The following is a 461,373-nucleotide window of genomic DNA, read 5'->3' as shown; positions in this document are numbered from 1 at the left end:
TGCCTGTCCCATTCTGCCGTTTGCACCAAATACACCTATTTTTGTCATTACTTTCTCATTCCTAATTTTTATCAACGCTTCAGATGGGTAGACGATAATCAATTCGTCCTCTTCATCCTATTATGCGCATTTTCTTCTAGCACTTAATCGAGTAAACAACTAATTAACACATGCTTGTACCGGCCTAGAGTTTAGCGTATCTCTATGCCATAGTCAGTTATTCAATAATTATAATAAAGACCGTAGACTTTAGACGTCTAAACATTTAAACTTCCACTTTCGCCGATTTAATTATTGCGGGCGTAGAAGTTTAAATACAGCTAATAATAGCCCTGTTGGCTGTGGTTATGTCTACTTACACACTGCAACTTAAGTAGACACTGTTTTTTGGGGAGTGCTATGCAGCCATCTTTTGACAACACACGTGCAAAGTTATCTTTGTTACCTTTACTTACCTTTGTTGCCCTATTTCTAGGCGCAGGTTTATATCTACAATCACAAGGCGTTGACTATGCCTTTTACCAATTACCTGCACCGGTAGCTATTTTACCAGCGATTGTGCTTGCTTTTTGGTTAAACAAAACATCAATTAATCAAAGCGTTGAAACTTTCATTAAAGGCGCTGGACACAGTAACATCATCACCATGTGCCTTATCTACTTGCTTGCAGGTTCTTTCTCAGCAGTCGCAGGAGCTACAGGTGGTGTTGATGCGGTTGTGAACGCGGGTCTATCGCTTATTCCACCTACATTTTTATTACCTGGCTTATTTTTAATTGCTGCGGTTGTCTCTACAGCAATGGGGACATCTATGGGTACTATCGGTGCCATAGGCCCGATTGCGTATGCGGTATCTATAAAAACAGGTATTGACCCAGCCCTGATGGCCGGCACAATCGTTTCTGGCGCTATGTTCGGTGACAACTTGTCCATTATTTCTGATACCACAATCGCAGCGACACGTACGCAAGGCTGTGAAATGAAAGACAAGTTTAAAGAGAATTTAAAAATTGCTTTACCTGCAGCCTTCTTCACTGTACTGCTACTGGTATTCTTGACCCCTGAGCCTCAAGCTGTTGAAACAAAAGATTTCGATTGGTTATTAGTACTACCTTATGCATTTATTCTTATTTTAGCTGTGATGGGCTTGAATGTATTCGCTGTGCTTTTCAGCGGTATTATTTTTGCGGCAGCGGTTGGCTTTGCCGGTGATTATGAAGGCGGCGCATTCGTTAAAGACGTATATAAAGGCTTCACTGACATGCAGGAAATCTTTTTACTGTCGATGTTTATTGGTGGCCTGTCTGAGTTTATCCGTATTAATGGCGGTTTAGAGTATATCGCGACTAAAATCCATAAAATCACATCAAAGCTTGGCAAGTTGAACGCTAAAGTGGCTGATCAACTTGGTATTGCTGCCTTGGTTATGACCAGTAATATGTGTATTGCAAACAACACGGTAAGTATTATCGTTGCAGGGCCTGTCGCTAAAAAGTTAGCGGACGATAGCGATATATCACCAAAGCGTTCAGCAAGTTTATTAGATATCTTCGCATGTGTTATGCAAGGTTCTTTACCATATGGCGCACAAGCGTTATTGCTAGGCGCGACTTTCAGCATCAGCCCTTGGGATGTATCTACATCTTCATTCTATTGCTTTATTTTGGCTTTCACCGCAGTTGCTGTGATTATTTTACGTCGTAATAAAGCCTAACTTGATCTGTGCACCTGTTTTCGGGTGCACATAACCCCCTGAATTAATATATAATTACAAAGTTCCTCAACTTTGAAGATATATTAATGAACAAAAAACTCTCTCTGGCACTGTCCACTGCCCTCACTTGTTTCACCTCTTCAGCATATGCTGCAGATTGGAGTAATACTCAGCTTCATATTAATCACGGGGATTTTAAAAACCCTTTCTCACAAAATAAGGCCAATACCACTGTTTATTCATTGCAGCACAGCTCTGGTTATCAATACGGGGATAATTTTTTCTTTGTTGACTATCTCGTCGATGACTTAGATGATAACTATCAAGATAGAGATTTTTATGGCGAGTGGTACTCAACATTCAGCCTGTCAAAAACAGCTGGATTTGAGTTTCAAAATGGTGTGATAAAAGACATCGGATTAGTTGCTGGTTTTAACATGGCTGGTGACTCAAAAGTCATGAAATACTTACCTGGTTTAAAAGTCTCTTGGAACGCCGAAGGCTTTAGCTTCTTATCTACCTTATTCACAGCCTACATTGATGACAACGAAGGTGTTGCTAGAGACGGCGCTCCTGCAGAATCAAACAGCTGGATGATAGATATCGCGTGGGGATACCCTTTTAATATCGGCAATCAAAAGTTTGAAGTAACTGGACACGTTGAATATATTGCTCAAAGAGAAAATGAATTAGGCGTAGACGTTAAAGGCTGGCTACTAGCACAGCCTATTGTTCGCTGGGATCTAGGTCACGCGCTTGAAATGCCTGAAGGTCAACTTTATTTAGGCTTAGAATGGCAATATTGGCGTAATAAACTCGGCACTGACACCAATGAATCAGTGCCTCAGATACACGTTGCTTGGACATTCTGATCACTTAACTTATTTCAAGGCGCAAATAAGCGCCTTGAAAAACCCTTATATCAACTCATATCAGTAGTTATATTTCTCGTCTCAAATAATTATATTAAATAATAAAAATGTATTAATGTTTATCATGTATATGCCGATAAATGCTTGTACTTCTGGTTCAAATTGTTTTTTAGGTAATGTAATACCAAGGATTTTATGATGATTGTTATACATGAAGCGAACTCTGCATCTGGCTATCAGGCCATAAAAGAGATTAATGAGAAAGCTAGGTACATAGAGCAAAAAACACAAGAAGAGAATAAAAAGACCTCTGAAGTAGACAAAAGCGATGGCAACACTGCCGAAAAAACTGACGATACTTCTGAACTAGAAGGCACTCATAAACTCTCAGATAAAGAAAAAGAAAAGCTGTCTGGCCGAGAAGCAAGAGAAAAAGCAGAAGACAAGTATGGCGACATTCCAGACCACATTCGAAGAATGCTAGAACGATTAGAGGAAATGAAAGAAGAGCTAGATCTGGTCAAACAAGAAGTAGCTGAACTTAATGCCACAACAGATCATGATGACGAAGCGCAAAAAGCCTATTATGACTCAAGAAATCAATATTTCATGCAATTGCAATTGCAATATTTTGAAACAATAGAAAATGTAAAAGACGCAATGAAAGAGGCTGGTATTACTGACATGAGTATCTTGATAAAGGCCATTGCTTAACTAACTCAGCTAAAAACCGCCTTTATTTATGCAATATTTTCAACAGGGAGCTGCATATTTAACATATAAATGTAAAAAACCAACTTTTTCATTAATATCAATTATATCAATAATCACTTAATTACCACTACTGACCATAGCAAAGCCTCAAAAAACATTCAGAGCATTTTAGAAGCATGTATTTTGGGCTTATACATTGAATAAAGCCTATATTTCATGGGCCTTTCAAAGCCTATAAAGATTAGATGCAAGCCTTACATATAGCATTGATTCATTTTCAATCAAATATTACACTTTATTACACCTGTATTTACTCTCTTGAATCTTAGCACTAATATCTCAAGCTATATCGATGAAAGTAAATTGCAAAAATTAGGATAGTATGCGTTTCACACATTTGTTTTTACGCACTTTTCAACCTAAAAATTAACATACCAAATCGAATTATACCGATTATCGAATAATTCTGGTTTTAGTGTTAACAGTAGTTATAATGTGGATATCGGATTTATACATTAGCAATTTATCGCTAATGTATAAATTAGTAACATATATATGCCATAAACGGATATTAATTTAGAGAAGCTCATTACTATTATGTCATTAACGCAATTTTCTGATTCATACATACTCGACAGCTTTGAGTCCTCATATTACGAGTTACTCGATAAAATTGGTGAAGGCGGCTTCGGTAAAGTATTCAAAGCCAAACAAAAAAGTACCGGCCAAATGGTCGCTATCAAATTCCTCGCTATAGAACCGCACTGTGAAGAACAAAAAAAACAAAGATACATTGAGCGATTCAAACGAGAGACATCACTAAGTAGCCAATTGCAGCACCCTAATATTGTCCGATTACTCGACCAAGGCCAAATAAATGACGACTTACTCTACGGGGTATTCGAGTTTGTCGAAGGTCGTTCTTTGCGTGAGCACCTCTTATTAGAAGGGCCATTTAGTGCCCCTGAAGCAACTGACATTATGTCTCAAGTGCTAGATGCGCTTATTCACGCACACAGTAAAGGCATTGTGCATAGGGATATAAAACCTGCCAACATCATGTTGAGCAAAACCGGCGCTAAGCTGCATGCAAAAATTCTTGATTTTGGTATTGGTACGCTCACTAACGATAGCCGCCAAGCAGATTTTCGTACATTAACGCTCACGCAAGAAACGCTGGGAACCCCTTCATATAGCGCACCTGAGCAATTGCGAGGCGAACCAGCTACAACCAAAACTGATTTATACGTTTGGGGCTTAGTCTATTTGGAATGCCTTACCGGCACGCCAGCAATGAATGGTACTAGTGTTGCTTCTATTTATCACAAACAATTGAGTGATGCCCATATCCCAATGCCTAGCGCATTGCTCGGCCACCCTTTGTCAGGGCTTTTACGTAGAGTGTTAAATAAAAGTGCCATTGAACGTGTGATCACAGGTGAAGAAGCGTTTAATGAACTTAAAACGATTAATGTTTCTAACTTGGTTGGCATACTTACAGATAATCCACAAGCGTTGGCAGATGATGAAACAATTGTCATGCGAAATGACAGTGACACATTAAATCAACAGATCAACTATACGGCTTTAACAGAGCGCAAACAAATAACGGTATTGGCGTTGCGCTTCAGCACGACCTTTACTGACGATCGTGAACACGATTTAGAAGTACTCGATACGTTATTTAAATCACAAAGAAATCATTGTATTGATATTGCTATCAGATTTGGGGCCTACCATGTTGGGAGTGTGGCCGATACATCATTGTTTTATTTTGGTTACCCTAACGCAAGTGATAACGATACTCGTTTAAGCGCGCGAAGCGCCCTAGAGATTGTGAGTGATTTGACTAAAAGAAATGCACTCATTAAAGAAGCGCACGGTGCCCAACTCAATGTTCACTTAGGCATACACACAGGAATATTTGTTACATACGCTAGTTCAGTACCAGATGGCAATGTTGCTAACGCGGCAATGACTCTAGCTAGAACAGCAAAAGAAAAACAGATACTTTGCAGCGCTGACGCCCGCTCAATTCTAGACCCATATAGTGAGTTTGAATATTTTGTCGACTTGAAGCTTGGTCAGTCCCCTAAGCCTGAGCCTGTTTTCGGCTTGAAAGGTGAACGACAAGTTGAGGCATTTGGCTTTATGCGAGGAACTCGCAACAATTATGAACTTGTGGGCAGAGAAAACGAATTAAAGTTAGCTCTATCTTCACTATTTGAGATAAGTAATAAAACAAGTATTTCTCATATCTGTGGAGAAGCCGGTATTGGAAAATCTCGTTTGTTACAAGAGATAAGAAGTCATGCTGTAAAGTATCAACATTTAGTGGCACAATGTTTACCTGAACATGAACATAATGCCCTTTATCCAATTTTAAATCTCATAAAATTCCTGTTCAATGCAAACCATTTAAACGCTAACCTAATCTCAACACTGTTGACGAAAGGCTTAGAAAAGAAAAGTGAAAACATAGACGTAGACAAAGTACTTCCCATTGTTTTAGTTTGGCTAAATGTTGACTTAATAGATATTGCGCCATCAACTTTGCCCCCTGAAGCTCAAAAGGAACTGCTCTTCCACGGGCTTGCTGCACTATTAACCTCTACTGAACATAGTCTCAGCGAGAAAAAGCTTTTCATCATTGAAGATATTCATTGGGCTGACAGCACAACGATAGAGTTTATATGTTTCCTATCAACTTCATTGGGTAGTTCTGATGTTATATTCAGTAGCTCCAGAAATTCAGCCCCAAGCGCGATATCAAAATTATCTCCCAGAGAAATAAAAATCAAAAAGCTGTCTACAGCTTCAACTCAGTCATTTATAAAAACGCTTTTCGACAACTTAGAAGTATCAGAACAGGTAGTTGATGTATTAGTATCACGCACGGACGGCATACCGCTATTCATAGAAGAACTTGTTGGTATGCTAAAACAAAAAGCGTTGATACAACAAGTTAGCGGCAAAGTTGAATTTACGACACCACATAACCTAGACCAAGTCCCTTCTAGCTTGAGAGAGTCTCTTCAACAAAAGCTGGATACTTTAATTCATGCAAAAGAAACTGCTCAACTAGCCGCAACCATTGGCAGGGAATTTGAATATGAATTAATTGCTCAAGCTTCCTCCTTGAGTGAACAACAGATCCAAAATGACTTAAATGAGCTAATATCTCGCGACCTTGTAATACGCCAAAGGCGAGTTCATAGAGATACGTACATTTTTAAGCATGCGTTAGTCAGAGACGCAGCATATAAAAGCATAACAAACAGCTCTAAAGCTCAAATGCACAACAAAGTTGCGCAGGCATTTGTGTCACAAAAAGCACAGAGCGAAGACTCACTGGCAGTAATTTCAGAACACTTTAGACTTGCCAATGATAAGGATAAAGCAATAGAGTACGGTGTTGCTGCTGCTGAAAAAGCTTACCACAAACATGCTGCGCATGAAGCTATTGCTATTCTCATGCCACTCGAAGGCTTACTTAATCACCAAGTTGATAATAATAAATATAAAATAACTGCCTATACAGTTCTAATAAATGCGCATATGAGCACCAAAGGATGGGCGTCTAAAGAAGTATTAGATTACACAAATAAACTAATCACTCTGTATGAAAACCTTAAAATGGATGATGAACTGAACACTTACCTATGGTGGATGGTCTTCAATTGTGTAGTATCTGGTCAAGCTCAGGAAATGCCGTCCATTTTAAATAGGATGCAGAGCAATATAAATGCTCTGAAACCGATACATAAGGCTTGTTTTTACTGTGCTGCTGCATTCTACGAATTTTCTGTTGGACAACAAGGGTGCTTCTTAAACGTTGTAGAGCTTTCAAAAAAATCTATAGAAATTTTCGACAACTACTCGATTGAACGACATGAAAGTACATACGGTTTTGATGTTGAGGTCTTCTGCCGCTCATTGTTAGCACAGACATATTCACAGCTTAATGACTTCGAGAATGCTTATGCCATGAGTGACATCGCAGTCGATAAAGCTACAAAGCTGGAGCACCCTCCTACCTTAGGCATAGCCTGGATGTATAGAAATGAGGTGCACATAAATGCACGAGATAAAGAGCGTTGTAGAAAATTATCAATAAAAATTATTGAGTTAGTAAAAAAATATAAACTTCCAATTTATGAGTACTATTGTTTAATGCAAAGTGATTGGGCAAATAACTCGACCGAAAACATGGAGCTATGCTTTAAAAAGCTTATTGAGAATAACAGCAATTTCTCTATATACCATTACCAATCCCATTATATAGAAACCTTGATAAAACAAGGTAAATATACCGAAGCAAGAGATAAGTTAATTCAACTAGTTACATTGGCAAATAGATTCAATCAACACTACTACGATTCAAAACTCTATTATTACGAAATATTATTAAACAAGTTAATAGAAAATGAATCTATGTTTAAAAGTAATAGCTTCGAAAGTTTTGTAAATCAGCATGCTACTTTACACTGTGAAATGATCAAAAAGGAGATAAAAAATAATGAAAGATAATTTAAAGAATTGTGAGACAAACTATAACTTAGATCAAGAGTTAGTGAAACTTAGATTTTTGTTCATGAGAACAGTGTCCGAAATATGGAAAAGTGAATCAAAAAAGGTATCAGAGACAGAGCACTCTAGCGAAGGCAAAATTTACTATGACTTTATAGATAAAATTAACAGAGTCGAAAAAAGCGAACTGTTTGACGTTCTGGAAAGTCTTTTATCAATAGGCCAAGCTCATGGATGGACTAGTACATTAAATAAATTAAAAAGCGAACTTGAAAATTTTACTACACAATCTAAGTCTTTTTCTCGTGCTGAGTTAGTTAGTATTATCGAAAAGCAAGAAATAGAGAAAGAATTAAGAAACACTTTAATTAATAGGACTCTACGACACTTAGATGAAAAGATAGGCTATAACTTGAGAGAGTTTAATAAGTCTATCACCCAAATGAGCAATGAACGTTTAACTAAACTTATCTCGCTTATAAAGAAAAATGGGCATTTAAGAGGTTTTATTGAGTCATTAAATCCCCTAAATATTCAGAGATACTTTTTTTGCGCTTTCAAGGAATATACGCCATTTGCAAACTTTGGAATTCAAATTATAAAGCCTACAGCCAGATGGAACTATTACGGCGATAACCAATGGACCAAGCCAAATACGGAAGCACTTTATATCTCTATTCCTTCAAATATTAAATCGCAAGAGCTAGCGGGTAATGATCAAAATTATGAAGAGTTTAATTATGAGTTTGATAAGGCTGAGATATTAACTCAATATTATCAAAATTTCCCTAGCTTTTTTGGTAAAACTAGTGACCTAGTTTCAATTGATGTAGCTTCTGAAAATAATGAAGTTATAGAACGTTCTGTAAATAGCTTTTATAATGATAGAAAGTTTAAAATATCATTAAATGAGAAACCATTCACTCCTAAATTTGATGACACAACATTAGAAGTTTATACAGGTAAAAACCTTCAAACAAACCCAAGTGGTAATGATTATGACTTAGGCCTATCTCAAAATACTTTCTTGGGCTTTGGTGCTGTATTAATGAAAATGATCTCTATCTTATGGGAGAATGAAGATTTAAGAGATAAGTTGGATTATGCACAAAGAATGAAAAATGAAACTTCTCTTCTTTGTGGATTGGATTCGGTATCGAGCATTCATGAGCTAAATTATATCTTATCCTCGTTTGTATCTCATGAGAAAGTTGCTGAACTACATGCTTTCAATCTAAAGTATGATAACGAACTAAAAGCAATTTTTATGCAGCATTTTGATTACGAATGTCCTTGGGTATTTAATATTAGGCTATTATCACCAGATGTTGATACATATAAGCTTGACGATTTAAGCTCTGTATATGATAACAACATGTCAATACTAAACTTGACAACAATTGAAGTCCCCCATACACCTGATCAAAAAGACATCAGCAGTGTCACAATGGCGCTAGCTAGGTATAATGCGACAGGCCCTGCTTATCCATTCTCTTGTTCATAAACCTTTAACATATGAATATAATGAACTGGAATCCAAAGTTTTCGATATATAAAATCGAAAACTTTGGCGCAATTTTCGTTTCTAGTGATGAATATTTTAGTATTGATTCAGATGCATTCATTAATGTAAATGAAGCAATTTTAAAAAAGCATACTCCCGCAGAGTTTGCAATGTTAGACAATGATTTTGATTCTCAAATACAAAAAATAAGAACATTAGAAGAACTTGAAGAAAAAGGTTTACTAGGAGAAAACCACTTAGACTACCAATTAATACCTGACGATTTTATTAACAAAAAAATAGGGACGTCAGAGTTTTACTTGAAAAAGGACTGTTCATTTCAGAATGAAATTGCCAACAAAGTAAGTGATCTAAACCCTGACCCAAATTGGAGATTTATTATCGCCACTGACGTACAGTCCTCTGATGTTAAGAGAATTGTTCGTCACCTTGAAGAGAAAGGTCAAGGCTTTTCAATAATTGTTCCCTACGGCTCCAATTGTTTTATTTCACCTTACTTTAAGAATGAGCGAGGCTCCGCATGTTACGAGTGCTTTACTCACTCATTAAATAATTCAACCCCAGTAATTAACTGGTTGAGAACAAAAATTGGCACTGATATCAAAATCCCAACCTATGAAAACAGTGCTATTTTTAAAATTATAGATAGTTATTTTTCAGAAAGTCGGAATTTATACTTAAATAGGTATAGTGAACCAACTATTGAACTTCTCGATGTTAACTTAAACTTCTTGTGCTCCGAGCATGGTGAAAAGCTCTCCCCTCGGAAGGTAATTCTCTCAGATATATATTTTGTAGATAATACAGATGGAGGTTACCGTTCAATATCTAGAAACGAAACATTAGATAGGGTAATGCCTTTTGTAAATCCAATTACGGGATTTATCTCTGAGCTCGAAGAAATTTCACAAAATGAAGATTTAAAAATCTATAGATCTGCGTATTACCTTAATTATAATGGGAAGCAACTGCCAAATGAGGATTCCTTTGTTGAACTTTCACTTGGAAAAGGAAGCGGACAGCTACAATCAAAATGTAGTGCAATTGGTGAAGCATTTGAACGCAAAGCAGGTCAATTTTATAACAACGAAAAAATTTATTTGAGTTCAACATCGGAACTTGATCTAAGATATTATTTGCCAGCTGACTTATGTGAGTTTAGCGACATACAAATGGAAGAGTTTGCATTAGCGGACGGGCCTAGTAAAACTGCACCACAATGGGTAAAACCTTACGATAAAAATGACAAAATAAATTGGACTAAAGTATGGTCACTTACAAAGTCTGAATTCGTTTACATGCCAACCACATTTTGTTTTGGTAATACACCGTTTGAAAATGACAAATATTCTATGTACTGCCACAATGGTAATGCCTGTGGCTCTTCTATTGAAGAAGCGATTTTACAAGGCCTTTTTGAAGTAATTGAGCGTGATGCTGTATCTATATGGTGGTACAACCAAGTTGCTGTGCCTAGCATTAGCCAGTCCATATTGTCTCCAGAAACTCGACATTTAGTTGATAATGCATTGGGCGAAGAGTGGGACTATTGGCTCCTAGACGTTACCAACGATACTACTATATGTACAGTAGTCGCAGTGGCACAGAATAAATATACGCGTGAAATTAGTCTTGGATTTGGAGCTCACTTTGATACGGCAATTGCTGCCACACGTGCCATAACTGAGTTGTATCAACTTGTTACCATTAAAGACAAAGTAACTGGCCCTTTTGATTTCAACAAAATACGCTACCTCCCCTATTTGCAACCCCATGCAAATCGACGTGTTAATAAAAAACTAAGCTACTCTGGCAACAATATTAAAGAAGCAATTAATTTGGTTGTCGAATGTTTGGCTAAAATTGGTGTAGAAACTTGCGTACTTGATTACTCTAGGAAGCATCTTCCACTTAAAACTGTCAAGGTCATTACTCCCGGACTATGTCACTTTTGGCCTAGATATAGAACCAATCGATTATATCAAACTCCGTTGAGTATGGGATGGCTAGAATATGCACACAAAGAAGGCGAATTAAACCCTTTGGAGTTATATTTATAATGAAAAATGAGACATTAATAACACTATGTGGTAGCAATTATGGGGAAACTTACATCCCCGCAACTTGTAATATAGAAAACTGCAAAGTTGTCAACTTATTTGCTAGAGGAAGCCAAAAGTCGCAGCAAGTTTCAAAAAAGTTTTCAATACCTCTTTACAAAAATTTCGAAGAAGCCATATCAGAAAGTAATTTGGCCATTTTAGCTACTAACGATGATGTTAATACTAAGCTATCAAAAGCTTTATTTGATTCTAAAATACCTTTTATATTAGAGCATCCAATAAAAACCCATAATTTAGAATCAATAATCTCGCTATCAAATAAACATAAAATTCCTTTTTTATTAAATACACATTTCACTAGTACGGTTCCTATAAAAAAATTTATTGCAAGCTTTGAAAATATTTCTAAATATTCAGAAGTTCAACTAATCGAAGTAAGCGCTAATTCAAGAACCCTTTTCTCAACCCTAGACATTATTGAGAAGTTAGTTGGTTTAGATGATATAAACGTTATATCAACTACTAATTTAGGCGATAATCATTTGAACCATGTTCTCAATATTAGTGGGAAAAATGTCGTCTTAAACTTACAGACTTGGCAAAATGAATTAGATGATAGCTCTGATTGTATAGTTGGTCATTCAATCCGAGTTAACTTTAATACTGGAAACTTGTTACTTGCAAACAGCTTTGGCCCAATAGTTTGGGCCCCGATATACTCAACGAATTACCCGGCAGATTATACAATTCATGAGCTATTTGAGGACAAAAATAAAAAGCTGGATGTCGCCAACTATAGAGTTGACGCAAACAAAGATATTATAACTCAGCTTATAGAATCAAATTTTGATGAATGTAAGGCATATTATGAGCGTTACTTAAAAGTTAGCAGAGCCTGGGAAGCTTTATTACCGAATCATACTAAAACCCTTCAGTCAAAAGACATTGATCATAGAATATGGAAAATATCTAAATGAACATAAAAACACTCAAAAGTGAAAACGAATTTTCTCAAGCTATCAACACCATTACAGAAGCATTTATGGCTGACCCAGTATGGAGTTGGATGTACCCTACCGAAAGTGCTCGACTGGAAGCTTACCCAATATTTGCTAGGGCTTTTACCCAACAAAGCTACGACAATGGTAGTTTCTATACTGATGATTCTCTTAACGCGGTTTCAGCATGGGTTAAACCTAACGTGGAACTTAATGAACATGCGATCATTGATGCTATTTCCAATACCGTTCAATCTAAAGAAACTAGCGAAGCTCTTTTTAGCATATTTGAACAATTTGATGCTTACCATCCGGGAGAGTGTTGGTACCTACCTGTAATAGGTGTTTTGCCAAACCTTCAGAATCAAGGGCTAGGAACTAAGTTGATGCTCCACACATTATCAAAAATAGACTCTGAAAAGCAAATAGCTTACCTAGAATCCACTAATGCAAGAAATATTAGCTTTTATGAGGGTTTTGGATTTAAAGTCCTAGGGGAAGTTTCTGCAGGTAACTCTCCTACTATTTACCCTATGCTCAGACAAGCAAAGTCGTAATTATTTGCTTTGAAAAAGACTGTCAAGCTTAAAGTAATGAGATGCTTTTCAGTCTTCAAAGGTAATCAAAAATAGATAGCTAAGCTATCCAGAAACAGATTACTAAGCCTCGGAATTCGTATAAAAATAGCGCAGTTTAATTACAGTTACCGTTAATGATTAGGTTTATATCGATATGATCACTTCGTTAGGTTAATTAATTTACACATAAGCGATTAAAAGTTGATAAATATTCATAGTTTAAAACGCGCCACCAGCTGAGCTAGAAACCGCGCTAGATTCGTCAAAGATTCAGCATCTTTTGCCAACGCTTTTGTCGATGACACATTGCAGCTCGCCACTTCTTTGGCTTCTAACATCACTGTTTCGATACGCTGGCAATCTTCTTCTTGCAAGTGCGCATATTCTGCCACTTGCTTACTTAAGTCATTAACTTCGACTAATGAATTACTTATCTGATCAATATCCATTGCAAGCACTTTTATTTGCGCTACACATTCAGATACATCAGCCTGCCCACTATTGATGACCTCGGCTGCGCGTTTTGTATCATGCTGTAAAGATGAAATCATCTTATTGATCTCTTCTGTAGAATCCTGAGTCCTTGAAGCCAAAGTACGAACTTCATCAGCAACGACTGCGAACCCCCTACCCTGCTCTCCAGCTCTTGCCGCTTCTATTGCTGCATTTAAAGCAAGTAAATTAGTCTGCTCTGCAATCGAGACGATTGTATCTAATATAGTTCCTATATTGGCGCTGTGTTCACTTAAGCTAGACATGACCTCAACAGCCTGATTCATTTTATTCTCTAGCGACTGAATATGAGATTGGTTGTCTACCACCACATTCGAGGCTTGTGCGCCAAACTCATTTGCCTGCATCAGGCTATCCAAACTTTGCTTCGCGCTCAGTGAAACTTGCACAGCGGATTTAGAAACCGCTTGCGCCAAGCTAGTCGCATCGTCCATGCGTACCATTTGAGATGAAGAGCGCCCTGCAAGGCCATTGTTCTCTTGCAATGATTTTTCAGAAAATGCGTTTAGTTCACTAATTTTAAGATTAACGTCATGAAGAAGTTCACTCAAACTCGTTTGTACTTTTTTGATGTTATCGACCAAGTTGCCAAATTCATCATCACTGCGTTTTTTGATATCAAGGGAAAAGTCACCGACAGCGAGATAGTTCAATACTTTATTAACTGATAACAAGGGTATCAACATTGCCCTGCTAGTCGATGTCGCAATGATAATTGCTAGCCCAACCAGAGTTAAAACCACTAAGATACTACCCGTCTTAGCATTCTTGATTAGCTCCTCAGTAGATTGCTGCGACATAGTTAAAGACAGTTTGGTTTTATCTCTCATTTCACTGAGTGAATTAAGCACACTTTGAGAGTAACTTTCAGCTTCTCGGTACTTCACCACAACTTCTGTTTCAAGCCTCGCCCTCTCATTCAGCAAATCATAGGCTTCACCTGGGCTGACTAACAGCTGATTTAGCAGCTCTAACGCAGCACTAAATTCAGAAATCACCCCGCCAATATCTACCCCTTGTGATTGACGCTGCAAAAAAACAAAATTATTTTCAATGTCCTTGATGATGAAAGACACGTCACTTTTGTGCGATTCTATTTTTTCTTCTGGCAAGTTAATAATTTGCTGGATGTTATTCTCTAAGGTGAACAATGCATCATCAATACGAAACCCCGTCCCTATCATTTCTTCTAACTGCACTTGTGGCGCATCTTCAACTAACTCAATGCTCAACATAGCGTCACTGGCTTTTTGTCTGTTACTTATTAACTTTTGGAGTGTTAAGTTAAGGCTGTTTTGAGTATTAATCAGCGATAATTTAAGCGACAACATCTCATTTACAGCTTGCTCAAGCTTAGACATATTCTTTTCTGTTTTTACGAGGAAGGCTTTTAATTCAGGTGCATGTGCCAATTTTGAGTTTAATTGATTCGTCAGTTCATGTCTTTGCTGTAAAGTAGATTGAATTTGAAAAGAAGCGTTGGTCACTGCATCATGTGTTTGCATATTGAAGGTTTGTGCTACTTGCATTGCCAACCTTAATTCTTGCAATTTAAGTGCTTCAACCGCGTGCTGACTGGGCAGTGTGACTTCACGCACTTGCTTGTTTGAATCGCTGATGTGAGATAGAGCAACATAGGCCAGTGTACATGCGATGATCAGTAAGCCACCAATAGCACCAAAGCCCATGATAATTTTTTGTTTAATTGATAACCGTCTAAGCATTGCCAGACCCAACCTCTACTAACACATAAAACCCTGCATCAACTTTGTTTTATGCTTTGGTGGAAACTATCAAAACTCTATTTAGATAGTTTAGTTAGTAGAGGTAAAATCACCAATTTAGGGGGTAAATAGTTTAAATTAGCTATGATCATCTATTTTTATAAATCTTATTTTAACTAAGCAGCTATATCCAAACATCATTGTCCGCGGTTAATTCACCTCCGGCATCTCCTGTATTAATTACCCCTTTTGGTTCAATAATTAATATATGGCACTCCTTCATCGCGACAGGCTTATGTTCTAGGCCTTTCTTGACCACATACATTTCTCCGCAACTTAAGTGCTCAACTCTATCTCTAAAATGAATATCTAACTCCCCTTCTATGACGACAAACACTTCATCTGTATCGTCATGTTGATGCCAAGTAAATTCGCCAGAGACTTTCACAAGTTTAAATTGATAGTCGTTCATTTGTGCCACCACTTTGGGTGACCAATAATCATTAATTAATGACAGTTTTTGCGCAAAATTAATCACATTTTTATTCTTCATAATCTACTCACTTATTTGCTGTTACAAAGAATAGGTTGCCAACCACCATGAATCAAATGTACATTTTTCAGATTAACATGAGCAGTATACATACTATGAACTTAAGACAATTTGACCAAAATTTATGGCTTGTTTTAGACGCCTTATATCAAACTCGCAGTGTGTCCGGCGCTTCTGAGTTACTCAATTTGAGCCAATCAGCAATGAGCCATGCGTTAAAACGACTTAGAGTTGCATTTGATGATCCCTTATTTGTGCGCCAACAAGGAGAGATGAAACCAACGAAAAAAGCACTCATGATCCAGCCGCTTGCGCAACAAGGTGTTGCATTGCTTAACCAAGTAGCCAGTAGTTTAGATAAATTCGATGTCGCAACCTCTGAGCGACAATTCACCATAGCAACCACAGATTTCATCACAAAGCTTTTTGTATACCCTTTAATTGCCAAGCTTTGTGCCTTACGCTCTAACATAAAAATTAAAGTGGTTGATTTGGAGTCGGAGCTGCCTCACTGCGCTTTGGCAATCAATGAAATCGATCTCGTTTTAACCTTCAATCACGCTGATGACCTTAGCGCCGATATTGAACATAAAATGTTATTGAGCGGTGATTACCGCGTAATTTCACGTAAAAGCCACCCACTCATTAGCAATGAGCTTTCCGTTGCTTGTTATTTGCAAGCAAGCCACATTTTGATATCACCTTGGGGTCAAGAATATGGAAGTTTAGATATTGAGTTGAATAAAATTAATGCCAAAAGACACATTGCAGCCATTACTCCCCATCTCATGCAGGCTGTCAGCCTAGTAGCAACTAGTGACTTGATAGCAACGGTTCCAACGCTGTCTATTTCGCCCAATGATAAGGCGCTAGTTAATATTTATTCTCCTCCAATCGCTTTACCACCTTATCGCTTGTATATGGCATGGCATCGAGCTTTCAATTTAGATCCCGGTCTAAACTGGCTGAAAAACATGCTGATTGAGATTGCAGCAATTGCAACACAGTCAGACTAAACAATGAAAAACACCATAAAGTTTACATTATAGATACAAAACTGTTGCGCTTGAGATTTTTTTATGACAACTTGAACTTAGGCTAAGCCTTTAAAACAAATAAAAATATAGAGTAGTAAGTTATGACAGGATCTCTCAAACTATCACCAATCGCGCTTGCCCTGTTAGCAAGCACAGCACCTTTCGCGCTACAAGCAGAATCAGCAGACACAAAAATCGAAACCATCTCAGTATTAGGGTCAAAAGTTTCAAACCGCACAGCAACTGAATCAACATCACCCATTGATATTCTGGATACAGAGCAACTTAACAAAGGAGGCTACACTGAACTTGGGCAAAGCCTACAGTCAATTGCCCCCTCGTTTAACTTTAGTAGAACGCAAGTATCTGATGGATCAGATTTATTCCGTCCAGCCACACTCAGAGGACTTCAACCTGACCAAACATTGGTACTTATCAATGGTAAAAGAAGACATACTCAAGCCATTTTTGGTCTAACGGGAACTGTCGGTGCAGGGGCTGCTGGCACAGACATGAACTCAATTCCAATGATGGCTCTTAAAAATGTTGAGATCCTGCGAGATGGGGCCGCAGCTCGATATGGTTCAGACGCGATTGCAGGGGTAATTAATTTATCTTTAAATGACACAACCGGAGTGACCACAGGTTTTTTCCAAGGCAGTGCGACGGGCGAAGGTGATGGCGATACGTATGCGTTTGGGTTAAATAGAGGCTTTGATATTGGTAATGAAGGTGGTTTTATCAACTTATCATTAGAATATAGAGATGCCGAAGGCACTAACCGCGCCGAGCGAGATACTGGAGGCTCATCGACAATCCCTGCAGGTGAATTATCCGATACGGTGAGATGGCGACAAGGTAACTCTGACAGTGAATTCACATCCATCTTCTTTAACGCTGCGCTACCTGTTGGTGATAAAGAGCTTTATTCATTTGGCGGCTACTCTAACAGAACTGCATTTGGCAATGGTTTTTACCGTGATTTTAATCGCGCAGAACGTAACGTACCGCAAGTATACCCTGACGGCTTTTTACCTCGTATAGATAACGAAGCGGACGACATATCGTTTGCAGCAGGCTTTAAAGGAGATATCAATCCAGATTGGAGCTTCGACTTCTCGAATGTGTATGGCCAAAACAAGTACGATTACTCCTCGTCGAACACGATTAATGCTTCCTATGCAGCTGAGTTTTTGGCTAATAACCCCAACGCAAGTGACGAGCAGATCAGAGAGAACGCAGGGCCTCACGGTGGTTATTCCGGTGGCTTTAGGTTTAAACAGTGGACAACTAACTTTGATGTAAATGGCGTAATTGAGCGCGGTGATGCAGAGCCGATTTACATTTCAATTGGTGCGGAGTATCGTAAAGAAAATTATGAGATTGTGCCCGGTGAAGTCGCATCTTACGCATGTGGCGCGTCAAATGCTGCGAGCTCATTCCCATCAGTAATAGACTCAAGCGTTTTTGCTGATTGTGGATTTCAAGCTTATCAAGGTTTGAGACCAGACGCCGCTAACAAAGCAGACCGCTCTAGCCATGCAATTTATGTCGAAGCTGAAACTCTACTAAACGAGTATTGGTTAGTCAGTGGTGCACTCAGATACGAAGATGTATCGGATTCTGGTGACGAAACCATTTGGAAGCTCGCGACGCGCTATGAAGTCACTGAAGACTTTGCTGTTAGAGCTGCTGCGTCAACAGGGTTTAGAGCGCCATCTTTACAGCAAGCTGGCTACAGTGCATTTACGACAAGTTTAGGTGGAGACGGTTCACTTGCGACGTCTTTCACTGCAACAGCTGGCTCTCCATTCCCAAGCGCTTTAGGCATAGATGGATTAAAGCTAGAGTCTTCTGACAACTTGAACTTAGGCTTGGCGTGGGACGCCAGTAATGATCTATCCATTACGTTAGATTTCTATCAAATCAAGATTTATGACCGTATAAATTTAGGTAGCTTCATTGGTATTGACAGCGAGGCGCTTACAAACTTCCCAGATGCCAATGCAGCGCTTAAAGCATCTGGCGCAGTGCAAGCTAATTTCTTCTCTAACTCACTTGATTCAACAACCAAAGGGATTGATTTAATCGCTTCATATTCAACAGCGATTGCTGCTGGTGAGTTGGAAGTAACGTTTGCTGCAAACAAAAATGAAACCACGATTGATAAAATCAATACACCACAAGGCATACCTGAAGACATCGCGTTAGATGAACAAACACAATCATTCTTAACCCATGGTCAACCACAAGAACGTGCCACACTCACTTTTGACTATAAAAAAGATAAATGGTCTTCGCTACTTCGCTTAAATTATTTTGGAAAAACCGAGGTTTCGTACTTTGCAGGCAAACACATCGTCTTGCCTGACTTTTTATCACCAACAAACCAGTGGCAAGAAAACAGCGTTGTTGAATCAGCGGTGCTGGTCGACGTTAATTTTGCGTACCAAATTAACGACAATTTTGATTTGTCGGTGGGAATTGACAACTTATTTGATAAAACACCAAACGAACTTGGCGAAGATGAAGTACTTAACTTTATTACCAATGGTGCAATGCGTTACCCACTTAGGGCTTTACCTTATGGTTTTGATGGGATGACTTACTACGCAAAGGTTAACTTTAGTTTTTAAACTTAACTATGTGCACGGGTAGTTTTACCCGTGCACACTTACTATAGCTATATTCATGCAATATTATCGTCACATTTTGATTGAAAAATAATCACCCCATATTATTAATATAATTATAGTCAGCATTTTTTTGACTAAATAAGCCAAACTATAATACTTACCATACATTTTTGTTCCTATAAATTACCAACCTTCTCAATAAAACTTTAGAAAAACTCATACTAAGATTGAGCAAAAAACACACTATTTGACATTTAAACAAGGGTGTTCCTAATATAACAATAAGGATAAAAATAAAACTATAATGTGACTAAAATGATAGGGAAATTTGTTAAAGCTACTTTTTCAGGCACTTTTTTTACAACTATCACTTTACTGGCCTCATCAACGTTGGCCAGTGAAAATGAAAATATACTGCTTGTCGAGAAATGGTTAGATTTAGAAAAACAAAATAGCGTACTTCAGTCAGCTTGGAGTGAACGAAGGGAAAGGTTAGAGCAACAGCTATCTTTATTGCAAAGAGAGCAAAAAGCCATAGAGCAACTCATCGCGCGAAACAACAACAATAAAAATGAAGTGTCTGAACAACGAGAGAAATTAATCTCACAACAGAATGAGTTCGAACAATTTGATACCAAACTCAGCAAAGAAATGGATACGCTGGGAAGCTATGTACATGCAATTAAGGCTCGATTACCAAACCCCTTACAACAACAATGGTTGACAACATTACCCTCAATTGACAATAAGCCAAACTCTCAAAAGCTAGAGTCGCTCCTCAAGCTCTTCAAGCAAGCACATGATTTCAATGAACGCGTTGTCTACCATACGGGCTTGATAGAACTAGTCGATTCAAGTGAAACAGTGCTTGCAGAGCAAGTTTATCTGGGTCTATCCCAAGGGTGGTATGTATCTAGTGATCAAGAATTTTATGGGTATGGGCGCAGTGACGAAGCCCAATGGCAATGGTGGCATAATCAGCAAGCTAATCAAACACTCAACCTGCCTTTGTCCAATGAGCAAGTACTATCAGTTACCAGCATACTCAAACAACCTACAGATGCTAAATATATACAATTGCCACTGGCAATCATCAATCAGCAAGGAGGTAAACTATGATACGCGCGACTATATTAACCTTACTGCTCGCAGCAAGTTTTACTTCTATCGGTGCTTCTATTGAAAGCTCTGTACTGTTACAGAGAATTTCAGAGTCCACTGAAAAACTCAACCAAACACAGAAAAAAATAGATGAAGAGCACAAAATATTAGCCAAAAAGCTTCAAGCTCAGCTGTTAAAAGTAAAATCTCTACGCGAGCGAGCCAAAAATATACGCCGATTGGAAGATGAGCAACTTTTGAACATCGATAGCTTAAAAAGTCGCAATCAGCAATGGCTCGCGCAGCAGAACTATCAAATACAACTGATTTCCTCATTTGAGCAACAGACACAAAGTCACATTACAGACGATGACTCGGGAATTAATGCAGAAACTATCATAAATCAATTCAATGCTTTATTAACGCCTACTTTTTCAACTAAGCAATTAATTGGTAGTGATAATAAACTCAAAGCGTTTGATAGTATCAAACTAGGTCCTTTACAGTTCGCAATGAACGATGAGGAAGCAGGGATCGTCACTGAGGGTCTCAACAATGAAACAGCGCGCGTTGCCCCAATTAACTCAAGTCATAATTTTCATGAAAATATGTTGGTACTGAAAGAAACGGGGAGATCTTATATACATTTTGATCCCACTCTCGGTAACGCAAACAAACTTTCTCAAACAAATACATCTTTCATTGAATACATCGAACGCGGTGGCACTTGGGCTATTCCGATTATTTCATTCGCACTTGCTGCACTTGTTATTGCTTTACTCAAATCATTTCAGTTATTAAAACTACCTAGTCTTAAAGAGCTAGATGCTAAAATCAAACACTATGCTAATAAACCACTCAATGCACATGACTTTGATAATTTGCTAAAAGATTTAGATCCAATTCAAAGGTCACTAATATTAGTGATTGAAAACAACACCATCTCTCAAAAGCGAGATGACTTATTAATTGCTGAACTTTCGAAGCATAAAGCACATAACGAAAAATACCTCGGAGTTATCACAACCTGCGCAGCAGTCGCTCCTTTACTCGGTCTACTGGGTACTGTTTCTGGCATGATCCACACATTTATGATGATGAATATATTTGGCTCAGGAGACGCATCGGTAGTGTCAGGCGGTATCTCTCAAGCGTTAATAACCACAGAGCTTGGGTTAATCGTTGCAATCCCTTCTTTAATCGTGGGTGCCTTATTAGGAAGAAAAGTGAAAAGCTTTCAGTCATCCTTAGAATCACTGGCATTACAACTGAGTAAATTAGAAGTGAGTGACGCGAGAAAGCAGCATGAGTGACTTAGCACCACTACTCTCCAATAAGGTCATCATCGCGCTATTACTAATAGCCAGTTATACGTATTACATCATTCTAACGCTGTACTTTAGACCGGTAAATCATAGCTGGCTGAGTGATGTACATAATTGGCAGATGGGTTTACTCGCTCTGATTGCGTCTCAGCCCCTATTAGGATTGCTTGGCACAATACAAGGTTTGCTCGATACATTTGAGTTTATTTCTATTTTTGACGCACTCAGCCAACAGGCCGTGATGTCGGGGGGGATCTCAGGCGCACTGATCACCACCAAACTGGGCCTAGTACTTGCCATTCCATCTTTAATACTAAGACAGCTTTTATTGTTTAAATATAAAAAACAGCAAGGTATTTTATGAGATCTTCATTTGAACAACGCATTGAACAAGAAAAAAGCAATGATATTGATTTAGCCCCGCTGTTAGATGTGGTTTTTATCTTATTAATTTTTTTCATTGTTACCACTGTTTTTGTCAAAGAGACTGGCGTGGAAATCAATAAACCCTCTGCGGTCTCAAGCGAAAACCTTGAGAAAAACGTTTTTTTATTAGCAATAACAGGTGACGGCCAAATTATATACGGTGGAACCAATATAGGTATTAACGGAATAAGAAGTACGCTTGAACACCTTAACAGAAAAGAGTCTCGCCCCCTCATTATTCAAGCTGATAAGTCTGTCACGACCGACGTGTTAGTTCAGGTTATCGATCAAGCAAAGCTTGCTGGTATAACAAATATTAACCTCGCGACAGATAAGAGCAAGTGATGAATAAAATTAAGCTAACCGTTTTGAGGATCATAACGTCAGTCAGTGCTATTGGGCTGGCTTTAGCGCTGTTTATAGGCATGGTTGTACTAGACAAGGTCGATGTTGAAGCACCAGATAAATTAATCGTGAACCAGGTTGACGTAGCTATGCTTACGCCTCCCCCACCGCCACCTCCATTAACACAAACGAGCCAAGCAGCTAGCGATTCTACCGCACTAAATGTAATGGGCTTAGGTGGTCCAGTAAAGGTGCAATATGGTATTAAGAATACGATGCAGATACCAAAATTTGAAGACATCAAATTACCAAAACTAGAACTCGACAAACTTGAGATTGTTAGCCATTTTTCTTCAAGTGTACCCATGCTCAAAGTTGAGCACCTAGATAGAGTACCTAAAGTTGTGTCACAACGTTATGTAAGGCCACCAAAGTCAGTACGTAAATATGGGCAAAAACGAATAGAGACATCGGTCGAGCTCATTATCGATCAAACCGGCAAACCTTATGTGAAAAAAATCATCGACCCTGTATTTCCAGAAATGGTAGAAACAATCAGAACTTGGGTCCAACACGCCAAGTTTGAGGTGCCCAAAAAGGAAGGAAAGGCTGTCCAAGCCGTTTATTTATATGGTATTAACTTCAATTACGGATAATAACATGAATCGGACGTTTACATTTTTCTTACTCACTGCGTGCCTAGCCTTCAGTGATTCAACAATAGCAAAGAGTTATAAATTAGAACTTGAACCAGTCAAGTTTGTTATACCGGCATATAGTGAACAGTACTCAGAAAGAGAAGTAACGCTTAGACCTGAAGAGTATGAACTGGCAGAAAAACTCAGTGCTTTATTAGATAGAAAAGACTTTACCCAAGTCAGTAAAGAACTTGAAACTTTTTACAACGTAGAACTAAGCCCCGCACTTTTGATGATCAAAGCTCAGGTTTATTTCTCATTAAAACAATACGAAAAAGCGCAAAAGCTATATCAATTCATCCTAAAAACTAAGCCGCAATTAGTTAGAGCGCACGAAGACTTAGGTCAACTATCCCTTATCCAAGAAAACTTTGAGCTTGCACGTTCACACTTTGCAAAAGCTATCTCATTGGGATCTGACAATGCAATGGTCCACGGTCAACTTGGATATTTGAATTTACATCAACATGGCGCTTTTAGTGCGCTTTATGCATATCAAAAAGCATATAGTTTGGAGCCCAATAACGCTCAGTGGCAGCAAGGATTAGTTACCTCGCTGGTCAAAGCAAAAATGTACCCTTCTGCGCTGGCAATGTTGGAGGAATTGATTACTAAAGACCCTAAAACTCAATCTTATTGGCTAACAAAGGCTGCTATTCAATTAGACCAGAAGCATAATGAACAAGCGCTGAAAACATTAGAGTACGCAACTTTGCTAGGTCCCATTTCCCATCAAAATACGCTTTTGATGATAAATCTACATTTTGAACAAAGCCAATACGATCGTGCAATTGAACTTTTAAAAGGTGTTGCCCAACAAGGTAAGCTAAAATTTGCAGATATAAATAATTACTTGTATTGGCTAAATAACGCAAATCGCTGGCAGGACAGCGAATGGTTGATTAATCACTTCGATGATTCAGAATCTTTAAATAATACAGAAAAAAGTACTCTATTCTACTCACAGGCAAGGATATTAGAAGCAAAAAAACAACATAAAAAAGCCATCGACTTGTACAAAAACGCACTCGGGTTAAATGCAAATAATGCCAATGCGTTACTTAGCTTCGCTCAATTACTTTTACAACAAAAGCGATTTATTAGCGCAGAGCAAATGTTCATTCGTGCAGAAGCATTTGATAGCCATCGCTTGCAAGCAATGCTAGGCCGCACTCAACTTTACATAAATACGGATGATCTACAGTCCGCTTATAATTTATTGCTTGACGCTAAAAACAAGTTTCCTGAGACACCGGGAATTCAAAACAAAATAGAAGTACTCGCCAACATTGTAAACACTCAAAGTACTAACACCTTATAAGGAGAATTCACATGAAAATAACCGCTACCATCATTGCCCTTTTTATAACAATATTATCAGGATGCACATCAATCAAAAATGAGCTTACTTACAGTAGCTGCACCAATGAGGATTGGAAAGCGCTAGGCTATAAAGCCGCTCAATCAGGTACCAAAGTCAGAGCATTTGACGCAGTTAAAAAAGACTGTGGCGAAAACCTAAATAGCAATGCACAAGACCTGTTTGTTGATGGATATAGCGATGGACTCATAGCCTATTGCACCTATGATCAAGGCTATAAACATGGTACTGATGGTTTAGGTGCCTCTCAAGTCTGTCATCAAGATGTAGGCGTAGATTATAAGAAAGGCTACACCGCTGGTAACCGAAAAAGAAAATCTATGGAATCTTTTATATCCAGAGAACAAAGAGAGCTTGATAATCATAATATTAGCCAAGGTGAAGTTAGAAAGGGACCGTTTTAGCATTCGCCAACAACAAGTTACTTTTTATAACGTTTAGACTTTTTATAATACCTGTAAATAAGCTGAGATCTGCATATCTACAGGTATTATAAAGCCCTGTGGGCTGTGCATGAAAGTCCATATTGATTATTTACAATAACCTCTTGAAATAATACCTGACACAAAAATCACTTAGATATTAAACCTCCTTTATTTTAATCCAACACCGGAGCTTTAAGAATTTTTATAATTCTTATTCCATAAAAAGTCAGGATAACCCTCCCAAAAAAAGCTTGTGGCCTACAAACACTTTTAAATAACATTCACAGCTCTTTACTTAAGGCAACCTTTATTTGTTGTTAACTTGTAACTCCCACATAACTAAAACAGCTTATAAATAAAAGTTCTATCAACATTGAGAAGGTAATTTTGCGGTGCGAGAAAGTAAATTCACCAAAACACAAATAGTCGGCATGATTAAAGAAACTGAATCGGGTGTGTCTGTATCAGAAGTATGCCGCAAACATAAATCTGTTCAAATCTTAGCCATTTGGACCTAACTAATATGAGTTATTAAAGCCCATCCAGCTCTTTAATCGTTTAAAAGATAGCGGCCTTTGCTTCAAGCTTTTTAAGTCCCGCTGAAAAGTTTGGCATTTCAGCATGGTTGATGATTGCTGTAGCTTTCTTATCCATACCTCGCACTACCTCGCACTAAATAATCCCTTAAAGCAGCAATGATACTGTCACTGCTTATTCTAGTAACTCGGACTATTCGGGGCTTTGCGTTCCTTTAAACTTGTATTTCATGAAATAGTTATGAGTTAAATCATAGCTATTTCCCACTCATGTTTAGTTTTACGTACAAGCCATCTCTATGAGATAATGCCGCTTGGTCGTTTTTTTATTTATTAGATTTGCGCATTTTGCATCTAATAGCATTTTACGGCCATATACACACTTACAAATTTTTTATACACACATTTATACACCCTAATGTGATGTCGTGAGCGTGATGAACAGATTGAGTAAAGCAGCATACTTTATATAAGCCAATGATTTTATGACAAATAATGACCAAATGAAGAATCAAAACAATAACGAAAATATCCCCACAATCTATTGGCACGATTACGAAACTTGGGGGGCAAGCCCTCAAAAAGACAGACCCAGTCAGTTTGCAGGCATCAGAACCGATTACGACTTAAACATTATTGGCGAGCCGCTTATTGAGTATTGCCAACCTGCACCAGATTATTTGCCTCACCCAGAAGCCTGTTTAATCACCGGCATTACACCGCAACATGCACTGAAACACGGCTTGCCTGAAAGCGAGTTTATGGCAAAAATTCATGCCGAGTTTAGTAAAGCAAATACCTGTGTTGCAGGTTACAACAGCATTCGCTTTGATGATGAAGTAACGCGTTACAGCCTTTATCGTAACTTTTACGACCCATATGAGCGCGAGTGGCAAAATGGCAACAGCCGTTGGGATATCATTGATTTAGTCAGAGCTTGTTATGCATTGCGCCCAGAAGGCATTGAATGGCCATTAAAAGAAGATGGCTCTCCAAGCTTTCGATTAGAAGAGCTCACTGTTGCTAATGGCATTGAGCACAGCGCTGCACACGATGCCCTGAGCGATGTCACTGCAACCATTGCCCTTGCTAAATTAATCAAAGAAAAACAACCAAAGCTTTATCAATTTTTCTTTAACTTAAGAACCAAAAAGGCACTCACTGACATTGTTGATGTGTTTAATATGCAGCCTTTAGTGCATACCTCATCACGCATCCCTGCAACACAAGGCTGCACGACTTGGATTGCGCCAATGAGCTTTCACCCAGTTAATAAAAATGCTGTGGTGTGCTTTAACTTAACGCATGACCCCAGCGTGTTAGTTGATTTATCTGTTGAAGAGCTGCGAGAGCGACTATATACCAAACACGCCGATCTTGAAGAAGGCATGCTGCCTGTTGGGCTAAAGTTGGTGCATTTGAACAAGTGCCCTATCATTGCCCCTGCAAAAACCTTACTGCCAGAAAATGCAGCAAGGCTAGGTATTGATAGAGAGCAATGCTTGGAGCACTTAAAGTTTTTAAAAGCACACCCAGAATTGCGTGATAAAGTTTCTCAAGTATTTGCTGAGCAAGGCGACTTCAGTGATACAACCAACCCTGACTACCAGCTTTACAACGGGTTTATCAGTAAAGCTGACAAAGCCAAACTAGCGATTGTTCGCAATGCCTCACCGGTTGAGTTAGGCAGTTTATCACTCGAATTTGAAGATCCGAAATTCCATACTTTATTGTTTAGATATCGCGCAAGAAATTGGCCTGAAAGCTTGTCGCAGTCTGAATTAGAAACATGGAGAAAGTACTGCCAAGGTAAGTTAATGCACGGTGAAGACAACCCATCAATCAATGCACAAGATTTCATGCTGGCACTTGAAAACCTTGTCTATGAGCACGAGGGGAATGAGAAAAAAGTCGCCATACTCAAAGCGCTTTATCACTACGCACAGAGCTTATAAGGAAAAAGAGGCTGTTTAACAGCCTCTTCTAGATGAAATTATAGGTGCGATTCATACACCGCAAGCGCCTGCTCTAAATCTGCAATTAAGTCTTCAACATCTTCCAGACCGATATGCAAACGAATAATCGGTCCATGCTCCCAACCTGTGGATGTTCTTAATGCGGCCATTGAGCGATTCGCTGTTACCAAGCTCTCAAACCCACCCCAAGAAAAGCCCATCTTAAAGTGATGTAAGCTATCTAAGAAGCGATTAATGGCTTTTTGATTTCCGTCTTTCATTACAAATGAAAACAAGCCATTACTGCCATCAAAGTCACGCATAAAGTGTTCATGACCTGGGTTTGAAGGCAATGCTGGATGGCGAACATGATCCACAAGCGGATGCTGCGCCACCCACTTTGCAACCTCTAGTGCACTTTTCTCATGCTGCTGCAAACGCACCGGCATCGTACGCAAACCACGTAGTGCAAGGTATGCATCATCTGCCGATGTGCACTGGCCTAACAAGTAAGAATTTTCTCTAAGTACAGGCCAATATTCTTCATTAGCAACCGCCACACCCATCATCACATCAGAGTGACCAACAATGTATTTAGTCGCAGCTTGAATACTGATATCAACACCATGGTCAAGTGGACGATAATGCCAGCCATTACCATATGTATTATCTAACATGGTCATTAAGCCATGTGCTTTGGCTTCTTTAACCAGTGCAGGGACATCTTGCACTTCCATGGTAATTGAACCCGGTGATTCTAAAAACAGCACCTTGGTATTATCTTGAATAAGCGCTTTAATACCCGCACCAATCATAGGATCATAATAGGTTGTGGTGATCCCAAGGCCAGCTAAAATCTTGTCACATAAGTCACGAGTTGGTTCATAAGCAGTGTCTACCATCAATAGGTGATCACCGGCTTTTAAAAATGACAGTAAGCTTTGGCTAATGGCCGCTGCACCACTTGGATACAAAGCGCACCCTGCACCATTTTCTAATTCAGTAATGGCATCTTGCAGAGCATAATGGGTGTTTGTTCCTCGGCGACCATAAAACAAAGTGCGATTGCCGCGCTCTTTAATCGCTTCATGCATATCCGCGACAGAATCAAAAACAACGGTCGATGCACGTTGCACAACCGGGTTCACGGTTCCTTGAGTATATTGAGACTTTCGGCCTGCACTGGCTAATCTAGTATTTTTTTTCATTCGTTACTCTTTTTCTGGAAGTTGACGCCAATGTTCAACTAAAAAACGTGAGATTGAGTCAGGTCTAGTCAATTTAAAACCGGGCGCTTCATCATCCCATTGACCAAAAGCATCAAGGTCGGCCCTTGAGAACCAATGTGCTTGCTCTAGTTCATCCTGCTCAACAAAAATATCTGTGGTCTTGGCGGTTGCGATAAAACCAAGCATTAAAGACGATGGGAAAGGCCATGGCTGAGACGCCAAATACTGTACATCATCTACAATAACACCCGCCTCTTCTTCTACTTCTCTGGCGACGGCTTGCTCTAACGTTTCACCTGGATCAACAAACCCTGCAAGCGTTGAGTAAACACCTTCCGGCCAAGCCTCTTGACGACCTAATAAACATCGTTCTATGCCATCTTTAAATCTATGCGTGACCAGCATGATTACAGCAGGATCGGTTCTTGGGAAAGTCATATGCTTACAAGCTTTGTTTGTACATAGCCTAGCGTGACCCGCCTCGACAGGAATATTTTTGTGACCACATCGTCCGCAATAGCAATGGGTTTTGTGCCAATAACTTAAACCCCGTGCTAAAACCCCAACAGAGCCACTCACGCGCTCAAGCTTGGGGCCTACTTTTCTCATGTCAGCGAAACGATACTGCCCATCATTATGGTCTTCAGTACAAACACCTAGTTGTTTTTGTAACTCGCTTAAATCAATGCTGGATACATCTAAAGCAAAATATGAGAACTGTTCATCTTTACCTAAAAAGATGGCATCCCGCCTATCAAGGTGCTCTATTTGTGACTGCTGAATAAAGGCCAACTCGGTTAAGTCGGCTGAGAATAGATTTTGATCATGATGAATGAGCAACCAACGGCTTTTCTCTCCATATTGAGTTAAAAGCCAGTTTTTATCTTTACGCTGAGCTGACGCTCTATCTAGCGTCATTTGTGTATAGTACAACAAGCACTTTGTCCTTTAATGTGGGTTACCTAATCAAAGCAGAAGCCCATTCTTGATTGAATAATTGAGTCCTGTGCTACAAAAAGCATATTAAGTGCAGCCAAGCAGTCATTATTTAATCAAAGAAAACACGACTATTAATGTACAAAAACTAATTTTAGTTTCTATGCTGTCACGCTAACAATAGTCACGTTGTTTGCCAAGTATTTAGGCAAAAAAAAAGCCCTTTCGGGCTTTAAACTACAGTGTGAATTCACACTACAGAGAGGCAAGATGTGCTTGAAGCTTTTGGTTCTCAGCTTCGATGTGTTTGTAAAACTCAATATTGTCCAACTTGCTGGCCGCAGCTTCATCAATCACGATGACCGCATCACGGTGCAATTGCAGCGCTGATGCAGGGCATGACGCCGTTAATGGGCCTTCTACTGTCGCTTTAATCGCTTCAGCTTTGTTTTCGCCAGTCGCTAATAACACTACTTTTTTCGCATCTAAGATTGTACCTATACCCATCGTGATTGATAGGTGCGGTTGGTACTCATCTGGACCAAAGAAACGTGCATTATCGTCAATCGTTTCTTTGGTTAGAGTTTTAACACGTGTTCTTGAAGTTAAACCTGAAGACGGCTCATTAAAACCAATGTGTCCATTACGACCAATACCCAATAATTGAACATCGATACCGCCGGCAGCAGCGATATGCGCTTCATATTCTTGGCATGCTTCAACTGGGTTTTTAGCATTACCCGGTGGTACATGAGTATGGTCTTTATTGATATCAACATGATTGAACAGTTGTTCGTTCATGAAATAGCGGTAGCTCTGAGGGTGTGTACCCTCTAAACCTAAGTATTCATCTAGGTTGAACGTAATCGCATCTTTAAAGCTGATATCGCCCTGCTTGTTCTTCTCGATAAGGTTTTGATACAAAGCAACAGGTGTTGACCCCGTTGCTAAACCCAACACCGACTCTGCTTTGCGATTTAATTGTTTTTCAAATATATCTGCACCATAAGCAGCGACTTCAGCAGCATTTTTTAAAATTACTATTTGCATGATATTAAAGCTCGTTGTTGAGTTTGAAATAAGAAAAATGGGATCTGAGCCCTGCTTCGCGTGCAATCAAAACAAGGTCAGATCTAAACCTAATTGGGATACACTGTATTAGGTTATTACCATTATGACAACGCTGTCATTATTATCAGAAAAAAAGTCTTTGTAAAGTAAAAGTGAAGAAAAATTTGTATTTTTTTTGAGCCAATAAAAAAACGGCCATCAAAAGATGGCCGTTTTTCTCAATATTTTACATGTTAAACGCTGACAAATATTTTGCGTTTATACATCCAGTGTAGAACCAGTAATTGCACAAGTAGCAGCGCAATAACAGCAAACAGAGGCTGCCAATCAGGCCCAACCGCATTGATAATGCCACCAAACACACTCTTACTGACAAATTCCCAATTTACCAAACTCGATGCTAAATAAATAATGATCGAGTTAGCCCCGATGATAACAAATGGATACGCAAATCTTTGCCCGTTCAGAATATCCACCAAGGCAAAAAATACTGCGAGTAAAATCGCACTCCAGCCGACAGTTACAAGTACGAAAGAGCTTGTCCACAATTCTTTATTCACTGGGAATTGTAAATGCCACAACCAACCAAGAGCGACACTCAATGCACCTGCACCAAATAACCATCCTGCTGTTTTCCACTGCCCAAGCTTATCTGCACGTGCTATCAACTGCCCTGCAAACACCCCAGCTATCGCATTCACTATGGCAGGAACACTCGATAGTATTCCTTCAGGATCTACAGGTCTATTTTGATAAGTAATACCTGGTAGTAAGTTTTGATCAAACCAAGCATTCCAGCTATGAGTACCTGGTGCGGCTAATTGACCAGCACTGCCACCTGGGACTGGGATAAAGTTGAGCAGTACCCAATAACCAACCAAAATTCCACCAGCGACAATACCCGTCGTTCTGAGGCTTGTATGCCACACCAACATGGCGCAGAAGAACCATGCAATGGCAATGCGACCAAGTACACTAGAATATCTAATTTCATCAAGCGCTAACGGAATACCTGTACCCCAGCCATGGTTGTACATAATGCCCAAGCCACACAGTAAAAACAAACGCTTCACTGCTTTTTGATAATAAGGTTTGCGCTCATTAAGAGGTAAATGGTCAATGCGCTTTGGGCTCAAGCCCATGGCAACACCAGATAAAAATATAAATAGAGGAAATATTAGGTCGTAAAATGTAAACCCATGCCAAGGACTATGGACAGTATGTGCTTCAAATAGTTTCCAGCCTTGCCAGCCAGTTAACACAAACAGTGCCGCGAAAATAGATTGACCGCCTAGGATCCAAAACATGTCCATGCCACGTAGTGCATCCAATGAAGCCAAACGTTGTTTTTTATTCGTCATCAATACCTTTCCTGTAAAAACAAAAAATCCCCGCTAAACTGCAGCGGGGTTTTTTACCCAGGGAACTTTAAATTTCTTTTCCGCCAATGAAGTTACTCAGAACTTCTTGACTGTTGTTTAATACTACAAAGTCTGCATCAGCCCCTTCTAAAAGGTGGCCTTTGTCAGATAACCCTAAGTATTGAGCAGGATATAGTGAGGCCATTCTCAGTGCCTCAGTCAATGTTACATCAAGTGTGTTAACGGTGTTCCTGACAGCACTTGCCATATCAAGTACACTGCCCGCCAACTCACCTGTTGTTGAATTTAATCTATCACCCGTTCTAATGACCTTTCGACCATCAAAAAAGTCGAATTCCATATCATTAGTGCCAACAGGTGGCATTGCATCCGTCACCAACATGATTTTACCACGTTGCTTCGAACGAATAGCAAGCTTTGCAGATGCAGGATGTACGTGATGACCGTCAACAATAAGACCACACCACGAATTATCTTCCCAAAGCGCAGCGCCAACAACGCCCGGCTCTCTTGATGTGTAAGCCGACATTGCATTGAATAAATGCGTAAAGCCATCAACACCAATTTCAAGTGCAGCCATGGTAGTTTCATAATCTGCATTTGAATGGCCGACACTCACTTTAACACCTAAGTCAATTAGGCGTTTTATGTCTGCAAGCGGTACCGTTTCCGGTGCCAAAGTAACCATTTTTATACCAAGATCTTGCCTCGCATAAATTGCAAATTCATCTTCAGAAATTGGCCTGATATATTGCTCGCTGTGAGTTCCTTTTTTAGGGTGCGACAAATGCGGCCCTTCAAAGTGAATTCCTACTACTCCGGGTTCACCTTGTGCAATTGCTTGAGCTGTTGCATCAGCTGCACGTGCCATCACCTCGACTTTATCTGTGATAAGTGTAGGCATCAGCGCCGTCGAACCATACTTAGCATGCGCTGTGACAATGGTTCTCAAACATTCAACTGTTTGTTCTGCATTAAAAAAGCCACCACCGCCACCATTTACTTGAACATCAATCAAACCAGGGGCAACTAACCCTTCTAGATTTTCAGCTTTTTCTTCACAGCTTTCAGTCGCAAAAGAGATTTTTCCATCAACAACCAAAAACTCAACATTGTTTTTTAATTTGTGCCCATCAAAAAATTGACTCGCCAAATATTTTTTCATTCTCATACCGCCTTTTCAGACTGCTGCTCGACACTTTGGATTGCAAAGAAAATTGCGCCCATTTCAGGAGGCTGTTTTGGAGATTCAACAATCTTTGCAATTTCAGGGTCTAACCACTTACGTAATGGTTCAGATAATCCACCGATCATAGATAATCGTGGTGGGTTATTTTCCATCAATCGGTGCGCCAATTTACTAATATAGTCAGCACCATCTCTTACAATATTCAATGCAACTTCATCGTTATCTTCAGCTGCAGCAAGCACAAACCTTGCTAGTTGTGCATAACTACTCGATGGCTTACCGGCCATTTGTTCGGCAATACCCATAGCTGTTGTGGTATTAAAGTGTTGTTTAAGCGTGTCACTTAATGAGGTTGTTGGACCAAGCTTGTCGATAGAAAGCAATGCAGCTTTTACAGCTTCAAGCCCCATCCATGCACCGCTGCCCATGTCACCTTGTGCAAAACCATGACCACCATAATTCACGGAAACACCATCAACCATTGCAAAGCCGCAGGATCCAGTACCTGTAATAATTACGGCCCCATCCCCACCTTCATGAGCGCCAATACAAGCAGTATGAAGATCGGTTGTTAAAAACATCTGCTTAAATGGATGATCCCATCGCATTATTTTTTCATGTAGTGCGGGCAAATTAACGCCTGCTAGGCCAAGGCCCGCATAGAGATTATGAACTGCTTCAATTCTTAGTCCTGCATCCTGCAGTGCCAGTTGAGTCGATACCATTATCGACTCAATGGTTCTTTCAAAACCATGAAGAGGATTAGCAGGCCCACCGAGACCAGTTCCCAAAACGCCGTTTTTAATTGAGTAGATGGTGGCTCGGCATTTTGTACCGCCTCCATCAATACCTATATACAACTGGTCTTGTTCAACCTGTTTAGCCATCATTAAGCGACCCCTAAAAAATAAGATATGAACGCGAATTTATCCGCGACACAGTATTCAGTCATGTTGATTTGATGTTACACAATAAATGACAGCGTTGTCATTAAGTTTTTTATTATTTTTTCTCAGTTTGAGAAATTTTAATATTGCACACTTTGAACTAATTGTCAGGAAAAATTCAAAAAACAGCCATATTCAGATACAAAAAAACGGCCTAAAAAAGACCGTTTTTATTTTAAAAGTCAGATAGTTACTTAACGCCCAACTCTCTGAGGCGTTCTTGCAAATATGAGTCTGCAGTATAACGCTCTGATAGTACAACCTCTGGTTTAGGGTGTAAAAACAGCGGCAATGAAATTCGAGATTTATCACTCGCTTTACCCGTTGGGTTGATCACTCGGTGAATTGTAGATGGGAAGTAACCACCTGATGCTTCTTGCAACATATCACCTATGTTGATGATCAATGAACCAAAATCACATGGTACATCTAACCAACTGCCATCACCTCTTTGAACTTGCAATCCAGGTTCATTTGAAGCTGGTAATACAGTCAATAGGTTAATGTCACCATGTGCTGCAGCGCGAATTGCGCCAGGCTCTTCGTCTCCAGTCATTGGTGGGTAGTGTAAAACACGTAATAGTGTTTGATCTGAGTCTTTGATCATATCTTTAAGATCGATCGAAAACTTAGCACGTACATCTTCAGGTGCTTCCGCTTGAACCCAGCTTAATAGCTCAGCTGCAAATTCATTTGCAAGGCGGTAGTATTCTCTGATTTCAGCTTCAAGCTGAGCAGGAACGCGGCCTTTTGGATAAACGTGAAAATATTCCTTAATATCTTTTACAGTAAAGCCTTTAGCGACTTCTGAAACTTCCGGTGGGAAATAGCCGTCTTGAGTGTCCTTGTCAAATAGGAAGTCGTGCTTTTCTTCTGTGTAGAAGAACTCTTGCCAGTTTTTATATATAGACTCTACAAGCTCTTTTGGGATTGGGTGGTTTTTAAGTACACCAAAACCTGTATTACGAAGAGACTCAACAAATTCTTTTGCTGCTGTAGATGACTTATAGTCAACTGTAGGTAGCTGTTGCATAATGGTTCCACCAATTTTTTTGCGTGACTTCAATTCAAAACATTAATCATAAGAATTATTTATAATTAATACTCGAACAAAGATATAATATCTTTGCCCGCGAGCTTAGTGAAATAAAACCTCCCACATAAGGACTTATGTCCTCATTGATAGTGATAATTCTCTTAGATTGATTCAGATCAACCTGAATTTATTGGTATTTCAATCTGCCACTCCAAACCCCTCCCCTGCTCACTGAGGTGATAAGTACCATTCAGGGCACTGTCAATTAAATTGGCCGTAACAGACGCACTTAATCCGACATGGCCACTATTCCCACGCTTGGTGGTAATAAAAGGCTTGAGCAATTCATCAATCGTGATCCCTTGCAGTCCTTTGCCATGATCATAATACAAAAAGCAAATGTTCTGGTCCTTTATTGAGACTTCGATAGTAAGTGCTTTGCCCTCAATTAATTCTGCATGCGCCAAAGAGTTATCTAATAGACTATCAAATACATTCAGTAAAATGTCTCTATCAGCTTCAAAGTTCATATCTACTGAACTTATTTCGAGCATCACGCCTTGTTTTGACCAAGCGCTTTTTAAATCGTTTAAAAAAGAAATGGTATTTAACGGTTCAGATGAAGTCGGCCTCTCAATTTGCGCAATATCTTTCAGTACTTTTACGAATTTAGCTACACGCTGAAGATTACGCTCGCACAAAGCAACACCTTGCTTTGAATCATCCAACCCATCTTTGAGCTGCTCAGCACTGAGTGTTTGATTATCAAATGACTCAATTAACTGAGTCAAAACGCCATCAAAGTGCGTCGATGCCGTGATTGCTGCACCTAATGGTGTATTTATTTCGTGAGCAATGCCCACAACCATTTGATTCATCACTTGAGATAGCTGCTGTCTTACAGCTAACTTATTGGCTTCGATTAACTTGAGCTGGGTATTTACTCTAGCAAGTACCTCTGCAGGTTTGAACGGTTTAGTGATGTAGTCAACTCCGCCAACTTCCAATGCTTCAACAATCTGATCTGTTTCTCGCTCTGCGCTGACAAAAATAACTGGAATATGGGTTGTACTTGATGATTGTTTGAGCAATTTACATAATTCCAATCCATCCATATTTGGCATATTAATGTCAGAAATAATTAATTCTGGTAAATGTGCTTGAGCAATTGTCATTGCTACTTCACCACTAATGGCGGCATACACTTTGTGGCCTTCATTACGTAATATCAATTGAAGTATTTGTAAGTTCTCAGCAATGTCATCAACAATGAGAATATCTGCCATCTTCGCCACCTTCTTAATTTAACTTGTTCCCTCAGCCAAAGCACAGCGCTTGTTAATTACGAGAGCACGACTATGGTTAATATTAGTCAAGTTTCGGAAAGTAAGTTATGTCAATAAAAACAATGTTCCATTCGTTTTTCGTACTACTCCCCGCTCTTCTTATTATCAGCCTCATAGTGATGTCTAATTGGGAAAACGAAATGGGCTCTCATGAGCAACGTATTGAGCAGCTCAATGAGCAATTTGAAGTGTTAAATCAACTCAACACGATGAACCTTTCCTTGTTTTTTAACATCAATGGCTACCTTAATAGCGGATTAAGCGAACAAACATCGATATCAATTAAACAGCAGCTCATTAACTCAAAAGTATCATTAGAGGCACTACAATCAAAACTAGCAAATTATCCAGAACAAAGTGACTTAACATCTGCATTCAATGCCTATGTCGTCATGCAGTCTGTATATGAAACGCTCGATTCAACCCCAAAAGTTAGCGCCCAAAACACCGCGTTGCTAGAGGTGCATCAGCACACAACGAGGGCCATTAATGTGGCCCTAAAGTCGACTAAAAACCAGCTACAAAATGCCAAACAACAATTGCACGACGGTAGCAGTAACCTACTATTTTACCTCTGGGTGAGCTTAATCTCCTTATTACTATTCGCACTTTTCATTTTTTACTACTTAAACAAACGCTTGATAACACCCTTTACGTTACTTCATCGCGCATTTTGTATAGACAAAAATTACAACGGTCGCAGTATCTCCTTGCCGGCAGAACTTAGCGGTGAAGTAGCTGATATTGTGCAAGCGGTTTCCAAAACCTACCAAAAGCTCGATGAACGTGCTGATACGGCAAAAATAAGACATGCATTCAGTGAAGATATTCGCCATTGTAGTTCTCCCAATCAAATGAGAACCGTTGCGGCAAACTTTCTTGCTGAGCATTTTCATAGTCCCAGCGTAGCCATATACCGGTATGAAGATGACCACTTTATTCAGCAGTCTTTAGTGGGTTTTGCTGCATATTTTGACGAGCAATCGATTCAAGTAAAGAAGCTTATCTCAGACCAAAGTTCGCAAGCTTTTATCAGTGACGGACAAAATGCAGTATTGCATAAAGACGGTTTAACACTTGAAGTGCACACTATTTTATATATCCCTTTAGTTATCAACGAAGAGCTTTCAGGCGCCGTCGTTATTACATTTACCAGCCCGCCAAAAGAGGTGCAAAGCCACTGTTTAAAACTTTTATGCGAAGACTTAAGCATTCAGTTACGACTCAGTGAGAACACCCAAAAGCAAGTAGAGGCCGAAAATGCACTGGCAGCCCATTTAGAATTAACCCTACACATTATTAACGCCATTCCTAATCCTACTTATTATCGAGATAAAAAAGGGATTTTTATGGGGGTTAACAGAGCTTTTCTAGCTTTTATTGATAAGTTTGAAGTTGAAGTCACAGACTCTCATTTAAATGATGTTTTTGACCAGCAAACTGCGGCTTATCTAGATGCCAAATCACAGCGCACCATTGAAGAAAAAGACGCGCACTCCTTTGCGCTTGCAATGGAAAACAGTCTTAATGAACCCAGAGAGTTGGTAGTGTATGAGGCACCATTTTTTGACAGCGCCGGTGCAGTAGGCGGTGTCGTTGGCACCTTTTTAGATGTCACTGAGCGCAATGAGTTAGAACGACAAATGCTCACTGCGAAAGAAGAAGCTGACAAAAACGCGCAAATTAAAGGCGAGTTTTTAGCGAATATGAGCCATGAGATCCGCTCTCCAATGAACGCCATTATTGGTATGGCACATTTAGCGATTAATTCAGATCTGAATCCGAAGCAGCTTGGCTATGTTACAAAAATTGATTATGCTGCAAAACAATTACTTAAGCTAATAAATGACATTTTAGATTTTTCTAAGATTGAGGCTGGCAAAGTCGAAATCGAGCATATTCCATATGAATTGGATAAAGTTCTCGATAATGTCACCACTATAGTTGGCCTTAAAGCACAAGAAAAGCAGCTCGACCTGGTATTTAATGTGCCAACAGACATACCTAACAACTTTATTGGCGACCCACTTAGGCTCTCACAAATTCTCATTAATTTGGCGGGCAATGCGGTAAAATTCACCGAAGCAGGCGGTGTTACCTTAGCTATTAACGTTTTAGATATGCAATCAGAACAGGTCAAATTAACTTTTTCAGTGAAAGATACTGGGATAGGTATGAGTGCAGAGCAACAAACCAAGCTCTTTCAATCCTTTTCTCAGGCCGATACATCCACCACACGAAAATACGGCGGTACTGGACTCGGACTAACGATTTCTCAACAATTAGTGAAGCTACTGGGCGGAGAAATTTTCGTTGAGAGTGAACTTGGTTGTGGCTCACAGTTTTATTTTACCTTGCCAATGGAAATCAACAACTACGCCTCAAAACCCGTTGAAAAATCGCATACTTTCAGTGGTAAAAAAGCCTGTGTGATTGATGATAATGAAGATGCACGAGATATTTTAGAAACTATGCTCGAATCTCTAGGGTTTGAAGTGACATTATTTGAGAGTGGTAAACACTTTATAGACAAGTTAAATCCTTCGACCAGTCGCTACGACATTATGTTCGTGGACTGGCATATGCCCAATATCAATGGCATAGATACTATTGAGTACTTAAAACAAAACGGCTTACAAAATTACTTTGTATTGGTTACCGCTCATGGCCATGAGGTTGGCTTTAAAGAGGCGCATCAAAGCATGATAGATAGCATGCTCTTCAAGCCTTTTAACCCTTCAAGTCTGCTTGACTGTTTACAGGAGTGCTTTGGCGCTAGCACAGCCAGCCAAACAACGAAAAAGCCAGTTGATAATCAACAGGCGCTTAAAGACTTAAAAATACTGGTTGCCGAAGATCAGCCTGTAAATCAAGAAATTGCAGTAGAAATTTTAAGCTTTCATGGCGCACAAGTTAGCGTCGCGTGTAATGGCGAAATGGCACTCAAAGCAGTACAAGATAATCACTATGATATTGTACTTATGGATATGCAAATGCCAGTTATGGACGGCGTAGAGGCAACAAAAGCAATCCGCCAATCAATCCCTAATACCCATTTGCCTATTTTAGCAATGACAGCAAATGCAATGGGCCCGGATATTCAGTTATGCCTAGATGCAGGTATGAATGGTCATGTCGCTAAACCGATTGATGTGGACGGCCTTATTAGCTCGATTCTTGAAGCTCTTGCCCTGCAAACATCAAACACGCCAGAGATTGAGATTGAAGATATACCAGAACATTCTGAAAAAGACATAGATATTGTTTTAACCGGTATCAATATTGAAGAAGGTGTAGAGCGTGCTGCAAATAATGAAGCCATTTATTTTAAGCTTTTAAATAAATTTATTTCTCAGCAAGTCGAAGAAGTCATCAACTTACAACAGTCAATTAGCATGGGAAATAAGGAGCTTGCATTGGACATACTCCATGCCATGAAGGGGGCTGGCGCAAACCTGTCCATGGATTACTTCTCAGAAATAGCAGCTGATATAGAAGAGAAAGTAAAATCCGATAATATCGATCTAGCGCAGCTCGAAACACTGGCTAACTATATCAGTGATACAAAAAATAAAGCCGCCTTACTACTTCAACAAAGTCACATCCAAAATACGCCAACACAATCCTTTTCAATCGGTGAATTTGCTCAAGCATTAAAAGAGTACGACTCAAAAGCGACGGATATGGTTGAACAACTTGAAACTAACGACGAACTGGATGAGGAAACAGTTAAAGAACTCAAAGTGATGATATCTAGGTTTGAATTTTCAGAGGCATATAACCTATTGCAAAATACAGTGGGTGAGTTAGAAAGCGAATAAAACATCATGCAGCTTATATTGACTGCATGATGTCTTACACCAAAGATCTTATAATCCTAGCTCTGCCATAAAGTCATCATCAGCAGCATCTTCTTGTGGCTCAGCTGGTTTTGCAGCCTTCGTTTTTGCAGATGAAGAAGTCTGGTTTGCAATAATATCGTCCGGGTCTACCGCTTCTGCAATATCAAAATCATGGAGCTTAATAAACTCAGTCTTATCCATTGCTAGCTCAAGATAGAATATATTTTGCCCTTGCGTCGTGAATGTAACTCGTCTTGCTTGTGGTCTGTCCATGGTTGTATCAACGGAGATTTGCACCTGCTTATTAATTGCCATCATTTTCGGCTGGTTTTGCGTAATTGAGGTATGTAATTGCTCTCTTACTTTACCTGTAAAATCACCAACAATTTGGTTCATCAATTCACCCATCACATTTGATACATCGTCAGATAGGTGACTTTGTGCAATTTCACTCTCCGGCATGCCCATGTTGCGCATGTAATCTTGGTAGATTTCCATTGCTGCCTGAGCTGTGAAGTTAGTCACAACGAGTCCTGTAAACCCGCCATCGAACAACACAAAACAGCCGATATCCGGTCGCATGCAGGTACGCGTGATCTTTTGAACCATCGCCGAATATGAAATTTGGTTTCCACTCGCTGATGAAAGCACTTCAGTCACTGAGTGACACAAGGTTGATAGGATATCTTCTGTACTGACAACTTTATTTTTCGCCATTTTTTATCTCATTTTTTACTTCTTATGACTAATAGTAGCCAAGCTACTCAATTTATCACTGACTATCCAGTATAAAATGCTAAAATAGCGAGATTATTTTTGTATGAGAGTAGTATTGTGACTGGCAAAGACAGTATTTATGCCGCAGAGCAAGAAGTAAAAGACTTTACATTTGACGCAAATGTCGTCGAAGTGTTCCCAGACATGATCCAAAGGTCAGTTCCTGGATACGCCACAATGGTCAGTACGATGGGTAAACTTGCAGGTCAGTTTGCGCAAAGTAATTCAAATTTGTATGACTTAGGGTGCTCTTTGGGCGCTGTGACGCTCAGTATGCGTCGTAACATAGACAAAGAAAACTGCCAGATAATCGCCATTGATAACTCTGCGCCTATGGTTGAGCGCTGTAAGTTACACCTCAAAGGCTTTAAATCAGAAGTGCCTGTTAATGTTCAACTGGGTGACATTAATGACATCCAAATTGAAAATGCCAGTGTGGTTGCAATGAACTTCACACTCCAGTTCATCCCGCAAGATCAAAGACAAGCCGTACTCGAAAAAATCTTTGCGGGCTTAAAGCCCGGTGGTGTTTTGCTTTTATCAGAAAAGATCAAAGGCGAAAACGATACCAAAGATAACTTGTTAATTGATTTACACCATGATTTCAAACGCCAAAATGGTTATTCCGAATTAGAGATAAGCCAAAAAAGAACCGCAATTGAAAACATCATGCGCACTGACGCCCTTAGCACCCATAGAGAAAGACTAAGCAATGTCGGTTTTTCAAACACGCAAGTGTGGTATCAGTGCTTTAACTTTTGCTCAATGGTCGCAATAAAATAACGAGGATATTATGAATACTTGGTTTAATGACTTTTACGCAGCCATTGCGAAAAACCAGCTCAGTCATTGGTTAGATACTTTGCCAGCCCAGTTAACACACTGGCAAAAAGAAGCACAACATGGTGATTGGCCAAAGTGGGAAAAGGTCCTTAAAAACTTACCTGAGTCAACGACAAAACACATCAACACCGCTGATCGGGTCGAGTTTGGTTTAAGCGATGAGCTTTCAGAAGGCCATACAAAACAGCTTACCCATTTACTAAAGCGTATGATGCCATGGCGAAAAGGCCCCTTCAATATACACGGTATTCACATTGACACTGAATGGCGAAGTGATTGGAAATGGGACAGACTGCTCCCACACATTAGCGACCTGCACGGTAGAACCGTTTTAGATATTGGCTGTGGCTCTGGTTACCACTTATGGCGTATGAAAGGTGCTGGTGCTGACTTTGTAGTCGGTATTGATCCGTCAGATCTGTTTTTAAGTCAATTCCAAGCGATTAAGCACTTTAACCCAGACCCAAATGTGCATTTACTGCCATTAGGCGTAGAGCAGTTACCTGAACTTAAAGCATTTGATACGGTATTTTCTATGGGGGTGCTTTATCACAGACGCTCACCGATAGACTTTTTAAGCCAATTACGCGCGCAACTTCGTAAAGGTGGCGAGCTTGTACTTGAAACCTTAGTGATCGAAGGCGATGTTAATACTGTGCTAGTCCCGACTGATCGCTATGCAAAAATGCGTAATGTCTGGTATATCCCAAGCTGTGATGCACTCAAGCTGTGGTTAGAGCGCGTTGGCTTTAAGAACGTTCGTGTTGTCAACAAAGACACCACTTCATTAGATGAGCAGCGCAAGACTGAGTGGATGGAAACTGAGTCACTTGCAGATTTCTTAGATCCACTAGACCCAAGCAAAACAATTGAGGGTTACCCTGCTCCACTGCGCGCTATATTCATAGCTGAAGCATAATCTTACTAAGTTATCGAGATTAAAAAAGCCGCTCAATTGAGCGGCTTTTTTTATTTATCCAGCAGGATAAATGTAGCTTGATTGTAGACCTAGTGGAATACTTAAACCCCAATAAGCCAACAAGAAAATACTCCAACCGATTAGGAAGGCGATTGAGTATGGGATCATCAGTGCTATCAAAGTACCGATACCTGTGTTCTTCACATACTTTTGACAATAAACCACAACAAGCGGGAAGTATGGCATAAGCGGTGTGATAATATTCGAGCTTGAATCACCTACACGATAAGCGGCTTGCGTCAAATCAGGTGATAGACCAAGTTGCATCAGCATTGGAACAAAGATAGGGCCTAGCAACGCCCACTTAGCAGAGCTTGAACCAACAAATAAGTTCACAAACGCAGTCAAGAAAATAATCCCTACGACAGTCACTGAACTTGGTAATGCTAGCGCTTTAAGTACCTCTGCACCTTCAATCGCAAGCAATGCACCCAAATTAGATTGGCTGAATGCACTGATAAATAGCGCACAGAAGAACGCCATTACAATGTAGTAAGCCATGCTGCCCATTGATTTACTCATGGCATCAATCATGTCTTTAGATGATTTAAAGGTACCGACTAAGAAGCCATAAACCGCACCAGGCACCCAAAACAGTAAGAAAATAAGCGGTACAATAGATTGCATAAGCGGCGCCGTAAATTCAGTCAGCGAGCCGTTTGGACTGCGTAGTGCTGAATCTTCACCACTTGCTGCGTAAACCAATAATGCAATGCCTGATAACATCACACCAGATGCAGCTAAAAATGCACGCTTTTCTTTCGCGTTTACTTCATCAAAAGAAGGTAAGCTGTTCGTGTCACCATCTATCTCAGTATTTTTAAGACGTGGCTCAATAATTTTATCAGTAATGTACCAACCAAGAAGAATAATGAATAAGCTCGAAGCTGAGGTAAAGAACCAGTTGTTCAACGGGTTAATTGCAATCTCAGGATCGATAATATGTGCTGCGCTTTGTGTAAAGCTCTGCAGTAACGGGTCGATACCTGATGGGATGAAGTTAGCGCTAAATCCACCACTTACACCTGCGAACGCAGCTGCAATACCTGCAAGTGGGTGACGACCCATGGCATAGAAAATGACACCAGCCAATGGAATAACCAATACATACCCTGCATCAGTTGCTGTGTGGCTCACAATCGCAATCAAAATAATTGATGGTGTCAATAATGCTTGAGGTGTGCGCTTTAGCATCAATTTCAAGCCCGTGTTAATGTAACCAGAGTGCTCAGCAACACCAACACCTAACATCGCAACTAATACAACACCCAAAGGTGCAAATCCTGTGAACGTCTTAACCATATTGGCTAAGAAACTGGCTAGAGAATCACCGCTTAATAAGTTATGAACAACGATAGCTTCACCAGTACGCGGGTCTATCGCATCAAAAGTCGTGCTTGAAAAAATCCAAGAAAGGAACCATATCAGCAGCATAGCTGATAAGAAAATGATTGCAGGATCAGGGAGTTTATTCCCTACACGCTCGATCCCGTTAAGAAAACGTGCAACTGCCCCACTCGGCGCTGCCGTTTCAGGTGATTGACTCATAATTATTCCCAAACAGTAAAATTATCTAACCTTAACTTAACAAAGCGAATGAAAGCAATAAAACGTCCCTGAATTACCAACTGGTTGATTATTTTACAGGCAAAAAATACAAATTTAATACCATCAGCACAAAAATTAGCAGGTACGACTATACTCATCTAACGTCAGTGCAATTACCTATATTTGATGTTTAGCATCGAGATGGAAGAACTATGATAGAAATAGATAATGTTGTTCTTAATGATGTAGAAAAAGGTTTTTCCCTTCCACCGAAACCAGAATTACTTACTCACTTACATGAACTCTTACAATCAAGTGAGCCTGAACTTGGCCAAATTGCAGATCTCATTGCCACAGATGTGGCGACTTCAGCCGCAGTATTGAAAGTGATTAACTCCTCATCATATGGCTTTTCACGGACAATTACTGATATTCGCCAAGCGGTTATGTTTCTCGGTTTAAACAGTGTGACTCATCTTGTTACAGGGTTTTTATTAAAACAAGCATTTGATCAATCTCGGTGCTGTATAAGCTTGGAAAGGTTTTGGGACACCGCAAATGAGATATCTGAAGTCGCAATGATCATTGGCCGCAAAATTCCTGTGAAAATACCGCTAGAAAGTCTTCATATGCTCGGGCTATTTCACGATGCGGGTATTCCTGCTATGGCATTAAAGTTTGATGATTATGCAAACGTACTCTCTTGTGCCAACAGCAACTATGACATGTTATTGGTAGAACAAGAAGAAGCGATATACAACACCAATCATGCGACCATTGGGTATTTTCTAGCAAACAGTTGGAATCTGCCCAAACCCATATGCAAACTCATACTCAGGCACCATGATATGGAGTTTTTTAAAGAAAACCACGACATAGAACACGTATGCACCATGGCAACGCTAAAAATGGCAGAGCATTTAGTACAAGTGAACAAACGTTTTGTCTCAGTGCCCGACTGGGCATATATAAAGACAGATGTACTTCATGTTTTGGAACTAGATGAAGACGCCTATCAAGACATAAAAGATGACGTAGAAGAAATCTTTAACTAAACACCGATTTTTTGGCATGTTGCGTAATCATTTTTGACACATACATGCCACAGCCTACACAAGTAAAACCTCCTATCTTTAACCCCCAACATTCAAATTTTAAATAAATGTAAATGAAAGTGCATTTAACTCTATGATTATGAGTTTAAAACGATTAGAATAGTAAGTTCCAAAATTAACTACAAACTGGGTGTTTTTTCAGCATCGGTCATCTCTCCGGCAGCTGATAAAAGGAAATAAAGTGCAGTATTCAGACCTAAAAATTGCAATAGTCGACGATAATAGCGACAACATTAGATTTTTAGAAGCTTTGCTAAACAAGCAGGGCGTGTCTCATGTTCGCTCTTACCGCTCAGGTAGCGCTTTTGAGCGATCAGCAAAACAAAATACCTATGATATTGTTTTTTTAGATAACCAAGTTGATACCATAAAAAACCTTTATGATCTTGTTAGCGAACTTGTGTACAACGAAACATTGCCGCCCATAACCAGACTTGTGTATATGGCAAAAAGGCAAAGTGCATTTGACTACGCTTGTGAGTATCCATTTCATAGTAACCAACTGCTGGAAGTACCTTACACTCCTCAAGATCTCGCGACAATATTAAAAGAGCATACTCTCCAAGTTAAAGAATTTAAACTTGCTTACCAATTTATCAGGGCAAAAAAGTACAAAAACGCATTATTAAAACTCAAAGAGTTACGTAAACAAGAGTATCCAAACTATTTAAAAAAAGCGCGTAATCAACTGCTTGTAAACTTACTGCTTAAACTTGGCCACTATTCATTAGCAAAAAAGCTGCTTTTGCCTTTGGCTGATCGCAATATCCAGTGGGCAAAGTGGTCTTTGTTTCATGTCAACTATGAGCTAAAAGATTTTGAAGCATGTAAAGGTTTTTTATCTGAACCCCAAACGCGGCAAGATTACCCCATACGTGTTTTTTACTGGCAAATATATATCGCATTTCAGACCGATAACCGAGAACTAGCGACAGCTCAAGTACTTGCATTTCCTATTGAAGATATGTCACCGAGTATGTTCAGGCTAAGTCTAATGGTATTACATGTGTGTAAAGAGCATGATGCTATTGATAATTTAATTAGGCGAAAAGAGCGCGCTTATAGTGAAGACCCAGCTCTGTCTACCCTGCTCTCGGCCCTAGCTATTAAAATTCGCTTTTTAGAAACATTGGATAACAAAGAAAAAATTGAGTCTAAAGTACTTAAATCAATCCAAAATGATTTGAAATCAGCCATTACTCGACACGCTTCAAATATGCAAAAGTACTGTCCTGATGAGTTCAATTTGCTTTTAATTATGATGATGTTGATTGAAGGTAAAGAAGTTGATGCTAGTGCAAAACTTTTGCAACTAAGTCACAATACGCTAGACGATCCAGGTTCGGCTACGCTTATTGCGTACTTATTTTTCCTCGTAAAGGATCTGGAACACGCCAGAGAAATGCTATTTAACGCTCATAGAGCACTTGGCAAGCAGCATAGAAATAGCCACTATGTCTTGGCGGGCTTAATGCATAGAGAAGTATTCGCTAAAATTTACCAAGAGGAATCAGACCAACAAGAAGCTTATATGCAGTTTGCCACTCGGTTGTTTGATTCTGGTGAATATAAAGACACCATCAAGATGTGTAGTAAAGCGCTCAGAAATGGGATTAATGACCAAGCGCTGAATGACTTATTATTGCGTTCAAGCCGTGAAGCCGGATTAAAAGAGCAAGACTATATTCATTATTTACAGCAAGCAAAGCCAAGGCAAACGGTCGTAAGCTAACTCTTAATAAGCTCCTTACTCTCATAAACACCCTGTTACAAACAAATTTTAACTATTTTATTGCCTATAAACTCATCAGGGAAATTGTACACTCAGTCGTAAAAAGCTTGCGGGCCTTCTACTAGCCTGCATAGACTGTTTTTGAATTAAAAACCATAAGAAGAAAACATGTTCAGAAAAACACTCCTAAGTACAGCCTTAATTTTTACCACTTGTAGCGTATTCGCAACCCCCCTCATCCTCAAAGCAGACGCTGCACTTGATGTCAAATCAGGAAAGCTCATTACACCTGCGACTATCGTCATTGAAGATAAAAACATTGTTTCAGTCTCTCAGCATACACCCAAAGATACCGAAAACTCTGATACCAAAGTCATTAATTTAAAGGGTCATACATTGGTGCCTGGGTTATTTGATATGCATGTTCACCTCACAGGTGATGCATCCGTGCATGGCTATGAAAGGCTGCGACGAACTGTTCCTCGTTCGGCGATTACAGGGGCTATAAACGCCAGACGTACGCTAGAAGCAGGTTTTACATCAGTCAGAAATTTAGGTGCCTCAGGCTATGCAGATCTTGCTATACGTGATGCTATTTATGATGGAGACATATCAGGACCTCGAGTATTTGCATCAGGTCCGGCCATAGGTATTACCGGTGGACATTGTGATATTAATGCATTTACTCATGAACACAGAGTTATCTCTGAAGGTGTCGCAGATGGCCCTTGGGCAGTTCGTCATAAAGTGCGAGAAAATGTGAAATATGGTGTTGATGTTATCAAATTCTGCGCAACAGGCGGTGTTATGTCAACAGGCACCAAAGTAGGTGCTCAGCAGTATTCGTTTGAAGAAATGGAAGCGCTTGTGAATGAAGTGCATATGCGAGGGCTCACGGTTGCAGCGCATGCCCATGGTACAAATGGAATAAAATCTGCGATCCGAGCAGGTGTTGACTCTGTAGAGCATGTCAGTTTTTTAGATGATGAGGCAATACAATTGGCATTAAAACATGGCACTTACTTCTCTATGGACATATACACGACCGAGTACATTTTAGGAGAAGGAGCAAAAGCTGGAATACCTGAAGAGAGCCTCCAAAAGGAGCGACAGGTTGGTTCAATTCAGCGAGAAAGCTTTACAAAAGCAGTAAAAGCAGGTGTTAACATGGTTTTTGGCTCAGATGGTGGTATTTACCCTCATGGAGACAACGCTAAGCAATTTAGCCGTATGGTCCAATTTGGCATGACCGAACTGCAAGCGCTACAAGCAGCTACCATTAACTCGGCAACGTTACTGAAATTGCAAGACCACCTTGGGTCTTTAGAATCTGGTAAACTTGCTGATATTGTTGCCGTTCCAGGTAATCCACTAGAAGACATCAAAGTAATGGAAAATGTCGCATTGGTCATAAAAGATGGCAAAGTTGAAGTGGATAAACGCTTATAGAAATAAGCGTTCACATATTTATATAATCTGGATAGATATCTCAGGATATCTATCAACCCTAGTGCTTTATATGTTACCTATTAAGCGTCTAATACGCAGATCCAACGCTAATTTTCGCACACTATATACAGGATCTTTACTCCGTCCTAATAAAAGTGGCCCAGTAAGGTTTCCCCCCTCCAAAATAGTCACATAGTAAATAGATGACCTACGAATGTTATGATCAGGATGATGCTTTGCTGCCCAAGAAAACAGCTCTAACGTCTCTCGCCCTTGACCGGGTAACCAAGCCAATGTATATGGAATACGGTTAGCTTTTCCCTCTACTGCCGTATATATAAGTGCTTCTGATAGCGCATTACGAATATCAGGAAGATGCTCCCCTAACCTGTTGAACAATTGATTTCTTTTTGGTGGAAATCCACTTTCTTCGTCATGTATGAATTGAATTTGTACAGCTGCAAATGCTTCTGCAATTTTAATTCTCTGCATTTTATCTGGGTGAGAAAATAAACGCATCAACTCATCATCGTACTGCCCCGTCATAACTGCTTTGAAGACCAAAATTTCCTCATAAGTGTAATCTTCGATCAACGCTTCTAGATCTGGTTTTTCTACAAAACGCCTATCGAATTCAGTACGAGGCAATGGCTCAAGATACTCGATGTGTTGCAAGTATTGCTCAACGAATAAAGGTGGAGCTTTGTACACAATTGGATTTGTACAAAAACCTGCTAATGCGTGAAAATAAAAAATACCCGCAGCTATCGCTGTTATACTGACTGATAAACATAACTTTTTTAATGAAAAACCGATTACCATATAAACTCCTTGCTTACACTTAAAATTCGCCTAAGCACTTATAAGTAGTGCGTAAACTTTATGAGGAATTTATATTTGGTCGCCAAAAACTACATGACTTGCCTATGATTTCTTATGATTTCAAGCTGATTTTTTGCTACAAAAATCTAAGTCTGACACTTGTGTAACAACAAGTAGATATATGCACTACTAACCTTAGTAAAAGTCGAGTGAGTGTACTTGATATGACACTGCACTCTTAAAGCTTTTGATAGCGCAGTGTCAATAAGATAGATAACGACAAATATATATTTACATTATGAATAAAGTATTTGTGTTTAAAGGTTTTTAGGCTTCAGCGTACAAATAAATGTCTGAAAGTTGTAAGCCATAAAATACAACAGGCACAAGAATGATACTTGCAATAATAAATGATAGCGTGAGTGATTTCTGACCTTTGCTCTTAACAAACTTCAAGCCAAAAGTAACCGCCAACAGTAAAGGGAGTAAATAGTGTACTTTGATTAACGGTACTAATACAAACAGTCGAGTTACTTCAACTGGATTAGGCAAATCATAAGCTTGGATCACCAGAGGGGCCCCGATTAAGGTTCCAAGGGCCAATGTTGTGACATAAAGAAGTATTAAGAACCACCAAGGCGTGGTTTCAATAAATTTGATCATATTTCTGCTTGTTCAACCGTAAATTAACGCAACATCACAGGTTTCTCATTACACAAGGATTGAGTTACCCACTAAGGGGGCTAATTTTATTTCATATACAACGTATGTAAACAGTTAAATCAAAACAAGTTGAATTCCCCTGTAAATTTATCTAAAAAACAAATTCAACTATATGCTTATAAATCGTTACCGGTTTAAAAATATAATTAATAAAATCAATAAGATAAAAGCCAGCTTGACAAACCACCACTACTTTAAAAAACTGCCCGTCGATCTTTTTGTAAGTTCAATAACAGGCAGTTAATTATTAAGACCCCCTCTACTTGGTAAGTAAGATCGTATCTAACCTAAAACCTGCTTTTTTGTCGTTTACCTTCAATACAATTTCTTCTCTGCCATCAAGGTTGATATCATGGCTATAAATATCTGTTGAAGATGCTGGCAAAGCACGCTTTATACGCTTTGCTCTGCGCGATAACCCTCTTTTGGCATCTCCAAAATAAACTTTAAGCTCATTGGTGTCTGCTCTTACTAATAAATCGGTTAAGCCGTCACCGTTGAAGTCTTTAAAAATAATGCCTTTGCCTGCACCGCTACTTGATTCATTCATATTCATTGCGATTTCAAAGCTTTTCTTTGCAGCCGCTTTTTTTGAAAATTGGTTGTCGCTTTTTCCTGTAAAGATACTAATCGAGCTATCGAGCATCACCTCTTTATTGTCCATCGCAGCGCTGGCAATTGAAAGGATATCCATAAAACCAATATCGAAAGAGATCACTGCCAAATCATCTAACCCATCTCCATCGAAGTCACTAATATTAGCGATACCGCTCGTTTCTTCTAAAGTCAGCTCAATATCAGGGCTGTCTTTAAAAACTAACCCGTTGCTTGTCTGCTGTGAAAAAAAGACCCGATGAATACTCTCACTGTCCAAGTCCTTTTCTTTGCTTGTATCCTCTGACAGGCTTTCTATCGTATGAATGTCAGGGTAGCCATCATTATTAAAGTCACTTAGTTTCTCAATTCGCTGCTTGCTGCTTTGTTCAAACGTAACGAGTATTTGCGGTTTTACGCTAGGGCCATGGTCTGTCGATGTAAAATACTGAATCATTTTTTGCTCATAGAACATCAAGTCATCGATCCCATCCCCATTCACGTCAGCCAATATAGGAAATTGAGGCAATGTGTGGCTGATCGTCAAATTTTTCTCAGTAGTATGCGTCACTGTTTTGGCACGTAAAGGCAGTGATGCTTTGGAAAACTTACCTGATTTCTGTTGGATATAAACATGCTGTTTTTCAATGCCCGGTAAATAAAAATCAGTCAAGCCATCGCCATTCGCATCTAGCGTAAATTCTTGGTGTTTAAATTTCGAAAAAGCCCCAGATTTAAATACAGAGTCAATTTCAATCAGCTTGCGTGCTTCAGTATCATTGACGTGAAAAATGCCCTGCTCAGTTAACACAAATGCCTGCCTCCCTTGATGACTTTTAAGTTTGCCAAGGCTATAGATAATCGGCTTTTCGGGTAACGCTAATAAAGTGACCTTTTGAGTCTTAAGGTCTATTTTTTGTAAAAAAGCAGAGTCACCATTACCGGCTACAAAGGCAGAACCAGTGTCTGACATAATAAGCCTGTCATCGGCTTCGTGTTGTAAATCAATCGAGTCGCCTGCGTAAGTTAAGCTGCTAAATACAGCTAAAGTGAGTAATTTTTTCATATTAGAAGTCCATTAAAAATACGTGCTATTCATCTGTAATAGTAAGATAAAATTTAATATCATAGTTACGCTTAGCCCATGATTTCTGCCTTTGGCCATTTCCATGCATACCGAATTGTCATCAAAGACAATAAAATTTCGAGCCCAGTGAGATATAAATAAAAGCCCCACCCGGTTTCTAAATTAAGTGACACTAGCAGCACAATAAACAAACTGGGAATAATGATATTTAATTTTCTATTGATATTAGGTTTGAGTGCCAAAGTTAAAAAAATCATGACACTTGGTATGGACATGAGCAGCGCTACGGCAAAGAACTCATATTGAATGCCTTTCCTATCTGCGCTGACGAGCAACGCCTCAGACATAACACCTGGTACAAACACTTCAATATAGTCACCGTAGACATAGCAAAACATCACTGCAACCCAAAGTGCTGAGATTTTCAACTTAACGTTTATTTGATAATCCTCAAAAGGCAAGGAGATATCCTTTGTCGTATTCATATTAGCTCCGTTGTTTTAAATTAAGCCCATGATATGGGGTGGTTGACGAAGCTAAACGATATAATTTATAAATAGCTAGGTCGTCCGAGACTATAAGTGCGGACACTTTTTTAAATTAAACTCACCCAAGGACACGCAATAAAAGGAACAGAATTTGGCTGACCCTATCGAAATAATTCTAACGATGATGATTGTTGGACAAGTTTGTATCAGTGTGCCAATTCTATTATCACGTGCAGTGAAAAGTGCACTAAACTGGCCTCTGGCATTGTTTTTATTCGCCAGTGGTATTTTAGCGTTAAACTCTGTGACCTCCTCTTTATTACCTGAGTACTATGCTGTGTACACAGCCATTGCGTTCCCTGCTCTTTTTTTGCTTTGTCCATCATTATGGTGTTATGTCGAGGGACTTACAGCCGATATACCATGGCAGTTCCATAAAAAACAGCTTTATCGCTACATATTGGTGCTCCCCGCTTTGCTGATTTCTGGGATGATCTTAATATTGCCAAGCGACGTTCATACCGCAGTTTTCATCCATGACGAAGAAATAAACAGCCCTTTTGTGAGTACTTTATTCATAGGGCTTTTAATCATGATGCTGCTTTGGTTAGCTCAATGTGTCTATACCTTGATAAAAATTGTGCAGCGACTGGATCAATACCGGAAAAGACTCAAAGACGTTTTTTCAAATCACGATAAAAAAGAACTCAACTGGATGAATTGGCTGCTTTTAATTGCAGTAAGTGTATGGCTATGCTCTTTGGTAACGGTTTTTTCTTCGAGTTTGTTCGACCAAGGCTTCTTTAATAGCAATACGGAGATGCTCCTATCTTTGCTGCTAATATGGTGCATGAGCCACTTTGGCCTGCAACAAAAGCCCGCATTAGCTACATTAGATAGTAGTGATACGAAAGGCACGTCCAAAGTTCATAGCAACACATCAGACAGAGATAATGCAATTGACAAACCCGTTGCAGCAAAAAAATATCAACGCTCGGCGTTAGATAAAACACAGTCGGAACGGATTGCAACAAAGATCAACTCAGCAATGGAGCAAGACAAGCTCTATTTAGACTCAAATCTATCGCTGCAGCAGCTGTCTAAGCACCTCAATATTTCACCAAACTACATATCACAAACATTGAATGAAACATTATCCATGAGCTTTTTTGATTTTGTGAATCACTGGCGTATTGAAGCAGCGAAGCCTCAAATTTTGGCAAATCACAGTACTGTGCTCGATATCGCTTTGGACGTTGGCTTTAACGCGCGTTCCTCTTTTTATAAGGCATTCAAACAAGTAACAGGACAAACCCCTAGCGAATACCGTAAGGATCAAGTAAATAGCTAAAAAGCCACGTCGAGGACAAACTTTAATTTATAGTGTACACAGGCTTTTAATGCGCTATATAAATTAATTAGCATCGCGTTACACGACACTAATTTAATTTCAATTACGAGCTGCACTTTTACGCTCAATAGAACATAAAAGGCTTAACGCAAACGCGGGTATACTTCAGGGATCACGGCTTCATTTAGCGATATCATTTCATAGTAAGCAGCGACTTCTTCTTCAGTAAAGTCCCCGAGTTGTATCTCGACATACATCTCATAGCCATGCGACTTTTGTGTGCTTGGCACCGCGCCTAATTGATAGATATAATCTAAATAGTGAATTGGGTCTACATCTGATCCCAGTAACGCATCTTCGAGAATAATTGGTGTAATATCTGCTGCAATTAACTTATAGACCGCGTCATACAAGCCTAACTGAGAGACCACACCAGAAATCACTGCTTGCGTCTTGCCAGACGCTTTAATGTCATTAATCACAGGGTCGATATTTTTATAGCTCACAACATTGGCATTTTTGCGATATTTGGATGTGTAGGGCTTCCCTTTTTTATTCACGTGAAAACTCGGCATGTAGCTAAACAAAAACTCCTGCTCTAAACCTAAAAATGTGAACCTAGGCTCTGTTGCAGGCTTGTTGTCGTGCTCTGCCTTACTCAAGCTTGAGTCATCCATATTAAAATTGATCATTGCCATTTTATGACGATCACCTTGATATAATTCATCCCGTTTACCAACTGCGTAGCGTGGGCTATAGATCAATTTGTCTTTAGAATCCATCGACTCCATAATTTCACTGGCTTTTGCCAGCTTAACCCCAGCTTGCTGCAAACGCTTAAAAGTGGGCCGCTCATAAATTTCTGTCGAGAACGTCGCGTCACTCGCTAAATAGACATCAAAACCCATTTTCTTAAGCCCTAAAACGGTTTGCATAACACACACATCAGTTTCTGCACCAGCGACCACCACGCGAGAAATGCCAGCATCTGACCACGCTTGCATTGCTGCATGAATATCAGCCTCTAATGTAGAGTTAAACGTTTGCTTAAAATAGCTTTGGGTATTTTCGTCAAGCACTTGCTCAATGCGTGTTATGTAGGGCGTATAATCCAAACCTGTATCGGTTTCAAATGCTTCATACGTAATCGCAGTTGGCATATTTAAATCATTGGCTTTTTGCGCCAGTTGTGCAATACGGTCAATGCTAGAATGTAATTGAGGATCGACATTTTGCGCCGGTATTTCCAACTCTGGATAGAAGACCTTGACCCAAAAGTCGTCACTATCCATCACATACCCTTTTTGAGCATCAATGATGAGCAACCCCGTATTTTGGGCGCTCAAATGAACATGTTCACTCTTTTTTGTTTCATAAGCTAATTGCAGCCTGTCATCAATGTTACAAGCGGACAGTCCAAGCGCCAATGAAAGTATTAATAAAGACTTTTTCATAATTCACCTATTTAATTATCCTTTTCAAAGCAAGTTAACGGTTAATTTTTGAACAACCATCGATACTTAAACGTTTTGTTAACAAAGTCAAGCGAGGATAAATCAAGTGATGATTTCATCTGCACTAATAACTATGGCATTGTAAAACTTTAAAAGTTGGGTGATATCGCGTTGAAAGAAATAGTGCAGACTGAAAAAGTCGATATTTGAGTAGACTATTTTCTTACACTAGAGATAAGTCATCTTTTTAATAAAACGTCGTATTCCTTCCTAGCGCGAATCATTTTCCAGCGCTCTTAGAAACACACAAACTACTGAAATATGTACTTACTTTATAAAAATAAAAACATCAATCAAAAGTCACGCTAACTTCAAGTGAGTAAAGTCAGTTCAGGTAAATTCTCCTTATTGAAAGCGAAATCACCACTACCAAATCGGAGAACATATGATAAAAACAATGTACTGCTTTTTGATTGCCACAAGCGCTATTATTACCAACAGCTCAGTTGGAGCCAAGGAGGTCGACACAGGAATACATGGCCCTTACTTAGGGCAAACACCACCTGGGAAAACAGCCAAAGTCTTTGCGCCTGGGTTATTGAGTACACCAAAAGATCGAGAATACACTATTTCGTTTACGCCAGATTTGAAGGAACTCTATTTTACGCGAATGGATGCCAATTCTAACAAGTGGTGGACAATGAATTATAAGCAAAAAAACAATCGTTGGTATGGTTCCACATTAGCACCAAGAGTGGGCCGCCCTACTCTATCGCCAGATGGTAATATCTTACATCTTGGCAATAAGTATTTTGCTAGAACAGACTCAGGATGGTCACAAGTCAAAAGCTTAGGTCCAATGTTCGATAACAAGGATTGGGGCATTATGCGTTTATCTTCATCGTCTTCAGGTACCTATATCCTCGATGATTATAAAAATGGTGATTTACTGAGGATCTCTGAGGTAAAAAATGGTGTTAGGCAAGCGCCAAAACCATTACCTGCACATATTAATACCGGCAAATGGAATGCACATCCATTTATAGCACCTGATGACAGCTATATTATTTGGGATGGAGAAAGAAACGGAGGCTTTGGGGACACTGACCTTTATATCAGTTTTCGTGAGTCTGATGGGAGTTGGGGTAAAGCACTTAATTTGGGACCGGCAGTGAATACTGACGCTGGTGAAGCAGGCGGTTATATGTCTCCAGATGGTAAGTATTTCTTTTTCAATAGAACGACGAGTTCGGGAAATGGTGACATATATTGGGTAGAATCAAAATTTATTGAAACACTTCGGCCCGACGGTTAATGACTATTGAAGATTAATATAGTCTGAAAGACAAACATTGGCCGCAATAAGCCGCGGCCATATAGCTTTATCTCAGCCGAGCTAATTGCTTTTGGCGTGTTGGTTCGGTTAGATATAAAAACTGTGAATAGTCATGTGCAGCATTGATAAGCATTTTGCCATCTTTATTGCCAATCCATGTGACATCTGTCTTACCCAGCAATAAATCATGTTCTACCAGTTTGTAGTGGTTATCCTGCTCCAAAGTGACAAAAAGCGTGTTTGAATCAGTGGTCACACCTATGATCCCTGCTGTTTGTGATTGCCAAACACGTTCAATCTCACCAGTGTCGCTACGCTTAAATACATTTGACGCATTAGAAAAGTAAATATTATCCGACTCATCCAAGCCCATTGAATAACAGGATAATCTCTCACCTTTCGCTTCGAACTCTTTTAACTCTCCAGTTTTTAAATCGAACTTCGCAACATGAAACCCAACTCCATCCGATGAACGGTAAGATACTAATAAAGCTTCACTATGATGAAATGCTTCGCGAAGATAAAAAGAATTGTGCTTATGTGGGATCGCTTCCACTTTATTTGACGTAACAGCTATACGGAATATTGTATCTTTACTAGCCGTAAATACGGATTTACCATCTTTTGACCACGCAATGCCAAACAGCTCAACATTGTCTGGGTTTTTAAATAGTAGCCGCTCTTGATCCTGCTCATATATAAATAGCTGCTTTTGGCCAAAACGATGTGACTCGAATACAAACACTGAAGGGTCTGGTGAGAATACAGGCAGAAAGTCCACAGAGGAAGAATTAACTAAGCGCTTTAAATTCTTCATATTTTCTCTATCTGCGCTTAAAATATCGACATCCACCTTCACAAGCTCCATAAAAATCTCTTCACCGCTATTCGAGTAGCTTGCGTCTCGCACAATTTGATAGTTTTTAAACGGTAATTTAGAAACTCGGCCTTGCAGATCAACTGAGAGTATTTCGTTGCGCTTACTCATCAATATGCTTTGTTTATCAGGATGCCAACTTAGTCCACTTAATCCGTCTTCAATTGTGACAAGCGTTTTCAGTTGTCCACTATCTAAGTCGAGTAAGTCCACTCGGTACTTATTTTGACCCGCTTCAAAGCCTAATGCTATCAAGGTTTCACCAGGGGATAATGATTGCATTAAGAGCCAATCCGATTGTTTTGATTGGTGTAAAACATGCTTCGTCTTTGTGATTAGGTTGTATGAAACCAGCTGTGTTTCACTACTTTCCCGGTGCTTTTCAGTAAAGTAAACCGTATTATCAGTAGCCCAATCTAGTCTATGGCTTGAGATCACATAATCCATGGTACGATACGCTTCCTCTTGCTCAAGGGGTACCATTGAAACCAAATCCAACGTGGTGAATTGCAAAGACGTGCCAGCCTGCTCTCTTATCGCAAAAATCAATCCATTACCATTTGGGCTCCAACCCAAACTTAAATAATCTGCCGGCTGGTGTGAAATACGCTTTTCCACTCCTGTATCAAGTTGCTTGATCCAGATATGTTTACTATTTTCCTCTGCGCGGATAAAAGCAATATACAAGTCATTTGGTGACGTCATAAAAGCAAATTCATTTCCTGAACTACTACTGATAGGCAACAAATTAGAAAAGTCATTTTTATGAGAAAAATGATTTAAAAAGAGAAAAATAAACATCGCTGCAATTATCAAGCAAGCGGTTCCCCCCACCAACACAAATTTAAACGTGTTTGATTTAGGGTTTGGTACTTCTAAGCTATACCCTCTTTTAGGGTGAGTAATTAATAGAGATTGCTGCTTGGCATCGTCATCAAATGCCTTTCTTAGTATGGCGATACAACGCTGCACGGAGCTGGGGTTGAATATGGCTTTAGGCCATACAGCGTTAAAAATCTCTTCCTGGCTTACCACCTCCCCTTTATGGGCATACAAGTAAACCAATACTTCCATCACTTTCGGCTCAATGTTGGTTACAGCGCCAAAACCTGTAATTTGACACCTTTTAACATCTACGTAATAACTCCCTATTTCGAACTTCAACTTAACGACTCCTAAATAAGCTTACAATTCATATACTAAGCTTTTCTTAAGACAATCTCTAGCTAGATTTTATAGCTTCGATAAAACGATTTAATACACGCTGTCCTCTCACTCAAATAAATAACAAGAATGAATAATGGCTGTACTCTTTACCTTAATAATTTTACTTAGTGCATTTTTATTATTTCAAATCCAACCTATTTTATCTAAAGAACAACTACCTCAATTTGGCGGTGGAGCGTCTGTTTGGTCCGCTGGCTTATTTTTCTTTCAGACGTGTGTGTTATTAGGCTACTTATACATCCACTTTATTCGTCACTTACGACTACAGTGGCAAGTTACACTGCACTTCACTCTATTAATCCTAGCTGTGGCTGTGACTTATACTCACATTGAAAAAAGTATTCTCGATATGCTGCCACCTACTTGGTCAGTCATTGTGTCACTTGCCGCTCAAATAGGCCCTATTTTTATCATGTTAAGTACCACATCCGTGCTGCTACAAAAATGGTACTGTTTATTAAATCAAAGTCCTGTACCTTATCAATGGTATGCACTCTCAAATTTTGGCTCACTTGTCGCTTTGCTTACTTTTCCCTTTTTTTTTGAAGTTTACTTTGGGCTTACCACACTCAAAGAGTTATGGTTTTTCACTTTGACCGTATTAGTGACGCTATTCTTCGCACTTACTACATTAATAATAAAAAAAATATCTCAAAAGATATGGGTTAACCAAATACGGCCTACGACGGTTATTTTCCATAATCATTTTCGATGTATCAGTTTGGCAGCACTGAGCTCTCTACTTTTGAGCTCTACCACTTTTATGATTAACATTAACATTCCGCCAATGCCTTTAACTTGGGTTATACCTTTAGCGATTTACTTAATCACCTTTATCATTGCTTTTGCACTTCCAGTGAAAAGTCGTAGTTTTTATTCCTACTCCGCTTTAATATTTGCGACTTTGGCTGGCATTTTAATGTATTTCTTAGGTAGTAAATTTAATGCTGTCGCTCAATTTAGCATGTACGGACTCATATTATTTATTTGTACATTTAGCTGCCACAGAGAGCTAAGGCGAATTGCGCCGAACCAATACTCGATGACATCTTTCTATGTTTGCATTGCTTTTGGCAGTGTACTTGGCAGTTTAACAAGTTCAGTTATAGCGCCAGTAACCTTTAACTTGCCTATAGAATACCCTCTCACCCTCATCGCGATTTTTTCTTTACATATCTATCTCTGCACACAAAGCTCTGTATCTAAATACATAAAGCTCGGATACATAAGTATATTCGTGTCATTTATTTGTGCCTTCGTCTTATTAAATAATGCGTATACAAAACTTAACTTGATAACCGAAAGGAACTTTTATGGCATGCTAACCGTTAAGGACATTACAATTAACAATACAATTGAGCGCCGCCTTATAGATGGGACAACAATTCACGGTTACGAACTCATGACTGATATAAGTTCAGACAACGGCTACTACCACAAAAATACCGGCGTTGCTAAAGCGATTGAGGTCTTACAAGCGAACGGGCCAATAAACATGGGTATTATTGGTCTAGGCGCAGGTGTGCTTGCACAGTATGGAAAAAAGCATGATACGATAACTTTCTATGAATTAAACTCGGCTGTTTTCAAAGTTGCTAAAAAGTATTTCAGCTATCTAAATAATAGTTTAGCCAGTATCAACGTGAAAATAGGTGACGGCCGACAATTGCTTGCTACAGAGATTTCCCAAAGCACCTTTCAACAAGATGCGATCGTTATTGATGCATTTACCAGTGATGTTATTCCAACGCATTTACTCACTATTGAAGCGTTTGAGCTATATTGGCAAAGGATGCACAACAACGGTGTATTAATTATGCATATTTCCAACAATCATATTGACCTCATGCCAGTCATGGCAAATCAAAGCTTACGCTTTAATAAATCAATATTGCTTTTTGATTATCAAGAAGATGAAAATTCCCAGTTAGGGTCAAAATGGGTCATCATGACAAGTAATGAAGAATTCCTGCAGTCAATGCCAGTATCCACACTCGTAGATAGATATGCATTTACCAACCAGTCAACCGCACAATGGACAGATGAAAAGCATAGCTTATTACCCTATATCAAGTTATAAGCTTGCATTTTATTTCAATATTACCTTGTGTAGTCGATATTTTACTTGGCTACACAAGAGCAATTAAGAGCACATTACTTAGCTTATATCTTTAATATAGCTAATTTTTTCATTTTTAAATTCAAAGTAAGACTTACCTTGTATTGTAAGCTCATCTCCTACCTTCATGCCGTTAGGTAAATCGACAGCGAGCACCCCTAAATAATCAATGTTTATTTGGGCAGTCGTCCCGTTCACAATCAAGTTCGTCACTGTTTGCTTTCTTTGACGAAACAACTTTGCAGATTCTTTGGCAAGATTTTCAAACTCTTGCTTTCCCTCAACCCTTACATTCACCTCACCATTACCTTCATTTTCAAACACAATACTCTCGTCAAATAAAGACAGCATAGCTTGAATATTAAACGCGTTATAGCTTTCGATATATTGGTTTATGAGTGCAGCTTTTTCGCTCTCACGCATTTTTACTTCCTTATATACTCTTATTCGATTGAACAAATACTAAGCTACATGAAAGAGTATAAAAAGCAAAGGATGGGTACCAGCATGAGACTGTCTTCACTCATTAGAAAAGCATGATGTGTTTTTTAGCTATTTCAATCGCACCTTAAACTGGATTTATTAAAGGCTGTAAGAGACCATTTTAGATCATAAAAGTTGCTAAAGAGCGACAAATCTCTTTAGCAACTTGGTTTACTGAGGTGGGAGATGAATTACTGAAAGTATTCGTCTAATGCGTCTTTGAGGTGCCTTTGCATGGCAGCTCTGTGATATTTCCTGACCCCATAGCTTTGTTCAAGGTGAATAAAACGCTTAGAAGATGCATCTGCACTTTTATGGCAGCTATCTACAGAATCATTGCTATGACGCCCTTGTACATTCCACGTACCACCTAAGCTTTTTGTGTCATTACCATATACACAAGCCTTAATAACACCTTCACTTTCTACACTGCGGCGTATAGAGTGCAAAATACTGTGCTCTTGAGGGTCCGTCGAATAACGCACCGTTTCGCTTAAATTAAGCATCAGATCATTGTCAGTACCACATTGTGCTTGAAGTTTTGCACGCGTTGTTTTACCAAAGCCATGGTACTGAATAAATATAGTTGCTTGGTCAAAGTCACTCATATATTCATGTACTACTTGAAACAAGGACTCTGTCTGATGCGCTACATCACTGGCTGAATAATTAGTACCAGTACACTCACTCATCTCATGACTGCTATCACGTCGAGTGCCTGCTAACATAAGTAACTTGGTTTGCGTATATAAAAACGCGTCTATGGCCTGTGTACCTGTAAACGAATCTCTTTTTGGATGAGGCGCTTGTAATACGGCATTAGTACCAGAGGTATTTAACACATAAGTACCCCCACCGATGAACCTTTCACTCGGTAATTGATACTTTTCTTGAAGTAAAAAGTAGGTCTTGTCCGTATCTACATCATTAAATTGGATAACTCGATAGTCTAATTCATCAGCCAAGTCGCTTGCTAATAACCAATTTTGCTGATGAAAAGCCTCAAATAAAACATGAAACTTTTGCTGATATTCATGACTTGGTTGAACCCATTTGTTGTCAGCCTTTGTCCCATAGTTATATGACTTTAAATGCTTATCTAACTCCCCTGACATCACAACCATGGCTTTACTTGGGAAACTTAACAGGGTGAGCAACAAAAGCAGCAAGGTGAATAGTACATAGGCAGCCAGTGGGCGAGCACCGTTTGTAAAGCGAGTTGTATCAGTTTCAAATAGTTGCATAAAACACTCCAGTGGTGTGTATCGAGCTGTCATAAGCAAGCATCCCTGGAAAACCAGTACTAAAGTACCTAGTTAGAGCTAGTGACCATGTCAAAAGTTGCACTCATTATTACCAATATCTAAACAAAAGCTCTAGTAAAGGTGCAAAAAATGAGCTTTTGGTATTATACAAAAAAAGGGACAACAAATCTTAAAAATTTCAAAAAAAGCATTAAATTCATACAGGTAAACAACTGATACGACCAGAGAGAAGCATTTACATCGGATTAAGTTATTACAAAACCGTCGAAGCCTGAAAAATCTTTATTAAAAACAATAAGGTACTAAATAGAGTGTTGAGTTAAGAAATAACACTACACTTTTTATCGAATCGAGAAGTATTAGATGGAAAAATCCATCTAATAAAAAAGAGGGTTAAAAGCACTCGAAAAACTGAGATTGAGTGGGGTTACTTAATGCATTTGGCCACACCCTTGAGACTAGCTGCCTAGATTGTGCTTTGGTATGCCCAAGTGCTAACAACAATAAGCCTATCATCAAACATGTTCGGCCCGAGCCTCCCTTACTATGCACGGCAACCGTTTTCCCTTGCGTAATTACATGCAATATTTGATGTAGATGCTTGCGCCAACGGCGCTTAAAAACTTCTGTAGGTATGCCATCGTCCGAGATAGGGAATTGCCACCAAAATAACTCAACACTTGCGCACCCAGCTTCCAAACCAGTTACTCCGCTTTGTATCAGTTCTTCATCACTCATTAAAGTGATCACACCTGCTACATTCGCTTCTTTAAGCTGTTTTAAACTGGAAAATAACGCGACACCTTGGGTACCTGGGCAGGGCGTCAAAAAGAATGTGTATCCTGACTCTGTCTGTAACTTATCAAATGGGTGCGTTGTCATAGTTATACCCCTTACTCTATGATTTCACTATATCTTCTTTAGGGTAGAGGATTCCCTCTTGAGGTGACATATAGGTTATACCAATCTTCTCTCTCAAGACAAACATCTATCGCCTCTACCGCATTCTTAATCCGTCTCTCTTGGGTTGTACCAATCACTGGCTGAACCTTAGCTGGATGGCGTAATATAAATGCCAGTACGATAGCCTCACCGCTCACATGGTATTTGTGCGCTAAATTTTTAACTAATTGTGAGGTTTTTCGTACTCTTAGCTCATCTGAGTATAACCCTTGTTCAGAAAATTGCCCTTTTGCCATGCTACCCCATGCTTGCAATTGAATTTCATGCTGTTGACAGTACTCTAAAGTACCACTTACAAAGTCAACTAAGTGATTACCCTGACTACCTACCATTACCCCATCATTCAACCAATCAAGCTTTGCCAAGCTTATCTCAATCTGGTTCGAAATTATGGGCATATCTAAAGCGCTTTGTAAGAAAGACATTTGATGCAGGTTCATATTAGATACAGCTATATGGTTGATTTTACCTTGCTTTTTTAGATGAAAGATTTGTTCTGCTAATTCGTCAACCTGCATTAAGGGATCTGGGCGATGTAGCATAAGTACATCAAGATATTCGATATTCAAGCGCGACAATATCCCATCTACAGAGTGCTGCACCCACTGGCTCGAAAAGTCATATCGACCAACGTGCTCATCATTTTTTTTTCGAATACCGCACTTTGATTGAATCACCATGTTCGCTCTTAAATCGGGCCTTTCTGAGAGTACTTTGCCAAACACTTGCTCCGCACGGCCATCACGATATATATCCGCATGGTCAAAAAAACAGATATTGGACTCTAAAGCACAATCAATCACGCTATGTGCCTGCATGACATCTGTACCTGTTAAGTGTGGTCCTTGGCCCCCAAGCCCCATGCATCCATAAGCGATTGGTCCCACTGTAGGAAAATACTTTTGAATTGGTAATGTTGTTTTCATACTTTATTCCAGCTAGTCGAAATAACTTAGTGCCTATATGATATTGTTCTTTATTTTGAATAGAAGAGTTAATATTAGAATTCTATGTTCAATATAATAAACAATAAATTCTGGATTAAATCCCGTGAATGAACACAAACGTATTGAATTATTAATGCTTTTCGTAAAGCTCGCTGAAGAACTTAATTACACTAAGGCCGCAAAAGCGCTTGGGATTTCTAAAGGGCAATTATCTGAAAAAATTAAACGCTTTGAGCAAGTATTGAATACCCCCCTACTGATCAGAACGACTCGCAATGTAAAGTTAACCCAGTACGGTGTGCAAGTATTCGAGCAAGGAAAAGCCATTCGAACCCAGCTGTTTAATTTAGAGCGTAACATAAACAATGAGAAGGTAGAGGGCGTTATAAGGCTAACCGCGCCACGTATGTTTGCTCAAGTATATCTGCCAACCCTTTGTGCTGAATTTAAAAAACAGCACCCAAATGTCGAGTTTGATATCGATGCCAGTTACACAACACACAATTTAAATACCAAAGATTATGACTTGGCATTTAGAGCAACAACTACCCCACCGCTCGATATGGTGGCAGCAAAATTGTTTGATTACCAACATATTATCGTTGCCTCACCGCAGTACATAACAACGCATCAGAATATCAATACCCCGAGTGATTTAACTAACCAAGAATGCATTGTTGTTAATGGACAGTCCTGTTGGCCATTTAATAGCGAAAAAGTCACAGTCTCCGGCTGGCTATCTAGTAATGACAACAACTTAGCCAAACAATATGCATTACAAGGTTCCGGTTTAATTCGAATTGCCGATTACTTTGTCAAGAAAGAAATAAATACTGGTGTATTGAGCACAGTACTCGATGAATATACTGAGCAAAAAAGCAATGGCATGTATCTTTTCTACCCGCAAAGTACATTGCCATCACACAAGCTAAAAACATTTATTCAATTTGTGAAAATGTACTTTAAGGCAGAGCGATTTGCTCAGTAAAACAAACAACCGTACTTACAAAGTTTTCACTTGGATAATTTTTTACACGCGCTAACATAGCAAACAAAAACAAGGAAACAACGTGTTATCAGGCATAATCTCAAAATCTAAGGCGCTCGGGCCAGGCATATTAATGGCCACCGCTGCCGTAGGGGGATCGCATTTAGTCGCTGCAACACAAGCTGGCGCCCTATTCGGCTGGCAGCTATTGTGGCTTATTGTGATAGTCAACGTTTTAAAATACCCATTTTTCCGTTTTGGAGTTGAATACACTTTGCACAGCAAGCAAAGTTTGGTGCAAGGCTATAAAGATAAAAACCCATCCCTATTCTATTTGTTTTTTATCATCAATTTACTCGCTGCAGTGGTTAACACGGCGGGTGTCTTACTCCTTACAGCTGCTTTACTCCAATATATTTTACCGGGCGACTTGGCCCTCACGACGCTGAGCTTTGGCTTACTGTTTGTATGCCTTGGGATCCTCATTTTTGGGCATTACAAAGTATTAGATAACGCAAGTAAAGTCATTATGGCTTTGCTGTGTGTCGCAACAACTGCTGCCCTTGTCGTTACGCTCGCCAATGGCCCTGCACACCCTGCTCCACAGGTTGCACCTTCACCATACGAATTGGCCTTACTTGGCTTTATGGTTGCTTTAATGGGGTGGATGCCAGCCCCTATTGAGATTTCAGCGATAAACTCTTTATGGCTTAAAAGCAAACTAAGAAACAATACACTGACCAAAAAGCAAAGCTTGTTTGATTTCAATTTAGGTTATGCTATGACCTTAATACTGGCTTTGATGTTTTTTGTGCTCGGCGTACTACTGCAATACGGTCAGGAACAAAAAATTGAATTGGCAGGTGTCGCATTCTCAAAACAGCTCATTGATATGTACGCCCTTACCATAGGGGAATGGTCACGTTGGTTGATTGCAGTCGTCGCATTTCTATGCATGTTTGGTACAACACTAACTGTACTAGATGGCTACGCAAGAACGTTAGATGAATCATTAAAAATCATCAAACCGCATAACAAAAAATACAGTCTGTCCGTGGTCATTGCTATACAATCAGCTCTTGGCATGATAGTCATTTTGTTCTTCAAGGGGAATTTGAAAGACATGTTGATGTTTGCCATGACGATGTCATTTTTAACTACACCATTTTTCGCTTGGCTTAATTTATCTTTGATACGGGGTGATATATATGACTCACAGCCAAAGGCTGTCAAAGTCTTTGCTGTACTAGGTCTAATATACCTTGTGTCGTTTTCTTTATTATTTATCGTATGGCGCTGGTTCTTATGACCAGCCATGGCGGGAAAGTCACTCATGACACTAAGTCATGAGTGATCAAATATTAAGCTGCAAGTTCTTTTACTTGCTCCCAAATGCTAACAACGTGCTCTTTGTCTTCATCTGTTAACTCACCATTGCGGTAAGCTTTTACTAAACTTTCTTCAATTTTCGTATTCAGCTCTTCAGGCTGTAAATCAAGCTCTTCAACTTGTGCATAGCCAACTGCTAAATCAAAATGACCACGTAAATATCCACCAGCAAACAGCTCATCATCATCTGCACGATCGACTAATTCATCAAAAAACTGCTGTGCAGCCTCTACATAGGTTTCAAATGACATTCCGTCTCCTCATTTAATCTTGATGCCCAACGGCATACATCACATGGTCATTATACCCTGTGACGACTTTAATATATCCACTCAATTCATCATCAAGTGCTTGGTCGCCTGTATCTGCTATCAACGGGCGACCGTTTAATGCTTGAAGTTTGCGTTTCGTCGCAACGACTACAATATTTTCTTTTCCAATTCTTCTAATGAGCTGTGGACTAAGTTGCTGATTGCCACGACCAAAAATATGGCCTTGCCCACCGATAAGCGTAATAACTAGTTTTGTTGGCTGGTCTTGAGTGAGCTCAAGTAATTGTGCTGCGGTTAAATCCTGCCCCAGCAACTCGTGATTTTGGATCAGGTCTACACCAAGCAGGGTATTGTCTAACCCCAGCTCTTCCATCACCGCCTCTACAGTAGAGCCAGAGCCCATAATATAACGCACGTCTTCATCCATTTCAGAAATCACAAACGCCGCAATATCAGCCAGCACTAGCTCATCACTTTCTTTACCACCGTTTTTTACGCTTTGTACATAGCGCACTTCACTGGGGACTTGCATTTCACCATAGCGCTTCGCTTTAACAGTGCCCTCTCTGAATGCCACTTCATCAATATCCATCACATCTGCTTCCGAGAGCGTGACAAGCTCTCCTTTTATAAGCATTTCGACAACGCGACCAGCGGCTTTTGGAGTAATGGCATACACACCACTGTGGATTTTACATCCAGCAGGTACCCCCAGCACAGGCGCTTTATCATCAACCACAGTGCAAATATTTCTCGCGGTTCCATCGCCTCCGGCAAACAAAATAAGGTCAACGCCCTGCTCAATGAGTTTTTGTGCGGCGATTTCGGTATCTTGTGCAGTGGTATTTTCACTGGCAGTAAATACAATATGGGTGTCGAAGCCAAGCTCATTGGAAATGCGCTCGCCCATCTCACCAGAAACTGTATATATTTGAATACCGTCTTTAAATGGTAAAAGCTGTTCAAGTGCCAACTTTGTGCGATTATTCGATTTAGGCTCAGCACCGAGCGACAGAGCTTTTTGCGCTGTATCAGCACCATCGCTCCCCTTGAGGGCAACGGAACCACCTAACCCTGCAACAGGGTTAACAATTAAACCAAGTTTAAATGACATCTTCTAACTCCTGTGGGCAATCCCAAGAAAACTGTTCTTTTTGTAATGGCCATGTTGTCTTATAAAAAGCGGATAAGGCTTTTAATAGTTGCTCTGTACGTTTATTAAAGCCACCTTCTAGCAACATCATCACTTGCTGATAAACCCGATTTTGAAAACTAAAACGGCATGTTTGCTCACCATTTAAATTATCCACCGATACATTAAAATCGAAGCCTGCAGCGACACTGAGTGCCCATTCTATTGCTTGAGGTTTGATTTCAACCTTTTCAAACTCGGCCTGCTGAGCTTTATCTCGACCATCAGGGCAATACCAGTAGCCGTAATCTTCCAATAACCGACGGGCATCACCCGCAACCAGCCAATGCGCTATTTCATGCAATGCACTGGCATAAAAACCATGTGCAAAAACCACTTGATGATGTGAACACGTATCGTTGGCAGGCAGATAAATAGGCTCATCATCCCCTTTCACTAAACGGGTATTATGAGAGTCTGCAAATTGTGTATCGAATATATTTTTTAGGTCAGATATTTGGTGCATAAACGCCAATAAAGCGCGGTCATTCAATGGGCGCTGATTGTACGGACTTTTGATATGAAAGTAAAAAATATGACAACGGATCCCAAAACTATTCTGCTAAGCCCCCCTATAAAACAACAAGACATGGCGCTTAATGATTTAAGTGCCATGTCTATAAGATTATGAGCTCACACTTTTCAATCCAAAACTGCGGGCAAACGTTTGAAGCTTTTCTACCAATAAATAATTAACCGGCACCAAAATAAGCGTGATCAAGGTAGCAAAAATAATTCCAAAGCCCAATGAAACAGCCATGGGGATCAAAAACTGTGCTTGAGTTTGCTGCTCAAACAATAAGGGCATCAATCCAAAAAATGTGGTGATACTGGTGAGCATCACAGGTCTGAATCTGGCTGCTCCAGCGGTGAGCACAGCTTGCATTAACGCAGCGCCTTTGGCGCGTTGCTTATTGATGTAATCAACAAGTACTAATGAGTCATTCACAACCACACCAATTAGAGCCAACATGCCTAATAAGCTCATAATGGTCAATTCCATAGACATGATCCAATGACCAATCACTGAGCCAATCAAGCCAAATGGGATAACACTCATCACAATTAAGGGTTGAACATATGATTTAAACGGAATAGCTAACAACGCATAAATAATGAAAAACACAAACAGCAACGCCCATGCCAGAGAACCAAAAGATTCTCGCTGCTCTTTAGCCTCCCCTTCAAGTGAATGCGTGACTCCCGGATATTGCGCCACCAGCTGGTCTAGATAAACCTTTAACTCTTCCTGTAGAACAGTCATATTGGTATTTTCTTTATCAATATCGGCTGTTATGTTCACCGTTCTATATCTATCAATACGATAAATGCTGGATGGGCTTTGCCCCGGTGTTAACGTTGCGACATGATTCAGCGGCACCGCACCTTGATTTTGAGTAGTGATCAGCAAAGTATTTAACGTTGCTAAGTTACTGCGCTCATTCAAGGGCAAGCGCACCATCACTCGGACGTCATCACGACCGCGCTGGATCCGTTGTACTTGCGCACCAAAGAATGCGCTGCGGATCTGACTTGATACGTCTGTACGAGTTAGACCCAGCGCTTTGCCTTGTGGCGTTAACTCAATTTGTAGCTCTTCTTTGCCATCACTTAAACTATCTGTGATATCAAATACGGTCGGAAATGTAGCTAAGTTCGCTTTCACTTGTTGAGCCGCTTCTTTTAGCACCACCAGAGAAGTACCTGTTAACTGCACGTCAATTGGGTCACTAGAGCGGCCAATCTCAGCTCTAAATGTTAAGCTTTCTGCACCAGGAATCGTACCGATCAGGCCTCGCCACTCTCTGACTAGCTGGCGAGAATCGATGCTTAAGGAACGAGTTTCAGGCGGTGTTATCTCAAATCGCACTCGCCCAGAATTAGATGCACCGCCTCGTCCACCCGTTGTCGCTAGAATATGGGTTATCACGCTTTCACCAGTACTCGGATCTACATACTTATCTTTTAAAATCTGTGCCTTATCAGACATCAAATCAATATATTTGGCGGTTACTTCAAAAGGTGTCCCCGTCGGCAGCGTTAAGTTAGCTCTTACCGTTTCACTTGGAATGCGCGGGAAAAAAATAAACTTAGTCCAACCACTGGTAATCAGGGTCAAAATCACAATAAAAACACCTGCAAACGCGCTTAATGTTGCCGCTTTATGAGAAATAGCAACTTTCAATGCAGGCTGATAATATTTTAAAATCGCACGTTCAAAACCATCGGCAAAACGCTGCTGAAAACGGCTAAAACGACTTGGCTGTTGTACTGCTTTTCTGGGTTTTAGATGCTTTAAGTGTGCAGGTAAAACGAACTTTGACTCTACTAATGACATCAATAAAACAGGTATCACGACGGCGGGGATTTGCGCAAAAATAGCACCACGCACCCCGTCAATAAAGGCCAGTGGCAAGAAAGCCGCGACCGTGGTTAAAATCCCAAAGGTGACAGGTGTAGCAACCTCTTGCGTGCCTTTAATGGCTGCTTCCTCTCCAGATTCCGCGCTATTTAAGTGTGTATAAATGTTTTCGCCAGTTACAATGGCATCATCGACCACTATCCCTAACACCAAAATAAAGCCGAATAAACTCATGATGTTAAGGCTTACGCCAAATAGTGGCATAGCCAAAAACGCCCCCATAAACGAGACTGGAATACCAATAAATACCCAAAATGCAATAGCTGGACGCAAAAACAGAGTCAGCAATGCCAATACTAAAATACCACCTTGCAGGGCATTTGAAGTCAAAGTTGATATACGGTTTTTTACGATCACCGAATCGTCATCCCAATAACTTAGTTCATAGCCTTTGGGCAAAGAATCCTGACGCTGTTCAATATACGCTTTAACTTTATCAGCCACATCAATTGCACTTTGCTGGCCGATGCGATAAACCTCAATGAAAGCGGCTTGTTTGCCATTAAAACGCGTTCTCACCGGCGTTTCTTCAAAGCCATCAATAATCGTCGCGATATCTGATAAATACACCACTGAGCCATCCGAATTGGTTTTAATCGGGATCCCAGCGAACTCGTCTTTACGATAAGCTTGACCTTTCGAGCGCAGCAGGATGTCTCCACCAGATGATTTGAGATTACCAGCTGAAATATCAGCACTAGACTGACCGATTAAATTCGCTACCTGCTTAATTGTCAGGTCGTATTGCCTGAGTTTGTCTTGACTCAACTCAATAGCAATCTCGTAATCACGAACACCATCAAGTTCTACTTGGGTTACGCCGTTGATACGTAATAAGTCATCTCTAACTTGTTCTGCGAATTCTCGAGTTTCTTTCTCTGAGTAACGCCCAGCAACAGTGACTGTGATCACATCTCGTCTTCGTTCAGCTAAAGAAACCACCGGCTTTTCAGCATCAGATGGGAAGGTATTTATCGCATCTACTCGACTTTTTATATCTGCCAGCATTTCCCTTGGATCATACCCACTATCTACTTCAACGCGCACGTTCGCAGAGCCTTCGGATGATCGACTTGAGATTTGCTTAACCCCTTCAAGGTCTTGTACAGCCTCTTCTATCCGTATAGCTATTCCCTGCTCGACATCTTCAGGCGTTGCACCACGTAATGACATATTAATGCTCACCACATCCAGCTCAAAAGAAGGAAATACCTCAAGTGGGATCTTGGTGGACATAGAAAATAAGCCACCAAACAATATCGACAGCATCAATAAGTTTGCAGCAACAGGATTGCGAGTAAACCAAGCTATCATATCCCCTTCTCCTGCACTTTTTGCGCTCGCTCTGCAAGCACTTTTTCAACTGTCACGCCGCGCTCTGCTGCGATCTTTTTTAACCTACTTTTTTGTTTGTCTGATAGTTGTTGCCACTGGGATTCCTCAGATTGAACACGTTCAATGTCTTGTGACGGCTTTTTGTTTAACGCCACTTGTGTTCCTGAGCTTACTTGTCCTAATGGTGTTGTAACCAAACGCATGCCTGATGTAACACCCGACTTGATAATAGCCAGATCATCATTTTGCCAAGCAATAGAAATATCCCTTCGCATCAGCAAGTCTTGCTCATCAAGTACATACACATAACTGCCTTGATAGATTGCACTACTTGGGACCGTTATCGTATTCGTCAGGGTTCTGCCTGAAATTTTCGCTGTGACGTACTGCCCTATTTTTATCGCAAAGTCGCTTTTTTGTTTCACAGAAAAGGGGTCATCTATTTGTGCTACTACGTATAGTTGTTGTGAGAGTTCGCTAATAGCGCCTTCAGTTCGTACAATTTTGCCCTGCCAACTTTGTTCTTTCACTAAATCAGAACGTAACTGAACATCAGGTGCCGGTGCATTGTTTTCCCCGTCTCTAAATTGCTCCGGTAAGCGCATAAATGCCAAGTCTCGGTTGTTTATGGGTAATCGAATTTCTACGTAGTCTGTTGCGTATATTTGTGCAAGCTGACTATTACTCGATACCACTTGCCCTAAATCGACTTTTTTACTCAATATACGCCCATCAAAAGGCGCGACTAAACGAGTTCGTTCAAGTGCTAGTTCAGCTTTTGCCAACTTTGCTCTAGCAGACAGTACATTTGCTTGTTGCGCAGCTAATTGGGGCTTTCTTAGCACCAAATCACTGGCTTCACTGCCATCCCCCAAACGGTTCCAGTCAACAAGGGCTTGCTTACCTCTGGCCTCTTCTTCGAGTAAACCCTGTTCGGCGTTTAATAGTGTCGCTTTGGCAACCTGCACCTCTGCCATGTAATCCCTTTCATCAATTTTCAGTAGTACTTCACCCTTTTCAAAAAAGCCACCATCTCTAAAGCTATCACTAACAAAGCTTATCTCCCCAGAAACCTGTGCCACCAGCATGCTCTGTGTTCTGGGCTGAACCAAGCCATAACTCTCTATTTCCATGTTGAATGGCATGGCTTCAAGCTCTACAAAATCGACCACCATTTTCGCTTGCGGCTTTCCCTTCCCTCTTGCAGACTGAGGAGGGTTGGAAGAAATAAATACAACCAATAAAGCAGAGACAGCAAGTATCACTGCGGGTAAAATCAATCGCTTAGCTAAAGTCATTGCTTACTTCCTCTGTCTGTTGAAAATCACCACCAAGTGCAAGATGGAGTTCTACACGATTTTTAATCAACTCGTTTTTTATTGAAATAAGGCTGCTCTGCGCGTCAAATGAGCGCTTTTGAGCATCAAGTACGGTGGTGTAACTGACTAGACCTTTTTGATACTGCTCGAACGACAGCTGCTCTGCTAATTGCGCATTTTTCTGAGCTACCAGCGTCTCCTTATATCGTATCTGCAAAGATGCTTCTTTGCTTATACCGTTTTCTACGGCTGCAAAAGCATCATGAAGACTATTTAAGTACATCAATTCTTTGGACTTTAACTCGATTCTCGCTAACTCTTCTTTGGCGGCGAGATTGCCAGCGTTGAAAAGTGGTGCAGATATGCCTGATATGAGAGACCAACCAGCGGCAGAAAATGAAAACGCATCTGAAAAATGTCCACCACTAGCGCCATAGTTGGCACTGATATTGATACTAGGAAAGCGCTGCTTATGGGCATAGGCCAATGCCGCATCTTGTGCTAATAATTGATACCAGCTAGCCATCAGTGCAGGTTTCCTTGTGAGAAGCATCGAGGGTACCCCGAGAGAAATTGTTGAATCAAGCAAGGGCAACTGCGCATTAACCGCTAATAAGCCGCTCGGATACTCTCCCACTAATCGTTCAAGATAACGTATTCTGGTCGTTACAAGCGTCTCTTGTTGCGCTAACTTTGCTTGCTCATTGCTCAACTCCGTTCGAGCAAGATAAACATCTAAAGCACTATTGAGGCCTTGCTTGTAGCCTGACTCAATAATATCTAGGTTTTGCGCTACCACCTCCAAACGACGTTCCAGTAGGGTTTGCTGTGTTTTGCTCTCAATGACTGAAAACCAACTAATGACAACATCCGCCACCAAATCATAAGTGTGTTGCTTATAATCTGCCATACCAGCCATCACATTCAGATTCGCTTGACGCTCTTCATCGCTTAATTTACCCCATAAGTCGAGTTCATATTTCATCCTCAAAGTCAAAGAATGACTTGTAGAGTACTGATCAGATAGAGATTTGAGTCGGCTACTATCCATTTCAGCTGATAATGTTGGCCACAAAGCGCTGCCGCTGATAACAAGTTGCTGTTGTGCCGCTTCAACATCCGTTGATTTGCGTAACAAATTTAAATTATTTTCCAATGCTAACGAGACCAAGCCATATACTTGTGGACTGGTAAACTGCTGTAACCAGTTCATACTGACTTCGCCTACACCATGTTGATTCTGCCATGATTTTGGGGACTGAATGTTTGAGAGGTAGTCGCTTTCAATTAGACTTGTCGATTGACAGCCTAGTAACAGCGCTGGCAAAACTACTACGAGCGAGGTTTTTAGCCACATTATTAATATCCTATCGGCTTTACTCTAGATTACTATTTTAGTTTACTGCTCGGATTTGCACTGTCACAACAAACTTTACATAGACTTACATTCAAAGCTATCCATTAATACAGACTTAAAACCCATAAAGATCAATCGGCTTTCCCTTTTAGTAATTTTAACGCGACTTTACTAATGACGGTAAAATTCAACATTTAAACAACCCCAAACAAATAAAGTTAAAAATAAATTTAAAATATTAACTTTTTATTCAATATTGTTATTTTTTTATATTTTCTCAGTTTGAGTAATTGAACACTCAACAATGCGGAAAAAAATAATGAATAATAAATTGAATATCGTGACTGCTGGTTTACTACTTGCTCTTGGTCAGGCAACTGCACAGACGTTTGATAACAGTGCTCAGGAATATGATCCATCAAAACATGTATGGGAATATACGTATCAATTAGCTGGTGGTGACCCACTTGTTGTGCACCAATGGCATCTTCAAAACAATGGACAGCATGCAGGCGCCATTACTCCAGGCGTAGCTGGTATTGACTTAAACCTTGATTTTACGCACCGCCGTGGCATTTTAGGCCAAGGGATCAACATTGCTGTTATTGATGACGGTCTAGCTACTTATCACCCAGATCTTGCACCTAATATGGCACAAGGTGATGTACTTAATCCTGACCCATATATATACCAATATAACTCTAGAGGCCGTCTAACAATTGACGATCACGGTACTAAAGTAGCTGGTATTGCAGCAGCTGCTGCATACAATGGTCAAGGTGGCCGAGGTGTTGCCCCTGCTGCAACATTAACTGGTGCTAACTTAATTGGTAATGAGCGTAATTTCGTAGGTCGAGACCTTGCTATTCGTGCAGTGATGGATATGGATGGTACCATTGCGCCAATGAACAAACATACTGACGCACGTGTTATTAACCAAAGTTTTGGTTACGCATTCTCTGATGCAAGCATTTACGGTGATTATCGCGCTTTCTTCGACAACATCGACGATGTCACTAAAAAAGCGGTAACAGAAAGTCACGGTGGTCGAGGTACAATGGCAGTTAAATCAGCAGGTAACAGCCACTACATTGGTGGTCGCTGGTTAGATAGAGATAATGGTCTTCTTACCCTAATCTATCCAAACGGCTATGCACTACCTGCATATGACGCGTCAATCGCAGATCCAACTAACGCAAACTTCTGGAACTTAACTGTTTCTGCATTAAATGCTAAAGGTAACCTCGCGGCATACTCTACAGGCGGTTCTGCTGTATTACTTACAGCGCCGGCAGGTGAGTGGGGCCGTTACAGCCCTGCAACCGTGACGACAGGTTTACCTAAATGGTGTACTGATGCAACAGAAACACAATGTGAAAATCCAATGTATGTGTTCAATATGAATGGTACGTCTGCCGCAGCACCAGCACTTTCCGGCGCAATAGCTCTTATTATGTCAGCTAACCACCAGCTTTCATGGCGTGATGTTAGACACCTGATGATCACAACGGCAACCAAAGTAGATGCAGATTCACAACCACGTATGATTGGCGATTACGAGGCTATTCCTAGCTGGCAAGTTAACGGTGCAGGTTATGCATTCCACTATGACTATGGCTTTGGTTTAGTAAATGTTGATGCTGCTGTTGAAAAAGCACTACTAACAGGTCCTATCCTTGGTGATTTACAAATCAAATCATACGATGTACCTGTAGCTGCGGACGCATTCATTTACGATGGTGATTTTTCAGGCACCGAGTCTGTTCATACTCAAACAGAGAACCTAACTGTTGAAGGTGTTAAAGTCCACCTTGACTTAGAACATGACCGCTTAGGCGATTTATCAATTGAGCTAATTTCTCCAAGCAACACGCGCAGCGTTATTTTAACTGCGGGTACTGATATTGAGGGTAATAAGTTTAACGGTAACGTTATTCTTTCAAACCACTTCTACGGTGAATCAGCAAAAGGTGATTGGAAACTTCGTGTTATCGATACAAACGCCAAAGACGCTTGGTCTGAGCGAGTATATGACCTTGGCACTGGTAAGTTTGTTGAAAACTCACTGACAGTGACGCCACAGCGTAGTGACAAAGTGCAGTCTAACAACGCTAAACCAGGTCAGTTGACGGGTTGGAGCATCACGTTCTTCGGTCACTAAGCAACTAAAATTAAGCAACTAAAAAAGAGAGCTATGTAACTAGCTCTCTTTTAAGTATTTTGTAATTAATATTCGTTTTTATACCAATTTAAACCTTCATCACTTTACTGGTTGAAGCTTGGCCAAAATACAAAACAACATACGTTTATGCTTAGCGAAGCACCGCATCACAACGCCAAGTAGGCTGTATTGTTCTTTGGTAGCAGCTCATATTAACGATGGTTAGCTTTTTCCACTTAGCGTAATACCCAATATATGCTTGTGCTTGGCCTTTAGAATAACCATAAGCTGTATAGGTTTGATCTGCTATCGCATAAGAAGAACCAAACAATGCAGCTATCGCTATAATCTTTTTAAAATTACTCATATTTTTCCTTATAAAATTACTGTTTTAGATAGGTCTTTCTTTAAATCAAATTAAAAGCTGTTGCTTAATAAAAAATGTAAATTAGCCACTCTAAATTTCGCAAAAACACTTACAACTTAGAGAAAGATAGATAACGCTCAGATATTAAAAACCCTTTAAAGGGTTTAACGATGAACAAACGTAATTAAGCATAACTACGTGCAGTGCATTGCCATACTGAGCCCAAACCAACTCTTTGACATTGAAAACTCGTTGGTATGCTTGAGGAGTTAGCGGCTTCTCTCCAAGCGCGGATCACGTTTGTAGTGGCACTTGCTTCGCTACCGCCATACGCTGAAACAGTTATTAATTGACCGACAGGTTGTTTACTCAAAGCACCAGTGCACTTCCAAGGTAGTTGCGCGCTCTGATGTACACAATACATGCTAGTCACTGTATAATTATTACTCTGTGCGTAACTATAAATATAGCTTTCTGCTTGAGTTCTATTTGAACCATATGCTATGTAATATTTATCTCCAGCAGCTACATAAAACGCACTAAATAAAAGCACAAAAACCATTAACAAGTTTAATCCTTTCATTTTATTCCTTTAACAAAATCAAGAGATCTGTGTAAAAATAATACAAATAAAAACATCAGGCTAATGATTAATATTCAACAAAACAAAGCAGACTAAAATCGTATTTTAAACTTGCAACCACATGAAAACTGGGATTTTCGAATGAAAAACGAGCTTCCAACACAAAGGCCAAGTAATAGTAAACAACAAGTTAGTGGGAAGTTTTTTTCACATTTAACAAAATATTAATATTTCGAGGTGATTTAGATAGGAAAAAATTGGGAAACACGAACGTTTTTCGTGTTTTCCCAAATAAAAAGTTAACTATAATAAGCTTCACCCGCTTCAGCTTTTGCTTTTAGCGGCTCTGACGGAGTGAAAACATCATTCTCGGTTGCATAGGTCGATAGCTCCGAACATACCTTGTTAATGCCACGTTTATCCATATAGCTAAACGGACCGCCTAAAAATGGCGGGAAGCCAATACCAAAAATCGCGCCAATATCACCATCTCTTGCTGAAGCAATGATTCCTTCATCTAAGCATCGTGATGCTTCATTTAGCATTTGTGCAACACAACGGTTCGCAATCTCTTGCTTATTTAAGCGAGGAGCTTGTGTGATACCAAGTAAGTCATAAACAGACTCGTCCACCTTTTTGCCTTTTTTACCTTCATAAGTGTAAAAACCGCGGCCTGTCTTTCTACCTAGACGCTTATTTTCAATCATACGTTCAAATGCATTAGGCGCTTTAAATCTTTCCCCTAGCTCTTTTTCAAGGATCGGGGCTATCTTTGAACCAATGTCTATGCCAACTTCATCTAGCAATGCAAGAGGCCCTACTGGAAATCCAAACTCAACTAGAGCCTGATCTATTTTCTCAATTGATTCTCCGGCTAATAGTAAGTTGGCAGCCTCATTGACATAAGGAGCTAAAATTCGATTGACATAGAATCCAGCTTTGTCTTTTACCACAATAGGCGTCTTACCTTGTTTACGGGCAAAGTTAACAGTTTTTGCGATGGTTTCATCTGATGTGCCTTCGTGAGGAATAATTTCAACTAACGGCATTTTCTCTACAGGAGAAAAGTAATGTAAACCAATGACATTTTCTGGACGTGCTGCATTTTCAGCAATTTGTGCAATCGGTAACGAAGAAGTGTTGCTGGCAAAAATTGTCGACTCAGCGCATTCACGCTCGATATCAGCAACCATACCTTGTTTTAGCGCAAGATCTTCAAACACTGCTTCAATCACGATATCGATGTGCTCAAAACCGCTATAATCTGTTGTCCCTGTGATACTATTCATGGTCGATTGCATTTGCGCTTTTGATAAAATACGGCGCTTTTGCTTTTTAGAGAGGATCTTATAGCTATAATTTAGTGCGTTACTGATACCCTGATGTGCAACGTCTTTAATACGCACTCGCACACCAGCTTTAGCTGCACTTACATGCGTTATCCCAGCCCCCATTAAACCACCACCAAGCACAGCCGCTCGCTCGATTTTAGCGGCATCATCACTTTGCCACTCTTTCTTCATCTCTGTTGTTGCGAAGAAAATACCACGCAATGAACGCGAGACCTCTGTCATAACCAAATCAGCAAAACCTTCAGCTTCCGTTTTGTATGCTTTTAGTTCATCAAGCTCAACAGACGCGCGAACAGCCTTGATAATGGCAAGTGGAGCCGGATAATGACCACCCGTTTTCTTCTCAACATTTTCTTGCGCTTTTTTGAAAATGATGTTGCGACCAAACGGATTTGATTCTAACAGCTGGCTTAACTTATCTAACTTTGGCTTACTCGCTTTGGGCTTGCCTTTACGGGCCAGTTTAACTGCTACTTCCATTAAAATGCTTTGCGGTACACTCTCATCGACCAAGCCCGCTTTAGCCGCTTGCTTCGCCCTAACTTGCTTACCAGTTAACATCCATTCAAGCGCTTTTTGGATACCAACCAATTTAGGTAGTCTTTGTGTACCGCCACCGCCTGGCAATAGACCTAGCTGTACTTCAGGCAATCCAAGTTTGGTTTTATCATCGCTGCTACACACTCGGTAATCACATGCCAGAGCAAACTCTAGCCCGCCACCAAGAGCCGCACCATGAATCGCAGCTACCGTTGGGAATGGCAGGGATTTCATTTTGAAAAATGCCTGCTGACACATTTCAGAAAGCCTCAGTGCATCCTCTCGTGTGTTTGCATTATCAAGCATTTTTATATCTGCACCGGCAATAAAGTTGTCCGCTTTACCGCTCACAAACACCATACCAGTTACATCGTCTTTTTTACCTTGCTCGATAATTTCAAGTAACTCGTCCGCAAAAGAATCACGCAAGGTATTCATTTTCTCGCCAGGTACATCAATTGTAACCAAAGCAACTTTATGACTATTTAATTCATAATTAAATACTGACATTTATGCACTCTCCAATACAAAAGCCGCACCTAAGCCACCAGCTGCACATGCTGTTGTTAGCGCAAGCCCACCACCTCGGCGTTTTAATTCATTTAGACTTTGCGTGATAAGTCTGGCACCCGTTGCTGCAAATGGATGTCCATAAGCAAGTGACCCACCATTGACATTGAATTTATCCATATCAATTTCACCAATAGCTTTACTGCGGCCCAATTTCTCTTGCGCAAATTTGTCTGATGCAAACATCTTCACATTCGCAAGCGCTTGCGCTGCAAACGCTTCATGCATTTCAATTAAATCTAAATCTTTTAATTCAATACCCGCTCTATCTAATGCTAAAGGCGTCGAATGTGCAGGACCCATTAGCATGTCTTCATGTACACCAATTGCAGAAAAGGCATAAGAACGCACATAACCAAGAATTTCATAACCAAGTGCTTTTGCTTTACTCTCACTCATCATGAGTACCGCAGCAGCGCCATCTGTAAGCGGTGTTGCGTTAGCAGCAGTCACTGAACCATGTTTTCTATCAAATACAGGACGTAGCTTCGCATACCCTTCAAGGGATGAGTTAGCACGAATATTATTATCTCTATCGATAAATTGCTTATAAGGTTCAACATGTGCAGTCATCACTTCTGGCGATAGCAGCCCATCATCCCAAGCTTTAGCAGCTAAAGAATGTGAACGGTGTGCTAGCGCATCTTGCTCTTCACGACTGATACCGTGTGTTTTTGCCATTTGCTCTGCTGTATCACCCATTGAAAGGCCTGTAGAATACTCTGCAACAGCTGGCGGTACTGGTAGTAAATCTTTTAAACGTAATTTAGAGAAGATTTTTAGGCGCTGACCCAAGGTTCTTGCTTTATTAAGGTCAACTAGACTGCCCGCAAGCTTTTTACTGACACCAATAGGAAGGACAGATGAAGAGTCAGCACCTCCAGCAATACCTACTGCACTATGGCCCGCGATAATGGACTCCGCAACATTCGCCACAGCCTGAAAACTCGTCGCACAGGCACGAGATACAGAATAAGCATCTACCGATACCGGCATACCTGTACCTAATACGATTTCACGGGCGATATTTGGCGCTTCAGGCATTTGCACCACTTGGCCAAAGACGAGCTGGTCAATTTCTTTTTTATCGATGTTAAGTCGTTCCAGCATTTCATTGACCACGGTTTTACCCAGATCAAGCGCAGGCACATGATGATAAGCAGTTGCTTGTTTTGCGAAAGGAGTACGCAGGCCACTGACGATGGCAATACGGTCTCCGTTTATTGTTTTTAGAATGTTTTGTCCAGACATGAATTTGCTCTCCCGCTGACAGGTCTGACCTGTTATTTTAACTCGATTCTAAACAACCGAATCCATTCTGCCAATAGAAAAATGGAAATTGTCTGTAAAAATCACAGCGCAAATTAAACTTAGCGTGAATTTTAAACAAATCAAAAAGCTTCTGAAAAATATATTAAAAATATGGAACTAAACGAAAAAAAAGAGTCTAAGAAAAGTGTGAAATTACACCTCAAAAGCTTGAGTTTTCTGTTTCAATCCATATAAATAAGCAACAAATTTGTCATAACAAGGACAAACAAGAATGGCAGTTAATGAGTTTACTGAATTAAAAAAATACTTAGATACCCAAATTATTGGTCAACCAGACCTAACTGAAGCCCTTTTAATCGCGATTTTAGCTGATGGCCACCTATTGGTAGAAGGCCCGCCAGGATTGGCAAAAACGCGTGCTGTAAACGCACTTGCTAAAGGCATTGAAGGCAGTTTCCAACGTGTTCAGTTTACCCCTGACTTATTACCTGCTGACATTACTGGTACCGATATTTACAGACAACAAACCAGTGAGTTTGTTTTTGAAAAAGGTCCTCTATTCCATAACCTAGTACTGGCAGATGAAATCAACCGAGCACCCGCTAAAGTCCAATCAGCGTTATTAGAGGCAATGGCAGAAAGACAAGTTACCGTTGGCAAAACGACTTATCCATTACCTGAACTATTTATGGTTATGGCGACCCAAAACCCGCTAGAGCAAGAAGGAACTTACCCGCTCCCTGAAGCACAATTAGATCGCTTTTTGCTGCACCTCAATATTGATTACCCAAAAGCGCAAACTGAATTAGAGATTTTACGTTTAACACGTGGCGAAGCGCTCAGTACTGAAGCCGTTAAATTTAATCCAATCAGTCAGCAAACTTTATTCGCAGCAAGAAAGAAGGTACTTGAGTTACATCTAGCTGAACCGCTTGAGCAATACCTAGTACAACTTATTATCGCTACCCGTGAAGCGGCCAAATTAGATGCTGAACTTGGTGCTTGGATTGAGCTAGGTGCAAGTCCACGTGCAACCATTGCGCTTGATAAATGTGCTCGTGCTCACGCTTGGCTGCAAGAACGTGATTTTGTCACGCCTGATGATATACAAGCAGTGTTACATGATGTACTCAGACATCGCATTATTTTAAGCTACGAAGCACAAGCAGATGGTATTACAAAAGATCAGGTGATCAGCCGCATCCTTGAGTTAGTACCAGTTCCTTAAAGTGTAGTTTTCCGCTATGAAAGCAAATATTGATATTAAAAACTGGTTTGCAAATTGCCACAGCAATGGCGTTGAACTTGGGCTGAAAGAGTTGCTCTACTACAGGAGCAAAGCTCGCCTTCTCGACTTAAAACCAAAAGGTCAAATTCGAAGTGCACAAGCTGGACAATACCTCGCACCTCACAAAGGGCGAGGCATGGAATTTGCCGAAGTGCGTCAATACCAATATGGTGACGATATTCGCGCAATAGATTGGCGTGTAACTGCTCGTACAGGTGAAGCGCACACAAAGCTTTACCAAGAAGAGAAAGAACGACCAGTATTTATCTTTACAGACTTGTCCAATAGCATGTTATTTGGCAGCCAATTGCTGCTCAAATCTGTGCAGGCCGCGCATTTAAGTGCACTTGTTGCATGGTCAGCATCGCAACGTGGCGATAGACTTGGTGGCGTGGTATTTTCAGAGCACAGTCACCATGAGCTCAAACCAACGGCAAGGGATAAAGGTGTTTTAGCATTTTGTCATCAATTATGTGATGTACATAACACCAGCCTAATTAGTCGTGACAAACAAAGCGACAGTCGATTTAACGACAATTTAAAGCGCCTCAAACACCTGGCAAAGCCGGGCAGTTTAATTTATCTTATTTCTGACTTTTCTGAGCTAGATGAAGAAAGCTTTTCCTTACTTGAAGGGATAAGCAGACACTGTGAGTTAATTGGTTGCCAAGTAAGTGATCCATTCGAGCATACCTTACCAGCTTACAGCGAAGCTGTCGAAATCCAAGGTACGCACAGTGCTTGGACATTGCCACTGAGCGACAAGCAATTTAGAGACAAGTTTGCCAAACGCGCCCAGCAAGTGTTTAACACACGATTAAAGCGCTTACAGCGTTCTGGCATGACCATGCTCAACTTCTCTGCTGATACCCCCTTAGAAACACAGCTCTCTAGGTGACAATAATGAATCAATCCCCTTTAGATGCCCTTCATGATGTAATACCGCCAGAGCAAGTGAGTTGGTGGCCTTTATCTTTGCCAATGTGGGCACTGATCATTGCTTCAACGCTTTTGCTGATCGCATTGGCTGTTTGGTTATATAAAAATTGGCGCTATGGCGCAGCTAAACGAGAAGCAATCCAGCTCAGTGCAACACATAAACAAGACGCGCTTGCTTTACATGGTCTTGTGAAAAGATTAGCCAAACATTATTACGGTACAACCGTCGCATCACAAACCAGCACAAACTGGTGTAATACTTTAAATACGATATCAAAAGTGCAGTTCAATGAACAAGATATTGCCTCTTTATATCAACCAGATAACAACAATGAACAAAGCGAAAAGCTCCTAACGGCAATTAAAACTTTTAAAATCAAGGAGCGCTTAGATGTTTGAATTTGAGTGGCCGCTGGCTTTTTTATTGCTCCCACTACCTTGGATAATCTCAAAAATAAAACCTGTTGCAGTACAGTCCCAACAGAAAATCCGTATGCCTAGTTATGCGTCATTAGGCGGTATCGGCACACAGGCACAATCGTATTCTCGAAAAAGAAATTGGCTCGAAATGCTGGTATGGCTGCTCTTGGTCACCGCTTTGAGCAACCCAACTTGGTTAGATGACCCAATCACATTGCCCAGTGAAGGCAGAGATATCATGCTGGCTGTCGACCTTTCTCACTCTATGGCTGAAGAAGACATGGAATACAATGGCCGTTACATCGACAGATTATCTGTAGTTAAAGCTGTATTAGGTGATTTTATAGAACAGCGACAAGGCGATAGACTTGGCTTGATATTATTTGCCGACACCGCTTTTTTACAAACGCCTTTAACCAAAGACATCAATACCGTAAGCCAAATGCTGCAAGAGTCACAAATTGGCTTGGTTGGCAGAGCAACTGCAATCGGCGATGCGTTGGGTCTTGCCGTTAAACGTTTCAATCAAAAAGAAGAAAGTAATCGTATCCTCATTTTGCTTACCGATGGTCAAAATACCGCTGGTAACTTACAACCTGAAGAAGCGTTAATCTTAGCCAGAGAAGAGGGGATAAAAGTATATACCATAGGTGTGGGCTCTGACGGCCGCAGAAATATGGGCTTTTTCTCACTGGGCAGCATGTCAGGAGCAAGCATTGATGAGCAAACTCTGACACATATTGCCACAGAAACAGGTGGCCGATACTTTAGAGCAAAAGATGTGCAAGGCTTACAACAAATTTACTCTGAACTTGATAACCTGGAACCTATTTCTGCTGAGGATGAAACATTTCGTCCTAAAATCGCATTGTTTTATATTCCCCTATTGGCCGCAATTGCTATGTGGGGTTTAGTACTGCTTATTCGCTTTGCAACACAATGGAGGCGAGATAATTAATATGACCGAATTTCAATTTATCCGACCAGAGCTACTTTGGCTACTGGTACCTTGGGCAATCATAAGTTTATTGCAGTGGTACAAAAAAGCAGGCCATAAACAGTCTCAATTAATTGCACCGCATCTTGCGAAAGTGGTTTTAACTGAAGGAAGGCAAAGTAAAACCAGTCACTCAACATGGTTAACCAGTCTAATTTTATTCCTAGGGGTGATCGCTGCAGCCGGGCCAAGCATTGAAAAGCAAAGCGTACCGGTTTTCTCTGCCAAACAGGCGAGAGTTATTGTTATGGATATGTCCTATTCTATGTATTCGACGGACATTGCACCTAACAGATTGACTCAGGCTAGATTTAAAACCTTAGACATGTTGCAACAGTTTCGTGAAGGTGACACCGCATTAGTTGCCTACGCCCAAGATGCCTTTATAATCTCCCCACTCACAAGCGATATAAATACGCTAGAAAACCTTGTTCCAAGTATTAGCCCAGAGATTATGCCGGGCAAAGGCGCGAACGTACTAGCCGGTATTGACCAAGCAAAAGCTTTGCTGGCGCAAGCAGGTTATCCATCAGGAGAAATCATTTTAATCACTGATGAAGTCGAGTTAGAAGATGCACAAGATATAAATGATATGCTCAGTGGCTCAGGGTATACCCTTCACGTTTACGGTGTTGGCACAGCACAAGGTGCGCCTATTAGTATTCCAGAAGGCGGCTTTTTAAAAGATAGATATGGACAAATTGTCGTTCCTAAGCTTTATGTCGATAGATTACGTTCACTTGCGCAGCGCTTAGGTGGTCGATATGCCACTTACTCACCGGATAACTCAGATATAGAGACCTTTGCAATTAATAATACGCAAGATATTGAAACGCCTAATGAACCGAACGAAACCCTTTGGCGCATCGATGCGGGAAAATATTTGTTATTTGTAATTATTCCTCTTGCGCTATTGGCATTTCGTAATAATGCTGTTGCGCTGGTAATTTGCGTGTTTGCCTATTTACCAAGCCAACCCAGTTATGCAGCCGATTGGCAATCTTGGTTCAAAAATGTCGACCAAAATGCGCTTTCTGCTTATCAACAAGAAGACTTTGATCAAGCAAGTACCGCACAGGATGCGTCGTTGCGCGGGGCAGCTCAATATAAGCAAGGTCAATATGAGCAAGCTGCAAAGACTTTAGAAAATGCAAATACAGCCATAGGTCAATATAACCTAGGTAACGCCCTCGCCCATTTGGGTAAACTTGATGACGCTATTCAAGCTTATGATCAAGCGTTGAAACTAGATCCGTCATTATCGCAAGCACAAGAGAACAAAGAACTCCTTGAGCAAATGAAAGATCAGCAATCACAACAAAACCAAGATCAAAACAATCAGCAGCAAGAGCAGTCTTCTGAACAACAAAACGATCAGCAGCAAGGTGAAAGCGAAAATCAAGAGCAACAATCTGGTGAACAAAACGATCAACAGAACCAATCGCAAGACGGACAAGGAAATGAATCTGAGCAAGAAAATAGCGAACAGTCAGAGCAATCTCAAAGTAGTGAGCAATCAGACAGTCAAAATAAGCCTGAATTAGCAGATAAACAAACAGGTGAAGAAAGCGAGCAAACGGAAGAGCAATCCCAAGCTCGCCCGCAGCAAGCACAACAGAGTGAGCCAAAAGAAGGTGAGCAATCTGAACAAATGCTACCAAGTGAAATGAAGGAATTAACACCAGAAGAGAAAGAAAAAGCGCAGCAACTCAACCAGCTACTGCGCCGAGTACCAGATGACCCCGCTATTTTGCTGAAGAACAAAATGCTTTTGGAATCAAGACAAAGACAACAACAAAGACAACCAGTAGGAGCTGAGAAATCATGGTAATGCGATTTGCTATTTATTTTATTTTATTCGCTGTCGCGCTGCCCGCTTTGGCTATAGACAGACTGACAGCCAGTGTCGATAAAAACCCCGTATTAGTTGGAGAGTATTTTACTTTAACTATAGAGGCGAATGGCAAAGTGTCGGGCCAAATGCCTGATACAAGCGCCATGGCACGAAGCTTCATTACAGGCCCTGTAAGTACCAGCTCTCGTACACAAATTGTTAATGGCAGCATGAGCAGTGCTACAAGCTGGCAAATGCAGGTGATGTCCCGAAGTGCGGGAGAGTTTACCATCCCTGCTTTTGAAGTATCTGGCGTAAAGAGTCAACCTATTACTCTGCGTGTTGTGGCAAGAGAAGCGGATGACAATCAACAAAAAGATGTATTTGTTACCACTGAACTCAATCTAGAATCTTTGTATGTGCAACAAGCTGCGCTATATACCGTTAAACTTTTCATTGGTAAAGATTTGCTCGACGCGCAAATGACACCGCCAACGATGAATGATGGCTCGATTACACCAATGGGACAGCAAGAAGAAAATTACGAAGTTCTTGATGGCCGCCGCTATCGAGTGATCACAAGAAATTACCTTGTACAGCCACAAAAGAGTGGTAACTTTAAAATTGAAGGGCCGATTTTCAATGGGCAAGTTAGAGAAGGCTATAGAAGAATGGCTGTCAGCGCGGTTGGTGACTCCATTGATGTTGAAGTAAAATCTATTCCTGACAACTACCGTGGCGCATGGCTACCTAGCGAATTAGTTAACTTGGCTGAAGAATGGCAACCAGAGGATGCACAGGTCCTTGTCGGTGCGCCAATCACACGTACTTTTACACTGACTGCTTTGGGCATTACTAAAGAGCAAATGCCTGATATTGAAGTGCCGAGTGTGGATGGGTTTAGGATTTATCCGGATGAAACCGACCGTAACCAAATGGCCCGTGATGGTCGAGTCATTTCACAAATGGTTGCATCATATGCGCTTCTACCGCAAAAGCCGGGCACTTATACTCTACCAGAAGTTAAATTACCTTGGTTTAATACGGTGATAAATCGCATTCAATATGCCACTCTACCAGCGAGAACGATTGAAGTAATTGCAGATCCTAATCAACCTCAACAGCCTGTGACTTTGCCACAAGCTGATATACAAGCCCAGTCTATAATCCCGCAAACCAATGTTGAGCCGACTATCATCTATAAAGATGCTGAAAAGTCTTGGGTTGATTGGCTTATTATGGGGTTAGGCTATTTATTATGGTTGATTACATTGGCTGTATTACTACTTAGAAAACCGGCTGTATTAGTACAAAGCCCGCAATTGGGCAATCAACCCAACATAAATACAGATGCACAAACAAAATTAAAGCAATTAGAAAAAGCTGCAAAGAGCAATGACACAAACCAGTTCTACTCGCTGTTGCGTGACTATGTAGAGCTTGCTCATCAGCAAACACTGAAATCGTGGTTAAGTCAGCAATCACCCGAAATTGGGGAAGAAATTGCAAAATTGCAGGCATCCCTTTATAGTGCAAATAAACAACAGGTTGATCTCGTAACGCTATATAATCAAATATGTAAAATTAAAAAGCGTTCAAAATCAGACGCTAAGAATCGCCTAGAATCGCTTTACTAAAAAATATGGCGAAAAACGAAATAATATTGCTGAAGGCAAGGTCTAGTTAGCATGACCCAAAAACAAAAACGTTACGAATCTTTGGTTCAGGTTTACCATACAGAGTTATATCGCTTTGCTTACTGGTTATGCCAAGACCCAACTATTGCAGAAGATTTGGTTCAGGAAACATTTTTACGTGCGTGGCGTTCTTTAGATGCACTACAGGATGAAAAAGCTGCCAAATCTTGGTTACTAACCATATTGCGACGAGAAAACGCCCGTCGCTTTGAGAGAAAACAATTTGACTATGCCGATGTTGAAAACGACACCTTAGTCGATACCAAAAGCACATCATTAGATGATGAAATGGAGCAAACTGTTGTTCAAAGACAAATTAATCAGTTAGCTTCTGAATATAGAGAGCCCCTATTGCTTCAGGTTGTCATGGGGTGTTCTGGGGATGAAATCGCAGAGATTTTAGAGTTAAACAAAAATACAGTCATGACTCGACTGTATAGAGCGAGAAATCAGCTAAAAGAGGCACTAACTAACGTGAATGAATCAGCAAAGGGGGCATCAAACTGATGGATGATTTAGAATTTCGCCGTCGCCTGTTCGCCGATCCGAGCGATGAGCAACTTATGAACGAAGCTAAGCAAGACCCAGCTAAAAAACGTTTGGTTGACGAAGTGCAAGATTTTGATGATATGTTAGGTAATGCGTTAAAGGTTCCGGTTCCTGAGGGCTTGCAAGCCAAATTACTTGCAAATATGGATGAGCAAGAACCTAAGACGCACTCCGCCGACAATGTCGTGAATCTAGCATGGTATAAGCGCTTTACTGTACCCATTGCGTCGGCGGCATCTGTTGCACTGGCTGTGATGGTTTACTTTAGCACTGCTGTCCATGCGCCTTTATATGCTGGAGAACATGCGCTTGAACACGTATATTATGAAGAGAGCGCGCTAACACTCAGCAAAGAAGTGAATCTACAAGTAGTCAACGAAAAACTTGCTATGCTTGGCGGTAAACTTGAATCACTGCCTGGCAAAGTGACTTATGCAACATTCTGCAATTTTAAAGGCCAACGCAGCTTACACTTGATCTTTCAATCAGATCACGGCCCTATGACAGTGTTTATTGTCCCAAGCGACAAAAATGACTACCGTCAGGGTGACACTCAGTTCAGTGACAGCCGATTCAGTGGCTCCATTAATAAAGGCGCTAATGCAGACACTATTTTGGTTGCAAAATTAGGCACTCCACTTGATAAGTATCAAGGCGAAGTCAACAACTCCTTACAATGGCTATAAAATGGGGCGCGATAAGCGCCCTATTTGTTCCTATAACCACCCTATTTCAGTTCAATTTCTTTTTTAATTTCATTAGAATGTCACACAGTATTTAAACTTAGAGGAAAACCATGAAACAATTTTTTGTTTTATTGACTATCGTTTCAATGTTGTTTGCTACTGCTTTTGACGCTGAAGCGCGTAAAAAGTTTGGCGGCAAGAAAAAAGGCAAAACACATCAAACTTCTACTGTGCAACAAAAAAAGCAAGTGGATACTAAATCACTGGCTGCACAGCAAGGTGCAAAGAAAAAGTCGAGCAAAAAAGGCATTATGGCTGGCGTACTAGGTGGCCTATTAGCTGGCGGTCTAATCGCAGCAATGATGGGTGATGATTTTGAGGGCTTCCAATTCCTTGAAATGATCCTTTTCGCCATTGCAGCATTTGTCCTGTTCAAATTTATCATGGGCTTTATGCGCAAAAAGCAGCAACCGCAAATGGCTGGCGCGCCTAACTTTGCTCAGCAGCAGCCACAGCAAAATCAATCTTTCTCTCAACCTCAGCAGTTTCAAGCGAATCAAACAGCAGGTGGGTTTGGTGCACAGCAAGAAGTTCCATTTAACTTACCTCGTGATTTTGATGTAAATGGCTTCCTACAAGGTGCGCGTTCACACTATCAAACGATCCAGACAGCGTGGAACAACAGAGACTACACGACAATGGCTGAATACCTAAGCCCAGAGCTTGTAGAAGAGTTCCGACAAGAGCGTGAGCAACAAGGTGACGTCGCGACTGAAGTTATGTTTGTTGACGCTGAGCTTGCTCGTGCTGACGTAGGTGCAGATAAGTGGGAAATCAGTGTCATGTTCCGTGGTAAGTACCGTGACCAAGGTGACATGCAGGAAGAACCAATTCATGAAGTTTGGCACTTAGAGCGTAAAACACAAGGTGATGCGCCTTGGTTAATCGTAGGTGTAGAAGACTTAATTGAAAGCTAAATTTTAGCAGATTAAAAGAGGCTCGAAAGAGCCTTTTTTATACCCTGAGAACCTAGCATGATTACACTTTAAAAAAAGCGCCTATCTTTATCTAATATCAGTTCTAAATCACAAATTGTTGGTAAGGTTTCGATGCCCCACTCTGTTAGCCTCTGATATGACTGAATAAACTCATAGACTTGCTGCTCACCCATACCTTTTCCTCTACTCGCAATCAATTTTTGCTCTTGCTCCAAGCGCCACTGATACACGTATTCAAAGCTTTGTCCGTTCAAAAATACCAAATTATCAAATAACGAAAAAAGCATTTGATAATCTTTAGACAAAAAATCATTTACTTGCGAGCGATACAGGCGTTCTGCATCTTGTTGGGACTCAAATTGATTACAGCTACTTTTTAACAAATCATGGGGCTGAGGTGGCACACCTAAACACCATCCCTCAAATACTAAAACATCAAGCGGCGAAGTAACTGACGTCCAGCTATCTTCAGGGTAAGGTTCATCAGCTGCTTTATCAAAACGCGGCAAAACAAGAGGTTTAGATTGCTTAAAATCGTTGATGACATCTATGGCACGTTGAATATCGTGAGTACCAGGTGCTCCCCGTGTTAGAAACAGCGGTGAATACCGACTCGCAAGCACTTGGCGTTTAGCTGTACTGTGATAGAAATCATCAATAGAAACGGACTCAGCCAACTTCCCTTGGCTTTTTAAATAAGCAACAAAATACGCAGACAATGTTGATTTTCCACTGCCCTGACAGCCACTCACAGCTATACATATTGGTTTAGATTGATTTGAGATTGTGTGCTTTAGCCAAGCTAACGCTTTTTCGCATCCGATAATATACTGCTTTGGCAGCTTATGTGCTTCACAAAACTGCAGTTGCCAATCGGTTAAAACTTGCATTTACATGACTTCAAATTTATAACCGACGCCATAAATCGAATGAATAAACTCACAATCGGGCGCGATATCTTGCAGTTTTTTCCTTATTTTTTTTACGTGACTATCAATCGTTCTATCACTCACAACGCGATCATCATCGTAGATTGAGTCCATGAGTCTTGCACGATTATAAACGCGTCCTGGGTGCTTAAACATAGTTTGTAAAAGCATAAACTCAACATGCGTTAAGTCGGTTCTCATACCGTTATAATTCACAAACAAGGTGTCTTCTTCGAGCACCAACCCTGTTTGTATTGGCGCAGTATTGTTGGTTCGTCTTAAAATTGCCTTTACACGTGCAACCACTTCTTTTGGGCTGTATGGTTTACATACATAATCATCCGCCCCCACTTCTAACCCCAATAGACGGTCTATTTCTTCAACCTTCGCGGTTGTCATAATTATTGGCACTTCAGAGTCTCTACGTACTTGAGTGCAAATTTCAATACCATCCACCGACGGTAACATGAGATCCAACAAAATAATATCAGGGGCAAAGGTACGGACTCTAGAAAGTGCTTCAGCACCGTCCATTACGATGTCAAACTCATAACCGGCTTGCGCTAGATATTTTCCTAGAATAACAGCCAGCTTTTCTTCATCTTCAATGATCAGAACTTTCTGAATAACCATTTAAATACCTTATTTGTTCTTCTTTGCGTTCTCGTGTTAAAGATCTTACTTATTTTAATAAGTGTGTCTATGTCTATAATTTTTGGTGATTATTTAATAATCGGCAGTGTCACATCAACACTTACCCCACCTAATTCACTGTTAGTGGCAACAATAGAGCCATTGTGCGCTTGTACTATACTGGCACAAATTGCCAAACCAAGCCCTGAGCCACCGGAAGCACGGTCTCGCGCTTTATCGACTCGATACAACCTATCAAACAGCATTGGCAGCAACTCAGGCTCAACACCGGGACTACTATCTTGCCAACGGATCAATACCGCATCTTTTGACTGTTCAAGTACCACCCTTATTTGCCCTGGCTGCGCTTCACTTGAGTCAGTATAGCGCAGCGTATTCTGCATAAAGTTACTGAACAGTTGTGAAAGCCTCGCTTCATCACAGTTGAGTATACATTGTGGCTCACCAACTATCTGCCATTCAAAATGCTTATTTTTAAGTGTAGCCAAATGAGAGTCGAACGTATGGCCTATCACTTCATTAATATCACACTCTGCCATGTTATAACTCAATGACCCTCTGTCAGACATTGAGAGCTGATGTAGATCATCAACGAGCTTAGTTAACCGATTAATTTCGTCATAGAGCGAGTTAAGTTGCGCTTCGTCAGACTCAATGATGCCATCAATCATTCCTTCAAGCTCAGCTTTAAATACCGCGATAGGCGTACGTAATTCATGGGATATATCTGCTATCCATTGCTGCCGTGAATGTTGGTTTTCATCCAACGTTTTAGCCAATGTGTTTAGGTCATTAGCGAGCAAGCCAAGCTCATCCTTACTGAAAGAGTTAAAAGGCGGCTCATAATTACCCGCTGCAATCTTTTTAGCCGCCGCTCTAAGAGATAAAACAGGTGCAACAAGGAAGCGGCTAAATGGGATCGCTAGTAAGCTACTCACTATCATCGCTATGATCGCAATCCCTAAAAACCAATGCTGTTGTCGACTAGCAAATAATGAATCCAAAGAGTTACTTATCTCTAAGCCATTTTCTAAGCCAATAAACCCTAGTAGTTTTCCAGAGTTATCTGCATTTTCATACACTTCAACCCATAGCGTGGTATTTTTACTGTCTTTTCGGCCTTTGAGCAGCTCGCCAGATGCTGATTTAAGTACAAGGCGTGATTGAGCCCCACGCATATGTCTTGGAGGACGCTGTTCCCTGCCCATTCGTCTCTCTGGTGAAAACACTTTATCACTTGATGCTTCGCTTTCAGGTCTGTGATGTTTTGGAGGACCACGCCTAGGACGCTTTACCATGTCATCAATTTCTGTTTGAGAGCGACCGTGATACTCACCAACGAGCCGAGTCCAATGCGGATACTTTCTTGTCATCCACTGATCGCCATACTGAGCAAAGTTTTCACGAATCGTAGGGAGTAAGGTGACCAGTTTTGCGCGACTGCTGTTTTGTAAGTACTCCTTAAAGCTCTTTTCAAATGCAAGTTGGTTTGCATAATAGACTGCTGAAATAAGCACTGCATTGACCGAAAGCAAGATCACAAGTAACTTTCTTCTTAGGGTTAACTTCATTTAAACTCCATAAAAATCAAAGATACAAGCAAATACTCTGTATCCAGCGCCCAACATATTGCACCTATATCAATGCAGGCTTTGCGTGTAATGTATATAAAGGCTTGTTTCTAATTTACTACAAGTAGTATCGGATATGAATGTGCAAAAACCGTGGAAGTTAGAGATACGAAGGCAAAACCTCGCCTTCGTATAAGATATTAGCAACTAATTAAATTGAACGATTTCTAAACCAACAACATAGCGTTCTGCTACATCTTCATTACTACTGCTGCGCACCACTTTAGCGCTGGCATTAAAAGGCGGGATCGTTGTGCTTTTACTATTGATGAACACAGTCACCAACTCACCTACTTCCAAGGGATGTTCAATCTCAACGGACAAACCAGTAGCGCTTAAATCTAGGCATGTGCCAAGAAACTTTTCCCCAGATTGGCTTACCGTTAACTCAGCTTGCGCATTGACCATCATGCGCATAAAACGACGTTTATCTTCATGGATCATAGTGAGCTCCTAGACCATATTTTTTATTTTTTCCAAAAGCGATTGCATGGCGAATGGTTTAACGACATATTCATCACAACCCGCTTCATACCCTGCTTGTTTCTCTTGCTCAGATTCTAAACCTGAGACCATCATTACCGGAATATCTTTGGTTTCGGGTGTATTTTTCAGCATGCGGCAAGTATCATACCCATCTAAGCCAGGCATACAAACATCAAGCAAAATCACGTCCGGAGGGTCCGCGATCGCATTTGACAAGCAACTGATCCCAGATTCTGCATAACTGAATTTAAACGCATCTGACAAAGCCATCGACAACATTTCGTAGTTAAAGTACTCATCATCAACAACTAGCACATGCGGTGTTCTACTCCGTCTTTGCTGCGTGGACATAGTCAATGTCGCTTCCTTATCACAATCCAAAAATTTAAATCCTCTTATTAAGGTAATTGGCTCAAAGCAAATTGCAAGTCAATTCCTATAAATCCAATTCATTTAATGCATTCATGACACGCTTAGCCGAAATTGGGTAAGGTGTACCTAAGGTTTGAGCAAATAAAGACACTCTTAGTTCCTGTATCATCCAAAAAATATGCATGAGTTCTTTTGGTACAGGCATCCCTTTTGGCACCTTGTTGCACTTTTGACTGTACAACTCTGATACTTTATCTAACTCTAGTACGCATAAACGATCTCGGTTAGGGTCAACGGGTAACTTTTCTAAGCGCTTTTCAATGGCTTTCAAATAGCGCAAAAGGTCGACGATTTTGTCAGCACCGTGATCACTCACAAACCCTCTAAAGATAAGCAACTCTAGCTGAGATTTAATATCGCCATGTGCAGTGATCATAGTCAAATCAACACGGCCTTTCATGCGTTTATTGACACTGTGAGCAATACTCAATACTTGTTCCACTTGCGATGCAATTTCCACTACTTGATCGCCTAGCTCGCCACGAATATACTCTTTAGCACGCTCAAACTCAGATTCATCTCTAATCGTATCAAACTGCTTTAATAGGCTATCTACGCCAGCTGCTGTACAGTCAGAGATTAAATCATGAATTTTCCCAAATGGATTAAAGTACAGTCCCAATTTAGCCTTATTTGGTAAATGCTGCTGTAAGTATTTTACCGGTGAAGGAATGTTAAGCAGAATAAGTCTACGCAAGCCCAGTTGGTGCGCTTGAGCTGCTTTATCAGGGTGATCAAATAGCGAGATTGAAGTGCTATCTTTTTTATCCACCAACGCAGGGAATGCCTTAATCTCATAGCCACCTTGGGTCTTGGTATATTCTTTTGGTAACTCCCCAAATACCCACTCGGTTAAATCCTCTTGTTCAATGCCCTTTTCTGCAACTTTAGAAAGCGTTTGTGAAACTTTGCCTTGCAGTTTTTCTTTCAACGCCTCTAAATCAAAGCCATGTGCAATCACCTTGCCCGAATCATCTACCACCTCAAATTGCATCTTCAAATGGTTTTCCAGCGAGCTAAGATCCCAATCAGTTTCGGCCACTTTGACACCGGTCATACGCAATAATCTTGTCGCCAATGATTCGAGTAAAGCCCCTTGTAAAGGCTCAATTGAAGCCAATACCGCATCCGCATAATTAGGCGCAGGCACGAAGTTTCTTCGCAAAGTCTTTGGCAAACTCTTAATTAATGCGCAGATCAATTCATGCCTAAGCGCTGGAATATGCCAATCAAAGCCTTCGTTTTGAACCTGATTAAGCAACGCCAAAGGAATATTAACGGTCACACCATCAACGGCTTTTCCTGGTTCAAAGTGGTAATTCAGTGGCAGTGTTAAATTACCCTGTTGCCAAATATCTGGGTAATCAAAAGCGGTTACCTTATCAGCATCGTGTTGCATTAAGGACTCTCTGCTCATGTGCAAAACACGTTTATCACTGTGCTTTTTAAACCACTGATTAAATGCAGCTCGATTATTTACATCACTTGGGATCCGCTCATCATAAAACTCAAACATAGTTTGTTCATCTACCAAGATATCTCGGCGTCTGGCTTTGTTTTCTAATGATTGGATCTCTTCAACAAGAGATTGGTTATATTCTAAAAACTGGGCTTTTTGACCAAGCTGTTGACCAATAAGCGCCTCTTTAATGAATAGCTCTCGGCTAATAACTGGGTCAATTTGGCTGTAAACGGTGCGCTTTTTCGAAACAATGGTCAACCCGTAAAGCGTTTGTTGTTCAAAAGCGATAATTGCACCCTGCTTTTTCTCCCAATGAGGCTCGCTATAGCTGCGTTTTACAAGGTGCTGCGCTAGAGGCGCAACCCAGGCTAAATCAATTTTGGCATTAATACGTGCATACAACTTACTCGTCTCTACCAGCTCCGCTGACATCAACCACTTAGGGCTTTTCTTAAATAATGCGGAGCCTGGGAAAATATGGAAAAGACTATTGCGTGCGCCTTTATAGTGCTGTTTTTCATCTTTCATACCAATATGGCTGAGCATACCGCTAAGTAAAGATTGATGGATAGCATCAAAGCCCGCTTCGTTGCCAGAACCCTTAAACTCCATTTCATCACACACAGTCTTAAGCTGATAAACTATGTCTTGCCACTCACGGATACGCATATAAGCTAAGAAGTCTTTTTGGCACTGCTTTCTGAATTGACTTCGCGACAGTGCTTCTTGCTGCTCTTCTAAATATTGCCATAAATTCAAAAATGCCATGAAATCAGAGTTAGGGTCGTCGAATCGGCCATGCTTTTCATCTGCCGCCCCGCGTTTCTCTTGAGGTCGTTCTCGTGGATCTTGAATAGACAGCGCTGCCGCAATGACGATAACTTCATTTAAAGCGCCTTGCTCTGCTGATGCCATCACCATTCTTGCTAAACGGGGATCAATTGGTAAACGGCTTAACTTTCTACCAGCTTGAGTCAACTTGGCGTTTTCTCGACGTGATGCTGCTTTTACCGCGCCAAGCTCTTCCAGAAGCGCCATACCATCTTTGATATTTCGACTATCTGGCGCCTGTACAAATGGAAACTTAGCAATATCACCAAGGCCAAGTGCAAGCATCTGTAAAATAACGGATGCGAGATTAGTTCTAAGAATTTCAGGATCTGTAAATTCTGGCCGCCCTAAAAAGTCTTCTTCAGAATAAAGGCGAATACAAATACCCGCAGCAACTCGACCACATCGACCCATTCGTTGATTTGCACTTGCCTGAGAAACCGCTTCAATTGGCAGGCGCTGAACTTTTGTTCGATAGCTATAACGACTTATACGCGCCGTACCCGGGTCTATGACATATCGTATACCAGGTACTGTTAGGGATGTTTCAGCAACATTCGTGGCAAGTACAATGCGACGATGGCTATGGGGCGCAAAAATTCGGTTTTGTTCAGCATTCGAGAGACGTGCAAACAGCGGTAAAATCTCAACGCCTTTTAAGTTGCGTTTTGACAGCGCATCAGCCGTATCACGAATTTCTCGCTCACCATTCATGAAAATAAGAATATCACCTGGGCCTGCATCACACAGCTCATCAACTGCGTCAAATATACCTTGTAGCTGGTCATTCTCGGCTTCACTCTCTTCACCTGATACATCGATAACAGGGCGATAACGCACTTCTACAGGGAAGGTTCTACCTGACACTTCAATGATTGGCGCATCATTGAAATGCTTTGAGAAACGCTCAGGATCAATGGTTGCTGAGGTGATAATAACTTTAAGATCTGGGCGCTTTGGTAGTAAGTTTTTCAAATAGCCTAAAATAAAGTCAATATTAAGGCTACGCTCGTGGGCTTCGTCAATAATGATGGTGTCGTATTGATTTAAAAATCGATCTTGTTGAATTTCAGCCAGTAAAATACCGTCAGTCATCAACTTTACATAGCTTTTATCAGAAACTTGGTCGCTAAAGCGAATTTTAAAGCCGACTTCTTCACCTAGCTCACAACCCACTTCTTCAGCAATTCGGTTCGCAACACTTCTTGCGGCTAATCGACGAGGCTGCGTATGGCCTATATAACCGTCAATACCTCGACCAAGCTCAAGACAAATTTTTGGTAGCTGAGTGGTTTTACCTGACCCTGTTTCACCTGCTACGATAACCACTTGGTTTTCAGCAATCGCTTGCTTGATGTCTTCTTTTTTCTGGCTTACAGGTAAAGCTTCAGGGTAGGTTACTTGCGGTAAACCTTCTTGACGTTGCGTTTTCAACTGCTGGCTTCGGGCAATGGACTCGCCGATTTGAGCAATCACTTTTTGTTGCTTCTTTTCGTCGGCTATTTTTTTCACGCCTTGTAGACGTTTTTTAAATAAAAACTGATCCTTCTTTAAACAAAAAGGGATACCTGAATACAACGACTTTAAGTCCACTACACGACACCTTGAAAATTCCAAAATCGCCGCGTAGTTTATCAAAACCTGAGTAATCTACCCAAGTAAAAACAAGTTTTTAAACAAATCTGTTGCCTGATTCGTAAGTATCGTGCAAATGTTTATCAAAAGCGAGTAAAACATGTGCTCTGGTAATTACCCCAACTAGTCGGCCATCTTCGTCACAAACCGGATACAATTTAGGTTTGTCGTTAGACATCCTATCGGCAATTTGCAAAATACTGTCATCGGGACTTACGCATACAGGTTGCTTATTCATAACATCAGAGACAATACTGTGGGACTCATTTTGATATGTTGCTTCCAGCATCTTTTTAATACAATCTTGCTCAGATAAAAACCCAATGACTTTTTGGTTGTCATCTAAAACAGGACCGCCTGATTGACCACTTTGTAAAAGCTTTTCAACCGCCATTTCAATACGCATATTTGAACTAAACGTTACTGGTCTGTGATTAAAATAATCTGCTACTTTAACTGATTGCATTGTTTATTCCCCCAAATAAAATGCCAGCTACTTTTATAATAGTAGCTGGCACTGAAAAATTTGCCTAAGAATCAACAATTGAAGCGGCTATTTAAAAATCTCTACATAGGTTTGCGTTGAATTTGATTTACTCGCTCTATACATACCTTTCGTATTGAATGGCATGCTGATGTTACCTTTCGAATCGACGATGATCACACCACCCGTTCCACCCGCTTTATACATAGGGCCAAAAATCACTTCTTTACCTGCTTGGTTTATGGATTTATTTTGATAAGCAACGCGTGCACAAATATCGGCAGCGACATTATATCGAATAAAGTACTCCCCATGTCCAGTTGCAGAAACAGCACATGAACTGTTATCCGCGAAAGTACCGGCACCAATGATTGGTGAGTCGCCCACTCTACCATAACGCTTTGCAGTCATCCCCCCTGTAGAGGTACCTGCAGCTAGGTTACCATGTTTGTCTAACGCAACAGCGCCCACTGTACCCATTTTATAACGCACTGGAAGTGCCTGATGCAACGCTTGGTAGTCTTTGGTGCCGCTTTCTTTTTGTTTGAGCTTTTCTTTTGCTCGCAACAAAGCTTCATATCTATGTGGGGTATTAAAGTACTCAGACTTAACAAGTTCTAGACCCTGCTGCTTCGCAAACTTTTCTGCTCCTTCTCCGCTGAGCATAACGTGGACAGAGTTTTCCATCACCTCACGAGCGAGATTAATCGGGTTTTTTACGTGTTTAACCCCCGATACGGCGCCAGCTTGACGGTCTCGCCCATCCATGATTGAGGCATCTAGTTCATGATGGCCTTCATAGGTATAGACAGCGCCTTTACCTGCATTAAAAAAAGGAGAGTCCTCTAAAATATTAATCGCAATAGCAATTGCATCAAGACTATCACCACCTTTATCAAGTGCCTGATAGCCCGCTTCTACCGCTTCTTTAAGCTTTGCGCGATACGCTTTTTCTTGCTCTGGTGTGAATCGACTTTTTTCAATTGTGCCAGCGCCACCATGGATAGCGATAGCAATAGGTGACTTGTTGATTTCTGTAGCAGACACTTGCAAAGTGGTGAGCATTACAAATGCAGAGCTAAGCATTGTTAACTTGCGCATCCTGAGTTCCTGTTTTATTTATGATTTATTTGTTACTTAACCAGGCAAGATAAACTTATGACTGCATTTGTGCAACAATATGCGCCTAAGTACAGAACTCGAATTGCAAATATAAAGTGCGAACTTGTAATACTTCGATTGCAAAAACAAAAAAGCGCCCAAGGGCGCTTTTTTTTCACTTAAAGATAATATTAATTATGCTTCTTGTGATTGTGCTTTAAGACGAGCTAGACGCGCAACTTGGTGAGTTGACGTAAGGAAAGCAAAGATTGGTGCTAGGTAGCCACGCTTACGAAGCTCTAGGTAATCCTCATCGCTTAATTCATTAAGCTTACGCTCATCTACAAGGTAGATACCATTGATGTCTTTTTTCTCACCAGCGATTTCTACAGTAAGAGTCTGTTGAACTAAAAGCTCTTTTTCAGCAAGGAACTGAGTGAATACTTCTGTTACACGTGCAAATTCAACATAGTTTACTAACGCTTCTTTACGTGCTTGAAGATATTCTGTTTCTTTACCGTCAGCAAATAGTGCGTTACCAGTTTCTTCACTTACAAGTGGGCTTGCTTCGTCGATAACGATACCAAATTGATCTTCTTCAGGGTGCTTAACAAGACCAAACGGGTAGCGAGCAGCAGCTAAAGGTGCAAAACCTGCTTGCCACTTGCCATCTTTAACATATAGGTTTTCACCTGGCTCAAGACCAAATAATGCAACAGCTTGAAACTGACCTGATTCAGTATTTTTAACAAAAGCCATTGGGAATTCAGTTGCAACACGAGCAAACTCATGTGCAACAACAGGGATTAGGTGCTGAGACTTAAGAAATTCAACATTGATGCCGTTTTGTACTTTAAGGTTAGCATGCTTCTCGTTGTGTAAAGGCTGCACTTGTTGCTCCGCCATAATACTACTCCATTCAAATTCGAAATTATTACTTTTTTGTGGTCCTAAGGCTATCGGTTTTCGAGACAAATTGGAAGCTAAATATTTACTATTATACAAGCCTCAAGATACATAGATGGTGGGAGGAGAACGAATTTCAATCTATTTAGAATTTAAAAAAATTGTTTATCGCCACCTTATAATGGTGGCGATAATTTCCAACACTTATTTACATTAATGTAAAGCAATAGCAAAATCAGTGCTCGCTATAGTTTTTGTATACCAAACTGCTTCACACTATTGATATATGAGCGATGAGATGGGAGATCTTTCGAAAGCCCATAAAGGAAAGATTTAAACGACTCAATGTCTCTTTCAGGGCGTGAAGATAAACGATTTATCGGAGTCTCTGTACCGTACCCCATACCATAGAGAATATACGAATAGCTGTCAGCTGCAAATATATCGTTTATTGAAAAATCATACTCTGAAGGTGGATGATATTTCCAGCCGGCTAACTTATCTTGAAGCGAAGTTGGGATCCCCTGCTCTTTACGGTTATCTACCCAAAAAGGCTCTTCTCTGTCCGATAATACATAGTGTAGCTTGACAAAATCAACGATACTGTCCCATCTTTCTTTAAAGCTATCGTTAAACCTCTGTGCAGTCACTGCCATGGATTGTTGGTCATGAGGAAACTTTTCTAACAAGTAGTGAGCAGCAGCTTCAATCATAACTATTGCTGTAGACTCCAAGGGCTCTAAGAAGCCTTGTGCTAAACCGATTGAAACACAGTTTTTATGCCAAAACTCACGACGATACCCCACATTCATTTTCACCAATCTACAATCTAGCTCTGCTGACGAATCTTTTCCTAGATAAGTACATAACTCTTTTTTGGCTGCCTCATGGCTAATATGCTTTGAAGAATATACATAACCAACACCTCTACGAGACTGCAAGCCAATATCCCAAATCCAGCCAGCCGTTTGTGCAGTTGTGATGGTCGCAGACTCTATATCTTGCTGCTCGCTTTCATAGGGTATTTGAATAGTCAGTGCATGATCAACAAATAAATTGTCAGCCTTACTTTCAAAAGGAACATTAAGAGTTTCGCCAATGATTAGTGCTTTAAAACCTGTGCAGTCAACAAACAAGTCACCCTCAATTTGCTGGCCACTTTCAAGGTGCAACGCGCTAATATCCCCCTGTGCATTTTGGGATACGGAGACAATTTTACCTTCAATTCGTTGTATACCTTTTTCTTGTGCCTTTTTCGCTAAAAAAGCTGCCATTTTTTTTGCATCAAGGTGGTAAGCATAGTTATGCTCACTTTCATACTGCCGGTCTGTCGGATAACGTGGGCTTAAACGTAGATCACAATTTCTAGCTTGCGCGCTCACCGAAGACGCAAACTCGCCAACACTTTGATCTTTCAACCACTCTATCGACAAATCCAAATTTGGAGCTTTTCTAGGCACATCAAATAAGTGATAGTAAAAATTATTTTCTTCGCCAGGTTGAGGCTTCATCCAATTTACAAATTTAATCGCTTGCTTAAAAGTTGCCTCACAATGGTTTACCAGATCTTGTTCATCAACTCCAAACGCCTGCATCGTTCTTCTAATTGTTGGAAACGTCCCTTCTCCAACACCTATAATCCCAATTTCTTCAGACTCAACGAGCACAATTTCAACTTGCTCTATTAATTGGCTTAAATAATTGGCAGTTATCCAACCGCTTGTGCCGCCGCCTGCGATAACCACTTTTTTAATCTTATTATTCATTTCAACCACTCTAAAAATACATGAAAACCGTCATAGTTAGTCGCTTTTTACCATATGCCGTATCAAAATTTTTGTCTGTAATAATCCCACTATGTAGTAGTGCCGAACGATAAAGAACAAGCCTATTTGGTTTTGCATCAACCTTATGGATCTGTGTAAAACAGTCATTGCTATCTACACAATACCCATCAAATTTATACTGTTCCAATTGTTTTAACACTGACTGTTGATAGCGCTTAACATGTTCCTCAACAACAAGTTCAAGCCCTGTTTCAACGTGCTTATAAAAACCCGTTCCTCCTAGCTCAGGCTCGCATAAATATAAAATCGCAGCAATTTGTCTTTTACAAACACTATCAAAATGAGGCACTTTTTGTAATGGTAAAAGCGCATCCGCAGGTTTATCGACATAAGCAAAGTACCCTTCTTGCCATTCAGGATAGTTCACATTTAAGCCGAAAGTTTCTGCAATAATTGGCTTTAATTTATCACATACCTTATCAAGCAAAGGTTGAGGCACAGGCTTTCTATTACCGGGATAAAAATTTGTATCTCCACGCTCTTGTGCAAATCCATCATCGTGTCCTTGCGCTACTACTTCCTCGTAATCATTCAAAAACTCGTCTATGATCACAACAGGTTGCTGGGAGTCACCTATGTACTCAACCTCTGCCTTCATTTATTCTTTCTCCACATAGTTAATTGTATTTAAAGAAAAATCTGTCACTATTTCCAATGAGTTATCTGGCCACTTAATCTTGACAGACTTAATGCTATCATCATTCGGTACTGTGATATGGGCAATTGGTGCAGATTGAGAAACATAATTTGAATTGCCTGATAAAAACTTTGAACGCACTTTTCCTGACTCAAACTCAACGATAACTGTAGAGCCAAGAGCAAATCGATTCAGGCCACCTTGACGTAAGCTTACTCTCAAGTGCTGATTGCTAGATTGCAACTGGTTTTCAAAATACTGTATAGACTGCTGGTTTCTAGATACTAGAATATCTATATCACCATCACCATCTAAGTCGTTACAAACTACTCCACGGCCCTGCCAGTTCTCACGTTCCTCTTTAATACTCGTAATGCGTGATTTAAATGCATGTTCCTGATACTTGCCTGAAGTAGAGCCTAAATAAAGTTTATAATTATCCGTTAGATATTGATTAAACGTCTTATCTTCAACACCCCAACCGTTTGATTGGAAGATATCTATATTCCCGTCATGATTAAAATCAGCAAAACATGTTGCCCATGCCCAACCGCCATTTTCCACGCCAAGCTCTACGGCATTGTCAACGAATTGGCCACTACCATCGTTAACATAGAACTTATTGCCGTGCCAATCCAAGCTAAAGTTAGGTTGATGATCGTCTCTTTTTTTACGGAAGATACTCGTAACAAACCAATCTAAATCGCCGTCAAAATCAAAGTCATATAAGGCAGAGCCCATTCCACTTTGATCGTTAATGTTACTATCTGACATATTTGTAAACTTGCCATTGTTCTGGATCAACACTTTAGTGCCGCCAAAATCAGAAACCATCAAAATATCTTGATCGTTGTCTTGGTCTATATCCACTACCAGAGGCGTAAAAGAAGTATCAGTAGATAACTTAGCTACATTTTCATAGGAACTATCAAGGCCATTTACTTGGTCTTGATAAATTTTGTTTAAACCATATTCCAGGCTTTTGTCAGTAAACGTCAAAGTGCCAGCATCAATATTATTGATCCAGATATGCTCTGTGCTAACGCCATCTACAATTGCCTCACCCCAATGGCTAAGGATAATGTCTAAATCAGAGTCACCATCTAAATCAGCAAAGGAAGCCGATACGGTATTGTCTTTTGAAACAGTTAACCCTACCTGCTGCGTAATATCTTCAAACTTTTGTCCATTAACATTTTTCAGTAATCTTGGAGCTTGACCACTAACGCCTCCTACAAACAGATCAATAAAGCCATCAGCATCGACGTCCCCAAAAGATAAGCCCGTCAACATACCACTGATATTAGACACACTCATAGCTTGAGATACATCTGTAAATTGGCCTTTGCCATCATTTGTTAAAAGAACTAAATGCTCACCAATCAATGCAATGTCAAGATCACCATCATTGTCTATATCTCCTGCGGCAATCCCGCCTACAAAAGCTTCTGAAATTGTTGCATCTCTGTCGAGGCCAAAGTCATGCGTATAAGTAATATTTGACTCTTCACTTTTTTCGATAAAGAAAAATTGCTCTTCCGTGACAGGGGCTGGCTCAGTTACGGTCGGCTTATCTTGGTCCACTTGCTCACTTACCGTAGGTGCGGTGCTTTCACTTGAGCCTCCGCCCCCACAACCAGCTAATAGAAGAGCAACTACAATCAATGATTTTTTCATTTTAAACTACCCTTATTTTTATACATGTGTCATACGTAAACGCGCTTTAAAATAAAGACTTTGCAAATTCAAATGCATTAGTCCCGATTTTTTCACCCATCTTGCGCCCCGGAATATCATCGACAGGAGGATGGATCCCACCCCAAATTCTTGAAAGAGAACACTGATCAGCTGCATCTTGATAAGTGGCCCATTGCAACTCCAAGTCTACACTTGGACCTTTTTCAAAAACTAAAAAGTTATCTTTCTCAACTTTGAACTCACTCATCCCGCCAGGGAAAAATTCACTGCCCGTAAACTTAGTCATAACAATAGAAGCAGCTCTAGAATAGGTTGAATGGCCTGATACATAACCTGCGAAAGGAGGAGTTACAAAAGTAGGTCGCTGATAAGGCCACCAATTCTCTGCAAGGATCCAGCCTACACCAGCTGTGTCTTCAAATGAATCTTCAATATGATCAGGGCCACGCCAAGTATACAGTTTGATTTTATTAATATGCTCACCTTGGGCACCCGCAAGCTCATCGTCCTTGTTAACAAGCTCAATAAGACCCTCTTTTAAATTCAAGCCTTGCTCATGGTAATTTGGTAAGTTTGGATCAGTGCTTTGCCCTAAACCTGCCATATACCTGATAGCGGAAACAGGTCTAATATAATCATAAAACCCTTTGACACTCCACGCCGAAATGGCTGCATCGTGCATGGTTCCACCCAAAGAAAAGTACCCTTTTACATCCCACTCAAGCTTAGTAACAACTTCCCCTTCACCCTCAATCTTTCTTTCAAGCATTGGATGATCAGTGACTTTATTGAAAATAACAAACCAGTGGCCTGGTGGAGTTTCAGAGTCAGGTCCATCCGCCCAAAATTCAGCAAGTACTCTTGCATAATCACCACGTGGTACAATTTGTTTTTCATAAGGTTGATTTGTGATCGGATTAATCTCATACCCTTGGCTAGCGTCCAAACCTTCCAATAAGTTATAAAAGTCTTTGTAGCCAGACTCTGTATCAGGAAGCGACTGTATATTGCCAATATTATTAGGAGAAATATCAATCATTACACCATCAGCAGTATCTAGGTGACTCGACCAAATAGATACAAGCTCAAAATTCCACTGAAAAAAATCTGTTTCTGTAAGTAAGCTCGGTGGTGCTCCCGGATCCATGAAAACTTTAAATTCATGAGAATCTCTATACTTTAGCTGCCTATCTTCATTGGTAAGCGCAAACCCTGATACTTCTCCCCATTCAGGGCTTAGGAAATCAGGTTGTTGGCTTACTTCATTACCAGCTTGGTCTATATATTGTTCAAGACGTAAGGGTTGCCAACGGTCAACATGAACAAGATTAGGATTTCCTGGCTTATTAACAACCAATGCTTCATTTGCAGCTTTATAATATCGATTCTCATAACCATTTTGCTCATTTGAACCGTCAGTAAAGCCATAGCTGATATAACAACTTGCAATATGATTACCAAGCGCTCTAGCATCCCCTTCACTGTAATCAGTACCAGTAAAGGTGTAATCGTATTCATTTTCTGTCATCAACCTTTTCGCTAGTTCCATCGTTTCATGAGGAAAAGCTGACTTTTCAAAACGATGCTCTATTAGCCTATAAGCAGCGTAACTAATCGCAGTTTCTTGGTCGGTATATACGTTACCCTCTACCGAAATGTTCGAAGCATCAAAGTCACATTGATATTCATTCAATGTATTACCTAATAAATATGTTTTAGCCCTTTGCTCATAACTAGACCAAGCATCAAACATTGCCGCTGATATATGAAAGAGGTTCCTGGCGTGAACCGTAGGACGTGCATAATCATTTCTGATTGCTTCTAGTGTCACTTCGTTCCATTGCCTAGCCATAGATTTATCTGGTTCTACGATTGGCTTTTCGATAACCGTAGGTTCTGAAGGTGTTTGTGTCGTTGTAGGAGTAGGAGTATCTTTTGAATCACCACCACAACCTACCAATGTCGCCAAAATAGAGACTGGAAGTAGTAATTTTATCATTTTATTGGTCTTTTTTAAAAAAAATGCCCCGCATTTTAGAAATACGGGGCATCATAGATTTGTTTAAATGGCTTTAGATTAGAATGAGAATCTAGCACCAAATACAATACGACGTTCCCCTGCGTATGCAAATAATGGGAAACCAGCTACACGGTAACCGCCTTGGCCTTCAAGCTCAGGGTTATCGTTACCTACAGTTACTAGGTCTTCTTCTAAGATATTCGTAACGTTAAACGTTAGGTCCATATATTCTGTTACAGAATATTGAGCACTGAAGTCTAGGGTACCATAAGCGTCTTGCTCACGATTTCCGTAGAAACCAGGTTCTCTTAGCATGTACTCTGAACGCCAGTTATAAGATAGACGTGCTTGGTAGATGTCATTCTCATAGTATGCAGATACATTTACCTGATGCTTAGAGCTGTTAGAGAAGTAGCCACGACGATCTGAGAAGTTTTCTTCATCGATGTCAGAATCAGAGAATGTGTAGTTAGCTGTAGTACCGAAGCCATTGTCAAAATCATGGAAGATCTGAGCTTCAATACCTTGCAGAGTACCACCTGCACCGTTCTTAAATGAGTTCACAGTCCAACAGTCAGTGTTGCCATTACAACCCGCAGGAATGTTCGCTGGGTCAGCTATTAAATCAGCTGCATTTAGACCAATTTGTTGATCTCTTTTCTCATCTATACGGAAGAAAGTATCGATGTTCTTGTGGAAATAACCCAAGCTGAACATAGATGATGGAGAGAAGTACCACTCATATGATACATCAAACTGCGTTGCAGAGAACGGTTCAAGTGCAATGCTACCTTGATCTAAAGATTCATTACCAGCTTGACCATCTGTAGCAGTGTTAAATCCACCTAAGCTCATGAACATTTCTTGATAACGTGCACGAGTGATAACACGAGCGATTGATGAACGTACAATTACGTCTTCAGAAATGTCAAATACAATATTCGCACTTGGTAGTACATCATTGTAATCGTGCTCAGAGTAAGTCCAATCAGTAAACTGGAAAGCACCTGTGCTATCAACACCTACACCGTAATAACCTGCTTTTGCATCAGTACTGATATAACGAACACCTAAGTTACCACGGAAGCCTTCACCAGAGAAGTCAGCCATAACATATGCAGAGAAGTTCTCTTCTTCAAGTTCAACTTCACCGCCTTTATCAACTTCGAAACCGCTTAATAAAGAACGAGCATGAGCTTGCGCACTATCATGGTCAAAGAATGGAACTAATGAGTCGTCAAAGCCAACTTCAATTGAGCCATTAGTTAACTGGCCAACAATTGACGTTGCGTCCGTGCTTACATTCTCTTTTGCGATACCAGTTTGACGAGTTTGAGTTACTTTGTGGTCAGTAAAACGAACACCAGTTTTAATAGCTGTAATTGCGCCGTAATCAACATCAAACTTGATATCTGCTTGGAAATAATCTTCCTTATCCGTATTTGGTTGAATTACTGACTGACCAGTCTGGTTTAATACCTGAAGCAAATCACCATTTGTAATACCTGAGTTAGGCGTACCGAATTGGAAAATCTTACCAGTTGCGTCGTATGAACCACGAGCTAACTCACCAGAAACAACACCCGTGTAGTTAGATTCGAAATTCGTACCACCTTCAGCATCAGTTGTACCAACTTGTGCTGTAATCGTGTAACTATCACCTTCATATTTCAGGTTGAAATCAAAAGTATCTGATTTCATCGTCGCACTTCTTGGACGAACGTCTAGATAAGCTTCAGCAGCAGTGCCATCAGCTTGCGTTGGATACAACCAAGTTAGAGGCTCATGTCCACCGAAACCACCTTTAACTGCGCCTGAAGGACCAGTAGCAGTTGTTTTATCACCATTAGGGAAATACCAGAATGCTGTGTTTACGTTGTTAGCACCCAACTCTAAAGAAAGGTAGCTAGCACCAAGCTCAAGTGAATCTGTAGGACGGTACTGTGCAGTGAAGTTAATTGCTTCACGTTCACGCTCTTGATAGAAAGAACCTTCACCTGCAGCCCACTGCCATGCAGCTTCAACACCTTTACGGTTCATTGTACGGTCTTGTTTTGCAGCTGCAATTAGGAAACCGATTTTCTCATCTTCGTCTTTCCAGCTATATAGACCAGATACTTGCGGATCCCACTCTTCAGAACCACCAGAATATTGGCCTTCTACAGAAGCGAAAATTGCATTTGCTTCAAGGTCTAGTGGTTTACGAGTCTTAACATTGACAGAACCACCAACACCACCTTCTACTAGGTCAGCTTGTGAACCTTTAAATACATCAACACCTGAAATTAGTTCAGATGGAAGCATTGAATAATTGAATGAACGGCTAATAGGATCAAGCGTGTACCAGCCAGTTGACGCGACTGATTGACCATTTAACGTTGTTAGCGTCAAGTTTTTACTTGCACCACGGATAGAAACTTCAGAACCTTCACCGAATTGGCGAGAAATTGACACGCCAGGAATACGCTGAAGCGTTTCTGCTACGTTTTTGTCTGGAAACTTACCAATGTCTTCTGCAGATACTGAATCTACAACAGAAGTCGCGAAACGTTTTGTATTTAATGACGCTTCTAATGAACGACGAATACCACGTACTTCAATTACTTCTACGTCTTCTTTGACTTGAGTACCACTATCAGCAACTGCTACACCAGATACGCCTGCGGTTAACGCAAGACCAATGTTTGCAGCTAGTAAACTTTTCTTAAAATTATTAGCTAACACAGGATTCCCCTTGAATCATTTTGTTGGTTTTAAAATCACTTCTGCCCAGTGATGATGACAACGCTGTCATCTAATAACAAACAATACACCCAAAATTACATAATCGCTACATGTTTTTTAAACAAAAACTTTAAAATTTTTCATTAAAGGTACTAAACCTTTGAATAATAATGAATTATGTAAAGCTTGGTCATACTTTGTTACAAACGCTGACTAATATACCACACAAGATGCATAAATCTGTAGTTTATAGGGTGAATGATACTAAATTTTTGTATCTAATTGAGAAACCGCATAGTTTTAATGCAATAAAAGAAGAGTTAGTCAAAACAATAGCCTGGGCAGAAGCTGTTCAAGGTGATAACAATTCTCAATGACAACGCTGTCATTTTAGTTTAATTTTAACCTAATGTCTAGTAAAAGCGCGAATCTTAGCACCCTTGCGGGACAAAAAATAAAACTTGATGGATCCAGTTGAAAATAAAGAAATTAATTTTCAACTAAAAAGAAAAAGTTCCATTTGACGCAATAAAAACGACGAAAATAAAGGAAAATAGCAAATTTCATATATAACAAATACTGATAAAGTATGTGTTTTTATACGTTAACTTGCTGAAATTGAAATTTTATCGGCACTAATGTGCTCTCACATCAAGCTCGCGGGTTTAACTTCAATTATTTTCGGACTTGGATAAACATATTCACTACTATCAATTTCTAGTAAACGAAAGGCTCAAACTGTTACTTATAAAGTAATGTATATAAGCAAACAGTATTTATTTTCAATAAAAAGGACTTGTATTGAAGATCTCAGAGGGAGTTAATAAAAGTATAAATAATTACTTGAAGCTAGAAAAACGTGTTAAACACACGTTTTTCTATAAAAATGCATTAAGGGCACCAAAAAACACTTAGCTTTAAATCTGGAAGTCCCAATACAGCTCTTAATGGTATATCTAATTCAGAGCCCTGCTCTTTTGCTTTTTCATAAACGGTGCGCTTCGCTTCACCACTAATCAACAAAATTGCATGCTTAGTATTAGCAATACCAGACAGTGATAAACTCATGCGCTCAGTAATGCTACCCGTTACTTCACTTTCTTTTGCATTTATTGCACAAACAAGCTGCTCAGTTTTTAGCCCCTCTTCTAAACCATCAGCATGTGGGAAAAGCGAAGCCGTATGACCATCAGGTCCCATACCCAAAATAGTTACATCAAATGGCTGTTTTAAAGACTGATAGCGTGCTTCAACTTCACTTTGGCCAGCTATCGCTGATTGCTGTTCATTTTTCATAGTTACAAATACTGCATTTGATGCCTTGTCTTGTAACAATGTAGAGTTGATAAAAGCTTCGTTTGATTTTTCATGGCTTGGTGACACCCAACGTTCATCAACCATCGCAACTGTTATTTTACTCCAATCTAGGTCCAAACCTGACAGTCGCTTATAAGCAGGCGCTGGTGAAGAACCACCAGATACCAATATGCTTGCAGCAGCGTCAGATTCAATTGCTTGGCTCAATGTATTTTCCAATAACGAAGCTAAGTGCTCTGTCATCTCGTCTTTAGAGTCAAAAAACTTTTCGTTTAAAATTACCATTAATTTTTCTCTCCAACATTAAACCAAGCGTGACCTTTTTCTTCTAATAACTCATCCGCCGACTCGGGTCCCCAAGAGCCAGCCCTATATAATGCAGGCGTGCCCTTCTCTTGCCAACGAGCAATGATTGGGTCAATCCACTTCCAAGCTTGTCTTACTTCATCGCGGTGAATAAACAGTGATGGATTATTCGCTGCAGCATCTAACATCAAACGCTTGTAAGCATCTGAGTGGAAACCATTACTGTACTTTTCACTCAGCTCAATATTAAGCGTGACTGGCTCAAGCTGCATTTCTAGGTTATCTAACCTCTTTGACATTAAGGTCAGTTGAATGCTTTCTTCTGGTTGAAGCCTTATGATCAGGCGATTTGGCAAAATTGGACCCACAGTATCATCATACACATTATGAGAAACTGGCTTATATTCGACAACGATCTCTGCACAACGTTGCTTCATTCTTTTGCCAGTTCTTAAATAGAAAGGCACACCAGACCAACGCCAATTATCAATATGAGCACGAATTGCAACAAATGTCTCGGTTGTGCTAGACCCCTCACCTAGTTCCTCTAAATAACCAGGTACTAAATTACCATTCAAATCTCCAGGTACGTATTGGCCTCGAACAACATTTTCATCAACTAATTCGTCTGTCAACGGTCTTAATGCTTCGAGCACCTTAAGCTTTTCATTTCGAATACGGTTCGCGTTAAGCTTATGAGGAGACTCCATGGCAACAAGACATAGCAGTTGCAACAAATGGTTTTGTACCATATCTCTTAATGCGCCAGCTTTATCATAAAAACCAGCTCGGCTTTCCAAACCGACAGTCTCTGAAATACTGATTTGGATATTGTCTATCGTTTTAGCATCCCATAAGTTTTCAAAAAGTACATTTGAAAACCTTAAAGCCATTAAGTTTTGAACCGTCTCTTTTCCTAAATAATGATCGATACGGAAAATTTGTTCTTCTTCAAAATACTCAGCAATCTTAGCATTGATTTCTTCGGCTGAATCGCCGCAATAGCCTATTGGTTTTTCAACAACAACTCGGGAATTTTTACTAATTAAAGATTTTTGGGAGAGGAGTTCGCAGCATTTACCATATACTGCAGGAGGAAGAGATAAATAGAAAACCCGAGACTTGTCTTTGTCATCTTGCTCTAAAATATCTCGAAGTATATCCCAGTTGTTATCCGCGTCTGTGACATTAACGACAACAGGAACCAAATACTGAGAGAATTCATTCCAGTCCGCTTCGTTATACTCACCTTGACCTAAATGCTCTTTGAGTGCTTTGCCAGCGTTTTCTACATATTCATTTTTTTTACTTTCTTCTCGAACGGTAGGTAGAATGCGGCTACCTTCAGGCAGATTGCCTTCTTGATATGCACGATACATAGCAGGCAACAATTTTCTTAACGCTAAATCGCCACCCCCACCAAAAATTACGATATCAAAAGGATTAAGCATAATTATTTCTCACAAGGTTAGGTGCGCGGTCATTACTCTAAAGAGAACACGCGCTACAATCAAAACCGTTTGGTGTTTTAGGTAAACATGCCAAACACAACTTCACTTATAGGTTTGAATTCGTTCTCAGACCACAAATTTGCGTAGGATGCAGAAGAAACATACCTAGCAATTGTTGAAAATTTATTAATTTCGCAGTCCTTAAAATGAGTCTTAGGGGCTCTGTAATTCCTCTCACAAAAATACAGGCCCTAAGTACTCCAGCGCTACCCGTTCAAAGGTATTCTTTACTGTCGTAGCCTAATGCTACGATTTTAACTATTTCTTTTTTGCTTATAGTAAGCAATTAGACCTGATGTAGAACTATCGTGGTCATGACGAATATTGTCTTGTTTTAGTTCTGCTTCAATGTTGCTAGCCAAACCTTTACCGAGTTCAACACCCCATTGATCAAAAGAGCAAACATTCAATATGATGCCTTGACAGAAAATCTTATGTTCATAAAGCGCAATCAGTCTGCCTACAGCTTTTGCATCCACTTTATCTAAGATCATTGATGTTGTCGGACGGTTGCCTTGATGTATTTTATGCGCAACCAGTTTTTCAATCTCACTTTCAGACTTGCCTTTAGCGGCTAAATCTTCACGGATCTCCTGCTCATTTACACCCGCCATCAAAGCTTCTGTCTGTGCAAAGAAGTTAGACAGCAGCACGTCATGGTGATTACCCAATGCAATTTGTGGTTCAACTGAAGCAATAAAATCAGATGGTACGATAACATTTCCTTGGTGCAAACATTGATAAAATGCATGCTGGCCATTAATACCTGTCATACCCCAAATAATTGGCACCGTCGTATATGGTACAGTCTGACCGTCAAATGTGACATGTTTACCATTACTTTCCATCTCACCTTGTTGCAAATAGGCCGGCAACATGTGCAACGCTTGATCATATGGCAAAATAGCTTGAGATGTATATCCTAGAAAGCTTGAATTCCATACACTTAGAAGTGCCATAATTAGCGGTATATTATTTTCAAACTCAGCAGTTTTGAAATGCGTATCCACCTCAAACGCACCTTCAAGTACTTCTACAAACGTTTCAAAGCCAAGATACAATGCAATTGGCAACCCAATAGCACTCCACAGAGAGAATCGTCCGCCAACCCAATCCCACATTGTAAATACATTTTCATCTGCAATACCAAATGCACGGGTTTTTTCAAGGTTCGTACTTACTGCGACAAAATGCTTCGCAACTGCGCTTTGCTCAATAGCACTATCTAAAAACCAAGAAACTGCTGAACGTGCGTTATTCATCGTTTCAGAAGTCGTAAACGTCTTTGACGAGATAACAAACAAGGTGGTCTCAGCGTGAACTTTTTTCAAAACCTCACCAAGTTGAACACCATCAACATTAGAAACATAATGAACGTTTAAATTACCATCGCTGTATGCATCAAGTGCCTCAGTCACCATCTGAGGACCTAGATTTGAACCACCTACACCGATAGCAACGATATCTTTTACGGTTTTACCAGTGTAACCAGTCCATTCGCCGCTTCTCACTCGATCGGTGAAAACCTTTATCTTTTCAAGTTCAGCTTGAACTTGTTCAGTCACATTAATGCCATCGACAAAAATTGGTGTAGCATCTCTGTTTCTAAGGGCTATATGTAATACAGCGCGGTCTTCTGTGATGTTAATTTTCTCACCAGAAAACATTTTATCACGCCATGCCGCTACGTCTGATTCTTTAGCAAGCTTAATTAACTGTTCAAACACATTGCTATCAATAAGCTGCTTGGAAAAGTCAAAAAGAACGCCAGGAATTTGACGAGAAAATTTATCAAAGCGTTCACTATCAGTGTCAAAAAGGGTCTTTAAATGCTGTTCTTTTAGTTGTTCTGATGCTGCTGATAATGCGTGCCAACTTGGTAATGTTGTACGGCAATTCATAATTTTTCCCCTAGCGATGATAGTGTGTAAACACATAAATACACACATAAACATATTCGAGCGTTAACCATAAGTTAAAATGACAACGCTGTCAAACTGCATGTTCCTCATTTTACTTTGCATATAATAACTGATTTTTTATTTTTTGACACCGGTATCATAAAATTAATTAAAGTTATTCAGTTAATGTTAAAAAACACAAGCGTACAAATTTGATCGTTTCATGAAAAGCTGAAATATACTATATTGCCTTAAACGTTATGCTGAATCATATAATTTTGTATTAAAAGCCAGCATTTAAGGGACTCTGAGAGTAAAGCACTCAATTTTTGGCCAAAGCTTAGCCTTATTCATATAGAAGAAAAAAAATGAAAGTAACCATCAACGACGTCGCAAAACATGCAGGCGTATCAATGAAAACTGTATCAAGGGTGATAAATAAAGAACCTTCGGTTAGAAAAAAAACTTACGATTTGGTTATGCAAGCCGTCGAAGAGCTTAACTATCAACCAAATACTGCAGCACGGAATTTGGCGGGTACCTCTTCATTTGCTATTGGCCTTGTATATGATAACCCAAACGCATACTACGTCATTGACATGCAAAATGGTGTGCTATCAAGGTGCAAAGAAGAAGGTTACGAGCTGGTTATACATCCTTGCTGTGCTCAAGATCCAGATATGCATAAAGAAATCGCTACCATGATACAACGCTCAAGACTTGCTGGCTTAGTATTAACTCCGCCTCTGTCCGAGCAACAAGATATTATTGATATGCTTGATAACTTAGGCGTTGCTTATGTCAGACTGCTTTCTGGCCAAAACAATGCTTCAGAACCTATTGAAGGTAAAGCTGAAGAGCACAAAACAAATAACTGTATATATGTTGATGATTATGCTGCAGCATATGAAATTACAGAGCATTTAATTCAGTTAGGCCACAAAACCATTGCATTCGCTTGTGGAGATGCCGAGCACAAATCAACTACTGAACGTTTAGCCGGTTATCAACAAGCGCTAAAAGATCATGACCTCAGTTTGAATGAAGATTTAATTTATGAGGGAACCTATTCGTTCGAGTCTGGTGTTGAAGGTGCTAAAGCTCTATTGAAGAATAATAATGCTTTTAAAATCACTGCTATTTTAGGCGGTAACGATGAAATTGCAGCTGGCGCGCTCTTTGCGTCACGACTGATGAATATTGCTATCCCTGAGCAACTCTCAATTTCAGGATTCGAAGATTCTCCATTCTCTAGACAAACATGGCCCAAGCTAACCACTGCACATCAGGCTAATAGTGTAATTTCCGAACATGCAGCTAGGTTATTGTTCTCTAAAACAAGAGGTAGTAGAAAACAGGACAAAGATATTATAACGACCTTCACGCCGTCAGTAGTTATACGTGAGAGTACAGGTCCTGCCCCACTATAAATTACTAGGTTTGGTGCTTATAGAAGCGCCAGACCCTTGGTTAAATTTGCAAAGTTTCTAAAACCTAGTGACTGCATGGTTGTCATTTGCTGTTTCGAACGCTTCCCACTACGACATAGTAAAAGATATGAAACTTCCGGCGATAGAGTACCATCAATAAATGCATTCACTAACCGACCTGCAGGTATGTTAACAACAGATGCTAAACCTTGTTGCGATATTTTAGTTAACAAGTTTGATGATACTTTATGCTCTCCCCACTCGCGGATATCTAATACAACTCCATTATTAGTTTTAATCCAGTTTATTGCACAGAAGCTATCTGCAATATGCGTGTTATGTATGTCATTTTTTGTCAACCCCATGCTTTGATTGCTTCTGTTTATATTCCCATTAAAGAAAATACGATTTTGAGCAATGATCAGAACTTTGTTCGCATAACAATCAAGCCTATTTGCATTATTTTGTATGCCTGAAACAACGACTGGCATTGCTGATTCGGTACTCTCAAACTCCAAATCTAAAAAACTACCTTGTTTAGAAATTACAGATTTCACCTTCCAGTTATCGCTTGCTAAAAGCACTCCGGCATGTTTAATAGATGCGCTATCAAATATGTGTACTGATTTCCCGAAAGTAGATTCAGTATTGTGTATTAACGAGTCACTCCCCCCTTTAGTTCTGTTCACAATAAACGCCTTTACTTCAATCCCATATTCGCTGAATATACGTTTAAACTTAGGAATAAGCGCAGCGACTGGATTAACGATAATGGCTTCTTTACTTGGTGAAACAAACAACCAGCTTGATTCATTTTGATAAGTTAATTGGGTTATGCCTTGCCAACGAGATCGATGCAGCTCCAATATATCATTCTCTTTATCACAATTTGACAATAACTGCTTTATTGATCGAATTGCCTTACATGCGCTTTCAATAAACTCAGTGCTATCAGCAGGACCAAATGACATTCTTATTGCGTTATTACATTGCCATTCATCTAGTCCCATAGCTTCCAAAACAAAACTACTCGAAACTCCTGAGCTACAAGCTGAGCCTCCACTCACCCTAATGCCTGCAGCATCAAATAAATCGATTATTTCCTTACCGGTATAATGCTCTAAAGAAAAGTTAATAGTTGTTGGGACTGAAACTTCTGGTTTACTATGAAAAGTTACGCACGGGAAAGTATCTTGCAACGCGTCGACGAGTAGCTTTCGATGTAGCTTTAATTGATTAGTAGTATGAAACATACCTCGCTCTTCTGTGATCAGGCTAAATAAGGTATTTAACCCCGCAATCCCAGGTAAGTTTTCAGTTCCAGATCTCATTCCAGATTCTTGCCCTCCACCTGCAATAAAAGGTATATATGGTTGACCACTTCTAACATACAAAAAGCCAATTCCTTTCGGCGCATATAGTTTATGACCAGAAAAAGGGGCGTAATCAATGGTAATAGCATCCATATTTATGCTTACTTTACCAAGCGCTTGAACACAATCCACTAACCAAGCCACATTCGGGTTATTCTTACGGATAACTTCTTCAAGCTTTAATAAATCCTGCATTACACCCGTTTCGTTATTTACTGCCATTGTGCAAATCATAACTGCGTGAGGCACGTATCGCTCAATGAATGCATGGTCAAGCTTTCCATCTTTGTTCACTGGGATTTCAACCAGCTCCGCGTGTAACCCTAAAGTCTCATTCCAGTGCTTTAAAGTATTTGGCACAGCCTTATGCTCCGTGGCACCATACATCAAAAGGGGTTTATCAATTGTGCTACTTGCAGTTTGCATATAGTGACTAATCGATGAAACTACGGCGGTTTGAATTCCCTCGGTTGCTCCTGATGTAAAAAGCAACTCTCCCTCTTTCGTTCCCAGAATACCTTTTCCCTTAGTTCGAGTTTGCTCAAGAAGATCCTTAGCCAATAACCCTGAGGTATGAGAGCTTGAGGGATTGCCAAAGTTCTCTGTCATCGCTTCAATAACACTATTTAAAATAGGTGTTAAAACTGGCGTTGTTGCGTTTGCATCTAGGTAAAACTCAGTAGGGTTCGAGGGGGCCATGGGTACCACTTATAACTATATGAACTAAGATATTCCATATTACACAAAAAGCGACTGAGAGTTAACTTGGATTTTTTGTTTAGCCAATTAAGGACAATAAAAAAGGGAGCTACAAGCTCCCTTCTCTAATATCTATTTCATCTTAACTTGCCTGCACACGCCTATGACTAGTTGACCAAGCATTTCCTAATGCTTTCACTAAAGATGCCAGAGGAATAGCAAAGAACACTCCCCAAAACCCCCATAGACCACCAAAAAATAGTACTGCTACGATAATATAAACAGGATTTAGGTCCACAGCCTCAGAAAACAGAAGCGGTACCAATAAATTACCATCAAGAGCTTGAATAATGCCGTAGACGATTAAAATGGTCCAAAATTCTGGTGCGACTCCAAATTGAAATAATGCAACCGCTGCAACTGGAATTGTAACTAATGCAGCGCCAATAAATGGGATCAACACAGACAGCCCAACAAGTGTGCCAAGCAACGCCGCATAACGAAGGTCCATTACAGCAAACGCCACAAAACTAGTTCCACCAACAATCACAATTTCAATGATTTTTCCGCGAATATAGTTCATGATTTGATGGTCCATCTCTTCCCATACTTGTGTAATTAACTTCCTATCTTTTGGGATAAGTTGCTTAATACCTGTTGTTAGAGATACTTTGTCTTTTAACATAAAAAAGACTAACAAAGGCACAAGAATAAGGTAAATCAGCCATGCAACTAAGTCCTTAATCGATGTTAAGGATACAGAAACAATGAGCTCTCCAAGGGCAAGTACTTTACTCTCGACACCAGCCACAATATTTTGTACTTGCTGCACAGAAACCAAATTTGGGTAGTCTTCAGGTAGGTGTAACAAGTAATCTCTACCCTTTTCAATCATACTCGGGGCCTCTTGAACTAAATTACTCGCTTGCGACCATAAAACAGGCACAATCACAAGTAACAGCGCTAGAACGACGCCGATAAAACCCAACATCACCAAATTAGTTGCCATGAGTCGACTTGGCATTAACTTTTGCAACCGAGTTACAGGCCAATCAAGTAAATATGCGATAACTAAAGCAACAAGTACAGGGATAACAAATGAACCAAAGAAATACAGCATAGTCGCTGTGAAAACGAGCATTAATAGCAACGTAACTGAATCGGGATCCGAAAATTTATCTTGATACCAAGATTTAATTAACTCAAACATCCGTGATGTACACCTCAATGTAATTTAAGTTACCTTCTTCAAAAAAGGTACAATGATAGGAGTTATTGCACAAATACCGCTTAATATCTGACAGGTCTTGCTCATCAGTACAAACAAACAAAACCTTTTTATCTGGGCTGTTCTTTAACTGCCATTTAAACTGAACAAAAAACTGTGGGCATCGATAATGTCTTAAATCGATGACTTTTGCTTTAATACATTGCTCCTTAGCCAATTTCAAAAGCATTCACCTCGTTACAAAAAGGATAGGTATACTAAAACAAAAAATAGCATTTTATACACTTTTAAAACATTGGAAACCAAATATAAACCTATAGTTTTTACTACTATGATACGACTCTTGTTTATAAGGCACCTATGTACTCAATAGCAAGAAATAATATTCTATTTTGCACATATTACAGCGCCTTTCTGTAGCTTGTATTTTACCAATGGTTTATCCTTATATGTACAACAAGTTTTACGGGAAACCACATGCCAAGAGCAAATAACAAGGCAAGTTTGCCGGCCAACCCGACATTAAAAGAAATCAATTGGTACAAAAAGCAAATCAATTGGGGTGAGCTTCCGCCATTTTATCACCTCGTCGCATCATCGGTCAGTGAAAGCGAGGGTATCTTTCAGCATGGATTCGACAATGCTATAAAGAGACTACTCGATAAGCGAAATTGGAATCTTCAACTGTTAGATGGCTATGAAGACAACAATGGCATTGTTCATTGTAACAGCGCCCCTAAAGTTACTTTACATCAAGCTTTCACAGATAGGGGCTATGAACTTTGGGCTTTTCCAATTGCTCGAAATGTGAAGGTCGACACTTATTTAAAAGACAATAAATATCTTGAGTTTAATGTGTGGGACCCCCATACCATGAAATCACTCATTAGATTTAGCCAGTTACATAAATTTATTCGTTTTTATTTTGAACGAGGCGATATAGCTGACAAAGCTTTAATCTTGCATGCGCATAAAGTTGTGCATCAAACTATCTCTTTATTAAAAAGAGAATTGAACGTTGTAAGCGTTGATGGTGTCTCAATAAAAGATTTTTATCAATTATGCGAAAAAGACGCCCGAGCTTGTGAAGACGAACTTAATTTAGCTAAGATCATGCTCGGTGAAGATATAAAGAAGGATTAGAATGCGATTTAAAAAAGCTCTTGTCACCACATTGTGTGCAATCGCACTAAGCTACACATCAGTTAGTTCAGCTTCGGATTTCAAGTTACCAGACCTTGGAACTTCAGCAATACAAGTGTTGCCTATTGAGAAAGAGCAAGCGTTAGGTGAAGTAATGATGATGCAGATCCGTTCAAGTTCACCGCTTGTTCAAGATCCTGTACTTAATGAATACCTATCATCACTTGGCAACAAGCTTGTTGCAAGCGCCAACGACGTAAGATTTCCTTTTAAGTTTTTCTGGATAAATAACAAAGCTATCAACGCATTTGCATTCTATGGAGGCCATGTTGGCGTTCATACAGGCTTGATTGCTCAGTCGGATAATGAGAGCCAGCTTGCCTCAGTGATCGGGCACGAAATTGCCCACGTCACACAACGACATTTAGCAAGGCGCATACAAAGCGCACAAGATAATAGCGCATTGACTATTGCAGGTATGATCACTGGCATTCTCGCAACAGTTGTCGCGCCCGACGCCGGTATGGCGATACTTGCGGCAAACAGCACTCAAGCCGCATTAAGCCAGCTTACACATAGTCGAAAAGCGGAACAAGAAGCTGACCGATTTGGGATGCAAACACTACAAAGAGCCGGTTATGATCCCTACGCTGCAAGTGAGTTTTTAACTAAATTGGCCGCTCAAGTCCGCTTTCAAAATAAGCCCCCCGCTTTTTTGCTCACGCACCCTTTGCCAGACTCACGTGTATCCGATGTCAGACTAAGAGCTCAACAATACCCAAAGAAGTATGTGCCCAGTAGTGCGGATTTTCTATACGCAAAAAGCCGGGTAATTGCGCGTTATCATATGGACTCTCAAGATGCACAAGCCTATTTCGAGAATACCTTAAGAACGACTTCAGATTTAGACAAAAGCCAATATGAATATGGACTTGCAATTTCATTTCTTGATCAGAAGAAATATGATCGAGCGGAAGAAATAATTAATAGTTTATTAAAAAAGCAACCTAACAACCTGTTTTACTTGGATGTTTTTACTGATATTAAGATTGGACAAAAGCAATTTGAACCTGCACTAAAAGTGCTAGAACAAAAACACAAACTGCGCCCTAACAACCAAGTTATCACCTTAAACTTAGCAAATACTGCTATTAAGGCTAAAAAATATGATAAAGCAGAGCAGCTCCTTAAGATTTTCTTGTTAGAAAAACAAAATCATGTGCTTGCCAAACAGCTCTTAACCGAAACTTATGAACTAAGTAAAAATAAAGCCGCATATCATGAGTCACGCGCAAGTTTACTTTCTCACTATGGTGCTTTTATGAAAGCTGCGGACGAAGTACAAAAAGCCCTTAACTTTATAGAAAAAGAAGACGAAATTAAAAAACTGCGTTTAAAAGCACTGCTCGCTAAGTATAGAAATATGCAAAAAGAGCTAGCCAAATTATAACAATCTGTGCCTTCCTCCCCTTAACGGTTATGCAACCTGTGGGCACAGAGGATAGGCACACTGAAATCATTCAGTTACAATTACCAATAAGATTATTGGTCACCGTTTTAAAAGGTTCATTATGTCAGTCACTATTTATCATAATCCACGCTGTTCTAAATCAAGACAAACACTTGCTTTGTTGGAAGAAAACTCAATTCAGCCTGAAATAGTTGAGTATTTAAAAACACCTATTGATTCAGAAACCTTAAACACTCTTATATCCAAGTTAGGTTTTGATTCTGCACACCAATTAGTACGAAATAAAGAAGCAATATACAAAGAGCTTGGTCTGAATAAAGAAAGCGATGAAGCGACTTTAAGACAAGCTATGCTGGATAACCCAAAGCTGATTGAGCGTCCTATTGTTGTTAAAGGCGACAAAGCAGCGCTTGGACGTCCTCCTGAATCAGTGCTAGACATTATCTAATATATGCCAACTATTTTAGTTTTATATCATTCAAGCCATGGTTCTGTAGAGTCTATGGCCAATGAAATCGCCGATACACTGAGCGCACAAGGTGCTACTGTGCGTTTACGCACATTTGTTCAAAAACACCCTCATGACATCGTGGTCACTAAACAAGACCTTATAGAATGTGATGGCCTAGCATTTGGCACACCAACACGTTTTGGCATGATGGCAGCACAAGCAAAAACTTTTTGGGAAACAACCAGCGATTTGTGGTTAAAAGGTCAACTAATTGACAAACCAGCCTGTGTTTTTTCATCATCAAGCAGCATGCATGGCGGTAACGAGGCAACACTTTTAAACCTATCACTCCCCTTACTACATCATGGCATGATGTTAATGGGAGTACCTTATGATGTGCCTGAATTACTTTCTACTGAAAGTGGTGGTACGCCCTATGGCGCAACACATGTTGCAGGTCTAGACAATAGTGCCCAGTTAACTGAAACCGAAGTAAAAATCTGTCGAGCGGTCGCCGTTCGGCTCTACAAAGTGGCTAGTAAGTTATTATGAGTCAGATCCCCAAACAACCAAAAACAAAGCAGTTCCATAGACTCGCATTATTCGGATATTTTGGCTTGTTATTGTTAATGCCGATATGGTTGTTTATAGCCTCTCCTAGCGAAGGTTATAGTACAGGCTTTGTATTTACGATTTATATTCTGCCTTTGTTACTGCCATTAAAAGGCATTATACAAGATAAACCTTACACCTTTGCATGGGCTAACTTCATTGTCATTATATACTTTATACATGGTCTCACTTTGCTTTGGGTAGCAACCGATGAGCTGCTATGGATAGTTTTGGAGTTAATTTTTGCCTCTGCGATGTTTATTGGCTGCACCTATTACGCCAGGCACAGGGGACAAGAACTTGGCTTAAAAATTCGAAAGTTAAAAGAAGACTTAGCTGACGAGAAAGCAGCCCATGAACAAGGCGAAGATAAGATAGGCTAACTATCTAGAGTGAAAAAGCCACGCAAATGCGTGGCTTTTTATCAAGTAATGGGAGTTAAGCCCGACCACCCGTGATCTTATTTGCTCTGCCTTCTTCTTTTGCTTTGTCCGCTCTGCGACGCCTAGCTTCTTTAGGATCAGCAATTAAAGGTCGATATATTTCTATTCGGTCACCTTCTTTAACTACTTGGTGTAACTTCACAGTTCTATTCCAAATACCTAAGCTTAGATCAGTTGGGTCAATCTCTGGGCACTTTTCCAAAATACCCGATTGCATTACTACATGTTCAGCAGAAGTGCCCTCAGCCACATCTACAGTTAAACTGGTCGCTTTTTCAGGTAGTGCGAAAACAACTTCAACCTTTATCATTTATCTAACCCCGTAAACAGACTTTGCACGCTGTGTAAACGCAGTGACCATATTTTTTGCCACTTCGTTGAATACCTTACCAAAAGCCAACTCAATAAGTTTGCTTGCAAATTCAAATTCCAGTTTTAAATTAACCTTACAGGCTTGCTCATCTAACTCAATAAACTCCCAATAACCTTGTAGTGATTTAAATGGGCCATCTACCAGCTGCATTTTCACTCGATTACCTTCAAACTGATTTTTTGTCGTAAACCACTTGGTCAGTCCCGCTTTTGATATTTCTAAGCTTGCTGTCATCTCATCATTTGAACTACTTAGTACTTTTGCACCTGAGCAATTGGGCAGAAAATCAGGATACGCATCTACGTCATTGACTAAATCAAACATTTCTTGTGTGCTGTACATCACCAATGCACTTTTTTCTACTTGTGGCATACAATCTCCAAACTTTACTGGCCCAATTTTACCAAGCTTTTCAAGATTTATCTTGTTTGCAGCGCCACTGTGAGCGAAAATATCGCAGATAAATTAAATAACACTGTTTTCCAATTCGATTTGTAGGTAGACTAAGCCATTATGGCAAAGAAAAAATCAAATAAATCAACAAGCAATACCATCGCGTTAAATAAAAAGGCGCGTCATGAGTATTTTTTACACGATAAGTTCGAAGCAGGTATGGAACTACAAGGCTGGGAAGTTAAAAGTATCCGAGCAGGTAAAGTGAATATCTCAGAAACTTATATCCATCTAAAAGACGGTGAAGCCTTTTTGCTTGGTTCGCAAATCCAGCCTTTAAACAGTGCTTCTACACATGTTATCTGCGATCCGCTTCGTTATCGTAAGCTACTTCTCAATAAGCGTGAAATAGACAGATTAATCGGTGCCACAGAGCGTGATGGCTTCTCATTAGTCGCTACTGCAATGTACTGGAAAAAGTGTTGGGTAAAATTAGAGTTTCACTTAGCAAAAGGTAAGAAAATGCATGACAAGCGCGCAGACATCAAAGACAGAGACTGGTCTCGCGATAAAGAAAGGCTCATGAAGCATAAGGTTTAACACATTTAATATACAGCCTAGCGCTTAGGCTGTATATGATTACCTACTTTATCACTAGGCCAATATCGCACCAGTTTTTGCATCAATTGTTAATACAGCATCTGTTTTTGGATCTTTAATTTTAGCTGTTTCTTTATTCACTAATGCACTGCGTGGTACTTGAATTTTGCTACCAGTATCTGGGTTAATCACTATCAAAAACCGTGATGCTTTTTGAGCAATTTCCTTCGCTCCTTGGTTTTTAACAAAGTGAATATCTAAAGTCATACCAGCTGTAACACCGGCCGTCGCGGAAACTCTAAAGTTATTAATTTCATACTGCGAATTACTCGACAGTAAATCGTTATCAATATCTTCAACTGTTTTTACAGATGCTTTAGTGAATTCTTTTACTTTGTTCATAACAGATATATCTTTGATATTATCTTTCGCATCTGTCGCTTTTTGTTTAATAGAAGCAGTTAAGCCCTCGCCTTTTTCTTTTAAGTTAACTCCCAATTGATTATTCCCTTCTTCATCAGTAAAGTTTTTTGCTGCTGTTTCTTTTATTTTATTAAACATAGTTAAATCCCTTTAATAATTAATAATCGTCAAACCCATCATCTTCAACAATCATGGTATCCGCTTCACCGTCAAAATCAGTATCAGCGATCACTGCATCTATATCACCGTCACCATCGAGATCCATAGCGACAACGTCAATTACCCCATCACCGTCGGTATCTACAGCCACAGTATCAATAATGCCGTCACCATCTGTATCCATCGCAATAGTATCAACCAAGCCATCACCGTCTTCATCAACCATGACGGTATCTACATAGCCATCTCCATCTGTATCCATCGCAACAGTATCAATATAACCATCACCGTCTTGATCAACGCCCACAGTATCAATATAACCATCGCCGTCCAAGTCAGCGACTACACCATCACTGATACCATCTCCATCAACATCTACTTCGTATATATCTTCCATAATTATCCCTTTTATAACTACGTACACCGTATATGTACGCATATTTTTTAGCACAGCAAAATTTTTTATTCAATAAGATAAAAAGTCGCGATAAATATATTTATAAACTGATGATGTGCAGAGAGATGAATATTAATGAGGATTAATGAATATAATAATTTAGATATAAAAAAAGCCCTTTCGGGCTTTCAAAAAATAGCTAATTTAAACAATTAACCTTTGTATTTTTGAACAACAAGTGTTGCATTTGTGCCGCCAAAGCCGAAGCTGTTTGACATCACAGTGTTTAATTCAACATCACGACGCTCAGTTACAATGTCTAAGCCTTTTGCTTCTTCATCTAACTCGTCAATATTAATTGATGGAGTGATGAAGTTATTTTCAAGCATAAGTACTGAATAAATTGCTTCATGTACGCCCGCAGCACCTAGCGCGTGGCCAGTCATTGCTTTGGTTGCACTAATCGCAGGAGAGTTATCACCGAATAGTTCCTGAATTGCACCTAGCTCTTTCACATCACCTACAGGTGTTGATGTGCCGTGCGTATTCAAATAATCAATGTCGCCTTCAACTGTTGCCATTGCTTGCTTCATACAACGAACTGCGCCTTCACCTGATGGAGCAACCATATCGTAGCCATCAGAAGTCGCGCCGTAACCTACGATTTCACCATAGATGTGTGCGCCACGAGCAAGTGCATGCTCAAGCTCTTCAATCACCATGATACCGCCACCACCAGAGATAACAAAACCGTCACGGTTTGCATCATATGTACGCGACGCTTTTTCTGGCTCTTCGTTGTACTTAGTTGATAGCGCGCCCATCGCGTCAAATTCCATTGCCAGTGTCCAGTGAAGTTCTTCACCACCACCTGCAAAAATAACGTCTTGTTTACCAAGCTGAATTTGCTCAACCGCGTGACCAACACAGTGTGCTGATGTTGCACAAGCCGAGCTAATTGAATAGTTTACACCTTTAATCTTGAAAGGCGTTGCTAGACATGCTGATGTTGTGCTCGCCATAGTACGCGGTACCATGTATGGACCAACGCGCTTAACACCGCGCTCACGTAAAATATCAGCAGCCTCTACTTGGTATTTAGAAGAACCACCACCAGAACCAACTACAAGGCCAGTACGTTCATTTGAAACTTGATCTTCAGCTAAACCGGAGTCTTCGATAGCTTGTGCCATCGCAATATATGAATAGGCAGCTGCATCACCCATAAAGCGATGTGCCTTACGGTCAACTAACGCTTTTACGTCAATATCAATTTTGCCCGATACATTGCTACGCAAATTCATGTCAGCAAACTCTTGGTTAAAAGCAATACCACTTTTACCCGCTTTCAAAGATTCTAATACTTCTTGCTTGTTGTTACCGATGCTTGAAACAACACCGATCCCCGTAATTACGGCTCTTCTCATGGGTAATTCCCTTAGAACTTAAAAAATTTAGGTGTATTCTACGCGTAAAATACTGATCAAGTGGTCAGCTTTCCAGCGTACACACGTACTCTGAACTGATATTTGTGAAATTGCAACGGACTAATGCAAATAAAAGCAGTAAAATACCAGTAATCAATAAGCATTATACCAACGTATTTATATGATAAGTAACGCACAAATCCACTTTAATGATTCAGGTACCCCTGTTGCCGACAACTTTGACGACGTTTATTTTTCCAATGACGACGGGTTAGCTGAATCAAATTATGTTTTCTTCGAACAAAATGAACTGCAAACAAGACTCACAAATCACCCAAGAAAGCACTTTGTGATCGCAGAAACTGGATTTGGCACAGGGCTGAATTTTTTAAATACGTGGGCTCGCTTTAAACAAGCAGAGAGTCTCGCTGCTGAACGCCTTTACTTTATGTCTTTTGAAAAATATCCCATTAAACTCGACGACTTAAAGCTGGCATTAAAAGCTTGGCCCGGATTAACATCGCTATCTGAGCAACTGTGTGAGCAATACCCGCTTGCGCTGCAAGGCTGCCACAGACTTGAGTTTGAGCAAGGTCGCGTTATTTTGGATCTTTGGTTTGGAGATGTTCAAGATTCCATGCCCCAAATAGCTTATCAGAGCAAAGGCATTGTTGATGCCTGGTATTTGGATGGCTTTGCTCCGAGCAAAAACCCTGATATGTGGCAACAATCACTTTTTGACTCAATGGCACATTTGAGCCAAAAAGACGCAACATTTGCAACTTTCACCGCTGCTGGTTTTGTTCGTAGAGGCTTACAAAGCGCAGGATTTGAGTGTAAGAAAGTCAAAGGTTATGGCCGCAAACGAGAAATGGTTGTTGGTAAGCTTAATACGACGACCGAACAGGCAACGACTCCATTGTACTATCAGCAAAACCAGGCTGAGCTATCCAATGTTGCAATTATCGGTGGCGGTATAGCAAGTAGCTGTTTGCAATATCATTTAGCAAAACGCGGCATCAAAACAAAGCTATTTTGCGAAGATGCCGCACATGCCCAAGGTGCCTCACACAACCTGCAAGGTGCCGTTTATCCAAACTTACAAAGTGAGTTTGGGATCCCATCTGAGTTTTATGCGCATAGCTTTTTATATGCCAGACGCTTTTACGACCAACTTCTCAATGCTGGCTACCACTTTGACCATCAATGGTGCGGTGTCCTATTACAAAGCATCAACGACAGTAAAAAGACACAGCATAGCAAAGTTTCACAAAGCAAAATTTTTCCAAAACAGCTGATAAAAGCAGTTGATCAAAATGAAGCTCAAGAAATTGCCAATATTGATACGCCTTACGGTGGACTATTTATTGAACTTGGAGGATGGGTAAGCCCGCCAGAACTCACTAAAGCTGTTTTTAATGCAGCACAAGATCTTCAAGCTAGTCAGTGTCACTTTAATACACATGTAGAAAAGCTAGATAAGAAAGAAGATGGTTGGTACCTGACGACAAACGAAGGTCAATTCGGTCCATTTTCAGATGTATTTATTTGCGCAGGTGAACACTCAGACCGATTTGAGCAAACGAAAGACATTGGTATTCACGGCGTCCGCGGACAAGTCTCTCATATCAACGAAGGAGACGCCTCATCTAAACTAGCTACAGTACTTTGCCATAAAGGCTACTTTACTCCGAGCCACAATGGCCTACATTGCATGGGCGCAACTTTTGAAAAACATAGTAAATCAAGAGAAGTCACTGAACAAGATAACATCACCAACCGCGAACAACTTGCTGGCTTTTATCAAGGTACTGACTTCGATAAGAGTTTAGGCTCAATTGAAAGCGCTAAAGCTGCTGTAAGGTGCTGTTTTAACGACCATACACCTATGATTGGGCAAGTCCAAGACAAACATGATTTGCTGCAGGCGTATGAGAATATCAAAAGAGGCAAGTTCTATGACTTTAAAGCCCAAAACTTACCTCATGAAGGGCTTCATGTAGTTACCGGATTTGGAGCAAGAGGGCTTTGCACTGCACCGCTTGTGACGGAGCATCTAGTTGCAAGTTTAACCCAAGAGCCTTTGCCATTTAGCGAACGTGTTCACGAGGCACTGCATCCTGCCCGTTTAGTTATCAGAGATATGATCAGGAATAAGATCTAAGCATTGAAAGAACTGATACTACCAAGCCCACTATTAGGGCTTGGAAATTTGTATTATCACTCGACGGTTCGCTTCACGCCCTATCGGTGTCGTGTTTATCGCAACATGACGCTTTTCACCAAAGCCATCCGTCATTATTTTTTCAGCCGGTACACCCTTACTGGCCATATACTCTTTTATCGCCATTGCGCGCTTTTTAGATAGATTCAAATTGACGTTTTTACCACCATAGCTATCGGAGTAAGCTGAAATATAAATTGAATCAATGTCTGGATCATTGTTTAAGTATTCTCCAATCATATCCAGTCGCTTGCGTGATGACTTAGTCAAATCGCTCGAATTCTTGCGATAGTTCATCACCACAAATGCAATGTCTTCAAAACTGTACGGCAACAAGTTGTCTCTGCACTGTAAAAAGTCCCAATATGATTTTTTGAAATTTACAGACGAGAGAGAAACGGCAATTTGATCATGTTTGTTATTCCAATCTTGATAGTAAAAGGTAGGTTGATAGCCTTTCTCAAGCTCTGTGAGCATTTCCCAAGCAACTGGATTAGACAGTTCTCCGTCAAATTTTTTGAGTAAAGCCATCTCCCCCATAGAACGCGCAGGAAGCCCTGCACGCCAACTTGGTGGCACAGATTCAAGCCCTGCAAAATCATAGTCTTCAGGTCGAATAACCATATCAAGATTAAAGGTCAGATCTTTATTTTTGCTTGCAGTCGCGCTAAAAATAGCTTCGCCGTAATATGGAACATCATGAGAAAGTGTGCAAGATAGCCGTGTCGTTCTATCTACCATCCACTTGGAGTTATCAACGGAGGCACTATATTGCCGCATTGCACTGTGTGCACTTGTCGCAAACACACATGTAATAACCGTCGCTAAGATATTGAAATGTAAACTCACTTTGCTTCTCCAAGCCTATGAACAACTAAATAGGCCATCGTTTTAGTGCCTAAATCATATTTCAAGATACATTAAAGCAATAAACATACCGTCTTTCGAGACAATAAATCGACAGAAACTAAAAATATCTGCTTGTTCACCCGATCCTAATTAGCATCTTGCCTTATGATCAGTATAATAGGCGGCTAATTTTAGAAATCCAAGTTAATCATGGCAGAACAAGAGCAAACCCTATTCGCAAAACGCTTCAGAGGCTTTTTCCCCGTAGTAATAGATGTTGAAACAGCAGGCTTCAATAAAGAAACTGACGCCTTGCTTGAGATTGCGGTCAGTTTATTAAAAATGGACAGCCAAGGTGAGCTCAGCATTGATAAAACCATTCATTTTCATGTTGCGCCTTTTGAGGGGGCTAACATTGAGCAATCTGCCATAGAGTTTAACGGCATTGATCCTTTCTCTGAGCTGCGTGGTGCAGTAGAAGAAAGCGAAGCAATCAAAGAAATCTGCAAAGCTGTCAGAAAAGCACAAAAAGATGCTGGATGTCAGCGCTCAGTCATTGTTGCTCACAACGCAGCGTTTGACCATGGCTTTTTGAATGCGGCAATTGAGCGTAATAATATCAAACGCACACCTTTTCACCCTTTCGTTAGCTTCGATACCACCTCTTTGTCAGGACTAGCATTAGGTCAAACTGTGCTTGCGAAAGCATGTCGAGCTGCCGGAATAGAATTTGATAATTCTCAAGCACACTCTGCACTTTATGACACTGAACGCACAGCTGAATTATTCTGCTACATTGTCAATAAATGGCAAGCGCTAGGTGGGTGGCCACTGCCTCAAAGCGAAGAGTCGAGTAGTACTGAGCAGGATTAAGCAACGCTTAATTAAAATTAAAAAAAGCAGCCTAGGCTGCTTTTTTTAATTTTGAAACTCCTGGGTAATTTTCCCAGCGTCTAACTTAACAGAATGAGGTGGGTAAATTCTGGAAAAAGACCGACTATCTTTTGCGATAGTCAACTCTATACCCGGATGCATTAGCTCATTCACTTTTACACGACTCAATTTAATCAACCGCAATAACTTTTGCGCAACTAACTTACAATTTCGGACGTTACGCTTGTAGTGTGTATCAAGACGTTGTTCTGTAACGGCCAGTTTTTTCAGGTAATTATCTCGCTTATCTGAAGCTGGTGTCTTTTTCGCTTTAATTTGCGCCCGTTTTACAGCGAGTATCTTGTCTGATAGCAGCTTATCAAGTTCTTTAAATTCCTTTTCTTTTTTCTTCAAATCATACCAATCTTGGGCAAGTACAATACGTGTTCTTGTCCCAGACGGCGCGCCAACTTCACCTGCTTCAATGCGCATCGCGTTATACACATTGCCACCAATCAATTTTCCGCGAGGAGTATCACCCTTGCCCACTCTGATTAGTCGTTTCGACTTTAAGTCACAATGTAAAGCTTGACGCTCAATAAATAGATCCTGCTCTGACTCTATATGGCAATATTGTCCATATCCAACTGAAATTGTGCGCTTAGCCTTAATGATACAAGAAAAATCCTCGCCTTCTATTCGTTTACGCCCTATTGCTCCCAGCATTACAGTCACAGCACTTTCACTTTCTAACTGTGCAGACTCAACAAAGCCAATCACCGTAATATCACCAGACGCTTTTATTCTCATGCCATCTTTAACATCACCACTGACAACCACACTGCCATCGAACTCAATATGCCCTGTCGTTACGTCCACGTTGTCATAACATAAAACATCATCAACACGCATACCGCGAGGCACAGCCACAGGAACACCTTTCGCGTCAGCAATAAGTAAATTAGGATCATCTGGACTTATCTTTGTCCCTTCAGATACCTGTAACGCAAAGTCTTTACCTGGTTTTGGTTCTAGCACATCACCAAATACAGAAAAGCCTTCCTCTCCTGGTGTTGGTGGAACCCTTTTCATAAGCGGGCTACCTGGTTTAACTGTAATGATTGCTCCTAGGTCTCGCATATCCACTTTGCCACCCGACTTTTCTTGGGGGCTAAGTACACGATCTTGAGCAGTCATACACAACCGAACAAAACGAGCGTCAGTGCCATCTTTCGCTCGCACACCATGGGCAACTATTCCCGAAAACACACTACCGGGAGATTGCTCAAATTGTTGACCTAAAAACGTATCGAGCGCTCTCTCATTTATACCCTTTACCACACCTGCATTGGTCAAAGCATCTCTTGCTTCATCAATCGTGATTAACTTTCCACCTCTGGCAGTGGTTAATCTAGCTTCTGCTAACATGTTATTTTCTTCTACACGTACAGTAATGGAAGCGTCGACTGCTCTTGCAACGATCAGGACATCTTTGTCTCTATCGTCTGAAGGAGAGAATAATTGACCTATGTTGGCATGAATGATATCAAAGTCGGCATAAGAAGATTGCTCTAGCAGCTCAACTAGCTGTGCAGCACTAGCGGGAAAACCCGAGTGCGCAGGATGTTCCTTCATAGAAACATACCCAGATTCCTCATCAAAACTAAACAACGACATCACTTCCTTCCTACATACTCTTGCATATTTTACTTTTTTTTATGCATCCTCACCCATTTCAGCACATCGCTCTTACAATGTTAAGTTAAAATCGGCCGCTTTTTAGGCAAATTATGAATGATTGTAAACGCATTTAATGCCGAAATAGCACAAGTTGCTATTATTACTAAATTTATCGGAAAAATACGTGATTTCTTTAGCAAAATTCACAATATGAGACTTTATTACTAGCTGGATATAGGCTCAAAAACTACTCATGGAGTTACATCTTTAGCCTCTTTGATCCCAAACTTAATTGAAAACACCTCAGTTTTAGCTTGCGTATTTTTTCGATTAAAAAAATCTATCATGGAAATTTATGCATTTATTGAGCCATTCAAAAGTAAATATTTACTGCTCAGAGCACTGTTCTGCTAGTTGCTGTGTTTGCTGCCTTTTAAATGGATAAGATGACGTTATCAACAAATTATGGAGGAAGTAAGAAGTTATATTTATAATAAGACAAACTCTGCCAGAACTTATTCTTAGCAACATATAAGTTTTGATCTAATGTCATATTTACTCAATAAAGTATCACTAATGTTCTCATCAAGGCGTTCGTCTTATTAACATGAGTTTAGGAGAGTGCCATACAGATGATGTCAGATCACTGCGGGTAATACAGCATGAGCAAACAACACTTAAAACTAGTAACTCAAAGTCAAGATTTTGGCTATATAACAGTTAGTAATGAAATGTCTGGCTTATTTTATGCCAATGGCTTAATCAAAAATGCGGTTGTTTTTGAGCTTATACCCTGTAGCAAAGACTGCAGTGCCTTTTATTACAAAATAGCTCACAGCCAAAAAAGCTACATGGACTTATCCTTAGCGTCAAATGTCGTAAAAATCACACAAGCGAATAACCCTGAAATCGAGAAGATTTGCGCTTGGAAAATAGAGCACAGTAACATGTATGCTCTTTTGCATGGTAAAAGCTCAATCAATATTTTGAGCCGTTCTACTTTTAAAGATGATTCAAATATCCTATACGCAGTATCCCCTTCCAACCAAGATTTTAGTCGTTTGGGAGTGACGATGTGTGACATAACTCGCCACTCTAATATGCAATCAAGTGAACCGCTTTCATAACAGTGCTGCTAAAAGTAACATCACTCAAAAAGCATAGAGCAACTACCTTGCAATTTAATTTGCGACAACTTTGCACTCAACTCCTCATTCATTGCTATCTGCGCGAAATTGCCCGTGCTAATTCGCTTAACACCAAGTTGTGTCAATCTTTCTATGTCAGGTAAAGATGGGACAGCCATCACATTTATCGGCAGTGATGTTACCTCAACGACTTGAGTAATATCTTGTTCATGGTAAATACATGGGAAAAAGAGCCCATCAGCGCCAGCTGCTTGATAGCTGCTTGCTCTACTCAGTGCCTCATTTAACGCATTCTCAACGCCAAGCAAAAACGCATCACAGCGTACATTGATAAACATAGGCACCTCACGCGCAGCAAGCTCAGCACGTACGCCCTGCAACAAGGTTGCAAAGCCATCTTTGTCACACAATATTCGCGTATCTTTTACTCGACTATCTTCAATATTAACCCCCACAACCCCCAGCTCAGCCAATTGCTGAATGTGATTGGCGATAATATGCGGCTCTGTGCTAAAGCCAGACTCAAAATCGACACTTAAAGGCAATCGGCTAGATGCCGCGATCCTTTTAACAACAAACAATAACTCTTCGAACGGTATATGCTCTCCATCCTCGTAACCGAGCACCGCAGCCAGTGCTGCACTAGAGGTACCAATTGCTTGATAGCCAGCTTGCTCAGCACATTTTGCACTTGTTGCATCCCAAACATTTGCCAATAAAAGTGGTGCCTTCTGTTGATGAAGCTGTTTAAATTCAATCATCATTATCTCCTTGTCTTATATTAATTGTATTAATGCGTGTTCAATAGCTGCATTTTTGCAACCTTAATTAAAAAAGACCAACGATGAAAATCGACTTTTACTATAAGCCCTGCTTATAATACAAAGATAAATTCAAGAATTATCAACTTTACGTGTTTAAAAATATCAACCTGCTAGTCACGTTTGAATGTGCAGCACGACACAATAGCTACAGCCTAGCAGCACAGGAATTATGTATATCTCAAGCTGCTGTCAGTCAGCAAATACGTCAACTCGAAGCCTTGCTCAATACCCGCTTGTTTGTACGCAAAGGAAAACGAATGCTGCCGACTCAACAAGGAGCAGCACTATTCGAACATGCTCAAAAAGGGCTCACGATATTAAATAAAGGAATAAACCAAGTTCAAAATGAAGGTATTGATGGTGAGTTGACTATCACCTCTACGCAGGCTTTTATTTCACTTTGGTTGATGCCAAGATTGCAGGGCTTTACAAATCGTTACCCGAATATTCAAATTAACGTCTCTTCATCTGCAAATTTTGTCGATTTAAAACAGACGCATATAGACTTAGCAATTCGATTTGGTACCACGGTTGAACAACATACACCGGATAATTTTAACTGCGATTATTTTGGCGAGTCACCGGTTTACCCTATCTGCTCAAATAGCTTGGCGAAACAACTAAATTTAAATAACCCTGCCAATCTATTATCCCAACATATAGTCACTTTAACTCATGCAGGCCCATACGATTGGCCTAGTTGGTTTAAAGTAGCTGGGGTGAAAGGGATTGAGCATCACACTCTTTGGACTAAAGTAAACTCGACCGATATGGCAATTAGTGCGGTTTCTAGTGGCCACGGTGTTACACTGGCGGCCCCTTACTTATGTCAAGAACAATTGGATTGTGGCGCCCTAGTTATTCCCTACAAACTGCCGCATCCAAATAAAGTTAAGCGATATTTTGTCTACGATACAAATTCTCCCAGGCTGGCACGACTTAAAATATTTACCGACTGGCTCAACAATGAAATGAAACACTGTTAAGCCTTATGGTGCTCTTGGCTCTAATTACAAGCACGCCCCACTTATAGCGTCTTCTAAGTTTATGGGATTACTAGGGCTTTCTATCTGATAGTACAAGGATAGTATCTGCCATTCATTATCGTGTTTATAGAGCTGAATGCTATTTACCCCTGTAAAGTCAGGCTGCTTCTGCTCTCTATTAAACCGAGTTTCTGCCACGCTGTATACTTGTGCAAAACGATCATATGTTTGCACTTTTCTAACCACCTCACATTCGTAAAACCCCTTTTCAGGCACTTTATCAAGTAGTTTAATAAATTCGGTACTGGAAATGGCCATCAAATTCGGGCTGTCTTTGGTAAAGTGAACACCATAAACTTTTGCCTCGGGGTGAAATAGCTTTTTTAACATCGGGATATTGGGCTTTTCTTTTGCAGCATGTGAAAGTGCTTCAAACAATGAACTAACCGCTTTTTCTGGTGTATCAATTGCATGCGTACCAAACGATAAAACGAGTGCCAAAAATATAAAGCTGAACCGCATCATAATCTCCATTTATTATTTTTATTTGCTAATGATTTTTACCACTTATCTTGTACTAATTTCAACAATATCAGGCATCTAAAGAGATTTAATGTACCAGCCCACCCAAATTTATTTGTGAGCTCCCTTTCCTTGCATAAAACACATACAGCACTTCACCATTAAAAATTATTTAATATATTTTGTTAAAAAACACTCACATGTTCAATAAAATACACAAAAAGCAACATCTTAAATCTCTAACAGCTTTCTTTAGTGACATAAAATCAATCTAATTCAAACAATATCCATAAACAAACAAGTTATTGTTTTATATTAACATTATACATAAAAACAAACCATAAAAGGTACAAAATACATACTAATTCATGATATTTAAACATACTAATTGACTTTCACTTGCATATAACAATAATTCGACAATCCTAAATAATTACCTTGAGGATTTTGAACATCAATGTTTAGATTTAGCAAAGAAAGAAAGGCACTGCAGCAATCGCTTGATCAAGTCACGAGTGAGAAACAAGCATTTGAGCAAACGCTAGCATCTGTAGGGCGATCTACTGCTATCATTGAGTTCACCCCCGATGGAAAAATCATTACAGCAAATGATAACTTCCTCAAAGTAATGGAATACGAATTAGATGAGTTAGTTGGTAAGCATCACCGTATTTTTTGTGACAGGCAATATACTAGTTCGGTAGATTACCAACATCTTTGGCAAAACCTAAATAGAGGCGAGTTTTTTTCTGGCACCATAGAACGTTTCACTCGCTCTGGAAAACAGCTTTGGCTTGAAGCCAGCTACAACCCAGTTTTTAATATCGATGGTCAGTTAGTTAAGATCATCAAATTTGCTTCTGATGTCACTAAGCGTGAACATACAGCTGTATCTCAACAAAACCTGATTGATGCACTATACCGTTCAATGGCAGTCATAGAATTTGATACTTCAGGCAATGTGCTCAGTGCCAACGATAATTTCTTGGCAGCAACAGGTTACCGCTTAGACGAAATTAAAGGTCAACACCATAGCTTGTTTTGCCCAGAGCATATCGTTCAGTCTCGTGACTACACTGCGCTTTGGAGCCAGTTAGCTGCTGGGCACTATTTCAGTGGTCAAGTTGAAAGGAAAAATAAACTGGGTAGCGAGTTATGGCTTGAAGCTAGCTACAACCCTATCATCGACAAAAATGGCAAAGTCATTAAGGTAACTAAATTTGCCTCTGATATCACCGAGCGTATTGTCGGTACACGCCAAACGCAAGAAGATGTTGGTCATGCCTCAAGCCTTGCTGATAGCGCTGCTCAAATAGGCTCAGAGTCTGTCACAGGTGTCATTGAACTTATGCAAATATTGAGCGGTGACATGAATACGGCATTGACAAAAATTGAAGCTTTGAACAAACAATCAGACCAGATCAGTAATATTGTATCTACCATTAGCGCCATTGCAGAGCAAACCAATTTACTGGCACTCAATGCCGCTATTGAAGCAGCGAGGGCTGGTGAGCAAGGCAGAGGGTTTGCTGTTGTTGCCGATGAAGTACGTCAACTTGCAGCAAGAACGAGTAGTTCAACGATTGAAATCGCCGATGTTGTCAAAGCAAACTTGGCACATTCTTCAGAAGCCTCCGCCTCAATGAGAAAAAGCGCTGAGCAAGTAGCCTCAGGTGTCGTTCTTATCGAAGAGCTTAACACCACCATCAATGAAATTAACCAGCAAGTGGATAGTATTGTAAATACAGTCGCAAGACTCAGCTAAATAGTTATGAATACGGTCGATTGGGGAGTCTTATAGACTTCCCAATTTAGGGTGCTCTCGTAACTCCAGAGTTAACTGAGTAATTACCTTTTGTGTCATGGCTTGATGCATGTCCATCAGAACCCACCCATCAGTGCTCATTATTTTTAGCTTCAAGACTTCAATCTTATCTGGAGGCTGACAGTTACCGACTACTTGAAAAATACCCAAAGAACTTTCAAAACGATTAATCGAAAACTCCATCATAGACTTCCTGTTTAGCTTCCTTATACCTATTAATTTATCCGAAATTACACTCAAAAAGCCACCAAAAACTGGTGGCTTTTTATCAGTTTACAAATTGTTTTTTCAGCGACTAAAATCTCGCTTTAGCTTTTATCTCTACTTCTTCTGGTACTAAAAACACCCCAGAAATCGCTTTTAAATTTGCTGTTTTACCCTTAGGAATTGAAAATTCAAACTTATGTGCCAACTGCGCAAACAAAGTATGAATAATATACTTACCAAAATGCTCGCCTAAACAACGTCGCTGGCCTAATCCAAATGGAAACGCCTTACCCTGCTGCTTCTTACTCAACTCGCCATTGTCATCTAAAAAACGCTCAGGAATAAACTCATCTGGGTTTTCCCACAGAGTTTCATCACGTGTAATACTGTAGTTATTAATCACCAAAGGTGTGCCTTCAGGAATAAAGTAACCATCCAACAAGGTATCCTTGCTGGTCGCATAGTTCGCAGCCGGCATGGACGTGATAGAACAATGGCGCAGCACTTCAGCAATAAAAGCTTGTGTATAAGGTAATTCAGCTTTGTGTTTGTTCAGTGGTACCTCATTACGTCCAACGACTTCGTCTAATTCTTTTTGCACGCGCGCTTGATATTCCGGATATGCAGCTAAATAAAGTAGCGCCCAACGCATCGCAAACGCGCCTACACCGCCACCAGCACCAGCAACCTGAGTCAAAGAACCAACAACAATTTCCTTTTCACCAATGTTAAGGGCCGCTTTTGTGTCATCATCAACACTGGCATTTGCGGCAAATAGATAATCACACAAATCGCGATATTCTCCTGCCACATAATCCTCTTTGCGTCGGTTGACATTGAATGAGACATACTGATCAAGACCATTTAGGTTAGAACTAAATTTCTCAATTGCATCACCATATTGGTCGTAATACTGCTCTTGCAAGTCCTTTGGCATCAGTTCATGGCGAGTACTATTGATAAATCCATTAGGCAACCAGCTTAAACTTTTCTCATCAAAGATACTCACTTCAAACTCACCAAAACGGTCATCAAACATGACTTTATGTAAGAAACTAGCAAGTTTTAGTGACACTTCCCTATTCGGGTCAAACGCGATATCCCCCTGTGCTTTCCAGACTTCTGCTATGTCATTGACCTCCGTGGTCATCCAAGATTCAATCTGATCCCAACGAGTAGAGAAATATTCTCGCATGGCATTTGCGAATACTTTACGATGCACTTGCCATTGCTCACCCGCTTCTAATTCTAGAAAGTGTTTTTGTGGGGCGATTTGTAGAATTTCGTAATCTGCGCGCACGTTAAACACATCATTCTGCGCTACCAGCGCCTCTTTAATATATTGATAGCCATTGAGCGCCACAATCGGCCCTTTTGCTGTCTCTACAGAATAAATGTCGCCGTATTTTTTGGACAAGGATTCAATAATTAGGTGAAAGTCTTCACCCCAGAAAAACGTCTGTCCATCCTCACTATCAAACGCGATATGAGGAATTGTCGGTGTTAATTCGTCTATATTTAACTTGCTTTGTGGTAAAGCTTCTGCTGTATCGGTGTTTTTCATTGGTCAAATCCCACTGACTAAAGTTGATAGTTCTGCTGATGCGAATTGGTTGCCGAGCTGCTCTGATTGCATATACCAAGCAAGTGGAAATTTCTCGGTAATGCGAAATATTTTCTTGCCTTGCGAATACACTAAGTAAGTGCGATACAAGACAAGATCATGGGGCTCTATTGTGAAATGCTGAGACAGCTCATTTGCGTATTCAAAGCCCCAGGAAAGTAACGTTTTGTATGTTTCAATTTGAAACTTTTCCCATGCCTTACCGATGGGAATGCGTGTTTGGGTTAATGCACGAGAAAAGTTCACGTTCATATTGCCGTGATACACTAAAGAGTCTGCGTACAAATAAGGTAAACCGGTTTTTTCCCCATTAAGGGTGATCACCCTTCTTTGACAATGCATTTCCTCCTCATGAGGTAATACAGCGATATCGGCCTCTAGTAACTTATCGACAACGATCTTTTCCCCAACGATGCTCTCTAGTAACTGGGTTACCGTACCATCTGTACCTAAGATAATTTTTTGCAGATAACTTAGTTTATTAATGTTGTAAGCTTGTGCATTAAGACGCTCATCTAAGTTGCATAAGCACTCGTCTGACAATTTGATCATGTCCTTCCCTCGCACTGTTTACTTACTGATCTCACGTAACCCGTCTAAACGCAGGCGAGAGAGTAGCTTTTGTGCGCCCAGCGCCAATTCAAAGTGAATAATCCTTGGCCAAGAACTAATATTGGGGAAACTCAACAAAAACTCTCTTGCCGTGTGAGTCATATTATTAGGCCCATCCAGTCGGTATTGGGCTGCAAATTGCGGGTTATGTAGTAACTTCACTCGAAGTAATGGATCTTTAAATAAACTTGGGATCTGTGGCATACACCCAACCAGCTTTGCCATTGAATCCATGTAATGGCAGTAATTCACAAGTGATGCGACATGCGGGGTTATCTTGTATTCTTTTTGCCAATGCTTAGTATCATGCTTCACGACATCGTGCATTTCAGATAAGGTCGGCAACTTTGCCTCGCCTTTAGCTAACTTAGATAAATACCGACATTGCATCTCAGCAATCACCGGAATACCACCTTGTTGAGGCCTGACAAAGCCAATGAATGACAAAGAATGACCCATTTCAGGTATAAACATCTGTTTATATAAATCACGCATATTGGAAATGCTGACATCTAAAAATGGAAAGCTCAGTTGATAGCCAGTACAGAATACAACCGCATCAATTTCTTCTCGAGAACCGTCTTTAAACACGACGGCATCTTTCTCAAACCGCTCAATACCACCAATGTTCGGCATGACTTTACCATCAGCAATAGGACGAAAAAGTCGCTCATTTTTAGTAACAGCTTGATAATGAGAAGGCCCTGATTTTTTCAACCATTCACCCCGAATCCGAACATGATCGTTACGGCTATTGACATATTTATTAAAAATCCCTTTGGTGATCCCACCGTGATATTTATGCGGTAGCTTGTTCACAATGCGCGACGTTAACCAAGACGTATCAATGGTGAAATAAGGATCTTCTTGAAACGCCATATAACGCGGAGCCACCGCTGGGTATCGACGCAGTGACAAAATACACTTACGTGCCACCTGTGAAATTTCCGAGGTGATATCCGCCGAACTTTCACCTAAGCCGACACATAAAACACGTTTACCAGCATATTTATGCTTATCTCGATAATCATTAGAGTGCTCAATCTCTCCTCGATACATATCCAAGCCAGGCAGCTCTGGGAGCTTAGGCTTTTGGAAGTGCCCAGAGCACACTGCGACCATATCAAACTCTTTCGTTTGCTCTTCATCGTCGCTTTTATAAGTTACTAACCATTTTTCACCCTGTTTTTGAACACTACATACTTCATGGTCATAGTGAATATGCTTTGCAATATCAAAGCGTGCGATATATTCACCTAAGTAATTGATATATTCTTTCTTAGACCAAAACTTTAGTTTTTGATGATTGGGTACATAATCAGAGTACGCCATAAAATAATTCGAGATCGTGAGGTGTAAATCATCGTAGATTTTCTTATCTGCGAATACCCCACCGAAACTTTCTGCTTTTTCAAAGCAAGTTACTTGATGACCGCCATCGGTTAATTGTTTGACGGCGGCAATACCAGATAAACCAGCACCTATCACTGCTATGGTTTTATTCATAATTCTCTCCGTGTATAGCAAGAAGTTGCATTGCGTTGCCATAATGAATGAGGCTAAGTGCCTGAGCTGTTTGCAACTTCGAGGTTAATGTTTACTTTGCTGTAAACAGGTTACGCACCACTTTGTGCCGTATGACTGGCTTGATGTGGGCGGGTTTCTGATAAGCTTCGACGCGATAATTTGCCGTTACGATTGCGCGGAAGCGCTTCCCAATACACGATTTGCTCGGGCAACATATATTTTGGCAATCGTTTGGCACAATGCATTTTTAACGTCAGCAACGACGGTGGCTTAATCCCAGCGGTAGCCACGTGCGCAACGAGGTTTTTCTGCTCATCTAACACCACCAAGCACTCTTTGATTTCTTGGTGTTGATAAAGCGCGCGTTCCACTTCGCCAAGGTGCACTCGGTACCCCTTTACTTTCACCATATGATCTTGGCGGCCAACATACATAAGCTCACCCAGTTCATTGATATAACCAATATCCCCGGTGTTGTATGCCTTTTCTTGACGTAAGCCTTTACCCCAGTAACCATCGAATACAGTGGGACCAATCACAGTGATAAACCCCTGCTGCCCAAGCGCTATATCATGACCATCTTGGTCACAGATTTTGATGCGTGCCCCACTTGCCGCATATCCAATCGGTAGCTCATCAGGCACAACTTCTGGTACTTTGTAATAACTACATACATTCGTTTCTGTAGGGCCATAAAAATTGAATAAATCACTCAGAGGAAATTGGGTACGTAACGCTTTAAGAGACTTCACCTCAAACGCTTCGCCCGCAAAGATAATGGTATGAAGCTGCTTACACTTTTGCCCAAACTGTGTATCAGCATTCATCATCATGGCCAAGGCAGTTGGTACTGAATACCAAATAGTGATTTGACGCTCAGCAATAAAATTAACCAGTTTCTGAGGGACATAACTATCTAGCTCTGATACAAGGTGCACACTGGCTCCACATGCCAAAGCCACATAAATGTCCAAAACCGATAAATCAAAATGCCACGGTGCATGGTTCGAGAATCGATCCGAGGCGACGGGTTTTATTTTCTCAATCACCCATTTTACAAATGCGAGGGCATTAGTATGGCTGATCCGAACGCCTTTTGGCACGCCCGTCGACCCAGAGGTATACAACATATACGCTAAATCATCTCCAGCGGGCATGACATCACTTTTCAGTCTTGATGGCTGACACGCAAGCACATCACACCAGTGACTTACTGGATTTAACTCACTTGCCTGTGCCGCTTGGACACTAAACTCACCCTCACTATCAAGTACAATAAAATGGCACCCCTCGGCGCGCGTTTCATGGTACTGCGCAAATTTGGCCTGAGTCGTGAACAGAGCTTTCATGGCACAATCACTGCGGATAATGTCGACTCGAACCATCGGGTTCATGGGATCAATCGGTACATAGACAGCACCGAGTTTGGACACTGCTAACATCGCAGCCAATGCACGACATGACTTGTCAGCCCAGATCCCCACTCTATCCCCAGATCTGATACCTTTGCTTTGCAACAGCACGGCAATTTGTGTCACCGCAAGAGATAAATCGCCATAACTATATGACTCATTGTTGTCAGCAACAGCCAATGCACTATCGCCACCAACACATAATCCTTTGAGTAAAACATCACTGAGTATGTTCATAGCAGGCCCAACCTATTGCAGATAAGTTCACGTTGAATGTCAGAGGTGCCAGAAAACAAGACTGATCCAAGTGCGTCACGAATGCTTGAATCCACGCCGCTTTCTTGCAAATACCCCAGCGCACCGTGCACTCGAATTGAATCTATGCCAGATTGCACAAAGGCTTCACTGATGGCTAATTTGCTTGATGCCACTGCTTTGGTGTTGTCGACATTCTGTGACTTTTGCCAAGCAGCAAAGTACAACAGCAGTCTGGCGCTTTGTAGGCGCACTTCCATATCTGCAATGCGGTGCGAAACAGCTTGAAATTTGCTGATTGTTTTGTCGCCCTGCTTACGTGTATTGGCATAATCAATACAGCGCTCAAGGTCTCTTTGCATCACACCAATGAACAGGGCAAATAAGCAGCAGCGTTCCCAATCCATGGAGGCAGCAAAAATACGTGCGCCTTGCCCTTCACTTCCAAGTACGTAATCTTTATGCACTTTGACTTCGTCGAAGAATACTTGATTAAGTTGCGCTGAGTTTAGGCCCAATTTTTTATAACTGTTGCCAACATCAATACCGGGTAAATCTGCTGGTACAACAAACGCAGTTTGGCCAAGATAACCAAACTTCTCATTCGTAGTCGCATATAGTACAAAATAGTCTGCGACACTGCCGTTTGTGACATAAGATTTGGCGCCTTTGATAACGTAATAATCACCGTCACGCCAAGCTTTGGTTGTCAACTTGCCGATATCAGAGCCTGCTTCAGCTTCCGATATCGCGTTTGCCGCAATCTTTTCGCCACTGGCAAGCAAAGGCAGTAACTTTTGCTTTAGTTGCTCACTACCATGCTCATAAATGGGCATCGCACAGGCAAAGGTATGTGCTGCACCGGCAAATAAAATACCTGTGTCCGTACATCCTTGACCTAAACCTTCTAAGACTTTCACGGTTGTTAAAATATCAAAGCCACTACCAGCTGATGAGTATTTAGCATCTATTGGTAATCCAAAATAACCAAATTCGCCGAGAGCACGCCACGCTTCCATCGGAAACTCGCCTTGCGGAAACTTAGAAAAATCTAAGTCCTTAGCAAAGCTCAGTGCATGCTCAAATAACTCGAGCTGATCCTCATTCCACTCAAAGTTCATAATCAATCCTTCCCTTCGAAGGAAAAGCGCAATGCTTTCCCTAACCTACCATTTGCTTACGGTCGTACTCTTCGATGGCATTTCTAAAAATGGTTGGGGCTTTCCAACCTTCACAATCAAAGCAACAGCCACCAAGCAAACGAATCACTTCATCGCGTAAGTCCGGATTTTGCATCTGGTAGCCAAAAAAGATTGGGTAAATCCAGAAGTAACGGATCAGGTCAGCTGCGATTTGCTGCCCGCCATTGCTCCAGTCTCGATAAGCATAAAATGGGGTTTTCCAATCATTGCCGTCTATCGCTTGCTTAATGGCATCTGCTGCGCGGATCCCCTCTTTCATGGCAAACGAAACGCCATAAGAAAAGATAGGGTCTAAAAAGCGATGTGCATCACCAATACACAACCAACCATCGCCAACAAATGGTTCTATACGATAAGAGAAGTCGGCCATCGATTGTGATTCACCAACACGCTCTGCATTTTGGAAGCGGCGTCGGATCTCAGGGCTAATATTTTCCATGCCCCACTCAATGGCATCGTCTGGGTTTTTACACTCTTTGTAATAGAGATCTTTGGGGATCACTATGCCTAAGCTGTCTGTATCTGGTGAGATTGGGATGATCCATGACCAGTGATACTGCTTCGAGTATAAAATAGTGGTGTTTGTCGAAAATGGCGGTAAATCACGCTCAACTCCTGTGTAATGAGCAAAAGAAGCAATCTGCTGCGAAAAGAACTCAATTTCACGTTTACCAGCAATTCCTTTTCTCGATAAAAAGGTATTTTGACCACTGGCATCCACCAGTACTTTAGAGCGCACTTGGTGCTCCATACCATCGGCTTTGTAAATAGCACCAACCACTTTGCCTTCATGTTTAATAACATCTTTTACTAAGCCTTGTTGATATTCCACTCCATACTCAAGGGCTTTGCGCTTTAACATATTGTCAAAGTCACTGCGTCTCACCTGCCACGTAGGCGCAAGAATGGGAATAAAAAACTCATTTTTAGATAGAGAACCAATCACATTCACGCCAGGTTTGTCAGGAAACCCTGCCGCATTCATTTCATCTGCAAGGCCCAAGTCTCTTATGATCTGACCCGCATTACCGGTTAGGGATTCACCGATGTGAAAACGTGGAAACTCATCTTTTTCGATACATAATACGGATAGACCCTTTTTGCGACACTCAATACCACAAAGACTGCCTGCAGGACCACTACCGATAATGACTACGTCGTAACTTTTAAATGCGCTCATGCCATTTCCACCTTAGTTAAGAAATCTTCAACAACCCAAACAAACTCTTCAGGGCGCTCAGATGCTGAGAAATGACCACATCTTGACAGTCGCGTAACGGTGGCATTCTCAAGTTGCTCAGCCGCTTTTTCGCTCCATTCAGGCGGAATGATTTGGTCATGGTTACCCGCGACAAACAGTGTCGGTACGGTGACGTTATCAAAAGTCGTCGCCATCGACTTTTTGGCATAATCATCTAAAAAGGTGTGGTACGCAGGACGCGATAAGACATCATTCAATAAGTCTTCAAGCGCGGGGGTCATTTTCGGTGGATGATAATAGGCAGCCGCTAAGAACTGCTCAGGGTTAGCAGACATTTTTTTCAAATCTCCCCACCAGTTATCCACATCTTCCACTAAGCCAAAGCCGGTACACACCAGTGCTTTTACTTTGTCTGGATAACGTCTGGCGATTTCAGTTGCAATCATGCTGCCTGCAGAGTTTGCTACCAACACCCACTCTTGCTCTTCCAACGTTTCCAAGTACTGTAGTGTGTATTCAACGTGGTCCACATAAGAAGGCGCGTCGTTAGCACTTTCGCTTAAGCCAAATCCCGCTAAATCCAACGCAACCGCATTATGACGCCCTTGTACAGAGCGCAATGTAGAGGACCAAGAAGTAGAAGGGTTGCCAAGCGCTGGCAATAAAATCCATAGAGGACCATCCCCTTTTACACGCAAAGTATGCTGCTTGAAGCCGCTACCTGCTGGAACAAGTTCACTCTTGATACCATAGCTTTCTTGTAATTTAACCAAACGATCTAGTTCAGATGTGGCTTCTTGTACTTGCGCTTTATCCTCTGAACTTAATGCTGTTATTAATGCACATAAGGTTTCTATATTTTCAAAATGCACTGGAGTAATGTCATGCTCAGGAATTTTTGCACCGTAGCGCTGATCAACATGTGCCAGCAACCTCACCATAGATAATGAGTTTAAAATCCCAAGCTCCAAAAGCGGTGTATGTTGATCCAGATCGGGCGCCGCCCCTTCCAGTAAATCTTGATTTATAAATTCAATAAGTTCTTCAATCATCCTAGTTTCCTATCTAGTCTGGCAATATTGTTGACCTGCAACAAACACTCTAAACACCTCAATGTTTATCCGTATCCTCAGGCTTGTTTTCTATAGGCTCTTGACTCTATCGGCCTTGAACGGGTGCTCAATGCCCTGCTCGTTCGTCTGTAAAAACTTTATCGCTATCGTGGTTTTTCGAACATAGCTCCTGTGGACTATCCATTTGGTCCGAACGGACTATAGGCAGGTCGATATAAAAAAATTACCTTGTTGGGACTATCACTAAGAAGGAAGCAAGGATATATGAAACAGGGTAATAACCATTTGGTTAAACCAGTCAATCGAGAATCAACGCCGCATTTGGAACCAATTTATCAAGCCATAGAGAACAACCTTGGATTTATTCCAAACGGGATCCTTACCATGGCGAAAAACCCTATGCTGGCGCAGGCGTTTGGCCAGCTATTTGGTTGCCTGAGCAAATTTGAACACATTGACAATGAACTCAAGTGGGCCATCGCAACCATTAGTAGCAATGCTGCAGGCTGTCAGTACTGCCAAGGACACTTTTCACATATTGCCAGCCGCGTCAATGTCAACAAAGCGAAGGTCTTGGCAGCCTTTGAATTTGAAACCAATGTGCTTTATGACCAAGCCGAGCGCGCTGCACTGCGATTTGCTTTTGCTTGCAGTACTTCACCTGCACATTTAGAAAAGTCGCACTATGAAGAGCTCGGCAAGTATTACTCTGAACAGGCAGTCATTGAGATCGCTGCTGTTGTGGCTATTTGCGGCTTCTTAAATCGCTGGAATACAGCGATGGACAGTCAATTAGAGGCAGACCCAGCTGCCATTCTTGACGAGATCAATCAAATCACTAAATTCACCGTATAAGGACAACATGATGCCTGAGATTACATTTGTAGATTTTGCAGGAAACGAAACCAAGGTCGATGTACCAATTGGCACATCTTTGATGCAAGCGGCCATGGAAAATATGGTCGAGGGCATTGAAGCTGAATGTGGCGGTTCTGGTAGCTGCGCTACTTGCCACTGCTATTTAACGGCGGATTGGCAGGGAAAAATTGCCGCACCAGACACTAGTGAGAGTGATATGTTAGAGATGGTCTCAGAGCCTACAGACTTGAGCAGGCTAAGCTGCCAAGTACTAGTCTCTGATGAGCATCATGGTTTGCAAGTTCACCTGCCAGAGTCACAATATTAAGGAGTTTAATATGCAAAGGTGTGTCATTATCGGCGGTGGTCATGCAGGTGCACAAGCATCCACCAGTTTACGCAAAGAAGGATGGACAGGGCAGATAGTACTGCTGACCGATGAAGACAGCCTGCCCTATCACCGCCCGCCACTGTCAAAAACATATTTACAAAATCAGGTAACTGCGGAAAAACTGCTGATCCGTCCTCAAGGTGCGTATAAAAAAGACGACGTCGACATTAGGTTAAAAACCCGCGTAAAACGTATCGAGCCTGCGCAGCAAAGTATTGAACTACATAATGGCGAACATCTCAGTTATGACAAACTGCTCATTTGCACCGGCAGTCGCGCAAGGACTGTGGACTGCATGGGGGCACAGTTAAACAATATTTTTTACATAAAAACCTTAAAAGACATAGAAAAACTCTCTCTTGCTATTGATGTAAAAAATACTAAAAAGCGTATCGTGATGGTCGGAGGTGGCTACATTGGCCTAGAAACCGCCGCAGTGCTTAAAAAAATGGGCCATGACGTCACCATTATAGAACGCGAATCTCGGTTACTTGCCCGCGTCACGGCAAAGCGTATTTCCGCGTTTTATCACAATCTACATAAAAGCAATGGCATTAAAATTTTCACACAGACAAATGTGGTGGCATTTCAAGGTAAGGATGCTGTCAGCACCGTATTGTGTGAAGACAAAGTTATTCCCGCAGACATCGTGATTGTTGGGATAGGTGCCCAAACCAACACCGAACTTGCACAAGAGGCTGGATTGTTAGTCGAACATAGCGGCATTGTAATAAATGAGCTTTGCCAAACCACTGACATGAACATTTATGCCGCAGGAGATTGCACCATAGGTATCGAGCATCACAGCGGCCTTGCAACACGCATTGAGTCTGTACCCAATGCTCTAGAGCAGGCAAAAACCGCAGCCGCTACCATCTGTGGAAAATACAAACCCGTCACAGCAGTACCTTGGTTTTGGTCAGATCAATTTGATTGCAAAATTCAAATTGCAGGCCTTAATCATGGCTACGATGAAACTGTTTTACGTCAAAAAGACAATAAAGCTCTATCTCTATGGTACTTAAAACAAGGCAAAATCATTGCAGCTGACTGTATCAACTGCGCAAAAGAATTTATGGCAGCCAAAAAAATCATTGCTAACAAGATTGATGTGCCAAAAGCATTGCTCAGTAACACAGATATTGACCTTTTTAAAGCGTTGGCCCAATTGAGCTGACTCGACAAACCGACTCACATAAAACGGCGCACACCCCAAGCGTGAAAGTCCAAAAGAGCCCTAATCGGGCTCTTTTTTTATGTCGACGTTAAATGAGTTGCTATGTTGATTTACCGAAACCTCACTTAGGTAATTTTATAGAACTGAGCACAAGTATCAGCGTGTAAATGCTTTATCACACGCTGATAGCATGCGAGGTTTCTCATGCGTGTACTGACTCATGAGATGTATGTGGTTTTGCTACGCCAAAGTCTTCTAGAATGCTATAAAGACAAGGTAATACTAATAAAACTAAACAAGTGGACGTGATAATACCAAATACGATACTGGTTGCCAGAGGTATTAAAATTTGTGCCTGCAAGCTGGTTTCAAACAGTAAAGGCGTCATCCCCGCAACCGTAGTTACTGACGTCAACACCACAGCACGGAACCTGTCATGACTAGCCACAGCCGCCGCATCATGTACATTCATGCCCTGCTTCACTCGACTTTTCACAAATTGAACTAACAGTATTGAGTCATTGACTACAATGCCGGCCAATGAAATAAAGCCCATCAATGACGGCATCGAAAAGTTTATACCCATAATAAAATGGCCCCAGATCACGCCAATCATGGCGAATGGGATAGAAACCATAACAATAATAGGCTCAATGTAGCTATGAAACTGCAAAGCTAATAACAAGAAAATCCCAATCATCCCCAGTAACATCGCTCTTCGCATTGAAGCTTGTGTGATCCCCGCATTTTTAACCTCACCTTCAATGCTGTAAATCAATGTTGGGTAACGCAATGGTAAATCGTTGAGAAATTGCTTCTTTAAATCCCCCACCACGGCTGATGCCGTATTCAGCTCACTATCCACATCAGCGTATACAGATACACTGGTCAAGCTATCAAAGCGATTAATCACCGCAAAGCCACGTGTTTGCTCAATATTAACCAATGCAGACAGCGGAATAGCGACACGGGTGGCAGGATGAATAATTGGGAAATTATCAAAGTCACTATATTCATTCATACTCTCCTTGCTAAGTTTCACTGTTACTTCGTAATCCTCTAAGCCTATATGAGTTTCTAATAGTTTAGTGCCCTGAAAAGCAGGTCTTAATTGACTCGCAATCATCCGTGAATTGATGCCTAAATCTAATGTGCCAGGTTTTAGCGTTAGGGTGTACTCTGGCTTTCCTGGACGAAGATTGTCTGTAATATTCTGTACCCCTTCATATCCTTTTAACCATGACTTTAGCTCTTGCGCAGCATGGGCAAGCGCTGTGGTGTCTTCTCCCATCAAACGTACATCAATTGCTCGCCCTTGAGGACCTAGCTTGGGTTCTTTAAATGAGAGTGTCATTGCCTCCGGCAATTCACCGAGCTCTGAACGCCACAGGTCAGAAAAAGCCTGAATAGTTGTATGACGTTGCTCCGCACTGAGTAGGTCAACAGAGATATAAGCGAGGTTGGCGCCTTGATCTTGATAGTCTGGATTTTCTCCATAAGTGACAGTCATCGCCCGGACTAATTCAGACTCTTCATCTTCACTGAGTTTTTCATTGGCGCGCTTAAGGGCAGCTTCAATTTTGCCCATTGTTTGCTTTGTAACCTCAAAAGGCGTGCCGTTTGGCATCAAGAGTCGCCCTTGTAATACATCTCCGTCAATATCGGGAAAAGCAGTAAATTTTAAGGTCCCAGAAATCAACATACTTAGCGAAAATAAGAAACAGGCAACCACAGAACCAATCACTAAGTATCTGTATTTGATGAGGCGATGATTTAAATTCAATATCCCATCATTCCACTGTCTAAATTTTGTTTCAAAGCGACTGCGGATCTGAGCCACTTTTATAGACAAAACGTTTTGCTTGCTTTTAGATTGCAGTGCGTGAGACAAATGATTGGGTAAAATCAAAAAGGCTTCAATCAAAGATACTGTGATCACCGAAATCAGTACGATGGGGATCACTTTGAGGATCTGTCCTAAATTCCCTTCAATAAATACCAGCCCAATGAAAATACACAACGTTGTTACAAAAGAGGACAATACGCCCGGTAGTACAACAAGCGTGCCTTTTAAAACGGCTTCTTGAACCGCTAAGCCTTGCTCAATTTTAGTGCCGATAGACTCAGCAATCACAATGGCATCATCCATCAAAATCCCAAGCGCTAATAGCAGTGCGACCATGGAAAGCATGTTAATAGACACACCAAAGTGCAGCATCAAAAAGAAACTCGCCAAAAATGAAACGGGCAATCCCATCACCACCCAAAAAGCATATTTAAAGGAAAAAAACAGCCACATCACGCCAAATACTAGCAATAACCCTTGCCATGCATTGCTGATCAGCAAAGAGATGCGATCTTTAACCAAGCTGGTATTATCGTTCGTTAAAGTCAGCAATACACTATCAGGTAGGTCAGCTCTTATTTCCTGTAAAGCATGTTCGGTTGCTTTAAGTACTCGTAAACTATCATCTACAGAGTTCTTTTTTACTGTCAAAATTGCCGCTTGATGGCCATCGTAGTATATGCGCTTTTCGTCTTTTTCAAACGTGTTCTCAACACGGCCTAATTCAGCGACCGTGACATCATTACCCTGAGAGCCCGACGCCACAACCAATTCACCAAGAGATGTAATGTCTTTCCTTTCATCCATTAGCCTAATTTGAGTATCTGAATACTCAGTATTAAGTGTACCCAGCGGCAACTCTATGTTTTGCCCTGACACACGCTGGCCAAGCTCTTCCATACTTAAACCATATTGACGCAATACTTCCTGCGATGCACTAACTCTGAGTTGATGCTTTGAAAAGTCATTAATTTCGACAATCGGGATATTTGGATCACGAAGAAGGCGCTGTTTAATTTTTTCAGCCAGTTCTTTTAGCTCAACACGTGTTAAATCAGTAGTAACCGAACTCAATGCAATGCTCACAACCTCTTGTGTTCTGCCTCGTTCTTTAATTGTCCATTGTTCAATTTGTGTGGGGAAGTCATCAATAGTATCTATGGCGTTTTTGACATCCGTTGTAAACTGCTCGAAGTCACCTTGCTCAAACATTTTTACTGTCATTTGCCCTAAGTTTTGCCTCGCTACGCAATGGCGTTCTTCTAAAAAGCTGATACCATCAAGTGCCCTTTCTAAGCTTAAGCAAATTTTTTGCTCAACGTTCTCTGCGGTAGCCCCTGGGTAAGGCACCATGATATCGATTTGGTAAGTCTCTATCTGAGGAAGTGTTTCTCGTTTTATTTGTGGCAAACTGAATAAGCCAATTGCCAAAAAGAGGAGCATTAAAATATTGGCAGCCGTTGGATGAGCAATAAAAAAACGTATCATATTAATGCCGCTCCGATGAAGTAGCATCACTAAGTATGGTAGGTGATGTTAAATTTAACTGCGTACCCGAAATAGCTGGAAATAAATCGGTTGTAATGAGTCTCGCACCGTCCAGTTCAGGATCATCAAATAAAAAGCTGTCTCCTTGTTTGATAGCACCATATATAGGTAACTTGGTTAATTTGTCCTCTTTATCTGCTAATAGTGCATGCCCATCTCTGACAAAGTGTCTTGGGATCACCACAAATGTTCGCTCGCCAGCTGACAAAGTTACTTTGGCGCGCATACCTGCGAGCAAAGGTGGCTTTTCACCCAGTTTAATTTGCTTATAACTATCTGTAATCGAAACGACAACACCCACTGTTTGGCTTTGAGGGTCTATTTCATCACTCAATCGTTCAATTGTTGCAGGCCAGTAAACTCCCGGCTGAGCTAATATTTCTATCTTGGCTTCCAAACCTTGCGCTTTTAAATAAGACGCCATCCCCTCCTCTGAGATAGTTTGTAAATTAGGTAATTGCTTGAAAAATCCTGAAAACTGATTAAATGTTTGATAGGTGTACTGAGCGTTTATCAATACTTTTTTAAGGTCACTAGCACTAAAAAGATTCGCCCCTTTTGTTACGAGCTGCCCTCGCTCAACATGCACCTGATGAATACGGCCATTGAAAGGTAGATGCACTTTAGTGCGCTTAATATCAAGCTTAGCTTTGTTGACATCTGCACTGGCCTTTTTAACCTGAGCTTGCAGTGCCTTTACCTCGAGAGGCAATAAGCGCGATTGATTCAAATTCCGTTGCAAGTCTTGCTGTTGCACGAGCACACTTTGTTGTGCCCTATCGAGTTCATTCTGCGACACACTAGCACTGACAAACAATCGCTTCAATCGAGCATACTCTGCATCCGCGATTTTTAACTTATGCTTACTGAGCTTAATATCGAGTTGGTTGTTTTTTATCGCTGTCTGCTTTGCCGCAAGTTCCACATCGGCAGCTGCCAAACTAGCCTCTGATTTGGCCAACTGCAATTGATAATCGCTGTCGTCAATCTCTAGTAGTAACGTCCCCTGTTTGAAAATTTCGCCTTTTTTAAGCGCAGGGTGTATAAAAGTAACCTCACCAGAGACTTGCGCAAGACTGCTCAGTTGAATATTCGGCGTCACTTTGCCATATCCAACAATTTGCGGCCTGATCGCTTTCATACTTAACGCTTGGTATTGCGCGCTTTGCCCTACCGAGTGGGCCCCACTGTGTTTGGTCGTTGATGTCAACTTAACCACCATTGCAACGAGCACTACGCCCAACAACACAGCAATAGGTAAGTTTTTCTTTGCCCTAAAATTCCACCTCATTGATGTCACTCTCCTTCAGTCCGTAAATGAAATGCTGGTATAAATCCTTTGCCCATCGCTCACCTTGGATCTCAGTATCATCAATTTGCCACGCTTGTTGACGCAAAGTTTTCAAAATATAGGGAGAGACAATAAGTGTTATGAGCTGAAAAGCTGCTAATTTAGCTTTGACACCGTCCGCTATACCAGCTTCTTGCTGTATAAGCGGAGGTAAAAATTTGGATACGCGAGCTGGGAAAGAAGCCATAAACGCCTCTGTTAGCGGAGTTGTTTTATTGAGAACCTCTTCACTCAAAAGGTGCACAAATCCGGGATGCGTTTGCAAGACTTCACCAAAACGCAAAATAAATTGATACACAGGCTTTGATTGCGCTGGTAAGTCTTCAAATTGAGAAAACTGCTCATCCGCTATTGACTGTATGAGTGCCACAAATAAATTTTCTTTACCACCAAAGTAATATTTAATCATGGCAGAGTTGATATTTGCCTCAGAGGCGATATCTCGTATGGTAATTTGGCTATATGACTTGTCATTGAGTAAAAGCTTTGCAGCTAATATAAGCTTAGCTTTCTGCTCGGCCTGCTTCAACTCACAGACCGGACGGCCCCGCGTGGATTTTTTATTGGTATCTAGTTCCATCTTAGCTTCTTATTTTTTTAATCAACTGGTTAATTAAATAAAAAGTACAGCCAACAGTCAAATAAATGTTTAAACTTTATTCAACCCAATACATTACCAGAGTACAACTCGTAACTTGTAAAAGAAATTTCTAATAGAATAAGCAACAATAAAAAACTCACCAATTGACCGACTTTTACTTTAGAGCAAACATAGGCTCCTAAAGGTGCGCCCACCACGACAATAGGAATTGCAGCCAGCAAATAGCTCTCAATCTGTGGCGTAATGGCTTCTAAATACCACGCATTCATTACACTACCAACTAATGAGGTAAACGCCATAACCACGACAGAAGTTGCTGTCGCTTTCTTGATGTCCGCATTATAAGCAATCACCAAGAGGGCAAATAACGCAATATCAGATCCAGACCCAACTAAACCACTTGCAATGCCTCCGATAAATGCCACCAACATAAAGCGAAGCCTGCTAGGCTGTATTCTTTGATCACTAGGCTGGTGATGCGCTTTTCTCCACCAGCGCAGTAACATGGTGATTGCAAAACATAAAAGTAAGAAACTAAAAATCGATTTAACTAGCAATCGCGGGGCAATCGGCGCAACATAAAGTAGGCTTATAATAACGCCCAATGCAGACATTGGCAGTGCAAGCAAAACTAAATTGGTATAAATGGGAATCCGACGGCATAAAATAGTGATTGTTGCTGCTGTCATACCAAAACTTTGAATAGCCAATGAAAAGACTTTCGCCGTACTGGGCTCAATATCTAGCACCTTAGTCATTACAGGAAAGGCCACCGCTCCGCCACCCAAGGCTGTGCCACCTGCTACAAACGAGCCCAATGCCATTGTCACGGCAATCTCTATTTCTTGCAATACTTGTAACATTGCACTAGACAACCCTTGCACCCAAATCAAGGATACGTATATAAGCAATGTAAAATACAGCGGCCAAGTTGATGGCCGTCTTAACTTATCAATCATAACTATTTCTTGTCCCTGCAATCTTAACTTGCAGTTTATCAAAGAGGAATAAGTGCTGCGAATAGTCTGATTGGACCATGTTCGACTACGTATTCGTTGTGAATTTCACTTAATCTTGTAACTCATAAAAGTAACAAATAAAAAACTTTTATTTTACGCAGCGTCAGTTGATTTGGATCAACTTGACAAATAAGAAAAGACATAAACCCCCCACGAAACGTAAAAAAAATCAAACTAAACATATAGTTAAAAACCTTAACTCTGGTCAAAAAGCAACCGCAGAGAAGTCATATAAAAAAATTTATAAGGGTAAACTCGTTCGTAAAACATATTTTTTTAATTTTTTACACTTATTTACCACACATTTCATTCACTTTTCGTTGATATCAATTAGCCGTTCATGTTTAATTAATCGCTCGATTAATTAAATAGGCACCGTCACATGAAAATCAAACTTGCTGGGTAACAGACCAAGTTGATACGCCTATCGAAATCGTATTTGTAAAGGAGAATGCATATGTTTTTGGGCTGCACAAAAGAGCTTTCGAGCGTACTAAAAGCAATTGAGTTGCTAAAAACGTCAATCATTGAACGTTCATTGGATGAAATGGTTTTTCAAGAAGCGATGTCATTTGCAGAACCTAACGAGCTGTATATATCCTTGGTGGACAAAACCAGCTTAGAAGTTAAAGCGGAGTTTTCGCACTCTTTCCCTGAAGAATTTAAAGATGACCTCTTGACGATAGCACGAGTTAAAAAATTTCGGAATATCAACTTACTAAAGAGTTTATGCAAGGATAGAAACCCATTATCAGATATCTCCATTTATGATTTAGATAATCCAAATTCAAATTTTCTAACACTGGTTGCATTTAACAATATGCGTTCTAATCGCACAGCGCCAGCCTCATATTTGATAGAGTTAATTTTACCATACTTACATAAGGCACAAATTTCTCGCTATCAATCTGATAAATCAATACGCTCCCCCATACAATCACTTACTAACAGAGAAAAAGAGGTGCTCGACTGGATCTCATCTGGAAAAACAAATGGAGAAATCGGCATGATCCTTGGCATCAGTCAGTACACGGTAAAAAATCATGTCGCTAAAATCTTAGAAAAGCTCAATGCCCCCAATCGCTCAGCGGCAATGGCACTCAGTAAAGAGTTGGGATTTAGCTAAAATATAGTTACCAACATAATTATATTCATTTGGCTTCAGGTCTTTGTTGCCAAATGAATGTGAACTCCACATTCAAATTTTAATATTATTGGACTCTGACCACACTCTGAGCGATTCAAGAATATCAAGTGCTGAGCGTCCGAATTCAGTCAACTCATAAGTGACGGCAACTGGCCTATCACTAATCACCTTGCGAATAACCATTCCCTCTTGTTCCAATTCTTTGAGCCTTTGGTCAACCATCTTTTTAGTCGCTCCACCTAGCATCCGCGTTAAGTCATTAAAACGTACAGGCTCATCTTTTAGATGATAAATAATTGATCCCTTCCACTTTCCGCCGATCAATCGCATTCCTTTTTCAATTGCACAGGGCTCATCACACATATTTAAAACTTTTTTACGCCCTTTACTATCTGTTTTTATTGAACTTTTCAAGTTTAATACCACCGCAAAAACTAGGTTACTAAAAGCATACTAGTTGTCATTCAATTTCAGGTTCCTAAACTACACCTAAAACAACCTGATTAATATACAAACAAGTTAGGAAGAGGTCATGAGCAATATTTTAGTCATCAATGGGCATCAGTATTATCCATTTTCTGAAGGGAAGCTTAATGCAACGCTCGTCGATACAGCGGTTACGTTACTCCAAAACAAAGGATATAAAACACATATTGTGACCATGCAAGAAAACATAGATGTCGAACAGCAACTCGCTCTGCATCAATGGGCTGACGCCATAATCTTTCAATCCCCAATTAACTGGATGGGCGTTACATGGTCATTTAAAAAGTATATGGATGAAGTCTATACAGCAGGTATGGCGGGCACACTATGCCAAGGAGATGGGCGCAGTGCATCAACACCTACTGAGGGCTATGGCAGTGGCGGTGTACTTAAAGGTAAAAAATATATGATGTCGATTACATTAAACGCCCCAAAGCAGGCATTTAATAATACTGCTGAGTTTTTTGATGGAAAGTCAGTGGATGATCTACTCTTTCCAATGCATATGAACTTTAAATTCTTCAACTTAACTGCTTTGCCCACATTCGCTTGCTTTGATGTGATGAAAAATGAAGATATTGAAAATGATTTAGCCCTTTTTACAACACATATCAATAAGCACTTTTAAAAGATAAAGCCATGTCTCAGCAATATACAAACAAACTCCATGCAGGCAGCGAATTTCCAAAACTGCCCGTCACCTTACCAACTGGTCAAACTGCTACGCTAGGACAGCCAAGGCTTGGTTTTGATTGGCAACTTATTTTAGTTTATCGAGGGAAGCATTGTCCCTTATGTACAAAGTACCTAAATCAATTAGAAAGTCACATTGCAAACCTTACTGCTATTAACGTAGACGTGATTGCGGTCTCAGGCGATAGCCAAACACAACTGGCTGAGCATCAGCTTCAATTAGGCGTTCAATTTGATATTGCTTACGGTTTAACGCTTGCCCAAATGAAGGAGCTTGGTTTGTATATTTCCGATCCTCGCTCAGAACAAGAAACCGATCACCCCTTTGCTGAACCTGGTCTTTTTGTGGTTAACGCCGATGGGAATATTCAAGTTATCGATATATCAAACAACCCATTTGTAAGACCCGAACTTACCGCGCTTGTCAACGGACTTACTTGGATCAGAAACCCTGAAAACAACTACCCAGTTCGCGGCATGCACCGTTAAGACTACTATGGCTTGGAGCAATACAGCAGCACGTATCAAACTCCAGTACTGCTGTTGTTATAATAAAGGCTTTAGAGCGTAACAGACAATATCACGCTCTTTTGCGAGCCTGTTGCGCGCTTTTTTGGATCATAAAAAGTATCAATCACAGAAAACCCAGCTTTTTCCATCATACCAGCTGACGCTAAGTTTTCTTCATGACGTTCAATTAATACAGATCCAACTCCTTTATCCTTTGCCAAATCAATACAGTTACGTAAAAGCTGGGTAGCAATGCCTTTACCACTGTGATTTGGCGACACCACCACATCACCTATAAACGCCATATTATCTAAGCAATAATATTGACTTAGGTAGTCAGGACTTACATTGCCATTTATCAAAACAGCAAAGCCAACAATTTGCTCATCATTTAGCGCAACAAGCACCTCAGCATCACGCTGTTCAATTAGCGTAAACTCTTCATCAACACCTTCTTGAGTAAGGTAGTTCCATTCATTGGGGCCATATTGCCACAAAAATGATTTTAATGTTTGAAGCTCTGAGGGGTTAGCTAATCTATATTGAACCACGTTATAATACTCCTTTAATTATTCACTGTTTTTGGTAGTCACTTTCTAGCTACAGATTGCATATAAACTCCAGCTTATTCTATTGCGCTCAGGTAGGTAAGTGTTTTTATGGCACAAAACAAATTAAAAAAGCGCTATTTAAAAATAAATAGCGCTTTAATATCAAGAAAGTGCCCGTAACTCTAGTTGAGGTAGGAACTTTGATAACGTAATCGAATCACGTTCTCTGGTGTACAAGCAAACTCCGTTTGATACATACAAAAAGAGATACCTTCGACTGTGTTACTCTGGGGTACAATTTCGATAACATAATCATGCCCATCATCTAGTGTTAGGTAGATTTTTCCATTGTAGATCTCAAACTCAAATTCACCTCTAAGTGGTATTGTCAAAAAGCCCTTGAAGCCGTCCCCATGCCCCACCCATGAATTATTGTTTTCATCAATTAAATTAAAACTAGTATGGATATGAGTAAAGCCATCCTCAAAAGGTCTCTCTTGTTTGCGCATTATAAAAAACTCATGTGCACCGCTTTCAACTCTATTTGCCCCTGTAAAATAAATTAAAGAGCCACTCTGCGCGATTGGTGTGTAGACATACTCGTCATAAATTGTGCATTGAGAACGGTCTTCGCACTGTCTCACATAGCGTCCAAGTTGGTGGTCATAATAATGCCCTAGAATGAGCTGCCCATTATCATAATAACCTTGCAATGCTGCAGTCTCAGTACCATGATGAACAGTCATATCGTCATATACTTCCATGGCAGCAGTAAGCTGAGGGCCTTCAGGTGCAAGCCTTAATCTCAACCAACGTCCCACATAATCATCTTGTGAAAATTGAATTGGCTGATGTTTTATCATCCAATCAGATATGCCATAGCTGAAGCTCGAATATGGGTGTGTATTACCAGACTCCATAATAAATTGATACCCTACATCGATATCGTCAACAACAGTAATTCGCTCTACAAGATCATAGTTGTAGACGAGATTCAGTACATTCCCTCCGTCTATCGACCAAGTAAAATCTTTTCTCTGGTAGTCAACATTATTAACTTTGTACCCTGTTCCATCTTCAAAGTGATAGGTGTGCAAGACATAGTCTGGTACTGACCATTGACCAATCATATTCTCTGGCAAAATTTGGATACCATTGCGGGCATCAACTTTATCTTTTAGCTCATCAGTAGTCCAAGCGCTCTGTATCTGACCAAAATCGTAACTATTCCTAGTAATAGTTAGCTTGAACTTTTCACCAGCGTCTTCAATTTCTACTCTATCAATCCTTTCAAACGCATGCTCGGGAGTATATGCATCTTGCCCCACTGTAAGAATGATTTTACTACCAACAACTTCAGCATTCATGTTAAGCCCAAAAGCAGAAGATTCTTTGAATTCGACAGTGCCATCCCACCTTTGCTCTACAGTATAGTGAGCTGAGTCAACATCTCTTTTGTCAAAGAAATAGCTAATTTTACGAGGTAAAGCTTCAGGTTTGTAAAACCAAACCTGTTTGTTGTGATCTTGGCAACCTTGTGCAGCTTCGAATACACATACTTCTATATGATCATCAGATTCGTTCAACAAAGAAATACGATTAACAATGCCTTCAACTGTATATTGCAAGTAACCATCAACAATGGACATTGGGTAGTCAACTCCATTGAGCGCAATTATATAGTCATCGTTATCATCAGTACGAATATCAATTTTTGGAATGCCGCCAATTTCAGACTCTACGAAAAATGTCGTATTCCCACCAAGCATTATAGAGTTAAATGCGCTGTATTCATTTTCGGGAGTATAATGATAGTGAAACAAACCTGCATAAGAGACATTTTGATATTCCGTTCCCGGAGATTCTACTACTTTCCTATATACAACGTAATTATTGTCTTCTAAAGATAAGAACTCATACTCCATAAGTGCAGATAGTTGGCAGTTTGGGTTTAACTCATAACATGTACCATAGTCTGTGGTGTTTCTATACCACTTACGATAAAAGCGGTTATTTTCTAGCTTCCCGTGAGCGTAAGGTGTTAACTCTGCAACCCCAACTTTGACGTTTAAGTCAGGAAAAACTCGTAAATCGTGCAATCTCTGCGTACGACCAATAAAGCCTGTCCATTTACCAACCAGCTGGTCTTCTGTTACATTTAAATCAGGTTTTTTTGGGAACATAGTACCCAGTAGAGATACTGAATTGGTCACAACGCCCTCTTCAAGTTGTCGTTCTTTCGCAACGATGTAAAACCCTGAAGCAATAGATTTTGTAAGCCAATACTGAGTACTGAACTCAGTTTCTTCATTTTTGTGGTCAATTACCAGTGAGTTGCCATCTAACTCCCAAACAACATTCCCACCTTGCCCCTCTATCGTTGCCGTACCATCTTCATTAAATACGTAACGATTAACCACTTGATCTGGTACGCTGAAATTTTTTCTGTCTGCGTCGATTAACCATGTTTTACCAACAAACTCTTCGCGTGTCAGTGACTGAGCAAACTTCTTATCTAATAACCTAAATGTGTTCTTTGTGTTTAAATCAGCAGCTGAGTTTAATACATCATCAACATATTCTTCTGCATATGTATTTAACTCAACAGTATTAACACCTTGATTCACATGTAATACTTTTAGAGACAGCTTTGACGACTTCCAAGAGATTTGCACATTTACAGGGTTATTATCATCACCAATGATTATTTCGTTATTATCACCACGCTTGTATCGCTCAGAGCGGTAAAATATTGCTGGTTCAGCCAATTCAACAACATACTTTTCATCTACATAGCTGACGTTGGTCACTTCCACCGAATTTTGAGCAACAAACTGGCCTTGACCGCTCTCATCCAAAGATAAATGATAAGCATAATGGTTATGATATTTAGGATGATATAATAAAAAGTCTCCCTGAAGAGCTGTTAAGTCTTTAGATGTTAGGTTGTCGTCATCTAATATTTGCTCTTTAACTTGCTCAAAATACGAAGGGTTATTTGCTTTAAGCGCAGCTTTAAACATCTCAGTTTGCTGCTCATTGTTTACTAGCTCCAACGTAGATGAGACCCCTTCAGGTAGACTATATTCTTCAGAGTCCACGATGACTTTGATAACTGTCGCAAGGTCTAACAAAGTGTCGCCATCTATCGACAATAACGCTTCATTCAAACTTTCATCATCGACAATTTCAACATCTGCTCGCTGTAAAAGTGCATACTCAGCCGTTGTCACATTGGTCACATTAACCGAAAAATTCTCGTTCTTTGATAAAATAGCATCATCGCCTGCTTGCTCCTGAAGAGATGCAAAAGTGCCAAGCTGAGAAACGAACTCAACTTCTGGTTGTGAACTAGATCCCACAGCAACCAACTTAAGCATTTCACCTATTTCACTTTCATCAACCTCAAGTGCTGCGGTGTACTCACCAAGCTCATTTGCTTCAACTTCGACACTAGAACCACCTACCAACAATTTAACTTGAGCATGCTGGATCGGACTATCAGTTACGACTCCTTCTACAACAAGGCTATTGGTTATTCTTTTTAATGTAACTGAATGAACATGTTCAATTTTTTGCTCTGAGTCACTTACTGCAGAGACAGTAAAACTAACTGTATGATCTTGATTGATATCAGGCACTGACAATTTAACACTGTGGTCACTCTCTTTACTCATAACCAAATTCAGGCTTGAATCATGTGTCCAGTTAACTGATTCAACTGTTCCTTCGCCTTCAACAGCCAATGCCAAGATAAAGTCGGTTTTCTCAAGCACCTCTGACGGCCCATCCACTGTGAGCGTTAATGGCTCTGGAGCTGGTTCCGGTGTTGCTTCCGGTGTTGGTGCTGATTCCGAAGCTGGTTCCGGAGCTGGTGATACTTGATCAACTTCTTCAGCTGGGGTACTCAGTTTTCCCTGTTCACTTGAACTTGAACCACCACATCCAGTCAAAATCAGCGATGATAATGTTAAAGCCAAAATAGGCATTTTATAATTTTGTTTTATGTACATATTTCGCTCAAAAATTTATATTTCCTGTAAAACCCTTGATTTGTACGCATTATTGCGACAGCCGCAAGATACTACAAAATAAACATCAAAACAAAACAAAAAGAATACATTTGCAACGAAGAAGAAAAAAAACACTCTAAATGGCAGCAAAAAACACCTGCAATAAACATGTTCATATCTCCAAATCACAAATTGAGACCAATGTTTAAATTAAATCATTTGTTATGTCACACCTTTGCTTTCACTTTTGTCTAAATATTTGTCGTATTTGATTTATTGTTACTTTGTTCATAAAAAAGCTCTAAGCAAATGACAAACGCTTTTAATCAAGGGAAGTTAGTAGCAGTCATAGCGCAATATGAAACTCAGCAGCTGTGGCCTTTAAACCTAATCAGTGGATACATTGTCAAAAAACGATTTCTGAATGCTTTAAAGAGGCACTGGTAGTCAAACCAACATTTACATACCCAGGCACGCATAAAGCGACTATTGCTGGAGATATAGCCACACATACTGCAAACTGGGCTATGAACGCAATACTCCCTTCAGGGCAAGCGATACAAGAAAGTGGCGGCCTTGTTAATAAACAAGCCTTGTGTCACTGCAGCAAAAAGCTACATGGCACCTGTAAAAGAGGATGTGTAGACCCAAGTAAACTGCGCTTTACGAGCAAAGATCAAATCAACTTTATAGACGTTGAAAAGCGCTTGTCCGATACAACAGATCCGCTAAAAACGCTGCTTTCTCAGCTACCAATTCAAGCTTTCGAAAGCCCCGCATCTCTTAGTCATATCCTCAAACATACACTAGAGCAAACAAAGTCTTATTATCAACAATCTCTGAATTAACGCTATGCGATTTAGTTTTGTACTAAATCGCATAACTATTAAAGAGATTTCGTCCAGTTAAATTCGTTTAACATTTTTGTCTTGGTTAAAAATAGTGAGGTTTAGTTCTTCCACTAATTTATCTAATTTGGAGTGGTTATCTTGATTCAAAATTGTTTTGTATATCCAAGTATAATAAGGGTTGCTTTCAAGCAATGCTCTTGCTTCACGCTCACCAATTAATGAGGCCATCGCTCGGTATTCTAAATAACAGACGATTAAGTGTGACAGTGTGCCCCCTTCATCTCCGCTTCCCATCGGCCTTTTATATTCAACAACCGGAAACTCTCTTTTTATCGCACCGCGGAACTCATCAATACTGCCTTTTCCATTTAAAACCACATGCCAGTGAAATTGTTCATGAAGAAACGTAGAAAGCACTCTTATATCACTTTCTAAATAAGGCCTTGCCGTATTCATTGTAAGTACTGGATGACTGTGAGGCACCCTTGCCTTTTCATTGACTAATACTTTGCTTGTATAAAGCCACTGCTTAATATCATATTCATCAATGAGTTTATTTAAGGTATTTTCTATTTTTATTTCTTTATTAGTTCCACTTGCCGTTTTTATTGAAATATTCGCATTGGATATAAATGGTAGAGTAAGTAAAAGCGCAAACATCGTGTTCTTTATCATTGTAAATCCTGTTTATTTTTTTATTTTCGCTAAAGGATACACACTTATTATAAACATAAGATGAATGATAATATAAGCAGGTTAGGATTGCGTATTTGCAATATGCATCAATACTCAATCCCTTATTCCACTATATGCTGTAAATGTTATTGACGCTTTTTCAGAACAAATGCGACCAGTAAAAATGCAACGCCCATCACCCCATTGGTATAAAAATCTAGAGATAAACCAGCTTCAAAGCTTTTCAGTAAGGCAACAATCAACATGAGTGCCCAACAGCTGACAGGAACAAGTAATAAAAGTCCGATATTGCGAGTCGTACGTTCTACTAAGAATGAAACCGAGTTAAAAGCAAAAGATATCATCATGAACACCATAAAAGCACCAATCAGAACCGCAAACCCAGTTGATGGCCGACCAGAAATACCGTCTCCAAAAACCGATAAAACAAATATCCACATGGACGCAAGTACTAATGACGTCAGTGACATGACCGCAAAACATGCCCCGCTAATGGCAAGTTTACGAGCTTGGCTCACCGCCCTAGGATAAAGCTTCAAAACCCCCAATGTACAAGATCCCAATGCGATAATTGCAGGCACTGCGGCCCATAGTAAAGACATCTGATAACCTGAAAAATGCCTCATCCACAAGCAAACTGTATTAATTAACATGCAGCACCCTGCAATCAAAAACAATCTCGTATCCCAACGTGTTGCGCAATGTGCTGTGTTATGTGTATTCATCATCTTTTCTCCCACTGGTATTTAATAACTAATCATCACAGTCCGTGATTTGATGTGCTCAGTATGAGGGAAAAAATGACCATAAGCGTTCTAATGGGCCCGTTCGGCCTTTTTATTACACATATTTTCAGTAACTTATAGAGAAGGAAATTAACTAGATTGAAAACAACCGATTATCGATGCTTAAATAGGGACGATATAAATTGAAAAGCTGACTTACATTTCACAGTTCATAAAACACTTTCAAGACTGAGAAATGCGCTGTCTAGCTAACCAGCGCTCAACTAGGTCAACAACCTTTGAAAGAGGTAACGCCCCAGCCACTGTGAAATCACAGGTATGACGAACTTGTTCAACCACATTTGCATAAATAGCGCTTAGATAATCGTCATAAGCACAAAGATATTTTGATATGGCATTAAGTGAATCAATATCTGGAGTATTGATATTTCTGCTTATCACACGAGACAAGCAAACTTCTAAAGGCACATCGAGCAAAATAACATAGTCAATATACTTTGATATCTCAGCTCTACACCGACCAAAAGGCTCTTCTATAAAGACATAAGGCGCATTACATGACAGTGTAAGTTCTTCAAGTGCTTTGATAAAAGCGGGCGTTTTAATCTGGTTGAGATCGACACCCGCTTTTAACCACATCTTCATATCCTTAGGGTACGTGTGCGTGTTTGTGTACTCATCAAAAAGTAAATATGGGCAATTAAGCTTTTCTGAAACAGCTTTTATTAGGGATGTTTTACCACAGCCTGATGCTCCACTTATCGCAATTACTTGTGGGGTTATCATAATATTCCAATATAAACAGTGAAGGTTCGACCTGGATTAAACACATAAAAAAATAAAAGCACATAAAATAACATGTGCTTTTAACCGTGCGCGCTTTATAAAACTAAATCATAGGTAAAACTAATTTAGAGGCTCTACAATTGGTTTATATTCCAGCACCAGTTCCAACCGATTGCTTCGCACTCTCGAGCCCTGATAACCGAGCTATTTTCTTCAAGGTACTGGTCAACCTGTTCACTTCTTTGTGTTTCTGTTAAATACAAAACAACCCAATATAAATCCTTGCCTCCTTGTAAAATATCCAATGTATTACCGCTAAAGCCTATCATCGCAGTCTCCAAACCATCAGGTAGATTCAAAGCTGTTATACCCGTATTATTTAGGCTTAATTTCTGCATACTTACCGGTATGTCAATTTGAGTGATGCGCGTATTATCAAGATACAACTCTCGTAGATTATCAAAGCCGGTTGTATCAAATGATGTCAACTGCGTATCATTTAAATACAACTGTTCAAAGATATCCTTATTGCCCAGTGTTAAACTGCTTAAAGGATTACCTGACAAAGATAAATAGCTAAGGCTTCTCAACTTTTCACCAGAAAAGTGATTAATCAGGTTACTCTCCAAATTAATACGATCAAGGCTGTCATGTTTTCCTTCGCCCACTAGTTTAAAATCTGAAATTTCGTTGTTTTGTAATTCCAAGCTAATAAGCTGTGATTCAACAGGGATCACAACTGACTCTATTTGGTTGTTGTTAACAGACAAATGTCGCAAATTTAGTGCACCAGTTAAATCTAAAGATGTTAACTTAGAATTATCAATATCTAGGTCATATAACTTTGGCAACTTCGAGAAATCCAACCAAGATATATGTGTATTCTGTGCGCTTAATTTTCTTAAATTACTCCCATCATTCATCGTCACACTTTGCAGTTCGGATTCACTTGCTGACAGGCTTTCTAAACGATCCAATCCAGTTATATTCAACTCTGTAATTTGCGTGTTAGTGATATTTAAGTCTCTTAAATTGACGAAATTTGATAAGTCTAATTGCCCAATAGGCGTATTATCTAAATAAAGAATTGATAATTCATGCAGTTTGGTAACGCCAAGGATCTGCTGCAACTGGCTATTATTCGCTCTGATTGTAGCAACTTTATTCGAGCCGGCCACATCGAGTATCTCTACGTCACTACCAGATATCTTTATCGACTTTAGGCGCTCGCTGTTCACTGCATTCAATATACTCGGCCCACCATCAGTAATTATGAGCGTTTCTAGCGCCCCTTTTTCAGGCAAAGCAAGAGAGTTCATACGATTATTTGACTCCAATTCGAACGAGAGCAAGTTTGTCAATTTAGACAGATCCAATTCATAAAGGCCTGCAGACTCTAAACTTAATATTTTCAAGTTCGTCATGCTTTCTAACTGAGCTTGTGATTGCTCACTAAAGCTCGATACATTCTCAAAAGTTAGCTTTGTCAAATATTCAAACTTCTCCAGCTCAACTAAACTATCCCACATGCGATTACTATTATCACACCAAAGCTCATCTACATATTCAATATGAGGATTAGAGAGGTCATTATATCCATTTACACAAGCGGCTAGTGAAGGGTCAGTTATCTCCAACCGCTCAGATTGCATTTTTTCCCATGGTTTAAATTCAATATTGAGAAGGCAAGCCTGATTAAGCTTGGTATTTTCAAATACTAAACTACTCCAATATGTCTCTTTGAAGCGTAAATCACACGCCTCGAACTGCACGACATACATATCCTGTTCTGGCTTTATTTCAACCTTCAGAGGTAAATGATAAAACTGATAATCTCCAGTTAGGTTTGTTTTGACTAGCCCGCCCACACTAGCTGAGATTTTAACTTCGTACAAAGGAATGTCGTAACGCAAAAAATGTTGATTTGACTCATTACAACCCTCCGCTTGCTTGTAACTGCAAATAGTTATCCCATTTTTGTTGCTATTTAAAATTTCAATCCAGTAGATAACATCATCAATTTGATACTGAAGCTTTCCTGATTCTAACGAAACTGGCGCGGTGAAAGCCCCCTCAACCTCTAAATAAAGTACTCTTAAATCTTCATAAATACGCCAAAGCCGCGTTATTGACGGACCAACCTCGTATAAACTTAAAAGATTTTCTCTTCTATCCCAATGGTCGTTTAATTTTCCACTGTCAAGCATATGAGGCTCAAATTCATTTAAGCTAGGATTGGAGCTCAGTGTGACTTTCACTAACTGTGAAAGCTCAAAATTCGAATATGGCGTTATCCTTTTATTTAATACATAGAGATAATTATCATCTTGGCCTAAGATCTTATAGTGTGCGGTATACCCTTCGATGCAATCCTCACTTTGCAAATCACATAAAGGGTCAAAAATATCAACCTTATCATTATACTTTCCACTTACATATAGTGTATTAGCTTCCCACCTAACTGATGCTGCACCATTGAGGTTTACTTCCGTATAAGTTCCGTCATGGTGCAGTTCAAACCCTTTTTCTATAGTTCCATCTTTAAATCGCCACTTTCCAGAAATATCCGCCAAAGTATAATCACGATGCTTAAATAAAATACCGCTCCCATGCTGCAGCCAACTACTACTATAACCATTTGAAACTGAGTCTTCTACATATTCAATTAAGAATTGAAAACCTAGTTCAGAAGAATTTGCCAACTTCAATTCAGCAACATTACCAGAACGTTCTTGAAACAGTTTAAGCTTTTTATCGCGGGTAATTTCCCAGGATAACGTACCACTTATAGGCACACCTTCATTGTGACCGGTAGAAATGACCCCTGTTTGGTCTTCATTCAAGGTAATCTCAATATTTTGCGCTGTGTTTGAAAACCTTGATTCTTTATAAGGACCATAGCTTAATGTCCAAGTCCCTATTACATCCTCAGGTGCAACATCTATCGCTTGAATATCTTTACTATCAGTCAATAACACAGGTGAGGTTTCATAAGGCGTGTGGTCATAGCCCTTAGCGCCTTTCCAAATAAGATAGACCCCACCGTCACGATAATTCAATTTAAAGCCAGTCGCCAAGATATACTGTCCCTCCCCGATTCGGACCCAAGAGCGGTTATGTCCTCTGTAGGGTATCTGTGCAAACTCAGCTTGATACTCATATGTACCTATTTTCTCTGCCGTAAAACTAATTAGATAGCTACCGTTATTCAGAACACCTGTTCCATCTGAATTAAACTGAAAATACCAGCTATGTGGGATGTCTAACGCTGTATCCACAAATAGCATCTCACCGAAAAATGGCGGCTTCAACTCAAATGTAACATGAATATCACAGTCTGATACTGGCGCAATAACTGAATAGATAAAGCTCTGGTCATCTAGCTCTTCTAATGTACCCTCACACCCGCTTACCTCGCTGACAGTGTAGTCATCATCCGGCTGTAGTAATAGTTTGAAGCTCTCTTTGTATCCAAAAGCATTCACTGACGGTGTTACCTGTCCTACCCCTTCTTGCGTGATATTTATGTTAAGTGCAGGTGTTTTAAAAGAGAAGTACTCTGTATTTTGCTCTGTACAAATAGCACTATCAGTAAAGTGACAAAGAAAAATACCAGCATCATCTGAGCTAATAAGCTTCAAATACGATTGCTCGTCCGACTCTATATTGGTTAGCGACAGCAAGTCACCTTCACGGGAGACCCAGTATTTGTTAGCACCTATATACAGCGCATCGCCGCAGATGGTGTTATTGCTTGCTGTTGTGTGGCAGTGCCGTTTTCCCTGCAAGTGTGTAACTCCCCCTGCCGAGGCTTGATACAAACTCGGTCTACTGCCAAATACAAAATAATGATTATTACTTGACACAAACGACTCTGTAAAAGCGCTGGTATCTAGCCCTTCGTCGCTTAATCTAAAAATATACACTTGGCTGACAATGAAATTAGGAGACTCACCACGCAAGTCAATAGAAGAATACTCCACTGCAATTAAATCACCTTTGGTTGCAAGTAATTTAAACTCAAAATTGTGATCTACAATACATTGCTCTAAATTAATGTCACACTTTTCAACGTCCTTACCCGCAAAACTGTAATTGTGACGCATCAATTTACCATCTTGCATTCGCGCATAAACATCGCGCTTCCACCGGTATTGAAAGTCATTATTTTCATCGACTAAAAATGATTCAGTCTCACCTTTTAATTTTTCAGGTGACCATGTTTTTACATAATTAATATCGTTAAAGTTAGTGCTTTGATTCTTCACTAATATGGCTGGAAAGACTTGTTTTGGTCTAGAAACGGACTCTTGTTCCACCAGCACTTGAAATCCAAGTTCAAACTCTCGTAAAACCGTAACTTTATAATTAGAGGACTCAAAGTAATAGCTCAGTTGATTATTGCTAAACGACCAGCGAGTTCTGCTTGGTCTCTTTACAGACGTGACATCTGCAATGTTGTTCGCTAACAACTCAATACCTTTTGCATAGGCTATTCGTCTCTTGTATTGCATATTAATATGCCACTTACCTAAGAAATCAGACTCCGAATAAGTGGGTAGAGACGAGAATGGGGCAAAGTAGCCATGGAACCCACTTGCTTCTATTACAGGTTCATCAGTTTTTGTAACTGTACGCATAGAAACGTCAGCTGAAAAAGTATCTTCGCTACTATTAAACAATGCCAATGAGATCTGATCCACTTGATAGTCAGGTCTGTAGTAACTGCCCGACTCATAAATATCCAGTGGCTGAGCTAAATTCAGTATAAGTTTGGCCCCTGCTTGTGACCAAGTAAACTCCCTTATCGCAGTTCCTTCTAAGAGACCAGTATTGTCATTGTCAAAAATTAACTTGGCTGTAAAACCATTAAAATGACTCAACTCAGATAAAACATAAGTACCATTAGGAATAAACTCAGCTTCCTGCATCAGCTGTTTATCTTTTTTGATATCTTGCCTGATTTGTTTGAATAAATCTGGATTTGACGACTTGAGCCGTCTAAGCATTTTTCTAGCTTTAGGTAAATCTTTCGCAAGATCAAGCGTCGAGTTAATACCATCAGGCAGCGCATGACCATGATCAATCACGGCTTTAACGACCGCCGCTAGCGACAACTTTTCATCAGGATCAATATTTTTTCTAGCATTATTCAAAGAAGCTTGATCTGATACCTCTATTCCAGCACCTTGGATCAGGCCATACTCAATGGTTGTCAGGTTCGTTACATTCACGCCAAAGACTTCTTCAGAGTTTAAAACACCATCCTCGCCAGCAGCTATCGTGAGCTCGTCGGCCTCACCAAGCAATGAGATTAACTCAACATGGCTTTGTGCATTAACGCCAGTAGCATGAATCGTCGTCATTGCATTAACCTGCGACTCATCGATATTTACGTCGATTGTATATTCGCCAGCACTATTTGCTTGTGTTAGAAATTTCTCAGTGCCGATCTGAACTTCTACGTTTGCATGTCCAATTGGCTCATCCGTGATGGTACCGGCTAACGTCAGCTGGTGTTTAATCGCCTTAATCGTCGCATCAAAAGTAGCTTGGCTATTGCCACCTTGGTTGTCAGTTACATTCAAGATGAAAGTGACAAGTAAGTCTTCTTGTATATCATGACTTTGCACATTTAAAACTGCGCTATTTAAACCTGAAAGTTGCAACTCTGCGGGGCCATTATGTTGCCATTGATAACTTGCGATATGGCCATCATTGTCTTGCGCCTCACCTTGCAAAGTGAAGGCTTGTTTTTCTAGGATTGTTGACTGCTCGGAGATTATTTGCACCACGGGTTTTTGATTAGGTAAAGGCGTTAACGAAAGCGAAACTTGTGCTTTTGCAATAGCACCTTCATTATCCGTAACGCTCACCTCTAAGGTCACTTGGCTGTTTGACGAAATATCAGTCGTTTCAACGGTTAACTGAGCACTATTTTCTCCACTCACCAAAATTGGGGCGTCATTAGGGTAGTGCCACTGATAATTAGCGACTAAGCCATCTTGATCTGCTGCGATAGCTGTTAAGACTGCTTTTTCTCCCTCTTGCAGGCTAGTGCTTCCCGTGATTGATACTGTGGGTGCGCTATTTTCTGGCGCAAAGATGGTAACTGCATGCGTAGCGGTTGCCTCCAGCCCAGAACCATCAACAACAGTTACGGTAAAAGTGACTTCAATATCACTATCAATATCATCGCTAGAGACTACCAATTCAGCGCTTTTTTCACCGCTGATATTTAGAGTGTGCCCATTCGCTTCATATACCCATTGATAGTTTACAACGGCTTTATCATCAGAAGCATTTGCCAAAAGCGTAAACTCAGTTTGCGCCAGTACCGCTTCTTCGCCTGAGATTTCTACCTGTGGAGGCTCATTGCTAATACTTTCTGGCGGTGTGGGATCCGGCGTATCTGTTGAGTCCGACGTATCTGTTGAATCCGGCGTGCTAATTGAACCCGACTCAGTTGAATTTCCATCGCCCCCGCCGCCACATGCTGACAGCGTAAACATACAAAAGAACAAAATAAAAACATGTACTAATAAATGTCTATTCACCTTAAACTTCCTTGGTTGTACCAAATTTAAACACAGGAGAATACTACACTAAACAAGTTTTTTATCAAAACCTTATATATTACTCACAAATAAAACTTTAATTACTTCATATATACAAAAAGTCCTCTTTACTATTCAAATATCAAAAAGTAAATATGGGCAATTAAGCTTTTCTGAAACAGCTTTTATTAGGGATGTTTTACCACAGCCTGATGCTCCACTTATCGCAATAACCTGTGTTTTTAGCATTTAACAACCCATACCGTATATTAATGTTTGGCAAATAATTTACAGCGCCATGTAAGCCCAACCATGACTATTGTCAGCAAATTAACGGTGATAGAAAAAGCATCAAAATTAAATGATGCGCCGATGGCAGAAAATGGATTAAACCCGATACTCCACTCTCCCCATTTGACTGTTACTGTTTGCAGTAAACTAAGAATTAATATCGGTTTTATCATTCGTAAAGGGGTGTATTTCCAGCGATATAGGATGTATACATATAACCCCACTAAAAAGGTCATATAACCTGCTTTAATATAACCCGATACATTAATAAAACTATCACTCTCTGTTACGAATAAAATTAAGGTTATTAGACTTAATAAGGCCGTTATCACAAGCAATACAAAATTTGATTTGTAACTTTTTAATTTTTTAAGCCGGTCTTCAACTTCTAACTGCATGACTTACTGTGCTCTTTTTAACGTCTCTAAATCACTGCCAACGATGGCATCTAGGTGCTCAGTCACCTTTTCTACTGGCCACTTCCACCAAGCAATATCTTGAAGCATATCGATTGCGTCTTGCTCAAAGCGCATTTTAATCACCTTGGCTGGATTTCCTCCCACGATACTGTAGGGAGGCACGTCTTGGGTAACCACCGACTTGCTAGCAATGATGGCCCCATTACCGATTTTAACCCCCGGCATAATGGTAGATTCATACCCAATCCAGACATCATTCCCTATTTCTGTATCGCCTTTGAAAGGTAACTCACCATCCTTGGGCATGACTTTTTCCCAGCCATTGCCAAAAATTTGAAAAGGATAAGTCGAAAAGCCTGACATTTTATGATTCGCGCCATTCATAATAAACTTCACGCCAGTGGCAATTGCACAATATTTGCCAATATTTAGTTTATCGCCAATAAAATCGAAGTGATATAAAACGTTCTTCTCAAAGTTTTCAGGCCCCTCAGGATCATCGTAATAAGTGAAATCGCCAACATTGATATTGTCTGATGTGATAAAGTTTTTTAAAAAACCTACTTGAGGAAAGCCTGCTAGCGGATGTTTGTTATTTGGATTTGGTCCTGTCAAAAGTTCTTCCTTAACTGTGTTTTTATAAATCAAAGTGTAATTTTTCTGGTGGTACATGTTCAACCAACCAGACTTGATTTTGCGTTTTATAAAATTTTACACCTTGCATATGCATAGCTTTAGCATCAATGCCCAGTAAAACTGCCTTGCCGTAACGCCTACCGACTTTCATTGCCGTGTCTTTCGACTCTGTCAAATGCACATGATGCCTTTGACCTTTTATCAAGCCGATCTCTTTTATTGACTCAATAAATCGACTTGCTGTGCCATGAAATAAAATATCAGAAGGTATGGTAGCTTCTAATGCCAAATCAACATCAATCGAGTGCCCTTGATTAGCGCGTATCATTTTGCCATCTTCGCTGATCGCAAAGCGCTGTTTATCATTAGCATCAACAATCGATTGAATAAGTTCTAGAGATAAAGCGTGTTCATGAGAGTTATTGATTAAATCATCTATTAAGGCCCAGCCTTGATTATTTAATTGAAGATTTGCTAGTTCCGGCTTATGTCGTAAAACTAGACTTAGGTATTTAGATATTTTTTTATTATTCATCAGTGCTTAATTTATCCTAATTACGAGGATAAATTAAGCACTATTTTATAAAATATTAATTGAAAATTATCTCAGTAATGACTTAGCTGGAGATACCGAATCGTTGGCGGAGCCGACATAAACGATTTAAGCTGCTGTAATACGCCGTTGCTACCAATGAATTGCATGTATTTTTGATGATGAGAGACACTTTGCCAGTCTTCATCAATTACCATCACAGCGCTGTGCTCATCAAAACTGATGCTTACCCGCTCACACCCCGAAAAACCTCTTACAGTAGGTACATTGGCCAATAAAAACGTATCTAATTCACCAGTTTTACCCTGTGTTAGGTTACACTCTATCACTACTTTTATAGACATACTCGCTCCGATTTTTGAAAGTGGTAGTGAGTATATCTATTACGAAATTATTGAATGCTGCTAACACAAAAAAATGCCGCTTTTCGGTCAAAGCTTACTAACGTGTCCATAAGTAACACTTAACGCGCTGTTTTTAGCGTGGACAACGTAATAGCTAAGCCGTCTCAAACCACCTTAAACAATAAAGCCAACGTATAGTAAAAATGCCATGCATTGCGACCCCCTCTTGAACGGGTTGTTATGTGCATTCGTTAAGTTTGGACGTAAGAATATGGTCTTCCCATTGCCCTGCAACTTTTAAATACTTCCTAGCGACACCTTCTTTCTCGAAGCCTAGTTTAAGTAGCACCCTTTCACTCGCTACATTATGTGGCATGTGATTGGTCATTATTCGATTAAGACCAACGATGTTAAACATGTAGCCTATCGATGCTTCAAGTATCTCGGTCATATAACCTTGACCTTCAAACTTTCTCGAAATGGAGTAACCTAAAAAGCAGGCTTGAAAAACACTGTGAGCTATCCCTGTGAAACTGCGCCCCCTACAATTTCGCCCGTCTCATTATTCAAAGGTACAAGCTTAACTTCACTACCTTTCTCAAACGCAGACTCACTGTTTTTACACTGAGATAGCCAGTTTTCTATAGTGTTAAACTCATCTTTACGAAGTGGTGGCCATGGAGCTAAATGTTCACGATTTTCAAGTTCGTATGCAGCATATCTTAAGCATGCTTACTGGATATCACTTCAATCCAAGTCCTTACCGTATCTATCATTTTACCTCCGAGAACAAAACGTTCGCATACGCGCTTGTTAGGTACAACTTGCCAATAATTGCTGTTGTAACTTTGTATTTTCGCAACCAATAACTTCTAAACCGATAACTTTATTTTTAGTTGAGTAAGTTATCATAACTGTATAATCAGCATTACCTGTAGGGAACGAATCTGCGATTTCTTCTGAGTTGTAGCCAAAAAATTCAATAGTAAATGCAGAATTGTCTGAGGCAAATGGACTACAAGATTGGATTTCACAAGAATCTAGTTGTTTGGCAAAGTTATTTTCGCCTTCATCAATTAGTGATGCTTTTACTTCTTTATATAGATCAGCTAGCTTTTCTTTAAACACCAAATTCTCCTCTGTACCTAACATCTTTATCTACGACAAATGTAGAAAAGCAAAAGCGCAATGTGTGCCGCATAACAATAATTTTAGAAAAATACCTAACGCTTTCAATGTATACAACATAAATCAAAACAGAACTTGCTTTGAGAGTACCACTTTCATCCATGGTCTAACGCATATTATTAGTAAATAATGACGAGTATATATATCTAAAATCCTAGCAAAGCCGTAAATCACACGAAATGTAGCTTCTCGCTCAAAGCTTAATACCATCTTGCTTTGGCGTTTCACCAAACTGGTTTTTATACGCTTTAATAAAGTGAGAAATATTGGTGTACCCTACTTCTAATGCGATATCTGTGATGGATAAATTCCCTTGCTCAACCAATGTTTTTGCGTACATCACCCGTTGCTTGATAAGCCATTGCTTAGGTGGCTCGTTAAACAACTGTTTAAAATCTCTTTGAAAGCCAGAAACACTGCGGCCAGATAGTTTCGCTATATCTGCAACTGAAAACTTTAACACTGCTTTATTCTTCAGTAACCTCTTGAGGTTTCTTCTCGCTGGTAGAGAATGATCGGCAATATTCAAAATCGAGACTAGCTCATCGCCCAGTACATGCAGCAATAGGTGCAATAGCTCGGTGAGTTTAAGATTTAATATAGGCGTTATATCAATCCCCTCATCGACACACATTCTCAGCTGTTCAAAATAGCCGCTGATCAAACTATGCTCCATGTGGACTGAAGGATTAATTTGCTTCTGCCCTTTTGGCATCACGAGTTGATTAGAAAATATAAACTGCTCGATAATACTCCTATCAAAAAAAACCAACCAAGCCTTTAAATTTTGCGCACTGTGTACAAAATCAGAGTGCAAGTTTTGCCCCTGGCAGAGCAAAACTGACTGCCCGCTACTAAGCTCAATAGCTTGATTATCCCAACAGGTGAGTGTCTCTGCGCCAGCCTCCACATAGACTAAGCAAAGCTGGTTAGTATAAAACTCGATATCAAGTAAGTTCTGCTCTAAATCTTTGCTATAAATAGTTGAGCCGTTCAGTGCCGCCAGCTTGCACACGTCAGAAAGTGCCCCTAATGCCTGTGGGATCACCAATATATTCTGCTGACAATAGTTTGCCGTATTCATCCTTGCCGCCTTATAACCTTGAAAAATGACAAATAAGTTACATGCAGCTAATTTAGACTATTTTACTATAGTTAGTGAAGTAAGATTTAAGAATTAAACGCACTTCCCAATAATTTAATTTGCTTGGCTTTTACATCAATCTGCAAATCACAACCCAGCGGTAAAATCACCTGAGGATCTGTATGTCCAAAGTCTAAATTGGTCACAATCGGCAAGCTATGGCACTCAAATTCATCTCGAGCAACAGACAAAATCACCTCATCCAGCTGGGCTTTTTCATCTGCATTGTAATCCCGAGCACGACCGACCAATAACCCAGATAATTGTTCAAATACGCCCATCACACCATAATTACGAAGCCAGTATTTCACATAATCAAGGGAAGGTTTTTCTTGGGAGGTCTCTAGAAATAACACTTTGCCTTGCCAAAAATCAGCAGCAGGCCAAAACTGTGTACCTTTTAACATTTCGAGTACTTCAATACAGCCACCAAAGAGCTGCCCAGACACTTTGTCTGTATCAGCCAAATTACCACCAAAAAACCTTGGCCCAACATTCTTTTGTATCGGGTTTAGTTGACCAGCTGTTGAAGCGTCTGACCAATCTGGATACCCGTCATAAAAGTGCACAAACGTTGGCAAGATTGCGTCCACAAGCTCACCATACAAAAACGCTTTAACGTACGCTCGATACTCGTCAGACAGATTGTGTAGCTGAGCAAATCCCGCCATAACGGACGGCCCATTAAATGTTACTAAGCCTAACTGATTCAAAAACACTGACACCGCAGAAAAGTCAGAGTAACCCATAAATAACTTGGGATTAGCTTGAATAATTTTAGGGTCTAAATACTTCAGTATACGTGAAGAATCTTCTCCACCAATCAATGAAATAATGCCGTGCACATTATCATCTGCAAAGGCGCGATTAATATCTTCCGCTCGGGCCTTTGGGTTCTCAAAAACATCTTTGGCACTCATTTTAGTCGTCGGGTACTCAAGGATATTAAACCCCATTTCAGTGAGGTTTTTAATTCCCATTTGATAGATATGCGGAAAAACACAAGACAGCCCAGCGGATGGTGCCAAGATGGCAATATTACTGCCCACTTGCAGTGGCTTTGGCTTAATCATTCACATCCCTTTTAATCTGTAATCTTCAATATACTATCTATCTTAATCAGTTGATGAGGTAAAGGAAACAGCGATTACAATAGATGAAATGGTCAGTGTAAAAGCACAAGCCAATACTAAATAAAAGGAGATAAGATTATGGTTAAATATGAGATGTAAAAGCCCTAAACTGAGTTAGGGCTTTTTAATATTTAGCTTATTTATTCGCTGCGATGGCTGCACGGGCTTTGTGCAGTTTTGTATAGCTTTCAATCAGTTTAAGGTGCTTATCTAGCCCTTCTAACTGCGTGTTTGTCTCTGTTAAACCGTAAAACTTCACGTCACCATTGATTGAACCAATCACGTTATCCATGTTTTCTTGTCCAAACATACGAGTCAGGTTATGGATATAGTCTTCAATCTCTAGCTCTTCATCTAGGGCGATTTCAAGCACTGTGTGCATCGCTTGATAGAAGAGTCCACGTTCAACTGTGTTGTCGTTGTATTGAAGGAAAGACTCAACCAAGTCCATAGTTTCTTCTAAGTCACCTAGCGCCAAGTAAATCAGCAGTTTCAGCTCTAGGATGGTTAGCTGACCCCAGACTGTATTTTCGTCAAATTCAATACCGATCAAAGTGATAATATCTGTGTAGTTATCTAGCTGGCTCTCTTCTAAACGATTCACCAGATCCGCCAACTCTTCATCAGACAGTCTGTGTAAGTTAAGAATATCTTCACGGTACTGAAGTGCTTTATTGGTGTTATCCCAAATAAGATCTTCAGCTGGATATACTTCTGAATAGCCCGGTACAAGAATACGGCAAGCCACACCTAAGTCTGTAAACTCAGCAATATATGCCTCTTTACCAAGATCTTTTAAAATATCGAATAGCTTGTCGCACTCTTCTTCGTTTGTGCCAGAGAAATCCCACTCAACAAAGTCATAGTCTTTCTTCGCACTAAAGAAGCGCCATGAGATCACACCGGTTGAATCAATAAAGTGCTCAACAAAGTTTTCTGGCTCAGAGACTGCCATGCTGTTAAAAGTTGGACGAGGTACATCGTTTAAGCCCTCGAAGCTACGACCTTGCAGTAGCTCTGTTAAACTGCGCTCCAACGCGACTTCTAAACTTGGATGTGCACCAAATGACGCAAATACACCGCCTGTTTTTGGATTCATCAGCGTCACACACATCACTGGGAACTGACCGCCTAATGACGCATCTTTTACCACTACTGGGAAGCCTTGCGCTTCAAGCCCCTTGATACCGTCTACGATACCTGGGTATTTAGCAAGCACCTCTTCAGGTACATCTGGTAATACAATTTCTTGTTCTATGATTTGCTTTTTAACTGCACGCTCAAAGATTTCAGACAAACATTGTACCTTGGCTTCTGCCATGTTATTGCCCGCACTCATGCCGTTACTTAAGAACATGTTTTCAATCAGGTTTGACGGGAAGTAAACCGTTTCACCATCTGAGTGACGCGTATATGGAATTGAGCAAATACCGCGATCAACATTACCAGAGTTTGTATCTATCAGGTTTGAGCCCTTCAATTCGCCCTCTGCGTCATACACATCGCGCGTGTATTCGTCTAAAATCTCGCTCGGTAATTCATCGTTTGGACCCGGCTTAAACCACTTTTCATTTGGATAGTGTACAAAGTCGCTGTTTGCGATTTCTTCGCCGAAAAATTGGTCATTGTAAAAGAAGTTGCAGTTTAAACGCTCGATGAACTCACCCAGAGCAGAGCAAAGCGCGCTTTCTTTCGTCGCACCTTTACCGTTGGTGAAACACATTTGCGACGCCGCATCTCTAATATGCAGTGACCACACATTTGGCACGATATTACGCCATGACGCCACTTCAATCTTCATACCCAAATCAGACAAAATACCCGTCATATTGGCAATCGTTTGCTCTAATGGCAGATCTTTACCAAGAATGAATGTATTAGCATCTTGCTCAGGATTCACCATCAACATAGCTTGCGCATCATCGTCTAAGCTTTCAACATCTTCAATTTGAAAGTCAGGGCCCGTTTGAATTACCTTTTTCACCGTACAACGGTCGATTGAACGCAGGATGCCCTTTCTGTCTTTTTCAGAAATGCTCTCAGGAAGCTCAACCTGAATCTTAAAGATTTGGTTGTAGCGGTTTTCTGGGTCAACAATGTTGTTTTGTGATACGCGAATGCCATCTGTCGGGATGTCACGAGATACGCAGTAAACCTTCACGAAGTAAGCCGCACAAAGTGCTGATGAAGCTAAGAAATAATCGAATGGGCTCGGTGCAGAACCATCACCTTTATAACGGATCGGCTGATCGGCAATGACACTAAAATCGTCAAACTTAGCTTCAAGTCTAAGGTTGTCGAGAAAATTAACTTTAATTTCCATTGAATTCTTCCACAGTTTTGTGCAGCTGCTCGGTAAACGCGACCCAACAGCAAAAAATTATCTTAACTGTGCAATTATCTTCTTTTTCGTGCCATTAGTCTTGGGTTAATTGCAAATATCAGTAAATAAAGTTGGCTTTTATCCCCGAACAGCAGAGTTGTGGGTGAAATTCATACTTTGACTTAACCAAGTACCCTAAAAGAGTACTTGAACCACTAAGTTAACTTAGAGCATATTAGACGCCCTGCTGGACCATCTCTTTTATTTTGAGCGCTTTTTCAAAATGGTCTAATTGGTGCGTTTGGATCCACCATGTTGCCGCTTCCATTAATAGTTCAGGATCGCTATTTTTGTTCGCAAAGAAAGCATAAAATGAGACTCCGACGCCCTCTCCTTTTTTCTCTATTTTCTGTTCACACACTTGAATGATTTTATCTCTAAGGCTTTGTCTCATAATAATTTTATTATTTTAAATTTTTCGTCATGTTACTTGCATTGCGCCCATTTCTCAATCGTTATCAGATAACCCTTTGCGGCTTTACACCTTTACAGGGACTTGAAATGAAAACGTTACCCCGCCTGTGTCTGTCATTTCGATATCACGAACGATCTCAACCAAATACCCCTTTTCATCCAATTGATAGCCTTGAGACTCGATGATATTAAATAGCTGCTCGAGCGCAGCGGCGTATCCCGCATCAGACACCACATACACATCACAGCAAAAATAGTGCCCTTCAGCCACGGTTCGCGTGTGCTCAGATGCAGAGGCTTGCCAATCACCAATGTGGGTTTCGATATCTTGCCAGCTCTTTTCTAATTGGTTGATTGGCGTCGTCGCCATGATCCGCGTCGACTTCTCACCAAAGGTATCAAAAATCGTATCCCAGTCATTGCTCACATGCGGTAAATACTTCATTCCCCTTTGCGGATACCACACCAGTTCACAAGGCAGCTTGGCTGCTAGCTTGTTTTCAATCGTGCCCTGCTCAGCGGGGTGAGCAAGCTTGCCAATGATTTCAGCCGTTTGACGAGGGGTGCCACTGACGCCCAGCGCCCTCACTTGTTTTGCGGTTAATCCGATGGCTTTTTTAAGCGCTTTACCCAGAGACTGAGATGACGAAAACCCACACTCATGAGCAATATCAATAACCTTATAATCTTGCTCAGCAAAGAGGTAATGCATCACATATTGCAAACGTAAACGGCTCAAATATTGCCCGGGTGTTTCATTAAATAGCTCAGTGAATTGACGGTGAAAATGAAAAGGAGAAATGGCACTTTGTGTCGCAATTTGCTCCCAACTTAACCCTGAGGATAGGTCTTCATGCATTAACGTCAAAGCAGTAGCAAAGCGAGTTTGCACGTTTTCAGGCAAAGCATCGAGCAAAGCATACTCAGGCACTAATACAAACGGCGTTGGTTTTTGATCAGACATAAGCGAGATAATTGTGACGAATGCCGCAACTATCTCGCGCTCTTCAAGGAAAAGCAAATCTCACCGTGTAAGCAATTGTAACTAGGTACCTTGCTGCAATAACCTAGTCACCTGCACTTTAGGCTGTTTGCGACAAAACAGGCCAAGCAATACGGGGATCAATATCAAGGTCACTAAGGTTGCAAACAACTCGCCAAAAATCAATGACACCGCCGCAGGTTTTAAATATTGCGCCTGCTCCGCTTGTTCAAATAGCAGTGGCAGTAAACCACATACCGTCGTTACTGTGGTGAGGAATATAGCTCGAAAACGACTTAATCCAGCTTGAATTAAAGCCTCATTCAATGGCGTGCCAGTTCGGTATAAATGATTAAAGCGGGTGATCAACACCAATGAGTCATTTATCACTATCCCCGTCATCGCCATCATGCCAAACATCGACAATAAACTAATTGGCAGGTTCATAATGTAATGCCCAAAAATAGCGCCAGCAAAACCAAACGGGATCACCGCCATAATGATCAAAGGCTGCCAATAAGATTTAAGCGGAATTGCCAATAAAATATAAATGAGGATCACCGTCATCCACATCGCTGATTTAAACCCTTTAGATACCTCAGATATCTCCTCAAACTCTCCACCTGCTTTTATTTTTACACTTGGATACGCTTGCTCCAGATGACTAATCTCTGATTGTAAATTTGCCATCACCTCTTCTGGCGATTGGATATGTCTGTTTTGCTTCCAATATACATTGACGACTTCCTCGCCCTCTCGTCGATAAATCGTCTCTGGCACTTGCTCAAAACTCAGCGTGGCGATATCTGCTAATCGCACGCTATGGCCTGACTCTAGTGTCAATATGCTGTGCTTTAACTGCTCGATACTTTGCCGCTCTTGCTGTGCATACCGCACTATGACCTTGGTCTCTTGGCCTTGATCTAGCAATCGGTGTATTTCTCTGTGCCCAAATGCGTCTCCGGTAAATTGAGCAATGTGATGCTGAGTAAGTCCTAATTGCTGACCATAATCATTTAACTTGATACGCACCTGCCACTGCCCGCCACTGGCGTCGTCATAAATATCTGATACGCCCGACTGCAAAGCCAATGCATCAGATAGCAGAGCACTCACTTGCTGAGCTTGCGCTTTTTCAGGCGCAATAATCGATACAAACGTCCCACCTGCAGGTGCTTCCGATGCCGAAAATTGCACTGAATCGGCCCCCTCAATGACTCCAGTTTGCAAACGCCAGCTATCGGTTAATTCATGACTGGGGACTGCACTGAGCGCTTCATTTGAAAGCTCCAAAGTAATTTCAATATCACCATAACCATCAGACCAAGCCAATGCATTCACAAATGGCGTCTTCTCGAGTTTGTGCTCTGCTTGAATGACATCTGATATTTGCGTCGCTGCGCGCTCTATTTGGTTTAACGCGTTCGCTTGCAGTGGTAAAGGCGCGCCATCTTGCAATGACACCTTAGCAGTAATGTAACGCCCAGGGATCTCTGGAAAAACCGCGCTTCGGATCGTCCCTATGGACCACATGCCATAGGCCAATGTAATAAACGCACAGAAGAACAATAAACTGGCTACTTTATATTTCATTGCAAAGCCAAGGGCTGGTTGGTAAGCCTTGCTTTTTAAGGTAAGTAAAAAGCTCTGAGCTTGCATTTGCACACAACTAACCATCGACCCGTTTTTGGATTGACGCGTGGTCGAAGTGCTCAGGTGAGCAGGTAAAATAAACTTGCTCTCTATCAGTGAAAACAGCAAAGCAAGGATAACCACCACTGAAAAACCTGCAAGTAGTTTGGCCAAATCATTGTTTATCCAAAGCATCGGAGAAAACGCAGCAATGGTTGTCAAAGCGCCAAATATGGTCGCAACCGACACTGACTGTACGCCTTTAAATGCAGCAAGTTGACTGTTTTTGTGTACTCCCCGCTTTTCATGAATGGCTTCTCCGACAACCACCGCATCATCGACTAAAATACCCAGGACTAAAATAAAGCCAAATAAGGTAATGTCATTAATACTGTGATCGGTCAGCTGCAATGCGCCCAAAGTGCCAAACAGCGCAACAGGAATACCCGCAGATACCCAAAATGCCAATTTTAAGTCTAAAAAAATACCAAGTAATACAATCACAATGAGCAGCCCTTGCCATGCGTTGTGACCTAATCTAAATAATTGATCTTCAATATATGGAGCCATATCAGCCATGGTACTTAGCTGCACATCAGCCGGTAGGTGTTTGCGCATTTGCTCAAGCGTGTCATTGACCGCTTTGCTCACATGCAGCAAGTTATCTGACTGACTGGTGCTGATCAGCAGCGCAATGGCGTTTTCTCCGTTGTTACGCACAATCGAGCTAGTTTGGGCAAAGTTGCGATATACCTGCGCAATATCAGATAGCTTAACCGTACCCTGCGCATTCGCCAAAACGGGGATATTTTTTAGTAGTTCAGTGCTATCAGCATAGCCATCACCACGTAATAGTATGCGACCACTTTGGCTTTCAAGTTCTCCGGTTCTGGTTTCTAAAGAAGCCTGCTCTATCGCCACGGCCACGCTTTCTAGTGACAAACCAAGGTGAGCAAGTTTTATTGGTTCTGGTTCAATCACCAATTGCGGACTACGACTTCCCCAGTTATCAACAGATGAAATATCTGAATGTTTTTTCAATGCCACTTCGACTTGTCTGGCAATTGGCTGTAAATCCGCATTAGCTCTGGGCGCAGAGACAATCACAAACGCCGCTAAATTAGTAAATTCATCTTTACTAACTATCGGTCTTTCTGCCAGTGATGGAAACCCCACAATGGCATTGACCCGATTACGCACTTCACTCAATAGCTGTTCGATATCCGTATCAGGTGTTTTACGAATGCTCACCATTGAGCTCCCTGCACTGGACTCACTCACCACTTGTTTCACACCAGCGATACCGCTAATGGCCTCTTCAACGCGCTGAGTGATACCTGCATCAATTTGCTCGGCACTGCCACCTGGGTACGACACAGACACTGAAATCGTCGAAGCAGGGATTTGCGGAAAAGACTCAACCCGCAGTTGCCCAAGTGCTAAAACGCCACTGGCGATAATGGCAAACATCAACAAATTTGCTGCAACCGTATTATCAATAAACCATTTAGTGAGCCAGTTCATCAGACACCTCCCCTGAACCTGTGCTGTCTGCTAATTGCATATCCTGTGATATCGGCTCAACATGTGTACCAGCTATCATGCTCAGTAAAGGATAAACAACCACTTGCTTAGCATTCTCACTGTCTTTTTCGAAGCGAATATGCACAGCACCTGAGCTTTTAGAAAGCACCTCAATGGCTTCTTTTTGTAAAGTATTATCAATACCTAGCGTCCAAACATATCCGTCTCTCGTCACCGCGCTTTGCGGCACTTGATAAGATAAAACAGGCTCTGAAAATGCCATGCTCACCTGCACTGGTTGATTTGGCAAAAGCGCAGCAGGTTGTTCATAAGGATTGGCGACCTGCAAAACAACTTGACGCTGCCGAGTGGTTACGTCCAAATTGGGCGCAATATACCTGAGTGAGGCAGGCCAACGTTTATTAGCACGATCTGTGACATGCATTGTTATTTTTTTATCTTTAAGCTTGCCTTGTAGCGTTTGCCAAACAGGCTCAGACACTGGCACAACTACATCTATGCTGTCGCTTGCTGCCACTTCAAACAAAGCCTCCCCTGCACTTAACCAATCATTTGGACTCACAAACCTTGATAAAATAACGGCATCAAATGGCGCACTCACATTTGCTTCTTGCACTCGCTTTTCAGTACTTTTAAGTGCTTGCTCTGCTTGTGTTAAATCTGATTTTGCCGCTGCGACTTGTGGCTCTCTTTTGGCGAATGGACTTTGATTATTGGCCGACAACATACTCAGTGCCACCGACTGCTCATGTAGCTGACGCTCTAATTCAAGTTTGGCATGCTCAACACGACTTTTTGCCTCTGCCAGTTCAGACTTTAGATGCGTCATATTCAATTTGGCTAACAGCGTCTGCGCTTTAATTAAGTTACCTGGTTCCAAGTGCGTATCTAGCCACGCTAGCTGGCCATCACTGGTTACTTTCAATTGCGTCAAAAAACGCGCCCTTGTATTGCCAATGAGCGTCACTTCGGGATGATGTGCCTTTGCCACAACGGTCACTGTTGAAACTGGTTGTTTCACAGGTTCTTTGACAACGTTAGGCTTTGCTTCAACAGTCAATTCATCAACAATCACCAGTGCGACGAATATCGAAAATAGCCCTGCCGATATCGCCATTATTTTTTTATAATTCATAGCTTGCTTCCTTATCATTAAGTGCCAATTCGTTTCGATTTAAACGCTGTGTAATTTCATCTAAGCGGGACAATACCTGCAGTGTTACGGGCAACATAATTGCTGTATCAACAAATTCTAGTGAATAGGTAAGAATCGAAAATACGTCGCCTGTGGAAGGATTTGGCAACATATTCACCAACCATAAATTGCCAAGTACTGAGACAAATAACAGTGAAAATATCAAGCCATATACCAGTGCCTCGGTATCAGAAAGTGCAATTTCATGCTTTTTGAGTTTTTCTAGGTGGGCGCTTAAAGCTGCAAAAGGCTTGTGACTTAAGATATGCACCTGCTGCTCTGTTTGGTCGTTCAACTTGCCGTTGAGACGTTTAAAAGTACCATGACAAAATCCGTACACCATCAACATGGCACAGCTGGCCGCTAATACACTCAAGGCAAAGTAACTATGAAATGTCGCAAGTATGATCACAATTGAAACCAGTTGGATCCCCGCAGTCATCAGTGCTGGTAAATCATTTTCTAAAAAATCCACCAGCTCTCTGGACATCACAAGGCGTGCATTTTTGGCTGAGATATCAGCGCCGCGTAAATTATGCGCAACTGTCTCGGCCAACTTAACGCGAATGTTCCCATACACCCGTGTGTCGTATAATCGGCGTATCACGCTCACGACCACCAAACCAAATAGACAAGCAGCAAAGACCACTAACGGCTGAAAATCTTTTGACAGCACACCATCAATGGCATAGCCAATTAATAAAGGAAGTAAAATTAGCAGGATATTTTCTGCTATCACCATTAACCAAGTTAACGCCACCTTTATTGGGCTTAACCTGACTACTGAAAACAGTGATATAGAATTTTGATTGGACATAACGCGCTCCTAAGTACTACTAGCGCGCAGTATGGCCAATTAGAGGGAATAAAAAGTGTCCTCACTTGCTGTTTTTAAATCTCACAGCAAGAAAAGTGGTATTTAAATAAGAATGTGGGATATCAGGCGCGCTCTTAGTTTGACCACGCCAACTCTAAATCATTTTGGTTTTATAACTGCTGCAAACTTGCTAAACATTTTTTGCAGCTTCCGTTTCAACAAGATTAAATGATGCGCCCTTATCTCCGTATATGTAAACTTGACAGCCTTGCCAGCTTTTAGGGATATTCCATTGAAGCCCGGCTTTGACATCATACGTTGAAAACTGGTTATCACATCTTACTTCTAAAGTGTCCAAGTTGCCTTGAATATCAGATATCGAAAATGCACTTCTAACCAGTTTATGACTCCATAAAGAGTGATTTATTTGTCCGTTTACCCAAATATCTTTACTTTCGTCTTTTATCAACGCATGCACCTTATCTATATATGGTGCGAGCATTTTAACTGAAGCTTCAGCACCAGATATTTTAGACAAACGATCATAGGTAGATAACGCATATTTGAGCTTACTTTGCTCCATATTTAATACAATTAATCGAGTTAAATAGGCAATGAACATATCGTCAGGTATATACCCCTGATCAACCTGCACGATCCGAACAATCGCGCGAAGTTCATTCTCTCTGTCATTTTTCTTAGCAAAGTAGCGTGCTTTCGCTACCCAGTAATAGCTATCTTCAGTAAAATTTTTTAGCTTGCGTTCCTCAATCTCCTGAAATAATTCCGATACTGATTCGAGCTCATTTTTGTCAATGTGTTTAATAATCTTTTTATAACGCTTCAAAAACGGTCGTGACACGCCACGATATGGTTCCGGTAAGTGATATGCCAATTGCACTTGGTTTTTACATTGCTTAATTGGTTTATTATTTTGTGTCGCAGGTTTAAATTGCCACTTTTTTACTGCATTTAGCGCAGAGCGTTCAAATGACGGTTCCCCCGATGACTTCTCTATAACTGCAGACTCTACTTCGCCACGCTCATTGACGACATAGCTCAACTGCACCCATCCCTCTCTGCCACGCTCAGCGGCCAATCTAGGATATATTGCTGCAGGCCTATCTAATGGCACGGCATCAATCACTTTGCCATCTAAAGCTTTGTCTACATGTGTTGCTATTTCAGCATTTGCTTGGGTGGATGCTGCTGCGAGCAGCATCGCAGGAATTAAGTTCATACGCTTCCTTTTTGATTTTACAAAGCCACAAAGACAAGCAGAGCTCATCGAAATATGTTGTCAAGGCAGCTTTTTAAGCAGCCAGTGTGATTCAAACGCTCGTAAATTCAACATATTGGCTATCTGTTTTTATATTTTCCCATAATGCGACAACAAAAATAAACACAAGATGAACCTTTTTTAGGTAAAACATGTGCTTTAAGTGAGGTAAAAGCAAGTGACTTCATAATTAAACCAACAACAAGTTAAAGTATTTAATCTAAACAACATGATAAATTTTCATTGGTGTTGTTTATGTTTTACACATATGCTCAAACTTACTTTATGTACACAGGTGTACAAAAAGTAAAAACAACCTCAACAAGTTTGAATAAAAGGAAGCATTATGAAACTAACACTTGATAAGAAACGCATTAAAGACCTGAGTAAAAACACCCAAGAATTACCTAACGCGCAAACTCCAGATGTTGCAGGTGGCTGTAACACAGGCAGGACTAATTGCTTTGGCAACACATTAGCATGTTGCTCGCAAGGTACTTGCTACAGCCGTTATTGCCAATAATCGTCTAGAAAGCTGCTAAAGCCACTGCGTTATCGTGGCTTTTTTATCATGTATTTAGGAATTAATAGACGCCATAGAACGCTAAGCAGGCAAAAGAAGTGTCCACTGCGGCAATTTCAACATAGTTTGGAATTTAAAGAAATAACTGCCGACTGCTAAAATGCAATCGAAAAGCAAACATTTAAGATAGTGAAAACTAAGATAACCCACTGAAAGTATTACCAAGCCCCTATAAGGTGGATAATATATCCTTAACGGCTATGTCTAACTTAGATTTTAAAAAATCGGTTATAACTGCAAAAACCTCTAGTTAATAAAGCAACTGTGAAACAATAATCTACTCACTGTACCATCTCTTGATAACGGAAATAAATACTGCTTGCTAACTGTTCTATTACAGCTAAATCTTCGATTTGATTATCGTATTCAATCAGCGCAAGCCCCCCATTAATGGCACCCCATATTGCCCCAGCCATTGCTGCAATTGTGTCGGCATCACCGCCTAAGTCACAAATCGCTTGCAGCATTTCAGAAAAAGCCAACCGCCTATACATAAACGCAAAGTAAAGCGCAGTAACGCAAGATTCGCTTGCCAGCATACCATTACCAAGTTCGGCTTTTATGACTGTGATAGGCTGTAACTTACCCCCAGCAACATAGCCTAGACACTTACTGAGCTTCAACTTATAGACGGGCGCTATCACATTGACACACAAAGCCTGCAAAATACCTATGCTCTCGACACCTATCAGTGCTAAGCGTGTTGCATGTGCAATAAGCTGCGCCCCTTCAATCGCTTGGGGGTGAGCATGAGTGATCTCAGCGCTCTTAGATACATAATCCATAAGTCCATCATGACAACTTAAACTACATAAGGCTGCGATAGGCGCTCGCATGGCAGCACCATTGCCCATAGAGCCTTCAGCAAACTTTTTACGATTTAGCCTCTCCCAAGACTCGCCATTTTTAATGCCTTTTAGCAAATGAGCTGCACTGGGCCCATATCCGCGAGACCATCGGTAACTATTGGCAAAAGTTTGCGCCAAATGAGTTTGATCAAGGTGCTTGCATGTTAAAAAAGACTGAGCAATGTCAATCGACATTTGCGTATCGTCTGTATACCTTCTTTGACCTATTTTAGTTCGACCTAAAAAATGCCAAAGTAGACGCTCAATTGGCCCACCTTCATAGGAAGCCGCTAAAGCATCACCAATAGCAAGGCCTTTAAAACAACCTACGAACTGGCTTTTTTCTATCATGTATGGGCTCCAAAGGTTTTCATAACAGGCTAGACAATTAAAATTAATACCTAATTTTAGCTGAATACTGAATGAAAGCACTTTAAAACCTCTAGATCCTTCAATGACTTAAATACCCAACACCCACCCAAATGTAAATTTAATATTAATAAATGTGTTTTAAATGTTATTATCTTTTTTGGTTTGACCCCTAATTAGATAAATACAAGGAATGAAGATGAACATAAAAACCAAAAAAGTTGCTTTATTACTAAGCGCCCTGTTAGCCACAACCAGCTGGTCGGCTCTCGCTGCTGACAAAACATTATATCGAGCCTACAAACATGGAAATCACTTCTACACAACCAATGTGACAGACATGCTTAACGCGACACACTCAGGCGGATTTACTTATGAGGGTATTGCTGTGATTTTAGTCAGCTATGATGACAACGATGCTGATAAAGCATTTTATCGCATGCACAACCCCACTGCAGGCCCCGGGGGCAATCACTTTTATACATCAGATCTTAATGAAGCATTAAATATCAAGTCCTTAGGCTATGAATATGAAAGTACTGAGGGCTATACCACTCGATCTCAAGCCAAAACTATCTATCGCGGCTATCACAGCGAACTCATTAATCACTTTTATACTACCAGTGTAACTGAGATGCTAAATGCAACACACTCCGGTGGGTATACCTATCAAAAAGAGGAAGGCTACGGTAAATAACCCCATTCAGGTATCAGCTCAATTGGGCTGATACCTATTAGGAAGCAAACATGACATACACCAAAACCCAATACTTGTTTATTCTACTCACTTTTATCTTGCTGCTCGCAAATATTGCAGCCCAACTTGAGTTAACCGCCCTCTCTGAGCGGTTCGCAAACCTTGAGGCGCAGTTAGCATTTAAATCACAGAAGCAGAACCCATCCGAATCAAGTTTAGATGCAGAGCTGGCAGATATACAAAACCGTCTACTTACACTTGAGCAATCACAACACGCTTTTACTGACCAAAAAATCACTAAAATTCAAAAGCCAAAAACAAACCAAGCAACACTTTCAGATGAAGACAGAGTAGAAAAAGAGTTTTTAGCAGGCAGAACCCAGTGGCAAGAAAAGTACTTACCCACTTTACACACCGACTCAGACAAAAAAGCCACCATGATGGTCGAGCATTTAGCCAAAAGCAATCCATTGACACAAAGTCAGCAACAGCAAGTATTCTCAATTTTACGAGACAACTTTGTAGAGGCCGCCTATGTCATTGCTGATACGGACGCTTACCCCACATTTTCAGACTTTACCGCACAAATGCAGCGCCTTAACCAACTCAAAGCCGAGCAACTGGCACAAATATTAAGCGACGAGCAGCTTTCACAACTCAACCAAGTAGATTGGCATAGTCGGTTTAAACAGCATGCTCTACATTAATGGCATGAACGGACATAGTTCAGGATACTTTACAAACAAAGCGGTTAGTTAATCAGCAACTAACCGCGAGCGTCACACAAAAGCCATAAAAACTATTGCTAAGCCAATATATTAGGGCTACAATGCCCAAAAATAACAGCTTAACTTAGCATTAAAAGTAAACTGTTATGTACTGAATGAAAGATTTCAGGGGCTGATTAGGATTCGACAGGATTCATGAAGCCTGAGGTGCATGTCGAGGGGCGGTTGGCCTCGTAAAAAAGCCGCATTTAAAGTAATCGCAAACGACGATAACTACGCTCTAGCGGCATAATAAGCCCGCTAGCACTCCTCCAAGAAATGCTTGTGGTTCTGGATTTGGAGTGTCACCCTACATAAGATCGCTACGGAAACCCTGGCCGGGGTTGAAGGGCTAAATATAAGCGGCCTCGCCTTTACTTATCGTGTTCGTCCGAGACTTAAAGGTTAACCAATAGACGATACTAAACATGTAGGACCGAGGGTCGACGCTTTCTGGACGGGGGTTCAAATCCCCCCAGCTCCACCACATTAAGTGTTATAAAACAGCCAGTTAGAGAATTTCTTTAACTGGCTTTTTTGTGTCTGCTGAATAGTGTCCACATTCTGACCACATATTTTTAAAACCAAAAACAAAACCCATCCCCTCGCGGGGCGGTCACTCGCCGTGACAGGCAATTACTTTGTGCTCTTTCATACATTCTTCTCGCATCAATAAAAATAACGGAACCCCCTACGGGCTACCCCCGTGATTTATTCTTGACCCGCTCATCATTTCTGAAATGGTCGTTGTCACTCAATTAAGCGCGGGCTAAACCGCTCGCAAGCGAGCAACCCTAACTGAATTGATTAACACTGAAAGCACAAACTACTACCTACTAAAGCACGGAAGCAATAGCCGCACCTATAAGTTTGATCATCGTTGACCCAACCTTAGACTGGGTAAAAGAAGTTAGACCCACTGTATCGTTTTGCACTTACACTATTCTAGTTTCTCTCCCAACTCCGCAGACTTAGCGTTTCTAAAAGACCACAGGTCGATATTTGATTCTTGCTCAGCGTATAACTCAAATTCGCAGAGCTTTTTTGACACTCTTTTTAAGACCATATATTTTTGGTAATCTTTAAAAGCAATCCCACCAAAAAATATTAAAAAAAACATTATAACTATTCCAGCTACTGATTCACCAAGCTCACCAAATTGAAAGTAAACTGCACTTACAATACCTGAGACCATTAATATCACACCAAAAATACCAGAATAAATAATGTGAAGCTTTTCTAAGGTATTTATTGAAGCTCTAACTTTCGTATTTGATGGAAATAAATAGCGCTGAATCCCTCTCAACTCTCGATTGTCTGCTATACCCATTTCAAATATCTTCATGAGCATTTTTGACTTTTCTGGGTAAGCTCTAATCCCTGAGGTTAGTCTAAATATTTCATTACACTTTAAGCTTTCAAGGTAGGTTGAGGCTTCTGACTCGCTGGGTGCGTGTTCAGATAGGTATTTAACTCGATTGAAAAAACGTGTTAAATGGACATTCTCGTAGAAATCTATTAAAGAACTTACCGTTTTTACCACTACAGGTAACAATGCAAAAACAATAATTACTCCTGAGTATTCAGGAGCTTTATCCAGAATGCTTAACAAAGTCGAACTGTCCATGTTTCCCTCCAATAGTTAAGTCCCAAAAAGCACCACCGCTGGTATATAACACACCATTGTAGGCTAAAAAATTTTTATGTATCAAGCCACTTTAACTACTGGTTCAGTATAAAATATTTATTTATCTCGATTAATGAAATAGCCAACACAGTACAGTGACATTACTAACACCACAAGCCATTCAAATATACCCATAATATAATCCTTATTTCGTTTAATTAGGCAGGATATAAACGTTACTTTTTTCATCTAAGGCAAAAATTACACAGATAAAAATTGCAAGAACCATAATAAACCAATCAAATATATTCATAGTGATTTCCTTTTAGTTTATAGGTAAGACATCAACGACTCTCCGCTCTATGATGTACTGAGTAGCTGCTTGCATACTAAGTGACTGGGGTTCACCTCCATTTTTAAAAATCAAATAAGTTGAGAAGCTGAGTAAGTCATTTACTATATGTTTTTCCATCATTACCCCCCCTGCTCTGCTTTGTCAGAACCAAAGCCCAACCCTAAGTCAAAGCCACCTTCTATGTTGCTCCCACTTTCTTGAGGTAACGGAAGTTTGTTGTAATCAATTGGTTTGCAATAAGCTGTATATGTAAATTCACCATTTGAAATACGTACCTTGCAAGGGCTGTAATATTTAACTTTGAATCCCATCATTTTTAGGTCAAAAGCCGTTAAACTAACATCTCCAAAATCAGGCGTTTTTAGCTCTAGCGCCACGTCATATGTAACGGACCTATTATCTACAACCTCAACTGAACCTGTTACAAACGCATCTGACGCCCCATATGGCAACGTAATCGGACCTATAAAATCAGGGTTAGTACGAGAATTCGACCTATCGTCATAACTATGAGTATTAGTAGTATGCGTTTGAGCAGCTTCACTATGAACTTCCGCGCTTTGCGAGACTTCTTCCACACTTTCTGAACTAGCGAAGTAATAGATAAAATAAGCAATGCACCCAAAGAACGTAACGAACGGAAAAAAGAACTCAGGGCTAAATAACAGATTCTTTCCTCTGGCTGCTGTAACAGATTTGGTTGCTGTTGATTTGTAGAGCCTGTGCACTTCGATTGGGACTTTGATCCATCTCTTGCTTTCGTCTTTTTTTGGTACTTTGCCGTCGAGTTTTGGGTTGTGCTCATGAACGCGTGGCCTTCTGTTGTAGTAAGGAATAGCTTGGAGTCCGTCGAAGTATTTATGTGCATATGCAAACTGACAGACATTACGAATGTATTTATGAACGGAGGTTATATCAGGTGTGCAACACACAATATCCCAGTTGTACTTTCTATGCCGCATATATGCTTCTTTCAAAGTACGAGGGTAAATTATATGTCCGTGTTCATTAAAGAGATCGTTTCCTAAATCATCCACATCCCCCGGAGAGGAGTCCTCGGGAATGTAAGAATCAAGCGTATCCATATGATAGCGATACCAATTTGCATTGATGATTTCACGGTACTCAGAAACATGTTTGTAATTGCATGACTCTGGTTTGAATTGTGTGGTCTCTGTAGGATAAATATCTTGAACTTCATCCATTAAAATCAGTGCACCACATGGCATCCAGTGATACCAGTTACGCCACAACATTTGGCCTACTTCATTTTGTGAGGACAATCGCCAAAGTTGAGCCGTTGCTGGAAACTCTTCGTCAAGTTCCCGCTCTATCTCATCAAGCGGGAGTATGCCCTCAACATTGGTTACAACCAACCGCCCTTTTCTGAGCGCGGGTAACACTTCAAACCATACGGCAGATGCTGACTTAAAGGAACCAGGGGGGCCATGAAAGATAGACGCAGCCATAACTAAATAAACCTCATCACGTAGCGCGTTACATACGCATTGATAATTAGGTTAAACCCATCGAAAATTCGCATATCCATAAGCGCTGATTGCATATCAAGAGGTAAAGCTGACGCAGCCGAGGCAATCTTAGAGCCGATCTGAAAATTCTCTAATATTTGCTTTGCCACAAGCCAAGCAAATTGTATCGACTGTAATTCTAACTTCAATTTTAACAGCGTGATCCACTCTATGGCCCACGCATAAAAACGGATAACCATCTCGGGAAAATCGGTATCGAAGAAGGACCAAAAGTCAGTGATAAAATCGGATATTAAATCTAACCAACCGTCGAAACCACTATACTGCGTGGCGCTGGCAGTAGACATGTAAAGCATAAATATAATTAAGCCCGAACATACTAAAATGTATCGTTTCATTATCGTTCCCTCATTAATATAAATAATGCTGTGATTGATGCCGCCAACATTATTGGGGTTGATAGCATCTGGAAGAACTCAGAATAACGACGTAATGAAATGTCGATTCGCTCCCCCTTAATCTCGATGGTGCGCGCTTCATAGCCACCTGCCAGTGATGGGTCAATTGTGAACATGGATTCAAGTTCAGTAGAGATGGTATCTAACTCGTTTTTGTTGGTAACTAATTGCTCCTCAATCTGTGTTTGAACAGCTAGCACATCTTCAGGTGTAAACAACGTAGCCAACCCTCCTTGCTTGCCTGTTTGTTCTGTTGAAATATCAAGGCATTCAATACCAGTACATGGTGTGCAATCGGGACCTTCGCAGGGAGCACAATCAGGGCCTTCACAAGGTGCACAATCTGGACCCTCACAGGGGGTGTCACCAGTGCCACCATCACCCGTGACAGCAGAAGTCAAAGAATCAATAGATGAAATTGTTGATATTCGACTTTGCTCACTGCTGTTTAACATTAATCCGAGAATATCATTTGTTTCAGCAGCGGCCTCTGCTTGCACAGTTTGATTGTGAGTAGACGACATTAAAAGTTGGTTAGTGTTGCGCGCTACATCAGTAGCAACCATATCTTGCGCAACTAGATGTTTTAAAATCTCAGTCGAGTCATTTTGATGTTTGAACTGAGCAACATCAAATTTTGCGTTGTTCTCAATGAGGGATGTTAGATTGTCATTAACTTGGTTAAGCGCATCAATATCAAGGCCGGCATCTGAGTTATCTCCTTCAGTTGCTGTCGGTAACGATTGAGTACCATACAAACCATCGGGTAAAGGGTCTAGATTAAGGGGGTCTAAAACACTCGCTGTTATAGGCTTTTGAGTCGTCCCAGTTGCTGGACCACACGGGAACCATTCTTTTTTGGCATAAGCTGCTGAAATCATGTAACCCTTCATGTCTGCAGAGTAATCATACTGGCAAACCGAGTCATCAGCATTAGTAAAACATCGCGGAGATTTATCGATTGAATGAGAGAACTCATCAGTTGCAGGATTTGGCTCGGGGCAATCGGGATCTAAACCGTTTGTGCGATAACAAACCTTTGAACCATTCAAATCCTGCGGACCAGATTTATAGTTAGGGTTTGGACATGTGTACTCTATATCTGGGTTACGGATAATCATCACACCAGATGAATATGTAGCAGTCGTAACAGTTGAATAGGTTCCGCTGTGTGGATTATAAACTTGACGTGTCCAAGATTGCTCACATGTTATTGATTTTTCATTTGGTGAAATGCTTCTGCTGGAACAGTTTGGGCTACCCGATTTGGACCAATCAGCACCGGGATTATTTATCTGACGAGCAACAATCGTGTAACACGGCTCATCTCCCCCCATCGGAATTTGTTGATTCATACATAAATTGTAACCACCTTGAACAGGCATGGCCGATACGTATTCCAAAGTAAATGAGTAGGAAAAAGTAGAGAGAAAAAAGGCGCTAAAGAGCGCCGTGTAAATGAGTAAACGCATTTAACGCCTTCCTTGCTTAACTAACTCGAACTCCTGAGGAAAACCCTTCAACAAAAGCCCAAGTTAGAAACGTTGCAAAAACAACGGTTGTGACCATTAGTTAGACAAACGCTTTGCTAACAAGCCAAGACCAAACGAGACAGCACAAAGTGCGATAACACCAACCACCACCAAGGTGTAGTTTGCTTGGCCAGTCGAGACTGCCGTATTGATTTGGTCTTTTACTGGGTCACCAGCATTTGCCCAAGCACTGGCACTACCCATCAATGCCATCGCACCCGCTCCCGCTCTAACACCAAACTTCTTAAGACGAGAATCTTGCTTAGCTGTACCTTGGATAAATTCACCGTTTACTGATTTCATAATAATTTCCTTACTGTTTAGACTTTGCCCATGGTTCGAGCGATACGCCCAATCGCATGGCCTGTAAAAAATGCGACTAACATGCCGCCGTTGATTATCGAAAACACCTCTAAATCAAATGCAAATAACTGATTCAAGGTGTCTATGACTCCATTCAGCTGTAACGACTGCAATTCCGCTTGAGTTATCAGAACGTAGTCGCATCCAGCAGAATCATTGCTGATGTATAGCGCGCCGGATTGTGAAGTCGTGACGCACTGCATCGTTATGCTTTCTTAACTGGGTTGGTTGACGCGATGGAATTTAAACGGAAACCGTTCCATGCCATTTGGCGCGCCACGTTCGCACCCTCGTAATACTCAAGGTTGAGCAGCACTGGACGAAGCCCCCACCCATTTGGATCTGATTGCAGTTCCTCAAGCTGTTTGTATATGCCGTTCTCCACCTGCTCAGGGGTGACTTTCACTGTCCAAATACTGGCTGGGGCCTTGGTATGAAACTTAAATTCACCCGCCGTAGGCAGAGCACCGCCCTTGTCGTCCGTTTTTGTAACAAGCTTTAATTCTGTGATTGCACCTTCTATTCCGGCCATGGTTAGCCCTCCTTTTGATATTCTTCAATTAATCTGTACTGCGTTGTAAGTAAGTCTTTAATTCGTGTCTGGTAACTCATATTTGTTCCTCGGTTACAGTTAATGACACAAGTCCAAGCGCTAGCGGCGAGCCGCTACGCTCAGGCTTCGCTTGGCGCCTCTCCGCTAGCTATGCATGGAATGTCTGAACTGTGTACGACTGAACTCAATGCTTCGTAATCCATGAACAAACACATGTTTTGATAATCTTCGATTGCACATGATTCGAGGAACGCCATTTCTTCTTCACTGGGTTGTAAGTAGCGTTCGTCCTCTATCCAGCTATGAATAGATTCAGAAACACCCAACATAATCTTGCGCTGTGCTTCTATTTCTTTTTCAGTGAGCACTTGGCTTGTGCCTCTGCGGCTGATCACCACCACTGAATCCCAAGCAACACCTAAAATTCGATTCGCTGGGCGGTCTCCGTATTTAGTAGCAAACAACGGTGACTTGGCTTCACTGCGGCTGATTTCGCCAGTAATGCGGTCAACGATGTCAGGGATTTGATAGTGAATGCGTACCGTTTGGTCTTTACGCTTAACCTGCACGCCACCCATGGCAATACAAAACGCGGCCCAGTCAGACGCATCCGCCGCAGCGCGTACTTTTTCTAAAGCAAAACGTGAAATATTATCTAATGTTGTATTCATACTATTTGCGACCTCGCATTTACCGGACTCACCCTGTCCTAGTCTTCTCAACTCACGCCATGCTGTTACGCTAGGACCACCGATTTGTTGGAAACGTCTTAAGTTAAAAGTGGATGCCCATGTACTAGCACGTTCGGCGGCATCTGCGGGTAATACAGATAACTCACCTGATTGGGCACAAGTCACGGTGTCTATGTTTGAGCCAGTCACGGCTTTGGTGATGTATTTAGCGATGTAACCTGCTGCACTGCCCTTGTTAGGGTCAATACGGATAGGTTTAAAACGGGCTGTACTGGTTTTAAATTCGCTTGGGTTATCTTCAGTACACAAGCTTTTTAATATTTTACGTGCTTCAATGGTTTGGCCTTTTTCAAAGAACAGCAGCATGTGCCAATGTGGACAACCATCATGATGTGGCTCAACTACTCTAAAGCCATAAGGACGAATCTTTTTCTTAGCGAATAAAGCACGTGCGCGTTCCCATAATTTGGTGAAGTAATCTTGTGCTGCTTTAGGTGTTGAACCATCATATTTTTTATTGGGAATGCCCGTAGCATGCACTGAATGAAAACGGCTTGGCGCGGTCATGGTGTAAAACTCACCTACGTGACCAAGCAATTGTGCGCACTCTTCAAAGCCACGAATACGCACCATCAATTCACTTGCTAGCTGCTTACCACTGGTAGAGCTGCGGCCAGCTACGTCTTTTAATGACTCAAACTCACTAAATGGGTTTGCATCTTCTGGCACCACAAATAAGTCACTCATTAGCTGCTCTGATTTGGCCGCACGTTCACGCTTGCTTCTAACCGTAAATTCGCTGACATACGCAGAGGATTTTTTGTGAACGGTTCTCAAATCACGAGCTAACTGCTCAATGACTAGGGCTTGTTTTTGGCGTAACTTTCGACGCCACCAAAGTGGGCAGGCCATACGGTTAAGTGCACCATTTAATGCTTCATAAGCGGCTTCAATCTCTTGCTCAGTGAATGCATCTTTAAATACCTGATGCACGTCAAAATAAGTCGTATCAAATTCAGGTGGCTCAATTGCATACTGGCGAATACAGTCCGAACAGTATGTGTAATTGAAATAGGTATACCCTTCGGTTTTTAACTTAAGCTCAATCTTGCGCGCTTTTTTCTCTGCGATTTCGCATAGCTCGTCATCACTGACAGATAAACGAATATCACCGAGCATTAAGCATTTGTCAGCATCTAAAAGGCGCTTTCTTGCTTCATCGTAACCAAAGTACTTTTCTGTCTGTAAGTAGCCATTTGCCAACATGATGGACAAAGAGCTATGGGTTTGCAGGATGTTAGAGCGCTCGCTATCAAAGGTGCAATGGTGACCGTACTTTTCTAACCACTCGCTACGGTCTTTTATGCCGCTCAACTCAGATATAACTTTTGCGGTTCGAGGTGGTGTTACATCCTGAATCGCTTTTGCTGATGACTCAGCAGGAAAAATTTTCTCAAAAAGCGATAGCGAGCGCTCATGTAGAGGTTTGATTTCTGGTGCTGGTTTAATCGCTTTGATGCGACGTGTACGTTCTGGTTGAGCGAGCATTTTGAGAACTCCTATCCTTGAAGGTTAAATTCCATACCAGCTTGCTTTGCAGCATCAGCGTATAAAGCGACCATATTGATGTACTTTTTCACGCGAGCTGGATTCTCTACACCGTCAGTCGGCGGCATGTAAACTGGCAGTCGACCTCGCTGGATAGCATTGACCACATCTTTCACGCCTATTCCTTGCAATTCTGCATAGGCGTCATAAGTTAGAATTGGTGCAGGAATCGATAAAATTAATTGCTGAGCCATGTTATATTCCTTGATTGTCTGTCTGAAACTAACGAAAACGAGCTTAAGTAATAAATTTTATTACGTCAAACTAAAATTTACTTACTTTGGTAGCGAGGTATATTACTTTGGAGCCAAACGCGTCAGAAGTTTTTGAAAAACTTAAAGATTTATATGGGTGCTCTACCCTAAAAGAAATTTGCGAAACGTTCGGAAAGAACAAGGCATGGGCTGGTCAAATGATAAAAAACAACTCAGTTCCATACCCGCAATGTGTGCAAGCATGCGAAGATCACAATGTCTCTATGGATTGGTTGTTGTTTAATAAAGAAGGACAATCAGTAGATAAAGCTGAGCTGCTGAACTTGATTCAGGAGGGGATTTTTGAGTCAAAGGAGTTGGCTATTTTGGAAGATCTGACGTTGGAGCAGTTGAAAGCGACATCAGCTTTGGTTCTAAAACAAATTGAGAATATTATTATTGTAAAAAAAGGAAAAGATAAAAATTCAAAAAAGGCTGTTTGAGGCAGCCTTATATTATTCATAGATGGTAAAAGCTATCCAAAATTTATAGTTCTAACCCACAGAGTAATGAACTTATTTTAAAAATTAGTTACTCAAAGTCACATATTTGACTTTACTAAAATAATTCTCAATTGATTAATAAAATCATTCAACGTGTATCCCTCATTTGCACTGTAATTACCTTGAATAGAAGAATACTCAAGCCAATGATTTATGACGTCACCAAATTCAACTCTTCTTTCATCTGAAATTCGGTATTTATTATATCCCTCATCTTCAGGCAAAATACTACAGTATAAACCAACAACATCCATGAAAGACTCAAAAACAGTAACTACAGGGAAATAATGAATAGAATGATGCTTTATGCCGATAGAATGACATGCACTTAAAAGTTTTTCTTCAATTATAAATAGTAAAACCATCAACTTCACATCATATATATTCAAACTATTTATTATAACCCTTTCTTCTTCTTGATTTAACCCAATATCAAGCCTTTTCATTAAATCACATTTCAATTCCAGCTCTGAACCAACTTTTATTTCTTCATTATATTTTTCTATTAAAAAGGCTTCTTTTTCAACAAACTTAATAATTTCATAAATATAGTCAACTCTCACATCGTCAATCTTAAATATACAGTCACCTGCCTTCTTAGGTTTCGGAAAGAACCTTGTATAAATAATAGTAGCATCTTCTGGCCTTATACATTTAAATTTACCATTATGAACAACAGCTTCGAATTTATCCTTGAACAAGATTAATTCCTTATGGTAAAGATCAACAACATGCTCAAGCTCTTGCCTTTCAAGATTTCTCCTTTGAAAATCTAGGTTTTCTTGAAATTGTATAGCCCTATAATTGGCAGCAGCTAGTGTAGCAAAAGGAATTGAAGAACCAAAAATCCATATCGGTACTTCCATGTATTTTAAAAATATTGTTAGACTATACTGTGAAGGCCAATCTAATGACAAATTATCGTTATGAGCAATAGCAAGCATAAGAATCACAGCTATAACTACTGGCGCGCACAAAGAAAACCAAAATACTTTATAAGAAAAAACTCCAGAAGATTTATTATTATAACCCATAACCACCTACAAACTTTAAATCCTTAAATCATATAGTCCAGCGTAATTGATAGCTAAAAAATATAATTTAGACAAAACACTATGACATTAAGTTAACCCTGCATATCTCTACACATTCAAATTAAGTGACTTAGGCCATAAAAAATAACTACCAAATCGTTTACTATACTTTTGTTCTGCACCTACCTCAATTGCCTTGGTTGTTAATTTAAACCCATCACCAGATGACTCTAAATATTCAAGGCCATCCAACTTCTCTATAAGCTCAGATGTTTTGAGTTTGTGCTGCTTGGCCAGTTTGGATGTTGTTAGCTTTTGAGTATCGGCCTCTACGCTTTCTTCTGTTTGGGCTGCCACCTTTTCAATCGACATTTTAACTTCATCACTAATACGGATGATCCGTTGGCACTCTTCGTATGTATCTCGATAAACGGCCTCGTCCTCATCACGCTCTACGAGAATGCCCATCTCGTTATTGTTTATTTGGCTGAACTCGTAAAGGTTTAAGCTTGTAATAATTGCCGACTTTTCATTTAAATAGCACTTAGCATGTAGGTTTTGACAAAAGCTAGTACGAACGAATGATAGATTATTTAGCCAAGATATCTCTTCAGGCTGTAACTCACTCTTGCCATAGACAACCCGAATATCAATCTTCATCCTATCCTTATCTTCTAGTAGCTCTTTGATACGTGAATTCAGTTTTAGGTAAGGACTTATCAATATCAAGCGCTCACTTGCAGACTTGATAAGCTCTTCTAGGTGATAGTTAATAGCTGTTGTGTTTAAAAACTTACTCATAATTCCCTCTATTTGATTAGTTGAATATTAAACTCTGGTTGTTTAGAACCCGACGCATCCAAACGATGACAATACACTTCAAATCGGCCTTTCCACTCTTCCATTGCATCGACCCTTAGGCTAATTGGCATTTTCAATATACGTCTATAATCAGAAAGCAATATCATGGCCAATTCCTCTAATGGAATATCATCATCGCACCTTTCATTACACGCTTTGTAAAGTGCGAAAATAGATAGGAATAAGAAGACAATAACAATCAAGACTTCAAACTGCATAGGGCTCTCAATCGGTAACTATCAGGGTTAAGCAGTAGAGATGCCGCTATCAATAACGCTGTGACATTAATTCCTGCTGAGTATATTGGATAAAACCAGTGTGACGTGTAGTTCAACTCAAAGGCCAAATAGTGCATGGCCAAATAACTAAACATATTTACGATACTGAGCGCGTATGCAATTTTAACCGCACCAGAATGCCTAACTTTTAATCCTGAATGTAAAAAGTATATTGCTAGTACCGTTGCTGAGTCATACAAAGACCAATTTAGATAATATGCCTCTAATACAAAATAATTGACTCCGTCAAAATCTACACTACCAGTTGCGTTGCTTAAACCATGAGAGATCATAAAAACAGTCAATGCAATTTTAGAAGACTTTGACGCGCCAACTTTAAACGATATTAGCCAAGATAGAATAAATACAATAAAAATGTACCAGCCAACATCTAGCGATAGTTCCCAATCATTAAAATGGAATACTTCTACCATAATTGATTAAGGTTTTCGGGTTTTATTAATAGGATATTCTGGAACAGCTTGTGTTTTAGGGATGACAACTAACCCCCCATCACGACCAGCAGAAACCATATTAAAATATTTGTTTTCGAGCTTTTGGATTGATTTTTTATTAGACATCGCTATAACCTCCTTATGTATGCGATGCAAACATATTAATTTTTTGTAACTTTTTGTCAACAAGGTTGAGTTGTATGTCTATAAAAAAGGTAGAAAATGGATATTTTCTAGACATTAGACCGTGGGGCCGTGAAGGTAAGCGGGTTAGAAAAACGTTTAAAACGCGTTCAGAAGCACAGCGATATCAAAACCACATAGTTGCAGAGGCGCAACAAAAGCCTTGGATGCAAAAGCAAGATGATAAACGCCGCCTCTCTGAAGTTATAGACAAGTGGTATGACGTACACGGAAGAACCTACACACAACCAGAGCTCACCAAAAATAAGCTAGATGCAATTGCGGTTGCACTTAAAAACCCTGTCGCACAAAACCTAACAGCAAATGACTATAGCGAGTGGCGCGGTAAACGCCTTAAAAGCGGTATCTCACCTAAAACAGCAAACAATGAACTTACACTACTAAAAAGTGTGTTCAATAAACTCATTGAGCTAAACGACATTTCATATGAAAACCCTGTCGCCAAGGTCACCAAAATAAAGATACAAGAGACCGAACTAGCATTCCTGACTGACGAAGACATTGAAAAGCTATTTGAAGCTATAAAAGGTGCAAGACACCCTAACCTAGAGGTCGTCACTAAGATCTGTTTAAGCACCGGAGCAAGGATTTCAGAAGCATGCGGATTGCACGGTTCCCATGTGATTAAATCAGGCGATTCTTACCGTTTAACTTTCTTCAAGACCAAAGGCAAAAAGAACAGAACCATACCAATCAAAAAGTCTCTGTACGACGAAATACCCAAACACACAGGCCCATTATTCACTGACTGTAGAAAAGCGTTTGAACGTGCAATAGACCGAGCTGGTATCATCTTACCAAAAGGCCAATGCACACATGTAATGCGACACACCTTCGCAAGTCATTTTATGATGAATGGCGGGAATATTTTAGTACTGCAAAAAATACTAGGACATGCGAAGATTGAGCAAACGATGGTTTACGCGCACTTCGCACCGAGTCATTTAGAAGATGTGATTAGGTTTGGGCCAAAGCTCTAGAACATTTCAATATTGAGTGTATAAAAACTAGAATACTTTGCTTTGCTAATATCAAATCGGCAAAAAGCTTTCATCGCTGTCTTCACTTATTCGAGTCATAGCCGTTCCAATATATTCGTTATCTTGGTCTTCACATGACTTCGTAAGCAAAGTTCCGCAATGAACCATACTCTCATCACTGTCTTCAACAACATAGGTCTGCACAGTTCCTAACTTAGCACTGTCATTCACACTGTTCTCTGATGACCCAACCATTATGTTTGTACAGCCATTGATATAGGTTTCGTCTGAGCCCTCACTGTTTTCGGTCAGCGAAGTTACGCCACTAACAATAAATGAATCATCTGAGTCTTCACTCTGATTAGTTTGGAAAGTTGAACTATTCGAAAAATTTACTAAGTCAACCGTGTTCTTGCTGTAATTCATAATATAAGGCTTCATGGTCCCTCTCATAAAACTATCAATACTTCGCCTGTACAATGGCTTTTATTTTCTGATTCAATATAAACCAAAGAAATTTCATTTGAATCGATTATAGAATACATCTTTTCAATAGACGACTTTTTGTTAGCTTTTGAACAAAGAATAACTTTAATTTCGCCTTTGTGTTCTGATACCTTTGATATCATTTTAGTGTATTCTTTAATATCTAACTGGCCCAAATCGTTATAAACTACAAAGGCTATTTCACTTGAGCTTACCTTTTCTTTCCCTCCAGAATAAGTTTTCAACACAACTAAAACATATGAGAAAAATATAACTAATAAAGAGATAGATAAAATTCTAAGGTATTTTTCTGCATTTCGAATCATTGCTACCTTAAATTCTGAAGTTTTCCTGTAGCTAACGAGGTCATAAAGGTACAACTGAGCCAACGATTTTTCTGGTAATTTTTCAAAGGGCTGATCATTTGCAGAAGACAGATACCTCTGCCTAATGCTAATTGCAGAGCTAATTGTTTTATATAAGTAAAAACAATTTAAATAATAAAAAGCGTATAATAAAATTGAGAACAAAACCCCAAAACCAGATATGATAATATTAAAAAGTGGGGCAGGAATAGCAGCAAGAAACAGCAAGAATGAACGATAACTAGTCAACTTCTGCATGGAAATTGATATTCTAGCATTTTCCTGAGAAAGCTTTTCTTTATAGAAATCAGACAGGTACTTGTATCCTGTATCATTACCATCTTTTATACCAAGACCAGCAATTGTGCTGTCTCGCAACTTTTTAATCTCATCATCTCCAACCTCGACAAACTGGTCATTATAAAACCATCTAAGTTTACGTGACCTTGAACAATACGTTGCAAAGTATAAAATACGAGAACCACAAACAAAACAAAACAATGAAAATCTAAATCGATTACCTTCCTTTCTTAACTTTGATAATTCTATTGTGCCAAAGTTGCCATCATCAGCTACATTTAAAATTGGAGAATGATTTAACAAAAAACAAAGTAAATTAATTATAAAACGCAAACCCCCTCCTAGTAACATTTATAAACATCAAGCTTTGAAACTATAGATTTTGATATATTTAAACCCAACTCAAATTCTAACCATGCCCACTGACCATTAACATTAACTTCTAAAAAAAACCATTCCTCATTTTTAATAATAAAGTCAAAGCATCCAAATTCGATTCCCATAACACTCATCATCTCATAACATCTTTCTAAAACCGCCTTGGGCACATCTATTAATGAATATGATATTTTGTTGTCACTGACCCTCCAATCAATCTTATCTTCCGACTCAATCTTAACTGAAAAGAAACTATCCCCAACAATTGTAAGTCTGCATTCATAGTCTTTTTCGACATAAGCCTGAAAATAAGAAGGGCAATACTTTAATAAATCCACTGAGTATTTTTCATCCACCATATTTGTTTGCACAAATTCAAAATGCTCGTTTCTTTTTATTCTTCCTACAGCTATTGGTTTAACAATTCTATTTTGTTTAGACATGAAATCACTACCACTATCATTTGTAATTTCATGTCTAGCCATTTTAAAACCAACTTTTTTAGCAATTGATGACTGGACTACTTTGTTTGATGCATACCTAAACACTCTAGGCCTTGTAAGGCAATAGCCCTCGAAAGCATCTACGATACCATCGACCAATGCAAAAACTTCCTTGAAAACGAAATACAAGTATTCTTCAGAAATTTTACCTTTTAAATCTTCTAGAGAAGGCTTCCTATAGTATATTGATGCACAGGTGCTATTAGTAATAGAATTGCATTTATTACTTATTATAAACCCACCATCAGAAGCACAAATTTTATAATCTGAGAATTTATCGACATTAAACCTAAAGAAATTCACTTCAGGAAATTTCCCTTGCAAATAATCCACTGTTTTATCATAAGAACTAGTAACAATAAGAATTGAATATTTCAAAAACTCACCTATTATAAATCTTTTTTCTTTTCATTGTGATTATCATGAACTTTCCTTTCTATTTTTGGCTCTGACTTTTTCCATTTATTCTCAAGCAACGCATTATCTTCATCAAAATAACTTTCGGTGGGGGTTATGCTATTATCTGAATTAGTGTAATTAGATTTTGCCTTATCAATCAGCTTATTAAAAAGAGTGAAGATCTCCGCCTTACTTTTCTTCTTCTTACCTGAGGAAAACGCACTTAAAAATAGTTTGCCAAACATCTTGTAAAATGGGTCTTTGAAACTATACTTTTCTGAAACTTCAACATAGAACAGAACCGAGCCATATTCTGTACTTGATAGTAACTTCAAAGATTCTTTTAGCTCTTCTATTGACAATTCGACACTATCTGTATGTTCATTTATATGCTCAAGTATTTCTACTACTTCTACTCCCTCAATATCACCACTTGCCAAGCAAGCAAGAATTTCATATGAGTTATCTACTTTTACAGCCTTTTGAAATGCTGACTTTAAAGTATCAGAAACCTGCTCAATATATTCGGTAGCTGCATAGTTAAAATGTGGAAAATCTAGCTCTATATCAGAACAAAAAGCATCTGTTCCTTCTATATCAGCAAATTCACACATTAAGAGACATAACTGGTGACAAATTGACGCCACACCATGGCTGTGTTCAACTACGTCATTTACAACATGAGTGATTACAGATATGTTTAGCAGCTCAGCTCCATTATTGATAATCCGACTGATTTCCTCATCACTCATCAATGGAACATGTATTTCTGATACCCTAGTCTGCATTTCACAATCTAACTCAACAACTTCTCTCGCAGTGTTCTTCGCTCCAATTGCGACTATTTTTAATTTGGGAAATTCATCCGACAGATCCATGAATACTTTCATTAACTGGGACAACTTTTCCTTCACGCTAGTTTGAAGTTTATGAAAATCTTCAATAACCCACAGGGCATCATTTTCACCAATGGCCTTCGCAAGAGACAACTCAATAGAGTCATATGCTGATACAAAACTTTTTTCTAACGTTGAACCAACAGTACTCTTGGAGTTAAAACTAAAAACTTTTGGGATGCCTAAACCACCACCCCCCTCTTGGTCATTTTTATCAATCTCTTTAGTTGATAATTCTTTATCTAAATTAACATACACATTTGATAATAAATCATCGAATGACATATTACTTGTACAGTTAGTTTTTAAAAATGAGAGTTCTAGTTCTTTTAACTTATTAAGAAGCAATGTTGTTTTACCAGAACCTGAGTGCCCGTACAGCACTAATTGCATACCAGGTGTTTTTAATGCTCTCCCTACACGTTTATCCAGAACTTTTCTTTTTACAAAATTAGCACGGGCTGGCTTGGTAGGAGTAAAGACTTCATTAATTTCATACATTTCCATATTTTTCACTTAAACTTGTCGTAAGGTTGAGTCAATTAACTTGAACGAACCAAGGAATCTTAAGCACATCATTGCTCATGCTATACACCACAACATTGACCACATTGTGCCCACACTTAATAGTTTACACAAGGTTTACGTAGGCTGTATGAGTTTTTAACTTGTTGAATTTGATATAAATCATTGATTTTAATGGATACTAATTAAAATCGACGCTTTCTGGACGGGGGTTCAAATCCCCCCAGCTCCACCACATTAAGTGTTATAAAACAGCCAGTTAGAGAACTCCTTTAACTGGCTTTTTTGTTTTTTCTTTGTGAATCACACCCAAGCTAACAGGTGTAGTTTGATTAAGCGCAGTGATACCCTACAAAACCAGACCAAGTTAGTCAGCCAACTTCATAAAAGCTTGTAACCATTCCAGCTTAGCACGCCCCCGCTAATCCATTAAAAATATAATAAAAAGAGTAACCAAAGACATTAACGATAATTATCGTTATTCTGTACCAGAAGTATTTTTATATGGATTTAAATAATGAAAAAAGCCCTACTTTTCTCTGTGGCGATGGGACTATCGTCTTCGTTTTATGCGGTTTCATCACCAAGCTCTCATTCGTTATTATCAGAACAAGCGTTTACACAAGCCTACTTGAAAGAGGCAAAAAAACACTTTAAAGATGCAAAACTCGAAGTAACCGATGACTTATTACTTGAGATCACTTATGACAAAGGCATCACCCTTTCTACAGATTTAACAAATGCGTATTTGAGGTACTCTCAGGAGAGAGGTTTACTTGCAGATATATTTGCAGATCATATCAATTCGAGTAAAAGTGTTAACTTATTAACTGGTGAGTCTAAATTACAAATTAGCCAATTAAAGCCTGTCATAAAGCCGACCTCTTATATTGAAGGGCTCACCGCTAAAATTAATCAATCCGGTGATAAAAATGTTCCTTTTCCTTTTTACTATGAGCCCATTAATGATGAGCTCGTACTAATGTTAGCCATAGATACCCCCACAAGTATTCAGTATGTTGGTAAGGAAAAGTTAGATGAATTCAACTTATCTCCTGAACAATTAAAGCAGATTGCTCAAGCTAATTTAGATTCATACTTAGAAAAGATAGGTGCAAGATTTCAAAAGATTGATCAAAAAGATGAAAGCAGCAATTTATATATGTTTGTTGCAGATGAAATCTACGAAGCAAGCGCAGTGTTTACCAATTACTTTAAACAACAGGTTAAAGCAACCTTTAAGGGCCCTATTGGAATTGTATTACCCAATAGAAGCAGTGTTCTAGTTGTACCCATGAATGACGAGGCTGGTCTTTATCAAATTGCTATGCTCGCTTACTCTGAATATCCAAACCTATCATACAACGTGTCACCATTTGCGTATGAATATCATGATGGTGAGCTGAAACGCATCCAGTTTTAAACTTATAAATGGCGTGGTATGCAATTGCATGTGTAGCGCCATAAACTACTTCACATTTTCACTATTCCAATATATCTATCAGGTTTTTTATAAGTATAAAAGTTGAAAAAGATAAGCGTAAAGTGGCCTAAATATCTAGCCCACTTATGTTATTCTAACTTTCATCAATCAAGATGATTAGCACTCAAAAAAACTATTCGTCTTTCTTTTTCTTGATTATGACGCCACCTAGTCGGCCGCCAGAAACCTGTGTTAAGTATTTTTTGTCGAGCTCTTTTAGCGTTTTATTATTAGACATAGATATAACTTCCTTTTGTATGTGGAGTAAGAATACTATTGTTTTTTCTATTTTTGTCAACAATAAAAGCACAGGCCTTTGCCGTTTATATTATTAAATATATTTATGATCAAAGTTAAAATATAAAACAATTTTATTTAGATTTGCGTTTAAGTTCTTTTTATCGTTAGCGCTGCATGCGCAGCGGTTGCAAAACCATGACACTAAATCAACAAGGGTGTAACTCCCAGTACATTTGCTCTTTTAACTGCTTAGGTTTGAGCCTCCTTTGACTGGCAGCTTTGCGGTCAAAAAAGTAATGATATAAGTCTGTAATTAAGTAGTTATGCTGAAATATATAAGAGTGATTTAGCTTAAATTTATTCAGCCACTTATTAGTTAATGGAGAGGCATCGATTGTGTCCATTCCATCTACAACGGTTATTGGATCAGAAAACCCTAAACGATCGGAGTTATTGACCAATTTAGACACCATCAATGCTTTATCCTTCTCGCAAGCATAAATAGAGACGCCTTCAGACGAACTTAAATAACGAGCGGCGTATTGCTTTTTAAAAGCTTGTCGATCGATATCTGGCGCTGCCAAAGCAATTCGTAGCTTGGCCTGCAAGCCCGGCTCTGACTTCGCTAAGTATTTAATCGCTTCAGATAAACAATAGCTGCCCATACTATGAGCTAAAATATAGATGGTTTTCACTTCTGAGTTAGAGACATCTTCAATTAACTTCGCGAGATGCTCCCCCGCACCGACAGCCCTTTCTTTGTCACCTGCGTAGTCTTTTAACGAACTAAATGAAGGCCAACTAAAGAGCACAAACTCGTCTTTATATGCTAAGTCGAACTTTAACTGTGCCGAATGATATAAAGCACTTTCAAAAGACACATTGTAACCGTGTATGAAAATAAGCGCAGAATCTGAGCCATTAAAATCAGATAAAAAATCACCTTCATCCATGGGCTGTAAATCTCTTATCACAATATGTTTAGATACTTTTTCAGCCTCTACACCGAAAATGCTCAAAGCTTTCTCAAAAATAGTTGGGCGCTCTATCTTGCCAGAAACGTGATCTATGGGTATTGATAATTGCGCATGACCATAATTAACAGTTTCTGATATCTCATTGATATATTGCTGCGACTCTGTATCTAACACCTCACGCGTAGTTGCATACTTAACGTTAACTAATGTGCTGTCTACTTGTTCCTCTTCTGTCAAACGTGCACCTAAATCGACCCCAATGTCATCTTTATATTTGATGACTTCTACGCCTTCAGATTGTGAAGTTTTTGAAGGTAATTTAAAGCTAGTTTCATTTAAAACTTTTTGCCTATGTAGTGCTCGTACTTCTTCTATTGAGTCAAACCCTGTAGCCATATCAAGCTCAGACCGAAAAGCATGCTCGACCATTTCAGAAGGTATATCGAATGTATTTTCATTATACATCTCTAATAACCATAGAATTATTGGCAGCTTGTAACTAACATGTTTGTGGGTATTCATGTAAGGCTTTGGTTTGACACTCTCAATAACCAATACGTCACTCAAAAGTTCCAACAATTCATATATATCAAAGCTATACTCACCTCTATTAGTGATGACTTTAAATGTATCTTCATCATAAAGAGCATAAAAATATCTATTGCTAGAACATAGCTTATACTCTCTAGGTAGAGTTTCAGGTAAAATACGTCTTAAAGACGCTAATGTCAGATTACCTAGCTTTTGATTGAGCATGTAGTTAAGTATCCTTGTATTGTAACGGTTTTAAAATTTTCTTATATACTGCCTGCGCCGATAAAACTAAAAATGTGGCCCCCTCTAAACATAACAATTAAGTTTCATTGATATGGAGTTCGGCAGACTTCTATAAGCTTGACAATCATTTTCACATACTACTTTCAACCCATATACCTCATCGCGCAATATGAAAAAATTTATTAATCATAATATGAGGTCATAAAAACAAAAAACAATACAACCTGTCGAGAATTAAGTATTTAAATACGCTAAATAGGGTTACCATACGAAATCCAGCCACTAAAAAATCTAACACTCAACATTAAAATCAATAGCTTATGTAGCAATTCAAATTACACACTTATAATCACAGGTAATAAATTAATGAAGTACATTACCCATTAATGAGAGTCTGGATAACAATTTAGGGCGTCCTTTATGATATTAACCCCTTTGAATCTGCTGTGGTAAACAAGTTGACCGATGAATATGCCATTACAGGCCAAATAAGTCATAGTTAAATGGCGTAGTAGAGCAGCCTAATTTCATATGGACAATATAATATATTCATACCAAGATAATAAGTTAGATAGTTGACAGAATATATCAACATAACCACAAAGCCTTAATCGATTTCAGTCTGCATTATAATAAGTAGAGGCTTTATAACAGCCTCTACACAATCTAAAGTTTAGTAGGTAGCCTTTCTTAACATGCGAGTTAATAAGAATAAACTGTATAATCTCGATCTGGTGCTGGGCTATGATCATAACCTAAGTCCCAGGCTTCAACAGCACGCGTAGTGCCACCTGCATTTTTGCAAATAATTTCAGATACAACGTATCTATATACATATTGCCCATCCGCTAAAGCCGTGCCCTCGGTAGTAAAATGTGCACTATTAAAAGCCACCCCTTGTTTGCTTTCAATAACACTAGGAGTTTGTCCGACTAAATTTGAAAAAGTACACAGGCCATCTGGTGCATTATTATTTACAAAAGCTGCTGAAACATAGTTAATATTTGCATAGTACCCAGCATGACTACCATTTACCCAATTTGATACCGTAATCTGGCTTTCCCAATTAATGCCCGGTGCAGCGGGAATTTTGTGATATACCGAATAAGTTTTACTGTCACTATGGCAAGTGATCTGTAAAGACTTAGGCGTGCTTTCAAAACCACTCGGTAACGTACCTGTAATGGCAGTGTTTCCTTGCACAGGTAACTCTGCCAACACTTGCCAAGTATTTTCATTTATTACTTGCGCTTTGGGGCAGTTCACATCAGCTCCAGATACGAAAAATCGTGCTGAAAGATACGATGCGCTGCGGCTTTGCACCTCAACTTCACTAATTGGACCCTGTGCATAATACGTATTACTCCCTGCTTGTGAGTCTGTATCGTAAATCACTTCATCAGAAACTGCTGACATAGAGGCCATGGCACATATTAAAGCTATTTTATTAGTCATTATCATTCCTTTATAATTTTGGGTGGATGCAGTGCCAAAAATGCTCAATTAATAGACACTGCGTTCCTACTATATTTCCAAGCTGTCGTCTGTCAATATCGGCTAATCGCCAATTTCAACTTTTGCCAAAAAATGCTAGGCAATAAAATATAAATAGGGTTAATGCTACCCATAGGCAGTCCTTTCCTGAGCTCCAAGCCAATCAAGCTAAAATCAAACAATATCGGCTATTTATCACCTAAGTACCTTATACAGGGTAACGAGAATTCATTTCCAAAAATTAAGTACATTTCATAAACGAGCTCTATAGTCATATAGGTTTTCCCGTTTTCAAAATTACTAATTGTAGCCTGATCAACACATAACTTATCGCCTAGTTGCTTTTGCGTTAAGTTATTATTTTTCCTTATAAATTTTAAATTATGCTGCATTTCCAACATTAATTTATTAACGACTAGTCTACGTCTCACTGCATCATGTCTCATAAATCTACTAACCATACATTTTCCTTATAGAAGTGGTTGTCGATAACAAGCAAAACTTGCTTCTTAGTATTAAAAGCTTTAATCCCTACTGCCTAATCGATTTACAAACCGCCTCCTAATAGCGAAAAGCCATATCTAAATCGAAAAAACACCCAAATATTTACAAGTGAAATATTAATGTAAACATTATGAAACTTGGCATGCGGAAAAATCTCCGAAAAATAAAAGGAAAGAGGAAAAGGAATATGATAAGTGGTGATGGCCTAAAAAACATGAGAGTCAATACAGGCTAATCCAAAAAGAAATGGCTAATAAGCCCAGTAAATCAAAGGGTATTCATAGTAATTAAGAGTTATGCGGAGGTCAAACCACAATAAGGGACTTTAAAATAGCTATATGCACTAGTCACTTCACTCTTGAGTTTTAAATAAATTATTCATAACATCACAACTTCACCTCACAGCTCATTCTAATTCACCATATTGAACCTTGTGTACGGTAGTAGCTACATGCTTAACCAACCTAATATGTGTGGTAGAAAGGCGATTTACATTTCCACTTTATGTTTATCTCTTTGCTTTTGAACATACGTTTTAGCTGTCATGCCATAGTGCTTTTTAAAGCAGGCACTAAAATAAGATGAGGAATTGAAACCAACTAAATCAGCAACTTGTGCAACACTTTTACCATGTAGCAGTGGCGTAACTGACTGATATAAACGATAAGTCCGTAAATATTCATTCGCCCCCATTGATAATACTGCAGATAGCTTACGATGTAATTGACGCTCACTCAAAGCCATCTCTTTTGCAAGCTGAGCAACTGTTATATCCGGACTTTGATAATACTGATGGATCACCTTATCTAACTTATCTAAAAAGTCATAAATATGTGGCTCATCTTTAAACTTAAGTTTGGGTAAGATGGGTAAATCGCTATTTTTGATATCTTTATTATCGATTCGGGCATGCCACTTAGCTAAGTTAGCGGCTTGGTGTAAAAAGACATTACGCACTTTTAATTCTAAAGCCTGAATACTAAACGGTTTGGTAATATAGTCATCCGCCTGACGACTCAACCCCTCTAGTTCTTTTTGTTCATTAAGGTTTGCAGTCAATAATATTACTGGAATATGTGCTGTTAATTCATTGCCCTTTATGCGGCTCAGTAAACCAAATCCATCTAAGTTTGGCATCATCACATCTGAAATAACTAAATCTGGTAATGTTTCAGTTGCTAATTTAACACCTTGCACACCATCCACAGCTTGCATCACCTTATATTGAGGTTCAAATACACTGTTTAAAAGCACTAACATATCCGGTGTATCATCCACAATAAGCAAGGTTTTCTCGCTCATTTGTTCAGGAGTATTTGTTGCTGACATTGTTAGTCCTAGATGCGCTTTATTAGGTAAAGTATTCAGAGTGACGCAAAATTCACTGCCTTTTTCTAATGCTGAATTTACATCAATTTCCCCATCCAATTCATTTACAACAGCTTTAACCACACTCAAACCAATCCCTAAACCAACTCCTGTTTCACGTCCATTTTGAGTTCGGTATTCTGGTGTAAAAATAGCTTGGTGCTCCTTTTCATCAATACCTATTCCTTGATCTTTAACTCGCAAGCAACACTGTCGAGTATGCTCATCTTTCAAAACCTTAAGCTCAATTAAAACCTCACCGCCTGTAAAACTGTACTTAATGGCGTTGCTTATAAGGTTACTAACACACTTTTCAAGTTGATCGGGATATGCTGCGACTTCAATGTCTTTATCAATATTAGCAACAAGTGAGATCTGCTTTTTTTCAGCCAAAGGCGTAAACGCGGCAACCTGCTCTACACATATTTTTGACAGACTAAATTGCATAGTCGGCAGCTCAAGTTTTTCGTCTACCTGTGAAACTGGTTTTTCAGAGTTTGAAACCTGCATCAATTGTTCTATTAATATTTTCAGACGCTTGGCGTTACTGACCACAATATTTGCCATTTTTCCACGCTCATCAGCATGTTGAAGCCTAACCAGTTGTTCCGCAGGGCCTTGAATTAAAGAAACTGGCGTCATAAGTTCGTGTGACAATGTTCGTAAAAGCGTAGTTCGTTGAGCTTGTGCCAACGCTAACGCATCACTTTTTTGTGTAAGTAATGTGTTTTGCTGACTGATCTCTTTAGTCTGCGCAGCGACTTCAGCTTCTAGCGCAAATTGAATGCGTCGAAGAGCGTTTATTCGGACTTGGTAAATCGCTAATAATATCAACACAATTAGACAGAAATACATAAAATATGCCCAATAGGTCGCATACCATGGTGTTTGAATTACAAACGAGAAATGCCCTGTATTTTCTGACCAATTACCATCGCTATCTGTGCTTTGTAGCAATAACTGATACTTGCCGTGTTTAAGCTTTGGGATCATCAAAGTGCGGCCTTCACCTAACTCAACCCAGGTATTTGAAATACCCACAAGTTTGTACTTAAATCGCTGTTTTGACGGGCTTGAGAAATTTGTATTTGCTAATACAAAGCGCATGCTAGCATGATCATAGGGTAAATCGTCTAAACTAGTCTGATTAAAATACCTTGATGTTGTTCCGTTTGGTAATGTTAATTCAAATTCACTGACTTTAGGCGATGCATCAGTAAATGTCAGTTGGCTCGGAGTTAAAATACTAAAGCCATCCGCACTTGCAAATATGACCTGTTCGCTTAAACCCACCCCAGCACTGGCTAAATAACCTTGAGCATAAAGCCCGTCACCTTTGTCAAAATAACGAATTGGCCTTTGGGCAGCATAAGGCGACCAATTCAATATGCCATGGCTATTGGCTAACCAGACATCACCAGTATCATCAAATGCGATACTCGTATCTGTCAACGAACTGAGTCTATCAGGCAAAGTCCGCCACAGCTGTGAATTTAAATCAAATACATGCAAACCAACGTTTGTCTGCACAAACAGGTCGCCATTTGGGCTAATGGTGAGGTCGTAAACTGCATTTTGAATACTTAGCTCAAACTCGTTTTTTGGTAGCAGCTCATCAGAGACGACATCAAAAGCTTGTAAGCCACTGCTTGTTGCAACCCACAAAGTATTTTTAAAAAGCGCAATATCGTGCACTTCATCACTGGCTAAAGCTGAATTACCTGTATGAAAACGAGAGACTTTGTTTGTTTTATTATTCAACCGTGTCAGACCGTCAAAACTATGAGCCAGCCATATTGCATCTTCGTTTTGAATTGCAATCGAATATATTGCATCAGGTACTTGAGACTTTGCTAAGTCGTATTGCTGAATAATCGCCATTGATGTTGGGTCAATTTGAACAACACTTTTATATAAACTAGCCCAGACACTTCCATCAGGTGAGCGCGCCAATGCTTGTGCAGATAAATCTTCCGTATCAAGACAAGCGCTAAACTCACCTTCGATTGAATAACGACAAATCCCAGCCAACTGATCCGCGAACCATAAGTCATCACTCACAGCGAGAATATCATTAATTTCATACTGCTCCGTTTCGCTGGGGTGGGCAAAGAGACTATTTTCAGTGGCTCGCTTATTTATAGATACAAGTGTTACCCCTTCGCTGTAACTGCCAAATGCGGTGACCTGCTCATCTTGAAATATCGTCAGTAAAGGGGGTAAACCTTTACTTGTTTTGACGTCGCCACTATTTAATTTAAGCAAACCAGTATTCAAAGATGCAGCCAGTATATGATCATCGCTTTTCACCAAGTCAAAAACATAACCAACGGTATCAAACTCATTTTGATCTAGATAACGCAATTCAACGGTGTGGTTGTTCAGATCATAAGTCGCGAGTCCTTTTCCATGCGTCGCGAGCCATATAGACCTATCAGTTAAGCGCCAAATTCTGTCTGCAAAGACAATTTTCCCAGATTCATCAGTGAGGTACGTTACCTCATTAGTACTTTTTTCAACCGACATTATGCCTGTGTCGGTTGCCAACAGCAGTGTATCGTCTTCAGTATCTACAATAGATAATACATGTGGCGTTATTGATGCTGTATTCAATTTAAGATCTACATAAGAAAGCGCCGAATTTAAAGCCTTATACAAGCCTGTTTTTGTACCAACCCATACCACTTTGTCAGCAGATTCAAATAAACTATATACATTGAATGCAGAGCTTTTATCCATAGGTATCACAGGCTCAAATCGCTCACTTTGCGGTTTAAGTACTTCCAACCCCTGACTCCCTGCTACCCAAAGCTGTCCACTTGAGTCAAATAATAAATCTCGGACTTTAAGAGATAAGCTCAAGTCAGGTGTCGCATGTGCTGAGAAATGTATAACTTGCGTTCCATCAAAACGGGCTACTCCCTGCTCTGTTGCCAACCACATATAGCCAAGTTTATCTCGCTCTATATCAAACACACGATTGCTAGGTAAACCATCCCCCACACCCAATACGGATGATAAGTTAGGCACCGCAACGCTTTTTGTGCAAAAAAAGGCGCTAATGACAATTAAGTAACTAAAGAAAGTACGCAATAAATAGTTGAGAACCATAATGATAGATTATTGTTATATATGCTTATTTTTATAACTTCAGGTTGAAAACTCCTGTTCCTAGTTGACATAATAGCAACAACATAATAAATATCAAACAGGAATCTAAATTCTTAATTTAGGCAGATAATTACGCTTTTTTGTCTATTTTGAGCTATCACCGTTTAGCCCATATTGCGTAAAATTGTGCTCATACATCAGCGCTTTACAATTGCAGACTGAGTAAAGCTATATTAGAAACACATAATTAAGTAGTCACTTAATAAACCTGCGTAACAAGGAACATGCATGTTTACACCTAAATTTAAATCGCTATCCATAGCACTTTTATGTAGCTCCCTTTTCACTGCATGCGGCGGAAATGGTGGCACAAGCGGCCCCTCTATCCAATTAGACAGTAAGACTTCCAATAACGTACCAACTAACAATAACACTAACCAATCGAGTAGCAGCGCTAATCAAACAAATGATAATACAGATAGCACGAAGCCACCTGTGACAACTGATGAAAACCGATATGCAAGACGTGGTAGGGTCATCGATGGCTACGTAACTGGAGCAACTGTATGGCTTGACTTAAATAATAACGCCAAACAAGATAAGAATGAGCCATTCACTATCTCTACTGACAAAGGTAGCTATCAGCTTGAATTAACAGAAGAGCAAAAAAAATGTGCTGTATATGTACCGACCTATGTTGACGTCCCTGTTGGTGCAATTGATGAAGATTTAGGCGAAGTTACAAAAGCATATCAAATGGTATTACCCCCCACGCTAAGCAGCCTTGACGACTCCTCCATGCTGCACATCACACCGCTCACAACTGTACTTTGGCAATCGCTGAATAAAACAGAGCCGTTTAATGAATCAAGTTGTGATGAGATTATTGAAAATAACCAGCTTCAAGAGCAACTACACATAGCTATGCAAGAAAGCACTGCTCAAGTTATTGAACACTATAATATATCTGAAGCACAACTATTTAGTGATTACATTGAAAGTGGCGATGAAAGCTTACAGAAATTAGCCGAGAATATCGTAAAAGGCTTACAAGCAAGCATTGAAAAGCATTTGGCTTTGGCAAAAACTTACCTAGACGCCCATGAGATACGTGTACTTCATTATCAAGATAAGCCATCAGAACAAACACATGAGTCTCAGCTAGTTTGGTACAGAAGAGTACTTATTTTCGGTAAAGATGATCAAACCATCGTTGATGAAACAGTCCGTATGGATGACGATTTAGAGCATGTTTTGTATGTCCATTACGATCGTAAAATTGAACACATGCCCTGGGGTGATGGTCATTCATTAAGCCGAACTGCTGATATGGTAAAAAACAGTTCTGATGATCTCGGTCTTTGTCACCATTCGGAAAAACTTAGTTTTACAATTGACGGGGTAACCTACTCGCTTGATAACTATAAGTCTGTTAACCGTACTTCGAAAGATCAGCTTTGTGACAACGATGTGGACTTTAGCGATGCCGTTTATCGTGGCTTATCGGTCGAATATAGTACAGGCTCTATTAATTATTTAGCTGAGTTTACACAAGACAGCAATACAATTTCTGACTTAGATGACTGGACCAACTTAGCTGACAAACCAAACATATTAGATGTGTTAATTCTAGCACTTTACTTTGCACAATCAGGTTATGAGTTTGATAATGACGTCACTATCCCGTTTAATTCTTGGCACAAACGTATTACGGATGACTCTGGTGATAATCGCATCACAACATCTAAACACAGTGATGGCACATGGAGCCGTCAAACTTATCAAGATGATGGCACGTATATCATGCACTGCAGCACTGACGGTGAGGTTTGGGAAAGCTGTGAGAGTCATGATTAAAAAACATTAAAATAAACGATCTCCCTATAAACGGTGTGAAACGTACGCGAGTTACACCGTTTTTTGTCTATACGAAACATTCAAGCCGTTTTCTTTTCTAGCATAGCCATACTCAAGCCCCTTTTTGGGTTTACTTTTTACGATTTACATGTTGAACTGCCCGAGAATTTTAAAACAAGAAATGTAAGGAAACGCATTATGGTAGAGTTAACAACAAAAGATTTACTAAAAGTAGCTGGTGGAATATCTGGTGGAATAGGTAGGCCTGTGGAAGTACCTAGATAAAGCCCAACCCCCAAAGCCTAATCAAAAGCTAAGGTTTGACATTTCTTGTGCTGCGCTAGTTTTCGGCGTATTTGACAAAAACTATTTCAGTGCGCAATCAAAAGAACCTTCGCTATTCCCTGTGTATTTACTAGAAGCACTTTCGAAGTTGTTTGCTTCAAAAACAACTTCACTCTAAATGAGTCACCTATTTAACTTGCTTTAGAATGGTAAAGAACTAACACACCTTGAATGGTTACCGAGCTGTTCCAATCATCAAATATCACTAAAGCACACAATGATCAAAGCTCACTGGTAAAGTTTATAATTGTGCCGAAATAGCTAAGGCATGCAGCCAGCATGAGTAAGATTTAAGAGGTAAGTGCACAAATTAATTACAAAGAAGCAGCACATACCATCAACTGTTAAGGTCAACTAATAGTACGAGTAAGTTCGAATGAAAGTCGCTAGCCGGAGTGTAAAAAACACCAATTATTTACTTTAACTGACCAAAAAAAAACAAAAATACAGATTAAACAAGATGAAAAATAAAAAAATAATACCAAATACCACAACAAAATCACTTACAACCAAGACTAAAAAATCTATAATTTAGGATTAAAGCCAAAATCACCAAAGTTTCAAATATTTTTTAGTGCAAGGTTTATTTATCAAATACACCTTGATAGAATTAACATGAAAATGAAAATTTTAATATTGAGAACCCAAGGTATATTAGTAGCTTTCTTTAATTTCAAAGCCAATACATGATTATATTAATATATACTGCCAATTATCTATAAATGCTTGCAATAACAGTGTTTTTAGTGGTAGCTTTTGTTAAATTTGTTATAAAAAGGTAATGTTGGGACATATGAAATTTAAGATTCGACAACTAGGATTGTTTAATGGCTTATGGGGAGAAGCAGCCAAGTCGATCAGATCGATGCGAAAGGATGCTGGTCTCACTCAAAGTCAATTAGGTCAAAAGCTTATTCCTGCAGTAGACCAAGCGACTATATCTAATTGGGAAACAGGCAAAACCCCTGTACCGTTAACGAGCTATTTTTTAATATGCTTTATTTGCGGGTTTAGTCCAGAAGAAAAAACCAAGCAACTACTCGATAGTCAGCAACCTGAAAATAAAAGAAACTAGAGAGATTAAGGACACTTCTGATGTTTGCTTACGAAAATTTTTCTGCAATATATGATGCTATAGCGCATATGCTGGTTCCGTTATATATCATTGCTTTAATTGTTGCATGGAAAAACATTAACGTGCGCTACTTAATAACTGTTATGTTAGTTATTGAAGCACTTGATGTACTGACCATCGATTTTGCATTTAGCTTAGGGAACAGCTTTTACCTATGGGCTGCATTTGGGAATTTACTATTCTTAGTACCCGTATTGGGAAGGCGATTGATTGCTGTAAACCTAAGCTCAAAGATGAAGATATTTGAAAAAATTCACTCTGAGTATAACTTCACAAAACAAGAGGGTGGGTTGATATTTTTATTTGCCATATCATCCTTGCTTTGCCTAATTTCATTTATAGAGGCATCTCTGTATACGGCAGCCATAATTCCTAAAACTCCGATTATAAGCAATGTTTATGGACCAGTATTAACTCTAGCGCACCTTCTGGAAGCTTTTTTAATTTTAAGCCTAGCAACGAAAAGCTTGTGGACAATGATAACTAGTAAAACCGAAAAGTCAGATAAAAATAGAAGCTATTCAACGTAAGGTAAGGTTCATAGCTCTAAAAAATTGATATATTTGTCTAGTTTAATTGTTAGCTGTGATACTTAAAGTTGAAAATATCATAGGTAAAGTTCGGAAAACTCCATAGTTACCAGCTAGTAAAGATAATTAAGCAGCATTATATCAATTTTGAAATAGAGGAATTATATGAAACTTACTACGAAAAAACTCAAAGAGCTTTCACTTGCTGATGCAAAAAAAGTCGCAGGTTGTGTTAGTACTGGAACAAGTGGGCCGGCTTCTGAAGAGCCCAAGTAAGTAGTTTTTATTATTTACTTTTAAGAAGTTAATCTTGTAGTTCCATCGTGTAACGAGTTTAAAGTTTATTAACCTTATAAAGTACTCTTTAAACTCGTTTTGATAGGTAAGGTTTAAGCCTCTCCCCCAGAGCCACAATGAGTATTACTTAGAAACCTTTTACAACTGTGTCGCTAAAATTGCACCGTGTAAAATTGAAAAAAAACAATGAAAGTCAGAGTGTTACCCCCTACTGACTTTACTACTTATAATAATTGAAACTTATCTGACTTTGAGAACAGAAATAAACTAGAAAAGTTCGTAAACTTGTAATACTACCTCCAAAAAGATCCTGCCCCAGAGTTCACAATTACCCATAATTTGCAAAAACAAAAGCGATTTAATTGCAATGTCTTATATGCCATCAAGCAATAAGTTGACCGATATCAATAGATAACACGAGCCATAAAAATATCTAGTGATAGTGCCTAGCATGATATAGCAATTTTTAAATATACTCTTGAGTCTAATCAAAAGAGTATACGAGCACATCTAATGTTACAGATAATTCAAAGGTTTTTATCCAAACTCAAAATTATTATTGATAGACTAGCCAAAATAGCATTCACAACTGTCTAATAACACTCTATGTGCACTAAAACGAAGGGCCTTTCAAATTGCTAGAAGCGTTTGCCATAAACTCTATCTATCATGCCATCAGCTTCATTAGCTTGCCTGTCATGCTTATTGCTCTGTTCGTCGGTTGGAAAAGCATTAATACACGCTGTTTACTCATTTTTCTAGTCTGCATTGAGTTTGTAGATACTATTTCGATTAAGTTCGCTATCGAGTGTGGAAGTTACTACTATTTTTGGGTATTTCTAAGCTGCTGGGCATATATATTCGTCGTACTTGCAAGACGCATAATTGTTGCGAACCTCAAAAAATACAATCAATTCTTTAAAGATGTCTACTATAATTTTTACTTCACAAAACAAGAAGGCGCATTACTGTTTATCTATCTATCATGCTCAATAATTACTTTTATTGCTTTAGTCGAAGTAAGTTTGTATACCTCTGATATCATCGCTTCAATGCCGTTTACTTATAACCTTTTTAGCCCCCTTCTTACACTGTTATGCTTGCTAGAGGCCATCGTTGTACTTTGGTTATCGACACGAATGACGCCGGTTGATGAACATGTTTTGGAAATAAAAAGACAGAGAAAAAAACTTTTCGAGAGAAAGAAACGAGACTCTTCAAATAATAAATAGCTTTCACTTTATATTCTTACGATTTAAACGGCTTACACGGTATTAGGAGTCGGTGAAATGATGCCCGATGTTGTAAAATTGGCCAATTTCTCTTAGAACAATACTTTGTTTGTGTATGATTACTTTAAACCATATTGCTTCTGATACTCGTCAATGAGGTGCTCAATTTGTTCGATGCTTTTTATAATTGCTAAATTGAGGCGTTGAAGCTGCATTTCAGTCAACATACCTGGGCGCAACATATAATGGATGGGGTTTTCGTATACTCGCACGGACGTAGGCTTAACCACTTCGGAGTACTCAGCTTTTTGTAGTAAATAAGCGCCTGTTAAATAATCTTCTACTGCATATTCAACCCGCTTCTTTTTGACTAAATTAAAGCGTTCATCTGCAAAGTTTGTTTCAACTACACAATCTTCACATGAGTGACGAAAATTAGCAAAATGTTGTCCATAGACACTACCGCGACTCACGGCAAAAAGGTTATCACCAAAGTTCGAAAGCAAAGCGGATGCACTTACATTTTTTAAAGTATTAAACTCACGCATATTTTGGGTATGCGCAAATAACAGCATCACTTCCTGCCGGTAAGGCAGGCTGAACTCAGCATATTTTCGTCTAGATTGAGTAAAACTCGCCGCAGGAATAAGGTCTACTTGACTTTCTTGAAACTGTTTAAATGCGCGGCTTGAAGATGGTAATTCAACGTACTGCCAGCAAAAACCAGCCTCATGCAATATCAGCTCAACAATCTCAATTTCAAGGCCAACATACTGTCCATCAATTCTTTGGGAGTATGGTGGCCAATTACCACTGGTGCTAACTCGTAGCGTCTTTTCACATTCTGATTGCGCATAGCTTATACTGCTCATCATTAAAATATATAAATACATACATGCGGTATAAAACCTAATACCGCGTTTATCCAGTGATGTTCTGTTCAATCTTTTATTACTCTATTATTGCGCTCAATAACAGTATATACATTAATTAGTTTCATAACAGCTGGGTTGCCTCGGGCACGCAGTCCCTCGTGTACAAATGACTCTTACATCGTTGTTAATACCACGCTCTATCCAATTAATATTTAGGATTTTTGCCACACTCATAAGTTGTTTTTTCAAATGCCAGGGCACCACACTCGCCCCTCCTTGCTTGATACACAACGCCTGGAGTTCTTGAACAACCTCGTCAGCATTTATTCCTTGTGCGTCAATCGCAGGGTTCAAATCTATACCAGCACACAAGACATGTGCATTTTCAACCAAATCATTTACCTTAAGAGACTCGCAGCAGTATAAATGAGGCTTACCATTGACGTTTAGAATTGATAATTGTGCACTTGAGTGCTGAGATTGCGCTACAAACTTTCTAAACACAGCCCAGTGCTGACAAGGGTCTTCTACACTGCGCATATTACCCCAAGGCAATGGAATACCGTTTCCTCGATACACAGCCTTTAATTTACCAGGTAAATACGCATCAAAATAATGCCAGTGTGGATAAGGCGATACAACCGTCATACGACGCATGGCGACTGATGGCGAGATATTCAGTTGCTGGTGAATATCAATTTCATAGCCATAAGAGTCTAATAACTGGCGATAAGCAACTTTAGGGCAAAGCAATGCCCCTGCAAAGAAACTAGATTCAAAATCATGCCAAGCTGTCAGAATATCTTGTGCATTTGGCGTGGTGTCAGAAGCAGGCAATACTGCCGTATTAAACCCACCTGTACGTAAAACGCAGCGCAAACCTTCCAGTTCGTGCAATACACTATGCCCTATATGCACGGCTAAATCGTATTTAAGTCGAGCCGGGTTTTTCTCTAAAGCCCTATTCAGATGAACCACATTCGGTTCACTAAAATAAGATGTAATAAGGTGATTGAATACATGACCGCTGTCATCCATCACTTCATTAGGTACTTTATCAAACCATTTAATCTCTAGACCGTGTTTTTTTACCAATTGCAAGAGAGCATCAACAGTTAGATATAGATTCTTACCACCAACTTCATCTGCTGCACGCTCAAGGTCAGGAAAGTGATTTTGATGATGTTCTTGGTGAGCTCGGATCAATAAATGCGCAAACTGTCTGCCGCTTATTCCCGTCTGAGATAGCATCTCTGGTATCGCTATTTGTAAAATATCATTAGAAAATAGAAAATTAGGCTCTAGTGCCATGCCCTCAATTCCACCAGAACGCCCTTTTTGTGGGGTAATTGCGTCAGGCTCAGGGTCCGTATCTAAAAACCAAGCTACCGGCTTTTGAAAAACTTCAGCAAAATTCTCTAACATCTCACCACTTGGTGTGCGTTTCCCTCTCTCAATCATAGATAAGTATGAAACTGAAGGTGCTGTCTGAGGGTCTACACGAATACAACGTGCAGAGAGGTCCTCAAGCGTCAAATGATTACGCTTTCGTAAGTTGCGGATCTTGGTACCAAGAAAGTGAGACTTACGCATCAGTTCTGATGTTTTTTTCATTTAATACCAACCCTTCTAATTTAAGCGACTTACATCAATATTTACGACTGTTTTTAAACATGTGCATGATATAAAAGAGCATAAACTCGACTTTTTTACAACAAGAGGTCAGACCAGATTTTGTAAAATTTACACTGTAAAATTCTTTTTGTGAAATTTATTGATAATTTTTTATACACTGAAATTGTAGTCAATTAATCGGCGCACGTTATGAGACAACCATAACGTTCACAACAATTTAATTTCGGTAACTGGGGATACATCAATGAAAGCACAACTTCAAACAACACCACCGCTAAGTGAAGAATGTCAAAAGCTCGTAATTGCGAAGCAATTTTTAGATCAACACTGCCCACTCGAATTTGGTTCACATACACAAGTTAGTGCGTACGTTGTTTATTACAATCACCTAATGGTCTTTTTTGAAGATGGGCAACACTGTGGATTGAAAAATACCAAGCAATTTGTAGCGCTTTGTGGTCATAAAGAAGAGCCCACGACTATTTTGCTGCAAAAAGACGATGGCCTGCACATCGAGCTCAGCTTTAACATCGCGGGAGAAAATGGCAAGTACGATAAAGCCCATATTAACGATGTACAGTACGAAACACCGTTCAGCTTCATTGATACGCAAAATCGTCAGCACACCAAGTTATGGATGAGCTTTATCGATGGCGTTCAGCACACTTTACTCGATGAATCTCGTTGCAAGTGCTATCGCAGCAAAAATGGTGAAGATTACGAAATCTAAAATTTCCCGTAAATTTCGCAATTTATTCTTCATGCATTTTTACCCTGGCCGCGGCGAAAATTAGCGGCCTTTTGTGAATACTTACTCACATCAAATCTATATTTTTTCATAGCTTACAAAGCATTTGTTTTATTTCATTTCATGCATTCAGATTAATTTCAGCTAACCTCAATATAATCGCGCACCTATTTAACTGCGGCGGGTAACAATGAATAGAGTATTCGATTGGATTAAAAGCATGAACTGGATGCTGTGGGCATTGATCCTCGGTATTGCCACTGGGCTCATTTTTGGTGAACGTGTAGCATTTTTAAAACCCATTGGCGAAGGCTTTGTTAGCCTAATGCAAATCACCATATTTCCTTATATCGTAGTCAGTCTTGTTGTCGGACTCGGTAAATTCAGCTCTGATCAGGTCAAAACGGTCTTAGCCAAAGCCGCTATAACTATGGTTGCACTTTGGGTTATTGGCCTTGCCGTTATTTGGTGCTTTACTTTGACTTTACCTAGCCATGACGCGGGTACTTTCTTCTCCCCCGCTCTCGTCGCACAAGCGCCAGAAGTAAACTTTGTACAACAATATATTCCATCAAACCCCTTTGCTTCAATGGCAGATGGCAACGTGCCTGCATTGGTCATATTTTGCATCGCATTAGGATTAGCGCTCATACCTAATGGCAGAAAAAATCAATTATTAGATGTACTTGAGGTGGTCGGCCAAGGCTTGACTGTGATATCGAAAAAGGTCATCAAATTTTTTCCAATTGGGATCTTCTCTATGACTGCCAGCACTGCGGGTACTATCGGTCAAGAAGAGCTTAGCAACTTGCAAATATACTTAGTATTGGTCATTTGCTTGGGCTTTTATCTCATGTTTGCTCTGCTTCCTATGCTGGTCGCAGCACTCACACCAGTAAAGTATCGAGATCTGATAAAAGTCATGCGTAATGCGTGGATAACAGCATTTAGTACAGGTAACGTGTTTATTGTACTGCCAGTGATCACCGAAGGTATCAAAGCACATTTGCAAAAAATAAAACGCAGCGATGAAGAGTCTGATCATATTGCCGAGGTCTTAGTGCCTATTGCGTACACCTTCCCAAGTTTAGGTAAGCTCACAACCTTAATGTTTGTAACCTTTGCAGCATGGTTGACCGGGAACCCTATTTCGTTAGAGCAAATTCCAAATGTCACACTCTCAGCGATGCTGAGCTACTTTGCAAACGTCCACATTGCGATTCCTTATATGCTTGATAGTTTAAAAATCCCAGCGGACAGCTATCAATTGTATTTATCTATGTCCGTTTTAACGGCTAAAGTGGTCTCTCCAACTACTGTTGTGTATATTTTCGCGGTTACCTTGCTGTGTATTTTTTACAACAAAAAACAGTTGCACCTCAAACGCATCCGCTCTTTATACTATCTAGCGCTTCTTTCAGTGTTCCTGCCTGCATTTATGGTGTTGAGTTTTACCGCCAATAACTATTTAGCAAAAAGCACCAAAGGCGCAGACGATGTGATTGCAAACATGGTAGTGTCAGATCAAGTGCCAAGCGATGTATTAAATCATGTGCCAAAGGCATATCAGAGCGGTGAACTCTCACTCACCAATATTGATATTATCCAAAAACGTAATTTATTGCGGGTTGGCTACCTAGTCGACAATGTGCCGTTTAGTTATTTCAATCAAAAAGGTGAGCTAGTTGGTTTCGATATTGGATTAGCACATAAGTTAGCATCTGACTTACAAGTTAAGGTTGAGTTTATCCCTTTTAAAAAGCATCAACTGGCTGAGTATCTCAACAAAGGCTACTTTGACATCGCTATGTCAGGCCTTGAAATGAGCGTTTTGGACTTAAGCCGTGTTCGCTTTACAAATCCGGTTATGGAGCTGCAATTGGCCTTGGTTGCCAAAGATCACAGGCTCAAAGAATTTGCATCAAAAGACCAGCTACTGAATAAAGACGGTCTTAGCCTTGCTCATGTCGAGTATCAGCCACTGATGCGCGATGTGGCAAGACAATATCAGCATATTAAGGTCAAGCAACTTGGTAATCACCAGTCCTTTTTTGAACAAAGTAGTGACTTTGATGCCTTAGTGATTAGTGCTGAAGCCGGCTTCGCATGGAGCATGTTCTATCCTGAATACGGTGTGGTTGTGCCAAATGGTGCGGAGCTAAAATATCCTGTTGGCTTTGCGGTAGCGAAACGCAATGTAGATATTCTTAATTACGTCAATACCTGGCTGTCTATTCAACAAAGCAAAGGCACCATAAAAAGCAATTATGATTACTGGATCTTAGGTAAAGGCACACAAGTTAAAGAGCACCGTTGGTCATTGCTTGACGAGCTGACCGAACAGTAAAGTCCCCATAATAAACAACGCCAGTAAGTACCTTACTGGCGTTTTATTGCATGATTGAATACAAGTTAAACAGGTCACTTAGCTTCATACATACATGTGCACAAAACCAATTACACTCAGCGTAAATTGAATAGCAATCGCCATGAGCAGTTTAACTTGAAACGACACTTTATTGGTTTTATGTCGGGTAAAATGCATCACTAAATGCGTTGTACTATGCAGCGCTAAAGCAGACAAAAAAATGAGTACCTTTTCTGGTACTCTTTGCGCTTCTTTCTTAGCATTTGATTTATCTTTATAAAAAACCGCACACATTAGTATGTTTAACAATATAAGCACGCCAATCACAATCAATAACAAGGTCATGTTATTGCCCAGTATTGGCATAAATAGCATAACAAGGGCAATTAAAGACACTGCAACCCCACACTTGCTGATAAACATCACCAAAGTATTAAACAATGCATCCCTCTCTTTGCTTACACAAACTAAAGTCAACTACCGACATTTATTGATCACTTTTTGCCTCTTGTGGATTATCACTGAGTCGTTTTTGATTAATTAAGTTAAACAACTCAACGGTTGCCATTGCGTCGTTTAAGGCTCGGTGATGACCGTTTAATGCAATCCCTAAATCCTGACAGATTTTACCCAACGAGTAAGAGGCATGGCCAGGAAGCCACTTGCGGCCCAATTGGACTGTGCATAACTTTGCACGTTTAAAGTATCGCTCTTGGCGGGCAAATTCCGCTTTTATAAAGCCAAAATCAAAATTCACATTGTGCGCAACAAAAATGGCCTGCTGGCTAAAAGCATCAATGTCATCAATCACTTCACTAAAGATGGGGGCATCACTCACCATGTCATTGTCTATACCTGTAAGTTCAGTGATGTAACGCGGTATTCGCCGCTGTGGGTTAATCAGGCTATGCCACTGTCCAACAATTTCACCATTGAGCACTTTAACCATGGCAATTTCGGTGATTTTATCATGCTCTTTTTTACCCCCTGTTGTCTCAATATCCACAATGACATAAGGTTGATCCGGCTGAACTTGCCACTGAACAGTTTGAACGGACACATCAAACCCAGATTCAATCAGTTTTTTAATCGTTATCAATTGGTTGCGACGAAGACTATCGCCAGGTGCTTTCACTTCAATAAACTTAACTGAATTTTGGCAAAGCATCAGGTCGGGATAGCCGTCTTTGAGTCCATTGAAATCTTTACTCATAGCACGAAGGTGCTTACATACAGCATCAATAGGCGCCTGTTTTGCAAACTCAAAAAGCTGAGCAAGTCCATCAGGATGCCAATGCATCAAACGATTGTGCGAACCAAACTTTTCTGACGCTTGCTTAACTAACCAATTTAATAACTGTGAACTACTCGAAAACGTACTTAAACGTTGCTCTATCTCAACCTCAAATACTTGATAAAACGAGTTATCTTTAATGCACTTGGGTGTGCGTTCAAATTCATTTGAGAACGCATTTCTAGAGTCCTCAAACAACTCATGCCAAAAACTTAAACAAAATAAGGTACGCCAAAGCCTATTTTCACAGTGATAAGCTTGAACCTCTAAACGGCCATAATATTCAACTAAGCCTTGTTCGACGTACCCAACATAAGCTTCATCCAGTGCGATCGGCGCGCCACTGTCTCTTAGCATATCTGTCAGCAATGAAGTACGGGACTGGGTAAATTTAAGTCGATAGAAATCCTCAGCAAAAAACAACAGTTGCTCGTCACCGGGAGAGTCAAGTAACTGCTCAATCAACTCTTTGCACTTGTCATGCTGACCTTTGGCATACAGTTGGCGAATGTATTTTTCTTGCGCCTTAGGGTGAGCACTTAACGTCAGTAAAGCGTCGCTTAAATCATTATCTTCACTGGCAACTAGATTCGCTAACTTATAGCAGAGATGGTCGTATTTTAACTTTGCTAATTGCCCCTCTGGGTGAGTATATTCCCCTGACACTAATTTACGGGCATTCTCTACCAATGAAGCATGCGACAATAATTTTAGCTCGCTGTACAAATTACAATATTGATAAGCACTGAGTGCCTCTTCTCGGTGTTCAAAATGTGCATTGCCCTGCTCTCTTTGATTTTGCGTTTGCATCACCCCCAAATCTCGCATCGAAAACTGCGACAGTGCACCACCTAACTTTCCAAAAAATAAAAACAAAAAATAGGAGAAATCCGCTTTGAAAGATGAGAAAAAGTATTCTTGAAGGATAGCTGATGCTGGGTTGATACTTTCCAGCTGAGATAACGTATAGTCAAGCCACTGAGCTTTTTTTGCGGATTTTACAGGTGGCTCATCAAAAGTATGGTCTTTTACAAGTGCAATGAGCTGCGTTTTGTTCAGTTCTGAAATTAAGCCCTGAAGCTCTGAATTGGATGTTGCATGACTTATCCAGCCACATATTTTTAGCGTTTGATACGCCTGAACATAGTCTGTGATTTCTTCGTAAACGAGATCAGTATCGCACACAAAATTACGCTTTCGATTGATCACCCGAACTAATAAACACTGCGCATCTTGCGAAAGACGCTTAAACTCATTAATTTTCTCTCGCTGCTCGTCACTTAACAAACCCCAGCTGGTTTGCGTTAAATAATCAAGCAGCTCAAAAAAGTGCGTGAGATAATATTTTTCTGGCAGTGTTTTCAAAATTGGAGCCTGTATATTTAAACAGTACTCAAATATGCCAAAATTCCCGCTAGATAGCCATTCATTTTTTACTCTGTTACATCAGAGCGCGCAGTTTGTGTACTTAAATGCGCTTTTAGACATTGTAACAAGGTCCCTGGTTGAATTGGCTTCGTTAAATAATCATCCATTCCGGCATCTCGGCACTTTTTCTCATCGCCACTCATTGCGTTCGCAGTAAGCGCAATAATTTTGATCTCTTGGTTGCTATGCCCAGCTTGGCCTTGTCTAATTAAACCTGTTGCTTCATACCCATCCATTTCGGGCATTTGACAGTCCATAAGCACCAAGTCATAAGGTTTTGAATGTTGGCAGTGACGCAATGTGTTAATCGCTTCTTGGCCATTAGTCACAACGTCGACAAACTCAATACCCAGCTTTTTCAGCATGCTTGTTGTGACTATTTGATTTACGTGGTTATCTTCAGCCAGCAATAAACGGGGTTTTGGATCCCAAACAACGGGCTCAGACGCATCATTATCTTTAAACGATTTCAAATAGTGAGAAGTAACAATTGGCTTTGCATTGGCAAGCGCTTCACCATCTTCTCCAACTACCGATAATGCATTGTGTAAATCTGTTGTGGTCGCGGGTTTAGGGAAATACCCAGAGAACCCTCGTTTTGCAAAATATGCCGCATCTCCTTGATGCCCCATAGATGTCATCATTATCAGCTTAATACTGCTCAGCCTAGGATCAGCCTGCATCTCAGCGCCAAGTTTTGCGCCATCCATCACAGGCATTTGCATGTCTAATAAGGCGATATCAAATAAGGTTTTACTCGGATCTTTTAGTCTTGTTTCGCATTGAGAAAGCGCCTCTATGGCAGACGAAGCCTCTGTAACAGAGGCGCCCCAAATTTCCAATTGTTCTCGAAGTACAGTACGGTTTGTTTGATTATCATCGACGATTAACAATTCTAATTTGCTGATATCAAATTTTGGCATTGGGCGGTTATTTTGCTCACCTATTCCTAAGCTAATAGAGAAGTAAAACTCGCTACCACAACCCTCTTCACTTTTAACGCCAATACTACCGCCCATCAATTCACAGAGCTTTTTAACAATCGATAAACCTAAGCCCGTCCCGCCATATTTTCTTGTAGTAGATGAGTCTACTTGTGAGAAGGTTTCAAATAGTTTATGTTGCTTTGATAACGGTATGCCTATGCCAGAGTCAATAATAGAACAGTCTAAACGCAGCTTGTCGTCTACTTTATTGAGCTCAGCGCGAATAATAATTTCGCCTTCATCAGTAAATTTAATCGCATTACCTACAAGGTTAGATAATACCTGTCGCAAACGGCTTGGGTCGCCTTTCACTACTGAGCTGTCGACCTTTACAATATCTAAAATGAGCTCAATGCCTTTGCTTTGAGCTTGCAATGCAGCGGATTCTGAGAAATCACCAAACAGCTCTCGTAAATCAAAATCAAGCAACTCAAGTTCTAGCTTCCCAGCATCTACTTTGGAGAAATCTAATATGTCATTGATTAGGTTGAGTAACGAATTAGCACTATTCATCGCAAGCCGTGCACGATGCTTTTGCTCATCATCTAGTGGACTATTCATCATTAAGTTAAGCATGCCCAACACGCCATTCATCGGGGTGCGGATCTCATGACTCATCGATGCCAAGAAAGCACTCTTCGCTTCACTCGCTTGCTCGGCTTGCACCTTCGCATCCGCCAATGCTTTTTGTTGACGAATTTGCTCGGTCACATCTTGCAAAATGCCTACATATGCGATCAGTTTTTTATTTTCATCCAACACAGGACCGATGTGCATATTGTTCCAAAATGGCTCACCGTCTTTGCGATAATTCAGTATTTTTTCTCTGTGCGGTTGCTGTAGTTTTATCGCTTCACGGATTGCCTCTACTGCAGAATTTGATGTTTGCTCACCTTGTAAGAAACGGCAGTTTTTACCAATAACTGATTCATCATACCCCGTAATTCGCTTGAAGGCTGAGTTTATAAAGCTCAAAGGCATGTCTTTTTTATAAGCATCAGTGATCACAATACCGACATCACATGATTCAATCGCATAAGCCAATAAATCATTATGCTCTTTCGCTTTTTTAAGCGCTTCTTGATACATTTTTTGATCAGTTATGTCAGTCAGAGAGCCTGACATACGCACTGCTTTATTTTTCTCATTACGAAGTGCCAAACCTTTTGAGCGATAAAATCTATAGTCGCCGTTGTGGTTACGCATTCTAAACTCAACGTCAAACACATCTCCGCTTTCCAAATGCGTATTCAACGCCCCAAATGTATGGGTTTTATCTTTTGGGTGGATAGCTCGCTCTAAACTATCAAACACATCAGGAAATCCATTAACATCATTGGCACCATAGCCCAACAGCTCTCGAAATCTGGGTGAGTAGAACATACTGCCCTTTTCTATATCCCAATCCCATATCCCGTCGTTACTGCCTTTAATTGCTAGTTTAAATCGCTCTTCACTTTTTTGTGTCTCTTTCTGGGATAGCTGTAATTGCTTAAATGGGTTTAGCAACAATTGGCGACCAAAGAAAAATAGTAAAAGGAAAGACAGCAACAAACTAATCACCACCGCTTTTGCGATGGCTAAAATAAAGGTGTTTACACTATTTTGAATGTTCTGTTGGTCAATAGAAAATTTTATCTCTATATCTGTGTCTGGTAAGCGGCTTTCGAACAGCTGTAAATACTCTAGACCCTCCTCAGCATTGCTGTATTCAACCCATTGACCAGCAAGTTCAACCACTAATTCACTTTGCCTCATGTCGATGGCCAAAAGCGAGGCTAGGTCGGTTTTAAATTCAGAGATCAGTACCCCTTCCGTAAAACCGTTGTATTCTATGGGCACGGCCAAGATAAACTTAAACTGTTGTTCTTCTTGTTTTAGGACAACCGCTTGCCCAAGCTCCCCCAATAACATCTGATCCAGCCATGGCTCTCGGCTAAATTTTCCACTGTATAGAGGGGAATTTGTAAAAACCGGCTCAGAAAGCACATTGTAAAGGTGCAAAGGTACATGCCCGCCCAACACCTTATAATCTTTTAAAAAATCAGACAGTGAAGCGCGCGATATATCACTGCCCATCACGGCATTTGAAAGCATGGGGATTTTGGCTAAATCCTTTAATAGGATAAGACGCGTTGACACAAACTGACCAAGGTTACTGACCGCCAACTTTGCTTCGGTTTGTCTTGCTTGTAGCTGAAGCTCTTTCACCGAGCTATCTGCTCGAGTACCAACCAAAGACAAACTAATAACAATTGATAGGACTAAGCTACATAACAAAAAGGCATAAAAAGCCCTGTCTGAGGACATACTAAATACCTTATTCAGCCAGCGGGTCATGGATTACCCACCAGCACTTTAGTACTGCCATTAGACTCAAAGTATGCCATACATAAATCGTCTATTCCCAAGGCCTCATGGGCGTCTGGATTTTGTTTACTCCACTTAGAATAAGGGTTTTGGTAAGTTTTGATAAGCCCTTTAACAGGCTTATCAAGTTGCTCAAGGGCATTTCTAAATGCTGCTCTGTCTTTGGACATATCACCGGTTAGCTTTATTTGCTCAATGGCCGCCAACGCAACTTTTGCTAAATCATAACCATGGATGAACCCGGTAGGTGCAAATAAAAAGTCACGCTCTGCAAATTCATCAGGAAACATGCGTTTAGCATTGTTCCACACTTTATTTGCTTGCCCAGATAACGGCCGCTGCTGAAATGAAAAACAGCTTTGAATAAAGTGCAAATCTATGCCTGATGCAAGGTCCACTTTCGCCTGCTGAAAAAAGTCCCCGCCCGTGATACCCCAGTGACTAATAATTGGAATTCGTTGTTCCTTTGGATAGTCAGCCATCGCTGAAACCAGCTGCTTTCCTTCTATAGCATTACCAACAAACAAAATACAATCACTGTCTTTTGCGAGCATTTCTCTGATATGAATTTTTGCACTGCTTTCCTTCATACCCCAATCAAACCAAGTCACCGTTGCCTCTGGGTTACCCAAAGCTTTACCAATTGATTTGTAATTTGATTTTCCCCAAGGCGTTCTTTCTAAGAAAAGGTGAGGGTTTTTGCACGCACGTTTATTAGCAAACTCTACGAGCTTAATACCCGCTTTAGTGTCATCCACAGACAGGCGAAATACCCAATTTTCACCCTCATCATAACGTGTGATAGGGCCACCTGCTGCCCAAGGCACCAAAAGTGGGATTTGGTTGGTATTGATAAACTCTCGGTATTTTATGTAAGGAGGAGAATGTAGACCACCCAGCACAAACAGCCCAGATGGATCTTTCAAAAAGCGCTTAAAGTTCAAAAAGCTGCGATTACTGTTACCACGATGGTCTCGAGATAACAGTTTAATTTTAAAACCTTGAGCTTGGCTGTCTACTTCATCTAATGCAGTCAAAAAACCCATTTTTATCGCGACAGCTGACTGTCGATGGGTACTGTAGTCAGAATCATGATATACATGTAATTCAGGTAAGCTTTTTTCTTTTGCAAATAAGCAAGTCGACAACACGACAAAGAGCACGGCGCAACAGTATTTGAACATAAGCACTAATCAATTATTTTTAGCTACTATAAAGTTAGTCTATCTTGCCTATGAATTACAATTCCATCAAAGTATTAAATATCAATTAATTGTCTAATCGCTTGCCAAGTCTGTGGACTGTTTATAACCCTACCATGACCTTGACCTTGCGTACTATGTAAGCTGGCATGACTGTGTTTCTCAACCTGCGCCAAAGTATGCTGGTATGGCGCATATTTATCTTCTTTGTCATGAACCATTAAAAGCTGAGATTGCTTGGCCAAGTGATTTTCTGCTTGTAGAGACTTAAATACCATATCATGCTCTGTCTCTACTTCATTAAGTAGTCGATCCACCAGTTTATCGGTGATCCCAGTCGAGTAAATGCGCTCCTGAAATGAATTGTAAAAATCAAATGTAGGCGCAATCATGACGTGCTTGGCATCACAAGTTGCATTCACTGCGCCAATTGTACCCATGGAATGACTCACTATCCCCCTAACTTGTTCATCTTCATACTCAGCCAAAACATGTTTAAGCCCCTTAATGAACAAAGGTAAATTTGCAAACTTGCCAGCACTTTTACCATGTCCAAAATGGTCAAACCCCACCACAGAAAACCCTTCATCAATGACTTTTTGCATCAATGGATAAAATTGACTCACGCCGCCAGACCAACCATGGGTGAAAACAAGTTTTGGACCTTCTCCACCTTCTACCAAGTTTAGGGCACCATAGGGGGTTTCAAGTTTACGGCGAGTCATCTGCTGTGGTACTGCGACCTCTTTGCGCCCAGCAGCAGGTGTTAACAGTAATTTTCGAGTCGCATTTAAGCTCATTTTAGGTGCGACTTTGGCCATGAAACTCGACACCCCTCTAGTCACATGGAAGCTCATTGATTTTTTATTCTTGTCAGAAAAGTATATTTTACTGCTCATGCGTTTTGGCTCCATATTTGTCTAACAAAGCATTAAACCCCGTTTTAAATCGACTACGCTCATCATCTTCAAGTGATAACCAGCGCAAGTTTTGACTTCCGAGATATAAAGAATACAGTTCAAACACAAACTGTTTTGGACAAGTGTCTGAATAAAAGTCTCCATCTTGAATGGCTTGCGAGACTATATGTTGTAAGTAGCTTAGCCAGTTTTTTAAAGTGGCTTGGATATGCTCCCTTAGCGCGCCAGGCTGGTCATCAAACTCCGCCGCAGCATTGATAAAAATACAAGTCGCCGCATCTGGCTTATACCAATTAAGCCAGTTTTGACACAGCTGGTTTAACTTTGCCAAGCCCCTCGTATCTTTATCACACGCTAAAATGACATGCTCTTTAAATAAATCAGACGCATATTCAAGCACATTTAACTGCATAGTTTCTTTAGAGTTAAAATGACCAAACAGCCCAGATTTAGACATGCCTGATGCAGTCGCCAACATGCCAATTGTCAGATCATTTAGGCCAGTTTCAGACGCCAATGCCAAGCCTTTGGCTAATATTTGCTGTTTAGTTTGTTTACCTTTACCCATAACACCACAAAAAAGAACGAACGTTCGTTTTTATATTAATAGATACACTAGAGAGATCAAGGTTTATTTCATGTGGTCTTTTTCAGTTTAGGGTGTTTATTCTAAAACCACTAAAAAAACAGAAAATTAACGGTATAAAAAAAGAGCGCATATAGCGCTCTTTTACTTTGCTTAACATGCTAACCCACGTTAGCTGCCAGATCCTGCATCCCCACTCATTTGGCTTTGGATGTAGTTTTGAATACCGATTAAATCTATCAGGCCAAGGTGCTGCTCTAACCAGTAAATGTGATCCATTTCAGTGTCATCAAGCAAGGCTTCTAAGATTTCTCTTGTTACATAATCTTGCTCTTCTTCACACACCGCAATGACCTTTTTAAGGTGATCTTTCACCACCACTTCGGCGGCTAAATCATTTTCGAGCATTTCTTTTACATTGCTGCCTACGTTGATAGGCGCACGTGAAGCCGTGTCAGGTGTTCCCTCTAAAAATAAAATCCGCTCAGTAATACGTTTAGCATGATCCAACTCTTCTTCATATTCATGAGACAATTTGTCATGCAAACGCGCCATTCCCCAATCTTCGTACATTTTGGAGTGTGCTAAATATTGATCCATTGAACTGAGTTCAAGAGTGAGTTGCTTATTTAGCAAGTCGATAACTTTTTTGGAACCTTGCATAATTTAACCCTCTATCTGTGATTGAAGATAGTTTTCAATACCCGTATTCTTAATCAAGAAGTCTTGAGTTTCGAGCCAGTCCACATACTCTTCTTCATACTCTAAGATTTCTTCGAGTAACTCTCTACTGACGTAATCTTGCTCTTTTTCGCACAAATCAATGGCCTCGCGCAGTGCTGGTAGCTGCTCATGCTCAAAAGCAAGGTCGCAGCTGAGCATTTCTTCGGTGTGCTCGCCAATGCGCAACTTTTCGAGATGCTGTAAATTCGGTAAGCCTTCTAAAAATAAAATGCGTTCAATCAGATCATCTGCTTGCTTCATATCCTTGATTGATTTTTTGTAGGCTTTTTCGTTTAACTCTTCAAGTCCCCAGTTTTTGTACATGCGTGCATGTAAAAAATATTGGTTAATCGACGTGAGTTCGAGTGTCAAAATTTTATTCAAAGTGACAATTACTTGCTTACTACCCTTCATAGGGCCCCCTAGTGGCAAAATCAGTTAGACGCTATTTAACACTAGTCCAATATTCGTACTTGGCAAGACTAAATGAAAATAACAAAAAAGTTTTAATATCCTTTTAAAATAAATAACTTATAAAAGAATTAAGAACAATTTTCATTGCCAATAACAATTGAATTAAGGTCTCGATTAACACTTTAAACACGCCGTTGCGATTACCTAACTTGGCTACTTAACTTTCTTTACAGTTTCGACGCCTAAGCGCTTAGCTAAACGGACTAAATTTGCTCGGTCGATATCAAGTGCTCTGGCCGCCGCAGCCCAGTTGAGCTGATGGGTGTTGAGCGCTTTTAAAATAAGACTGCGTTGAAATTCTTCTGTGGCCTCTTTTATTGGCTGTAACATGACCTCCTGCTCACCACGTGTATGTGTATCCAGCTCCACCTTTGGAGAATCAAAACTGAGTTCACAGTGGCTAGGCATAATTTTGATAATGTCTTTTTGCCAGTTTGAATGCTTTGCTTTAAGCGCAGCGCGACTTAATACATGCTCCAATTCTCGAACGTTACCCGGCCAGTCATGGGCTTTTAAACTTGCAAGCAAATCGTCATCCAGTAAAAGTTGAGACACCCCTAGCTTCTTACGAAGCTGCTCTACAAAATAGCCAGCGAGTGGAACTATATCTGTATTGCGGTGTTTAAGGGCTGGAACTTGAAGCGGGAAAACTCTTAAGCGATGATACAGATCTGAGCGAAACCGACCCTCATCCACTTCTTTTTGCAAATCTCTATTTGTCGCAGCCACAATCCGAACATTCACAAAATGCGGCTTATCGCTACCAACAGGCTGGATCTCCCCGCTTTGCAATGCCCGCAGTAATTTGCTTTGAATATGCAACGGTAGTTCACCAATTTCATCTAAAAACAACGTGCCCTGATCGGCTACCAAGAACTTTCCTTCGCGGTGTTTATCTGCACCTGTGAACGCCCCTTTACGATGACCAAAAAACTCACTTTCTGCTAGGTTGTCAGGCAAAGATGCACAGTTTACTTGCACAAATGGCCCGGTACTGCGATTAGATTGCGCATGTAATTGCCGCGCTACCAACTCTTTACCTGTACCAGTTTCTCCTTGAATAAGCACACTCAGATCTGAGTTTGCAACCAGACTAATATCCGACTTAAGCTTTTGCATCGGCACAGACTCACCAACCATGGTGTATTGCTGATGGCTCAGCTCATTTAACATCGCAATCCCAGATTTGGCACGCTTAGACAGCCTATGCATATTGTCTACTGCACTAAAGTGGCTGGAAACCGATGCTTGCACCATAGCTAGTAAAGATGCACCATAGCCGTCAAAAGCATGTGGGCTTAAACTATCAAATGTGATCACGCCCAATAACTTATCTTGCTCGTACATTGCAAAGCCCATACAGGCATGCACAGGTAAATCACCTGTCTCCGCAATCAACATGCCATCATAGGGGTCACTCAGTGGACAATCAGCAGGAAAAATCACCGGGGCCGTTTCACTGTGCACTATTTCTTTGAGCCTTGGGTGCTCTGATAATTGAAATCGTCTCCCCATGACTTCTGGCGCAAGTCCTGTCGCGGCCAACGGAACCAAGGCCCCTTGCTCGTGACCAAGTACTGCTATCGCATCTGCACTAATTAAAGCTTTAAGCGCATTCATCACCGCACCACAATATGACACTAAATCAACCTCGTTATCTTTTGGCAACGCCTCAGCAAGTGATTGATTAAATGTAATTAGTTGGGATAACTCTCTTTTTTCCATGTCATATTGACCTATAAAGTATAAAAAGACTTTATCTAAAATATGTCAAATTGACTCAAAAGTAAAACCATATAATCATAACCACTTGTTTTTATTGAATTTAAAAGTTGGCACACCTTGTGCGATGTATATGACACGAAATCAACCTAAGTGGGTGTACATATGCAAATACAACAAGAGAGCTTTACGGGCGTTTTTACTCGTTTACTTAGCGCTTCGAATTGGCTACTTGTCGCCAGTATAGTCGGCTTTGGCCTCGCTATCATCGCCAGTTACCCACTTTCTCACCTGCTATCCATCCCAGTACAGATCAGCGCGCATATTGGTAGTTTGTTGTTCGCCACTCTATTAAAAATTAGCTATGTAGTGCGGTGCTTGTGCCAGTACAGCTTAGGCTTGGAGGTACGCTAGTGACTATGTTGCCAATTGAAGAGCCTCTACCAAAACCCATTCTGTTAAAGCCATCTACTTGGCCCTTTTTGATGTTGGGGTTTAGACCCTTATTTTGGCTATCAGCGACTTGGGCTGTTATCAGCATGCTCATTTGGGCTGGTGTGTTATCCGGCATTTTACCTTGGCAAAGCCAAGTACCCGCGACACTTTGGCACGCCCATGAAATGTTATTTGGCTTTGCCAGTGCAGTAGCTATCGGTTTTCTATTCACAGCGTCTAAAAACTGGACAGGGATCCCAACGATAAATGGCGTTCAGTTGCTATTGCTGTGCAGCTTGTGGTTAGCCGCAAGATTAATTTTTGTGTTGTCCGATAGCCCTTATATTTGGCTCGCTATCTGCCAAGGCTTATTTTGGTTACTGAGCATCACACATCTGGCCAATACACTGGTGCAAGCCAAGAGCAAAAATAACTATCAATTTATCGTTATTTTATCGCTTATGGCGAGTGTCAATTTGACATTTATTTGGTTGATTGCCACGCACAACTACCTGTTTGTACTCACTTTGTCACATATTGGTGTACTTGGTTTTACATTTTTAATCAGCATCATTGCAGGACGCGTATTACCGTTTTTTATTGCAAGAGGGCTAAACCTGCAATCACAAACGACAACGCCTCTGCTCAACATAGCATTGTTTTGGAGTGCTTTATTAGGGCTTATCGGTTTCTTTGCTCACCATGTATTTAATAGCCCTATAAACCCAGGCTACCTACTCATAGTAACAGGCCTGTTGCATATCGCTCGAAGCGTGTTCTGGTTCAAATTCGCAATCTGGCAAGTTCCCTTACTTTGGTCGCTCTATATCGCATATTGCTTGATGGCCATAGGCTTGATCGGATTTGGCGGTGCCTATTTGAACTTTGCGTGGCAAGCCAAAGACGCTTTGCACTTGATCACCATAGGTGCAATGGGTCTGATGATTTTATCAATTATGTCCAGGGTTTCACTGGGACATACCGCAAGACCACTCAAGGCACACCCTCTTCTGAGTGTGGCATTTGCACTGTGTTTTCTATCAGCCCTGATCAGAAGTCTATTTCCTTTATTTATCAATTCGCACGATGCATGGCTTGCCAGCGCTATTTTATGGTCTGGTGCATTTACCATTTTCGTTGCGATTTACACCCCTATTTTAATGAAACATCGCCTCGACGGGCGTCGTGGTTAATCGGAGAATACCTATGTTATCAACTCAAACAATTAAACTGGTTAAGGACACCATTCCTCTACTCGCTAATGCTGGCCCTGCGGTCACTGATCACTTTTACAAACGTATGTTTAATCATAACCCTGAGTTATTAGATGTTTTTAATATCAGTAATCAGAAAACCGGCAAGCAACAGTTTGCGCTATTTAATGCACTGGCGGCTTATGCAACGCACATTGATAACCCTGCAGTATTGGCGCAGGCAATTGAGCGCATAAACCATAAACACGCCAGCCTAAACATTTTGCCTGAGCACTATCCCATTGTAGGTACTCATCTATTGGCTACATTACAGGAGATGTTTCCCAATGAATGTACACCAGAGATCATTGATGCTTGGGCCCAAGCTTATGGTGCTTTGGCGGACTTATTCATCACTCAAGAAGAAGCAATTTATCAAAATAATGAACATAAATCTGGAGGCTGGCGCGGTCGTCGCCGCTTTGAAATTACCAAGATTGTACAAGAGTCAGAGGTTATCAAGAGTTTTTATCTAACGCCGCTAGATAAACTACCTGTAGCTAGCTATCAAGCGGGGCAATACCTTGCCGTTGATTGTGAGATTCAAGGGTCTGAAAACCGCCAGATCAGACAGTACTCATTGTCGCAATCAAGTCAAAGCGATCATTATCGTATTTCAGTTAAAAAAGAGGGGCTGGTTTCAAACTATTTACACACACTTAAGCAAGGCGACGAAATAGATGCATACCCTCCTGCTGGTGATTTTGTACTGTTAGCGTCAGATGCACCTAAGGTATTTATCAGTGCAGGTGTCGGGATCACGCCAATGATGGCGATGCTGCAAACAATCAAATCAAACGCATCAAACACACCATGCTGGTTCTTGCATGCGGCACGTACACATGCAGAGCACGCATTTTATGACAATGTAGAAGCTTTCAAACCACAAATTTCCTCTCTGCAAAGCCATTATTGGATAGAGAATAATGCCAACGGGCACCGCGAGGGTAGAATGTACCTAGCTGAAATATCTTCTGAATTACCATTAGAAACCGGTGAATTTTACCTTTGTGGACCAAGCGCATTCATGGCGTTTATAAAAACCCAATTAATTGATTTGGGTGTTGACGATAGCCGCATTCTTTACGAGGTGTTTGGCCCTCACCAAGCTCTATAACCTTTTAAAAAAGAGCCAATCGGCTCTTTTTTATTCACGCATATTTTTGGAACACGGATTGCTTAAATTTAAAACAAAGCAAATACAAGGACAGAATATGCAAATTCAAAATACACCACACACATATGCGCCAACGCGGCAAAGTACGTTAACAGCGCCTGCGAAAAATACCGTTCAAGTAATGCCATCAACAAGTACAAACAGCCCTGAACGCGCATTTGATTTCACCAACATGACCTTAAAAGAGCAAAGTGAGGCGGCAAATACACTTTATGAATCAGGTTATTTACCCATGGGTGAAATGGCATTTTAAACCGGTCGTTATGGCCTTATTAAACATGATGGTCAACTGGGCGGTACCACTTTAAATGACGCTAACACCAAACCATTTAACGTGATAGAGCAAATGCGTGAGGACCTTGCTTATGTAAAATCACAGCACCCAGCCAATTCCGACGTGATAAACAATCACGAAGTATTGCTTAAGAAAATTGAGCACTATCAGTACGGTATCAATACACATGCTTAATCATGCAGATAGGTAAATTATTATCTAATCAATTTGCTCCAGCTAGTGGCGCATCACTTTCTATAACTATAATTGTATGTACCAGAAGTCACACTTTTATCAACCTGAATCATATCAATACCTTAAAGTAAAAACCGCTTATATAAATACGCATAAAACTCAACATTCTGTCTATTTTTCAACCTTTTCACTTGATCTCTGAAGTACTTGCTCTAGTTTTAATGTTACCAAACTGTAATAATTGGAGCATATACATGAAAAAGTTCATTCTGATTCTCATTTTAGGCTTTACGTCTTGCTACACACACTTAGCCTTTAGCCGAGACACCCTAGAGTATCCAGTGGTGCTGGTACATGGTTTATTTGGATTCGATAACTTGCTCGGTGTGGATTACTTTTATCGAGTCCCCTCAATCATCCAACAAGAAGGTGGCAATGTATTCGTCGCAGAAGTCTCCTCTGCACATAACTCAGAATTGAGAGGTGAGCAACTGCTTGAGCAAGTCGCTTTGATCAGGGCAATAACGGGTAAAGACAAGGTGAATTTAATCGGTCATAGCCAAGGTGCACAAACGATCCGCTATGTGGCATCAGTAAAACCACAGTGGGTTGCATCGGTAACCAGTATTGGCGGTGTAAATTGGGGTAGTCGATTCGCCGATATCGTTAGAGGCGGTGTTGACAGAGGTTCTTTCTCTGAGCAGTTTTTGGCATCGCTCGCCAATGCATTGGCCGGCTTAATTGATTTACTTTCGGGAAAGGCCACTGCACCCAAAGATGCATTACAAGCACTTGAGGCATTAACCACAGAAGGCACCCTTGCATTTAACCAAAAATACCCAGAAGGCGTACCAAATCAATATTGTGGTCAAGGTAACATGCTTGAGCGCAATGGTGTTTATTATTTTTCTTGGAGTGGCGCTAAAGCATGGACCAATGTGTTTGACCCAGCAGATACACCTTTGGCTTTTATTTCACAGGTTTTTGACGAGCCAAATGATGGACTGGTGTCAGCCTGCTCAAGTAATTTAGGACAAGTCATAGGCAATGATTTTAAAATGAACCATTTAGATCAAGTCAATCAAACCATAGGGATCCACCACCTATTTGAAACTGATCCGTTAACTTTATACAGACAACATATTATTCGCTTAAAAGGGCTAAACCTGTGAAAGGAAAATATCTGTTAACGGTGACGATTACTGGGGCGCTATGCGCCTTGGGTTTGTGGTACTTCAATACCAACACACAAAGCGCTGAGCAAATCGTACTGCACTATCCTAGTGTTCAAAAACTTACTGTTCAAAAACCTAGAACAAGTGCAACAACCGAGGTTCCTGTTAGCTCAAACCCCATATCAATATGCAGCACAGTGACAAAATCACACAAAGCATACATCGACGATTGGTTAATTAAACTACAGCATAAACAGCAAGTTGAAAACTGGCCTCAGTTTATTGAACAGTTGCCAGTTTGCTTGCAGTCACTCGCCCATGATTACATGCACTATAAAGTGGCGCTCACTAAAGTAGACCCGCTTTTAAACATGCATGAACGCTTTGAAGCTTTAACATCCTTACAAAAACAATACTTTTCACAGCAGGTTATCAATGCGTGGTTTCAAGATGAAAACAGCTGGCACGCACATACCCTGACACGTTGGCACATTCTCTCTGACAAAACACTCAGTGATGACATGCGCAAATCACTACTCGAGGCACATATCTCTCAACTGTCAGACGCGCAGAGACAGATAATTGAATCATCGCAGCGCTTCTTTGAACTCAAAAACAATTGGCACGCAATGGACCATAACCAATTTAGTGTAAACTTTGGTGATGAAGCGGCCCTGCGACTTGTTGCATTACAATCTAAGCAACAACTGTGGCAGCAAAAAATTAAACACTACAAACAAGCTCGCCAAACGATTGTGGCGCAAGCCCCACTTGAACAGCACAATGAAAGAATAAAGACTCTCAAACATAACTTATTCGACAGCAATGAGTTAAAGCGTCTAGATGTGATCTTATCTCGTGAGCAGGCTCAATCACCATAATTGCATCTGCTCACCATTAAGTTAGGCTAAAATACTCTCTCACCTTGTTTTTTCGAGGTTAGAACAAATGCTTTTTTCAGCCCTAACCGTTTATATTTCGCTGTTATTTCAACAGAGCTAAGGGCATTATCACCGTAAAAAACATTATGGAATGACAGGTTCTTCGTGTGGTCCACATTGATAAACTTACCCATAACGATAATTTGGTCTATCTCACGGCCATTGCCATGGTGAGACGCTTGAGGAGACAACATCAATCCCTCCAAATACTGGATTTGCTCACCCTGTTGCATATAAATGCCAGCCAGTACTTGCTTGAAAATAGTCTCTTTTGCCTGCTTAAACTCAGTGAAAGACAGGTGTCTATCTTTATCTGTATCCGCCGCTAAAAAGTTAGATGCCGATAGCGATATCACGGTATAAACACCTGTTTCATCGAAGTTAAGCGTACCACGCTCAGCGACCATAAGGTGTGCATTAGCAGACACGCTGAACACCAAAAAACAAATACACCAAAAGTGATTTTTAAAGTAAGTCATTACATCTACCTCTTTTATATTTCACCTTTCACACAGCGCTGAAAATATGGATAACTGTCCGTAGCATAGTAATGATAAATACCTTCAGGAAATTCAGGTGTTACACCAAAACGCCCATTGCACTCGTCTAGATCTCCACTGCCCGCTACGTATTCCCAATCCTGTGCAAAGGTGCCTAACGCATACACTGAGGTAGATGGTCGATTGCTGCTGACATTTTCAACCAGTTGATAGCTACCTGTGATCACTTTGAGCGCGGACTGTGCATCATCAGCATCGCTATAACCATATCGCGCATAAATTGGAAAGCCATCTGCCGCCCAACCAATTAATGTCATGGTTGTGTCTGAACCACCGCGAAGTGCTATAAACCCTTCTGGCATGCCATGGTAATGATATGAGCCATCTGGTTGCACATGGGCGTTATTGTCATCGGTGCCAAAATCAAAGCTCGTTTGACCCAGCGCTTCAATACTCCAGTTTCCTGTGTTCCCCACTAGCGAACAATCATTGCCAGAATCATCACAGGATCCAGCTGTATTGGCATCAATTTTTACACCATTCAAAACATAACCCGTTGCACCTCTTGGGCCACCGAGCGTTGAAGTGGTCTCAGTTTTTGTAGGTGTCAGCGAGTAGCTGATCGACACTGACGTTTCACTGATCGTATTAGGATTGCCTGGATTTGGGAAAGTACCTGTTTGATGGTCAGGAATACCATTTGCTGTTAATGTTCTTGCACTGCCTGTGCAATTCCAATCTGCATTACTCGTCGCTTGGACCGATGCAGAGTCATTAAACTCATTATAGAAATAATCACATAACACACCGTCAGTTGAACCTGATGTCGCAGCGGTCCCATTATCAACACCATCTGAGCTATCCGTGCTGCCACTCGTATCGCCTGAATTGTCAGTGCTGGTACCACTTGTCGTGTCTGATGTTGAAGTGTTGCTGCTGGTATCTGAAGTGCTATTCGAGCTACTAGATGTACTGGTATCTGCTGTGTTATTTACACTTTGCTGTGTAGTTGACTCAGTTTGTGTGTTATCACTACTACTGGAGCCACATCCTGCCAACATCAACATAGTCGCACTTGCTGTAAGTACAGATATGTTATGAACAATTGAACCTTGCTTCATATCAAACACTCCCATAGAAAAAGAAACTGTCGTCACCAAATATGGTTAACTATTGCTGTTTTTTTGACTATAAGAGCTGATTGTGCAAACAGTGTGCAATAAAATAAATAATCTAAACTTATTTACTTAAGGGGAATATACTAACTTTTTGATGTCGAAAGTTCAGTGTTCTCTTCTATTAAGTTCACCATCGGAATAAATAACGGTTTTGGTAAGTTATCCCATGTAAACCACTGCCACTGCTTGCATTTATGCGGTTCTAAAATTTGCGCCTCTCCTTCATCACATCGCGCCTCAACAAATATAGTGATGTAATGTTTATCTTCACGCTCAAAAATATCATTCGTGAAACCAACTTGTTTAACATCGACAACTGTTAAGCCTGTCTCTTCAAGTACCTCTCGAGCTGCACAGCTCTCGATACTTTCGCCAAATTCTAAATGGCCACCAGGTGTGGCCCAAGTGTTTGAACCATGGGCCCCAATGCGCTCACCCAATAAAACTTGATTACCTCGTTTGATGATAACACCAACCCCGACACGGACTACTTTACTCATGGGATTTCCTTTTATAAATGAGTGGAGCTGGATTTTATACTTCTGGAAAGTTTAAGCAAGGCAAATATGCACAACCCTATTTGCAAGTGATACTTGTTTTCATTATCATTTATACAAATCGATATGAGAGGCAAATTCACTGCTTTATTGAAAATAGGATAAACATGTCTGCACAATTACTTACACTGGTCTCATCTACAAGCTCAAATTCATTAACAATAAAATACAATCGTTTGATAGACAGTGCGCAAACCGCTTACCTGTTTGGCCATCAAGAAAAAGCAGCTAACTGCTATCATGATGCATTTAAAATTAGTCTCAAAATATTACAGCAACCAAGTGCAAATAGAGTATCGATTAACCGTATGGTGGAAGTATGCAATTACTGCTTTGATCACTGCCCTGTTTTCAACGACTCAGATGATGATTGCTTTTTAGAAACCGCAGCAGATACGCTAATCAAACTAGTGCAAAGCCAAAGAGAATTAAAAATAAGAAAAAAAGCCTTGGATGGGTTGAAGAGTATTGCTTGCTTGGCATGTGAGCTTGTCCGCTTTAACCAAAGTATTCGCTGTCAGGTTATTATCGATCAATATGTGAAATTAGAATCAACACATGCTAGATATTTATCTCACTGAGTAAAACATTAAAATGGCTGTGCCACAATTTAGCACAGCCTATTTTATTAACTAAAATTAACCGTATACGCTCCTATATAAGTTTGTTGATTACCCACTTTTTTACTTAAACGACATTCTAAACTGTAAGCTGTGCCCGCATCTCTATTACTGTCACCAATCGTACTTGCAGAGACAGACTGATATAAAAACCCTGGATAGCTAGTTAAGGTAAAATCTTTCTTTAATAAAGTGGGCTTAGTTGCATAATGTGACCAATGTCTACGAACTAAACTACAATACACCGTACGGTGAGGTTGGTGCCAAATATCTAATCCTTGAAATTTTAAACCGACTTGGTTGCGAATTGGACATCGGATCGTTAAATCGTGAGTCAAGGAGCCGTTTGTCACACCTGCCTCTTCAAAAGCAATCTCTCCATACCCTCCAACCTGCTGACATTCAGTTGGATCAACGGATACTCTTACTTGCGCACTTGCTGTAAAAGACAGTATTAATCCTGATACTAATAATATATTTTTCATCATGTTTCCTTCATTTCAATCCTTACAAGAAACCATAATAGTTACACAAAAATTACAATTTATTTATATTTTTTATGGATAAAATAAGCGCCAGCCATTCATACAAGCTATTAATGGCTTATTTTCTACTTTTATAAATTTGAAAGAGACTTTCACTCAAAACAACAGTGCTGCTGAAATTTTTTGCGCAAAGAAATCTATAAATACGCGTGATTTTTGTGCGAGAAACCCTGTGTTTGGGTAAACGGCATAAATATCAGATTGATTTAATTTCCACTGCGGTAACACTTCAACGAGCGTGCCTTTTTGTAAATGGGAATAGGTAATAAAGTCTGCAAGCAGTGCGATACCAGAACCATCTAGCGCCGCAGCCAATAATGCTGACGCATCATCACACATGAGTGTTGGGGTAATCTCGACTTTTCTCGTGACCTTGTCTTTCGTTAATTGCCACTTTTTACCTTGAGATAAATGCGAGAAATGTAAACATTGATGGTTTTGTAAATCGGCAGGCCACTGAGGAACACCTGCTTGTGCTAAATAATTAGGCGAGGCAACCAAGCGCCGAATATTGGGGGCGATCCGTTTAGCGCGTAAGCTTGAGTTACTTAAGGTTCCAATCCTTATTGCAACATCAATATTCTGCTGCATTAAGTCCTCAAAGTTATCCTTTTGAATAAGCTCTAATTTAAGTTTGGGATAAGAACGTAAAAACTCTCCCAAATATGGACTGATATGCAAACGTCCAAATGTATTGGGAATACTGACTCGCAACGTGCCTCTAGGCTCGCTATTTTCGCTCGCCATATCTTGCTCGATAGAGTCCAATTGAGAAAGCACGCCAGAGTAGGCCTCTAAATATCGTTGTCCTGCTTCAGTGATATTGACTTGTCTTGTTGTACGCGTGAATAACTGGGTTTTTAATACTGATTCGAGCTTTTTTATCCTGCGTCCAAGTGTCGATGGTGATAACTCTAAAAGCTGAGCAGCAGCAACAAAGCTTTCAGCTTGCGCTGTGGTCACAAATGTACTGTAAAGGCCCAGTAAACCTTCATCTTGATTATAGCGTGTCATGCAATTCACTTCCTTATCACACGGTGATTATCCTCACACCAATCTATTGTAAAGTGCATACAACTTCAAACAAATAGGTAAAAATATGCTAGAAGGAATTAAAGAACATGCATTTTTAGTTACTGGCGCAAGCGCAGGCATTGGACAAGCAACGGCGGTTTTGCTTGCCAAACTGGGTGCCAAAGTGACTATTTTGGCAAGACGTGAAAATGAGCTATTGCAAACGTTAGAGATGATCAAACCCTATGCGGATGACGCAAGTTATCTCGTCGCCGATATTAATCAGCACAATGTACACCACCAAGCAATCGAGCAAACGGTTGCAAAATATGGCCGGTTTGACGGTGCTTTTAATAATGTAGGTACTATCGGGAATTTCGCTCCGTTACTAGAGCAATCAGAAGCCGACTTTGACCGCACTTTAACCACAAATACCAAATCTATATGGCTCGCTGTACAAGCTCAAGCTCGCTACTTTAAAGAGCAGCAAAATGGTGGCGTTATCGTCAATACCTCTTCTTGGCTTGCAAATGGTGGGCTGATCGGGTCAACCTGCTACTCAGCGAGTAAAGGCGCGCTAGACGCTTTTATTCGCCCAGCGGCTCTTGAGTTAAGTCAATACGGGATACGGATCAATAATATCAACCCTGGGGGTATTGATACTCAAATGACACGAAAAGCATTTAATCATGACGAGACAGTACTTCAGAAGTTTGCAAACCAGCACCCCAGAGGTTGCTTAGGTTCCTGTCTGGACGTTGCTAATACTGTCGCATTTTTACTGAGCGATGCAGCTGTAAACATCACGGGTCAATCCATTACTGTCGATGGCGGTTATGCCATTGCAGGTCAACGTTAAAGGAATATTCAAATGACAAAACCACTGTTAATGACGCTTTTTTTCCTATTCATGACAACCAGTGCACAAGCACAAAACATGAATAATATCAGCCAACGCGCATATCGAGATGTCTTTAAACATACGCAATTGTCAAAAAAAGAGCAGTCTCTTGCCTCTATCGCATTATTAATCGGCGCTAATCAAAAGCAACTCACTGTGACAACAATTCAAGAGGCAATAAATACCAAAACATTGACCCCTCAACAAATAATTTCATTGCTTGCCCAGCTAACCAGTTATGTGGGGTTTCCAAAAATAGAGGCGATCAAAGAGGGTTTACCGGAGAAAATACAAAAGGCGCAGATAAAATTGCCAAAAGATACATTAAATATACGCCATGCGGTGGGGAAAAAATATTATGAAAAGCTTGATCCAAAAGGATATCAAGTCATAAACGCCGCGTTTGGAGATGCTGCACCTCAGCTAGTCGCCACAACATACCCTTTATTTGGTGATGCTTTTTCCCACCAAGCACTTACAATTAGAGAAAAGCAGTTAGTGACAGTCAGCTGTCTCACTGCACTTGGCAATGCCCAGCCACAATTGAGTTTTCATGTTGGTACATCATTGCACGTTGGTTTAACCGTGAATACGCTCTATGATATCGCGACTATCAGCCAATATTACTCCGGCATGCCAAGTGCTTACAATCTAGCTCTTGCGATTAAACAACATACCGAGTCACAAAAGCAAAACCCATATGCAGAATAAAAACCATGTGTCGCACTAGTTTACTGCGGCACATATTACTTGAGTGACTCACTTAAAGCCCATTTATAGCAAGCTGCACAGCTTTATTTTCAACCTCTGCTTGATCTTGCCCTTGTGTAAATACGGCTATGGTTTTAGGACTCTGCTGTTTAAAGTGATGCACAGCAATGACACTCCCCGGCCCCATTCCTGTATGCCCCACAGTATGGAGACTATTATCATCATTGCACATTAGCCCCAACCCAATTGCCGGATGAGTCCAAGGACGCTCGCCCACATCGACATTCAATGGCAGCATAGACTGCATTTGCGTTAGCGCTTCATTACTCAAAATGTCTCCATTGATTAAGTAATGTAAAAACAATGCCGCATCTTTCACCGTACCGGCTATCAAACCATGGTAGCACCAGCTCGGGTCGTAACCATCAACACTCCCTTCAAGCAACTCAAAAGCCTGCTTATCTTTTACGACGTGCGCACTACTTAAACCCAACTCTTTAACTAAAACATCATTAATTAATATTGCAAACTCAGTATCATAAAGTCGCTCTAATTGCTGACGTAACAATAAATACCCAATATTCGAATAACACCAACTCTCTCCAGGCGAATACCGTAGTGCATCCACATCAACTTTTTCTAACAGCAGATCTATCGGCCAAGGCTTATCATTATTAGCAACTGCACGATGATACTCAGGCAAAAAAGAGTAATCTCCCAAGCCAGAACTATGATTCAATAATTGCTTATATGTGAAAGGCTTATCAGGATAAAAATCATCCAACCTTATTTGCCCAGTCGCAGTTAAACGCATCACTAATGTGGCAATGACACTTTTAGTAAAACTCCACCAAGGCACCATGCCAGCTCCGCGTTCCATGGCAGACCCGTTTTCATCTACAACGCAGTAAATCATCCAAGCTTTTCTCTATTCATAAACAGCCTATTATTATGTATGACTTTTTTAAGACAAATAAATTAAGTGTGCCAGATTTAGTTTTACGCAAGGGTAAAAACATAAAAACCAACCATCAACACGCAAGAATTTAATACAAATACATAATTATATTAAATATTTAGTATCATAATGAATTTATCTCACACACGCTTTTATTGCTCAGTTGAGAATGTTAGTTTATTAGTCTATTTAAAGTGATAGCTCAATATTGATAGGCGAATACCATGACCACGCATAGTAAAGTTCAAAATATCCTAGTTATTTGTATGGGAAATATTTGCCGCTCTCCAACAATGGAAGCCGTTTTAAAAACCAAAGCAGATGAACATAGCCTCAACCTTGAAATTGACTCTGCTGGTACCATTAATTATCACCAAGGTAATACGCCAGATAGACGCAGTGTGCAAGCTGGTGAAAAGCGTGGTTACTGTTTTGCCAATATTCGCTCAAGACAAATCACGCAAGACGACTTTGCAGCATTCGATCTTATCTTGTGTGCCGATAAACAAAACTTATCAGATTTAAAAGCCGTTTGCCCCTCTGAACATGCAAACAAGCTCCATTTATTTTTAGAGTATGCAGACGCCGAACAACAAGAAGTGCCCGACCCTTACTATGGCCAAGGTGATGGATTCGAGTTGGTTCTAGATTTGGTCGAAACTGCCAGCGAGCGCATAGTGCAGCGTTTATTAAGATCATAATACTGACTACATATCTAACAACTTTACAACTAATAAACTGTATTACCCAAAATATCAGTAGGCAAAACTGGATGATTTTGCCTATACACAAAAATAAAAATACCAAAAATAAGCCCAAGCTTAAGGAAAAGAGATGAAAGAACTATCCATCGTGTTAATTGGAGATTTTGACCCTTCTGTACCTGCTCATCAAGGTATCCCACTCTCTTTAGATATCGCCGCTGAAGACCTCAAGCTCAAAGTAACAGCCACTTGGCTTGGTACTAATCAGGTTAAAGACACAGAACTATCGCAATTTGATGGCATTTGGTGCGTTCCTAAAACTCCATATGCCGATCCAGATGGCGCACTGATGGCTATACGTTATGCAAGAGAAAACTTACTGCCATTCCTTGGTACATGCGGAGGTTTTCAACACGTGGTTGTCGAATACGCAAGAAATGTCATCGGTTGGTCGGATGCTGCACATGGTGAGTCGGAGCCAGATGCGAGCAGGCAAGTCATCTCGCCACTGAGCTGCGCATTAGTCGAAACAACTGAGCAAATCAATCTATTTGAGCACAGTCAATTGGCAAGTATTTATGGCACACCAAGTATTCATGAAGGGTATCGCTGTCGCTACGGTTTAAATACAGCTTTTCGTGAAGCCCTACTTCAAGGTCCTTTAGTTGCATCAGCAGACGACGATACAACTGAAATTCGTGCTGTAGAATTAACAATACACCCATTTTTTATTGCCACACTTTTCCAACCGGAACGTGCAGCATTGAGTGATAAACGCTCTCCTCTTATTGCTGCATTTGTTAATGCCTGTGCGCAAAATCAAGGTTTATAAGCCTTATGGTAAGATACGCTTGCCTTTTTGAACTTGATTAGGTAAAAAGCCACCTCATTAACTGGAGGTGTGAATTGTCTGACTTTGATATTGAAAACATATATGCGCAAATAGCTGATGATTTGCGCTCAAGCGGCTTAAGCATCATCGAAAATGCCGTTGACCCAAAAATTATTCAAACGCTCAACGAACGCATTGCAAGTTTAGAGAAAGATACTTTTCAAACTGCAGGGATTGGCCGTCAAAGTGACCACGAAAAAAATGCCCAGATCAGACGAGATAAAATTCGTTGGCTTGATAGAGGCAATACTCAAGAGACCGGCTACCTTGATGCGATGGATGAATTAAAAAGCTACTTAAACCGCCGTTTATTCATGGGCCTATTCAGCTATGAAAGTCACTTTGCTCACTACCAGCAAGGTGCCTTTTATAAAAAGCATCTCGATGCATTTAAAGGCAAAGCTAACCGAGTTCTCACAACGGTCTTTTATCTTAATGAAGACTGGCGCACTGAAGACGGTGGCGAGCTAGTCATTTATCAAGCTGAAAATCATGACAAAGAACTGTGCCGTGTTTTGCCAAAGCAAGGCACACTAGTAACTTTTTTAAGTGACGAATTCCCTCATGAAGTATTGGCAGCCAATAAATCCAGATACTCAATTGCAGGCTGGTTTAGAATTAATGCCAGTACCGCAGCGCATATCGACCCTCCACGTTAATACGTTATAAGTAAAAAAACTACCTTCTTATCGTGTGCAAAGATAGTAACCACTATCTCTGTACACTATATTTTTACACTAACTAGCCATATTCCATGCTCCTACGTTTCATTACAATATTTAACTTTTAAATGTCAGCTAATACAGATATCTTGACAAAAAAATTAAGGAAAACACCATGTATAAATTGCTACTGCCCATTCTGATGTTGAGTTTATTGTCAGGCTGTATATTCGTATCAAAGGAGGTGCAATATTATGATGAGCAATGCCATATTACTAAACGCAAACATGTTTTAAGCACAGAACAAATGGCTTCGCTTGGTAATTGCTCAGGTAGAGCGTGTGCCATGGTGATGGCCGGTGCTGGCATCGTCTCCGCTGCGAGTCTTGTGGTTTCTGGTACAGTTGTTATGACTCAAAACACACTCTCTTGGCTTGAGCAAAGTAGAGGATGTGAAACATTAGATGCAACTAATCTTGAGAAAAGTACACAATCTTAATAGGGAAAAACAACCTCAACTTTGAGTCCGCCTTTTGCTCTATTGCGGATAAAGATCTGGCCGTTATGCGCATCGGTAATTTCTCTGCATAACGCCAATCCCAGCCCCGTTCCACTGGACTTGGTTGAATAAAACGGCAGCAGTGCATTGGTCAACACAGCTTCACTCATGCCTGGGCCTCTATCTGATATGGTAATTTTAATGCCTTCTTGGGCTGAATTGACACTCAGTGCTATCGCGTCAATATCACTCCCAGACTCATGGGCATTTTTTAATAAGTTAATCAGTAGCTGCTCTAGTTGCCCTTTATCTGCTGCAATCAGCTCAACATCAAACGACACCGTACAGGGCCACTGCATTTGCAGTGCTTCCAATAAAGGGGCCAGTACAACAGGATTTATCTGTGGCGCAGGCAACTTAGCAAATGTGCCATAGCCTTGAATAAACTCACATAAGTGCTCAATGCGTTCATCAATAGTGCTGAACACACGATTGAGTCGCGCTTCATCGAGCTTATTGGCAATAATTTTACCACTGTGCAGCATGGATGAAATTGGTCCCAAAGAGTTATTCAACTCATGACTGATAACACGTATGACCTTTTTCCAAACCGCCACTTCTTGGCGGTTTAACTCTTTTGTTAGCTGCTTAAAAATAAATAAATTATGGGGCTGATTATTTAATAAAAGCTTACCCACTGTGCTGTGCCACATTTGCTCCTCTCCAGATGAAGGGGCCACACTCACTAACCCATCAGTCCCCTGCTCTATCGCATCAATGATCTCTCTCGGGGTCTCTGGACAAAGACTTTTAATCGACTTCCCCTCTAATGCTATTGAGCTCGCCATTAGCTTTTGAGCGCTAGGATTAGCAAACACCACTGTCTCATTTTCATCCACTAAGAGCAGCGCTTGCGGTGCACTTTGCAGCATTTTGTCCAACATCATCTCTCGTTGATAGAGCCACTGTTTTTCGTTTCGTAATTGCTTCGCGGTTTCATTATATAAGTGACACAAGTCCCCAAAGCTGTCTTTTGACTGGTAAGCTAATTGATTTGAAAAGTCACCGTCTTTAAAGTTCAAAAGGCCAATCTGAAGTGCATCGAGTGCTTGCAAGAATGAGCTAAAAAATAAACGTAACAATACACAGGTAAGTATCCAGCTAGACACAGCAGTCAAAAACCACATTGACCAAGAAACAAAAAATGCCACGGGTAAGCTCGCCAATAGCGTGCTTATAGCAATGGCGATACAGGCTTTTTTAGTTAACGCCTTTTGGGTATTTTCCATTAATAGTCGATTCCGTGCTTTTGCAAACGCCGGTATAAAGCTTGGCGACTCATACCAAACTGTCTCGCTACCTTGGCTATCACCCCTTCGCATTGATGCATTGCCTGCTGCAATTCTTGCTTTGAAGGCTCGTGATTATGTATCTGCGTAGTCTGTGTCTGAACTTGAGTAAGCCCAAAATCTGCGGCATCTAACTCGCCTTGCGGCTTTAATACGCCTGCGCGCTTACAGGCATTTTCAAGTTCTCTCACATTACCCGGCCAGCTGTGCGCACAAAGCGCTTTTTCTGCACCCAATGACAATGCCCTCTGTGGTAAAAAATGCTGCACCAAGGGAATGATGTCATCGGTTCTTTGCTTTAAATTTGGTAAATTAATTTCAATCACATTTAAGCGATAATATAAATCTTCACGAAAACGCCCAGCGGCAATATCATTCAATAATTGCGCATTGGTTGCCGATATAACACGTACATTTACTTTGCGTGTTTCAACCGAACCTAGTCGCTCAAACTCGCCGGTTTGCAGCACACGAAGCAGTTTCATTTGACCTGAGAGCGGTAAGTTACCAATCTCATCTAGGAATAACGTACCGCCATCGGCCGCTTCAAATCGACCTATGCGCTGCTTATTCGCTCCCGTATAAGCGCCCGCTTCTGCGCCAAATAATTCAGCTTCAATCAGGCTATCAGGTAAAGCCCCTGCGTTTACGCGAATAAAAGGCTGATTGACTAGTCGAGAGTTTGCCTGAATTATTTCGGCTACCTTTTCTTTACCACTGCCATTTGCGCCCGTAATAAGCACCGATACATCCGACTTGGCCACTTGCAGTGCCATTTCAACAGCACGCTGCATCGCAACGCTTTTATAAATTAAGCCGCATAGTTGCGCATCTGCGTTAAAGTCTGAGCGCTCTTGCTCTTGACGGTGCAGCTGTTGACTATCTTGATTAGCTTTTCCAAGTGCGATGAGGTTAGCAACGCTTATCAACAGCTTTTCGTCATTCCAAGGCTTTGCAAGATAGTCAGCAGCGCCTGCCTTAACTAAGGAAATGGCCATCTCTAGCTCTGTCCACGCAGTTAATAGAATAATGGGCAAATTAGGATTGATAGCGCGAAGTTGATAAAACAGCGCTTTGCCTTCTTCACCTGAAGTCGTATCCGCAGAAAAGTTCATGTCTTGAATGGCTAAATCAATGCGCTGGTAACGCACAATTTGCTCTGCTTCAAAAGGAGATGAAGCAAGCGCAACTTGATAGTCATGTAATTCAAAAAGTAGTGACAATGACTGCAAAACCGCAGCATTATCATCAATGATCAGTATTTTATCCATGTGCTTATTTTTATTATGTTACACCCCAATGAGTGTAACATAATATCGCTCCGTCTTTACTCTAAATACTGCGTGTCGCGACACTAGGCGAAATGTTCGCCGCACGCTGAGCTGGTACAAGCACAGCAATTAAGCTCATCACTATCATCGAAATTGCAGTTAATAAAATAGACATATTCTCGAGAGGTGGCACATCATAAACCCCCATTAACTTTCGTCCAAGTAACAATGCCCCAATTACACCTATCAGCATACCAAGCGAAGTCACCACCATATTCTCCAATAAAAAATGCTTGAAGATGGTTGATTTTCGAGCGCCTAGAGCACGCCTTGTGCCTATCTGTTTGGTGCGCTTACTAATATTAAAATGTGTTAGGCCAAAAATACCGAGTGCCGTTATGATCCCTAAAAAGACCACTATCGAGATAAGCATCTTGATCATCAACCTATCACTGGCATAGGTATCGGCTTTTGATTTATCCAGTGCTTTAACATCCATGACAACGCGTCCACGACTTAATTCCAATAGCAGAGGTTCAATCTTGTTCATGACTTCTGCACGTTGGTGCTCTGTTGTCTTAACAACAAACTTCTGATATGCCGTGCTGTCTTGCAATGGTAAGAGCACCAAATTGTCGGCAATATTAGATTTAGGCCACTGACTTTTTATGGTATCAATAATACCGATAACCTTAGCCGCATTGTTGCCACTATATATGGTTTCGTTTAAACCCTTGCCTTCCCCAAATAACGCATTGGCCACAGCTCTACTTACAATAGCAACAGTTGGATACTCTTTTTTTCTATCATACACAACATCGTTTTCGGTAAAGTCACGCCCCTCAGTTACCTTAAGTCCCAGAGCACCAACCAAGGTATGGTTTCCATATAGGTACCCCGAATCTACAGACTTACCTTTAAGGTCATCAGGATCTGTGCTGAGCATCCAACTCCCACCGCTTCGAGTCAAAGGCACCGAACTCACCGCCAACGCCTCTATCACACCCGGTAATTCTTTTAATTTTTGAATATCTTCATCAAACTGCTTTGCCTTATCAATGCGTTTATCATACGTCACAACAAGGTATGAAATAATACTTTGCTCATCATAACCCGTTTGCTGAGTCATCTTGTCCAATCTATCGAACACAATCGACATCGCATTACTGACCAGTGCAAGCGTGATCGCGATTTGCAATACCAGCAATATCGCCCCCGTTTTAGAGCGCTTTAATGCACTTAATATCGGTTTAATTTCTGACATATTCGCACTCCTTTACTGTACTTTTAGATGTGTTGCAGGTGAGGTTTTACACACCACCCAAGCTGGAAATAACCCTGCAATTAAGCAAGCTAAGATGGAAATAACTGGAGCAATCAGCAGCATTTTCCAATCCATTATCGCGATTAAATCATACCCACTCATAGTTCCTCGAATACCAGCTAGGCCAACTTGGGCCAGCAACACCCCCACAATTGATCCAAGCAGCCCAAGTAATGCGACTTCAACTAAATGCTGACTAAATATCTGTGTTTTACTGGCACCAAGTGCACGTCTAACCCCAGCATCCGGTGCCCGTTTCATAAATTTTGCCAGCAACAAACCTAAAATATTTGCAACGCACACAGCCAAAAACATAAAGCTCAAACCGACAAGGATTTTATTGTCTGAGCTGACTACATAGTTATATTTCAGCCACTGTGGTACCGTTTTGAGATTGTAATCAAGCTCCTTTCTATTGAATCGACCAAGCTTTTGCTGCTCTGTCATATAATCCAAGACAAACTGCCCATACATACGCTTTTGCGACTCTGAATCAAACTCAACCCAAAATTGCAACCAAACGGTTTCTGAGTTTAAAAAGTCCTCAAATGAGTTAATATCTTCACTTTTCCAGCCATTGGTGTTGCCCCAGCTGGGTAACTTGTACGCCTCGATATGAGTAAAAGGCACAAATACCTGTTCCGACGCTTCAAAAGGATCATTATTTACATCGTAGAACTTAACTGTGGGCAGCCAAGTTTTGGTTACGCCAACCACTTCATGGAGGCGCTCACCTAAATATATTGACTCCCCAAGCACATCTGTTTTTCCAAACAGCTTATTTGCTAGACCTTCACTTATTACAACAACCAGTGCTGCTTGCTTACTTTGAGACTCACTCCATACATTACCGTGCAAAAAAGGCACATCAAACAATTCAAAAAAGTGGCGACTGGTTACCCGTAACCCCTCTATAAAGGGCACACTATCAGGTCTGTCAATGTGCACAGCAGCGCCGGACTTGAGCATCGCAACCCGTTTTTCCAGCGGTGAGTTTTCGAGTAAATATTTGGCATCCGGATAAGTTAATTGCAAAGGCACGTCATCTTCTGTCCGCCATGTATAACCGTCATCTAGTACTTGCAATTGTACAGCGTGTAATTTGTCACTTTTGTGTGCAATAGGGTCTGCACTCATCATGTGATAAACGGAGAGTGTCGTCATAGTCACGCCGATACCAATGCCAATAGCAATAATCATCAACATGCTGACAAACGGCGTTTGCTTAATATTTCGCCAAGCCAGATCGCAATAGTGTAGCAACATATCAAGCCCCTACCGTTTTGTTGACTGTCTCGCGCGCCGCATGCCCACCTTGATAAAGTGTAAAATCAGCAACCTGCCCGTCTACAATCTGAATATTCCGCGGTGTTCTTCTAGCAAGCTCTTGGTCGTGCGTCACCATCACAATGGTGGTACCGGATTGATTTAATTCTTCAAGCAATGTCATGACTTGTCTTGCCATTAAGCTATCAAGATTACCAGTTGGTTCATCGGCTAGTAAAAAACGCGGCTCTCCTGCCAATGCTCGTGCAATTGCTACACGCTGCTGTTGCCCACCAGAGAGCTGCTGAGGTAAATGACGCGCTCGACCTGCTAAACCCACTTGCTCAAGGCATTGTTCAACACGCTTTTTGCGCTCTTTGGCTTTAATGCCGCGATAGCGCAGAGGCACTTCAATGTTTTCAAATAAATCCAGATCGGGAATTAGATTAAAACCCTGAAAAATAAACCCTATTTTCTGATTACGTAAATCAGAGCGTTGATTATCATTGAGTTTACCAATATCAATGCCATCTAAGGTATATTGACCTGATGAGTAAGGCTCTAAGAGACCAGCAATATTCAAAAACGTTGTTTTACCAGAGCCTGATGGCCCAGTAACTGCAATAAACTCGCCTTCTTCAACGGTTAAATTAAACTCTCTCAGTGCCTGTGTTTGAACCATTTCAGTTTGGTATAACTTTCCAATATTTTGCATGTGTAGCATGATATGTTTCCTTTATTTTTATCTAATTAGCACTGAGTCAGCATTGCTGAACGCATCATAGCCAGAGATGATGATTTCGTCACCTTCTTGTAGACCAGTGATGATCTCAATGTCTTTTAAACTGCTTGAACCTGTTGATATTTCGACCTTTTGAGCAAAATTGTCGCGCAATCGATAAGCGAAATAGCCACCATTATTTAAAAATGGGCCACGCCTGACTTTCAGTACGTTTTCTTTATTTTCTAATTGAATACGGGCATGCACACGCTGGTTTTGGCGAATGCCTGTAATATCTTGATTGGTGAACTTAACTCTTGCGGTGACTTCACGGTCGCTCACTTCAGGCGAGATAGCACTCAGTTGACCAACAAACTCTGTTGCCCCAACTCGCATCAGCACGGCCATTTCTAGCCCCAGCTCATTGGCATAACTTTCTGGTACTCTCAGTTCGGCTTCATAAGCGGACAGGTCAACTAACGTCATCAATGATTGGTTTTGGCTAACTGCGGCTTTATTTTGCACCAGCAAATTACCTACGATGCCATCCACCGTTGCGCGTACTTGTAAATTGTTGACGCGTCGTTTTATTTCCTCTACCACCAGCGCTTGTCTCTCAAAACGGCTCTTTGCGGCAGCAAGTTCAAACTTGAGTGTATCGCTGCCTATTTCCGCTTCTTTTTGCGCATGTGAGAAGTTAACTTTTGCTTTTGCGTAATCGTCTTGCGCTTGCTCTAAGTCAATCTGGCTAATTAAGCTAGATTGAATTGACAGCTGAGCACGGCGGTTTTCACGTTCAGCAGCTTCAAGGGACACTTTTGCCAAATCAAGAGACTTCTCAAGTGTCAGCGCTTGACGACGCGCTTCTAGTTGCTGCCTCTGCCACTCACTTTCAAGACGTGATAGTTCAGACTCTTGCTGTTTTAGTTCACTGCTCAATTCAGGACTGTGTATGTGTGCAACAAGCTGCCCCACTTTAACGTTATCACCAGCGCTGACATGTAAAGTCGTCACGCCGACTTCTGGGCTATATACAGTTGGTGCATGTGCTGCAACTATTCGCCCATGGGCACCAATTTCCCGAGTTAATTTACCGACTTCAACAATTGCAATATCAAGCAGTCCTTTGTCTACAGAACGCTGCGCTTGTGGCGACATAAATACCCACAAAAATGTTAATAGGAGCACTATTAATATCGCACCACCCCACACTGACTTGCGCTGAAAAAATGCTCTGCGCTCTGGCACATATTGATCCTGTCCACTGGTATCTTTAATCATCTTAGCCTCTCGCTTTATCCTAGTGGGCCAAGTGATACCAATAACATGCCAAAATTAAACCACTGAATATTAGACGCTTTTTATTTTTATTGTTATTTAAAAGCGTCCGCGGACAGAAAATGTGTCCGCAGCGGACAGGTTGATGTAATACGATAAATTTATGGCGCAGCAATAGATATAAGCTACTAAAGGTGCAGTTATAACGAGAACAAGATATAGTAGTAGATAGAAAAACTGACAGGAAGCCCGATGCGTACTCTTTTTATAATAATCGCTTTTTTGCTGAGCTTTTCAAGCATCGCGATGCCGGAAAATATCATACTGGTTCGCCATGCCGAAAAACAAAAAGGTGTCGATCCGAGTTTAACTCAGCAGGGAATTAAACGTGCTCAAATCATTGCCCAAATGATGCTGCCTTATGAGCCCGCGAAACTTTATTCAACCAATTACAATCGCACTAAAGCAACACTCGCCCCACTGGCAGATCTCATTGATACACATATTTCATTGTATGATGCTGGTAACCTTGAGGCATTTGCTCATATGCTGAAAAAACAGACTGGCACCATTGTTGTCGCAGGTCATAGTAATACGACTCCTGAGCTTATAAAGCTACTTACAGATAGAGATGTGAGTATTGCTGAAGACGAATTTGACAAAGTCTTTGTCGTTACTTTTGAAGAAGAAGCCGCGAAGCTAACAATCAATAGTTCAGATCAGTAGCACCCCACACTCTGTTGCCGTGTAATAGTGTGTAATGTTTATACAGGCACAATCTCAATATAATCCTCACATCACGTTGTGGCGCCATTAAGTTAACTTAATGGTGTCGTTATATAAAGATAAATGGAGTACTTGAGATATGTCGTTCATTTCACCCCCGGGATCTTATAAATCGAGCTGCCGTAATATCCATTTTGAGGGCATTCCCGGCGAGGAAGATTGCTATATCATTGCATTGTGTCAAAAAGAAGATGGTAGCTGGGTTGAAAGCAAACTCAAGTATGATATCGCAAATATCAATGGCAAGCTCACATGGGCACCAGATAGAAAGTAGTATTCCCTTTTATAAACACATGCAATTCTATGTCGATACCGGGTCTAGGCATGGACCCTTTTTTCCTTCAAAGTAACGCAAAAACCGCATCAAGCCCCGCTATTATTCTTTCTGCTCTTTGCCCTGCAAAGCCAAGACGTATGTGTGTTTCTCTTTCTATTTTAGTGTGGCAAAACGCCTGTTCTGTATGGGCAAATATCTTTGCTTCCTCAAGCTTGGCTGGTAAATTTGATATATCTCGTTTTAAATCAACCCAAAATGCCATCCCACCATCTGGTTGTTTAAATTCAATATCAAACCCCTGTTCTTTGAGGTCACCGAGTTTTTGTGCCATCAAGTCGCATCGCTGTTGATATAGCTTAGTCATTCGACGCAAGTGTCTTTCAAAGTTACCCGTTGCCATCCAATCAGCGATAGCAAGCTGCATCAAAACGTCATTCTTATGATTTATCAGCCTTTTTAGTCCTACCAGCTGTTCAAGTACAGCGGGTGCTGCGGTGACATAGCCTAACCTTGCGCCCGCGAACATGATTTTAGAAAAGGTCGAGAGATAAATCACAATTTGTGCGGGGTCATTCGCAGCCATTGGCTGAAGTGGTGGACAACGGTAGTGAAATTCATGATCATAATCATCTTCTATGATAAAAACGCCGTGCTGCGCACATAACTTATATATCGCCATTCTTCTCGCAACCGACATAGTGAGTGTGGTGGGATATTGATGCAAAGGTGTTAAATACAATAAGCGAATAGTCGAGCTGGCAAAACATTCCGCCAAAGCTTCAACACACAAGCCCTGCTCATCTTGTTTAATATCGTGAATCACGCCACCTGCTGCCATAAAGGCTTGCCTTGCTGGCGGGTAACCAAGTGACTCCATTGCAACCCCTTCACCGGGACTCAAAAACGCTTGCGCTGTTAAAAACAAGGCTTCCTGTGAGCCATTACAGACCAGTACATCATCACAGGGTAATCCTCGCGCTTTGCGTAAATATGCTTTTAATTGTGCTCGCAATTCGGGCTCTCCAGCCACATTTTGATAATGAAGAGCATGGGCATTGCTACTACGACACACCTTATTGATACTGCGCCTGAACTCATCAAATGGAAACTGCGTTATATCCGGCAGTCCACCTGCAAAATTATAGGCATATTCTTCTAAAGTCGGTGACGGGTTTTTAGGGATAACCGCAGCAAATTGTGGCGTGACAGGATCAAATGTCACGTCTTGTTCATTGACTTGCGTACTATGCACTACAGGTAATTGGCTATTAACCTTATAGCCTTTTCGTAACTCAGACACCAACCACCCTTCAGCAACCAAGTTTTGCAATGCATTCATCACAGTATGACGATTCACAGAAAAAAGCTGACCTAAAGCCCGTGCTGAGGGTAACTTTTCACCGGGCTTAATGTGGCCGCTTTGAATTGCTGAGCGCACTTGCTCTGCCATTTGAATATGTTTTGCTTTATTTTTTTTATCTAATGGGCGCCCTGTAAACATCATTTTATCGCAGCAGTATTAAGTGCTATTGAGCGTATAAAAATCTCAGCTTGCTAGCAAGCTGGTATAGGCAATTTTTAAGATCTGGTTGTTTAAACCTGACCACAAAAGCGTAATCTTAATTCATAGCAAACATGTATCGTCATTGCCTAAGGAGAAATGTATGTTAAAACCGATATCACTATGCTCAAGCAAAGTGCGCTTAGAGCCCCTATCCCATTCACACCTTGATGCATTACAAAAAGTTGGTGAAGCCAAGGTGCTTTGGCGCTGGGTCCCGACCAACTATTGTCAAAGCCCTGAAATATTAAAAGACTGGTTTGAGCAAACAGCTCAATTTGACCCACAGGAGCAGCTAGTCTTTGCCATTATTGATGTTGCAACTAACCAAGTGACTGGCAATACACGCATATTTAGACTGGATCACCACAACCTTCAAGCCGAAATTGGCCATACATTTATCGGCTTAGACTGGCAGCGCAGCCACATCAATACACATGCAAAATACTTATTATTAAAACATGCTTTTGAAACACTAGGGTTAGTAAGAATTGAATTTCAAACGCATGAGCAAAATCACAAATCGCGCAGCGCAATTGCTCGACTAGGTGCGCACTTTGAAGCTATCCATCTAAAAAATAGAAAACTACCAGATGGCAGCTTTAGAAATACAGCCCGTTTTAGCATCACAGATGATATGTGGCCCGACATTAAGCAGCGTCTAGAGTCTTGGCTATGAAATACCCATTCAAAGAGTATGTTCAACAACAAGATAGCGCGCTTTTTGATGTGATTGAGCGCTTCCCCTTAGCCACTTTTTTTTGTAAAAGTGAGGATCAAGCACATATATGCCATATACCCGTTAGCATTTGCAAAGGAGCAAAAACACTCTTTGGACATGCTACGGGTACAAACCCCATAAAGCACTTTGTCGGAACCACCGTGGATATTGTATTCAGAGGACCGGATACCTACCTCTCCCCTAACCAAGTCGAGGGCCTTAGCTTACCAACTTGGGACTATGTGACAGTGCAAGGCCAAGGGAAGCTCATTTCTATCGAAGATTATGGCAAGCAACTAGAGGTAATGGGGCATATATTGCAAGCCTTTGAAGATAAGCGTAATCCTTGGCAATTAACAGCTGTGCCAGAAAAGCGACTAAAATCCATGTGTAAAAGCTTATTGTTTTTTGAGATACAACTTGAAGCTTTATCTGGCAACTTTAAATTAAGTCAGAATAAGACAGCAGAAACACGGGCTGACATTGCCGATCTGTTAAGCAACACCAACCCAGAAATGCGCTCCTACTACGAATAAACCCGTTTTTTAGAGTGCACTGCCATCACAATAGCTTATTGCTTGCCAAGGGTCGTAAGGTCCTGCTCTATCAGGCTCAAAATTGTAACTCCAATGTCGAGCTTGATAGATAACACCTTTATAAGCGACTTGTTGTCCTTTTTTATTGTATGCAAGGTCAGCTTGCCATGCTGTTGCTGCACAGCCTCCCATTTCATAACCGACGGTAACAGGAATCGCTAGCTCACGACCAAAGTCAGGCTGTAATACCGTTACGGCTGAGTCAGTGGCATCACTGTGATGTAACACTATTTCGCCTTTACCCTTGCGCTGATTAAAAAATGGAAATGCAAGGCCATCTTGCGCACTGTCTTGGATTTTCAAGGTATAACAACCCACTGGCACATCCATAGATAGGTCATGCCAACTGGCATCGGTAAATTCGCTCCAGTGTTTTACTGTCGATTGTATGCGGTCGATTAAAGAAACACGGGTTTCCTCACCCAGCTTGCCTGTCAGCAGTCGTAAAACCGCACTGGACTCAATCGCAATTGGGCGGTTAAACCGAACTGTTTGGCTGTTATTCGCAATTTTTTGGTCATCTGTACTTCGCACAGTTACATTCAACTTCGCTTGCTCTGTGTTAAAAGTCCCCAAAAATTCAGCGCTGAATGTTATGCGTTTCTTATCACCTGCGGCAATCTCACCCTGCCAGTAATATTGCTTCGCTTGCTGTCCCTCAACGCCATAATCAAACCACAGTTCATTGATTTTTGTATTTCCTTGGTTTGCTACTTCAACCTCTATCTCACCACATGACAAACCAATGCGATCTGGCATGGCTGCATTTGGTTTAACGATGGTGGTGAGTGCGATATCTTCTTCAACGGTCTGCTCGCCATAGGTGACTAAAACCGCATTAACGATATATCTAGGCGCATCTTTACCGTATTGAGAAGGTGCCCAACTATATGCCTGCCAGTTCAAGTCAAACTCTGAATTCACGTTTGATATATCAACAGGGTAACTAAAAGGCGTAACGGCTTCTCCCGGACACCAATTAGCACGCGCAAATAAATAAGTACCTCCTTGTGGGAAAGTGGCACTTTGGTCGCAATCATCACGCCACAGGTTTTGCTGAACCACTAAGTTTCCATCTTGATGCAAGGTAAAATATCTATCGCACCATTCACCACATAACTCAGCTTTTCCTTCAGGGTTGTCATAGGACAAAGCATGGCCGTGTGCTGTGACAATCATCTTAATCTCAGCAGATTGCTCACCGGCTTCAAAGACGACGTTTTTAGCTGGCAATAAAGTAGCAAAGTCTTGTGCTGTTTTATATGGCCAGCCTTCAGAGCCTGACTCATAAAGTGGAATTACACGTTTAACCACTCTGGTGTGATAGTTTGGCTGTGAAATTAGCTTTGCAGCAATACCAAAAGCACTCTTTTTAGCGCCCCAGCCACCATAATGCACATTTAAACTTCCTTCACCTGTCAGCACTGGTGCCAAATGAGAAACATCAAAAGAGAAAGTGCGCCGCCAATTTCGGTCAAAACCATGCATGCCGCGTTGCATATATCCAGCATAAGGGGTAATTAAGCGCCCCAGCTCGTAGCGCTTTGTGCCTTGGTGCCATTCAAAGCGCACCGTATAATCCCAATCGCTACAACCTTGCGCTGCGCAGCCAAGTTCAACTTCGAGGGTGTGCTTTGCAGAGGGATCAGCGGGTAGTAAGTTGACCACAAAGCCATGGTCGCCATGCTGTGTAAATGACGTGTACTCTGTCAGTATCTGGGTGGTAGCTAATGCACTATTTGCCAATAACTTAGGACAAAAAAATATCATCAGCAATAAAAAGGTAAGTTTCATCGCACATTCCTTGGTTACATAAAATTAACACAACCATACGGACATGGGCAAAACATGTAAAGTCCCGTTGTTCCTTTTTATAGTTCATTTTTATTAAACACAAAAAAGCCGCCATACGGCGGCTGGTTGGAAACAACGTAACAAGCAAATAAGGGGCTTAGTTATTCTTCTTTAAGTAATTTCCTTGAGCCAATGGCTATTTTTCTTGGTTTCATGGCTTCTGGCACTTCACGTTCCAAATCTATTTTTAACAAGCCATTTTCTAAATCTGCGCCGATGACTTTAATATGATCACCGAGCTGAAACTTGCGCTCAAAATTGCGCTCTGCAAGGCCTTGATGAATGAATTTACGCTCTTGAGCAGACACTTTATTCTGCTTCTCACCTCTCACTGTGAGCGTATTGTTTTCTGACTCTAGTGACAGCTCTTGCTCACTGAATCCTGCAACGGCCATGGTAATTTGGTACTTATCTTCATCCAAAGCTTCAATATTATAAGGTGGAAAGCCAGACTGTTTTTCTGAGCTTCTTTGTGCCGAGTCCATTAATGTAGCTAGGTGATCAAAGCCAATGAATGAACGATAAAGTGGTGATAAATCTACTGTACGCATAATGGTATCCTCATAAAGCGATATTAAGCCTGCTCACTCTTTAAAAAGCAGTTAATAGGCATATAAAACAATGTGTTAAGTTAATTTCAGTCCCTTACGGCGACCTCATAACTCTATCTATGGACGAGGAGGAATGTTTTCAAGAAAATTATTATAAAAAATCAAAATAAATTTATAAACCCATGTTTTATATATCAAAAAATATATCTTTACCTGCACTATCACTTTTATGACAGTGCAGTATAAAAACTAAAACAGGGTCGTATCCGCATTGCTAGCACTTTCTTTAAATAAGAATCTGAGTTCTTGAGGAGGCTTTTTCAAACTGCCTAAAATTGCGCTGATCCGCTCAGCATTATCACCAAACGCTTCAACCATACCTACCAATTCATCACTGGAGCTCGCGATAAGTTCGTCAAGATCATTTTCGTCTTGTAGATCAAACTGTGAGATCAGTCCAGAATCAAATAGCTGTTGCTTAAGCGTGGTATTCGATTTGCTTTTCGTTTCTTTTAAACTTGCTAGAATTTCTTTATTGGTTTTTTCTATCGATAGAATTTGCTCGACCATCTCTGCTCTGCGATTTAAATTACTGATAGCAAGCTCTAACGCATCCATGACATGGGCACAAATATCACTCAACTCACCGACATTCTTTACCAACAAAATGCTACTGCGCCAGTTAAACACCATAGGTCCATGATCGAATTGATGTACACGCTCAAAATCCTCGTGGTGCAACAACATTTCATGCTCTAATTTAGCAACACTGCCTGATGTACTGCGAAATAATGTGCGATTTTTGAAATGAATAATGGCACGTAGCCCAAGCGCGTTTAGGGTATTAATGAATATTTTTTGTAGCACTTCCAGATCACTACAATAATGGGTTGCTTGCATAAACAAACCAATGGACTTCATGCAAGCATTTTGTCTTTGTAAATCTAATAACAATGACTCTTTTTGTGCTATGTCCGCATGTGCTTCAAAATAGTCATGATCCGCATCTAAAATAGCCACTACTTTGTCTTTTAGCTCGTCTGGATGAGTGGTTTTACACACATATTCATTGGCACCAATTTCAAACGCTTTTAGACGACAATCAGAGGACGATAAGTTAGAAATAAATACAATGGGGGTATGTCGCAAGTGTTCTATTTTTCGCAGCTCTGAACAGGTGGCATATCCATCCATACCTGCCATCACGATATCGAGTAAAATCACATGCGGCTTCAATTCGATGGCTTTTTGTAATCCCTCTTCACCGCTAGATGCGACGCTCACTTCATAATCCGCAAACGTCTGAGAAAGTAAAGTACGGTATGTCTTGTCATCATCAATGACCAAAATACGAACGCTCATCCCAGCTCCCATTCATCTGTTTTCATCTCACACTATAGACGTTAAACGAAACAGTGCCGTATTTAGCTTTAATTTTTTAAATAAAAAAAGGGCTGCAACACATGCAAACCCTTTGGTCTCTCTAAGGAGAGTGTGAAAAACGAATTTTTTTGAACCTAAAAATTAAAACTGAATGTTCAGTCCGGCATACACATAACGCCCTAAAGTATCGTATGTATATGGGTCTGTATTGGAGTCATTGTTACCAGAATAATAAGGCGGTTGCTTATCAAACAAATTATTTATGCCACCCGTGAGCTTAACAGTATCACTGACAAAATAGCTGCCAGAAATATCATGATAAACCACGCTTGGCGTGCTTGGTGCGTAACAGCTTGTAGGGTTATCTAAGCAGCTAAAACTATCCATACCCGATAAGTACCTTACCTTGTAATTTGCACCCCATTTATCGGCTTTTACAGACAAACTTAAACTCGATTTTATGTCTGCATATCCACCTAAACCTGACGTGATCAAACCAGTATAGTCAACGGTTTCTCCAGCCATAGTAATGGTACGCTCTTTTAAAATCGAAGTGTCCCACCCAGCTCTCCACGCAAGGCCAGCAGCATCGAATGCGTACGCAACATTAATGTCATACCCTTGCGTTGTCTCATCGCCAATGTTTTGCAACTGATTGTTAAATGTCGCTTTGCCATTAGATATTTGTACATTTGCCGAAGAGCACATAGCCGAATCTTGGTTAATTAAATCCCCGCTGCTGTTGACACAGTTATCAATGATATATTGATTATTCACTTCGCTGATCGCATTAGTGATAGCGATATCGTAATAATCTAAAGTCAGTGACAACCCCTCTAAAAAGCTTGGTTCATATACCAATCCAAATGTTAATGTATCCGCTTCTTCAGGTGTGAGGTTCGCATTTCCTCCAACAATTACTTCAGCTTGGCTATCTAAGTGTGGATGAGATATTTGCTCGAAGGATGGCGATTTACCACCATATAACTCATCGACCGTCGGGGCGCGAAATGCGGTTGATTTCACACCTCTAAACATTAGCTGTTCATTGAGTTTCCAAGTAAAACCGAGTTTCCATGTTGAGTCACTACCAAAGCTTGAATAATCAAACGCCCTAACAGCCGCACTTAAATCTAAGTTTTGTGCAAACGCCACATCAGCAAGCACTGGAATAGCAAACTCAACAAACGCTTCATTAACATCATATGAGCCACTAGTCGGCTCAACTTTTGGGTCGTTAGCCAGCCCTTGTGAAGTCAGTGAGTCGGGTGTATACCAGGCTTTCTCTGTCCTTTTTTCAATACCCGTTGCAAACCCCAAATAGCCTGCGGGCAGCGCCATAATCTCACCGGCAAGTGACGCACTGAAGTTCAGCATCTGGCTACCACCTGTATTTTGTTCAGTGTATAGATAATCCGTCATATTATCCGCCGACCAAGCTGACTGGTCGAGCGGGTTAAACTTACCCAGCTCGATGTCTTCGGTCAAACTGCCGATATTGTGCAAATTGGACAGTTGGTCAACAGAGTCATTACGGCCAAAATTAACTGCAACATCCCAACTCCAGTCGTTATCCAGATACCCTTCTACACCCACCACAGTTCTCACTGTATCAACAACTTGTGAAAAGTCACGAGTCCCCGTATCAGACATACGGCGGCGATAATGGACTGTATCACCATACTCAGCACCATGCTCTATCAAATCATCACCCATACTTTCTGTATAAGTGAAATCAAACCATACAGGCTGAGGTGCCATTTGCTGTTCTGACCAACGCTTTGAATACATGGCTTCGGTAAATAGATTCGTGTTATTGCCAAGCTCATAATTGAGCACACCCGTTAAATTAAGCCTTTGCATAGGTGTATATAAATAGCTATCAGATGCATAGTTGTACGGATCGGTCTCTGGGTTATACTCTGCGTAGTTTCCGTCTGTATCGCCTTGTAATTCTTTGCCATTTTCAAGATACAAATGACCATTTGGGGTAATGGTTGAACCGCCACAGGTCAGGGACTTTCCGTTATCGACCTCACTGATTGGACAAGACGAAAAATCTCTATCAGCTTGGCTTGCAGATCCGCGCTCCATATATTGAATGCCGAACACCATGTTACCGCGATCAAAGCTGGTACCTACCGTCAAATCAACATTATGCTGCTCCGCATCCCCTTCCCCAGACAAACCGGTTTGCACATTTAGCTCTGCACCTTCAAAGTCATCTTTGAGGATAATATTCACCACACCTGCAACCGCGTCGGTTCCATACACCGCCGATGCGCCATCTTTGAGGACTTCAATATGCTTGATCATCGCAACTGGAATAGTATTTAAATCAACTGTTGATGCAGCCCCCGTGCCCGAATTAATCATTCTGCGGCCATTCACCAGCACCAAAGTACGTTGCGCGCCAAGACCACGCAGATTGATACTTGCATTACCTCCAGAGCCATTGTTAACACCCGGATTTGTCATAGCGCCAGCGGCGGCTGTAATATCCTGCAAAACATCATCAATGCTCACGGCACCACTTGCTTGGATAGCATCAGCGCCAATAAATGTAACTGGGCTCGCTGTCTCCATATCTGAGCGTTTAATACGCGATCCCGTTACTTCTATTTTTTCTATTGATGCTGCTTGATCATTTGCAAATACAGGCGTTATTGCACCTCCTGTCGACATTGCAATCGCAATACTGATAGCGGTTTTTCTCATAGATACTTTCCTAAATAGATGTTGTTTTTAACTTGCCATGGCGCTTAACTGGACATTAGAGCGAGAAAAATGAATGAAAAATTAATAAAAGCGCAATAAACCCCCATTGCATATCAAAAACCAAGAATAAAGGCTGATAAACAAAATAAGACCTGGGTTAAGTTTTTTAAATTCAATTACTTAAAATCAATGAAAAGATAGGAAAAGATGCGTAAAGATGCGTTTTAGGTTGTAAATCAATGTTATTCTGGCTATCTAGTACAAATTTAAAGACTTTTTACATGCATATAACACAACTATCAGATGTACTATCCAAACAACCTGAGGGTCTGTAGCTTAGAGTTTAAAAACACAAAAAACATCAAAATTATTAATTTATTTATATCAATGACTTATGATTATAAAATAACAAATTTAAAAAATAATTTAATATTTTGTGAAATAAAAGAAAGCAACGTTAGGTCTTGCTTAGTGTCATTCAATTAAGGAGAGAAATTTCATGACAACTCTAAGCAAACCAGCAACTTACTATCCAAACTATGAAGTTAATGCCGACGATATCATGACTGTCATTGAGATATGTCATCCAAATAGTCCGCACAAAAAGCGCGCATTCGACATGATCCAAAATGCTGAAGTGAAAAAAAGGCACCTGATCATGCCGCTGACCGATGTTGTTAAACAAGGTGACTTTGGAGAACGTGCAAAAGTTTATCAAGACGCCGCCATTGAAATGGCCGAAAACGTTGCACGAGAAGCCATTCACAATGCAAGACTCAGCGTGGATGAGATTGACATGGTCATCGCAACTTCCTGCACTGGATTTATGATGCCTTCCCTCACAGCACATCTCATCAACCGTCTGTCACTTAGACCCGATACTAAACAAATCCCAATTGCACAACTAGGCTGTGTTGCAGGTGCATCAGCCATAGGACGTGCATTTGAGTATTGTGAGCACCGCCCTGATAGAAACGTATTAATTGTCTGTGTAGAAACTTCGTCACTTTGTTTTCACAAAGAAGCCGGGCGTTTACAAGATTTTATAAGCAATTCGTTATTTGCAGATGGTGCGGCAGCCGTGGTGATGCGTGGCGACGATCAAATATCAGGGCTCAGGTTAACCCATAATCAAAGCGTTACAATTGAAGACACCATGCCGTACATTGAATACCAGCTCACCGATAAAGGCTTTAAGTTCTCGCTCGATAAAGACGTGATGCATTCAATTCCACACGTTGCGCCCTACTTACAATCATTTTGCCAAGATAAATTAGAAATAGATGCTAACGATGTAGACAATACGATATTTCACACTGGAGGTAGACGAATTTTAGATGAACTAGAACGCTGTCTTGACCTAGCCCCTGACAAAGTCAAGCATTCACGGGCTTGCCTTGCAGAAACTGGCAATACCTCAAGTGTCGCGGTTATTGATGTTTTAAGGCGAACATTTGAACATGCAACAAAAGGAGAAACTAGCTTACTCGCCGCGTTTGGTCCGGGTTTTACATCTGAGATGAGTGTGGGGATCTGGCAGTAATAAAGCCAACAAAAGAAGAGATGATGGGAGGAGCCATTTTACTCATCAAGCTGAGATAAATGGCTTGCCAAACTGACTAAGCATCTGCTTCGAGTTTTAATAACAATGCTTTAATGCCGTCTTTGGCACTTAAAATATGATGCTTTAAATAATCACATGCACCCGTAATATCTTTGTCGCGGCAAAGCTGTAGTAACTTTCTATGCTCCTCAGGTGCAGTATTAATACCGCCAGCAAGTAAGATGTGCATTCGTACATAGCGCTCTGAGTTTTTACTGTATACCGCAACAAGCTCCCGTGTTTGAGGTCTATTTGCACGCGCGTATAACTTATCATGAAACTCAGCATTGAGCTTGCCTGTTGCCAACTGCGAATCTCCAGCAGCAATGGCGTCTTCCAGATCTGCTAAGATGGCTTCTGCTTCAAGCAAATCACGGTTTGTTAAGTGTGTGATGGAGTGGCTAAGCAGCTCAGCCTCAAGCAAAGCGCGCAGGTCAAATATTTCGTCTATTTGCTCAGCACTGAGGCTTGTCACAGTTGCCCCTTTATGTGCTTCAAAATTAACTAACCCTTCAGCTTCCAATTGTAATAAAGCTTCGCGAACGGGGATACGGCTCACATTAAGCTCTTCTGCTAGTGCGGCTTGGCGCAAAGGCTCTCCGGCTTTAATTTCACCGCTTAAAATCTTATCTCTAATCGCTTCGGCAACAAGTTGAGTTCTAGTTTTATGTACAATCGCCATGGGGTTAATCATAAATTTACAGTGAGTTACATTATACGTGGCTAAATTGAAAATGCACGCAGACCAGATGAAAGCCATATTTGTCTGATAAGTATCAAGCCCATAACGACACAGAGCTTGATACCTAGTTACCTAAAGTATTTGCCCTTGTACACAGAGCGGTCTTAAAAACCTCAGTAGTGCCCTTGTACCTACAGACGTACTTTTCACATCTGTGGATGATGGAAATGGACCTCCATGATTCATCGACATACACACTTCAACCCCTGTTGGAGCTTGGTTGTAAATAATTCGCCCAACCTTGTAGCTCAGCGCGTCAATCAAGTGGCTTTTTTGCTGTAATTCGCTCGCCTCACCATAAACACTGGCGGTCAATTGACCTGCAAGCACATCCACGACCTGCTCGAGTTCTTCATCATTGCGATATCTCACTAACATGGCACAAGGACCAAATACTTCTTCTTGAAGCTGAGTATCGTCAATGAAGTCTCTCGCGGCACAGGCATATAGCTGCACACAAGCATGATAATCCTTGCTTTGCTCACCTTTTGCCAACAAGGTGACATTAGGGTGTGCTTCCAAATATGCCGTCGCATGCTTAAATGCCTTTTGAATACTCGGCGTTAATAATGTGTCTGACGGACTTGGCTCAACAGCACCGGTCGCGGCTTGTTCAAAATAATGCGCGTCATCTGGGACCAACCACACACCTGGGCTTGTACAGAACTGACCGTGGCCCATGACCATTGAACTGACCAATTGCTTTGCCAGCGCAGCGCCATGCTGAGCAGCATATTGTTTTAATACAATTTGCGGATTTACACTACCAAGCTCACCGTAAAAAGGGATCTTCTCCACTCGTTGGTTAATCGTGTCTAATAAAGCGCTGGCTGCACCCAGCGATCCAGTAAAACCGACTGCTTTGATATTGGACTCACTTACTAGTTGATGTGACAGTAAATGTTGGCTGCCTTGCAGCATAGAGAATAATCCACTTGGCATACCGCATTGCTTAATCGCTCGATCAATGGCTCGCGTCATCAACTCATTGGTTGCGGGATGCGCAGGATGTGCTTTAACAACAACAGGACAACCTGCCGCAAGCGCCGCTGCTGTGTCGCCACCCAGTGTAGAAAACGCATAAGGAAAATTTGATGCACCAAATACCGCAACCACGCCAATCGGAATATGTGTTAGCCTAGTTTTAGGTTTGGCAATAGGCTGTCTATCGTCCTCTGCCTCTTCACTAACAGTCAAATGCAGTGGGCTCAGATCTTGATTTAACACCTCAGCAAACGCTCGTAACTGATTAACTGTACGCCCCCGCTCTCCTTCTAGCCGCTGTCTAGGAAAATTTGTTTCTAGCATGGTGGTTTCGATGAGTTCATCACCCAATGCCAGAATCTCATCTGCAATTGTATTTAAAAACTCACCGCGCTGATAATTAGAAATAGCGCGATATGGCTTAAATGCCGCTGCTGCGGACATAACCGCTTGGTGTACAAGCTGCTCACATGATTCATAAAATGCTGTTGGTAAGTACTCATTTGTTCCGGGGCAGAACCCCTTAAAAACCTCATTGCTCGAACCCTTTTGCCAATCCCCTGCAATATAGCTCAACCCGCTAAATACCATGATGATCTCCTGTGTTTATTAATATGAATTGCGTTGCTATATCACTTGGAATCCGAATGCATAAGGATCATCGTCATCCACGGTAATACAATTGGTACCCGTGCTCACAGCCCAACCTTGAATACTTGGCCGGATTGCCGCTTTACCAGCAACTTCTGTTACCGCCTCAACACGGCCAATAAATTGACTGCCTATATAGCTCTCGTGAATAAAGTCCTTTTGAAGCTCCAATTGCCCTTTGCTGAATAACTGCGCCATACGTGCGCTTGTGCCCGTCCCACATGGGGAGCGATCTATGGCTTTGTCTCCATAAAAAACCGCATTAGCGGCATGTGCTTTTGGACTTTTCGGATTACCTGTCCAAAGTACATGTGTGGCACCAAAAACATTTGGGTTCTGGGGGTGAATACAGTCAACTTGTTCGTTAACTGCGTCTCGTATATCTCGAGCCTGCCTAATTAATGTATCAGCGTCCGTATGCTCTATTCCTTTATACCTACCCTGGGGTTCTACAATAATGTAAAAGTTACCGCCATAAGCAATATCAACCGTCAATACTCCAAGCTCCTTGATATCCACTTGCACATTGGTATGAGCGACAAAAGCCGGAACATTGATCAACTTCACCCATTTCACCTTGCCTTGATGCAATTCATATCTGGCATCGACTCGACCAGCAGGCGTATCAATTTTGACAAGCCCCGGCTCTTTAGGTGTCAGCAAACCGTGCTCCAACGCAAAAGTGACAGTGCCTATCGTGCCATGTCCACACATAGGCAAGCACCCCGAAGTTTCAATAAACAAAATGCTGATATCACCATCATCGCTACAAGGAGGATATAAAAAAGCACCAGACATCATATCGTGCCCTCTGGGCTCAAACATCAAAGCGGTTCTGATCCAATCAAACTCGGATAAAAAGTGCTGCCTCTTATCTGCCATTGTGGCCCCCCGAAGGTTTGGGTGGCCACTGGTAACAAGGCGCACAGGGTTGCCACAGGTGTGGCCATCAATACAAAAAAATGTACCCCTGTTCATTGCAATCATCCTTAATCAAGATTGTATTTAGTGAGGTCGATACGATTGGTCATCGCTTCATCATATAATCGACTCACGTACGCTTTTTCACTGTCAGTCAAACTCAAACGTGGTGAACGCGTCTTTTCACTCCCACGTCCAGCAAGTTGTTCAGCATATTTAATACACTGAACTAAGGTTGGCACTGTATCTAAGCGGAGTAACGGTAAAAACCAGCGCCAGATTTCGGTGGCCTCAGCAAACCTACCTTGTTGCGCCAACTTATAAATTGCCACTGACTCGCGGGGAAACACATTTGTTAAACCGGAGATCCAGCCAGTTGCACCCAACATTAAACTTTCTAGGGCAACATCATCCACGCCACCAAAAATAACGAACCGCTCACCAAATGCAGAGATTAATTCACTTATTCTGCGTGTATCTTCTGTGGCCTCTTTAACTGAGACAATATTTGGCTCTGCCGCTAACGTGCGCATGCCTTCAATTGATACATCGACGCCATACGTAATTGGGTTGTTATAAATCATAATAGGTAAGGAAGTTGCTCGAGCAACCTGTTGATAATGATAAATTGCTTCACGCTCTGTAGAGCGATAAACCATCCCAGGTAGCACCATAAAACCTTCAGCACCTAATTGCTCGGCGTCTTGAACAAACTCAACTGCCAATGCGGTGGTGGTCTCAGCCACACCGGCAAGTAAAGGCACTCTACCGGCCACAACCTCTTTCGCTGCACTTAAAACTTGTCGCTTTTCCTCTGCACGCAATGCGCAATTTTCGCCGACTGTCCCGAGGACAATAATGCCATGCACGCCCTCTTCAATCAGTGAGTTGATCATGGCCTTGGTTGTTTCAAAGTTAATTGACTCATCTTCATTAAACTGTGTGGTTACTGCGGGATACACCCCTTGCCAATCTACGATCATTATTTTTCCTCTGTTATGTTTGTTGCTTTTTTTTACTATAGGTATATTGTATACAATAATCAATATGCAATTCTTGAAAAGTATAAATGGGTTCTCACCAACGCTGAGAAAATGACGTAAGACCATGATTAGTAATATAAAAAAGTGTTTAAAATCAAGCTAAGCCGATAAAAATCAAAGAAATGCAATCGCAAATAGAGAAAAGAATATGAAGAAAGATTTAACTATTGCAGTCGTAGGCGCAGGTATCGTAGGTTTGTGTAATGCCCTGCAGCTACAACAGCTGGGCTACCAAGTGACCCTGTTTGATCCCAAAGGGATCGGCACTCAATGTTCGAAAGGAAACGCTGGTCACTTTGCGACTGAGCAAGTTTTTCCACTTGCCGACCGCGCTCTACTTAAAAAGTTGCCTAGTATGCTATTCGACAAGCTAAGTCCTTTAAGAATTGACTGGCGATATCTATTACAAGCTTTGCCATGGTTTGCCCGATTTTGTGCAAATATGCCTACACCGCGTTACACACGTCACACAAAAGCACTAAAAGCCCTTAACCAAGCCGCCCTTGAAGCATACAAACGCCTTTTAGGAGATAATTTTAATGCGCATATCATCTGTAAAGGCAGTTTACTCACCTTTGAAAATTACGATTTGGGTGCAATAAAAAAAATCCACCAAGCTTATCTTGCAAATGGGGTAAAAGTTGAATTGCTAGATAAACCTGCTATCGCGGCATTAGAGCCTCAAATCAGTGACACTGTGCGTTATGCCCTGCTTTTCACTGAGGTAGGACACAGCCCTGATCCGTTAAAGCTATCAATGCACATATATAAAGAGTTTATTCGCTTAGGTGGTCAGTTTGTACAGCAATCTGTTGCAGAGGTCGCTCAACATGAACATAACTCGAGTGTCATCGACTCTCTTGGAAAATCAAAACACTTTAGCAAGGTCATTATATGTGCTGGAGCTTGGAGCAAACAACTTTGCCAGCAATTAGGCTATAAGTTACCGATAGAAGCCGAGCGGGGTTATCATAATATGCTTAGTAACCATGCACTCAGTCGCCCCGTTGCCTCTGCAGATCGACAATTCATTATGACACCGATGCAAGCAGGTCTCAGGTTAGCTGGCACTGTCGAATTTGCAGGCTTACACAGACCGCCATTTTATGCACGTGCAGCATCTTTATTGACCCATGCTCAAGCGCTGCTGAAAAAGTTCAACCATGTAGAGCAAGGCGAACACTGGATGGGCCCCAGACCTTCACTGCCCGACTCATTACCTGTGATAGGCCAAGCGCCAACGCATCCCAATATTTTATTCGCACTAGGCCATCAACATTTGGGTTTAACACAGGCCGCTATCACCAGTGAACTCATCGCAAACTTGGTTGCAAATAAGCCAACAGTATTTGATATTACCCCCTACAGTATTGCGCGTTTTCAGTAATGCTTGATAAAACTAAATAGGATACAGTTATGATAGGTATCGGTTTTCAAACCAAACAAGCGGCTCTTGCCAATCTCAAAGACATGACCCAAGATGCACACCCCATTGCAGCGGATGAATATCGTGGGAGGATGCAAAAAGCACAAGCTTACATGCGCGCACAAAATATTGATGCGTTATACCTAAATGCAGGTACAAACTTAAAGTATTTTACGGGTTTAAGCTGGTCGGCCAGTGAGCGGCTTGTTGGTGCAATACTTCCGGCTCAAGGCGATGTATGTTTCATTGCACCATTTTTTGAATTAGGCACCATCAGTGATTATCAAATCATCAAAGGTAAAGTATATGCTTGGCAAGAAGAGCAATCACCATATCAGCTACTTGGGCATGCGTTAACCGAACTGGGCTTGCCAGACTCTGCGACCTTAGCAATCGATGAAAGCACGGCCTTTTTTACTGTAGATGGCATTCAAAAAGAAAACTCAGCATTAAAAATCATGAATGGGCAATGTGTTACAGGCCATTGCCGCATGCATAAGTCAGACAATGAGCTTGCCTTAATTCAACGCGCAATGGATATGACCTTGGCAGTGCAAAAAGCAGCGGCCTCCATATTGCATGAAGGTATCACCACCACAGAAGTGGAAGCATTTATAGAGCAAGCACACAAAAAGGTTGGTGCTACAGGCAGTTACTTCTGTATCGTGTTATTTGGCAAAGCGACATCATTTCCACATGGTGTAAAGGAGCCCCAAACACTTAAAAAAGGCGATGTCGTATTGATAGACACGGGCTGTAAACTGCATGGCTACCTAAGTGACATTACCCGCACTTATGTCTTTGGTGAAGCAACAGACTATCAACGCGCAATATGGGCCCATGAAAAGCAAGCTCAGTTGCACGCTTTCAATGCAGCGCACATTGGCGCGAACTGTGGCGATGTAGACTATGCAGCAAGAACCTACTTGGCTGAACAAAACTTGGGGCCAGATTATCAACTGCCCGGTTGCCCACATAGAACAGGACATGGGATCGGCTTAGATATCCATGAGCTGCCTTATTTAGTCAAAGACAACCCGCAACCACTTGCGCCAGGTATGTGTTTTTCTAATGAACCCATGCTGGTTGTTCCCGACCAATTCGGTATTCGCCTTGAGGATCATTTTTACATCACGGAGTCAGGTCCTAAATGGTTTACGGAACCAAGTCATAGTATTGATGACCCTTTTGGGCTAGAGAAGTAGCAATACAAAACGCCGCAGTATCTTGTCTGCGGCGTTGTATACAAAGACTTAATTTTGCTGGTCGCGGATATTCCTCAAATTAACCTTGCCAGAACCATCATCTATTAACTCGAATGATTGCGCATTGCGCACTGAGATACTTCCTGAGCCATCATCGACTGAGACTTTACCAGTGACATTTTCAACAACGACCTTACCAGAGCCATCTTCTATGCGAACATTGCCTTTGATGTCCTCAACAAGAATTTTTCCAGAGTCATCATCAATATCTAGTTCACCTTGCACACTCAAGACCTCAATACCGCCAGAATTATCATCTATCTCAAGCGAAATTAGGTTATCCTTAATTATGATAGAGCCTGAACCATCATCTATACTTTGAATACTCGCATGTGACACATTCATTGACCCAGAGCCGTCCTTAATATGAGTCACAAGGTTTTGAGGTACAGTGATTGAAAGATGTACCAAGGTATCATTTTCCCTGTGGTGGCAAACATTTGCTTTAAGCAAGGCTTTGTTATCTTGCTCAGTCAAATCTAAACAGTAATCTCCTCCATCACTTAACTGATATATCTCAGCAGTGACACTAATCTTATCTGTCTCTTCTCCAATCAACTTCAAACTACCCGCCCCTGCATCAATTTTTAGTTGTGCCAGTTCGCTTGCAGGTAAGCTTAAAGAGGTTGTTTTCACAAATTTGTAATCCGAGGAGTAATACGCAGTTGCAGAAACATAAAATGAAGATATTGCTAGAGCCGCCATCATTAAAGCTTTCATCTTGTTGTCCTTGTTTTTTCCTATTTAAAAACTTTGACGACCAGAGGTAACAGAAAGGTTTAAATGCACGTTCAGTTTTTTTCAGGCGCTTGGTTTAATTTATCAAGTAAGTATCGAAGTTCCTTAACAACTGACTCCGGTTCATATTGAAAAATGTTGTGCTGTGGCGTATTTGCAAAAACAATTTTTTTATCCGAAGACAAACTATGCATCTTATCAATCGCTTCAGCGTACATTGTCTTCATTCTTTGCCAAGCTTTTGGGTGCCAGTCATCAGGGGCGTCTCCACCACGCCAAACACCATTTTTAGACCACAGTAAAACATACGGCGTATCACCAAAATCCTTACTGTCTTTTATTAACTGAGCGCTGGCCTTTAAATCAACTTTTTCAGAGTTTTGATCTGGATTATGCCATCCAGATAGCTCGTCCTGCATGCGCTGAGTAAAGCTGGCTGAATAAGTGTCTTGATCTGGTGCCCATTTAGCAATGGCATTATTGAACATGCCGTATTGAGTCGGGTCAACCAGTAAAATCGCCGAAACACGCTCTGGAAATGCGTGGTTAAATAATTTTATCGGATAGGAACCATAAGAGTGCCCAACTAGTATGTGTGGCGTTTGAACCTGCGCTTTTTTGAGCAATATTCCTAATTGCCTAGCCATGACTCCAACGTCATAATGGCCAGAAAAGGGCTCACTTTTCCCTAAATTTGCTCGGTCATAAAGGCAAACTTGGTTTGACGGGCTCATGTGCCGGATAACTTCCTCCCAACCACCTTGAGACCCTGCTCCACCAAATCCTGAATTGACGACAATACTCGGAGTGCCCTCGCCATAGCAAACTATATAAAGCTTAACCCCTCCAACATCGACATGCTTGGACACTGCGGGCGCGACTATGTTTGCAGAAGCACAATATGTCTGTAGTAAAATAGCAAGACTGATAAAGGCTGTTATTTTAATCATTGTTATGGCCTTGTAATTTAATATTCCATCAATTTAGATAGAACATAACAATGCATTAGATAACTTGCAATAAAGGTATTTAAATTAATGTGAGTATATTAAAGGTGCAGAAGAGTCTATCAAATGAGTTATTAAAAATTAGAGAGAAGCAGGCGCTACTTCTTATTTAGTAACACCCGCCAAAAAGTAATACATAAAAGAACTAAAACTAAATAGTAAAATAAAAAACCGCTCATCACTTGCAGCTAAAGGATAAGTTTATTTGATATGGCTCCCCCATTGAGTCCTCCGCAATACCACCACCGATCCACATAGCAGTACCTACGTCATCCACATGACCACCGCCTAAAATTGACATGCCCGCACCAGCCACTTCAACAGCTTCAGCCAAATTGCGATTTTTTAAATATTCTTGTTCAGGCATTGAGCCCATATAAGTGATGGTTTCATTAATAATGTAAGCACGAGTATCGCCATTTTCACTGCAGTAATAATTAGCTTGATCTAATGCTTCTTCTCCGGCTTTTTGTCTTGTTTCTGCGGTCAAATTAACATAATGCTTGCCATCTTGCGCTGGTCTAACGTTATTGTGATGTGCACAGCCACTAGCCAAAAGTGCTACTACTGTAATTGTTAAAAGCTTTTTCATTATTTTCCCCAATCATGTTTGATGGGTAAATCATAGTTAAACTCGGTGTAGGAATCAGTCAGGGAATGTGTAAAAGTGTAATACTTGCAATAAAGAAATTGACAACCAACGACGCAGTTGCACGAGTATTAATCGAAAGCTCCTGAGCAATTCACCCTATCTCAGAAAGCTCAATTATTAGACCGTTCAAACTAATTTCACATATAACTGCGATCACTTAAAAAACACTCCTGTTTTCTTAAAAAGAATAAAACAAAACCAAATAAGTGATAAAACAAACAATGAATAAACCATAAACTAAAACCACTAACAAAAATAAAATTAACACTGCATAATTTTATATAATAGCACCTAAGAATAACGCAATTAAGATACCAACTTAACAAAAATAAAAAGTTATGAATAAAATCATCATTTATTAAAAATATTTATATTAACTATATCTATCTGATTTCATTAAATAGGATTTGCTAATAAATAAATATGCACCAGCTTTCTTTTTCGTCTTTATCAGAAAACCTAGCATAATCAGCATTTTTACGCTCGTAGCTATCGTAATACCCTGTCAATCAAGTATTGAGTAACTTTACGACTCCTTATCATGGCACCCCAATACAGGTGCTCGTCAATTCAAATTTGTACATACCCACCAACACCATTGTGAATACTTATTAACCGCAAAAGCCTCACCATGAATAAAAAACAACCAAACAAACCGAATAAACATGCATCAAGAAGTGAATTTCTATATCATCCGCGCGATTAAAATTAAAAAACGTAGGACAACAAGTATGAGTCATTCACAAGCGGGGGATACCAGTAACATGGTAAACACCAATCAATCGGGTTGGACCCAACATGATACCAATTGGGTGCTAAGTCTATTTGGTACAGCCGTTGGCGCAGGTATTTTATTCTTACCTATTAATATCGGTATTGGTGGATTTTGGCCGCTATTGATCATGGCTGTACTTGCTTTCCCCATGACTTATTTAGCACACAGAGGACTTGCACGATTCGTGTTGTCTTCAAACAAAAGTGATTCAGACTTCACTGACGTCGTTGAAGAGCACTTTGGCTCAACCAGTGGTCGCTTGATTTCACTCCTATATTTCTTCTCAATCTTCCCTATTTTACTTATATACGGTGTGGGACTGACCAATACAGTGGACAGCTTCATGGTCAACCAACTAGAAATGCAGTCTTTACCAAGAGTATTACTATCTGGTGTGCTAGTGGCGGGTATGATTGCCATTATGTTGGGGGGAGAAAAATTATTACTTAGAGCGTTTGCGATTCTGGTCTACCCATTAGTAGGTGTTTTGTTATTTTTGTCTTTATATTTAATACCTAACTGGCAATTACCAGCTATTACCACACCTGATGTAGGCTCATTGACAGAAACTTTATGGTTGTCTGTTCCTATTGTTGTCTTCTCATTCAGCCATGCTGCAGCAATTTCTAGCTTCGCCAATACACAGCGTAGACACTACAAATCAGAAGCGACAATCAAGGCTGAAGCTATTTTGCGAAACACAGCTCTTATGCTCATCGCTTTCGTATTACTTTTTGTATTCTCTTGTATTTTTTCACTGACACCAGCGCAAATGGCTGAAGCGAAAGAAGCGAATGTGTCTGTACTGTCTTACCTTGCAAACGTATACAACAACCCATTCATTGAAACACTTGGGCCACTCGTCGCTTTCATTGCTATCACCTCATCATTCCTAGGACACTTCTTAGGCGCGAGAGAGAGCTTTAATGGATTGGTAACCAAACAGACGTCAATGAGCTATAAAGCAGCTGATAAACTTGGCGTGGTATTAATGTTTATCTCTATTTGGGTGTGTGCAGTTATCAACCCAAGTATTTTAGATATGATGGGCGCAATATCAGGTCCAATTATCGCATTAATCCTTTTTGTCATGCCGACCATTGCGATTTACAAAGTACCAGCACTGCAAAAGTACAAGGGGAAATTAAGTACTTATTTCGTACTTAGCGTTGGATTACTCGCTGTATCTGCCTTGTTATTTAATATGTAAAGTCACAACCTAAAAGGTGCAATCACGCGAATTGCACCTTCTACGCCTTAATTTTCATTAAATAAAAATGCCTGATCTCTGCCATTAGACTTTGCCATATACAAGCCTTCATCTGCTTTTTGAATTAACTCTTCGACATTGTCATAGACACCGTACTTTCCAACAGCGACACCTGCGCTCACTGTGACCACGTCAAACTCAGACTTACCGTGTGGGATCTCAAGCCCTCTTACCGCATGTACAATGGACTGCGCTATCTTTAGGGCGCCATCGTCACTGGTATTGGGCAATAAAACCGCGAATTCTTCACCGCCATATCTAAACACGCTATCTAGAGGGCGATTTACCATTTTAACGGCAACTTTTGCCACTTCTTTGAGTGCATCATCTCCTTGCAAATGCCCATATTCATCGTTGAACAACTTAAAGTAGTCAATATCAAGCATAACTACGGCTAAGCATTGTTGCTGCCGTAAGTTTTGCCTAAACAAGCGTTTACACTCCATATCAAAGTAGCGTCGATTAAACACTTCAGTGAGACCATCAAAAAAAGAGTATTGCTTTAAGATATCTGTTTGGCGTTTATACTTAAGGTGAGTTCTAACTCGATTAACCAGAGTCCTAGCAACAATCGGCTTTCCTAAAAAGTCTACTGCGCCCGCATCCCAACATAACTCTTGTTGATTTTCATTGGTATTAGACGTGACAAATATGATAGGGATGTCGTTGAGTTCATCCATTGCTTGGATTTTTTTACACGCTTCTAGGCCCGTCATGCCACCAAGGATCCAATCCATTAAAATCAAATCCGGTGGCGATTTAAGACAATAATTAATCGCCTCTTCCGCGCTGTCGACGGCATCTACACGGCACAACCCATCAAGACAAGCACCTAGCACTTTTTGCGTTAATGCCGAGTCCTCTACGATCAAGACTAAGCTATCACTGAGGTCGTCAATTTCCTTAAACACGTAACCCTCTATAAATATTTACACATGCTTACGTTGTTTATAGCGAATACTTGTTTAGCTCACAAGAACAAAAAGCGAAATCTTATAAAAAATACGTTTATGCTGATATTAGCTTTATACGATTTTTTTACTGTCTCGCTTTTAAACTGTTTAATTCAGAGAGCTATCAGGCCAAAACCGAGTACCTTTGACGGTCGCCTGTAAAGCCAAGCCACTCTGCGTCAGCGTATAAACCGACATGCCTCCGTAGTAAACCTCACCTTGAATGGCAGCTCCTTTATCAGATGCTTTTGCAGCTGCATCAGCGTTACCGCCAAATGTCCAGCCATTACTGACAAAGTCATTAAGCGCTTCTGTAGTATGAAAAACCAAAATTAAACGGTAATCTTTAACACCAAGACCTAAGCCCACACCACCTTCGGCCATATTCATATATGTGAATTGCCCTGTTTGGTTATTTTTAACAACCCCATAGCCTGTTCCAGCAGACACCAATAGTAAGTTAATGTTGGCATTTGAGAACACCGCATAACCGACAGCTGAACGTAACTGCGCTCGAGTATCTGGCTTTTCTTTATAGAGCTGCGACAGGGTATCGTTTTTCATCTTTATTATTTGCGCACGCTTTTGGACATTATCACCCGACCCCATAGATGCACAGCCCGACAGGTAAGCAATTGACAGTATCAATCCCATAACAAATAACCGCTTCATATTATACTCCTCGCTACTACAGATATTTTCTAAAAGACATTATCGATGTCATCTGATGCAAAGAATGCAAGTTTGAAGTTTAGCGTATGATGAACAAAAACTCGTTGATATGTAAAAAAGTGTGAAATGAAGGAAAACCCCTCCATGAACTCTCCATGCAAATAAAAAGGCCACCATAAAAATGGTGGCCTTTAACACATCATGGGTAATCATGAAAGGGATAAATGTGAAAACAACTTCATTGTAGCGACTAGGTAGTAAATTAAAATCATATTATAACGGTTAATTAGTTCGTTATTATCGATGAATCAGCATCAGTATGGCTAAGTGCAAAACGGGCCCTCAATAAATTTTAACTTTTTGTGCTAATCGCTCGATTTATCCCTGGTGACCTTTTACCATAGACAAAAACTCAAACCGGATACTATGCAATACCTTTCTTTTGTCACTCTACTTTGGGCCTTTTCATTTAGTTTGATTGGGGTCTATCTCGCCGGTCAAGTCGACTCTTGGTTTGCGGCTTTTAGTCGTGTTGCTATCGCCTTACTGATATTTTTGCCTTTTACGAGACCTTCTGGTGTTACACCGCGTGTCGCATTGCAATTAATGGCAATTGGCGCAATCCAAATTGGTTTGATGTATGGCTTTTATTATCACTCCTTTTTATATTTAAGTGTGCCAGAGGTCCTGCTCTTTACCGTTATGACGCCGGTTTACATCACCATCATCAATGACTTGATAGAGAAAAAGCTGCACCTTCACTATCTATTTGTTGCATTGCTCGCAACTGCGGGGGCTATAACCATACGCCAAGCACAGGTAAACGAAGATTTTTGGACTGGTTTACTGTTGGTACAGGGGGCAAATTTTTGCTTTGCACTAGGTCAGGTATTGTATCAAAGGCTACCCAAGGGTAACGCGCTCCCCCCTCAACACACTTGCTTTGGCTTTTTCTTTTTTGGTGCACTTATTGTTACTGGTTTAAGTTACATGATATTAGGTAATAGTGAAAAGTTGCCTACGACTCAATTGCAGTGGGGAATTCTCATTTACCTCGGATTAGTTGCATCAGGACTAGGTTATTTCTTATGGAATAAGGGCGCTACGCTTGTCTCTGTTGGCGCTCTCGCCATAATGAACAATGTACTTATACCCGCAGGCGTGCTGGTAAACCTTCTGATCTGGAACCGTCAAGCCGATTTATTATCACTACTAATCGGCAGCGGCATTATTTGTCTCGCGCTATTGGTAAATTACTATTTTGAAAAGAAAACTATCACACAACCATCGAAAAAGCCTCAGCGCTCTAATCGTAAGTTATAGCTGCTTTAAAAAATGAATTTTGCTATCCGTGCCATCTTCTAGTGGATGGCACGCGACGATTTGATAATTGTTTTTCAAAAGCATCATTAGCATATTCTTAAATCTATTCATTGATTTAACACTAATGGCTCCATAGCCCAGTGAAGTGCACCAGCGCTCCTGCTCATTCAACAAGGCTTGTGCGATCCCAGCTCCTCTAAACTCAGGAACAACAGCGCCTAACCAACTATAAAAGTGTTTTTCATCCAAAGCATAACCCAGCTTATACGCGACCGGCTGACCATCTACTTTGGCAACTAGCAATAGTGTTTTTTTATTTTGTAAACGCGCTTCTATCAATGCTCGCGTTTTTGGCGTTACAAACTCAGGCACTTGATTTTCGATCTCAATAACCTCATCAATGCTCCCCTGTTCGATACTCCAGTTCATTTTATACTCCCACTATTTTCATTTCTTTACACTCATGAAATGACAATTAATTTCTTTCATTCAATTTTATAAATTACCTTTCTCCTTGTAAATGACTGTCTATTTTATCGCACTGAAAAATAGTGCTTTTTTATATATAGCGCATGAATAAAATAATCAAAAAATAAACTTACACCCATAAAAAACAATTCAAAAACTTCGATCAAATTGAACAACTAGCATACCAAATAGTTACAAAACCGTAAAAAAACCTTTGACAAAGTTTAAAATACAACCAATTATTTAAACCGTTCCAATTATTTTTGACATGAAATGAGTTCATAAAAATAAAAAACATCACTTAAGTCAAAATTAATAAGGGAACAAGCCACAATCAATTATTGGAACGATACAAGGGTTGGATACACATGAAATCACTAATTACACACAATGCCTTAAATAAAACCAAACTCGCATGTTTACTTGGCGCATTATTATCGACCGCAGCCATTGCACAAACAGACCTCACTTCAGATAATCCAAATGCCATCCGCGCATCAGGCGAAAATGGTGACTTTGAAGGCCGAATTAAAGCATTTGATGATAACAAGTACAGCAAATGGCTGACTTTCACCTCGTCAGGATGGATAAGTTATCAATTTGCACAACCGCAAACTATAACTTCATACACGCTCACTTCAGCCAATGATGCGCCAAATCGTGATCCACAAGATTGGCAATTACAAGGGTCTAATGATGGCGTAAACTGGACAACACTGGATACACGTTACAATCAATCTTTTAGTGCTCGCCATCAAACAAAGCAGTTTAATGTTGCAAATCCACAGAGTTTTTCGTTTGTCAAAGTTGATATTTCATCAACCAAGGGCGCAAATATTTTACAACTTGCTGAAATCGAGATGTTTTCAGCTGACATCACACCACCGATCACTTTACCTATATCGCAAAGTAATAGTTTAAACGCAGGCCAGTGGCAGCATTTTGGTCCATTTAATGTTGCAGGAAAAGTGATTGCGACAACAACGGGTAATGGAGACGCTGATTTATATATGCGACGCGCAGCTCAGCCAACAACCCAGTTATTTGACTGCAGCAGCACCACACCCCATGCCAATGAATCATGTACATTACAAGGTAATGACGTATATGTCTCAGTATATGGTTACTCAAATACCAGCTACACCATTAATATTAAGGAAGAAACAACCACTCCTCCTACAGGTGAATGGAAAAAGCCACAAGTGAGCTTTGTTGATGTCGACCCTCAAACTCAAGGGGCTATTTTATTCAAACGCATCATCTCAGATCCTGCTGGCCATATGGCAAATCGCTGCGTGGATGTAGCAAAAATACTTTACCGCGACTCTGTCGAGTCCAATCGCTTCAGAAACCTTCAATTCGAACTTAGAGCAAAAGATCATTGGGGTAATGAGTTTGTTGCATACAAGATGGGCCAAGATGGTTCTGGTGAAATGACCATAGTCGTGAGTACGAGCCACCTTGAGAAAATTTACCGTGACAACGGTAATTCAGACGCTGCGATCCGCAATGAGATTGATGGTATTTTATCTCATGAAGTCACCCACGGTTACAACAATTCACCGCTAACTCATGATAATTACGGCGATGGTAAAGCTTATTGGGCTTATACTGAAGGACTTGCGGATGCAGTCAGAATTGGAGAAGGTCTTCACAAAACACGTACGCCTAATGTAAACGACCCTAAAAAATGGCTAGGTGGTTACACCACCACAGGGTTCTTTTTACACTATGTCCGTGTCACACACGATCCTGACTTCCTATACAAATTTAATAAAGCGGCAAAAGATTTAGGAAATTATACTTGGTCTTTTGATGCCGCTTTCCAACAGATTTTAGGCAGAGGTGTAGAGGACCTTTGGCAAGAGTACGTCACTTTTATCAATAATGGTGGCCAACTAGAGTACTAAGCACCAACTTGAGTGAGCATAAGTGTGCTCACTCCCTTACACAATCCAATCCACCGCCTTCCTCTTTAAGTAAATTGTTTATATCCTCAAGCACCTTTTAACCAAAAACTCGCAATCTTTTATATATCTAGCATAAATAATTAATTCAATAATCAATTCTGAATACTTAGCAGATTATACCGTTGTACACTATGCTGATGTAGAGTTAATAAGTTTAACTATCCAGTACGATTCAGCGCAGGAGTAGGTGTACGATGGCAGACAAAGCAAAGGTGCTCATAGTTGACGATGAGCAAGCAGTAAGAGACATGATAAGCGCAGCATTAAAACCTTTCTTTGTGTGTGAACAGGCAGCATCGGCCAGTGAGGCTTACGACATCCTCGACAATTTTACCCCTCAAGTGGTCTTAATGGATATCAGCATGCCTGGTATAGACGGATTAGCGGCATGCGAAAAAATTAAGACCGAACTATCACCAACTAACTGCGCGGTGTTTTTAGTCTCTGGATACAATAACTTGGATATGAGACTACGTGCCTTTGATGTGGGCGCAGATGACTTCATTGCTAAGCCTTTTCAAATGAAAGAGCTGGTCACTAAAGTGCAAAAAGTCAGTGAGTTTATTCAATCGCAGACCCTGCTTAAAGCCAGTGAGCAAGAATCAATAACTCTTGCCATGTCATCAATGCAGCAGGCTTCACACTACAGCCTAGTCATGCAGTTTTTTAAACTGCTTAATCAATGCAATGATCTACAGCAAGTCGTGAATCAGTTTTTTTCGACGATGAAGCAACTAGGCATGCTCAGCAGCATCATGATAAAGCAAGAGCAAATGGATTTTTACGGGCCCGCTGGGACACAAATTAGTCCAATTGAGCAAAATATTTTTGAGCTACTGTGCACAAAGGGCCGTTTACACAACTTCGGTAGGAGGTTGATTGTAAACGAAAAAAGTGTGTCTTTTTTAATTAAAAACATGCCTGAATCACCCGAAGAAAGCGGTGCAATACAAGATATCTCCGTCGCCATTATCGAAGGCGTTGAATCCAAACTACTAGATTTGGGCCGACAACAAGCGATGGAGAAAATCGTGTTAAACATTTCTAGCGGTATAAGCTCATTGCAAAACATTTCTGACGAATATAAAAGCTTAATCCTTGATGTAACTAATGACCTAAACCAGCAAATATCTTCAAGCTTTCATATCCTCGACTTAACCGAGGAGCAAGAACTTTTTATTGCTAACTTGATAGCCAAAGAGGCAAAAAAACTCAGTGCCCTTGAACCAAAAATGGACTTGCTTAAGTCCAACCTGACCAGTGTCATTGAGCAAACTGACAAGTACTTTGCCATGGAAAAAGTATCAGCGCCTGAAAGCGACACGCATATCGATTTAAACACCACAAAGCCTGAGCTATTTTGAGCTCAACAGTGCCACTCTATTGAGTAACTCTTGTGGGCGAAACGGCTTTCGCAGTAAGCTTTCATATAAATTTGGATTAAAGTCCGTTACTTGTTCAATATCCACATACCCACTTATCATTTGAATTTTAATATCTGGGTATTTTGCTGCAGCTCTTTTAGCCAGGCTAAACCCATTTAACTCAGGCATTAACACATCCGAAATAAGTAAATCATACTGTGTCACTTCCATGGCCTGAAGTGCTTCAGTGCCACTTTCAAAAATATCGACTTGGTGCCCAGCCTGGCGCAGCAGTTTGGCAACCACATCGGCAAGTGACAACTCATCATCAACAACCAAGATCTTACTAAGTTTATGGCTTACCTGATGTGATGCGATATTTACTTCTTTGCTTTGCTTTATCTCTGAATCGATTACAGGAAAGTAAATTGAGAATTGCGTCCCTTGTTCGCTGGTTTTTACTTCAACTTGTCCTTTACTACGCTGGATAAATGCATAAACCTGACTCAAGCCTAAGCCAGTGCCCTTGTCCCCTTTTGTAGAAAAGAAAGGATCGAAAATACTATCTAAGTACTCTTTTGGAATGCCCACCCCCGTATCGGCAACATCACACCTCACATGTAAGCTAGGGGAGGCACTAATAAAGTCATTTTGATACCAGTGTATTGACGTCGCCACAGTCACAATACCTGCTTCTTCAATCGCGTGCACACTGTTTATAACTAAATTCAATATCATGTCATCAAAGTCATGCTTATCAACTCTGACATTGGGCAATTCTTCATGTAAAGAGAAATCTAATTTAACATCCGCTTTAAGTGATTTTTCTAATAACTCGCGGCTATCCAATAATGCATTATTCAAACAAAATATTTCTGTGAGCTCACTTTCTTTTCTTGAGAAATTCAGCAGCTTTTGCGTCAAATTGGTGGCCCGCTCCCCCGCTTTAACAATTGCTTTAGCATGACTTTGAATATCCTCATCTAAAGACTCTTGCATTAAAATTATGTCGCTGTAACCAAGCATAATACCAATCAGGTTGTTAAAATCATGAGCAATTCCACCGGTCAGTTTACCGAGTGCGTCCATTTTCATTGACCGCCTCAGTTGCTCTTCTTTTTCTTTAATATTAGTAAGATCAACACAGTTACCAATAAACCGCCTTACACCATTTGGCATGAGAGGAAGCTCGCTGATAGATAGGTGCATTGGAAAAACACTGCTATCGGCACGCTGCCCAAAGACCTGTCGCCCAATACCAATGACTTGCTTATGCCCTGTCGTCATATAATTAGATATAAAAGTATCGTGATGCATCGCAAACTCATCGGGCATCAACATTTTCACATTTTTTCCAATCACATGATCAGCGTGATATTGAAATGCAGCCTCCGCCGCTTTGTTAAATGTTAAAACCTGCCCTTTATCATTTATGGTGATCACAGGATCCACCATCGACTGTAACACTTCATCTTTTTCAGCTTCTTTTAACTCCAATGATTCAATCACTTCGTGAAGCATCGTGATATCAGACACCAAAGAGGCATAACGGGGGGCTTCGTTTGGACTATCAAACACCATAAAGCTTTGCCATTCAGTGACTCTTTGCTGCCCTTGTGCGTCTGTAATGGCTATAAGCTGCTTTGCTGACTGCTCATTTGAAATAGTACTTAGTAGGTAATTTTCCAGTTCAGTATTAAATTCAGATGTCACCACTTCAGATAAGTTACTATCAATTAAGCGACTTTGCTCTACGCCAAATAACGTAGATGCGGCTTGATTACAAAATACAATGGTTAGCGATTTATCCCATTCAATAATCGCCAGTGGTGCATGCCTAACAAGCCCTGCCAATCTTTTTTGGGTTTGCTGTAGTGTATGATCCGTGCGTTTTTGATTTGTTATATCCGAGATAACGCCGGCCATGGCATATTTACTATCCGATCTTTTCACAATTGGGAAAAGCGTAATTGCACTGTAAAAAGTTTCTCCCTTGTGCTTATAGTGCACTTCTTCTCGAATATAGCTCTCACCACGCATGACTGACTCCATCCGCTGCATAATAAATTCAGCAATATTTTTAGGACATGCCTGGAATAAGTGGGCAGCTTCTTTTATCGGTTTTTCTATTGATAAAAACTGTTTCAGTTGGCTGTTTAAATATGCTATTTCGCCGTTTTCTTGCAGTAAAAACACACTTTCTGGGATATTTTCTATTATAGAGTAAAACTTACGCTCACTTAGCTGTAGCTGTAGGTTTAACTCAAACTCTTTTTGCTGATCGACAAAAGCAACCAAATAACAGGTCAGCACCTGCTTTTTCATATTTAGCTTAGTCACTGACAAGTTAATAGCATGCCATTTCCCCTCATAAAACCAAAAGCTTTTACTACTATGTCCACGGTTTCTTTCAGCCTCAATCGACAAACTCAAGAGCTGAGATTCATCGCAAGAATGAGATAACTTAAAATGCGCATTAAACTGTGCAAATTTATCAGGTTGTTCAGATAAATAGGCAAGCGCAACATGGTTAATATCTAAAATCTGCCCTTTTTCATCCACAATAACAACGGCATCAGTAATGCCTTCAAACAAAGCTTGAAAGTAGTCTTTTTGCTCTTTGGTGGCTGCATGGCTACTTGCAAGATCTTGAAATAATTGATTGCTTCTTCTCGCTAATTCACTGATCTCATCCATACCATTTATCTCTATCAAGGTTGCCCCTTCTTTAGAGTTATAAGTATCAAAGTGACGAAATATTTTCTGTAATCGCTTTTGAATTGAGACATGAAAAATCACTGCAACCAATAGTGCTGTGATTAACATAATAACGAACAATGGGGTAAATGCGTGCATCGTAGAATTGTGGATATACCTTGCGGCTTTTGAATAATCAGCCAATATCAACAAGTGTTTCTGAGTTTGATTGGTTTTCAGATGAGCAATCGTGCCTGCTAATACGAGCCTTTTTGATTTTTCATCGTACGCCTTAAAATCCACTTTGGATGTTAATATTTGTTGCAGGTAATCATCAGAGAGCTCAAAATCATGTACAACTTGTTCTATTGAGCTGCCTCGATAATGATTATGCGTAGTGGTCTCTACAGCACCTTGTCTGTCAAAGACCAAAGCAATGGCCACATCCGAGTGGGTTTTCATTAAACTCAAGTACTCTTCCACTGCATCCTGTCTGTTTTCAGAAACCATAAATGCAATCGCTGACTTTGCTTGTACAAACAGACTGCTGACTTCATCAATACGTGTCACTAAATGATTATCGGTCGTTTGCTTGAGCGTAAATAATTGCAACGTAGCCGCTTGTGCGAGTAAACCAAATACCACCACAACAAAAATTTTAAGCGCGATAGGAATACGAACAAATTTGCTAAACAGATGCATTATCTATTACCAATAGAGAACTTCGAGGTTGTTACGATAGTGCCAGCCCACAAGATAGAGGCTTGAATAAGAGGGAAAGTTTTAGCCAATGCACACTCCAACAAAATTGCCGATGCATTGAGCATAGTACATAGTGTTTAAATCACCTATTTACTATATATTTGTCACTATATATTTGACAATACAATCAAACTTGTAGAGTTAGTTGGGATACCAAGATAAGTAACCCAACGATAAAATAAATAACTTAACTGCGACACTCATCACTTCTACATGTCTTAATATTGATGAGGTGACTGTATGCAACGACCAAACTGCCTACAACAGTCAAAATAGTCTCTCCTGCATCACCGAGTAAGTCATGTCCAAAAAATGCAGCAACACTCAAAACAACAAGCCCCAAAATACCACTGTAAAATATTTTCCACTTTTGATGGGATTTACACCCACTATATAAAGCGACAACACTGGTAATTAACACTCCAAATAGCAACATTTGATGAAAAGCTTCCTCTTGCAAAAAACTTGTCGCTACAAACGGTAATGCTAAAACAACAACAGGTAAAACGAGACAGTGAGCTAAACACAAAAAAGCAAGCCCTATAGACACTCTATCTCCAGTTTGTTGAAAACTACCTAGCATTTAACCCTCTCAATAAAGATACAATATAACATCACCATAAAATATAGAAACGGGCTTTAATTAGCAACAGATATTCACGCCAAGATTGGCTTAAACTCGGCGATTTAGATAAATAGTCATAAAAAGTACACCGCATAATCATCAAGCTTTATCAGTCATCCGTTTTTATAACCCTCAGCCAAACAATAACAAAACAACAAATTTAAAATTAATCATACAAACCATTAACTTTATTAAAATTTTTTCAGTACACTAGCGAAAGCAATCAACAGTTCACAAGGATAATCTATGAGTACGACCACAGCAGACATTGAGTTAGCACAACAACAAGAGTCACCGTTGCTAACCGCTCCCATTTTTAAACAGTTTTGCTTTTTAGCCATACCTACAATTTTAGGGATGCTAATTAGCGGGTTATACAGTTTTGTGGATGCACTCTTTATATCACAAGGTATCGGCACACAAGCAATGGGTGCCGTTTCGGCAGTATTTCCAATTCAAATGCTATTAATCGCGATTAGCACTATGCTAGGCAGTGGTATGGCGTCACTGATCTCTAGATATTTAGGTGCAAAGCGCCAACAAGATGCAAATCAGGTGTTCTCAGCCTCCTTTTTGCTCGCAGTTGGCTCTGCATTGCTACTGTGTTCACTAGCCTATTCTAATCTGGACACTATTTTTAACTTATTAGCGGTGCCTGAAGCATTAAAAGCACAAGCCACCAGCTACATCACACCCATTGTATTATTTTGGGTTGTTGGCTTTGTTTGCAATCAAATCACAGAAGGCTTTCGGGCTTCTGGTAATCCCAAAGCAATGATGCAAGTACTTACCACAGCTTCTGTATTAAATATTGTGCTTGATGCCGTCTTTATATTTGTATTCGAATGGGGAGTAGCAGGTGCTGCGTGGGCGACCATCGCCGCTATCAGCATCGCTCTCATCATGGCGATTCAGCTACAAATAAAAGGAGAGAGCAAGGTCCAATTTAGCAAGCAGCAACTATTTAGCCCGTTTAAATTTCACACTAAGATTTTAAGCCTTGGTTTACCAGTACTACTCTCTCATGGTGGTTTCTCAGTTATCCTTGCTGCGACGATTTATTCAATCTCTACCGTATTTGCAAACCATTCCGAGCCACTAATTACAGCTCATGGCATACTAGTACGCAGTTATATGTTTTTATTCCTGCCTATTATAGGCATGATGGTGGCTCTGCAGACACTTGCTGGCTTCAACTATGGAGCCGGTCAATATCAACGGGTATATAAAGCTTACTTAGTAGCCTGTGCAGTGAGTTTTGGTTGGGGCCTTATCGTTACTTTTATACTCGCGTTTAACGCACAGTGGCTCATTGCATTATTTACTCAAGATCAGCAAGTCACTGAGCTTGGTAAGCAAATCGCACTCATCTCATTTTGTGCATTCGCCCTATCTGGGTTTTGCATGATGTCGAGCGGACTATTTCAAGGCATGGGCAGAGCACTTCCTGCAACTATGCTTGATGCTGCACGTACCTACATTGTACTTTTACCGCTCATGGCAGTGTTACCAGGAGCATTTAATCCAGACGCATTATGGTGGTCTTTCCCTATTGCAGATACAGCTGGCGGGTTGTTTGCGCTTGCTTTCTCATTGTTCACACTAAAAAAACTAATAAAAAGTAACTAGTTTCATACCAAGTTATAAAAAATTCATCTTAGTTTTTACATTGCAAATAAACAAATACCGATTTACCTATTGTTTTACCACTTTAGGTAATCGGTACAAATGAAAAGCAAATCCACCGGCAAAATTCAAGCTTTCGGTTACAAGTTTTAATCGCCCCCCTATCTGCAAAACAAACCATTACATGATAGTTTAAAACCAACTAAAAACCATAAAAGCTCATTAAATTCAATACCTTAATCAGTAGTCCATTTTAGCTATTTACACTTTCTGTACCCAGCGCTAGCAACTCGTGTAATGCGCTGAAATTTGACCTCCACATTTCCTACATATTTATCCCCAAATTGAAAACAAAAATTCATGTACCAATCATGAAACTGGCATAGTGCTTTATTCTAAAAAAATAAATTAAGACAAATATCGCAATAAAGCAAATGCACAAATTGCAATAAACAAAACAATTTAAAAATTATTACAGACCGAAAATATCATTATTTTAATAACATTCTCGTGATCATTGTTAATTATTGCAAACGATAGTGGTATCATTCTTCTCAGCAATTACAGCGAGTTTAATTAATCATAATCTATTGATTTTATGGAATACGAATTTAACACTTCCGTATTTCAGTGAATAAACCGGCTTAACAATGATTTTTAATATTTAAATAATGTTAATTATTAATGAAGTTTCATTTAGAGCTACAAGTTTTTAGGAAAACTCAAGGAAACATGGAACATGACGGTTAGAGAAAATACAATCTCAATCATCGGGGCGGGCATTTCAGGCATCATTTGCGCGCTAACGTTAGCAAAATCAAATGAGTGTAAAAAGAAAACCATTCGCGTTTATGAACACAAAAATCGCGTCGGTGGACGCGCGCATGCGATAAAAGTCAATGATCTTTATGTAGACCTCGGTGCTGGACGCTTTTCCTCAGGTCTTCATCATAATGTCAAAGAGCAAGTGAAATCCTTGAACTTGGCCTATGAAAAATTCCCTTTTACACAACTAAAGCGCCCACAAGCATTGCATAAAAGTTTAAAGAGCATTCTGAAAAATTTGAAACCTTTGTGTGACGAGCATGCACATGACTCCTTTGAAGAGTTTTTAACCATCTATGTTGGACGAAATCAAGCTCGTGAGATGATCAATGCACTCGGTTATGATTCGTTGTCATTACCTAATATTACGCCACATATTGCCTTCGACATTATTGAAAAACACCCTGAGATCCAGGGGTTTTCTGAAAACGCAGGATATGAATGGTTTAACCTTAAGGAAGGATTTTCCGCATTACCAGAGAAGCTTTATGAGCAAGCACTTGCTCATGGTGTCGAATTCCACTTTGGCCATGAATTAACAAGTATCGAAGCTGATACTGAATCTCCAGTGCTCAAATTAAAAAATGAAAAACAGCAAGAAGTGACAATCAATGAAGGCGAGATGATTTTAACTTTTCCGCCGACAGCGATGAAAAAACTCGATAGCGGTTTCCCGCAAGATTGGAGCAACTATACCTATGGCTCTATTCCGCTGTTCAAAGGTTTCTTCTTTTACGATGCACCTTGGTGGCAAGATATGGATTTAGCTGATCATGTGGTGATAGCCAATAACCCTATCAGAAAGCTGTATTTTAAAGATAACAAGTATGTATTTTTTTATACCGACAGTGATTATGCCAACTTTTGGCGTGACGCCACATTAAAAGGTGAAGCACATTACTTACAGACAGTGAAAGAATTGATGGCCGAGGCATTAAAGTGTCATGTGAGCCAACTTCCAGATCCGAGCAACCATGTTCATAAACACTGGGTGCATGGCGTTGAATTTTCGCAAGAGTCTTGCCCTAACCACCCAAAAACACTCTCACATAAAAAGTCTCACATCATCTCTGCATCAGATGCTTACACATCTCATTGCGGTTGGATGGAAGGTGGCATCATGGCTGGCACCAGCGCGGCAAATACACTTCTTGAGAGATTGAAGCAAAGACAAGTAAAAGCACAAAAAGAATGTGAACTTGCTCACGTTTAACTGTCATTAGACATAGAGATAATTAAGAGACCAGTAACTAGGAAGTTTAAATAAATGAGTATTCTCGACTTTCCCCGAGTTCATTTTAAAGGGGTTGCGCGTGTTAATGTGCCAACAGGCAATCGTAATATCAACAACACGTTAGATATATCGAACAACACGGCCATCATGGAAGGTAAACCCTATGATGTATCTAAACCACCACGCAACTTTCATGACTATGTAAAGTCACTTGGCCCCAAGTTTAATGCTCAGGGTAAACTTGACGAAGAAGGTGAATTTAACCTCAGTGCAGGGTATAACATGCGCGGGAACAATCACTTTAGCTGGGAAAATACCCTAGTTACGTCAGTTCAGTTACGTCCTGGTGAATACATCACAGATGACAAGCTTGTTGGCAACAAACTGTCATTATGGGGACATTACAACGAGTATTTAAGAACCTCATTTAATCGCGCACGTTGGGTTGATAACGATCCGACGAGGCGAGATTCAGCCTTAATTTACGCAGGTCAGCTTACAATTACTGATCCTAAATCATCAGCCAATACTGCCCATATTCTCTCTGCAGATATAGATTGCACACATGGTGTTCGTTGGCTAAATCGCGGATTTATTGAAGAGCCGATTAACCACTTTCTCTACGAGGAAATGAGCGAAGCTAGGCTATTTCAATTCACAGTGAATAAAGACAGTAAAGACTTCATACTTAACCAGCTTGGTTTAGATTCTGAATTTTTAGCTGAGCTAAGAAATAAGCTTCAAGACCCTGCTGTAAAAGGCTTGCTTGTTCAATACTGCGTAAGCAACTTGTCTCCACCCAAAGCGCCTAATATGCCTGTATTTTGTGACTTACACGGTACAATAGGCTTGTGGCATGACGACGATATGGCAACTTGTCCCACTGGCAGAATATTAAGACCAGACAACAGCGAACAATATGCACCAATCGCCTTGTCAATCAAGGATAACTGGTTAAGCCTGAATACTGCTATTAGTTTACCTCACCAGCGATATGAAGAAGACATGCCAATTGAGAACGGCATGCCACCAAAACTCAGTGAAAAAGTAGATCTTGGCGACCTATATTTAAAGTCAAATAACGGTCAAATAATCGCCACCATACCAAAAGAGAGTTATCTAAATAACACGACTAACTCTGGGATAATTGACATCCCCCTCCCCGAGTTTGACAGCCAATTTGAGCAACAATCATTGAAGTTATGTTCCGAACGTCAAACTTGGTACGAAAGCGATTGGTACATTCAAGCTGAGCAACATATTATCGCCATGGAAAGCCCAAATTCAGTTACAGGAGAGCCAAGCACAATCGAGTTAGGAGTGCGCAGTTATTATCGCGGAAAACCAGCGTCACTATCTCAATTAGCAACACATTCTCTGACACCAGACAAAATTACTGGCTCTGCTTACCTTGATACTGACGAAGATGGACGGGGCAGTATTATTGTTGAGAGTTTATCTTCTGGCGGCGCTGAGCTATTTTTAGGTGAGTTTTATAGTCCAGTGCAAGTGAGAGTGCTCCCAGATGCTTGGGCACTTGCAGACACACCGACAGAACAAGTTAACTACGACTTTTTGTACCAACATGTTATGGCGTACTACGAGCTGTTTTATCCATTTATGACAGAAGCAGTGTTTAGCATGGCTGATAAATGTAAGTGCGAAACCTATGCCCGTTTAATGTGGCAAATGTGCGATCCAAAAAATAGGGATAAAAGCTATTACATGCCAAGCACTCGTGAAATGCCCGCCGCACACGCACAATTATTTTTAAAATATTTATGTAATGTCGAACAATCGGCCATGCCGAATATCTTGCCTAATGAGCAGCCAAAGGCACAAATCAGTGGCAATATAAAAACAAAATCACAGCTGATTAACGCACTAAAAGATGCCGTCGATCTTGAGCTGTCAATTATGTTGCAATATATCTACAGTGCCTATTCGTTACCTAACTATGCAATTGGTGAGCACTTTGTCTCTATGGGCCGTTGGAGTGAACAACAACTTGAATTAGTTAATGGTGGCGAAGATAGACGGTTAAACAGCGGTTGGCGTGGTGCATTACTCGAAATTGCTCATGAAGAAATGATCCATTATTTAGTTGTCAATAACTTACTGATGGCACTTGGTGAGCCGTTTTATCCGGGTAAACCTGTCCTTGGGGAAGACGCAAAAGACAAATTTGGACTTGATACCGAATTTTCTTTTGAACCCTTCTCTGAACACATCATCGCAAAGTTTGTACGCTTTGAGTGGCCCGCGTTTTTTCCAACTGTCGGGAAATCTATCGCAGACTTTTACGCCGACATTACCAAAGCGATTGAAGAGATCCCCGACTTATTTAGTAAGAAGCCCGTTAACCTCAGTGGTGAGCACCATTTATTCTTAAATGAAATTATCAATCGCGAATACCCCGGTTATCAATTTGAAGTGTATGACAAAGACACTGCACTTTTTGCCATTAATTTTGTCACAGAGCAAGGTGAAGGTGTTGCTGCTGACTCACCACAATTTGAAGTGAGTCACTTTAATCGTCTTCGAGCGATCTCAAAAACTTTAACAAATAACGACATTCCGTTCGAACCAGCTTATCCCGTATTAAAAAATCCAGTATTTGAGCCGAGAATGGGCTGTAATCTAGTAACAGATCCTGCTGCCGTAGAGCTCATGCAATTTTATAAAGGCTGCCACGAACTGATGTTTCAACTCATGATGCAGCACTTTGCAATAAAACCACTGGGCAGTATGCGCCGTTCTCGTTTAATGAATGGCGCGATAGATTTAATGACCGGCATTTTAAGACCACTATCGGTTTTATTAATGACCTTACCATCGGGTACGCTGGGCCGAAATGCAGGCCCCCCCGTACCAGAGCCAATTAATACACACGTATTCCCAGACCTAGAGCAAGGGTGTATGGCCATATCAGAAAAATGTAAACAACTTGCTGATATGGGCAAAGCTATGGTCTGTGCAAAACCTCCAACAACACAAATTGAGTTATTAGAGTTTTTTCAAAATCAGATGCATGAAATCGCAACTGGCAAACTTTCAAGGGAAGCTTAATCATGAAGAAAATAATCGTCATTGGCGGCGGTCTAGCCGGTGGCCTGACAGCCATATACTTAGCAAAACGTGGATACGATGTACACATCATAGAAAAACGTGGAAACCCCCTACAAAGCCAAGCCGACTATATTGATCAAGTTAGCTCACGCGCCATTGGGGTGAGTATGACCGTAAGAGGCATTGAAGCTGTTGTCGCTGCAGGGATCCCCGTTGAGGAATTACAAGCATGTGGCGTTGAAGTATCTGGTATGTCATTTTTTATCAAAGGTGAGCCTAAGACACGTGAATTGCCACCGCTTGATAAGCTCAAGCCGCTGTCATTAAGTCGTAGTGCATTTCAAGTTTTACTCAATAAATACGCAGAGCAGGCAGGTGTTCATTACCACTATGACCAACGCTGTCTTGAAGTAAACTTAGACAACAGCTCAGTCATGACTAAAGACAGTAATGACAACTTTGTCACTCACAAAGGTGACCTACTGATCGGCGCAGATGGCGCGCGCTCATGTGTACGAGAGGCGATGCAGTCAAACTGTCGACGCTTTGAGTTCCACCAGTCTTTCTTTAAACATGGTTACAAAACTTTAGTAGTGCCTGATGCCTCAAAGGTGGGCTTACGCAAAGATCTACTTTACTTCTTTGGCATGGACTCAGGCGGTCAATTCGCAGGACGTGCAGCGACTATACCTGATGGCAGTATCAGTTTTGCTGTGTGCTTACCTTATACAGGACAAGTGAGCTTACACAGTGATGACAGCACCGCAATGCGTGCATTTTTCGATCAGTACTACCCTATGGTGCCAGAAGATATTCGCCAAGATATGTTCGAACAATTTATGGTTAAGCCAAGCAACGACTTAATTAATGTTCGTTCTTCTACCTTCCACTATAAAAACACTGCGCTACTGATTGGTGACTCAGCCCATGCCACAGCGCCGTTTTTGGGCCAAGGTATGAATATGGCCCTTGAAGATGCATATGTATTAGATACTTTATTTGAGCAATATGGCGATGACTTTGGCAAGGTGCTGAGTGAATTCACAGAGCTTCGTAAAATAGAAGCCGATGCCATGCAAGATATGGCCCGTGCAAACTACGAGGTGCTTAGCTGCTCAGATCCAATCTTCTTCATGCGAGCACGATTTGCACGTTACATGAACCAAAAGTTTCCAGACCATTACCCGCCAGATATGGCAGAAAAATTATATTTCACTTCAATGCGTTACAGTGAACTTAGAGACAAGCAAGAAAAGCAAAACGTTTGGTATAAAATAGGGAGAATGAATTAATGAAGATTTTAGTCGTTGGTGCAGGCCCATCTGGCCTGATGTTCGCAAGTGAAACTAAAAAATTACAACCAGATTGGGATATTCGCATCATTGAAAAGAATCATCCAGATGCAAACGTTGTTGGCTGGGGCGTGGTATTACCAGGTCGTGCACCGCACCACCCTGCGAACCCGCTGTCGTACTTAGCAAATCATGAAACACTAGACGCGCAATACTTAGAAGACTTTAAACTCACTCACCACAACCAAAGCGCGCTAAAAAGTACTGGCGTGACCCTGTGCGGTGCAGAGCGAAAGTCTATGGTCAGAGAGCTTAGACAACTTTGCGTCAGCCTAGGTATAACCATTGACTATGAGCAGCCAGCCCTTGAAGATGCTGAGCTGCTATGCAATGACTATGATTTAGTGGTGGTCTCAAATGGTATCAACCACACCACCACATACTACCGTGATGCACTTAAGCCAAAGATTGAGTTCGGTAAAAACCGCTACATGTGGTATGGCACACCTAAGACTTTTGATGCCATGAACCTGATTTTTAAATCTCATTCTAAAGGCATTTTTGTCGCACACTCTTACAAGTACTCAAGTACTATGAGCACATTCGTGGTTGAATGTAGCGAAGAAACCTATCAAAAGTCAGGCCTAGATGAAATGTCAGCGCAAGATGCAGAAAAATTCATCGCATCAGTTTTTGAAGATGACTTAGACGGTAACCCTGTAATGGCGCAAGAAGGCCTAAAGTGGCGTAACTTTATGACTCTGAGCCACGAACAAGCATTTGATGGCAATGTCGCACTACTTGGTGACGCATTGCAATCAGGCCACTTCTCAATCGGTCACGGTACCACCATGGCTGTGGTTGGGGCACAGATCTTAGTAAAGGCCGTGTATGATAACCCAGACAATGTACAAGCAGCATTGACTGACTTTAACCAGCACGTCATGCCTATCATGCGTTTATTTGACCAACACGCCACTATTAGCCGCTTGTGGTTTGAAACTGTCGAAGACAGAATGCATTTATCTCCCCCAGAAATTGCACAGAGCTTTGCAGAGCGCCGCAGCGAATTACCGCCGTTGCCAGCAGCACTTGGCCAAGCACTAGAAAGAGCGCTAGCTCGTGGAGAGAAGTAATATGGACCTGCAAAAGCAAAAGCAGCGACCAAAACTACCTGCGCAGTGGAGCACCAGTTATATTTCTTACTGGCAACCGATGCAGCCGGACGAGCACATTACATCGGGTTATTGCTGGTTTGACTATACCCGCAACGTGTGCAGAATCGACGGTCTTTTCAATCCATGGTCTGAAGAAAAAACAGGCCATAGATTGTGGATGTCTGAAATCATGTACCCTGCAACCAACGAGTCTTTCAAATCGAAAGTGGCATTTAGCCGTGAGCACATGGATAAGCAAAGCACGTTTAAAGAACAAGTCTTAAATGACGAAGTTGACCCGTGCCATGAGCTCATTTTAATGCAAGATGTACTGGAATTGTGTGATGCTCAATTCCAAGGAACTTGCGAGGTTCTGGGGTTTGAGGCTGATATTTGGCATTTCCAACGCCCCAATGGCAAAGGCCCTGCCACATATTACTTCAAAGCAGATACCAATCAGCTTTTGAGAATGGTCACAGGAGACCCTCAAAAAATGGCTTCCGTTCGAGATTTCCCTAATTTCAACACCCGTGAAATTGACCCAGAGATCTTCCAACACGTGCCATTAAAACAACCTGAGTAATAACCCAAGTGCATTGGGAATGAGGCGTGCCGACCACATTTGATATGTGGTCGGTCACATAATCACCTTTCAAAGAATATTCAAACCAAACGCCTGTTTCACTCTCCCAAGTACTTGTTGTGACTTTTGATTTGCCTGCTCAGTGCCGGCCAATAAGACAGCTCTCAGCTGCGCAGGATCCGCAATGTACTGTGCTCTTCTAGCCCTAATTGGGGTGATTAAATTAACTAAACAATCTGCCAATACTCCTTTGAGTTTACTGTCTCCTAATCCGCCTCGACGATAATGCTCTTTAAGCGATGCCACATAGCTTTTATCTTCATGAAACGCATCTAAATAAGTAAATACTACATTTCCCTCAACCTGACCTGGGTCATCAACACGAATATGATTTGGATCTGTATACATAGCACGTACGGCTTTGGCTATTTCATCATCAGTACTACCAAAGGTGATCACATTGCCAAGAGATTTCGACATTTTGGATTTACCATCAACTCCAGGTAGTCGGGATACCTCACTCAATAACGGCTTGGCCTCGATTAAAACTTGCTTACCAGCAACATGGTTAAGCTTACGCACAATTTCATTGGTCAATTCAATCATAGGCAATTGATCCTCACCTACAGGCACTATTGTCGCGTCAAATGCAGTGATGTCAGCGGCTTGGCTTATAGGGTAATTTAAGAAGCCCGCCGGAATGGAAGCACCAAAATCTTTGCTGGCGATTTCTGCTTTAACTGTAGGATTACGCTCTAATCGCGCAACACTGACGAGATTGGCATAATACATGGCCAGTTCAGCCAATGCAGGTAATGCCGATTGCAAACAAATCGTCGTTTTAGTCGGGCAGATCCCCACAGCCAAATAATCAGCCATGACGTTGAATATGTTGTCCGCAACTTTTTTTGGGTTGTGGCCATTGTCAGTCAATCCCTGCATGTCAGCGATTAATATGGTTTGATTGTGCTGCTCTTGCAAAGATACACGGTGCTGTAAGGAACCTACAAAGTGGCCTAAATGCAGTGGTCCGGTTGGTCTGTCACCAGTAAGAATGGTATGTGTCATAGCTGTCTCCTTGTTTATTTACTACCGAAAGAGACAGAGTTTGCATATCAACCTTCACCTTTCGGCAGCAGTTGAACACACGTATTCAAGCGCCGCTCTATTAAGAGCGCCACCAAGATAAATTGATAAGTAATTCAAAATTATAAGTATTCATAACGTGTTTAAGCTAACACAGGGAAAACTATTCAGCAAGACTATATTTTTAAACTCAAACCTCCCCCCTTCGTTACCTTTACTGTGATTCAAAAAGCTTCAAGCAAAACTTAATAACACAATAAAAATTCACAAGCGTGAAAAATATTCAACTCATTTTAAAACCATGGACAGAAACACGAAAAACACTAACCATTTAGTAACTTACACATAAAAACCTTTAAAAAACCCGTGCAAAAACAACAAAAACCCCCACCAACAAGAGAATACAAATATTTATCATTTGCATATAAATTCACAAAGAAGTAGCTTGGAAAGCCTGCTTAAAAAATGTGTAGCTCGTTTTCAAAGTTAATGACCAAGATGAGCACACCCGTTTTACTGAATTGGGTACACTATGAAACGATATTTATTTGATAAAGACCTCGATAAGTCTAGTTGTGGTGTCGGCTTTATTACTCACAAGCAGAGCTTAAAAACACATCAACTTATCCAACACGCACATCAGGCACTATGTATGATCCCACATAGAGGTGGTATGAATGCCGAAGGAATTGGCGATGGCGCTGGTGTAAATATTGATTTATCTCTCACATTTTTTAGAAAAGTGACCAAACAACCACATCTAGAATTAGGTGCATTTGGCGTCGCTAACTTTTTTCTGCCCAATGACAGTACCAATCGTGAAGATGCATTGTCATTGATCAGCCGTGTTCTAACTGAACATAATCTAGAGGTTATAACAACACGAGATGTAGCAACAGACAGCTCTGTACTCAACCCTGAAAGTCAAAAAGCACAGTTAGCTATAAAGCAACTTGTTTTTTCAAGACCCGTTCATATCAACAGCCAACCCGTCTTTGAGTCGTTAATACACCAAGCACTAGAAGAGATTGAGCTGCATGCATTTACCTCAGAGCACCTTCGCGGTTTATATCCGCTCTCAATGAGCTCACAAACGCAAGTATTAAAGGGTCGATTAAATAGCTGGGAAGTGATCCCCTATTTCAAAGACCTCAGCGATCCGGAACAGCAGGTTCACACGTTATTTTTCCATACTCGATTTTCAACCAATACTGCGCCTAACCCCATGTTTGCTCAACCATTTAGACGTATGGCACACAATGGAGAGTTAAATACCGACAGGAAAAATAGACTCAGTGAAAACGCCATTGCTAAATATAAAAACAAGCGTTTGATATTCCCTGCTGGTCAATCTGACTCGGCAAGGCTTGACCAAACCCTTGCAAGACGAGTTATCGAAGACGATATGCCAATTGATGTGGCTGCGCTGGCTATGATGCCACCAGCTTGGGAAAACGATGAGAGCTTATCTAATCCCGTTCGCGCAATGCTAGAGTACTTTTCATTATATGAAGAGAAAAACGACGGCCCCGCAGCCTTTATTTTTGGCGACGGCGTTAAAGTTGGGGCACGATTGGATAGACTCGGGTTGAGGCCGCTTCGCAGCGTTGAAACCCATGACTATCTTGCAGTAATGAGTGAAGCTGGACAAATTGACTTTCCCGATGAGGAGATTATTCGCAGAGGCCGTATTGAAGCTGGCGGCATGATTGTCTTTGACCATCAAAAAAAAGAGATAAAACTCACCGCACAAATCATGGAAGAACTCGCAGCTGAACACGATTACGCAGCGATGTTAAATAAAGCAAGGCTCACACTGGCAGAACTACCCACCGTTAATCAAAGCGATGTCACTCATAATACTCAGCTCAATATAGCAGCACAACATGTTGCGTATAGCATGAACCAAGAAAGCTTTAAGTTTATGCTTGACCCCATGTTGCAAGATGGCTCGGAAAAAATATCAGCAATGGGTTATGGCCTCGCGCCTAACGTACTTACTCGTGAAGAAGGGGGAGTATCACGTTACTTCAGTCAGCGTTTTGCACAAGTGACTAACCCGCCGCTAGACAGCATTCGCGAAGTCGATGGCATGACTTTACGTGTAGCATTAGGAGCAAAGCCCAATATTAGCCCAACAAGTCATCGCCAAATTGTGCTCAATTCTCCACTCTTAAAACCTCAAGATTTGGCGAAGATCAGTGCCCAAACGGCACTCAAGGTGAGCACTTTACCTATGCTGTTTAATGTTGACCCAGAGCATTCAGACCATCAACAGCAATTACTTGATGCACTCAAAACTCTGGCTTGTCGCGCCGAGCAATTAGCTCAAGACGGCTGCGATATTATCATCTTGAGTGACCAAGCGGTTACTCATCAGCAGGCAGCTATTCCGGCACTGTTAGCCGTTGCGACCATTAACCAAAAGCTAATCGCTGAGGGGCTGCGTTTTAATACCAGTTTAGTCTGCCATACTGGTCAAGCCGCCAGTACCCATGACCTTGCTTGCCTACTTGGGTTTGGTGCATCCGCGGTGTGCCCTATTACTGTCTACAATCGTGCTGTTGAACTATTCGAAAATGAACAAGCGGTACTCGATGCACTCGCTCGGTATCAAAAAGCCGCAGAAAAAGCCTTGATGAAAACCATGGGTAAATTCGGTTTATGTACCGTTGAGAGCTACATTGGCGGTGAATTTTTTGAAGCCAACTTCATAGACACTCATGACCCATTGCTCAAAGCCATTTTCCCGAATGTTCACTCACCAGTTGGCGGAGCGCGCTTTAAAGACCTCGTAGAAAGTGCCGTAAGTTGGCATAAAAAAGTATTCGAAGTACAAGCTGAAGATCAAATACCTGTGCTCGGTTTATTCAAAGAGCGTGCACAAGGAGCCGGTCACAGCTTTGGTACAACTGCCGTACGTGAATACATCAATATGACGGAAGAGAAAATTCAATATATTGATGAATCACAGCTGGAGTCCACAGACACTGGCGTGATCTTGCCTGAGGACGATGGTTACAAAGACTTAGGCTTCGAAGCCAGAACGCCTGAGCAAATCGCTCAATTTAAGATAACACAAGCTTACAGGGAGTTTAGCCACAACTTACTGGTTGAACGTCATCACCGGCCAGCAGCGCTGCGAGACGTGCTCGCCCTGCCCTTAGACTTTACCCAACTCAACAGCACGCAAGCCTTCATTGATGCGCTCAAGCTGATTGAGATTTCAGGCTCCTTCCAAGTACATGTGAGAGGGTTAAATGTTGAACCTATCGCACAGCACAAATGGCTATTGAGCCACAGCGCCAATAATCCAGATACCAACAACTATCTGGCTGAGGCACTCAATCAACTATTCAAAGCAGAAGTGTATGAAATTCTGCCAGCCAATGAAAAAATTCTCATTGAAACGCGGACTAACTCTACGCTTGATAAGTTGTGTAGCAAATTAGTGAGCGGCGCAGATGAAATTTCTCTCACTGATGTGCAACCCGCTCATGAGATTACGGCAACATTCGCCTCTGGCGCAATGAGTCATGGCGCCTTGGTCGAAAAGGCCCACGAGGCTGTTGCGCAAGGTACTAATATCGCAGGTGCGATGAGTAACTCAGGTGAAGGCGGTGAAAACTCTCGCCGCTACAATACGGTCAAAGCCAGTAAAATTAAGCAGTTTGCCTCAGGACGCTTCGGTGTTTGGACTGGCTACCTTGCCGATCCTGCACTACAGGAAATCGAAATCAAAATTGGCCAAGGTGCAAAACCAGGCGAAGGCGGACAATTACCCGCGCCAAAAGTGAACGTAGTTATCGCCGCAGCGAGAGGGGGTACGCCAGGCGTCGAACTCGTCTCTCCTCCACCGCATCATGATACCTATTCAATCGAAGACTTAGGCCAGTTAATTCATGATGCAAAAGCCGCGCGCGTACGCGTGATTGTTAAGCTAGTGTCTTCTGAAGGAATTGGTACTATTGCTGTAGGTGTCGCCAAGGCTGGCGCAGATGTTATCAATGTCGCGGGGAATACAGGTGGTACGGGGGCTGCGCAAGTAACCAGTTTAAAGCACACGGGGCGCGCTGCCGACATCGGCATTGCAGAAGTGCATCAAGCGCTGGCAGAAAACGGTCTGCGCGAAAAAATAACGCTTCGCTGCTCTAATGCACACCAAACTGGCAGTGACGTCGTTAAATCAGCGATGCTTGGAGGGGATTCCTTTGAATTTGGTACCACCGCATTGATGATGCTCAAATGTGTGATGGCCAAAAACTGTAATTTAAAATGCCCTGCTGGATTGACCACAAATCCTGAGGTGTATCGAGGCGACCCAAGAGCGCTTGCACAGTATTTTATGAATGTGGCTCACGAAGTCCGCGAAATTTTAGCCAGCATTGGTTATCGCTCTCTAGCTGAAGTTCGAGGACGCTCAGACCTTTTGCATTTAGTATCTCACCCAGCCATGGTCGGTAAGCTGGATATGACAGCAATGTTGAAGCCAGCCCAAGAAATAAAGATTACTATACCAATTTATTTAGAATCTAACTTTGACATCGACAGTGCTTGGCTGCAGCAATTAGAAAGTGATTTTCTTAACACTAAGCTCACCCAGTTTGAAAGTGAACCTGTCAAGCTCAACAATTGTAACAAGACAGTAGGTGGTCAATTGGCTATTGATATTGAGCGTATTTTGAATTATCGCTTATCTGATACTGACATTGAAAACCACCCCGCCATAATGCGCCTTGAAAATGGTCGTAAAACGCTCAAGCCAAATAGCATTAAATTACATACCACAGGTTCCGCGGGCCAAAGCTATGGTGCTTTTAATAACTCGGGGATATTGCTGCAACATATAGGAACTTGTAATGATGGTGTCGGAAAAGGCGCTAGTGGCGGACAAATCGTCATTACCAGTGGTGATAACTCTATAGAAGAAAATGTCCTCATAGGGAACTTTGCTTTATTTGGTGCGACTGGCGGACAGCTTTACGTTAACGGACAAGCAGGTGATAGGTTTGGCGTTAGGAACTCAGGCGCTGTTGCTGTGATTGAAGGCGTTGGCGATTTTTGCTGCGAGTATATGACCAATGGTGCCATTGTGAATATTGGCGCATATGGCAAAGGCTTTGGTAACGGCATGAGTGGCGGTACAGCTTATCAATACGATCCGTCCGGACGAATAAGTGAACTCTGCTCCCAAGATTCAGTCACTGCTTTGCGCCTAGGAGAAGACAATGCGCTTTGCAAAGGGCAAGAGCAAGCGATATTGCAGCATTTAACTGACCATGTCACAGCAACACGCTCCCAAAAAGTTCAGGCGCTTTTAGATGACTGGCAAACAGCCAAACAGCACTTTTATGTGCTTATCCCGAATGCGTTGTTCCAGTATCACTGTGCGGATCGCATTGTGCAAACGCTCAATAGACGTGCCATGTTGGAAGAGTTATCACAAGGCTGGGCTGAAAAATCGGTGAAAACGATAAAGCATGCTTATCAAGACTATCACAGCTCCAATATCAGCTTATTTGATGGTGAACACCCCGACTATGGGGACTGCGACACAGATCTTGTTTATCGCTATATCAGCAGCGCTGGCATTTTGCATAGAGCTGACCAGCTTGTGCAAAAGCAACATGCGCAAGGTTATACAGAGGTCAATGCACACTACTTGTTTGACACTTTAGACCACAAGCTTATCGATGCATTAGCTAAAGACGCAAAAGAAGCGATTGCCAGTTATGACGACCAAGCACTTAGTTGCTTACTGGCGCAAAAACGTGTGCAAGATTACAAAGATGCCCTCTCTCTTAGAGAGGTTTGTGACTCACCAGCGATAGGGACAAGTGTGTGGATCATTCACAGAGACAAAGCGGCGCAACAAGCCTTGCTTGAATATCGCAGTTTAAATGAATTACTCGCCACACATTATTGCCATGTACTTTCAGAAGCCGTCAGGCACGCTGCGTAAGTAGGAGAAGATTATGGAACACATTAAAAGCAACAAAAAAGTCCCGTTTTTACCACAGGATATCCCTTTTAACGACGATCAAAGACAGTGGCTGGGCGGCTTTTTAGCAGGTCTGCATACACGTTTACTGGTCAAAGAAGAGCATGTATCAACCACCAGCGCGCCGCAACAGCAGGTTAAACCCATCACCATTATTTATGGTTCTCAAACAGGGAACGCCGAGGGCGTTGCCGAAGAAGCAGCTGAAATAGCCAAAAATCACGGTCTTTCTCCTGTAGTACTAGATATGGATGATGCTGACCTTACTCAGCTCAGCCAAGCTGAACGGCTACTGGTTATTACCAGTACGTATGGCGAAGGCGAGATGCCTGATAACGCGCAGGCACTGTGGGATGATATCTCTAGTGACACAGCGCCTCGCTTCGATAAAACCTATTTCTCTGTGCTGGCTCTTGGTGATACTAATTACGATGATTTTTGCCTTGCAGGTATTCAATGGGATGAGCGTCTTGAAGCGCTTGGCGCAACGCGCATCGCAGACAGAGTCGATTGCGATGTGGCCTTTGAGTCGCCCGCGCAAGAGTGGATTGCTGAAACCTTACCAACCATTGCACAAAAAGGCAGTAACGGGCAAAGTGAAGTTATTCCCACTAGTGCGCCTGTGGCCACTAAAAAAGCCAAACCCAAATTCACACGAGACAACCCATTTGAAGCCGAATTGGTCAACGCGTATACACTGAATAAGCCGGGCTCTGGTAAAGAGACATGCCACTACGAGTTTTCGTTACTTGATTCAAAGGAAGTGTATGACGCAGGGGATGCCATTAATTTGATCTCTGTTAATCGTGCAGATTTGGTTGAAGAATTAATCGCATTACTTGGGGCGCGCCCTGAGCAGCAAGAGCAGCACGATGGCCATACGCTGGCACTGCAAACTATTTTTAGTGAACATTTAGAGATCAGATTACCCAGCAAAGAGTTTGTCGCTGAAGTGGCTGCTCGTAGTGGTGATGCTCAATTTATCGCTAAACTAGAAGAAGATGCTCAAGCCTTAAATGATTTTATCTGGGGTCTAGATTGTGTTGATCTACTTAGAAAATATGCGCCCAATGCATTCACCGCAAGCGACTTTATCCGTTTATCTAAACCACTTGCGCCAAGAGCTTATTCAATCTCATCGAGTATCAAAAAACATGAAAATCAAGTGCATTTAACCATTGCCAGCGTCCGTTATGAGCAAGAAAACCGCGCCCATAATGGAGTCTGTTCCACCTTTTTGGCCGACGTCTGTAAGCCCGGTGATAAAGTGAAATGCTACTTTGCACCAAATAAGCACTTTTCAGTACCCGAAAATCACTCAGCGCCGATCATCATGGTCGGCCCGGGAACCGGTATTGCGCCATTTAGGGGCTTTTTAGAAGAACGCGCGGCCACTGAAGCCTCTGGTGACAACTGGTTGTTTTTTGGCGATAGACAAAAATCATGTGACTTTTTATACCAAGAGGAGCTAGAACAAATGCAGCAAAGCGGATTGCTTACTCGTTTAGATTTAGCATTCTCTCGAGACCAGCCGCAAAAAGTCTATGTACAAGACAAAATGCAAGAGCAAGGCGCAGAGCTCTTTAGCTGGTTAGAACGTGGTGCTTATTTTTATGTGTGTGGTGATGCATTCAGAATGGCCAAAGACGTCGATAAGGCCTTGCATGATGTCATTGCCAAGCACGGTAGTTTTGATGAAGCAGAAGCTCAGGCCTATGTCGCAAGCCTTAAAAAACAAAAACGTTATGTGCGAGACGTGTACTAAGGTTTGATAAATCAATGCGAAGAGGTTGCTAAGCAACCTCTCAATACGTCACTTCTTTATTTTTGAACGCAGTAAAGTCTCGCTTTATTGAAACACATTTTTGAGCTGGATCCCGCAGCCCAGTATCTATCTGATCTTGAAGAATCACCCATGATACTCGGTGGAGCTTCACCAGGTCCTGGCCTACAAGTCCAAACAGAATCAGCTTCAGTCCATACACTCGCACTAACTTGACTCAAAGACTCATCAAGGTTAATTGGATGAAGAATAGATCTATATAACTTTAAATCACTTCCTTGATTTACAACTTTAGTGCCATCTAGTAAATAATACGCTGCAGAAGTATCAATCGGAGAAGCCGCATTTGAAATATTCCACGCAGTATATACACCACTTGGTACATTTGGCGAAGCGTCCGCAGCAGTCTGACAATACTCGTCTGCTTTACCATTACCATAAACATTGAAGCCACTATACTCTTGGCTAGTTACAAATATCGTTTTGCCTGACCCGGGCACTTTAATTGTATCACCGGCGTGAACATCTCCTTTTAGCAACAGTACCCAACGCGAATCGCCACTAGGAGATAAATTACTGTCATTCGCATTAATACTAACCTTCGCTAGATACAAATCTCCAGAGCTGCCCTCTCTAACCACCTGACCACTGCTGTAACTGTTACTTGAAGACCATACTAGGCTCGCTGTATCAATACTTAAACCGCCAACATACTCTTGCGCATAAGCGCCAGATGCAGATAAAAGTAAAGCAATAGCCGAAAGTGTTTTTCTGAGTTTCATACATATTCCTTTTATGTATAGTTAAAAAATCACAACGACTATAGCACAAATAAAATGACTCAAAAGGCATCAAAAACAAAAATAACACCAATATAAATATTATAATATTCCTACTTTTTAAAATAAAAATATTAATTTAACACCATAAATTAAAGGTGATTATTTAGTCTCAGTTTTTACTAGACAAGCCAAACATATCAGCAGTAAACAGACCGATTCCCTGTTCTCTTAAATCACTGCTCGATGAATAAGGCTGTTTTGTTTGATAAAGGTATACTTCACTGCCATTTTGCTGAGCTCGGGCTGCAAATTGCTCAGGCCATCCCCATAAAATCTTTCCAAACTGCTCTGGAATAACGAGGGTTGTATTGCTACAAGAACCTGGGTAATAACGTGACCAACCAATAAAAATGTACTTTACAAGGCAGCGTTTACCCACTTCTTTAGAGTACGTCATTTGGTCTGGAAATTGCTCAACAATCTCCTCTGATATACTTTGAATACCCATAAAGCTAATACGGCTGCGCTGCTCAGAAGTCAGCTTATTTAAATGACTCGTTAATACTTCCATCGACTCTGGGCCTGCGGTTTTCACATTAAGTAAAAACGATTTTTCTGGGAACTGTGCAAGCACTTCAGTTAATGAAGGAATGAGGCCAACCCCTTTGTCTCTAAGTGGGTATATTTCCTCTTCACCTACGCTATAACCATATCCTGCATCTAAAGTTTTTAAATATTCCATGGTTTTCTTTGAGGTCACCCCTTCGCCATTGGTGCGGCAATCAAGGGTCCAGTCATGAAAAATTGCCAGCTCTTTATCTGCTGTTGCATGAACGTTCAGGTGCACTGTATCTGCGCCTAATTCAAATGCTTTCTCAATTGCAGGGAGCGTATTTTCGATAAATGGATGTTCAACAGACGTCAACCTGTTTGCAGTGCAAGTTTCGTTAGTCACACCTCTATAATCGGTTGGTTGTACTAATCCTTTGTAAGAAATAACCTTTCCAGGATTTTGTAGCTCAAGGTCAGGTTGTCTTGCAGCTAAAATAATGAGTATTAAAACGGATAAACGTACAGCCCAGTGTTTCATGAGTTCCTCAAAAATAAACCTTTAAGTCTCGCATTTTAGCAAAATTAATAGTCTTAAGGAATTATCTGGTCTCTCATCTAATCACCATGTTCATTGATTACTACTGAAAAATATCGTCATTTGCTTTATTTTTATTCATCTAAATGATATTACTGGATTTTACTTAACAGCATATTTGCCGCGCTTATTACTTAGACTGTTTCCTATAAAAATGACAATACAAAGAAACACAATGTATAGCACCTTGATTATACTCATTTTGCTGTTACTAATGATTACTCACATATTTAGCAATCAAACCGACAAAGACGGTTCTAATGTGTTAAAAGTCTCCGATGCACTCGCTATTTACCACACGAAATCAGGCAACAGTTTGGCCGATTTGCACTCTTTAAAAACACTGACTGAACTTCACCCCGAGCTGCTCAATAGCGTGCCATTGGACAAGTGGGGGTCGCCATTTGAATATCGCTATTTAACACACTCTCCACTGACTTTTATGATTTTTAGCTCAGGGTCAATCAAGCGCAGTAATACATTCACTTTCTACTTATTTCGTGAAGAACATAATCAATTCATCATGACCAAAGTTGAAAGTTAAAAAATAAATAAAAAATTAGGAGTACTACATGCTACTTGAAATAGCTATTGGCGATGCTTACGGAGCTGGTTTTGAATTTGCGAGCAAAGAGAAGGTTGCAAGTTTTAATAATTTAACAGCTTATCATGAGCATGGACTCGGCATCGCGCCTGGTCACTACACTGATGACACGCAAATGTCGATAGCGCTCGCAGAATTGATAGTAAGCTCAGCGCCTTGGGATGAATACACCATCACACAAAAATTTGTGGAGTGCTTTAAACGAGACCAGCGCCTTGGCTACTCCAAGGGCTTTTATGCATTTTTAGACTCAATTAATTCAGCTGAAGACTTTTTAGCCCAAATTAAGCCCAACAGCAAAGCAAATGGTGCAGCAATGCGCTCAGTCCCCATTGGATTATTTCCAAACATTGAAGATGTGCTTAACAACGCCAAATTACAAGCCAAGCTCACCCATGATACCACCATTGGTATAAATTCATCTCAAGCTGTTGCGCTAGCAAGTCACTACTTTTATTACCAAATAGGGTCTAAACAGCAACTTGCTGAATTTGTCCAGTCTCACACCGAAATCCAATGGGACTGTCAGTGGCAAAAAGAGGTCGCGTGCTGCGGGTATGAGACCATCAATGCATTGCTGACAGTTTTATTGAATGCAGAAAGCTACTCTGAGCTTTTAATCAAATCAGTGGCATTTGGTGGTGATGTGGATACTGTTGCGGCTTGTGCATTGGGTATCGCCAGTTTAAGTGAAGAATATGTCAATGACCTACCTGCGTTTTTGTACGAAGAACTTGAAAACAAACAATACGGTAAAGACTATTTAATAAAGCTCTCTTCTGACTTGCAAGAAGCTGCTAGTAAGCTCAAATAACCCATTGCCCTCTATAATTACCTCACTTGCGGTAACAAGGGGGTAATATTGCTGCCATAATGTGAAAAAACGACTTTTAAGTGCTTATCTAAGCGCTTAAGTTCTGCACGGCAAATATGTTTAAACTTTAAATTTGCAGAACCCCTGCTTGAATTTAACACCAGATTACGTCTAAACCACATACGTAATTGTGCAGTATGTAACGGATCGTGACCACTTAAACACACTGAGATAAATTTGCGTCCAGCCTCAATGTAATCTGTGAGGTTATCAATATTGGCAGGGCTATGCTTGAGTATCATTGCCTTTACTGCAAATTCAGCACTGGCAGACTGATATGCTTGCTCAAACGCATCTTTGGCAATCACCTGATGAAAGTCCATAACCCAACGTATCTTGGCTTTTGATATTGATAATAATAATCAATATCAAAAGCCATGTAAACGCTACAGACTATCTAAATCATTAACCCATAAATGTCACTTTGCAAATAAGACCATCTTGCACTTCGTAAGCTGCGATCACTTTAATACTGTTGTCTACCTCTTTGCTTGGTAATGTCGAAGATTCGGCCAACTCATGATCAATCAAGAAGTGCTCATGGACAATGCGCTTTAACGAAGTTGCGTGCAAATAGCTTAGGCTAGCGAATTTTTTTCCATAGCGTTCAATCAAAGCATCTTTACCTTTAAACACCAAAGTTTGTGATTGGTAAATTTCTACGTCATCGCTGTACGTCGCTGCAAAGGCGTCAATGTCTTGATTGTTATAGGCTTCAAGTTGACGGTCGACGATGGCAATGGTGGCTTGTTCTATTTCTGTATGCATAAAGCAGGTCCAAATTATTATTAACTTGGACCGGTATACTATACAAACAAATGTCTAGTGTTAACCGTTAGACATGAAAGATTTCCACCAAAAGGCATTATTATGCGACTGCCCCGCAGTGAGTACCTCACCGACAATGGGGGTGTTGATTGTCACTTGATGCTGTTGCGCAGCTTTGGACACTCGCTCTAACGGTTCATACCAAGCATGAAAAGCCAAATCGAACGTACCATTATGAATAGGCAGCATGACCTCTGCATTCAAATCAATATGTGCTTGAACACTTTGTTCGGGAGTCATATGGATATCAGCCCAATCCTTGTCATAAGCACCGGTTTCAATAAAAGTATAATTAAATGGTCCGTAGCGTCGACCTATGTCTTTAAAGCCATCGAAATAACCAGAATCCCCACTAAAATAAAGACTTTGCTCACCCGCTTTTATTACCCATGAGCCCCACAACGTTTTATTCCCATCGCCCAGTCCCCTGCCAGAAAAATGCTGTGTCGGTACGAATGCGACCAAGCTCTCACTGTCAACATGCTCCTGCCACCAGTCAAATACTTTAATCTTGGCTTTATTCACTCCCCACTGAGCAAGATCCCCTTCCACGCCAAGTGGAACAAAAATTTCCTGAGTTTTGTCTATCAAAGCCAACACGCTGTCTTTGTCTAAATGATCGTAGTGATTATGAGAAATTAAAATGCGCTCAATAGGCGGTAAGTCTTCGAGAGAGATAGGCGTTTCTTGAAAGCGCTCAGGCCCTGCAAAACTAAATGGCGATGCGCGTTTAGAGAACACCGGATCTAACAACCAATATTTACCATACACTTTAAGCAAAATAGATGAGTGACCTAATTTGATCATATGTACTTGTGTGTCCGGCAGCTGTGCCAACATGGATGGCGTCTGCTGCACCATGGGTAATGGCTTGCTCGGCACAGGCGATACTTTTGATTCCGTCATAAAGCGCCAAAAAATACCCAGCGTTTTACTTAAACTTGGCGGTTGTGTTTCGTTGGTGTTGTGAAACTTACCTTCGTTAAATTGAGTTGAGCGATAACCCGCTTCATTCACTTGCGCGTCTAAATTTGACACCATAGAACATCCTCCAACCGTTAATCCAAATAATACTGCTGCTACAAAAGACACTTTATATCTAGCTTTCATACGCCACCACAAAAAGTAAACTACACGGTGCAGTTTTTCACATGGAAGAATAAAAGTAAACTACACAGTGCAAGTTTTTTTGATTTCAGCTACACTAGCCCCATCAAAGTGAGGAGTTAATTGATGAAGCTATCAGAGAAAAAACGCTTGCAAATCATTCGTGCAGCAGAACATTTATTTGCTGAGCACGGTGCACAACAAACCAGCATGGATTTGGTTGCCCAAACCGCAGAAGTTTCTAAACGCACTGTATATAACCACTTTGATAGCAAAGAAGCGTTACTTTACGCCGTGATTGAAAACATGCTCAGCCAAGTCACTCAAGACCAAGAGCTTGTTTATACGAATGACAAACCTATGCGCGATCAGCTTATCGACATCGCAAAATCAGAAGCAGACATGTTAACCTCAGCCCCCTTTTTACGCATCGCACGGGTGGCATTTTTAGAGCTGTTGCAAAATCCAGATATGGCTGCACACTTGAATAACACCAAAGTGGGCTGTATGCGCTATTTCGAAACCTTTATTGACCACGCAATCACCGCAAAGCAACTAGAAGTAGATGATATTACTTTCGCAGCCAAGCAGTTTGTCTTTCAGTTAAAGTCCTTTATTTTTTACCCTCGCTTGTATGGATTTGAGCTTGATGCTCACATCACCCAAGACAAGGTCATTGAAGAAACCGTCGATATGTTTTTAGCCCGCTATCAAGTTAACAGTGAGCGATAAATGAAGTTAGGTAAACGACTTGCTGAAATTAGTCAGCTTGTAGACAACCAGTACACACATATTTGGGATTGCTGTTGTGATCATGGCTTCTTGGGTGCAAACCTACTTGATAAAAACCTTGATGCGACGGTGCATTTTGTTGATATTGTCCCGCATTTAATGGAAGCCTTAGACACTAAACTCCCACAGTTTTACGCTGACAAGCAATCTCAATGGCAAACCCACTGTATGGATGTTTCAGAGCTCCCGCTTGAAGGAAAATCAGGAAAGCACCTTGTCATTATTGCTGGTGTTGGCGGTGACCTATGTGGTCGATTTATCAGAAATATACTCGCCAATAATCCAAGTTCTGACATCGATTTTTTGCTTTGCCCTGTCCATCACCTTTATACCTTGAGACAAGCGCTTAATCACCTCAATTTGAATCTGATTAATGAGACATTAATTAGCGAAAATAAACGCTATTACGAAATACTGAAAGTCACTAATGACCTTTCAGCTACAACACGCTCAATCTCGTCTGTAGGTGAAGCGATTTGGCAATATAGTGATGCGCAATCCTCTGCCAATGCAAAAGCATATTTAAATAAAACCATCGCTCACTATCAACGCATTAATCGCGGTGACAATGACGTGTCAGATATCATTGCAGCATATGAAGGTGTGAAGGTCACGCCCAGAAACTAGTGCATAGCTTGCAGCACTGGCGAAATGACCGGTGGTTTGATTGCAACCACCGGCCCTTCTCAAAAGTGGAATATTCTTATTATTTTTCAATCGTAAAAATATCGCGATATAAACCATCGGGAAAACATTGTCTGTCCGTTTTAACGCCTCCTAAACGTTCAACCAGTGCCCGAGCGACTGTATTGTCATCGTTCATGTAAGTTTGAACGTGTGTAAACTTCAATACATCATAAGCATATTTAATCGCCGCTTTAGACGCTTCAAGGGCATAGCCTTTGCCTCGCCCCGCTGGCAGTAACCACCAAGTGAGCTCCGTTGGCCAATTGTATCCGCGCCAAAAACCACATGTGCCAATATAGTGGCCAGTTTCTTTCTCTTGTACAGCCCACACCCCAAAACCATATAAAGCCCAACATCCCAGGTCGGCTTTAAGTCTAGCGAGCACTTTTGCTGGCTCAATCGGCCCGCCGTACATTTTTGATGCACTACCATCGGTATAAAACTGCAAATAGGCATCTAAGCACGCTTCATTTGGCGCAACTAGCCTAAGCCGCTCAGTGTCCAAGGTTTCAATTGTTGTCATTGCATATCCCGTTGTGATGTTATTTTGACAGCGCTAATCTTGCTGCTAACGCCAAAAACAGCGCACCTAAAATGCCATCAAAATGTTGGCTGATGTTAATTCTTCTTGCAAATACCTTTGCTACCTTACTGAAAATAAATGAAAAAACAAAGTTAACCAGTAATACAATCATACATAACAACACGCCTAAAGTGATGATCTGCATACTCATTGGCTGCGCATCATTGGTAAATTGCACTAAGAAAACACTAAAAAATAAGATGGCTTTTGGATTCATCAAATTGTTTAAAAACCCTTTTAAAACCAGATTACTAGACGATAGGCTCGGGGTTTGTACTACGTTTTCATGTTGTTGATTATTCACCCACCATGTGCGCAGCATAGTCACACCGAGCCATGCCAAATAAAGCGCACCTAGCATTTTTATAATCACGATCAAAGGAGGAAACTGCTGCATTAACTGACCAAGCCCTATGGCAACCGCGAGGGTTTGTACAATACCTGCGACAAAAATACCAATGGATATTCTGACTCCTGCTAATACACCTTGCCCAGACGAGTAAGCAGAAATGAGGACCAGATCGGGCCCAGGTGACACTGCGAGTATTAAACAGGTCATCACAAAAAGTGGCAAAATCGAGAGCTCTAGCATAAATACAATCTCCATCGTTATTACTGCAAAAACCGACAAGTTTGCCACACGTACTCCCTTTAAATAAATACGTCTTAATGATTGATTTTTATATTTTATGTACAGAGTTAAGTCTTAGAACCCTGCCCATGATCGGTTTCACATGTAGTCTTACTGACGGATTGCTGAGCCGAGCCATACCAGTTCACTTTGCGAGTTAAAATCATCACCAAAGACAAGACTATAAAGCACATTAAGCTGCCCATAAGGAGTGCATAGTCCTCTGCCCCTAACATGCCATACAGCAGGCTGTATAACATCGTCAAGCCAAGGCTAAAGTAAACACCTAATTTGGCACTGTTTAATACTCCAGCTACATACCAGCCAAGCAAACCTGTTGCACTCAATGTAGAGATTACATACGCAAAGCCAAAACCTAGATGTTCACTCAGAGAGATCAGTAACAAGTAAAAAATGGCCAAGGTGAACCCAACAAAACCGTATTGCACAGGGTGGATAGGCTCTGAGCGCACCAATTCGAGTAAAAAGAAGCTTGCCATTACAAGTAAAATGACCAAAAGTGCATAATTAATAGCACGATGGCTTTTTAAATAATGATCAACTGGGTCAACAAGGGCAACGCCCATGGTACGGTTCATAAGCTCTGTACATTCATTACGCATCACGCAACTGGTAAATATGCTTTGCATGTTGGTAGAAAAATAACTAGCTTGCCAACGCGCTGTAAAAGCTTCGTCACTGATGTCTGAACTCAGTGGTAAATACTCTCCTTCAAAACTAGGGTGAGGCCAGTTTGCTGACATGCTTACGTGTGTTTCACTACCAAGCGGCGATACAGCAAGACGCATCATGCCTTGCAAATGTAAATCAGCGGAGAAAGCCAATGTTTCTTGTGATAACGCAGAGACAGCAATTGGCGCATGAACTCCCTCTTTGATGCTGGTCAACAAGGTGCCCGGTAACATGTCTACTTCTTTGTTCGCTACTTTAAGCACCGAATCAAGGCCTATACCGCGAATATCTTGAATGCCAAACACCAAATTTACTGACAGCACCTTGTCTGCTTCAAGATCATTGAGGTGCGCCACTGAAAATTCACCGGAGATGGTATTAATGGAGCGGTATAAAGTGGCCTTATAAATGCTGCGATACTTCTCAAACGTATCTAATTTTGCATGGATCTTCAGTGTATCAGGTAGGACAAATGCTTTGTTTTTAATGGTTTTGGTTTCCTGATTACGCGTTACTTCACGCTCGTACTCTATGTATAAAAACGGGCCAATCAGACGTTGCTCGTCACTGCTGCTTTTGGCAATTTCTTGTTGCACTTGTTGCTGTATTGAACTTCGTTCATCAATTAAATCGGCAATGAACATGATGGGGATCATCAGAAAAATTATCACCCCAATCAGCGTGACAAATTTAATTCCGATTTTTTCTTTATTTTGATTATTCATAATTAACTCCTCAGGTTTACCAACACTGTATCAATCTCGTTTGGTGTCTCTGTGGAGTTAATATGGAGTGTTTATGGAGTTTTAATCGCAAGTGTGACTTCAACGCCCTCTGGCTGATTGCGAACATTTAAATAGCCAAAGTGTAATTTGGCCACTTGCTCAACAAAATTCAGCCCAAGCCCCGTGCTTTTATTGCCATTGGCTCTTGGCAGTGAATAAAACCGCTCTGTTAAGCGAGGTAATGCATATTCAGGAATTTGTTCGCCTTGGTTAAAAATTACAAAGCAGCAATGCTTGTCTCGCTGCTCTATGCACACTCTGAGCTCGCCGCCCTCGACAATAAAATCTAACGCATTATCAAACAGATTCAATAACGCTTGGCGCAGTAAAAACTCATCCCCTACAAGGGCAATATTTTGACTGTCATCAAATTGATATTGCACTGATTTTTGTTCAAATTTAATGCTCAATATATCTGCAACATAATTGACCAAATCACGACTTTGAATATCACTGGTTTGCTCAAGTTCAGGTTGCTTTTCAAGCTTCGCCAACACCAGTAATTTATCAATTAAAGATTGCATGCGCGCAGACTCGCGCTCAATGTTACTTGCAAATCTTTGTCGCTTGTCCTCTTCAAGCGGCATTTGGAGTAATTCACTGGCCCCCTTAATCCCTGACAGCGGGCTCTTGAGCTCGTGAGTTAAGGTTTCAACATACGTGGCGACATAATCTTTGCCATCTAGCTGGTTTCGCATGACCGAGAGGGCATCACTGAGCTGGGCATATTCGTAAAATACTCTAAATGTCGGCTTGCTCGCCTTTTCGCCCTGTCCCATTTTATAAGCGTAGACAGACAGTTTTTTCAGTGCTGAGTTGATCCGCCAAGCCACTACAGCGCCAACCAGCAACACCATCACACTCATTATCCCGAGCCAATGAAAAACTCGCTGCTTAGACAAGTCTATAAATGGTTGAACAGAGCGATTTGCCTTAGCAACTGTCAAGCTGCCAATGGTTTTACCCTGATGGATAACCGGAGCAGCCACATGCATCACCGTTGAAAGTGGGTCATTGGGGTCGGTGGCAGTTGAACGCGCGCCGTATTCACCTCGCAAAGTCAGGTACACATCATTCCACCGAGAAAAGTCGCTACCAATATCTTGTTGCCATGAGTCCGCAACGACTATCCCATTACTGTCAGTAACATAAATACGATGGGTCATCGACTTTTTATCAACTCCCCAAATCGCCGCATCTACACTACGATTGCCAAACTGCTGGAGTAAATCGGCTATCTTACTGTTTTGCAATGCGTCATTTGCCAAATCATCCGCAACCAGTACCGCGAGCAAATTCGCCATATCTACCAAGGTTTCTTCTGTGGTCTGTCTAACTGTTGGCTTAATTTCTTTGATAAGTGTCGAGCTAACAAAGTAAGTCGTCATGATCACGATAACGAAATAGAGCACAAATAATCTGATCCCAAGCGGGATTTTAGGCCATCGCTGCATCATGACCCCGAGTATTCGAAGTAATACCCAAACCCACGCTTGGTTTTGAGATGTTCGCTCATATCAACTGCTTTAAGCTTGTTGCGAATGGCTTTGATATGAGAGTCTACATTACGCTCATAAGCCTCTTCTGCTGGCATGTGGGCAAAATCCATCAATTGTTGACGGCTCAATATACGCGGTGACGACTGCACCAATGCATCCAACACCTTAAACTCCAGCGCAGTTAAACCAAGTCCAACACCATTTTTATAAAAATCGAAGTTTTCAGATACTAAGCCGCTGGATAACTTCTTTTCTGCTGCAGGCAATGATGTTTGACGAGGCTTGAGTCTGAGCTTTACTCGAGCGAGCATCTCTCTTGGGCTAAATGGCTTAGTGACATAATCATCGGCTCCAATCTCTAATCCTACAACCCGATCAATTTCGTCAGCGCGGGCCGTCAAGAATATAATGGGCAGTGCCGAAAACTCACGGATCTGTTTACATAATTCAAAGCCGTTACCATCTGGCAAGCCTACATCTAGAATTAATAAGTCAGACTGGTTAGTTTGTAAGTGAGCAAGGCCTGCCCCCGCAGTATTGAACCAGACGACATTAAAACCATCCATTTCAAGTACATGTGTTAATGTATCCGCAATAGCAGGCTCATCTTCTATGATGACAATATTCAAAAGGCCTCCACTGTAACAGGCTATCAATATGCTTAGAGTTTAAAGCGCACAGTATAGGTGAGAGTAAAATGATAAACTACAAAAAACACATTAAAAACCAGATGTTACGCCTGTAATCCAAATCAAGTGTCGGTAAATTTCACCAGCTTCACAGCAACGGAACTATCTAACTGCTCAAGTGTATTCATAATACATTGGTAAGACCATCTTGTAGAACGATTACCAGATCCGGCGCCAATCAAAGGCATCGCAATGTGCTTGTAGCCTTGCTGCTCTGCAAGTGCGATTGCACTTTTCACAGACTGTGTCACTGAATATTGTGTCGCAAACCAACATAAATTAATGCCGGCAACATGAATAATACCTTTATAATCCAAGCCGCCCGCAGAGGTCAGCCTAGCTTCACCAAGGGGGATGGCGCCAAATTTTGCAACCTCTTTGAAAGGCACAGTCCCAGCTTTTCGCTTAATCGCCCCAGAGACGCCTTGCGGAAGCAATAACCACCAAGGAATGATATTGCGATTCCAACTATTTACAATCGCATCCACTTTTTGCTCCAACAAATCGCCATGTATCACGGTGACTTCAACACTCATAAAACGCGCTTCTCCAATTGCGTAACTACTTCAACAATCACAGGCTCCACCGATAATACTAGCAACCCTGCCATGGCATAATTAAACGTTTGCCTTGCTTTACCTTGGGTGAACACGCGCTTTAGCGCTGTGCCACATAACAGCCAACTGCCAACACAGGGAAATGCAGCCACCAAAAAAACCACTGCAATGGTGATATTTTGCACCAGATACCCTTCCCCCACTGTTGTAAAAGCAGCAATGGCGCCTGTTGCAACGACCCATGCCTTAGCGTTCACCCATTGAAATAAAGCGCCATTGATAAATGTCATTGGCCTTTGCGCTTTATGTTCCATGTCACCAGCCGCGCTGCGGGCTATTAGCAATGCCAAGTACAACAGATAAAGCACACCAACACACTTGATGATGAAATGAAGACTCGGGAAAAGCGTAAAGATCTGACCGAACCCAAGCCCTACCACCATCAGCATGACGCTAAAGCCCACACAAATACCGGCTAGCAGAGGCAAGGTCTTTTTTACACCAAAATTTACCCCACTGGCCATCACCATAATATTATTTGGTCCAGGTGTAATTGAGGTAGAAATGGCGAATAATGCCACTGCGATGATGTATTCCATCTTCTTTAATTCCCTTCGTTAATACCAACTTTGCCTATTTACCTAGTATTCATACACACTAGTTCAAAGTTTGTATATAAAAAAGACAACCTTTAGCGATTAGTGTCCCCAAAAACCACTTTCAAGGAATTTTTTATTCCAAACATTTTATACAGCCCTACTATTCTACAGGCCTTAGACTAGAGTTAAGTGTGAGTATAGTAATTAATACTGATTTGTATTTGGTTAGGGACTGAACAGGGAAAAGATATTTATGACTTATACTAAGTTACTTGTCGTTGATGATGACGCCATTGACAGAAAAACCGTCATTAAAACACTCTCTGGCGAGCAACAGCATTACGATATCGTAGAGGCAACTAGCCTAGTAGAAGCCTATCAATTAATCCAAGACATGCAGTTTGATGTCATTTTGCTCGATTTTAATATGCCTTTAGTCAATGGTGTCGAAGCCATCATTGAACTGCGCGGTGACAGCCACCTCAAGCATACCGCCATTGTGATGATCAGTAACCTTTATGATCAACAGCTCGTTCTAGATTGCATCAATGCCGGAGCGCAAGACTTTTTACTCAAACATGAGATCACCAGCTCACAACTTGCACGCTCTATCTTGCAAGCAAGAAAACGTCATGAGCTTGAGCAGCAACTCCATGATAGCTATCAACATATTAAAGATTTAGCCGAAAAAGATACCCTCACAGGGCTGCACAACCGCTTTCACTTTGAAGAAGTGCTCAATCGCCTGCTAGTGTCCCGTACAAGAAGAAATGAAGAAATCGTCGCGGTGATGATGCTGGATTTAGATAAATTTAAACACATTAATGACCATTTTGGTCACGATGCTGGCGACAGACTGCTGATAGCCGTTGCGGGCAGAATTAAAGAGATCCTGCGAGAGAACGAGTTATTGGCACGCTTAGGTGGTGACGAATTTGCTTTTGCCTGTGGTGAGCTCACCAGTATTTCACAAGCCAAAGTCATTGCTAAGCGCATTTTAAGTACATTTGAAATCCCTTTTGAGTTAGATGGGCATGCCATTCACTGTACAGCGAGTATTGGCATTGCTTTGGCTCCTATTAACGCTGAACACGCACAAGATTTAATTAAACTTGCTGATATCGCCATGTATCGCGCCAAGCGTCAACATGGCGAGCATATTGAGATTTTTCAAGATAATGTACAAGAGACTTTTTTACTCAAATACAAGGTGGAATCTGAGCTCAGGCAAGCAGCGTTTAATCAAGACTTTCAACTCAACTACCAACCCATCATCAGCAGTAAAACAGAAAAAATTGAGATCATAGAAGCCTTAATCCGCTGGCCTTTTGCACATACGACGCAATTGCCTAATGAATTTATTCCCATTGCTGAAGAAACAGACCTGATCCAATCAATCGGTAAATGGGTGCTAGAATCAGCCCTTGGACAATTTGCCGATATGCTAAAAACAGACCGCTATGACTTCAAGCTGGCGATAAATGTCTCTGCAAATCAACTTGCTACTGGAGGCTTCTCATATATGGTGATTGACGCACTGAGTCAATTGAATATTCCAGCAGATAAATTGGTCCTAGAGCTCACCGAGTCAGCCTTATTAAAAGATTGCTCTATCATCAATGAAACTTTAACCACGTTGTCAGAGCATGGGGTGAATCTAGCGCTAGACGATTTTGGCACTGGTTTTTCATCACTTCCTCATTTACTGAAGTCACCTATCAACATAGTTAAAATTGATCGCTCAATCATTCAAAGCATCTCACACCCGGACTCAACCAACCATGATATGCTCAAAGGTTTGGCTTACATGCTCTCCAAACTTGATTTTAAAATGGTCGCCGAAGGCGTAGAGACCGCACCACAAACCTCAGCCTGTAATGAGCTGAATATCCATTATTTGCAAGGGTATTTGTTTTATCAGCCCATGACGGAGCAAAAAGTAAAACAGTTACTTGAAGATGAGCAAAGAAGCTCGGGGCATCTATCTGTGGTAAACAGTGAATTACCACTTAAGCAGCCAAGTGATAAGAATAACAATTTATAAACTGTGCAAAGAGCGCAAAGCTGCGCTCTTTAATAATGTATTTAGGCTTTTTTCACAAACTTTGCTGTCACCATCATTTCGCCTACACCATCTACTTTGCAATCAAGTTCGTGGTCTTTTTTATCTAGAACACGTCTTACCAAAGCTTTGGTGCCAATCTTAATCACTTGTGAGCTACCTTTAATTTTCAGGTCTTTTACTACAGTGACTTTGTCACCATCCACAAGCAAGGTACCGTTGGCATCTTTGACTTGCGGTGTATCATCTTCTTCTACCTCAGACGGGTCCCACTCATATGCACACTCAGGACAGATCAACTGACTTTGATCTTGATATACATACTCAGAATTACACTTTGGACATGGAGGGCACGACATATTTTACTGCCTATATAACTTTCTTTGTGGGCATGATAATCCCTAGACGCCAACATCGCGAGGAAAAATCCCCGCAATATGCAATTTTTTAGGCTAAAACACGCTTTTTAATGATATTGGTCAAACTAAAAGGCGAGCAGATTTGCTGCACATATTCATTAATACCCGACCAGCTCGCCATACCCTGTACCACTGTAACCGCCTGAGCTCGTTACGCGACCTTCCCAATAAGGTATGCTGAGTTTATTTCTCGAATCTGCATTTACTGCTTTTATTTCAATAGGTTCAAAACTATCTACAGAGAGTTGCCATGCTATTGGGTAAGTCACGTCTTCCAACTCTATGCGCTTGGTTGCTACCAGCTCTACTTGCTCGTTTCCAAATGCACGCGTCTTACCATCGGGGTCAATAGAGGTTGCACTACAGTATTCATACCCTTTATCAGCAGCATGAATACAAAATGCCATCAAGCCGCCGTCTTGAGGACCCTCGCCCTGCAAACTAAACCAATCCCACCCAGCTTGATTCGGATTGATAAATGCAGCGGACCACTCTCTATCTAGCCAAGCTCGACCCGACACCTTATGCACTTTTTGGTCAAAAACGAGCTCGCCACTGACCTCTAAAAATGGATAGCTGTAATACATGGACGCATGGCCATCTTGCGTTTTTTGGCTAAAACCGTGTTCACCATGCAGTACTCTGGGGCTATTATCCATGTTAAGCGCAACACGATAACCATCTTGACTGGCATTTAAACTCAACGGCAAAAAGGTGTCCTCAGTACTTTGCATCGACCAGTTTTTCAGCCTTGCCTCAAAAGGCGATGCTTGAATAATCACATCTGATGCACGACCTGATTTTTCAAAAGCGACATGTTGTGTGTCGGTTTGCACAGCAAAATGTGCAAAATAAAATTGCCCATCCCACCAAGGCCCTGTTGGGTCCGCAGACAGTTCAGGTCGGCTTACGCGAAATAAGGTCCATTGCACACCAAAATCTTGACCGCTGTCACTTTTAAGGTTTGCAGTAACGTACCACCATTCGATCCCCTGAGCAGGATGTGCGCCATGATCTTCTGGAAAAGTTAATACATTACCTGCACTCACAGGGTCGCCACTTTGCATCGAAAATGGATGGATTGATGCTGGCTTTTGGGCAGGTTCGCTACACCCTTGCAATAAGCTGGTGATACAGAGCCACACATATAATTGAACTATCGTTTGAATTTTCATTTACTTCTCTACAACTGGGCCACACTGTCTGCAATATTTCGCTTTAATAGCCGCAACATTGGCAATGTTCCTACTATCATGGCAAGTACCAGCACTACTAAGCTAAAAGCCAATATCCCCCACCAATCAAGTACCATGGCCATACTCCAACCAAATGCCAGTGGCATCACGTATGTCAACAACACCCAGCCTAAAAGAATACCTAATGGGATCGCCAAGGCGATGGTGACAAGCAATATAATTAAGGTTTGGCCTAGTTTGGCAGCCAATAACTGCGCTCGCGTTACACCTAAAGTCTGTAATGTCGCCATTTGCTGAAGCTGCTGCCTACCCAGTGTTAAAAAGCTCACCCATACGCCAAATAGTGCAATTAACATGATGAACAGGTTTAGGGCGTGAGTAACACTAAAAGTATTCTCAAACAGCTGTTTTGCGTACTGTTTAAATACTTTATTAATGCTTATTTGAGTGCTGTCTATGGACAGCTCTTCTACCAAGTACTTGGTCATATCGTTGATATCTACATCAGGCGCTAAGGTCAAAGAAAAACCAAACGCTTGATAATTAAAGTCACTGCTTTCAATCACACCGGTTGTGGTAAGTAGTGTTGCCTCTTGCTCTCCGTAATCGTAAAAAATGCCCGTAATTTGGCAGCTGAACTGCTTATTGCCCTGCTGAACTTGCACAACCTGAGCGACATCTAAACCATATATTCGCCACCCAGGTTCATTCACTAAGCACGGGGCGATAGCGCCAGTTTTACTGGACAAGTGGTCACTTGTGACTGCTTTCCCGCCCAGTAATTTCACCTGCTGGTGCAAATGCGCATCGCGTCCAAAACTAAGCAGTTTTATAGGTACTGCATCTTGTTCACGAATAACCTCACTGCGAGCCTGCCAATAAACTCCGACACGTTCAATCTCTGTCATTTGTTCAAGAGTATGATGCATGCTGCTCGACACGATTGCCGGGCGCACATAAAGGTCGGCACTGAGACGATTTTCTAAATGACCATCCAAGGTCTGGCTAAAGCTTTTCACCATCACCAACATACCGATGGCTGCGCCCATGGCCATTAATGTCGCGAGTACCGCGCTCAACAGCGATTTAATCTGACCCTGACTATCTGCTTTGAGCCATAAAACCAGTACAGAGTTCGTCGGCCACTGACAAGAGAATACCTTCGAGATAATGCCTGGCGTGATACAAAAGAAAATCAGCAAGATCACCGCGCAAAGTAGTAAGGCCACCAGCTTACTTTGCGCTAGCAAGGCAAGTAATACAGCGCCAACGCAAAGCGCAGCTAAGCACAACCAAAAAACCAACTTATGCTTTATCATCTCAGACAAACGATTCGATAAGAAAAAGATCGACAAAACAGCCGTATTAAGCGCAAACCCTAATGCCACCATGGTCCAGTCCAACTCAACGGTTAAACTTCTATCCAATTGATAGAAACTGCGAAGCACTTGAGTCACATCAACCACTAGAATATTGGCAAGCGTCACGCCAAGTAGCGCACCAAAATAAGCACATAACAGTCCTAAAGTGCCAAGTTCGATGAACATGGCTTGCTTTAGTTTAATTGGCTGGCAACCTAATAAATATAGCTGCTTGAGTTGAGCGGCACGAGAGGAAAAGGCCAATTTGATGGCGTTAAAGCTTAAAAATGCCCCGACTATATAACCTAGTAGCGCTAAGGCCTGTAAGTTAAAGAAAAACGGCCCTGAGAGTGTATCGAACGCTTGAGCATCCGCCCGCTCAACTCGGGCTTGCCCTGTTAATAATTCAGTCAAAACATGCTCAGCAGCATCATCTAAATTAAATACTTCTAGATAGCTCACTTCACCTTGCGCATTGAGCAATTTATCTGCCAAACTGATGTCCATCAGTGCTTGAAAGCCCAAGCCTTCAATAGGTGAAACAGCATAACTCACTCCACTCAAATCGAGTCTATTAGCATCCAGTCTTGCAATTAACTTTGGGTCCAAATAAATCGTGTCGAATAGTGGGCTTGCTTGGCTTCCTACCTCATTATAATTAGCCTCTTTTTTGCCCGCCCCTGATTGCGAAATCCAGTGTAATAAATTCACCCCTCTAATATTGAGCCATTTGCCACTCTCAAGCTGTACTCGGCCTTCAAGCACCACTTCAAATTGCGTCTCGGTTTGCCGTGATAGCTGCTGCCTCACAGTCACAGGTAAGCGCTCGGTGCCAAGGTTAGGTTTGATAAAGTGGGTTACTGGCACTGCCAATAATGCACTGCTATTTGAATAACGTTTAGAGGCTTCCAAGTTAAGGCCAAAAATAGCACTGATCAAAGCGGTGCCTAGACTAAAGCCGAGCACAAATAATATAAGCAGACCTTTATGTCGCATATAAAACTGGCAAAAAGCAAAGAAGATTAGCTTAAATTCAGTCATATAACTGTCCGCTTTTTAGCCTTATTTGTCTCTCAAATTGCACAGCCAACCTTTCGCTATGGGTGACCATAATTAAGTTAATTTCGTGCTCTTTACATAAGGCTTGAAGCAGTTCGAGTACTTCTTGACTTCGTTCACTATCAAGATTACCAGTCGGTTCATCAGCTAAAATAACCTTTGGCTGATTGATTATGGCTCTGGCTATGCCTACCCGCTGCTGCTCCCCGCCACTGAGTTCACTGGGAAAAGCCGACAGTTTATGTGCAATGCCTAGCCGAGTTGCAAGCGCTGTTAACGCAGGTTTTGTCACTTGTAACCCATTTAGGCGCGCTTGAAAAGTGATATTATCAGCGATATTGAGTGCTTCTAATAATTGGTAATGCTGGAATATGACACCGATTTGGCGTCGATAGCGAGCCAATTGGTTTTCATCTAATTCGGATATAACGGTACCATTGACATTAATTTCTCCACTGTCTGGTACCAATAGACCTGCAAGTAGATTTAATAACGTGGTTTTACCTGAACCACTGTCCCCCACTAATGCGACCTGTTGTGCATCGTGGATAGTCACAGACACCTTATCGATAATGCGCCTTTGGGCTTCACCATCGGCTCTGGAAAATACGACATCTTTTAATTGGATCATATCAGCCTCAAGATAATAACGTACTCATTATGCTTCCAAAGGCATGGTTGATCTAGTCAGACTCACTGTTTTATTTGTAACATGATATAGATAACTTTTTGAAAAATTTAACGATTACAGCTTCTAATCATACCCATCGATAGAAGGCAATAATGCAACATTAAACCAGTAGTCTTTCAGAACTTTAAAGGCGTTTGCTAAATCATCAAATTCAACGGGCTTTTGAATGTAAGACGCCGCGCCCAGGGCGTAACAAGATTCAATATCCTGAGGATCACTCGACGTTGTTAATACCACAATTGGGATTGAGCACATTTTTGGATCAGCTTTAAGATCTCTCAAAAGCTGCCTACCATCCAAGCCCGGCATATTTAAATCAACCAATGCCAATACCGGTCGTTTTAAATGCTCATGTGAGCTGTACTTTCCGCTTTTATATAAATAATCTTTTGCATCTTGACCCGATTGACACCATTGAATTGGATTCATAAAGTGGCTTTTTCGCAAACTTCTCAGTATCGCCTCAAAATCATCAGGGTTATCATCAACCAGTAAAATCAGGCCTAAATCTTTATCCATCATTCAGTCTCCTAGCTTTAAGGTAAAGTTAAAACAACTGCCTTGGCCAAGTTCCGATTCGACCCAAATATGTCCACTGTGCCTTTCAATAATCTTTTTAACAAACGTCAGGCCTACGCCTGTACCACGAACTGCATCATCCTCTTCGTTAAGTCGTTTGAAAATTCTAAAAATATCTTCAAAAAAACAGGTATCTATCCCAATACCATTGTCTTTGACATAAAATACTTGCTGCTCCAACACCTGAGTATGTGGATTTATACTCGCTTTTACACCGATTTCTATTTGTTTACGTGCGGACTGATTATATTTAACCGCGTTAGAAATGAGATTACGAAATAACTCAGATACGCGCGGCTTGTCGCAGGTAATATGTGGCAGTGGTGCTGGGATCACTAAATCAACGCTTTGTGTTGTTTCCTCTGGTAAAGTCAATTCCGCAACATTGTCTATTAATGCGTTTAAATCCACCTCCTCAACCGCTAAATCTTGGCGTCCCAGCCGTGAGTAATACAGTAAACTGTCTACCAATTTTTCCATTCGCGTACACAAAAAACGAATTCTTGAAATTCTCCTCAACCCTTCACTGTCTAACGTGTCCGCATGATCTTCCTCTAAAAAAAGCGCATTGTTCGCAAGCCCTCTTAGGGGCTCCTTTAAATCGTGAGACGCAATATAAGCAAATTGATCAAGCTCTGAGTTGCTGATCTGGAGTTTTCTAATGTAAGAATCGATGGCTGATTCGGCTGCTTTTCGCTCAGATATATCTCGTACGGTCCCCACAAACATAGTTTTACCTTGAACAGTCATTTCATTGACACCAAGCTCCAACGGAAATAAATAACCACTTTTACGCCTTCCGGTTATCTCTCTCCCAATACCAATAATTTTTTTATCTCCAGTGGCATGATAGTTATCTAAATATGAGTCATGTTCAGATTGATAAGGCTCAGGCATGAGCATTTTAACGTTTCGTCCAATCACATCTCTGGCACTGTAACCAAAGATATTTTCAGCTGCGCTATTAAAGCCGTGGATCACCCCTTTCATATCTATGGTAATGAGGCCATCTAAAACCGTATCCATAATGGTTTCTATATGTTCTACATAGGACTTTATCGACAAGTCAGCTTGCTTGCGCTCTGATATATCTCTTACTGTACAAAGCACAATATCGTTGCAAGGTAATACGCTCAGAGAAAGCTCCAAGGGGAATTCAGTGAAGTCTTTTTTGAGGGCAATCAGCTCTATGCCAGTACGGCATGGCTTTCTGTATAAAACTGCAATCTTTTCGTCCGTGATATTATATAAATATTTAAAATACTTTTCCTGCTCAGATTGAAGAATAAGAAAAGTGATCTCTTTTCCTAATACTTCCTCTTTGCTGTAGCCAAATATTTGTGTCGCAGCAGCATTAAAGCTTAGGATTTCTCCCTGCCTATTGGTCATAATAATTCCATCGATGACCCCATCCATTACAGTGTCTAACTGTAACTCACCTAATTTTGTCACGCTTTAAACGTTTCCTGACGTTGAGCTTGTTAATAAAGTGTAGTCAACTAAGTGCTCACGCGCTGATTATTCTTTAATTATCAGTCCCTAGGATGAGACTAGTCTAGCAACCGCCATTTACGAACAATCTCATCATAACGCCCAGACAACTTAATCGCTTTAAGAGAGTCTTGAATTTTCCTAGCTTGTGATTTAGGAAACTGTAAATTGGCTGCAAGGTGCAACTCTGAAGGAAAGTCATGTAGGGTCAGTTTACTTTCTAGTAATGCCGGATCAAGCCCTAACTCGTCTAGCTCACGCTGTAAAGTTCTGGTATTTGTTAAAACAAAATCCGTACGACCCCGATATAACATGTGCCACATACTTTTATAATGCGATGCTAAAACAAGATCGTGCTCTTCAGAAAAGCCAGCTTTTTTGAGGTATTGCTCACTATAGTAGCCTCTAATTGTGCTCACCCGATATTGCTTTGCTTGCTCAAGGGAAGATAGTGAAATTATATTACTTTTCAAGCCCATTAACGACGCTGAAGTCTGACACATAACCCCTAAAAATTGGTAGTTTTTGGCCCTGCTTGGTGTTTTCAGCCAAGCTAACATCACAACGTCTGATTTTGTTTGCAGTTCATGATGTGCTCTAGCCATGGGCAATATATCAAATTTCGCTTCCAGCCCACTGTGAGCTTTGAGTGCCTTAGCAATTTCAACCAAAACACCATCAGCTTTACCTTGCTCATTCAAGAAATGATATGGAGGTAAATCTTCCGCAATAAACCTGACTACATCTGCCTTTGCAAATAAACAAAAGCTCCCTAAAAAGGCTGTCATTACCACTGCTAGAAAACGATGTAACATGATTTTTAATTTTGCTGTAAGATTTGCCGAGTGTGACTTTTTTCAAATGAAAGATCAATAAAAAAAGAATAAACAATTTCATTAAGCAATTAATAACAAACATAAAATAACACCCCACTGTATCCTATACTTTCACTCTGATAAGATTTGAAGAAAAAGTTGCATAGTTCTTTGCAACATTAACTTTACAGCGCCCCCAAAATAACAAGTTTTATGATAGGTAAAAATCAACCTTTTCAGTGATTAAAATACATGACATTATTCAAACTGCTATGCCAGCACAACCCCTCTATTATTTGACCTTACCTCACCGAAAAAATGTAATTCACCGTGAAGAGGCTTTTGCTTTTTGCAAATTTACCTCAGCCAAAAAGTACGCACCTTTTATTGGTAGATATTCTCAAATCTGAAAAATTAATGAGCTTTACCTGCGTAAAGCAGCTCCGTGGCAAATTAAAAAATAATAACTCTGACTATTCGATGACTGCTCACACTAAATACCTAAAAGGCAAGTAATTGATAAAAATGCATTGATAACCAACACTAAAATGGTACGCTATGTGTGTAAAAAGTTAATTTTTTACACACTTTTAGTATTGGATTTAGGGAAAGATATATGAAATTACAATTGAAAAAAAAGAAAATAATAAACCTTTCTGAACAACAAACTTTGGATAGCAAAGCAACAATACAAATTGGTGGCGCAGGATTCACATCCAGTTGGTTTAAAGAATTGAGCAAGGCATATTGCAACATTTCAAACTAAGCTAACCAATAATAAGCATGTGACAACAACGTTACATGCTATTTCGCACTTATTTAACCATAGACTTTTTATACTGACACCATGCTTTACATTCAACATAGTCCATCATACCAGCAGTAATAATACTCAAAGCAACACTGAATCACACTTCAAGCATCCATAGTTAATCTTGAAAGTTGCGCGGATAATTTGCTATCTGTTCTAAATTTAGGGAACGGTTACAACACAATATTCTTTTATTAATGAATAAAAATTCAATTGGTATATTTCTCGGTTTTTACGGCCTATTTCCAATAAGTGTAAAGGCAATATATATGGTTTATATGACAAAAATAAATTAAAACATTACACTGAACTATCTGAATTTTTTACTACTAATTTTATGAGTGATATGCTCGAACCCACTCCCCTTTTAGATGAAGAAGAGAAAGGTCGAAGGGTCCAAATTTTTGAAAATGACACTATGCGTTGGTTTAGCATTGATGGCATTATGCAATCTGCCATGTCTTTGTCAGAACCCAACAGCTTAGTGTTTCCCCATATGTTATTTATGGCTATTCCAACCTATGAGCTCGTAGAAACCACTCGGATACTCGAACTTGGGTTGGGCGGAGGTGGATTGCTGCGCTTTCTCAATGACAAATTCCCTGAAGCACATGTAGAAACGGTAGAAAAAAGCCAGCAAATAATAGACCTATATAAGCAGTTTTTTAACCCTGATAACAGTGACAATCCGATACACTGCACAGATGCTTATGAGTTTGTTAAACAACAAGAGCTCACGGTATTTGACTTGATACAGGTTGATATATTCGACTCAACAACACTACTACCGTTTATTTTCGCCCCCGATTTTTACCAAAACTTAAAGCGCCTACTTACTAACCAAGGGTGGTTAGCACTTAACACGGTACTGACCGAGCGCGCACAAATAAGTAAGCTGTCAGATGTGTTAACCGAAACATTTCCTGAGACAACCATTTATGGCTTTAAGGCGGCACAATTTGCCAATATTGTTTGGGTGATAGGCAAAACAAACCAAACTCTTAGTCCAATTTGGCAGCAGCAAGCATTTTTAACCACCAGCAAAATCGGTGGTCTAAAATACTTGCTCGATGACTAACTACAGCTGGTGTGCTTGCTTATCTATGACTGCAATTTTATAAGCGGCTTTAAGCATCACGCCAATTGCGACTATATTCAATACAATGCTGAACCATGCTTCAAACATGAGTAACTCAATCTGAAAGTTACGCATATAACTTGCTAGCTGGTCAACTATCTCAATCGAAATACCGATCACAATGAGCATAAACCCGTAATACTCGGAGGTTTCATTCAATAGTTTATGCTGCTCCAAACTTGGATCTTGCTTACTGTCCCAAGCTCGTTTTGAAAGGATTTTACGACCATCCATTACTGCGCCAAAACCAATCAGTAAAATCGTGATCGTCGCTTCATTATCTATGATGTTTTGATAACCATGTTCATCCATATGGCCAAATAAAAAACGTAAATCTTCTACGGTAATATTGGTCACTAGCAAACAAATCAAAACTAATGGAAATAATAAAAAAGCTCTATTTAATGCAACAGTGTAAATCAACTGACTGGTTCTCGATTTTGGCATCTTGTGCTCAGCGGTTAGGTTTAAAGGCAATTCAAACGCAGGATCTTAGCCATTTATCAAAGATTGACAAGCCTAACAGAGAAAATTGTACATTTGTTTTTTCTCAGAGCTGTTACAGTAGCTAAGGCGTTAAGATCGACGGTGCTTCAGGTTCTTCTTTTCCTAGCATTTTTCGGATCTCATGAAGCTTATCGGCGTTTTCATTCTCTTTATGATAGGCAACAAATAGTTCTCTAGAGAATGTAGGTAAATCATCCAAGCGATACAACATCTTTTGCTCGATATAGGACTCTACAATCACATCAGGTAAATAAGTGCTTCCTCCACATTGTAAAATCAGATCAAGTGCAATTCTCGCAGTACTCGTGCGAACAGATGGCGTTGCGATATCTTTTAATGCTTTTGCATGCCAACTATTAAAGTTAGTTCCCCAATCAACCATGATATAGCGTTTTACTTCTTCTGGATTTTCGACCTCTGCAGAAAACGTAGACACAGGTACCAACTCAAATGTGTGAAGGTGCTCAAGTTTAAGCTCGTCTACTTTGGGAGGATCGAACAAAATCGCCACATCGAGCGTTCGTTCAAGAAGATGACGCGTAATTTGCTCGCGAGATTGAATTTCAGCCACCAAGCTTAAATTAGGATGCCTTGCATAAATTTTTGAGATGGCATCATGTATATAGGTATCCCAAGTGTTAGGCGTCCCCGCCAAACTAATTTGCGTTAATTGCTCTGTAGTCAACGCCACATCTTGTTTAGCCATGCGCAGTGTTTTTAGCATGGTTTCAGCATGACTTACTAACCTTTCACCGGCAGGAGTCAGTTGAATGTTATTGCGATTTCGCACAAATAACTGCACACCAAAATACTGCTCTAACTGTCTTATTCTAGAACTTACAGCAGCTTGCGTTAAATATAAGTTTTCCGCAGCCTTGCCAAAGTGACGACTATCCTTCACTTCTAAGAAGGTTTTTATAAGCTCAATATCCACCGGTTTCCTCTTATCGTTACGATAAAATTATATTGTTGTACACAAACTAGAATGCGCCGCATACTCCGTGAAAATACTATTGTTTGTCAACAAGAGCATAGCGTTATGGAACTATTACACGGCTTTTTAAAATCAAGCAACTTCTATGATGATATCAATTTTCCAAACGGATTTAATCGCAGTGGGCACTTTACGATTCAAGAATCTGAATTACTCACGCAGGTTGGACGCAGGTTATTTGCATTAGAGCAAAGGTTGCAAGCACCAGCCAACCAAGTGGAAGAGCAATTTTTAAAGACTGTAGATGGCGTTAAAGAAAGCGACACTAGGGTCGAGTTGCTTTGGCAAAAATACAAAAAACTCACGCAGAAGCGCAGTATTCATACTTTAAGCGCAACTTCAAAATCAAACAATCAAGATTCATATAACGAAATAGAGGAAAGTTATTAGTGCGAGGCTGGATAATTTACAAAGAAAATGCGAGTTTACTTCGACAAGAAGCCTATGAGATCCATAGGCTTGTTGAAGTTGCTAAAGAAGAAAACATCGAACTCGAAGTATTTTCTCCAGATCAATTTGATTTAACAGTCACCCGTGATGATGAAAAAAGTATCCTCATTGATGGCAAAAAACATGAACTCCCAGACTTCGTGTTACCGCGTATGGGCGCAGGCACCACCTATTTTGCATTGGCAATTATTCGTCATTTAGAGCGCTTAGGTGTGTACTGTGTCAACAGCTCAAACTCCATTGAGACAGTTAAAGATAAACTGTTTGCCCAACAAATTTTGGCACAAAAAAACTTGCCAACGCCTGACACCATGCTGGTTAAATTTCCGGTAAATGTTGCTTTGGTTGAAAGGCAAATTGGTTTTCCGGTTGTTGTAAAAACACTATCTGGCTCCCAAGGTAGCGGTGTATTTTTATCAAAGTCAAAAGGCGAATTTGATGACTTAATGCAGCTAATTGAGGCGACCAACCCTAAAGCCAACATCATTTTGCAGCAATTTGTGAAAGCCAGCCATGGCAGAGATCTGCGCATCTTCACTATCGGTGGTCGTGCTGTTGCCTGTATGGAGCGTAACTCCAATGGTGAAAACTTCAAAGCAAATGTCAGTGCAGGCGCTAAAGGTCGCCCTCACCCGATTACACCAGAAATTGAATGGTTAGCAACACAAACAGCTAATGTGTTGGGGTTGGATGTCGCGGGTATTGATTTATTGTTTGATCAAGAACACTTTAAGATTTGCGAAGCAAACTCTTCTCCCGGTTTTGAAGGGCTGGAAACAGCATTGGATATTAATGTACCAAAAGAAATTTTCCACTTTATTCGTATTCGACTTGGTATTTTTGACAAAATGCCTATGGATACGAAGCAAGTAGATGCAAAGAAAAGTCCATCCAAAACACAACCGAAAGCCGAAGCTTAATTTGGTAAACATCCATTGATGCGAGAGTGGTTAAAGCGCAAAGGCTTAATATGTCTTTGCGCTTTTTTGTTTTGCTAAATTAATTTCCATAGCAATAGCCACGATATTTCACCTCGCTGCTGAGAAGGGAGCTATTTTGAATTACAGATAATTTTGGTTAAGTTTGTTATGTACTCTCACTAGGTAGGTGCCAACAACTTTGTTTGCAATAATATGTGGAAACATTGCGACAGCTCCTGTGTTATCCATGGTAAATAAGTCCACTATTTTTGCCGCAATTTGCGAAACAGTTATTGCAGCAGCGAGCTCAGGTAAGTCATCAGCAAAATTTGCAGCATCAAGATCATCAACAAAATAGGAAGCATTAACCCCTTTTAGTTGATCATCATCATCCCCTTTACCACTAGAAACAAATATCCCTCGTATCCTACCTGTCCTACTGTCAAAATCCATTTTTACAGATGCATGAACATCTCTTCCTGTTACAACTACATCGACCTTGGAAATTAAAGAATATATGTAACATGGCCCAGACAAATCAACTGTTGTAGGCTCCCAAACTCGATATTCGGCACCCGCGTAGGTGACTTTGCTCGCTTTTCCCTCTTTCTCCGTGAATCTAAGAAGTTCATCATCCCCTTGAACTGCTAGCCTGAATTGTTCAAATGTTAAACTCATTTTTATATCTCCGACTTTTCATATCTATTCCATCATTACCAATGCCGTATAATTTGTGGTGAAAACTACCAACATCCCCTTACAGTACTTGTCGTGTGCTCATATAAAATGAGAATACTTCAAGAACTAAAATCACCTTTAAAAATAAACTCAAAACGCCAATCTAAAACGGATAACTGCACTGTTAGATTACACAGCAAGTCTTTACCAAACTTAAATAGGCTTATTCACATTGGGCGTAAATTACTTGGGATTGCAATAAAAGACATGACTTCATCCTTCGTTGCTTAAGAATGTAAAATTATAGGAGAGCTTCTCTTTATAACCATTACAAGACATTACATGCCTAAAATAAATGACTGATACGGCAGTTCATTCACCGAGAAAATTGAGTTTAATGACCTGATCTTAATTGCCTTTTTTGCCTAGCGCCAACCTCACAAAGGCCCTAAACGGCAAAACTTGCATCAAAATAGCAATTAACCGCCACCGTTTTGTAATATAAGCCACCCGCTTTTTTTGCTCTATCGCCCTTAAGATTTGCACAGCGGCTTTCTCCACTGGCGCGAGCCAAAAAATACCATCACCTTTAGCCATCTGCGTATCAACAAACCCTGGGCGAATATCTGTGATACTGATGTCTATTCCAGCCCTGTAGGCGCGGCAATATAATCCTTCTAAGTAGTTCGACATATATGCTTTGGATGCATTGTATGATGGGCAAGGTCCACCGCGCAGCGCCATAATCGAAGAGGTTGCAGCGATATGTCCGTGGCCTTGTTTTGTAAAATAGTGATAAGCTGAATTTGCAATCGCGGTAAAACCAGAGACATTGACCGCGACAGTATCTAGCTCAGCTCGCAGTGGGAACTCAGGTTCACAACTCCCCGTACCAGCGTTAATAAGCACAATATCTACACGTTGCATTTTATTTAGTAGTTGCTCAAACTTCTCAGCCGCATCATGTGGTTTAGAGATGTCCATCACAGCTGTAAACGTCTCTGATGGTATACCGTGTTGTAATGAAGACAGTAGCGCTTCCCGTCGACCAGTAAGTCCCAATACATAGCCTTGTTGCGCCATATAAATTGCTAGCGCTCTACCAATACCTGATGTCGCTCCAATGATAATCGCATTTTTCAACATAGTTGTTTCCCATTCTTGTTATTTTTATCGATTTTGAATACTTTCTTGTGAAAACGACAAACCATATTTGTGGTGCACCGAGCCTGCACCTCTAAAATTTTGCTAACGCAATTTTTTATATACAGATGTAATCCAAACATATACCCGAACTCAAGTAAATGGTCATAACAATCGTAAATCAAAATGAGCCAGTGTCTCGCTGAAAGCTGGCAGAGGTCACACAGAAAGTGCTAAGTAATTTATTCTGAATTAGTTAGTTGAACATCTAACATGCAAAGACAATAATCAATATTGATTTGCTTTCTAAAGGAATGAACATGTCTCAAATTATCTTAAGAACCACCTCCGAATTAAAGCCAAAACAAACACTTATATTGAACAATCCAATGAAAGGCTTTTAATATGTTGCAAAATTCACATAGCATTACTGTATACGCGCTTATCATGTTTGTGGCTGGACTTGGGATCCCTGTCATGGCAGCCTTAAATGGTGGCTTAGGTAATAAGTTGCAAAACACCGCACTTGCTGCAACGATTTTATTATTTGTGGGCTTTTGTATCGCGCTTATCTACTTATTTGGTAGCAATGGCATACCAAAATCACTCTTTACCAAAGATACACCTTGGTATTTTTATCTCGGTGGATGCTTCGTCATGTTTTATATTTTGACTATTACTTGGGTGGCTCCAAGATTTGGTATTGCCAATGCCATCACATTTGTGTTGCTTGGACAACTAGTTGCAATGACGCTGATCGATCACTTCGGATTTTTTGGTGTTACACAGTTCAAATTAGACATTAAACGACTAGCTGGACTAATTTTAATGGTTGCGGGCATTTTTCTTGTACTGAGCAAGTCACAAAAGAGTTAGTTGACGGGTAAGCTTAAAAACGACCAGAATTACTACGCAGTAAAAAAGCGCATTTTAATACTTAAAACGCGCTTTTGATTTTTTTTGATATAAACGTGTTACATTAGAAAAGTATGAAAACCTTTATTATGGTTTAGAGAACAACCAAGTCATTTCAGTTTCACACGATTGACCAACTTCATATTCACATACCGTAATACCTTGCTGTGAGTACTCTAGTAGCTCGAAAGTCCAGTCTTTATCATCTAGTTTAAAACGCATTTGACCGTCAACAAGAGTGATCTGGTGTGTTTCACCAAATATACCTAAAGTATATACTCGCTCGCCATTAACAATGCTCGGTTCAAGTATCACCTGATCATCCTCACGTTGCATCGATGGGTCAAGGAAGTATGTACGCGTGTAGCTAAAGAACTCTTTGTTGAATCCATTTAATTCAATATCACCTTCTTGTTTTAAGATGACAAGTTCCCTTTTCTCTTCTTGATATCCACTTACGTGGTTTTCAGTAAACTCTCTTTCAAATACAACCATGTCGTCTTCGGCAACAAGTACGCGCTGAGACAAACCTTCCACATTTAAGCATAAGCTTTCTGCATCTGTGCAAGTAACAGTTTGTGGTGTACTGTTTAGAGTAAAGTCTAGCGCTTGACCTTCTGTTTCAACAAAACTAGAACCCCAAGTGAAGCTGCTTGAACCATAGTTAACATTCAGCGCACCATTTTCAAATAAATCGAACACGAAACTCTCTGTATTTCTACCAACTTCCCCAGTCCATCGTCCTGTAAAGTCTATTTCTTGTTCAATTGTTTGTTCTTGAATGAAGATACCATATTCTGTATGCGAATAATCTGGATGCTCATTATCTGATGATACAAAGGCATAGCCACCAGCGATTTCTTTCGTAAACCAGAAACGCACAGTACCGGTTTCATCTGAGTCATCTCTAGGGTACATTAGTTCAAGCACACCATCATCTGCAATGCGCCACGCTAGCTCTTCACGCTCTTCTGTGTCAGGGAAGTTTTCGAATACTTTTCCATCCGCATAGAATTCGAAAATGCCATAACCTTCGTTACCTTCGCTCTCATCACTTTGGAAGCGATCTAAGTACCACCTACCTTGTGTCAAATCTTCTATATCAATTGACGGCATATCACTTTTAGAGACTAAGTTAGTAATGTACTTGTTATTGTGAGCAACCCTATGGCCGTTACCTAAAACTTTATCGCCAATTTCCTCCACTTCGACTGTCTTATAGGCATCATTTTCACCTAACACAGTTAAGTTCAGTGTATTGACATAAATGGATTCAATGCCTTCATCAGAATTGACTTTACGGGCTGCTAATGAACTTGATAGCTCTATCGAAACAGCATTTGCAGTCTGCTCCCAATGCTCCACTGATACAGTATTAATAGCAGTAAGTTGACCTTTGCCATCTTCAGTTAGATTAATGTGCGTCGCAGGACTATCGTAGTTATGTAAGTATTGTAAGATGAATGCACCAGCAAGTGATTCCACATCTTGATCAATTAAATCACTATCCTGTTCAAGCTCTTCTTTTGTTTTCTCAAAAAGCGTTGGATCTTTTTCAGTGATGATATTGTGGGCTTGTTCAATTGATAAGTCATCATCAATTAGGTCTAACGTTGACTCTACACCTTCTGGTAGATCAATATCATCATTGTCTACAAACACTTTAATTAGGGTTGCCAAGTCTATCTTTTTCTGAACATCTACACTTGCAAGCGCTGCTAAATACTCTTCATCAGACTCAAGTAAATCATCAAACGACGCCATAAGCACATGCTCAGCTGTAGTAACGTTAGTTACATTTACAGAAAAGTTTTCTGAACTATCAAGCGTTGCGTCTTCGCCAGCCTGCTCAATAAGTGACTGAATTGAGCTAAGCTGTGATACAAAACTCACACTCTGCTGTGTATCAACCCCTTTGGCAAACACGGTCACTAATTTATCTATTTGACTCTCATCAACTTCTATCAACGTAGAGTATGCGCCTTGACTATCTGCTGTTGTTGTAAAAGATTCATCCCCGACTCTCACTTCTACTAATGCATTAACAATCGGCTTATCGGTAACAAGACCAGTAATTGTTACGCTGGATACTTTACGTTTTACAGTCACTGCAATTGAGCTTTGCGTCATTGCGCCATTGCTATCAGTTGCCGAAACTGTAAAGTTAACTAAATGGTCTCTATCAATATCAGGTACAGTTACGGACAACGTCGCCGCATCACTACCTTCCATAGAGATTGCAAGCTCAGAATCATGAGACCAAGTGTAAGTTATCTGATCGCCATCTGGATCTGTTGCCTCTGCTGTTAGCGTAAATGCTTTTTGCTCCAAAGCCTCACTTTCACCATGAATACCGACAACCGGAGCTTGATTATCTTTAGGTAGCTCAGGCTCAGTAGGCTCAACCACAACATCAGGATCGGTATTATCCTCAGTATTACCCTCAGTATTATCCTCAGTATTACCCTCAGTATTACCCTCAGTATTATCCTCAGTATTATCCTCGGTATTACCCTCAGTATTACCCTCGGTATTACCCTCAGTGTTACCCTCGGTATTACCCTCAGTGTTACCCTCGGTATTACCCGATCCAGCACTGCCAGTATCTGTACCAGAGCTACTAGTATTATTTGAATCAGATGCAACATTATCATTTGATTGAGCAGAAGATTCAGAGTCGCTGCCACCACAGCCAACTAAAAGTGAAGAGGTTATTAATGTTGCTAAAAGAGATTTCCTAAACGCATGCAATTGCATGTTACTTCCTTAATGTAAATTGTTTTTTTGTTTTCCAGCTGCTGGCAAGCATATGCTAGTCAGCAGTCACATCCATAAACTGTGTAATTTAGTCCGAATTGACTAGTCTAAAATTCACTCAAAAATTAATAGCTCCACTGCAAGCCAGCAGTGATAGAGATGTTTGAATACTCAGTATTTGGCACGCGATATCTACGCCCGTTGACTTCTTCTGAGACCGCACTTCTTTCTTTGTAGTAGGTATCAATGCCAGTCATTAATGCGATATGTTCAGCAACTTGATATCTCACACCCGCTCTGGCCATAAAACCCCAGCCATTAAAGCTATCAGTGAGAGAAGTTGTTTCAAATTTGGTGTTTTGCACATGGCTATAAACCGGTACCGTTAGTTCACCTTCCGCATACCAACTCAAATTTTCGAAAGATTTTGACAATTTACTGTCATATCGCGCACCTAAAGACGCAAGTACACCCATTTGATCTTCGGTAACAGATACCACAGAAACAATAGAAGAAGGATTGTTTTGCAGTACATCATCACCATCTTTTGCCTGTCCAGGCAAATCAAAACGAGCAACTGGATCATGCTCGTCCCTTGGCAAAGCCTGCAAAGCAAGGTCAAAGTTAGTCGCACCAGGGTTAGCAAACTTAAAGTTCGAGCGCGTAAAACTTGAAGTGTAAATTCGCATACCCATTGTTATTTGCATAGCTGGGGTATAGTTGTAAGCGCCTGTAAAGGCTATTTCATTCGCTTTTACTTTAAAGTCATTGCTTTGAATAGCGCCAAAGTCTTTTAAAGACCAAGTTTCTGAGTCAATAGCCGTAGCAATAGTCGCAGCACTACCAATATAATATCCCCACTTTTCATCTATGCCTGTATATGAAAGTTGCCTGATGGTCGGGTTCGTCACAGACACCGACTGAGAAAGCTCACCAAACCCTGCCACGTCAGACAAAGACTCATTATAATTTATGGTTTCAAAACCAAGTCTGATTTCACTAAAAGAAGGAAGGGGTTTGATATCCACTGCGGATTCCGCACTCACTGCGACACTACTAAATAATCCAAACAAAGCGAGAGAGTATTTCATTGCTGTTTCCCAATAGCATTTATTCAACATTCATGTTGTTTTATTAATTAAGAGGGGACTGAGCAGTAATAAGTAAAAGGAATATTGGACATACCGGTTTTGCTGCGATCAAAAAAATACCACTTAAAGCAAAAACTCTATCCCTGTACTTATGGCCCATATCCATTGCCGCGCATTAAATACAAAAAAAAGTATTTTTTCAAACATTTTCATATAGATAGGGTAAATTAGTGGATATAAATTATCTTCATTACAGCAGCATAACCAGCCAGAGAATTATCAAACATATATGCAACATTTATAATATAAAATCCCATCATGTAGATATGTGTAAATAGCCTTACGTATCCGTTAACAGAATAAATATTTAATTGGGTAATTATATTCCGAGTTAATTCATGAGTAATTATGCACCCACGATTTATTTTTAAGGCTGCAAGATACACTTACATGAAATAAGCAAAATGATTACTATTTAAACTTTTGAGCATGCCTTGCTGACAAAAATTTTGATCAAACTTTGCAGGTGGCATTTTGTCACTGATCGATTTGGTCTGGAAACCAGCAAGGAGATTTGGCGAACATTTGCCAACAACCTGCAAAACAAAACACATGTGACATTAGTAGAACACAATTTCGAACAAGCTGAATTATGGTTTGAGAGTAGCCAATTAGGAGACAACCATACCGCTCCCTATATTAGCCTGCTCTTGTGTAATGAATTAAACACCCACTTAAAAACACAATGAGAAGCTATGCCATGTACAACAACCCTGCATGCTGATTGTCAATATTGCGTCCAAAAGGCTCTTTAGTGTGCAGATTAATCATCCCCACTCAAAGCATGTTTGCCTAGAGTTAACAGAATATATGCCAGTTGAGGATTGGGGGCCCTTAAAAACAAAAATGGACGCTTTACGTCAGCTTGGCTATCAAATTTGGCTTGATGACGTGGCTTCTTTGAGCTAGAGACCATCAAAATTGCATAGTCTGATGTCGCCAAGATCTTAATTTTTATTATAGATCAATTATATAAAAATAAGCAGGTCATCAGTGAATTAAAGCAAGTGTTCAAAGCTGTCTATCAATATGGCGGTAAGATTCTAGATGAAGGGATAGAAAATAAAGCCCAACTTACTGCTGCAAAGTCTATTGGTGTAGATCTGGCATAGGGCTATTTATTCGACAGACCAAGGCCAGTAAAAATATCGGAGTAATTAATTTATGACACTAATTATAAAATAATTTAGTCAATAAAAATCAAATAAAAACTAATCCCACCTCGAAAGTCTATTTAAAGAAACCTGTTCAGCACAAATAAATATACCTTGTTATAAATTCATGCTGAAATTATAACAATAAAAATATAGATAGGTTTACATAATGTTTTATAAAATAATTTTTGTTATTTTATCTTTTATCTCATCCTTATCATACGCAGCAGAAGTCACTACTCTCATTGAGAAACATTCAGACAATACATGGCGTGTCACTTATCAAATTGATAAGCCCGTTGAAAAATTGGTGTTTAAGAGAACCCCTGATAATTCCAGAGTCAAAAGGTGGCAACCAGATAATCCAAAGTATCTAATAAGTTTTGATAAGAACAAATCTGAAGAAAGTATAATTAGAAAAGATGGCCGCCCGTTCACTCAGGTCGCAGTAAAACTCACACCAACCTATACGCCATTACCAAAGGAATATGCCCCATTCTCGCCATTTTCAGATGAAGGCATGTTACTTCATTCAGGACGTTTTTTTGCTTGCGCATCAATCTGTGCTGAAAATGCTAACGCATGGCCAATCGTAATCAAAGCGCCTAGCAATCATATTATTGTTGATGGCAAAGTGCATAAAAGCTACGTGCAGTGGGTAGGCAAAGACAGTGGTCAAAAGGTCTATGTTGGACATCAAGCACCCATTGAAGATACCCACTTTGTCAGTTTAATTGATGGCCGCTTACCTCCCACCTTAAAGAAGCACATTGAAAAAGATTTGCCTAAATTGATGGACTTCTTTGCAGATAAAATGGGCACATTAGATTATAGACCGGCTTTATTCGCTTCATTTAGTGAAACCAATGACGGTCGATATGGCCATCAAGGCGGTACCTTATCCGATCAAATTTTTCTGCATTGGTATGGAGAAAAAGCCATTGAAAAAGTGAATAGCAATTCCATTTTTTGGTTTTTTGCCCATGAGGTAGCACACCTTTATCAAAAGCAAGGATCTGACATTGAAAACCCATCAGAAGCTTGGCTACATGAAGGCGCTGCTGAATTTTTAGCGGGGGTCGCGTCTGCAAACGTGGCAAACAATACTGGCTTGTTATCTGAAAAAATACTGAGTGCACAGCGTCATTGTCTTGAAGGGTTAAAACAAGAGCCCAACTACATCCGCGCTGTAAAATCTAACTCGCGATTACATTATAATTGCGGGCTTGTACTTATAAACGAAATCAATCACGTCCTTGTACAAGAAGACAAACAACTAGATATATTTGATACATGGCAGAGTTTTAATCAACAAATAGAATCAGGTAAACCGGCGTCTGTGGCAACGTTTTTAAATGGCATACAATCACACTTACCGAGCGAGCTGGTAAACTCAATGACTCAGTTATCTCAAAGCACAAAGTTTGATGCGTATGCATTTTTTCAAACACTTAATGTGGCAAACAAAGATAAAACGCTTTAGTTTCTGAAACTTATTTGTAGTAGCTCATATCTGATCTGACATTTTTAACTTATTGATTCGATCAAATCGTACAGTTGATTAGGTCTGCTATGAGCGAAAAGCAAACTGTCGCTCTAGCTCGTTTTTGGACATAAACGTGTTAGAAGATGAGGGGCAGCTATGTGCCAGATAAAGTCGCTCATAACGCTTTAATCAGCCGCCGCTTTCAGCGGTCGGCTGCATTGATTTGTTAGAGTTGTTTTGCAAAATTTCTAGAAGATTTTCAGTAACATCTAAATAGCGCATGTCATTGTCAGTGTTATTGATTACAGACTTGTATTCTAGCTCTTTCAATTCAGGTGTATTTTTAGACAACCATTCTAAGTATGTTAGAAGCTCCTCGCTCCATGAAGATATACTTTCATCAGGATTTTCTTGAATCGTGGCATTGATTCGTTCAGAGATAAACGATGCCCTGAAGAGGTAAAACAACGTTTTTGACTTTTTTTCCAAGTAGCCTTCTAGGCGTGATATTAGCTCCCAAGCCTCATTAACCCCCTCCCACTCAGAGAGTGTCCTTGTTCTTAACATTGCTAACTCATCATTTCGATCAAACCCCAAATACTCCATGTACCTAATAGCTTCCATCTTTTCATTGGTATAAATAAGATCTGCCATATCATCAAATTCACCAGTGCCGTTTTTGTAACTGATGTGATTATCAATTTCATCTTTAACATATTCTAAGCTTCGGCCTAATTCATAAGCTTTGAGCATGTCGTCAGCAGTGATAGTTGGTTGTTCATCAAGTGCTAACTTTGCAGGGCTAAAGAAGAATACAATTACAAATACCGCTATTGATCCTCCCGCTCTCACCCAGCTTCCTACTTGTACATTCAGAAATCCCGGTATGAATGCTGCAACACCAGCTGTTGCCAAAGCCAATACAATTTTGAATACTTCATATTGAAAGGGCTTTGGGCTTGGTATAAAAATAGCGATACCTAAAATAGCAATTACGAATATTACGCCAAACAAATAAGCCAAAAGCTTTTCAGTAGATTTTTTCATATGTATCTCCATGTCTAACGAAAACTCTAACGCCGCAAATAAACGGCAAAAATTAGTTGGCTAAAATTTGTAAGGCACGAACAAAGCCAACTGGTTTTTGTCCGCACTTTTAATTTGCTTTGTTAGGCATCAAAATGCCAATACCTTTGAAAAGCTATATAACAATTTTCCATTAAGGCTCTCATGATTACTTGATACGAATTGAGCTGTCCACCCCTTTGCACCACTTGAGCCAATTTTAGATTCAAATAGCTGGTTATATAACTGTTCTAAGTTTAACTCTTGGAACGAAGATAGTACTTCTTCCAAGTAAGCCTGACTCCCTGATGCGGGTATATTTACGTTGGCGTTGTAAACTGCATCTATACTCTTAGGTTTGTAAGCATAAAACTTTGCAACAAGCTCAGGGTTGCTTTTCATAAACGAATCCAATTCTTCTTTTTCGTTTGAATCCAAATGATAAACAAATGCTGAATCACAGCTTTCTGTTGAAAAGGAGCACTTATAAGAGTCGTTTACTAAGCGTGAAGAGAAAATGACAGTTCTAGGTTTGTTAGTTTGACTTTGAATATCAAAATCATTGAGCTCTAGAATTCGGTGAACTCTCCATATTCCTGAACCGTAGCTTCTGACCCAATCTCCGATCTTAATGTTATCGTCCATACTTTCCTTGATGCCTAACGCCCAAATAATGGACTAATAAAGCTTGGCTATAATTGGTGAAGCACGAACCAAGCCAAGCTTTATTAGTCCGTGTTGATTTATTTGTTAGGCTTACTCACCACTGAAATATATGTATCAGGAATAGATATAACACCGTTATACATAGAAAATTTTTCAAAGTCGATTTCAGAAACAACATATCCCCTTTTTGACAGCTCTATATTGATATCTTGAAACAACGTTGTTGATTTTAACGCTTGATCATATGCTTTCATTAGAGGGTGGAGTGCTGGGTTGTGCAAATTACCAGAAGACTTCTTAGCTGCAACTAATTCAGAGCTATAATTTTGTTTGTAAAATTCCAATAACTCATTGTTTGTTTTTTCTGACGATTGGCCAATAAGCCTGAGACTAAACTCCTTTCGAGTGAACTCTAATACCTTGAAAGTATCCTTAGCCTGATAACCTTCACTTTTAACTAAAGCCAACTCTAGACTCGGTGTTGCTCCATATCTTTTGAACTCTAATATTTTCAACTCAGTTGATTGAGAGTAGCTACTATAAATAAGCAATGAAAAAATAATCAATCTATGAATTTTCACTATTCTTCCTTGTAAGCCTAACGGCCGCATAAAATGCAGATAATACTTGGCTAAAATTAGCGAAGAATGAGCGCCAGCCAAGCGTTTGACGTCATTTTTAATGCGTTTGTTATGTTTATTTAAGCTCTAAACTTTAATTCATGATCTCGCCAAGTGTAAAACTTTCGCATTGGTTACCCTTTAACTGGATAGTCAAATACAGTCCTGATCTATTTTTCTTTGGAGTAGGCATAAATAATTTGATTTCACTTTTATCAGCGCTAGAGTATTTAGCAGTGTTAACACCTTTATTGCTTGCGCTCAAAAACTCATTTAATAATTTTGCATTATCTGACGTGTATTGGCATTCACTTTGTTCAGGTGAATAGTTTCGAACACTCTTTATGATGTATTGAAGATAAAAGAAATCAACATCCAGTTCTGATTCGCTGGCATGAGCGTTTAGAGAAAACAAAAGTAATACTGAAATATAAAACTTTATCACCGATACTCCCTAGAAACATAACAATTTAATATCGACCCATTGGGTCGTTTTTGTCATTGTACCAGTTCTATCATACTAACTAACTTGTTACTACAGGTATGTTTTTAATCATTATAGAAATTACGGAAAAAATAAAACGACCCAATGGTTCGTTTTCTTGACTATAGGAGAAACACAGAGTAACTGGACATAAGAAAAGTACTTTTGAAATAAATTTCTAATGGCCGCTTCTCGCCCAGAGGCACTACTCTAAACACGTTTTTGGGCAGAAATGAGTAAAGCATTGCTCTGATTTATTGGTTTTTGAGACCCTAATCTCATCGAGGGAACTATCAAATCCGTTAGCAAAGTTCCATTTAAAGCTTTCACGTATTTCATTACGTAGTTGCTGCTTTTTATCGTCTTCATCTTCTTTACTCGCCTCGATTTGAAGCGCTAAATCGTCTAAAGACACAGCATCAGCGCCAGTAGTTTCGCCCTGCCACTGCTGCCATATATCACTTCTTTGTGACGCATTCGTCTGTTGTAACATATTAACTGCATTATTGACGAACTCTAGTCCTTGCTGGCTATGCAATTTAAATATATCCCCCATCATGGCTTTGCGCTGCATATCAGAATCGGTGTTGTAGGTGTAATAGAGTTTAACCACGTTTTCATCATCAATATCACTGCCCTGCTTTGCATGATAAAAAGACGTAAACGCTAATTTGTCTGACTGAGTGCCAAAAAAGCTAAATAGCGCATCCGTGTGCGCATGTTCTTCACTTAATAATGTAAATAGATTTTCTTTATCATTATCAGACACCAGCGCGGCCATATCCAAAATACCGCGTGTCGCCAAATAGCTTCTTCCCTCTATACCCTGTTTCAGTTGAGTAAGTTCATCCATGGTGAACGCTTGAGCCGCATGGGTTAAATCTTCTATCATCTTTGCACCAAGCGGTTCTTTTGTAATAAACGCATGTGTAGGGTGCGCATGATCAGGTTTATATAAACGCTTATCTTCTGTAGTGCCCCAAATAACCCCAACAGGATAGCGGTTGCTAAGTGCCCTATCAGCTAACTCTTGCTCTCCCAAACCAAATACAGACTTGGTTAAGTCCAGGGTCACTGCCAATTTATCATCTGATAAAGCGCTGAGATTGTTAATGTAATCACTAACTGGCTCTTGGCCGCTCTGTTGCTGAGACACATATTGCTTTGACAGTGCAGAGACGCTGTCTATTACAGTTTCAATTTGCTGGTCAGTGAGTTTATCAGCCAATGTTAAAAATGACTCATCCACAGGCAAATAACGCAGCTTAGTTTGATGTGAAGGTGACATTCTCTCAAAGATTGCCATAAAATCCTCCACCTGCGCTGGTGACGACAAACCACTATAACTTATCACCTCACCAGCTTCATTGCGCTGTGCGCCTCCAGATAAATCCGCAGCTCCTTGAATAAGCGTAGGTTTGCTTAAAAGTGGATGGCTATTGATAGCTTGCTTTGACAAAGACACCGTGTCCGCACTCACAGCGCTATTTTGTGGTTTTTCAAAAGAAGAGGTCACTGGTACTGAAGAGTAAACCAATACACCATTTGCAGACGATACTTTCATAATAATCCTTATTATTCAATCATCTTAGCGTATCGACACTCAGCTAGAATACTTGATAGAAAATCATAAAGTTTACATTAATTTCGCTGTACAGGTGCTTCAACTTGCTCACTGAGTACAGCTGACCACTTATGTTTTATCCTCGTCATAGTGCCGTTTTCTGTGATCCGCTGCCTGCCCAAATCAAACTGTTTTAAAAGTTTTTTTGCCATCGGGTTGCCATATGACGCAGCGATAAACTCTTTATTGCTATCAAACATGGGGAGTTTGACAATTTCATCCTCAAGGTTGTGTTGTTGCAATACAATATCCCATACCCCTTCATATCCAGCAAATCCATGCACTCGTTTACTTTTTAACATCTCAAAACCTTGAAATATGCCACCAACATCATACTTTTTAATGTCAGTTGCCTGAGCCCATTTAGCACCGTAATTAAAGCCTCGCATTTGAGCAATGGTTTTACCATCGAACGTAGCGAGCGAGTCCCACTCAATAGGTTGCTCTTTTAACACATATATACGGTAATAGACTGTATTAACATACTCTTTTGAATATCGATATATCTTGAGGCGTTCTTCGCTGATGCTAACGGGAAATATCAAATCAACACGGCCATTGTCGAGATAAGTCAGTGCTCTGGCCCAAGGCACAACCCATAGCTCCACGGTATAACCCATTTCATGAAAACTCTCACGGACTACATCCCACGCAAAGCCTTTAAATACAGGGCTGTCTTCGCCCGGTGCTACTCGCACAACATGTGTATCGCCATTATCTAAAAAACCAAATGGCGCATAATCAGGTAGGGTAATAACCGACACTGTCTTAAGCGCAGCATGGCAAGCAAAACCAACGGTTAAACATACAACTGTCAATGCTCGCAACAACTGGACCATTTTGCCGCCTAAATGAAACGCTATTATAGAAAGCTTAGTTAAGTTCGCCGTTTATGACAAAACAAATATCGACAGAATAAGTGTCATTAAAAGTTATGAAATACAGCCTTTAGTATTAAATCAACCTTTAAAAACAGTTCATTATGTACTAGTTATATCTTGGCCTTGTACACTATTTAGGGCAATGCTCGTTCTTAAGCCACTCTTATGCACAACAATAATAAAACTTAATGGGGATACAATGCGTTTGAAAATGTATATTTTTACACTGATTATTATAATGAATTCGTGGATCGGCATCGCGACAGCACATGTCGATTATCGATTGCCAACGCATGTCCACCTAAAACACCAGTCAGTAAACTTACAAATCGATCCAAGTAACCCCATTTTTTCAGGCTCGACTGAACTAGATCTGAAACTCACATTACCCACTAAGTCGCTCGCATACCACAGTAAAGACCTTGATATCACCGAGGTCTCACTTATTTATCAAGGTAAAAAGTGGCCACTCAATATAACAAAGCCTGATCAGTACGAAATTGTCACCCATGCATTACCCATAGAAATCAACGGCTCTGCAACGCTTAAAATAAAATACCGAGCTACGATATCTGACCATGTGGAGGGATTGTATCGAGTTCAAAATGACAAAGGTCAAGTATATTTACTATCACAGCTCCAATCGATGGAAGCGCGCAGAGTATTCCCAACACTAGATGAGCCTGATAAAAAAGCGACATTTAGCTTTAACGTTACAGCACCAAAATCATATACGGTACTTCACAACACCCAAGCAAGCTCTGTCACGTACGAGGGTGATGCAAAAGTCACTCAGTTCAATAAAACACCAAAAATGAATACCGATATCCTTGCACTAGCAGTCGGTCAATTTGCACAGCAGACACTAGCTAAAAACAATCTCAACGCCATGGTATACAGCCCTGTGAGTCATAAAGCTATGCTTCCTGCTTATTTTGATAAAGTTGTCGTCGATTCAGTATCCTTTATCGAAGATTATTTACAAAGCCCCTTCCCTTTCCAACGGCTCGACTTTGTAATAGGTAATTTTGGTGGTATTGCAGCGATGGAAAATCTCGGTTTGGTGGCATTAAATGAAAATCAAGTCCCCACCCCAGATGCTACACCTCGTGCACATTGTCAGTTTAAAAAGCTCATTGCCCATGAAATCGCACATAGTTGGTTTGGCAACGACATAACCATGGCATGGTACGATGATTATTGGCTTAATGAATCTTTTACTGAGTTTATCGCCGCGAAGGTGGTTAAGACCCTCTATCCAGACACTGCTTCTTGCACACATGTGCCGCAAGCGAAGGCATTCAATGACGATAACCTGCATGCAATCCCACTGATTTTTGATGTTAAAACACGAGAAGATACAGTGGCATATGGTCAACTTTATTACACCAAAGGCCGCGCTATTTTAGAAATGCTTGAACAAGCTTATGGCGCTAAAGCACTGCAAAAGCGTTTGCAACTTTACGTGAAAAAATTTGCCGGTAAAAATGTCAGTACGCACCAGTATTTAGCCTTATTACCCGATACTAAACTACAAAATATGATCACCAGTTTCACCCAAAATACCGGCTATCCACTGGTAACCATGTCCAAAAGAGGTGATCATTATGTATTAACGCAGAACGATCTGTTAGATAGAAATGATATGCTCTGGACGATTCCTGTATCACTAAAGTTATGGGATGGAAAACAAGTCTCGACACAAAAGCTGATATTAGAAGACGCTGAACTTAAGATTACTCTCCCCGCCAACGTTCAAAGCATATTCATAGATACAAATGGTGCTGGCTATTTTCGTTATGTTGATGGTACTGGACTTAAAGAGTTTCCTTTTGACAAGCTCAGCCCATCCGAGCAAGCCTCCTATCGAGATAATCAACAATCTATGGCAATCAGTGGCCACATCGAATACATGGCGTATATTGACAGTGTGGTACGGGAATTAAACCACCTGCCATTAGACTCCGAACAGGCCAATACACTCATCAACCAATTGCATTACGTATTTATTGACCATATTCAACTTGGCCATCAACAGCCGTTCGCTCGATATTTAAGTGCACAGCTCACACACCAACCAGATTGGGAGACTCTGCTTGAAAATCCATATGGTGGAGATGTATTGCAATTTTTTGGCCTTTACTTAAAAGCACCTGATGCAATAAAAGCAGCAAAAGAGTATTACTACAGGCCAAATAGCCACCAGCATCCGCATTTTGATAAAATGATTGCCGTGCTTGCAAATAGCACAACTAATACTCAGTACCAACAGTTAGTCACACAGTTTAAGCAAATGCCAAGTCAGGTAAAAAACAACATGTTACCGGCACTGGGATATGTGAATAATGCAAAGAAAGTAGAACTCTACTATGACTTACTTCTTAGCGATGCAACAACAAGTATGGTCATCGACGTGAACTTTCAATATCCGGCTTTCAACCCTGCCCTCAGAGTCATTGCTGCCGAGTTAATCGCAAAAAGAAAAGATAAAATCATTGCTCGAATTACGCCGGCCTCATTACAGTGGTTTCCATATAGCTTCATTACATCCTGTTCTAAGGCGCAGCAGCAGGCTGTCAGCAAGTTATTTAATAATTGGTTGCACGTTGAGGGACTCGAAGAAAAGCTGAACGTCGTCATGCATAATATTGAGCAATGCACCAAACGCTCGAAAAAGATAAGCTTGAGCATTGCATCAATACACTAAATAAAAAGAGCTAAACTCAGCTCTTTTTATTTACCCAAAAGCGCGCGCTTTTTGATAGGCAGGCCGTGCTTGTACACGAGTTAAATAAGCTTGGATATGTGGTCGATTTTCCAGTAGTTTTAAGCTGCCTGCTATTTCTAGTGAAATCGTCATCATTATATCTGCAGCACTAAACTCATCACCTGCAAAATACGCTCGCTTAGCCAAGGTTTCATCAATGTAACCAAGGTCTAAATTCAGCTCTTTCGCAATATATCCATCTAACGGCGCGTCACCCGAACGAGCTTCCATTTGCATCAACAAATAGGTGATCACTGGCAGCCCGAGCGAGCCTTCTGCAAAATGCAGCCACTCTAAGTACGCATAGTAAGTATCATCCTCTTTAGCGGGACGAAGCAAACCTTCACTACTTTGATCTAGAATGTACTCCAATACCGCACCTGACTCACATAATACGTGACCATTATGTTCGATCACAGGGGCTTTATTTAGTGGATGTACTTTACCTAAGCTAGATGGTGCTAACTTGGTATTTTCATCTCTTTGATGATGCACAACCTCAAAAGGCATTTTGAGCTCTTCAAGCAACCAAATAACCCGTGTCGAGCGAGACTCATTCAAATGGTGAACGGTAATCATTACTTTGCTCCTTACCCAGTCAGTTTATTCACAAGTAGCTCGCCGACTGCGTGCGCACTGGCCGGGTTTTGTCCTGTGATCACTCTCTCGTCTTCGATTGTAAAGCTCTGCCAAGGCTGTACTTTATTAAACTGCGCCGCCAATCTCGTTAGTGACTCTTCTAACAAAAATGGAATGTCATTAATGGTGCCAAAATCGACTTCTTCTTCTCGCGTGAATGACGTGACTTTTTTGTCTGCCAGTAACGCTTTGCCATTACTTAACGTGATAGGCAATAAAGCCGCCGGCCCATGACATACCGCCGCAATCAAGCCACCCGATTCATAGTGTTTTGCTGCCAAACTACTCATGGTTGTGTCTGTGGCTAAATCGCTTAACAAACCAAAACCACCTGGGTAAAAAATAGCGTCATAGTCTTCTATGTTTACGTCACTAACCGATTGCGTATTGTCAACTTTTTGCATGAATGCCGTATCTGCCAGAATATCACTATTTACTTGGTCGCCTTCCGCATCTGTGCCGTATAACGGCGCTTTACCGCCTTTCAATGACACAATATCAAACTCAATGTGATTGGCATTGAGCACTGCAACAACGTGAGTGAGTTCAGGAGCATACGTTCCGTTAGGCTGATCAGTGTCTCCTAACGTGGCATGATTAGTAACTGGGATCAGAACTTTTTTCATCTCTACTATCCTTTGGCTTAAGTTATCTTGATTAGTACTGTATATTTTTTCCAAATAAATGATAATTAGCTAAATCAGTGAAACTCTTTTGCTATTTAGCAAAAATAGTTCTCGCATTTATCAAATTTAAACTTAAGAGTAGGCGTTTTTTGATGGATAGCTTTGATGGTGTTTTTGAATTTGTAGCCGTTGCTGAAAGCGGCGGGTTCTCATCGGCTGCAAAAGTACTTAATTGCAGCACCAGTCATATCAGTCGACAAATTTCTCGACTCGAGCAACGTGTAGGCTGTAGCCTGTTTGCCAGAACAACAAGACAAATTAACCTCACAGAAAATGGCGTCTTTTACTATCAACAATGCAAGCAGCTGATCACAGGCTTGCAACAAGCTAATGAGCAACTCGCACAGCAACAATTTAATCTAAGCGGCACTTTACGCGTCAGTGCCGCAGGCGGTTTTGCTGAAAATTATATCGCCCCGGCCCTGATGTCATTTGCAAAGCTTCACCCTGAACTGTCCATCGAAATCGATTTTAACAGCCGTATGGTTAATTTTGTTGAAGATGGCATCGACTTCGCCATTCGCTATGGCGAGCTCCATGACTCAAATTTAATTGCTCGCAAGCTCATCAGCCGCTCAATGATGGCTGTAGCAAGCCCCGAATACTTAGCCCAAAACGGGATGCCCACTCACCCGTCCGAGCTTAAGCACCATAACTGTATTATTGCTAATAACGATACATGGTCATTTTTAGTGGATGGCACAAAGCAAGGATACAAGGTAAAGGGGAACTGGCGCAGTAATAATGCCAATGTAGTGGTATCTGCTTGCATGCAAGGGCTTGGCATCGCTTATATGCCAGAGCGTACTTTTGACAGCGCCATTGAGGCAGAGCAACTTACGCCTATTTTAAAACCATTTTGGAGTTCGGGCGCAACGAGCTGGATTGTATATCACAACCGTCAATTTCAGCCGCTACGAGCGCGTTTGGCTATCGACCATTTACTGCAACATTTTCAAGATTTTTGACTTAGCATGCTCTGATTAAGCTGTTATAAAGTGTAATGTTTTTTATCAGTGCTCAAGATTACTATCAAATTCGATATTAACCCATACTAATCACGTATCAAGCGTGTTTAAGGAGAAAGTCGATGTGTACTCGAGTGCTAAATAATCTCAATCGCAAGTACATTGCAACAGCTAGAAACATGGACTGGATGTTCCCTTTACCTACTAGCTTATTTACCTTTGATAAGGGCCTAAACAAAATAGGCATGCCCATTTCTGATAACAAAACAGATAACGAAAAAGCGCTAAAATGGTGCTCAAAATACGCCAGTGTCGTTGCAATGGTCGGTGACGAGCAAAGTGGCTGGGCATCTTCTGATGGCATGAATTCCATGGGTCTGGCCGCAAACGTACTCTACGATTGCAATGCCACCTATGCGAAAGACCAGCCTTGCAAAGAAGGACAGCTGAGCGTGCTGCGTTGGGTGCAATATGTTTTAGATAATTTCGTTTTTGTAAAAGAAGTTGTCAGCGAATTCGAGCAACAAAAAATTGAGTTGGTGTCAGCAGATGTGCCAAACAGTGACGGCAAACCTGCAACGTTACATCTATCTATATCGGATGTAACAGGTAACTCTGCCATCATCGAAGTGTACAACGGTCAGTTTTACATTCACAGCAAAGATGAGTATGTCGTGATGACCAACGACCCAAGTTATGACAAGCAATTAAAAATTGATGCATATTGGAAGTGGCAATGGTCAGATGAAAATATTGCCGCCAGTCACACCATACCGGGTGGACCATTTTCTGCAGACAGATTTGAACGCGCGTTATTCTATATTAGCCATATGAATGCCCCGACAAGCCATGATGAAGCACTCGCTCAAGCAAAGTCAGTTGTCGCGAATGCCTGCGTACCGCTAGGGTATAATGTGCAAATGACTGAAAGCCCGAACATTTCAAATACGCTTTGGACAACGTTAGTAAGTCATAACGAGCAAAAATATTACTTCAGTAATGCTCGCACCACCAATACCGTTTGGGTGGACCTACAAACATTTGATTTTAATGAGCCAGTGAAGCGTTTAGATATGGTTACAATCAGCTCAGCCAATCAAGTCATCAACAATAGCTATGAAGGTCAAGTCAACGAGCTACTTACGCCAGTGCTCGACCCATATAGCCCCAACTTATTCATCCCAGATGAGATATGCCGTATTGGTGCCTAACTCATATGTACTCAGCGTCGGATCCATCCGATGCTGAGCAACAGCCGCTCTCCCTTCTCTACCCTAGAGACAGAATGTACACAGCGATCAGGTCGAAACAGCTTTATTCTGTCAGATTCGAAAAGTGGCGACTGGCACAAAAATGCTCCACCTTTGCTGGCTTTTTTCAATACGATATTCAACCTAAAGTGGCGGCCCGAAGAGACTTCATCAACATGCTCGGGCACTTCACAGCCTTCTGGGAACTTAAGTAAATAAACATCAAACTTAACGGGCCAATGTGCGCCCAAGAGCAACATTTTATGATAGCCGGATTTTTGTCGACCAACTTGCCACTTGAATAGCTGTTTGAGCACCATCTCTCCCTTTTAAAACTCAAATATAAAGCATTAGTTTTTATCGAGGTGAGGGTTTTTAATCACAAAACCACGCTCCGTACCTGATATAAATCCTACTTTTTCATACACCCCATGGGCGGCAGTCCGGGTTTCTCCAGACAACAACATAACTTTATAACACCCTTGCTGCCAAGCCAGCTCAACAGCAGCCTCTATGACCTTTTCACTCAGTCCTCTGCGCCGAAATAGCGCCCCAGTAATCACATGCTCAATAACAGCAAACGGCCGCACACCATTTGTTAGTGTCGGTACAATCGCCAGCTGGCAAGTTGATGCTATCTCGCCATCTAATTCAGCAACCATGAGGTGGTTATTTTCATCATGTTCAATAACTTTCCAACCAGACATTAAAGCATCATGAGACACATCTGGATCATGAGGCCTGAGCTCTTTAAACAGCTTGATAATACCAGTTAAGTCAGATTGCATTGCCACGCGGATAATCGCCATTTTTCTTACTCCTTTTAAGACTTTTAAGTTTCCTTGTTAAAGTACTTAATATAGTGACACACACCACCAAGAATTGACTACATTGGCTCAATCATATCGTCACAAATATAATATATCGAGCCTCCCACCTCTATTGAACTTTTACCTCATATAATTCCAATGGCAACCCATCTGGGTCTTGAAAAAAAGTAAAACGCTGATGTGTATATTCATCTACTCTAACCGGTTCGGTTATAACATTATGCGCGTTTAAATGCGCAATCACGAGATCTATATCATCAACCTGAAATGCCAAGTGTCGCAACCCTGCAGCTTCAGGGCGACTCGGACGTTTCGGAGGGTTAGGAAATGAAAAGAGCTCTATTTGACGGCCATCAGGTAACGAAAGGTCTAACTTATACGACCCTCTTTGCTCACGGTAATTTTCAGCAAGTATTTCAAAACCAAGTACTTCTGTGTAAAAAGTCTTGGAAATCTGATAGTTTGTGCAAATAATAGCAATATGATGAATGCCTTTTAACATATCTTATAACCACCTCAAATCAATTCTTTAGTCAGTTACAGAGCAAACTAACTAGCGAAAAAAAGAACTATGCAAAATTATAAACGAGCTCACTACTAATTTCAGATAATAAAATAAAAAATCAGAACATATATGAAGACTGAAAAGCTTCAATATCTCCCTTTAATTGACCTATTTTTGTCTAGTTATATCAATTAAAGACATAATAAAAATACACACTTACACTCACCTTACATGCCACTCTCTTGCACTTAGAAAGTACTAAGAAGTTTATAAATCGAAATTCAAGCCTCATCGCCACATAAAAACATTAATAAAAATCACATTAACAAACCAACCAAAAAATTAATTTAATCATAATATTTTAAATTAGATAAAACCCTAAAACACTGATTAAAATAAATAAAAAACAAAACACACCCCATGAAAAACAAAAACCAATAAACATATAAAAACAAAGAACATTTGTTTTAATTGTAAAATAAAGTTTTACACAAACAAAAATATGTGTAACAAAATAAATCACAACCTCAGGGGAACCAACATTAAAACTTCGAATTAAAAGCTCACAATTTAAGGAGAGAAAATGATAAAAAAAATGATTACAACAAGTATGTTATTAGCATTTAGCTCTATAACACTCCCTTCATATTCGCATTCAAGTTCAGGGGACAATATTGTTGCTTATCAACAAAAAAACTCTGATTATTCTTTGTATTTTGGGAGTGAAGAGCAACGGATTGAATATGCTAGACAATACCATGGACAAATTGTCAAAACCTTACATAACGCGCTAATTGTTTCTCTCAGTGAAAAAGCGTTTTTATCCGCCCGAGCATCTGGTGCAGTAATTGTCGAACATACTCCACCTAAAGCAATCAATAACAAATCGATGAACAAAGCACTGGCTCGCAGCAGTCAAGCTTCTCCCTTCGCAACACAAGTATCTGGTATCCCTAATTTCCCGTGTTATCCAACGCTTGAAGAAACATATGAACTTGCCGAACAACTCTCTGAAAAATATCCAAACTTTGTCGAGTTAAAGCATATTGGACAATCATGGAAAAAAGAACAAGGTCTTGGCGGCCAAGATCTCACAGTACTGGTGATAAAAAATAAAAAAAGAAACAAAAATAAAAAGCTACCCACCATGTACATGCAAGGCGCTCTGCATGCTAGAGAGTATACTGCAGGTGCAACTACCATAAAATTTGCCCAACACCTTTTGGAAAATAGGCGTACTAACCCTGACATCAAGTGGATTCTAAATCAGCGAGAAATTCATATTTTACTGATTGCCAACCCTGACGGTCGAAAATATGCAGAGCTTGGTAAGCGTTGGCGAAAGAATACCAACACCGACTATTGCGCTACAAACGAGGAAAAAATCGGCGCCGACTTAAATCGTAACTTCGAGTTTAGCTGGAACTCAACACCAAGCTCCTCAGATGAACAATGTTCTGATACATATCAAGGTCCAGTGGCGGCGTCTGAACCAGAGACACAAGCGATACAAAACTATGTTAGCAGTATCTTTGAGGACAATCGCGGAGAGTTAGACACAGATGCAGCGCCGCTAGATACAGCAGGGCTATTTATAGATATTCATAGTTATGGCGGTATGATCATGTGGCCATGGTCACACTTACGCACTACACCACCCAATTCAGCTGGTTTATCCATGTTAGGACACCGACTAGCTGCCTATAATAGCTATGCGGCTTATCAGGCGGGCAACCGATTTCATGTTGGCGGTTCTGCCGACGGCTACGCCTATGGCCAATTAGGTGTTGCATCTTTTACCTATGAATTAGGAAAAGAATTTTTTGAGCATTGTGGCAACTTTGAAGGCGAGATCTTCCCCAACACATTAAAGTCCCTGATTTACGCAGCAAAAGTAGCAAAAGCGCCTTATAAAATATCTGGGGGCCCTCAAATAATTGATTATAAATTGGAAGGGGCTGGCGATGTTGCAGTACCACCGGGTACACCCATCAAATTAACGGCAGGCATTCATGATGACTTTTTTGGTTACCAAACTTTTACTCCATTACCACCAAGCCAAGCTATCAAAAAAGTTAAACTGACAATTAAAAAGCAAGGTGAAGGCGTTGTTCAACGGATAAAACTTCCAGCAGCCGATGGTATTTATGACTCATCGAGAGAGCAGTTAAGCTACGCGCTCGATACAAGTGACTGGGATGATGGTCGTTACACTTTAATACTCAAAGCTCAAGATGTTACTGGCCAATGGGGTGTTAAATACGCTAAATACTTGACGATTGATGATGATGCAAGTGCACAAAATCAAGCCCCTGTTGCTGATTTTATCCCTACTTGCACTTATGGTACATGCCACTTTGATGCATCAAAAAGCACTGATGACAAACCTGGCTTAAAGTATCGCTGGTTTATTGGTTCTGAAACAAACCGTCGAGAGTATTCAGGTGAAAAGATAGAGTATGTTCATGAACTGGCAGGAACTTATTATGTCACGCTTGTCGCAGAGGATGCCAACGATATCTCAGCCGTAAAACATGCTGTATTAGACTTGGATGGTAAATATTTACCAATTGCCAACTATACTTATCAATGCAGCGGTCTCACGTGTGAGTTTGACTCATCCAGTTCAACTGACCCTGATGGACAAATCACCCAGAGGTTATGGCGCTTTGGCATCGATGGTCAATACCTACCTGGTAATGTGAAAGAAACATTTACTTTTCCAGCTGCGGGTGAGCAATATGTGTCGTTGGTTGTAATCGACAATGATGGTCAGTACCACGAGTTTTATCAAGCAATTAATCCAAACTAAGGCCTTTTGCTCAGCGGGCTTATGCAATACCCGCTGAGCAATGAGCAAACTAATTAATTATTTAGCTAACATCATTTCTTTGGCCACAATCGCAGCAGAATACATAAACATCGTAGATACAATACGCTCATCTTTTATGACCGCTTTTTTATCTTTCATTGTGGTTTTGTTTTGCGCAACCGCACCATTTTTATTTAATTGTTCTTCAACTAAGAATGGTAATAAGGTCCCTTGCTTAGCCCAGCTTTTACGTCGCTCCGTCGAATTGGGAAAGCCCGCGACTTTTTTACCCTTGATCATAAACTCACCTGAAGATAACTTTACATTCGAAAATGCACCAGCACCGTGCCCCGCAGATCCAACAATGCCTCCGGCTTCATAGATATCGGCGATGATTTTTTGCAAATCTTTATTGCTAGCTACGTCAAACAATGGACCATATCCACCACCTATATACACACCCCAATATTGGCTTGGGTCAATTTGAGACGGACTCAAAGTATTATTGGTTTTTTCAGTAAAGCCTTCATATTTCATGGTATAGGCACTGATACCGTAGGCTTCCATTTGAAATTCAACTTTACCGCCCTTTGGGGAGACAAAATCAACATCAACCCCATGGCTCACAAAAACATGATATGGCGGTGCCACTTCCCATAAATTGTTTCTTGCATCGCTTTTATCGGGATCACCCATATGCACTAAATTAGACGTGATAATCAGTACTTTTTTTCTATCATCAGCCAATAAATCAAAAGATAGCAAACCACACAATAACAACAGTAGAGAAACTAAATACTTCATTTTTATCCTTATTATTTTTTAACTACATTAAGCTTTGACGCTATTAAAAACGAAAAGGTTTAAATATAAATAACAAAATTTAAAAAAAAAATTCAATCCGCATTATCAGCTGCACACCTGTAGAGCAAAAAAACTATTTATTTACTTTTTTTATACATGCTAACTTGTACTTGGGTTCTACCCTACTTGTGTTCAAAAATTAAAAGGAAAATTAATGAATAAAAAAGTACTATTATCGTTATTTAGCGCTTCTATGTTAATCAGTGCAAACGTCAGTGCCTCAGATCACAATGATCCAAATTTTCGCTACTACTTTGTTACCTGCTTAGATAAAACAACTCACACACAATTGTGGTTCGATATCTCAAGGTACTGGGATAATGCATGGGGGGCTAGATGCCATGCTGAAAACGGTTACTTAGACGTTGAAAAAGTATATTGGCAAGTAGAACGTTAACGCTAAATAAACTCAAACCCTGCTTTTAGTTAATTTCCGAAGAAAAGGGTTTGTTCAAAAAAATAACATAACCCCATTTAACTGAGATGAGTTAATGTACTTTTTAAGTGCTCCAAAAAGACTTTAACCTTCTCAAGCGGGTATTTCCGCCCAGAGTAAAATGCATTTAATACTAAATCTTCAGGCTCACGGTCTAATTGTATCTCCATGAGTTGGCCCTGCTCAATGGCTTGTTCACACGCATGAAAAGGTAATATTGCAAACCCAAGCCCTTGAATAGCGGCTGCTCTGGCCATATTACCGCTATTCACTTTATAACTTGATTGCACTGTTAATAAATAACCCCCCTTAAAACGCCAAGGCGCGCCTTGCATCACGCTTAGCGTGGTTATACAAGGCAGTGAACTCAACTCTTGTAAACTTTTCGGTTTTGGGTAACGCGCCAGCAGCTTTGGGGAAGCTACGATACAGCTTGGCCATCGGATTATCTCTTTTGCTACCCAACCCGAGTCCATCATGCCCCCACGATTAAAGCTCATTACAATATCAAAACCGTCAACGATGCCTTCTTTCGCCTCCAACTGTGTATCACAACTTAACGCTATTAATGGGTTTTTAGCGACAAAGCTTGCGATTACTTCTCCCATAAACGGGAGATCTGGCGTCATTATTTTTAGGTGACCCGACAGATGATTTGTTTGCGAAGACGTTTCTTGTAAAGCGCTTTGTAAAGAGTCTAGAAGCGAACTGGTAGAATCATAGAGTTTTTGACCAGCCTCTGTAGGACGCATTTTTCGGGTTGTGCGCTCAAATAAGCGCACATTTAATTGCTGTTCTAATAACGCAACATGACGACTGACATTAGACGTTGGCAATGCCAGTTGCTCAGATGCCTGTTTAAAACTTAGGTGTAAAAACACAGCTTCAAAGCTTTTTAGCCATTTTAATTCGATTTTATCTAGCACAATTAACTCATAATTTGGGATTATGAAACTCATAAATGCCAATTTATCCCACAATTTATATTTGTCAAAGTCTGGCTAAGATTTAAATGGAGATATATAAAATGCAAAATACTCGACGTTTGGCAATTATTGGCGCAGGTATCGCAGGCCTAAGTATGGCTATTTTTGCCACACAACAAGGCTTTGATGTAGAGGTGTTTGAAAAACGCAGTGAGATATCACAAATTGGCGCAGGCGTAACGCTATGGCCTAATGCCATGTATGTGTTGGATAAAATGAAGTTAACTAAGTCCATCTCGGAAATCGGCGTGCAGCCATGCGGCATCCAGCAAATGAACCAGCAAGGGCAAGTACTCTCAAAATTAGATCTATCACAACTCAGTCAACAATGTGGATACCCCAGCATCAGCATTTTACGCAAAGACCTAATGCTTTGCTTGTATGAGCAGGTCAAGCAACTCAACATCTTATGTCACTTTAATACACCAGTTGATAGCCTAGATATTACCGATCTTTCTAACCAGTTTGACCTTGTGATCGGTGCCGATGGTAGAATGCACTCTCAAGTAAGAGCTGCTATTTTTCAAACGCCAATGGAACCAGTTTACCAAGGGTTTATTAACCTCATTGGTATCAGCCCTACTCTTGCCAACGGAAAAAACAATCATATTCAGGAATTTCGTGACGATGGTGTACGCTTTGGCATTGTCCCAGCGACGGCTGGCTCATGTTACTGGGCTGCAGCCTGGGCCTGTGATATGAATAAAAATCACACAATAAAACAGTGGCTCAACGAAGCGCAATGCCGATTTAAACACTGGCCAAAAGCGATTAACACAATACTAAATTCGGCAAATATACATAGTTGCAATCATATTTTTGTCCACGATCTAGAGCCGCTCCCTTACTGGCATCAAAACAATGTGGTGCTGATCGGTGACGCTGCCCATGCATCACTGCCAACCTCCGGCCAAGGAGCGAGCCAAGCGCTCGAAGATGTCTGGCATTTAACCAACTTACTCAATCAACATGAAGCGTTACCCGACGCACTAAGTCACTTTTACCAAATGCGAATAAACAAAACTACGGCAGCACAAACAATAGGTCGGCATTTGGCTAAGCAATTCTTCTCTGACATACCTCAGCAGCCGGTAAAAATGGACCCTGCAAAATTACGCATGCTTTGGATGCAAGGTTTATCCACTCCTCATGTACTTTCGTAACTCACTAATTAGAAGTCGTTTTTATAAATTTTCCATTATGGAAAGTTTATACTTGCCAAATTGGAAAGTGTAGGCTAAATTTTAGTTTCCATAGTGGAAAGTTAAGGAAAGCGAACAATGAAAGATACACAAAGTAATATCTCAGAAATAGATAAAGAAACAGCAACACAGGCACTTGCAAGCATTCAATCCACGCAGCAAGAAACCATTGAGCATAGTCGCCCGCCAATGTGGCTAAGCGCAATTACAGGTTTGAGCTATGGCGCGATTGTCGCAGGGTATGGCTTAATGCGACACGAAAATCAATGGGCGTTAATGATGATCGTCGGCGGGGCCTTATTTGCGATTTCTGTCGCAATTTACTTATACCGCTGTCATTTATTAGGGATCAAGCCTGCCATACTGCCCCGCTCCAATGCCAGTAAAAGACTCAATATTTATAGCGCACTATTTTTTGCAGTAATGGTCGTTGTGAGTCGCGAGCTTACTCTATTTACTGAATTGAATTTTATTCCTTGGGCATGCGGCCTAATGTGTGGTGGTGTGCTTGTTTGGTTACAACGAATGTATCCGACAGGTGAAGTGGTCAATGCGGAGCGTCCAAATGAGTGATCTAGATCCCATTATCCATGCGCCAAATCGCTTACAGATCTGCGCCATGCTTGCCACCAGCGCAGAGCTCGACTTTAAACTGATTAAATTGCAGCTAGATGTCAGCGATTCCGTGTTATCTAAACAGTTAAAAATATTAGAAGAGGCTGAGTATATTGTGACTTCAAAACGCAGCAACCAAGGCCGCCCCTGTACTTGGGTATCCCTCACAGAATATGGCAGAGCGGCATTTAACACACATGTCGCAGCATTAAAAAAAATCATAGCCTAGTCCTCATAAAAAGCGCTGAGTAACTTTCAGCGCTTAATTAGTCCAAAGTATAAGTACTTATAAATTAATATTTTTATTAATTTAATTTTCTTCAAATAGACCCGTGTCAAAAAAAGCTTAGCTGCTATGCTTAGTGTTCAGTAGTCGATTAGAGAGCCAACGTTTGATGTTGTTACGTTGTATTACTTGGATATTGTTGTTTGTTAGTCTCAATGCCTTCCCTGCAGCATTCACCGAGACTGAATTTGAAGAAATCAGAGCAGAAATACGTAGTGCATCTTCTCAATCCCCCTTAGAAGCGATATCGACCACCGAGTACTTTTTATTTAAGTTCGACAAACAGCTGAGTACTAGGCAAAAAATACGTTTGTTGTATGGTAAGGCTTGGTTTCAAATTCAAACCGATGACATGCACAGTGCAATATCAACTTTGTCACAATGTAAAAAAATGAGTATTGAAGTCTCAGACCCAACCATTTTGTATAGTTACTATAGCCTCACAGCAGGCGCATTAACTCGCATGGGGTTATATGAAAGGGCCCTTGAGAACTACCTAGAAAGCTACAAACTCGCTGCTTTAATGGACACTGAGCTATTTCTTCGACAAACCGAAAACAACATCGGTAATGTCTATTTAAAATTAAGCCGCTATGAAGATGCAAAGTCCTATTTTCAACGCTTTTATCAAGACGCCAAACAAAGAGACCTCGCTCAACAAATGGCAGTTGGTTTGAACAACCTCGGAGAAGCGCATTTTGGATTAGGCGAATATCAAATAGCATTGGCATTTCATAAGCAAAGCTTAAGCCTTAGAAAGCAAAACGAATTCACTTACCATAGCTCTTGGTCTCACCATAACCTAGGCAAAACCTATATCGCATTGGGTGAGCTTGAACTTGCAAAACAGCACTTAGAACGCGCGACAAAAATACGCAAGGACAGCAATGCTATCGCTGATAGCATTGGGCCGCAAATAGACCTCATGAAGATTAAGCTTTCACAAAAAGCGTATGAAGGCACAGAAACACGCTTAAAAGAAATCATCAAGTTAAGTGATGAATACACCAGACACCAAGAAGAGTCAGAAGCCTATCAACTACTCAAAATGTACTATCAGCAAATCAACGACTTACAAAGTGCACTCGACACATCCGCGTTGCTGATGCAGAGCAAGCTCAAGTTTTTACAAGGACAAGCTGAAATAGGCGTTGCTTTTCATGCGGCCCAAATGAACTTGGCCATAAAAGAGCGTGATATTGCCAAGCTGACTCAAGAAAATGCGATTCATCAGCTCAATACCCAAGCAGTTAAAACACAGTTAATCATCATGATCATCGCCATGGTGATAATTATATTACTCACAGGCTATTTTGTACGGCGAATAAAATCAAAAAACCTCGTTCTGATTAAAACGCTAGACAATTTAAAAGCGACCCAAAAACAATTATTAGAAGCCGAAAAAATGGCAGCAATGACAACTTTAGTATCAGGCATGGCTCATCAACTTAATACGCCGTTAGGGCTTGTTGTCACGTCGGCCTCGTGCCTTGAAGAAAAGCTAAAAGAAATACGTCAACTGCTGTCGGATCAAACGCTCAGTGCAACACAATTAAAAATCTTCTTAGAAGAAGCATCAGAAATGCTGGCTTTGACCGCCAACAATTCAGGACGCGCTGCTGATATGATCGCACGCTTTAAACAAATCGCCACGAATTTAGATACCAGTGACGCTTCCAACTTTGAAGTACTTGGCTTTTTGACTCAAAGGTGCACACTTATTTCACAAAGCATCGAACCTGACATTGTTTTGACAGTTACTGGCGATACTGTTGATATTCACTCTCACCCAGAAACCTTGATAAAGGTCATTTCTCAGCTTGTAAACAATTCTTGTGCGCATGGTTTTATACAGCAATCATCTAAACACATTGATATTGAGGTCAAAGATGGCAGTAATCATGTCCTCATTACGTATCAAGATAATGGCATTGGTATTTCTGAGGATGATCAAAAGCACATGTTTGACCCATTTTATACAAGCCAACTCGGCGAGGGAAACTTAGGGTTAGGCCTGAACATAGCTTATAACTCTGTCGTACATATTTTAAATGGTGAGATCGGCTATGAGCATCAAACAAATGGCGTAAAGTTTGTTATTAATATCCCAAAGAAAAGCCAGAACACGCGTGTTAAATAAAAAACAATCAGTATTTGTTAGCTTTGAAAATATTAAAATATGGCGCTTTAACCTCTAAATTTTGTAGCTACAATTTTAATATACCTCCGCTTTTAAATAATACTCCAATTTAAACCATGCATAGTATTTAAAAAACAGCCATATTTATAAATAATTTATAAAAACAATCTAGAAATAAAAATCCCAAACAAGCCGAAAATACATTAACAACCCGTTAAAAGTTAACAATATCAAAACAAACGATCAAAAAACAATCAATTTCAAAACAGTAAAACACAAAATAAAAAGCAATAATTACAATAACTTCAAAACAAAGCAATAACAAACAATTGATTTGAAATTTATTAAATATTAAGATCGTGACATATAGTTACTAACCTAATAGTTAGATTAGCTACTATAGTTTAGAATTAAATAAGGATTTAAAAATGAAAAAGAATTTACTAGCTGCTTTAGCTCTAACTTTTGTAACAAGTGCAAATGCTTCAGGCCCTAACCCATATTCAGATTGTGGTATCGGTGCAGCTATATTCCCAACTCAAAGCGCAGCGGCTGCTAGCTCAAACATTATTTGGGACCTAGGCGTTACAGCGATTACTTCAGCAACAATGAGTCCTGAGACTTGTAATGCTAAAAATACTAAAGTTGCGAAGTTTATCATCGAGAGCTTTGACTCATTAAATGAAGACACAGCTCGCGGTGAAGGCCAGCACCTAAATACACTTTTAGAAATCGCAGAAGTTTCTGAAGAGCAAAAAGGTGATGTTGTAGCTAAGTTACGTGCAAATGTAGCTGTTTCTATGACTGAGTTCAATGCTAAAACAACTAAGGTTGAGAAGTCACAGGCTTACTACACAGCTCTAATGACAGCTATCTAATGCTATTTGATGCGAGGCCACTCTAGTCTCGCATCAATTTTTATCTGTATGCAAAATTTAGTCAAATCACTATGCCTATTAGCTTTTAGCGTTAACGTTTATGGCATAGATAAAGAAATTTTAAACCACCTTTCCACTGACAAACAATGGCTAAAACTCCTGACAGTTTATGATGGCCAAATACCTAAAGTTACCGACGGTGCATTTCTTCTCACTGCAAAAAATGAGTTTAGTAGCCTCAACGAACTAAATGCGACATTAGAATCATTTTCAATGCCTACACCAGAGGATATTAACCAACACGGTCAATGTAGATACCCTGCAAGATATACTTTTCTTGAGCGTAAATTAGACTTTAAAAAGTTGGGTATTGAAAAGGTTGTTTGCCCTGAGTATTCACAGTTCACTGATGTTAATGAACAAAATCAGCTTAGCTTAGTTTTTGCCACAGGTTTTTTAGGAAACCCTGCTTCTTACTACGGCCACTTGCTATTAAACGTAAATCAAAAAAACAAAGCAGATCTAGATAAAGCCTCAATAAATTTCGGAGCAGATGTACCCGCAAATGAAGGAATACTCGCGTACATTGTCAAAGGTATCGATGGCAGCTACGATTCCTCGTTCACAACACAACCTTTTTTTTACCACTTTAATAACTATAACGAAACGGAACATAGGGATCTATGGGAATATCCGATTGCGCTAGCACCAGAACAGTCTGAGCTAGTCTTAGCACACTTGTGGGAGCTGATAAACGTAGATTTTCAGTACTTTTTCTTTAATAGAAATTGTGCATATTTTATGGCAAGAGCTATCGAATTAGTATTAGATGAAGATATTATTGAAGATACTAAGCTGTGGGTTGGGCCTCAAGAAGTCATCCAAAAACTGCATTCAAGCTCATCTAAGGGGTTGCCAGTATTAGGCCCTGTAAAGTATCACCCATCTCGCCAAACTAGATTATACCAGCGCTTTGCAAGCCTAAATGATACTGAAAAGAAAAAAGTTAAACAAATTGCACTTGCACCAGAGGAGCTAACACTACAGTCATTAGCTCACATGGAACTTGATGCAAAGTATCGTATTATAGATACACTCATAGATTACTATCAATTTGTTAGAGATAAAGAAAACAAGCAAGATAGCAATAATATTTATTATAAAAATGCAGTTATGCTGAGGTACCAACTGCCAATAGCCGCCGCATCTCAAGACTTTCATTCAAATAATGCTCCCGCTTTAGGCAGGGGTATATCACGTAGTTATATCGGATTTAATAACCTTGGTACCATCATTGGTGTTAGACCTTCATACTATGATGCACTTGATGCATCGTATGGTCATATCAAACATGCTGAGCTAAAAATGGGTGAATTCGAGATTATTATTGACTCTGGTAAAGTAAATCTATATTCAGTTACTTTACTGAGTATAGAAAGTATCAAGCAAAATTACACTTCGTTACCTGGAGACGAAAATAGTTCATGGTTCCTCACTGTTGGGGGTGAGCAAGAGACTATCGATTGCAGCAACTGTCTTATGCCTAAAGTTGAGTTGGGTAAAGGCATATCGTACACATATTCAAAGTCAAATCTAGCACTTTCAGGCTTCGCCACAGCAGGATTCAAATCTGATAATTTAGAAAGCAACGGGCTATTCGCAGGCGCTCAACTAAAAGGAAGCTGGCTGATATCCGATACATTTAGTGCAGTGGCTACCCTAAACCACAAGCATTTTTTAAGTAATACCGCTAGTACTCTGTTACAAATTGAGCAAAGAACTGCCCTTACTCAAACAGCAGATCTTAGACTATCTTGGAGCCATGACTTTAAAATAGACGACAGTAAATTCTCACTTAATATTGGGTATTATTGGTAATAAGTATTATTGAGTTACTCAAGTAATATATTGTTCTTTTGGCTCCTAAGTTAGGAGCCAAAAGCACTTTCCCATGTACCACATTCACACTCTACATAACTAAAATTGATGCACTTACACCCTACTTTTTCATCACCTACTTAATCACAAGCTGGTATTTTTTCTAAACCCCAGATTTTGTTATACTCCAGATAACCCTATGCCTTCAGATACTTCAGATGGATAAGAGACAAAAATTAACGTGACTATAATCTTTTATTAGTTAAACACTGCAATATAAAGTCACTCTATACATTATTCTAGCTGCCTATAAAATTTTATTTAACATTAAAGCTGCGCCAAAACCCCACCTTAATGCAATAAAAGAGAACGAAAATCATTGGGTTCTCTGCCCTCCAGTCACAGCTCTAATCGTAAAGAAGTAAGCCCATAATATTTATACAGAGTAAGTTACAGGAAAAAAGTCTATAAGTGTCGCTTTTTAATAACACACACCTTGAAAAATATAAAATCATAAACCTATATAATTGACAAATAACTTATATATCGGTGAATGCTACAGGCTACATTTTAGGTTAAATTAGGAGTGCAGTTTACTTTGTTGTAGGGAATAAATTTAATGCAATAGGAGTAAACTACTGTATTAGCAGGATTAATCACCTTACTTAAAGGAAAACTGTCTGTCTTTAAAATTCTAAAGAAAAGCTAACTTTAAAAATCGATTTTAAACCATAAAGTCTAGCTTGATAACGTTGATTGTACTTAAAATGCTAAAGGTCAAATTCTAAGAAGAGAGTATAAAGAAAGGAAATAAAAGAGGCGGAGGCTATCCTCCACCTCAAATTGTATATTAATGTAACTGTTTAATTACAACCACATCTGTGTGCGTATTGCCATTCACATTATCTTCAATAATAAGCGTTCTAGTTCCATCTGAGTTCAACATAAACTCTCTTGGATAAATACTAGTGTCCAATCCCAAGTTAGTTGAAGCACTTTGTAGGTCTAGATTTGAGTTGTAGGTTTTGATTTCTACTTCTCCGTTAGTATTGTAAACAAGCACTGAGAATCCACCATTTTCATCTGCATCAATACGTGTGCGCGTATAGGCGCTCATTATATCTGAAAAAACCGATACAAAGTTGCCTTGACTATCAACCAGTGCAAATTTGCTTAAATTATACATATCTGCACCATGGACTACAAAGTTTCCGTTGCTAAGCTCGGCGATGGCATCAACTATAGAAAACCCATTAGTATTAAGCTCACCTTCACCAAGCCAGAGCATCTTTTGATTTAAGCTCGCATCTAACACCTGAATTGAAGGTACAAACTCAGAGTTATCGTGCATGTCTGTCTCATCCAAATGAGACAAACCTAATCTGCCATGAACTACAAGGTCGCCTGAATTTGCTCTAAACAGCTCTGCTGAAGTAGAGAACTTATAACCATTCACTGGAGTCCAATTTAATGCAGCACTGACCTCTCCTGTATCAAGTGTAAGTGAATGTAATGAAATTTGTTTTCTTACATCACCTCCAGTACATGCATCCGCACAATCACCTCTGTAAGATAGATATATAGTGGAGTGAGATTCTGCAACACTAGAAAATTCATTATATGTATTGCTTGGTAATGAGGCGAAAAGCGCAGACTTCAATACGTTACCTGCCTGATCAAAGATAATAGCAGCAGCGCTATTTGCAGAAATTTGCGACCCGACAGCCACATACTGACCTGTAGTTAATTCAATGGCTTCTTTAATTTCGATATCTGCTGAAGTTGTCCACTCTTCAACACCTTGTGAATTAAGCTTGTTTAGTCTTGTAACATTCTCAGATTCACTCTTGCTAAAGATCAGATAACCACCATCAGCAGTCTCTAATGCCTTAGTCACTCGATCGTCAGCATCTGTTCCAAATGTCGCTCTAAATACACCTACATTTAATTCTAAACTGTCGCTCCATATACCTACAGTACCTTGAGGGTTAACAGTTCTGATTCTCCAGTAGTAGCTACCAAGACCTAATACGGTATGAACGCCAACAGTATCTGAGGTAAGTGAAGACATCACATCGGTAAAGCTGATATCACGAGCAATTTCAATCTCATAAGATGCCGCAAAATCAACTGGGTCCCAATTTAATTCAATATTCCCCTGAGGAGCATCCATGTTGACGGAAGATTGTAAATTAGATGGCGCATTTAATTGTGAATAATCAACAGTAATAGAGAATGCTGGTAACGCAATTGAAGTAATGCCATCAGTCACACTAAGCGTGATGTTCTGATGAGTACCAAAATCACCATTGCTTGGTGTACCATTCAAACTGCCTGTTGATGCATCAAATTCCAACCACCTTGGTAGATTTTCAATTTCAAATTTTAGCTCATCAGCATCTACATCCGTTGCAATTGGAGTAAAAGAGTATACTTGTGTTGCTACGATAGAATCAGAGGGGTTACCACTAATCTCTGGTGCATCATTTGTAGCTAAAACGGAGATACTTACCGACACAACTCGGCTAGTTACTTGGCCTTGAGACAAAGTGAACTGAATTTCATCCGAACCATTGAAGTTGGTATTAGGGATATATTTGATATTTGGATATTCCCCCTGTACAACACCATTAATTGGCGAAGATGTGATATCTAACACAACAGGGACTTCTGCGCCAAGCGGCAAATTATTGCTTAGCTCTATCTCTAGACTTGAGTCTTCGTTGAGTGACACACTCTGATCTGCAATTACAAAATCAGCGACAAACTGAGAAGTGTCATTTGCATCACTAATACCATCGTTGTCATCATCATCATCTTTGTTGTTTGCAATACCATCTAAATCAGTATCTAGGAATTCATTAATATCAGGCACTTTGTAGCCTGTACTATTTTCAATCCACTTAGTGACGTTGGCAGTAACGGCAGCAGGGTCAATTTTTTTCTGAGTTGCAGCAAGTTCTTTAAGTTCTTCTTCGCTTTCTAATTCACCATCTTCACTAAAGTCATTCTCAATCTCATTGATAAATGCAGTTAACTCAGCTTCTGGCGAAGTATTGTTTTCTTTAGACTTATCAATCGCATATTGGTACATCATTGAAGAAAGAGTGAGTAAGTATGCACTTGATTCAGAATCGGCATCTTCGAAGATCGACAGCTCAGAGAAACCTTTATTTTCAACACCAGAAAGCGTTGCTGTAAACGCCGTCGCTAATTCAGCTTCGGCTTTCTTAATCGCATCTTCAAATGCCATTGACTCAGAGCGAAGTAACTCCACTACACGCTTGCTTGTTAAGTGCGTTAATAAATTCACATTCGCGTTCTGGCGCTCATCACCAGTCACTTTGTATATGCTTCTTAAAGTAAGCGTGTCAGTGGAAAGCTCACCAGTAATTTCATTTCGATAATAGCCAGTTGCAGACAGTTCAATTAGTGCTCCTTCATCGACTGAAAATTCGAAATTCCCTAAATCATCCAGTGTTTTAGTTACGATTGTAGAGTCAGTATTTTCACCAGATTCAGAAAGAATATTGATCGTGACTGTTGAGCCGATTATAAAAGGCCCTTTTTCTACACTTCCAGCAATTGTCATTTTCTTGGACTCTGGAGTTACTCCAGGCTGCACTGTTTGGGACTCTTCTTTAAGAGCCGGAGCAGAAGAATCTGAACCACTAGAACCACACCCTGTAGTACCTATTAGCGCGACTAATAATAACGTAGCTTGATTTACTCGCTTCATTTTTTTTCCATTATAGGTTGGTTGAAAAATCATTTTTCTTATTATTAAAATTATTTTTAAATAATAAAATAGGTACACAATTTTAATTAAACAATTGCAAAAATTCAACCATTATATGCTAAATCAACATAGTGCATAAAAAAATTAATACGATTAAAAACCCCCTAAAAAAAACAGTACTAAATTATTACCAACCCCATTTACCGCAAATCAAAGAAGAAAAAAACAAACCATTGAAAAGTAATGAATTTAAACTTTAAACCCCATAGCTTGAGAGTGTATTTCTTATCTAAGTGTATACCTTCAGGGATAAAAAGACTCATAATACTGGTGTACAATAAAACGAAGCTTGTAAGCTAAAGTTCAAAAAAACATCTATTTTAGTTTTAAATAACGCAATTAAAAAACAAAAAATTCACACCAAAAAACAACCCATTAACCCAGGTGAATATTAATTTTAAAAAATATAAAATAATGCATATATAGTGTATAAAAATATATAACTGTGAAAGCTGATTTAATTTTATACCTGTCTAGAAACCTTTAAACACAATTGACTACCAAACGTTTAGTTAAATCAGATCGGTGTGGTTTGAATATAGAAGGCAAATAGCCACGCTTTTGTGTGCTGACCTGCTCTACAAGCTTATGAAGTTACAACACAACCTAACTAACTTATTTTTTATAAATTTTTAGCTTTAATTTCATACAGATATTCACCTTGATTAAACGGTATCACTATCATTGGCAAGAAATAAACTTATTTCTAAAAGAACAGCCCGCTACAAAACCAATTTTATAGCAACGCTTTTTCTGAGAAGCTATGAAGAAAGAGGCGAAAAATACTACAACTGCTTTTTCTGATTATCAGTCTACTCGCCACCATTTCGCGTAAGACGCAGTGTCATCTCATACTGATTTAACAGATATCAATGCGTAGCTCTTTGTATTGACATGGAAAACCTGAAACTTATCTAAAAAAATACAATAGCTGAATACACAGTAGCTCCAAACCTCACCCTTTGCCAAGCAATGGCAGACACCTTAAAATAGATGTTTGCCAGAAATAAGACTCAAAATAACTTGAATAGGCCTTACTCAAAGCATCATATTAGAGCTGCTTCACAAATATTCCTTGATACTTTTCTTTGTTATTCGCACGCTCATGTGGATACGTTTTGACCTTAGTCACATAGCCTTGTTTGTCTCGCTCAAATACCACAGTTCCACCATTGTACGTCATCACTTTAAACTCATCATGATGGTGAGGTTTTATCCACGAAATAATGCTGGCTAATTGCTTCATGATTAGCTGCCCATCAAGTAATTCAATAACAATGTCAGGCTTACCATTTGCTACATAACGGCCTATATATCCCTCAAGTTGTGAGTCAGAAAATGTCACAGGTACATCAATATCACCTTCAACTATATCAGTGACATAGTGACCATAGTACTCCGTATGTTTAGGGTTATTGTCTAAGTTTAGCTTCGCAGCAATTTCCCTGGCAGGCTTATCTGCCAACAACTGTTCCTTTGATTTTCCCTCTCGAAATAGTTGATCGAAACGATTGAACCAAGCAACGTAGTTTTTCCTATACTCTATCAGCTCTTGCTTATTGATAATCGCTTTACCATGCGCAGGCACAATAACTGTATCATCGTTAATCACTTCTAATGCTTCCTTACCCCATATATTAAAACTTTTCATCCCCAAAACCCCAGGATCTACGACGTGCTGTGGTCTGATATTTTCTCCTATAAAAAATACATTCCCTTTTTTAAGATATATTACTGCATCATCAAAAGTATGAGCGATTATATGCTCTAAATATATAGTTTCGTTTCCTAACTCAAGCACCAACTTATCTTTAAAATGCAAACGATTACTCGTAGGGAAATACTTATCATAGTCTGCACTGTAAATAACATTAGCTTGATTGATAATCGTTGCTCCCATAGACGCAAAAAATTTATTACCTCCGGTATGATCACCATGCATATGTAAATTGACTACATATTTGATAGGCTTATCAGTGAGAGACATCACTGCTTCAATTATTTTATTATTCGATGACTTACCAAACCCCGACTCTATAAGCACAACGTGCTCATCCCCAATAACAATCCCAACATTTGTATTGTAACCAATGTCTAAGTTATACACATGATCACGCACCTTGGTTAAGGTGGGTAAAAGCGACGATTTCGAAAAGGAAAAGTGGGAAAATATAACGCTGCAGGCCAAAATGCCCCATATAAGCTGTTTTCTCATTTTTTATTACTCTTTATTTTTATTAGGTGCCATTGTCGAGGTCTTGAAAAGATGCGCAATATAATTGACCTAAAGTTTTACTAGAGAAAAGCTGCGGTTTTTTTATGTATATTTAACAGATAGATAGCATAAAAATATCGCTAGAAAAAACTAGCCGTATCGTTATACTAACTTTGAGCAATAACAGGTACTACAAATACAGCATACTAAAGGCACTCAATGGTTGAGTTTTACATTGGCACCGCGCATATTGATATGGCGCGCTCACAAATTACCACAGAGATTGGCACATCGTCACTTGAACCAAAAGTGATGCAAGTTTTGCTCATCCTTGCCCAAAACCAAGGGAGAGTAGTCAATCATGAGACGATTTTACGAACCGTTTGGCCAAATACTGTAACCTCTGCCAATGCTATTCAACGCTGCGTAGGTCAGCTCAGAAAAGTACTAAATGACACAGCTCGGTCTCAACAAGTTATCGCAACCTACCCAAAAATTGGTTACAGTTTAATCCCAAAGGTAAGATTGCACAGTCCGAATCAAAATGAGCCAAGCAGGTATAACTCCTCCACAACATTAATTCAACGCCTTTCTCCGGTGTTCGGCTGGCGGTTAATTATAAGTGTATTTCTGAGTTGCGTGATCATGACGTTGTCATTAAGGCATGTGTCCATACAAGCAGACGTGACCGTGAAATCGCTCACACCTTTAACTGCAACAGATAATATTGAGCAAAAGCCTAGTTTTTCACCAGATGGGCAATACATTGTTTTCCAACGCTTTTTAGGTAATTGTAAAAATCAACTTTGGGCTAGAAGAATAAGCACAAGTGAAGAACATCTACTTACAAGAGAAGCGGGTAATTATGGCGTGCCGCGTTGGTCACCAGATGGAGAACGTATTGTCTTTACCAGTAAAGCACAGTGCAACTCTACTCCAAATAGCGCAATAGTAAAAGCTGAGCATCCCACACAAAAAAACAAGCTTCAGGCATGTAATGAAATTCGAGGCATTTCTTTTCACTTAGCAAAAGTCTCTCCTCAACCTTCCACACTTTATCATCACTGTGAATTAAATACTCATAATCAACCTGTTTGGCTAACTAACTCAACCATTGCTTTTATAACCCGGCAAGCCCAAAACAGTTTTATACAACAGCTTGATATTGTAAAAAACAATACTCAACTACTGCACAAGGTGGATAATAAAACAATCAGTGCACTTGATTACTCTCGGCCACAAAATAAGTTAGCTTGGATCGAGTACAAAAAGTATATGCCCCTTACGTTAAGCATTTACGACCCGAAAACACTAGATTTAGATAAGGTGGAGCTTGGTGAGCATCACAATTTTTCGTACATCAATCATATTCGTTGGTTATTTGATTCTCCCTTACTATTAATATCTAAAAACAACCAGTTAATAAGCATAAACCTATCTGGTGAAGTCAACGCCTACTTACAACCCACTACTGACAAAATATTGTATCCAGCCATACATCCAAGTAAAAACCAGCTTGTTGCTTCAATGGGTAACTTTGATAGAGATATAGGCCTGACAAAATGGTATGCACATTCACCTCAGGCTCTGAGCGAATCGACTACTTTTTCACGTAGTAACGTCGATGAGTTTAACGCCAAGCAGCAGCCAAACGGTAAGCTTGTCGCCTTTATTTCATCAAGAAGTGGTAGTGAACAAGTCTGGCTTCATAATCAAAGCAGCCAAAAAGACTCTCAGTTAAGTAATTTCACTGACGCAATAACTCCAGTCGATATACTTTGGAACAAGAGTGAAAGCGCGTTATTTATCCTTGCAAATAAGAAACTGTATCTCTTGAGTTTAAGTGGCAAACTCTCTTCAATTAATACCCCTTACCCTCTCCTTGGAATCTACCAAGACAGAGGAAATAGCCAACTTTTAGTAAAACAACTAAAGGATGCAACCCCAAGTCTTGCTCTACTCAATTTAAATACCCAAAAATTTCACTCTTTGTATTTCGAGGATACCGACAAAGCATTGCTCACTCGTAATGACGATCTATTTACTCTTGAAGGCAAGTCAATTTTTAAAGTAATTAATAAAGAGCGACATAGCGTGTCTATGCTCGACGGAATTGAAGCACAAGGCCTATTTACATATAAAGAACAGCTCTATATCATCTCATCAACCAATACACTCTGGCAATATCACCCAAGATTAGAGCAGTTAACTTTACTCGCCAAGTTTGATAGGGACATTGATAGTATCAGTGGTATCAGCGTGCCTGAAAAAACAGTTTATTTTTCTGAGTTTGTGAGCATCAAAAAAGAGCTTATGTTGCTTGATTTGGAATAATACCTGAGCTCAATTTATCAATTAAAAAGTAATATACCTCAACTCAGTTGTAGGTAAGAAAAAAGAAAATGACATAACTGGACGCTACAATGATGTCATTTTATTTCGTATATAATTTTACCACAAGGCCATTTCACTTAACCGATAAAACCCAGTATCACAGGGCTTTATCTTTTAATTAAACCTACATGCAGCATATGCTGGGTGCGTCCAGCAAATTTCTACGCTTTCTCGATATTGCCCTGCTCCACCGATTTGGGGAGTGAGTGAATTTTTTAACGCATTAATTTTTAAAGATTTTACTGATTTTTTATTAAGTTTGAGTTTCATATTGATCCCTCATCTAGTTTTTATGAATGCCATTACTGCTGGCAATAAATACACTCAGTAATACAAAACCACAATAATGTTCAAAGTTCAACCAAACCAGCATTATGCAAGTTTGGCAAGAGATATGAAAAGAGAAACAAAGGCAGCGATAGCTGCCTTTGGGATATAAATTTAGATAGGACGTAGCTGCTTCAGGCGAACAGCCGAAAAGAATGCCAATGCAAAAATGACTAAGGCACTGATCAATATTTGCCAAATATTGATTTCTTTATTGAGAGGCTTAGCTTCAAACAATGGGAAGTTTTCAACATCCGTTTTAGTGACTGGTTTGTCAAAAAACATAAAGTCATAGAAGAAATGACGGATCTGTTGATGATATTCAACCACCTGCAAACGATAATCAGCTTGATCCGCACTACTGGTATTTGCGAGCTGATTTAATTTAAGCTGAAAGAACAAAGCCGGAGACAGCGCACTCAAAGTTTGTAAAGTTTGCTGGCGTGCTTGATTATTGTCGCGATACTGTTGCCATAACTGAGCTACCTCTACATCACTCAAATGCTGCTGCGCGTAATACCATTTCCAATCAAATTCCTCGCCAAGAGGCGCGGTATCTTGCCAATTAGGCTCATGCTGCAAAAATGTGTCTAAAGTTTGCTGCTTATCTTTATCCCACCCATCGTTTAACGTGACACGCTGTGTCAGACTAATTTCTAGAGGAGCGTCAGTCTTGTACTGATTTGACAAATATAAGTGCACAGCACTTGGCACTAACATAGCAAAAACTACCCAGCTACTAAGATAGGCCAGACTATTAAACACGCTTGTTTTGCCAAAACTCATGATCAAGCTAGCAATGGCAAACCAAAACACCATGTATAAAGTGCTTGCCAGCAACACAGTCCAAAAAACGCCATCAAACGGCAAGGATAAAAGCATCGCCGCACTAACCAGAAGTAAGATCACCAATAACCAAATCACAACAAAACGCAGCGCGAGCTGCTTCGCAACCTGACTAAATGCACTTTTTGGCAGTGCATTTAACATTCGCCAACGCCCTGCATGTTGCTCATCAGAGATCAAAGTAACGGTTAAAATACCAATGACAAGGGGCAGCAGATACACTAAAACAAAGCCAAGATCTAATCCCCCTGTGCGCTGCTGCGCTGGATTAACGATTTCTCGATTAAATATTTGGCTTTGCAATGCAGTGGCACGCACTTTAGAGGCGACCATAGATGAATGACTTTCACCGACAAACAACGCAGCCCACGGACTGAGTTTCCACTCTGTTGGTGCACTGGCATAATAAGCCAAAGAGCCTGCCGCTGGTAGAGTCTCTCTTTTATTAACGTGTTCACGCTCTTTTTGAAAGACGATTTTAGATTTGTACTGATCAATGCGCAGCGTTTTATACCCTTGCGCACCTTGATAAATCGCAAATACACCAGCTATCACAAAAAGTAGCAATACAAGTTTATTGATAGCCCCTGAAAAAAGTCGCTTACACTCAAGTTTAAACAGCAGCATAAACTCTCCTTTGCATCCCTTTAGAATTTAATGAACCAAACATCACTAAAACTACCAATAAAGGCAGCAACCAAGCCAAAGAAAACGGGCTCAATGACCAACCAAGTACAGGTGATTTATAAGTAAAGGCGTCAAACTCCTGCCAGTACGATTTATCGATGCGCTGATCTCTGTCATTGTGATGATCTATTTCTTCTGTATGCAACTTATTGAGCTTTTGAATACGCGCATAACGGTGCGCTTCTGCTTGTTGCTCAAAGTCTAAAAAGTGTCTCGTATCTGTACGCGAGAGTGCCATTGAAAAATCGCGTACGAACAAATAAGGATTCAACCAATAAAACTGGCTAATAAAACGTTGCTGCGCTGAGAATTGCTCAAGCTGTTTTTCGTAATGCTTTTTATATATCTCGGCATTTAGCTTTTCGCCCTCTTGCATTACCAACCCTTTGTAATTGACAGGCAGCTCTTCAACTGTGCTCACGCCATATTTTTTCAACGTGTCTTCACGGAACTTATTAAAGTAAGGATCGTTCGGATTGTGACTGTCCCCGACTTTGCGGTTATCCAGTTTAATTGCTAATTCAAAGTCATTGCGCTTTTGATGCGGGTACTGATTATGTGCAAACTCAGCCAGCATGCGCGGCATCAAAATAGTCAAAATAAACCAAATCGACGTTAATAACACCAAAGCTTGCTTTGGCGCTTTCACTAAACTAGAAACAAACAGTGTTAAGCCAATCCAAAATAAGCAATAAAGCACATAAACGGTGAATAGCAACAATAGTCTAAGTGGCGCTTCAGATGAAAATGCTGCACCTGTGCTTGCTGCCAATACCAGCGCCAAAATAAAAACAGGCAAAATAAAGATCACGGACAAGAATAGATAGCTTAAGCTTTTTCCTGTGACTAAATCTCGAAATGACACGCCCATAGACATAAGTTGGCGTAAAGTCCCGCTTTTTTGTTCACCACTGATACTTGCAAAGCCCAGCGCAATAATAAGTAACGGCCAAATCGTTAATAAGATATTGGCACTGCTTAGCTCTGAAAATCGCAGTAAGGTCCCGCCATCTTGATCATTGGCAAAATTAGCACTGTTTTGCTTATGCGCTTCTAAGAAAATGCTGTTGCCAACCCAAGAATTTACCCCTAAATCAAAAAAGCTTAATGCACTGGGCGTACGAAAAGCAAAGTGACCAAAATGCGCCACTCGATGCGGGTGTCTATCAGGTTGGGCTTCCCACTGTTGCTCAACAAGTGATTGGGCTTTTGCCTGCGTTTGCGCGTTATGTTGATACTGCTGCCAACCTGTGAATAACGCGATTGCCAGCAACAATTGGATCATGATGAAGATCAACCACAAGCTAGGGCTTTTACGCTTACTAGCTAATTCGTGGCGAAATATCTTCATTACTCTGTGATTTATCATGTAATTATATTTCCTGTATGAACACAGTAGCTTTTAATCTACTGTCGCGACGACTGCTTAGCTTGCTTCGCGGATAACACTTTTTCCTGAAATCAACTCATGGTAAGTATTTTCAAGTGTCTGCAATGGCAGTTGCTTGTTATCAAGCAAGGTCAGCAATGTGCCTTTGTCCATGATCCCAATTTTGTCGGCTAACGTATGCGCACAATAAAAATCATGCGTTACCATCAAGATCGCAGCGCCTTTCTTAACAAGCTGCTCGATGATGCGGATAAACTCTAAGGTTGCACTTGGATCAAGACCTGACGTTGGTTCATCCAATAAAAGTACCTTTGCTTGGCGAATGATCGCAAAAGCAATGCCGACTTTTTGCCTCATGCCTTTCGAATAATTTTTTAAAGATTGAGAGCGCGCACTTGGCTCCAACCCTGTCTCGTCCAAAGCAGCATTAATTTGCGCGTCAGTGACAGATAAATCGGATAAACTCGCCAGATACTTAAGGTTATCAATGGCATTAAACTCTTGATACAAATTGACTTGCTCAGGTAAGTAAACAAGCTTTTCTTTTGAGCCTTTGCTGCTGTGTACATCCACACCATCAATCAAAGCTTGTCCACTATCTGGCTGTAAGAAATTCAGAAAAATATTCAGCGTGGTACTTTTTCCTGCACCATTTGCACCTAACAGGCACATGATTTGGCCTTCTTCAACACTAAAGCTAAGGTCGTTAATTACCTGCTTATCTGAAAAGGATTTTTTTAAATTTTTGGCTTCTAACACAAAACACTCCTTATACTAAAAAATTCCGCCTAAGCGATAACAACCTATAATTTAGGCATTTCTCATCGCTCGAGCGGAACTTAAAATAGACGACTACGTCAATATTGCTTAGTTATAACATAACACTTGTTGATTAAATAGAAACATTTATCATTTAGCCCGTCGGCACTAAGAAACTAGCCGTGCCTGTAAATGCGCCACCTTCAACATGGATCTGTGCATTTTTGTAGTACACCAGATCTTTTGAAAGGTGTTTTTTACAGTGTTTAGGGAAGAAGCCTTCAAAACGAACTTCTTCTGTGGTGTTAATTGTGCGTTTAAATTTAATATCTAAACCTCTTAAATACACTTCACCAGCTTTTTCACTAAGCTGATTGTCCCAGCAACCGTATATAATCCCTAGCTGAGAAATCCAAATCATCGCGCTTTGCGCACTGAAATGAAATTGACCGTCTCCCGGCATCTGAAAGTGCTCGACATTAATTCTACCATCGATGTAACCCGGCTCTAACGACACTGAGCTAAACGACATGCGTTCTTCACGCCAACCATTTTCTAAATAGTCCGACATATAAGCACGTTGCTGCTGTGGGGTGAGATGAATCATTTAAAGTTCCTTACTTATTGGGTAGATGTGCTTGTGGCGTTGCTTTGCGATTCTTGGGTTGCAGAAGCGCTCAACACTGTGTTCAGTATTGCCGTAATAAGGCCAATTAGGATTAGGCAATACCATGCTAGATGTTCACTGATATTAGATAAATCAAACGCGACACCGACCACGCTGCTGCCTGCAATTAAGCCGACTCCCGCGAATAGATAGAAAAAACCGTAGTGCGTAGCGACTGACTTGTCTTTTGCCAATTCAGAGATCTCACTCATAATAAATGGGAAGCTCACCATGGTACCTAGGGTAAAAATCACAGCTAACACACTCAGTGGTAGGTAATACAACACCCCGTTTTCATAAGGCCAAGCAGGGATGAGCGTCACAAAAGACAGACCCATCAGCGCGATACCGATACTTATCCATTGCTTAGGTGATAACCAACGTTCGCATAGTTTGGTAACAGGAAATTGTAAAAAAATCGAGATCAATGCACATAGGGTCAATACCCAAGCGACATCTTTCGAACTACCTTGTTGGTCAACAATATGCATGGGGATCGCGAACGAGATCTGGTTGATAAGCATAAAGTACCCTGCCATCACCGCAGAGAACTTTAAAAATGCACGATTACCCAATACACCAGCTACCATTGCTTTCACGCCACCATTTTGAGAAGTCGCAGTGGGCTTATCATCATTGTCGCTTTTGTCTTGCTTTTGACGCTCAGGAATAAGCACTGTGAAGACCAATGCAAACAATGCAAATGGTAATGCAGAGACAATACATAACATATCAAAGCTTATATTGAGCAAAAGTACCCCGCAAACCGGGCCAAGAAGCTCGCCACCGTTACGCGCAACCCCCACTAAAGAGAACATTTGCGCGCGACTGAGCACTTGCTGCTTCGAAAAATAAGCCTGTGCCGCCGGTGTAAATAAAGCTCCAGCAAAGCCTGTTAAAAATGCAGCAAGAAATAATAGCGCGGTTATGTCTGAAAATAAAAACAGACAAAAGCCAACTGCACGTAACAAGCAACCAATAACAATCAGCTTCTTTTCACCAAATAGATCTGCGAGTAACCCACCAACTAGGAATAAGCCCTGTTGACAAAATGAACGCACACCTAAAACAACCCCCACCAAGGTGGCACTGAGCAACAAATCTTGTTTTAAATACCCCGCTAAGAATGGGATCAGCATGTAAAACCCGAGGTTAAACACAAAGGCAGCAACCAGCATCCACCGATACTCAGCCGAAAGCCGCAAATACGAGCTAAAAATTGACATAAGTTACTCTGGCTTTTGCGCAATTAAAATTGAGTGGAAGTTATCTGCATAGGTTTGGATTTTCAGCTTGAGCTGAAATGGCGCAAGACCCTGCTCATCAATACTTGGATATAATAACGTGCGTAAATTATATGCAGTGCGAACAACCAGCTGCGCGCCCGGCTTCATCTGTGCATACAAGTGAGCAATAATTTTCTCTTTCAAAGATTCATCACCGACTAAAGCCGCAAGCCAAATCACGTCATATTGGTCAAGATTACCTTGCTCACAAATATCATTGTGGATAAATTTCATTTGGTGCTGTTCAGACAGTGCATCGCACACCTGCTGACCCAATAATAGATCTGGGCCATTGATATCAAGATTATCAACACTCAAGCCACTTTGATGTAATGCCAGTGTCGTCAATGGCAATGCGCCCGAGCCAACCATTAATACATTCCTGACCGGCGTCGCTGCCAATGAGTGGATCGCGTTTATCTCCAACCCTGTGGCCCGTTGGTAATGTTTGTAATACGGGTATTCGTTGCTCAAAGTCAACTTTGGCTCTGAGCTTTTAACGATACGCTCTGCCCAATGTCGCTCGTATAAGCTCGATGCCTGACTGAACAGTTGCTGGATCCCAGGTTTTATCGCTTGGATCTCTTGTTGCGCCAAAACATTATCTGCAAAGTCACTGCCATGCTCATTAGAAAGCAAGTCCAAAAACTGATGAAACGTAGTCATATTTTCTGGGGTGATCTCAAGTGCGGACATTGACTTGATATGTTGGAATCCATCCACGATTTTAGTTGCGTGAACAAGTGCCTGATTTGAAATATTCATAACGAAGAATTTACTATATTGTCCCTGCTTTATGTTATAACATATCCCACAAGTAACCTTGATGTAAACACATTGAGATGAATAAATTCATTCTACTTAATGACTTACATTTCATGTAAACATAAAATTTACGATTAAAATAAATACAGACAGAGTTTTTTTCATGGGAATAAATAAAAATAAGTCTTATTATCATACACATACAAGGCGGTTACTGGTCTTGCTTGCTGTATTAATTTTAGGCGGTTCCGCGTGCGCAGCGCTCCTTATATTCGGAAAAAAAGAAGTCGCAGTATCCCCGCGCATAGACACTCGTCCAACAGTTGTGACACAGCCTTTAACTATTGTTGATTATCGGACAAAGCTTTCGCTTTCTGGTGTATTGCAACCTAGCGAGCAAACCGACATTGCATTTGAACTCAGTGGCAAAATAGTGTGGTTAAATGGCAAGTTCATTGAGGGCGGGATCGTCAAAAAGGGCGAAGTTTTAGCTTCACTTGACCCATTTGATTACAAGACTGAAGTAAAAGACAGACAAGCAAATCTAGCACTTGCACAAGCAACTCTGTCTGAAGAACTGGCTAAAGCGGCAGTGGCTAAAAAAGAATGGGCACATAACCCCAACACTACAGAGCTTGCACTGAGAAAGCCCCAAGTAGCGAGCGCCAAAGCACGCTTAAAAGCTGCGCAAGCAAGCTTAGAACAAGCTAACAAAAACCTCTTAAGAACAAAATACTATGCACCATATGATGCACTTGTAACAAACCGCAGTACAGGGCTTGGGCAAGTCGTGTCTAAAGCGCAAGCGCTAGGCCAGCTGGTAAACTTAAGTTATGGCGAAATGCATGTACCCATTGCTGGATTTGATCGCCCATTTTTACCGACACTACCAATCACAAATGTCCAAGTAAGCACTGACAGTATTAAAAGAACTGGAACTTTAACACGCCACACGGGCCGCTTTAATGAGCAGACACGCATGGCATACTATGTTGTAAGAATTGACGACCCCTACGCATTACATAGCGATAAAACCCCCTTGTTTTTTGGTCAATTTTTACAAGCCAATGTCGATGGGATAACGCTTGAAAATGTCCTCAAAATTCCGCAAGCACAGCTGAAAAATAAGGCGGTATGGTTACTAGATGAGAGTCAAACACTGACCAAATACTCTGCGCCCGTGCTTCGCCAAGAACAGGACTTTGCATTGATAGCTGCTCCCAAAAAGCAACGTTATCAGCTCGTGACACGGCTACCTGAATATCCACAGCATGGCATGCTAGTAAAGCAACAAACCGCTAACGTGCAATTGGCAGACAAAGGAGATAACCAATGAGCCAGCGTCCAGGTTTGATAGGTTACTTTGTTAATCACCCTGTTGCTGCTAACTTAATGTTATTACTGATTGTTTGCATGGGAATACTCGGCTACAACAGCATTCAACGACAAACCTTTCCGATATCAGATAGCAATAAGGTCACTATTAGAGCAGTACAACTTGGTGCATCCGCTAAAGAGATCGAAGAAAACATTTTGATAAAAATCGAGCAGGCCTTAAAACCTCAAGTGGGGATAAAGCGCATTATCAGTACCGCTTCTCCTTCAGGTGGCCATATCGAAGTTCAGCTCCATAACAACGAAATCGTTGCCTCACGACTAGATGAGATCAAGCTAAAGCTCGACAGCATCGCAACTTTTCCAAACGATATGGAACCCTTGTTGGTATATGAAAATGTGCAAAGGCAGCGCGCATTTAGCGTCGTCGTATCGGGCTTGGATGATCCCGTGTCATTAAGGCGACTGGGAGATGAAATGAGAGACGAATTATTACAATTGAAAGAGATCTCTCATGTCGACTTATCTGCGATGCCTGACTATGAAGTCGCCATAGAAATAGCACCTGATAAATTAAGAGAATACAACTTAACCCTCGCACAAGTTGTAACAGCACTGCGCGCTCAATCAAATAACCTTTCTGCAGGACAAATAAAAACCGCCAGCGGTAACATCTATCTTAGAATGCAATCCCGCCAATACACTGGACTGGGGATAGCAGAAATGCCGATTTTAACCGGCTTACTAGGTGAAAAAATTTACTTAAAGGACATTGCCATTATCAAAGATGGCTTTAAAGAGTCGCTCAATCAGGGGCGATTTAACGGTAAGCGCGCCCTGTATATTATGGTATTAGCTGATAAGGAGCAGTCACTTACACAAGTTGTGGACACCGTAAAGCCATACATTGAGCGCAAACGCCAAACACTGCCAAGCGAAGTAGAGATTTACGAATTTGTGGACGTAACCTACTACCTAGATGGCCGATTAAATATGATGTTAAGCAACCTAGCTCAGGGTGCCCTACTCGTTTTTATCGTACTCGCAGTGTTTTTACGCACCCGACTGGCCATTTGGGTCATGTTAGGTTTACCTGTTGCCATGCTCGGCGCATTTTGGTTTATGCCTTTACTCGGTGTCACCATGAATTTAGTTTCATTATTTGCCTTCATCATGGTGCTCGGCATTGTGGTAGACGACGCCATAGTCATCGGTGAAAGCGTATGTGAGCAAATAGAAAAGCATGGACATTCTAATCAGCAAATCATTCTCGGTACGCAAAAAGTCGCCATGCCTGCCACATTTGGCGTGTTAACAACCATCGCTGTTTTTATGCCCTTTATGTTCAGTACAGGTCCCAACTCAGGTCAATTTATCGCCATTGCAGGCGTGTGCATCTTATGTTTATTTTTCAGCCTTATTGAATCAAAACTGATTTTACCTGCTCACCTCGCCTCTACTCCTATGCCTAAACTACCTAGCACACACTGGCGTTCGCGCTTTAATAATAACTTTCAACAAGGGTTAAACAAAAGATATGTGCCGCTGCTTAAGCTATGCATCAGCCATCGGTATGCGGTGATCATAGGCTTTATCTTGATGTTGGTTTTTTCAGTAAGCCTGCTCATCAGTGGCCAAGTTCGCTTTACGCCCGTACCTAAAGTGCCTCATGACTATCCGTCGATCAACATTCAAATGAATAATAATGTCTCCGAGACGCAGACACTGGAAGCGGTAAGGCAAGTTGAAAGCTTGATTCAACGAGTGGAGAAAGAAATACAAGCTGAAACAGGCAAAGTCATGGTCGATGCTATGTATACACGCGTTGATCATCTGACTGAAGCTGAAGTTGTCACGCCTTTAGTCGCCGAAGCAGACAGACCTTTTGATACATTCGAATTAGCAAGGCGTTGGCGAGAAGCTCTACCCACTATACCTGGAGTTAAAAAATTCACTATTGAATCAGATGTCATTGATATTGCTGAGAAAGGAGACTTACAGTACCAACTTTTTGCACACGACATCGCAACTTTACAACAGGCAAGTAAGAACTTCATCGACAAACTAAATAGTGTAGACGGCGTACACAGTGTCTTTTCTTCACTTGATAGCGCACAAACTGAATACCAAGTACAACTCAAACCTTTGGCCCACCAATTACAAATCACCGCAAGTGACGTGACCACACAACTTGCAGCCCGATATTTTGGTATAGAGATGCAACGTGTTATGCGTGAAGGGCAAGAAGTGATCTTTATGGTCAAAGGCATACGTGCTGATCGTGAAAAAGTCAGTGAAATAAATAGGACCCTAATCACACTGCCCAATGGCGGACAGGTATTTTTTGGTGATATTGCCACAACCGTCGAAGTACCTGGGATCTCGGTGATCACTCGTGAGCAAGGCCATCAAGTTATCACTATCAGTGCCAATGTCGACGAGCAAGTATCAGCCATCAATGACGTCGCTAAATTAATCGAAGAGACTCTTCTGCCTCAGCTTAAAGTAAAACATCCGGAGCTTATGACGCAGCTAGGCGGTGCGCTATTAGAGCAGCGTAAAGAGCAAAGCCAAGTGGTCAGCTTTGCCATTGTCGGGCTGTTAGTTGTTTATGTATTACTCGCACTGCCGCTGCAAAGTTATGCCCAACCTATTATCGTGATGTCGGTTATTCCCTTTGCCTTAGTCGGTGCGCTATGGGGCCATTTCATTTTAGGCTACAGCCTAAGTATGATGTCTATTTTTGGCATCATCGCAGCAGCCGGTGTTGTGATCAATGACTCATTAGTCATGACGCATGTGATAAATAAAAGCAGAACTCTCGGTCAAGATATTAAAGACGCGGTCATCAATGCGGGTGTGTCCCGTTTTAGAGCCATATTTTTGACATCTTTGACCACGTTTTTGGGCTTAGTTCCTATCATGTTTGAATCGAGCTTACAGGCGCAATTTGTTATTCCAACCGCTATTTCTCTAAGCTTCTCAGTGCTCTTCGCCACATTTGTTACCCTGATTATGGTACCTTGCTTATACGTCGTATTAGAGGACACCAAAAGTTTATTCAGTAGCATACAAAGGCGTTTAATTTCACAACAGGCATAAAAAAAATGCCTTGGTAGGGAGACTTACCAAGGCATTTTGTTAAGACTTATAAGTCTCTGTCTATGCGCTTAGAACTGATAAGACGTAGACAGTAATACTTTACGAGGCTCACCAGGCTGCACCCAGAATTGCGTATAAGAGTTCGTAAAGTGTTTGCGATCAAAGGCATTATGAACTTGTGCTTTCACTGACCACTGAGCATTAATGTCATAATTAGCGAACAAGTTAGCTGTTACAAAAGATGGCAAATAAAAATCCTCACCACGTTGGCCTAAGCGTTCATCCACATATTGAAGACCGCCACCAACAGTCAGTGCATTGCCACTCACTACATACTCTTGGCTAACTTGTAAGCTAGCCGAATGCTCTGGAATGTTTAACAGATCATCGCCTTGTTTAATCTGCGCATAAATAGCTGAATCGACGTAGTCTTCCTCAACCTGTGCGTCTAGGTACATGTAAGAGAATTTCACTTTAATATCCGCGGGTAATTGACCGGCGATATCCAGTTCGTAACCTGCACTACTTGCTTTACCAATCGAAAGCCCTGCGCCTTGGTGAGCAGGGTTAGGATCTGCAACAATGATATTCTTCTGCTCACTGTCGAAATACGCTACGGCAATATCTAAATTATTATCAAGTAGAGATAACTTAGTACCAAACTCTAGTGAATCTGTTTCGTTCAAATCAAATACATTGCCTTTAAAGTCAGCACCAAGATTCATACGATATCCTTGGCCATAAGAGGAATAGACAGACCAATTATCAGCGACTTGATATACAACACCTAGTTGCGGGCTAAAACGCGTTTCAGAATGTTCTGTATAACGATCTCTAAGTTTATCATCTAAAGTTTGCTTCATTGAATCAAAACGGCCGCCAACACGCACTTGCAATGCATCACTCAACTCAATCTGGTTTTGGAAATACAAACCTGTCGACCATTGATTTTGTTGACGAACAACTGCTGGTAAACGCTTACCCGGCGTTACTTGACCATAAACTGGGTTATGTACGTTGATCGCATATAGATCCTGATCCGAAGCAGTCGGTGATACTGGCACACCTCTGGCAACTAAGTAAGCTCGATCATACTCAAATCTATCATAGTCAACACCTGCAATGATGTTGTGCTTGATTGAACCTGTTTCAAGCTCACCCGCCACTTCGAAACGCACAACATACTGATCTGTATCATAATGGCGCTCGCGGTGCTGTCTAGATAAAGTTTGTCCATCAAAGTAAAACTTTTGATGCGAAGGTAAAAGCTCTATATCACTTGAGAAACTATCCAGCTCAGTTTGGCGATACGCAGCGGCAGAGCTCAGCTCCCATGTATCGTTTAGGTCATAATTCCACTGTAATTGATGACCAAGAACACTGGTTGTTGTAGGGCCATCACTGGGCTCACCTAAAAAGCGTTCAATTGGCATGAAATCAAAATTACCCCCAACGGCAATGATACCGCGGTCAAATGGGATCTCATTCTCAGCATACTCTAAATCATAAAAAATTTGCGAGCGATCGCTTTGCTTGAAGACCAGTGATGTCATTAGGCCATGCTTTTGTGTTTCTATGGTGTCACGGAAGCTATCTTCCTCTTGATAAAACCCAATAAAACGACCTGCTACATCATCACTAATTACCGTATTCACGTCAGCTTCAAAACGGCGGTGAGAGCGATTACCTGCGGTAAGTTGAACCGAGCTTGCATTATCAAAAGTGGCTTTTTTAGTAACAAGGTTAATTGAGCCGCCTGGCTCACCTCGGCCATAAAGTGCAGCTTTTGGCCCTTTTAAAACTTCAATACGCTCAATGCCAGATACATCACGTGGTCCTGAAAAACCACGTCCTGCATTAAATCCATTGACCAAGTATCCACTTGGTACATTTTCGTCACCGAAAAACCCGCGAATAGCATAGCTATCCCAAAGGCCACCTAGACTATTTTGACGGCTCACTGAAGCTGACATATCGAGCACATCTGTCAGATCAGTTAACCCTGTATTTTCAATTAACTGCGCATCAAATTCAAAAATCGCTTCTGGCGTTTCAAGATAAGAGAACTCACCACGATAAGCTTGGCGCTCACCTTGAACTTCGATTGTTTCGATGCTGTTTTGAGCTTGTGCAGAGAAAATAGCTGCAAGAGAGAGAGTAAGTACGCTTAAACGGCAAGCATAGTTAAGGGGTTTCATTACAAATCCTTTATTTGATATGTTATAACGTTTTTAGGTACTTTAGCATGTGTCAAAGCCAGTGTTAAGAGCTATTCGCAACAACTCATCACGAATCATATATCTGTAACCTTCTGATTTGTCTACTTAACTGATATAGAAAAATAAAAAATAACAGGTTTAAACCTCTAAAATAATAAAGTTACATCAATTTAAAATTATAATTTACAGTTCAAATTAAACAAACCAGATAAAAATAAAAAACATTAAATATACTTAATTTAAATAAACAACACCACAAAACAAACAACACAAACCTAACGTGGATTAAACCCTATTAAACCATAAAAAATCCAACCAATTAAATTAAAAATAATATTAGAACTCAATCAAGCTTATAAAATAAAATCAACAAATAAAATCAAAAACCACCACGATTTAATTAAAAACACTCTACAAGCTAGTCGATAATTAATATAGACATGTAAGCATAATCTTTTATATCGTTTTATCACTCATTATTTATGTTTGAATCAGCCTTAAATATAGTTTCCAACACTCCCCCCAACTAATTAAGAAAAAAATTACTCAAAAATATTGAGTAACTAGATTCACAATTTAAAAAAAACATTTTTTAGATAAATCAATTAAAATTTCATTAATTAAAAGTCTTTACAAACACATCTAATTGATTAAAATGCGAACCAAAAAATAGTAATGATAATTATTTTCAATAGGGATTTCATGATGATTAAAGCACTACTTTTTGCCGCATCAGCAGCGGTATTTGCCACTTCCCACACCAATCTCAAGCTTTTGGTGGCTATGTAGATGTACTTTGCTACAAAAAAATGACACATTAATATTCAACTTACGATTTTCTGGCACTGAAGATCACTATATTTATCGTACGATAGATCACTGCGAAAGAAGACTTGGTGGGAAAGCCAAAACAATTGGTTTTGGTTGGTAACTGGTGCTGAAAAGTTCGATTAAGCAAAATTAAAAACTGTTCTAAACCAATCTAATCACTTAACAATAGAATTTATATAAAAAGGAATGACAATGATTAAGCCAGTTCTTTTCGCACTTACGGCAGCATTAGCATCTACGATACCAATGGAATCACTTGCATCGTCGAGCGGATTCAAGGTTACATGTTTTAAAGACAGTAAAATACTGTGGAGTTTTGATTTCTTTTATGGAGAAGAATCATATGCGTCTCGCGCAGCTTACCACTGCGAAACAAGACATGGCGGTAAGGCACATTGGAGTTATTAAACCCAATAAAAAAGAATAGCCCCATTAGGCGGCTATTCTCCAAATTTACAACAGCTACTGATTCTCTACAGTAATTGAAAGTGTACTTTGCAATGTGTCTTGAGGGCCTACTTTTGCGGCTCCTCCAATTACATATAATGTATCGTTCAAGGTAACAGCACCATGCCCGTGCCTTGCTTGCGGCATATCAGGCAACGCTTGCCATTTATCTATTTTTGGATCATAGCTCCAAGCATTTGAAAAGGCCTCTCCTTTTTGCCATTGGTGATTTGGTCCAAATACCTCTCCACCAGTGACAATGATTTTTTCACCCAACACACTCGCTGACAACCCTGCTGACGCAATCGGTAAGGGGCTTAAAGTAGTCCAAGTATCCATTTTCGTGTCATACACTTCAACGTTACTTAGATTTTTACCCCCCTGTGCCAAAGAGCGTCCACCAATAACATAAATCTTATTGCCTATGGCAGCACTTGCAGCAGAGTTTCGCTCAATACTTGCAGGCTTTGCTTTTCGCCAATAAGCATTGTTTACGAGCACATAATGTGCATTGGAATCTACCTTCTTGCCAGTCTTAGAAGAAATGGTTTTACCACCAATTACATGAATATACTTTCCGACATTGACATAAACAGACTCCGCTAGCGGAATAGGGAGTGAAGGTCCAGAGCGCCAACTCTGAAACTTGCCATCTAATCTGAACACCGACCTTTTTATTTTCCACGCATCGTCTTTAGGCCCTGAATACCCACCGATCCCATAAATATAATGTCTATTACTCACCATCCCCAGATGGTGACGACGTTCAGGCAATGAAGGGGCAGTCTGCCAACGTTCAGTTGATGGATTTAACAAATAAACATCTTTACTCGGACCCAGACCATGAAAAGACGGCGTTTTTGATGGAGTGAAGCCACCACCAACGATGATCCGCTCCTTAAATACCGCAGGGTAGATTTCTTGTAATGGTACAGGCAAAGAAGGCGCTTGTTGCCAATAAGGCTTTTTATTATCAACTGCTTCTGTACTTGCCCATACACTAGCAACGGCCAAGCCACTGAGTAATAAGCAACATTGCACCAATATATGTCTTTTCGCAGTTAACAAATGCATTCGCACTCCTTAGTATTTAGCTCTGTGTATTTATACCCTTGTTATCTTACTCAAGATCAGTGTGGGCTTACTGTCGTCTACATCACTTTAAAAGTAAATAACACACCCTACATAATAGTAGATATAAATGCGCCAAATCGCTGTAAATTAAGTTGAATTTCGTAGGTGACGTTGCACATATATAATTAGTGGGTTGTTTTAAAAAATCGTACCCGCTCATAAAACTTGTTACACTGGATAAAAAATAAAAACAATAAAGGTCTTCCAGTGAATAAATACGTTTTAAATTCACTCATTTTTCTTATTACCTGCTTTCAGTTTAATATCGCAAGCGCAGAGTCATGGCCACAAGCAAGTGATTACTTTCAATCTTCATTATCGAAGCTTGGGATAGTTGGTGGAAGTGCTGTTTTTATTAGCAACCAAGGAGATTCAAAGTCCATTCACTTCGGTATGGCGGATATAGACAAAGGCTACCCCATCACGGATAAAACGTTATACCACTGGGCATCAATTACAAAAACATTCACAGGCATAGCCATTATGCAACTGCGGGACCAACAAAAATTAAAGTTATCAGATCCAATCATTCAATACTTACCAGAAATCACACAATTTCATAATCCCTATCAAAATACCGGTGATATTACGATTGAGCACCTACTAACCCATAGCGCTGGTTTTCGCATGTCCAGCTTTCCATTCAAAACACAATCTTGGCAACCACATGAACCTGCAGAATTTTCGCAGCTTGTCGCGATGTTCCCCTACTCCGAAATTAAGTTTAACCCTGGCACCCAATACAGTTATTCCAATCTTGGCATCAACTTCTTGGGTGAAATCATAAAGCGAATAACAGGCGATAGTATTGAAAGCTATATTGATAAAAATATTTTTAAGCCGTTAGAAATGCACACGGCTTACTTTAACTCAACGCCATTTCATTTGAGCAAATACCGATCCAACAACTATGCATTTGTAAACGGCAAATTTATGTCGGGCGGTCCTGAGTTTAACACTGGCATCACAAGCGCAAATGGCGGGATTAATGCATCAATAACCGATATGACCAAGTATGTTCTATTTTTGATTGGCGACGACAAGAAGCCAATATACGATGATGTACTCAAACGCACGAGTTTATTAGAAATGTGGGCACCTCGCCTCACGACTGGAACAGGCAAACATCAACATATCGGCCTCACGTTTTTTAACCGGCAGATTTATAAACAAACATATATTGGCCACACCGGCAGTCAAAAGAACTTTTACAGTTCAATGTTCATAAACCCAGAGGCTAAAACAGGGCATCTTTTTGTCTACAACACGTCCAAGCTAGTCCCTAACCAAGATGGTATAAAAATCGCAACTACCATGCCCACCTACCGAGCAATACAAAGTAAGTTATTTGGCATAATGAAAAAACAGCACAACTAGGATTGAAACCAATACAACAAATAATTAAGAGTAGACTCAGTAAGTCGTGAGTTTGAATCATGGTTGGTGTGCTTTGCCAACCAATTTATTAAACCCAAATTGAAGGATACATTAGAAGCAATCGCATAATAAATATATCTATTTAAATCAGAATCTTAGAGTCATAAATTTATTAATTAAAGTCTAAAGAACTTCCTTCAAAACTTTACACAAGCATTACATCTACTTAATATACAGCGAGTTTTATCTACTATATCTAGTATTAGGGAAATTATGGATGTTTTAGACACCGTCATCTATTCCGGTATGTGGGGTGTGATCTTACTTGCACTTGTGCAAGCAATGCACAAACCTAAGCAACCACAAACAACATATCTCATCGCGCTATTATTCTTGCTACTTATACATGTTAGCGGAGAGCTCGTCATTTATACGGGGGCATATCAGTACTTTCCTGCATTAGTAGGCATGCAAATGCCCGTGCGTATCCTCCTTGGTCCAGCGTTATTTTTTTATGCATGCGCCACTATGTCACCAACACTTGCGATTTCTAAGAAAAGCTACGCATTTGCAATGATAGGGCCTGTTGTGGCTATTCTTGTGATGTTGCCATTTGCTATTGGTTTCACATCAGCCGAAAAACTTGCTTTAGCAGATCCCGCAACACGTAACCCTGAGCACTTTAAAGTCGCCTTATACACCTGTATTGCCAATATGGTGGTATTTATGGTGTTTAATGCCTTTTATTTCATCAAGTCACTGCAAGTTCATGCCAGACACCGTCAGCAATTATTGGAACGCTTTGCAGAAATACAATCAAGATCTCTAGACTGGTTTAGGATCATGCTCGTGTTATGGGGCATTGTTTGGCTTTGCTACTCGCTATCTTACGTGCCAACGTTAACTGGTTGGAAACTGCCATGGTTGAAACTTTTACCATTTTTTGAAGCTGCCGTTTTACTAGCATTCGCTCAGTTGGCACTTAATCAGCCCATCTTAACCAAAGAGGATAAAGGGCAGCCTATTTCAATACAATCGAGAACGGCAACATTAAGCCAAGCAAAAATGGATGCGATATCAGATAATTTGAAATATATTATGACCCAAGAACAGATATTTATGGATGAAGAGCTGTCTTTAAACAAACTTTCAAAGGCCATCAGTGTCAGTGAGAACCATATTTCTGAGACCTTATCGCAGCAACTAAAAACAAACTTTTTCCAATTTGTTAACGGATACCGGATTGCTGCCGCTGAAAAACTCTTACAAGAAACCGATAAACGCGTATCAACCATTCAATATGAGGTTGGGTTTAATTCAAAGTCAACGTTTAACACGGCGTTTAAAAAAGCAACAGGATTAACCCCATCATTATATAGGAAGCAAGCCGCGTTAGTAACTCACTAAAAAATATACGAATAAAAAGACCGAACGGGCCCATTAGGACGATCTGAACACAATTTACGACAACAATAGACCCATCTTAAAAGTGCACTGTCGACATGCACACTTAAATAAGGCATGTCGGCAAGCAAACAAATAAAAGGGTTTTATTTATGTCTACTTTACTTGCTACACGCATTGCCGGATTACTTATCCTGATCTCAACCAGCTCATTTATGTATGCCGATTCCATCATTTATGAGCTACTCACTAAGCCAGACTTTTTAGAGCAAGCGGCGCTTAACAGATCATCTCTGGCGTTTGCCGCATTATTGGAGTTTATTAATTGTGCTGCGGTCATTGGCATGTCCATTCTAATTTATCCGACTATCAGACAATACAGTGAACGCATTGCCATTGGGTACGTGAGTGGTCGTTTGATTGAAGGCGCAACCTTGATCACCGGTGCAGTGACGCTAATGACATTGATTGCCATGGGTAAACAAGTCATTGAAAACCCAGATGTATCAAGTGAATACCTTTATATGATGGGCAGCGCACTAAAATCTGAGCGTTGGTTTGGTTTTTTAATGGGCATGTTTTCTCTAGGCTTATGTGGCTTTTTACTGAACATCACTTTATACCAATACCGTCTAATTCCAAGAGCCATCTCAGTACTTGGCATGATTGGTTACGCAGTACTCCTATTAAAAGTCGCTTTTGATTACTTTGGTCTAGATTTCTCAGGTGCGTGGATGTATATCCCTGGTGGCATATACGAATTGCTCTTGCCACTATGGATGATTTTCAAAGGCTTTGATTTAAGCGCAAAACCAAAAGCACAATCTTAATAAATATAAAACCCACCAAGGAAGCTAAATACGGCTTCCTTTTTCTGTTCTTAAGCGCACCCATTATAACCCTCTGCCCCGACACACTTCCCTTAGTGCACAAAATGCTGAGTTAAAATAACTCAGGCCACATTCGCGCTTTAATAAAATACTCACATGACTGAACTGATGAACCCAATCTGACTTACGTTCAGGCGTTGCCCAAATGAAGGAGGTCATGATTAAAGAAACCGATATTCTTTAATGTGTGCCTTATGCCGATTATCGTTTTTATCACAAGGCAGGCTGAACCTATCACTCTAGCAAGACTGGCATCAATACGATAACAAATAAACATAGACTTATACGTAATACAATTAAATAGATTCAATTGAAGGAGCTCAATCAGATAAAGGCAAACCAACTTCCTACAGCTTGATGATAAAAACTCAAGCATCACGATGAAAACCTCGCTCACAGATATCGAATTACTTTTTTCCCAAATCGCCACCGACCATAATAAATTCGTGTAAGCCATTCATTGGTATAACCCGGAGTTTAATTAAAAGTGACAGTGCTCTGCACACTGAGCAATAACAACGGGTTTATCTTCCTTTCATCGAGAGTAAACAAGCACCTTTTATAACTCACTAAAAAATATACGAATAAAAAGACCGAACGGGCCCATTAGGACGAACTGAACACAGTTTACGACAACAATAGACTCATCTTAAAAACGCACTGTCTACATGCACACTTAAATAAAGCATGTCGGCAAGCAAACAAATAAAAGGGTTTTATTTATGTCTACTTTACTTGCTACACGCATTGCCGGATTACTCATCTTGATCTCAACCAGCTCATTTATGTATGCCGATTCCATCATTTATGAGCTACTTACTAAACCAGACTTTTTGGAGCAGGCAGCACTTAACAGATCATCCCTAGCGTTTGCGGCATTATTAGAATTTATTAACTGCGCTGCGGTGATTGGCATGTCAATTCTAATTTACCCGACTATCAGACAATACAGTGAACGCATTGCCATTGGATATGTGAGTGGTCGTTTGATTGAAGGCGCAACCTTGATCACCGGTGCAGTGACGCTGATGACATTGATTGCCATGGGTAAACAAGTCATTGAAAACCCAGATGTATCAAGTGAATACCTTTATATGATGGGCAGTGCGCTAAAATCTGAGCGTTGGTTTGGCTTTTTAATGGGCATGTTTTCTTTGGGCTTATGTGGCTTTTTACTGAACATCACTTTATACCAATACCGTCTAATTCCAAGAGCCATCTCAGTACTTGGCATGATTGGTTACGCAGTACTCCTATTAAAAGTCGCTTTTGATTACTTTGGTCTAGATTTCTCAGGTGCGTGGATGTATATCCCTGGTGGCATATACGAATTGCTCTTACCACTATGGATGATTTTCAAAGGCTTTGATTTAAGCGCAAAACCTAAGGTGAAACAGTAAAAAATATAGTAGTGGTAATAATATTACCCACAACATCAGTAGCAGGAAACATTATTTCAAAAAAAACAATTGAACAAATTAAAAACATATGCTTTTATAATCATGCAAAAATAAATTCAAGGAATAATAATAATGATAAAACTTAATAAAAAAACCATTTTAAAGGTCATTGGAGGCTCTAAATCTAGTGGCCCTCATACAACTGCTCAAACAGAAATTGTATTTGGAAGCGTTTCTCAGTGCCTTTCTTGTAACGAGCCGCCTAAAGCAAAATAAATACGCATAAAACCATATAAAAACAAGGGGTTTAAATCAAATCAATATCGCCTTTCAAAACCTTAGGCGTAGATCAAATTTAACCCCCTTAAAATCAGCTATAAAAACATAAATCGACCAGTAAAAACCACTTAAAGTACTCCAAAATAAAAATAATCATATTCATACTTTTATAAAAGTTACACTTTACTAGCCCATTAGTACTAATTACTAAGGCTATCAACTATTATTTAGAATCCAAAAAGCAATAAAAAGCTAATAGATAAGGTTATAATAGCACCTAAACTGCCCAGAAAGTGGTTCCACTTATTCTGCAAAAAGTAAAAAGTTGGGTATGGCTTTTTGCTAACCATAATACAAAATTAATTATACGTTTTATACCCTTCATAGAACGCCATTAATGTGAACCGCCTGTTGAAAACACTATTTCGAAACTAGCCCCCTTTTTGTCATGTGGGCAATATCGAATGCTGCCTCGCAAAACATAAGTGACCAAGTTAAAAACCATGTATAGCCCCAATCCTACCTTCCCCTGATGTCGTGCCGTAGTATAAAACGGCTCAAACATATGCGCTATCGCTTGCCGCTCAACCCCTCTTCCATTATCAGTAAAGCGTAAGATCACTTGCTCTTGCTCAGTGGTGACATCTATTGATATGTGTCCCGCTTTTCCTTCAAATCCATGAAGCAGTGAATTGAGATACAAGTCCTCAAAAATTTTACCGAGCGCTTGAGAGTCACATTGCACCATGCAGTTATCTGGACAATCTATCTCAACAATGACATCACTGTCCTTACCATGAAACCCAATAAACCCTTCAATACAGGCTTTAAGATCAATCTGGCTCTCACTACTAACATATTCGTGAGCTGATGCTTGTTTAAAGCGCTTAATGAGTTGAGCAGCTCGCTCGGTATTACTGTCTATCAACTCAATACTCGATAAAGATACATCAATAAAAGATTTTGTATCACTGAGTGTTAACTTACTGTTTTCTAGCTTAGACTTAAATTCATACAGCTCTTTAAGTAATATAGAACTGGCAGTAACTGTCGTGCCAAGCGGGGTATTTAGCTCATGAGAGACCCCTGCAACTAAACGCCCTAAAGACGCCATTTTTTGTGCTTCAACTAGGTTGGCTTGTGTTGATGTCAGCTCTTCGAGTATCTCTGCCAATTCATCTCTTGATTGCTTTAAGCTTAAAGTCCGCTCTTCTACCCGTTTCTCGAGCGTAGCATTCAACTCAGCCAACGCCAGCTCAGATGCTTTAATTTCGGAAATGTCTTTGATCGTGCCACTGACTCTGAGTACAGTGCCGTCTTTTGCCCGGGAGGTAACCTTGCCTCTGTCTGAAACCCACAACCACCTGCCACTTTTTGTCATGACGCGATAGTTAACTTCATAAAAATCACTTTCTCCTTCAAGGTGAGAATTAAATTTACTGTGTAAACGTTCATAATCATCAGGATGAACACTGGGTTTTATGGCGTTTAAGTCGGAACCAATGTACTCACATGGCAAACAGAGCTTATTCATTTGGTTATCTCTGGTTATGACACCCGATTGCAAATCCCAATCCCACAACTCATCACCACTTCCCCAAAGAGCATGGCTCAATCGTTCTTTTACTGCACTAACTTGCTTTAGTGCGGTTTGCTCGATTCTTAGCTGCTTATTTTTCGTTCGCCAAAAGTAACTAAAAGACAAAAAGCAAAACACAAATAGCATACCGATTAAAAAAACCACTTGTTGTACAGCTTGCTTTTCAATTTCAAGGTCTTTGATGCGATTTTGTTGAACTAAACTGGCTATTTCTCGCTCTTTTTCTCTGACACCAAACTCAATCGCCAATGCACTGATTCGATATTGGTTATTCTTCTCTTCCCATTTATTTTTTAGCGTTAAATAGTCTTTGGTATACGCCAAGGCTTGCATGTGCATGCCTTGTTTTTCAAATATCTCTGCGACTTCAAGCTGGCAGTCCATCAACAAAGCCTCTCTTTGATGTTCCTGCGCAATCTCTATCGCCCGTAAATAAGCATCGATTGCACTTTGTGGCTGTTGTCTGACCAAGTGCAGTTTCGCCAGCGCCTGATGGATCTCTGCAATCCTATCTTCCCAAGGAGAGCCTTGATAGAGCGAAATACTCTGTATTAAATAGCTTTCAGCTAGTTCAAGCTGCCCTGTCTCAATGTATAGACGCCCAAAGTCTAGGTAAGTGGAAATATTTGGATCTGGTCTATTTATTTCTTTTTTCAAAGCAACCGCTTCTTTGAGCATTTGCTCTGACTTTTTAAAATCACCCGCTTCCCGATACACGCTACCAAGCCGATTATAGGTGTGGATCATGCCAAGCTTATACCCAAGCTCTTCTTTCAGTGCTAAAGACTTCAGGTGCATCTCTATCGCTTTTTCAAACTTGCCCACTTCATCAAAATAAGTGCCCATGTTGCTGTAAAAAATGGCTTGTTGATTAGGGTTATCGAGTGTCAACGAGATTTGGATCGCTCTCTTTTGATGAAATAAGACCTTTTCGTATAAGTTCATTTTCCTGTAAAGAGACGCCAAACTTTGATGAATAGATGCCGCCATGGTCGGATTTTTCAGTTTACGGTATAAACTCAAACTTTGTAAATAACTGCCAAGAGCAGCTTCATAATCTCGCGTTTTACTGTCTAAATGTCCAGAAAGACGATGCGCATTTGCTAAGTAGTTCTCAAACTCTCCCTGCTTCGCCTGCTCTATCACATCAATTAACCGCGCTCTGGCTAAGTCATATTTGCGCTGGCGAATAGCAATATCTGCAAGCACAATTTGCACACGCAGCTCGTTTGCCATGACAGTGCTCTTTTGAGCAAACTGCTGAGCTTGTAAAGCGACTTCATTGGCTTTGTTCAAATCGCCATAAGAAATATAGGCACGAGACAGGTGGCTCAATAATCTTGCAGACTGATCATGGCTTGGGTGTTGCTCTAAAAGTTGAAGCCCTTCATCGGCATATTCAAGTGCTTGAGGTGTATTGTAGTGAAAGTTTTTTTGTACATAATCGATAATCGCTTCGATTTTAGTAGTGCCTTGGCTTTTTTCAATGTTTTTAACAAGCTGCTCATTGGACAAGGTGGCAAACGCAAAGCTATTGAAAAATAGCACGATAATACAAAATACAGCAGCATGTTTTTTCAAGGCTAATTCAGACATTGTTACAACCTGTGTTTTGTGCTCAAGCAACTAAAAACAAATCTTATCTGCTAAGCGACTCCATGGGGTTAAGTTTAGCTGGTTGTGAAAATTCTGTTTAAATGCGGCCTACTTGTACCCAATTTATTGAAATAAGATAAAAAAGCCTCATATAAATTCCACAACAAAAATAAAATTAAATGGAGTACAGCCCAACTTGGCTGGTATTTAATAATGATGAGCAATACGGACTCAACCTTATCTTTTAAATCGTTAATGTCGGCAACACACGATGAACTTGAAAGGCTCACGAAGGGCGTCATTGATACCTATGACACCAACAAACTGCAAGATTTTGACATGAACGCTGCCATAGCAGCAGAAAGCAAAGATCTTTTCTCAAGGTGTGATGACTATAAAAATGGCTTTGCCGAAGTTAGATCCCGTCGAAAAATTGCCGACACTGTTCCAGACAGAAATTTACACGACCAGATAATTAAATTACCCTGTGGCACACTTTGGTTAGCTGGAATTTATCGCAACAACCTAGATCAAACATTAATAGAAGTCATTGGCGAAAAAGCGGTTAAATTTGCAGATCTCAAGCTTTACCTACCTAAAATATTGGCGTTTTTTAGTTGGTGTAAGCCAGAAATGGTCTCTATATGGTCAAAGCCAAACAGCGCCCACTTTCTCGCCCTTAAAAAGGTAAAGGGGGCAGAATTGGAAGACTGCTTTTGGGGCGCTAAGATTGAACATATTAGCAAGCTAAACTCAAATGAAATCGCTCTTAAGTCATTTGATTTGGCAAATGACTGGTCTTGGTATAAAGATGAATACCACACTTTTCATAAAGACGTTCCGCAGTTAAAAGATCGCCTAGAAGTCGAAGATAAAGAATCTGTTGCTGAGTCAGTAGAAAACAACTTATGTTATGTAGCTTACAAAGCACACCAACCAACACAAAAAATAGGTGCATTAATTTTAGAGCCATGTACTGAACTTGGCTATAAGGGCGTTCTTATCAGTGATTTTATCATTGCAAAACAGCATAGAGGGCAAGGCTTTGGCCCTAAGATCCAAGCTGAGGTACTAAGCCAAATTAGTTCACGTTTTGAATTTATATGCGGCTATATTTACGCTGGTAACCAAGCTTCAATGAATAACGCCAAACACACTAGAACACTACTTAGAACTGAAATCACACTGCCAATTGAGCACTTCGTTGACAATAATGACGCTGACTAAAAATCAAAAAGCCACTATGCGTTTTCAATAGTGGCTTTTTAAATTTAATTTATGAGTAATTAGTTGCAGTCACGAACCCACTGCCACACTTCCCATTTAGATGAGTGCTCTGCAGGTGACGCACCTTTATTCCACCACTGTGCTTCATAAATGCTGCCATTTTGTGACGCTTGGTCGCCTTTTAAGTACACTTTACCCGCAGACCACGCGTCAACTGAACAGCCACCACCTAGAGAAATAGATACCTGTTGAGTCTTGGTTGACTGTAACCCCTCAGCATCCTTTACAGTTAAAGACACGCTGTAAGTGCCCTCAGAACCATATGTATGCACAGGATTTCTCAATTGACTCGTAGTACCATCACCAAATTGCCAGTTATAGCTAACCACTTCTTTGTCATCAAAGGATGTATCAGTAAAAGTCACCGCCAAACCACTTTGTGTGAAAGAGAAGTTTGCAACTGGTGCAGTGTTATCAACAGGACCATTATCTCCTCTTGGAATGACGCCACCAAAGTGTGTTGCCACTTCTGGCCAGATCAATTCAATGCGGGTACCGCGATTCAACTTTGTTGTACATTGCGTACTATTACCATAATGGTGCAGTGCAATGACATTATTGTCATAAGCAGACACAACTGGTGAACCTGACGAACCGCCTATAGTGTCACATTTATAACCCATGTCAGTATCAGATCCGCGACCTGCTGTCACCGTTTGGTCAATTTGACAGTAACCGCCGGTATTTTGATCACTCTCAATAGCTAGCTCTTTTGGATTGCCGCTACCGTGCTGTGGAATGAATATACGCTGTCCTTTTTGCTGTGCTGACACATCTAAACCAAAATGACCGAACTGTCTGATTTTTTCAAAATCATTGACTGTAAATAACGTATAGTCAAGCCTGTAATCCGTCGCAAGCAGCTGATCTGCCATTACTTTAACAGTGCCATTTGTACTACCTGTACCACATGCTGAACGCTGATAGTTAAACCATACCTCCACGTTTTTCGCATCTGCGGCCGAATCAAAGCAGTGGTTATTGGTAAACATATGATTACCGGCACCAACACGCCAAGCGGTACACAAACTACGCCCACCAATTAGCAAGCGTGCAACTGGGCGACTTCGCTCATACTCAACTGGATGAGATGTTTCCCAACATGCGACATCTCTACGTTCGTTAATACCACAAGTAGAATTAGGCTCAATCATGTCAAAACCTGACATGACTTCATTCGCTGCAATCTCAGTATCAGAGTAACCAGCAAAGAAGTCGGCAATTTCAATACCATGTCCTTGCTCCCAAAGACTTGTATCACTAACAACCAACTTCAGCTTAATCGCATCTGCAGAAACTGACATGGATGAAAAGACACCGCTGTCATTTTGATCATAACGATATACTTCCTTACCTTTTAAGTCACTGACTTCAAGGTAAGCGCCTTTTGGCAGAGAGAACTTAGCAAAATTCACTTTGATGAAGTGTGCATTGGGGTAATTAATAACATGTTCAAACTCATTATTTGCAGAGTTCACCACGCTATTAAGGCCTAAATTTAGCTGATAAGAAACCGCTTGAGCGATCTCAGTTTTTTGGGCAATGCCAGTATCTTGAACGCTTGCTTGCGTACCACTGGCAAGCACTAAGGCGCATACAGGCAGCATTGATTTGATTACTTTACATGATGTCATAAGGTTAAAATCCTTTAATTGTAATTATTGTGCTTTTTAATAAAAAGCTTATGAAATCTATGTTATTACAAAGTTAAATTCAAGATAAAATTTAAAATAGACATGTAAACAAATCATGACATAAAACACCGAACCTCGCGGTTCATCTTTCTATCTATCCTATTTTAAAACCTGCCAATTTGCGATTAAACCATCGAAAATACAGTATTGAAGAACGTAATTTTGCCTACTATAAACTCGAAAAATAATATTTTTTAATTAAATATCATAACCTTAAAAAATAAACCGGAAGATCTGCCAGCTTACTCTCACGAAGGCCAAATGCTAAGGTATTTAAGTACCTATATTCATACACTTAACAGCCAGTTGTTAACTGGCATTCGTCTCCAAACCATACTTAATAACATTAAAAGAGAAATCAAAATAATGAAAAAACAATTAGCAATGGGCTTACTTTTAACATTAGGCTCTCTCAATGCTTTCGCACAAGAATGTAAAACAGAAGTGGAAACAAGCAAAATCAATTATTATCAAGGTTTCGCAAACTGCAGTACTTTAGTAAACGGTTCATTTCAAAATATCAGTAAGTTCATCAATTTAACAACAAACCCTACAGCGTTCATCGGAGATTGGGTTTATAACCCAGCAACCAAACATCAAGTCTACGCCACTTGCATTGCAAACGTGCCTTTTGCGTATTCCGAGACAAAAACAACAAATGTGAGATATTGCAAAGATAAAGTCCTTGTCGAAGCGCGAGGTGGTTCACCTGAGCACGCTATGTCAATTCTAAGACAGCGCGGTGCAACTGAAGTAGGCGGCTGTAGACCTGACTTTACTGATCAACCAATGCACTTTGTTTGTGTTGGCTACATCATAGATTGGGTTAAACAATAAAATCTATTATTTGTTTAACAAGCCCTCCAAATGCGAAAATGCTGATTAGGCAGGCTACATCATTAAGGAAAAACAGAGGAAAATTAAACTAAATTAGCAGAAGATAAAAGCATTAAATAATGACACATTCGCATTCCCGACGAAGCTCACACTTAACATTGCAGGTGGTGGCAGAGGAACATATAACCCAGATCACTGTGACAATCAGAGTATTGTAAAGCGCATGTGTACTGAAGAAATTTAATATGTGAAAGATGAGTCTCGTTGCTTTGAAAAGTAGAGACTCACTTTTAATGAATTACCTGCATTCAATAATTACATATTCATAATCGTACTCAATCTCTTTTTAATCACCGGATTGGATTGCGATTGATAAAGACCGTCTAGTCGCTCTATATTCATAGCTGATAACTTATAGTTTGCTTGCTGATATACACGAGCAAAGGCATCAATCGAGGCCATTTCAGGAGATGCTAATAGGCTCGTTACCACCTGATCCTGATAAATAGCCATTTGCCCTAAAGATTTAATGGTATTCTTTCTGACTTGAACATCCGAGTGCTGAAGCAAGGCTGGAAGCTTTGCAATCAGCTTAGGGTTTTTGCTATTGGCCACTGCTAACACTGCTGTTGAAAGATGAGCTGGACTGCGCATTTTATCAGCCAAATAATCAGACACTTGGTTGGATTGCGCTGGAGAAAACTTACTCATTGTGCCCATGTTGAGTAGCGCCATATCTGAAATCGCTGTATTTGAGCCTTGCTCTACAATATGCCTTAAGCTAGAAAAGCCAATATCCGACGCATTTTCAAAGCGTCCTAACGCCATCACTAACTTTTGCTGTACCTGCACCCCTAACTCATCATCAGTCAAAAGATCAGAGATCATTTGCTCTGCCTGCAGGGTTTGTGCTTTTTGCAACGCGTAGATAAATGCAGAGGTTAAATTTTCATGCTGCTCGAACAAGCCTTTGAAAGCACTTTGATCAAAGTTATTAAGCATATATAGTCCAATCGCTTTTGCTAAGTTAGGATCTAAATTACCTTTTAGCGACTGTATATACTCCAAAAAGTTATCCCCTGTGACCTCGATAACTGTGCTCTGTGCGTTATCATCAGGCAGAATATGTGTGTTGTGATTAGCTTGCCAATCAACAGGTTCAAAAGGCGTGTGTGTAATAGGCTTAACTGACACAGTTTGTACAACTTCATAGCGTTGTCCACTACGCTGCCAAATTTGATTGTTATTATATTCTAGAGTCAATGGTGCGCCTGGACGGGCTAAATTCAAAGTGATCTGCCACTGCTCTTTTTCTGTGTTGTCTGCATGTTTTTGATGGGCTGTCACTACTCGCTCTATCACATTGTCTTGTTGAACATACTGGAATGTTTTTACGCCCAACGCATCTTCAAAAGTAAGCGGTGCGTCTAATGAGTAACTCATTAAATCAAGTACTTTAGATAACACAGATAATGGGTGCTGCTCACTTAACCCAAGCATATCAAGCTCTGAAAATTGTCGAGACTGATACTTCACCAAGAAGGGAATTTGCGTGGGCATTTTTTGTAACTTATTGTCAGCCATAAACACAATATCACTCAGCATCGCGGCTGACTTGGTCGATGCAGACGCATGAGGTTGGAAATTCATTTTCCAACTCAACTCAGAGAATGTCATCGCGCTACCACTTTCGCTCAACACAGCAGAATGAATATCGACTTGATAGGCAAAAAAATACGATTTTTCAGCCAGTGTTTTTGACTGCTCTTGTTTAACTGCTTCAGGCTCACTTAATGTTTTATCATTATTGCTCAAAGAGTTGAGTATCGCCAAGCCAACTACCACAGCTACAGCGGCGCATATATAAATTGTTTTTTTCATGGACTCATCTCAAAAGTGGTGGCTAGGCCACCACGTTTTACAGTTTATAGATTTTCCCAAACAGGGCTTGCATATTCGTATAGCACTGTTTCACGCGTATATAATGGATCCCACTTCATAACATCCACATTGAATTGCAACAGGCCCCATAGCTTTTTACAGTAAGCTTGTATTTTGCCATCACCACCTGTCAGCTTGGTGCTAATTTTGAGCTCTAAGAAGCCTTGCTCAATAACTTGCGTATCTTGGACCACACGACGGATCCCTGCTTCTACATACCCCTTACCTTTGACTTTGAGTAAATTTAATTTACCTTTTACGCCCGCCTCAGAAATACCGTGACCAAACGAGCCGTAAGCAGAGCTAGATACCAGACCGCCAATATAAGGTTCAACAGATGCATACACATAGTCTGGACGTCTCACGCCATCAACTTCATATGGCTCCTCGTTCCCATGACCACCAATTACACCGCCAACCGTAAATTCTGCACCGGCTTCAACACCTGCACCAAATTTAACACCTACTTTTAGTAACCCTAATGGATCAAGAGGTAGCTCAACCTTAGGCTTGATAGGCTCAGGAATTAAATCAAAATAATATTCAATTGGATAAGTGATAGAGGCATTCAGTAAGTCATCACAATTTGGTTTAAAGCTCGCAACCGTGTCATCGCCCACAGTAAAGTTAAAGCTCATGCCTTGTGTACAATCCAGCTTGCTTGGATCAAAGGAAAACTCTAATTCTCCGATGGACATTTTGAAATTACGGTTATGTAATTTTACCCAGTTTCCAGCCTGATACGCACCTTGCGTCGCACCATTACTAACCTGATCGACATACATCCAGCCCTGCTGATCACGATATTGGTGCGACTGACCTATCACATTATTCTTTTGAATAGTTCTTACATTACGTTCTACATAGCCCGGATCTTTATAAAGGTAGGCATTTGCAGCAGGTGACAATGTGATCGCAGAGACAACGCCTAGCAATGCAGCGTATTTAAATTTCATGGTTATCCTCATATATCTTTTAAGTTTTTAAATGTATATATGTTGCGCAACAAGACCAAGATAACACACTTTTTTTACATTTAGCTTTCATTTTTACCTTTTTCAGATAAATAAAAGCGGGAAAATTATCAGAACCCCTCACATAAATACGTATTTTAAACCTAATTAATACACTATTTAGAATAATAAAAAATGGTATTATTGTGATAATTTAGTTAAAAAAAAGAGGAAGGAAATAAAATAAAGCCAAAAACCCTATAAAAATAAATACAGAGATAATAGATGGCGCAAAATACAACAATTCACAATATGGAAATAAAAATATACTACATGCATAAATTTCATTTGAATTAATAAAACAGACACAATACTGTTTAATTTTCAAACAACAAAAGGAACTTAGATATGTCATCTAAAATAAAGTCAGCCTTAATCACAGCCATTGCGGCAACAACATTATTTGTATCGTTAACTTCCACAGCATCAGCAAAATATATATATTACTCAAAGCACTACACATATGTGACTCAAGATGAAGCAAAAGCTAAATTCAGAGCTGATTTTAAAGCAAAGTACCCTGGCATTCAGATCATCTATGCAGACTGCTATTACCCAATCGGTGCTGGCATGCCCGTTTATATGTGTAATGGAAAGGGAAGAATCTAAAACCAGACTTTATTACCGAAAATCAAGATGTATTTCGGCAACTATACATATTGGTGATAAGCCACTCTGCGTATCTAAAACAATACGCTAAATTAAAGAAAGGAGAGATAATCAAAGGAACAAACCACTATAAATATTTATAATGGCAAAGCCATGTCCATACATGTGGACTATAAACATAAGGTGTTCATCAAGTTTAAAATAAAAAGTGCTAAGAAATTAAATTTATAAAGTAATTAAAGTTTTATTCATATTGCTTTTTAGGTCAGTCAATCTTTATAAATTACTCAACCTGTTGTTTATAAACTTCAAAAGCATCGTTCATTAACAGGTAATAGAAAAAGGCTTGAATCAACAAGCCTAATATCTAGTGATATCGTCAAACTTTCGATTTAGGTATAGCAACTAAATAGTAATGCTTAGACCCATTATAAGCCCCAATCATCGCCGCTTTACCATGTTGGATTAGCGTATCGCCTTCTTTAGAACGAACAACATTAACAGACCAACGTGTATCCGATCTATCCTGACGGCAAAACGTATGCACATCATAGTCAACACCTTGGGTAGACTCCTTTGTTGTATAGCTACCATTCGGCGAAGCTGAAGTTCCACGCTCACTCATTGTAAGGTTGACCTGAATAGACCACTCGATTTCTTTATTACTACCAAATTGAGAAATTCCCGATCGGATCCCCGAAATATCTTTTGGCTGACATTGCTTTGAGTTTAAAAATCGCTCAATGTCTGTGAAGTGATTTTTTTGATGCTGATATTCCCATTTTTGAGAACTAGATCTTTTTATCGTATTTTTAGCATAAACAATTTCATCAATGCCACTGCTCGCGTGGTAAAATCCCGTCAAATGAATATCGTGGCGCGATAGCTCATTTAAAATAAACTCAGGTGACCATCTTGCTTTAGTTGCAACCCAATTTTTTGAAGTCCCTTTTTTACAGCTTACCCAAGCACTATAGTTACCTCCTCGGGTAGCTTGCACAGTAAAATATCCATTAATAGTATTGGTATCACAGGTCTGAAAAAAGTCAGTTTGCCATGCCCACTGATTGCTCTCCACTTTACTGACTGCAAAGCATAATGGCGATAAAGCTAGGTTACATAAAACCAATGCTCTCAATGTTTCCCTCATAATGATTTACCTCATATCGACTGAATAAACTCACCTAGTACCTAAGACTCAACCATTCATAATCATCTGATTACTATTTGCTCAATCTCACTTTACAGGTACTGACACAAACAACTTAATTTAATCTAATGACATTAAAATGACCGATTTCGATTGTGACTATGAAAAATCCTATCAAGCTCGGTCGATTTATCTTAATTTAGACCTCAATGCACGTATCACTCATATTCTATGGAAAGTTAAAAGCTAAGATGCAATATCACCCTAGCAAGACACTAGATTTAGTAAAATTGATACACACATCTGACATATCAATAATCGGCATTCGCCAATAATTCATTGATCTTTCGTCTAACAGGTGAAACCACATTTGACTGGTTGGCTAAAATTACAACTACATAGCCCGTATCTAAATGAATATCAAGGCGCGCATCAACCCCTAAATAAGCGCCACCATGACCAACAATACGATTATCAGGTTGGCCACCAACCGAAAACCCATACCCATACCATTTTGCCGAGTTATACGCAGTCTTCTCGCTGTAAGCTTGCTCAGTCAGCTCCTTATTGAGTAATTTATAATTGGTCAGTGCAAGTGCGAAACGATGTAGGTCTTGAATTGTCGAAAATCCGCCACCAGCTGGGCTGCCTTTTACAGCACGTGTGTAAGTACTTTTAACCCAGTTATCGCTGTGCATGCGTTTTAAATAACCTGTTGCTAATTTCGGTGTAGTCGAATCTAATTCAAAGCTTCCAGAGTCAGCCATATTGGCCCGATCATAGATATATTTTTGAACAAAATCGTAGTATGACAACCCGCTGGCTTTTTCAATCACAAGGCCAAGCATCAACATCCCGGAGTTACTATAACGGTTGCGTGAACCTGGAGAAAAGTTCAGTGGCGCACCCGCAATGAGTGGTTTATAGCTTTCTAAATCTCGGTATAACTCTTTATTGCTGTCATTGAATTCATCATTAAAAAAGTTACCCAGCCCTGAGGTATGAGTCATTAAGTGGCGCACAGTGATTTGATCAACCTCGCCTTCAGGCAACCAACTGCGGTCAACATAATCAACAAGTTTATCGTCTAATTTTATTTTACCTTGCTCAACCAACTTTAACGCAGCCAATGCCGTAAACATTTTATTTATCGACCCAAGTGCAAACCGAGTGTCTAATGTGTTCTTTACTCTCCATTCTTTGTTCGCAAAACCAACCGCTTGATTAAAAATGATCTCTTCTTTTTTTGCGACTAATACTACGCCTGAAAAAGCATCTTTTTTGCGTAATCGTTCCATGAATATAGATAGCTCATTGGCTATTTTTTTGTGAGATAGTCTAACTTTAACATCACCTCTAGCGGGAGAGTCACGTAAGATAAAATAATTCATGCCATATGGCTTTTGAGCTTCACGATTAATTATCAGTGTAAAAGTAAGCTGATTATTTTCTGATTGAACTAGCAGACGTTCGTTATTATTTTCCTCTGATAACACGTCAAGTAGAGTTAACTTACCATGTGTATTTTGTAAATTTAAAAAAGCACCAACATGCGCTTCAATGCCGTAAGTTTGAATACGACTATGTGACATGTTTTTTAATAAATACCCCTTCACATCATGTCTATCACCTTTATTAAATAGCTGTAGAAATGAACTAGACATTTCTTCCTTGGCCAATAAGTGGCCAGAGAAGACTAAAGAAAATAGAAATATAAAACTTTTCAAATCAAATCCTTTCTTATTACTCATTAATATTCCCTGCCTTAATGAAAGCCAGCAAACAATTAATCTACATCAAAAAAAACGAATAAACACGCCTTCACATATAAAATTTAAAACGTAAAATTACACAAAAAAATATAACCCCTTTTTCATACATTAGAATAGACAAGATAAAAACTCGAAATAGAAAAAATATCTGCCGAACCTAGTGGCTTTGAGTTTAAGATAGAAATGATTATTTGTTTCAAAACACTTGATGAAAGTAGAGGTTAGACAATAAATACTTGCTAAAAGTTCGGTACTAGTAGGTAGAAAATTTATAAATACACTACATGAAAATAAATTATTTCACCACCAGAACCAGAAGTGGATGGTCAGAATGCTTTAAAAAACACTCAACTCCCTCTAGAACCCTAAATCTTTGCTACATATGATTCTTTATAAAAAGGTTGATTAAAGCTATTGAAGCCTTAATCAACCGCATTTATTTTATTAATGAGAAGAAAGCCCATGCAAACTAACTTTCTCAGTTGCCAAAAGTGTATCTAAGAGCTGTCGTTCAATAATGCTATCTCTTAAATAGATATTTAAAAACCTATCTATGTTCTCTAGCCCTTGAAGGTCGCTTAGCGTATTATTTTCAAAGTGTAAGTGCATCAAATTACTATTCTCAGGAATGATTAGCTCAGTCATGGGTATTGTTCGAGCAGTTAAACTGTTTAATGTAATTGGTATGTCTATAGATGAAATATCCGTTAAGCTAATGTCTAGGCTTGATATCGCGCCGAATGGCGTTAAATCTAACTCCATTAACACGGTATCTGACACATCTAAACTAGAACCTATTTTTCCTGAACCTGAGAGCTTATTCAGCGCGTTTTTAGATACATTTAAATTATGAAACTGAGAGTTCTCAGGTATTGAAAATGAGCTTAGCTGGTTATTCGATAAATCTAGATTTACGATCTCCCCGGAAATCTCAGCACTCACTAGCTGATTTCCTGAAAGGTTCAAAGAGGTCACCTTTGAATCATAATGTATAGACACATGCTCTAATAAGTTATTTTCAGCATAAACAACACTTGACGTGCCAAGAACGACCAGCTCAGTTAGCAAGTTATTATTTACATTTATCCATGTCTTATCAGAATTAGCCGGAATGACCAGTCGTTCAATTTTATTTTCTTGCAGTGAAAAATCGCCATCAAATGCATTTTCATTGTCTGGCAACAGAACACTCTTGAGTGTGCCTTGCCCTGCAAACAATCTTTGCAAGTCCTGATGTTGAGACAAATCCAAATACGTCAGGGAGTTTCCTACTAGGTCTAAAAACTGTAATTTTGGCATCATCTCAGCACTGAGCTCAGTCAATGGCGTCTCTGATAGATTTACGAACGTAACGCCTGAAACATTAGCAAAACTCATTGTATGTAACTGAGATCTATCTGCTTTAAATGTTTTTAACCTTGGCGCTTTTGATATATCTATTTCTTTTAACCTCGAAGCGGCCAACTCCAATCTAGTTAGACTCTCAAATCCTGTTAAATCCATGGTTTCAAAACGAGTCCTATCTAAATAAGCAGAATCCAATATATGTTCTGCTGTAACACCCGTAATTGATTGCAGTGAGGAACTGATCCCACTTAATCTATACAATGCTTTATTGTTTGATAAGTCCAGCGAGCTAATCTCTGAATAACTAACATCTAATTCTCTTAACCCCGTTAACCCCGATACATCGACTTCTGTCAGCCCAGTATGCAACAAGGACAGCTTTTTCAATGTTGGTGTCTTTGGCAAAGTGATGTTGGCCAAAGACATATACTTAGTCTCCAACGTTGTAAGGTTAGTAAGTTGTGATAAATCCAATGTAAGCATGCCAACTGTATTATCTGTAGAGTTCTTGTCCCAACTGATAGACTGTAAATTCGTTAAACTTGCTAACTTATGAGCGCCAACCTCACTAAGCGCGATCCCTCTAAAATTAAGCTGGGTTAGCCATTTTAGTTTCTCGACTCCCTCTAAACTCGTAATACCTCCCAAATCTTCGCCTGCGCGCTGACAATATAGTCCACTTTGATACTCAATGTACTCGTTAAACGGCCTATTGATACATTCACTGATCACCTTATCCTTAATACCTAGTCTTTGCGAATTTGAGTCAGGAATTGGTGCCGCGGTCATCTGTAATGAACATGACTCTGTTAACGTATCCGATAAGAAAGACACATAACCACTACTTATCTCTTCAGGTCGTGTTATACCACATCCAGAAAATGAATCCGCGTAATGACCTTGCATTGGCCGTGCAATCCTCACCTCTAATTGCGTACCATATTTCAGTTGACCAGAAACTAAGTTATGTTCGGGTTCAAGTATTTCAGGTATATCCAATGAGACAACAACATGGGGGACTTGGAACAACAGCTTAGTTTGCATATTTTGTTCACAGATACCCTGCCTCAACTGGCAGAGAGTAAGACCTTCTGATGAAACCTCAATCAAACGATAAGATAACACCTTATCATCTGTCGTGATTTCCATATCACCTTGTGACAGCTCAACAGCTGACGCGGGGTATACACCATCAAAAGTAACTGAAAGTTCCCCACGCCAATTACTCTGGAATTGCCATGTACGGACTTTGCCTGATTTTTTCTCATAATAGCTTGTATTTGAGACATGATGAGTCTCAATTCCCTGAGAGACAACATCACTGCTATTAATATTGATAGCTTTGAAAACATGCAGATCATTTATTTCGTCAACAAAACGAATATAAGCAGTTTGCCCATTCAACGCGATAATGTGATACTCCCCAATAACACGCTCAGTACACTCAGAACGCGTTACGTCACATAAATGCTCGAACTTTCCTTGATTTGAATTATAACTAGCAGAGACTCTTAATGTATTGTCATCAAGTGTCGCTAATGCCGCACCATTAAGCAGGCCATTTCGAACTTCACCATCAGCAAAAAGGTAAAAAGCACTCAGCTCATTATTACTAACAGGCCACATCCCCGTTATGTCTGATAAGCCAATTGCTTCTTCTTGTTGTTTGATAAACGACCATGCACCACTTCTTAGCCAGCTAGGCTTTTGACCATCATTGATTTCAACCAGCTCATTTGCCAAAAACGTATAAACTGTATCCGCTTTTTTGATAAGTTGTAGCGAAAAGAATGCGCCCGTTTCATCCGTGATTTCAAGCTTATCATCAGCGCTGATAGCCCAATTGATATAAACTTGTTCTTCTCCACCAACACGGTTTAATGTTGTAAGTGTCCCCGTACTATCTGCGTTTAAAGTAAGTTGATGCCAATCAAGAGACGTATCAAAATTAAAATACCACTGACCTACAAGCTCATCGTTTTCTATTTCAGCAACAGGCTGCTGCGATGCTAACTCAACCGCGGTACAAACCGTGCTCTCAAATTGGAAGATGGCATCCACTGAACCATCCGATTTGGCACCGTGCCAGCACGCAGTTGTGCCGTTAACATCGTACTCAAGTGAAAATTTTGCTGCATAAAAATCCTCACCATTGACGCGAGTTCGAATGTAATCATCAAATATAAACTGGTAATTAGATAGCCCTATATTTTCAACGTTGAAGCCAACTTGCCTATCTAGTCCGTAGTATGTGCCTGCATTGTCTGAGTCAATTGTATAGAACCAACTATCCATCAATTCAGACGGTGTCGCATCTACTAGAACGGCGCTTTGCGTATGCATTGCTTTAGGAACAAACTTAGCCTTAATCTCACAAGCTTCGGTAGGGTTTATGATTTCATATACGACGTGTTCACCAACGGTTTTTAGCTCCCCGGCACACCCTGAAATCGAGTCAAGAATATAACCATCCACTTCTTCGATAAAAACAGCAAAGTGCTCTCTAAAGTAGAACTTATCTGTCGAAGTAATCAGTCGCCCTTCACCTGTTTGTGTCACAACGACGTCAAGCTCTGGCTTTATAAACGTGAAATCAAGTATTGTACCGTTTGTACAAGTGCTTTCTTGGGCATAGAGACACATTGAAATCGCATTGTCAGACTCATTTATAATTTCCATATATGAAATCTCACCGCTCGGATACGCTTCAAGCTTCAGCTTCTGGTTTTCTATTGAAGACTTATAAACAGCACCATCCAATGCAATTGAGTCGAAACAACCTTCATTTGATGAGCAAAAATACTGGCTACTCAACTCCGAGACCTCATTGCCTCTTACAGAATATAAATTAGTTTGGGCAGAAAAAAGTTGCTCAACTTTATTGGTACTAAACAAAGCTTGAGTAAACTCACCATGGTGCAACTTGTGATCAGATAACGTATAAAACTGTATCTCTGCCGGTTTGTCTGACATGGCGTGCTTGTCTCTATGATATGAAACAGCAATGGTATTACCCACCTGAGCTAAGAGTTTAAAGTGATGCGTTGTTGAAATCTCACACCCAATGAACTCAACATCGCAATATTCAACTTTTAGATCATTTAATGCGTATTCAAATCGTTTTAAAATGCCCTCATCATTACTACCTTGAATATGACGGTGCCATCTGAAGTTAAAGTTATCATGCTCATCCACATAAAATGCAGACTGTGACTTGTTACTGTGTGTTTTTCGCCATGTTTTTTGATAGTCAATATCAGTAAAGCTTACAGTTCCATGCTTAACAAAAGTACCTTGCTGATATACCGCACCGTGAGATACAACACTTTGATAGCCCAAGTTAAACGCTCTTATCAAGCTGATTTTAAAACTCTGCACCCCATCATCAATTTCAATATTACCTTGACTTAAACGCCACTCACCTTGACGAGTCCCAGAACCTTCACTTATCTCGACAATGCCATTTTCACTGAATGTCAGCTCGACAATATACTGCTCATTGGTTGTCGCAAAGTCTAAGCTCCACGTACCTATAAGCATTTCCTCTGGCACTACTTGTAGGTCATCTTTTGCAAATAACTCAGCGACTGTCGAATACTGCCCTGACGGTAGCTCATCTAATGGTTGAGATAAATCAAATTCAACTTGTACTGCAAAAGACTGTTGGTTGCGTTCATAATGTTTAATCGAGAATGATGAAGTGTAAAAGCCAATGCTTTGTTCTAATCCTGCATTTTTTACCAATAACTCTTCATTGAGATCGATGCGCGTATTGATGCCATTTTGTTGCCAATTAAAAAAGATGCGTTTGCCCGACAGGGTTAAAAAACCGGTATTATTTTCGTTAAACTCTAAATGAGTATTAAGGCCATCGAAAAATTGTGTTTCGGCCAAAATATATTCACCTTCAGGAAAAAATTCAGTGCTCTCAACCAAGGTTTCATCATTGAGTATGTCGCTCTCAATTTGAGTAACTAACTCAGGATGCTCTCTTTGCAAGCGCTCAATTAGCTGCTCGGTCAATTCAAAGTTTTGGACGAGCTCAAGTGTTGTTGCACTTTCTTCAGGCAATTGAATTTCGTGATCAATGATTGCTTTAAGCATCACCGCAATCGTTAATTTTTGTTGTGACGAAATTCGTGATTTTGCCTCATTTAGCTCATCATCATTGCTATAGCCATTTAGATCTTGGCCTAAAAGTGCATATTCTGCTGTCGTTACATTCGTAATATTGACATCAAACAGCTCCAGTGCAGTGACAATTTTATCAGCACCAGCTTGCTCAGCAATAAAACCGACAGAGTTCAACTGCGAAACCAATACCACATTACTCTGATCATCAACCCCTGTTGCCGTTAATGTCGCTAACTCCGAGGTATACGCCTCATCGACATCGACTTCTAAAGCATAATCACCATTTTCATCTGCAATCGCTGTCCATAGCCCAGTACCGACCTCAAAATCAACTTTAGCATGTGCAATTGGCGCATCAGTGACCTTACCTGCAAGCGTAAAAGTCACTTTCAAAGGCTCAATTGAAATCAGCTTAGAGACACTGGTGCTATCACCTTGATTATCAGTCACTGTATAAGTAAATAAGACTTCATGTAATGACTGAATATCGGGGCTTGTCACCGTTAAAGTGCTACTATTTTCACCCGCAAGGACTAAGGCCAGTGCTGAATTATGAGTCCAAAGATGCTCGACTACCTCTCCATCAACGTCATCAGCTACGCCAACTAACTCAAACGCTTGACGCTCAACGGGTATTTCATCAATTTTAATAGAGGCTTCTGGTAGGACGTTATCACGCGCACTGATAAAAACGACATGTTCATCAGTCGCAGAAATGCCATCTTCAAGTAACAATTCAACTAAAAAAGTTACTTTGTGACTTTCTATTATATCGGGAGATATCACGGTTAATGTCGATGAATCATCACCAGAGATGTTTAGCTCAATATCGGCGTCATATGACCAAGTGATGCGTGCATCATCACTTACATTGGTATCAAAAGTTAGTTTAAACTCTTCCTGCTCATCAATATGCGTGACACCATAAATATCAACTTGGGGTGCTGGCTTTACTGCTTCAGGCCCACTATTCCCTGCTTGAGGATCGGCTGAACCTTCCTCCTCTCCTGCTCCCCCGCATGCAGCTATGCTTAATAAAAAAATAATTGAAATAAATGCTCTAAAAAAAGCGTTAGATCGCCTAAAAGAAATCAACAGACATCACTCCCTAATTTAAAAATCGACTAAATAAGATCAACTACTTGTCGGTCTGAAAAATAAAATCCGGGCAATGCTATATTAAATAGAAAAAAACAAAAACATATAAATCATAAACTTACACAAACAAAACCTATAAAAAAGATAAAGTTAACAAAATCTTGAGATTAATTTTTATTGCGAATATATATTCACCAACTTCATCATTTTTAATTCATTTAATGCGCTTGATATTTGATAGAAATATGGCTAATAAGGACATGTATAATTAACAATCTCAGCATTGGCAACGCGCATTTGAAAACCCAACCTATATGGCAAAACAAGAAATCCTTAGCTAGTTAGGATTTCTTATAGTCGAATAGTACTTGTTAGCTTGATCTACTCCTGAGTCCATCACAGCTACTATTAAAATAAAGCGCTGTTAAAAAGTAAGTGCTACGCCACATAAAGCTGTTGCATTTACACACCAGACTTATAAAGAGATTAAACATCAGTTAACCGCATACCTATTCACAAACTAGATAAAATATTCTAAAGTACGCGCACTTTCGTCACTGAGAATCATATGCTTAAGCACTTATCACACATCTTTGTTATTGCTGCTGTGTTAGTCGCCTTTGTTGGCCAGTCGCTCGCATATAATTTCGTGATGTCTTATGAACAAGGCTCAGTACTTGTTTCAGATATGCATACCCCTGCTTCAAACTCTTTAGACACTGCCAAACAAAACGCGCAAAGTGAGGATGATTGTTGTGAGGTTGACTGCTGTGAAGATGAATGTATTTGTCCAGCAAATGCCTGTATGACTTTCGCCTATGTGAAACCAGACAATCAACCAGTATTATTGTCTAAATACCATCATTTGGCACATGCTATTGCCCATCAGCACCCGATTGACATGAAAGATTTACTCTTTCGTCCCCCTATTTTTACCTCTTAAGGATCAGTGCGCCTGTAATTCGCACATTTTTTAAAATTCATTTTATTTATACGCATTGTGCGTATCGCTTTTGCATGTTTAGAGGTAAAAATGCTTAACACCTATTCTACTATCGCCATCTCTGCGATGCTCCTGCCATTTGTATCATATGCAGGTGAGCATCATCATGAAGACAGCCATGGCGATCATCACCACGACCATAACAATAATCAGGTTGAAAAAATCCAAGTTACTGCGTCTAGACTTGGCCGTATCGTTACAGAATCCGCCACACGCACCGAAGTTATCAATGCAGAAGAGGTGCAAGAAAAAGCCCTGATGAGGCCGGGCAACATTTCAATGCTCGTCGCCGAAACAGGGGGAGTCAGAGTACAAAATACATCACCGGCGCTCGGCAGTGCCAATATTCGATTACAAGGGTTATACGGCCGTTATACCCAGCTATTAAGCGACGGCTTACCTTTATACGGCGGCCAAAGTGCGTCAATCGGGTTACTTCAAATCCCACCAACTGATCTGGCCAACGTCGAAATCATCAAAGGGTCAGCATCGTCGCTCTATGGTGGCTCGGCATTGGGTGGCGTGATCAACTTAATATCGCGCACCCCCTCTGACCAATTTGAAGGGGAAGTTTTATTAAATGTGACCTCTAAAGATGGTCAAGACATCACAGCTTATGTTGCTTCGCCAGTAACAGAAGCATTCAGTGCATCTATCACTGCAGGGGCGCACCATCAAGCAGCAAAAGACCTTGATAATGACGGCTGGGTAGATATGGCTGCTTACAACCGGGCGACTATGCGACCTCGACTTTATTGGTCTAGTGACAGTGGTGCAAACTTATATGCCACATTTGGTGCCATGACTGAGCAGCGTACAGCGGGAACTCTTGAAGGTGCACTCATGCCTGATGGACAACCCTATGTTCAGGCACAAGATACCACTAGGCTCGACAGCGGTTTTATCTTTGAGCAACCACTAGACGACTTGCTCAACCTCAATGTCCGAGGTTCTGTAATGCACCAAGATCACGACCATCAATATGGCCAAATACTAGAAAACGACACGCATGAAAGCTACCTGCTTGAAACGAGTTTATCTGGCTATACGGACGATGCAGCTTGGCTTGTGGGCATTGCGCATCAAAGCGATGAGTTTTCATCAGAAAGTTACCCTGAGTTTAACTACCAATTTGAAGTTCCGGGCCTATTTTCACAATTAGACTACGACATCACCCAAGATGTCGCCATGTCACTCAGTGCCCGAGCGGATTGGCACAGTGAATATGGCACGCAATTCAGTCCACGTATTTCTGTACTCTACAACCCAAGTGATTGGACGGTACGTGGCTCATACGGCAAAGGATTCTATGCACCCACGCCCTTCATCGAAGACATTGATGATACGGGCCTTTCACGACTTGCGCCGATGACAGATTTAGAAGCTGAGCGCGCAACGACCGCATCCATTGATATTGGCTATACGTTCAATGGCATCGAAGCCAGTATGACCTTGTTTGCTTCTGATGTGAATAACGTCACAGAGCTTGAAATGCTAGATAGTGCTAATACGCTTTCGGGTAAAACAGTGCGTATTGTGAATGCGCTTGGGCAAAGTGAAATTCGCGGCACTGAATTGTTACTACGTTATCGTTGGCATGACATTAAATTGACCGCCAGCTACTTATATACAGATGCCAGTAAAGCAACATCGACAGGTTTTGGTCGCGAGCCTCTTGCTTTGACACCAAGACACTCAGCTGGTGCAGTGATCATGTGGGAAGAACATGGCAGTCATTTAGTTGGGTTTGAAGCCTATTATACTGGCACGCAAAAGCTAGAAAACAATCCCTATCTGGACAACAGCGACCCATATTGGCACCTTGGACTGCTAGGCCAAATTACACTGGACAACATCAGTTGGTTTTTAAATGCTGAAAACTTACTGAATATCCGTCAAACCAAAGACTACTCACTCTTACTGCCGCAACAGGCAAAAAGTGGACGCTGGACAACTGATATTTGGTCTCGCAATGACGGATTTACTGTCAATGCAGGAGTCAGAGTCACGTTTGGTTAAGGCGCTTTAGTAATAAATAAGGGAAATAGACTTAGCTCTATTTCCCTTTTCCTATTAAATTGAAGGGTGACTGACAGTGAATTACTGTACGCGGGTAAATTCCATCTTCCAGTTCACTTCCCATGTTTCGCCATTATCTTTAGAAAATGCTTGCTGCCAAGTTGGCATATCCGGGTTCGTTGAGTCCCATACAAATCTGACCTTAACAGTAACGCCATTATAGGTTTCATCAGCATAAAAGCGCCCTACGCCATCCGTGAACTGTCCTACGACCGGGGTATCCATTGCACCGGGGTTTCTCCCATCAAGCCACCAAATAGACCACTCGTTGGTCTCACTGTTGTAGGAGCGGATCGCTTTTGCTCTTATTGACTCACTTGGCATATGCAAATGATTATCTTCGACATTACCAAAACCACCCAGTGTTTTCACTGTGGATGATTGGCCTTCGAATTCAATCCATTCTTGCGAGCCGTTTAAAATATCTTTTAAACGACGGTGTTTTACTTGCCAGTCGCCAATAATAAAATCGAAATCCTTTGGTTCATTGTGCTCACGTGTTTGAAGCATGGGTCTTCCTGTTGTTTGTTTTTAGTTTCGAAACACGATACCACAAAAACTGTATATTTAAACAGTGTTAAATATGAGATATTTAAGAAAGTGATTGATTAAAAAAAGCTCAGGGAAGCAAGCACACAGAGCTGCATGCTTACTTGATGGCACGTTTTATCGGGCAGTTGATCGCAGTAATGCGGCTTCCATCACCTGAAATACGCTGGTGTTGTCAACGTAGTTACCATTCCAATTATAATGCTCTCCCCAAAGCTGCCCAGCTTTTGGATCTGTGCGTGAAAATTCCTTAAATCTGTCAGCACCTTTACCCAGCACCCAAAGAGGGACTAACTCATTGGTATGGTTACGCGAAGCCCATTGATACCCAGGGATATTACCTTTACCTCTGTTTTGAACCGCTAAGAAAGCGTTAAATTGATCTTCTGCTGGATTAAAACGTGCCGTTTCTAAAGACTCTTTACTTCTATCCATTGCAACTGCACCACCTTGGCCATTTGTCCAAGTGCCCTCTCCCCAGATCCCACCGCATTCGTGATCTGAGGTGATAATCAGCAAGGTTTCGTCCCAACTAGAATTGGTTTCAACCCACTTAACTACGGCGTCCACAGCTTGGTTGAAGTCGACTTGCTCTTCAATAAATCTCGGCATATTGTTGGCGTGCCCCATCCAATCCACTGCACCACCTTCAATCATGGCAAAAAAACCGTCTTGGTCTTGGTTCAATACATTTAATGCCCCCAAGCTCATAGTTGCAAGGCTTGGCACGCCCTCGTTAAATGCCATACCTGAGGGCGTATTTGCACTATTTAAACCAGCTCGACTCGCTTGCAATGTCGAACCTGAACGGACAATCCCGACAACGCGCTCAGGAAGAGACTGTCCTTGCGCCAACGCTTCAAATTCAGATTTAGACTCGATATACGCAGCAGAACTTCCTTTCTCGTTAGCACGTAACGCGTTATATGTTTGCTCACCGCCCACATATTTGTATGTTTGCTTGTCTTGCGGTTTTAACTGTCCGCTGGCGTCATAAATTGGGTGTCCTGCGCCCATAATCACAGACAGGCCAGAGTCATGCATTTCGTTGAAAATCTCAGCGTAATTATTACGAGACACATTGTGTGCCACCGCCGCCGCAGGTGTCGCATGCGAAACCATCACAGATGTCACGGTACCGGCAGACAACCCCTCATTCATTGCGATTTGCGCAATCGTATCGAATTGCTCGCTGTTGCTCCAATCCATATTCACTCGACCAACAGCCGTTTTTCGGCCACTCATTAATGCAGTACCCGCTGCGGCACTATCGGTATAAGAGGTATAACTCCCTGATCCGGTGAAGTCATTTAGCATAGCGTTTTCAAAGCGCTCCCAACGTGTCAGCGGATCATAGCCCTGCTCTACAGCACCTGCCACTGTTGATAAATCTGCACCTCTGGCTAACGTATTGCCATCTTCATCCACTAAATTTAAAGCGCTATGTGCCAATCCAAAAACCAGAGGTTTTGTTCCATCAGGACGTGTCACCTGATAAGTTTGCTGACCTGCAAGGCCTTGATAATAATCGGCTGCTAACCACCCGTTAAAGCCAATACCATCTGACACCATCAAAATGATATTTTTAGGACCACTTGGCTCTGTTATTTCTTGTGTTTTATTAGGTTGTATTGCACATGAGGTTGATAACAACACTGTGGCAATTAGCGATAATTTAAAAAGTTTTTGCATCTTGATTAAGTCACTCAGTTAGTTTGCAGCTGAAAAAATATACCAATGCGCTGCTATCTTTTTGGGACACCTGCGACAGAACGTATAACAAAACAGCTGAAATACGATATGTTATAAGATAACATTACCACTGACTAAGTTGATAAAAATATTTCATCGCTAAATTTAGGAAAATAACTAAATCAACATATTTAGTGCGTTTAATATCCACTTTCGATATTAAGCGCCAAAAATGAGAGGAAGTTACGCATAAAATACAGCTCATAAGCTAACGCAGAACAACAGCAAAAACCGCTACAATTAAGCATAATTTGTACCTTATACGTGGATTTTCGGTTCAACTGTAAGTTTTATGCGATAAATGCCAACAATGCAGTATTGTTATTATGTATCATCTAAGCACAACTAAAAATATTAAATTTCACTACCTTTACCTAGGGGATATACAGTGTTAAGAAAAACGCATTTGGCGCTAGCAATTTCAGCAGCCATGTTTCTGAACGGTTGTTCAGACGCACCAGAACAGCAACAAGCAACGCAAGTAGAAGCAACTGAATCAGCATCAGCAAACGCTGTTGCTGGCAACATTGCTCAAAACCCATTTTTCCAAGAGTGGAACACACCATTTGGTGCACCACCGCTTGGCGACATCAAAACTGCACACTTTTTACCTGCTTTCAAACAAGCAATTGTTGAGCACAAAAAAGAAATCGATGCGATCACAGAAAATGAGCGCCCAGCTGATTTTGACAACACCATTGCAGCAATGGAGCTGGCAGGTTCAACACTAAACCGTGTTTCACTCGTATTTGGTAACCTTGCAAATACTGAGTCAAACGATGAAATGCAATCGTTACAGCGTGAAATTTCACCTATGCTAACACGTCATGGCAGTGACATTCGTATGAATGAAGCACTGTTCAAGCGTGTAGCTGCGGTATACGACAACCGTAAATCAGCACTATTAAATGCTGAGCAAACACGTCTACTTGAGCGTGTTTACAATAGCTTTGTTCGCTCAGGTGCAAAACTAACAGGCGAAGAGCGTGCTGAATTTGCAAAAATTAATGAACGCCTTTCTGCACTAACAACTGAGTTTGGTCAAAACTCATTGAACGACTCGCGCGCGTTCACTTTGGTATTGGAAGAGTCAGACTTAGCAGGCTTACCTCAAGCACAACGTGATGCAGCAGCAGCGGCTGCAGCGGCAAGAGACCTACCTGGTAAATACGTTATTACACTGAACCGTTCTAGCGTTCAGCCTTTCTTACAATTCTCTGACAGACGTGATCTACGTGAAAAAGCCTTTAAAGGCTGGGCTAATCGCGGTGACAACGACAATGAGTTTGATAACAAAGCCATCATTGCAGAAATCGTAGAGCTTCGTGCGAAGCGTGCGCAACTACTAGGTTACAAACACCACTCTGAGTATGTACTAACTAACTCAATGGCGAGCAAGCCAGAGACAGCGATGGACCTACTATTAAAAGTGTGGGAACCAGCTGTTGAAAAAGCTGAGCAAGAGCGCGAGTGGATCAAAGAGCTAATGGCTGCTGAAGGCGTTACACATGAGCTGGAAGCATGGGATTGGCGCTACTACGCAGAGAAAGTGCGTAAAGCTAAATTCGACCTAGACCAAGGTCAAATCGCTGAATACTTCGAACTAAACAACATGATCGAAGCACAGTTCTACACAGCTGAGCGTTTATTCGGTCTGAAGTTTGTTGAGCGTACTGATATTCCAGTATATAACCCAGTTGTCCGCGTTTGGGAAGTACAAGACAAAGCTGGTAAAGCAATCGGCTTGTTCTATGGTGACTACTACGCACGTTCAACGAAGCGCTCTGGTGCTTGGATGAGTTCATTCCGCTCACAGCAGAAACTAGCTGGTGACGTGAAGCCACTTATCCTAAACAACATGAACCTAAATAAGCCAGCTGAAGGCGAGCCAACGCTAATGAGTTACTCAGATGCAGTAACTTTATTCCATGAGTTTGGTCACGCACTACACGGATTATTATCAAACGTAACTTACCCAACACTTGCAGGTACTAGCGTACCGCGTGACTGGGTTGAGTTCCCTGCACAATTGTTTGAGCACTTCATTGCTCAACCTGAAATGCTTAAAAAGTTTGCGCTACATTACAAAACAAATGAGCCAATGCCAAAAGAGCTTCTTGATAAGATCAAACAAGCTGGCACGTTCAATCAAGGTTTTGCAACTGTAGAATTTACAGCGTCTGCGCTAGTAGATATGGCTTACCACCAGCTAACAGATGTGAAAGATTTAGATGTTCGCGCATTTGAAAACAAGATCTTAACTGGTTATGGCAAACCTGAAGAAATCATCATGCGTCACCGCAGTACACACTTCGGTCATATTTTCGCAGGTGGCTACTCGTCAGCTTACTACGCATACATGTGGTCAGAAATCTTAGATGCTGACGGTTTTGATGCTTTCCTTGAGAAGAAAGACATCTTCGATAAAGAAACTGCGGAGCGTTTATACCAGTTTATCTATAGCCGTGGTGACACATTAGACTACTTTGAAGCTTATGAAGGCTTCAGAGGCAGAAAGCCAACAACTGATGCACTACTACGTAACAGAGGCTTAGATTAATCTAGTCTGCTAAAAAAAGCCGAAGTCATGTACTTCGGCTTTTTTACTTATAATCCTCTTTATCCAATCTACCTGCGTTTTACAACTCACAACGAATTTAACCAAACTGGCCGAGCGCTTTACCACCGACGCATTTAGTTATGTTATATTGTACCAAAACAAACCCATTATTCTGTTACTGCTTAGCTTCAAAACCAGAAACATCGAAGTATATTAGGAAAATTTAATGTCTATTCCAGTTACCATTTTGCACGGCTTTTTAGGTTCAGGTAAAACCACTTTACTGCGTAGTATACTTTCTCAGTCTGTTGAACATGACTGTGTACCGGGCGTAGTTGTAAACGACATGAGTGAATTGGATGTCGACGGCGTTTTGATCAAAAACACCGAGGTCTTTGATGATGACAGTAATGACTTTTTTACCATCAGTGGCCACAGTATTAGCAGTGCAAAAGGTCTTAAAGAACTTAAAGTTGCATTAAAAACGCTGAAAAAAAATGCGCAGCCGCCTTGGATTATTATCGAAACATCAGGTAGCAGCCACCCTTTACCTTTGATTGAGTTCTTCAAAAATAATCGCGACTATGCGTTAAAAGGCGTTATCACACTCGTTGACTCAACCTGGTTAAAAGACGATTACCAATTTGCACAATCGCTTGTGCCTAAATGGCAAGAAAACCTGAGCAATCAAGTCAGAGGCATTGAAAACTTACTGGTTGAGCAAATCTTATTTTCTAACCAAATATTTTTGACCAAAACAGATAAAATAACCGCAAAAGCGGTAGAGACCATAGCGCAAGCATTGCACCCAATTAATCCCTATGCGGCTATCTCTGGAACTGCTTGGGGCAATATGGATGTGACGCAATTTCACCAATTTGAAGACTATAACTTCTTTTTAGTTGAGCAGTTGATCACCGAGCTGCGTAGCACCGTCAATGCCCCTCTAACGCTATCAGGCAAACAGAATCAAAAAATTGTGTCTAAAGTCATTAGGGATGACAGGCCGTTTCACCCAACGCGTTTATGGGAAGTGTGCCATAACCACTTAACCCACGGTGTTTTTCGCAGTAAAGGGTTCTTTTGGCTACCGACCAGAGATGAAATGTCTTTATTATGGAGCCAAGCTAATGGCAGTGTTGGACTAGAATTTGTTGGTTTCTGGCGCGCGCCCATTTTAAAAGACGAAAGCCATAATTTTACCCAAGAGCACTATGATATTTTAAAAAAGAAAGTCGATAAAATAGAGAGTCGATTTGGTGATAGGCGCTGCCGACTGACAGTCATTGGTCAAAAAGATGAGGCGTCGAGTTTTGTAAAAGCTCTTGAAGCGTGTTTTTTAACGGATGAAGAACTCAATTTTTGGCGAAACGGCGGCACTTTTGAAGATCCGTGGCCAACCAATGTCGCAAAGATCTAATCACTTGAATTTGGCAGGAAGGCTAGGATGGCTTTGTGCCATCACTTGCCTGCTATGAGTTACCTGTCATCACTGTAAGCTTTGGCCAATGCACTAACCAACCTTTTGAACGCACTCTTGTATCAAAAACTGCCCTTTTCCTTTTTGGGTTATAGGTTAACTGCCCGCGAAAAAGCGACTCAAAACCAAAAGCCGCAATGCATTCATATTGGTGCTTTGTGACTTGAGTAATGGCGACTGCCGTTTCTTTTTCAGGCCAATAGCTCATCGCATGCAAAGTGCTGGTGTATGGCTCATCTTGATTTTTACTATGCATATGAGCCTGATTACGCACTTGCCAGTTAAGCTCAGGCATGTAATTCGACAGCTGTTTTTCATATTCTAAATACCGATTTGAATCGACTTCATCAGCATCAAAATAAACCACGTCCACATCATTTAAAGGCGTAAGCTCACTAAAATCATGGAGGGAGTCCCAAATTAAATTACGCACAAACCCTGCGGCTATATAACATTGAGGCAACTCTAACTGGGCAACCGCATCAAGTGCTTTTAGTCTTATAGGGTCTCGTTTAACCAGTTCGATAACCTTATCCATCTCGACTCATAAAATGTATTAACGTATTAAAGAACAATAGTATCATCACTGTGACAATAAAGTTTTTTCATATCAGATCTTCTAAATGAGCAATAATCACAACTGTTAATTCGCTGGTCAATTTTAGCCCTAAGACTTATACAACCTATGTAGCTCATGTACTACTAATACTATAAACGCTCTCATTCGAGCGATAGCGTATATTGTGTTAAGGGAAAAGCGCAGAGGGATTATTAAACTGTTATTTAAGATATATTCAAATACTTACTCTTTGAAGTAATCGATTAAGCATCAGAAGTCATACAAAGAAGTACGAGTTTATACCACAATCACACCAATATAACTTAATAAGGGAGCTTAACTCCCTTAGACTGTTCTTGTGTAATTAGAACTTAAAATTAGAAGCTCTCGCAAGAGTTATAATACGGTGTACCAGTGATATTTTTACAGATATCATAACCTGCACCACCATAATAAGAATCACCAGCCGTACCGCCGTCTAGGTAATCATTACCATTTCCGCCAAATAGTGTATCAGCTGCCGTTTCGCCATATAATTTATCGTTACCATTACCACCATAGATTACGTCAGCACCCGTACCACCATAAAGACGATCGTTACCGTCGTAACCATAAATGATATCTGTACCTGTGCTACCAATGATAATGTCATCACCACCAGTGCCATAGTGTGTGCCACGCGCTTCAGCAGAACTTGCAAAAGAAGCCGCAGCCATCGTACCTACTACCATAAGTAAATTTACTAGTTTCATCATTTTTCCTTAATTATAGTTGATTGTTTTTCTTGCTTTTTTGGAAAATTAATCCCAAATCCTGTCTATTCTGCTACTGAGTAAAAAGCAGCATCTTTTAACCGTGATATCAATTTGAATCATCACTTATATCGCTATGCATCAAACGTAATTTTGTTATTTCAGTGTCGTTTAAGGCGTATCTGGAAAGTGATTTAAGTGCATACAGTCGAATGGGAGGTGGCTCATTTTCATCATCCACTACTTGCCAAAGCACATTGCGATTTTCATCTGATTTAAAAGGACTGTCTCCCAAGGACATGACTGCGCGCGCACGTGTATTTACATCCGGATCGGTCAAAGCCAGTGTTCTCACACCTTTTAAATCTTCATTGTTGGTCGCCCATTGAGCCATTTGATAAACCCCGTGGCGACGCACATTTTTATCTTCTGCAAGTACTACTTTTGACAAGGTTTGGTGTACGCGTTGATAGTCTTCTGCTGAACTTGGGGCTGGCTTTAATGCCATCAAAGCAAACTGCTGCAGCTCGGAACTTAGGTCATTCCCAGCATCAATATGTGCCAAAACGCGATCTCGGGTCTCGCCTGTGACTTCATCCATTTTCGCTACGAGCAAAAGGCCAGCCGCTCTAGTTTGCTCATCATTCGATAGATCTAGGGCCATATCGAGCGCCGCAACTTGCGCCATTGGAAGTCCGGACTCGGATAACACCGCACTTAGCTCCCTGCCAAGCAAGCTATTTGGGTCATCGATAAATGTATCAATCAACTCAGTAACTAAATTTGGGTCTTGCTCAAGCAACATCAGAAGCTGTGTACGCATTGCCATATGTTTATTACTCGGACCCATAATGGCATGCTTAAGAGCCTCAGGGTTTTGTGTGATACTTGCTTTGAGCTGCTCCAACGTATTATCAAGCTTGTCACTTGCTGTGATATTCAAATCATTTTTTAATGTTATATCTTTTGTTTTACTGCCAACAGATGAAACTAACTTCTGATCTTGTACTTGATTATTTTCGCTGCTGTCGGAAACAAAATTAGTTTTAATGATTTTTTTTTGCGCCGACTTTTGTAGTTCTGATTGATTTGATTTTGATGAAACACCCAATTGTGAAAAATAAATACCTGACAACAAAATAAAAATGACTATCGCAACTAGGTATCTATTCAAAAAATGCTTTTTATGTAGCATCCTAACACTCTTTTATTGTTTTATTTTTAGGCTAAATTAAATGACTTGCGTGACGGTTACGTTGCATAAAAGAGAATGTTTTTTGACCAGAGAAGTCTTTGAATTAAGAAAAGACGTTTAGTGAAAATACAGCTTATAAAAGAAATATAAGAGCAGAAATGTGAAAAGACTGACCTTGAACAGTCAGTCTTTATAAGTAAATACGGTGAAACTTAAAACTGGCAGCGCCGCTATCCTTGCTCCCCTTCGCCTTGTAAGCGAATAACCACAGTGCCTGCAATCTTGTCATGAAAACCTTGTTTTTTAGCATCCCAAGCCACCCAAAAAAAGCCAAGGCCAAAAGGAAGCATTGAAATATAATAGGCAATATATCTAATAATAGACTGCTTTTTAGATAGGTTTTCTCCGGTTTTTTCATCAACAATTTTTGCTTTAATCACCATTTTTCCAGGTGTTGCTGATTTATATAACCAGAATAGAATAACAACAATCAACGGGAGAATATAACTTATCAAAAAATCTGCAGGCCCTTGCATGACATCCGTTGATTGCCAATATGTCTTACCATAAATCATATAAATTAAAGGCACTGTGAGTAACATAAGAAAAACAGTATCAATTAGGCTTGCACCAAACCGAGCCCAAAAACCAACATAGCTTTGGCGCTCATTCTCAATTTTATTCATAAACTTAACCACTTAAAAAGAGTAGGGTTTATCATAGCTACCCATTAAAAGAACTACTAGTAGTAAATCCCACTATGATGCTACATACACTATAAAAAAAGCCGCGAAAAGTCGCGGCTGTATTGTGGGGTTCATTCATAGCAAAAGAAATACACCATAAAAACCCAACAATAATGGTGCAGCATCAGCCACACCACTAGCTGAATTAAATTTAGATCATTCAATCACCATATTAATCGAACAGTCTTCAAATAACATGGGGGTATTTAAAGTCGTTCTGCCAGCATTCTCTCTAAACACTCTTAAGCCACACCCTTCAAAGTGGGTGAGTTTCGCATCAGTGCTATAGCCTACATATACAGACATTCCAGCTAATTGACCGAACAAAATGTAACCTGCTTCAAAACTAGTTTTATACCTTACATCACCAGTAATATTGAGCGAAATATTTATCTTTGGAGGTGTATAACTAAAATTCAGGGTGTTCTCAAGCCCACAGGCATTATTTAAACTATACCAACATGCTATGATCCCTTCAGAATCACTTGATAGTATTTTTAATCGCATATTCTCCTCTTCACCTCGAGCCACTATAACGCCATTGTCGAGATAAATTGGATATACTACTTCTCCATCCTTAGCAGATATCGTCAACGTCACTGCATTCTCCTGCTCATCGGTGTCAAAGTGCCACTGCCTAGGCGAGCCATTGAACTCATCATAAAGAAGCAAACCATTCAAATCATCAGGAACAAAGTCCGTTGGTTTTAAACCTTTACTGAAATCAAATACTACAAAACTTTTTTCATTATTATCACTTAAAGCATTTAGATATATGCGATCTTCATGAATACCTAAAACCTGATATTTTTGATACTCTCTAAGCTCACAATCTGGTGACTCTAGATCACAGTGTGGGTCAGCTTTATCAGATGTCGTATTGTGAACATAAGAAAAGATCAAAGTATCGTCGTTTAACGTCACACTTTTCTTATACTTGCCGTTGTTATTTACTAGGGTGCCATTTTCCAAAATATGAAAGCTACTACTTCCATTTAGTGTGCGATATCGGCCTACCACATCCTCAAATGATACGTTTGAAAGTGATTGAAATAAAATCCCAGAACCATGTCTAAGCCAATGTTCATTATACCCCCCAATGTCTAACTGACTCACGCTGTCTATTGCGAACGCAAAACCACCTGGGCGAGTATCAAAAAGTGTAAGCACTGCGAAATCAGACTCATTCAATGTGCTAAGGTGCAGTTTGCCCTCTTCATTCAGTACCCAGTTAAATTCGATTGACATTTCGCTCTCTGTATCCAAACCGGATATCAATCGACCTTTATTGTCTACATCTAGTTCCAATATATATGTCTGATCGGTCATTGGTTTAGGAGGCCAAAAAGGAAACCACAGGTCAAAATCCAATGAAGGATAAAGGCTCCAAATATTATTGTAACCATATGTGAGAATCCAACGTCCAGCCAGTGAATTGGCATTTACGTTGACACTCTGTAGATCAGTACTGTTAGTAACTTTCCTTTTTTCTAAAGTTTTATACTCAGAATCTTGATAAACGTACCAACTTAAATAGGTCCCATCCTCTTCAATACTCAAATCAAAGCCACGTACTTCAAGCAAACGACTCTCATCTAGTTTAACAATCACACTTTCCCAGCTTTTTATTCTGGCTTTATACTTTTTATTGGCTGTTCTGGTGAGATTAAAAGGCCTGATCCGTTGTAGACCATACAGCGTGCCGCTATGAGGATCATCAATTGTAAAGTAATTACTTGATGGTAATTCATGCCCTGGTTCATTAACAAACAAAAAGTCCCCTGAAATCACTTCCTCTGAATAAAACTCAACACGGATCGTACAATCTTCTGTTTGATCAGCTACCGCATACTTTCCTGATGTCCTTTGGTACTCTGTAAAGAAACCATCACAACCTGTAACATCACCAATAAAACTTCCCTGAGCGGCTGTAATATCAACAAAGAAAAGTTCATCGTAACGAAATGACTCTGTAGAAGCTTCAACAACCCCTTGACCTGATATTTCAAAATCTATTGTTAAGAGTGGCTTAGAGTATGTAAAAGCCAATTGATTATTTGAATTACAAACCTGTCCTTCTAGGTAATGACAAATTATTATGTCATCAGCGGTTTCATTTACCATCTCAAGATAGGAAACTTCGTTCGAATTTACATCAGTTAACTTAATGAGTTCACCTTCTAACTCAGCATAAAACTGTTGTTGATTCAGTAAAATGATGTTTTTACATTCCGAATAATGTTCAGAAGTAGCAGGACACTGTTTAAATGTACGCAAATGTATAACGCCTTCCTGCGTTTGTGCGTAAAGATGTGTATCTGCATCATGCCTCGTTACTAGCTCATCTTGCTCAAAGAACGCGCGGTTGAATTGACCTAGCACCCATGTTTCATCAGAAAGTTCAAAAATATGTACAAACTTGTTATCTGTAAAGCTTCCCTCACTATCTCCAAATTGCTGGCGAACCTCTACCGCAATTTTGTCTTCATGAATAGCAAGTAGTTTATAACTGTCTGTTGAGCTGATTTCACAATGTTCTATAGTAATATCACACCATGGAATGGCACTATAGTTATAACGATAATTGTAACGGTTCAAAACACCGTCTTTGAGCTCCCCCTCTTTATACTTCGCCCAACGAAAGTGATAGTCGTCATTTTCGTCAATGATAAACTGGCTATTAGCATGTTTATGCTGAAATAGTTGCCAAGAGCGTTGATAGTCAATGTCGGCAAAATTAATATCTTGTGTTTTAACCATCAAAGCTGGTGAGACTTCTATTGAATTTTCAGAGATTGAGTTAACAACCACTTGCAAACCAAGACCTATATTTCGCACTAGCTCTATATTTAATGTATATCTATCGCTTGATATGTGTAATACATTATCAACAATAGACCACTGCGCATCTGCACCAAGAAAATCCAAGGTAGCTTCGTTGTCATCACCCAATGTCATTGTCACGTAATGCTGATTTTTATATTCATCATGGTAATTAAGCACCCAACTACCATGGAACTTTTGTGACTGAGGTAATGTTTTTGTCTTTTCTTTGAACAATTTCGCGACCATATTCACTCGCTCAGGCCCACCCAAGGCAAACTCAGTGTTGTCAAAAGACGCCGTCACTGAATGATAATGCTCTGAGCTATCAAAAACCGATAACCTAAGGCGCTTAGCTTTAAAATCAACTAAACGCTGATAGTGACTGCTGTAAGAAGAAAACTCAGAATTCAACGATATAAGTACCTCAGTACCATCAAGTTGCCATTCAAACGGTATTTCGTCGAATGATAAAAGCGTACCCGTATTGTCTTCATTGAAGTTGAGCTTAATAGCCAAGCCATTTAAGTAGCCTGATTCGACCAAATAATAGCTACCACTAGGAGAAAACTGTTCGTGATTAACCAAGTCGCTATCCGCTTTAATTTCTTCTTCAATTTGAGGGATTAATTCTGGGGTTGTTACTTGCAATGACTTAATCATCGCTTGGGAAACACTATCGTTTTGTGCCAGTTGCAGTGTTGTTTCAATGTTTTCAGGTAATGCAACACCATAGTCAATAACCGACTTTAGTAGAGACGCCAATGTTAATAACTCGCTAGGATCAACATTCTGTCGTGCTTCTAATAGTGCTGAGTAAGTAGAGATAACTTCTACATTTCTTGCAATAAGTGCATCTTCAGCCGTCGTTACATTGGTAATATTAACATCAAAGTATTCATCTGCATTTAATGATAAATCTTCACCAGCTGCGCTTTTAAGTTGCGCTATTGTGCCAAGTTGCGAAACCAACTCGACGTACGATTGTGTGCCAGTACCAAGTGCCCTAAGTTTGATGAGCTCTTGAGCTTTCGACTCATCCACTTCAAATTGTAATGTATAATCTCCATCTTCATTTGCAGTGGTTCTGAAAGTTTCATCACCTACGTTAAGCTGAACTAACGCATTAGGGATAGGGGCGTCTGTTACTTTGCCCATAATCGTTAAATTTTCTTTGATTGGCTTCAACAGCACAGACTGCGTGGCGCTAGATTGATCACCTTGGTCATCAGAAACTGTTACTATAAATTCAATCTCTTGCTCAGATTGAATGTCAGGACTTGTAACTAACAAGGTCGCACTATCAGACCCCACTAACTCTAACTCAAGGTCAGAGTCGTGTTGCCATGCGTAACTGATTATCTCACCATCAATATCAGTTGCGTTAGCATTTAAATTAAAAGCTGTTTTTTCAAGTGCTTTATCAGTGCCTTGAACTACAACACTTGGAACTTTATTAGGCTCAGCGAGTAACTCAACTTCGAGTGTCGCAGACAAAACATCATTATTTAAATCTATTATCTGCACAGAAAAGTTCACCAGTGTCGCTGTTTTTATATCTGGTAAAGTCACTTTAAGCTTGGCAGTATCGGCATCTGTTAAAACAATCTCTAATTCAGAGTCATGCTGCCACGATATCTGCGTAATATCCGTTGATGGTACCGTCGTAACGAGCTCTAAAGTAAATTCAGTTTGCTCTTCGTGTTGTGAAGCACCATCAATAAAAATGCTTTGAGGTATTTCGGGAAGAGGAGGCTCATCTATAAACAATACCGCATGAGATACTGAAGATTGTGCACCATCATTATCTACAACAGTCAGAGTAAACTCTACAGACTCATCTTGGCTAATTTCGCCACTTTTAACAGAAAGTTCGCGACTATTTAGCCCAGTGACTTCTAAATTGCCACTATCAAAGCTCCATTTATAAGATTGAACCTGCCCGTCAGTATCGTTTGCTTGCCCTGTTAATATAAGTGTCTGCTTTTCTAAAGCTTTTGAGTCTCCAACAATTGCAACTGTCGGTTTGTTGTTTTCTGTTTCTTTACTATTTAAAGAGGAAGCGGGACTACTTTTTGAGCCACCACCACAGCCAGCCAAAAACGTAGCAAGTACAAAAGGTGTAAATAGCTGCATTGCATTTTTTAACCTGTTACTTCCTAGTGAACCAGCACTATATAAAAAGTTTTTCAGCAAAATAAAATTCCGTATCAAATTGAATCAAAAACAGGTACAACAATATCAGTATTAAATATATAAAAAAACAAGCAACACAAAATAATGTGTAAAGTTCAGCAATAAAAACCCTTTATTTTTGAAATTATTAAATATTTAATTTATATACATTTTAGGTTTTAAATTTACATACGGACAGTTATAAAAAACAACACAATTATCTTTCCAGCCCCCATGTTAATTTTTAGAAAGCAAAAAGACAGAAAAAAATTAATTAACTACTTACGCTTATTAATTTTAAAGCATTAAACTTCAAAATCTCCAACCATTTCGCTTAGTTGCTGAGACATCTAACTCAATTGACGACTGGATGAATTCGTATGTTTTACGCCTGCTTCAGAAACAAATAGGACAGGCACTTTTCTTTCTTTTATTTTTTAAAGTTAGAACCGAATTTCAGAAATGTATTTTTAGCCTAAAATTTTTATGAGTAACGTGACTAAAATCCGCCTTATGGTAGAAATAAATATAACTTAGGAATATATTCATTTTATTAAAAAAGAAGAGTCCTTGCTTGATTAGCAAGGATAAAACTATTTGCTACTAACCAACTCCTTTATACCAATTTATATCATTTTTAGCGGCATGTGCTCTTAACACAGTTTGCGAACCTGCAAAGCTACCGTAGTGACTTCCAAAATTTTGTATCCTATCCACCCAAGTCGCTTTTTCGATGCTCAGTGATACTAAAATATTGGGCGTACACTTTGGTATGTAACCCTTCTTTTTGGGATGAACATGTCGACCCGTCCAGTCAACTAGATCGAGATAATCTAACAAAGAGAAAGGTATTGTGTTTTCATACTCTCTTGTACCAAATGATTTTAGTGATTTTGGCTGTTCGATTTGGTGTGTAGCTTCATTATTTTGATTAGATTTTTTTGCGTTTTCTTTGGAGTTTTTAAAGTGTCTTATGCGTTCTTGAATCGATGTGAAATCACTATCCTCTAGATTATTTGCCATGTTGGCACGAATTGGATTTAAGTCTACATAGGCCATACAACTGAGCAGTGCTGTTTCGTCGAGTAAGGCTTGAGACTTATATCGCCCTTCCCAGTATTTACCCGTGCAGTTATCTTCCTTGTTTGCTTCTTTTGCAATGTACTCATTAAGGTTTTTCATAAACCAGCTAATGTCAAACAGCCTAGCTCGCCACTTTTCAACTAACTCAGATGCAAGAAGTTGGTCTGCCTCACTAAGAGCATCACCGCTTCGCTGCTTATCTATGATAGGGCTCCCCTTGTACAACTTATACCATCTAGATATTACCTCGTTATCTGACCAACTAAGTGCTTGCTGCATATTCACTTTGACCACCAAATGATAGTGATTACTCATAATGGCATATGCTACTATTTCAATGGCAAATACACGACTTAGCAGTTTTACTCTCTCGACTAACCATGTTCGTCTATGGTCAAAGTTTTTACCTGTGTATTTATCGTCTCCACACAAAAAAGCACGGCGTACACATCGTGCTATTAAGTAATAATAAGACGTCGACGATAGATCTATTAGTACTTTCCGTGCTCTTGTCATTCCCATTCAACTCAAGTTAAAACTGGACATTTAAACAGTAGTTAAACAGCTAGATTTAAGCAATAAATTTGTGCCTGTCCAGCTTTGTTTACTAATATGGGGCCGTAATGGAGGCGCGAAGCGCTGGAATGAAGGTCCCTGCTGCGTAGCAGCGCCATAATTAGTTTGTTATGTGGTTGTAATCTTAAAGATCATCACTACCTAATGAACTCATTAATACAAATCTATGAACAATATTGGGGTTATCTCTACTTTTTCTAATGTAGTTTATTGAACCATTTACTATTCTCCACGACAAAATTAAAGGTCTAAGCTCTCCTAACAGCTGGTACACTTTACCGATTTCGTGAACACCTCTGAAGCCACAGGTTTTCAGTAGATTTAGTTGTTTTTCATTATTTATACTGATTTCACCATATTGACATTCTACTTTCTTCAGGGACTCCTGTACCAATAGTCTCCCAAATCCATTTCCAGACATTTCGGGCAATACCGCTGTTGCTCCGCGTTTCCCATCCCTTCTAACATAACTACACCCTAATATTCTTTCACTCTCAACTTCTCTAAGTAAGAAAAGGTATTGCTCTTCATTACGAATTCTAAAATCATGTAAACTTTTAGGGTAAGCTTTTTTACCATATCCAGTAATCAAGACTTCCAACAACTCATCTTTAATAATTTCATATTTTTTTTGGAACTCTTCACTCGAAGGAACCAGTGTTTCTACTAAGACACTAGGTATACTCATTTTTATCTGGATTTTTTATACTTTATTTTGTGCGCAACAACTTTGCCTTCATCTCTATCAAAATATACAGTAAAACCTTCTAGAGAACGATTATCACTGGATATATATAAAACTAGGCTACCTGTTGACAAGCCTCCCGTTCCGCACTCTTCAAAATTCAAGTTAAGATAACCGTGTTTAACTTCCCCCTTATACTCAAATTTTCTCCTAAGCTCACTACCATCTCGACTCTTAGATCTATGTACGTCTGCTATAACTAACGATCCAGATTGCTTGAACTCAGATGTCCCAGCTTTTTTTCACTACCACCAACAACATCAAAGCAGTCCCAATTTCCCTTTAAATTTGGTGCTGGCCTAAAAAAATCTCTCAACCTTGGAAGGATAAAGTCTACAGCTACCCACACGAAACCTGTTGCAAAAACCCCTGCAATAAAGCTAATGCTAAAATCAACTGCCATATTTAGAACAGCTCCTTATTTTATCTAAACCACATAACGCCGCAAATAAACGGCAAAAATTAGTTGGCTAAAATTTGTGAGGCACGAACAAAGCCAACTGGTTTTTGTCCGCACTTTTAATTTGCTTTGTTAGGCATCAAAATGCCAATACCTTTGAAAAGCTATATAACAATTTTCCATTTAGGCACTCATGATTACTTGATATAAATTGAGCTGTCCACCCCTTAGTACCACTTGAGCCAATTTTAGATTCAATTAGCTGGTTATATAACTGTTCTAAGTTTAATTCTTGGAACGAAGATAGTGCTTCTTCCAAGTCAGCCTGACTCCCTGATGCGGGTATATTTACGTTGGCGTTGTAAACTGCATCTATACTCTTAGGTTTGTAAGCATAAAACTTTGCAACAAGCTCAGGGTTGCTTTCCATAAACGAATCCAATTCTGCTTTTTCATTTGAATCCAAATGATAAACAAATGCCGAATCACAGCTTTCTGTTGAAAAGGAGCGCTTATAAGAGTCGTTTACAAAGCGTGAAGAGAAAATGACAATTCTAGGTTTGTTAGTTTGACTTTGAATATCAAAATCATTGAGTTCTAGAATTCGGTGAACTCTCCATATTCCTGAACCATAGCTTCTGACCCAATCTCCGATCTTAATGTTATCGTCCATACTTTCCTTGATGCCTAACGCCTCGCTTAATCGGCGCAAAATAGCAGGCTAAAATTAGCGACGAAGGAGCGCAAGCCTGCAGTTTTGCGTCCTTTGGTTAAAGCGTTTGTTAGGTGAACGAATCAATATTGTCTAGAATTCAACTCTAATTCCATACTTCTCTTCACAAGACTCAATGATTTCAGCCATGTCTTGCATGCCAGATATAACTGTTTCTGAAGGCCTAGGAGGACCATTTTTAAGCATTTCTTCCATGTTTTCCATTACTGAGCTTGCTAATTTGGCATATTCATTTAGTGCATTGCTAAATTCTGAATACTTCGCAGGCTCCCATTTCTCTTGAGCTATTTTTGCGGTGCATTTACATAGCTTCTCTAGTTTTTCATATTCACCTTCATTGGTAGGCGCAATTAAGAACTGTAGGTTCTGTGAAACACTCTCTAACTCACTCAAGTTAACTTCCTTAGCTTTCAAAATTGGGGATAACAGCATAATAATTATTAAAGTAATAGTTTTCATTGGTATCTCATGTTCACCTAACGCTTGCCGTAAATGGCACAAAATAGCAGGCTAAAATTGGCGACGAAGGAGCACAAGCCTGCTGTTTTGTGTCCATGGTTTAACGGCCTTGTTAGTAGTCAGTCCCACCAATTAAACAAAGCTTCACCCATTGTTTGTGGCTTCCAATATTTAATATCAGATTCTAGCATTTTATCTCTCGCAACAAACGGAGAACCTAATTCTTCAACTGAAGCTACTCTAATACTAAATGAATTACTTAATATTAAGGAGATAAGCTCATTATCAACGAAGTTGAGTTTATGGTTCGCTCGGTCATAGTCTGAAACGAAAGCCCATTCACTCTGCTCGTTACAAAGTACATAAATCGAGAATTCACTAGTTCTAAGGTTACACGCTATGAAATTTGGAACAACATCAGGAACAAGAACATCACAGATTGAAGCATCTACTTCCCTCGCTAATCCAAACATTACTCTCCTGAACTCTGATATTTCCATATGACTACTAACAATTTAATATCGACCCAATGGGTCGTTTTTCTACCGAGCTATGGGTCATTTTTCTCATTGTACCAGTTTTATCACAATAACTAACTTGTTGCTACAAGTATATTTTTCAATCATTATAGACATTATGGAAGGGGTCAAAACGACCCACAGGGTCGCTTTCTTGATTATGGGAGAAATACAACAACACTGTATATAAATACTGTTGAATTTTAGAGCTAACTTAATGAGAGCTCGTTCACCATTTTTAAACCACATCGTCGAGTTTATGTTGACTAAGCAATATTCTCTTTGAACCGTTGATACGGATTTCTTCTTATATTCACTTTCATGGCAAGCGACACCCAGCTTCAATGGGCAATAACGAGGTTGTCGAATATCTCGACTGCCTTGTACTTAAACATAATGTGTCGCCTAAAACACAAGCGACAGCGTTAAATGCCTTATCTTTTCTGTATAAATAAATCATTAAACAGAATTTATGTCCTAATCTAACGTTTGTAAGAAGCAAGCGCCAATCTAAGTTGCCAATTGTTATGACCCCTGAGGAGGTTAAACGTCTCATGTCGTTTTTAAATAAACGATATTATTTAATTTCAGGTTTAATGTATGGTAGCGGCTTACGTATAATGGCAGCTGTTCAACTACGTATTCAGGATATTAACTTTGACTACAAATGCATTCGGTTCTGGAATAGTAAAGGGAATAAACATCAGGTGGTTACACTTGCTACAGAACTTATACCTTTGCTAAGGAATAAAATTGCTCAGGCTGATGAATACTTAAAATTAGATTCCCAAAATGAACACTTTGCTGGTGTTTGGATGCCAAACGCGCTGGCAAGAAAATATCCTAGCGCCAATAAGTCAATTGCTTGGCAGTATCTATTCCCCTCATATAAGTTAAGTGCTGATCCTGAAACTGGTGAGATTCGCCGACATCATTTTCATCAAACAGGGAGTTAAAAAGGCAGCCAAAAAAGCACAAATAACAAAACCTATAACGCCCCACACTTTTAGACATTCATTTGCTACAGACTTACTACAAAGTGGTGCAGACACCAGAACCGTGCAAGCTCAACTTGATCATTCTGATGTGAAGACCACGCAAATATATACTCATGTTTTACAGCAAGGCGCAAACGCTGTTGTTAGCCCTTTGTACAAAATTTTCTAGCTTGTTTTGGAACAGAAACAAGTTACGCCTTTAGATTCGCTGCTGGCACAAAGCAGCTACTCACTGGCAGATTAAATTCAGCTCTAAAAAGCAGATCTTACATATCAAGTTAAGACTTATTCATATTAACTAAAGTAGAAGTAACCCGGTTTATTACTTCTACCTCTGATTTAAAAAAAGCTTAAACTTCAAACTCCCCAACCATCTCGCTTAATTGCTGAGACATCTCACTCAATTGGCGGCTAGATGAATTCGTATGTTTTGCGCCTGCTTCAGTTTGTTGAGATACCGCCACAATGCCATTGATATTATCAACAATGCTATTCATGGCATCAGACTGTACTTTCGCAGAGTTTGCAACGCCTTGGCCAAAGCTTTGAATTTGCTTCACTGCACTGTCTATTTCCACTAAAGTTTGATCACATTGTTTACTCGTTATCAAACCCTTTTCAGTTGATTCCTTGCATTTTTCCATTTCACCTACCGTTTCTGATACGCCAGCATGTAGATGCTCAATAATGGATTGAATATCCTCTGTAGATTCATGGGTACGAATAGCTAAAGTTCTGACTTCATCAGCTACAACAGCAAACCCTCTGCCCTGCTCCCCCGCTCGTGCAGCCTCTATCGCCGCATTTAATGCTAACAAATTGGTTTGCTCAGCAACTTTTTGTATCACATCCAACACTTCACCAATTTGTGCTGAACTCTCTTCAAGCTTTTTTACTGACATAGAGGTCGATTCAACTCGTTGTGCGACCTGCTCAATTTGATGGGCATTATCAGCAATGTGCTGTTTACCTTGCTCAGTGAGCCCGCTTGCGTTATCAATTAACACCAAAGCATTTTGACTCTGATCGAACACGCTGTTTGCAGACTCTTTCAAATCAAGCACCTTATCTTGAACTGACTCTGTCTCTCTATTTTGTTGAGCAAGGCCCAATTGAATTTGTTGAGTGACTGCTGATAGCTCTTCAGCATGTGAAGCCAAAGACAGTGTATTTACACTGATGTTGTCGATTACTTGCCTAAACTGCGCATTACTTGCGTTGAACGCAACTGCCATTTCAGACAACTCATCCTCACCACGATGTTTCAGCTCGATGGTTAAATCTTTTTGGCTTGCAACCAATGACATGGTGCGTGTCAGCTTGTTTAAGGGCTTAGAAATATTCTTCGCGACCACCCCTGAAACAATCATTAGCAAGATAATATAAAGTAGCAGTTCAAAAGCAATGAATATCAGCTCATCTTTATACGCGTCTTCAATATCGGTTAAGTAAATACCAGTGCCGATAACCCAACCCCAGTCAGACTGGCGCTTGATATAAGACACTTTACTGGTGACTTCTCGAGAATTAGGCTTAGGCCAAGCGTATTCAACAAAACCCGCCCCCTGCTTTTCCACCTTGTCAACGAATGCGCGAAATGCAAAAGAGATAAACTCCTCTTTATGGTTCGTCATAGACAAGCCATTTAACTGCGGCTTAATCGCATGAGCTACCATGTCCCCATTTGTATCGAATAAAAAATAATAACCAGAATCAGCATAGCGAGCACTATTAACCAGCTGTTTCGCTTGAGCTTGGCGTTCTTTTTCACTCACGTTTGGAAGACTTGCGATTGCACTCACCTGTGAGCTGAGTGTTTCAATGAGATTTATCGCTTGATCTTTACGTTCAGAGATCATGTTTTCTCTTAGCTTGTTAGCCGCTGAAAACTGAATACCTATGATAATTGTAATGGCCACTAAGGTGCCCAATCGTAATTTATTCGCAACCTTTATGTTGCTTAGTAGTCGGTTGATGTTCAAAAGTACTGCCCTCAAATCTAACGAAGATCTACCTATGTTCTGTGTAGAATATTTGTTCGAATCATACACAAAACGCAATACAACAAAAGCGATTTTCAGCATCGTTCCAAAATAATTTTGATGAAAAAGCATACTCATCTGATTTGTATGGAAAAGAAATTTAGGGCCTATTTTGAGAACAACCACCAACAAAACCCAAGAATAGTACTTAAGTGCTTATTTTTGGGTTTTTATTAAAGGTACAGATAAGATTACCACAAAAAATCTAATGATTTATTATGTAAATAAAAAATATAAAACTCGTGCTTTAACGTTATAACTTTGCGCTATTTTTCCTCATGAGAGCCAAATTAAAGTAAAAATGGTGCATTCTTTGTCGTTAGTGCAAGGATAATTCTTACACTGATAATTATTCCGAATAAGTCAATAATTATTGAAGGCGAAAACCTCTACAGACTGCAACCAAATATTGATAGCAAAAGAGGCAAACTGTATAAAGGCTCGCTGAAGACATATCAAAAAACCACTACAACATTTCTACTAAAATTCTAATGGCAGATACGACAAGCTTGGGATCATCCAGTGGTATATTATGACTGACTGAACTCGACACTAGATGCATCGAATTTGGATTCTCAACGATAAGTGATGCGTGCAAAGTCCGCCACTTAGCTTTCCCTGCGGTGCTGTGCCCTATCCACCAATCGCTTTCCCCTTTCATACTAGATGAAACAATGACTGTAGGGATCATTAATATCTTACCTTTATCCAACATGGTACTTTTAGTATATTGCTGCTGTAAGACCTGCCATTCGGCATTTTGGTGCATCATTTTATTTAACTTTTGATTGTCCCTTTGTGACCAATCGAAATTAAGTCGATTTAATTCTGATAAAAACGCTTCATGGCTTGGATCAAGCAATACCAAACCCTTGACCTGCTCAGAATATGCAGTCGCATATTGCCTTGCATGTAACCCGCCATAAGAGTGGCCTAACAAAATAATATTATCTTGTATATTAAGTGCAGCCAGTAAAGCCTTTAAGCGCTTATTGGAGCTTTGTAATGATACGTTCGACCTGTTTGTCGATTCACCAATACCTGCACGTGAATATATAATTACGCGTTGATTCAGCTTTTTCAGCTCCGGTAATACAGGTAACCAATATTGCGTCCCCATGCCAATTCCTGACTCAATTACGATAGTGAATTCCCCACTGCCCATATCAATATATTCAAGGTAACCGCCGTCAAACTTCTGTAACCGAGGCTTTATATCAGCATGGCAAAAAGTGCTAAAACAAAAATAAATAAAGCATAAAAAAAGAGAAAATTTAATACCCATAAAAAAGCACTACCTTAAATTAGTGTCAACCAGCTCTAAATAAACGTAATTATAAACAAAGCCATCTCACATAAATATAAACCATACACTCAATAACAGTGGCTTTTTTAAGTTTACGGATGAACCATAGCTAACACCCAGTATGACAACCAATTGTTCAAAATTTATAAAAGGCTATATTAATATAACCTTTTATATAGATATCAAGCTTAATTGCCTGATTCTTAATATAGCGCGTTTATTACATCATCCATTGAATACGCTACAACGGGTATATGTGCTCTGTCATATTCATATCTATCAAGCTCTAACTGAGAGAACCTTGCAACAGTTAATAACTGCTCAAACCAGCTCACATATCTGGCATTATTGGGATATGCTGTCGCCGCAACCAAAATTACCCTGCTATTGAGAGTTTGATCCAATGAAAGCCTATCGTTAACTAATTGCGGTGTTACATCCCTATGCGCCCAAAAGCTGCCATCAAATGATACATGACGATGAAAATAAGGTTGCTGAGGGCTGTCTATCAACAGTGCAATTCCTACAAATAATCCAGTTAAAGAATGTCCCATCACAGTACGATTCGTCTCGTCAATTGAGTAGTCCTTCTCTATTGAGGGCAATAACTCAACTGTTAAAAAGTCAAAATAATCTTTGGCAAGTGGCCACTGTGAATACATTTCTCTATGCTTATAATCAGCATCCACGTAGTTTTCAATGCCAACAAGGATCACTTCTAATTGATTTTTATCTACACTATCCGCCACGGTCTCAAACTGCCACTCGGCATCAAGAATATAAATTACCGGAAACTTTCTATTGGATGAATGGTTGTGTGGTAGATAGAGTTTTAAGGGATAAGACACACCTGTATAGCTAGAATCGATTGGCTTCAATTGAAGCCTTTCACCAGGAGCAAACTGGCTTACAAGCTCTTGCGAAGTGGTTTCTTGTGAATTAGAGCTGCCTCCACAAGCAGCTAATACAAAAAGCGCTATAGATAACAAGCAAGTCGCTAAGTAGTGGGAGTTAGAATACATCAAGTACCATACCTTCTTTAAATTTAACGATGAGCTAAAACGTAATATATAACTTGCTGTATTTCAAAAAACATGCGCGTTAGATGACTACAGCTATGAGCTTGTTATTTTTGCTTCGTTGTAAGTTATAGAAACTATACCTACTTTAGAAACATTAGAAAGAAGGCTATCTCTGGTTTAAACAAATAAGATATAAAAGGTACGTTTAGCGCTTAATAGTGCCTAAAAGCCTTTAACTGATATTCAGTAATTAATCATTTAAATGTTATCAATTCAAATTTAGGGGCGAGCTTATTTAAGCTCCCCCTAGACGCGGAGTTCAAAAACTCACTGGGGTTAACCAAATTAAACTGTATTAGCTAGGCGTAAAGCCGATAAATTAATAGCCTGTTTCATAAGTCGCATAAGCTGTATTTGTTCTTTCCCATGTACCATCTTTATAAAGAATTAATGCCGACGCTGAAGCACCTGCATAGGCACGTATAGTTACATTACAGCTCGTGCCGCCACTACAACGAGCTGAACCACTCCACTGAACTTCTTTAATAGGCTTAGTTACATTTTTTAGGTAAAAACGTCCTGATGTAGAATTACCGAAAGACATATCAATACCATCACAGTGTGACGTACCATTCCCCCAGGTGTGATTAGTTGTATTACCTTTTGGGTAGACATCACACACAAGTTCAGCAGACAAAGCTGAGCTAGCGAAGAAAGTACCTGCAAGAAGTGTGAAAGCTTTCATAGTTGTTTTCATTTTAAATACCTTTTTATTATTTTGTTTTAACGCTTATGCGCATTAACAAATTAGTAAATTAACGCTCGCTCAGTCAACTCCCCAAAAAATGCGTTAACACTATAAAAAAGTATTGTTACCGACAATCAAACCAATGAATTATATAAGAATTTTAAATTAAAAATAAAATATTTTATAATGGGAAGTTACTTTTTCGCAATATGCGTGAATTATTAGCACTCTTTGAATCTACTGATAAAAAATAAATTATCTAAAAATAAAAGTTCAAAAAAAACATAGATCACTGAAAACAAAAGTAATAAATAAAACATATAAGCAACAATTATTTTATAGATGAACTTTCAACATAAAAACGACTCATAAAATAATATCGATGACTTTATTGTTGCTTTTTTATCTCTATATCTAGCCCAAAGATAAGTCGTTAAACATGCAGTTACAACTGTAACTGAGTACCTTCGCAATGAATAAATATTGAACAAAAATCGAAGAGTTCACCAAAATGAAGATAAGGTTAAGATAGGAAGGTGTCTAATATCAATCCGATACATTAAACATAATTAAAAGCGAGTAGCCCTACCTCCCCCTTAATTAAGGAGTGGCTAAAGTTGGTAATAAACCAGAAAAAATACTTTATTTAGTTTCCTCATTTGACGAAATCTTTGCAAGTACACACTATTCATTTAGTTTTTTTGATTAGCAGATGAGATCCTTAAGTCTATGATCTGCATTTCGAATCTATAAAAGTTAACCAAGCTAAATCTTTTCTTTAACCCCCCACTCCCTCTCAAACTAAAACAGCTTGTGTAATAGCATGTAATAGTGAATTTGCTCTCTAACGTTTAACTTAAAATTAGTTATTTTTTAACGCACAAAATAATTTCAGTTAAGTGAGATCTATGAATGTGTTAAAGAGCTCAGCTAAAACATTATGAATAATTTTATAAAAATAAAATGGAGTGCGCTGTTATATAAGAATGACATATGCACACATTTAAAAACTAATAATAACTTATATCCATAGGAGGATAGGAATACGGAATAGTTAAATAAAAAATTAAAAAACCACCAAAAATTATATTCAACAATTCCTGGGAAGTAAAATTAAAAAACCAGTTTCATATAAATTAATTAAAAATTAAAACATATAATTAAGGAAGGAAGATATGTATAAATCAGAAATAAAAAAACAAAACAAAGAACGTACTTGTTATCACTAGTGATCATGATAAGTTTTCAATAATAGAAGAAATTTTAACAAAAAAAAATTACAATATCGCTTTTTCCAATCTAGTTGCGCTAAAGAATATCAGTCCACCACTTGCAACAAATTTGATTATTGTAGATACACTTGATCTATCTATCAGTACTATTAAACATACCACTCAACAGCTCTCTCAATACTTCAATGCCAGCAGTATCCCTATCCCACCGATACTTGCAATTGTCCATACTGGCTCACTATTCAAACACACAATATATAAATTAGGTATACAAGATTACTTAAGTTACCCAACAATTGCCGAAGAGCTAATCTATCGAGTGTATCAAGCCTCATCAAAGCCCTTTACTATCTGTCATAAAGCAGCACAACTATGCTCCAACAGCGTAACGACGTCTGAATCAGAGTTAAAGCTCATAGAGAGAACAACTTCTTTTTTAATACCTAGACTGACACAAGACATAACTCTCAAAGCGCTCACAAAAAAAGTTGGCACAAACAGAAATAAGCTCAATTACGCCTTTAAATCTTACTTTGGAGCAACTGTATTTGTCTGGTTACGCGAACAGCGCATGAAAAAAGCCGCGGAGCTTTTAGAGTCTAGCGAACTCAACATTACTCAAATATCTGAACAAGTGGGTTACCCAGACTCAAACAATTTTTCTACTGCATTTAAAAAAGTATTTCATTTGTCACCATTACAATACCGAATTAATCAGCAACAAAATATGCACGAAGCAAAGAAACCTGTGCGTAGATTAAAGGCCAAAAGACACCTGAATACATAGACTTTTTTACTCAAATAAAGCTGGTTTCTACCACAAAATCTCCCCAACAGCTGTATTTTAGCACTGGATGCATATAACGATGGGACCAGCTTTCTTTTAGTCTATTAAGGAGGCCAAAATGTCAAGTTATTACCAACAAAAACCATCGAATGCACAAAAGAAAACGCATCAATGTGACAAAAGTAATCTATTGATCAAAGAAATACAGAACAGCCCTATTAATTATTGGCAACTTTGGCATAACTATGAAGCAAAGTTGTTTAAATATTGCTTTTATCAATTAACTAACAGAAACCATCATGATGCTGAAGATTTATGCCGAGATACGTTATTAAAGTCATATGAAAAAATAATGTCGGCAAATCCAGATATCCCTTTTCAGAACTGGCTGTTTAAGCTCGCAAAAAACACATTTTATGATCAATTAAGAAAGCAACAAACTCATCTTAATTACCAAGCTAGCACAATTGAAATAGAGGCCTATGAAGAAGATGAGTTATTTAAGAAGACTTTCAATAAAAACATAGTTTCCTTCATCAAACATAGCCTTAATCACTTCCCAAAGCAAAGTGCTGACATTGCGATCGATTACTTTTTTAATGAAAAAGAATATAAGCAAATTAGCATAGAAAGAAACATTACAGAATCGCAGGCCCGAAAAATAGTATTTAATAGTAGAAACAAGATAAAGCCAGCAGTCTTTAGATTGATAAACAATTAAAAGAAAAAACCAGGGTTTATATAAAAACCAAATAAAATTAAATTTACCATTAAAAAACCCGGAACAAAACCAGATGTTAAAACGTATATAAAGTACAAGCCAACTTACTAAAAAGTAAATATATAAATTTTCGTAAATTTAGGAGGTAAAATGTTTTGTGATACAAAAATAACCTATATAAATAGGTCTCTAAACAAAGATTTGCCAAAGATATTTGTATTTGCAACAAATGA

At 40.3% G+C, this 461,373-nt stretch carries 375 protein-coding genes, 1 other RNA gene and 3 pseudogenes (2 of these 379 only partly in view); 145 read left to right on the top strand and 234 right to left on the bottom strand.

All coding sequences use genetic code 11. The features are described from left to right. Positions 1–48, bottom strand: the 5' portion of a protein-coding gene (gene dapB / locus QNM16_RS02720) for a 4-hydroxy-tetrahydrodipicolinate reductase (protein WP_284019055.1). 753 nt of this gene lie to the left of the window's left edge; the window shows 48 of its 801 coding nt (coding positions 1–48); the start codon lies at positions 46–48; its stop codon lies beyond the left edge, outside the window. Positions 49–399: 351 nt separating this feature from the next. On the opposite strand from dapB, the gene QNM16_RS02715 reads away from it, so the two are divergent. From QNM16_RS02715 to QNM16_RS02680, 8 genes are all read left to right on the top strand, one after another. Then, positions 400–1,713, top strand: a complete 1,314-nt coding sequence (locus tag QNM16_RS02715) for a Na+/H+ antiporter NhaC family protein (RefSeq protein ID WP_284019054.1) — start codon at positions 400–402, stop codon at positions 1,711–1,713. Between the two features lie 86 nt (positions 1,714–1,799). After that, complete coding sequence (locus QNM16_RS02710) at positions 1,800–2,585, top strand: nucleoside-binding protein (RefSeq protein ID WP_284019053.1); 786 nt, start codon at positions 1,800–1,802, stop codon at positions 2,583–2,585. Positions 2,586–2,780: 195 nt separating this feature from the next. Next, the gene (locus QNM16_RS02705) at positions 2,781–3,299 is read left to right on the top strand and encodes a hypothetical protein (RefSeq protein WP_284019052.1); all 519 of its coding nucleotides are present in this window, start codon (positions 2,781–2,783) and stop codon (positions 3,297–3,299) included. A gap of 597 nt (positions 3,300–3,896) precedes the next feature. Then, entirely contained in the window at positions 3,897–7,829 is a 3,933-nt protein-coding gene (locus QNM16_RS02700; protein WP_284019051.1) for a TOMM system kinase/cyclase fusion protein, read from the top strand. Beyond that, positions 7,819–9,333 carry a hypothetical protein gene (locus tag QNM16_RS02695; protein ID WP_284019050.1) on the top strand — a complete coding sequence of 505 codons (1,515 nt, stop codon included), beginning with the start codon at positions 7,819–7,821 and terminating at the stop codon, positions 9,331–9,333. Before QNM16_RS02700 ends, QNM16_RS02695 begins: the two co-directional genes overlap by 11 nt. Before the next feature lie 20 nt (positions 9,334–9,353). Next, positions 9,354–11,414, top strand: a complete 2,061-nt coding sequence (locus tag QNM16_RS02690; RefSeq protein WP_284019049.1) for a YcaO-like family protein — start codon at positions 9,354–9,356, stop codon at positions 11,412–11,414. Beyond that, positions 11,414–12,394: a Gfo/Idh/MocA family oxidoreductase gene (locus QNM16_RS02685; RefSeq protein WP_284019048.1), complete on the top strand. Its 981-nt coding sequence runs from the start codon at positions 11,414–11,416 to the stop codon at positions 12,392–12,394. Before QNM16_RS02690 ends, QNM16_RS02685 begins: the two co-directional genes overlap by 1 nt. After that, positions 12,391–12,972, top strand: a complete 582-nt coding sequence (locus tag QNM16_RS02680) for a GNAT family N-acetyltransferase (protein WP_284019047.1) — start codon at positions 12,391–12,393, stop codon at positions 12,970–12,972. Before QNM16_RS02685 ends, QNM16_RS02680 begins: the two co-directional genes overlap by 4 nt. Before the next feature lie 233 nt (positions 12,973–13,205). Here QNM16_RS02680 and QNM16_RS02675 read toward each other — a convergent pair whose 3' ends face one another. Together QNM16_RS02675 and QNM16_RS02670 are read right to left on the bottom strand one after the other, a co-directional pair. Continuing rightward, positions 13,206–15,230 carry a methyl-accepting chemotaxis protein gene (locus QNM16_RS02675; protein ID WP_284019046.1) on the bottom strand — a complete coding sequence of 675 codons (2,025 nt, stop codon included), beginning with the start codon at positions 15,228–15,230 and terminating at the stop codon, positions 13,206–13,208. 184 nt (positions 15,231–15,414) lie between these two features. Then, positions 15,415–15,783 carry a cupin domain-containing protein gene (locus tag QNM16_RS02670; protein ID WP_284019045.1) on the bottom strand — a complete coding sequence of 123 codons (369 nt, stop codon included), beginning with the start codon at positions 15,781–15,783 and terminating at the stop codon, positions 15,415–15,417. Between the two features lie 95 nt (positions 15,784–15,878). Here QNM16_RS02670 and QNM16_RS02665 point away from each other — a divergent pair, with 95 nt between their 5' ends. The 11 genes and pseudogenes from QNM16_RS02665 to sbcB all read left to right on the top strand — a co-directional run bounded on the left by QNM16_RS02665 (position 15,879) and on the right by sbcB (position 27,648). Continuing rightward, complete coding sequence (locus tag QNM16_RS02665; RefSeq protein WP_284019044.1) at positions 15,879–16,799, top strand: LysR family transcriptional regulator; 921 nt, start codon at positions 15,879–15,881, stop codon at positions 16,797–16,799. A gap of 122 nt (positions 16,800–16,921) precedes the next feature. Beyond that, positions 16,922–19,456: a TonB-dependent receptor plug domain-containing protein gene (locus QNM16_RS02660; RefSeq protein ID WP_284019043.1), complete on the top strand. Its 2,535-nt coding sequence runs from the start codon at positions 16,922–16,924 to the stop codon at positions 19,454–19,456. A gap of 315 nt (positions 19,457–19,771) precedes the next feature. Next, on the top strand, positions 19,772–20,575 hold the full coding sequence (locus QNM16_RS02655; protein WP_284019042.1) for a DUF3450 family protein: 804 nt from the start codon (positions 19,772–19,774) through the stop codon (positions 20,573–20,575). Then, the gene (locus QNM16_RS02650) at positions 20,572–21,870 is read left to right on the top strand and encodes a MotA/TolQ/ExbB proton channel family protein (protein ID WP_284019041.1); all 1,299 of its coding nucleotides are present in this window, start codon (positions 20,572–20,574) and stop codon (positions 21,868–21,870) included. Before QNM16_RS02655 ends, QNM16_RS02650 begins: the two co-directional genes overlap by 4 nt. Continuing rightward, complete coding sequence (locus QNM16_RS02645) at positions 21,863–22,246, top strand: MotA/TolQ/ExbB proton channel family protein (protein WP_284019040.1); 384 nt, start codon at positions 21,863–21,865, stop codon at positions 22,244–22,246. Before QNM16_RS02650 ends, QNM16_RS02645 begins: the two co-directional genes overlap by 8 nt. Then, positions 22,243–22,653: an ExbD/TolR family protein gene (locus tag QNM16_RS02640; RefSeq protein ID WP_284019039.1), complete on the top strand. Its 411-nt coding sequence runs from the start codon at positions 22,243–22,245 to the stop codon at positions 22,651–22,653. Before QNM16_RS02645 ends, QNM16_RS02640 begins: the two co-directional genes overlap by 4 nt. Further along, positions 22,653–23,309 carry a hypothetical protein gene (locus QNM16_RS02635; RefSeq protein ID WP_284019038.1) on the top strand — a complete coding sequence of 219 codons (657 nt, stop codon included), beginning with the start codon at positions 22,653–22,655 and terminating at the stop codon, positions 23,307–23,309. Before QNM16_RS02640 ends, QNM16_RS02635 begins: the two co-directional genes overlap by 1 nt. 4 nt (positions 23,310–23,313) lie before the next feature. Next, positions 23,314–24,672, top strand: a complete 1,359-nt coding sequence (locus QNM16_RS02630; protein WP_284019037.1) for a tetratricopeptide repeat protein — start codon at positions 23,314–23,316, stop codon at positions 24,670–24,672. Positions 24,673–24,683: 11 nt separating this feature from the next. After that, positions 24,684–25,136 carry a DUF2799 domain-containing protein gene (locus QNM16_RS02625; RefSeq protein ID WP_284019036.1) on the top strand — a complete coding sequence of 151 codons (453 nt, stop codon included), beginning with the start codon at positions 24,684–24,686 and terminating at the stop codon, positions 25,134–25,136. Positions 25,137–25,549: 413 nt separating this feature from the next. Continuing rightward, positions 25,550–25,642: pseudogene (locus QNM16_RS02620) on the top strand (transposase); the annotation flags it as partial. Between the two features lie 536 nt (positions 25,643–26,178). Then, positions 26,179–27,648, top strand: coding sequence for an exodeoxyribonuclease I (gene sbcB / locus QNM16_RS02615; RefSeq protein WP_284019035.1), 1,470 nt, complete (start codon positions 26,179–26,181; stop codon positions 27,646–27,648). Positions 27,649–27,686: 38 nt separating this feature from the next. Here the strand turns inward: sbcB and QNM16_RS02610 are convergent, their stop codons facing one another. From QNM16_RS02610 to QNM16_RS02575, 8 genes are all read right to left on the bottom strand, one after another. Then, positions 27,687–28,856, bottom strand: a complete 1,170-nt coding sequence (locus QNM16_RS02610) for a cystathionine beta-lyase (RefSeq protein WP_284019034.1) — start codon at positions 28,854–28,856, stop codon at positions 27,687–27,689. 3 nt (positions 28,857–28,859) lie between these two features. Next, entirely contained in the window at positions 28,860–29,813 is a 954-nt protein-coding gene (gene nudC / locus QNM16_RS02605) for an NAD(+) diphosphatase (protein WP_284019033.1), read from the bottom strand. Between the two features lie 255 nt (positions 29,814–30,068). Further along, entirely contained in the window at positions 30,069–30,863 is a 795-nt protein-coding gene (gene nagB / locus QNM16_RS02600; protein WP_039609051.1) for a glucosamine-6-phosphate deaminase, read from the bottom strand. A gap of 254 nt (positions 30,864–31,117) precedes the next feature. After that, positions 31,118–32,245: a transmembrane glucosamine N-acetyltransferase NagX gene (gene nagX / locus QNM16_RS02595; RefSeq protein WP_284019032.1), complete on the bottom strand. Its 1,128-nt coding sequence runs from the start codon at positions 32,243–32,245 to the stop codon at positions 31,118–31,120. Between the two features lie 67 nt (positions 32,246–32,312). After that, positions 32,313–33,437: an N-acetylglucosamine-6-phosphate deacetylase gene (gene nagA, locus QNM16_RS02590; RefSeq protein WP_284019031.1), complete on the bottom strand. Its 1,125-nt coding sequence runs from the start codon at positions 33,435–33,437 to the stop codon at positions 32,313–32,315. Then, positions 33,434–34,345, bottom strand: coding sequence for an N-acetylglucosamine kinase (gene nagK / locus QNM16_RS02585; RefSeq protein WP_284019030.1), 912 nt, complete (start codon positions 34,343–34,345; stop codon positions 33,434–33,436). The genes nagA and nagK overlap by 4 nt, the downstream gene beginning before the upstream one ends. 247 nt (positions 34,346–34,592) lie before the next feature. After that, entirely contained in the window at positions 34,593–35,435 is an 843-nt protein-coding gene (locus QNM16_RS02580; RefSeq protein ID WP_039609055.1) for an isopenicillin N synthase family dioxygenase, read from the bottom strand. A gap of 179 nt (positions 35,436–35,614) precedes the next feature. After that, on the bottom strand, positions 35,615–36,724 hold the full coding sequence (locus QNM16_RS02575; RefSeq protein ID WP_284019029.1) for a hybrid sensor histidine kinase/response regulator: 1,110 nt from the start codon (positions 36,722–36,724) through the stop codon (positions 35,615–35,617). A 107-nt stretch (positions 36,725–36,831) separates the two neighbouring features. On the opposite strand from QNM16_RS02575, the gene QNM16_RS02570 reads away from it, so the two are divergent. Then, a complete protein-coding gene (locus tag QNM16_RS02570) occupies positions 36,832–40,605 on the top strand; it encodes a response regulator (RefSeq protein ID WP_284019028.1) in 3,774 nt (1,257 codons plus the stop codon). A 48-nt stretch (positions 40,606–40,653) separates the two neighbouring features. Here the strand turns inward: QNM16_RS02570 and QNM16_RS02565 are convergent, their stop codons facing one another. Next, complete coding sequence (locus QNM16_RS02565) at positions 40,654–41,343, bottom strand: DUF3334 family protein (protein WP_284019027.1); 690 nt, start codon at positions 41,341–41,343, stop codon at positions 40,654–40,656. Positions 41,344–41,460: 117 nt separating this feature from the next. On the opposite strand from QNM16_RS02565, the gene cmoA reads away from it, so the two are divergent. Together cmoA and cmoB are read left to right on the top strand one after the other, a co-directional pair. Then, complete coding sequence (gene cmoA, locus QNM16_RS02560) at positions 41,461–42,186, top strand: carboxy-S-adenosyl-L-methionine synthase CmoA (protein WP_284019886.1); 726 nt, start codon at positions 41,461–41,463, stop codon at positions 42,184–42,186. A 10-nt stretch (positions 42,187–42,196) separates the two neighbouring features. Beyond that, a complete protein-coding gene (gene cmoB, locus QNM16_RS02555; RefSeq protein WP_284019026.1) occupies positions 42,197–43,165 on the top strand; it encodes a tRNA 5-methoxyuridine(34)/uridine 5-oxyacetic acid(34) synthase CmoB in 969 nt (322 codons plus the stop codon). 54 nt (positions 43,166–43,219) lie between these two features. Here the strand turns inward: cmoB and QNM16_RS02550 are convergent, their stop codons facing one another. Continuing rightward, positions 43,220–44,773 (bottom strand): AbgT family transporter, encoded by a 1,554-nt coding sequence (locus QNM16_RS02550; protein WP_284019025.1) that lies wholly within the window; start codon positions 44,771–44,773, stop codon positions 43,220–43,222. Positions 44,774–44,985: 212 nt separating this feature from the next. On the opposite strand from QNM16_RS02550, the gene QNM16_RS02545 reads away from it, so the two are divergent. The 3 genes from QNM16_RS02545 (at position 44,986) to QNM16_RS02535 (ending at position 49,069) form a co-directional block, all read left to right on the top strand. Beyond that, a complete protein-coding gene (locus QNM16_RS02545; RefSeq protein WP_284019024.1) occupies positions 44,986–45,828 on the top strand; it encodes an HDOD domain-containing protein in 843 nt (280 codons plus the stop codon). Positions 45,829–46,069: 241 nt separating this feature from the next. Beyond that, the gene (locus QNM16_RS02540; RefSeq protein WP_284019023.1) at positions 46,070–47,620 is read left to right on the top strand and encodes a response regulator; all 1,551 of its coding nucleotides are present in this window, start codon (positions 46,070–46,072) and stop codon (positions 47,618–47,620) included. Between the two features lie 168 nt (positions 47,621–47,788). Next, positions 47,789–49,069: a Xaa-Pro dipeptidase gene (locus QNM16_RS02535; protein WP_284019022.1), complete on the top strand. Its 1,281-nt coding sequence runs from the start codon at positions 47,789–47,791 to the stop codon at positions 49,067–49,069. A 66-nt stretch (positions 49,070–49,135) separates the two neighbouring features. Here QNM16_RS02535 and QNM16_RS02530 read toward each other — a convergent pair whose 3' ends face one another. The 4 genes from QNM16_RS02530 to QNM16_RS02515 form a co-directional block, all read right to left on the bottom strand. Next, positions 49,136–49,891 (bottom strand): hypothetical protein, encoded by a 756-nt coding sequence (locus tag QNM16_RS02530; protein ID WP_284019021.1) that lies wholly within the window; start codon positions 49,889–49,891, stop codon positions 49,136–49,138. Between the two features lie 327 nt (positions 49,892–50,218). After that, positions 50,219–50,554, bottom strand: a complete 336-nt coding sequence (locus QNM16_RS02525; RefSeq protein WP_284019020.1) for a hypothetical protein — start codon at positions 50,552–50,554, stop codon at positions 50,219–50,221. A 319-nt stretch (positions 50,555–50,873) separates the two neighbouring features. Next, the gene (locus tag QNM16_RS02520; RefSeq protein ID WP_284019019.1) at positions 50,874–52,274 is read right to left on the bottom strand and encodes an FG-GAP repeat domain-containing protein; all 1,401 of its coding nucleotides are present in this window, start codon (positions 52,272–52,274) and stop codon (positions 50,874–50,876) included. 71 nt (positions 52,275–52,345) lie between these two features. Then, positions 52,346–52,780 carry a DUF6326 family protein gene (locus QNM16_RS02515; RefSeq protein WP_284019018.1) on the bottom strand — a complete coding sequence of 145 codons (435 nt, stop codon included), beginning with the start codon at positions 52,778–52,780 and terminating at the stop codon, positions 52,346–52,348. A gap of 154 nt (positions 52,781–52,934) precedes the next feature. Here QNM16_RS02515 and QNM16_RS02510 point away from each other — a divergent pair, with 154 nt between their 5' ends. Further along, a complete protein-coding gene (locus tag QNM16_RS02510; RefSeq protein ID WP_284019017.1) occupies positions 52,935–54,134 on the top strand; it encodes a helix-turn-helix domain-containing protein in 1,200 nt (399 codons plus the stop codon). 143 nt (positions 54,135–54,277) lie between these two features. Here QNM16_RS02510 and QNM16_RS02505 read toward each other — a convergent pair whose 3' ends face one another. Then, positions 54,278–55,588: a cysteine hydrolase family protein gene (locus QNM16_RS02505; RefSeq protein ID WP_284019016.1), complete on the bottom strand. Its 1,311-nt coding sequence runs from the start codon at positions 55,586–55,588 to the stop codon at positions 54,278–54,280. 445 nt (positions 55,589–56,033) lie between these two features. Between QNM16_RS02505 and QNM16_RS02500 the strand changes: the two genes are divergently transcribed. Then, entirely contained in the window at positions 56,034–56,903 is an 870-nt protein-coding gene (locus tag QNM16_RS02500; protein ID WP_284019015.1) for a TolB-like translocation protein, read from the top strand. 67 nt (positions 56,904–56,970) lie between these two features. On the opposite strand, the gene QNM16_RS02495 is transcribed toward QNM16_RS02500, so the two are convergent. Next, positions 56,971–58,965, bottom strand: coding sequence for a winged helix-turn-helix domain-containing protein (locus QNM16_RS02495; protein WP_284019014.1), 1,995 nt, complete (start codon positions 58,963–58,965; stop codon positions 56,971–56,973). 136 nt (positions 58,966–59,101) lie between these two features. On the opposite strand from QNM16_RS02495, the gene QNM16_RS02490 reads away from it, so the two are divergent. Then, positions 59,102–61,108, top strand: coding sequence for a spermidine synthase (locus tag QNM16_RS02490; protein ID WP_284019013.1), 2,007 nt, complete (start codon positions 59,102–59,104; stop codon positions 61,106–61,108). A 78-nt stretch (positions 61,109–61,186) separates the two neighbouring features. On the opposite strand, the gene QNM16_RS02485 is transcribed toward QNM16_RS02490, so the two are convergent. The 4 genes from QNM16_RS02485 to QNM16_RS02470 form a co-directional block, all read right to left on the bottom strand. Continuing rightward, positions 61,187–61,570, bottom strand: coding sequence for a nuclear transport factor 2 family protein (locus QNM16_RS02485; RefSeq protein ID WP_284019012.1), 384 nt, complete (start codon positions 61,568–61,570; stop codon positions 61,187–61,189). 251 nt (positions 61,571–61,821) lie between these two features. After that, positions 61,822–62,874, bottom strand: coding sequence for a hypothetical protein (locus QNM16_RS02480; RefSeq protein WP_284019011.1), 1,053 nt, complete (start codon positions 62,872–62,874; stop codon positions 61,822–61,824). Positions 62,875–63,288: 414 nt separating this feature from the next. Beyond that, a complete protein-coding gene (locus QNM16_RS02475; protein ID WP_284019010.1) occupies positions 63,289–63,777 on the bottom strand; it encodes a phosphatase domain-containing putative toxin in 489 nt (162 codons plus the stop codon). A gap of 38 nt (positions 63,778–63,815) precedes the next feature. Continuing rightward, a complete protein-coding gene (locus QNM16_RS02470; protein WP_284019009.1) occupies positions 63,816–64,784 on the bottom strand; it encodes an aldo/keto reductase in 969 nt (322 codons plus the stop codon). A 124-nt stretch (positions 64,785–64,908) separates the two neighbouring features. Here QNM16_RS02470 and QNM16_RS02465 point away from each other — a divergent pair, with 124 nt between their 5' ends. Further along, positions 64,909–65,793 (top strand): LysR substrate-binding domain-containing protein, encoded by an 885-nt coding sequence (locus tag QNM16_RS02465; protein WP_284019008.1) that lies wholly within the window; start codon positions 64,909–64,911, stop codon positions 65,791–65,793. 133 nt (positions 65,794–65,926) lie between these two features. Then, complete coding sequence (locus QNM16_RS02460; protein ID WP_284019885.1) at positions 65,927–67,102, top strand: NRAMP family divalent metal transporter; 1,176 nt, start codon at positions 65,927–65,929, stop codon at positions 67,100–67,102. A gap of 52 nt (positions 67,103–67,154) precedes the next feature. Here QNM16_RS02460 and QNM16_RS02455 read toward each other — a convergent pair whose 3' ends face one another. From QNM16_RS02455 to QNM16_RS02430, 6 genes are all read right to left on the bottom strand, one after another. After that, a complete protein-coding gene (locus tag QNM16_RS02455; protein WP_284019007.1) occupies positions 67,155–67,433 on the bottom strand; it encodes a YfcL family protein in 279 nt (92 codons plus the stop codon). 13 nt (positions 67,434–67,446) lie between these two features. Beyond that, the gene (locus tag QNM16_RS02450) at positions 67,447–68,568 is read right to left on the bottom strand and encodes an ATP-NAD kinase family protein (protein WP_284019006.1); all 1,122 of its coding nucleotides are present in this window, start codon (positions 68,566–68,568) and stop codon (positions 67,447–67,449) included. Next, complete coding sequence (locus tag QNM16_RS02445; protein ID WP_284019005.1) at positions 68,558–69,112, bottom strand: elongation factor P hydroxylase; 555 nt, start codon at positions 69,110–69,112, stop codon at positions 68,558–68,560. Before QNM16_RS02445 ends, QNM16_RS02450 begins: the two co-directional genes overlap by 11 nt. 159 nt (positions 69,113–69,271) lie before the next feature. Continuing rightward, positions 69,272–72,382, bottom strand: coding sequence for an efflux RND transporter permease subunit (locus QNM16_RS02440; RefSeq protein ID WP_284019004.1), 3,111 nt, complete (start codon positions 72,380–72,382; stop codon positions 69,272–69,274). Then, positions 72,379–73,701, bottom strand: coding sequence for an efflux RND transporter periplasmic adaptor subunit (locus tag QNM16_RS02435; RefSeq protein WP_284019003.1), 1,323 nt, complete (start codon positions 73,699–73,701; stop codon positions 72,379–72,381). Before QNM16_RS02435 ends, QNM16_RS02440 begins: the two co-directional genes overlap by 4 nt. After that, positions 73,688–75,079 (bottom strand): TolC family protein, encoded by a 1,392-nt coding sequence (locus QNM16_RS02430; protein WP_284019002.1) that lies wholly within the window; start codon positions 75,077–75,079, stop codon positions 73,688–73,690. Before QNM16_RS02430 ends, QNM16_RS02435 begins: the two co-directional genes overlap by 14 nt. Positions 75,080–75,398: 319 nt before the next feature. On the opposite strand from QNM16_RS02430, the gene QNM16_RS02425 reads away from it, so the two are divergent. After that, entirely contained in the window at positions 75,399–77,240 is a 1,842-nt protein-coding gene (locus QNM16_RS02425) for a S8 family serine peptidase (protein ID WP_284019001.1), read from the top strand. A 151-nt stretch (positions 77,241–77,391) separates the two neighbouring features. Here QNM16_RS02425 and QNM16_RS02420 read toward each other — a convergent pair whose 3' ends face one another. The 4 genes from QNM16_RS02420 to fadI all read right to left on the bottom strand — a co-directional run bounded on the left by QNM16_RS02420 (position 77,392) and on the right by fadI (position 81,903). Beyond that, on the bottom strand, positions 77,392–77,607 hold the full coding sequence (locus QNM16_RS02420; RefSeq protein WP_284019000.1) for a hypothetical protein: 216 nt from the start codon (positions 77,605–77,607) through the stop codon (positions 77,392–77,394). A 184-nt stretch (positions 77,608–77,791) separates the two neighbouring features. Further along, positions 77,792–78,190, bottom strand: a complete 399-nt coding sequence (locus tag QNM16_RS02415; RefSeq protein WP_284018999.1) for a hypothetical protein — start codon at positions 78,188–78,190, stop codon at positions 77,792–77,794. A 299-nt stretch (positions 78,191–78,489) separates the two neighbouring features. Continuing rightward, complete coding sequence (fadJ, locus tag QNM16_RS02410) at positions 78,490–80,592, bottom strand: fatty acid oxidation complex subunit alpha FadJ (protein ID WP_284018998.1); 2,103 nt, start codon at positions 80,590–80,592, stop codon at positions 78,490–78,492. Then, positions 80,593–81,903 (bottom strand): acetyl-CoA C-acyltransferase FadI, encoded by a 1,311-nt coding sequence (gene fadI, locus QNM16_RS02405; protein ID WP_284018997.1) that lies wholly within the window; start codon positions 81,901–81,903, stop codon positions 80,593–80,595. A gap of 292 nt (positions 81,904–82,195) precedes the next feature. Between fadI and QNM16_RS02400 the strand changes: the two genes are divergently transcribed. The 9 genes from QNM16_RS02400 to QNM16_RS02360 all read left to right on the top strand — a co-directional run bounded on the left by QNM16_RS02400 (position 82,196) and on the right by QNM16_RS02360 (position 91,311). Further along, complete coding sequence (locus tag QNM16_RS02400; RefSeq protein ID WP_284018996.1) at positions 82,196–83,152, top strand: AAA family ATPase; 957 nt, start codon at positions 82,196–82,198, stop codon at positions 83,150–83,152. 16 nt (positions 83,153–83,168) lie between these two features. Beyond that, the gene (locus QNM16_RS02395; RefSeq protein WP_284018995.1) at positions 83,169–84,110 is read left to right on the top strand and encodes a DUF58 domain-containing protein; all 942 of its coding nucleotides are present in this window, start codon (positions 83,169–83,171) and stop codon (positions 84,108–84,110) included. Positions 84,111–84,115: 5 nt separating this feature from the next. Continuing rightward, positions 84,116–84,550, top strand: coding sequence for a DUF4381 domain-containing protein (locus QNM16_RS02390; protein ID WP_284018994.1), 435 nt, complete (start codon positions 84,116–84,118; stop codon positions 84,548–84,550). After that, the gene (locus QNM16_RS02385; RefSeq protein ID WP_284018993.1) at positions 84,543–85,529 is read left to right on the top strand and encodes a vWA domain-containing protein; all 987 of its coding nucleotides are present in this window, start codon (positions 84,543–84,545) and stop codon (positions 85,527–85,529) included. Before QNM16_RS02390 ends, QNM16_RS02385 begins: the two co-directional genes overlap by 8 nt. Before the next feature lies 1 nt (position 85,530). Continuing rightward, positions 85,531–87,399, top strand: a complete 1,869-nt coding sequence (locus QNM16_RS02380; RefSeq protein ID WP_284018992.1) for a VWA domain-containing protein — start codon at positions 85,531–85,533, stop codon at positions 87,397–87,399. After that, complete coding sequence (locus QNM16_RS02375) at positions 87,393–89,039, top strand: BatD family protein (protein ID WP_284018991.1); 1,647 nt, start codon at positions 87,393–87,395, stop codon at positions 89,037–89,039. The genes QNM16_RS02380 and QNM16_RS02375 overlap by 7 nt, the downstream gene beginning before the upstream one ends. A 51-nt stretch (positions 89,040–89,090) precedes the next feature. Continuing rightward, the gene (locus QNM16_RS02370; protein ID WP_284018990.1) at positions 89,091–89,606 is read left to right on the top strand and encodes a sigma-70 family RNA polymerase sigma factor; all 516 of its coding nucleotides are present in this window, start codon (positions 89,091–89,093) and stop codon (positions 89,604–89,606) included. Then, positions 89,606–90,334, top strand: coding sequence for a DUF3379 family protein (locus QNM16_RS02365; protein WP_284018989.1), 729 nt, complete (start codon positions 89,606–89,608; stop codon positions 90,332–90,334). The genes QNM16_RS02370 and QNM16_RS02365 overlap by 1 nt, the downstream gene beginning before the upstream one ends. Before the next feature lie 110 nt (positions 90,335–90,444). After that, positions 90,445–91,311, top strand: a complete 867-nt coding sequence (locus tag QNM16_RS02360; RefSeq protein ID WP_284018988.1) for a Tim44 domain-containing protein — start codon at positions 90,445–90,447, stop codon at positions 91,309–91,311. 68 nt (positions 91,312–91,379) lie between these two features. Here QNM16_RS02360 and QNM16_RS02355 read toward each other — a convergent pair whose 3' ends face one another. From QNM16_RS02355 to pgi, 17 genes are all read right to left on the bottom strand, one after another. After that, complete coding sequence (locus tag QNM16_RS02355; RefSeq protein WP_284018987.1) at positions 91,380–92,222, bottom strand: kinase; 843 nt, start codon at positions 92,220–92,222, stop codon at positions 91,380–91,382. After that, positions 92,223–92,894: a response regulator gene (locus QNM16_RS02350; RefSeq protein ID WP_284018986.1), complete on the bottom strand. Its 672-nt coding sequence runs from the start codon at positions 92,892–92,894 to the stop codon at positions 92,223–92,225. A gap of 89 nt (positions 92,895–92,983) precedes the next feature. After that, complete coding sequence (locus QNM16_RS02345; RefSeq protein WP_284018985.1) at positions 92,984–94,486, bottom strand: ATP-binding protein; 1,503 nt, start codon at positions 94,484–94,486, stop codon at positions 92,984–92,986. 207 nt (positions 94,487–94,693) lie between these two features. After that, positions 94,694–94,990 carry a PilZ domain-containing protein gene (locus QNM16_RS02340; RefSeq protein ID WP_284018984.1) on the bottom strand — a complete coding sequence of 99 codons (297 nt, stop codon included), beginning with the start codon at positions 94,988–94,990 and terminating at the stop codon, positions 94,694–94,696. A 9-nt stretch (positions 94,991–94,999) separates the two neighbouring features. Continuing rightward, on the bottom strand, positions 95,000–95,383 hold the full coding sequence (locus QNM16_RS02335; protein ID WP_036977231.1) for a response regulator: 384 nt from the start codon (positions 95,381–95,383) through the stop codon (positions 95,000–95,002). Positions 95,384–95,468: 85 nt separating this feature from the next. Continuing rightward, on the bottom strand, positions 95,469–99,350 hold the full coding sequence (gene hrpA, locus QNM16_RS02330) for an ATP-dependent RNA helicase HrpA (protein ID WP_284018983.1): 3,882 nt from the start codon (positions 99,348–99,350) through the stop codon (positions 95,469–95,471). A gap of 79 nt (positions 99,351–99,429) precedes the next feature. Next, the gene (locus QNM16_RS02325; protein ID WP_211035883.1) at positions 99,430–99,858 is read right to left on the bottom strand and encodes a CBS domain-containing protein; all 429 of its coding nucleotides are present in this window, start codon (positions 99,856–99,858) and stop codon (positions 99,430–99,432) included. Between the two features lie 87 nt (positions 99,859–99,945). After that, complete coding sequence (locus QNM16_RS02320; RefSeq protein WP_417709488.1) at positions 99,946–100,941, bottom strand: isoaspartyl peptidase/L-asparaginase family protein; 996 nt, start codon at positions 100,939–100,941, stop codon at positions 99,946–99,948. 231 nt (positions 100,942–101,172) lie between these two features. Beyond that, positions 101,173–101,883: a SapC family protein gene (locus QNM16_RS02315; protein ID WP_284018981.1), complete on the bottom strand. Its 711-nt coding sequence runs from the start codon at positions 101,881–101,883 to the stop codon at positions 101,173–101,175. Positions 101,884–102,128: 245 nt separating this feature from the next. Then, on the bottom strand, positions 102,129–103,649 hold the full coding sequence (locus tag QNM16_RS02310; protein WP_284018980.1) for a tryptophan halogenase family protein: 1,521 nt from the start codon (positions 103,647–103,649) through the stop codon (positions 102,129–102,131). Positions 103,650–103,659: 10 nt separating this feature from the next. Then, positions 103,660–104,328: a DUF6445 family protein gene (locus QNM16_RS02305; protein ID WP_284018979.1), complete on the bottom strand. Its 669-nt coding sequence runs from the start codon at positions 104,326–104,328 to the stop codon at positions 103,660–103,662. Then, positions 104,329–106,044, bottom strand: a complete 1,716-nt coding sequence (locus tag QNM16_RS02300; RefSeq protein WP_284018978.1) for a CRTAC1 family protein — start codon at positions 106,042–106,044, stop codon at positions 104,329–104,331. It lies immediately after the preceding gene. A gap of 46 nt (positions 106,045–106,090) precedes the next feature. Beyond that, a complete protein-coding gene (locus tag QNM16_RS02295; RefSeq protein ID WP_284018977.1) occupies positions 106,091–108,064 on the bottom strand; it encodes a vanadium-dependent haloperoxidase in 1,974 nt (657 codons plus the stop codon). Positions 108,065–108,142: 78 nt separating this feature from the next. After that, positions 108,143–110,809 (bottom strand): TonB-dependent receptor, encoded by a 2,667-nt coding sequence (locus tag QNM16_RS02290; protein ID WP_284018976.1) that lies wholly within the window; start codon positions 110,807–110,809, stop codon positions 108,143–108,145. Positions 110,810–111,700: 891 nt separating this feature from the next. Continuing rightward, complete coding sequence (gene pgl / locus QNM16_RS02285) at positions 111,701–112,411, bottom strand: 6-phosphogluconolactonase (protein ID WP_284018975.1); 711 nt, start codon at positions 112,409–112,411, stop codon at positions 111,701–111,703. After that, positions 112,411–113,883, bottom strand: a complete 1,473-nt coding sequence (zwf, locus tag QNM16_RS02280) for a glucose-6-phosphate dehydrogenase (RefSeq protein ID WP_284018974.1) — start codon at positions 113,881–113,883, stop codon at positions 112,411–112,413. Before zwf ends, pgl begins: the two co-directional genes overlap by 1 nt. Positions 113,884–114,197: 314 nt before the next feature. After that, complete coding sequence (pgi, locus tag QNM16_RS02275) at positions 114,198–115,844, bottom strand: glucose-6-phosphate isomerase (protein ID WP_284018973.1); 1,647 nt, start codon at positions 115,842–115,844, stop codon at positions 114,198–114,200. Between the two features lie 368 nt (positions 115,845–116,212). On the opposite strand from pgi, the gene QNM16_RS02270 reads away from it, so the two are divergent. Next, entirely contained in the window at positions 116,213–117,274 is a 1,062-nt protein-coding gene (locus QNM16_RS02270) for a LacI family DNA-binding transcriptional regulator (RefSeq protein WP_284018972.1), read from the top strand. A gap of 17 nt (positions 117,275–117,291) precedes the next feature. Here QNM16_RS02270 and QNM16_RS02265 read toward each other — a convergent pair whose 3' ends face one another. From QNM16_RS02265 to QNM16_RS02255, 3 genes are all read right to left on the bottom strand, one after another. Beyond that, the gene (locus QNM16_RS02265) at positions 117,292–119,346 is read right to left on the bottom strand and encodes an aminotransferase class V-fold PLP-dependent enzyme (RefSeq protein WP_284018971.1); all 2,055 of its coding nucleotides are present in this window, start codon (positions 119,344–119,346) and stop codon (positions 117,292–117,294) included. Positions 119,347–119,488: 142 nt separating this feature from the next. Beyond that, the gene (locus QNM16_RS02260) at positions 119,489–120,556 is read right to left on the bottom strand and encodes an AI-2E family transporter (protein WP_284018970.1); all 1,068 of its coding nucleotides are present in this window, start codon (positions 120,554–120,556) and stop codon (positions 119,489–119,491) included. Beyond that, on the bottom strand, positions 120,549–120,797 hold the full coding sequence (locus QNM16_RS02255; RefSeq protein ID WP_284018969.1) for a sulfurtransferase TusA family protein: 249 nt from the start codon (positions 120,795–120,797) through the stop codon (positions 120,549–120,551). Before QNM16_RS02255 ends, QNM16_RS02260 begins: the two co-directional genes overlap by 8 nt. A 254-nt stretch (positions 120,798–121,051) precedes the next feature. On the opposite strand from QNM16_RS02255, the gene QNM16_RS02250 reads away from it, so the two are divergent. The 5 genes from QNM16_RS02250 to QNM16_RS02230 all read left to right on the top strand — a co-directional run bounded on the left by QNM16_RS02250 (position 121,052) and on the right by QNM16_RS02230 (position 124,634). Further along, on the top strand, positions 121,052–121,717 hold the full coding sequence (locus QNM16_RS02250; RefSeq protein WP_284018968.1) for a hypothetical protein: 666 nt from the start codon (positions 121,052–121,054) through the stop codon (positions 121,715–121,717). A 1-nt stretch (position 121,718) separates the two neighbouring features. Beyond that, a complete protein-coding gene (bepA, locus tag QNM16_RS02245; RefSeq protein ID WP_284018967.1) occupies positions 121,719–123,167 on the top strand; it encodes a beta-barrel assembly-enhancing protease in 1,449 nt (482 codons plus the stop codon). Positions 123,168–123,288: 121 nt separating this feature from the next. Continuing rightward, entirely contained in the window at positions 123,289–123,636 is a 348-nt protein-coding gene (gene arsC / locus QNM16_RS02240) for an arsenate reductase (glutaredoxin) (protein WP_284018966.1), read from the top strand. 3 nt (positions 123,637–123,639) lie between these two features. Further along, positions 123,640–124,191 carry an NAD(P)H:quinone oxidoreductase gene (gene wrbA / locus QNM16_RS02235; RefSeq protein WP_284018965.1) on the top strand — a complete coding sequence of 184 codons (552 nt, stop codon included), beginning with the start codon at positions 123,640–123,642 and terminating at the stop codon, positions 124,189–124,191. Beyond that, positions 124,188–124,634, top strand: coding sequence for a DUF2069 domain-containing protein (locus tag QNM16_RS02230; RefSeq protein ID WP_284018964.1), 447 nt, complete (start codon positions 124,188–124,190; stop codon positions 124,632–124,634). Before wrbA ends, QNM16_RS02230 begins: the two co-directional genes overlap by 4 nt. 55 nt (positions 124,635–124,689) lie before the next feature. Here the strand turns inward: QNM16_RS02230 and QNM16_RS02225 are convergent, their stop codons facing one another. Together QNM16_RS02225 and QNM16_RS02220 are read right to left on the bottom strand one after the other, a co-directional pair. After that, complete coding sequence (locus QNM16_RS02225; RefSeq protein ID WP_284018963.1) at positions 124,690–125,004, bottom strand: RnfH family protein; 315 nt, start codon at positions 125,002–125,004, stop codon at positions 124,690–124,692. Continuing rightward, the gene (locus QNM16_RS02220) at positions 125,005–125,439 is read right to left on the bottom strand and encodes a type II toxin-antitoxin system RatA family toxin (RefSeq protein ID WP_237136868.1); all 435 of its coding nucleotides are present in this window, start codon (positions 125,437–125,439) and stop codon (positions 125,005–125,007) included. 141 nt (positions 125,440–125,580) lie between these two features. On the opposite strand from QNM16_RS02220, the gene smpB reads away from it, so the two are divergent. Then, positions 125,581–126,060 carry an SsrA-binding protein SmpB gene (smpB, locus tag QNM16_RS02215; RefSeq protein ID WP_023401520.1) on the top strand — a complete coding sequence of 160 codons (480 nt, stop codon included), beginning with the start codon at positions 125,581–125,583 and terminating at the stop codon, positions 126,058–126,060. A 54-nt stretch (positions 126,061–126,114) separates the two neighbouring features. Here smpB and QNM16_RS02210 read toward each other — a convergent pair whose 3' ends face one another. From QNM16_RS02210 to fabB, 3 genes are all read right to left on the bottom strand, one after another. Further along, entirely contained in the window at positions 126,115–126,621 is a 507-nt protein-coding gene (locus QNM16_RS02210) for a hypothetical protein (protein ID WP_284018962.1), read from the bottom strand. A 19-nt stretch (positions 126,622–126,640) separates the two neighbouring features. Further along, a complete protein-coding gene (locus tag QNM16_RS02205; RefSeq protein WP_284018961.1) occupies positions 126,641–127,039 on the bottom strand; it encodes a hypothetical protein in 399 nt (132 codons plus the stop codon). A gap of 212 nt (positions 127,040–127,251) precedes the next feature. After that, the gene (fabB, locus tag QNM16_RS02200; protein ID WP_063363050.1) at positions 127,252–128,466 is read right to left on the bottom strand and encodes a beta-ketoacyl-ACP synthase I; all 1,215 of its coding nucleotides are present in this window, start codon (positions 128,464–128,466) and stop codon (positions 127,252–127,254) included. Between the two features lie 181 nt (positions 128,467–128,647). Here fabB and mnmC point away from each other — a divergent pair, with 181 nt between their 5' ends. Next, complete coding sequence (gene mnmC / locus QNM16_RS02195) at positions 128,648–130,630, top strand: bifunctional tRNA (5-methylaminomethyl-2-thiouridine)(34)-methyltransferase MnmC2/FAD-dependent 5-carboxymethylaminomethyl-2-thiouridine(34) oxidoreductase MnmC1 (protein ID WP_284018960.1); 1,983 nt, start codon at positions 128,648–128,650, stop codon at positions 130,628–130,630. 33 nt (positions 130,631–130,663) lie between these two features. Here mnmC and QNM16_RS02190 read toward each other — a convergent pair whose 3' ends face one another. Continuing rightward, positions 130,664–131,521 (bottom strand): flagellar protein MotY, encoded by an 858-nt coding sequence (locus QNM16_RS02190; protein ID WP_417709486.1) that lies wholly within the window; start codon positions 131,519–131,521, stop codon positions 130,664–130,666. 228 nt (positions 131,522–131,749) lie between these two features. On the opposite strand from QNM16_RS02190, the gene rnt reads away from it, so the two are divergent. Beyond that, positions 131,750–132,412, top strand: coding sequence for a ribonuclease T (gene rnt / locus QNM16_RS02185; RefSeq protein WP_284018959.1), 663 nt, complete (start codon positions 131,750–131,752; stop codon positions 132,410–132,412). A 45-nt stretch (positions 132,413–132,457) separates the two neighbouring features. Here the strand turns inward: rnt and QNM16_RS02180 are convergent, their stop codons facing one another. Beyond that, positions 132,458–134,089, bottom strand: a complete 1,632-nt coding sequence (locus tag QNM16_RS02180; protein ID WP_284018958.1) for a DUF342 domain-containing protein — start codon at positions 134,087–134,089, stop codon at positions 132,458–132,460. A gap of 665 nt (positions 134,090–134,754) precedes the next feature. Here QNM16_RS02180 and QNM16_RS02175 point away from each other — a divergent pair. Continuing rightward, the gene (locus QNM16_RS02175; protein WP_284018957.1) at positions 134,755–135,219 is read left to right on the top strand and encodes a hypothetical protein; all 465 of its coding nucleotides are present in this window, start codon (positions 134,755–134,757) and stop codon (positions 135,217–135,219) included. A 20-nt stretch (positions 135,220–135,239) separates the two neighbouring features. Here the strand turns inward: QNM16_RS02175 and QNM16_RS02170 are convergent, their stop codons facing one another. After that, positions 135,240–136,004 carry an isocitrate lyase/PEP mutase family protein gene (locus tag QNM16_RS02170; RefSeq protein ID WP_284018956.1) on the bottom strand — a complete coding sequence of 255 codons (765 nt, stop codon included), beginning with the start codon at positions 136,002–136,004 and terminating at the stop codon, positions 135,240–135,242. Between the two features lie 149 nt (positions 136,005–136,153). Between QNM16_RS02170 and QNM16_RS02165 the strand changes: the two genes are divergently transcribed. Continuing rightward, entirely contained in the window at positions 136,154–137,050 is an 897-nt protein-coding gene (locus QNM16_RS02165) for a LysR substrate-binding domain-containing protein (protein WP_284018955.1), read from the top strand. A 24-nt stretch (positions 137,051–137,074) separates the two neighbouring features. Here QNM16_RS02165 and QNM16_RS02160 read toward each other — a convergent pair whose 3' ends face one another. Beyond that, the gene (locus QNM16_RS02160) at positions 137,075–137,575 is read right to left on the bottom strand and encodes a hypothetical protein (protein ID WP_284018954.1); all 501 of its coding nucleotides are present in this window, start codon (positions 137,573–137,575) and stop codon (positions 137,075–137,077) included. A gap of 568 nt (positions 137,576–138,143) precedes the next feature. Between QNM16_RS02160 and QNM16_RS02155 the strand changes: the two are divergent. Continuing rightward, a pseudogene (locus QNM16_RS02155) lies at positions 138,144–139,268 on the top strand (methyl-accepting chemotaxis protein); the annotation flags it as partial. A 99-nt stretch (positions 139,269–139,367) separates the two neighbouring features. Here QNM16_RS02155 and QNM16_RS02150 read toward each other — a convergent pair. From QNM16_RS02150 to QNM16_RS02115, 8 genes are all read right to left on the bottom strand, one after another. Further along, positions 139,368–139,583: a hypothetical protein gene (locus tag QNM16_RS02150; RefSeq protein ID WP_284018952.1), complete on the bottom strand. Its 216-nt coding sequence runs from the start codon at positions 139,581–139,583 to the stop codon at positions 139,368–139,370. Positions 139,584–139,692: 109 nt separating this feature from the next. Beyond that, entirely contained in the window at positions 139,693–141,168 is a 1,476-nt protein-coding gene (locus QNM16_RS02145; RefSeq protein WP_284018951.1) for a cytochrome P450, read from the bottom strand. Positions 141,169–141,171: 3 nt separating this feature from the next. Beyond that, a complete protein-coding gene (locus QNM16_RS02140) occupies positions 141,172–141,780 on the bottom strand; it encodes a chorismate--pyruvate lyase family protein (protein ID WP_284018950.1) in 609 nt (202 codons plus the stop codon). A gap of 18 nt (positions 141,781–141,798) precedes the next feature. Then, a complete protein-coding gene (locus QNM16_RS02135; protein ID WP_284018949.1) occupies positions 141,799–143,346 on the bottom strand; it encodes an NAD(P)-binding domain-containing protein in 1,548 nt (515 codons plus the stop codon). Between the two features lie 110 nt (positions 143,347–143,456). Further along, complete coding sequence (locus QNM16_RS02130) at positions 143,457–145,016, bottom strand: amino acid adenylation domain-containing protein (protein ID WP_284018948.1); 1,560 nt, start codon at positions 145,014–145,016, stop codon at positions 143,457–143,459. Then, positions 145,013–146,155: an acyl-CoA dehydrogenase family protein gene (locus tag QNM16_RS02125; RefSeq protein WP_284018947.1), complete on the bottom strand. Its 1,143-nt coding sequence runs from the start codon at positions 146,153–146,155 to the stop codon at positions 145,013–145,015. Before QNM16_RS02125 ends, QNM16_RS02130 begins: the two co-directional genes overlap by 4 nt. A 40-nt stretch (positions 146,156–146,195) precedes the next feature. Then, complete coding sequence (locus tag QNM16_RS02120) at positions 146,196–147,416, bottom strand: NAD(P)/FAD-dependent oxidoreductase (RefSeq protein WP_284018946.1); 1,221 nt, start codon at positions 147,414–147,416, stop codon at positions 146,196–146,198. Next, complete coding sequence (locus QNM16_RS02115; RefSeq protein ID WP_284018945.1) at positions 147,413–148,489, bottom strand: alpha/beta fold hydrolase; 1,077 nt, start codon at positions 148,487–148,489, stop codon at positions 147,413–147,415. Before QNM16_RS02115 ends, QNM16_RS02120 begins: the two co-directional genes overlap by 4 nt. Positions 148,490–148,774: 285 nt before the next feature. On the opposite strand from QNM16_RS02115, the gene QNM16_RS02110 reads away from it, so the two are divergent. From QNM16_RS02110 to QNM16_RS02100, 3 genes are read left to right on the top strand one after another with little or no spacing between them, the layout of a single operon-like run. Next, entirely contained in the window at positions 148,775–149,365 is a 591-nt protein-coding gene (locus QNM16_RS02110; protein WP_237136848.1) for a carboxymuconolactone decarboxylase family protein, read from the top strand. 7 nt (positions 149,366–149,372) lie between these two features. Next, a complete protein-coding gene (locus QNM16_RS02105; RefSeq protein WP_284018944.1) occupies positions 149,373–149,696 on the top strand; it encodes a 2Fe-2S iron-sulfur cluster-binding protein in 324 nt (107 codons plus the stop codon). Between the two features lie 10 nt (positions 149,697–149,706). Next, positions 149,707–150,936 carry an NAD(P)/FAD-dependent oxidoreductase gene (locus QNM16_RS02100; RefSeq protein ID WP_284018943.1) on the top strand — a complete coding sequence of 410 codons (1,230 nt, stop codon included), beginning with the start codon at positions 149,707–149,709 and terminating at the stop codon, positions 150,934–150,936. Between the two features lie 202 nt (positions 150,937–151,138). On the opposite strand, the gene QNM16_RS02095 is transcribed toward QNM16_RS02100, so the two are convergent. From QNM16_RS02095 to QNM16_RS02080, 4 genes are all read right to left on the bottom strand, one after another. Further along, on the bottom strand, positions 151,139–154,270 hold the full coding sequence (locus QNM16_RS02095) for an efflux RND transporter permease subunit (protein ID WP_284018942.1): 3,132 nt from the start codon (positions 154,268–154,270) through the stop codon (positions 151,139–151,141). 1 nt (position 154,271) lies between these two features. Then, positions 154,272–155,621: an HlyD family secretion protein gene (locus tag QNM16_RS02090; protein WP_284018941.1), complete on the bottom strand. Its 1,350-nt coding sequence runs from the start codon at positions 155,619–155,621 to the stop codon at positions 154,272–154,274. After that, positions 155,605–156,261, bottom strand: coding sequence for a TetR/AcrR family transcriptional regulator (locus tag QNM16_RS02085; RefSeq protein ID WP_284018940.1), 657 nt, complete (start codon positions 156,259–156,261; stop codon positions 155,605–155,607). Before QNM16_RS02085 ends, QNM16_RS02090 begins: the two co-directional genes overlap by 17 nt. A gap of 80 nt (positions 156,262–156,341) precedes the next feature. Next, on the bottom strand, positions 156,342–157,241 hold the full coding sequence (locus tag QNM16_RS02080; RefSeq protein ID WP_284018939.1) for a sulfite exporter TauE/SafE family protein: 900 nt from the start codon (positions 157,239–157,241) through the stop codon (positions 156,342–156,344). A gap of 517 nt (positions 157,242–157,758) precedes the next feature. On the opposite strand from QNM16_RS02080, the gene QNM16_RS02075 reads away from it, so the two are divergent. Next, positions 157,759–158,427: a helix-turn-helix domain-containing protein gene (locus QNM16_RS02075; protein WP_284018938.1), complete on the top strand. Its 669-nt coding sequence runs from the start codon at positions 157,759–157,761 to the stop codon at positions 158,425–158,427. A gap of 72 nt (positions 158,428–158,499) precedes the next feature. On the opposite strand, the gene QNM16_RS02070 is transcribed toward QNM16_RS02075, so the two are convergent. Further along, positions 158,500–158,862, bottom strand: a complete 363-nt coding sequence (locus QNM16_RS02070; RefSeq protein WP_284018937.1) for a winged helix-turn-helix transcriptional regulator — start codon at positions 158,860–158,862, stop codon at positions 158,500–158,502. A gap of 118 nt (positions 158,863–158,980) precedes the next feature. Between QNM16_RS02070 and QNM16_RS02065 the strand changes: the two genes are divergently transcribed. Together QNM16_RS02065 and QNM16_RS02060 are read left to right on the top strand one after the other, a co-directional pair. Continuing rightward, on the top strand, positions 158,981–159,562 hold the full coding sequence (locus tag QNM16_RS02065; RefSeq protein ID WP_284018936.1) for an NAD(P)H-dependent oxidoreductase: 582 nt from the start codon (positions 158,981–158,983) through the stop codon (positions 159,560–159,562). An 11-nt stretch (positions 159,563–159,573) separates the two neighbouring features. Then, a complete protein-coding gene (locus QNM16_RS02060; protein WP_284018935.1) occupies positions 159,574–160,116 on the top strand; it encodes a redoxin domain-containing protein in 543 nt (180 codons plus the stop codon). Positions 160,117–160,187: 71 nt separating this feature from the next. Here the strand turns inward: QNM16_RS02060 and QNM16_RS02055 are convergent, their stop codons facing one another. Continuing rightward, positions 160,188–160,688: a GNAT family N-acetyltransferase gene (locus QNM16_RS02055; RefSeq protein ID WP_284018934.1), complete on the bottom strand. Its 501-nt coding sequence runs from the start codon at positions 160,686–160,688 to the stop codon at positions 160,188–160,190. A 182-nt stretch (positions 160,689–160,870) separates the two neighbouring features. Next, positions 160,871–164,701: a procyclic acidic repetitive family protein gene (locus QNM16_RS02050; protein WP_284018933.1), complete on the bottom strand. Its 3,831-nt coding sequence runs from the start codon at positions 164,699–164,701 to the stop codon at positions 160,871–160,873. Between the two features lie 374 nt (positions 164,702–165,075). On the opposite strand from QNM16_RS02050, the gene QNM16_RS02045 reads away from it, so the two are divergent. Beyond that, positions 165,076–165,549: a hypothetical protein gene (locus QNM16_RS02045; RefSeq protein WP_284018932.1), complete on the top strand. Its 474-nt coding sequence runs from the start codon at positions 165,076–165,078 to the stop codon at positions 165,547–165,549. A gap of 57 nt (positions 165,550–165,606) precedes the next feature. Here the strand turns inward: QNM16_RS02045 and QNM16_RS02040 are convergent, their stop codons facing one another. The 20 genes from QNM16_RS02040 to QNM16_RS01950 all read right to left on the bottom strand — a co-directional run bounded on the left by QNM16_RS02040 (position 165,607) and on the right by QNM16_RS01950 (position 190,253). Continuing rightward, positions 165,607–166,212, bottom strand: coding sequence for a hypothetical protein (locus tag QNM16_RS02040; protein ID WP_284018931.1), 606 nt, complete (start codon positions 166,210–166,212; stop codon positions 165,607–165,609). Between the two features lie 161 nt (positions 166,213–166,373). After that, complete coding sequence (locus tag QNM16_RS02035; RefSeq protein ID WP_284018930.1) at positions 166,374–166,976, bottom strand: hypothetical protein; 603 nt, start codon at positions 166,974–166,976, stop codon at positions 166,374–166,376. A gap of 240 nt (positions 166,977–167,216) precedes the next feature. Further along, entirely contained in the window at positions 167,217–167,780 is a 564-nt protein-coding gene (locus tag QNM16_RS02030; RefSeq protein WP_284018929.1) for a nucleoside/nucleotide kinase family protein, read from the bottom strand. A gap of 134 nt (positions 167,781–167,914) precedes the next feature. Beyond that, positions 167,915–174,337 carry a leucine-rich repeat domain-containing protein gene (locus QNM16_RS02025; protein ID WP_284018928.1) on the bottom strand — a complete coding sequence of 2,141 codons (6,423 nt, stop codon included), beginning with the start codon at positions 174,335–174,337 and terminating at the stop codon, positions 167,915–167,917. 135 nt (positions 174,338–174,472) lie between these two features. Beyond that, the gene (locus QNM16_RS26445) at positions 174,473–174,586 is read right to left on the bottom strand and encodes an AAA family ATPase (RefSeq protein WP_369291452.1); all 114 of its coding nucleotides are present in this window, start codon (positions 174,584–174,586) and stop codon (positions 174,473–174,475) included. 20 nt (positions 174,587–174,606) lie between these two features. Further along, positions 174,607–174,864, bottom strand: coding sequence for a hypothetical protein (locus QNM16_RS02020; RefSeq protein WP_284018927.1), 258 nt, complete (start codon positions 174,862–174,864; stop codon positions 174,607–174,609). A gap of 165 nt (positions 174,865–175,029) precedes the next feature. Then, complete coding sequence (locus tag QNM16_RS02015; protein WP_417709173.1) at positions 175,030–175,719, bottom strand: Vat family streptogramin A O-acetyltransferase; 690 nt, start codon at positions 175,717–175,719, stop codon at positions 175,030–175,032. Continuing rightward, positions 175,685–176,218 (bottom strand): RNA 2'-phosphotransferase, encoded by a 534-nt coding sequence (locus QNM16_RS02010; protein WP_284018925.1) that lies wholly within the window; start codon positions 176,216–176,218, stop codon positions 175,685–175,687. Before QNM16_RS02010 ends, QNM16_RS02015 begins: the two co-directional genes overlap by 35 nt. 71 nt (positions 176,219–176,289) lie before the next feature. Then, the gene (locus QNM16_RS02005) at positions 176,290–176,580 is read right to left on the bottom strand and encodes a hypothetical protein (RefSeq protein WP_284018924.1); all 291 of its coding nucleotides are present in this window, start codon (positions 176,578–176,580) and stop codon (positions 176,290–176,292) included. A 238-nt stretch (positions 176,581–176,818) separates the two neighbouring features. Further along, positions 176,819–177,031 carry a GNAT family N-acetyltransferase gene (locus QNM16_RS02000; RefSeq protein WP_284018923.1) on the bottom strand — a complete coding sequence of 71 codons (213 nt, stop codon included), beginning with the start codon at positions 177,029–177,031 and terminating at the stop codon, positions 176,819–176,821. A 362-nt stretch (positions 177,032–177,393) separates the two neighbouring features. After that, positions 177,394–177,708 carry a hypothetical protein gene (locus QNM16_RS01995; protein ID WP_284018922.1) on the bottom strand — a complete coding sequence of 105 codons (315 nt, stop codon included), beginning with the start codon at positions 177,706–177,708 and terminating at the stop codon, positions 177,394–177,396. Between the two features lie 253 nt (positions 177,709–177,961). Next, positions 177,962–178,852: a helix-turn-helix domain-containing protein gene (locus QNM16_RS01990; protein WP_284018921.1), complete on the bottom strand. Its 891-nt coding sequence runs from the start codon at positions 178,850–178,852 to the stop codon at positions 177,962–177,964. Positions 178,853–178,938: 86 nt separating this feature from the next. Beyond that, complete coding sequence (locus QNM16_RS01985; RefSeq protein WP_284018920.1) at positions 178,939–179,985, bottom strand: S66 family peptidase; 1,047 nt, start codon at positions 179,983–179,985, stop codon at positions 178,939–178,941. A 196-nt stretch (positions 179,986–180,181) separates the two neighbouring features. After that, positions 180,182–182,368, bottom strand: coding sequence for an OsmC domain/YcaO domain-containing protein (locus QNM16_RS01980; protein ID WP_284018919.1), 2,187 nt, complete (start codon positions 182,366–182,368; stop codon positions 180,182–180,184). Positions 182,369–182,603: 235 nt separating this feature from the next. Further along, positions 182,604–182,822 carry a DUF6500 family protein gene (locus tag QNM16_RS01975; protein ID WP_039609151.1) on the bottom strand — a complete coding sequence of 73 codons (219 nt, stop codon included), beginning with the start codon at positions 182,820–182,822 and terminating at the stop codon, positions 182,604–182,606. A gap of 84 nt (positions 182,823–182,906) precedes the next feature. Further along, a complete protein-coding gene (locus tag QNM16_RS01970; protein WP_284018918.1) occupies positions 182,907–183,806 on the bottom strand; it encodes a helix-turn-helix transcriptional regulator in 900 nt (299 codons plus the stop codon). Between the two features lie 81 nt (positions 183,807–183,887). Beyond that, positions 183,888–186,980, bottom strand: a complete 3,093-nt coding sequence (locus QNM16_RS01965) for an efflux RND transporter permease subunit (RefSeq protein WP_284018917.1) — start codon at positions 186,978–186,980, stop codon at positions 183,888–183,890. Continuing rightward, entirely contained in the window at positions 186,964–188,136 is a 1,173-nt protein-coding gene (locus QNM16_RS01960; RefSeq protein ID WP_284018916.1) for an efflux RND transporter periplasmic adaptor subunit, read from the bottom strand. The genes QNM16_RS01965 and QNM16_RS01960 overlap by 17 nt, the downstream gene beginning before the upstream one ends. Then, positions 188,126–189,013 carry an ABC transporter six-transmembrane domain-containing protein gene (locus QNM16_RS01955; protein ID WP_284018915.1) on the bottom strand — a complete coding sequence of 296 codons (888 nt, stop codon included), beginning with the start codon at positions 189,011–189,013 and terminating at the stop codon, positions 188,126–188,128. The genes QNM16_RS01960 and QNM16_RS01955 overlap by 11 nt, the downstream gene beginning before the upstream one ends. Before the next feature lie 190 nt (positions 189,014–189,203). After that, positions 189,204–190,253, bottom strand: coding sequence for an energy transducer TonB (locus QNM16_RS01950; RefSeq protein WP_284018914.1), 1,050 nt, complete (start codon positions 190,251–190,253; stop codon positions 189,204–189,206). A gap of 385 nt (positions 190,254–190,638) precedes the next feature. Between QNM16_RS01950 and QNM16_RS01945 the strand changes: the two genes are divergently transcribed. Then, positions 190,639–190,815, top strand: a complete 177-nt coding sequence (locus QNM16_RS01945) for a hypothetical protein (protein ID WP_155731964.1) — start codon at positions 190,639–190,641, stop codon at positions 190,813–190,815. 341 nt (positions 190,816–191,156) lie between these two features. On the opposite strand, the gene QNM16_RS01940 is transcribed toward QNM16_RS01945, so the two are convergent. Next, a complete protein-coding gene (locus tag QNM16_RS01940; RefSeq protein WP_284018913.1) occupies positions 191,157–192,074 on the bottom strand; it encodes an ADP-ribosylglycohydrolase family protein in 918 nt (305 codons plus the stop codon). Positions 192,075–192,291: 217 nt separating this feature from the next. Between QNM16_RS01940 and QNM16_RS01935 the strand changes: the two genes are divergently transcribed. From QNM16_RS01935 to ssrA, 3 genes are all read left to right on the top strand, one after another. Then, on the top strand, positions 192,292–192,789 hold the full coding sequence (locus QNM16_RS01935; RefSeq protein ID WP_284018912.1) for a hypothetical protein: 498 nt from the start codon (positions 192,292–192,294) through the stop codon (positions 192,787–192,789). A 50-nt stretch (positions 192,790–192,839) separates the two neighbouring features. Then, positions 192,840–193,496, top strand: a complete 657-nt coding sequence (locus QNM16_RS01930; protein ID WP_284018911.1) for a hypothetical protein — start codon at positions 192,840–192,842, stop codon at positions 193,494–193,496. A gap of 189 nt (positions 193,497–193,685) precedes the next feature. After that, positions 193,686–194,043: a transfer-messenger RNA gene (gene ssrA / locus QNM16_RS01925) on the top strand. A 453-nt stretch (positions 194,044–194,496) separates the two neighbouring features. On the opposite strand, the gene QNM16_RS01920 is transcribed toward ssrA, so the two are convergent. From QNM16_RS01920 to QNM16_RS01880, 9 genes are all read right to left on the bottom strand, one after another. Then, entirely contained in the window at positions 194,497–195,183 is a 687-nt protein-coding gene (locus QNM16_RS01920) for a hypothetical protein (RefSeq protein WP_284018910.1), read from the bottom strand. A gap of 474 nt (positions 195,184–195,657) precedes the next feature. Further along, positions 195,658–197,007 (bottom strand): zonular occludens toxin domain-containing protein, encoded by a 1,350-nt coding sequence (locus QNM16_RS01915; protein WP_284018909.1) that lies wholly within the window; start codon positions 197,005–197,007, stop codon positions 195,658–195,660. 2 nt (positions 197,008–197,009) lie between these two features. After that, positions 197,010–197,426, bottom strand: a complete 417-nt coding sequence (locus QNM16_RS01910) for a DUF2523 family protein (protein ID WP_284018908.1) — start codon at positions 197,424–197,426, stop codon at positions 197,010–197,012. Then, the gene (locus QNM16_RS01905; RefSeq protein WP_284018907.1) at positions 197,426–198,958 is read right to left on the bottom strand and encodes a hypothetical protein; all 1,533 of its coding nucleotides are present in this window, start codon (positions 198,956–198,958) and stop codon (positions 197,426–197,428) included. Before QNM16_RS01905 ends, QNM16_RS01910 begins: the two co-directional genes overlap by 1 nt. Positions 198,959–199,054: 96 nt before the next feature. After that, a complete protein-coding gene (locus tag QNM16_RS01900; RefSeq protein ID WP_284018906.1) occupies positions 199,055–199,321 on the bottom strand; it encodes a hypothetical protein in 267 nt (88 codons plus the stop codon). 17 nt (positions 199,322–199,338) lie between these two features. Then, complete coding sequence (locus QNM16_RS01895; RefSeq protein ID WP_284018905.1) at positions 199,339–199,584, bottom strand: hypothetical protein; 246 nt, start codon at positions 199,582–199,584, stop codon at positions 199,339–199,341. Between the two features lie 2 nt (positions 199,585–199,586). Then, complete coding sequence (locus QNM16_RS01890; protein ID WP_284018904.1) at positions 199,587–199,913, bottom strand: hypothetical protein; 327 nt, start codon at positions 199,911–199,913, stop codon at positions 199,587–199,589. Positions 199,914–200,053: 140 nt separating this feature from the next. Further along, positions 200,054–202,174: a replication endonuclease gene (locus QNM16_RS01885; protein ID WP_284018903.1), complete on the bottom strand. Its 2,121-nt coding sequence runs from the start codon at positions 202,172–202,174 to the stop codon at positions 200,054–200,056. Between the two features lie 11 nt (positions 202,175–202,185). Next, positions 202,186–202,428 carry a hypothetical protein gene (locus tag QNM16_RS01880; RefSeq protein WP_063355661.1) on the bottom strand — a complete coding sequence of 81 codons (243 nt, stop codon included), beginning with the start codon at positions 202,426–202,428 and terminating at the stop codon, positions 202,186–202,188. Between the two features lie 107 nt (positions 202,429–202,535). Here QNM16_RS01880 and QNM16_RS01875 point away from each other — a divergent pair, with 107 nt between their 5' ends. Beyond that, the gene (locus tag QNM16_RS01875; RefSeq protein WP_284018902.1) at positions 202,536–202,931 is read left to right on the top strand and encodes a helix-turn-helix domain-containing protein; all 396 of its coding nucleotides are present in this window, start codon (positions 202,536–202,538) and stop codon (positions 202,929–202,931) included. 98 nt (positions 202,932–203,029) lie between these two features. On the opposite strand, the gene QNM16_RS01870 is transcribed toward QNM16_RS01875, so the two are convergent. The 5 genes from QNM16_RS01870 to QNM16_RS01850 all read right to left on the bottom strand — a co-directional run bounded on the left by QNM16_RS01870 (position 203,030) and on the right by QNM16_RS01850 (position 205,745). Then, positions 203,030–204,025: a hypothetical protein gene (locus QNM16_RS01870; RefSeq protein WP_284018901.1), complete on the bottom strand. Its 996-nt coding sequence runs from the start codon at positions 204,023–204,025 to the stop codon at positions 203,030–203,032. A 108-nt stretch (positions 204,026–204,133) separates the two neighbouring features. Continuing rightward, complete coding sequence (locus tag QNM16_RS01865) at positions 204,134–204,826, bottom strand: phospholipase D family protein (protein ID WP_284018900.1); 693 nt, start codon at positions 204,824–204,826, stop codon at positions 204,134–204,136. A gap of 8 nt (positions 204,827–204,834) precedes the next feature. Then, positions 204,835–205,104 (bottom strand): hypothetical protein, encoded by a 270-nt coding sequence (locus QNM16_RS01860; protein ID WP_284018899.1) that lies wholly within the window; start codon positions 205,102–205,104, stop codon positions 204,835–204,837. Further along, positions 205,086–205,598 carry a hypothetical protein gene (locus QNM16_RS01855; protein ID WP_284018898.1) on the bottom strand — a complete coding sequence of 171 codons (513 nt, stop codon included), beginning with the start codon at positions 205,596–205,598 and terminating at the stop codon, positions 205,086–205,088. Before QNM16_RS01855 ends, QNM16_RS01860 begins: the two co-directional genes overlap by 19 nt. Before the next feature lie 6 nt (positions 205,599–205,604). Continuing rightward, entirely contained in the window at positions 205,605–205,745 is a 141-nt protein-coding gene (locus QNM16_RS01850; protein ID WP_155732822.1) for a hypothetical protein, read from the bottom strand. 74 nt (positions 205,746–205,819) lie between these two features. Between QNM16_RS01850 and QNM16_RS01845 the strand changes: the two genes are divergently transcribed. Beyond that, positions 205,820–206,803 carry a phage integrase gene (locus QNM16_RS01845; protein WP_284018897.1) on the top strand — a complete coding sequence of 328 codons (984 nt, stop codon included), beginning with the start codon at positions 205,820–205,822 and terminating at the stop codon, positions 206,801–206,803. 51 nt (positions 206,804–206,854) lie between these two features. Here QNM16_RS01845 and QNM16_RS01840 read toward each other — a convergent pair whose 3' ends face one another. From QNM16_RS01840 to QNM16_RS01825, 4 genes are read right to left on the bottom strand one after another with little or no spacing between them, the layout of a single operon-like run. Further along, a complete protein-coding gene (locus QNM16_RS01840) occupies positions 206,855–207,244 on the bottom strand; it encodes a hypothetical protein (RefSeq protein ID WP_284018896.1) in 390 nt (129 codons plus the stop codon). An 8-nt stretch (positions 207,245–207,252) separates the two neighbouring features. Then, a complete protein-coding gene (locus tag QNM16_RS01835) occupies positions 207,253–208,287 on the bottom strand; it encodes a hypothetical protein (RefSeq protein WP_284018895.1) in 1,035 nt (344 codons plus the stop codon). A gap of 8 nt (positions 208,288–208,295) precedes the next feature. Further along, positions 208,296–209,213, bottom strand: a complete 918-nt coding sequence (locus QNM16_RS01830; RefSeq protein WP_284018894.1) for an MvdC/MvdD family ATP grasp protein — start codon at positions 209,211–209,213, stop codon at positions 208,296–208,298. 11 nt (positions 209,214–209,224) lie between these two features. Next, positions 209,225–210,637, bottom strand: a complete 1,413-nt coding sequence (locus QNM16_RS01825; protein WP_284018893.1) for an AAA family ATPase — start codon at positions 210,635–210,637, stop codon at positions 209,225–209,227. 535 nt (positions 210,638–211,172) lie between these two features. Here QNM16_RS01825 and QNM16_RS01820 point away from each other — a divergent pair. Next, positions 211,173–212,078, top strand: coding sequence for a DUF1444 family protein (locus QNM16_RS01820; RefSeq protein ID WP_284018892.1), 906 nt, complete (start codon positions 211,173–211,175; stop codon positions 212,076–212,078). 506 nt (positions 212,079–212,584) lie between these two features. On the opposite strand, the gene QNM16_RS01815 is transcribed toward QNM16_RS01820, so the two are convergent. The 4 genes from QNM16_RS01815 to QNM16_RS01805 all read right to left on the bottom strand — a co-directional run bounded on the left by QNM16_RS01815 (position 212,585) and on the right by QNM16_RS01805 (position 220,528). Next, on the bottom strand, positions 212,585–214,111 hold the full coding sequence (locus QNM16_RS01815) for an alpha/beta hydrolase (RefSeq protein ID WP_284018891.1): 1,527 nt from the start codon (positions 214,109–214,111) through the stop codon (positions 212,585–212,587). A 723-nt stretch (positions 214,112–214,834) separates the two neighbouring features. Next, a complete protein-coding gene (locus tag QNM16_RS01810) occupies positions 214,835–215,587 on the bottom strand; it encodes a hypothetical protein (protein ID WP_284018890.1) in 753 nt (250 codons plus the stop codon). 227 nt (positions 215,588–215,814) lie between these two features. Further along, on the bottom strand, positions 215,815–216,018 hold the full coding sequence (locus QNM16_RS26440; RefSeq protein ID WP_369291455.1) for a helix-turn-helix transcriptional regulator: 204 nt from the start codon (positions 216,016–216,018) through the stop codon (positions 215,815–215,817). A 601-nt stretch (positions 216,019–216,619) separates the two neighbouring features. Continuing rightward, positions 216,620–220,528 carry a hybrid sensor histidine kinase/response regulator transcription factor gene (locus tag QNM16_RS01805; protein WP_284018889.1) on the bottom strand — a complete coding sequence of 1,303 codons (3,909 nt, stop codon included), beginning with the start codon at positions 220,526–220,528 and terminating at the stop codon, positions 216,620–216,622. Positions 220,529–220,897: 369 nt separating this feature from the next. On the opposite strand from QNM16_RS01805, the gene QNM16_RS01800 reads away from it, so the two are divergent. The 3 genes from QNM16_RS01800 to QNM16_RS01790 all read left to right on the top strand — a co-directional run bounded on the left by QNM16_RS01800 (position 220,898) and on the right by QNM16_RS01790 (position 224,476). Then, the gene (locus QNM16_RS01800) at positions 220,898–222,466 is read left to right on the top strand and encodes a hypothetical protein (RefSeq protein ID WP_284018888.1); all 1,569 of its coding nucleotides are present in this window, start codon (positions 220,898–220,900) and stop codon (positions 222,464–222,466) included. A 1,138-nt stretch (positions 222,467–223,604) separates the two neighbouring features. After that, positions 223,605–223,886, top strand: coding sequence for a helix-turn-helix domain-containing protein (locus tag QNM16_RS01795; protein ID WP_284018887.1), 282 nt, complete (start codon positions 223,605–223,607; stop codon positions 223,884–223,886). 20 nt (positions 223,887–223,906) lie between these two features. Continuing rightward, positions 223,907–224,476 (top strand): hypothetical protein, encoded by a 570-nt coding sequence (locus tag QNM16_RS01790; protein WP_284018886.1) that lies wholly within the window; start codon positions 223,907–223,909, stop codon positions 224,474–224,476. 1,648 nt (positions 224,477–226,124) lie between these two features. Here the strand turns inward: QNM16_RS01790 and QNM16_RS01785 are convergent. After that, positions 226,125–226,949 (bottom strand): substrate-binding periplasmic protein, encoded by an 825-nt coding sequence (locus QNM16_RS01785; protein WP_284018885.1) that lies wholly within the window; start codon positions 226,947–226,949, stop codon positions 226,125–226,127. A 42-nt stretch (positions 226,950–226,991) separates the two neighbouring features. Next, entirely contained in the window at positions 226,992–228,494 is a 1,503-nt protein-coding gene (locus QNM16_RS01780) for a DUF3612 domain-containing protein (protein WP_284018884.1), read from the bottom strand. Positions 228,495–228,759: 265 nt separating this feature from the next. Here QNM16_RS01780 and QNM16_RS01775 point away from each other — a divergent pair, with 265 nt between their 5' ends. Together QNM16_RS01775 and QNM16_RS01770 are read left to right on the top strand one after the other, a co-directional pair. Then, on the top strand, positions 228,760–229,245 hold the full coding sequence (locus QNM16_RS01775) for an aldolase/citrate lyase/malate synthase family protein (RefSeq protein WP_284018883.1): 486 nt from the start codon (positions 228,760–228,762) through the stop codon (positions 229,243–229,245). 247 nt (positions 229,246–229,492) lie between these two features. Then, complete coding sequence (locus tag QNM16_RS01770) at positions 229,493–231,610, top strand: cation:dicarboxylate symporter family transporter (protein WP_417709484.1); 2,118 nt, start codon at positions 229,493–229,495, stop codon at positions 231,608–231,610. A gap of 84 nt (positions 231,611–231,694) precedes the next feature. On the opposite strand, the gene QNM16_RS01765 is transcribed toward QNM16_RS01770, so the two are convergent. The 9 genes from QNM16_RS01765 to norR form a co-directional block, all read right to left on the bottom strand. Then, positions 231,695–232,027, bottom strand: a complete 333-nt coding sequence (locus tag QNM16_RS01765) for a DUF1294 domain-containing protein (RefSeq protein WP_284018881.1) — start codon at positions 232,025–232,027, stop codon at positions 231,695–231,697. Positions 232,028–232,118: 91 nt separating this feature from the next. Then, entirely contained in the window at positions 232,119–234,290 is a 2,172-nt protein-coding gene (locus QNM16_RS01760) for an exonuclease domain-containing protein (protein ID WP_284018880.1), read from the bottom strand. A gap of 68 nt (positions 234,291–234,358) precedes the next feature. Next, on the bottom strand, positions 234,359–237,649 hold the full coding sequence (locus QNM16_RS01755; RefSeq protein WP_284018879.1) for a response regulator: 3,291 nt from the start codon (positions 237,647–237,649) through the stop codon (positions 234,359–234,361). Positions 237,650–237,675: 26 nt separating this feature from the next. Next, a complete protein-coding gene (locus QNM16_RS01750; protein ID WP_284018878.1) occupies positions 237,676–238,893 on the bottom strand; it encodes an ABC transporter substrate-binding protein in 1,218 nt (405 codons plus the stop codon). A gap of 74 nt (positions 238,894–238,967) precedes the next feature. Further along, on the bottom strand, positions 238,968–239,810 hold the full coding sequence (locus QNM16_RS01745; RefSeq protein WP_284018877.1) for an alpha/beta fold hydrolase: 843 nt from the start codon (positions 239,808–239,810) through the stop codon (positions 238,968–238,970). Continuing rightward, positions 239,800–240,399: a TetR/AcrR family transcriptional regulator gene (locus QNM16_RS01740; protein WP_284018876.1), complete on the bottom strand. Its 600-nt coding sequence runs from the start codon at positions 240,397–240,399 to the stop codon at positions 239,800–239,802. Before QNM16_RS01740 ends, QNM16_RS01745 begins: the two co-directional genes overlap by 11 nt. Positions 240,400–240,588: 189 nt before the next feature. After that, entirely contained in the window at positions 240,589–241,080 is a 492-nt protein-coding gene (bfr, locus tag QNM16_RS01735) for a bacterioferritin (RefSeq protein WP_063362615.1), read from the bottom strand. Between the two features lie 3 nt (positions 241,081–241,083). Continuing rightward, complete coding sequence (bfr, locus tag QNM16_RS01730; RefSeq protein WP_284018875.1) at positions 241,084–241,554, bottom strand: bacterioferritin; 471 nt, start codon at positions 241,552–241,554, stop codon at positions 241,084–241,086. A 213-nt stretch (positions 241,555–241,767) separates the two neighbouring features. Then, positions 241,768–243,339, bottom strand: a complete 1,572-nt coding sequence (gene norR / locus QNM16_RS01725) for a nitric oxide reductase transcriptional regulator NorR (protein ID WP_284018874.1) — start codon at positions 243,337–243,339, stop codon at positions 241,768–241,770. Positions 243,340–243,501: 162 nt separating this feature from the next. Between norR and QNM16_RS01720 the strand changes: the two genes are divergently transcribed. The 6 genes from QNM16_RS01720 to QNM16_RS01695 all read left to right on the top strand — a co-directional run bounded on the left by QNM16_RS01720 (position 243,502) and on the right by QNM16_RS01695 (position 248,726). Beyond that, a complete protein-coding gene (locus QNM16_RS01720) occupies positions 243,502–243,750 on the top strand; it encodes a hypothetical protein (RefSeq protein ID WP_284018873.1) in 249 nt (82 codons plus the stop codon). Between the two features lie 5 nt (positions 243,751–243,755). Beyond that, positions 243,756–244,964 (top strand): NnrS family protein, encoded by a 1,209-nt coding sequence (locus QNM16_RS01715; protein WP_284019884.1) that lies wholly within the window; start codon positions 243,756–243,758, stop codon positions 244,962–244,964. Between the two features lie 13 nt (positions 244,965–244,977). Next, entirely contained in the window at positions 244,978–246,141 is a 1,164-nt protein-coding gene (hmpA, locus tag QNM16_RS01710) for an NO-inducible flavohemoprotein (RefSeq protein ID WP_284018872.1), read from the top strand. Between the two features lie 97 nt (positions 246,142–246,238). Continuing rightward, complete coding sequence (locus QNM16_RS01705; protein WP_284018871.1) at positions 246,239–246,454, top strand: hypothetical protein; 216 nt, start codon at positions 246,239–246,241, stop codon at positions 246,452–246,454. Between the two features lie 470 nt (positions 246,455–246,924). Beyond that, the gene (locus tag QNM16_RS01700; protein ID WP_284018870.1) at positions 246,925–247,842 is read left to right on the top strand and encodes an esterase/lipase family protein; all 918 of its coding nucleotides are present in this window, start codon (positions 246,925–246,927) and stop codon (positions 247,840–247,842) included. Next, positions 247,839–248,726, top strand: a complete 888-nt coding sequence (locus QNM16_RS01695) for a lipase secretion chaperone (RefSeq protein WP_284018869.1) — start codon at positions 247,839–247,841, stop codon at positions 248,724–248,726. The genes QNM16_RS01700 and QNM16_RS01695 overlap by 4 nt, the downstream gene beginning before the upstream one ends. Positions 248,727–248,752: 26 nt before the next feature. On the opposite strand, the gene QNM16_RS01690 is transcribed toward QNM16_RS01695, so the two are convergent. The 3 genes from QNM16_RS01690 to QNM16_RS01680 all read right to left on the bottom strand — a co-directional run bounded on the left by QNM16_RS01690 (position 248,753) and on the right by QNM16_RS01680 (position 250,964). Next, positions 248,753–249,265: a hypothetical protein gene (locus QNM16_RS01690; RefSeq protein WP_284018868.1), complete on the bottom strand. Its 513-nt coding sequence runs from the start codon at positions 249,263–249,265 to the stop codon at positions 248,753–248,755. A 14-nt stretch (positions 249,266–249,279) separates the two neighbouring features. Then, a complete protein-coding gene (locus tag QNM16_RS01685) occupies positions 249,280–250,407 on the bottom strand; it encodes a YHYH protein (RefSeq protein ID WP_284018867.1) in 1,128 nt (375 codons plus the stop codon). A 140-nt stretch (positions 250,408–250,547) separates the two neighbouring features. Next, positions 250,548–250,964, bottom strand: a complete 417-nt coding sequence (locus tag QNM16_RS01680) for a nucleotide triphosphate diphosphatase NUDT15 (RefSeq protein ID WP_284018866.1) — start codon at positions 250,962–250,964, stop codon at positions 250,548–250,550. A 164-nt stretch (positions 250,965–251,128) separates the two neighbouring features. On the opposite strand from QNM16_RS01680, the gene QNM16_RS01675 reads away from it, so the two are divergent. Then, the gene (locus QNM16_RS01675) at positions 251,129–251,602 is read left to right on the top strand and encodes a hypothetical protein (protein WP_284018865.1); all 474 of its coding nucleotides are present in this window, start codon (positions 251,129–251,131) and stop codon (positions 251,600–251,602) included. Positions 251,603–251,649: 47 nt separating this feature from the next. Here QNM16_RS01675 and QNM16_RS01670 read toward each other — a convergent pair whose 3' ends face one another. Together QNM16_RS01670 and QNM16_RS01665 are read right to left on the bottom strand one after the other, a co-directional pair. Continuing rightward, positions 251,650–252,129 carry a hypothetical protein gene (locus QNM16_RS01670; RefSeq protein WP_284018864.1) on the bottom strand — a complete coding sequence of 160 codons (480 nt, stop codon included), beginning with the start codon at positions 252,127–252,129 and terminating at the stop codon, positions 251,650–251,652. A gap of 153 nt (positions 252,130–252,282) precedes the next feature. Then, positions 252,283–253,200: a LysR family transcriptional regulator gene (locus QNM16_RS01665; protein ID WP_284018863.1), complete on the bottom strand. Its 918-nt coding sequence runs from the start codon at positions 253,198–253,200 to the stop codon at positions 252,283–252,285. Positions 253,201–253,285: 85 nt separating this feature from the next. Between QNM16_RS01665 and QNM16_RS01660 the strand changes: the two genes are divergently transcribed. Then, the gene (locus QNM16_RS01660; RefSeq protein WP_284018862.1) at positions 253,286–254,059 is read left to right on the top strand and encodes an SDR family NAD(P)-dependent oxidoreductase; all 774 of its coding nucleotides are present in this window, start codon (positions 253,286–253,288) and stop codon (positions 254,057–254,059) included. Between the two features lie 12 nt (positions 254,060–254,071). Continuing rightward, positions 254,072–254,812: a carboxymuconolactone decarboxylase family protein gene (locus QNM16_RS01655; protein WP_284018861.1), complete on the top strand. Its 741-nt coding sequence runs from the start codon at positions 254,072–254,074 to the stop codon at positions 254,810–254,812. A 52-nt stretch (positions 254,813–254,864) separates the two neighbouring features. Here QNM16_RS01655 and QNM16_RS01650 read toward each other — a convergent pair whose 3' ends face one another. After that, on the bottom strand, positions 254,865–255,728 hold the full coding sequence (locus QNM16_RS01650) for a serine hydrolase domain-containing protein (RefSeq protein ID WP_284018860.1): 864 nt from the start codon (positions 255,726–255,728) through the stop codon (positions 254,865–254,867). 266 nt (positions 255,729–255,994) lie between these two features. On the opposite strand from QNM16_RS01650, the gene QNM16_RS01645 reads away from it, so the two are divergent. The 4 genes from QNM16_RS01645 to QNM16_RS01630 all read left to right on the top strand — a co-directional run bounded on the left by QNM16_RS01645 (position 255,995) and on the right by QNM16_RS01630 (position 258,527). Then, positions 255,995–256,471, top strand: a complete 477-nt coding sequence (locus QNM16_RS01645) for a low molecular weight protein-tyrosine-phosphatase (RefSeq protein ID WP_284018859.1) — start codon at positions 255,995–255,997, stop codon at positions 256,469–256,471. A 133-nt stretch (positions 256,472–256,604) separates the two neighbouring features. Beyond that, on the top strand, positions 256,605–257,306 hold the full coding sequence (locus tag QNM16_RS01640; protein WP_284018858.1) for a CTP synthase C-terminal region-related (seleno)protein: 702 nt from the start codon (positions 256,605–256,607) through the stop codon (positions 257,304–257,306). 74 nt (positions 257,307–257,380) lie between these two features. Further along, on the top strand, positions 257,381–258,025 hold the full coding sequence (locus QNM16_RS01635) for a 2OG-Fe(II) oxygenase (RefSeq protein ID WP_284018857.1): 645 nt from the start codon (positions 257,381–257,383) through the stop codon (positions 258,023–258,025). 178 nt (positions 258,026–258,203) lie between these two features. Further along, positions 258,204–258,527 (top strand): hypothetical protein, encoded by a 324-nt coding sequence (locus QNM16_RS01630; protein ID WP_063362636.1) that lies wholly within the window; start codon positions 258,204–258,206, stop codon positions 258,525–258,527. On the opposite strand, the gene QNM16_RS01625 is transcribed toward QNM16_RS01630, so the two are convergent. From QNM16_RS01625 to QNM16_RS01600, 6 genes are all read right to left on the bottom strand, one after another. Then, positions 258,524–259,816 carry a sensor histidine kinase gene (locus QNM16_RS01625; RefSeq protein WP_417709482.1) on the bottom strand — a complete coding sequence of 431 codons (1,293 nt, stop codon included), beginning with the start codon at positions 259,814–259,816 and terminating at the stop codon, positions 258,524–258,526. The two genes, QNM16_RS01630 and QNM16_RS01625, sit on opposite strands and share 4 nt — an antisense overlap. Next, a complete protein-coding gene (locus QNM16_RS01620) occupies positions 259,816–261,147 on the bottom strand; it encodes a sigma-54-dependent transcriptional regulator (RefSeq protein ID WP_284018855.1) in 1,332 nt (443 codons plus the stop codon). The genes QNM16_RS01625 and QNM16_RS01620 overlap by 1 nt, the downstream gene beginning before the upstream one ends. Positions 261,148–261,208: 61 nt before the next feature. Beyond that, entirely contained in the window at positions 261,209–262,411 is a 1,203-nt protein-coding gene (locus QNM16_RS01615) for an ABC transporter permease (RefSeq protein WP_284018854.1), read from the bottom strand. A gap of 12 nt (positions 262,412–262,423) precedes the next feature. Beyond that, complete coding sequence (locus QNM16_RS01610) at positions 262,424–263,737, bottom strand: ABC transporter permease (RefSeq protein WP_284018853.1); 1,314 nt, start codon at positions 263,735–263,737, stop codon at positions 262,424–262,426. 1 nt (position 263,738) lies between these two features. Continuing rightward, the gene (locus tag QNM16_RS01605) at positions 263,739–264,461 is read right to left on the bottom strand and encodes an ABC transporter ATP-binding protein (protein WP_284018852.1); all 723 of its coding nucleotides are present in this window, start codon (positions 264,459–264,461) and stop codon (positions 263,739–263,741) included. A gap of 18 nt (positions 264,462–264,479) precedes the next feature. Next, positions 264,480–265,739, bottom strand: coding sequence for an efflux RND transporter periplasmic adaptor subunit (locus QNM16_RS01600; protein WP_284018851.1), 1,260 nt, complete (start codon positions 265,737–265,739; stop codon positions 264,480–264,482). A gap of 249 nt (positions 265,740–265,988) precedes the next feature. On the opposite strand from QNM16_RS01600, the gene QNM16_RS01595 reads away from it, so the two are divergent. Then, positions 265,989–266,462, top strand: a complete 474-nt coding sequence (locus QNM16_RS01595; RefSeq protein WP_284018850.1) for a SixA phosphatase family protein — start codon at positions 265,989–265,991, stop codon at positions 266,460–266,462. A 139-nt stretch (positions 266,463–266,601) separates the two neighbouring features. Beyond that, positions 266,602–266,796 (top strand): CVNH domain-containing protein, encoded by a 195-nt coding sequence (locus QNM16_RS01590; RefSeq protein WP_284018849.1) that lies wholly within the window; start codon positions 266,602–266,604, stop codon positions 266,794–266,796. 67 nt (positions 266,797–266,863) lie between these two features. Here the strand turns inward: QNM16_RS01590 and pdxR are convergent, their stop codons facing one another. After that, complete coding sequence (gene pdxR, locus QNM16_RS01585; RefSeq protein WP_417709480.1) at positions 266,864–268,300, bottom strand: MocR-like pyridoxine biosynthesis transcription factor PdxR; 1,437 nt, start codon at positions 268,298–268,300, stop codon at positions 266,864–266,866. A 163-nt stretch (positions 268,301–268,463) separates the two neighbouring features. On the opposite strand from pdxR, the gene QNM16_RS01580 reads away from it, so the two are divergent. Then, entirely contained in the window at positions 268,464–269,039 is a 576-nt protein-coding gene (locus QNM16_RS01580; RefSeq protein ID WP_284018847.1) for a GNAT family N-acetyltransferase, read from the top strand. Continuing rightward, positions 269,036–269,617: an FMN-binding negative transcriptional regulator gene (locus QNM16_RS01575; protein WP_284018846.1), complete on the top strand. Its 582-nt coding sequence runs from the start codon at positions 269,036–269,038 to the stop codon at positions 269,615–269,617. Before QNM16_RS01580 ends, QNM16_RS01575 begins: the two co-directional genes overlap by 4 nt. A 9-nt stretch (positions 269,618–269,626) precedes the next feature. Here the strand turns inward: QNM16_RS01575 and QNM16_RS01570 are convergent, their stop codons facing one another. From QNM16_RS01570 to QNM16_RS01555, 4 genes are all read right to left on the bottom strand, one after another. Further along, positions 269,627–271,471 carry a peptide-N-glycosidase F-related protein gene (locus tag QNM16_RS01570; RefSeq protein ID WP_284018845.1) on the bottom strand — a complete coding sequence of 615 codons (1,845 nt, stop codon included), beginning with the start codon at positions 271,469–271,471 and terminating at the stop codon, positions 269,627–269,629. Between the two features lie 161 nt (positions 271,472–271,632). Continuing rightward, positions 271,633–272,082 carry an Hsp20 family protein gene (locus QNM16_RS01565; protein WP_284018844.1) on the bottom strand — a complete coding sequence of 150 codons (450 nt, stop codon included), beginning with the start codon at positions 272,080–272,082 and terminating at the stop codon, positions 271,633–271,635. A 249-nt stretch (positions 272,083–272,331) separates the two neighbouring features. Then, positions 272,332–273,444 carry a response regulator gene (locus QNM16_RS01560; RefSeq protein WP_284018843.1) on the bottom strand — a complete coding sequence of 371 codons (1,113 nt, stop codon included), beginning with the start codon at positions 273,442–273,444 and terminating at the stop codon, positions 272,332–272,334. Positions 273,445–273,606: 162 nt separating this feature from the next. Further along, positions 273,607–276,183 carry a TonB-dependent receptor plug domain-containing protein gene (locus QNM16_RS01555; RefSeq protein ID WP_284018842.1) on the bottom strand — a complete coding sequence of 859 codons (2,577 nt, stop codon included), beginning with the start codon at positions 276,181–276,183 and terminating at the stop codon, positions 273,607–273,609. Positions 276,184–276,682: 499 nt separating this feature from the next. Here QNM16_RS01555 and QNM16_RS01550 point away from each other — a divergent pair, with 499 nt between their 5' ends. Further along, positions 276,683–277,726 (top strand): type III polyketide synthase, encoded by a 1,044-nt coding sequence (locus tag QNM16_RS01550; RefSeq protein ID WP_284018841.1) that lies wholly within the window; start codon positions 276,683–276,685, stop codon positions 277,724–277,726. Positions 277,727–277,802: 76 nt separating this feature from the next. Here the strand turns inward: QNM16_RS01550 and QNM16_RS01545 are convergent, their stop codons facing one another. The 4 genes from QNM16_RS01545 to QNM16_RS01530 all read right to left on the bottom strand — a co-directional run bounded on the left by QNM16_RS01545 (position 277,803) and on the right by QNM16_RS01530 (position 282,067). Next, positions 277,803–278,468, bottom strand: a complete 666-nt coding sequence (locus QNM16_RS01545) for a GntR family transcriptional regulator (RefSeq protein WP_284018840.1) — start codon at positions 278,466–278,468, stop codon at positions 277,803–277,805. A 132-nt stretch (positions 278,469–278,600) separates the two neighbouring features. After that, positions 278,601–280,103, bottom strand: a complete 1,503-nt coding sequence (locus tag QNM16_RS01540; RefSeq protein ID WP_284018839.1) for an aldehyde dehydrogenase (NADP(+)) — start codon at positions 280,101–280,103, stop codon at positions 278,601–278,603. 36 nt (positions 280,104–280,139) lie between these two features. Continuing rightward, positions 280,140–281,141, bottom strand: coding sequence for a 4-hydroxyproline epimerase (locus QNM16_RS01535; protein WP_284018838.1), 1,002 nt, complete (start codon positions 281,139–281,141; stop codon positions 280,140–280,142). Between the two features lie 11 nt (positions 281,142–281,152). After that, entirely contained in the window at positions 281,153–282,067 is a 915-nt protein-coding gene (locus QNM16_RS01530) for a dihydrodipicolinate synthase family protein (RefSeq protein ID WP_284018837.1), read from the bottom strand. A gap of 208 nt (positions 282,068–282,275) precedes the next feature. Here QNM16_RS01530 and QNM16_RS01525 point away from each other — a divergent pair, with 208 nt between their 5' ends. Together QNM16_RS01525 and QNM16_RS01520 are read left to right on the top strand one after the other, a co-directional pair. Next, a complete protein-coding gene (locus QNM16_RS01525) occupies positions 282,276–283,514 on the top strand; it encodes an NAD(P)/FAD-dependent oxidoreductase (protein ID WP_284018836.1) in 1,239 nt (412 codons plus the stop codon). Positions 283,515–283,543: 29 nt separating this feature from the next. Beyond that, positions 283,544–284,758 carry a M24 family metallopeptidase gene (locus tag QNM16_RS01520; protein ID WP_284018835.1) on the top strand — a complete coding sequence of 405 codons (1,215 nt, stop codon included), beginning with the start codon at positions 283,544–283,546 and terminating at the stop codon, positions 284,756–284,758. A gap of 48 nt (positions 284,759–284,806) precedes the next feature. Here QNM16_RS01520 and QNM16_RS01515 read toward each other — a convergent pair whose 3' ends face one another. The 3 genes from QNM16_RS01515 to QNM16_RS01505 all read right to left on the bottom strand — a co-directional run bounded on the left by QNM16_RS01515 (position 284,807) and on the right by QNM16_RS01505 (position 287,155). Further along, the gene (locus QNM16_RS01515; RefSeq protein WP_284018834.1) at positions 284,807–285,538 is read right to left on the bottom strand and encodes a DUF4097 family beta strand repeat-containing protein; all 732 of its coding nucleotides are present in this window, start codon (positions 285,536–285,538) and stop codon (positions 284,807–284,809) included. A gap of 71 nt (positions 285,539–285,609) precedes the next feature. Beyond that, positions 285,610–286,506, bottom strand: coding sequence for an alpha/beta fold hydrolase (locus QNM16_RS01510; protein WP_284018833.1), 897 nt, complete (start codon positions 286,504–286,506; stop codon positions 285,610–285,612). A 235-nt stretch (positions 286,507–286,741) separates the two neighbouring features. Then, on the bottom strand, positions 286,742–287,155 hold the full coding sequence (locus QNM16_RS01505) for a flagellar basal body L-ring protein FlgH (RefSeq protein WP_284018832.1): 414 nt from the start codon (positions 287,153–287,155) through the stop codon (positions 286,742–286,744). A gap of 791 nt (positions 287,156–287,946) precedes the next feature. Here QNM16_RS01505 and QNM16_RS01500 point away from each other — a divergent pair. Further along, the gene (locus tag QNM16_RS01500; RefSeq protein ID WP_417709141.1) at positions 287,947–289,200 is read left to right on the top strand and encodes an aromatic amino acid transport family protein; all 1,254 of its coding nucleotides are present in this window, start codon (positions 287,947–287,949) and stop codon (positions 289,198–289,200) included. Positions 289,201–289,247: 47 nt separating this feature from the next. Here QNM16_RS01500 and QNM16_RS01495 read toward each other — a convergent pair whose 3' ends face one another. Both QNM16_RS01495 and QNM16_RS01490 read right to left on the bottom strand, forming a co-directional pair. Beyond that, positions 289,248–290,171, bottom strand: a complete 924-nt coding sequence (locus QNM16_RS01495; protein ID WP_284018831.1) for a GGDEF domain-containing response regulator — start codon at positions 290,169–290,171, stop codon at positions 289,248–289,250. A gap of 150 nt (positions 290,172–290,321) precedes the next feature. Beyond that, a complete protein-coding gene (locus QNM16_RS01490; protein WP_284018830.1) occupies positions 290,322–290,885 on the bottom strand; it encodes a lipid-binding SYLF domain-containing protein in 564 nt (187 codons plus the stop codon). Between the two features lie 426 nt (positions 290,886–291,311). On the opposite strand from QNM16_RS01490, the gene QNM16_RS01485 reads away from it, so the two are divergent. Then, positions 291,312–292,208 (top strand): carboxylate/amino acid/amine transporter, encoded by an 897-nt coding sequence (locus tag QNM16_RS01485; RefSeq protein ID WP_284018829.1) that lies wholly within the window; start codon positions 291,312–291,314, stop codon positions 292,206–292,208. On the opposite strand, the gene QNM16_RS01480 is transcribed toward QNM16_RS01485, so the two are convergent. Further along, positions 292,203–292,637 carry a GNAT family N-acetyltransferase gene (locus QNM16_RS01480; protein ID WP_284018828.1) on the bottom strand — a complete coding sequence of 145 codons (435 nt, stop codon included), beginning with the start codon at positions 292,635–292,637 and terminating at the stop codon, positions 292,203–292,205. The two genes, QNM16_RS01485 and QNM16_RS01480, sit on opposite strands and share 6 nt — an antisense overlap. A 407-nt stretch (positions 292,638–293,044) precedes the next feature. On the opposite strand from QNM16_RS01480, the gene QNM16_RS01475 reads away from it, so the two are divergent. Both QNM16_RS01475 and QNM16_RS01470 read left to right on the top strand, forming a co-directional pair. Next, the gene (locus QNM16_RS01475; protein WP_284018827.1) at positions 293,045–294,586 is read left to right on the top strand and encodes a basic secretory protein-like protein; all 1,542 of its coding nucleotides are present in this window, start codon (positions 293,045–293,047) and stop codon (positions 294,584–294,586) included. A 254-nt stretch (positions 294,587–294,840) separates the two neighbouring features. Next, the gene (locus tag QNM16_RS01470; protein WP_284018826.1) at positions 294,841–296,010 is read left to right on the top strand and encodes a response regulator; all 1,170 of its coding nucleotides are present in this window, start codon (positions 294,841–294,843) and stop codon (positions 296,008–296,010) included. Here QNM16_RS01470 and QNM16_RS01465 read toward each other — a convergent pair. Both QNM16_RS01465 and QNM16_RS01460 read right to left on the bottom strand, forming a co-directional pair. Beyond that, entirely contained in the window at positions 296,002–299,409 is a 3,408-nt protein-coding gene (locus QNM16_RS01465; protein ID WP_284018825.1) for a PAS domain S-box protein, read from the bottom strand. The genes QNM16_RS01470 and QNM16_RS01465 overlap by 9 nt on opposite strands. Positions 299,410–299,656: 247 nt before the next feature. After that, the gene (locus tag QNM16_RS01460) at positions 299,657–300,052 is read right to left on the bottom strand and encodes a MerC domain-containing protein (RefSeq protein ID WP_284018824.1); all 396 of its coding nucleotides are present in this window, start codon (positions 300,050–300,052) and stop codon (positions 299,657–299,659) included. Positions 300,053–300,340: 288 nt separating this feature from the next. Between QNM16_RS01460 and QNM16_RS01455 the strand changes: the two genes are divergently transcribed. From QNM16_RS01455 to vioE, 6 genes are all read left to right on the top strand, one after another. Continuing rightward, complete coding sequence (locus QNM16_RS01455) at positions 300,341–301,723, top strand: MATE family efflux transporter (RefSeq protein ID WP_284018823.1); 1,383 nt, start codon at positions 300,341–300,343, stop codon at positions 301,721–301,723. A 736-nt stretch (positions 301,724–302,459) separates the two neighbouring features. Further along, the gene (gene vioA / locus QNM16_RS01450; RefSeq protein ID WP_284018822.1) at positions 302,460–303,758 is read left to right on the top strand and encodes a flavin-dependent violacein biosynthesis tryptophan-2 monooxygenase VioA; all 1,299 of its coding nucleotides are present in this window, start codon (positions 302,460–302,462) and stop codon (positions 303,756–303,758) included. Positions 303,759–303,812: 54 nt separating this feature from the next. Further along, positions 303,813–306,848, top strand: coding sequence for an iminophenyl-pyruvate dimer synthase VioB (gene vioB, locus QNM16_RS01445; RefSeq protein ID WP_284018821.1), 3,036 nt, complete (start codon positions 303,813–303,815; stop codon positions 306,846–306,848). 2 nt (positions 306,849–306,850) lie between these two features. After that, on the top strand, positions 306,851–308,140 hold the full coding sequence (vioC, locus tag QNM16_RS01440; RefSeq protein WP_284018820.1) for an NADP-dependent violacein biosynthesis oxygenase VioC: 1,290 nt from the start codon (positions 306,851–306,853) through the stop codon (positions 308,138–308,140). After that, positions 308,140–309,276: a flavin-dependent violacein biosynthesis monooxygenase VioD gene (vioD, locus tag QNM16_RS01435; protein ID WP_063362673.1), complete on the top strand. Its 1,137-nt coding sequence runs from the start codon at positions 308,140–308,142 to the stop codon at positions 309,274–309,276. Before vioC ends, vioD begins: the two co-directional genes overlap by 1 nt. A 1-nt stretch (position 309,277) precedes the next feature. Then, positions 309,278–309,880, top strand: a complete 603-nt coding sequence (gene vioE / locus QNM16_RS01430) for a violacein biosynthesis enzyme VioE (protein WP_284018819.1) — start codon at positions 309,278–309,280, stop codon at positions 309,878–309,880. Positions 309,881–309,949: 69 nt separating this feature from the next. On the opposite strand, the gene trpS is transcribed toward vioE, so the two are convergent. Further along, a complete protein-coding gene (trpS, locus tag QNM16_RS01425) occupies positions 309,950–310,948 on the bottom strand; it encodes a tryptophan--tRNA ligase (protein ID WP_284018818.1) in 999 nt (332 codons plus the stop codon). Between the two features lie 550 nt (positions 310,949–311,498). Here trpS and QNM16_RS01420 point away from each other — a divergent pair. Beyond that, positions 311,499–316,928, top strand: coding sequence for a glutamate synthase-related protein (locus QNM16_RS01420; RefSeq protein ID WP_284018817.1), 5,430 nt, complete (start codon positions 311,499–311,501; stop codon positions 316,926–316,928). A 13-nt stretch (positions 316,929–316,941) separates the two neighbouring features. Beyond that, complete coding sequence (locus QNM16_RS01415) at positions 316,942–318,732, top strand: sulfite reductase subunit alpha (RefSeq protein WP_284018816.1); 1,791 nt, start codon at positions 316,942–316,944, stop codon at positions 318,730–318,732. 56 nt (positions 318,733–318,788) lie between these two features. Here the strand turns inward: QNM16_RS01415 and QNM16_RS01410 are convergent, their stop codons facing one another. Then, positions 318,789–319,532, bottom strand: coding sequence for a hypothetical protein (locus QNM16_RS01410; RefSeq protein WP_284018815.1), 744 nt, complete (start codon positions 319,530–319,532; stop codon positions 318,789–318,791). A gap of 169 nt (positions 319,533–319,701) precedes the next feature. After that, positions 319,702–320,622 carry a glycerophosphodiester phosphodiesterase family protein gene (locus QNM16_RS01405; RefSeq protein ID WP_284018814.1) on the bottom strand — a complete coding sequence of 307 codons (921 nt, stop codon included), beginning with the start codon at positions 320,620–320,622 and terminating at the stop codon, positions 319,702–319,704. 271 nt (positions 320,623–320,893) lie between these two features. Here QNM16_RS01405 and QNM16_RS01400 point away from each other — a divergent pair, with 271 nt between their 5' ends. Beyond that, on the top strand, positions 320,894–321,223 hold the full coding sequence (locus QNM16_RS01400; RefSeq protein ID WP_284018813.1) for a hypothetical protein: 330 nt from the start codon (positions 320,894–320,896) through the stop codon (positions 321,221–321,223). 28 nt (positions 321,224–321,251) lie between these two features. Continuing rightward, positions 321,252–322,097, top strand: coding sequence for an ADP-ribosylglycohydrolase family protein (locus QNM16_RS01395; protein ID WP_284018812.1), 846 nt, complete (start codon positions 321,252–321,254; stop codon positions 322,095–322,097). Between the two features lie 17 nt (positions 322,098–322,114). On the opposite strand, the gene QNM16_RS01390 is transcribed toward QNM16_RS01395, so the two are convergent. The 3 genes from QNM16_RS01390 to QNM16_RS01380 form a co-directional block, all read right to left on the bottom strand. Next, positions 322,115–322,480, bottom strand: a complete 366-nt coding sequence (locus tag QNM16_RS01390; protein WP_284018811.1) for a hypothetical protein — start codon at positions 322,478–322,480, stop codon at positions 322,115–322,117. An 82-nt stretch (positions 322,481–322,562) separates the two neighbouring features. Then, positions 322,563–322,925, bottom strand: a complete 363-nt coding sequence (locus QNM16_RS01385; protein ID WP_284018810.1) for a nuclear transport factor 2 family protein — start codon at positions 322,923–322,925, stop codon at positions 322,563–322,565. A 60-nt stretch (positions 322,926–322,985) separates the two neighbouring features. Next, on the bottom strand, positions 322,986–324,026 hold the full coding sequence (locus QNM16_RS01380; protein WP_284019882.1) for an MBL fold metallo-hydrolase: 1,041 nt from the start codon (positions 324,024–324,026) through the stop codon (positions 322,986–322,988). 192 nt (positions 324,027–324,218) lie between these two features. Between QNM16_RS01380 and QNM16_RS01375 the strand changes: the two genes are divergently transcribed. Together QNM16_RS01375 and QNM16_RS01370 are read left to right on the top strand one after the other, a co-directional pair. Further along, positions 324,219–324,824 (top strand): TetR/AcrR family transcriptional regulator, encoded by a 606-nt coding sequence (locus QNM16_RS01375; RefSeq protein ID WP_284018809.1) that lies wholly within the window; start codon positions 324,219–324,221, stop codon positions 324,822–324,824. Beyond that, positions 324,825–325,511, top strand: a complete 687-nt coding sequence (locus QNM16_RS01370; RefSeq protein WP_284018808.1) for a tRNA (adenine(22)-N(1))-methyltransferase — start codon at positions 324,825–324,827, stop codon at positions 325,509–325,511. A gap of 79 nt (positions 325,512–325,590) precedes the next feature. Here QNM16_RS01370 and QNM16_RS01365 read toward each other — a convergent pair whose 3' ends face one another. The 7 genes from QNM16_RS01365 to QNM16_RS01335 form a co-directional block, all read right to left on the bottom strand. Continuing rightward, entirely contained in the window at positions 325,591–326,094 is a 504-nt protein-coding gene (locus QNM16_RS01365; protein ID WP_284018807.1) for a GNAT family N-acetyltransferase, read from the bottom strand. Positions 326,095–326,113: 19 nt separating this feature from the next. Further along, entirely contained in the window at positions 326,114–326,794 is a 681-nt protein-coding gene (locus tag QNM16_RS01360) for a LysE family translocator (protein ID WP_284018806.1), read from the bottom strand. A gap of 59 nt (positions 326,795–326,853) precedes the next feature. Further along, positions 326,854–328,203 (bottom strand): cell envelope integrity protein CreD, encoded by a 1,350-nt coding sequence (gene creD, locus QNM16_RS01355; RefSeq protein WP_284018805.1) that lies wholly within the window; start codon positions 328,201–328,203, stop codon positions 326,854–326,856. Between the two features lie 71 nt (positions 328,204–328,274). Continuing rightward, positions 328,275–329,720, bottom strand: a complete 1,446-nt coding sequence (creC, locus tag QNM16_RS01350; RefSeq protein WP_284018804.1) for a two-component system sensor histidine kinase CreC — start codon at positions 329,718–329,720, stop codon at positions 328,275–328,277. After that, complete coding sequence (locus QNM16_RS01345; RefSeq protein ID WP_284018803.1) at positions 329,717–330,391, bottom strand: response regulator; 675 nt, start codon at positions 330,389–330,391, stop codon at positions 329,717–329,719. The genes creC and QNM16_RS01345 overlap by 4 nt, the downstream gene beginning before the upstream one ends. Before the next feature lie 122 nt (positions 330,392–330,513). Then, on the bottom strand, positions 330,514–330,987 hold the full coding sequence (locus QNM16_RS01340; protein ID WP_284018802.1) for a macro domain-containing protein: 474 nt from the start codon (positions 330,985–330,987) through the stop codon (positions 330,514–330,516). Further along, a complete protein-coding gene (locus QNM16_RS01335; protein WP_284018801.1) occupies positions 330,984–331,607 on the bottom strand; it encodes a LysE family translocator in 624 nt (207 codons plus the stop codon). The genes QNM16_RS01340 and QNM16_RS01335 overlap by 4 nt, the downstream gene beginning before the upstream one ends. Before the next feature lie 253 nt (positions 331,608–331,860). Here QNM16_RS01335 and QNM16_RS01330 point away from each other — a divergent pair, with 253 nt between their 5' ends. Next, on the top strand, positions 331,861–333,651 hold the full coding sequence (locus QNM16_RS01330) for a two-component system response regulator (RefSeq protein WP_284018800.1): 1,791 nt from the start codon (positions 331,861–331,863) through the stop codon (positions 333,649–333,651). Positions 333,652–333,692: 41 nt separating this feature from the next. Here the strand turns inward: QNM16_RS01330 and QNM16_RS01325 are convergent, their stop codons facing one another. The 7 genes from QNM16_RS01325 to QNM16_RS01295 all read right to left on the bottom strand — a co-directional run bounded on the left by QNM16_RS01325 (position 333,693) and on the right by QNM16_RS01295 (position 341,253). Then, the gene (locus tag QNM16_RS01325) at positions 333,693–334,028 is read right to left on the bottom strand and encodes a zinc ribbon domain-containing protein YjdM (protein WP_046357933.1); all 336 of its coding nucleotides are present in this window, start codon (positions 334,026–334,028) and stop codon (positions 333,693–333,695) included. A gap of 158 nt (positions 334,029–334,186) precedes the next feature. After that, positions 334,187–335,263: a lipocalin-like domain-containing protein gene (locus QNM16_RS01320; protein WP_284018799.1), complete on the bottom strand. Its 1,077-nt coding sequence runs from the start codon at positions 335,261–335,263 to the stop codon at positions 334,187–334,189. Positions 335,264–335,271: 8 nt separating this feature from the next. Continuing rightward, the gene (locus QNM16_RS01315; RefSeq protein ID WP_284018798.1) at positions 335,272–337,686 is read right to left on the bottom strand and encodes an ABC transporter permease; all 2,415 of its coding nucleotides are present in this window, start codon (positions 337,684–337,686) and stop codon (positions 335,272–335,274) included. Beyond that, positions 337,679–338,335 carry an ABC transporter ATP-binding protein gene (locus QNM16_RS01310; protein ID WP_284018797.1) on the bottom strand — a complete coding sequence of 219 codons (657 nt, stop codon included), beginning with the start codon at positions 338,333–338,335 and terminating at the stop codon, positions 337,679–337,681. The genes QNM16_RS01315 and QNM16_RS01310 overlap by 8 nt, the downstream gene beginning before the upstream one ends. Positions 338,336–338,458: 123 nt before the next feature. Beyond that, positions 338,459–338,917: a response regulator gene (locus QNM16_RS01305; RefSeq protein WP_284018796.1), complete on the bottom strand. Its 459-nt coding sequence runs from the start codon at positions 338,915–338,917 to the stop codon at positions 338,459–338,461. Next, a complete protein-coding gene (locus QNM16_RS01300) occupies positions 338,918–340,426 on the bottom strand; it encodes a PAS domain-containing sensor histidine kinase (protein ID WP_284018795.1) in 1,509 nt (502 codons plus the stop codon). 98 nt (positions 340,427–340,524) lie between these two features. Then, on the bottom strand, positions 340,525–341,253 hold the full coding sequence (locus QNM16_RS01295) for a substrate-binding periplasmic protein (protein WP_284018794.1): 729 nt from the start codon (positions 341,251–341,253) through the stop codon (positions 340,525–340,527). Between the two features lie 643 nt (positions 341,254–341,896). On the opposite strand from QNM16_RS01295, the gene QNM16_RS01290 reads away from it, so the two are divergent. Further along, positions 341,897–342,046 carry a hypothetical protein gene (locus tag QNM16_RS01290; protein WP_284018793.1) on the top strand — a complete coding sequence of 50 codons (150 nt, stop codon included), beginning with the start codon at positions 341,897–341,899 and terminating at the stop codon, positions 342,044–342,046. A gap of 391 nt (positions 342,047–342,437) precedes the next feature. Continuing rightward, positions 342,438–343,169, top strand: coding sequence for a spermidine synthase (locus QNM16_RS01285; protein WP_284018792.1), 732 nt, complete (start codon positions 342,438–342,440; stop codon positions 343,167–343,169). Here the strand turns inward: QNM16_RS01285 and QNM16_RS01280 are convergent, their stop codons facing one another. Further along, positions 343,170–343,676 (bottom strand): hypothetical protein, encoded by a 507-nt coding sequence (locus QNM16_RS01280; protein ID WP_284018791.1) that lies wholly within the window; start codon positions 343,674–343,676, stop codon positions 343,170–343,172. Between the two features lie 121 nt (positions 343,677–343,797). Further along, complete coding sequence (locus tag QNM16_RS01275) at positions 343,798–344,670, bottom strand: LysR family transcriptional regulator (RefSeq protein WP_284018790.1); 873 nt, start codon at positions 344,668–344,670, stop codon at positions 343,798–343,800. Between the two features lie 105 nt (positions 344,671–344,775). On the opposite strand from QNM16_RS01275, the gene QNM16_RS01270 reads away from it, so the two are divergent. After that, positions 344,776–345,120 carry a MaoP family protein gene (locus tag QNM16_RS01270; protein ID WP_284018789.1) on the top strand — a complete coding sequence of 115 codons (345 nt, stop codon included), beginning with the start codon at positions 344,776–344,778 and terminating at the stop codon, positions 345,118–345,120. Next, positions 345,120–346,100 carry an ATP-grasp domain-containing protein gene (locus tag QNM16_RS01265; RefSeq protein WP_284018788.1) on the top strand — a complete coding sequence of 327 codons (981 nt, stop codon included), beginning with the start codon at positions 345,120–345,122 and terminating at the stop codon, positions 346,098–346,100. The genes QNM16_RS01270 and QNM16_RS01265 overlap by 1 nt, the downstream gene beginning before the upstream one ends. Positions 346,101–346,241: 141 nt before the next feature. On the opposite strand, the gene QNM16_RS01260 is transcribed toward QNM16_RS01265, so the two are convergent. After that, on the bottom strand, positions 346,242–346,778 hold the full coding sequence (locus QNM16_RS01260; protein ID WP_284018787.1) for a hypothetical protein: 537 nt from the start codon (positions 346,776–346,778) through the stop codon (positions 346,242–346,244). A gap of 408 nt (positions 346,779–347,186) precedes the next feature. Further along, positions 347,187–347,924: an SDR family NAD(P)-dependent oxidoreductase gene (locus QNM16_RS01255; RefSeq protein WP_284018786.1), complete on the bottom strand. Its 738-nt coding sequence runs from the start codon at positions 347,922–347,924 to the stop codon at positions 347,187–347,189. Positions 347,925–348,326: 402 nt separating this feature from the next. On the opposite strand from QNM16_RS01255, the gene QNM16_RS01250 reads away from it, so the two are divergent. Continuing rightward, positions 348,327–348,797, top strand: a complete 471-nt coding sequence (locus QNM16_RS01250) for a DMT family transporter (protein ID WP_284018785.1) — start codon at positions 348,327–348,329, stop codon at positions 348,795–348,797. A gap of 126 nt (positions 348,798–348,923) precedes the next feature. Here the strand turns inward: QNM16_RS01250 and QNM16_RS01245 are convergent, their stop codons facing one another. Next, complete coding sequence (locus QNM16_RS01245) at positions 348,924–351,593, bottom strand: PKD domain-containing protein (RefSeq protein WP_284018784.1); 2,670 nt, start codon at positions 351,591–351,593, stop codon at positions 348,924–348,926. Between the two features lie 125 nt (positions 351,594–351,718). Beyond that, positions 351,719–352,684 (bottom strand): autotransporter outer membrane beta-barrel domain-containing protein, encoded by a 966-nt coding sequence (locus QNM16_RS01240; protein WP_284018783.1) that lies wholly within the window; start codon positions 352,682–352,684, stop codon positions 351,719–351,721. A 1,383-nt stretch (positions 352,685–354,067) separates the two neighbouring features. On the opposite strand from QNM16_RS01240, the gene QNM16_RS01235 reads away from it, so the two are divergent. Further along, positions 354,068–355,381: a hypothetical protein gene (locus QNM16_RS01235; protein ID WP_284018782.1), complete on the top strand. Its 1,314-nt coding sequence runs from the start codon at positions 354,068–354,070 to the stop codon at positions 355,379–355,381. Between the two features lie 192 nt (positions 355,382–355,573). Here the strand turns inward: QNM16_RS01235 and QNM16_RS01230 are convergent, their stop codons facing one another. From QNM16_RS01230 to QNM16_RS01205, 6 genes are all read right to left on the bottom strand, one after another. Further along, the gene (locus tag QNM16_RS01230; protein WP_284018781.1) at positions 355,574–356,431 is read right to left on the bottom strand and encodes a hypothetical protein; all 858 of its coding nucleotides are present in this window, start codon (positions 356,429–356,431) and stop codon (positions 355,574–355,576) included. Positions 356,432–356,560: 129 nt separating this feature from the next. Next, entirely contained in the window at positions 356,561–357,094 is a 534-nt protein-coding gene (locus QNM16_RS01225; protein ID WP_284018780.1) for a hypothetical protein, read from the bottom strand. 98 nt (positions 357,095–357,192) lie between these two features. Beyond that, positions 357,193–357,696, bottom strand: coding sequence for a hypothetical protein (locus QNM16_RS01220; protein WP_284018779.1), 504 nt, complete (start codon positions 357,694–357,696; stop codon positions 357,193–357,195). Between the two features lie 133 nt (positions 357,697–357,829). Further along, positions 357,830–358,180 carry a hypothetical protein gene (locus QNM16_RS01215; protein ID WP_284018778.1) on the bottom strand — a complete coding sequence of 117 codons (351 nt, stop codon included), beginning with the start codon at positions 358,178–358,180 and terminating at the stop codon, positions 357,830–357,832. A gap of 244 nt (positions 358,181–358,424) precedes the next feature. Further along, entirely contained in the window at positions 358,425–359,783 is a 1,359-nt protein-coding gene (locus QNM16_RS01210) for a hypothetical protein (RefSeq protein WP_284018777.1), read from the bottom strand. Between the two features lie 77 nt (positions 359,784–359,860). Next, positions 359,861–360,682: a substrate-binding periplasmic protein gene (locus QNM16_RS01205; protein ID WP_284018776.1), complete on the bottom strand. Its 822-nt coding sequence runs from the start codon at positions 360,680–360,682 to the stop codon at positions 359,861–359,863. 280 nt (positions 360,683–360,962) lie between these two features. Between QNM16_RS01205 and QNM16_RS01200 the strand changes: the two genes are divergently transcribed. Further along, positions 360,963–363,431, top strand: coding sequence for a M1 family metallopeptidase (locus QNM16_RS01200; RefSeq protein ID WP_284018775.1), 2,469 nt, complete (start codon positions 360,963–360,965; stop codon positions 363,429–363,431). 30 nt (positions 363,432–363,461) lie between these two features. Here the strand turns inward: QNM16_RS01200 and QNM16_RS01195 are convergent, their stop codons facing one another. Then, a complete protein-coding gene (locus QNM16_RS01195) occupies positions 363,462–364,070 on the bottom strand; it encodes a glutathione S-transferase family protein (protein ID WP_284018774.1) in 609 nt (202 codons plus the stop codon). Between the two features lie 11 nt (positions 364,071–364,081). Beyond that, the gene (locus tag QNM16_RS01190; RefSeq protein WP_284018773.1) at positions 364,082–364,756 is read right to left on the bottom strand and encodes a type 1 glutamine amidotransferase domain-containing protein; all 675 of its coding nucleotides are present in this window, start codon (positions 364,754–364,756) and stop codon (positions 364,082–364,084) included. Between the two features lie 152 nt (positions 364,757–364,908). Here QNM16_RS01190 and QNM16_RS01185 point away from each other — a divergent pair, with 152 nt between their 5' ends. Both QNM16_RS01185 and QNM16_RS01180 read left to right on the top strand, forming a co-directional pair. Next, positions 364,909–365,784 (top strand): LysR family transcriptional regulator, encoded by an 876-nt coding sequence (locus QNM16_RS01185; RefSeq protein WP_284018772.1) that lies wholly within the window; start codon positions 364,909–364,911, stop codon positions 365,782–365,784. 122 nt (positions 365,785–365,906) lie between these two features. Then, entirely contained in the window at positions 365,907–366,995 is a 1,089-nt protein-coding gene (locus QNM16_RS01180; RefSeq protein WP_284018771.1) for a linear amide C-N hydrolase, read from the top strand. An 11-nt stretch (positions 366,996–367,006) separates the two neighbouring features. Here QNM16_RS01180 and QNM16_RS01175 read toward each other — a convergent pair whose 3' ends face one another. The 3 genes from QNM16_RS01175 to gloA2 form a co-directional block, all read right to left on the bottom strand. Then, the gene (locus QNM16_RS01175; protein WP_284018770.1) at positions 367,007–367,354 is read right to left on the bottom strand and encodes a 2OG-Fe(II) oxygenase; all 348 of its coding nucleotides are present in this window, start codon (positions 367,352–367,354) and stop codon (positions 367,007–367,009) included. Positions 367,355–367,384: 30 nt separating this feature from the next. Further along, complete coding sequence (locus QNM16_RS01170; protein WP_284018769.1) at positions 367,385–367,843, bottom strand: GNAT family N-acetyltransferase; 459 nt, start codon at positions 367,841–367,843, stop codon at positions 367,385–367,387. Positions 367,844–367,973: 130 nt separating this feature from the next. Continuing rightward, a complete protein-coding gene (gene gloA2, locus QNM16_RS01165; RefSeq protein ID WP_284018768.1) occupies positions 367,974–368,366 on the bottom strand; it encodes an SMU1112c/YaeR family gloxylase I-like metalloprotein in 393 nt (130 codons plus the stop codon). A 586-nt stretch (positions 368,367–368,952) separates the two neighbouring features. Between gloA2 and QNM16_RS01160 the strand changes: the two genes are divergently transcribed. Then, the gene (locus QNM16_RS01160) at positions 368,953–371,181 is read left to right on the top strand and encodes a M14 family zinc carboxypeptidase (protein ID WP_284018767.1); all 2,229 of its coding nucleotides are present in this window, start codon (positions 368,953–368,955) and stop codon (positions 371,179–371,181) included. Between the two features lie 57 nt (positions 371,182–371,238). Here the strand turns inward: QNM16_RS01160 and QNM16_RS01155 are convergent, their stop codons facing one another. Then, positions 371,239–371,985 (bottom strand): type 1 glutamine amidotransferase domain-containing protein, encoded by a 747-nt coding sequence (locus QNM16_RS01155; RefSeq protein ID WP_284018766.1) that lies wholly within the window; start codon positions 371,983–371,985, stop codon positions 371,239–371,241. Between the two features lie 214 nt (positions 371,986–372,199). Here QNM16_RS01155 and QNM16_RS01150 point away from each other — a divergent pair, with 214 nt between their 5' ends. Next, entirely contained in the window at positions 372,200–372,442 is a 243-nt protein-coding gene (locus QNM16_RS01150) for a hypothetical protein (protein WP_284018765.1), read from the top strand. Between the two features lie 77 nt (positions 372,443–372,519). Here QNM16_RS01150 and QNM16_RS01145 read toward each other — a convergent pair whose 3' ends face one another. Next, positions 372,520–373,440: a LysR family transcriptional regulator gene (locus tag QNM16_RS01145; RefSeq protein WP_284018764.1), complete on the bottom strand. Its 921-nt coding sequence runs from the start codon at positions 373,438–373,440 to the stop codon at positions 372,520–372,522. A gap of 68 nt (positions 373,441–373,508) precedes the next feature. Here QNM16_RS01145 and QNM16_RS01140 point away from each other — a divergent pair, with 68 nt between their 5' ends. From QNM16_RS01140 to QNM16_RS01115, 6 genes are all read left to right on the top strand, one after another. Then, the gene (locus tag QNM16_RS01140; RefSeq protein WP_284018763.1) at positions 373,509–374,630 is read left to right on the top strand and encodes an FAD-dependent oxidoreductase; all 1,122 of its coding nucleotides are present in this window, start codon (positions 373,509–373,511) and stop codon (positions 374,628–374,630) included. 117 nt (positions 374,631–374,747) lie between these two features. Then, positions 374,748–375,242, top strand: a complete 495-nt coding sequence (locus QNM16_RS01135; RefSeq protein ID WP_284018762.1) for a hypothetical protein — start codon at positions 374,748–374,750, stop codon at positions 375,240–375,242. Further along, complete coding sequence (locus tag QNM16_RS01130) at positions 375,235–375,513, top strand: transcriptional regulator (protein WP_284018761.1); 279 nt, start codon at positions 375,235–375,237, stop codon at positions 375,511–375,513. Before QNM16_RS01135 ends, QNM16_RS01130 begins: the two co-directional genes overlap by 8 nt. Positions 375,514–375,679: 166 nt before the next feature. Continuing rightward, positions 375,680–377,710: a tetratricopeptide repeat-containing sensor histidine kinase gene (locus tag QNM16_RS01125; protein ID WP_284019881.1), complete on the top strand. Its 2,031-nt coding sequence runs from the start codon at positions 375,680–375,682 to the stop codon at positions 377,708–377,710. A gap of 428 nt (positions 377,711–378,138) precedes the next feature. Then, positions 378,139–378,588, top strand: coding sequence for a DUF3015 family protein (locus QNM16_RS01120; RefSeq protein WP_284018760.1), 450 nt, complete (start codon positions 378,139–378,141; stop codon positions 378,586–378,588). Positions 378,589–378,636: 48 nt separating this feature from the next. Then, a complete protein-coding gene (locus QNM16_RS01115; RefSeq protein ID WP_284018759.1) occupies positions 378,637–380,466 on the top strand; it encodes an Lnb N-terminal periplasmic domain-containing protein in 1,830 nt (609 codons plus the stop codon). An 850-nt stretch (positions 380,467–381,316) separates the two neighbouring features. On the opposite strand, the gene QNM16_RS01110 is transcribed toward QNM16_RS01115, so the two are convergent. Together QNM16_RS01110 and QNM16_RS01105 are read right to left on the bottom strand one after the other, a co-directional pair. After that, positions 381,317–384,205 carry an Ig-like domain-containing protein gene (locus QNM16_RS01110; protein ID WP_284018758.1) on the bottom strand — a complete coding sequence of 963 codons (2,889 nt, stop codon included), beginning with the start codon at positions 384,203–384,205 and terminating at the stop codon, positions 381,317–381,319. A 1,111-nt stretch (positions 384,206–385,316) separates the two neighbouring features. Beyond that, on the bottom strand, positions 385,317–386,372 hold the full coding sequence (locus tag QNM16_RS01105; RefSeq protein WP_284018757.1) for an MBL fold metallo-hydrolase: 1,056 nt from the start codon (positions 386,370–386,372) through the stop codon (positions 385,317–385,319). Between the two features lie 327 nt (positions 386,373–386,699). On the opposite strand from QNM16_RS01105, the gene QNM16_RS01100 reads away from it, so the two are divergent. Next, positions 386,700–388,814, top strand: a complete 2,115-nt coding sequence (locus tag QNM16_RS01100; protein WP_284018756.1) for a winged helix-turn-helix domain-containing protein — start codon at positions 386,700–386,702, stop codon at positions 388,812–388,814. A 174-nt stretch (positions 388,815–388,988) separates the two neighbouring features. Here the strand turns inward: QNM16_RS01100 and QNM16_RS01095 are convergent, their stop codons facing one another. The 7 genes from QNM16_RS01095 to QNM16_RS01065 form a co-directional block, all read right to left on the bottom strand. After that, a complete protein-coding gene (locus tag QNM16_RS01095; RefSeq protein ID WP_284018755.1) occupies positions 388,989–389,144 on the bottom strand; it encodes a hypothetical protein in 156 nt (51 codons plus the stop codon). Positions 389,145–389,315: 171 nt separating this feature from the next. Beyond that, on the bottom strand, positions 389,316–390,674 hold the full coding sequence (locus tag QNM16_RS01090) for a DUF3526 domain-containing protein (RefSeq protein ID WP_284018754.1): 1,359 nt from the start codon (positions 390,672–390,674) through the stop codon (positions 389,316–389,318). Next, positions 390,661–392,103 (bottom strand): ABC transporter permease, encoded by a 1,443-nt coding sequence (locus QNM16_RS01085; protein WP_284018753.1) that lies wholly within the window; start codon positions 392,101–392,103, stop codon positions 390,661–390,663. Before QNM16_RS01085 ends, QNM16_RS01090 begins: the two co-directional genes overlap by 14 nt. A 57-nt stretch (positions 392,104–392,160) precedes the next feature. Further along, a complete protein-coding gene (locus tag QNM16_RS01080) occupies positions 392,161–392,883 on the bottom strand; it encodes an ABC transporter ATP-binding protein (protein WP_284018752.1) in 723 nt (240 codons plus the stop codon). Positions 392,884–393,037: 154 nt separating this feature from the next. Next, on the bottom strand, positions 393,038–393,490 hold the full coding sequence (locus QNM16_RS01075; protein WP_284018751.1) for a hypothetical protein: 453 nt from the start codon (positions 393,488–393,490) through the stop codon (positions 393,038–393,040). A gap of 14 nt (positions 393,491–393,504) precedes the next feature. Then, positions 393,505–394,776, bottom strand: coding sequence for an MDR family MFS transporter (locus QNM16_RS01070; RefSeq protein ID WP_284018750.1), 1,272 nt, complete (start codon positions 394,774–394,776; stop codon positions 393,505–393,507). A 3-nt stretch (positions 394,777–394,779) separates the two neighbouring features. After that, on the bottom strand, positions 394,780–395,601 hold the full coding sequence (locus QNM16_RS01065) for a nicotianamine synthase family protein (RefSeq protein WP_284018749.1): 822 nt from the start codon (positions 395,599–395,601) through the stop codon (positions 394,780–394,782). Between the two features lie 163 nt (positions 395,602–395,764). On the opposite strand from QNM16_RS01065, the gene QNM16_RS01060 reads away from it, so the two are divergent. Both QNM16_RS01060 and QNM16_RS01055 read left to right on the top strand, forming a co-directional pair. Beyond that, positions 395,765–396,937, top strand: a complete 1,173-nt coding sequence (locus QNM16_RS01060; RefSeq protein WP_284018748.1) for an efflux RND transporter periplasmic adaptor subunit — start codon at positions 395,765–395,767, stop codon at positions 396,935–396,937. Beyond that, positions 396,934–400,038, top strand: a complete 3,105-nt coding sequence (locus QNM16_RS01055; RefSeq protein ID WP_284018747.1) for an efflux RND transporter permease subunit — start codon at positions 396,934–396,936, stop codon at positions 400,036–400,038. The genes QNM16_RS01060 and QNM16_RS01055 overlap by 4 nt, the downstream gene beginning before the upstream one ends. A gap of 68 nt (positions 400,039–400,106) precedes the next feature. On the opposite strand, the gene QNM16_RS01050 is transcribed toward QNM16_RS01055, so the two are convergent. Further along, positions 400,107–402,236 (bottom strand): TonB-dependent siderophore receptor, encoded by a 2,130-nt coding sequence (locus QNM16_RS01050; protein ID WP_284018746.1) that lies wholly within the window; start codon positions 402,234–402,236, stop codon positions 400,107–400,109. 1,044 nt (positions 402,237–403,280) lie between these two features. Here QNM16_RS01050 and QNM16_RS01045 point away from each other — a divergent pair. Continuing rightward, positions 403,281–403,496: a hypothetical protein gene (locus tag QNM16_RS01045; RefSeq protein WP_284018745.1), complete on the top strand. Its 216-nt coding sequence runs from the start codon at positions 403,281–403,283 to the stop codon at positions 403,494–403,496. Between the two features lie 54 nt (positions 403,497–403,550). Here the strand turns inward: QNM16_RS01045 and QNM16_RS01040 are convergent, their stop codons facing one another. Next, positions 403,551–404,609, bottom strand: coding sequence for a Kelch repeat-containing protein (locus QNM16_RS01040; RefSeq protein WP_284018744.1), 1,059 nt, complete (start codon positions 404,607–404,609; stop codon positions 403,551–403,553). Positions 404,610–404,876: 267 nt separating this feature from the next. On the opposite strand from QNM16_RS01040, the gene QNM16_RS01035 reads away from it, so the two are divergent. The 5 genes from QNM16_RS01035 to QNM16_RS01015 all read left to right on the top strand — a co-directional run bounded on the left by QNM16_RS01035 (position 404,877) and on the right by QNM16_RS01015 (position 410,016). Beyond that, complete coding sequence (locus QNM16_RS01035; RefSeq protein WP_284018743.1) at positions 404,877–406,046, top strand: serine hydrolase domain-containing protein; 1,170 nt, start codon at positions 404,877–404,879, stop codon at positions 406,044–406,046. 273 nt (positions 406,047–406,319) lie between these two features. Then, the gene (locus QNM16_RS01030; RefSeq protein ID WP_284018742.1) at positions 406,320–407,453 is read left to right on the top strand and encodes a helix-turn-helix domain-containing protein; all 1,134 of its coding nucleotides are present in this window, start codon (positions 406,320–406,322) and stop codon (positions 407,451–407,453) included. Positions 407,454–407,602: 149 nt separating this feature from the next. Beyond that, the gene (locus tag QNM16_RS01025) at positions 407,603–408,280 is read left to right on the top strand and encodes a DUF4386 domain-containing protein (RefSeq protein ID WP_284018741.1); all 678 of its coding nucleotides are present in this window, start codon (positions 407,603–407,605) and stop codon (positions 408,278–408,280) included. A gap of 782 nt (positions 408,281–409,062) precedes the next feature. After that, positions 409,063–409,740, top strand: a complete 678-nt coding sequence (locus QNM16_RS01020) for a DUF4386 domain-containing protein (protein ID WP_284018740.1) — start codon at positions 409,063–409,065, stop codon at positions 409,738–409,740. Positions 409,741–409,872: 132 nt separating this feature from the next. Beyond that, positions 409,873–410,016 (top strand): hypothetical protein, encoded by a 144-nt coding sequence (locus QNM16_RS01015; protein WP_284018739.1) that lies wholly within the window; start codon positions 409,873–409,875, stop codon positions 410,014–410,016. Positions 410,017–410,413: 397 nt separating this feature from the next. Here QNM16_RS01015 and QNM16_RS01010 read toward each other — a convergent pair whose 3' ends face one another. Then, on the bottom strand, positions 410,414–413,215 hold the full coding sequence (locus QNM16_RS01010; protein ID WP_284018738.1) for a tetratricopeptide repeat protein: 2,802 nt from the start codon (positions 413,213–413,215) through the stop codon (positions 410,414–410,416). Between the two features lie 213 nt (positions 413,216–413,428). Between QNM16_RS01010 and QNM16_RS01005 the strand changes: the two genes are divergently transcribed. Beyond that, positions 413,429–414,442, top strand: coding sequence for a hypothetical protein (locus QNM16_RS01005; RefSeq protein ID WP_284018737.1), 1,014 nt, complete (start codon positions 413,429–413,431; stop codon positions 414,440–414,442). A gap of 59 nt (positions 414,443–414,501) precedes the next feature. Here QNM16_RS01005 and QNM16_RS01000 read toward each other — a convergent pair whose 3' ends face one another. Further along, positions 414,502–416,136: a PKD domain-containing protein gene (locus QNM16_RS01000; protein ID WP_284018736.1), complete on the bottom strand. Its 1,635-nt coding sequence runs from the start codon at positions 416,134–416,136 to the stop codon at positions 414,502–414,504. 426 nt (positions 416,137–416,562) lie between these two features. Here QNM16_RS01000 and QNM16_RS00995 point away from each other — a divergent pair, with 426 nt between their 5' ends. Then, positions 416,563–417,033 (top strand): hypothetical protein, encoded by a 471-nt coding sequence (locus QNM16_RS00995; RefSeq protein ID WP_284018735.1) that lies wholly within the window; start codon positions 416,563–416,565, stop codon positions 417,031–417,033. Positions 417,034–417,348: 315 nt separating this feature from the next. On the opposite strand, the gene QNM16_RS00990 is transcribed toward QNM16_RS00995, so the two are convergent. Next, positions 417,349–418,914, bottom strand: a complete 1,566-nt coding sequence (locus tag QNM16_RS00990) for a HEAT repeat domain-containing protein (RefSeq protein WP_284018734.1) — start codon at positions 418,912–418,914, stop codon at positions 417,349–417,351. A gap of 44 nt (positions 418,915–418,958) precedes the next feature. Then, positions 418,959–419,930 carry a hypothetical protein gene (locus QNM16_RS00985; protein ID WP_284018733.1) on the bottom strand — a complete coding sequence of 324 codons (972 nt, stop codon included), beginning with the start codon at positions 419,928–419,930 and terminating at the stop codon, positions 418,959–418,961. Positions 419,931–420,335: 405 nt separating this feature from the next. Between QNM16_RS00985 and QNM16_RS00980 the strand changes: the two genes are divergently transcribed. Continuing rightward, on the top strand, positions 420,336–420,596 hold the full coding sequence (locus tag QNM16_RS00980; RefSeq protein WP_284018732.1) for a hypothetical protein: 261 nt from the start codon (positions 420,336–420,338) through the stop codon (positions 420,594–420,596). A gap of 379 nt (positions 420,597–420,975) precedes the next feature. Here the strand turns inward: QNM16_RS00980 and QNM16_RS00975 are convergent, their stop codons facing one another. The 3 genes from QNM16_RS00975 to QNM16_RS00965 all read right to left on the bottom strand — a co-directional run bounded on the left by QNM16_RS00975 (position 420,976) and on the right by QNM16_RS00965 (position 430,094). Further along, positions 420,976–421,746 (bottom strand): hypothetical protein, encoded by a 771-nt coding sequence (locus tag QNM16_RS00975; RefSeq protein ID WP_284018731.1) that lies wholly within the window; start codon positions 421,744–421,746, stop codon positions 420,976–420,978. A 311-nt stretch (positions 421,747–422,057) separates the two neighbouring features. Further along, positions 422,058–423,497 carry a serine hydrolase domain-containing protein gene (locus tag QNM16_RS00970; protein ID WP_284018730.1) on the bottom strand — a complete coding sequence of 480 codons (1,440 nt, stop codon included), beginning with the start codon at positions 423,495–423,497 and terminating at the stop codon, positions 422,058–422,060. Between the two features lie 465 nt (positions 423,498–423,962). Beyond that, complete coding sequence (locus tag QNM16_RS00965; protein WP_284018729.1) at positions 423,963–430,094, bottom strand: leucine-rich repeat domain-containing protein; 6,132 nt, start codon at positions 430,092–430,094, stop codon at positions 423,963–423,965. Positions 430,095–430,665: 571 nt separating this feature from the next. Here QNM16_RS00965 and QNM16_RS00960 point away from each other — a divergent pair. Next, positions 430,666–431,040 carry a hypothetical protein gene (locus QNM16_RS00960; RefSeq protein ID WP_284018728.1) on the top strand — a complete coding sequence of 125 codons (375 nt, stop codon included), beginning with the start codon at positions 430,666–430,668 and terminating at the stop codon, positions 431,038–431,040. A gap of 90 nt (positions 431,041–431,130) precedes the next feature. Beyond that, on the top strand, positions 431,131–433,119 hold the full coding sequence (locus QNM16_RS00955) for a TonB-dependent receptor plug domain-containing protein (protein WP_284018727.1): 1,989 nt from the start codon (positions 431,131–431,133) through the stop codon (positions 433,117–433,119). Between the two features lie 81 nt (positions 433,120–433,200). On the opposite strand, the gene QNM16_RS00950 is transcribed toward QNM16_RS00955, so the two are convergent. Beyond that, entirely contained in the window at positions 433,201–433,689 is a 489-nt protein-coding gene (locus QNM16_RS00950; protein ID WP_284018726.1) for a DUF1579 domain-containing protein, read from the bottom strand. A gap of 156 nt (positions 433,690–433,845) precedes the next feature. Next, entirely contained in the window at positions 433,846–435,420 is a 1,575-nt protein-coding gene (locus tag QNM16_RS00945; protein ID WP_284018725.1) for an alkaline phosphatase, read from the bottom strand. Positions 435,421–435,868: 448 nt separating this feature from the next. On the opposite strand from QNM16_RS00945, the gene QNM16_RS00940 reads away from it, so the two are divergent. Beyond that, a complete protein-coding gene (locus tag QNM16_RS00940; RefSeq protein WP_284018724.1) occupies positions 435,869–438,040 on the top strand; it encodes a M3 family metallopeptidase in 2,172 nt (723 codons plus the stop codon). Between the two features lie 226 nt (positions 438,041–438,266). Beyond that, positions 438,267–439,460 carry a CobW family GTP-binding protein gene (locus QNM16_RS00935; RefSeq protein ID WP_284018723.1) on the top strand — a complete coding sequence of 398 codons (1,194 nt, stop codon included), beginning with the start codon at positions 438,267–438,269 and terminating at the stop codon, positions 439,458–439,460. A 52-nt stretch (positions 439,461–439,512) separates the two neighbouring features. On the opposite strand, the gene QNM16_RS00930 is transcribed toward QNM16_RS00935, so the two are convergent. From QNM16_RS00930 to QNM16_RS00880, 11 genes are all read right to left on the bottom strand, one after another. After that, positions 439,513–440,058 (bottom strand): nucleotidyltransferase family protein, encoded by a 546-nt coding sequence (locus QNM16_RS00930; protein ID WP_284018722.1) that lies wholly within the window; start codon positions 440,056–440,058, stop codon positions 439,513–439,515. A gap of 398 nt (positions 440,059–440,456) precedes the next feature. Then, positions 440,457–440,834, bottom strand: a complete 378-nt coding sequence (locus tag QNM16_RS00925; protein WP_284018721.1) for a calcium-binding protein — start codon at positions 440,832–440,834, stop codon at positions 440,457–440,459. Positions 440,835–440,940: 106 nt separating this feature from the next. Further along, positions 440,941–442,026, bottom strand: coding sequence for a HEAT repeat domain-containing protein (locus QNM16_RS00920; RefSeq protein ID WP_284018720.1), 1,086 nt, complete (start codon positions 442,024–442,026; stop codon positions 440,941–440,943). A gap of 230 nt (positions 442,027–442,256) precedes the next feature. Further along, a complete protein-coding gene (locus QNM16_RS00915) occupies positions 442,257–442,712 on the bottom strand; it encodes an RDD family protein (protein ID WP_284018719.1) in 456 nt (151 codons plus the stop codon). A 216-nt stretch (positions 442,713–442,928) separates the two neighbouring features. Then, entirely contained in the window at positions 442,929–447,731 is a 4,803-nt protein-coding gene (locus QNM16_RS00910) for a carboxypeptidase-like regulatory domain-containing protein (protein ID WP_284018718.1), read from the bottom strand. Positions 447,732–448,373: 642 nt separating this feature from the next. Beyond that, positions 448,374–449,369, bottom strand: coding sequence for a transposase (locus QNM16_RS00905; protein ID WP_284018717.1), 996 nt, complete (start codon positions 449,367–449,369; stop codon positions 448,374–448,376). Positions 449,370–449,553: 184 nt separating this feature from the next. After that, the gene (locus tag QNM16_RS00900) at positions 449,554–450,117 is read right to left on the bottom strand and encodes a GNAT family N-acetyltransferase (protein ID WP_284018716.1); all 564 of its coding nucleotides are present in this window, start codon (positions 450,115–450,117) and stop codon (positions 449,554–449,556) included. 256 nt (positions 450,118–450,373) lie between these two features. After that, positions 450,374–450,577 (bottom strand): hypothetical protein, encoded by a 204-nt coding sequence (locus tag QNM16_RS00895; RefSeq protein WP_284018715.1) that lies wholly within the window; start codon positions 450,575–450,577, stop codon positions 450,374–450,376. A 136-nt stretch (positions 450,578–450,713) separates the two neighbouring features. After that, positions 450,714–451,247, bottom strand: a complete 534-nt coding sequence (locus tag QNM16_RS00890; protein WP_284018714.1) for a hypothetical protein — start codon at positions 451,245–451,247, stop codon at positions 450,714–450,716. A gap of 132 nt (positions 451,248–451,379) precedes the next feature. Then, a complete protein-coding gene (locus QNM16_RS00885) occupies positions 451,380–451,700 on the bottom strand; it encodes a hypothetical protein (RefSeq protein WP_284018713.1) in 321 nt (106 codons plus the stop codon). A 185-nt stretch (positions 451,701–451,885) separates the two neighbouring features. Next, complete coding sequence (locus tag QNM16_RS00880; protein ID WP_284018712.1) at positions 451,886–452,239, bottom strand: hypothetical protein; 354 nt, start codon at positions 452,237–452,239, stop codon at positions 451,886–451,888. 262 nt (positions 452,240–452,501) lie between these two features. On the opposite strand from QNM16_RS00880, the pseudogene QNM16_RS00875 reads away from it, so the two are divergent. Further along, positions 452,502–453,451, top strand: a pseudogene (locus tag QNM16_RS00875) (integron integrase). A 181-nt stretch (positions 453,452–453,632) separates the two neighbouring features. Here the strand turns inward: QNM16_RS00875 and QNM16_RS00870 are convergent. The 4 genes from QNM16_RS00870 to QNM16_RS00855 all read right to left on the bottom strand — a co-directional run bounded on the left by QNM16_RS00870 (position 453,633) and on the right by QNM16_RS00855 (position 458,409). Next, positions 453,633–455,201 carry a methyl-accepting chemotaxis protein gene (locus tag QNM16_RS00870; protein ID WP_284018711.1) on the bottom strand — a complete coding sequence of 523 codons (1,569 nt, stop codon included), beginning with the start codon at positions 455,199–455,201 and terminating at the stop codon, positions 453,633–453,635. A 589-nt stretch (positions 455,202–455,790) separates the two neighbouring features. Beyond that, a complete protein-coding gene (locus QNM16_RS00865) occupies positions 455,791–456,609 on the bottom strand; it encodes an alpha/beta fold hydrolase (protein ID WP_284018710.1) in 819 nt (272 codons plus the stop codon). 224 nt (positions 456,610–456,833) lie between these two features. After that, entirely contained in the window at positions 456,834–457,652 is an 819-nt protein-coding gene (locus QNM16_RS00860) for an alpha/beta hydrolase (RefSeq protein WP_284019880.1), read from the bottom strand. A gap of 379 nt (positions 457,653–458,031) precedes the next feature. Then, complete coding sequence (locus QNM16_RS00855) at positions 458,032–458,409, bottom strand: hypothetical protein (protein WP_284018709.1); 378 nt, start codon at positions 458,407–458,409, stop codon at positions 458,032–458,034. A 1,332-nt stretch (positions 458,410–459,741) separates the two neighbouring features. On the opposite strand from QNM16_RS00855, the gene QNM16_RS00850 reads away from it, so the two are divergent. The 3 genes from QNM16_RS00850 to QNM16_RS00840 all read left to right on the top strand — a co-directional run. After that, the gene (locus tag QNM16_RS00850) at positions 459,742–460,419 is read left to right on the top strand and encodes a helix-turn-helix domain-containing protein (RefSeq protein ID WP_284018708.1); all 678 of its coding nucleotides are present in this window, start codon (positions 459,742–459,744) and stop codon (positions 460,417–460,419) included. Positions 460,420–460,537: 118 nt separating this feature from the next. Further along, entirely contained in the window at positions 460,538–461,140 is a 603-nt protein-coding gene (locus QNM16_RS00845) for a sigma-70 family RNA polymerase sigma factor (RefSeq protein WP_284018707.1), read from the top strand. Between the two features lie 150 nt (positions 461,141–461,290). Continuing rightward, positions 461,291–461,373, top strand: partial view of a hypothetical protein gene (locus QNM16_RS00840; RefSeq protein ID WP_284018706.1) — the start only. 538 nt of this gene lie beyond the right edge of the window; the window shows 83 of its 621 coding nt (coding positions 1–83); it begins with the start codon at positions 461,291–461,293; its stop codon lies beyond the right edge, outside the window.

The organism is Pseudoalteromonas umbrosa, from assembly GCF_030125375.1.
GTDB lineage: Bacteria > Pseudomonadota > Gammaproteobacteria > Enterobacterales > Alteromonadaceae > Pseudoalteromonas > Pseudoalteromonas umbrosa.
Note: the sequence above shows the minus strand (reverse complement) of the source record. Positions and strands in the feature narration are given on the sequence as shown.

Excerpts from the sequence above, each read along its gene's own strand:
- QNM16_RS02715 (WP_284019054.1), top strand. The coding sequence starts at position 400 with ATGCAGCCATCTTTTGACAACACACGTGCAAAGTTATCTTTGTTACCT.
- QNM16_RS02710 (WP_284019053.1), top strand. The coding sequence starts at position 1,800 with ATGAACAAAAAACTCTCTCTGGCACTGTCCACTGCCCTCACTTGTTTC.
- QNM16_RS02705 (WP_284019052.1), top strand. The coding sequence starts at position 2,781 with ATGATGATTGTTATACATGAAGCGAACTCTGCATCTGGCTATCAGGCC.
- QNM16_RS02700 (WP_284019051.1), top strand. The coding sequence starts at position 3,897 with ATGTCATTAACGCAATTTTCTGATTCATACATACTCGACAGCTTTGAG.
- QNM16_RS02695 (WP_284019050.1), top strand. The coding sequence starts at position 7,819 with ATGAAAGATAATTTAAAGAATTGTGAGACAAACTATAACTTAGATCAA.
- QNM16_RS02690 (WP_284019049.1), top strand. The coding sequence starts at position 9,354 with ATGAACTGGAATCCAAAGTTTTCGATATATAAAATCGAAAACTTTGGC.
- QNM16_RS02685 (WP_284019048.1), top strand. The coding sequence starts at position 11,414 with ATGAAAAATGAGACATTAATAACACTATGTGGTAGCAATTATGGGGAA.
- QNM16_RS02680 (WP_284019047.1), top strand. The coding sequence starts at position 12,391 with ATGAACATAAAAACACTCAAAAGTGAAAACGAATTTTCTCAAGCTATC.
- QNM16_RS02675 (WP_284019046.1), bottom strand. The coding sequence starts at position 15,230 with ATGCTTAGACGGTTATCAATTAAACAAAAAATTATCATGGGCTTTGGT.
- QNM16_RS02670 (WP_284019045.1), bottom strand. The coding sequence starts at position 15,783 with ATGAAGAATAAAAATGTGATTAATTTTGCGCAAAAACTGTCATTAATT.
- QNM16_RS02665 (WP_284019044.1), top strand. The coding sequence starts at position 15,879 with ATGAACTTAAGACAATTTGACCAAAATTTATGGCTTGTTTTAGACGCC.
- QNM16_RS02660 (WP_284019043.1), top strand. The coding sequence starts at position 16,922 with ATGACAGGATCTCTCAAACTATCACCAATCGCGCTTGCCCTGTTAGCA.
- QNM16_RS02655 (WP_284019042.1), top strand. The coding sequence starts at position 19,772 with ATGATAGGGAAATTTGTTAAAGCTACTTTTTCAGGCACTTTTTTTACA.
- QNM16_RS02650 (WP_284019041.1), top strand. The coding sequence starts at position 20,572 with ATGATACGCGCGACTATATTAACCTTACTGCTCGCAGCAAGTTTTACT.
- QNM16_RS02645 (WP_284019040.1), top strand. The coding sequence starts at position 21,863 with ATGAGTGACTTAGCACCACTACTCTCCAATAAGGTCATCATCGCGCTA.
- QNM16_RS02640 (WP_284019039.1), top strand. The coding sequence starts at position 22,243 with ATGAGATCTTCATTTGAACAACGCATTGAACAAGAAAAAAGCAATGAT.
- QNM16_RS02635 (WP_284019038.1), top strand. The coding sequence starts at position 22,653 with ATGAATAAAATTAAGCTAACCGTTTTGAGGATCATAACGTCAGTCAGT.
- QNM16_RS02630 (WP_284019037.1), top strand. The coding sequence starts at position 23,314 with ATGAATCGGACGTTTACATTTTTCTTACTCACTGCGTGCCTAGCCTTC.
- QNM16_RS02625 (WP_284019036.1), top strand. The coding sequence starts at position 24,684 with ATGAAAATAACCGCTACCATCATTGCCCTTTTTATAACAATATTATCA.
- sbcB (WP_284019035.1), top strand. The coding sequence starts at position 26,179 with ATGACAAATAATGACCAAATGAAGAATCAAAACAATAACGAAAATATC.
- QNM16_RS02610 (WP_284019034.1), bottom strand. The coding sequence starts at position 28,856 with ATGAAAAAAAATACTAGATTAGCCAGTGCAGGCCGAAAGTCTCAATAT.
- nagB (WP_039609051.1), bottom strand. The coding sequence starts at position 30,863 with ATGCAAATAGTAATTTTAAAAAATGCTGCTGAAGTCGCTGCTTATGGT.
- nagX (WP_284019032.1), bottom strand. The coding sequence starts at position 32,245 with ATGACGAATAAAAAACAACGTTTGGCTTCATTGGATGCACTACGTGGC.
- nagA (WP_284019031.1), bottom strand. The coding sequence starts at position 33,437 with ATGAGAATGAAAAAATATTTGGCGAGTCAATTTTTTGATGGGCACAAA.
- nagK (WP_284019030.1), bottom strand. The coding sequence starts at position 34,345 with ATGATGGCTAAACAGGTTGAACAAGACCAGTTGTATATAGGTATTGAT.
- QNM16_RS02580 (WP_039609055.1), bottom strand. The coding sequence starts at position 35,435 with ATGCAACAGCTACCTACAGTTGACTATAAGTCATCTACAGCAGCAAAA.
- QNM16_RS02575 (WP_284019029.1), bottom strand. The coding sequence starts at position 36,724 with ATGGCAGATATTCTCATTGTTGATGACATTGCTGAGAACTTACAAATA.
- QNM16_RS02570 (WP_284019028.1), top strand. The coding sequence starts at position 36,832 with ATGTCAATAAAAACAATGTTCCATTCGTTTTTCGTACTACTCCCCGCT.
- QNM16_RS02565 (WP_284019027.1), bottom strand. The coding sequence starts at position 41,343 with ATGGCGAAAAATAAAGTTGTCAGTACAGAAGATATCCTATCAACCTTG.
- cmoB (WP_284019026.1), top strand. The coding sequence starts at position 42,197 with ATGAATACTTGGTTTAATGACTTTTACGCAGCCATTGCGAAAAACCAG.
- QNM16_RS02550 (WP_284019025.1), bottom strand. The coding sequence starts at position 44,773 with ATGAGTCAATCACCTGAAACGGCAGCGCCGAGTGGGGCAGTTGCACGT.
- QNM16_RS02545 (WP_284019024.1), top strand. The coding sequence starts at position 44,986 with ATGATAGAAATAGATAATGTTGTTCTTAATGATGTAGAAAAAGGTTTT.
- QNM16_RS02535 (WP_284019022.1), top strand. The coding sequence starts at position 47,789 with ATGTTCAGAAAAACACTCCTAAGTACAGCCTTAATTTTTACCACTTGT.
- QNM16_RS02530 (WP_284019021.1), bottom strand. The coding sequence starts at position 49,891 with ATGGTAATCGGTTTTTCATTAAAAAAGTTATGTTTATCAGTCAGTATA.
- QNM16_RS02525 (WP_284019020.1), bottom strand. The coding sequence starts at position 50,554 with ATGATCAAATTTATTGAAACCACGCCTTGGTGGTTCTTAATACTTCTT.
- QNM16_RS02520 (WP_284019019.1), bottom strand. The coding sequence starts at position 52,274 with ATGAAAAAATTACTCACTTTAGCTGTATTTAGCAGCTTAACTTACGCA.
- QNM16_RS02515 (WP_284019018.1), bottom strand. The coding sequence starts at position 52,780 with ATGAATACGACAAAGGATATCTCCTTGCCTTTTGAGGATTATCAAATA.
- QNM16_RS02505 (WP_284019016.1), bottom strand. The coding sequence starts at position 55,588 with ATGAAAAAGTCTTTATTAATACTTTCATTGGCGCTTGGACTGTCCGCT.
- QNM16_RS02500 (WP_284019015.1), top strand. The coding sequence starts at position 56,034 with ATGATAAAAACAATGTACTGCTTTTTGATTGCCACAAGCGCTATTATT.
- QNM16_RS02490 (WP_284019013.1), top strand. The coding sequence starts at position 59,102 with ATGGCTGTACTCTTTACCTTAATAATTTTACTTAGTGCATTTTTATTA.
- QNM16_RS02485 (WP_284019012.1), bottom strand. The coding sequence starts at position 61,570 with ATGCGTGAGAGCGAAAAAGCTGCACTCATAAACCAATATATCGAAAGC.
- QNM16_RS02480 (WP_284019011.1), bottom strand. The coding sequence starts at position 62,874 with ATGCAACTATTTGAAACTGATACAACTCGCTTTACAAACGGTGCTCGC.
- QNM16_RS02475 (WP_284019010.1), bottom strand. The coding sequence starts at position 63,777 with ATGACAACGCACCCATTTGATAAGTTACAGACAGAGTCAGGATACACA.
- QNM16_RS02470 (WP_284019009.1), bottom strand. The coding sequence starts at position 64,784 with ATGAAAACAACATTACCAATTCAAAAGTATTTTCCTACAGTGGGACCA.
- QNM16_RS02460 (WP_284019885.1), top strand. The coding sequence starts at position 65,927 with ATGGCCACCGCTGCCGTAGGGGGATCGCATTTAGTCGCTGCAACACAA.
- QNM16_RS02455 (WP_284019007.1), bottom strand. The coding sequence starts at position 67,433 with ATGTCATTTGAAACCTATGTAGAGGCTGCACAGCAGTTTTTTGATGAA.
- QNM16_RS02450 (WP_284019006.1), bottom strand. The coding sequence starts at position 68,568 with ATGTCATTTAAACTTGGTTTAATTGTTAACCCTGTTGCAGGGTTAGGT.
- QNM16_RS02445 (WP_284019005.1), bottom strand. The coding sequence starts at position 69,112 with ATGCACCAAATATCTGACCTAAAAAATATATTCGATACACAATTTGCA.
- QNM16_RS02440 (WP_284019004.1), bottom strand. The coding sequence starts at position 72,382 with ATGATAGCTTGGTTTACTCGCAATCCTGTTGCTGCAAACTTATTGATG.
- QNM16_RS02435 (WP_284019003.1), bottom strand. The coding sequence starts at position 73,701 with ATGACTTTAGCTAAGCGATTGATTTTACCCGCAGTGATACTTGCTGTC.
- QNM16_RS02430 (WP_284019002.1), bottom strand. The coding sequence starts at position 75,079 with ATGTGGCTAAAAACCTCGCTCGTAGTAGTTTTGCCAGCGCTGTTACTA.
- QNM16_RS02425 (WP_284019001.1), top strand. The coding sequence starts at position 75,399 with ATGAATAATAAATTGAATATCGTGACTGCTGGTTTACTACTTGCTCTT.
- QNM16_RS02420 (WP_284019000.1), bottom strand. The coding sequence starts at position 77,607 with ATGAGTAATTTTAAAAAGATTATAGCGATAGCTGCATTGTTTGGTTCT.
- QNM16_RS02415 (WP_284018999.1), bottom strand. The coding sequence starts at position 78,190 with ATGAAAGGATTAAACTTGTTAATGGTTTTTGTGCTTTTATTTAGTGCG.
- fadJ (WP_284018998.1), bottom strand. The coding sequence starts at position 80,592 with ATGTCAGTATTTAATTATGAATTAAATAGTCATAAAGTTGCTTTGGTT.
- fadI (WP_284018997.1), bottom strand. The coding sequence starts at position 81,903 with ATGTCTGGACAAAACATTCTAAAAACAATAAACGGAGACCGTATTGCC.
- QNM16_RS02400 (WP_284018996.1), top strand. The coding sequence starts at position 82,196 with ATGGCAGTTAATGAGTTTACTGAATTAAAAAAATACTTAGATACCCAA.
- QNM16_RS02395 (WP_284018995.1), top strand. The coding sequence starts at position 83,169 with ATGAAAGCAAATATTGATATTAAAAACTGGTTTGCAAATTGCCACAGC.
- QNM16_RS02390 (WP_284018994.1), top strand. The coding sequence starts at position 84,116 with ATGAATCAATCCCCTTTAGATGCCCTTCATGATGTAATACCGCCAGAG.
- QNM16_RS02385 (WP_284018993.1), top strand. The coding sequence starts at position 84,543 with ATGTTTGAATTTGAGTGGCCGCTGGCTTTTTTATTGCTCCCACTACCT.
- QNM16_RS02380 (WP_284018992.1), top strand. The coding sequence starts at position 85,531 with ATGACCGAATTTCAATTTATCCGACCAGAGCTACTTTGGCTACTGGTA.
- QNM16_RS02375 (WP_284018991.1), top strand. The coding sequence starts at position 87,393 with ATGGTAATGCGATTTGCTATTTATTTTATTTTATTCGCTGTCGCGCTG.
- QNM16_RS02370 (WP_284018990.1), top strand. The coding sequence starts at position 89,091 with ATGACCCAAAAACAAAAACGTTACGAATCTTTGGTTCAGGTTTACCAT.
- QNM16_RS02365 (WP_284018989.1), top strand. The coding sequence starts at position 89,606 with ATGGATGATTTAGAATTTCGCCGTCGCCTGTTCGCCGATCCGAGCGAT.
- QNM16_RS02360 (WP_284018988.1), top strand. The coding sequence starts at position 90,445 with ATGAAACAATTTTTTGTTTTATTGACTATCGTTTCAATGTTGTTTGCT.
- QNM16_RS02355 (WP_284018987.1), bottom strand. The coding sequence starts at position 92,222 with ATGCAAGTTTTAACCGATTGGCAACTGCAGTTTTGTGAAGCACATAAG.
- QNM16_RS02350 (WP_284018986.1), bottom strand. The coding sequence starts at position 92,894 with ATGGTTATTCAGAAAGTTCTGATCATTGAAGATGAAGAAAAGCTGGCT.
- QNM16_RS02345 (WP_284018985.1), bottom strand. The coding sequence starts at position 94,486 with ATGAAGTTAACCCTAAGAAGAAAGTTACTTGTGATCTTGCTTTCGGTC.
- QNM16_RS02340 (WP_284018984.1), bottom strand. The coding sequence starts at position 94,990 with ATGATCCATGAAGATAAACGTCGTTTTATGCGCATGATGGTCAATGCG.
- QNM16_RS02335 (WP_036977231.1), bottom strand. The coding sequence starts at position 95,383 with ATGTCCACGCAGCAAAGACGGAGTAGAACACCGCATGTGCTAGTTGTT.
- QNM16_RS02325 (WP_211035883.1), bottom strand. The coding sequence starts at position 99,858 with ATGCAATCAGTTAAAGTAGCAGATTATTTTAATCACAGACCAGTAACG.
- QNM16_RS02320 (WP_417709488.1), bottom strand. The coding sequence starts at position 100,941 with ATGCTCACCACTTTGCAAGTGTCTGCTACAGAAATCAACAAGTCACCT.
- QNM16_RS02315 (WP_284018981.1), bottom strand. The coding sequence starts at position 101,883 with ATGGCGGAGCAACAAGTGCAGCCTTTACACAACGAGAAGCATGCTAAC.
- QNM16_RS02310 (WP_284018980.1), bottom strand. The coding sequence starts at position 103,649 with ATGAATAATAAGATTAAAAAAGTGGTTATCGCAGGCGGCGGCACAAGC.
- QNM16_RS02305 (WP_284018979.1), bottom strand. The coding sequence starts at position 104,328 with ATGAAGGCAGAGGTTGAGTACATAGGTGACTCCCAGCAACCTGTTGTG.
- QNM16_RS02300 (WP_284018978.1), bottom strand. The coding sequence starts at position 106,044 with ATGAAAAAATCATTGATTGTAGTTGCTCTTCTATTAGCTGGTTGTGGG.
- QNM16_RS02295 (WP_284018977.1), bottom strand. The coding sequence starts at position 108,064 with ATGATAAAATTACTACTTCCAGTCTCTATTTTGGCGACATTGGTAGGT.
- pgl (WP_284018975.1), bottom strand. The coding sequence starts at position 112,411 with ATGGTAATTTTAAACGAAAAGTTTTTTGACTCTAAAGACGAGATGACA.
- zwf (WP_284018974.1), bottom strand. The coding sequence starts at position 113,883 with ATGCTTAATCCTTTTGATATCGTAATTTTTGGTGGGGGTGGCGATTTA.
- pgi (WP_284018973.1), bottom strand. The coding sequence starts at position 115,844 with ATGAATTGCCGTACAACATTACCAAGTTGGCACGCATTATCAGCAGCA.
- QNM16_RS02270 (WP_284018972.1), top strand. The coding sequence starts at position 116,213 with ATGAAAGTAACCATCAACGACGTCGCAAAACATGCAGGCGTATCAATG.
- QNM16_RS02265 (WP_284018971.1), bottom strand. The coding sequence starts at position 119,346 with ATGGCCCCCTCGAACCCTACTGAGTTTTACCTAGATGCAAACGCAACA.
- QNM16_RS02260 (WP_284018970.1), bottom strand. The coding sequence starts at position 120,556 with ATGTTTGAGTTAATTAAATCTTGGTATCAAGATAAATTTTCGGATCCC.
- QNM16_RS02250 (WP_284018968.1), top strand. The coding sequence starts at position 121,052 with ATGCCAAGAGCAAATAACAAGGCAAGTTTGCCGGCCAACCCGACATTA.
- bepA (WP_284018967.1), top strand. The coding sequence starts at position 121,719 with ATGCGATTTAAAAAAGCTCTTGTCACCACATTGTGTGCAATCGCACTA.
- arsC (WP_284018966.1), top strand. The coding sequence starts at position 123,289 with ATGTCAGTCACTATTTATCATAATCCACGCTGTTCTAAATCAAGACAA.
- wrbA (WP_284018965.1), top strand. The coding sequence starts at position 123,640 with ATGCCAACTATTTTAGTTTTATATCATTCAAGCCATGGTTCTGTAGAG.
- QNM16_RS02230 (WP_284018964.1), top strand. The coding sequence starts at position 124,188 with ATGAGTCAGATCCCCAAACAACCAAAAACAAAGCAGTTCCATAGACTC.
- QNM16_RS02225 (WP_284018963.1), bottom strand. The coding sequence starts at position 125,004 with ATGATAAAGGTTGAAGTTGTTTTCGCACTACCTGAAAAAGCGACCAGT.
- QNM16_RS02220 (WP_237136868.1), bottom strand. The coding sequence starts at position 125,439 with ATGCCACAAGTAGAAAAAAGTGCATTGGTGATGTACAGCACACAAGAA.
- smpB (WP_023401520.1), top strand. The coding sequence starts at position 125,581 with ATGGCAAAGAAAAAATCAAATAAATCAACAAGCAATACCATCGCGTTA.
- QNM16_RS02210 (WP_284018962.1), bottom strand. The coding sequence starts at position 126,621 with ATGTTTAATAAAATAAAAGAAACAGCAGCAAAAAACTTTACTGATGAA.
- QNM16_RS02205 (WP_284018961.1), bottom strand. The coding sequence starts at position 127,039 with ATGGAAGATATATACGAAGTAGATGTTGATGGAGATGGTATCAGTGAT.
- fabB (WP_063363050.1), bottom strand. The coding sequence starts at position 128,466 with ATGAGAAGAGCCGTAATTACGGGGATCGGTGTTGTTTCAAGCATCGGT.
- mnmC (WP_284018960.1), top strand. The coding sequence starts at position 128,648 with ATGATAAGTAACGCACAAATCCACTTTAATGATTCAGGTACCCCTGTT.
- rnt (WP_284018959.1), top strand. The coding sequence starts at position 131,750 with ATGGCAGAACAAGAGCAAACCCTATTCGCAAAACGCTTCAGAGGCTTT.
- QNM16_RS02180 (WP_284018958.1), bottom strand. The coding sequence starts at position 134,089 with ATGTCGTTGTTTAGTTTTGATGAGGAATCTGGGTATGTTTCTATGAAG.
- QNM16_RS02175 (WP_284018957.1), top strand. The coding sequence starts at position 134,755 with ATGAGCAAACAACACTTAAAACTAGTAACTCAAAGTCAAGATTTTGGC.
- QNM16_RS02170 (WP_284018956.1), bottom strand. The coding sequence starts at position 136,004 with ATGATGATTGAATTTAAACAGCTTCATCAACAGAAGGCACCACTTTTA.
- QNM16_RS02160 (WP_284018954.1), bottom strand. The coding sequence starts at position 137,575 with ATGATGCGGTTCAGCTTTATATTTTTGGCACTCGTTTTATCGTTTGGT.
- QNM16_RS02150 (WP_284018952.1), bottom strand. The coding sequence starts at position 139,583 with ATGATGGAGTTTTCGATTAATCGTTTTGAAAGTTCTTTGGGTATTTTT.
- QNM16_RS02145 (WP_284018951.1), bottom strand. The coding sequence starts at position 141,168 with ATGAAAAACACCGATACAGCAGAAGCTTTACCACAAAGCAAGTTAAAT.
- QNM16_RS02140 (WP_284018950.1), bottom strand. The coding sequence starts at position 141,780 with ATGATCAAATTGTCAGACGAGTGCTTATGCAACTTAGATGAGCGTCTT.
- QNM16_RS02135 (WP_284018949.1), bottom strand. The coding sequence starts at position 143,346 with ATGAATAAAACCATAGCAGTGATAGGTGCTGGTTTATCTGGTATTGCC.
- QNM16_RS02130 (WP_284018948.1), bottom strand. The coding sequence starts at position 145,016 with ATGAACATACTCAGTGATGTTTTACTCAAAGGATTATGTGTTGGTGGC.
- QNM16_RS02125 (WP_284018947.1), bottom strand. The coding sequence starts at position 146,155 with ATGAACTTTGAGTGGAATGAGGATCAGCTCGAGTTATTTGAGCATGCA.
- QNM16_RS02120 (WP_284018946.1), bottom strand. The coding sequence starts at position 147,416 with ATGAGCGCATTTAAAAGTTACGACGTAGTCATTATCGGTAGTGGTCCT.
- QNM16_RS02115 (WP_284018945.1), bottom strand. The coding sequence starts at position 148,489 with ATGATTGAAGAACTTATTGAATTTATAAATCAAGATTTACTGGAAGGG.
- QNM16_RS02110 (WP_237136848.1), top strand. The coding sequence starts at position 148,775 with ATGAAACAGGGTAATAACCATTTGGTTAAACCAGTCAATCGAGAATCA.
- QNM16_RS02105 (WP_284018944.1), top strand. The coding sequence starts at position 149,373 with ATGATGCCTGAGATTACATTTGTAGATTTTGCAGGAAACGAAACCAAG.
- QNM16_RS02100 (WP_284018943.1), top strand. The coding sequence starts at position 149,707 with ATGCAAAGGTGTGTCATTATCGGCGGTGGTCATGCAGGTGCACAAGCA.
- QNM16_RS02095 (WP_284018942.1), bottom strand. The coding sequence starts at position 154,270 with ATGATACGTTTTTTTATTGCTCATCCAACGGCTGCCAATATTTTAATG.
- QNM16_RS02090 (WP_284018941.1), bottom strand. The coding sequence starts at position 155,621 with ATGAGGTGGAATTTTAGGGCAAAGAAAAACTTACCTATTGCTGTGTTG.
- QNM16_RS02085 (WP_284018940.1), bottom strand. The coding sequence starts at position 156,261 with ATGGAACTAGATACCAATAAAAAATCCACGCGGGGCCGTCCGGTCTGT.
- QNM16_RS02080 (WP_284018939.1), bottom strand. The coding sequence starts at position 157,241 with ATGATTGATAAGTTAAGACGGCCATCAACTTGGCCGCTGTATTTTACA.
- QNM16_RS02075 (WP_284018938.1), top strand. The coding sequence starts at position 157,759 with ATGTTTTTGGGCTGCACAAAAGAGCTTTCGAGCGTACTAAAAGCAATT.
- QNM16_RS02065 (WP_284018936.1), top strand. The coding sequence starts at position 158,981 with ATGAGCAATATTTTAGTCATCAATGGGCATCAGTATTATCCATTTTCT.
- QNM16_RS02060 (WP_284018935.1), top strand. The coding sequence starts at position 159,574 with ATGTCTCAGCAATATACAAACAAACTCCATGCAGGCAGCGAATTTCCA.
- QNM16_RS02050 (WP_284018933.1), bottom strand. The coding sequence starts at position 164,701 with ATGTACATAAAACAAAATTATAAAATGCCTATTTTGGCTTTAACATTA.
- QNM16_RS02040 (WP_284018931.1), bottom strand. The coding sequence starts at position 166,212 with ATGTTTGCGCTTTTACTTACTCTACCATTTATATCCAATGCGAATATT.
- QNM16_RS02035 (WP_284018930.1), bottom strand. The coding sequence starts at position 166,976 with ATGATGAATACACATAACACAGCACATTGCGCAACACGTTGGGATACG.
- QNM16_RS02030 (WP_284018929.1), bottom strand. The coding sequence starts at position 167,780 with ATGATAACCCCACAAGTAATTGCGATAAGTGGAGCATCAGGCTGTGGT.
- QNM16_RS26445 (WP_369291452.1), bottom strand. The coding sequence starts at position 174,586 with ATGCTAAAAACACAGGTTATTGCGATAAGTGGAGCATCAGGCTGTGGT.
- QNM16_RS02020 (WP_284018927.1), bottom strand. The coding sequence starts at position 174,864 with ATGACCTTTTTAGTGGGGTTATATGTATACATCCTATATCGCTGGAAA.
- QNM16_RS02015 (WP_417709173.1), bottom strand. The coding sequence starts at position 175,719 with ATGTACCACCAGAAAAATTACACTTTGATTTATAAAAACACAGTTAAG.
- QNM16_RS02010 (WP_284018925.1), bottom strand. The coding sequence starts at position 176,218 with ATGAATAATAAAAAAATATCTAAATACCTAAGTCTAGTTTTACGACAT.
- QNM16_RS02005 (WP_284018924.1), bottom strand. The coding sequence starts at position 176,580 with ATGTCTATAAAAGTAGTGATAGAGTGTAACCTAACACAGGGTAAAACT.
- QNM16_RS02000 (WP_284018923.1), bottom strand. The coding sequence starts at position 177,031 with ATGACCGAGATACTTGAAGCATCGATAGGCTACATGTTTAACATCGTT.
- QNM16_RS01990 (WP_284018921.1), bottom strand. The coding sequence starts at position 178,852 with ATGAATACGGCAAACTATTGTCAGCAGAATATATTGGTGATCCCACAG.
- QNM16_RS01985 (WP_284018920.1), bottom strand. The coding sequence starts at position 179,985 with ATGATTAAGCCAAAGCCACTGCAAGTGGGCAGTAATATTGCCATCTTG.
- QNM16_RS01980 (WP_284018919.1), bottom strand. The coding sequence starts at position 182,368 with ATGGAAATTAAAGTTAATTTTCTCGACAACCTTAGACTTGAAGCTAAG.
- QNM16_RS01975 (WP_039609151.1), bottom strand. The coding sequence starts at position 182,822 with ATGAGACAAAGCCTTAGAGATAAAATCATTCAAGTGTGTGAACAGAAA.
- QNM16_RS01970 (WP_284018918.1), bottom strand. The coding sequence starts at position 183,806 with ATGTCTGATCAAAAACCAACGCCGTTTGTATTAGTGCCTGAGTATGCT.
- QNM16_RS01965 (WP_284018917.1), bottom strand. The coding sequence starts at position 186,980 with ATGAACTGGCTCACTAAATGGTTTATTGATAATACGGTTGCAGCAAAT.
- QNM16_RS01960 (WP_284018916.1), bottom strand. The coding sequence starts at position 188,136 with ATGAATTATAAAAAAATAATGGCGATATCGGCAGGGCTATTTTCGATA.
- QNM16_RS01955 (WP_284018915.1), bottom strand. The coding sequence starts at position 189,013 with ATGTCCAATCAAAATTCTATATCACTGTTTTCAGTAGTCAGGTTAAGC.
- QNM16_RS01950 (WP_284018914.1), bottom strand. The coding sequence starts at position 190,253 with ATGAACTTAATTCCTGCGATGCTGCTCGCAGCAGCATCCACCCAAGCA.
- QNM16_RS01945 (WP_155731964.1), top strand. The coding sequence starts at position 190,639 with ATGAAACTAACACTTGATAAGAAACGCATTAAAGACCTGAGTAAAAAC.
- QNM16_RS01940 (WP_284018913.1), bottom strand. The coding sequence starts at position 192,074 with ATGATAGAAAAAAGCCAGTTCGTAGGTTGTTTTAAAGGCCTTGCTATT.
- QNM16_RS01935 (WP_284018912.1), top strand. The coding sequence starts at position 192,292 with ATGAACATAAAAACCAAAAAAGTTGCTTTATTACTAAGCGCCCTGTTA.
- QNM16_RS01930 (WP_284018911.1), top strand. The coding sequence starts at position 192,840 with ATGACATACACCAAAACCCAATACTTGTTTATTCTACTCACTTTTATC.
- QNM16_RS01920 (WP_284018910.1), bottom strand. The coding sequence starts at position 195,183 with ATGGACAGTTCGACTTTGTTAAGCATTCTGGATAAAGCTCCTGAATAC.
- QNM16_RS01915 (WP_284018909.1), bottom strand. The coding sequence starts at position 197,007 with ATGGCTGCGTCTATCTTTCATGGCCCCCCTGGTTCCTTTAAGTCAGCA.
- QNM16_RS01910 (WP_284018908.1), bottom strand. The coding sequence starts at position 197,426 with ATGAAACGATACATTTTAGTATGTTCGGGCTTAATTATATTTATGCTT.
- QNM16_RS01905 (WP_284018907.1), bottom strand. The coding sequence starts at position 198,958 with ATGCGTTTACTCATTTACACGGCGCTCTTTAGCGCCTTTTTTCTCTCT.
- QNM16_RS01900 (WP_284018906.1), bottom strand. The coding sequence starts at position 199,321 with ATGAAATCAGTAAACGGTGAATTTATCCAAGGTACAGCTAAGCAAGAT.
- QNM16_RS01895 (WP_284018905.1), bottom strand. The coding sequence starts at position 199,584 with ATGCAGTGCGTCACGACTTCACAATCCGGCGCGCTATACATCAGCAAT.
- QNM16_RS01890 (WP_284018904.1), bottom strand. The coding sequence starts at position 199,913 with ATGGCCGGAATAGAAGGTGCAATCACAGAATTAAAGCTTGTTACAAAA.
- QNM16_RS01885 (WP_284018903.1), bottom strand. The coding sequence starts at position 202,174 with ATGCTCGCTCAACCAGAACGTACACGTCGCATCAAAGCGATTAAACCA.
- QNM16_RS01880 (WP_063355661.1), bottom strand. The coding sequence starts at position 202,428 with ATGGCTCAGCAATTAATTTTATCGATTCCTGCACCAATTCTAACTTAT.
- QNM16_RS01870 (WP_284018901.1), bottom strand. The coding sequence starts at position 204,025 with ATGGGTTATAATAATAAATCTTCTGGAGTTTTTTCTTATAAAGTATTT.
- QNM16_RS01865 (WP_284018900.1), bottom strand. The coding sequence starts at position 204,826 with ATGAGTAAGTTTTTAAACACAACAGCTATTAACTATCACCTAGAAGAG.
- QNM16_RS01860 (WP_284018899.1), bottom strand. The coding sequence starts at position 205,104 with ATGCAGTTTGAAGTCTTGATTGTTATTGTCTTCTTATTCCTATCTATT.
- QNM16_RS01855 (WP_284018898.1), bottom strand. The coding sequence starts at position 205,598 with ATGGTAGAAGTATTCCATTTTAATGATTGGGAACTATCGCTAGATGTT.
- QNM16_RS01850 (WP_155732822.1), bottom strand. The coding sequence starts at position 205,745 with ATGTCTAATAAAAAATCAATCCAAAAGCTCGAAAACAAATATTTTAAT.
- QNM16_RS01845 (WP_284018897.1), top strand. The coding sequence starts at position 205,820 with ATGTCTATAAAAAAGGTAGAAAATGGATATTTTCTAGACATTAGACCG.
- QNM16_RS01840 (WP_284018896.1), bottom strand. The coding sequence starts at position 207,244 with ATGAAGCCTTATATTATGAATTACAGCAAGAACACGGTTGACTTAGTA.
- QNM16_RS01825 (WP_284018893.1), bottom strand. The coding sequence starts at position 210,637 with ATGGAAATGTATGAAATTAATGAAGTCTTTACTCCTACCAAGCCAGCC.
- QNM16_RS01820 (WP_284018892.1), top strand. The coding sequence starts at position 211,173 with ATGAAAAAAGCCCTACTTTTCTCTGTGGCGATGGGACTATCGTCTTCG.
- QNM16_RS01815 (WP_284018891.1), bottom strand. The coding sequence starts at position 214,111 with ATGCTCAATCAAAAGCTAGGTAATCTGACATTAGCGTCTTTAAGACGT.
- QNM16_RS01810 (WP_284018890.1), bottom strand. The coding sequence starts at position 215,587 with ATGACTAATAAAATAGCTTTAATATGTGCCATGGCCTCTATGTCAGCA.
- QNM16_RS26440 (WP_369291455.1), bottom strand. The coding sequence starts at position 216,018 with ATGCAGCATAATTTAAAATTTATAAGGAAAAATAATAACTTAACGCAA.
- QNM16_RS01800 (WP_284018888.1), top strand. The coding sequence starts at position 220,898 with ATGTTTACACCTAAATTTAAATCGCTATCCATAGCACTTTTATGTAGC.
- QNM16_RS01795 (WP_284018887.1), top strand. The coding sequence starts at position 223,605 with ATGAAATTTAAGATTCGACAACTAGGATTGTTTAATGGCTTATGGGGA.
- QNM16_RS01790 (WP_284018886.1), top strand. The coding sequence starts at position 223,907 with ATGTTTGCTTACGAAAATTTTTCTGCAATATATGATGCTATAGCGCAT.
- QNM16_RS01780 (WP_284018884.1), bottom strand. The coding sequence starts at position 228,494 with ATGAAAAAAACATCAGAACTGATGCGTAAGTCTCACTTTCTTGGTACC.
- QNM16_RS01775 (WP_284018883.1), top strand. The coding sequence starts at position 228,760 with ATGAAAGCACAACTTCAAACAACACCACCGCTAAGTGAAGAATGTCAA.
- QNM16_RS01770 (WP_417709484.1), top strand. The coding sequence starts at position 229,493 with ATGCTGTGGGCATTGATCCTCGGTATTGCCACTGGGCTCATTTTTGGT.
- QNM16_RS01755 (WP_284018879.1), bottom strand. The coding sequence starts at position 237,649 with ATGTCCTCAGACAGGGCTTTTTATGCCTTTTTGTTATGTAGCTTAGTC.
- QNM16_RS01750 (WP_284018878.1), bottom strand. The coding sequence starts at position 238,893 with ATGTTCAAATACTGTTGCGCCGTGCTCTTTGTCGTGTTGTCGACTTGC.
- QNM16_RS01745 (WP_284018877.1), bottom strand. The coding sequence starts at position 239,810 with ATGAGCAGTAAAATATACTTTTCTGACAAGAATAAAAAATCAATGAGC.
- QNM16_RS01740 (WP_284018876.1), bottom strand. The coding sequence starts at position 240,399 with ATGGGTAAAGGTAAACAAACTAAACAGCAAATATTAGCCAAAGGCTTG.
- bfr (WP_063362615.1), bottom strand. The coding sequence starts at position 241,080 with ATGCAAGGTTCCAAAAAAGTTATCGACTTGCTAAATAAGCAACTCACT.
- bfr (WP_284018875.1), bottom strand. The coding sequence starts at position 241,554 with ATGAAGGGTAGTAAGCAAGTAATTGTCACTTTGAATAAAATTTTGACA.
- norR (WP_284018874.1), bottom strand. The coding sequence starts at position 243,339 with ATGGAAAAAAGAGAGTTATCCCAACTAATTACATTTAATCAATCACTT.
- QNM16_RS01720 (WP_284018873.1), top strand. The coding sequence starts at position 243,502 with ATGCAAATACAACAAGAGAGCTTTACGGGCGTTTTTACTCGTTTACTT.
- QNM16_RS01715 (WP_284019884.1), top strand. The coding sequence starts at position 243,756 with ATGTTGCCAATTGAAGAGCCTCTACCAAAACCCATTCTGTTAAAGCCA.
- hmpA (WP_284018872.1), top strand. The coding sequence starts at position 244,978 with ATGTTATCAACTCAAACAATTAAACTGGTTAAGGACACCATTCCTCTA.
- QNM16_RS01705 (WP_284018871.1), top strand. The coding sequence starts at position 246,239 with ATGCAAATTCAAAATACACCACACACATATGCGCCAACGCGGCAAAGT.
- QNM16_RS01700 (WP_284018870.1), top strand. The coding sequence starts at position 246,925 with ATGAAAAAGTTCATTCTGATTCTCATTTTAGGCTTTACGTCTTGCTAC.
- QNM16_RS01690 (WP_284018868.1), bottom strand. The coding sequence starts at position 249,265 with ATGACTTACTTTAAAAATCACTTTTGGTGTATTTGTTTTTTGGTGTTC.
- QNM16_RS01685 (WP_284018867.1), bottom strand. The coding sequence starts at position 250,407 with ATGAAGCAAGGTTCAATTGTTCATAACATATCTGTACTTACAGCAAGT.
- QNM16_RS01680 (WP_284018866.1), bottom strand. The coding sequence starts at position 250,964 with ATGAGTAAAGTAGTCCGTGTCGGGGTTGGTGTTATCATCAAACGAGGT.
- QNM16_RS01675 (WP_284018865.1), top strand. The coding sequence starts at position 251,129 with ATGTCTGCACAATTACTTACACTGGTCTCATCTACAAGCTCAAATTCA.
- QNM16_RS01670 (WP_284018864.1), bottom strand. The coding sequence starts at position 252,129 with ATGATGAAAAATATATTATTAGTATCAGGATTAATACTGTCTTTTACA.
- QNM16_RS01665 (WP_284018863.1), bottom strand. The coding sequence starts at position 253,200 with ATGACACGCTATAATCAAGATGAAGGTTTACTGGGCCTTTACAGTACA.
- QNM16_RS01660 (WP_284018862.1), top strand. The coding sequence starts at position 253,286 with ATGCTAGAAGGAATTAAAGAACATGCATTTTTAGTTACTGGCGCAAGC.
- QNM16_RS01655 (WP_284018861.1), top strand. The coding sequence starts at position 254,072 with ATGACAAAACCACTGTTAATGACGCTTTTTTTCCTATTCATGACAACC.
- QNM16_RS01650 (WP_284018860.1), bottom strand. The coding sequence starts at position 255,728 with ATGATTTACTGCGTTGTAGATGAAAACGGGTCTGCCATGGAACGCGGA.
- QNM16_RS01645 (WP_284018859.1), top strand. The coding sequence starts at position 255,995 with ATGACCACGCATAGTAAAGTTCAAAATATCCTAGTTATTTGTATGGGA.
- QNM16_RS01640 (WP_284018858.1), top strand. The coding sequence starts at position 256,605 with ATGAAAGAACTATCCATCGTGTTAATTGGAGATTTTGACCCTTCTGTA.
- QNM16_RS01630 (WP_063362636.1), top strand. The coding sequence starts at position 258,204 with ATGTATAAATTGCTACTGCCCATTCTGATGTTGAGTTTATTGTCAGGC.
- QNM16_RS01625 (WP_417709482.1), bottom strand. The coding sequence starts at position 259,816 with ATGGAAAATACCCAAAAGGCGTTAACTAAAAAAGCCTGTATCGCCATT.
- QNM16_RS01620 (WP_284018855.1), bottom strand. The coding sequence starts at position 261,147 with ATGGATAAAATACTGATCATTGATGATAATGCTGCGGTTTTGCAGTCA.
- QNM16_RS01615 (WP_284018854.1), bottom strand. The coding sequence starts at position 262,411 with ATGTCAGAAATTAAACCGATATTAAGTGCATTAAAGCGCTCTAAAACG.
- QNM16_RS01610 (WP_284018853.1), bottom strand. The coding sequence starts at position 263,737 with ATGTTGCTACACTATTGCGATCTGGCTTGGCGAAATATTAAGCAAACG.
- QNM16_RS01605 (WP_284018852.1), bottom strand. The coding sequence starts at position 264,461 with ATGCTACACATGCAAAATATTGGAAAGTTATACCAAACTGAAATGGTT.
- QNM16_RS01600 (WP_284018851.1), bottom strand. The coding sequence starts at position 265,739 with ATGATTAAAGATACCAGTGGACAGGATCAATATGTGCCAGAGCGCAGA.
- QNM16_RS01595 (WP_284018850.1), top strand. The coding sequence starts at position 265,989 with ATGCGTACTCTTTTTATAATAATCGCTTTTTTGCTGAGCTTTTCAAGC.
- QNM16_RS01590 (WP_284018849.1), top strand. The coding sequence starts at position 266,602 with ATGTCGTTCATTTCACCCCCGGGATCTTATAAATCGAGCTGCCGTAAT.
- pdxR (WP_417709480.1), bottom strand. The coding sequence starts at position 268,300 with ATGTTTACAGGGCGCCCATTAGATAAAAAAAATAAAGCAAAACATATT.
- QNM16_RS01580 (WP_284018847.1), top strand. The coding sequence starts at position 268,464 with ATGTTAAAACCGATATCACTATGCTCAAGCAAAGTGCGCTTAGAGCCC.
- QNM16_RS01575 (WP_284018846.1), top strand. The coding sequence starts at position 269,036 with ATGAAATACCCATTCAAAGAGTATGTTCAACAACAAGATAGCGCGCTT.
- QNM16_RS01570 (WP_284018845.1), bottom strand. The coding sequence starts at position 271,471 with ATGAAACTTACCTTTTTATTGCTGATGATATTTTTTTGTCCTAAGTTA.
- QNM16_RS01565 (WP_284018844.1), bottom strand. The coding sequence starts at position 272,082 with ATGCGTACAGTAGATTTATCACCACTTTATCGTTCATTCATTGGCTTT.
- QNM16_RS01560 (WP_284018843.1), bottom strand. The coding sequence starts at position 273,444 with ATGAGCGTTCGTATTTTGGTCATTGATGATGACAAGACATACCGTACT.
- QNM16_RS01555 (WP_284018842.1), bottom strand. The coding sequence starts at position 276,183 with ATGAGAAAAACCGCTATCAGTATTGCGATTGCAATGTCGACAGGAGGT.
- QNM16_RS01550 (WP_284018841.1), top strand. The coding sequence starts at position 276,683 with ATGACAACTCTAAGCAAACCAGCAACTTACTATCCAAACTATGAAGTT.
- QNM16_RS01545 (WP_284018840.1), bottom strand. The coding sequence starts at position 278,468 with ATGGCGATTGTACATAAAACTAGAACTCAACTTGTTGCCGAAGCGATT.
- QNM16_RS01540 (WP_284018839.1), bottom strand. The coding sequence starts at position 280,103 with ATGGTATTTAGCGGGTTGAGCTATATTGCAGGGGATTGGCAAAAGGGT.
- QNM16_RS01535 (WP_284018838.1), bottom strand. The coding sequence starts at position 281,141 with ATGAACAGGGGTACATTTTTTTGTATTGATGGCCACACCTGTGGCAAC.
- QNM16_RS01530 (WP_284018837.1), bottom strand. The coding sequence starts at position 282,067 with ATGATCGTAGATTGGCAAGGGGTGTATCCCGCAGTAACCACACAGTTT.
- QNM16_RS01525 (WP_284018836.1), top strand. The coding sequence starts at position 282,276 with ATGAAGAAAGATTTAACTATTGCAGTCGTAGGCGCAGGTATCGTAGGT.
- QNM16_RS01520 (WP_284018835.1), top strand. The coding sequence starts at position 283,544 with ATGATAGGTATCGGTTTTCAAACCAAACAAGCGGCTCTTGCCAATCTC.
- QNM16_RS01515 (WP_284018834.1), bottom strand. The coding sequence starts at position 285,538 with ATGAAAGCTTTAATGATGGCGGCTCTAGCAATATCTTCATTTTATGTT.
- QNM16_RS01510 (WP_284018833.1), bottom strand. The coding sequence starts at position 286,506 with ATGATTAAAATAACAGCCTTTATCAGTCTTGCTATTTTACTACAGACA.
- QNM16_RS01505 (WP_284018832.1), bottom strand. The coding sequence starts at position 287,155 with ATGAAAAAGCTTTTAACAATTACAGTAGTAGCACTTTTGGCTAGTGGC.
- QNM16_RS01500 (WP_417709141.1), top strand. The coding sequence starts at position 287,947 with ATGAGTCATTCACAAGCGGGGGATACCAGTAACATGGTAAACACCAAT.
- QNM16_RS01490 (WP_284018830.1), bottom strand. The coding sequence starts at position 290,885 with ATGAAGCGGTTATTTGTTATGGGATTGATACTGTCAATTGCTTACCTG.
- QNM16_RS01485 (WP_284018829.1), top strand. The coding sequence starts at position 291,312 with ATGCAATACCTTTCTTTTGTCACTCTACTTTGGGCCTTTTCATTTAGT.
- QNM16_RS01480 (WP_284018828.1), bottom strand. The coding sequence starts at position 292,637 with ATGAACTGGAGTATCGAACAGGGGAGCATTGATGAGGTTATTGAGATC.
- QNM16_RS01475 (WP_284018827.1), top strand. The coding sequence starts at position 293,045 with ATGAAATCACTAATTACACACAATGCCTTAAATAAAACCAAACTCGCA.
- QNM16_RS01470 (WP_284018826.1), top strand. The coding sequence starts at position 294,841 with ATGGCAGACAAAGCAAAGGTGCTCATAGTTGACGATGAGCAAGCAGTA.
- QNM16_RS01465 (WP_284018825.1), bottom strand. The coding sequence starts at position 299,409 with ATGCATCTGTTTAGCAAATTTGTTCGTATTCCTATCGCGCTTAAAATT.
- QNM16_RS01460 (WP_284018824.1), bottom strand. The coding sequence starts at position 300,052 with ATGCTAGGTAGTTTTCAACAAACTGGAGATAGAGTGTCTATAGGGCTT.
- QNM16_RS01455 (WP_284018823.1), top strand. The coding sequence starts at position 300,341 with ATGAGTACGACCACAGCAGACATTGAGTTAGCACAACAACAAGAGTCA.
- vioA (WP_284018822.1), top strand. The coding sequence starts at position 302,460 with ATGACGGTTAGAGAAAATACAATCTCAATCATCGGGGCGGGCATTTCA.
- vioB (WP_284018821.1), top strand. The coding sequence starts at position 303,813 with ATGAGTATTCTCGACTTTCCCCGAGTTCATTTTAAAGGGGTTGCGCGT.
- vioC (WP_284018820.1), top strand. The coding sequence starts at position 306,851 with ATGAAGAAAATAATCGTCATTGGCGGCGGTCTAGCCGGTGGCCTGACA.
- vioD (WP_063362673.1), top strand. The coding sequence starts at position 308,140 with ATGAAGATTTTAGTCGTTGGTGCAGGCCCATCTGGCCTGATGTTCGCA.
- vioE (WP_284018819.1), top strand. The coding sequence starts at position 309,278 with ATGGACCTGCAAAAGCAAAAGCAGCGACCAAAACTACCTGCGCAGTGG.
- trpS (WP_284018818.1), bottom strand. The coding sequence starts at position 310,948 with ATGACACATACCATTCTTACTGGTGACAGACCAACCGGACCACTGCAT.
- QNM16_RS01420 (WP_284018817.1), top strand. The coding sequence starts at position 311,499 with ATGAAACGATATTTATTTGATAAAGACCTCGATAAGTCTAGTTGTGGT.
- QNM16_RS01415 (WP_284018816.1), top strand. The coding sequence starts at position 316,942 with ATGGAACACATTAAAAGCAACAAAAAAGTCCCGTTTTTACCACAGGAT.
- QNM16_RS01410 (WP_284018815.1), bottom strand. The coding sequence starts at position 319,532 with ATGAAACTCAGAAAAACACTTTCGGCTATTGCTTTACTTTTATCTGCA.
- QNM16_RS01405 (WP_284018814.1), bottom strand. The coding sequence starts at position 320,622 with ATGAAACACTGGGCTGTACGTTTATCCGTTTTAATACTCATTATTTTA.
- QNM16_RS01400 (WP_284018813.1), top strand. The coding sequence starts at position 320,894 with ATGATTACTCACATATTTAGCAATCAAACCGACAAAGACGGTTCTAAT.
- QNM16_RS01395 (WP_284018812.1), top strand. The coding sequence starts at position 321,252 with ATGCTACTTGAAATAGCTATTGGCGATGCTTACGGAGCTGGTTTTGAA.
- QNM16_RS01390 (WP_284018811.1), bottom strand. The coding sequence starts at position 322,480 with ATGGACTTTCATCAGGTGATTGCCAAAGATGCGTTTGAGCAAGCATAT.
- QNM16_RS01385 (WP_284018810.1), bottom strand. The coding sequence starts at position 322,925 with ATGCATACAGAAATAGAACAAGCCACCATTGCCATCGTCGACCGTCAA.
- QNM16_RS01380 (WP_284019882.1), bottom strand. The coding sequence starts at position 324,026 with ATGGTGTCAAATTTAGACGCGCAAGTGAATGAAGCGGGTTATCGCTCA.
- QNM16_RS01375 (WP_284018809.1), top strand. The coding sequence starts at position 324,219 with ATGAAGCTATCAGAGAAAAAACGCTTGCAAATCATTCGTGCAGCAGAA.
- QNM16_RS01370 (WP_284018808.1), top strand. The coding sequence starts at position 324,825 with ATGAAGTTAGGTAAACGACTTGCTGAAATTAGTCAGCTTGTAGACAAC.
- QNM16_RS01365 (WP_284018807.1), bottom strand. The coding sequence starts at position 326,094 with ATGACAACAATTGAAACCTTGGACACTGAGCGGCTTAGGCTAGTTGCG.
- creD (WP_284018805.1), bottom strand. The coding sequence starts at position 328,203 with ATGAATAATCAAAATAAAGAAAAAATCGGAATTAAATTTGTCACGCTG.
- creC (WP_284018804.1), bottom strand. The coding sequence starts at position 329,720 with ATGATGCAGCGATGGCCTAAAATCCCGCTTGGGATCAGATTATTTGTG.
- QNM16_RS01340 (WP_284018802.1), bottom strand. The coding sequence starts at position 330,987 with ATGAGTGTTGAAGTCACCGTGATACATGGCGATTTGTTGGAGCAAAAA.
- QNM16_RS01335 (WP_284018801.1), bottom strand. The coding sequence starts at position 331,607 with ATGGAATACATCATCGCAGTGGCATTATTCGCCATTTCTACCTCAATT.
- QNM16_RS01330 (WP_284018800.1), top strand. The coding sequence starts at position 331,861 with ATGACTTATACTAAGTTACTTGTCGTTGATGATGACGCCATTGACAGA.
- QNM16_RS01325 (WP_046357933.1), bottom strand. The coding sequence starts at position 334,028 with ATGTCGTGCCCTCCATGTCCAAAGTGTAATTCTGAGTATGTATATCAA.
- QNM16_RS01320 (WP_284018799.1), bottom strand. The coding sequence starts at position 335,263 with ATGAAAATTCAAACGATAGTTCAATTATATGTGTGGCTCTGTATCACC.
- QNM16_RS01315 (WP_284018798.1), bottom strand. The coding sequence starts at position 337,686 with ATGACTGAATTTAAGCTAATCTTCTTTGCTTTTTGCCAGTTTTATATG.
- QNM16_RS01310 (WP_284018797.1), bottom strand. The coding sequence starts at position 338,335 with ATGATCCAATTAAAAGATGTCGTATTTTCCAGAGCCGATGGTGAAGCC.
- QNM16_RS01305 (WP_284018796.1), bottom strand. The coding sequence starts at position 338,917 with ATGATGGATAAAGATTTAGGCCTGATTTTACTGGTTGATGATAACCCT.
- QNM16_RS01295 (WP_284018794.1), bottom strand. The coding sequence starts at position 341,253 with ATGACAGCCTTTTTAGGGAGCTTTTGTTTATTTGCAAAGGCAGATGTA.
- QNM16_RS01290 (WP_284018793.1), top strand. The coding sequence starts at position 341,897 with ATGAAATTACAATTGAAAAAAAAGAAAATAATAAACCTTTCTGAACAA.
- QNM16_RS01285 (WP_284018792.1), top strand. The coding sequence starts at position 342,438 with ATGCTCGAACCCACTCCCCTTTTAGATGAAGAAGAGAAAGGTCGAAGG.
- QNM16_RS01280 (WP_284018791.1), bottom strand. The coding sequence starts at position 343,676 with ATGCCAAAATCGAGAACCAGTCAGTTGATTTACACTGTTGCATTAAAT.
- QNM16_RS01270 (WP_284018789.1), top strand. The coding sequence starts at position 344,776 with ATGGAACTATTACACGGCTTTTTAAAATCAAGCAACTTCTATGATGAT.
- QNM16_RS01260 (WP_284018787.1), bottom strand. The coding sequence starts at position 346,778 with ATGAGTTTAACATTTGAACAATTCAGGCTAGCAGTTCAAGGGGATGAT.
- QNM16_RS01255 (WP_284018786.1), bottom strand. The coding sequence starts at position 347,924 with ATGTTGAAAAATGCGATTATCATTGGAGCGACATCAGGTATTGGTAGA.
- QNM16_RS01250 (WP_284018785.1), top strand. The coding sequence starts at position 348,327 with ATGTTGCAAAATTCACATAGCATTACTGTATACGCGCTTATCATGTTT.
- QNM16_RS01245 (WP_284018784.1), bottom strand. The coding sequence starts at position 351,593 with ATGCAATTGCATGCGTTTAGGAAATCTCTTTTAGCAACATTAATAACC.
- QNM16_RS01240 (WP_284018783.1), bottom strand. The coding sequence starts at position 352,684 with ATGAAATACTCTCTCGCTTTGTTTGGATTATTTAGTAGTGTCGCAGTG.
- QNM16_RS01235 (WP_284018782.1), top strand. The coding sequence starts at position 354,068 with ATGTTTTATAAAATAATTTTTGTTATTTTATCTTTTATCTCATCCTTA.
- QNM16_RS01230 (WP_284018781.1), bottom strand. The coding sequence starts at position 356,431 with ATGAAAAAATCTACTGAAAAGCTTTTGGCTTATTTGTTTGGCGTAATA.
- QNM16_RS01225 (WP_284018780.1), bottom strand. The coding sequence starts at position 357,094 with ATGGACGATAACATTAAGATCGGAGATTGGGTCAGAAGCTACGGTTCA.
- QNM16_RS01210 (WP_284018777.1), bottom strand. The coding sequence starts at position 359,783 with ATGAAAGTATCGTCTGCAAATGGTGTATTGGTTTACTCTTCAGTACCA.
- QNM16_RS01205 (WP_284018776.1), bottom strand. The coding sequence starts at position 360,682 with ATGGTCCAGTTGTTGCGAGCATTGACAGTTGTATGTTTAACCGTTGGT.
- QNM16_RS01200 (WP_284018775.1), top strand. The coding sequence starts at position 360,963 with ATGAATTCGTGGATCGGCATCGCGACAGCACATGTCGATTATCGATTG.
- QNM16_RS01195 (WP_284018774.1), bottom strand. The coding sequence starts at position 364,070 with ATGATTACCGTTCACCATTTGAATGAGTCTCGCTCGACACGGGTTATT.
- QNM16_RS01190 (WP_284018773.1), bottom strand. The coding sequence starts at position 364,756 with ATGAAAAAAGTTCTGATCCCAGTTACTAATCATGCCACGTTAGGAGAC.
- QNM16_RS01185 (WP_284018772.1), top strand. The coding sequence starts at position 364,909 with ATGGATAGCTTTGATGGTGTTTTTGAATTTGTAGCCGTTGCTGAAAGC.
- QNM16_RS01180 (WP_284018771.1), top strand. The coding sequence starts at position 365,907 with ATGTGTACTCGAGTGCTAAATAATCTCAATCGCAAGTACATTGCAACA.
- QNM16_RS01175 (WP_284018770.1), bottom strand. The coding sequence starts at position 367,354 with ATGGTGCTCAAACAGCTATTCAAGTGGCAAGTTGGTCGACAAAAATCC.
- QNM16_RS01170 (WP_284018769.1), bottom strand. The coding sequence starts at position 367,843 with ATGGCGATTATCCGCGTGGCAATGCAATCTGACTTAACTGGTATTATC.
- gloA2 (WP_284018768.1), bottom strand. The coding sequence starts at position 368,366 with ATGTTAAAAGGCATTCATCATATTGCTATTATTTGCACAAACTATCAG.
- QNM16_RS01160 (WP_284018767.1), top strand. The coding sequence starts at position 368,953 with ATGATAAAAAAAATGATTACAACAAGTATGTTATTAGCATTTAGCTCT.
- QNM16_RS01155 (WP_284018766.1), bottom strand. The coding sequence starts at position 371,985 with ATGAAGTATTTAGTTTCTCTACTGTTGTTATTGTGTGGTTTGCTATCT.
- QNM16_RS01150 (WP_284018765.1), top strand. The coding sequence starts at position 372,200 with ATGAATAAAAAAGTACTATTATCGTTATTTAGCGCTTCTATGTTAATC.
- QNM16_RS01145 (WP_284018764.1), bottom strand. The coding sequence starts at position 373,440 with ATGAGTTTCATAATCCCAAATTATGAGTTAATTGTGCTAGATAAAATC.
- QNM16_RS01140 (WP_284018763.1), top strand. The coding sequence starts at position 373,509 with ATGCAAAATACTCGACGTTTGGCAATTATTGGCGCAGGTATCGCAGGC.
- QNM16_RS01135 (WP_284018762.1), top strand. The coding sequence starts at position 374,748 with ATGAAAGATACACAAAGTAATATCTCAGAAATAGATAAAGAAACAGCA.
- QNM16_RS01130 (WP_284018761.1), top strand. The coding sequence starts at position 375,235 with ATGAGTGATCTAGATCCCATTATCCATGCGCCAAATCGCTTACAGATC.
- QNM16_RS01125 (WP_284019881.1), top strand. The coding sequence starts at position 375,680 with ATGTTGTTACGTTGTATTACTTGGATATTGTTGTTTGTTAGTCTCAAT.
- QNM16_RS01120 (WP_284018760.1), top strand. The coding sequence starts at position 378,139 with ATGAAAAAGAATTTACTAGCTGCTTTAGCTCTAACTTTTGTAACAAGT.
- QNM16_RS01115 (WP_284018759.1), top strand. The coding sequence starts at position 378,637 with ATGCAAAATTTAGTCAAATCACTATGCCTATTAGCTTTTAGCGTTAAC.
- QNM16_RS01110 (WP_284018758.1), bottom strand. The coding sequence starts at position 384,205 with ATGAAGCGAGTAAATCAAGCTACGTTATTATTAGTCGCGCTAATAGGT.
- QNM16_RS01100 (WP_284018756.1), top strand. The coding sequence starts at position 386,700 with ATGGTTGAGTTTTACATTGGCACCGCGCATATTGATATGGCGCGCTCA.
- QNM16_RS01095 (WP_284018755.1), bottom strand. The coding sequence starts at position 389,144 with ATGAAACTCAAACTTAATAAAAAATCAGTAAAATCTTTAAAAATTAAT.
- QNM16_RS01090 (WP_284018754.1), bottom strand. The coding sequence starts at position 390,674 with ATGCTGCTGTTTAAACTTGAGTGTAAGCGACTTTTTTCAGGGGCTATC.
- QNM16_RS01085 (WP_284018753.1), bottom strand. The coding sequence starts at position 392,103 with ATGATAAATCACAGAGTAATGAAGATATTTCGCCACGAATTAGCTAGT.
- QNM16_RS01075 (WP_284018751.1), bottom strand. The coding sequence starts at position 393,490 with ATGATTCATCTCACCCCACAGCAGCAACGTGCTTATATGTCGGACTAT.
- QNM16_RS01070 (WP_284018750.1), bottom strand. The coding sequence starts at position 394,776 with ATGTCAATTTTTAGCTCGTATTTGCGGCTTTCGGCTGAGTATCGGTGG.
- QNM16_RS01065 (WP_284018749.1), bottom strand. The coding sequence starts at position 395,601 with ATGAATATTTCAAATCAGGCACTTGTTCACGCAACTAAAATCGTGGAT.
- QNM16_RS01060 (WP_284018748.1), top strand. The coding sequence starts at position 395,765 with ATGGGAATAAATAAAAATAAGTCTTATTATCATACACATACAAGGCGG.
- QNM16_RS01055 (WP_284018747.1), top strand. The coding sequence starts at position 396,934 with ATGAGCCAGCGTCCAGGTTTGATAGGTTACTTTGTTAATCACCCTGTT.
- QNM16_RS01050 (WP_284018746.1), bottom strand. The coding sequence starts at position 402,236 with ATGAAACCCCTTAACTATGCTTGCCGTTTAAGCGTACTTACTCTCTCT.
- QNM16_RS01045 (WP_284018745.1), top strand. The coding sequence starts at position 403,281 with ATGATTAAGCCAGTTCTTTTCGCACTTACGGCAGCATTAGCATCTACG.
- QNM16_RS01040 (WP_284018744.1), bottom strand. The coding sequence starts at position 404,609 with ATGCATTTGTTAACTGCGAAAAGACATATATTGGTGCAATGTTGCTTA.
- QNM16_RS01030 (WP_284018742.1), top strand. The coding sequence starts at position 406,320 with ATGGATGTTTTAGACACCGTCATCTATTCCGGTATGTGGGGTGTGATC.
- QNM16_RS01025 (WP_284018741.1), top strand. The coding sequence starts at position 407,603 with ATGTCTACTTTACTTGCTACACGCATTGCCGGATTACTTATCCTGATC.
- QNM16_RS01020 (WP_284018740.1), top strand. The coding sequence starts at position 409,063 with ATGTCTACTTTACTTGCTACACGCATTGCCGGATTACTCATCTTGATC.
- QNM16_RS01015 (WP_284018739.1), top strand. The coding sequence starts at position 409,873 with ATGATAAAACTTAATAAAAAAACCATTTTAAAGGTCATTGGAGGCTCT.
- QNM16_RS01010 (WP_284018738.1), bottom strand. The coding sequence starts at position 413,215 with ATGTCTGAATTAGCCTTGAAAAAACATGCTGCTGTATTTTGTATTATC.
- QNM16_RS01005 (WP_284018737.1), top strand. The coding sequence starts at position 413,429 with ATGATGAGCAATACGGACTCAACCTTATCTTTTAAATCGTTAATGTCG.
- QNM16_RS01000 (WP_284018736.1), bottom strand. The coding sequence starts at position 416,136 with ATGACATCATGTAAAGTAATCAAATCAATGCTGCCTGTATGCGCCTTA.
- QNM16_RS00995 (WP_284018735.1), top strand. The coding sequence starts at position 416,563 with ATGAAAAAACAATTAGCAATGGGCTTACTTTTAACATTAGGCTCTCTC.
- QNM16_RS00990 (WP_284018734.1), bottom strand. The coding sequence starts at position 418,914 with ATGAAAAAAACAATTTATATATGCGCCGCTGTAGCTGTGGTAGTTGGC.
- QNM16_RS00985 (WP_284018733.1), bottom strand. The coding sequence starts at position 419,930 with ATGAAATTTAAATACGCTGCATTGCTAGGCGTTGTCTCTGCGATCACA.
- QNM16_RS00980 (WP_284018732.1), top strand. The coding sequence starts at position 420,336 with ATGTCATCTAAAATAAAGTCAGCCTTAATCACAGCCATTGCGGCAACA.
- QNM16_RS00975 (WP_284018731.1), bottom strand. The coding sequence starts at position 421,746 with ATGAGGGAAACATTGAGAGCATTGGTTTTATGTAACCTAGCTTTATCG.
- QNM16_RS00970 (WP_284018730.1), bottom strand. The coding sequence starts at position 423,497 with ATGAGTAATAAGAAAGGATTTGATTTGAAAAGTTTTATATTTCTATTT.
- QNM16_RS00960 (WP_284018728.1), top strand. The coding sequence starts at position 430,666 with ATGCTTAAGCACTTATCACACATCTTTGTTATTGCTGCTGTGTTAGTC.
- QNM16_RS00955 (WP_284018727.1), top strand. The coding sequence starts at position 431,131 with ATGCTTAACACCTATTCTACTATCGCCATCTCTGCGATGCTCCTGCCA.
- QNM16_RS00950 (WP_284018726.1), bottom strand. The coding sequence starts at position 433,689 with ATGCTTCAAACACGTGAGCACAATGAACCAAAGGATTTCGATTTTATT.
- QNM16_RS00945 (WP_284018725.1), bottom strand. The coding sequence starts at position 435,420 with ATGCAAAAACTTTTTAAATTATCGCTAATTGCCACAGTGTTGTTATCA.
- QNM16_RS00935 (WP_284018723.1), top strand. The coding sequence starts at position 438,267 with ATGTCTATTCCAGTTACCATTTTGCACGGCTTTTTAGGTTCAGGTAAA.
- QNM16_RS00930 (WP_284018722.1), bottom strand. The coding sequence starts at position 440,058 with ATGGATAAGGTTATCGAACTGGTTAAACGAGACCCTATAAGACTAAAA.
- QNM16_RS00925 (WP_284018721.1), bottom strand. The coding sequence starts at position 440,834 with ATGATGAAACTAGTAAATTTACTTATGGTAGTAGGTACGATGGCTGCG.
- QNM16_RS00920 (WP_284018720.1), bottom strand. The coding sequence starts at position 442,026 with ATGCTACATAAAAAGCATTTTTTGAATAGATACCTAGTTGCGATAGTC.
- QNM16_RS00915 (WP_284018719.1), bottom strand. The coding sequence starts at position 442,712 with ATGAATAAAATTGAGAATGAGCGCCAAAGCTATGTTGGTTTTTGGGCT.
- QNM16_RS00910 (WP_284018718.1), bottom strand. The coding sequence starts at position 447,731 with ATGCAGCTATTTACACCTTTTGTACTTGCTACGTTTTTGGCTGGCTGT.
- QNM16_RS00905 (WP_284018717.1), bottom strand. The coding sequence starts at position 449,369 with ATGACAAGAGCACGGAAAGTACTAATAGATCTATCGTCGACGTCTTAT.
- QNM16_RS00900 (WP_284018716.1), bottom strand. The coding sequence starts at position 450,117 with ATGAGTATACCTAGTGTCTTAGTAGAAACACTGGTTCCTTCGAGTGAA.
- QNM16_RS00895 (WP_284018715.1), bottom strand. The coding sequence starts at position 450,577 with ATGGCAGTTGATTTTAGCATTAGCTTTATTGCAGGGGTTTTTGCAACA.
- QNM16_RS00890 (WP_284018714.1), bottom strand. The coding sequence starts at position 451,247 with ATGGACGATAACATTAAGATCGGAGATTGGGTCAGAAGCTATGGTTCA.
- QNM16_RS00880 (WP_284018712.1), bottom strand. The coding sequence starts at position 452,239 with ATGTTTGGATTAGCGAGGGAAGTAGATGCTTCAATCTGTGATGTTCTT.
- QNM16_RS00865 (WP_284018710.1), bottom strand. The coding sequence starts at position 456,609 with ATGGGTATTAAATTTTCTCTTTTTTTATGCTTTATTTATTTTTGTTTT.
- QNM16_RS00860 (WP_284019880.1), bottom strand. The coding sequence starts at position 457,652 with ATGTATTCTAACTCCCACTACTTAGCGACTTGCTTGTTATCTATAGCG.
- QNM16_RS00855 (WP_284018709.1), bottom strand. The coding sequence starts at position 458,409 with ATGAAAACAACTATGAAAGCTTTCACACTTCTTGCAGGTACTTTCTTC.
- QNM16_RS00845 (WP_284018707.1), top strand. The coding sequence starts at position 460,538 with ATGTCAAGTTATTACCAACAAAAACCATCGAATGCACAAAAGAAAACG.